Annotated in this window: 410 protein-coding genes, 1 tRNA gene, 8 pseudogenes, 1 riboswitch and 1 other annotated feature (2 of these 421 running past the window's edge); of the genes and pseudogenes, 228 read left to right on the top strand and 191 right to left on the bottom strand. The window is 54.5% G+C overall.

Annotation, left to right across the window (positions count from 1 at the left end; genetic code table 11):
- Together U738_RS14645 and ureG are read left to right on the top strand one after the other, a co-directional pair.
- A protein-coding gene (locus U738_RS14645; RefSeq protein ID WP_035581801.1) for an urease accessory protein UreF crosses the window boundary here: on the top strand, positions 1-574 show its 3' portion. Its footprint begins 140 nt before the window's first position; 574 of the gene's 714 nt are visible here — the last part of the coding sequence; its start codon lies off the left edge, out of view; it ends in the stop codon at positions 572-574.
- Positions 575-586: 12 nt separating this feature from the next.
- Positions 587-1,243: an urease accessory protein UreG gene (ureG, locus tag U738_RS14640; protein ID WP_035581799.1), complete on the top strand. Its 657-nt coding sequence runs from the start codon at positions 587-589 to the stop codon at positions 1,241-1,243.
- Positions 1,244-1,327: 84 nt separating this feature from the next.
- Here ureG and U738_RS14635 read toward each other — a convergent pair whose 3' ends face one another.
- Positions 1,328-2,092: an SDR family oxidoreductase gene (locus tag U738_RS14635; RefSeq protein WP_035581797.1), complete on the bottom strand. Its 765-nt coding sequence runs from the start codon at positions 2,090-2,092 to the stop codon at positions 1,328-1,330.
- Positions 2,093-2,161: 69 nt separating this feature from the next.
- Positions 2,162-3,088, bottom strand: coding sequence for a YihY/virulence factor BrkB family protein (locus U738_RS14630; RefSeq protein WP_035581793.1), 927 nt, complete (start codon positions 3,086-3,088; stop codon positions 2,162-2,164).
- Between the two features lie 387 nt (positions 3,089-3,475).
- Here U738_RS14630 and U738_RS14625 point away from each other — a divergent pair, with 387 nt between their 5' ends.
- Positions 3,476-5,263 (top strand): methyl-accepting chemotaxis protein, encoded by a 1,788-nt coding sequence (locus tag U738_RS14625; RefSeq protein WP_035581791.1) that lies wholly within the window; start codon positions 3,476-3,478, stop codon positions 5,261-5,263.
- 100 nt (positions 5,264-5,363) lie between these two features.
- Here the strand turns inward: U738_RS14625 and U738_RS14620 are convergent, their stop codons facing one another.
- Genes U738_RS14620 through U738_RS14600 form a run of 5 tightly spaced genes read right to left on the bottom strand, consistent with a single transcriptional unit; the run spans position 5,364 to position 11,380 of the window.
- Positions 5,364-5,609, bottom strand: a complete 246-nt coding sequence (locus U738_RS14620; RefSeq protein WP_035581789.1) for a formate dehydrogenase subunit delta — start codon at positions 5,607-5,609, stop codon at positions 5,364-5,366.
- Positions 5,610-5,620: 11 nt separating this feature from the next.
- Positions 5,621-6,448 (bottom strand): formate dehydrogenase accessory sulfurtransferase FdhD, encoded by an 828-nt coding sequence (gene fdhD, locus U738_RS14615; protein ID WP_035581787.1) that lies wholly within the window; start codon positions 6,446-6,448, stop codon positions 5,621-5,623.
- Positions 6,445-9,336 (bottom strand): formate dehydrogenase subunit alpha, encoded by a 2,892-nt coding sequence (fdhF, locus tag U738_RS14610; RefSeq protein ID WP_035581785.1) that lies wholly within the window; start codon positions 9,334-9,336, stop codon positions 6,445-6,447. The genes fdhD and fdhF (U738_RS14610) overlap by 4 nt, the downstream gene beginning before the upstream one ends.
- The gene (locus tag U738_RS14605; RefSeq protein ID WP_035581783.1) at positions 9,333-10,889 is read right to left on the bottom strand and encodes a formate dehydrogenase beta subunit; all 1,557 of its coding nucleotides are present in this window, start codon (positions 10,887-10,889) and stop codon (positions 9,333-9,335) included. Before U738_RS14605 ends, fdhF (U738_RS14610) begins: the two co-directional genes overlap by 4 nt.
- Positions 10,886-11,380, bottom strand: a complete 495-nt coding sequence (locus U738_RS14600; protein ID WP_035581781.1) for a formate dehydrogenase subunit gamma — start codon at positions 11,378-11,380, stop codon at positions 10,886-10,888. Before U738_RS14600 ends, U738_RS14605 begins: the two co-directional genes overlap by 4 nt.
- Positions 11,381-11,509: 129 nt before the next feature.
- Between U738_RS14600 and U738_RS14595 the strand changes: the two genes are divergently transcribed.
- Positions 11,510-12,565 (top strand): substrate-binding domain-containing protein, encoded by a 1,056-nt coding sequence (locus tag U738_RS14595; protein WP_035581779.1) that lies wholly within the window; start codon positions 11,510-11,512, stop codon positions 12,563-12,565.
- A gap of 247 nt (positions 12,566-12,812) precedes the next feature.
- On the opposite strand, the gene U738_RS14590 is transcribed toward U738_RS14595, so the two are convergent.
- From U738_RS14590 to dctP, 3 genes are all read right to left on the bottom strand, one after another.
- Positions 12,813-14,096: a TRAP transporter large permease gene (locus U738_RS14590; RefSeq protein WP_035581777.1), complete on the bottom strand. Its 1,284-nt coding sequence runs from the start codon at positions 14,094-14,096 to the stop codon at positions 12,813-12,815.
- Positions 14,093-14,599, bottom strand: a complete 507-nt coding sequence (locus tag U738_RS14585; RefSeq protein ID WP_035581775.1) for a TRAP transporter small permease — start codon at positions 14,597-14,599, stop codon at positions 14,093-14,095. Before U738_RS14585 ends, U738_RS14590 begins: the two co-directional genes overlap by 4 nt.
- A 62-nt stretch (positions 14,600-14,661) precedes the next feature.
- Positions 14,662-15,687, bottom strand: a complete 1,026-nt coding sequence (gene dctP / locus U738_RS14580; RefSeq protein ID WP_035581773.1) for a TRAP transporter substrate-binding protein DctP — start codon at positions 15,685-15,687, stop codon at positions 14,662-14,664.
- Between the two features lie 554 nt (positions 15,688-16,241).
- Here dctP and U738_RS14575 point away from each other — a divergent pair.
- The gene (locus U738_RS14575) at positions 16,242-17,294 is read left to right on the top strand and encodes a GlxA family transcriptional regulator (protein ID WP_035581771.1); all 1,053 of its coding nucleotides are present in this window, start codon (positions 16,242-16,244) and stop codon (positions 17,292-17,294) included.
- A 99-nt stretch (positions 17,295-17,393) separates the two neighbouring features.
- Here U738_RS14575 and U738_RS14570 read toward each other — a convergent pair whose 3' ends face one another.
- From U738_RS14570 to U738_RS14560, 3 genes are read right to left on the bottom strand one after another with little or no spacing between them, the layout of a single operon-like run.
- Entirely contained in the window at positions 17,394-18,656 is a 1,263-nt protein-coding gene (locus U738_RS14570; protein WP_035581769.1) for a TRAP transporter large permease, read from the bottom strand.
- Positions 18,653-19,177, bottom strand: coding sequence for a TRAP transporter small permease (locus U738_RS14565; protein WP_035581766.1), 525 nt, complete (start codon positions 19,175-19,177; stop codon positions 18,653-18,655). Before U738_RS14565 ends, U738_RS14570 begins: the two co-directional genes overlap by 4 nt.
- A complete protein-coding gene (locus U738_RS14560) occupies positions 19,178-20,173 on the bottom strand; it encodes a TRAP transporter substrate-binding protein (protein WP_035581763.1) in 996 nt (331 codons plus the stop codon). It abuts the gene before it with no gap.
- 144 nt (positions 20,174-20,317) lie between these two features.
- Here U738_RS14560 and U738_RS14555 point away from each other — a divergent pair.
- From U738_RS14555 to U738_RS14535, 5 genes are all read left to right on the top strand, one after another.
- Positions 20,318-20,394, top strand: a tRNA-Arg gene (locus U738_RS14555).
- A 277-nt stretch (positions 20,395-20,671) separates the two neighbouring features.
- Complete coding sequence (dptF, locus tag U738_RS14550) at positions 20,672-22,252, top strand: DNA phosphorothioation-dependent restriction protein DptF (RefSeq protein ID WP_035581760.1); 1,581 nt, start codon at positions 20,672-20,674, stop codon at positions 22,250-22,252.
- Positions 22,253-23,599 carry a DNA phosphorothioation-dependent restriction protein DptG gene (gene dptG / locus U738_RS14545; protein WP_035581758.1) on the top strand — a complete coding sequence of 449 codons (1,347 nt, stop codon included), beginning with the start codon at positions 22,253-22,255 and terminating at the stop codon, positions 23,597-23,599. It abuts the gene before it with no gap.
- Positions 23,580-28,694, top strand: coding sequence for a DNA phosphorothioation-dependent restriction protein DptH (gene dptH / locus U738_RS14540; RefSeq protein ID WP_035581755.1), 5,115 nt, complete (start codon positions 23,580-23,582; stop codon positions 28,692-28,694). Before dptG ends, dptH begins: the two co-directional genes overlap by 20 nt.
- 13 nt (positions 28,695-28,707) lie before the next feature.
- Positions 28,708-30,537 carry a DUF262 domain-containing protein gene (locus U738_RS14535; RefSeq protein ID WP_035581751.1) on the top strand — a complete coding sequence of 610 codons (1,830 nt, stop codon included), beginning with the start codon at positions 28,708-28,710 and terminating at the stop codon, positions 30,535-30,537.
- 107 nt (positions 30,538-30,644) lie between these two features.
- Here the strand turns inward: U738_RS14535 and U738_RS14530 are convergent, their stop codons facing one another.
- From U738_RS14530 to U738_RS14510, 5 genes are all read right to left on the bottom strand, one after another.
- Positions 30,645-30,998, bottom strand: a complete 354-nt coding sequence (locus U738_RS14530) for a DndE family protein (protein ID WP_035581748.1) — start codon at positions 30,996-30,998, stop codon at positions 30,645-30,647.
- Complete coding sequence (gene dndD, locus U738_RS14525) at positions 30,999-32,993, bottom strand: DNA sulfur modification protein DndD (RefSeq protein ID WP_035581745.1); 1,995 nt, start codon at positions 32,991-32,993, stop codon at positions 30,999-31,001.
- Positions 32,993-34,516 (bottom strand): DNA phosphorothioation system sulfurtransferase DndC, encoded by a 1,524-nt coding sequence (dndC, locus tag U738_RS14520; protein ID WP_035581742.1) that lies wholly within the window; start codon positions 34,514-34,516, stop codon positions 32,993-32,995. Before dndC ends, dndD begins: the two co-directional genes overlap by 1 nt.
- Positions 34,513-35,589 (bottom strand): DNA sulfur modification protein DndB, encoded by a 1,077-nt coding sequence (dndB, locus tag U738_RS14515; protein WP_035581740.1) that lies wholly within the window; start codon positions 35,587-35,589, stop codon positions 34,513-34,515. The genes dndC and dndB overlap by 4 nt, the downstream gene beginning before the upstream one ends.
- Positions 35,590-35,821: 232 nt before the next feature.
- The gene (locus tag U738_RS14510; protein ID WP_035581738.1) at positions 35,822-36,067 is read right to left on the bottom strand and encodes a helix-turn-helix domain-containing protein; all 246 of its coding nucleotides are present in this window, start codon (positions 36,065-36,067) and stop codon (positions 35,822-35,824) included.
- Between the two features lie 154 nt (positions 36,068-36,221).
- Here U738_RS14510 and U738_RS14505 point away from each other — a divergent pair, with 154 nt between their 5' ends.
- The 4 genes from U738_RS14505 to U738_RS14490 are packed head-to-tail and all read left to right on the top strand — an operon-like array spanning position 36,222 to position 38,219.
- Positions 36,222-36,458, top strand: a complete 237-nt coding sequence (locus U738_RS14505; protein WP_035581736.1) for a hypothetical protein — start codon at positions 36,222-36,224, stop codon at positions 36,456-36,458.
- Positions 36,451-37,614: a site-specific integrase gene (locus tag U738_RS14500; RefSeq protein ID WP_035581735.1), complete on the top strand. Its 1,164-nt coding sequence runs from the start codon at positions 36,451-36,453 to the stop codon at positions 37,612-37,614. Before U738_RS14505 ends, U738_RS14500 begins: the two co-directional genes overlap by 8 nt.
- A 9-nt stretch (positions 37,615-37,623) precedes the next feature.
- Positions 37,624-37,944 (top strand): hypothetical protein, encoded by a 321-nt coding sequence (locus tag U738_RS14495; RefSeq protein ID WP_051912786.1) that lies wholly within the window; start codon positions 37,624-37,626, stop codon positions 37,942-37,944.
- Positions 37,935-38,219: a hypothetical protein gene (locus tag U738_RS14490; RefSeq protein WP_035581732.1), complete on the top strand. Its 285-nt coding sequence runs from the start codon at positions 37,935-37,937 to the stop codon at positions 38,217-38,219. Before U738_RS14495 ends, U738_RS14490 begins: the two co-directional genes overlap by 10 nt.
- A gap of 67 nt (positions 38,220-38,286) precedes the next feature.
- Here the strand turns inward: U738_RS14490 and U738_RS14485 are convergent, their stop codons facing one another.
- The 5 genes from U738_RS14485 to U738_RS14470 all read right to left on the bottom strand — a co-directional run bounded on the left by U738_RS14485 (position 38,287) and on the right by U738_RS14470 (position 46,643).
- Entirely contained in the window at positions 38,287-41,673 is a 3,387-nt protein-coding gene (locus U738_RS14485) for a tyrosine-type recombinase/integrase (protein WP_200882492.1), read from the bottom strand.
- Complete coding sequence (locus U738_RS14480) at positions 41,670-44,069, bottom strand: hypothetical protein (RefSeq protein ID WP_035581729.1); 2,400 nt, start codon at positions 44,067-44,069, stop codon at positions 41,670-41,672. The genes U738_RS14485 and U738_RS14480 overlap by 4 nt, the downstream gene beginning before the upstream one ends.
- A 15-nt stretch (positions 44,070-44,084) precedes the next feature.
- Complete coding sequence (locus U738_RS23240; RefSeq protein WP_152561142.1) at positions 44,085-44,474, bottom strand: hypothetical protein; 390 nt, start codon at positions 44,472-44,474, stop codon at positions 44,085-44,087.
- Positions 44,475-45,474: 1,000 nt separating this feature from the next.
- Positions 45,475-45,885 carry a hypothetical protein gene (locus U738_RS14475; protein WP_235208652.1) on the bottom strand — a complete coding sequence of 137 codons (411 nt, stop codon included), beginning with the start codon at positions 45,883-45,885 and terminating at the stop codon, positions 45,475-45,477.
- A gap of 20 nt (positions 45,886-45,905) precedes the next feature.
- The gene (locus U738_RS14470) at positions 45,906-46,643 is read right to left on the bottom strand and encodes an alpha/beta fold hydrolase (RefSeq protein ID WP_235208651.1); all 738 of its coding nucleotides are present in this window, start codon (positions 46,641-46,643) and stop codon (positions 45,906-45,908) included.
- Positions 46,644-46,902: 259 nt separating this feature from the next.
- Here U738_RS14470 and U738_RS14465 point away from each other — a divergent pair, with 259 nt between their 5' ends.
- Positions 46,903-47,208 (top strand): hypothetical protein, encoded by a 306-nt coding sequence (locus U738_RS14465; RefSeq protein ID WP_035581727.1) that lies wholly within the window; start codon positions 46,903-46,905, stop codon positions 47,206-47,208.
- A 417-nt stretch (positions 47,209-47,625) separates the two neighbouring features.
- On the opposite strand, the gene U738_RS14460 is transcribed toward U738_RS14465, so the two are convergent.
- Both U738_RS14460 and U738_RS14455 read right to left on the bottom strand, forming a co-directional pair.
- On the bottom strand, positions 47,626-47,904 hold the full coding sequence (locus tag U738_RS14460) for a hypothetical protein (protein ID WP_035581725.1): 279 nt from the start codon (positions 47,902-47,904) through the stop codon (positions 47,626-47,628).
- Positions 47,905-48,628: 724 nt separating this feature from the next.
- Positions 48,629-49,513: a DMT family transporter gene (locus tag U738_RS14455; protein ID WP_035581723.1), complete on the bottom strand. Its 885-nt coding sequence runs from the start codon at positions 49,511-49,513 to the stop codon at positions 48,629-48,631.
- 427 nt (positions 49,514-49,940) lie between these two features.
- On the opposite strand from U738_RS14455, the gene U738_RS14450 reads away from it, so the two are divergent.
- Positions 49,941-50,213 (top strand): hypothetical protein, encoded by a 273-nt coding sequence (locus tag U738_RS14450; RefSeq protein ID WP_035581721.1) that lies wholly within the window; start codon positions 49,941-49,943, stop codon positions 50,211-50,213.
- Positions 50,214-50,443: 230 nt separating this feature from the next.
- Here U738_RS14450 and U738_RS23830 read toward each other — a convergent pair whose 3' ends face one another.
- From U738_RS23830 to U738_RS14415, 7 genes are all read right to left on the bottom strand, one after another.
- Positions 50,444-50,656, bottom strand: a complete 213-nt coding sequence (locus U738_RS23830) for an antitoxin Xre/MbcA/ParS toxin-binding domain-containing protein (RefSeq protein ID WP_035581718.1) — start codon at positions 50,654-50,656, stop codon at positions 50,444-50,446.
- 74 nt (positions 50,657-50,730) lie between these two features.
- Positions 50,731-50,952, bottom strand: coding sequence for a BPSL0761 family protein (locus U738_RS14440; RefSeq protein WP_035581716.1), 222 nt, complete (start codon positions 50,950-50,952; stop codon positions 50,731-50,733).
- 348 nt (positions 50,953-51,300) lie between these two features.
- On the bottom strand, positions 51,301-52,881 hold the full coding sequence (locus U738_RS14435) for an aldehyde dehydrogenase (NADP(+)) (protein WP_035581714.1): 1,581 nt from the start codon (positions 52,879-52,881) through the stop codon (positions 51,301-51,303).
- Positions 52,882-52,905: 24 nt separating this feature from the next.
- Positions 52,906-53,895 (bottom strand): AraD1 family protein, encoded by a 990-nt coding sequence (gene araD1 / locus U738_RS14430; RefSeq protein WP_035581711.1) that lies wholly within the window; start codon positions 53,893-53,895, stop codon positions 52,906-52,908.
- Between the two features lie 14 nt (positions 53,896-53,909).
- Positions 53,910-55,172 (bottom strand): TRAP transporter large permease, encoded by a 1,263-nt coding sequence (locus tag U738_RS14425; RefSeq protein ID WP_035581708.1) that lies wholly within the window; start codon positions 55,170-55,172, stop codon positions 53,910-53,912.
- Between the two features lie 7 nt (positions 55,173-55,179).
- Entirely contained in the window at positions 55,180-55,683 is a 504-nt protein-coding gene (locus tag U738_RS14420; protein WP_035581705.1) for a TRAP transporter small permease, read from the bottom strand.
- A 73-nt stretch (positions 55,684-55,756) separates the two neighbouring features.
- Positions 55,757-56,773, bottom strand: a complete 1,017-nt coding sequence (locus U738_RS14415; RefSeq protein ID WP_051912785.1) for a TRAP transporter substrate-binding protein — start codon at positions 56,771-56,773, stop codon at positions 55,757-55,759.
- 186 nt (positions 56,774-56,959) lie between these two features.
- On the opposite strand from U738_RS14415, the gene U738_RS14410 reads away from it, so the two are divergent.
- On the top strand, positions 56,960-58,489 hold the full coding sequence (locus tag U738_RS14410) for a UxaA family hydrolase (RefSeq protein WP_035583632.1): 1,530 nt from the start codon (positions 56,960-56,962) through the stop codon (positions 58,487-58,489).
- A gap of 497 nt (positions 58,490-58,986) precedes the next feature.
- Complete coding sequence (locus U738_RS14405; RefSeq protein WP_035581702.1) at positions 58,987-59,982, top strand: GntR family transcriptional regulator; 996 nt, start codon at positions 58,987-58,989, stop codon at positions 59,980-59,982.
- Between the two features lie 424 nt (positions 59,983-60,406).
- Here the strand turns inward: U738_RS14405 and U738_RS14395 are convergent, their stop codons facing one another.
- Positions 60,407-61,681: an O-acetylhomoserine aminocarboxypropyltransferase/cysteine synthase family protein gene (locus tag U738_RS14395; RefSeq protein WP_035581698.1), complete on the bottom strand. Its 1,275-nt coding sequence runs from the start codon at positions 61,679-61,681 to the stop codon at positions 60,407-60,409.
- Positions 61,682-61,863: 182 nt separating this feature from the next.
- The gene (gene iscB / locus U738_RS14390) at positions 61,864-63,249 is read right to left on the bottom strand and encodes an RNA-guided endonuclease IscB (RefSeq protein ID WP_081899112.1); all 1,386 of its coding nucleotides are present in this window, start codon (positions 63,247-63,249) and stop codon (positions 61,864-61,866) included.
- Between the two features lie 1,255 nt (positions 63,250-64,504).
- On the opposite strand from iscB, the gene phnC reads away from it, so the two are divergent.
- From phnC to U738_RS23000, 14 genes and pseudogenes are all read left to right on the top strand, one after another.
- Complete coding sequence (phnC, locus tag U738_RS14385; RefSeq protein ID WP_081899111.1) at positions 64,505-65,368, top strand: phosphonate ABC transporter ATP-binding protein; 864 nt, start codon at positions 64,505-64,507, stop codon at positions 65,366-65,368.
- 62 nt (positions 65,369-65,430) lie between these two features.
- Positions 65,431-66,450, top strand: a complete 1,020-nt coding sequence (gene phnD / locus U738_RS14380; protein WP_035581696.1) for a phosphonate ABC transporter substrate-binding protein — start codon at positions 65,431-65,433, stop codon at positions 66,448-66,450.
- A gap of 67 nt (positions 66,451-66,517) precedes the next feature.
- Positions 66,518-67,312 carry a phosphonate ABC transporter, permease protein PhnE gene (gene phnE, locus U738_RS14375; protein ID WP_035581693.1) on the top strand — a complete coding sequence of 265 codons (795 nt, stop codon included), beginning with the start codon at positions 66,518-66,520 and terminating at the stop codon, positions 67,310-67,312.
- 35 nt (positions 67,313-67,347) lie between these two features.
- On the top strand, positions 67,348-68,094 hold the full coding sequence (gene phnF, locus U738_RS14370) for a phosphonate metabolism transcriptional regulator PhnF (RefSeq protein ID WP_051912784.1): 747 nt from the start codon (positions 67,348-67,350) through the stop codon (positions 68,092-68,094).
- Positions 68,095-68,138: 44 nt separating this feature from the next.
- The gene (gene phnG / locus U738_RS14365; RefSeq protein WP_035581691.1) at positions 68,139-68,585 is read left to right on the top strand and encodes a phosphonate C-P lyase system protein PhnG; all 447 of its coding nucleotides are present in this window, start codon (positions 68,139-68,141) and stop codon (positions 68,583-68,585) included.
- Between the two features lie 2 nt (positions 68,586-68,587).
- Entirely contained in the window at positions 68,588-69,310 is a 723-nt protein-coding gene (gene phnH, locus U738_RS14360; RefSeq protein ID WP_235208650.1) for a phosphonate C-P lyase system protein PhnH, read from the top strand.
- Positions 69,310-70,401, top strand: a complete 1,092-nt coding sequence (locus tag U738_RS14355; RefSeq protein ID WP_035581688.1) for a carbon-phosphorus lyase complex subunit PhnI — start codon at positions 69,310-69,312, stop codon at positions 70,399-70,401. The genes phnH and U738_RS14355 overlap by 1 nt, the downstream gene beginning before the upstream one ends.
- On the top strand, positions 70,398-71,267 hold the full coding sequence (locus U738_RS14350) for an alpha-D-ribose 1-methylphosphonate 5-phosphate C-P-lyase PhnJ (RefSeq protein WP_051912783.1): 870 nt from the start codon (positions 70,398-70,400) through the stop codon (positions 71,265-71,267). The genes U738_RS14355 and U738_RS14350 overlap by 4 nt, the downstream gene beginning before the upstream one ends.
- A complete protein-coding gene (locus tag U738_RS14345) occupies positions 71,264-72,142 on the top strand; it encodes a phosphonate C-P lyase system protein PhnK (protein ID WP_035581685.1) in 879 nt (292 codons plus the stop codon). The genes U738_RS14350 and U738_RS14345 overlap by 4 nt, the downstream gene beginning before the upstream one ends.
- A 40-nt stretch (positions 72,143-72,182) precedes the next feature.
- On the top strand, positions 72,183-72,941 hold the full coding sequence (gene phnL, locus U738_RS14340; RefSeq protein ID WP_051912781.1) for a phosphonate C-P lyase system protein PhnL: 759 nt from the start codon (positions 72,183-72,185) through the stop codon (positions 72,939-72,941).
- Positions 72,938-74,086, top strand: a complete 1,149-nt coding sequence (locus U738_RS14335) for an alpha-D-ribose 1-methylphosphonate 5-triphosphate diphosphatase (RefSeq protein ID WP_035581683.1) — start codon at positions 72,938-72,940, stop codon at positions 74,084-74,086. Before phnL ends, U738_RS14335 begins: the two co-directional genes overlap by 4 nt.
- Positions 74,086-74,643 carry a ribose 1,5-bisphosphokinase gene (phnN, locus tag U738_RS14330; RefSeq protein ID WP_035581681.1) on the top strand — a complete coding sequence of 186 codons (558 nt, stop codon included), beginning with the start codon at positions 74,086-74,088 and terminating at the stop codon, positions 74,641-74,643. Before U738_RS14335 ends, phnN begins: the two co-directional genes overlap by 1 nt.
- Positions 74,625-75,446 carry a phosphonate metabolism protein PhnP gene (phnP, locus tag U738_RS14325; RefSeq protein ID WP_235208649.1) on the top strand — a complete coding sequence of 274 codons (822 nt, stop codon included), beginning with the start codon at positions 74,625-74,627 and terminating at the stop codon, positions 75,444-75,446. The genes phnN and phnP overlap by 19 nt, the downstream gene beginning before the upstream one ends.
- Positions 75,447-75,585: 139 nt before the next feature.
- Positions 75,586-76,601 (top strand): annotated as a pseudogene (locus tag U738_RS23000) (IS630 family transposase).
- Between the two features lie 153 nt (positions 76,602-76,754).
- On the opposite strand, the gene U738_RS14315 reads toward U738_RS23000, so the two are convergent.
- From U738_RS14315 to U738_RS14285, 7 genes are all read right to left on the bottom strand, one after another.
- The gene (locus U738_RS14315; RefSeq protein ID WP_035581678.1) at positions 76,755-77,228 is read right to left on the bottom strand and encodes a MarR family winged helix-turn-helix transcriptional regulator; all 474 of its coding nucleotides are present in this window, start codon (positions 77,226-77,228) and stop codon (positions 76,755-76,757) included.
- 129 nt (positions 77,229-77,357) lie between these two features.
- Positions 77,358-78,617: a TRAP transporter large permease gene (locus U738_RS14310; protein WP_035581676.1), complete on the bottom strand. Its 1,260-nt coding sequence runs from the start codon at positions 78,615-78,617 to the stop codon at positions 77,358-77,360.
- A gap of 4 nt (positions 78,618-78,621) precedes the next feature.
- On the bottom strand, positions 78,622-79,140 hold the full coding sequence (locus tag U738_RS14305; protein ID WP_035581674.1) for a TRAP transporter small permease: 519 nt from the start codon (positions 79,138-79,140) through the stop codon (positions 78,622-78,624).
- A 48-nt stretch (positions 79,141-79,188) separates the two neighbouring features.
- Entirely contained in the window at positions 79,189-80,190 is a 1,002-nt protein-coding gene (locus U738_RS14300) for a TRAP transporter substrate-binding protein (RefSeq protein WP_009286265.1), read from the bottom strand.
- 169 nt (positions 80,191-80,359) lie between these two features.
- Positions 80,360-81,535 (bottom strand): 3-hydroxybenzoate 6-monooxygenase, encoded by a 1,176-nt coding sequence (locus U738_RS14295; protein WP_009286264.1) that lies wholly within the window; start codon positions 81,533-81,535, stop codon positions 80,360-80,362.
- Positions 81,532-82,389 carry a fumarylacetoacetate hydrolase family protein gene (locus U738_RS14290; protein ID WP_035581672.1) on the bottom strand — a complete coding sequence of 286 codons (858 nt, stop codon included), beginning with the start codon at positions 82,387-82,389 and terminating at the stop codon, positions 81,532-81,534. The genes U738_RS14295 and U738_RS14290 overlap by 4 nt, the downstream gene beginning before the upstream one ends.
- Before the next feature lie 30 nt (positions 82,390-82,419).
- Positions 82,420-83,439 (bottom strand): cupin domain-containing protein, encoded by a 1,020-nt coding sequence (locus tag U738_RS14285; RefSeq protein ID WP_009286263.1) that lies wholly within the window; start codon positions 83,437-83,439, stop codon positions 82,420-82,422.
- A 338-nt stretch (positions 83,440-83,777) separates the two neighbouring features.
- Here U738_RS14285 and U738_RS14280 point away from each other — a divergent pair, with 338 nt between their 5' ends.
- Entirely contained in the window at positions 83,778-84,557 is a 780-nt protein-coding gene (locus U738_RS14280) for an IclR family transcriptional regulator (protein WP_035581670.1), read from the top strand.
- Between the two features lie 83 nt (positions 84,558-84,640).
- On the opposite strand, the gene U738_RS14275 is transcribed toward U738_RS14280, so the two are convergent.
- The 8 genes from U738_RS14275 to U738_RS14240 all read right to left on the bottom strand — a co-directional run bounded on the left by U738_RS14275 (position 84,641) and on the right by U738_RS14240 (position 93,870).
- Complete coding sequence (locus tag U738_RS14275) at positions 84,641-86,098, bottom strand: benzaldehyde dehydrogenase (protein WP_035581668.1); 1,458 nt, start codon at positions 86,096-86,098, stop codon at positions 84,641-84,643.
- A 264-nt stretch (positions 86,099-86,362) separates the two neighbouring features.
- On the bottom strand, positions 86,363-87,421 hold the full coding sequence (locus U738_RS14270; RefSeq protein ID WP_035581665.1) for a hypothetical protein: 1,059 nt from the start codon (positions 87,419-87,421) through the stop codon (positions 86,363-86,365).
- A gap of 31 nt (positions 87,422-87,452) precedes the next feature.
- Positions 87,453-88,457: a SphA family protein gene (locus tag U738_RS14265; protein WP_200882491.1), complete on the bottom strand. Its 1,005-nt coding sequence runs from the start codon at positions 88,455-88,457 to the stop codon at positions 87,453-87,455.
- Positions 88,458-88,897: 440 nt separating this feature from the next.
- Entirely contained in the window at positions 88,898-89,875 is a 978-nt protein-coding gene (locus tag U738_RS14260; protein WP_035581659.1) for a helix-turn-helix domain-containing protein, read from the bottom strand.
- A gap of 254 nt (positions 89,876-90,129) precedes the next feature.
- Entirely contained in the window at positions 90,130-90,753 is a 624-nt protein-coding gene (locus U738_RS14255) for an isochorismatase family protein (RefSeq protein ID WP_035581656.1), read from the bottom strand.
- Positions 90,754-90,807: 54 nt separating this feature from the next.
- Positions 90,808-92,166 carry a TRAP transporter large permease gene (locus U738_RS14250; protein WP_035581654.1) on the bottom strand — a complete coding sequence of 453 codons (1,359 nt, stop codon included), beginning with the start codon at positions 92,164-92,166 and terminating at the stop codon, positions 90,808-90,810.
- Positions 92,159-92,785 (bottom strand): TRAP transporter small permease subunit, encoded by a 627-nt coding sequence (locus U738_RS14245; RefSeq protein ID WP_035581651.1) that lies wholly within the window; start codon positions 92,783-92,785, stop codon positions 92,159-92,161. Before U738_RS14245 ends, U738_RS14250 begins: the two co-directional genes overlap by 8 nt.
- A gap of 2 nt (positions 92,786-92,787) precedes the next feature.
- Positions 92,788-93,870, bottom strand: a complete 1,083-nt coding sequence (locus tag U738_RS14240; protein ID WP_051912780.1) for a TRAP transporter substrate-binding protein — start codon at positions 93,868-93,870, stop codon at positions 92,788-92,790.
- Between the two features lie 963 nt (positions 93,871-94,833).
- On the opposite strand from U738_RS14240, the gene U738_RS14235 reads away from it, so the two are divergent.
- The 3 genes from U738_RS14235 (at position 94,834) to U738_RS14225 (ending at position 97,712) form a co-directional block, all read left to right on the top strand.
- Complete coding sequence (locus U738_RS14235) at positions 94,834-96,336, top strand: SLC13 family permease (RefSeq protein ID WP_200882490.1); 1,503 nt, start codon at positions 94,834-94,836, stop codon at positions 96,334-96,336.
- A gap of 113 nt (positions 96,337-96,449) precedes the next feature.
- Entirely contained in the window at positions 96,450-97,271 is an 822-nt protein-coding gene (locus U738_RS14230; RefSeq protein ID WP_035565041.1) for a 3-keto-5-aminohexanoate cleavage protein, read from the top strand.
- A gap of 39 nt (positions 97,272-97,310) precedes the next feature.
- The gene (locus U738_RS14225) at positions 97,311-97,712 is read left to right on the top strand and encodes a nuclear transport factor 2 family protein (RefSeq protein WP_035581648.1); all 402 of its coding nucleotides are present in this window, start codon (positions 97,311-97,313) and stop codon (positions 97,710-97,712) included.
- Between the two features lie 74 nt (positions 97,713-97,786).
- On the opposite strand, the gene U738_RS14220 is transcribed toward U738_RS14225, so the two are convergent.
- Genes U738_RS14220 through U738_RS14210 form a run of 3 tightly spaced genes read right to left on the bottom strand, consistent with a single transcriptional unit; the run spans position 97,787 to position 100,767 of the window.
- On the bottom strand, positions 97,787-99,088 hold the full coding sequence (locus U738_RS14220; RefSeq protein ID WP_035581646.1) for an amidohydrolase: 1,302 nt from the start codon (positions 99,086-99,088) through the stop codon (positions 97,787-97,789).
- Between the two features lie 16 nt (positions 99,089-99,104).
- Complete coding sequence (locus tag U738_RS14215; RefSeq protein ID WP_035581642.1) at positions 99,105-100,562, bottom strand: sodium:solute symporter family protein; 1,458 nt, start codon at positions 100,560-100,562, stop codon at positions 99,105-99,107.
- Complete coding sequence (locus tag U738_RS14210; protein WP_035581639.1) at positions 100,555-100,767, bottom strand: DUF3311 domain-containing protein; 213 nt, start codon at positions 100,765-100,767, stop codon at positions 100,555-100,557. The genes U738_RS14215 and U738_RS14210 overlap by 8 nt, the downstream gene beginning before the upstream one ends.
- A gap of 190 nt (positions 100,768-100,957) precedes the next feature.
- On the opposite strand from U738_RS14210, the gene U738_RS14205 reads away from it, so the two are divergent.
- Complete coding sequence (locus U738_RS14205) at positions 100,958-101,848, top strand: LysR family transcriptional regulator (protein WP_035581636.1); 891 nt, start codon at positions 100,958-100,960, stop codon at positions 101,846-101,848.
- A gap of 110 nt (positions 101,849-101,958) precedes the next feature.
- Here the strand turns inward: U738_RS14205 and U738_RS14200 are convergent.
- From U738_RS14200 to U738_RS14190, 3 genes and pseudogenes are all read right to left on the bottom strand, one after another.
- Positions 101,959-102,159, bottom strand: a pseudogene (locus U738_RS14200) (tautomerase family protein); the annotation flags it as partial.
- A gap of 125 nt (positions 102,160-102,284) precedes the next feature.
- Entirely contained in the window at positions 102,285-103,205 is a 921-nt protein-coding gene (locus tag U738_RS14195) for a LysR family transcriptional regulator (RefSeq protein ID WP_035581631.1), read from the bottom strand.
- Positions 103,206-103,276: 71 nt separating this feature from the next.
- Complete coding sequence (locus tag U738_RS14190; protein ID WP_035581629.1) at positions 103,277-104,194, bottom strand: LysR family transcriptional regulator; 918 nt, start codon at positions 104,192-104,194, stop codon at positions 103,277-103,279.
- Positions 104,195-104,352: 158 nt separating this feature from the next.
- On the opposite strand from U738_RS14190, the gene U738_RS14185 reads away from it, so the two are divergent.
- From U738_RS14185 to U738_RS14175, 3 genes are all read left to right on the top strand, one after another.
- Positions 104,353-104,811 (top strand): DoxX family protein, encoded by a 459-nt coding sequence (locus U738_RS14185; protein ID WP_035581626.1) that lies wholly within the window; start codon positions 104,353-104,355, stop codon positions 104,809-104,811.
- Positions 104,812-104,874: 63 nt separating this feature from the next.
- Positions 104,875-105,822 carry a glutathione S-transferase family protein gene (locus U738_RS14180; protein ID WP_081899109.1) on the top strand — a complete coding sequence of 316 codons (948 nt, stop codon included), beginning with the start codon at positions 104,875-104,877 and terminating at the stop codon, positions 105,820-105,822.
- Between the two features lie 75 nt (positions 105,823-105,897).
- Positions 105,898-106,713, top strand: coding sequence for a DODA-type extradiol aromatic ring-opening family dioxygenase (locus U738_RS14175; RefSeq protein ID WP_035581621.1), 816 nt, complete (start codon positions 105,898-105,900; stop codon positions 106,711-106,713).
- Between the two features lie 35 nt (positions 106,714-106,748).
- On the opposite strand, the gene U738_RS14170 is transcribed toward U738_RS14175, so the two are convergent.
- Positions 106,749-107,654: a LysR family transcriptional regulator gene (locus U738_RS14170; protein ID WP_035581618.1), complete on the bottom strand. Its 906-nt coding sequence runs from the start codon at positions 107,652-107,654 to the stop codon at positions 106,749-106,751.
- A 203-nt stretch (positions 107,655-107,857) separates the two neighbouring features.
- On the opposite strand from U738_RS14170, the gene salA reads away from it, so the two are divergent.
- The 23 genes from salA to U738_RS14055 all read left to right on the top strand — a co-directional run bounded on the left by salA (position 107,858) and on the right by U738_RS14055 (position 132,511).
- Entirely contained in the window at positions 107,858-109,156 is a 1,299-nt protein-coding gene (gene salA / locus U738_RS14165; protein ID WP_035581615.1) for a salicylate 1-monooxygenase, read from the top strand.
- Between the two features lie 59 nt (positions 109,157-109,215).
- The gene (gene catA / locus U738_RS14160; RefSeq protein ID WP_035581612.1) at positions 109,216-110,190 is read left to right on the top strand and encodes a catechol 1,2-dioxygenase; all 975 of its coding nucleotides are present in this window, start codon (positions 109,216-109,218) and stop codon (positions 110,188-110,190) included.
- Between the two features lie 50 nt (positions 110,191-110,240).
- Positions 110,241-111,353 (top strand): NAD(P)-dependent alcohol dehydrogenase, encoded by a 1,113-nt coding sequence (locus U738_RS14155; RefSeq protein ID WP_035581610.1) that lies wholly within the window; start codon positions 110,241-110,243, stop codon positions 111,351-111,353.
- 57 nt (positions 111,354-111,410) lie between these two features.
- Entirely contained in the window at positions 111,411-112,865 is a 1,455-nt protein-coding gene (locus tag U738_RS14150; RefSeq protein ID WP_035581608.1) for an aldehyde dehydrogenase family protein, read from the top strand.
- Between the two features lie 40 nt (positions 112,866-112,905).
- Positions 112,906-114,078, top strand: coding sequence for an ABC transporter substrate-binding protein (locus tag U738_RS14145; RefSeq protein WP_035581605.1), 1,173 nt, complete (start codon positions 112,906-112,908; stop codon positions 114,076-114,078).
- Between the two features lie 411 nt (positions 114,079-114,489).
- Complete coding sequence (locus tag U738_RS14140; protein WP_035581603.1) at positions 114,490-115,608, top strand: muconate/chloromuconate family cycloisomerase; 1,119 nt, start codon at positions 114,490-114,492, stop codon at positions 115,606-115,608.
- 42 nt (positions 115,609-115,650) lie between these two features.
- Positions 115,651-115,941, top strand: coding sequence for a muconolactone Delta-isomerase (gene catC, locus U738_RS14135; protein ID WP_035581600.1), 291 nt, complete (start codon positions 115,651-115,653; stop codon positions 115,939-115,941).
- Positions 115,942-116,005: 64 nt separating this feature from the next.
- Positions 116,006-116,980 (top strand): catechol 1,2-dioxygenase, encoded by a 975-nt coding sequence (gene catA / locus U738_RS14130; protein ID WP_035581592.1) that lies wholly within the window; start codon positions 116,006-116,008, stop codon positions 116,978-116,980.
- 99 nt (positions 116,981-117,079) lie between these two features.
- Positions 117,080-118,447 (top strand): Rieske 2Fe-2S domain-containing protein, encoded by a 1,368-nt coding sequence (locus U738_RS14125; protein ID WP_035581590.1) that lies wholly within the window; start codon positions 117,080-117,082, stop codon positions 118,445-118,447.
- Positions 118,448-118,473: 26 nt separating this feature from the next.
- On the top strand, positions 118,474-118,962 hold the full coding sequence (benB, locus tag U738_RS14120; protein WP_035581588.1) for a benzoate 1,2-dioxygenase small subunit: 489 nt from the start codon (positions 118,474-118,476) through the stop codon (positions 118,960-118,962).
- Between the two features lie 24 nt (positions 118,963-118,986).
- Positions 118,987-120,012 carry a benzoate 1,2-dioxygenase electron transfer component BenC gene (gene benC, locus U738_RS23230; protein ID WP_035581598.1) on the top strand — a complete coding sequence of 342 codons (1,026 nt, stop codon included), beginning with the start codon at positions 118,987-118,989 and terminating at the stop codon, positions 120,010-120,012.
- Positions 120,009-120,809, top strand: a complete 801-nt coding sequence (gene benD, locus U738_RS23225) for a benzoate diol dehydrogenase BenD (protein WP_035581596.1) — start codon at positions 120,009-120,011, stop codon at positions 120,807-120,809. Before benC ends, benD begins: the two co-directional genes overlap by 4 nt.
- A gap of 73 nt (positions 120,810-120,882) precedes the next feature.
- The gene (locus U738_RS14105; protein ID WP_035581594.1) at positions 120,883-122,127 is read left to right on the top strand and encodes a benzoate/H(+) symporter BenE family transporter; all 1,245 of its coding nucleotides are present in this window, start codon (positions 120,883-120,885) and stop codon (positions 122,125-122,127) included.
- A 528-nt stretch (positions 122,128-122,655) separates the two neighbouring features.
- A complete protein-coding gene (gene catA, locus U738_RS14100) occupies positions 122,656-123,630 on the top strand; it encodes a catechol 1,2-dioxygenase (protein WP_035581592.1) in 975 nt (324 codons plus the stop codon).
- Between the two features lie 99 nt (positions 123,631-123,729).
- Positions 123,730-125,097, top strand: a complete 1,368-nt coding sequence (locus U738_RS14095; RefSeq protein WP_035581590.1) for a Rieske 2Fe-2S domain-containing protein — start codon at positions 123,730-123,732, stop codon at positions 125,095-125,097.
- A 26-nt stretch (positions 125,098-125,123) separates the two neighbouring features.
- Positions 125,124-125,612, top strand: coding sequence for a benzoate 1,2-dioxygenase small subunit (gene benB / locus U738_RS14090; RefSeq protein WP_035581588.1), 489 nt, complete (start codon positions 125,124-125,126; stop codon positions 125,610-125,612).
- A gap of 104 nt (positions 125,613-125,716) precedes the next feature.
- Positions 125,717-126,889 carry an ABC transporter substrate-binding protein gene (locus tag U738_RS14085; protein WP_035581586.1) on the top strand — a complete coding sequence of 391 codons (1,173 nt, stop codon included), beginning with the start codon at positions 125,717-125,719 and terminating at the stop codon, positions 126,887-126,889.
- Positions 126,890-126,954: 65 nt separating this feature from the next.
- Positions 126,955-127,815, top strand: coding sequence for a branched-chain amino acid ABC transporter permease (locus U738_RS14080; protein ID WP_035581584.1), 861 nt, complete (start codon positions 126,955-126,957; stop codon positions 127,813-127,815).
- A gap of 12 nt (positions 127,816-127,827) precedes the next feature.
- A complete protein-coding gene (locus U738_RS14075) occupies positions 127,828-128,895 on the top strand; it encodes a branched-chain amino acid ABC transporter permease (protein ID WP_035581581.1) in 1,068 nt (355 codons plus the stop codon).
- Positions 128,896-128,898: 3 nt separating this feature from the next.
- Entirely contained in the window at positions 128,899-129,666 is a 768-nt protein-coding gene (locus tag U738_RS14070) for an ABC transporter ATP-binding protein (RefSeq protein ID WP_035581579.1), read from the top strand.
- The gene (locus tag U738_RS14065; protein ID WP_035581577.1) at positions 129,663-130,394 is read left to right on the top strand and encodes an ABC transporter ATP-binding protein; all 732 of its coding nucleotides are present in this window, start codon (positions 129,663-129,665) and stop codon (positions 130,392-130,394) included. Before U738_RS14070 ends, U738_RS14065 begins: the two co-directional genes overlap by 4 nt.
- 79 nt (positions 130,395-130,473) lie before the next feature.
- Positions 130,474-131,673, top strand: a complete 1,200-nt coding sequence (locus U738_RS14060; RefSeq protein WP_327050257.1) for a benzoate/H(+) symporter BenE family transporter — start codon at positions 130,474-130,476, stop codon at positions 131,671-131,673.
- A gap of 37 nt (positions 131,674-131,710) precedes the next feature.
- Positions 131,711-132,511, top strand: a complete 801-nt coding sequence (locus U738_RS14055) for a universal stress protein (protein ID WP_035581573.1) — start codon at positions 131,711-131,713, stop codon at positions 132,509-132,511.
- A gap of 9 nt (positions 132,512-132,520) precedes the next feature.
- Here U738_RS14055 and U738_RS14050 read toward each other — a convergent pair whose 3' ends face one another.
- Complete coding sequence (locus U738_RS14050) at positions 132,521-133,423, bottom strand: LysR family transcriptional regulator (RefSeq protein WP_035581571.1); 903 nt, start codon at positions 133,421-133,423, stop codon at positions 132,521-132,523.
- Positions 133,424-133,631: 208 nt separating this feature from the next.
- On the opposite strand from U738_RS14050, the gene U738_RS14045 reads away from it, so the two are divergent.
- Entirely contained in the window at positions 133,632-134,072 is a 441-nt protein-coding gene (locus U738_RS14045) for a universal stress protein (RefSeq protein ID WP_035581568.1), read from the top strand.
- 61 nt (positions 134,073-134,133) lie between these two features.
- Here U738_RS14045 and rnk (U738_RS14040) read toward each other — a convergent pair whose 3' ends face one another.
- From rnk (U738_RS14040) to U738_RS14020, 4 genes and pseudogenes are all read right to left on the bottom strand, one after another.
- Positions 134,134-134,547, bottom strand: coding sequence for a nucleoside diphosphate kinase regulator (gene rnk / locus U738_RS14040; RefSeq protein WP_035581566.1), 414 nt, complete (start codon positions 134,545-134,547; stop codon positions 134,134-134,136).
- Between the two features lie 112 nt (positions 134,548-134,659).
- A pseudogene (locus U738_RS14035) lies at positions 134,660-135,145 on the bottom strand (NADP-specific glutamate dehydrogenase); the annotation flags it as partial.
- 39 nt (positions 135,146-135,184) lie between these two features.
- A protein-coding gene (locus U738_RS14030) for an IS3 family transposase (protein ID WP_152561140.1) occupies positions 135,185-136,404 on the bottom strand; the annotation gives its coding sequence in 2 pieces (ribosomal slippage) (positions 135,185-136,119 and positions 136,119-136,404; 1,221 coding nt in all).
- Positions 136,013-136,129: a sequence feature (AL1L pseudoknot), on the bottom strand. It overlaps the preceding gene by 117 nt.
- A gap of 50 nt (positions 136,405-136,454) precedes the next feature.
- Positions 136,455-137,324 (bottom strand): annotated as a pseudogene (locus tag U738_RS14020) (Glu/Leu/Phe/Val dehydrogenase dimerization domain-containing protein); the annotation flags it as partial.
- Positions 137,325-137,738: 414 nt separating this feature from the next.
- Here U738_RS14020 and U738_RS14015 point away from each other — a divergent pair.
- Entirely contained in the window at positions 137,739-139,397 is a 1,659-nt protein-coding gene (locus U738_RS14015) for a methyl-accepting chemotaxis protein (RefSeq protein WP_035581560.1), read from the top strand.
- Between the two features lie 24 nt (positions 139,398-139,421).
- Here U738_RS14015 and U738_RS23825 read toward each other — a convergent pair.
- A pseudogene (locus U738_RS23825) lies at positions 139,422-139,537 on the bottom strand (IS30 family transposase); the annotation flags it as partial.
- A 163-nt stretch (positions 139,538-139,700) separates the two neighbouring features.
- Here U738_RS23825 and U738_RS14010 point away from each other — a divergent pair.
- Together U738_RS14010 and U738_RS14005 are read left to right on the top strand one after the other, a co-directional pair.
- The gene (locus U738_RS14010) at positions 139,701-139,988 is read left to right on the top strand and encodes a type II toxin-antitoxin system HigB family toxin (RefSeq protein ID WP_035583605.1); all 288 of its coding nucleotides are present in this window, start codon (positions 139,701-139,703) and stop codon (positions 139,986-139,988) included.
- A 4-nt stretch (positions 139,989-139,992) separates the two neighbouring features.
- Positions 139,993-140,421 (top strand): helix-turn-helix domain-containing protein, encoded by a 429-nt coding sequence (locus U738_RS14005; protein ID WP_035581558.1) that lies wholly within the window; start codon positions 139,993-139,995, stop codon positions 140,419-140,421.
- 199 nt (positions 140,422-140,620) lie between these two features.
- On the opposite strand, the gene U738_RS14000 is transcribed toward U738_RS14005, so the two are convergent.
- From U738_RS14000 to U738_RS13985, 4 genes are all read right to left on the bottom strand, one after another.
- Positions 140,621-141,568, bottom strand: a complete 948-nt coding sequence (locus tag U738_RS14000) for a GGDEF domain-containing protein (RefSeq protein ID WP_035581556.1) — start codon at positions 141,566-141,568, stop codon at positions 140,621-140,623.
- Positions 141,569-141,879: 311 nt separating this feature from the next.
- A complete protein-coding gene (locus U738_RS23600) occupies positions 141,880-145,056 on the bottom strand; it encodes an EAL domain-containing protein (RefSeq protein ID WP_051912779.1) in 3,177 nt (1,058 codons plus the stop codon).
- Positions 145,057-145,069: 13 nt separating this feature from the next.
- Positions 145,070-146,062 (bottom strand): GGDEF domain-containing protein, encoded by a 993-nt coding sequence (locus U738_RS13990; RefSeq protein ID WP_035581554.1) that lies wholly within the window; start codon positions 146,060-146,062, stop codon positions 145,070-145,072.
- Between the two features lie 5 nt (positions 146,063-146,067).
- Complete coding sequence (locus U738_RS13985) at positions 146,068-146,877, bottom strand: alpha/beta fold hydrolase (RefSeq protein ID WP_035581552.1); 810 nt, start codon at positions 146,875-146,877, stop codon at positions 146,068-146,070.
- Between the two features lie 349 nt (positions 146,878-147,226).
- Between U738_RS13985 and U738_RS13980 the strand changes: the two genes are divergently transcribed.
- Both U738_RS13980 and U738_RS13975 read left to right on the top strand, forming a co-directional pair.
- Positions 147,227-147,433 carry a hypothetical protein gene (locus tag U738_RS13980; protein WP_051912778.1) on the top strand — a complete coding sequence of 69 codons (207 nt, stop codon included), beginning with the start codon at positions 147,227-147,229 and terminating at the stop codon, positions 147,431-147,433.
- A 305-nt stretch (positions 147,434-147,738) separates the two neighbouring features.
- Positions 147,739-148,020, top strand: a complete 282-nt coding sequence (locus tag U738_RS13975; protein WP_035581550.1) for a hypothetical protein — start codon at positions 147,739-147,741, stop codon at positions 148,018-148,020.
- 107 nt (positions 148,021-148,127) lie between these two features.
- Here U738_RS13975 and U738_RS23730 read toward each other — a convergent pair whose 3' ends face one another.
- From U738_RS23730 to U738_RS13905, 15 genes and pseudogenes are all read right to left on the bottom strand, one after another.
- Complete coding sequence (locus U738_RS23730; protein WP_268746289.1) at positions 148,128-148,262, bottom strand: hypothetical protein; 135 nt, start codon at positions 148,260-148,262, stop codon at positions 148,128-148,130.
- Between the two features lie 52 nt (positions 148,263-148,314).
- A pseudogene (locus U738_RS23820) lies at positions 148,315-149,174 on the bottom strand (ATP-binding protein); the annotation flags it as partial.
- A gap of 1,018 nt (positions 149,175-150,192) precedes the next feature.
- Positions 150,193-150,477, bottom strand: coding sequence for a hypothetical protein (locus tag U738_RS13960; RefSeq protein ID WP_035581547.1), 285 nt, complete (start codon positions 150,475-150,477; stop codon positions 150,193-150,195).
- Between the two features lie 205 nt (positions 150,478-150,682).
- Entirely contained in the window at positions 150,683-151,081 is a 399-nt protein-coding gene (locus U738_RS13955; RefSeq protein ID WP_035581545.1) for an SMI1/KNR4 family protein, read from the bottom strand.
- The gene (locus tag U738_RS13950; protein WP_050712946.1) at positions 151,081-151,815 is read right to left on the bottom strand and encodes an HNH/ENDO VII family nuclease; all 735 of its coding nucleotides are present in this window, start codon (positions 151,813-151,815) and stop codon (positions 151,081-151,083) included. Before U738_RS13950 ends, U738_RS13955 begins: the two co-directional genes overlap by 1 nt.
- Positions 151,812-154,994, bottom strand: a complete 3,183-nt coding sequence (locus U738_RS13945; RefSeq protein ID WP_050712947.1) for an ATP-binding protein — start codon at positions 154,992-154,994, stop codon at positions 151,812-151,814. Before U738_RS13945 ends, U738_RS13950 begins: the two co-directional genes overlap by 4 nt.
- A 4-nt stretch (positions 154,995-154,998) precedes the next feature.
- On the bottom strand, positions 154,999-155,637 hold the full coding sequence (locus U738_RS13940; protein ID WP_035581543.1) for a hypothetical protein: 639 nt from the start codon (positions 155,635-155,637) through the stop codon (positions 154,999-155,001).
- Complete coding sequence (locus U738_RS13935; RefSeq protein WP_161786295.1) at positions 155,627-157,624, bottom strand: dynamin family protein; 1,998 nt, start codon at positions 157,622-157,624, stop codon at positions 155,627-155,629. Before U738_RS13935 ends, U738_RS13940 begins: the two co-directional genes overlap by 11 nt.
- 355 nt (positions 157,625-157,979) lie before the next feature.
- Positions 157,980-158,147, bottom strand: coding sequence for a hypothetical protein (locus U738_RS22980; protein WP_231896794.1), 168 nt, complete (start codon positions 158,145-158,147; stop codon positions 157,980-157,982).
- Positions 158,148-158,187: 40 nt separating this feature from the next.
- Complete coding sequence (locus tag U738_RS13930; RefSeq protein WP_035581540.1) at positions 158,188-159,222, bottom strand: helix-turn-helix transcriptional regulator; 1,035 nt, start codon at positions 159,220-159,222, stop codon at positions 158,188-158,190.
- Between the two features lie 40 nt (positions 159,223-159,262).
- Positions 159,263-159,877: a DUF2201 family putative metallopeptidase gene (locus tag U738_RS13925; protein WP_035581538.1), complete on the bottom strand. Its 615-nt coding sequence runs from the start codon at positions 159,875-159,877 to the stop codon at positions 159,263-159,265.
- 1,030 nt (positions 159,878-160,907) lie between these two features.
- Positions 160,908-161,465: a hypothetical protein gene (locus tag U738_RS13920; protein WP_035581535.1), complete on the bottom strand. Its 558-nt coding sequence runs from the start codon at positions 161,463-161,465 to the stop codon at positions 160,908-160,910.
- A gap of 115 nt (positions 161,466-161,580) precedes the next feature.
- Positions 161,581-162,429, bottom strand: coding sequence for a hypothetical protein (locus U738_RS13915; protein ID WP_035581533.1), 849 nt, complete (start codon positions 162,427-162,429; stop codon positions 161,581-161,583).
- 93 nt (positions 162,430-162,522) lie between these two features.
- A complete protein-coding gene (locus tag U738_RS13910; RefSeq protein WP_035581531.1) occupies positions 162,523-163,146 on the bottom strand; it encodes a HEPN domain-containing protein in 624 nt (207 codons plus the stop codon).
- Between the two features lie 959 nt (positions 163,147-164,105).
- Complete coding sequence (locus U738_RS13905; RefSeq protein ID WP_035581528.1) at positions 164,106-166,280, bottom strand: TonB-dependent receptor; 2,175 nt, start codon at positions 166,278-166,280, stop codon at positions 164,106-164,108.
- Between the two features lie 247 nt (positions 166,281-166,527).
- Between U738_RS13905 and U738_RS13900 the strand changes: the two genes are divergently transcribed.
- Positions 166,528-167,385, top strand: coding sequence for an ABC transporter substrate-binding protein (locus tag U738_RS13900; RefSeq protein ID WP_051912777.1), 858 nt, complete (start codon positions 166,528-166,530; stop codon positions 167,383-167,385).
- 59 nt (positions 167,386-167,444) lie between these two features.
- Here U738_RS13900 and U738_RS13895 read toward each other — a convergent pair whose 3' ends face one another.
- The 5 genes from U738_RS13895 to U738_RS13875 are packed head-to-tail and all read right to left on the bottom strand — an operon-like array spanning position 167,445 to position 173,026.
- Positions 167,445-168,668 (bottom strand): ABC transporter substrate-binding protein, encoded by a 1,224-nt coding sequence (locus tag U738_RS13895; protein WP_081899107.1) that lies wholly within the window; start codon positions 168,666-168,668, stop codon positions 167,445-167,447.
- The gene (locus U738_RS13890; protein WP_035581524.1) at positions 168,661-169,704 is read right to left on the bottom strand and encodes a CobW family GTP-binding protein; all 1,044 of its coding nucleotides are present in this window, start codon (positions 169,702-169,704) and stop codon (positions 168,661-168,663) included. Before U738_RS13890 ends, U738_RS13895 begins: the two co-directional genes overlap by 8 nt.
- A gap of 41 nt (positions 169,705-169,745) precedes the next feature.
- Entirely contained in the window at positions 169,746-170,048 is a 303-nt protein-coding gene (locus U738_RS13885; RefSeq protein WP_035581522.1) for a hypothetical protein, read from the bottom strand.
- A 39-nt stretch (positions 170,049-170,087) separates the two neighbouring features.
- The gene (locus tag U738_RS13880) at positions 170,088-171,452 is read right to left on the bottom strand and encodes an amidase family protein (protein ID WP_050712952.1); all 1,365 of its coding nucleotides are present in this window, start codon (positions 171,450-171,452) and stop codon (positions 170,088-170,090) included.
- Positions 171,453-171,505: 53 nt separating this feature from the next.
- Positions 171,506-173,026, bottom strand: coding sequence for an NCS1 family transporter (locus U738_RS13875; RefSeq protein ID WP_035581520.1), 1,521 nt, complete (start codon positions 173,024-173,026; stop codon positions 171,506-171,508).
- A gap of 346 nt (positions 173,027-173,372) precedes the next feature.
- Between U738_RS13875 and U738_RS13870 the strand changes: the two genes are divergently transcribed.
- The 6 genes from U738_RS13870 to U738_RS13845 all read left to right on the top strand — a co-directional run bounded on the left by U738_RS13870 (position 173,373) and on the right by U738_RS13845 (position 179,534).
- Positions 173,373-174,404: a GntR family transcriptional regulator gene (locus tag U738_RS13870; RefSeq protein ID WP_200882489.1), complete on the top strand. Its 1,032-nt coding sequence runs from the start codon at positions 173,373-173,375 to the stop codon at positions 174,402-174,404.
- 429 nt (positions 174,405-174,833) lie between these two features.
- Complete coding sequence (locus U738_RS13865; RefSeq protein WP_027957865.1) at positions 174,834-175,715, top strand: polysaccharide deacetylase family protein; 882 nt, start codon at positions 174,834-174,836, stop codon at positions 175,713-175,715.
- Positions 175,716-175,770: 55 nt separating this feature from the next.
- Entirely contained in the window at positions 175,771-177,129 is a 1,359-nt protein-coding gene (locus U738_RS13860) for an MFS transporter (protein WP_035581518.1), read from the top strand.
- Positions 177,126-177,914 (top strand): SDR family NAD(P)-dependent oxidoreductase, encoded by a 789-nt coding sequence (locus U738_RS13855; protein ID WP_050712955.1) that lies wholly within the window; start codon positions 177,126-177,128, stop codon positions 177,912-177,914. Before U738_RS13860 ends, U738_RS13855 begins: the two co-directional genes overlap by 4 nt.
- A gap of 63 nt (positions 177,915-177,977) precedes the next feature.
- Positions 177,978-178,718, top strand: a complete 741-nt coding sequence (locus U738_RS13850) for an SDR family NAD(P)-dependent oxidoreductase (protein WP_035581516.1) — start codon at positions 177,978-177,980, stop codon at positions 178,716-178,718.
- An 18-nt stretch (positions 178,719-178,736) separates the two neighbouring features.
- Positions 178,737-179,534, top strand: coding sequence for a hypothetical protein (locus tag U738_RS13845; protein WP_035581514.1), 798 nt, complete (start codon positions 178,737-178,739; stop codon positions 179,532-179,534).
- Between the two features lie 42 nt (positions 179,535-179,576).
- Here the strand turns inward: U738_RS13845 and U738_RS13840 are convergent, their stop codons facing one another.
- The 6 genes from U738_RS13840 to U738_RS13815 all read right to left on the bottom strand — a co-directional run bounded on the left by U738_RS13840 (position 179,577) and on the right by U738_RS13815 (position 185,520).
- Positions 179,577-180,509 (bottom strand): hydroxymethylglutaryl-CoA lyase, encoded by a 933-nt coding sequence (locus U738_RS13840; protein ID WP_035581512.1) that lies wholly within the window; start codon positions 180,507-180,509, stop codon positions 179,577-179,579.
- A gap of 77 nt (positions 180,510-180,586) precedes the next feature.
- Complete coding sequence (locus U738_RS13835; protein ID WP_035581511.1) at positions 180,587-181,099, bottom strand: TRAP transporter small permease; 513 nt, start codon at positions 181,097-181,099, stop codon at positions 180,587-180,589.
- A gap of 11 nt (positions 181,100-181,110) precedes the next feature.
- Positions 181,111-182,157 carry a TRAP transporter substrate-binding protein gene (locus U738_RS13830; RefSeq protein WP_035581509.1) on the bottom strand — a complete coding sequence of 349 codons (1,047 nt, stop codon included), beginning with the start codon at positions 182,155-182,157 and terminating at the stop codon, positions 181,111-181,113.
- A gap of 110 nt (positions 182,158-182,267) precedes the next feature.
- Positions 182,268-183,557, bottom strand: coding sequence for a TRAP transporter large permease (locus U738_RS13825; protein WP_186436870.1), 1,290 nt, complete (start codon positions 183,555-183,557; stop codon positions 182,268-182,270).
- A 13-nt stretch (positions 183,558-183,570) separates the two neighbouring features.
- Complete coding sequence (locus U738_RS13820; RefSeq protein WP_035581506.1) at positions 183,571-184,788, bottom strand: CaiB/BaiF CoA transferase family protein; 1,218 nt, start codon at positions 184,786-184,788, stop codon at positions 183,571-183,573.
- A gap of 39 nt (positions 184,789-184,827) precedes the next feature.
- Positions 184,828-185,520: a GntR family transcriptional regulator gene (locus U738_RS13815; RefSeq protein ID WP_050712959.1), complete on the bottom strand. Its 693-nt coding sequence runs from the start codon at positions 185,518-185,520 to the stop codon at positions 184,828-184,830.
- A gap of 260 nt (positions 185,521-185,780) precedes the next feature.
- Here U738_RS13815 and U738_RS23220 point away from each other — a divergent pair.
- Both U738_RS23220 and U738_RS23485 read left to right on the top strand, forming a co-directional pair.
- Positions 185,781-186,074: pseudogene (locus U738_RS23220) on the top strand (IS30 family transposase); the annotation flags it as partial.
- Between the two features lie 37 nt (positions 186,075-186,111).
- Positions 186,112-186,288, top strand: coding sequence for a hypothetical protein (locus tag U738_RS23485; RefSeq protein WP_172821649.1), 177 nt, complete (start codon positions 186,112-186,114; stop codon positions 186,286-186,288).
- Positions 186,289-186,360: 72 nt separating this feature from the next.
- Here the strand turns inward: U738_RS23485 and U738_RS13810 are convergent, their stop codons facing one another.
- The 4 genes from U738_RS13810 to U738_RS13795 all read right to left on the bottom strand — a co-directional run bounded on the left by U738_RS13810 (position 186,361) and on the right by U738_RS13795 (position 190,495).
- Positions 186,361-187,983, bottom strand: coding sequence for a BCCT family transporter (locus U738_RS13810; protein ID WP_035581503.1), 1,623 nt, complete (start codon positions 187,981-187,983; stop codon positions 186,361-186,363).
- 352 nt (positions 187,984-188,335) lie between these two features.
- Positions 188,336-188,557: a hypothetical protein gene (locus U738_RS23215; RefSeq protein ID WP_152561139.1), complete on the bottom strand. Its 222-nt coding sequence runs from the start codon at positions 188,555-188,557 to the stop codon at positions 188,336-188,338.
- Positions 188,558-188,575: 18 nt separating this feature from the next.
- Positions 188,576-188,995: a hypothetical protein gene (locus U738_RS13805; protein ID WP_035581501.1), complete on the bottom strand. Its 420-nt coding sequence runs from the start codon at positions 188,993-188,995 to the stop codon at positions 188,576-188,578.
- Positions 188,996-189,640: 645 nt separating this feature from the next.
- The gene (locus U738_RS13795) at positions 189,641-190,495 is read right to left on the bottom strand and encodes a sensor domain-containing diguanylate cyclase (protein WP_035581497.1); all 855 of its coding nucleotides are present in this window, start codon (positions 190,493-190,495) and stop codon (positions 189,641-189,643) included.
- Positions 190,496-190,723: 228 nt separating this feature from the next.
- On the opposite strand from U738_RS13795, the gene U738_RS13790 reads away from it, so the two are divergent.
- The 10 genes from U738_RS13790 to U738_RS22700 all read left to right on the top strand — a co-directional run bounded on the left by U738_RS13790 (position 190,724) and on the right by U738_RS22700 (position 198,181).
- The gene (locus tag U738_RS13790) at positions 190,724-191,011 is read left to right on the top strand and encodes a cation transporter dimerization domain-containing protein (RefSeq protein ID WP_231896795.1); all 288 of its coding nucleotides are present in this window, start codon (positions 190,724-190,726) and stop codon (positions 191,009-191,011) included.
- Positions 191,012-191,112: 101 nt separating this feature from the next.
- Positions 191,113-191,790 carry a DsbA family protein gene (locus U738_RS13785; RefSeq protein WP_035581494.1) on the top strand — a complete coding sequence of 226 codons (678 nt, stop codon included), beginning with the start codon at positions 191,113-191,115 and terminating at the stop codon, positions 191,788-191,790.
- Positions 191,787-191,927 carry a hypothetical protein gene (locus U738_RS23345; RefSeq protein ID WP_157738118.1) on the top strand — a complete coding sequence of 47 codons (141 nt, stop codon included), beginning with the start codon at positions 191,787-191,789 and terminating at the stop codon, positions 191,925-191,927. The genes U738_RS13785 and U738_RS23345 overlap by 4 nt, the downstream gene beginning before the upstream one ends.
- A 182-nt stretch (positions 191,928-192,109) precedes the next feature.
- Positions 192,110-192,277: a hypothetical protein gene (locus U738_RS23480; protein ID WP_172821650.1), complete on the top strand. Its 168-nt coding sequence runs from the start codon at positions 192,110-192,112 to the stop codon at positions 192,275-192,277.
- A gap of 169 nt (positions 192,278-192,446) precedes the next feature.
- Positions 192,447-193,403: a SctD/MshK family protein gene (locus U738_RS13780; RefSeq protein ID WP_035581492.1), complete on the top strand. Its 957-nt coding sequence runs from the start codon at positions 192,447-192,449 to the stop codon at positions 193,401-193,403.
- A 16-nt stretch (positions 193,404-193,419) separates the two neighbouring features.
- A complete protein-coding gene (locus U738_RS13775) occupies positions 193,420-193,833 on the top strand; it encodes a hypothetical protein (protein WP_035581490.1) in 414 nt (137 codons plus the stop codon).
- Complete coding sequence (locus U738_RS13770; RefSeq protein ID WP_035581488.1) at positions 193,830-194,192, top strand: tetratricopeptide repeat protein; 363 nt, start codon at positions 193,830-193,832, stop codon at positions 194,190-194,192. The genes U738_RS13775 and U738_RS13770 overlap by 4 nt, the downstream gene beginning before the upstream one ends.
- Positions 194,189-196,357: a type III secretion system export apparatus subunit SctV gene (sctV, locus tag U738_RS13765; RefSeq protein ID WP_035581486.1), complete on the top strand. Its 2,169-nt coding sequence runs from the start codon at positions 194,189-194,191 to the stop codon at positions 196,355-196,357. Before U738_RS13770 ends, sctV begins: the two co-directional genes overlap by 4 nt.
- A 79-nt stretch (positions 196,358-196,436) precedes the next feature.
- A complete protein-coding gene (locus U738_RS13760) occupies positions 196,437-197,732 on the top strand; it encodes a type II and III secretion system protein family protein (protein WP_050712962.1) in 1,296 nt (431 codons plus the stop codon).
- A gap of 17 nt (positions 197,733-197,749) precedes the next feature.
- Complete coding sequence (locus tag U738_RS22700; RefSeq protein ID WP_051912776.1) at positions 197,750-198,181, top strand: hypothetical protein; 432 nt, start codon at positions 197,750-197,752, stop codon at positions 198,179-198,181.
- A 5-nt stretch (positions 198,182-198,186) separates the two neighbouring features.
- Here U738_RS22700 and U738_RS13750 read toward each other — a convergent pair whose 3' ends face one another.
- The gene (locus tag U738_RS13750; protein WP_050712964.1) at positions 198,187-199,002 is read right to left on the bottom strand and encodes a tetratricopeptide repeat protein; all 816 of its coding nucleotides are present in this window, start codon (positions 199,000-199,002) and stop codon (positions 198,187-198,189) included.
- Positions 199,003-199,171: 169 nt separating this feature from the next.
- Between U738_RS13750 and U738_RS13745 the strand changes: the two genes are divergently transcribed.
- The 16 genes from U738_RS13745 (at position 199,172) to U738_RS13670 (ending at position 213,441) form a co-directional block, all read left to right on the top strand.
- On the top strand, positions 199,172-199,759 hold the full coding sequence (locus tag U738_RS13745) for a type III secretion protein (protein ID WP_152561138.1): 588 nt from the start codon (positions 199,172-199,174) through the stop codon (positions 199,757-199,759).
- Between the two features lie 34 nt (positions 199,760-199,793).
- The gene (locus U738_RS13740) at positions 199,794-199,985 is read left to right on the top strand and encodes a hypothetical protein (protein WP_035537911.1); all 192 of its coding nucleotides are present in this window, start codon (positions 199,794-199,796) and stop codon (positions 199,983-199,985) included.
- 77 nt (positions 199,986-200,062) lie between these two features.
- Positions 200,063-200,497 (top strand): hypothetical protein, encoded by a 435-nt coding sequence (locus tag U738_RS13735; RefSeq protein ID WP_035581483.1) that lies wholly within the window; start codon positions 200,063-200,065, stop codon positions 200,495-200,497.
- Between the two features lie 3 nt (positions 200,498-200,500).
- Positions 200,501-201,325 (top strand): type III secretion system inner membrane ring lipoprotein SctJ, encoded by an 825-nt coding sequence (gene sctJ / locus U738_RS13730; protein ID WP_081899104.1) that lies wholly within the window; start codon positions 200,501-200,503, stop codon positions 201,323-201,325.
- A gap of 9 nt (positions 201,326-201,334) precedes the next feature.
- Positions 201,335-201,994, top strand: coding sequence for a hypothetical protein (locus U738_RS13725; protein ID WP_035581480.1), 660 nt, complete (start codon positions 201,335-201,337; stop codon positions 201,992-201,994).
- Complete coding sequence (locus tag U738_RS13720; protein ID WP_035581478.1) at positions 201,991-202,578, top strand: FliH/SctL family protein; 588 nt, start codon at positions 201,991-201,993, stop codon at positions 202,576-202,578. Before U738_RS13725 ends, U738_RS13720 begins: the two co-directional genes overlap by 4 nt.
- Entirely contained in the window at positions 202,575-203,912 is a 1,338-nt protein-coding gene (locus tag U738_RS13715) for a FliI/YscN family ATPase (RefSeq protein ID WP_035581476.1), read from the top strand. Before U738_RS13720 ends, U738_RS13715 begins: the two co-directional genes overlap by 4 nt.
- Positions 203,909-204,391: a hypothetical protein gene (locus tag U738_RS13710; RefSeq protein ID WP_035581474.1), complete on the top strand. Its 483-nt coding sequence runs from the start codon at positions 203,909-203,911 to the stop codon at positions 204,389-204,391. The genes U738_RS13715 and U738_RS13710 overlap by 4 nt, the downstream gene beginning before the upstream one ends.
- Complete coding sequence (sctQ, locus tag U738_RS13705; protein WP_035581472.1) at positions 204,388-205,467, top strand: type III secretion system cytoplasmic ring protein SctQ; 1,080 nt, start codon at positions 204,388-204,390, stop codon at positions 205,465-205,467. The genes U738_RS13710 and sctQ overlap by 4 nt, the downstream gene beginning before the upstream one ends.
- A complete protein-coding gene (sctR, locus tag U738_RS13700; protein ID WP_027958374.1) occupies positions 205,460-206,119 on the top strand; it encodes a type III secretion system export apparatus subunit SctR in 660 nt (219 codons plus the stop codon). The genes sctQ and sctR overlap by 8 nt, the downstream gene beginning before the upstream one ends.
- A gap of 1 nt (position 206,120) precedes the next feature.
- On the top strand, positions 206,121-206,390 hold the full coding sequence (gene sctS / locus U738_RS13695; RefSeq protein WP_035581470.1) for a type III secretion system export apparatus subunit SctS: 270 nt from the start codon (positions 206,121-206,123) through the stop codon (positions 206,388-206,390).
- Positions 206,391-206,408: 18 nt separating this feature from the next.
- Positions 206,409-207,236 carry a type III secretion system export apparatus subunit SctT gene (gene sctT / locus U738_RS13690; RefSeq protein ID WP_035581468.1) on the top strand — a complete coding sequence of 276 codons (828 nt, stop codon included), beginning with the start codon at positions 206,409-206,411 and terminating at the stop codon, positions 207,234-207,236.
- Between the two features lie 163 nt (positions 207,237-207,399).
- Complete coding sequence (locus U738_RS13685) at positions 207,400-210,963, top strand: hypothetical protein (protein ID WP_035581466.1); 3,564 nt, start codon at positions 207,400-207,402, stop codon at positions 210,961-210,963.
- Positions 210,964-210,978: 15 nt separating this feature from the next.
- Positions 210,979-212,028 carry an EscU/YscU/HrcU family type III secretion system export apparatus switch protein gene (locus U738_RS13680; RefSeq protein WP_035581464.1) on the top strand — a complete coding sequence of 350 codons (1,050 nt, stop codon included), beginning with the start codon at positions 210,979-210,981 and terminating at the stop codon, positions 212,026-212,028.
- Between the two features lie 110 nt (positions 212,029-212,138).
- Complete coding sequence (locus tag U738_RS13675) at positions 212,139-212,603, top strand: hypothetical protein (RefSeq protein WP_035581462.1); 465 nt, start codon at positions 212,139-212,141, stop codon at positions 212,601-212,603.
- A 352-nt stretch (positions 212,604-212,955) separates the two neighbouring features.
- Positions 212,956-213,441 (top strand): flavin reductase family protein, encoded by a 486-nt coding sequence (locus U738_RS13670; protein WP_035581461.1) that lies wholly within the window; start codon positions 212,956-212,958, stop codon positions 213,439-213,441.
- Here the strand turns inward: U738_RS13670 and U738_RS13665 are convergent.
- From U738_RS13665 to U738_RS13640, 6 genes are all read right to left on the bottom strand, one after another.
- Positions 213,438-214,226, bottom strand: coding sequence for an SDR family oxidoreductase (locus U738_RS13665; protein ID WP_035581460.1), 789 nt, complete (start codon positions 214,224-214,226; stop codon positions 213,438-213,440). The genes U738_RS13670 and U738_RS13665 overlap by 4 nt on opposite strands.
- 55 nt (positions 214,227-214,281) lie before the next feature.
- On the bottom strand, positions 214,282-214,980 hold the full coding sequence (locus tag U738_RS13660; protein ID WP_035581458.1) for an SDR family NAD(P)-dependent oxidoreductase: 699 nt from the start codon (positions 214,978-214,980) through the stop codon (positions 214,282-214,284).
- Positions 214,981-215,013: 33 nt separating this feature from the next.
- On the bottom strand, positions 215,014-216,519 hold the full coding sequence (locus tag U738_RS13655; protein WP_035581456.1) for a tripartite tricarboxylate transporter permease: 1,506 nt from the start codon (positions 216,517-216,519) through the stop codon (positions 215,014-215,016).
- The gene (locus tag U738_RS13650) at positions 216,519-216,989 is read right to left on the bottom strand and encodes a tripartite tricarboxylate transporter TctB family protein (RefSeq protein ID WP_081899103.1); all 471 of its coding nucleotides are present in this window, start codon (positions 216,987-216,989) and stop codon (positions 216,519-216,521) included. The genes U738_RS13655 and U738_RS13650 overlap by 1 nt, the downstream gene beginning before the upstream one ends.
- 4 nt (positions 216,990-216,993) lie before the next feature.
- On the bottom strand, positions 216,994-217,968 hold the full coding sequence (locus tag U738_RS13645) for a Bug family tripartite tricarboxylate transporter substrate binding protein (protein ID WP_035581452.1): 975 nt from the start codon (positions 217,966-217,968) through the stop codon (positions 216,994-216,996).
- 87 nt (positions 217,969-218,055) lie between these two features.
- Positions 218,056-218,580: a 2,4'-dihydroxyacetophenone dioxygenase family protein gene (locus tag U738_RS13640; RefSeq protein ID WP_035581450.1), complete on the bottom strand. Its 525-nt coding sequence runs from the start codon at positions 218,578-218,580 to the stop codon at positions 218,056-218,058.
- A gap of 137 nt (positions 218,581-218,717) precedes the next feature.
- Between U738_RS13640 and U738_RS13635 the strand changes: the two genes are divergently transcribed.
- A complete protein-coding gene (locus U738_RS13635; protein WP_035581448.1) occupies positions 218,718-219,500 on the top strand; it encodes an IclR family transcriptional regulator in 783 nt (260 codons plus the stop codon).
- 494 nt (positions 219,501-219,994) lie between these two features.
- On the opposite strand, the gene rnk (U738_RS13630) is transcribed toward U738_RS13635, so the two are convergent.
- From rnk (U738_RS13630) to U738_RS13620, 3 genes are all read right to left on the bottom strand, one after another.
- The gene (gene rnk, locus U738_RS13630) at positions 219,995-220,408 is read right to left on the bottom strand and encodes a nucleoside diphosphate kinase regulator (protein ID WP_035581445.1); all 414 of its coding nucleotides are present in this window, start codon (positions 220,406-220,408) and stop codon (positions 219,995-219,997) included.
- A 109-nt stretch (positions 220,409-220,517) separates the two neighbouring features.
- Complete coding sequence (gene gdhA, locus U738_RS13625; protein ID WP_035581443.1) at positions 220,518-221,870, bottom strand: NADP-specific glutamate dehydrogenase; 1,353 nt, start codon at positions 221,868-221,870, stop codon at positions 220,518-220,520.
- Positions 221,871-222,202: 332 nt separating this feature from the next.
- A complete protein-coding gene (locus tag U738_RS13620; RefSeq protein WP_035581441.1) occupies positions 222,203-222,679 on the bottom strand; it encodes a LabA-like NYN domain-containing protein in 477 nt (158 codons plus the stop codon).
- 231 nt (positions 222,680-222,910) lie between these two features.
- Between U738_RS13620 and U738_RS13615 the strand changes: the two genes are divergently transcribed.
- Together U738_RS13615 and ovoA are read left to right on the top strand one after the other, a co-directional pair.
- The gene (locus U738_RS13615) at positions 222,911-224,233 is read left to right on the top strand and encodes an MFS transporter (protein WP_035581439.1); all 1,323 of its coding nucleotides are present in this window, start codon (positions 222,911-222,913) and stop codon (positions 224,231-224,233) included.
- Between the two features lie 191 nt (positions 224,234-224,424).
- Positions 224,425-226,572, top strand: coding sequence for a 5-histidylcysteine sulfoxide synthase (ovoA, locus tag U738_RS13610; protein WP_035581437.1), 2,148 nt, complete (start codon positions 224,425-224,427; stop codon positions 226,570-226,572).
- 28 nt (positions 226,573-226,600) lie between these two features.
- On the opposite strand, the gene U738_RS13605 is transcribed toward ovoA, so the two are convergent.
- Complete coding sequence (locus U738_RS13605) at positions 226,601-227,689, bottom strand: ADP-ribosylglycohydrolase family protein (RefSeq protein WP_035581435.1); 1,089 nt, start codon at positions 227,687-227,689, stop codon at positions 226,601-226,603.
- A gap of 99 nt (positions 227,690-227,788) precedes the next feature.
- Between U738_RS13605 and U738_RS13600 the strand changes: the two genes are divergently transcribed.
- Positions 227,789-228,019, top strand: a complete 231-nt coding sequence (locus U738_RS13600; protein WP_035581433.1) for a hypothetical protein — start codon at positions 227,789-227,791, stop codon at positions 228,017-228,019.
- A 126-nt stretch (positions 228,020-228,145) separates the two neighbouring features.
- Positions 228,146-229,894 carry a sensor domain-containing phosphodiesterase gene (locus U738_RS13595; protein WP_035581431.1) on the top strand — a complete coding sequence of 583 codons (1,749 nt, stop codon included), beginning with the start codon at positions 228,146-228,148 and terminating at the stop codon, positions 229,892-229,894.
- Between the two features lie 48 nt (positions 229,895-229,942).
- On the opposite strand, the gene U738_RS13590 is transcribed toward U738_RS13595, so the two are convergent.
- Both U738_RS13590 and U738_RS13585 read right to left on the bottom strand, forming a co-directional pair.
- On the bottom strand, positions 229,943-230,506 hold the full coding sequence (locus tag U738_RS13590; protein ID WP_035581429.1) for a flavin reductase family protein: 564 nt from the start codon (positions 230,504-230,506) through the stop codon (positions 229,943-229,945).
- Positions 230,507-230,528: 22 nt separating this feature from the next.
- Positions 230,529-231,149 (bottom strand): LysE family translocator, encoded by a 621-nt coding sequence (locus U738_RS13585; protein WP_035581427.1) that lies wholly within the window; start codon positions 231,147-231,149, stop codon positions 230,529-230,531.
- A gap of 194 nt (positions 231,150-231,343) precedes the next feature.
- On the opposite strand from U738_RS13585, the gene U738_RS13580 reads away from it, so the two are divergent.
- Positions 231,344-231,589: a hypothetical protein gene (locus U738_RS13580; protein WP_035581425.1), complete on the top strand. Its 246-nt coding sequence runs from the start codon at positions 231,344-231,346 to the stop codon at positions 231,587-231,589.
- A gap of 168 nt (positions 231,590-231,757) precedes the next feature.
- Here U738_RS13580 and mapR read toward each other — a convergent pair whose 3' ends face one another.
- Positions 231,758-233,167, bottom strand: coding sequence for a GntR family transcriptional regulator MpaR (gene mapR, locus U738_RS13575; RefSeq protein WP_035581422.1), 1,410 nt, complete (start codon positions 233,165-233,167; stop codon positions 231,758-231,760).
- Between the two features lie 219 nt (positions 233,168-233,386).
- On the opposite strand from mapR, the gene ccoG reads away from it, so the two are divergent.
- The 8 genes from ccoG to etfB all read left to right on the top strand — a co-directional run bounded on the left by ccoG (position 233,387) and on the right by etfB (position 244,604).
- Entirely contained in the window at positions 233,387-234,838 is a 1,452-nt protein-coding gene (ccoG, locus tag U738_RS13570; protein ID WP_035581420.1) for a cytochrome c oxidase accessory protein CcoG, read from the top strand.
- 291 nt (positions 234,839-235,129) lie between these two features.
- Positions 235,130-236,272 carry a GlxA family transcriptional regulator gene (locus U738_RS13565; RefSeq protein WP_035581418.1) on the top strand — a complete coding sequence of 381 codons (1,143 nt, stop codon included), beginning with the start codon at positions 235,130-235,132 and terminating at the stop codon, positions 236,270-236,272.
- A gap of 235 nt (positions 236,273-236,507) precedes the next feature.
- Positions 236,508-237,485: a dipeptidase gene (locus tag U738_RS13560; RefSeq protein ID WP_035581416.1), complete on the top strand. Its 978-nt coding sequence runs from the start codon at positions 236,508-236,510 to the stop codon at positions 237,483-237,485.
- 229 nt (positions 237,486-237,714) lie between these two features.
- Positions 237,715-238,260, top strand: a complete 546-nt coding sequence (locus U738_RS13555) for a DUF5943 domain-containing protein (RefSeq protein WP_035581415.1) — start codon at positions 237,715-237,717, stop codon at positions 238,258-238,260.
- A gap of 24 nt (positions 238,261-238,284) precedes the next feature.
- Positions 238,285-240,369 (top strand): dimethylglycine demethylation protein DgcA, encoded by a 2,085-nt coding sequence (dgcA, locus tag U738_RS13550; protein WP_035581413.1) that lies wholly within the window; start codon positions 238,285-238,287, stop codon positions 240,367-240,369.
- 83 nt (positions 240,370-240,452) lie between these two features.
- Entirely contained in the window at positions 240,453-242,471 is a 2,019-nt protein-coding gene (locus U738_RS13545) for a (Fe-S)-binding protein (protein WP_035581411.1), read from the top strand.
- Positions 242,468-243,772: an electron transfer flavoprotein subunit alpha gene (etfA, locus tag U738_RS13540; protein ID WP_035581409.1), complete on the top strand. Its 1,305-nt coding sequence runs from the start codon at positions 242,468-242,470 to the stop codon at positions 243,770-243,772. Before U738_RS13545 ends, etfA begins: the two co-directional genes overlap by 4 nt.
- Positions 243,762-244,604 carry an electron transfer flavoprotein subunit beta gene (etfB, locus tag U738_RS13535; RefSeq protein ID WP_035581407.1) on the top strand — a complete coding sequence of 281 codons (843 nt, stop codon included), beginning with the start codon at positions 243,762-243,764 and terminating at the stop codon, positions 244,602-244,604. The genes etfA and etfB overlap by 11 nt, the downstream gene beginning before the upstream one ends.
- A gap of 61 nt (positions 244,605-244,665) precedes the next feature.
- Here etfB and U738_RS13530 read toward each other — a convergent pair whose 3' ends face one another.
- Together U738_RS13530 and U738_RS13525 are read right to left on the bottom strand one after the other, a co-directional pair.
- Positions 244,666-245,553 carry a DMT family transporter gene (locus tag U738_RS13530; RefSeq protein WP_035581405.1) on the bottom strand — a complete coding sequence of 296 codons (888 nt, stop codon included), beginning with the start codon at positions 245,551-245,553 and terminating at the stop codon, positions 244,666-244,668.
- Positions 245,554-245,619: 66 nt separating this feature from the next.
- Positions 245,620-247,200, bottom strand: a complete 1,581-nt coding sequence (locus U738_RS13525) for a BCCT family transporter (protein ID WP_022521473.1) — start codon at positions 247,198-247,200, stop codon at positions 245,620-245,622.
- Between the two features lie 244 nt (positions 247,201-247,444).
- Here U738_RS13525 and fdhA point away from each other — a divergent pair, with 244 nt between their 5' ends.
- The 3 genes from fdhA (at position 247,445) to fdhF (U738_RS13510) (ending at position 253,375) form a co-directional block, all read left to right on the top strand.
- Positions 247,445-248,635: a formaldehyde dehydrogenase, glutathione-independent gene (gene fdhA / locus U738_RS13520; RefSeq protein ID WP_035581404.1), complete on the top strand. Its 1,191-nt coding sequence runs from the start codon at positions 247,445-247,447 to the stop codon at positions 248,633-248,635.
- 124 nt (positions 248,636-248,759) lie between these two features.
- Positions 248,760-250,478 (top strand): NAD(P)H-dependent oxidoreductase subunit E, encoded by a 1,719-nt coding sequence (locus U738_RS13515; RefSeq protein ID WP_035581402.1) that lies wholly within the window; start codon positions 248,760-248,762, stop codon positions 250,476-250,478.
- Positions 250,479-250,489: 11 nt separating this feature from the next.
- Positions 250,490-253,375: a formate dehydrogenase subunit alpha gene (gene fdhF, locus U738_RS13510; RefSeq protein ID WP_235208648.1), complete on the top strand. Its 2,886-nt coding sequence runs from the start codon at positions 250,490-250,492 to the stop codon at positions 253,373-253,375.
- Here fdhF (U738_RS13510) and U738_RS13505 read toward each other — a convergent pair.
- From U738_RS13505 to U738_RS13495, 3 genes are all read right to left on the bottom strand, one after another.
- A complete protein-coding gene (locus U738_RS13505; protein WP_035581400.1) occupies positions 253,372-255,408 on the bottom strand; it encodes an oxidoreductase in 2,037 nt (678 codons plus the stop codon). The genes fdhF (U738_RS13510) and U738_RS13505 overlap by 4 nt on opposite strands.
- Before the next feature lie 157 nt (positions 255,409-255,565).
- Positions 255,566-256,201, bottom strand: coding sequence for a TetR/AcrR family transcriptional regulator (locus tag U738_RS13500; protein WP_035581398.1), 636 nt, complete (start codon positions 256,199-256,201; stop codon positions 255,566-255,568).
- Between the two features lie 133 nt (positions 256,202-256,334).
- A complete protein-coding gene (locus tag U738_RS13495) occupies positions 256,335-257,621 on the bottom strand; it encodes an aromatic ring-hydroxylating oxygenase subunit alpha (protein WP_035581396.1) in 1,287 nt (428 codons plus the stop codon).
- A 354-nt stretch (positions 257,622-257,975) separates the two neighbouring features.
- Here U738_RS13495 and U738_RS13490 point away from each other — a divergent pair, with 354 nt between their 5' ends.
- The 8 genes from U738_RS13490 to U738_RS13455 all read left to right on the top strand — a co-directional run bounded on the left by U738_RS13490 (position 257,976) and on the right by U738_RS13455 (position 268,584).
- Complete coding sequence (locus U738_RS13490) at positions 257,976-259,082, top strand: hybrid-cluster NAD(P)-dependent oxidoreductase (RefSeq protein WP_035583577.1); 1,107 nt, start codon at positions 257,976-257,978, stop codon at positions 259,080-259,082.
- Positions 259,083-259,341: 259 nt separating this feature from the next.
- Entirely contained in the window at positions 259,342-260,652 is a 1,311-nt protein-coding gene (gene glyA / locus U738_RS13485) for a serine hydroxymethyltransferase (protein WP_035581393.1), read from the top strand.
- A 12-nt stretch (positions 260,653-260,664) separates the two neighbouring features.
- Positions 260,665-261,915, top strand: coding sequence for a sarcosine oxidase subunit beta family protein (locus tag U738_RS13480; RefSeq protein WP_035581391.1), 1,251 nt, complete (start codon positions 260,665-260,667; stop codon positions 261,913-261,915).
- A 22-nt stretch (positions 261,916-261,937) separates the two neighbouring features.
- Positions 261,938-262,279, top strand: coding sequence for a sarcosine oxidase subunit delta (locus U738_RS13475; RefSeq protein ID WP_035581389.1), 342 nt, complete (start codon positions 261,938-261,940; stop codon positions 262,277-262,279).
- Entirely contained in the window at positions 262,276-265,335 is a 3,060-nt protein-coding gene (locus tag U738_RS13470) for a sarcosine oxidase subunit alpha family protein (protein WP_035581387.1), read from the top strand. Before U738_RS13475 ends, U738_RS13470 begins: the two co-directional genes overlap by 4 nt.
- Complete coding sequence (locus U738_RS13465) at positions 265,328-265,960, top strand: sarcosine oxidase subunit gamma (RefSeq protein ID WP_035581385.1); 633 nt, start codon at positions 265,328-265,330, stop codon at positions 265,958-265,960. Before U738_RS13470 ends, U738_RS13465 begins: the two co-directional genes overlap by 8 nt.
- A gap of 62 nt (positions 265,961-266,022) precedes the next feature.
- On the top strand, positions 266,023-266,889 hold the full coding sequence (gene purU / locus U738_RS13460) for a formyltetrahydrofolate deformylase (protein WP_035581384.1): 867 nt from the start codon (positions 266,023-266,025) through the stop codon (positions 266,887-266,889).
- Positions 266,890-267,201: 312 nt separating this feature from the next.
- Complete coding sequence (locus U738_RS13455) at positions 267,202-268,584, top strand: L-serine ammonia-lyase (protein WP_035581382.1); 1,383 nt, start codon at positions 267,202-267,204, stop codon at positions 268,582-268,584.
- 61 nt (positions 268,585-268,645) lie between these two features.
- On the opposite strand, the gene U738_RS13450 is transcribed toward U738_RS13455, so the two are convergent.
- Genes U738_RS13450 through U738_RS13420 form a run of 7 tightly spaced genes read right to left on the bottom strand, consistent with a single transcriptional unit; the run spans position 268,646 to position 274,474 of the window.
- Positions 268,646-269,929, bottom strand: a complete 1,284-nt coding sequence (locus tag U738_RS13450; RefSeq protein ID WP_035581380.1) for an MSMEG_0569 family flavin-dependent oxidoreductase — start codon at positions 269,927-269,929, stop codon at positions 268,646-268,648.
- A 41-nt stretch (positions 269,930-269,970) separates the two neighbouring features.
- On the bottom strand, positions 269,971-270,255 hold the full coding sequence (locus U738_RS13445) for an MSMEG_0570 family nitrogen starvation response protein (RefSeq protein ID WP_035581378.1): 285 nt from the start codon (positions 270,253-270,255) through the stop codon (positions 269,971-269,973).
- A 2-nt stretch (positions 270,256-270,257) separates the two neighbouring features.
- Positions 270,258-271,259, bottom strand: a complete 1,002-nt coding sequence (locus U738_RS13440; protein WP_035581376.1) for a sll0787 family AIR synthase-like protein — start codon at positions 271,257-271,259, stop codon at positions 270,258-270,260.
- Positions 271,256-271,864 carry an MSMEG_0567/Sll0786 family nitrogen starvation N-acetyltransferase gene (locus U738_RS13435; protein WP_035581374.1) on the bottom strand — a complete coding sequence of 203 codons (609 nt, stop codon included), beginning with the start codon at positions 271,862-271,864 and terminating at the stop codon, positions 271,256-271,258. The genes U738_RS13440 and U738_RS13435 overlap by 4 nt, the downstream gene beginning before the upstream one ends.
- A gap of 33 nt (positions 271,865-271,897) precedes the next feature.
- Positions 271,898-272,992, bottom strand: a complete 1,095-nt coding sequence (locus U738_RS13430; RefSeq protein ID WP_035581372.1) for an MSMEG_0568 family radical SAM protein — start codon at positions 272,990-272,992, stop codon at positions 271,898-271,900.
- Entirely contained in the window at positions 272,985-273,977 is a 993-nt protein-coding gene (locus U738_RS13425) for a Nit6803 family nitrilase (RefSeq protein WP_232774858.1), read from the bottom strand. The genes U738_RS13430 and U738_RS13425 overlap by 8 nt, the downstream gene beginning before the upstream one ends.
- A 14-nt stretch (positions 273,978-273,991) precedes the next feature.
- Positions 273,992-274,474 carry an MSMEG_0572/Sll0783 family nitrogen starvation response protein gene (locus U738_RS13420; RefSeq protein ID WP_022521498.1) on the bottom strand — a complete coding sequence of 161 codons (483 nt, stop codon included), beginning with the start codon at positions 274,472-274,474 and terminating at the stop codon, positions 273,992-273,994.
- Between the two features lie 359 nt (positions 274,475-274,833).
- Here U738_RS13420 and U738_RS13415 point away from each other — a divergent pair, with 359 nt between their 5' ends.
- Together U738_RS13415 and U738_RS13410 are read left to right on the top strand one after the other, a co-directional pair.
- Complete coding sequence (locus U738_RS13415; RefSeq protein WP_022521499.1) at positions 274,834-276,231, top strand: aminotransferase-like domain-containing protein; 1,398 nt, start codon at positions 274,834-274,836, stop codon at positions 276,229-276,231.
- A 295-nt stretch (positions 276,232-276,526) separates the two neighbouring features.
- Positions 276,527-277,168, top strand: coding sequence for a hypothetical protein (locus U738_RS13410; RefSeq protein ID WP_035581369.1), 642 nt, complete (start codon positions 276,527-276,529; stop codon positions 277,166-277,168).
- Here U738_RS13410 and U738_RS13405 read toward each other — a convergent pair.
- The gene (locus U738_RS13405) at positions 277,165-278,232 is read right to left on the bottom strand and encodes a zinc ABC transporter substrate-binding protein (RefSeq protein WP_035581367.1); all 1,068 of its coding nucleotides are present in this window, start codon (positions 278,230-278,232) and stop codon (positions 277,165-277,167) included. The two genes, U738_RS13410 and U738_RS13405, sit on opposite strands and share 4 nt — an antisense overlap.
- Positions 278,233-278,350: 118 nt before the next feature.
- On the opposite strand from U738_RS13405, the gene U738_RS13400 reads away from it, so the two are divergent.
- The 4 genes from U738_RS13400 to U738_RS13385 all read left to right on the top strand — a co-directional run bounded on the left by U738_RS13400 (position 278,351) and on the right by U738_RS13385 (position 282,266).
- Positions 278,351-279,094, top strand: a complete 744-nt coding sequence (locus U738_RS13400) for a metal ABC transporter ATP-binding protein (RefSeq protein ID WP_035581365.1) — start codon at positions 278,351-278,353, stop codon at positions 279,092-279,094.
- The gene (locus U738_RS13395) at positions 279,084-279,917 is read left to right on the top strand and encodes a metal ABC transporter permease (RefSeq protein ID WP_035581362.1); all 834 of its coding nucleotides are present in this window, start codon (positions 279,084-279,086) and stop codon (positions 279,915-279,917) included. The genes U738_RS13400 and U738_RS13395 overlap by 11 nt, the downstream gene beginning before the upstream one ends.
- Positions 279,918-279,977: 60 nt before the next feature.
- The gene (folE2, locus tag U738_RS13390; RefSeq protein ID WP_035581359.1) at positions 279,978-280,880 is read left to right on the top strand and encodes a GTP cyclohydrolase FolE2; all 903 of its coding nucleotides are present in this window, start codon (positions 279,978-279,980) and stop codon (positions 280,878-280,880) included.
- 111 nt (positions 280,881-280,991) lie between these two features.
- Complete coding sequence (locus tag U738_RS13385) at positions 280,992-282,266, top strand: O-acetylhomoserine aminocarboxypropyltransferase/cysteine synthase family protein (protein ID WP_035581357.1); 1,275 nt, start codon at positions 280,992-280,994, stop codon at positions 282,264-282,266.
- Between the two features lie 59 nt (positions 282,267-282,325).
- Here U738_RS13385 and speB read toward each other — a convergent pair whose 3' ends face one another.
- Positions 282,326-283,228: an agmatinase gene (gene speB / locus U738_RS13380; RefSeq protein ID WP_035583573.1), complete on the bottom strand. Its 903-nt coding sequence runs from the start codon at positions 283,226-283,228 to the stop codon at positions 282,326-282,328.
- 174 nt (positions 283,229-283,402) lie between these two features.
- On the opposite strand from speB, the gene U738_RS13375 reads away from it, so the two are divergent.
- From U738_RS13375 to katG, 6 genes are all read left to right on the top strand, one after another.
- Positions 283,403-284,326 carry a LysR family transcriptional regulator gene (locus U738_RS13375; RefSeq protein ID WP_035581355.1) on the top strand — a complete coding sequence of 308 codons (924 nt, stop codon included), beginning with the start codon at positions 283,403-283,405 and terminating at the stop codon, positions 284,324-284,326.
- A gap of 190 nt (positions 284,327-284,516) precedes the next feature.
- Positions 284,517-286,088 (top strand): Re/Si-specific NAD(P)(+) transhydrogenase subunit alpha, encoded by a 1,572-nt coding sequence (locus U738_RS13370; RefSeq protein ID WP_035581353.1) that lies wholly within the window; start codon positions 284,517-284,519, stop codon positions 286,086-286,088.
- Positions 286,089-286,104: 16 nt separating this feature from the next.
- A complete protein-coding gene (locus tag U738_RS13365; RefSeq protein WP_035581351.1) occupies positions 286,105-287,547 on the top strand; it encodes an NAD(P)(+) transhydrogenase (Re/Si-specific) subunit beta in 1,443 nt (480 codons plus the stop codon).
- Between the two features lie 146 nt (positions 287,548-287,693).
- Positions 287,694-289,460: an ABC transporter transmembrane domain-containing protein gene (locus U738_RS13360; protein ID WP_035581350.1), complete on the top strand. Its 1,767-nt coding sequence runs from the start codon at positions 287,694-287,696 to the stop codon at positions 289,458-289,460.
- A gap of 28 nt (positions 289,461-289,488) precedes the next feature.
- A complete protein-coding gene (locus U738_RS13355) occupies positions 289,489-290,487 on the top strand; it encodes an aldo/keto reductase (RefSeq protein WP_035581348.1) in 999 nt (332 codons plus the stop codon).
- Positions 290,488-290,714: 227 nt separating this feature from the next.
- Positions 290,715-292,868 (top strand): catalase/peroxidase HPI, encoded by a 2,154-nt coding sequence (katG, locus tag U738_RS13350; RefSeq protein WP_035581347.1) that lies wholly within the window; start codon positions 290,715-290,717, stop codon positions 292,866-292,868.
- A gap of 191 nt (positions 292,869-293,059) precedes the next feature.
- On the opposite strand, the gene htc1 is transcribed toward katG, so the two are convergent.
- The 4 genes from htc1 to U738_RS13330 all read right to left on the bottom strand — a co-directional run bounded on the left by htc1 (position 293,060) and on the right by U738_RS13330 (position 299,119).
- On the bottom strand, positions 293,060-295,045 hold the full coding sequence (gene htc1, locus U738_RS13345; protein ID WP_035581345.1) for a methyl-accepting chemotaxis protein Htc1: 1,986 nt from the start codon (positions 295,043-295,045) through the stop codon (positions 293,060-293,062).
- Positions 295,046-295,279: 234 nt separating this feature from the next.
- On the bottom strand, positions 295,280-295,891 hold the full coding sequence (locus tag U738_RS13340) for a nucleotidyltransferase family protein (RefSeq protein ID WP_035581339.1): 612 nt from the start codon (positions 295,889-295,891) through the stop codon (positions 295,280-295,282).
- Positions 295,881-296,849: an XdhC family protein gene (locus U738_RS13335; protein ID WP_035581338.1), complete on the bottom strand. Its 969-nt coding sequence runs from the start codon at positions 296,847-296,849 to the stop codon at positions 295,881-295,883. Before U738_RS13335 ends, U738_RS13340 begins: the two co-directional genes overlap by 11 nt.
- Positions 296,849-299,119: a xanthine dehydrogenase family protein molybdopterin-binding subunit gene (locus tag U738_RS13330; RefSeq protein ID WP_035581336.1), complete on the bottom strand. Its 2,271-nt coding sequence runs from the start codon at positions 299,117-299,119 to the stop codon at positions 296,849-296,851. The genes U738_RS13335 and U738_RS13330 overlap by 1 nt, the downstream gene beginning before the upstream one ends.
- A gap of 209 nt (positions 299,120-299,328) precedes the next feature.
- On the opposite strand from U738_RS13330, the gene U738_RS13325 reads away from it, so the two are divergent.
- On the top strand, positions 299,329-299,808 hold the full coding sequence (locus tag U738_RS13325) for a MarR family winged helix-turn-helix transcriptional regulator (RefSeq protein WP_035581334.1): 480 nt from the start codon (positions 299,329-299,331) through the stop codon (positions 299,806-299,808).
- Between the two features lie 44 nt (positions 299,809-299,852).
- On the opposite strand, the gene U738_RS13320 is transcribed toward U738_RS13325, so the two are convergent.
- Genes U738_RS13320 through U738_RS13305 form a run of 4 tightly spaced genes read right to left on the bottom strand, consistent with a single transcriptional unit; the run spans position 299,853 to position 303,336 of the window.
- Positions 299,853-300,518, bottom strand: a complete 666-nt coding sequence (locus tag U738_RS13320; protein ID WP_027957174.1) for an N-carbamoylsarcosine amidohydrolase — start codon at positions 300,516-300,518, stop codon at positions 299,853-299,855.
- A gap of 50 nt (positions 300,519-300,568) precedes the next feature.
- Positions 300,569-301,345: a maleate cis-trans isomerase family protein gene (locus U738_RS13315; protein WP_009286021.1), complete on the bottom strand. Its 777-nt coding sequence runs from the start codon at positions 301,343-301,345 to the stop codon at positions 300,569-300,571.
- Between the two features lie 15 nt (positions 301,346-301,360).
- Positions 301,361-302,179: an alpha/beta fold hydrolase gene (locus U738_RS13310; RefSeq protein ID WP_035581331.1), complete on the bottom strand. Its 819-nt coding sequence runs from the start codon at positions 302,177-302,179 to the stop codon at positions 301,361-301,363.
- Positions 302,176-303,336, bottom strand: a complete 1,161-nt coding sequence (locus U738_RS13305; RefSeq protein WP_035581328.1) for an FAD-dependent monooxygenase — start codon at positions 303,334-303,336, stop codon at positions 302,176-302,178. Before U738_RS13305 ends, U738_RS13310 begins: the two co-directional genes overlap by 4 nt.
- Positions 303,337-303,800: 464 nt before the next feature.
- Here U738_RS13305 and U738_RS13300 point away from each other — a divergent pair, with 464 nt between their 5' ends.
- The 5 genes from U738_RS13300 to U738_RS13280 all read left to right on the top strand — a co-directional run bounded on the left by U738_RS13300 (position 303,801) and on the right by U738_RS13280 (position 310,162).
- Complete coding sequence (locus U738_RS13300; protein ID WP_035581321.1) at positions 303,801-304,289, top strand: (2Fe-2S)-binding protein; 489 nt, start codon at positions 303,801-303,803, stop codon at positions 304,287-304,289.
- A complete protein-coding gene (locus U738_RS13295) occupies positions 304,282-307,290 on the top strand; it encodes a c-type cytochrome (protein ID WP_235208647.1) in 3,009 nt (1,002 codons plus the stop codon). Before U738_RS13300 ends, U738_RS13295 begins: the two co-directional genes overlap by 8 nt.
- A gap of 21 nt (positions 307,291-307,311) precedes the next feature.
- Entirely contained in the window at positions 307,312-307,500 is a 189-nt protein-coding gene (locus U738_RS13290; RefSeq protein ID WP_035581314.1) for a hypothetical protein, read from the top strand.
- On the top strand, positions 307,493-309,001 hold the full coding sequence (locus U738_RS13285; protein ID WP_022521541.1) for a sodium:solute symporter family protein: 1,509 nt from the start codon (positions 307,493-307,495) through the stop codon (positions 308,999-309,001). Before U738_RS13290 ends, U738_RS13285 begins: the two co-directional genes overlap by 8 nt.
- A gap of 129 nt (positions 309,002-309,130) precedes the next feature.
- On the top strand, positions 309,131-310,162 hold the full coding sequence (locus U738_RS13280) for a leucyl aminopeptidase (protein WP_035581310.1): 1,032 nt from the start codon (positions 309,131-309,133) through the stop codon (positions 310,160-310,162).
- Positions 310,163-310,215: 53 nt separating this feature from the next.
- Here the strand turns inward: U738_RS13280 and U738_RS13275 are convergent, their stop codons facing one another.
- From U738_RS13275 to U738_RS13265, 3 genes are read right to left on the bottom strand one after another with little or no spacing between them, the layout of a single operon-like run.
- Positions 310,216-311,166, bottom strand: coding sequence for a biotin-dependent carboxyltransferase family protein (locus tag U738_RS13275; protein ID WP_092490807.1), 951 nt, complete (start codon positions 311,164-311,166; stop codon positions 310,216-310,218).
- The gene (gene pxpB, locus U738_RS13270) at positions 311,163-311,867 is read right to left on the bottom strand and encodes a 5-oxoprolinase subunit PxpB (protein WP_035583568.1); all 705 of its coding nucleotides are present in this window, start codon (positions 311,865-311,867) and stop codon (positions 311,163-311,165) included. The genes U738_RS13275 and pxpB overlap by 4 nt, the downstream gene beginning before the upstream one ends.
- Before the next feature lie 8 nt (positions 311,868-311,875).
- The gene (locus U738_RS13265) at positions 311,876-312,628 is read right to left on the bottom strand and encodes a 5-oxoprolinase subunit PxpA (protein ID WP_035581307.1); all 753 of its coding nucleotides are present in this window, start codon (positions 312,626-312,628) and stop codon (positions 311,876-311,878) included.
- Positions 312,629-312,975: 347 nt separating this feature from the next.
- On the opposite strand from U738_RS13265, the gene U738_RS13260 reads away from it, so the two are divergent.
- The 4 genes from U738_RS13260 to U738_RS13245 all read left to right on the top strand — a co-directional run bounded on the left by U738_RS13260 (position 312,976) and on the right by U738_RS13245 (position 317,116).
- A complete protein-coding gene (locus tag U738_RS13260) occupies positions 312,976-313,956 on the top strand; it encodes a LysR family transcriptional regulator (protein ID WP_035581304.1) in 981 nt (326 codons plus the stop codon).
- Between the two features lie 56 nt (positions 313,957-314,012).
- Entirely contained in the window at positions 314,013-314,996 is a 984-nt protein-coding gene (locus U738_RS13255) for a TRAP transporter substrate-binding protein (protein ID WP_035581299.1), read from the top strand.
- Between the two features lie 156 nt (positions 314,997-315,152).
- Positions 315,153-315,734 carry a TRAP transporter small permease gene (locus U738_RS13250; RefSeq protein WP_035581296.1) on the top strand — a complete coding sequence of 194 codons (582 nt, stop codon included), beginning with the start codon at positions 315,153-315,155 and terminating at the stop codon, positions 315,732-315,734.
- Positions 315,735-315,811: 77 nt separating this feature from the next.
- Positions 315,812-317,116 (top strand): TRAP transporter large permease, encoded by a 1,305-nt coding sequence (locus tag U738_RS13245; protein ID WP_035581294.1) that lies wholly within the window; start codon positions 315,812-315,814, stop codon positions 317,114-317,116.
- An 89-nt stretch (positions 317,117-317,205) separates the two neighbouring features.
- On the opposite strand, the gene U738_RS13240 is transcribed toward U738_RS13245, so the two are convergent.
- On the bottom strand, positions 317,206-318,324 hold the full coding sequence (locus U738_RS13240; protein ID WP_235208646.1) for an HDOD domain-containing protein: 1,119 nt from the start codon (positions 318,322-318,324) through the stop codon (positions 317,206-317,208).
- A gap of 196 nt (positions 318,325-318,520) precedes the next feature.
- Here U738_RS13240 and U738_RS13235 point away from each other — a divergent pair, with 196 nt between their 5' ends.
- From U738_RS13235 to U738_RS13195, 9 genes are all read left to right on the top strand, one after another.
- Positions 318,521-321,196, top strand: coding sequence for a bifunctional diguanylate cyclase/phosphodiesterase (locus tag U738_RS13235; RefSeq protein WP_035581288.1), 2,676 nt, complete (start codon positions 318,521-318,523; stop codon positions 321,194-321,196).
- Positions 321,197-321,275: 79 nt separating this feature from the next.
- Positions 321,276-322,001 carry an HAD family hydrolase gene (locus tag U738_RS13230; RefSeq protein ID WP_035581285.1) on the top strand — a complete coding sequence of 242 codons (726 nt, stop codon included), beginning with the start codon at positions 321,276-321,278 and terminating at the stop codon, positions 321,999-322,001.
- Entirely contained in the window at positions 321,994-322,704 is a 711-nt protein-coding gene (locus tag U738_RS13225) for a UTRA domain-containing protein (protein ID WP_050712999.1), read from the top strand. Before U738_RS13230 ends, U738_RS13225 begins: the two co-directional genes overlap by 8 nt.
- A 116-nt stretch (positions 322,705-322,820) precedes the next feature.
- Positions 322,821-323,858: a putative 2-aminoethylphosphonate ABC transporter substrate-binding protein gene (locus U738_RS13220; RefSeq protein WP_035581281.1), complete on the top strand. Its 1,038-nt coding sequence runs from the start codon at positions 322,821-322,823 to the stop codon at positions 323,856-323,858.
- A 46-nt stretch (positions 323,859-323,904) separates the two neighbouring features.
- On the top strand, positions 323,905-325,029 hold the full coding sequence (locus U738_RS13215) for a putative 2-aminoethylphosphonate ABC transporter ATP-binding protein (protein ID WP_081899102.1): 1,125 nt from the start codon (positions 323,905-323,907) through the stop codon (positions 325,027-325,029).
- Complete coding sequence (locus U738_RS13210) at positions 325,026-326,720, top strand: putative 2-aminoethylphosphonate ABC transporter permease subunit (RefSeq protein WP_035581279.1); 1,695 nt, start codon at positions 325,026-325,028, stop codon at positions 326,718-326,720. The genes U738_RS13215 and U738_RS13210 overlap by 4 nt, the downstream gene beginning before the upstream one ends.
- A gap of 74 nt (positions 326,721-326,794) precedes the next feature.
- The gene (locus U738_RS13205) at positions 326,795-327,943 is read left to right on the top strand and encodes a 2-aminoethylphosphonate--pyruvate transaminase (protein WP_035581276.1); all 1,149 of its coding nucleotides are present in this window, start codon (positions 326,795-326,797) and stop codon (positions 327,941-327,943) included.
- Positions 327,943-328,761 carry a phosphonoacetaldehyde hydrolase gene (phnX, locus tag U738_RS13200; protein WP_035581273.1) on the top strand — a complete coding sequence of 273 codons (819 nt, stop codon included), beginning with the start codon at positions 327,943-327,945 and terminating at the stop codon, positions 328,759-328,761. The genes U738_RS13205 and phnX overlap by 1 nt, the downstream gene beginning before the upstream one ends.
- On the top strand, positions 328,758-329,651 hold the full coding sequence (locus U738_RS13195) for an EamA family transporter (RefSeq protein ID WP_035581272.1): 894 nt from the start codon (positions 328,758-328,760) through the stop codon (positions 329,649-329,651). The genes phnX and U738_RS13195 overlap by 4 nt, the downstream gene beginning before the upstream one ends.
- Positions 329,652-329,662: 11 nt before the next feature.
- Here U738_RS13195 and U738_RS13190 read toward each other — a convergent pair whose 3' ends face one another.
- The 4 genes from U738_RS13190 to U738_RS13175 form a co-directional block, all read right to left on the bottom strand.
- On the bottom strand, positions 329,663-330,454 hold the full coding sequence (locus tag U738_RS13190; protein ID WP_231896800.1) for a sulfite exporter TauE/SafE family protein: 792 nt from the start codon (positions 330,452-330,454) through the stop codon (positions 329,663-329,665).
- A 54-nt stretch (positions 330,455-330,508) separates the two neighbouring features.
- Positions 330,509-331,315 (bottom strand): 5-deoxy-glucuronate isomerase, encoded by an 807-nt coding sequence (gene iolB / locus U738_RS13185; protein WP_035581269.1) that lies wholly within the window; start codon positions 331,313-331,315, stop codon positions 330,509-330,511.
- An 86-nt stretch (positions 331,316-331,401) separates the two neighbouring features.
- Positions 331,402-332,397, bottom strand: coding sequence for an inositol 2-dehydrogenase (gene iolG, locus U738_RS13180; RefSeq protein WP_035581267.1), 996 nt, complete (start codon positions 332,395-332,397; stop codon positions 331,402-331,404).
- Between the two features lie 43 nt (positions 332,398-332,440).
- Positions 332,441-333,304 (bottom strand): MurR/RpiR family transcriptional regulator, encoded by an 864-nt coding sequence (locus U738_RS13175; RefSeq protein WP_035581265.1) that lies wholly within the window; start codon positions 333,302-333,304, stop codon positions 332,441-332,443.
- Between the two features lie 238 nt (positions 333,305-333,542).
- Between U738_RS13175 and U738_RS13170 the strand changes: the two genes are divergently transcribed.
- The 10 genes and pseudogenes from U738_RS13170 to U738_RS23475 form a co-directional block, all read left to right on the top strand.
- A complete protein-coding gene (locus tag U738_RS13170; protein ID WP_035581262.1) occupies positions 333,543-334,493 on the top strand; it encodes a sugar ABC transporter substrate-binding protein in 951 nt (316 codons plus the stop codon).
- Between the two features lie 54 nt (positions 334,494-334,547).
- Entirely contained in the window at positions 334,548-335,678 is a 1,131-nt protein-coding gene (locus tag U738_RS13165; protein ID WP_035581260.1) for an ABC transporter permease, read from the top strand.
- A gap of 1 nt (position 335,679) precedes the next feature.
- Positions 335,680-336,570, top strand: coding sequence for an ATP-binding cassette domain-containing protein (locus U738_RS13160; RefSeq protein WP_035581258.1), 891 nt, complete (start codon positions 335,680-335,682; stop codon positions 336,568-336,570).
- A 9-nt stretch (positions 336,571-336,579) separates the two neighbouring features.
- The gene (locus tag U738_RS13155; RefSeq protein ID WP_035581256.1) at positions 336,580-337,377 is read left to right on the top strand and encodes a TIM barrel protein; all 798 of its coding nucleotides are present in this window, start codon (positions 336,580-336,582) and stop codon (positions 337,375-337,377) included.
- 100 nt (positions 337,378-337,477) lie between these two features.
- A complete protein-coding gene (locus U738_RS13150; protein WP_035581254.1) occupies positions 337,478-339,436 on the top strand; it encodes a bifunctional 5-dehydro-2-deoxygluconokinase/5-dehydro-2-deoxyphosphogluconate aldolase in 1,959 nt (652 codons plus the stop codon).
- 1 nt (position 339,437) lies between these two features.
- On the top strand, positions 339,438-341,285 hold the full coding sequence (gene iolD, locus U738_RS13145) for a 3D-(3,5/4)-trihydroxycyclohexane-1,2-dione acylhydrolase (decyclizing) (protein WP_035581252.1): 1,848 nt from the start codon (positions 339,438-339,440) through the stop codon (positions 341,283-341,285).
- 31 nt (positions 341,286-341,316) lie between these two features.
- A complete protein-coding gene (iolE, locus tag U738_RS13140; RefSeq protein WP_035581250.1) occupies positions 341,317-342,219 on the top strand; it encodes a myo-inosose-2 dehydratase in 903 nt (300 codons plus the stop codon).
- Positions 342,220-342,247: 28 nt separating this feature from the next.
- On the top strand, positions 342,248-343,750 hold the full coding sequence (locus tag U738_RS13135) for a CoA-acylating methylmalonate-semialdehyde dehydrogenase (protein WP_035581246.1): 1,503 nt from the start codon (positions 342,248-342,250) through the stop codon (positions 343,748-343,750).
- 74 nt (positions 343,751-343,824) lie between these two features.
- Positions 343,825-344,946: a Gfo/Idh/MocA family protein gene (locus U738_RS13130; protein ID WP_035581243.1), complete on the top strand. Its 1,122-nt coding sequence runs from the start codon at positions 343,825-343,827 to the stop codon at positions 344,944-344,946.
- A 34-nt stretch (positions 344,947-344,980) separates the two neighbouring features.
- Positions 344,981-345,103, top strand: a pseudogene (locus U738_RS23475) (IS30 family transposase); the annotation flags it as partial.
- Positions 345,104-345,175: 72 nt separating this feature from the next.
- Here U738_RS23475 and U738_RS13125 read toward each other — a convergent pair.
- A complete protein-coding gene (locus tag U738_RS13125) occupies positions 345,176-346,189 on the bottom strand; it encodes a zinc-dependent alcohol dehydrogenase family protein (protein WP_035581240.1) in 1,014 nt (337 codons plus the stop codon).
- 177 nt (positions 346,190-346,366) lie between these two features.
- Between U738_RS13125 and U738_RS13120 the strand changes: the two genes are divergently transcribed.
- On the top strand, positions 346,367-346,744 hold the full coding sequence (locus tag U738_RS13120; protein ID WP_035581237.1) for a winged helix-turn-helix transcriptional regulator: 378 nt from the start codon (positions 346,367-346,369) through the stop codon (positions 346,742-346,744).
- Between the two features lie 186 nt (positions 346,745-346,930).
- Here U738_RS13120 and fabF read toward each other — a convergent pair whose 3' ends face one another.
- From fabF to U738_RS13095, 5 genes are all read right to left on the bottom strand, one after another.
- The gene (fabF, locus tag U738_RS13115; RefSeq protein ID WP_035581235.1) at positions 346,931-348,196 is read right to left on the bottom strand and encodes a beta-ketoacyl-ACP synthase II; all 1,266 of its coding nucleotides are present in this window, start codon (positions 348,194-348,196) and stop codon (positions 346,931-346,933) included.
- 214 nt (positions 348,197-348,410) lie between these two features.
- The gene (gene lpdA, locus U738_RS13110) at positions 348,411-349,916 is read right to left on the bottom strand and encodes a dihydrolipoyl dehydrogenase (RefSeq protein WP_081899101.1); all 1,506 of its coding nucleotides are present in this window, start codon (positions 349,914-349,916) and stop codon (positions 348,411-348,413) included.
- Positions 349,917-349,969: 53 nt separating this feature from the next.
- Complete coding sequence (locus U738_RS13105; protein ID WP_035581233.1) at positions 349,970-353,023, bottom strand: efflux RND transporter permease subunit; 3,054 nt, start codon at positions 353,021-353,023, stop codon at positions 349,970-349,972.
- Positions 353,020-354,156, bottom strand: coding sequence for an efflux RND transporter periplasmic adaptor subunit (locus U738_RS13100; protein WP_035581229.1), 1,137 nt, complete (start codon positions 354,154-354,156; stop codon positions 353,020-353,022). The genes U738_RS13105 and U738_RS13100 overlap by 4 nt, the downstream gene beginning before the upstream one ends.
- A gap of 80 nt (positions 354,157-354,236) precedes the next feature.
- Positions 354,237-354,854: a TetR/AcrR family transcriptional regulator gene (locus U738_RS13095; protein WP_035581226.1), complete on the bottom strand. Its 618-nt coding sequence runs from the start codon at positions 354,852-354,854 to the stop codon at positions 354,237-354,239.
- A 90-nt stretch (positions 354,855-354,944) separates the two neighbouring features.
- Between U738_RS13095 and U738_RS13090 the strand changes: the two genes are divergently transcribed.
- The 3 genes from U738_RS13090 to U738_RS13080 are packed head-to-tail and all read left to right on the top strand — an operon-like array spanning position 354,945 to position 357,851.
- Positions 354,945-356,444: an efflux transporter outer membrane subunit gene (locus U738_RS13090; RefSeq protein WP_035581223.1), complete on the top strand. Its 1,500-nt coding sequence runs from the start codon at positions 354,945-354,947 to the stop codon at positions 356,442-356,444.
- Between the two features lie 15 nt (positions 356,445-356,459).
- Positions 356,460-357,245, top strand: coding sequence for an SDR family NAD(P)-dependent oxidoreductase (locus tag U738_RS13085; protein ID WP_035581219.1), 786 nt, complete (start codon positions 356,460-356,462; stop codon positions 357,243-357,245).
- 51 nt (positions 357,246-357,296) lie between these two features.
- Complete coding sequence (locus U738_RS13080; RefSeq protein WP_035581217.1) at positions 357,297-357,851, top strand: PaaI family thioesterase; 555 nt, start codon at positions 357,297-357,299, stop codon at positions 357,849-357,851.
- Positions 357,852-358,116: 265 nt separating this feature from the next.
- Here the strand turns inward: U738_RS13080 and mgtE are convergent, their stop codons facing one another.
- The 3 genes from mgtE to U738_RS13065 all read right to left on the bottom strand — a co-directional run bounded on the left by mgtE (position 358,117) and on the right by U738_RS13065 (position 361,028).
- A complete protein-coding gene (gene mgtE / locus U738_RS13075; protein WP_035581214.1) occupies positions 358,117-359,472 on the bottom strand; it encodes a magnesium transporter in 1,356 nt (451 codons plus the stop codon).
- Positions 359,473-359,540: 68 nt separating this feature from the next.
- The gene (locus U738_RS13070; RefSeq protein WP_035581211.1) at positions 359,541-359,882 is read right to left on the bottom strand and encodes a DUF6482 family protein; all 342 of its coding nucleotides are present in this window, start codon (positions 359,880-359,882) and stop codon (positions 359,541-359,543) included.
- Positions 359,883-360,011: 129 nt separating this feature from the next.
- Positions 360,012-361,028, bottom strand: coding sequence for a 1-aminocyclopropane-1-carboxylate deaminase (locus U738_RS13065; protein WP_035581208.1), 1,017 nt, complete (start codon positions 361,026-361,028; stop codon positions 360,012-360,014).
- Positions 361,029-361,231: 203 nt separating this feature from the next.
- Between U738_RS13065 and U738_RS13060 the strand changes: the two genes are divergently transcribed.
- The gene (locus tag U738_RS13060; protein ID WP_152561137.1) at positions 361,232-361,738 is read left to right on the top strand and encodes an Lrp/AsnC family transcriptional regulator; all 507 of its coding nucleotides are present in this window, start codon (positions 361,232-361,234) and stop codon (positions 361,736-361,738) included.
- Between the two features lie 54 nt (positions 361,739-361,792).
- Here the strand turns inward: U738_RS13060 and U738_RS13055 are convergent, their stop codons facing one another.
- On the bottom strand, positions 361,793-363,163 hold the full coding sequence (locus tag U738_RS13055; RefSeq protein WP_035581204.1) for an aminotransferase-like domain-containing protein: 1,371 nt from the start codon (positions 363,161-363,163) through the stop codon (positions 361,793-361,795).
- A gap of 162 nt (positions 363,164-363,325) precedes the next feature.
- On the opposite strand from U738_RS13055, the gene U738_RS22970 reads away from it, so the two are divergent.
- From U738_RS22970 to U738_RS13045, 3 genes are read left to right on the top strand one after another with little or no spacing between them, the layout of a single operon-like run.
- Positions 363,326-363,559, top strand: coding sequence for a hypothetical protein (locus U738_RS22970; protein WP_081899100.1), 234 nt, complete (start codon positions 363,326-363,328; stop codon positions 363,557-363,559).
- A gap of 2 nt (positions 363,560-363,561) precedes the next feature.
- Complete coding sequence (locus U738_RS13050) at positions 363,562-364,923, top strand: tripartite tricarboxylate transporter permease (RefSeq protein ID WP_035581201.1); 1,362 nt, start codon at positions 363,562-363,564, stop codon at positions 364,921-364,923.
- 56 nt (positions 364,924-364,979) lie between these two features.
- The gene (locus tag U738_RS13045; protein ID WP_035581198.1) at positions 364,980-366,245 is read left to right on the top strand and encodes a hydroxymethylglutaryl-CoA reductase, degradative; all 1,266 of its coding nucleotides are present in this window, start codon (positions 364,980-364,982) and stop codon (positions 366,243-366,245) included.
- Positions 366,246-366,281: 36 nt separating this feature from the next.
- On the opposite strand, the gene U738_RS13040 is transcribed toward U738_RS13045, so the two are convergent.
- The 4 genes from U738_RS13040 to hemP form a co-directional block, all read right to left on the bottom strand.
- Complete coding sequence (locus tag U738_RS13040) at positions 366,282-366,662, bottom strand: YbaN family protein (protein ID WP_035581196.1); 381 nt, start codon at positions 366,660-366,662, stop codon at positions 366,282-366,284.
- Between the two features lie 154 nt (positions 366,663-366,816).
- A complete protein-coding gene (locus U738_RS23340) occupies positions 366,817-366,993 on the bottom strand; it encodes a hypothetical protein (RefSeq protein WP_157693151.1) in 177 nt (58 codons plus the stop codon).
- Entirely contained in the window at positions 366,990-368,045 is a 1,056-nt protein-coding gene (locus U738_RS13035) for a ChuX/HutX family heme-like substrate-binding protein (protein WP_051912774.1), read from the bottom strand. Before U738_RS13035 ends, U738_RS23340 begins: the two co-directional genes overlap by 4 nt.
- A 102-nt stretch (positions 368,046-368,147) precedes the next feature.
- Entirely contained in the window at positions 368,148-368,333 is a 186-nt protein-coding gene (gene hemP, locus U738_RS13030) for a hemin uptake protein HemP (RefSeq protein ID WP_035581192.1), read from the bottom strand.
- Positions 368,334-368,532: 199 nt separating this feature from the next.
- Here hemP and U738_RS13025 point away from each other — a divergent pair, with 199 nt between their 5' ends.
- Positions 368,533-370,668: a PhoX family protein gene (locus tag U738_RS13025; protein ID WP_035581190.1), complete on the top strand. Its 2,136-nt coding sequence runs from the start codon at positions 368,533-368,535 to the stop codon at positions 370,666-370,668.
- An 86-nt stretch (positions 370,669-370,754) separates the two neighbouring features.
- Here U738_RS13025 and U738_RS13020 read toward each other — a convergent pair whose 3' ends face one another.
- On the bottom strand, positions 370,755-371,090 hold the full coding sequence (locus tag U738_RS13020) for a hypothetical protein (protein WP_035581187.1): 336 nt from the start codon (positions 371,088-371,090) through the stop codon (positions 370,755-370,757).
- Between the two features lie 184 nt (positions 371,091-371,274).
- Between U738_RS13020 and U738_RS13015 the strand changes: the two genes are divergently transcribed.
- Positions 371,275-372,168, top strand: coding sequence for a LysR substrate-binding domain-containing protein (locus tag U738_RS13015; protein WP_035581184.1), 894 nt, complete (start codon positions 371,275-371,277; stop codon positions 372,166-372,168).
- A 15-nt stretch (positions 372,169-372,183) separates the two neighbouring features.
- On the opposite strand, the gene U738_RS13010 is transcribed toward U738_RS13015, so the two are convergent.
- From U738_RS13010 to gabT (U738_RS13000), 3 genes are all read right to left on the bottom strand, one after another.
- Entirely contained in the window at positions 372,184-372,672 is a 489-nt protein-coding gene (locus U738_RS13010; RefSeq protein ID WP_035581182.1) for an Lrp/AsnC family transcriptional regulator, read from the bottom strand.
- 65 nt (positions 372,673-372,737) lie between these two features.
- Positions 372,738-373,382: a hypothetical protein gene (locus U738_RS22695; protein ID WP_051912773.1), complete on the bottom strand. Its 645-nt coding sequence runs from the start codon at positions 373,380-373,382 to the stop codon at positions 372,738-372,740.
- 37 nt (positions 373,383-373,419) lie between these two features.
- Positions 373,420-374,712: a 4-aminobutyrate--2-oxoglutarate transaminase gene (gene gabT / locus U738_RS13000; protein WP_035581180.1), complete on the bottom strand. Its 1,293-nt coding sequence runs from the start codon at positions 374,710-374,712 to the stop codon at positions 373,420-373,422.
- Between the two features lie 337 nt (positions 374,713-375,049).
- Between gabT (U738_RS13000) and U738_RS12995 the strand changes: the two genes are divergently transcribed.
- Entirely contained in the window at positions 375,050-375,976 is a 927-nt protein-coding gene (locus U738_RS12995) for a 2-hydroxyacid dehydrogenase (protein WP_035581178.1), read from the top strand.
- A gap of 74 nt (positions 375,977-376,050) precedes the next feature.
- On the opposite strand, the gene U738_RS12990 is transcribed toward U738_RS12995, so the two are convergent.
- The 9 genes from U738_RS12990 to U738_RS12950 all read right to left on the bottom strand — a co-directional run bounded on the left by U738_RS12990 (position 376,051) and on the right by U738_RS12950 (position 387,986).
- The gene (locus U738_RS12990) at positions 376,051-377,511 is read right to left on the bottom strand and encodes an NAD-dependent succinate-semialdehyde dehydrogenase (protein ID WP_035581176.1); all 1,461 of its coding nucleotides are present in this window, start codon (positions 377,509-377,511) and stop codon (positions 376,051-376,053) included.
- A 32-nt stretch (positions 377,512-377,543) separates the two neighbouring features.
- A complete protein-coding gene (locus tag U738_RS12985) occupies positions 377,544-379,202 on the bottom strand; it encodes an ABC transporter ATP-binding protein (RefSeq protein WP_050713013.1) in 1,659 nt (552 codons plus the stop codon).
- 4 nt (positions 379,203-379,206) lie between these two features.
- Positions 379,207-380,115, bottom strand: a complete 909-nt coding sequence (locus U738_RS12980) for an ABC transporter permease (protein WP_081899099.1) — start codon at positions 380,113-380,115, stop codon at positions 379,207-379,209.
- Entirely contained in the window at positions 380,112-381,068 is a 957-nt protein-coding gene (locus tag U738_RS12975) for an ABC transporter permease (RefSeq protein ID WP_035581174.1), read from the bottom strand. The genes U738_RS12980 and U738_RS12975 overlap by 4 nt, the downstream gene beginning before the upstream one ends.
- A 104-nt stretch (positions 381,069-381,172) precedes the next feature.
- A complete protein-coding gene (locus U738_RS12970; RefSeq protein ID WP_035581172.1) occupies positions 381,173-382,813 on the bottom strand; it encodes an ABC transporter substrate-binding protein in 1,641 nt (546 codons plus the stop codon).
- Positions 382,814-382,974: 161 nt separating this feature from the next.
- Entirely contained in the window at positions 382,975-384,249 is a 1,275-nt protein-coding gene (locus tag U738_RS12965) for an NAD(P)/FAD-dependent oxidoreductase (RefSeq protein WP_035581170.1), read from the bottom strand.
- A gap of 34 nt (positions 384,250-384,283) precedes the next feature.
- Entirely contained in the window at positions 384,284-384,958 is a 675-nt protein-coding gene (locus tag U738_RS12960) for a haloacid dehalogenase type II (RefSeq protein WP_035581169.1), read from the bottom strand.
- A gap of 168 nt (positions 384,959-385,126) precedes the next feature.
- Complete coding sequence (locus tag U738_RS12955) at positions 385,127-386,458, bottom strand: NAD(P)/FAD-dependent oxidoreductase (protein WP_035581167.1); 1,332 nt, start codon at positions 386,456-386,458, stop codon at positions 385,127-385,129.
- Between the two features lie 52 nt (positions 386,459-386,510).
- Positions 386,511-387,986 (bottom strand): aldehyde dehydrogenase family protein, encoded by a 1,476-nt coding sequence (locus U738_RS12950; RefSeq protein ID WP_035581165.1) that lies wholly within the window; start codon positions 387,984-387,986, stop codon positions 386,511-386,513.
- A 236-nt stretch (positions 387,987-388,222) separates the two neighbouring features.
- On the opposite strand from U738_RS12950, the gene U738_RS12945 reads away from it, so the two are divergent.
- Positions 388,223-389,095, top strand: coding sequence for a GNAT family N-acetyltransferase (locus U738_RS12945; protein WP_051912772.1), 873 nt, complete (start codon positions 388,223-388,225; stop codon positions 389,093-389,095).
- Between the two features lie 14 nt (positions 389,096-389,109).
- Complete coding sequence (locus U738_RS12940; RefSeq protein WP_035581163.1) at positions 389,110-390,405, top strand: amidohydrolase; 1,296 nt, start codon at positions 389,110-389,112, stop codon at positions 390,403-390,405.
- Positions 390,406-390,527: 122 nt separating this feature from the next.
- Here the strand turns inward: U738_RS12940 and U738_RS12935 are convergent, their stop codons facing one another.
- Complete coding sequence (locus U738_RS12935; protein WP_035581160.1) at positions 390,528-391,373, bottom strand: alpha/beta fold hydrolase; 846 nt, start codon at positions 391,371-391,373, stop codon at positions 390,528-390,530.
- Positions 391,374-391,751: 378 nt separating this feature from the next.
- A complete protein-coding gene (locus tag U738_RS12930; RefSeq protein ID WP_035581158.1) occupies positions 391,752-392,390 on the bottom strand; it encodes an NAD(P)-dependent oxidoreductase in 639 nt (212 codons plus the stop codon).
- Between the two features lie 110 nt (positions 392,391-392,500).
- Between U738_RS12930 and U738_RS12925 the strand changes: the two genes are divergently transcribed.
- The gene (locus U738_RS12925) at positions 392,501-393,406 is read left to right on the top strand and encodes a LysR family transcriptional regulator (protein ID WP_035581156.1); all 906 of its coding nucleotides are present in this window, start codon (positions 392,501-392,503) and stop codon (positions 393,404-393,406) included.
- Here the strand turns inward: U738_RS12925 and U738_RS12920 are convergent.
- Entirely contained in the window at positions 393,403-394,161 is a 759-nt protein-coding gene (locus tag U738_RS12920; RefSeq protein WP_035581154.1) for a FadR/GntR family transcriptional regulator, read from the bottom strand. The genes U738_RS12925 and U738_RS12920 overlap by 4 nt on opposite strands.
- Positions 394,162-394,378: 217 nt before the next feature.
- Here U738_RS12920 and U738_RS12915 point away from each other — a divergent pair, with 217 nt between their 5' ends.
- The 6 genes from U738_RS12915 (at position 394,379) to U738_RS12890 (ending at position 400,260) form a co-directional block, all read left to right on the top strand.
- On the top strand, positions 394,379-395,374 hold the full coding sequence (locus tag U738_RS12915) for an asparaginase (RefSeq protein ID WP_035581152.1): 996 nt from the start codon (positions 394,379-394,381) through the stop codon (positions 395,372-395,374).
- Positions 395,375-395,453: 79 nt separating this feature from the next.
- The gene (locus tag U738_RS12910) at positions 395,454-396,455 is read left to right on the top strand and encodes a TRAP transporter substrate-binding protein (protein WP_035581149.1); all 1,002 of its coding nucleotides are present in this window, start codon (positions 395,454-395,456) and stop codon (positions 396,453-396,455) included.
- Between the two features lie 59 nt (positions 396,456-396,514).
- Complete coding sequence (locus U738_RS12905; RefSeq protein WP_035581146.1) at positions 396,515-397,036, top strand: TRAP transporter small permease; 522 nt, start codon at positions 396,515-396,517, stop codon at positions 397,034-397,036.
- Positions 397,037-397,051: 15 nt separating this feature from the next.
- Positions 397,052-398,326, top strand: coding sequence for a TRAP transporter large permease (locus U738_RS12900; RefSeq protein WP_035581144.1), 1,275 nt, complete (start codon positions 397,052-397,054; stop codon positions 398,324-398,326).
- 40 nt (positions 398,327-398,366) lie between these two features.
- The gene (locus tag U738_RS12895; protein ID WP_035581142.1) at positions 398,367-398,834 is read left to right on the top strand and encodes a RidA family protein; all 468 of its coding nucleotides are present in this window, start codon (positions 398,367-398,369) and stop codon (positions 398,832-398,834) included.
- Positions 398,835-398,859: 25 nt separating this feature from the next.
- Positions 398,860-400,260 (top strand): amidase, encoded by a 1,401-nt coding sequence (locus U738_RS12890; protein ID WP_035581140.1) that lies wholly within the window; start codon positions 398,860-398,862, stop codon positions 400,258-400,260.
- A gap of 9 nt (positions 400,261-400,269) precedes the next feature.
- On the opposite strand, the gene U738_RS12885 is transcribed toward U738_RS12890, so the two are convergent.
- A complete protein-coding gene (locus U738_RS12885) occupies positions 400,270-401,304 on the bottom strand; it encodes a LacI family DNA-binding transcriptional regulator (RefSeq protein WP_035581138.1) in 1,035 nt (344 codons plus the stop codon).
- A gap of 168 nt (positions 401,305-401,472) precedes the next feature.
- On the opposite strand from U738_RS12885, the gene ltnD reads away from it, so the two are divergent.
- From ltnD to U738_RS12830, 11 genes are all read left to right on the top strand, one after another.
- Positions 401,473-402,405: an L-threonate dehydrogenase gene (gene ltnD, locus U738_RS12880; protein ID WP_197671972.1), complete on the top strand. Its 933-nt coding sequence runs from the start codon at positions 401,473-401,475 to the stop codon at positions 402,403-402,405.
- 5 nt (positions 402,406-402,410) lie between these two features.
- Complete coding sequence (gene otnK, locus U738_RS12875) at positions 402,411-403,709, top strand: 3-oxo-tetronate kinase (RefSeq protein WP_035581131.1); 1,299 nt, start codon at positions 402,411-402,413, stop codon at positions 403,707-403,709.
- Positions 403,706-404,365, top strand: coding sequence for a 3-oxo-tetronate 4-phosphate decarboxylase (gene otnC / locus U738_RS12870; protein WP_035581128.1), 660 nt, complete (start codon positions 403,706-403,708; stop codon positions 404,363-404,365). Before otnK ends, otnC begins: the two co-directional genes overlap by 4 nt.
- A 44-nt stretch (positions 404,366-404,409) precedes the next feature.
- Positions 404,410-405,207, top strand: coding sequence for a 2-oxo-tetronate isomerase (gene otnI, locus U738_RS12865; RefSeq protein ID WP_035581125.1), 798 nt, complete (start codon positions 404,410-404,412; stop codon positions 405,205-405,207).
- Positions 405,208-405,254: 47 nt separating this feature from the next.
- A complete protein-coding gene (gene denD / locus U738_RS12860; protein ID WP_035581122.1) occupies positions 405,255-406,217 on the top strand; it encodes a D-erythronate dehydrogenase in 963 nt (320 codons plus the stop codon).
- A 104-nt stretch (positions 406,218-406,321) separates the two neighbouring features.
- On the top strand, positions 406,322-407,335 hold the full coding sequence (locus U738_RS12855) for a TRAP transporter substrate-binding protein (RefSeq protein WP_035581119.1): 1,014 nt from the start codon (positions 406,322-406,324) through the stop codon (positions 407,333-407,335).
- 73 nt (positions 407,336-407,408) lie between these two features.
- Positions 407,409-407,963, top strand: a complete 555-nt coding sequence (locus U738_RS12850; protein ID WP_035581116.1) for a TRAP transporter small permease — start codon at positions 407,409-407,411, stop codon at positions 407,961-407,963.
- Positions 407,960-409,237, top strand: a complete 1,278-nt coding sequence (locus U738_RS12845) for a TRAP transporter large permease (protein ID WP_035581113.1) — start codon at positions 407,960-407,962, stop codon at positions 409,235-409,237. Before U738_RS12850 ends, U738_RS12845 begins: the two co-directional genes overlap by 4 nt.
- Positions 409,238-409,288: 51 nt before the next feature.
- Entirely contained in the window at positions 409,289-410,746 is a 1,458-nt protein-coding gene (locus U738_RS12840) for an aldehyde dehydrogenase family protein (RefSeq protein WP_186436862.1), read from the top strand.
- 28 nt (positions 410,747-410,774) lie between these two features.
- Positions 410,775-411,650, top strand: coding sequence for an NAD(P)-dependent oxidoreductase (locus U738_RS12835; protein ID WP_035581110.1), 876 nt, complete (start codon positions 410,775-410,777; stop codon positions 411,648-411,650).
- Between the two features lie 242 nt (positions 411,651-411,892).
- Positions 411,893-412,831 carry a GGDEF domain-containing protein gene (locus tag U738_RS12830; RefSeq protein WP_035581107.1) on the top strand — a complete coding sequence of 313 codons (939 nt, stop codon included), beginning with the start codon at positions 411,893-411,895 and terminating at the stop codon, positions 412,829-412,831.
- On the opposite strand, the gene U738_RS12825 is transcribed toward U738_RS12830, so the two are convergent.
- On the bottom strand, positions 412,828-413,589 hold the full coding sequence (locus tag U738_RS12825; protein ID WP_035581104.1) for an SDR family NAD(P)-dependent oxidoreductase: 762 nt from the start codon (positions 413,587-413,589) through the stop codon (positions 412,828-412,830). The two genes, U738_RS12830 and U738_RS12825, sit on opposite strands and share 4 nt — an antisense overlap.
- A gap of 221 nt (positions 413,590-413,810) precedes the next feature.
- On the opposite strand from U738_RS12825, the gene U738_RS12820 reads away from it, so the two are divergent.
- Positions 413,811-415,157 (top strand): aspartate aminotransferase family protein, encoded by a 1,347-nt coding sequence (locus tag U738_RS12820; protein ID WP_231896801.1) that lies wholly within the window; start codon positions 413,811-413,813, stop codon positions 415,155-415,157.
- A 10-nt stretch (positions 415,158-415,167) separates the two neighbouring features.
- Here U738_RS12820 and pdxR read toward each other — a convergent pair whose 3' ends face one another.
- A complete protein-coding gene (gene pdxR, locus U738_RS12815; protein ID WP_035581099.1) occupies positions 415,168-416,655 on the bottom strand; it encodes a MocR-like pyridoxine biosynthesis transcription factor PdxR in 1,488 nt (495 codons plus the stop codon).
- A gap of 350 nt (positions 416,656-417,005) precedes the next feature.
- Between pdxR and U738_RS12810 the strand changes: the two genes are divergently transcribed.
- The 5 genes from U738_RS12810 to relB all read left to right on the top strand — a co-directional run bounded on the left by U738_RS12810 (position 417,006) and on the right by relB (position 420,611).
- Positions 417,006-417,863, top strand: coding sequence for a transporter substrate-binding domain-containing protein (locus U738_RS12810; RefSeq protein ID WP_035581096.1), 858 nt, complete (start codon positions 417,006-417,008; stop codon positions 417,861-417,863).
- A gap of 77 nt (positions 417,864-417,940) precedes the next feature.
- Positions 417,941-418,582 carry an amino acid ABC transporter permease gene (locus U738_RS12805; protein WP_022521643.1) on the top strand — a complete coding sequence of 214 codons (642 nt, stop codon included), beginning with the start codon at positions 417,941-417,943 and terminating at the stop codon, positions 418,580-418,582.
- Between the two features lie 22 nt (positions 418,583-418,604).
- Positions 418,605-419,270: an amino acid ABC transporter permease gene (locus tag U738_RS12800; protein ID WP_035581093.1), complete on the top strand. Its 666-nt coding sequence runs from the start codon at positions 418,605-418,607 to the stop codon at positions 419,268-419,270.
- Complete coding sequence (locus tag U738_RS12795) at positions 419,263-420,030, top strand: amino acid ABC transporter ATP-binding protein (protein ID WP_035581090.1); 768 nt, start codon at positions 419,263-419,265, stop codon at positions 420,028-420,030. Before U738_RS12800 ends, U738_RS12795 begins: the two co-directional genes overlap by 8 nt.
- A 155-nt stretch (positions 420,031-420,185) precedes the next feature.
- Positions 420,186-420,611, top strand: coding sequence for a type II toxin-antitoxin system RelB family antitoxin (gene relB, locus U738_RS12785; RefSeq protein ID WP_197671973.1), 426 nt, complete (start codon positions 420,186-420,188; stop codon positions 420,609-420,611).
- Here relB and U738_RS12780 read toward each other — a convergent pair.
- Together U738_RS12780 and U738_RS12775 are read right to left on the bottom strand one after the other, a co-directional pair.
- Positions 420,577-421,926 carry a D-amino acid dehydrogenase gene (locus U738_RS12780; RefSeq protein ID WP_327050256.1) on the bottom strand — a complete coding sequence of 450 codons (1,350 nt, stop codon included), beginning with the start codon at positions 421,924-421,926 and terminating at the stop codon, positions 420,577-420,579. The two genes, relB and U738_RS12780, sit on opposite strands and share 35 nt — an antisense overlap.
- Positions 421,927-422,014: 88 nt before the next feature.
- Positions 422,015-422,122: riboswitch (glycine riboswitch) on the bottom strand.
- A gap of 90 nt (positions 422,123-422,212) precedes the next feature.
- Positions 422,213-423,883: an isovaleryl-CoA dehydrogenase gene (locus tag U738_RS12775; protein ID WP_035581081.1), complete on the bottom strand. Its 1,671-nt coding sequence runs from the start codon at positions 423,881-423,883 to the stop codon at positions 422,213-422,215.
- Between the two features lie 207 nt (positions 423,884-424,090).
- Between U738_RS12775 and U738_RS12770 the strand changes: the two genes are divergently transcribed.
- Both U738_RS12770 and U738_RS12765 read left to right on the top strand, forming a co-directional pair.
- A complete protein-coding gene (locus U738_RS12770) occupies positions 424,091-424,384 on the top strand; it encodes a hypothetical protein (RefSeq protein ID WP_035583546.1) in 294 nt (97 codons plus the stop codon).
- A 21-nt stretch (positions 424,385-424,405) separates the two neighbouring features.
- Entirely contained in the window at positions 424,406-424,702 is a 297-nt protein-coding gene (locus U738_RS12765) for a YciI family protein (protein WP_035581078.1), read from the top strand.
- Positions 424,703-424,791: 89 nt separating this feature from the next.
- On the opposite strand, the gene U738_RS12760 is transcribed toward U738_RS12765, so the two are convergent.
- Positions 424,792-425,364 (bottom strand): gamma-glutamylcyclotransferase, encoded by a 573-nt coding sequence (locus U738_RS12760; protein WP_035581075.1) that lies wholly within the window; start codon positions 425,362-425,364, stop codon positions 424,792-424,794.
- A gap of 81 nt (positions 425,365-425,445) precedes the next feature.
- Between U738_RS12760 and U738_RS12755 the strand changes: the two genes are divergently transcribed.
- Positions 425,446-426,300, top strand: coding sequence for a sirohydrochlorin chelatase (locus U738_RS12755; protein WP_035581072.1), 855 nt, complete (start codon positions 425,446-425,448; stop codon positions 426,298-426,300).
- 96 nt (positions 426,301-426,396) lie between these two features.
- Positions 426,397-427,986 (top strand): ABC-F family ATPase, encoded by a 1,590-nt coding sequence (locus tag U738_RS12750; protein ID WP_035581069.1) that lies wholly within the window; start codon positions 426,397-426,399, stop codon positions 427,984-427,986.
- A 17-nt stretch (positions 427,987-428,003) separates the two neighbouring features.
- Here the strand turns inward: U738_RS12750 and U738_RS12745 are convergent, their stop codons facing one another.
- The 3 genes from U738_RS12745 to U738_RS12735 form a co-directional block, all read right to left on the bottom strand.
- Positions 428,004-428,609 (bottom strand): cell division protein ZipA C-terminal FtsZ-binding domain-containing protein, encoded by a 606-nt coding sequence (locus tag U738_RS12745; RefSeq protein ID WP_035581066.1) that lies wholly within the window; start codon positions 428,607-428,609, stop codon positions 428,004-428,006.
- Positions 428,610-428,641: 32 nt separating this feature from the next.
- Complete coding sequence (locus tag U738_RS12740; RefSeq protein ID WP_035581063.1) at positions 428,642-429,109, bottom strand: TspO/MBR family protein; 468 nt, start codon at positions 429,107-429,109, stop codon at positions 428,642-428,644.
- A 129-nt stretch (positions 429,110-429,238) separates the two neighbouring features.
- Positions 429,239-430,357 (bottom strand): alkene reductase, encoded by a 1,119-nt coding sequence (locus U738_RS12735; RefSeq protein WP_035581060.1) that lies wholly within the window; start codon positions 430,355-430,357, stop codon positions 429,239-429,241.
- Between the two features lie 182 nt (positions 430,358-430,539).
- Here U738_RS12735 and U738_RS12730 point away from each other — a divergent pair, with 182 nt between their 5' ends.
- Entirely contained in the window at positions 430,540-431,295 is a 756-nt protein-coding gene (locus U738_RS12730) for a FadR/GntR family transcriptional regulator (RefSeq protein ID WP_035581058.1), read from the top strand.
- Positions 431,296-431,315: 20 nt separating this feature from the next.
- On the opposite strand, the gene U738_RS12725 is transcribed toward U738_RS12730, so the two are convergent.
- The 8 genes from U738_RS12725 to U738_RS12690 all read right to left on the bottom strand — a co-directional run bounded on the left by U738_RS12725 (position 431,316) and on the right by U738_RS12690 (position 439,697).
- Positions 431,316-432,575, bottom strand: a complete 1,260-nt coding sequence (locus U738_RS12725; protein WP_081899097.1) for an allantoate amidohydrolase — start codon at positions 432,573-432,575, stop codon at positions 431,316-431,318.
- Positions 432,576-432,628: 53 nt separating this feature from the next.
- Positions 432,629-433,330 (bottom strand): DUF1028 domain-containing protein, encoded by a 702-nt coding sequence (locus tag U738_RS12720; protein WP_035581055.1) that lies wholly within the window; start codon positions 433,328-433,330, stop codon positions 432,629-432,631.
- A gap of 18 nt (positions 433,331-433,348) precedes the next feature.
- Entirely contained in the window at positions 433,349-434,743 is a 1,395-nt protein-coding gene (locus U738_RS12715) for a YfcC family protein (RefSeq protein WP_051912771.1), read from the bottom strand.
- A gap of 172 nt (positions 434,744-434,915) precedes the next feature.
- Entirely contained in the window at positions 434,916-435,287 is a 372-nt protein-coding gene (locus tag U738_RS12710) for a hypothetical protein (RefSeq protein ID WP_035581049.1), read from the bottom strand.
- Positions 435,288-435,424: 137 nt separating this feature from the next.
- Positions 435,425-436,612 carry a M24 family metallopeptidase gene (locus tag U738_RS12705; RefSeq protein ID WP_035581045.1) on the bottom strand — a complete coding sequence of 396 codons (1,188 nt, stop codon included), beginning with the start codon at positions 436,610-436,612 and terminating at the stop codon, positions 435,425-435,427.
- A 69-nt stretch (positions 436,613-436,681) separates the two neighbouring features.
- On the bottom strand, positions 436,682-437,422 hold the full coding sequence (locus U738_RS12700) for a sulfite exporter TauE/SafE family protein (RefSeq protein ID WP_035581042.1): 741 nt from the start codon (positions 437,420-437,422) through the stop codon (positions 436,682-436,684).
- A 31-nt stretch (positions 437,423-437,453) separates the two neighbouring features.
- Complete coding sequence (locus tag U738_RS12695) at positions 437,454-438,158, bottom strand: transglycosylase SLT domain-containing protein (protein WP_197671975.1); 705 nt, start codon at positions 438,156-438,158, stop codon at positions 437,454-437,456.
- Between the two features lie 120 nt (positions 438,159-438,278).
- Positions 438,279-439,697 (bottom strand): aminotransferase-like domain-containing protein, encoded by a 1,419-nt coding sequence (locus U738_RS12690; RefSeq protein WP_035581039.1) that lies wholly within the window; start codon positions 439,695-439,697, stop codon positions 438,279-438,281.
- 265 nt (positions 439,698-439,962) lie between these two features.
- Between U738_RS12690 and U738_RS12685 the strand changes: the two genes are divergently transcribed.
- From U738_RS12685 to U738_RS12665, 6 genes are all read left to right on the top strand, one after another.
- Entirely contained in the window at positions 439,963-441,378 is a 1,416-nt protein-coding gene (locus U738_RS12685) for an APC family permease (RefSeq protein WP_035581036.1), read from the top strand.
- Between the two features lie 29 nt (positions 441,379-441,407).
- Entirely contained in the window at positions 441,408-442,859 is a 1,452-nt protein-coding gene (locus U738_RS12680; RefSeq protein WP_035581033.1) for an NAD-dependent succinate-semialdehyde dehydrogenase, read from the top strand.
- 11 nt (positions 442,860-442,870) lie between these two features.
- Positions 442,871-444,142 (top strand): 4-aminobutyrate--2-oxoglutarate transaminase, encoded by a 1,272-nt coding sequence (gabT, locus tag U738_RS12675; RefSeq protein ID WP_035581030.1) that lies wholly within the window; start codon positions 442,871-442,873, stop codon positions 444,140-444,142.
- 371 nt (positions 444,143-444,513) lie between these two features.
- Positions 444,514-444,744, top strand: a complete 231-nt coding sequence (locus tag U738_RS23205) for a hypothetical protein (RefSeq protein ID WP_152561136.1) — start codon at positions 444,514-444,516, stop codon at positions 444,742-444,744.
- Positions 444,745-444,838: 94 nt separating this feature from the next.
- Positions 444,839-445,423 (top strand): hypothetical protein, encoded by a 585-nt coding sequence (locus tag U738_RS12670; protein WP_035581027.1) that lies wholly within the window; start codon positions 444,839-444,841, stop codon positions 445,421-445,423.
- Between the two features lie 85 nt (positions 445,424-445,508).
- The gene (locus tag U738_RS12665) at positions 445,509-446,105 is read left to right on the top strand and encodes a hypothetical protein (protein ID WP_035581025.1); all 597 of its coding nucleotides are present in this window, start codon (positions 445,509-445,511) and stop codon (positions 446,103-446,105) included.
- Between the two features lie 208 nt (positions 446,106-446,313).
- Here U738_RS12665 and U738_RS12660 read toward each other — a convergent pair whose 3' ends face one another.
- Positions 446,314-447,894 (bottom strand): cryptochrome/deoxyribodipyrimidine photo-lyase family protein, encoded by a 1,581-nt coding sequence (locus tag U738_RS12660; RefSeq protein ID WP_035581022.1) that lies wholly within the window; start codon positions 447,892-447,894, stop codon positions 446,314-446,316.
- 150 nt (positions 447,895-448,044) lie between these two features.
- On the opposite strand from U738_RS12660, the gene U738_RS12655 reads away from it, so the two are divergent.
- Positions 448,045-448,347, top strand: a complete 303-nt coding sequence (locus U738_RS12655; protein ID WP_022521683.1) for an antibiotic biosynthesis monooxygenase family protein — start codon at positions 448,045-448,047, stop codon at positions 448,345-448,347.
- 68 nt (positions 448,348-448,415) lie between these two features.
- Here the strand turns inward: U738_RS12655 and U738_RS12650 are convergent, their stop codons facing one another.
- Together U738_RS12650 and U738_RS12645 are read right to left on the bottom strand one after the other, a co-directional pair.
- Positions 448,416-450,011, bottom strand: coding sequence for a hypothetical protein (locus U738_RS12650; protein WP_035581019.1), 1,596 nt, complete (start codon positions 450,009-450,011; stop codon positions 448,416-448,418).
- A gap of 224 nt (positions 450,012-450,235) precedes the next feature.
- Entirely contained in the window at positions 450,236-451,162 is a 927-nt protein-coding gene (locus U738_RS12645; RefSeq protein WP_035581017.1) for a 1,4-dihydroxy-2-naphthoate polyprenyltransferase, read from the bottom strand.
- A gap of 226 nt (positions 451,163-451,388) precedes the next feature.
- Between U738_RS12645 and U738_RS12640 the strand changes: the two genes are divergently transcribed.
- From U738_RS12640 to menH, 3 genes are read left to right on the top strand one after another with little or no spacing between them, the layout of a single operon-like run.
- Positions 451,389-452,714 carry an isochorismate synthase gene (locus U738_RS12640; protein WP_035581014.1) on the top strand — a complete coding sequence of 442 codons (1,326 nt, stop codon included), beginning with the start codon at positions 451,389-451,391 and terminating at the stop codon, positions 452,712-452,714.
- 5 nt (positions 452,715-452,719) lie between these two features.
- Positions 452,720-454,471 carry a 2-succinyl-5-enolpyruvyl-6-hydroxy-3-cyclohexene-1-carboxylic-acid synthase gene (menD, locus tag U738_RS12635; RefSeq protein ID WP_035581010.1) on the top strand — a complete coding sequence of 584 codons (1,752 nt, stop codon included), beginning with the start codon at positions 452,720-452,722 and terminating at the stop codon, positions 454,469-454,471.
- A complete protein-coding gene (menH, locus tag U738_RS12630) occupies positions 454,461-455,219 on the top strand; it encodes a 2-succinyl-6-hydroxy-2,4-cyclohexadiene-1-carboxylate synthase (RefSeq protein ID WP_035581007.1) in 759 nt (252 codons plus the stop codon). The genes menD and menH overlap by 11 nt, the downstream gene beginning before the upstream one ends.
- A 6-nt stretch (positions 455,220-455,225) precedes the next feature.
- Here the strand turns inward: menH and U738_RS12625 are convergent, their stop codons facing one another.
- Positions 455,226-456,695 carry an anion permease gene (locus tag U738_RS12625; RefSeq protein WP_035581005.1) on the bottom strand — a complete coding sequence of 490 codons (1,470 nt, stop codon included), beginning with the start codon at positions 456,693-456,695 and terminating at the stop codon, positions 455,226-455,228.
- A 263-nt stretch (positions 456,696-456,958) separates the two neighbouring features.
- Between U738_RS12625 and frdA the strand changes: the two genes are divergently transcribed.
- The 6 genes from frdA to menC all read left to right on the top strand — a co-directional run.
- Entirely contained in the window at positions 456,959-458,746 is a 1,788-nt protein-coding gene (frdA, locus tag U738_RS12620) for a fumarate reductase (quinol) flavoprotein subunit (protein WP_035581001.1), read from the top strand.
- Complete coding sequence (locus U738_RS12615; RefSeq protein WP_172821653.1) at positions 458,743-459,525, top strand: succinate dehydrogenase/fumarate reductase iron-sulfur subunit; 783 nt, start codon at positions 458,743-458,745, stop codon at positions 459,523-459,525. The genes frdA and U738_RS12615 overlap by 4 nt, the downstream gene beginning before the upstream one ends.
- Positions 459,526-459,537: 12 nt before the next feature.
- A complete protein-coding gene (locus U738_RS12610) occupies positions 459,538-459,939 on the top strand; it encodes a fumarate reductase (RefSeq protein WP_035580998.1) in 402 nt (133 codons plus the stop codon).
- Complete coding sequence (gene frdD, locus U738_RS12605) at positions 459,936-460,316, top strand: fumarate reductase subunit FrdD (protein ID WP_035580995.1); 381 nt, start codon at positions 459,936-459,938, stop codon at positions 460,314-460,316. Before U738_RS12610 ends, frdD begins: the two co-directional genes overlap by 4 nt.
- A gap of 75 nt (positions 460,317-460,391) precedes the next feature.
- Positions 460,392-461,252, top strand: a complete 861-nt coding sequence (gene menB, locus U738_RS12600; RefSeq protein WP_035580993.1) for a 1,4-dihydroxy-2-naphthoyl-CoA synthase — start codon at positions 460,392-460,394, stop codon at positions 461,250-461,252.
- A protein-coding gene (gene menC, locus U738_RS12595) for an o-succinylbenzoate synthase (RefSeq protein WP_035580990.1) crosses the window boundary here: on the top strand, positions 461,252-461,373 show its beginning. 820 nt of this gene lie beyond the right edge of the window; 122 of the gene's 942 nt are visible here — the first part of the coding sequence; the start codon lies at positions 461,252-461,254; its stop codon lies beyond the right edge, outside the window. Before menB ends, menC begins: the two co-directional genes overlap by 1 nt.

Raw genomic sequence — 461,373 nt, 5'->3', positions numbered from 1 at the left:
GGTACGCGATGAAGCAAGCCTTGCCGAGTGGCTAAGCGGTGTATTGGAGGATGGCTTAACCCGTTGCGAGTTACCCGTGTTGGCGCGGCTGCATCAAGCCATTGGCGAAGGCGACATCGATACGATTGCCCAGTGGGACGAGTGGCTGGCCGCCACCCGGGAAACCGCCGAGCTGGCCGCGGAAGATAGCCGCCTGGGCGCCTCGCTTAAGCGCCTGTTGAAAAGCCTAGACTTGATGCCAAGTGAGGACTTACTACTGCCCTTGCTTCCGCCTCATGCTGGCTATGTGACACTCTTTGCCTATACGGCGCACACTCGCGGCGTATCCGTTAGACAAACCTTGCTGGGCTTTGCCTGGGCGTGGCTGGAGAACCAGCTGGCGGTGGCCTGCAAGGCCCTGCCGCTAGGCCACACCGCCGCCCAGCGCGTTATAGAACAGCTGCGGCCAGCGTTAGTGGCTGCCGTTGACCAAGCGCTGACATTAGATGACGACGAGCTAGGGCCCGTGCTGCCCGGCTTAGCCCTGGCAAGCGCCCTACACGAAACCCAGTATTCACGACTGTTTAGAAGTTAGGAGATATTCATCATGACGCACTGTTTACGTATTGGCGTGGGCGGCCCGGTGGGTTCCGGCAAAACCGCGCTACTCAAGCAGCTCTGTTCAGCACTGCGGGATTACTACGATATCGCTGTGGTCACCAACGACATCTACACCCGCGAAGACGCCGACTTTTTGCTCAAGCACGATGCGCTGCCGGCGGATCGTATTCTAGGCGTAGAGACCGGCGGCTGCCCGCATACGGCGATTCGCGAAGACGCCTCGATGAACCTGGCGGCCATCGACGAGCTACAGGCGCGACATCCCAAGCTGGAACTGGTCATGGTGGAGTCCGGCGGCGATAACCTCTCGGCAACCTTTAGCCCTGAACTTTCCGACCTAACCCTCTACGTCATCGACGTTTCTGCCGGGGACAAAATTCCCCGCAAAGGCGGCCCCGGTATCACCAAGTCAGACCTGCTGATTATCAATAAGATGGATATCGCCGAGCAGGTGCATGCGTCGTTAGACATCATGGCGCGGGACTCCAAAAAGATGCGCGGCGAACGGCCCTTTGTGTTTGCCAATCTTTATGACGGCGTGGGGCTCGAGGAGATCATCCGCTTTATTCTCGATAAAGGCATGCTAGAGGAGCGGCGCCCACAGGCTGATACCGTGGCTTCCGCGGATACAAGTGCCATCTAGGAAGTTCTCGGTGTACAAAGGCCGCCAAATGTTGGGCGGCCTTTTAGTGGTAGCTGGCTGACTGATGCACTAAGCGCCGTGGCGTTAAATAACGGCCAACATGCCGCCGTCGACATAAATGATCTGTCCATTAACGTAGCTTGACGCCGGAGAGGCGAGGTAAACCACGGTGCCGACAAGGTCTTCAGGCACTCCCCAGCGTTTGGAAGGGGTGCGATTAATCAGCCAGTCATTGAATTTTGGGTCATCGGCCAGCGGCTTGGTCATTTCCGTGATCATGTAACCTGGGCCGATAGCGTTGGTCTGAATGTCATGCTCGGCCCATTCTGCTGCCATGGATTGGGTCAATAAACGCACCCCGCCTTTGGAAGCTGTATAAGCCCCCACGGTTGACCGCGCGACAGAGCTCATCAGTGACCCAATGTTAATGATTTTGCCGCCCTTGCCGCGTTCAATCATTTGCCTGGCAACATTACGTCCCAGTAGAAACGTGCTGGTCAAGTTAGTGTTAATGACTTTATCCCATTGGTCGAGTTCGACCTCAAGCAGAGGGCGACGGAGCTGCATGCCAGCATTATTGACCAGTATATCGATACTGATCCCATCGTCTTTCAGCGCTTTAAGTGCCTGCTCAATGGCGGCTTCGTCGGCAACATCAAACGATGTCGTAAGCACTTGATGGCCCTCCTCGGAGAGCGCGTGCCGTGCGGCTTCTAGTTTGTCATGATTGCGCCCATGGATAATGATTTGAGCGCCTGACTGCGCCAGCCCGCGCGCCATCGCAAGCCCTAACCCGCCAGATGAACCGGTAATTAGCGCCGTGCGGCCTGTTAGATCGAACAACGTCATCGTTCTCACCCCCTATATCATGGTTTTGCGATAAGCGTCTAAAGACTAGCTCAGCCACGCTCGGGTTGCTCAATCCACCCGCGTAATCGGCTGACGATTGGGGTCGACGTACCATGGAAGGCCAAGGCGGGTATTGCGCTCCAGCTCGGCAATCACCTGGGCGCCCAGCAGTAAAATGACGGCCCCCACTTCCAGGCTGATCAGTACGATCACCAGCGCCGCCAGCGAACCGTAGACGGCGTTCACGAACGACAGGTTGGCGAAATAGTAGACCAGTAACAGCCGAACCCCCTCCCACATGAGTGCCGCAACGAAACCGCCTACGATTGCCCGGCGTAAAGCGATGCGCACCACCGGCAGCACTTTGTAGATAGCGCTGAAGAGCAGAAATACGCCGATAAAGCTGGCGAGGTTAAGCACCGGTTCTGACAACCCAGCCAATGGCAGCTCTCGGTCGAAAATGGCCATGACCAGCGCATTCAGCGAACTGGCCAGGGTCACCACCAGTGTGAGCACCATCAGCGCCGCCCCGAGTACCACCATAAAGGCGTAGGGCAGCATCACCGATACCCAGGCGCTGCGCTTGATGTGCGGGCTATCCGGGGCATGGAATATGATCGCTAAAGCATCTTCCAGCATACGAAAGGCGAATGAGCTGAACAGTAACAGAATGGGGAAACTCAGAATGCCGATGACATCCCGGGAGTCCAGGAGGCTGCGCACGGCCTCAACCAAGACTTCGGCGTGGGCGGGTGCCATATGGCGTGCTTGTATCGACAGCACATTGAGAAGGTGCTGCTGATCCACCACCTGGGTTAATAGCACAACCAGCACGGCAAAAAGCGGCACAATAGAGAGCAGAATATTGTAGCCCACGCCACCTGCAAGCAGGATGCCGTGATTTTTCAGGAAATTGCGTAATACACGCCAGGCAAAATGAGCCAACCGGGGGAGCAGGAGCAAGACAGCGCTAAAAAATGAGTGGTTTCGAACCATGCTTGCCGTCCTCCTTGTACACTAGCGACATGATACGCCCAAGGAGACGGCAAATAACAATCGGCAAGAACGATTACAAAGTACGAGGAAGGCACATAAAACAAAAAGGTCGCCCTGACCAGGCGGTAGGGAGGTCAGGGCAACCGAAGATTGTGGTTTAGCATCGTGCTAAAACGGGCCATCCCTGGCCACCACATCCCCACCTTGGACGTTTATTTCATGCATAACCTTAACTTAGGTTATGAACCTAACTATTAATTGCTAATTATTTGAATATTAAGTTAAAAAAACCAAAAGCTGGTTAAAGTTTGCTCATTTTAGGTCGATAAGCCCCTTATAACTATTAAAAACTTTTCCCTCAAGACAGACTCTGGAACTTGCTCACAAATGACTACTTCTTCTCCCAAACGAGCCCTGGGTTTACAGACCAAGGTGCTGATGCTTGTACTGCTCCCCCTTCTGTTAGTAACGGTTACGCTGGTTGGCTTTAAAGCCTATAGCAACATCCAAGACACCCGTAACGTACTGGCAGAACAGCGTGAAATGCTTATTGAAGAGCGCCGCCATGGGGTACGCAACATTGTCCAGATGGCGACTTCTGCCATCGAGCCCATTTACGAACAAGCCGGTGCCAACGATGAGGCCGCCAAGCAGCAGGTAGCTGAGCTGGTGCGTTCGATGCGCTTTGAAGACAACAACTACATATTCATCTACGACTATGACGGTAACAATATCGTCACGGCGCCTGCACCGGAGCGTGAAGGCACCAACATGATCGACGCGCAAACCCCCGATGGCACCTACCTGATTCGCGAGATCATTAAGGTCGCCCAGAGTGGCGGTGGCTTCTACAGCTATATGTGGGATTACCCAGGTACCGACAGAATAGAACCCAAGCACTCCTTCGTTGACCGCCTTGAAAAATGGGACTGGCTCATTGGTGCTGGCGTTTACGTTACCGATGCTGACGATGCCATTGCCGAACTTGAAGCCGCGGCTGCCGCCGATTTGCGCCAGGGCATTATATTTGCCTCCTTGTTGGGTCTGGGTCTATTTGTTGTGATTGCACTGATCGCGTATGGCCTGGTGCGTCGCACGCTGGGGCCGATCAAGCGCACTACCGCGGCGATGCAAGACATCGCTCAGGGCCGCGGTGATTTAACCCGTCGCTTGGCCGTTGAAAGCGGTGACGAAATTGGCGAGCTTAGCGTTCAATTCAACGCCTTTGTAGCGCGCATGCAGAACACTCTGCGCGATGTGCGCAGCAGCACAATGAGCGTGCACCAGGCGGCGGGAGAGATCTCACAAAGCTCTGATGAGCTTGCCACCCGTACCGAGCAGGCGGCGGCCAATCTCCAGGAAACCTCGGCTTCCATGGAAGAGATCACTTCGACTGTCAACCACAGCGCCGACAACGCCCAGCAGGCCAATACGCTGGTGCTTTCCACCGCCGACGTAGCCCGTGAAGGCGAGACCTCAATGGGGCAGGTCGAAAGCACCATGCGCGATATCAACGACTCCGCATCGCGCATCAGCGACATCATCACCATGATCGACGCGATTGCCTTCCAGACCAATATTCTGGCGCTTAACGCCTCGGTGGAAGCCGCACGGGCGGGCGAGCATGGCCGCGGCTTTGCCGTGGTGGCGCAAGAGGTACGGGTGCTGGCCAGCCGTTCGAGCGATGCTTCCAAAGAGATTCGTGCGCTTATCGATACGTCCGTTCAGCACACTGAATCGGGCGCGAAGCTGGTGCGTAGCGCGGGCGACACCATGCGCGAGATTGTCTCCAGCGTGGCGAAAGTCACCGATGTGATCGGTGAGATCACCGCGGGCGCTAAAGAGCAGAGCAGCGGTATCGGCCAGATCAACACCGCCGTGGCCGAAATGGACACCATGACCCAGCAGAACGCTGCCATGGTGCAAGAATCGACCACCGCCGCTGCCAATATGCGCCGCCATGCAGAGCATCTTAATCAGCTAATCAACTCCTTTGTACTCGGCGAAGATGAGCCCACGCAGCAGCAGGCGCTGGCCTCTCCGGCCCCTCAGCAGCGTGGTGGTGATAAAGGCCTGAAACGCCCCGCGCTTTCATCGCAAGCCTCGTCACAGCCATCATCCAAGCCTTCACCGGCAACGGCAAAGCACGCTGCAGATGAGTGGGAAGAGTTCTAACGTTGATGAACAGTGTTGGTGATACCTGCAGTTATGAGCGATGGGTATAAAAACGGGGCTTGCCAGATGGCAAGCCCCGTTGCGTTAACACCTGTGATGTTTATCCGCTATGGCGCCTGGCCAATCTTTCCGCCAGCAAGGTGACGGCTCGCTTTGCCAGTGGTGAAAGCGCGGTATCCTCGCGCTCCAGCGTGGCTATTAGGCGATGCTTCATAGACCGTGCCCAGAAGGTCTCCAAGTGGCGGCAGGTGGCCGCGGCTGCCGTGTCCTCATCGCGACCGCCACCTAGGTTAGCGGCGATCTGGTTGGTCATGTGAATCAGGTGAGTATCTTGGCTCAACGACATTGCGTGCCTCCTTAGCCATGGGCCATCGCCGCCGACGTGGGGCGATGGTAAATCAAGTGGCGGCCGGGCCGCGCAAAGCCTGCCAGTAGCAGTCCCGATGTCTGGGCCTGCTCTAGTGCAAGCGCTGTGGCCGCCGAGACCGCCACCAGGGCGCCAATGCCGACACTGGCACATTTGTGCACCATTTCGTAGCTGGCGCGACTGGTGACCAGCGCAAATCCTTCTCCGAGTGGCAGGGCCTCGCGGGCAAGGGCACCAATCAATTTGTCCAGAGCGTTATGGCGTCCAACATCCTCGCGGAGCCGTTGGATGCGCCCCTGGGCATCGCACCAAGCGGCACCGTGGCTAGCGCCAGTGGCTGCCAGCAGTGGCTGGTGGGCGGCCAGTTCCTGCAGGGAGCGCTGAATGGCGGCATCGCTAAGCGAAGGTGCCACGACAGAGGGGATCGGACGAATGGCCTGTTCCAGGGCTTCGGTGCCGCACAGGCCGCAGCCGGTTCGCCCCGTCAGGCTGCGCCGCCGTTGTTTGAGCTCAGCCATCCGCTGGCTGGCAATGGTGAGGTGAACGGTGAGGCCTTGGGGCGCTTCGTGGATATCGAGGTCATAGCACTCATCGGTATTTGCCAGAATGCCTTCGGAAAGGCTGAAGCCGAGGGCAAAATCCTCAAGGTCGGCGGGGCTTGCCATCATCACTGCATGGGAGATGCCGTTGTAGACCAGTGCCACCGGCTTTTCCAAGGCCAGTAGATCCTCTTGGGTATCGGTGTGCCAGCCGTTAGCGCCACGGCGCACCTCCACCGGCTGGCGCGCTACCGCGTCGCGCGTGTGGTGGGTGCTCATGGCGCCTCCTGATGAGCGTTGGCCAGGTGGTCACGCTGGACGAGGTCGAAAGTGCTAAAGCGCTGCTGCCAGGCAGAGGGTTGGCTGACTTTTTCCACCTGTACCGCCGTGACCTTATACTCTGGACAGTTGGTGGCCCAGTCCGAGTTGTCCGTCGTGATGACGTTGGCGCCGCTGCCAGGATGGTGGAAGGTGGTGTAAACCACCCCCGGCTGCATACGCTCGCTGAGCCGGGCGCGTAGTACTGTCTGGCCCGAGCGACTGGTGATGCCTAGCCAGTCGCCGTCGCGGATGCCGCGCAGCTCGGCGTCAGAAGGGTGTAGCTCCAGCACGTCCTCGTCGTGCCAGCGCTGGTTGTCGGTGCGCCGGGTCTGAGCTCCCACATTGTACTGACTAAGGATCCGTCCGGTGGTGAGCAGTAGTGGGAAGCGGCGGTTAGCGCGCTCTTCAGTGGCCACGTACTCGGTAATCGCAAAGCGGCCCAGGCCAATGGGGAAGTCAACCTCGTGCATGGTCGGCATGCCCAGCGGGTACTCGGCGTTGCAGGGCCACTGCAGGCTGCCGCGCTCCTCCAGCTTGGCGTAGCTGACGCCCGCGAAGCTTGGCGTCAACTGGGCGATCTCGTCCATGATCTCGGAGGGATGGGTATAGTGCATCGGGTAGCCCAGCGCATTGGCCAGATCCTGGGTGACTTCCCAGTCTTCCTTGCCGGCTACTGGTGGTGTCACCTTGCGTACCCGGTTGATGCGCCGCTCGGCGTTGGTGAAGGTGCCGTTCTTCTCCAGGAAGCTTGAACCCGGCAGCAGCACGTGGGCGAACTTGGCCGTTTCGTTGAGGAATATATCCTGCACGATCAGGCAGTCCAGCGACGTGAGCGCCGCCTCAACGTGCTGGGTGTTGGGGTCGGATTGGGCGATATCTTCGCCTTGCACGTAAAGCGCTTTAAAGGTGCCTTCGATGGCGGCATCGAACATGTTGGGAATACGTAGCCCCGGCTCGTCATCGAGCTTCACGCCCCACACGGCCTCGAAGCGGCCACGGGCAATCGGGTCGGCCACGTGCTGGTAGCCCGGCAGCTCGTGGGGGAAGGAGCCCATGTCGCAGGAGCCCTGGACGTTGTTCTGGCCGCGCAGCGGGTTCACGCCCACGCCTTCGCGGCCAATGTTGCCGGTGGCCAGGGCCAGATTGGCAATCCCCATCACCATGGTGGAGCCCTGGCTGTGCTCGGTCACCCCCAGCCCGTAGTAGATCGCGCCGTTGCCCGCCGTGGCGTAGGTGCGCGCCGCCTGGCGCACGGCCTCGGCGGGTACGCCGGTAATCGCTTCGGTGGCTTCCGGGGAGTGGCGTGCTTCGCCGATAAAGTTGCGCCAGGCTTGGTACGCCTCACTGTCGCAGCGCTTGGCGACGAACGCCTTGTCTTCCAAACCTTCCGTCACCACCACGTGCCCCAGCGCGTTGACCAGCGCCACGTTGGTGCCCGGGCGCAGCGGCAGATGTTGGGCCTCGCTCATGTGCGGGGTCTTTAAAAGGTCGATGCGGCGAGGGTCGGCGACGATCAGTTTCGCCCCCTGGCGCAGGCGCTTGCGCATCAGCGAACCAAACACCGGGTGAGCGTCAGTAGGGTTGGCGCCGATCACGATAATGGCGTCCGCCTTCATCACCGAATCAAACGTCTGGGTACCGGCGGATTCGCCCAGCGTGGTTTTCAGGCCGTAGCCGGTGGGCGAGTGGCAGACCCGCGCGCAGGTGTCGGTGTTGTTATTGCCGAACGCCGCGCGAATCAGCTTCTGCACCAGATAGGTCTCTTCGTTGGTGCAGCGCGATGAGGTAATACCGCCGATGCTCTCGCGGCCGTGCTCGGCCTGAATCGCCTTGAGACGGTTCGCGGCAAAGCCGATCGCCTCCTCCCAGCTGACTTCGCGCCAGGGCTGGTCGATGCTGTCGCGAATCATCGGCGTGGTCAGGCGATCCGGGTGGGTGGCGTAGCCGAAGGCAAAGCGCCCCTTTACGCAGGAGTGGCCGTGGTTAGCATCGCCGCCCTTGTAGGGCACCATGCGCACCAGCTGGTCGCCCTTCATCTGGGCTTCAAACGAGCAGCCCACGCCACAGTAGGCGCAGGTGGTGACCACGCTATGATCCGGCACGCCGTGGTCGATCACGCTTTTTTCCATCAGCGTGGCCGTGGGGCAGGCCTGCACGCAGGCCCCGCAGGAGACACAGTCCGAGTCCATGAAGGCGTCGTTCTGGCCCGCCGACACCTTGGAGTCGAACCCGCGGCCATCGATGGTTAGCGCGAAAGTACCCTGGACTTCGTCGCAGGCGCGCACGCAGCGTGAACAGAGGATGCACTTGCTGGGATCGAAGCTGAAGTAGGGGTTAGAGTCGTCCTTGACGGATTTCAGGTGGTTCTCGCCCTCAAAACCGTAGCGTACTTCGCGCAGGCCCACGCTACCGGCCATGTCCTGCAGTTCGCAGTCGCCGTTGGCGGGGCAGGTCAGGCAGTCCAGTGGGTGGTCGGAGATGTAGAGCTCCATCACGTTGCGGCGCAGCTTGGCCAGCCGCTCGTTCTGGGTGGTCACCTTCATGCCTTCCACGACCGGTGTGGTGCAAGCCGCAGGCAGACCCCGGCGCCCCTCCACCTGCACCGCGCACAGTCGGCAGGAGCCGAAGGGCTCCAGGCTGTCGGTGGCGCACAGCTTGGGAATGTTGATATCCGCCAGCGCCGCCGCGCGCAGTACCGAGGTGCCTTCCGGCACGCTGATCGTCACGCCGTCGATATCAAGGCTCACCGAGGCAGTGCCGACGGTCTGAGCAGGGAAGGGCGTGCCGAGGTCTTTGCTATGCCCGGCGTTGCTGGCATGCTGGCTGGGGTCGAAGTGCTGAATCATGATCTGTCTCCGTTCGCCGCTCGCTGGAAATCGTCGGGGAAGTGTTTCAGGGCGCTCTGCACCGGGAAGGGGGTCATGCCGCCCATGGCGCAGAGCGAACCGTCGACCATCGTTTCGCAAAGATCGCTCAGCAGGGCGAGGTTGGCCTCGCGATTGTCGTTGGCGCGAATGCGGTCAATCACCTCCACGCCACGGGTCGAGCCGATACGACAGGGCGTGCACTTGCCGCAGGACTCCACCTTGCAGAACTCCATCGAAAAGCGCGCCTGCTCGGCCATATCGACGCTGTCGTCGAACATCACTACGCCGCCGTGGCCCACCCCTGCGCCGACCTCGGCGAAGGTTTCGTAATCCAGCGGCATGTCCCATTGGCTTTCGGGCAGGTAGGCGCATAGTGGCCCGCCCACCTGCACGGCACGTAGCGGGCGGCCGCTGGCCGTGCCGCCGCCGAAGTCTTCCATCAGCGTGCGCAGCGTAGTGCCAAAGGCGAGCTCCACCAGACCGCCACGCTTGACGTTGCCCGCCAGCTGCAGCGCCAGGGTGCCCCGGGAGCGGCCCATGCCGTGGTTGGCGTAGGCCTCGGCTCCTTCGGCCAGAATGAACGGTACGGCGGCCAGGGAGAGCACGTTATTGACTACGGTGGGGCGGCCAAACAGCCCCTCGATGGCAGGCAGCGGCGGCTTGAAGCGCACCAAGCCCCGCTTGCCCTCCAGGCTTTCCAGAAGCGACGTCTCTTCGCCGCAAATGTACGCTCCGGCGCCCAGACGCACTTCCAGATGAAAGGTTCTGCCGCTGCCGCGGAGGTCGTCGCCGAGATACCCGGCCTGTTCGGCGCGGCGGATGGCCTCGTCGAGGATCTCTTTCGCTAGCGGATACTCCGAGCGCAGGTAGATATAGCCTTGGGTGGCGCCCACCGCGAGGCCGGCAATCGCCATGCCCTCGATCAGCATGTAGGGGTCGCACTCCATCACCAGACGGTCGGCGAAGGTGCCGGAGTCGCCCTCATCGGCATTGCAGACGATGTACTTCTGTTCTGCTGGCGTATCGAGCACCGTCTGCCACTTGATGCCGGTAGGGAATGCCGCCCCGCCGCGTCCGCGAAGCCCCGAGGCTTTGACTTCCTCGACGATATCCTGGGGCTCGCGTTGCAAGGCAGCCTCCAAGCCGCAAAAACCGTTATGGGCGCGATAATCCTCAATCGATAACGGGTCAGTGATGCCGATACGCGCGAAGGTGAGGCGCTGCTGGCGGGCGAGGTAGTCAATCTCTTCCGTGGGGCCCAGTGCCAGTGGGTGGCTGACGCTGCCTTCCAGCAGGCCGCTATCGAGCAGCGCGGTGACATCGCTGGGGGCTACCGGGCCGTAGGCGAACCGGCCGATGGGGGTGTCGACTTCCACCAGCGGCTCAAGCCAGCTCAGCCCGCGGGAGCCGTTGCGTACCAGGGTGATTGACTGGCCGCTTGCGGCTGCCTCCCTCTCCAGTCGGCTGGCGATCGTATCAGCGCCCAGCGAGAGCGCGGTAGTATCGCGAGGCACATAAACGCGAATGCTCATCCCACCACCTCCAGCGGCCGGGTTTGTAGCTCATCCATCAATTCATCGAAGGCTTCCAGAGTGACGCGGCCGCGTATGCTGTCGTCCACGCGAATCGACGGGCCACAGGCGCAGTTGCCCAGGCAGTAAACGGCTTCGAGGGTGATTTCGCGATCCGGCGTGGTTTGGTGGTAGTCGACCCCCAAACGCGCTTTTGCGTGGGCTTCGAGCTGGCGCGCCCCTACCGACTGACACGCCTCGGCGCGGCAGATCTGCACGACGTGGCGCCCCGGCGGCGTGGTGCGAAAGTGGTGGTAGAAACTGATGACGCCATGCACCTCGGCACGTGTTTGGTGGAGGGCATCGGCGATGATGGGTACCGCTGCCTCTGGGATGAAGCCGATGCGATCCTGAAGGGCGTGGAGGATCGGCAGTAGGGCGCCGGGCTTGTGCTTCAGGGCGTCGACCTCGGTTTGAATAGCCTGCGGCGCCCACTCCTGGGAATGGTTCATGGTGCCTTCCTCACGACTGCTTATTATGTTTTAAATATGCACTACTTTTCATATTTAAAAAGTCGTGCATCACGGTTAAGACAAAGCTAGCATCAAGTTATCGACTTAAAAATATGAAATAGTGTGCCTATGAAACGAATCAAGGTAACGCCCACCTGGTGCTTTAGCGATGAAGAGGGGCACCGTCTCGATACCAACCTTCTGCGCCTGCTGGGGGCGGTTCATCGCCATGGAAAGTTGACCCATGCCGCCCAGGAAGCGGGGATTTCCTATCGTCACGCGTGGAATTTACTGCGCCAGGGCGGGGAGTTTTTTGGTGTCACTTTGGTAGCAATGGCGCGTGGGCGAGGGGCGCGGTTATCGCCGCTGGGTGAGAAGCTGCTGTGGGCTGAACAGCGCGCCACCGCTCGGTTAAGCCCGCAGCTTGATAGCCTGAGCTCCGAGCTGAATCTTGCCATTCAGCAGCACCAGGAAGGCGTGCACCCCGTTCTTCGCCTCCACGCCAGCCACGGGTTTGCGATAGAGCTGCTGCCACAGCATTTGGGCGAGCTGCAGCTTGACCTGCAGTACTGCAGCCCGCTGGAAGCACTGGCGGCCCTTAACCGCAATGGCTGCGACCTGGCGGGCTGCCATCTGCCCAGGGGGGCAGTGGGTGAAAAGGCACGGCGCAAATACCGCCGCCTGCTCAAACCCCGCTATCATCGGCTGATAGGATTTATCGCCCGCCAGCAGGGGCTAATGGTGGCGCCGGGTAACCCGCTGGGCATTGATGGCGTTGCCGCACTGGCTGACAGGCCGGTCACGTTTATCAACCGGCAGGCGTCGTCGGGAACCCGGGAACTGCTGGATAGCTTGCTGGCCGAGGCAAGCATTGCTACATCCAAAGTGAACGGTTACGAGATTGAGGAGTACACCCACTCAGCGGTAGCGGCCTATGTGGCAGCGGGAATGGCGGATGCAGGTTTTGGTGTCGAGGCCGCTGCGCAGCGGTTTGGGCTTGATTTTGTGCCGCTGGCCACCGAAGACTATCTGTTGGCCTGCCACAGCCGCTCCCTGAAAGAGCCTAAATTTGCCGACTTTTTGCAAGCGCTGCGCAGCAACTCATTCCAGGAGGCGGTTCAGCGCCTGCCGGGTTATAGCCCCAGCCAGTGTGGCAGCGTGATCGAGATTGGCAGTTTTTTATAAGGTCGGCGCTGGTTGGAAGAGCGCCTCCCACTAACCATCCGATCAGCTCAGCCACCGCGGGACGCAAACGACCAATAGCAGCACGCCGATCAAGCCCAGTAATACGGCGCGGGTCTGGGTGATGCGCGCCAGGAGTAGCTACGTCGGTAGGGGGCTCATGAGTATGGCATTTAAACTACTATAGGCTCTCTCTTTAGCTAGAGAGGGCCTATAGTTCAGCAATATCATTTAGTGGGTTGAGGTTGTTCTAAAAGGTAGTGACCCACAAAATGATATTAGGGAATAGCGTAAAGACTCCTATGGCGCCCAGTAAAATAAGCCAGTAAGGAAAGGAGGCCTTTGCGGCAGATGTTAAATTAACTTCATTTTTAGAAATGGATGATAGAACAAAGAGGTTGAGTCCTACGGGCGGCGTTATCATACCGATCTCTATAAGTAGCGTGACAATAATACCGAACCAGATGGGGTCGAACCCTAAGCTTGTGATCATCGGGAAGGTGATAGGAAGTGTCATGAGTAGCAGTGATATTCCATCAAAGAAACACCCTAGCACGATATAGACGATGACGATCATCAGCAGTATGCCATACGGGCCTAGCCCAAAGTTGCCAATCGTTTCGACTGCAGTGCGGGGAATGCCTAGTAGGCTGACGGCTTGAGAAAGGATCACTGTACCAATCAAAATCATACCGATAGCGGTAAACATGATCGAGGCGTGCTTAAACGCCTGCCATAGTCTTTTGAAGGTTAAATCGCCCCATGTTAAACCTAAAACGATACTGGCCACTACGCCCAAAGCCGCCGACTCCGTAGGCGTCGCGATCCCCAGGTAAATGGTTCCCAGCACGAAGAAAATAAGTACGGGAAGAGGCCATATCTCCTTGAGCCCCGTTATTACGTGCTTGAAGGTCACTTTCTCTTTAAACGTAGGGGTTACTGATTCGCCAATTTTAGAACGGATCATAATCCATGTGGAAAAGGCGGCAGCAATGAGTAAGCCTGGCAGCATGCCAGCGATAAAGAGTTGGCCGATAGAGACGTTTTGAGTCGCTCCGTAGATGATTAATGCCAAACTGGGGGGAATGAGAAGCCCAAGGGTGCCCCCTGCAGCTAACGTGCCCACCACTACACTTGGTTTATACCCACGTTTTGTCAGTTCAGGATAGCCAACTGCGCCTATGGCGGCTGCGGTAGAGGTGCTTGACCCGCTAACTGCACCAAACAGCGTGCAGACGGCGATGTTGGTATGGAGTAATTGCCCTGGAACACGCGCGAACAGAGGGGTTAGGCCGTTATAGACGCGTTTTGACACGCCGCTTGCGAGAAGTATTTCACCTAAAAATATGAAAAGAGGAACAGCGCTTAGCGTAAAATCCGTTAGCATGTTCCAAGTTGCGTTAATCGCCAAGGGGGTGGCTCCGTTAGCTTGAAAGTGAAGCAGGAGTAAACCCGTAAGCCCCAGCGCCGCCCCTAGGATTGCGCCACTGGTTAAAAATAGAACTAACGCTCCGCTCAAGAATAACCAGCTCATATCGCATCCTCCACTGAAGCAACATCTGTCGTGGGCTGTCTAAAACCATGGCTGAGCTGAACCAAGATGCACAGCAACATGGAAAAAGGCATGATGGCCATCCACGGCCATAAGAGAATGCTACTGATATCCGTACGCGAATTGAGCGAGAACGAGAAGTTCATGAAATTCCAGGACTCAAAGGCGAAGATGACGCAGAACGTGAGTAATACGACGACGCCTATAAAGTCCATTATCCTCGCGATACCTGCTGGCATCAGGTTGACGAGTATCTCTATGCGTATGTGGCGGCCCTTATTGAGCACATAAGGTAGACAAAGAAAGGTCAATGTTAAGAACAGCAGCCCCGCCAACTCATCGGAAAAACGCAAAGGATGACCGCCCAGATAACGCATCAAGGTGCTGACGAATATCAGTGCCGTCATTGCGATACCGCTCATGACGCCCAATAGAAAGAAGGCGTAGGCGGTATGGTTCAGTACAGTGTTGATTTTTCTCATCATCACGACTAGCTCCAAAAAGAAAGAGCCAATATGTATTGGCTCTCGATTGGTTTATGTACCTATTACTCTTCGGAGATCGCTTGAGTGACTGTTTCGTAGTAGCGTGTGCCGTCCTCGCCTGCGTTTTCCGCCATGGCTTGCCACGCCTGCCAAGCGGCGTCTACAAAGGTTTCAACGTCATCATCTGAGAAGTCGGGAAGCATGGTGATTCCCAACTCTTTACGCTCTTGACGCGCCTGCGCTTCGCGCTCTGGATCAACAGCAGTGGCGCGGGTCTCGTTCCAAATCTCTTCACCGGCTTCTTCCAGAGCCTGAAGTTGGTTGTCGTTGAGGCGGGATAGCGCTCGTTCACTGATACCAAAGAGCCATGGGGAGGCTGCCCAAGGGTGTAAGTAAGACTCGTACTCGGTGACTTCTTGAAGCGAAACGGTGGGGGCTACGGTAGATAAGTAATAGGCACAATCTACAACGCCTGTTTGAAGTGCCATATACATATCGTTTTGCGGAATGACTTGAGCTGAAATGCCCAATAATTCAAAAGTATCCACAAGGTGTCTGGACCAGACGCGGACTTTTTTATCCTCTAGGTCTGCCAAGGAGTTTACCGGCTCTTTGCAGTGCAAACCTACATCGAAAATAGGAGCAACGACGCCACCAACGATTTGAATATCCCAATCTGAAAAGCCGTCTTCATAGAGTTCCCTGATTACATCAAGAATTTCGTCATGTTGGGAAGATTCCGTAATGGCGCCCTGAGCATATACAGATGCCAAGGCTGGCGCATCACGCGTGTAATATTCACCATACAGTAGTGCCATATCTACCATGCCCTGCTGCAATACTCTCAGCATGTCGGCTTCTTTAAGGCCTAAGGCGCCTGCATGGTAGACTTCGATATCAAGCTCGCCATCTGACTTTTCACTCACTAAGCTAGCGAATCTGTTGATCTGCTCTGCTTCAGGGCGAGATTGTGAAAGCCCGCTATGGAATTTCAACGAGATGTTTTCTGCCTGGACACTCCCCATGGTTGTTAAGGACAAAAGAGTCGCAGCGCCCAAAGTAACTTTTTTGCTTTTAGGATTATTCATAAGTTTATTTCTCAGAGGAGGGGAAGTGGATTTTCATCTTGAATCAGTTACTACTTTCGAAAAGGTATTTTTTGCGACACTAAGGGCCTAAATAGCGACATTTGATGAACTTTTAAAAAGTACGTGGCGGTGGGTATGTTTTTGTTATCTGGCGAAGTAAGGCGAGAGGAAGGTTCGCGCCGCGGGACGCTAGAGGCTAAGGTTGTGTTAGTAGTAGGCTCATGAGTGAAAATGACAAAGCCATCTCTACTCAGTGCGATATCGAAAAGTCCAGTGAAAGCCGACTGATGTAATACTCCATTGGCTAGTAAGGCTGAAATTCGTACTTTTACTATAAGGTTTTTAAATAATATAACTATTTTTTTCTCTTTAACCAGTCATGTAGGGTTTGTGTAAGTTGTTCAACTTGACACAAGGTCGGGCAGGTTTTACATGATTGAGTTTGAGGTCTTGTGGTGTTGGTGAGTTTTAATAATACTGATTTTAATGTCTTGTTTTTAAAATGGCGCGATTTTTGCTTAAAATAACTATAGTTCAAAAAATTGAGGTTCATCATGAAGGATAGATTCTCAAGCATATTGAAAAATAAAAACATGGCTTATATTTCTTCGACTGACTCTTCAGGGAAGCCTAAGATAACAAAAAAAGTAGCTTTTATACTGCTAGAGAATTTTTCAATGATGGCTTTCACTGGCGCTGTGGATGCACTTGTTACAACGAATTTAATGCAATCTACTACGATGTATGAGGTCTTGGTGGTGGGTAGCGAGGCACCTGCAACGGTTTCTGACTTAGGTATTGAGGTGGCCACGGATTATTCGTTAGACAAATTCGATGCTACAAGCCTCAATATTGATGTGTTGATTGTATGCGGTGGCCTGCGTGTACTTCCTAAAACAACCCTCCTACTGCGCAGCAAACTGAGGCATGCTGACAACAAAGACGTGATGTTAGGAGGATTATGGAACGGTGCCTATTTCCTTGCAGAGGCGGGATTATTGAACGGCTACCAGTGTGCTTATCATCCTGATGGCCGCGCGATGATGGCAGAGCAGTTCTGGGATGTATCGGTATCTAGCCGTAGCTTTATTGTGGATCGTAATCGTATCAGCTGTGCCGGGGCGAGTAGCTCATTGAGCATGATGCTTGAAGTAGTCAGAACTGATTGTGGCAATGAGGTGGTCAGTGCAGTTGAAGAGATGCTTAGCTGTGATAAGGGCTTAGACTCCCCAGATATTTCAACGATAGGTGTCGATCAAAACCTCACTCTGCCAGAAAAATTGAAAATATCGCTGCAATTGATGAAAAATAATATTGAAGAGCCTTTATCCATATCCGAAATAGCTAATTGGGTTAATATTTCGAGACGTCAGTTAGAACGTATGTTTGGTAATTACGTTAATGCTAGCCCTTCTCGATACTATATGGAACTTCGTCTAACGCGTGCGCGACAGCTTCTTCAGCAAACTAACAAGCCCGTTGCCGAAGTGGCAGTTGCCACCGGTTTTGTGAGTATCTCTCATTTTCGCAGCTGTTTTTTCCAGCTCTTTGAAGTAACACCGGGACAGTTTCGAAAGTCGTGCCAAGCTGGCGAACATTCAATGTGAACTTCTTATTTGAATTCACGATGAATGCACTGAGACTAGATAAGCGCCACCTTAAAAAGAGAGCCAATAAGGCTCTCTTTAAAAAGTGCAAACGCTGGTTTAACCACCTGACCAACCCAACATAATCGGCACGTAAACCACTAACAGCAGCACCCCGATCAGCCCCAGCAGGTAAGGGATGATCGCGCGGGTAATGCGCTCCAGCGGCAGCTGGGTGATTGATGAAGCCACATAGAGGTTGATCGCCACCGGCGGGGTAATCATGCCGATGGAGAGCCCCACCACGATAATCAAACCAAAGTGAATCGGATCAATCCCCAACTGCAGCACCAGCGGTAGCAGCACCGGTGTGAGGATAATCAGCGCACTGGCGGTTTCGATAAACACTCCGGTGAGCAAAATAATCCCCACGATCAGCAGCATGATCACGTAAGGGTTGGTAGAGAGCGACAGCACTGCCTGGGCAATCGCCCCCGGCACCTGCCAGCTTGAGAGCGTCCAGCTCAACACCGCCGACATGGCAATCACCAGCATAATCACCGCGGTGGTCATCGCTGAACGGATCAGCAGCTTATAAACCTGCGGCAGCGTCAGGTCACGATACACAAACAGCGACACCAGCATGGCGTAGTTCACCGCCACCACGGCGGCCTCTGAAGGCGTGAAGATCCCCGAGAAAATACCCCCAAGGATAATCACCGGCGTCATCAGCCCCCAGCTGGCATCTTTAAAGGTCGCCCAGATGGTCGCCAGCGACAGCGGCGTGCCCTTGGGGTACTGGCGCTTATACGCCTGAGCAATGGCAATGGCCATTAACCCTAGCCCCATCGCTAAGCCCGGCAAAAAGCCGTTTAAAAACAGCTTGGAAACCGACTGCTGGGCGATCACCGCGTAGATGATCATCGGCACCGAGGGCGGAATCACCACACCGATGGTGCCGCTGGCGGCGATCAAGCTGGCTGCCGATGCCGGGTCATAGCCTTTACGCTTGAGCTCCGGCACCAGACTGGAACCCACCGCTGCGGTGGTCGCGGCGCCAGAGCCGGAGATTGCCGCAAAGAACATGCCCGCCATCACCGAGACCACCGATAGCCCGCCGCGCATAAAGCCGACTAACGAATCGGCAAAGCTGACCAGCTTTTCGCTCACCTTACCCTGGGCCATTAAATCCCCAGCGAGGATAAACATCGGGATCGCGCCCAGGGCAAAGGAGTTAATGCCTTGGAACATCTGCTGGGTGACCACCATCAGCGGCACGCCGGATTGATAGAGCGCATAGAGCGTGCTGGCGCCAATCGCAAAGGCAATCGGCACGCCCAGCAGCATAAACAGGAAGAACAGCCCAAACAGCAGCAGCGTCATAGCGACTCCTCCTGGGGCTGGGAGGTTTCGCCGTTAATCAGCAGTTCGATGATATCGACCAGCGCGTACCAGGCCATAATCGCCGCACAGATCGGCATCACCGCGTAGACGTAGGTCATTGAAAGCCGCAGCGAGGCGGATTTCTGAAAGCTCTGTACCTGCATATAGCGGTAGCCGATAACGATCAGCGCGATCATAAACGCCAGCACGATCAGCAGGGCGGCAATGCGGGCGATTTGGCGCAGGCGGCCGGGCAGGGCATCCACCACAAAGGTCACGGCAATGTGCCGCCCGCGCTGAAACGCCAGCGTGCCGGCCAAAAAGGTGATCCACACCAGCAGAAAGCGGGCGACCTCCTCAGTCCAGCCCACCGCGCTGAACAGCACCCGGGAGACGATCTGCAGGGTAATCACCCCAATCAGCGCCGCCATGCCCGCAAAGACCACGGGCTGGATGATCGCATCCAGCCCGCGCTCAATTCGCCGCAGCAGCCTTAACAGCGGTTGAGTCAGTGTGGTCACTTACTTAAGCGCCTCCTGAATACGCGGCAGGTAATCACCGAACTGTTCGCCGTACTTCTCATACACCGGCGCAACGGCAGATTGGAAGGCTTCCATATCTGGATCGTCGTTGATCTCCATGCCCGCATCGCGCAGGGCCTGCAACTGTTCGCTTTCCATCTCTGCGTTCACCTGGCGCTCATGCTCCGCTGCTTCCTGGGCTGCCGCTAGGAGTACCTCTTGGGCGTTTTCAGGCAGCTGGTTCCAGGCGGGCATACCCATCACAAAAATTGCTGGGGCGTAGGTGTGGCGGGAGAGGGTCATGTAGTTCTGGGTTTCATCCAGGTTGAACGAGTGAATCACGTTCACCGGGTTCTCCTGGCCGTCGATAGTGCCCTGCTGCATGGCGGTGAGCGCTTCAGTCCACGCCATGGGAATCGCGTTGGCGCCCAGCTCGCGGAAGGTGTCGGTGTAGACCGGGTTCTCCATTACGCGGATGCGTAGGCCGTCCAGATCTTCCGGCGAGTTTACGGCACGCTCGCTGTTGGTCAGGTTGCGGAAACCGCGCTCGGCGTAGGCCATGCCTTTTAGGTTCACCTCAGAAAGCTTATCGAGCAACTCCTGGCCGATCGGGCCATCGAGCACTTCGTAAGCGGCTTCCGGGGAGGGGAACAGGAACGGCAGTTCAAATACCGCCATCTCTTCGACAAAGTTGGCGACTGGCCCGTTGGTGATCACGCCCATATCCACGGTGCCGATCTGCATGCCTTCCAGCAGCGTGCGTTCGTCACCCAAGGTGGCGTTGGGGTAAATTTCGATATCCACCTTGCCGTCGGTGCGCTCTTCTACCAGCTCTTCAAATTTGGTGGCGGCAATGTGGAAACCATCCTGCTCGTTGACCACGTGGGCCAAGCGCAGAGTAACCGGATCCATATCAGCAAAATCAGCGGCGTTCGCGGCGCTTACCAGCGCCAGTGAGATGCCCAGTGCCAGCGTGCTACGTGCAAATGTTTTCATATTATTGTGTTCCCAATGGACTAAGGTGCAGAAGTGCTCCCAAAGCATGCACCACACCAGGGAAAACGGTCAATTGACTAAAGGTACTCAAGCGCCATACGGCTGGACACAGCGCCCCTGCACAGTTACGATACGCACACACAAGCGCCCGTAGCTCAGTTGGATAGAGTATCGGCCTCCGAAGCCGAGGGTCGCAGGTTCAAATCCTGCCGGGCGCGCCATCATTTCAAGGGCTTACGTTAACGCGTAGGCCCTTATTTTTTGTCTGTGACCACCCTGTGACCAGATCGTGGCCACAAACTCTTCATTACATGCCTGATATGTCTATTCGTTTATGACCTTTGGCTTTTTCTTGCCACGAGCATGGTCACATGTGTACGTTCTCTTAGATTCACTAAAATTAAGCACTATGATAGCCTAAAATGACCTTCGGCCTTTGAGGTGTGTTGGGCATAGCGACATTCATTGTGATCGTCAATCTAGGGATGAGAAAACAACGTGCAGTTCAAACGGTTACTAGACACTCTTGCTAGGTCGTCAGCTCAAGCGGTCACCACACTGAGTCAGGGGCAAGAAGAACAGGACGAGTTAAAAAAATACCTTTATGTCAAGGCAGATATCGAAGAAGACTTCCTAGCCCTGTTGGAGTCAGGTCTTTCGGCAGGTAGTGTGGTTTTCTTATGCGGTTCATCAGGTGACGGTAAATCGGAACTACTAAGTCGCCACTATGGCACTTATGGTAAGCGTTTTAGATTTTATCTTGATGCCACGCATAGCTTTAAACCAGATCAAACAGCTGTAGAGGCGTTGGATCAATTGTTTGATGAACATCAGCAGTCACAGCAGCCACTGGTTGTCGGCATCAACGTTGGTATGTTGCTTAATTACCGGAATACAGCTGCTGAACGACATGCCGATATTAAAGTGGCAATTGATCGATTTATTGATGGCAAACGCTCGCTCGGTAGCTACCAGTTTATTAACTTTGAAGACTATCCAAAATTTAGCTTAGAGAACGGGAAGATCGGTTCTGAGTTTGTTGAGGAATTACTTCACAAAGTAACAGCGCCAAACGATAAAAATCCTATTTTTAGGGCCTATCAAGCATTAGATATTCAAGACCAACGACTCGAATGTCACAACTATCGTTTGCTTCAGGAACCTGCAGTACAGAAAGTAGTTGTTCGTACACTGCTGCATGCACGTCTTAAGTTTGATCAATTTTTCTCTACTCGAGCCCTCCTGGATCTGATACACCATCTGATTTCCAATAACGATGTTCTATTTAATAACCTTTTTGCTTCGCCTGGCTATGGACTGGCTGGTACTTTGGTAGAAATGGATCCGTGTCTGTTTCGCTCCCAAAAATTGGATCAATTTTTGATTCAGCAATCGTTAAACATATCAGATACTGAGTTTGAAAAATTTAAACAAGAATACTTTGAGAGTTATGGCCCACAAAAGCTTTCTCCATCTTGTTGGGTAAGAGCTTTTTATACCCTCCAGAATATCGATCTCGGCAATAATTACCACAAACAGTTTAATAAAGATTTTGCTCAACCGATCTTCGATGATTACATCCGTGTTTGGCAACTGCATCATTCAGAAGACGACAAAGCCAGGAAGGATTTGCGGGATTTCTACAATAAGCAGCTGATAACTAGCTTGCTGAAGTTTGCAAATCGTCTTGAGCCAAAGCTAGTTAACGATGGTATCTACTTGACGAAAAGAAATAATATTGTCATTTCAGCCAAGATTGATGTGCGCCCAGATTTGAACAGTATCGCAAAAGCTAACTCCATGAAGAATCAAATTCATTGCTTTAACGCTGCCATCAAAGTGGACGATATCTCACTCAAGCCTTTTCCTGTCACTATCTCGTTTCTTGAACTAGCCAAGCGAATTCTTGGAGGCTACAGACCCAATCGCCATGATAAAAATGCAGTAGTCATTCTGGAAGAGGTGATCGAAGAGCTGGTCAGTACTGCTAACAAATCAGAATCTATCCACTTTCACAGCAAAAACAAGAAATGGACATTGAGTCTGGATGATGAAGATTTCGTCGTGGAGGCAGAGTAAATGAGTCTTTACAGTAATTTATCTATTGTTGGCGAGCTAAAGATCAAGGAAAAGAATTTCGTTAATCATTATCTGACATTTCGTCAGCAGCGCAGTGAACGTAATACGGTTCCAGATACTCACTCGGTTGGAGGAGAGTTGTTGTCTGCAGGGCTACAGAAAACGCTGAAGAAAGGTCAAAAGCTGGAAAATTTTGTCGAAACTTGCCGAGCTCGGTTCGCTGAAATAATCGATGAACCGGAGTTTCTAGAACTACTTGAAGAAATGTACTTCGCTGATAACGCAAATGGTTTGTTTGAGGTCGCGCCTGAGTTCATGCTATTCAGAAGTGGCTCATCTACTTCAGGTAACACAAAGCATGTTGGTGATGTATTGAGTGGTCTTTTGGCTGAATCAAATACTGAAATACAAGTTGCTGCCAATAACGTGAATTTCCTTGAAGCGGAAATTCACGATGAATTTCAAAAAGTGGTAATCAGCTCGGAGCCAAATACAACAGTAAGCAATTATTTGCCGTTTCTCACAGGTAATTTCTCCAAAGATTTCCAGTTGTTGTGCCAATATCCTGGCTATCTTTTGCAAAACCTTAAGGCGTTTATTGCACTCTATAATTTCCTGTACAGCTCGCAATTGGCTCTAAATATTAATACCTGGAAATCTGAACCCGTCAGCAAGCCACTGTTTTTTATTCTAGATACTGAACGAGCCAGTGCCGAGCGTAAGCAAGTTCGTGGCGCCGTTCAAGAATTGAGAGACAAGGTTGCAGACCTTTTTCCAGTGCTTTCCGCGCTGGAGTATTTGAACCAATCTGACTCCAAAACGGCTCATCGCTATCCTCTTTGGACGATTCGCGCATATCTGCAGGAGCGCCAGGCGTCCGAACAACAAGTGCTACTTAAGCAGCTAACCACTTTTCTTGAGAATTATCGGGACAACCGTAAACGTGATCCTTGGTCTGGCTCGATTACGACCCCGGATGAAGTGTTGGAAGCCATTGCTGCTACGGCCAAGGAAATCTTTAGCCAACCTCGTAGTGGTCAGCTAACTGTGAAAAAAAAGGTCGTTAGCGCCTTCGAAAATGAGGTGGCACGTCATTTCATTCAAAATCGCAAGCGTGGTGGTAATGTCCTAACTATTAATCAGGATTACCTGTTGTTGTTAACTAACTTGGCAGTGGGCACTGAACCGCGCCTGCAATTTCAGCAACTAATTGAAGAGTTTAAAGCCCGTGGTGTCTGGTTTGATCTGCAATCACAGCAAGTATTGATTGAGTTCTATGAGCGAGTAGGAAATCTTGAACGAATGAGCGACAGTGGAGACGCAGTCTATGTCCGAAAAACAATTTGAATCCTTCCTAGTTGAGCACTTGAAGAACTGGTTGGTTGGAAGGGTCAAAGCGGGCGAGCGTTTCCAGTTCCGTTCTGTAGACCCAGATAACACAATAAAATTGCTTGCAGCGCTTCATGATGCCGCCGATGGTTCGATTTCGGATGGTAACACTCAGCTAAATTATCTGCTGGTGGATAATATCAAGCTAATAATTGCAGGTCATGCTGAAGAAGGCGGAATGGATGTTGGCTGCTACACTGATAATTACTTAGCTAAATTACGAGATGATGTCGTTAACTGGGAACAGTCTCTGTTAATGATCCACAACAGCTCACTCGATACGATTACCAATAGCACATTTGATCTAGCTAATTATGGTGCTGTCTGGTCGGTTAAAGGCATCAAACAACAGCTCGAATGCCTTATCGGCAATGATATGAATAACCGGGTAACTTCAAGGTGTTTACTCGACTTTCAAGCCAACGTCGTCGAATCCGATAATGCCAGTGTATTTGGCTATCGCAGTCTTTACGAATCTATCATAGACGGTGATCTGCGATTCGATGAGCTAGGGCTATTTAACGATCCCAAACTGACCGATGGCTGGGCTACTCAGGGTGAAAAACTTAACAGTAACCAAATCGAACGACGCTTGGAAGAAAACCGCAAACTGCGTTCTGAAATCGAATTTGAGGTAGAGCACCACTCCGAAGAGCTAGAAGATCGCTTAAGCCAGTTCGGTAGTAAGTTCATTAAAGATAACTTTGATAATGGTAGTGAAAAATGGAAGACACTTACATTCGATGAGTACATTGCAGAAATAGAAAAACAGAAGAAGCAGTCGCTTGAATTTGATGATATTGCGTCAGGGACAGGCCTGCTTCAACACCGCAGTAAGCGTGGTAAAGGGGCAGGACTTCGTGATATCCATGTTCTACTTGAGGCAGATCAATCCTTAAATAGCTTTGCTATAACTATCAAATTCTCCGGCTCAAAAACAGAGAAGCAACAGTTCAAGATCGTGCGCTCACACGGATCTGCAAATGAAGTAGACTTCAATCACCGAAGCCATGGTAATAAAACTACGTTAACCGTTACTGGTCCAACATTTAATCAACCACTTTTTTTTACTGTCAGCCTCGCGCGCGAATTAAATTCCGAACAGTATAATTTTCATTGTGTTGTTATCCCTAAAGACGTGTTTAACCTGGACGATATGATTAACCAGTTTTTGGTTAACCGCTCAAAACAGGCATTGGTACTACAAGCAAAGCAGCAGACCATCATCATTAACCCGAATGTCGAAGCTATTAAAGCTTTAGCTGATAATTATGAATGTGTTGATACCACACTGTACGGTCAACTGGATTTTCAGCAGCTCTACGATGAATCTGACGAGGTTCGTTTCCAGTTGAGAAGGGGGGATACTGAACTTCAAATCATGGTTGAAGGTGAACCCGCCAAGCAAACCCTTGTGCTTCCATTGCTTGCAGATACTAGTCGTACCAAACATTTGTTGTGCGATAATTACTATGCCATGTATAAACCCAGCAAAGGCTCTGTTGTACTGGATAACCAGGAAATTAGGCAGCTGTTTCTAAGGGAACAACTACTCGCCATTGAGCACACCTTTATTGAAGAAGAGTTAGTCTTCTGGAATCAAAATACAGAGATCGTAAACAAAGCTGACGAGCTAAAGGAACTAGGCTTCGAAGAGCTCTACGAGAGCTACGTAGCTTTTCTCCGTTATTTCAAAGCAGATAATCGTCGTACACTACCCTCACTTGAAGGGTGGGGGCCGAAAATCACTGCGTTGGCCAGAAATTACATCCAAGCCTATTTGGGCTATCTGGAATCTCTAGAGAAGGGCAAAACTCTGTCCTCTTCGGCCAAGTTTGTAATGAAACTTGGCCTCGCTTGGATGCTTGACAGCAAAGAAGGTCGGCAGAAACAATATCTCACGCCGTTTCATCCAGTTGTATTGTCTTATTATTTAAACCTAATCGATGCTATTCGCGATGACGGTGAGGAGTACAGCTATAAATCTTTACCAAACGTGACGTTGAAGCGGCTCAACCCTCGTGGTCTTGTACCTCACTTGTTTGACGAAACCCAGGGCTACAGCTACACCCAAAGCGTAGATGAGAACCCATTCTGGCTGGAAATAGTCCCCAAAGAAGACTCCAGCTTTGAGTATGTCACTAAATTAGTTCGACACAAAATCGAAGAGTTTATCGAAACTTTCAAGAAGCTGTTCGAAGAAGTGCCTGCAGCTCCGGTATTGATCAACTCAATCAATAACGCAGAAAACCGAGAGCTCTTCAGAGGCATTCTGGCTTATTACATCGATCGCCTAGACGATGGTCGTCGCATTCATGTGAATCTTTACGACGATGACGAAATTGATACCGAATTCGACATCTTCGCCGAGATGGCTACCTACGATGAAATAAAGGATAGATACGGCCTCGACAAAGGCGCAGCAAAGCGCAATACCGACACTATCGTCGACGTGCTGCGAACCCATCTAAGCTTTAGTAAATTTCAAAATAATCAGGCGGATAGTCAGAAATACGCCCACCTGAGTTTTTTTAAAAACAATCAGTTAGTTGACCCGAGAAACAACAATATTGATGAGCATATTTCCGGCATCGCGTGTGGTGGTCTATTGGCCGGAGAGTCTTCACTTAAGGAAAACGAGTTCTATTTCACTGGTCTAGGAATGAAAGGTGTTGATTGTTTAGATAAGCCACACCTCCAAATCGCCAAAACCTTCAACCGGCTCTGGCGGCCATCCATTGTTAGTGGTGATACGTACGACAAAAACTCTGCTCTTCGTTTATCCGTTAGCACTTCAGTTAAAAAGCAACTCGATCGTTCCTACGATAGTTCGGTATGGGTCACTATTATTGACCCTAAAGTAACCTTGGATTTTTTCCAGGACAACAACGATATCATACTCATTCACTACTCAGATCAGTACACCAGTTCCTCTGGATATGACGCTATCACAGTTACCAAGCAGACCGGTATCTATAAGAATATATTGGGCGCTGGCGGCGAGAGCCTAATCCGCGAATTCAATGCCTTTAATGGCGAGTGGTTGTTGCAAATAGTGAGCGACAACGAAAAGCTTGGCAAAGAAGGCGTGATTGCAGGTTACAAGGCCGTAGCTTCCATGTTGTCTCAGTCTGATATTTGCTGGGTGCCATTGTCTGTTGCTGAAATGATTCGCGTGGCAGGCAATATCGGTCTGGCCATGAGTGACTCCGACTTCTCCAGGCTGAACTTTAATATCAAGCACGGTGCTATCTCAGACGATATTCTGTTCGCTGGTTTCAAAGACGAAAAGCTTTATTTGCTGCCAGTTGAAGCCAAGGCAGGTAGTCGCCCGGATTTCACCAAGGCTCGTAGACAGGCGATCGAACTCAAGCAATATATGGAAGCTATCCTGGGCCAGGGTAACCTGGCAGGTAAACTCTTCCGTGGTCTGTTTATTCGTCAAGTTCTGCTACAGGTCGAAAAGTATCAGCTCTATAAGGTGTTCGATAAAGCCTACTTCGATAATTTACTTGCAGAGCGTGAAAAATGGCTTGAAGGAACGTACATCATCGAGCAGTTGTTCGACTATCCGCAAGCAATGGTTGTTGCGTTGCTGAATAGCGAAGCGTGTTTCTCCGAAAGTTATGAGGAAAGTAACGGTGTACTGACAGTAGAGATACCCATCAACATGATGGATAACCTGATTCACACGCCATATCAGGAACTACAGAGAAAAATTGTAGAAGGCAAATCACTACGGATTCCAGAGGAATACATGCTCGGCATTCAACACTCGGATGATGAGACTCCTGATGAAAACTGCCACAACAATGCTGAAAAAGCCGAGCCAGTTGATGATTCCGCATTACGGGACCAAAAAAATCAGAATTCGTTGACCACCGCTAAAAATCAGCATCACCAGGCAGACTTTAAGTCAACTCAGCCACTGACCGTACAGTTTGGTACAGATGTTCAGACCAACCTGCCTGTTATCTGGGAGCCTACCAATACCGAAAAGCTGTTTAACACCAATACCGGCATTATTGGCACCATGGGCACCGGTAAAACCCAGTTCACTAAATCTATGATTACCCAGCTGGTGCGGAATCAAAAAAACAATGTGGGTGGTACTAACATTGGTATCCTAATCTTCGACTACAAGGCCGATTACGTTAAGGATGAGTTTGTAGAGGCGACCAATGCCAAGGTATACGACCTGTTCCATTTGCCGTTCAATCCATTCGCAGTATTCGGTAACCGGCCAATGCAGCCGATGCATACGGCCAACCTATTCCGTACCACAGTAGCCAAAGCATTTGGACTTGGCCCAAAGCAACAGAATAAAGTGCGTACCTTGGTGATGGATGCTTATGAAGCGGCTGGAATATACCCGGAAGATCCTTCTACCTGGGGCAGGTCAGCTCCCACGCTTGCAGATATTTGGGCAGAGTTTCAAGCGCAGGAGAAGATCGAGCAGGATTCTCTATACGCTGCTCTAGACGATCTGATTGGTTTTAAAATCTTTGAGCCGGATACCAATAAAACGCAGTCGCTCTATGATTTAGTAGACGGCGTAACGGTGATTAACCTATCGGGTTATGATCCCAGTATTCAGAACCTGGTCGTCGCTTTGACGCTGGATCTGTTTTATACCCAGATGCACCAGCAGGGAAGCTCCATGCTGGAGGGCAGTTTTCGTCAGATTTCTAAGATGATTCTGGTTGATGAAGCCGATAACTTCATGTCGCAGGATTTTGATAGCTTGAAAAAAATCCTGAAAGAAGGTCGTGAGTTTGGAGTAGGCACCATTCTTTCCACTCAGGAACTAACGCATTTTAAAACTGGTGACAATGACTATTCTACTCTGATTCTATCCTGGGTGATCCATCAGGTTGCCAATATCAAGTCGCAAGAAATTAAAGCCATATTCAACACACAAAAAAAACAAGGTGAAGAATTTTACATGAGTGAAATTCGCAAGCTTGAGAAGCACTATAGCTTGTATGTAGACGGCAAAAAGAAAGTCACCAAATTAAAAGATTTGGCTTTTTACGAAATAAATAACTACTGACATAGGTAACTTTATGGAATTTCATCCTTCTCCCGCTACGATTGGCACGGCACTTGCCGAGAAAGAGGATTTTTATATACCGCGATACCAGCGTTCTTATGCATGGGGAGAGACAGAGCTACTAGACTTTTATCGAGATATGGGAAAACTTCACGATGCTAGAGTGCAGGAAGGCGCTTTAGCATCAAAACATTTTTTCGGCGGAATTTTAGCTATAAATCGAGATGTAGAAGGTTCACGACGTCGGCAATGGGAAGTTGTAGACGGTCAGCAAAGGTTAACTACCTTTTCTTTGTTGGGAGTTGCTTTAATTAGAAACCTAGAAAATCTTTACTATGAAGCTGAAGAAAGAGGATGTGAAGCCGCTAGTTCAATTAAGCTTTTGATAGAAAATAGTAAAATTAAATGGGTGGGGTTTGAGGATTTAATTAAATTAAGATCAACAACTGTTGATAAGTTGAAGCTTTCAAGGGCAGATAATGGTTTTTATAAAGAGCTGGTGAATAATACATTTGATGTATCGTTATCTCCTAGGGAAAGAAAGTCTCATGACAGATTGTTGTACGCCCTCAATATGGCCGAGAGTTTTATACAAGAAAGATGTCCTTCAGAAGACATCGAGGACAAGTTTAAAGAGCTGTCAATCTTTGATGATATTTTGTCCGAGGACTGCCAAATTCTTTGGATTGACTGTACTACCCGAGATGACGCTTATAGACTTTTTCAAGTATTAAACGATCGTGGCACAGGGCTATCTGATGGCGACTTGTTGAGAAATACTACTTTAGAAGTTATTTCTGTTTATGGTGAGGCTATTTTAGAGGATGCAGGTGCATACTGGGACAAAATATTAAAAGATGACTTTTCGAGCCAAGAAAAATACCTCAGGTGGTATTTTACATCAATTATAGGACGGTCACCAAAGACAACCGAAATTCATGCAGAGTATTTGAAGCATGTCTTTAGCTTTAGCGAGGGTGAAAGGATAACTGAAGCTCATGCACAAAATATTGTTGCACAGCTAAAATTAATGGCATTTTGTGTAGATCGTCTTCGTGGTTTAAGATGTTCAGAGTGGCCATATGAAAATGGTAGAGCTGGCAACTGGGAAAGAGAGCGATTAAAAAACCTTATCGAGTTCCTCAAGAATGATAAAAGTCTTCCACTTCTGTTGTCGGCTAGTAGAGTTTTCAATGAAAATGCTTTTGCCGACTTGGTTCACTGCTTGGAGAAATTTTTCTTTAGATTCAAAATTATTTGCGGTGGTCATGCTACCAAGCTAGGTAATATTTATGATAAGGCAGCAGCAAAGATAATTACACGAGGGGCCCAGTTTGATCTAAATGAGTTTAAGAGCGAGCTACAGAGAGCACTTGATGTAGATGCATCATCACAGATTTTTAAAGAAAAACTAAAAGAAGTCGATTACTCCGGAGGTTATAATTCTCGATTTCCATTAAGGTATACTTTATCAGTCGTCGAGGAATATTTTGACTCATATTCAAAAAGTGAATCGCCTTTGCGTGTAAGGGATAAAACAAAAGTAATTGATCCTAACGTTGTAACCATAGAGCATTTGTATCCTAATAATGCTGATGTAACTGACATAGATGAGCAAATGGAGCCTTTGAAAGGCAAGATCGGAAATCTGTGTTTACTCGCTAGAATTCCTAATCAAGATGGTTCAAATCGAAATTTCTTGAGTAAAAAAGAAAGCTATCGTGAAGACCAATACTTTTTGACAAGAAGGATGTCGTTGTACGAAAAATTTGATAGAGATGAGTGCATTGAGAGGCAAGATTGGCTTTTAGCAATTGCTGATGATATTTTCAGAGTGAATTAATGTAGCGTTACAGTTTGAATTTGTTAAAGCCATACCTTGTATGGCTTTAACAGCTTTTTTGATGATGCTAATTGCGATACTTTATTTTTGTAGACCAAGTGGAGTTTTTAAGAGAAAAAGGCATCTAAATCTAATAATTTCTTGATATGCCCCATTTTATGCAAGCCGATATCAATTAATGATCGAACAACATCCTGAACATCTGCATCGACTTTCTGCTCGGTACAGAATTGCCGAATCAAAGCTTCATATACGCTTGCTTGGTCACCAAACAACACATCACGATTGATAACGTGCGTCTGTTCGGGTTTGTTCTCATTAATCGTTGCTGTGTGCGTATCGCGTAGCGCCAGCGCAATAGCAGTGCGTGCAAGCACGTTAGGGGTGAGGCGTGTTTTCGTTTGCATATACTGCAGCCGATCCCATGTCTTCTTACTTAACTGGATACGAGAGGGAAACATTTAGAGAACCTCCTTCTCTTGCCAGAAATAGCCTTCACGAACCCGTGTTGCCCCCGCTATAGAGTCATATTCGAGCTTATAGGCTCGTGAAATATCTGGTGAGAGTGCTGTATAAAATGCTTCGTCGACCTCCGTATCTGTGGATAGAACAATCATTTGATGACTCGCGGTTGGAAAATAACCTTCAATGAGCTTTGTTCGATGCTCTGAGTCTAGTCGCCCTAGGGGGGTATCAACGATCATCGGCAGTTGGCGTCCTGAGGTCTTTGCCAACGCTTCGAGCACTGCGATCGCGAAAATCTGCTTTTCACCGGCAGAAAGCTCATCTTTCGCAATTTCTCTACCTCTGCCGGAGAGAAGGCTTACATGAAAAGTTTGGGGATCAATGCGGATCTGCAGTTCCAAGTCTTCCTTACGTGCAAGCTTCGCAAAGCATTCCGTGAACTGTACTTCAAGATCCTGAATTTTAGCTTTAGCTGTGTGGTCCACATAGTCATTTAGAAGGCCATTCGCATTATTGATGTAGTCGAGTACACGTTTTTGGTCGCTCAATTTCGCAGCTGTTTCGTAAAGCCGATCAAGTCTACGGGCAACATCAACAGCCTTGTTCGCAGTCTCTTTACCTGATTTTCGAAGGGTATCGATTTCAGCGTCTAGCCTGCCAAGTTTTTGCTGTAGTTGCTGAAGATTCTCAAAATCCGTAGCGATCAGTGAGTCGTCTGGTGCCCGCGCTAGTGAAGCACCTATCTCATCGAGAGCGGTTTCAATTTTTTCTAACGACGCGAATAACGTTGATACTTCTTTACGCTGCTTTCGAGCCTGATTAAACGTAGTGAAAAGGTGACCTGCTTGGGAAGGTGTCAAATCATGAATTGGCTGATCGAGACTCTGATCTTTTGAAGATAGATTAAGCGTATCTAATCCATTGATAACTATGCTTAAAGTGTCTTCCGATAACTTTGAGTCAAGCGACTCAATTAGTTTCGTACGATACTCTTCATGAATTCTACGCTCCTGAAGAAGACTGTGGAGATTTAGGTCGCTCTCTATTTGGGTCTCCGTCCTTGCACAGAACTCCTCTGCAAGTGCGATAGGCGCCGCATCAGATACTAGGCTATTAATCTGAGAAACTAGATGTTCCCGCTTATCTTGCAGTTCTGATAATTCGTCTACGAGCTGTGTTCGAGAGGCAGAAAAGTGTCCACCTCTATCATCAATCCCTTTTTGGATCTTATTAGCTCGATCCTGAATCTCAGCACGTTGAGCACGAGCCGTAGTGATCTCTTGTCGAATGGACTCGACACGAGTACGGCAATCCTGAAGGTTGGATTGTTCGGAATCTATTTGGGCTTGAATCTCTTGAGCTGATGATCGTTTGGTCAGGTTGCGGTTGAGGACCGTCAAATCGCCGGAAAGCCTTTCAACTACGTCCAGACCCAGTAGCTTCTTAATGGAGTGCTCTAAAGCCGCGCCACCTGTGTCATCCGCTAGTTGAGCTATCTTTTCACCATCGAAAAAGAACAAGTCAGATACGCCAGCAGGAATAAGTTCATTAAGAAAATTCTGTGCTTGGTCGTAATTGAGACCTTTAATAAGAGTGCCGTCTTCAAGGATTGTCAGAGTTTCTTTGACACTGCTTCCCTTCCGTTGCCATTCACGTAGAACATGATATTGGTTTTCCGTGCCAAGCTTGGCATACGTGAAAGTTAGCTCAACAGATGCCTGGTTCGCAGAGCGGTCAGTCTCTTTTGAGTGATGTAGAGCGTCCAGGAGAAACTCGTCGTAACGTTTTTGAGAAACGGTAGAGCCAAGACATAAGCGCCCGTAGAGGGCAAGCCTTACGCCTAGAAGAATACTTGTTTTACCTGCCCCATTTAGCCCTCCAAAGAGAATGATGGGTCGAGTTTTACCGAAGTGTTTTTCGGGAGCTAAATTAAAATGATTGGTGCCTGCATAAACTCGGAAATCGGTCAGCGTAAGCTCTTTGATAAGCATTAATGCAAAAACTCTGAAAATTCGTCTTTTACTTCCTCAACGTACAACTTGCCACGCTTGCGAAAGGACTGATTACGTTCGTTGATAGCTTCGAGCTCTTCCCAATCGCGCTGAAGGATGCTTTCCAAGCTATTTAAAATACCTCTACGTTTTCCAAGGCCTGACACCTGAAGCTCTGCTTCAAGCATCTTTCGGATTAGAGCAGACGGAACCCCATACGTATCGGAAAGCTTTTCCAACGTTTCCGAGTCTGCGCGTGTGAATGCTCCGGCATCGTCTTCCACCCAGTCGAGGTCTTCACCATATACGTCACGGTATATGTGGGGCAGGGAGTCTTCCCAGTCCGGCTCGTTTGGATCCCTCAGCCATTCTCTTCTGATCAAATGCAATTCAGGTCGCGTGATCAGTTCGATGGACTCTCCGCTCTCGTTAATTTCTTTCTCAATGGTCAGAAGTTCACGAAGAAATTCTTGGCGCTTTGATAGCCAATAAGGGCCAGGTATGTGGCGAATTTCTTGAATGCTGTCATCACTGATATCGCCAGAATTGTATGAAACGCGACCAGTCCGGCGACGGAAGTTTCGATACTCCTCGGAATTTTCAGGTTGCCGAGATTGGTAGAGCATGTTCCTGAAGGCTAGCAGAGGTTTCATCCAATTAGCCCCTGACTCGATCAATCCGTGAAGCGCTTTGTCCTCAGTAACAACTGTGCAAGTCCAGCAGCCAAAGCGACTGTTGCCACAAGAGGGAGTGCTTTTATCGATAACAATGGGGCATTCGCCCTGATTAGATCCTTTGTAAAGTTCTAGCAGCTCTCTGTTAGAGCCGCCCCACGGGCACGGGGCACTCATTAGATACATCCATACTTCATCTGCCGACCAGTTTTCGATTGGCATGTAAGTGTATGCGTTAGGCAGTGAGCTATGACGGCTTAAAGCAGAGCCGTCGATCTTGTGCTTAGAGATTACCTGGGCTCGTGAAGCACTCTCTTGGCTACGGGAGCCCAATACAACAACGGCTTCACCGAACTCAGCTACTTTATCAAGTATGAACTCGCTAACAGGGTCAATCTTCATTCGCTCTGTGCACCAACGAAAAGATTGGTTCGGCGCTGGGTAGCCACGGCCCAGTAAATTTACCCAAAATGTTTGATCTGTCTTCGGCACCACGCTGTGAGCGCTCATAGGTAAGCCTTCACGGGGTGCTGATTCATTGATAGTGGCTATTACTCGCTTAATCATATCAACGACGACAGGTGTTTCTACCAATGTGTCAGATGAAACGACATAAACATGTTTCTTGCGCTTCTCTATTGGAAGCTGAAGTAGCGCCATGTAGATAAGCGATAAAATGCATGTTGAGTCTTTGCCACCGCTAAAGCCAATGATCCAAGGGCGGTCATCGGAGCAGTAGATGGTCTGAATTTCGCGTACTAAATCCACGAGTGGACGGCCACCAATGGTGTAATCCTGGATCATAGAGAGGTGGTCTGAAAAAATAAATTTCTCTTCTGCTGCAATCACTTGAACGACTCCTCGTATTCCTGCTCTGAAGGGGTAAGCGGAACACCGAGCTGTTGTTTGATGTAGTTGCCGCTGAGAACTACGCTGCTTCGTGCTTTGCTGATACGACCATGATGCATGGCGCGTCCTTCCCAATCACTATTCGCGCGCGCCCAATCAATTTTTTGTAGGCCTTGTAGGATTTCACTCCACTGCGATTTAGGCTTACAAATGAGGCCAGCACCTAATTGCCCCATAGCCTGCAACATGACGCCGTGAGCATGAACATATTGTTCTCGCAGGTCACAAGTGGCTACTTTCTTTTCTAGGGCTAGCTGCCAGTCCTTCATATTTTCAGCTACTTCGTTCCAGAACTGAATCGCTAGTTTTTGCTCGTCTTCAGTGATAGGGGCGTTTTTACCCTTCATCAGCAAAGCTTTAGATGCATTTTTTATTGCTGATAAGGTGAAAAATTTACTGCTTCGATTAGAGATGCTTGATCTCTCCATTTCGGTCAGTCTTGAAAAAACTTTTACTTCTCGAACAATATTTCTAGCAAGTTCAGATAAAGCGTCTCGATGATCATAGAGGGTGCTAATGGAGTCGCTTGGGCGCACTGCGTGCTTGTTAAGGTCGGCGAACATTTGTTGACTGCGTTTAAGGCCGTCGTCGATGAAGAAAAGCACTGGAATGTTGTCATACCCGAGCTCTGGATTTTGTTCTATCGCTTGTACGATAGCCTCGCGGCGATGTTGGCCATCGTTAATTAGGATTTTAGCGTCCATCGGAATAGACAGCAGCCCGAGGTTTTGCCCAAGCCCGGTGTCCGTGCTGGGCTCAAACGAGACCTGACCATCTACAGAGGCGGTGATGCCAGAAAGTGTATAGTCCGACGGGTTGTCTACTAGGTAACTCACAATGTCAGGGATACGAGTACGGTTCAGAACACGTTGGGCTCTCAGCTCAGGAGGAACTTCTTGCCCGTCAAAAATAAAAATTTTAGGTACTAATCTAAGAGGACACATTGCCACGTAACATGGCCGTCCAGACTGAATGCCGCGTGCAGCGGGAAAAGTGTGAGAGAACTCGGCCATGAATGTCCTTGATGACTGGAAGTTAAAAATTAAGCGGAAGTTAATTTACTAAATACAAACTTCCAGGTCAATGCGACGGTATTGCAATCCAGATCGACAGGCATGATGGCTTCATTGTTCAATAACATGTTATGAGTATTATTTTTCGAAGAATTTATTTAACGAAATCAGTTGGATAGGGGTGATCTCATTGAAGGGGAATGAGAACTCAAAGGTTTTTTAAGGCGTTGGTTTAATTGGACGAGGCGGGCGTATCGGATACTGAGATATATTCAATGACATCCTCGACCTTGCAACCAAAATACTCACAAAGCCGGTCTACATTTTCCGTTCCGGTATTATAGCCGCGCTGATTAGCGATTTTTGACAGTGTTGTGCGATGGATGCCTGTGGCCTGTGATACTTCATCAAGAGTAACCCGCCTATTTTCTTGAAACCCTTTCTCAGCAAGTAGCTCTTTTAAGCGAAATCGAATCATGAAAGTAGCCTTTTTCAATTGGCTGCATCCTATCAAATATTTTAGCTTCCCGCATCTTATGTTGAGTAAAAGCTACAAAAGGCGCTTGACAGCATCTTTTTAATGCCTATTATGTAGCGTGTAAGCTACATAAAGCCACTAAAGAGTACATAAGATGCCTATTCACTACTTGACGACGGGTGAGCTTGCAGAGCGTATTAAGTACGACGCACGCACCATCCGTGAACGTTTAAAAGACGACGTTTTGCTGGAAGGTATTCATTACATCCGCCCGTTTGGGGGCCGCAAGATTCTTTATTTGTGGGAGCCCATCGAGCGCGATATGCAGCTTCACTCGCGAGAGGAAAGTATCGGCGTACCGATGGCCGGGGGAGGTATGTGCCATGGGTAAGGTTGTTGCACGCCAAGAAACAGGCAAGCTGTGTTTTGATTTCCGTTATTTAGGAAAACGATGCCGCGAACAAACGTCCCTAGATAACACGGCGGCTAACCGGAAAAAGCTAGAGCGGATTCTGGAGAAGATTGAAGCGGAGATTACGCTGGGCTCGTTTGATTATGGACGCTACTTTCCGGATAGCCCGCGAGCAAAGACGTTAAGCAAGCGTGCACTGACTACCTTAGGAGGTTATCAAGCGACGCCGTTACTGCGCGAGTTTGCTGAGACGTGGTTTGCGGAGAAAGAGATCGAATGGCGCGAGTCACAGATCGTCACCGTGCAGGGGTGTCTGGATCGCCATATCTTGCCAGCGTTAGGGCATAAGGAAGTCGGCAGCATCACCCGTGCAGAAATTCTTGAGTTCCGGGCGTCACTCGCCAAAGTAAATACCCGGAGCGGCAAGAAACTCTCTGCCAGTCGCATTAACCACATCATGACGCCATTGCGCATGATGTTGAATGAAGCCGCCGACCGCTATGAGTTTAGCTCACCGTACCGCGGGATTAAATCGCTCAATGTGCCACGCACCGATGTGGAACCGTTTTCCCTAGATGAGGTGCAGCGGATCATCAGTAACGTCCGCGACGACTTTCGTCAGTACTACACCGTGCGCTTCTTCACCGGCATGCGCACTGGTGAGATTGACGGCTTAACCTGGGAGCATGTTGATTTCTCTCGACGTCAGATTTTAGTGCATCAAGCGGTGGTGAACGGCAAGGTTGTGCCCACTAAGAACGATGGATCCTTTCGTGCGATTGATATGTCGCAGCCGGTCTTCGATGCCTTGAAGGCTCAGTTTGAAGTCACGGGGAAGACAGGTCTGGTCTTCACTACGCGTAAAGGCACCGCGCTATCGCATCATAACGTCACTAAGCGCGTTTGGTACCCGTTGCTCGAAAAACTGGGGATGAATAAACGTCGCCCTTATCAGACACGCCATACCGCGGCGACATTATGGCTGGCGGCAGGCGAGAGCCCCGAGTGGATTGCACGCCAGATGGGCCATACCACGACGGAAATGCTTTTCCGTGTTTACTCACGCTTTGTGCCCAACCTAACGCGCCAAGACGGTTCTGCGTTTGAGCGCATGCTTAACCAGAAACGCGCCTAGGAGAAAACGATGAAACAGCTCAATACTCTAAAATTGAACCGCGACGATATCGAACACTCCCTGCGCGTCACGGCAGCCCACCAATTACAGCGCCGCCTTGAACGGCGTTTGGCGGAGTCCTTGGCCTCCGCTACCAGCTTAGCTTCTGGCTGCGCGCTCGTGATGTGGCTTGGTGATGGGCAAGAGAACAGCAACCTTGATGCGCTAACGACCTGGGTAGGGCGCACCCTTCAACAACTTGGCCTTGACGCTAACCGCCAAGCGATTCCGCGTCTTCTCGCTGAATTAGAGCGCACGCTGTGGGCCTGGGAGGATCAAGCATGGCAGTAACACAGTCAGTGTTGTCAAATAAAGCTGGGCGTGCGTTTGAGGGCGCGTTATATGTGGCCGGTGTTGAAGGCCCCGAGTGGTTAATGCAGCATCGGGTCTGGTTGCTCTACTTGATTGGCCCCAATGGTAACTATCGCTTCTATCTCACCGACCGCCACTTAACGGGGCAGGGCGTGCCTAAAATGGGCCAACATGTTCAGGTGACGACCAAGTGGTCGAAATTTGTCAGCCAGAAGCTTTGCTTTATTAACGCGTACGAGGTGCTGCACCGCTAGGCTAATATCGTTGCTTAATATCCAACTTATCCCCACCCCTTCTAAATCAAGCGGTGGGGATAAGTTTTTAAGCGTCATCGCTAAGCAGAGCATCTTGATTCCCGACGGTTTCCTTACCGCCGTTCGTTAATGATGATGTCACTGACAGTTGCTCGTTGTCCCCTAAACCCAATACCAGCATCGTCATAAAGGCAGCGAAGCGTACGGCTTCCCATAAGGGTTGATGACGGTCTTGGTAATGCCCCCGTGTGATTTTGAGATTGGCATTCCCATGCCAGTGACGTGTCCGGCCAGAAGGCGAGGGCGTTGGAATCAACTCAATGCGCTTGTGGGGAATGTCGGTCGCATTGGACCAGTAGCGTTTGATACTCTTTTCCTTGGCCGCCACCTCGACTTCGACCACGAGGTAAACATGTTTAAAACAACGCAGTGGTCGCAATAGTTCGCGGACACTATTAATGGTATCAGCATCGGGGAGCTCGATCTGCCCGGTGCTACGCTGCATATGATTGCGTAACGTCATTAGGCTTTCTTCCGCGATATCGGGCTGTGACTGATGCCAGTCGAGCAAGCGGTGAAAAAATTGTCCGGCCTCTCTCAATACCGGCGGCTTAATAGGTGGTGCCATGCAGCGTTGCAGTTCTGGCATATAGATACGTTGCGATGCCACGCGCCGAGAACGGTCATTGCGGTTATCTTCGCGACTAAACTGTTGATTGTTTCGTCGTGTTTTACGCTGCATTAATGCTTTGCCATGCTCCAACCAGAGAAATAACTGCTCTGGGTCGAGTACGAATCGACTGGCTGTCTGGTGGATAGCGTCGCCAAGCGGTATGCCGTGCAATTCTTGTTGTTCGACAAGCCGGAGGCTTTGATAAATCGTTGTGGCTTCAGGCCAGTCGAACGAGGCTTCCAAGGGGTTATCGAGCGGATTCTCGGTGGGCGGTTGATAGGGTTGCCATTCTTTCCCCAGAGGGTCATCGGCCAGATATGGCTGCCACACATCCTGCAGATACTGCAATAACACGCTGGCTTGCGTCTGTCCTTTGAGCCCGCGACGGTTACGCCAACTGCTCAACGCTGTTTTAGTCGGAAAATTAAGTAATACGAATTGTTGGTCGATATTGAGGGTGGGATTAAAACGTTCACATAAGGCTTGCCCAAGGATCCAGTCGAGAGAGTGAGTGTACGAGCTAAGCGTCTCATCGGGGCTTGCATGCCCCGCCCAAAGCGCCAGTTGCCAAAGCCGTTTACGCGAAGGCCTGTCTTGAGGCGCAAGACCAGCTAAGGACGAAATATCGATATCGGTGTTTGGCATCGCGATATTGCGATGGTCATCCAGTGCCCATGCGCCTGGCAGTAGTTCACCAGGCACTCGCTCCAACAGGCGCATTAGCGTAAAGGTCACAAAGCTATGCCGCAGGTGATGGTAGCGCAGAGTATTGTCACCACTGACCGTTTTTAAGGCAGTTTGTATCGGTTTAAAAAGCGCTTTATCTTCCAGCAGCAATCGGCCATTTCCACTGCGACAGAAAAGCAGTTGTTTAGTTACCTGCTGGGTAGTGATTTCCCCTTTGCGACGTTTTACCCAGTCGATGAGCTCCTTTCGCTCTTCTGGCATCAGTAACCACAGCGGCAACCGTCGTGTTGCTGAATGGCTTTTACCTTTTCGGTAGTCATTGGAACGAATGATGATCTCGCCATCGAAAGCGTCGTTATCAAATAGGTAGGCGACATCTTTTATCTGCAGCCCCGCGCACTCGCTACGCCGGATCCCGAGACGATAACCCAGTATCAAAGCAAGCATTTGCATCGTGCGAAAGCGCTCGGGCTGCTGTGAGGACTCAATCAGCGCCAAGGCGCGGCGAAATTCGGCGGGTGTAATGATATTCACATCGACGCGCTGTTTTTCTGCATTGGCACTGACGAAGTCGATGTGGGGGAGTGCGAAGGAATCAACGAGAAAATGATGAAAATCAGCAAGACGATTTTGCATTTTGGCCCGTGAGGCGGGTGTTCTGGCACTGTTTAATACGTTTTCATACAGCGCTTCCCACTGATCGGCACTGGCAGCTTGAACATCACCAAAGGATTGACTGTGCGCTACCAGCGGGCGTGCAATGGTCGATAAGTATGTTTCTGCGGTGCTAGCGACAAGTTTGGATTTAACCCGGCCACCTTTTTGCATCAGTTTTTTACACCAGTTGGCGAGCATCGTCACCATGACACCGTTACTGTTTGAAACAGCAAGAAAGGCGTTGATATTGTCGATTGCTTCACGTCTGTCCGTTTGTCCTACCAGCGAAGCTGAAAAGCATTGCTGCAACTGACGAAGCTGCTTTAGCTGGTCGGAAGGGGTAGTGCTGGCCTGGTGAGTGGTTTGGAAGTCGAGGAAGACGTCTTCGTCATGGGTGTCAACTGAGGGGGCTATTAACACATTGCGATTAAGTAAACGCTGCCATGAGGACGGGCGTAACGAGTGCGAGGAGTCGGCTTTGCTTGCGTAGTGTGTCAGTAACGCTGGCATATCGAGAGCCGACGCTGTTTTTGCCATCGTCAGCAGAGTTGAGATACTTGCTGGCGGTGTATCGACAGCAATGCTTTTGATATAAAACCCCAGGCACTGCTCGACAGGCACCATACTTTTGGCAGCGGTTCGTGGCCAAGTGTTGCCTATTTGTTGGCAGGTATTTAAGAGTAACAATTGGCTCATCGGACTCAAACATAGTCGCCGGTAGTGAAATCGCAGCTCTTTTTCGATCGGTGTCTCAGAGGGTGATTTCGAAGACAGGTTATTAACAGATGCTTCGTCTTGTTCCCTTTCTTCTTCGCCTGCATTAGTCGACTGAATGCAGTCCGCTAACGTGAGAAACCCTGTGCCTGGAGCAAAAAAGATGCCTTGTTCAAACGCCTGAGGCATCTGCTCAAGGTTACGCTTATTCAGCAGAGTACCTTCACGGATCAACTGAAATAGCCATCGTCCTACCAACCATTTATGCAGCGCATTGCCGCTAAGATTTTCCACACCAGACATTGCGTCATGTGTTTCAACGAGGGCATCCCAACGATGCAGGTCTGAGAACGAAGCGGTAGTGACGGTGGGCGGCTTGCGAGCGACAGTGACCAATGGGCTCGGAATCGTCACACGCCATTTCAGCTTTTCATGGCCATTTTCCAAGCCTCTCACTAAAAAATTGTGCGTTTTGCGCAGTGCCTTGGGCGGCGTGTTTTGGTGCAGTGCCTCAAACACGGCAGAGGTATCTGCGTCTGAAAAAGAGAGGTTCGGTTTGCCTTCAATGACACCCGGCAACTTTTGTTCCAAGGTTTCGAGAATGCCCATCAGGAATTGATAGCGTTCACGATCACGTTGATAGCGGCGCTCTTCTTGGCCGTCGGTTGCCATTTTTTGGGGGCGAGGCAGTCGCCACCCTGACCAGAGTGTCTTGTCACTCACAGCGCCGCTCCTTTCAATGCCTTCCAGCCTTGTTGCACCATCAGGGGCTCTATAACTGAAGCGATAAGGTGCTGATATTCACGTGGGCAAAAAGTCGAGTAGCTGGACCAAGGCTCTTGGCCTGAGTCCCAATGACCCATAAAGGCATCGACAACCTCCGACGATAAGTCACTCTCTTTTAATCGCGTATGCAAATAATGCCGGTTGATATTTAAAGGCGGGGAGTCGATCCACCGCAACTGGTCATGTAGCCGGGTTGGAGTGACTTCTTTTGGATTACCGTATTGATCAAGGAACATGAACGGCGTATTCCACTGGTGTTGGAGAAAGAACGTTAAGCGGCCAAGAAGACTCTGGCGGTGGCGTTGATAGTGCTGGAGCTGCTCGACCATAAGGCTAATCAGTGGTAAAAACCGCGCATGGCTTTGTTGGGCGTCGGTTTTGTCGGCAATGATGATCATGCGCCGCGATAGCGAAATATTGTTCCAGCTCGGGACTGGGTCGCGAATGCTTCGATATCCGGTCGAGAACATCAGCATAGCCACGGTATAGGCCACATACGCATTATGCATTCTAAACAGTGCTGCCGGTCTCGCCCCTTTTTTAGCTACCTTAATCTGCTGTTGCATGTTTGCGACAAGGCCGGTTACGTATGCTGTTCTGGGTACGAGGTTAGACCCTACATGGTTGGCTGCATCAGAGTGAGAATTAGCGCATGCGATAGCATGGGAGGGCTCTGCTTTTGATGACAGAGGGACAGGAGAACATTGCCGTGCGATGGCCTCCATGGCTTGGATATATTGCTGTTCCAGGCGTTTTACGTGCGGTGCATAATAATAAAGCGATGCCTGCTGGCCGAATGAGGGCACTCGCGCTGTTATTAAGCACGCCGCCGTTAAATCTGCATCACCGTGGTTGAGCGTATTAAAAAGGTGGTTGCCCAAGCGGTGGGCGGTTAACCGAGACCCTGTTTGTCGGTTAGTATCAGAGAGAAATGCTTTCAATTCATTTCTCAGTTCTTCCCGATAATTTTTTGGAAACAGTGGCACAGAGCGTTTATTAACCCTTGAAGCAATGTGGCTTACTTTTAGTTTTATGAGCTGCCAAAACATTGACGGGACAGGCAGTCTCAGGCGATCTTGTGTGATGCGCATGTGAGCGGGCCACTCTCCTGTCAACTGGCGACTATTCTCTGGTCGATAAACCCCAGATACCCAGCATGCTCGCTCACTGGGTAAAACGTAAATTGCCTGGTCGGTAATGAGCTTTGGGATCCGCTCAAAGTGTTTGATTACCTGTGTGTCCAACACACTATCAAGGCTACGACCTGTCATTAATAGCAGTCCGACCACACACTGAAGCCACGGGCGTAGAGAGGGTTTCTTTTGCTCCAATTGCAGCATTAACTGGTGCAGGTCAAAAGCACTCAACTGCTCCCAGCGCCCTGGTAGTAGTTGGGCAGCTTTATCCTGAAATATTTGTTGGCTGCGTGCGCGAAATACGGCCTGTAACGAGCTGTCGCCCTCCGCTGCTTTAATCGGGGCGTCATTTTGGGTCAGCTCAGTGGTCGGACGCTCCTCCACGGTAGATAAACCGGAGGTACGCAGCGTATCTTTTGTTTTTTCGTCTATATCGGGTGGAAGTGTGATAGTTGAGTTGGCTGTTTCGTCCCAGTTCTCATCAGGGTCATCATCAAAGCGGCGCTTTCGCTGTGCTATTGGCTTCTTATGAAGTTCATTAGGGCTCGTTTCTTGATAGCCGCGTAATGGTTGTCGATGATTAAGAGCATAAGCAAAAAAAAGCGCTAATTCTTTGATATAGCCTTCTTGTTGGCTCTTATCATTATCCCCGATAAAAGCATCGCAGCGCTTGTACAGAATTTCCGTTGATTGATTTGGCGGTGATAACAAGAACAGCCAATCGTCATCAATGCGGCGGACCACTTTGCATGCAGATTCCAGATTTTTAAGGTAAGTCGTTTGTTTGAGGCGTTTATCGCGTTGTTCAAAGAAATTATCGCTGGTTTCAGCAGTTTGCATATCTTTACGCCACTGACGCGCAGCATTAATGACGTGGGCGAGCAGGAGCAGACGTTCGTTAAGCTGTGCTATATCGTCGCGTTTTTTAATGAACTGATATAAAACACCATGAATAGGGTTTGAACCATGAATCCCTTTCTCGCCATGGCCTGGCTGTGATATCAGCGATAATTGACTACTGTTGAGCTCCTCTGCTAGCGCTAAAAGCCCCAATGAACCCCAGCAATCCTTACCTATGATAGCGACTTGTGTGCACACCAACGGCAGTAAAGCCTGAATTTTTTCAAAAGCAAAATAGTCTTTACGGGGTTGAATTAGTTGCTCTAAAAGCGCATTAAGCTCCTCATTGTTTATCATGGTTTAACGCGCCCTTTAAAAATCTCTTCTGTTGATGCCAACGGCCTCACAAAAAGAAGATTTACTGTTGAACTTTTCAGACAAGGTAATTAATGCTATGGGATCAGAAGTGGCTAAGTTTTCCCATAACGACATGAGGTAGTGAGATAACTCTTTTGGAGAAATCGCATGGCACGTTTCTGCTGATAGCGCTATCGAAAGTGCGTGGGAATCTGTGTTTTTACCGGGCGGAGCTTCAACTAATGTAACTCGAATTTTTTCGCTCTCGGAAAGACAGCGCTTGGCGATATATAAAGGGAACAGGTTAGCAATACATAATAGTTGATTGCGATTTTTACCCCTTTTATTCTCATAAACTACCGGAGGATGCTGAAGTATATAAATTTTTATCGCCTTTTCAGACATGCGATGCACGTCTCGTAAGAGCGACGAGCGAGCTAGAAATACTCGTAGAATAGGGGCCGATAAATAGTGACTTACTTCAATATGAGATAATGGAACCCTTCTTGAACCACAGTCTTGGAGCATTAAAATACCTGTATCAATAATTTTAAAAGTCACTCTAGGGTAGCTAGGCGATTCAGTTTTGAGGATTTGTTCTCTTTATTTTTACCATATTTTTTGATTAGCGCAACCCCTGTTCGATCAATATTTAATATAATTTTAGAGGTGGCTTATAGTGGTGGGTAGGTTTTTTAAGCTATTATTTTTTTATCTAGGATATAATAGTATTCAATTATTTTAGTTTCTTTATTATTATAGTATACAATTACTTTCAATAAATCGTAGCTGTATTATCTAAGGTGATGTAAGAATTAAAGCTAATTAAAGAACTTAATTGTCAACTCATTTTTTACGTGCCCAGCAGCATGTCACAGAGCACTAAAAAACTGTTTTGGATCGCTCGCTTATGATACTCAGTACGCTGAGCTGTGCTTTGCAGAAAACACCGCTAATGAGGGCAATTCCATGCTTTCGGCGATAAAAGATGTAACAGATTGATAAACGTTAAGTATGCTCAGCGTTCATCCTCCGGCCTGTAGGGTGCGCAGACTTATTTTCATAGTAATCAATTATTGTTAAAACGTGGAAAAGCACTTACTGCCCCGGTTCGAATATCGTCAGTGTCTTTTGATCAAACCCTTTAAAGCCTAACTACTTGAGGTCGCACGCGCCAAGGCAATCAACAAAAGGTATGAACTGCATAGGCGAAGCCATCCAGAAGTTCAGAAAACAACGTAGCTTGGGATCGGGATTGACCTGCGACGAAACGTTTCATCGATACCTCCCACGATCTGACCGGGGTGAAAGTAAAGAGGATAGCTACGTTTTACATAGCCTGGGGCAGGAGCGGACGCTTGATACTAGCTGAATGACGTAATATGTAGGGAGGTTTATTTCCTTCTTAGTCGCGAAAGTAGTCATCCCTCGCCACTAGCCCTAATTCGTCTCTCGCGTTGGTTGGAACTACATCGTCATCTTCGCTGAATAAATTTTGTATGCGCTGCTCCTGTTTTAGGTTCGCTAGTGTGAGGAAAAAACAATCCTCACAGAGGTGCAGCTCGTATCGCTCGCCATCATGCTTGGTGCCGTAGCCCCAATGTGCTTGGAGTGTAGCGAATTCAAGCCCACCAGAAGTGACTCGAGTAGAGCAGAGACATAGATCACACTGCACGTCGGTGACGGTTTCAATTTCAACTTTTTCTTTAATTTTCATCGCTATCTCCAGCATCAACCAACCGGCACATTTATCGACGGCATCGAGCAAACCTCTCAAACCAACGACCATCGAAGCGTCGCTGGTTCTAATCCGCATACACCGCTCTTGACTATATCTCAGCGTGCGAAGAACTCGAGGATATAACGCGCTGTCTCTTCTGGTTTTTCGTCAGTCACCCAGTGACCGGCATCTCTCACCCAGATCAGCTCGGCGCCCGGAATGGCATCTGCCAGCATGGGGCCATAATCCGGTTTCTGGAAGCTGTCTTTGTCACCCCACAGTACCAGCGTATCGATTTCGATATTCCTGAGATCACCGGCGATGGCCTCAGTGTATTCTTTGTTGAGGCGACGCATGTTGCGAAAGAATGCCGCCTGCCCTTCAACGCTATTCCACGGCGCCACATAGCGCTCTATCATCTCTTCGGTCGCTACTGCCGGGTCATGCACACCACTTGGCATGAAGCCGCGCATGGTGGTGATAAATTCCTCGACACTGGTAGTTTCCTCGACACCCGGTTCCAGCAACTGCTTAAACTCTGGGATTGGCCAGGAATCGAAGCATACGCTATCGATCAGTACCTGACGACGCACACGCTCAGGGTGTTTAACGGCCATCAGCTGACCGATGCCACCACCGATATCATGCGACACAATGTCTGCTCGTGCGACACCGAGCGCATCCATCAACTTGATGAAAATACCGGTTTGGGCATTGATAGAGACATCAGCATCCACCGGCATATCCGACTCACCATAGTTCAACATGTCAGGAGCAATGACACGGTAGTGCTTGGCCAGTTCCGGCATGACATTGCGCCACATCAGCTTGTTAGTCGGGATACCATGAATCAACTATAGCGGCTGGCCTTCACCCATTTCCTTGTAAGCTATGCGATGTCCTTCGATCATCGCATAGCGTGTTTGTAGAGCTTCCATTGTATTGATGTCGTTGCTCATATTGACCTCTTCTATCAAAAATAGCAGTGAGTCACTGCAAGGTTATCTTTCCTGACATAACACTTGCGCTGTGAAAGTGAGGGCACTTTACGCATTAATGAGTGATCACTAAAAATGCGCTCTAATAGTGCCAATCAATTGCAGGAAAACGCCCATGGCCCGTATTATTAACCGCACTTTGCTCGATTTAAACCGCCTGACAATCAATCTCGTGACCTACCCCGAAGGCCACAGTGTTATGCGTCATAACGACCCGGTGAGCAGCGGCAGCTACTACAAACTAAATCTTGTCCTGAAGGAGCCACAGCAAGGTGGCGTTTTCGAAACCGATCGTGTCATCTTTTCCCTCTTCAACCGTATGGTACTTTTCCGGCCCGACCTCTACGATCATAGCGTCAGCCGCATAGAACGTGGCAAGCGGATACTGTTGAGCATCGCTTTGCATTTCCCGTGGCGCTAGGCTAAGCCTGTAAGCGAGTGACCGCTCAAGAAAAAATTAAATGTTTATTTAAGTGCGCCGCGGTGTTGTACCGTGGTACCGAACAAACTGGAACTGACCATGGCCCACGCGACAATTAAAAATCGGCAAGACTCTCTGGAACGAGCCCAGCAGCTGTTCTGGAAAAAAGCGAATTCTCTTTGAATATTTAGGTAGCAAATTAGTGCGTACGAATTATTTAAAATAATATGGGTTATGAGGGGATGCTAAATGCGGATATGCCCCTTGCGAAACGGGGTCTATAAAATAGGGTTTTACTTATAATTATTTGATTTTGAAGTATTTTTATATCAGCTTCATACGTGCCAAAAAAACCCACCTCGCGGTGGGATTATTGGCACGTATGAAGCTGAGCTCCGCTGTGTTTCAAACAGCATTTCAAGAGGCATTACGATCCGGCAGTTCAGATGCTGCAAACTGGTCATCGTTGCTAGTTGAGTAATGCAATTCAGAGCTAGGCTCGATAACAGCGTTTTTGGCAGCGTCGCCGTTCACAAGCGTCAAATCAGCTGGGGCGATGCGCAAATTTTCGGTACTGTAGTTTGCAGAAGTGCTTGCATGAACGATTTCATTAAGCTCACCAGCACCCTGTTCCGCTAGAGCAGCAGTAGACGTTAATGTGATGGCAATTGCAGAAATAAGCGTAACTTTTTTCATGGTTAATACTCTCTTTAATTTACGGATCCAATTATCAGATCGTTATGGCGTGCTGCATCAGTAAGTGCGCTAATATTAACTGCGCAAAATAAATAAAAAAATTGATTAAAAGTACTGTTTATATTCGTTTTTATCGAATTATTTAAAGTTGCTGTTTTTGAACAGACCTGCCAACGGTTATATCCATAATTTTCATTACACTAGCGAAGATGTTCTAAGTGGCCACAAAGCGGCGACGCTAATTTTCGCTGAGCGCGTACCTCAACAAATAGCGCATCATCACCGTGTCAAAGCTCACTGGCAAAGTAGTCATACGTGTGTGGGCTCAGCTCGGAAAGCAAACGCCCTAATCACATGAAAATTCATCTGCTTTATCGGTTAGGGATTGGTTTGGTATGACAGTTAGTACGATTACCCTGAAGGCTGCTCGGCTAAGCACTCTGCCTCAGGACGCTGGTTAAAAATTCAAGATAATGAAGATAATCTTGAATTTTGGTCAATAGGCGTGAATAAATCACGCTATTTTCGCCTGAAAAATACTTTTCGTGTATCTCATATGTCTACGGCACTCTGTCGCTGTCAGCAGAGCGCCTTCTGAGTATGGGAGGTGTGCGCGATGGCCCACGTTGTTACCCAGTAGGCCTGTGGAGCGCTAGATCTCCCTTGTTAACAGGTGATGCCAGCCGCTCATGCCAGATCTGAACCACAGGCCCAAAAATAGCCGTTACCCGTTCCGCTGGCTTAGGCGTGCTTGGATGATACCGCTAGCCAGTATCAAAGCGCCGCCGATCAACTGCAACGGCGATAAGGCTTCGCCGAATAGGCTCCAGCCGAAAAGTACCACTGCCAGCGGCTCGCAGTAGGCCAGGGTGCCGTACAGTGCGGTGGGAAGACGGTTTATCGCCAACACGGCAAACAGCAGCGCGACAAAGCCCGGCACCAGGCCCGCCCCCAGCAGCCACGGCCACTGCCAAGGCGCGGCGCTTAACCCCTCGGGTTTAATCAGGGCGAAGGGTAAAATTGCCAGCGCGCCGAACAGTAGCTGCCAGAAGGCACCGGTATGGCCGTTATGACGTGGCGGCAAGCCGCGATTGGTCAAAATAAAGCCGCTGTAGGCAAGCATCGCCAGCAGTGCAAATCCTAGTCCTGTGGCGTCACTGCCGTTGTCTAGCTTTAGCTGAAACTCCTGCATCATTGCAAAGCCAAATAGTGCTGTGGCAATGCAGACGAGTTGCGCGCGCCTCAAGCGCTCATGAAAGACGAAATGCGCTATTAACGCGGAAAACACCGGCGCTAAATACACCACCATAATGGCGTTGGCCATCTGTGTGTAGTTCATCGCCTGCACGTAAAACAGGATAAATGACGCTAGCAAACCGCCGGTGATTACTACTCCCCAGCCAGGAGCGTGGCGTAGATGTTGGCCGCGGCGGGTAATGATCAGGTAAAGCAGCAAAAAGCCCGCGCCCAGACCTAGTCGGTAGAACGTGATGCTTTCCGCGCCGAGCTGTGTAATGCGCGAAATCACCCCGATGGTCGCCATGCCCACGGCGGCGGCAACGGCAAGTAGTAAGCTAGATAACGGCACGATGGTAGAGCGAGAGGGCATGACGGCAACCAGGTGGGAAAAGAAAAGCAGGAGATGCTACCGCTTTCGATATTGTTCTGCCTTCAATAAAGCGACTAATCTTGAATTCAGGGTTTTAAGCGGGGTTATTTCACGTTTTTATAGAGAATAAATGTCATAACCTATGATATTTGCAATTTATTTGAAACGTGACTCGGCGAAAATAGCTGGGCAATGGATGCTCATCAAAAAGGAAACTAGGCACGGAACGCTCTATGACGCCATGGATGCATAAGCAGGATGCTTATGAGAGCTTGCTAGGATAGCGATGATTGAAATTGCCCGCCCCTTAGGGGGCGGGCTTTTCTTTGCCTGCATCAAAAAAACGTGTACTTTCGACGTCACGACGTCACCCCTTGATTGAATAGCGCTACACTTTAGAGTCCGAGCCTACGTATGGAGAGTAGCCATGATGCGACACGAGAACATCCTCGCAGGCTTGGGCGGCATGGGATTAGATGAGGCTATAAAGGACACCCGCGCCGCCCTCGACCAGCAATGGCAACCCTCTCAGTTGAGTGTGACCACTGCTAACGTCAACATATGCCTGACGCAGGAAGAGCGGTTTGCAATAGGGAAGGTAATACGTGAAATGTTGAAAGATCGATTATTGGTACTGGAAAACGAATCAGATTGCTCAGACCTCGTACGCAATTATCCTTTCAAAGATAATCGAAGGTAATTCAATAAGCTTATGATATTAAGGTATTTGATGATTTAGTAATTGGTCGGTTGGCCAGAATTAGAAAAGGTGGTGCAACATTGGGTGGTAACGCTCTGAAAATCGAATAGGCATCTTTCGAGTAAAGGCGTACAGACATCAATAGCGAGCCTGAACAATTATTCAACTTCTTGAGCAGAATTAATAGAAGGGGCTAAAAACCACGATCAAGTCACCGCAGAATGGCGAGGTTATGTGTAAACGCCTCTGTCTATCCTCTTAATCAGATCCAGCACCTGCTGACCGTCTACCTGCATGACATCAATGGGACGCTGCCAACTAAGCCCTATAGCTTCACTGTGTAACCACTTGTCCGCTGCTGTTCGATCCCCACCAAACAGCGCTATAGCCGCCCTCCAGATGACGATTGTACTTTCCTGTTTTGAGTCATCAGTACTAAGCATATCTCTTCACCTCTAGTAAATTCTTGAGGAATCAAATTTTAGATGAGTCACGGCAGTATAGGTTTTGTATTCACTTATTCTTCTTTGCTAGACAGCATAGGATGAAAAATAGTCCCTGACGTAAGTTTTTCTTCTAACTCGCCAGCCATAAGCACTTCTCTACGGCTTGGGTAATGGCGCAGCAAGCGTCGGGCCTCTTGTCGCTTCTCATCAGGAAGGTATTTATCCTTGCTCAGTTCAATCAGAAAGGCTTCAGTCTGGATAATTGCACGTGTCCGTTCATAAGGTAGCGTCATTAGACTTCTCTCATTGTTTCTAGAAGCGATTGGATTGAGTATATCTCACTAAATCGCCCCGAGTATTCTAGGCACTTGTTAGGCTCTTTTAGACTGCCCTGTGTTCTCCGGACACTCCTAGCCTAACGGGTGTCTAGAATATCCGGTGCGATTCAAGCTTGGAAAAGCCATTAACGGCATCGCTGAAATGACTAGACCTTCCCGCGTCAGGCAGACTGCCACGGGAAGGTCTAATGGTCAGCTTATTGAGAATAGGCTTAACTGACTTACACTACTCCATTATCCTGCGTTGAACGCTGGCAAACAAAGTGCTTTGATCAAGCCTCTACTCTAACGCTGCATCTCGCTTTAGGCTTCGCGCTGACCGTCGACCAAGCGGCTGACGCCAGCCGGGTTGCCGTCCTGGATGGCCTCGGGCAGCAGACCTTGGGGCAGGTTCTGGTAGCACACCGGACGCAGAAAGCGATGCATCGCGGCGCTGCCCACCGAGGTGGTACGCGAGTCCGAGGTGGCAGGGTAAGGGCCACCGTGAACCATGGCGTGGCAGACCTCGACCCCGGTGGGCCAACCGTTGGCCATCACCCGGCCAGCGCGACGTTCGAGCACCGGCAGCAGGGTGCGGGCGGTGTCGATGTCGCCATCGTCCATCTGCAGGGTGGCGGTCAGCTGACCTTCCAGTCCTTCGGCCAGCGCCTTGACCTCGTCGAGATCGGCGCACTTGACCACCAGGGAGGTAGAGCCGAATACCTCGGCCTGTAGCGCCTCGTCATTGAGGAAGTCGCTCGCTTTGGCCACGAACAGGCCAGCCTGACACTGGTTCGGACCGTCGCCAGCGGGGCCACGCGCCACTTCATGGGCCTTGTCGCTGTCGGCGAGGGTGGCCACGCCCTTGCAGTAGGCATCAAAGATGCCCGGCGTCAGCATTGTCTGGGCGCCCGCGCCCTTGACCGCCTCGGCGGCGGCAGCGATGAAGCCGTCCAGCTCCTCGCCCTCGATGGCGATCACCAGCCCCGGGTTGGTGCAAAACTGGCCTGCGCCCATGGTCAGGGAGCCGACGAAGGCCTCGCCTAGTGCCTTGCCGCGGGCCTTGAGCGCCTCGGGCAGCAGAAATACCGGGTTGATCGAGCTCATCTCGGCGTACACCGGAATAGGCTCGGGACGCGCCTGGGCGGTCTGCATCAGCGCGGTGCCTCCAGTGCGCGAGCCGGTGAAGCCCACCGCCTTGATCCGTGGATCGCTGACCAGGCCCTGTCCGATCTCACGGCCGGAGCCGAAGAGCAGCGAGAACACGCCTTCGGGCAGCTCGCAGCGCGCCACCGCCTTCTGCACCGCGCGACCGACCAGCTCGGAGGTGCCGGGGTGGGCGGAGTGGGCCTTGACCACCACCGGGCAGCCGGCGGCCAGCGCCGAGGCGGTGTCGCCACCGGCCACCGAGAACGCCAGCGGGAAATTGGAGGCACCGAACACCGCCACCGGTCCCAGGGCGATGTGGCGCTGTCGCAGATCGACGCGGGGCATCGGCTCGCGTTCTGGCAAGGCCGGGTCGTGGCGTACGTCGAGCCATTCACCGGCGCGTACCACCGAGGCGAACAGTCTGAGCTGACCGCAGGTGCGGCCGCGCTCGCCGGCGATCCGTGCCTGGGGCAGGCCGGATTCCGCCATGGCGCGCTCGATCAGGGCGTCGCCCAGGGCCTCAATCTCGTCGGCGATGGTCTCGAGGAACGTCGCCCGCGCCTCGAGACCGGTCTCGCGGTAACGGTCGAAGGCGGCCCAGGCCAGTTCACAGGCGCGCTCGACCTCAGCCCTAGAGCCCGCCGGGTAGCCGGGCGCCAGGGTTTTGCCGGTGGCCGGGTTGATAGCGTGGATGGGCTCTCCCTTGGCCGCGATGGCCTGGCTGCCGATCAGTTGCTTGCCTTCCAATGCGTACATTAACAATCTCCTTCAATTCTCGTTTTACAGCGTCTCGATGGTCGGCTTCGCCGCGGGGGTACGCTTCAGCACGTTGCTCAGTGGGCGAGTCATGATGTCGCATTCGATGCGCATCTCATCACCATCTTCGAGTGCGATTCCGTCACCGAAGCTCAATACCGCAGCACCAAAGAAGTGGATATGTAGCTGATTGGGCTGACAGAACGTCGCGTACTTGAAATGGTGATGTTCAAGGTTGCTCACCGAGTGGCACATGTGCTTTTCACCGCTCATAAAAGCGCGATGCCACAACCGCTCGCCATTGCGATGCAAGGAGACACTCCCCTCGACCTCCTCCGGCAGGTCACCAACGAAGATTTCAGGACCGATGCTGCAGTCACGTAACTTGGAATGAGCCAGGTACAGATAGTTCTGCTTTTCTGTCACATGATCGGAAAATTCGTTGGCCAGGGAGAAGCCGACTCTGAAGATGCGTCCCTCGTCATTGACAATATAGATGCCTGCAAGCTCGGCCTCTTCGCCACCATCCAGGGCAAAGTCCGGCATGGTGATCTCGGCGAAGGGCGCACGCAGGGTATGCCCTGTTCCCTTATAGAACCATTCTGGTTGTGCACCCACCTCGTTCGATGCGGGCTTTCCGCCGGCAACGCCAAGGTCGAACATGCGCTGCGTATCGGTTGGCTGAGCCGTCTTGGGCTCGGCTTTCTCCCCTGCGTGCATCTGGCTACGGGGCGCTGCGCTTCCAAGGTGGGTTAGGCCGGTACCGGTCAGCAGCAGATTGGCAGGCTCGGGGTGGGTGATCGGCGCGCGAAGGCGTCCATCGCGGATGGCAGTGTCGTAGGACATGATGTCACTCGTGCGGAAATCAACCAACGACTCGACGAGCTTGTTGCCGCTGTTCGCGGCCTGAAGCGCAATGGTGTAGAGAGGCTGCGACAGCAGTTCGAGTTCATCGCCGTTGACGACAGCAGCCACGACCTTATTACCATTATTTACCACTTGTACAATATGCATGAATGTCGACCTTGTTAGTTGATGAATGCCAGGGACAAGCCGGGAACGTAAGTGATCACCAGAAGGGCCAGCAGCAGCACCAGGAAGAACGGCAGAGAAGAGCGCAGGAATTGCAGCGTGCTCAACTTGGCAATATTGCAGCTTACGAACATCAGGACGCCTAGCGGCGGGGTAATCTGTCCAATCAGCAGGTTGAACAGCATGATGATGCCGAAATGGACAAGACTGATATCCAGAGCATTCAGCAGAGGAATTAGTATCGGCACGAGGACGATGATCACGGCGATGGTTTCCATGAACATGCCAATGACCAGCAACGCCAGGTTCAGCAGCAGCAGAACCATCAGGGGGTCATCCGTCAGCCCGGTGATCCATGTGACCACTTCCTGAGGCGCTTGCAATATGCTCAGCGACCAGGCCAGAGGAGCCGAAGCAGCGATAATGATCAAGATGGAAGCCGCCTCACGTGACGTGGAGACGAGCAGCTCTCCCATGTCCTTCCAGCTCAATGTTCTGTAAACAAACTTCCCTACGAAGAAGGAGTACGCAACGGCGACCGCGGCAACTTCGGTGACGGTGAAGATGCCCATGCGGAACCCGACGATAATCAATACGGGCATGAGCAACGCCCATACCGACTTCTTGAAGTAGCTGACCACGCGAGAACGTTGGAAACCTTCATCCTTCGGGTATTGCTTGACGATGCTGATGCCGGTGATGAGAAGGGTCAGCAGGAAGGCGATCAGCAGCCCAGGAAGGATGCCTGCAATGAAAAGATCGCCAATGGAAATATTGGCCTGCCAGCCATAAACGACCATCAGTATCGAAGGAGGAATGATAGGAGACAGCGTGGCAGAAGAGGCCGTGAGAGCAACTGAAAATCCACGATCATAGCCATTGCGTTCCATTTGAGGAACCATGACCCGTGTCGTCGCGGCGCAGTCAGCAAGAGAAGAACCGGAGATGCCGGCCATCAGAACGCTGGACAGGACGTTGACGTGGGCAAGTCCGCCTCTCAGGTGGCCGACCAGGGATCTGGTGAAATCGAAAAGCCTTTCGCTGATACCACTCTTGTTCATGATGCCGCCGGCGAGCATGAAAAGAGGTATGGCCAGCAACGGAAAGGACTCGACCCCGGAAGACACCCGTTGCGCCAGTACATTCAGCGGAATATCCAGAGAGATGATGGATATCACGGAGGCGCCCAGCATCGCCAGAGCAATTGGCATACCAAGAAGAATCAAGGAAAACAGTACGGCGAGTATAATAATCAGCATTTCACACCTATACATTTTCCATATCTGTTTCGAACGCATTGAAAGAGCGTTCCACGATAGCGTTCACAATTAAGTGAAAAGCGCTGAATATAAAGAACAGCGGCATTGCATAAGCGAACCAGGCAAGGGATATACCTAATATCGGAGATGTACTGCTGACCACCGTCTGGCAGTACTCGTATCCAAGAAACGCCATGGTGCCAAGGATGGCAATGGAGATGAGCAGAACCAGTGTATGAACGACGCTTCTTACGCTGCTCGGCATGGCAGATACCACTGAATCCACGGTAATATGCTGTTTCTCAGCGAAAGCCACACTAGTGCCCACAAATGTCAACCAGACGATCAGCAGTTTCGACACACTTTCGCTCCATACGAAAGGAGCGCCAAGGAGGTATCGAAACGCCACTCCCAACGTGAGAAGCAGCGCCATCACACCCAGAATTACACCGATGGTCACCTTCTCTGTTGTAAGCAAACCACTGTTCACTTTCACAAGAAAACTAGTCATGTTTCACCATTAACCAATCGCCGCCTTGCCCTTGGCGACAAGCCAGCGAGACAAGGCGGAAAGATGGCAGTATTTAGTTGCGGTAGTCTTCAATCGCTGTCATTACACGGCGATAGTCTTCTTCACCCCAGCGATCGACCAGGTTTTCCCTGGCTTGCTCGGAGGCTTGCTCGAAGGACGCACGATCAATGTCTTCGATAACATTGATCTGGCCGCCAGCACGAAGCTCTTCAAGCATGGAGGCTTCACGCTCGGTCTGCAGCTCATAGTTCTCCTGGGCCAGCTCTTGAACTACTTCCCGGAGAATCTCTTGGTTGCTGTCCGATAGGGACGCGAACTTCTGAGAGTTCATCAGCACAACCTGGCTTTGCAGCATGTGCTTGCTCATGACCAGTTGATCCTGAACTTCATAGAACTTGCGAGAATAGATGGTGGGAATCGGATTTTCCTGACCATCGACAGTACCCTGCTGCAGCGCCAAGTAGACCTCACTGAAAGGGATCGGGGTCGGGGAGGCATCGAACGCCTTCACCATTTCTACCCAGGCCGGCGACTCGGGCACGCGTACCTTGAGCCCCTTCATGTCTTCGACGCTATGGACTTCATCACCATTGAAGGTGAGGTTGCGCCAACCCCAGTACCAGGTCTTTGCCAGAGGAACCAGATTGTGTTGCTCCTTCAGCTCATCGAAGATCGGCTGATAGGCTTCCCCTTCCAGAATATGACGTGCTTCATCCCAGCTTTGGAAAATGAAAGGCGCGTTTGAAATTTCCATGGCCGGGAGAAGCGTGCTGGCGCCGGAATAGCCCGGTACAACGATATCGACGGAACCATTCTTTGACTGTTGGAGCAGCTGTACTTCTGAACCAAGCTGTTCACTCGGGAATACCTGAATCTTGAGCTCACCATTGGTTCGTTCTTCTACCCGATCGCCTAAAGTATTCAGCAGTTCGTAACTAGCTTCGCCAGGGTTGAAGGTGTGTGCGAGGCGCAGCGAGGTCGCTGCCTGGGCGTTGGCCGCGGCAACCATCATGGCACCACTTGAAAGCGTAAGGGTCGCAGCCGTCAAAAATGATTTTGCTTTTTTCATGAGTCACCTGTTGTAGCTTTTTTTGATCTGCCCTGGTGAGGGCAACCGGGCAGCATGCGAGGCCAAAGCTAAAGCAAACGTTCATTGTGCGCAATGAACGTTTTGTGATACTATAGTCTAATCGTCATGCTTTCCAAAGCTGATAGGCTTTTTGCCAGTTTGCGATTTCTCCTCCAGAGGCCGTCCATGCAGTTAATCAACAACACGCCCGCTGTCATTCGTTTGAATCCCCAGGACAATGTTGGGGTCGCCGCTCGTCCCCTGCCGCAAGGCATGCCGATTGACGATGACTCCAACCTGTCCTTGCAGAATATTGATGCGGGCCACAAGGTTGCCTTGAAGGCGATAGCTGCTGGCGACAGCATCACCAAATATGGGCAGGTCATCGGCAATGCCAGCTGTGACATAGCCCAGGGTGAGCATGTACATACACATAATGTATCGATGCTCGAGCGCACCACATCCCTGGAAGGGTTTTCTCCAGCGCTGACGACCAGCGCTGAATCCAGCACCAGACACTTCAATGGTTACCTTCGTTCGGATGGTCAGACCGGTACACGGAACTATATTGGTATCCTTTCCACGGTAAATTGCTCAGCTACGGTCGCGAAAATGGCCGCTGAACAACTAAACGCGTCTGGTGAAGTCGAAGCGCTTGGCTATGATGGTGTCGTCCCGGTGACACATGGCTCAGGCTGTGCCATGAATACCGAAACGGAAGGTTTTGCCTTTCTGGAGAGGGTAATCGCAGGCTATGCAAGACATCCGAACTTCGCCTTTGTTCTGATCATCGGTCTGGGCTGCGAGACAAACCAGGTCAAGCAACTGGTCGAAAAATCGGGATTGTCCGATACATCTCGTCTCTACTATTTCAATATCCAGGACATTGGCGGCACCAGGGCAAGCATTGAACTGGCACGCAACAAGATCCTCGACATGGCGCACAGCCAACCAAGGCCAGTACGTCAACCCAGTCCTTTGAGTAACCTCACCGTAGCCCTCCAGTGTGGTGGATCGGATGGCTACTCCGGGATAACCGCAAACCCGGCGCTCGGGCACGCCGCGGATCTCATCGTCAAGCACGGTGGAAGTGTGATTCTCAGCGAGACTCCTGAAATATATGGAGCCGAGCACCTTCTCCTGGATCGTGCCGTGAGCAAAGAAGTGGCAGGCAAGCTCCTAGACCGTATCGCCTGGTGGAAGCACTACACAGAGATCAATGGTGCAGAGCTCAATAACAACCCTTCTCCGGGAAACAAGGCTGGTGGCCTGTCCACAATATTGGAAAAGTCGCTGGGGGCGGTTGCTAAAGGTGGGTCCACCAGCCTCAATGATGTCCTCGAGTATGCCCAGCCTCGTACTCGATCCGGTTTCAATTTCATGGATAGCCCTGGCTACGATCCAGTATCTGTCACGGGGCAAATTGCTTCTGGATCCAACATGGTCTGCTTCACCACCGGCCGAGGCTCCGTATCCGGTTACAAGCCAGCTCCGTCCATCAAGCTCGCGACTAATACCACCATGTATGAGCGCATGGCCGAAGACATGGACATCAACTGCGGGGTTATCGCTGATGGCACGGCAAGTGTCGAGGAAGTCGGCGAAATGATCTTTGAGAAGATCATCGCGGTTGCGTCAGGCGAATTGAGCGTGAGCGAAACCCTGGGATATGGCAACAATGAATTCGTCCCGTGGATGGTCGGCGCCGTTACCTAGGGATGCCCCGCCGCCGCAGTGGCAATGGCAGCTTACCAGCCTATCGGTCCGGCCGGTCGTTTGCAGGATGTCAGGTCACCTACCCGACAAGCTAGTAATGACGACGAACCATCGTCGGCCGGCCCTGGAAAGACGCCGCTTGAGGCTGCACGTCGACGCGCCGTCTTGCCAACGCCTAGCGTAGGCAGTGCTGCCCAACCAGCATTGGCTAGCGACAGGCAGGGTGAAGTGCTGAATCGGTCAGGGGCTATCTTTCAGGCCGAGAAGTGCACGCTACTATGAAGGTTCGATGGCCTCCGACTGTGTTGGCGAAGCCTGCTACCGACCTTTACGCTCACCCGGTAACATGAATAGACACGCCAGTGAGCAGTGACAACCGAAGGCACGGCCTCGCTGCAGGTACTTTCGTTTTCGCCATGTTCCCTTGGCCAGGCGCCTGCCCTGCAAGTAGGACGCTACAAGCAGAAACAGCAAGCGACACGGTATCGGAGAGTCGAATGGGTACTCTAAAAGATCAGCTCTACCACATATTGGTCGAGAGCATGGAGTGTGGCCACCTTGAAACTGGTCTTGTGCTGCTGGAAAGCAACATTTCTGAGATTTTCAAGTTAAGTCGCTCTCCAGTTCGCCAAACGCTCGAAAGGCTTCACGACGAAGAGAAAATCAGTCGTTTCGACGGAAGAGGATATTTGGTCGGGAACCAACCGAAAGAGGTGATCAGACGACAGATTACCGAGAAGGATTTCTCACTAGCCGGTGGAGAGGTGTCTGTACGGCGAATCGACTCCTGGAGGAAGTTTGCCGAAGAGATTGAGCGTGACATCGTTTATTGCTCGATGCTGGGCCGCATGGAGCTAAACGAACTGAAGCTCTCCAAGTCACTTGACGTCAGCCGGACCACCACGCAGAAGATCCTGCTTTATCTACAGTCCCTGGGTTTGGTTGAAAACAATAAATACAGCAGTTGGACGGTGGTACCACTGGATGACGACCGTCTTCACCAACTGTATGCGGCTCGACAGCAGCTTGAACCTTTCATGATCGCTCAAGCCACTGGTCGCCTGCCTGACTCCGATATCAAACGGTACATCGAGCGTCTAGACAGTGCCGAAAACCAATACCCCAATATCCAGGGCAGGCTTCTCGACGAACTGGAAAATGATCTTCATCAGCATGCCATGGTGGCTGGTGGAAACGATGAGGTCGTGACCATGCTGCAACGTACACGTCCCATACTGCTGATTAGCAAGCACCTGCTGGGGGGCAAGATCGACTTCCCCCAAAGTGATCCCTTCTTTGATGAACACCGGGAAGTTTTCAGCTTGATGCTTTCACGAAAGCCAGAACAGGCACGCAAATCCCTATTCAGGCACCTCACGGCGTCTGAGTCGAAGGTGCAACATCGTTTAGAGCAATTTCGAGACAACCCGGAAGTCAAAATCCCGGAGTATTTAGCCCGTATCATTCAAAAGGATGCTGTACGGGCGCGTTGAACCCGATGGCAGTCAGTATCGACTTGCGACAGCAGTATTCGAACGATTGGTAGCCAGTTGACGGGGGCAGTTTCTGAACGCAACACTGATCAGTGAGTGGATGATGTAGCCTTATGATACTTTCGATCATCCCCTATATCCCCAACGACGATATGGAACTCAAGATCAGCCGGACTCGTCCCTTCGCCGAACTGAATCGCCCCGAGTATTCCTGAGACCGGTTTGTTTGAGTCAGGCAGCTTCACCCAACCCCTCCAATTGACGTAATACGTCCTTTCTCGTTCTGCTGGTGGAACGTTTCCGATGGGTTCTAGGCCGGAAATAAATATAGAAGCAATGGTGCCAACCATAAGCACCTATGATTTAGTCGAGCAAAGTGCGCTGGGAGCAATTAGGTAAACCTGCCAGCGCACCGAACGATCCGCTAGCCCTGGGAAGCCGCTAGTGCCTGATCAATATCCGCCAGCAAATCGTCAATATGCTCAATACCTATCGACAGGCGCACCATATCCGGAGTAACGCCCGCTGTTTTTAGCTCTTGGTCATTTAGCTGGCGGTGCGTTGTAGATGCCGGAATAGAGGAACAACTCTTGGCATCGCCGATATTGACCAGCCGCAGAATGAGCGACAGCGCATCATAAAAGCGTTCGCCAGCGGCTTGGCCGCCCACAATACCAAAGCTAAGAATGCCCGAGGCATGACCGTGCATATAGCGGTGCGCGAGTGCGTGGTCTGGGTGGCTCTCCAATCCTGCATAGTGCACCCACGCCACCTGGGGATGGCTTTCTAGGTGCTTCGCCACCGCCAGCGCGTTAGCGCAAATACGCTCTATCCTCAGTGACAACGTTTCCAGCCCCTGCAGAAGATTCCAGGCCGCCTGAGCAGATAGTGCCGCCCCCATATTGCGTAACGGTACTACCCGTGCTCGGGTAATAAATGCTGCATCGCCCACATCGCGGGTATAGCTAACGCCATGATAGGAGACATCCGGCTCGTTCAGCAGCGGGAACCGGCTGGCATGTTCAGCCCAGGGGAATTTTCCTGAATCCACAATGACTCCACCCACCGTGGTGCCGTGGCCGCCGATATACTTGGTCGCCGAATGGACGACAATATCCGCTCCATGCTCAATTGGCCGACATAAAAATGGCGTGGCGGTGGTGTTATCTACTATCACCGGCACTCCGTGACGATGGGCAGCATCGGCAAGCGCACGCAGATCGACGACGCCGCCGGAGGGGTTGCCGATACTTTCGCAAAACACTGCTTTAGTGCGTTCATCAATCAGCGCTTCGATGCCCGCAATATCATCTTTATCGGCAAACCGCACCTGAATACCCTGACGCGGCAACGTGTGAGCAAACAGGTTGTAGGTACCGCCATACAGCTCGCTAATCGACACGATGTTATCGCCCGCTTCGGCGATGGTTTGAATAGCATAGGTGATTGCGGCCATCCCCGATGCTACCGCTAGGCCCGTAATGCCGCCTTCCAGCGCAGCCACTCGCTGCTCCAGAACGGCGCAGGTAGGGTTCATAATGCGGGAATAGATATTTCCCTCCACTTTCAAATCAAACAGGTCCGCTGCGTGCTGCGCACTGTCAAATGAGAACGAGGTGGTCTGATGAATCGGCACCGCAACGGCATGTTGTGAATCCGGCACGTAGCCATGGTGAAGGGCGATAGTTTCAGGTTTCATAAGGGCGGCTCTTAAAAAAAGTAACTCTGATCTTAGAGAAGTCTAGGCGCGTGGGCCAACGTCGTTTAGTCGGAGTCACTCCTCGTAATAAATACTAATTTTGTAATCATCAGATTTTACGCGGGATACCTCGTACTTTTAGTGCGAGGAGGGAGAGCGCGTCGCCCGCAGGGCGACTTGGATCACGCCACCGCCTGTCCCGCTCCTCCTGTTAGGTTGATAGAGGGGGTGTGGTGATAGCCGTAGCCATCACCGCGCTGGATCACGGTGCAGTAGTTGTGCGAAACCCCTTGCACCGCACCGTGTTCTGTTTGGATATTGAAGCTGCCGGTTTTACGCACCGCGACACGCCCCGTATGCATTCCGGCTTTCTTGCCGGTGGGCACCATCGCACGCACCATGTCGCCGGTCTGAAAGCCTCTTACTTGCTTCTGTCGCATCAAAAAGCCGCGTGGGAAGCCGTACTTGTTCAGGCGCGTGCGTTGATAGCTGCCACGCCCCATCGCCTTGATGGTTAAGGTAGGTACCTGCCAAGCGTGAAGCGTGTCAAATGCACCGACACAGGCAGCATCCAGGCCGTGGGTTTTAGGGATGCCCAGTCGCTGGCGGTTGTATTTGGTGCGGCCGCCGCTGCTGACGACAACCGGCAAATCAGTGGTCTTGAGCGCGGAGAACAGCGCCCAACGGGTCGCGTTGACGGCGCTGGCATCTCTTAATGACTGCTTGAGCTGGCGCTGTACCCGCTCTAGTCGAATGGCAGCGGTGTGGCCATTGGCTTTCAAGCGGCGATGCAGCCCCTTGTCGTGGGCAAAGAAGTCAGCCAATGCCTGGCTGTTCTTGGCCTGATTGCAGGGGTGGCAGCTCAGCGTTAAGTTGCTGACACGATTCGAACCGCTGCGTGAACGCGGCACCACATGCTCGACTTCAAGTGGTGTGTCTGTGTCGCCACAATACGCACATTCGCGCCCCCACTTTTCCAGTAAATATTCGCGCACCTCGTAGCCCAACAGCGTGCCTTGCTGATACTCGACGCCGCTGATCTCTGGGTTTTCCAACTGTTGCGTGTCAAAGCGCACTAACTCTTGGCAGATGCCGGTGATCGGTGCCAAGCGACTGAGCCGATTTACCCAGGCCATCACGGTGTCAACGCGATGCTGCAGCGACGGTGCCAACCAGTCTTTAGACTTAGTGCGGTTGTTAAAACGCGGGGCGCGGTAGCGCAGATTCTTCGACCGGCGACGACGCCGAAAGGCGGCGCGTTGTTGTAACGCCTTTTTGATCTGGTACCCACGATGCACCAGCTCAAACAGACGCAGCACATGGCGTTGTTGGTCGTCTGGCTTGGCACTGTTCGATTCGCGCATCAGCGCCAACCCAGTGGTCTTGCTGCCAGGGTCAATGCCCAGGCGTAGCGGCTGCATGTCTCCGCCCACCCGATCTTTCAGTCGAATGGTAAACGGGTAACGCTTATGCACCACGGCACGACCGCGCCCTAGCAGCAAGCGGGCGCGCTTTTCGCTGCACGGCATCAACGGTTGCTTCTGTTTGTCTATTACGAAAACCGCCATGCGATTTTCTCCTGTGTAAATACCCTTACGGGTCTTGTGTCGCGAGGCGTGCGCCCCGTCTCCCCTCGGGAATGTCGATAACCGGCTCCTGCTGACGATAGCGCTGCCAACAGCGATCAAGACCTTCGGCGTTTTACCTTGCGCCCGCATGATCCTGACCTTTCAGAGCGGCAAGCTGAGGAAGCACTTGCCGGTGAGTTTTGGCGACCTGTTATCAACGTAGCGGGTTGGCTACCGCTCTCCCTGGTCAACCCAGCGTGTTGTCCCAAGCTCCCGCCTTCAGGCGGGGGTAGTTGACTGAGCATTTAGGATCCCTTTCCCAACTTAAAACCGCTCTCGTTGGAAATAAGGCAAATGTGCAATTGTGTTCTAACGAATTGTATTCAGGGCAGCGGTTAGATATGACTGCACATCTCGGCAGTTTTTTAGGCGACTAGCAGCAGCTCAAATTAGCGTATGCCGAGCAACTAGCTGTAAAAAACGATGAAGTAACTTTTGATTCTAAACCCGGCTGCTACTGAAGGTGGGGTGATGTCGGCAGGGCAGCATTTGCATACCCGGCTGGTACTCTCGGGTCGTCAGGTCGACGTGGGGACAGAGCGATGGACGTGTAAGCGTTGGAGTCTGGGTTCGGTTTGGCTTTGACGTTGAATAGCATGCCAAAGTTGGTGGGCCTTACTGGACCGATGCGCCGGGCTATCGCTTCGTGTGAGTCGGGCTCGGTGGGTAGGTTGCGCAAGCGTACTAACCCCTTGCCCAGGATGCTTGAAAGAGCAGGAGCGAGAATAGACTCCTCTTCCTCACTGCCCGCTTCGGTGTCGAGGAGCCCTGTGGCGTCCAAGCTGTCTGGGCCCTCTTCTGTGTCTCTCTTCCACGTTTTACCGGAACTGGCGGTACTTCTGGATCGCCAATATTGTCGTAGTCGTGGGCTCGAAGCCAGCCGGGGTGGAAGCGCAAGCGCCGTCTTTCAGGAGCAAAGTCTACGCACAGTGCACCGGCTTCATCGATTTCGGCACCGGCGATCTCAGGCCAACTGGGTAAGAGTGGTCGGATAACACTATGACGACCGGGTGACATAAACGTTTCAATCGTGTGTCATTAAGAGATAAGTCCTTGATATTGGGTGAACGACACTGTTGGCGTTGCTTCGAGGAGGCTGAGGAGCGGCTGAAATTATCATCAAAATGACATTGTCTAGACAACTGGTGTTCATCTGCTTCCACCAGAATGGCGCTATTCCTAAAGGAGAAGCGTCATGTCTATTCCTACTATTAACGCTGAAGGCTTAAACAAGTCGTTTGGACACCGACAGGTGCTAAACGATGTCAGCTTTCGCGTTGCAACAGGCGAGATGGTTGCGCTGATTGGGCCATCCGGCTCAGGCAAGTCCACGTTACTACGTCATCTTGTCGGTCTTACCTGTGGAAACCGTATCCAGGGTGGCCGTGTGTCGCTGATGGGTCGTGAAGTGCAGGCGAGCGGACGTTTGCGCAAGGCCGCTCGCATCGAGCGCTGCCGCACCGGTTATATCTTTCAGCAGTTCAACCTGGTGGGGCGTCTCAGCGTACTGACCAATGTGTTGGTTGGGCAGTTGGGTAGCATGTCGCGGCTAAGAGCTCTCTTTGGTCGATTTACCGACCAGGAGCGCCAGCGTGCGTGCGCTTGCTTGGCCCGAGTGGGGCTGGAAGAGCTCATTGATCAGCGCGCCAATACGCTTTCGGGTGGACAAATGCAGCGGGTCGCCATTGCTCGGGTACTCATGCAGGACGCCGAATTGATCCTGGCGGATGAACCCATTGCTTCCCTCGACCCGCGTAGCGCTCGCGAGGTCATGGAAATTCTCAGCCGTATCCACGCCGAAGACGGCCGCACAGTCGTCGTCACTCTTCACCAAGTCGATATAGCGCGTCGCTATTGCCATCGTGCCGTTGCGCTCAAGGATGGCCGACTGTACTTCGATGGCCCCATTAACGAACTCACCGATGAACGCCTACAAGCGCTTTATGAAAATGCCGATCTTGATGAGCTCCGCGCAAGCGAAGCCTCAAACGGCGAAGCGCTGCCCACTGATCGCAGAGATAGAAGGCCACCTACCGTCGTAACGCCGGTGCTGGGCTGATACCTGTGCCGGTCACGCATGAAACCTGCCATTGATAACCCTATTAATCTGGAGAGACACCCATGACGTTTAAATATCGCCGTTTGGTTCTGCCGCTGATGGCGGGAATTGGTCTGGTAGCTAGCGCCCAGCTGTTCGCCGCCGAAACGCTCAAGTTTGGCATTATCTCTACCGAATCAAGTCAGAATCAGCGGCCCATGTGGCAGCCGTTTCTAGATGATATGTCGCAGAGCCTTGGGGTAGAGGTTGAGCCTTTCTTTGCGACCGATTACGCCGCGGTGATTCAGGCAATGCGCTTCGATCAGATCGATCTCGCCTGGTACGGCAACAAATCGGCGATGGAAGCCGTCGATCGTGCGGGTGGCGAGGTGTTTGCCCAGACGATTCCGGAGAATGGTGAGCCAGGCTATTGGAGCTTGATGATTGTGCATGAGGATAGCGACCTGCACAGCATCGAAGACGTATTGGCGAACGCATCTGATCTCGTCTTTGGTAACGGCGATCCCAATTCAACGTCTGGCTATTTGGTGCCCGGTTACTACGTGTTTGCCCAGAATGGTGTGGATGCGTCCTCTGCCTTTAAGCGCACCTTGAACTCCAACCATGAAACGAACGCGCTGTCGGTCGCCAACCAACAAGTCGATGTGGCGACCTTCAATACCGAGAGTATGGCGCGCCTGGAGATCACTGCACCTGATAAAGCGGAGCAACTTCGCGTGGTGTGGACATCTCCTCTAATCCCTTCTGACCCCCTCGTATGGCGCAGCAACTTGCCCGAAGAGACCAAAGAGAACTTGCAAGACTTCTTCTTCAGTTATGGCGAAAGCGATGAACAGAAGGAGATTTTAGCCCCGCTGCAGTGGAGTCATTTTGCTCCTTCCAGCAACGATAGCCTATTACCGATTCGCCAACTGGCGTTGTTCAGTCAGCGAGCTGATATCGCCAATGACCAGAGTCTCTCTGACGCTGATCGTGAAGCTCAGCTAGCAGCATTAGATGAACAGCTGGATGCGCTCAATCAACGCCTCGAGGAAATGGAAGAGGCTGAATCGGACGCCCCCTCTGTGGCCAACGCCGAATAACGTTCAAGCACTTAATTGATTATCCACGGCGGGGGATCGCGGGCCGATCCCCCAGCCCGGAGAGACCATGAATACTCACGCTTCTCAAATGACCGCATCGTTGCAGCGCCGACGCAGCTGGTTTTCGCTAATCGCCTGGGGTGTGTTGCTGGGTGTGCTGGCCTGGTCCTGGCAGGGTGCCGAAATGCGCCCCAGCTTGCTGGTGACGAATGCGGACAATATGGCCACGTTGGCTGGGGATTTCTTTCCCCCCGCGTTCGGCAATCTTGGTCATTACATCAATCAAATGCTGGTAACGATCCAAATCGCTATTTGGGGCACATTGCTGGCCATCATCGTCGCGGTGCCCTGCAGCCTGCTCTCTTCCGAAAACTTGGTGCCCTGGTGGGTTTACCAACCGATGCGTCGTCTCATGGACGCGTGCCGTGCCATCAATGAGCTGGTCTTTGCCATGCTGTTCGTGGTGGCTGTGGGGCTGGGGCCTTTTGCCGGCACGCTGGCACTGTTTGTACACACAACGGGGGTACTGGCGAAGCTGTTTTCAGAGGCAGTGGAAGCCAGCGATGCGGGCCCAATGGAAGGCATTCGCGTGACAGGAGCAGGACGTATCGAGGAGATCACGTTTGGACTGATCCCTCAGGTGCTGCCGCTATGGATATCGGTCAGCCTTTACCGCTTCGAGTCGAATATTCGCTCTGCCACCGTACTCGGCATGGTGGGTGGCGGCGGCATTGGGGTGGCGCTGTGGGAAACCATGCGCGGATTTCAGTTCGCTGAAACCGCCACCATCATGCTGGTCATCATCGTCGCCGTCACGTTGCTTGATGTGGCCTCCCAGCGTTTACGCAAGCGCTTCATTTAGCTTGGCAACCCAGCGTCTATTTGGCAGGAGTATAAATGTCTAGACAACTGATACAGCACCACCGTCAGGAAGCGAGCGAGCCGCGCTATCGCCAATTGGCCACGATTCTGGCCCAGGAAATTCGTAGCGACCATAGCGCCGGTGACCAGCTACCCAGCGAACAGGCATTGGCCAAACGCTTTGAGGTAAATCGCCATACGGTTCGCCGTGCGCTGGATGAACTGGTCGCTGCCGGCATGGTGACGCGCCACCAAGGGTGGGGCACACAAGTGGTAGACCGGCGATTGGACTATATGGTGAGCGCCGGTAGCAAGGTCACCCACAACTTAGCGGAATTGGGCCTTAACACCGAAACACGCTGTTTAGATCAAGGGCTTTTGCGACCGCCAGAAGCTATCGCTCAGCGCTTTGAACTGGCGGAGGGTGAGTGTCTGTTATGCGTGGATACGCTGCGGCTTGTGGATGGTGCGCCGCTGCTTCATCTGCGGCATTGGTTTGATGCCACGCGCGTGCCCGACTGGTGTGAGCGTTATCGCGGTGGCTCTACCCGCGCAGTGCTTGACCAGCACTATGGCCTGCGACTCACCCGCGCCGAAGTGCGCCTGGATGCAGTTCAGGCGGATCGTGACGATAGCCGCTTACTGCAGTGCCCTCAGCTTGCGCCGCTATTGATTCTGACCAGCGACAACGTCGATGAATCACGGCGCTTGGTGGAAATTTCCGTCAGTCGCGCCCGGGCCGACCGTGTTGCTTACCACTTCGATTTTCCGAATGAGCGCTAACGCAGGGTCGGCCTTCACCGATCTGACAACGACGAGGAACAATGATGACTCCTGAACAGCGTCACCGCATTCTCGCGCTGACACCTTTAGAGCGCCTCAATGAGGGTTGGCTGAAGCTCGGTATCAAGGCAACGCATCGCTGCGTACGCGGGCCTGAAACCGGGATGGTCATGGTGCGTGGCCGTATAGGCGGGACGGGCAATGCTTTTAACCTGGGCGAGATGACTCTGACCCGTGTCAGCGTGGTGCTCGATGAAAATGTGCCCGATGGCGGCGATATCGGCCACGGGTGGGTCGCGGGGCGGAGCCGTGAACACGCGGAATTAATCGCCTTGATCGACGCTTGCGCCCACAAAGCGCATTGGGCGCGACGCATCGATGCGGAGCTGATTGAACCACTGACTCAGGCGCTAGCGGACGAACGCGCTGAGCGCTCCCAGCTTGCTGCGGCAACGCGGGTCGATTTCTTCACAATGGTGCGAGGGGAGTAGATATGCACGACATCACCATGGAGCTCTCGTCGTCGGAACAACCACCTCATGTGCCCAAGCCGCATCAATGGCCCGCATTGAAGGAAGCGGTTCACCACAGCCAGCAGCTGTTCCGACAAGTATTAAGCAGTATGGCCGAACCCGGCACCTTTGCTGAGGTGGACCTGGCAGCGCTACCGAAAGACGTTGCGATGTCGCCCGCTGCCTGGGCAGTGCTACTTGTGCTGTGTGACCTGGATACACGGGTGTGGATTGCGGACGAACTAAACCGCGATGGTTTAGCCGAGGCGATCGCCTTTCATACCGGGGCACGCATTGTGAGTCGCGCGGAAGAGGCTGATTTTGCGCTTGTGATGCCGTCCACCTGTCAGGCAATGCCGCGCTTTTCTGAAGGTAGCGATATCTACCCTGACCGGAGTACCACGCTCATCGTAGTGCTGGAATCCTTGACGGAAGGGCGTAGTGATGCCAGCCCTCGCGGCAATACATGCTGGCAATTAAGCGGCCCCGGAATTTTAAATCAGCGAGTGCTTGAGCTCGATGACACGGCTGAGGCGCTAATGCAGCGGCTAGCGCTCAACCGCGCAAGCTTTCCACTGGGTCTTGACACGATTCTTACCTCGGGATCTTCCCTAACCGCCATTCCCCGTAGCACTCGTATCCAAAAGCCGTTGGAGGGTGCATCACCCACTCCCTTTACTCATCCAGCCAAGGAGCGCGTCTGATGTACGTTGCCGTTAAAGGAGGCGAGCAGGCCATTGCTAACGCCCACCGCTGGATGGCGGACCGCCGTCGAGGCGACCGACACCAGCCTGAACTGCAGACCGAACAGATTCGTGACCAGTTGGGGCTCGCGGTGGATCGCGTCATGGCAGAGGCCTCACTGATGGACGTTGAGCTTGCCGCGTTGGCGTTGAAGCAAGCCAGCGGTGACCTAACCGAAGCGGTGTTTTTGCTGCGTGCCTATCGAACCACGTTACCCCGGCTGGCCGACAGCGTGCCGCTCAAAACAGAGGCCATGCATGTCGAGCGGCGTATCAGTGCCGCCTTCAAGGATGTGCCCGGCGGTCAGGTACTGGGGCCAACCTACGACTACACCCATCGACTGCTGGATTTCATGCTGCTGGCCGAAGGTGAGATTCCTGATCCGGAAAGAGCCCAGGCAGGGCTTGAGGCTTGCCCCCAGATCCTGGATTCGCTCGATGCCGAAGGGTTGATTGAAAAAGAGCTGGACGATGGCACCGAGCCTTATGACATCACCAGGGATCCCCCGGATTTCCCCGTCGACCGAGCCACGCGTTTACAAATGCTAGCGCGAGGCGATGAGGGTTACTTGCTGGCGCTGGGTTACTCGACTCAGCGTGGCTATGGCCGCAACCACCCCTTCGCTGGCGAGATTCGTCAGGGCACCGTCGAGGTGGAAATCGAAGTGGAAGGCTTCGATGCTCCTCTGTGTATCGGTGAGGTCATGATCAGTGAATGCCAGATGATCAACCAGTTCTGCGGCAGTCGCGAAAAGTCGCCGCAGTTTACCCGCGGCTACGGTTTGGCCTTTGGTCGCAATGAGCGCAAAACCATGGCGATGGCATTGATCGACCGCTCCTTGCGCGCTGAAGAGCTTGGCGAACCGGTACAGGGGCCCGCCCAGCAAGCCGAGTTCGTGCTTGCCCATGCCGATAACGTCGAGGCCTCGGGCTTTGTTTCTCACTTGAAGTTACCGCACTACGTCGATTTTCAGTCGGAGCTAGAGCTGTTGCGCCGCCTACGCCGGGAGCACGACCTCCGCGAACCCTCAGAGCAGGAGCGCCCCGTATGACTCCCCGCATTGATGACCAAGGCGGTCTAGCTTACAGCGGCTATAACTTTGCCTACTTGGACGAACAGACCAAACGTATGATTCGCCGCGCACTGCTAAAAGCTGTGGCGATTCCCGGCTATCAGGTGCCTTTCGGTGGTCGCGAAATGCCGATGCCCTATGGTTGGGGCACCGGTGGGATGCAGCTTACCGCCAGCATCCTCGGCGCTAACGATGTACTTAAAGTGATCGATCAAGGCGCGGATGACACCACTAACGCCGTCAGCATTCGCACATTTTTCGAGCGTGTGGCGGGGGTTGAAACCACCACCAGCACAGCGGCGGCTAGCGTTATCCAGACGCGCCATAGAATTCCGGAACGTCCCCTTTCTCGACACCAGATCCTGGTGTTCCAGGTGCCTATTCCTGAGCCGTTGAGATTTATCGAACCGAGCGAAGAGGAAACTCGGGTGATGCACGCTCTCGAAGAGTACGGCGTGATGCACGTGAAGCTCTACGAAGATATTGCTCGCCATGGCCATATCGCCACTACGTATGCCTATCCGGTCAAGGTGGATGAACGCTATGTGATGGATCCCTCGCCCATTCCCAAGTTCGATAACCCTAAACTCGATATGAATGAGGCGCTTATGCTGTTTGGCGCTGGGCGTGAGAAGCGCCTTTACGCGATTCCTCCCTATACCCAGGTCAAGAGTCTCGATTTCGAGGATCACCCGTTCGAGATCCAGTCGTGGGATGAGGCATGCGCGTTGTGTGGAGCGTCGGACAGCTACTTAGACGAGGTCATCACCGATGACCAAGGCGGGCGGATGTTCGTTTGCTCAGACACGGATTACTGCCAGCAATGTCGCGGGGAGGTGGCATGAAACGCCCACAGCTAATACGCCCGGCACTGCTTGAAGCACGCAATATCACGCGTCTATACGGCCCCAAGCAGGGGTGCGAAGAGATTGACTTCACACTGCATCAGGGGGAAGTGCTCGGTATTGTCGGTGAGTCCGGCTCGGGCAAGTCGACCTTGCTGAGAGTGCTTTCAGGGCTTGAAAAACCCGACAACGGCCAAGTGATTTATCACCGTTCTGAACCCTCTTTTTCTGAGCTTACGGGCACAGAGTTTATTAACCAAGAGCTTACTAACCCCGAGCCTGCCCACACTGGGCTAAGCACGGCCGAAGGGGCACTTGATCTCTACGCCATTAGCGAGGCACGCCGTCGCGCGCTGCTGCGTATGGAGTGGGGGCTAGTGCATCAAAATCCCCGCGATGGTCTGCGCCTTGGTGTCTCCGCCGGGGCCAATGTCAGCGAACGCCTGATGGCGTTGGGGCAGCGTCACTATGGCAATTTACGCGCCGCAAGCCAGGACTGGATGGGCCGCGTGGAACTGGACCCACGACGTATCGATGATGCGCCACGTACCTTCTCTGGCGGCATGCAGCAGCGCTTGCAGATCGCCCGCACTTTGGTGACCGAGCCACGCCTGGTGTTCATGGATGAGCCCACCGGCGGGCTCGACGTGTCGGTGCAAGCGCGTCTTCTCGATATGCTCCGCACCTTGACACGGCAGCTTGGGTTATCGGTGATCCTGGTGACACATGATTTAGCCGTGGCCCGCCTGCTGGCCCACCGCCTGATGGTCATGCGGCAAGGTCGGGTCGTGGAGGCCGGTCTGACCGACCAGATTCTCGACGACCCGCAGCACGACTATACCCAACTACTCGTCTCATCGGTGTTAACACCATGAGCCGCACTGATGTTCAGGATCTCATCTTCAGGAGCCTGCTATGACAGCGATAAGGCAACCTTTTCTGAGCGCGTCGGCGCTCGACAAGTCCTTCGTGCTACACGCACAGAGTGGCCAGCAGTTAGATGTGATGCGTGGTCTCGAGCTGCGTTTGATGCCCGGTGAATGTCTTGTGCTGGCCGGGCGCAGTGGTATCGGCAAAAGCACGCTGCTCAAAATGGTGAATGGCAACTATCGCGTTTCCGCGGGTCGGTTGACGCTGCACTTTGAAGACGGAGAGCTGGAGCTCTCCAACCTGCCCGCCCAGGCCTGGCACGTGCTTCGGCGCGATGTGATCGGCTACGTCAGTCAGTTTCTACGCGTGGTGCCCAGGGTCTCTGCGCGGCAGGTGGTGATGGAGCCACTGCTATCGCAAGGCGTAGCGCAGGACGAAGCGTGTCGCCGAGCCGAGGCACTGCTGGCAAGGCTCAACCTGCCTAAGCGGCTATGGGATCTCGCGCCGGGAACCTTCTCCGGCGGTGAACAGCAGCGTGTGAATATCGCTCGGGGCTTTATCGCCGAGCATCCGTTGCTGTTGTTGGATGAGCCGACTGCCTCGCTGGATAGCGCCAACCGTGATGTGGTGGTTGAGCTCATTCAGGAGGCCAAAGCGCGCGGCACGGCGATGCTGGGAATTTTCCATGATGAGGATGTGCGCGAACGTGTCGCTGACCGCCAACTACCGTTGGAAGAGCATATGTTGAGAGCGGGTGACGCCTCAACCGCTGTGAACGATGATACCCAGGAGTCGCCACGATGAGAGCGAATGAACAGGTTCTGACCAACGCCCGCTTAGTGCTGGATGACGATATCGTCCGTGGCAGCTTGGTGATTCAGGCAGGGCATATCAAGGCGATCGACCAAGGTGCTACCGCGCTACCCAGTGCCATCGACTGCGAAGGCGACTTGCTAATCCCTGGGCTGATAGAACTGCATACCGATAACATGGAGAAGTATTTTCAGCCGCGTCCCAAGGTGTCGTGGCCATCGCGCTCCGCAGCCTTGGCTCACGATGCCCAAATGGCAGCAAGCGGTATCACCACGGTATTTGATGCTGTCTCCATCGGCGATGTGGATGACCAGAGCATGCGCCAAGAGGCGCTATATCAAATGGTGGAAGCGCTCGCTGACATCAACCGCAGCGGCATGGCGCGGGTAGACCACCGTTTGCATCTACGTTGTGAAGTTTGCCACCCGGATACGCTGGCACGCTTTCAGTCCCTTGCGGATACACCTGAGCTTGGGTTGGTATCGTTGATGGACCACTCGCCGGGGCAGCGCCAGTTCGCCAGCCTCGACGCCTACCGGGTGTACTACAAGGGCAAACACGGTTTCGATGACGCCAGCCTTGATGCTTTCATCGAGCGCCAGCAGGGCTTTAGTGCTCAATACTCAAGCGCCTACCGCAAAGCGATTGCTCAGGCCTGCCATGAGCGTGGTCTAGCGCTCGCCAGTCATGACGATGCCACGATAGAGCATGTGGCCGAAAGCCTTGAGTACGGCACGCAAGTAGCGGAATTCCCTACCACCTTGGAGGCCGCTCATGCTTCTCACCACCACGGCATGGCCGTGATGATGGGCGCGCCTAATGTGGTACGCGGAGGTTCTCATTCGGGCAACATTGCTGCCAGCGAACTGGTGCGGCTCGGTGTGCTCGACATTCTTTCCTCGGATTACTACCCCGCTGCACTACTTGATGCGGTCTTCCTGATCAGCAAGATGGAGGATGGCTATGACTTACCTCGTGCCGTCGCCTCTGCCTCACGAAAACCTGCCGAAGCGGTGGGCTTGAATGACCGTGGGCGCATTGCCGAAGGGTTGCGTGCCGACCTGATTCGTGTGCGTGAAGTCGATAGCCATCCTCTGGTTCAGAGAGTGTGGTGTGCCGGTAAGCAGGTGTACTAATGGGCCGCTTGATCTACCTGATGGGGGCCAGTGGCGTCGGTAAAGATTGCCTCCTGCAAGCGGCCCGCCGTGCGCACCCGGAATGGCTGGTCGCCCACCGCTATCTAACCCGGGAAAGTAGTGCTACCGAGGATTGCGTCGCGCTCAGCGATGCTGAGTTCTCGGTGCGTAGTGAGCTGGGAATGCTATGCCTTTCCTGGCAGGCCCATGGGCTCAAGTACGGCGTAGGCGTAGAGGTCGAAGCGTGGCTCGGCAGGGGCACTACGGTGCTGCTCAACGGTAGTCGCCGGGCGTTGCCGATGGCGCTTGAACGCTTCGGTGAGGCACTGGTGCCCGTCGTGATCACTGCCCCCCCGGAAGTGTTGCGCCGTCGACTGATGGGGCGTGGGAGAGAGTCGATCGATGAGATTGAGCACCGACTCAAGCGCCATCAGGAAATGGAGCGTGAATTGATGGAGGCTTTTCCTGGCGTTGCCCAAGTCAATAATGGGGGGCGACTTGCGGACAGCCTTACGGAACTGACAGTGGTGATCAAGGGATGTTCTGCTCAGGCCTGATGGCCTGGGACTTCATGGCGGGAGAGCTATTGATGGAGTTTCGTTTTGGCGGTACCGGCGATAGTGCACAGGTGCCGCGCTTTGGATGTGACTGTGAGGCCTGCAGTCGGGCTAGAGTATTGACTAGCTTGCAGCGTGGCCCTTGCTCGGCCGAGGTACGGGTCGATGGCAAGCTCTACTTACTCGATGCTGGGCGCATGGACTTGGCGCATAGTTGTGAGATCGAACGGCCGTCGGCTTTTCTGATTACGCATTACCATGCCGACCATGTTCAGGGGCTTTTCCATTTGCGATGGGGAAGCGGAGAATCGATCCCCGTGTATGGCCCTAAGGATGCCCATGGCTGCGCCGATTTGTACAAAAATTCTGGGGTGCTGGATTTCCAGCCCGGACTCAAGCCTTTTAAAGCCATTAAGTTCGAGAGCTTAACGGTGACACCCGTACCGCTTAAGCATTCGAAACCAACATTGGGCTACTGTCTTGACGACGGCGGAACAAGGCTTGCGTATCTCACGGACACCTGCGGGCTGCCAACTGAAACGGAACGCTTTCTACGCAGTTGGAAGCCTGACGTGGTGGTGTTAGATGCCTGTTACCCAGCCACTTATCAGGCACCGCACAATCACAACACTATCACCCAGGCACTGGAGATTATCACCCGACTTGATCCTCCACGGGCGTATCTCACTCACATTGGCCATGACTTAGACTCCGAGTGTTTGGCAAACCCTTCGCGTCTGCCACCCAATGTGCGTATCGCCCGAGATGGAGAGAGTCTTAAAGAGTGGTTGGTATTGCCATAAAAGAGGGGGTAGCTTGCTGCAGAATCATGTGCGAATACTGACTTTAAATACCATTATTTCCGAAGCTGGCCGACTATATAAGTGACTCTGCATAAGTTATGGCATATAAAATAGAAGCTTATAACAAGGGAGATGCACCATGTCTCGTCGCTTGCGCTTCATTTCTTTGACCCCTGACCAGCAACCTATCGTGAATGACGCCTACCAGTATGGTGAAAAAAGAGCGCTACGCCGCAGGGCTCACGCCATCTTGCTTAGTCACTAAGGCCATACGATTAACCAGATTCACGATATCCTCGGGGTTAAACGCGATACGGGGTCTACTTGGTTATCCCAATGAGAAAAAAGTGGCGTTGAAGGCCTCCAAGATAAGCCTCGTGAAGGCCGGCCTAACCTTCTCAACGAGAGCGAGCTTGCGGTGTTACAGCAGCTTGATGAAGAGCACCCGCATCAATTACCCGTCCTCCATGCCACGTTTCAAGATAAGACAGAAAAAGTTGTTAGCCAGGACACGCTGCGTCGCGCATTAAAAAAAACGGCAACAGTTGTAAGCGGGTCCGCCGCTCATTGACGGCACTGCGTGACGAAACGGATTTCCGTCATACCCAAGGCTTGATCAATGCGTTGAAGGAATGGGAAGACAACGGCGAGTGTGATCTTTACTTCTTTGATGAAGCGGGCTTCTCTTAATCATCATCACTTCCCTATGCATGGAGCCCGGTGGGGGAGCCTTTAGCAGTGAACGCCTATTCACGTAGTAAGCGACTCAATGTACTGGGCTTTCTCATCAGGAAAGGTAGCTTTTTTCATCGCATGACAACCGATTCCGTGAAAACGGAGGCCGTGATAGAAGCGTTCGATCAGTTCGCGGCACAGAAACGTTCTGACGCCTTCGCCGTCGTTGTACTGGACAATGCCAACATGCGCCGCTCCAAAGCTTTCCAGCGCAAAATCATCGACTGGATGGCGCATCGCATTCATCTGGTCTATCTGTCGCCTTATTCGCCGGAACTGAACCTGATCGAAATTCTTTGGCGTGAAATCAAGTACCGGTGGCTACCGCTGACAGCCTACCGTTCGTTCGATAAGCTCTGTGAAACGGTCAAATACGTGTGTGATGGGGACGGAATAAATAACTCGATAACTTTTGCATAACCACTTGCTACGTCCAACTCGACTTACTTCATAATCACCATGATTTGGCTGTTCGTAACGCGTGCATTACGTTTGTGGGATGTCCCTTCTTTTTAAGGATACAACCCCACCAATTATCACGGAGATTATTTAATGGGGATTACCGGATTGGGTCTAGTTTTCATTTAAGCGCACTGGAACACGACTCAGGTGGTTATTGTCACTTGCTAGTTTCTGTAACAGCTTTAACAGTACTTCCTGCTCATCAGGGGCTAGCGGCGCCAATATATCTTGTTGCACTTCTTCAACGGCAGGCTCAGCGGCTTCGCGTAGAGACTCTCCCTCTTGGGTCAGCTTGACGACCATTGAGCGGCGATCTTCAGGGTTTCGGTGACGCGAGACGAGCCCTCGTTCCTCAAGTTTACGCACCACGACCGCCACGGTATTACGATCTAGGGCGGTATACCCGCCCAACGTGATTTGGTCACTAGTGCCCATCTCTTCAAGCGCGGAAAGAATAATGTATTGCAGCTGAGTCAGCTTAAGGGCCTCACACTTGCGCAAGAAGATCGCCACGCTAATTTGGTGGCATCGCCGTAGCAGGTTGCCGGCCAGGTCGTAAGCTTCAGAAAGCGGGGATCGCGTCATATCAGTTCTTATCGTGGGTGAGAACACGCCGTGACCATATCAGAAGTCGCAGCAGCTGGCACTGTTGAAATAGTGTCTGCCCAGCCTTGAGTCGCTGGGCAGAAGAGGGGGGTCAAATCAATTAGAGCGTTAACTGAACAGGTTAACCATCCATGGGTTAAAGATCACCGCGAGAATGACGAGACAGGCCGCTACAATAAAAGGAAGTATCCATTTCGTGATACGGGGCAAACTGACGTTGCTAATGGCCGAGGCAACATAGAGCCCTGCACCCACCGGGGGGGTTAACAGCCCCAAGCTCAGTGTCATACAGGTGACGATGCCAAAATGGATGGGATCAATACCATAACTTTGCTGCGCCACCGGGAGCAAAATAGGCACTAGGATGATCAGCGCAGCGATCCCATCAAGCACCATGCCTACTACCATCAGCATCACAAACACCAGAAGCATAAATACCAGCGGGCTTTCGGTGGTGCCTTGCATTAGTCCGGCTACCTGTTGAGGTATCTGGTTGTACACCAGTACCCAACCAAAGGCTTTCGCAGCGACAATCAGAAATAGCACAATGGCGGTGTTGCGTGCTGTTCGGCTTAAAACACCAGGTAATTGCCCCCACTTAAGCTCTTGAAAGAAGAGGGCGCCTATCACCACCGCCATTAGCGTCGCAGCCGCCGCGGATTCAGTCGGCGTCACTATGCCAAATGCGATACCGCCCACAATGACGATGGGAATGCTAAGTGTGAGCAGTGCGCCGCGAGTCGCACGCCATAGCGGTGTGCGTTCCTGATCAACGCTTCCTTTCTTACGCGCACGGCGCGCCATGATCGCGATCAAGCCGCTGATCAGTATAAACAGCAGTAGCCCAGGAAGAATGCCCCCCATGAACATGGCACCAATCGACACTTGAGCAATGACGCCATAGATAATAAACACCATTGACGGCGGAATAATCGGCCCCAGCAGGCCAGCACCTGCCGTCAACGCCGCGGCGAACCCCTTGTCGTAACCATCACGCTCCAATTCGGGAGTCATTACTCGGCTCATAATAGCGATCTGTGCCGTCGCTGAACCCATAATAGAGGCAAGCATCAAGTTCGAGGTGAGGGATACATAGGCAATGCTGTGAGGAATCCACGCAAACCAGGCACGTGTGGCGGTGATAATGCGACGTGTAATACCACCCTCATTCATGATTTCGCCCAACAGGATAAATAAGGGAATCGCCAGCAGATCAAATACCTCTAGCGAGCCAAAAATAACCTGGGGTAGGTTTTCAAATAGACGGTAGTTACCGGAAGTGATCACGAAGGTAAGTGTTGAAGCCAAGAGGACAAAGGCAATTGGCATTCCAAGTAGCATTAACACAATAAAAGCCACAAGCGTCATAGGGTTACTCCTCGTCGTTGGCTAGGACGAAACTCGCTCGCGAGCGATCAAAAAGCCTAGCGACGAGGTGAAAAATCGATGTGACGCAGAAAAGCGGCACGATGAGATAGAAGTGCCACTTGGGCCAATCGAGCGTAATAGCGATATCGTAGTGGATCGAAGGTGACCGCAGCCAAGCGATGGCGTACCACAGGACAGTAACCATTATCGCCAGGCAGATCAGCTCGGTAAGCCAATAGCAAACGCGCTGAGCCGCTTTAGGCAGTATCGCAATCAGCATGGTCAAACGTACGTGCTGGTCGTTATGTATGGCGATAGAGATGGCGAGAAACGCCATCCAAATCAGAATATAGACGGCTAGCTCATTGGCAAAAAAAAGTGGGCTGTTGAGTACGTATCGTGCGAAAACATTAGCAATAAGCAACGCGCTAAAAGCTATTATCAGTACGTTGCAGAGCAGCTGTTCAACCCTGGCTAGCTGTCGGCTCGCCTTGGTTAGCCAGGTGTCTTGGGGAAAATGCATCTTGGGTACGCCTCTTTGGTTCGGGGCGCAGAAGCGCCCCGACGCGTTTTATTCAGCGTTAAGGAGTTCGGTGGACTGTTGCTGGAATGCTTGGATAAGCGGATGGTCACCAAAGCGCTCAGCGAACGCTTGGTTCGCCGTGCTGAAAGCGTCTTCAGCGCTTTCTAGCGTATACACATTAATGCGGTCTTCGAGCAAGGTGCGGTTGCTCGCTTCTGCTGCAATTTCCGTCTCAGTACCCCAGGCAAGTGCCTCAGCCATGGCGGTATCAATTAGCTGGCGTTCTGCATCGCTAAGTGAAGCGCGGGATGCTTGGCCCATTATGGCTACCTCAGGAAACGCCATATGGCTAGTCAGTGTTAGATGCTCCGCTACTTCATAAAAGCCCGAACCTACTAAGGCATCGAGGTCAATATCCACACCATCCAGCATACCGTTTTGGAGGCCTTGGTAAACATCCGGCAAACTCGTCGGGGTGGGCCGAGCCTCAACGGCTCGCCACCAGGTATTCATCGCTGCGAACGGAATAATGCGGATGTTTTTGCCGCTAACATCCTCAGTGCTGTTAACAGCGCTTTCGCGCATAAGAATATGGCGCATGCCCGCAAAAGTATAGCCGAATGCGTGCAGACCTTTGCTCTCCAGGTTCTGCAGCATCTGCTGAGCAGCGTCTGTCTCGGTGGCCTTGGCCGCCTCTTCTACGCTGGAAAAGAGGAAGGGAGTGAACCAGCCGACGAAAGCTGGTTCACGCTGGCTGGTAGCTGCGGCGGTCATAAGCCCTATGTCTAGCAGTCCGGTCTCCATTTGGGTGAACATGGCCGATTCATCCCCTAGCTGGCCGGATGGGAAAATGGTAATGGTTAAATCACCATTACTTCGCTCTGCCACTGTGTCGGCTAGGCGTTGGGCGGTTTGATTCAAAATATGCTGAGGCGGAGTAATTAATCCCAGGCGTAACTCTTTGGCCTCGACTTGTGTGCTGGCAATTAACGCTAGGCCTAGCGGAATCGCGCAAAGATAGCGAGTGGCAGTATTTAGTATGTTTGTCATTGTATTTACCTTATTTTTAGAGGTTTTTTTCTTTCTCACTGAAAATTAGTTGTGCTCTTATAAAATCATAAGTCAAAAACGGAATTCTAAAATTTTATGAGCATGGTAGTTTGCAAGAGTTGTAAACAGTTATTACTTTTTATTAGGAAATTATTATATTAAAAGCGCGTCAAATATCCTTATCATATAGCCAAGCCAGCCCTTCATAAGACTGCTCTGGCGTCCGAGAAGCGAGCATGGCATTGCGCAGTTCAGCCGTAACCCCTGTCGCGTGATAGAACTCACCGTGAACACGGGCCATAATCTGACAGCGTCCGGTGCGCAGGTAGCGCCGCTGCTGGTACGCCTGAAAGGCACTGGCGATATCGTCACTGCAGCGGGCAACCTCATCAGCTAGCACAACAGCATCCTCTATAGCCATGCAGGCACCTTGGGCAAGGTATTGCAACATCGGGTGAGCAGCGTCTCCGACCAGGGTGGCAAGGCCACGGCTCCACTCTTTCACAGGCTCTCTATCGCATAGCACCCACATACGCCAGCTATCAATTTTGGCTAACAGTTCTTGAACCGTATCGCAGGTTCCAGCGAAACGCTGCTTGAGCTCCTCAGGATCTCCTTCTGTATTCCAGCCTTCTACATAGCGATCGCTATGGAACACGGCAACCAGATTGAAGAGCTTTCCTCCACGTAACGGATACTGCACGAGGTGGTTTTTGGGGCCGCCCCACAGAATCATGGCATTCCGGCGATAGGCTTCTGGCACTTCCTCGATAGGAATTACCGCACGATAGGCAATGTGACCGGAAACCCTCGGAGCTCCATCGCCGACAATGCTCTCGCGAACCTTAGACCATAGGCCATCGGCCCCTATCAAAGCACTTCCTGAGATTACTTCCCCCTGAGCTGTGGTGACATTCATCTTGCCATTGGCCTCTGAGAAGGAGGCGACCCTAGTAGAGGTTCGAAACTCTATCTGGCTCGATGCACGACACGCGTTGAGCAGTACGTTGTGTAAGTCGGCACGATGGATCAGTGCATAGGGGTACTGGAAGCGTTCGATGAATGAGTCACCCGCCGGGATCTCAACGACCGGTGTGGCATTGACGCTGTCCATCATGATCAGTTCATCTGGCAGCACCGCCAGTTCACGTGCCTGCGCCAATACCCCTAGGCGATCAAGGGCGCGGAAGCCATTCGGTCCTACTTGGATACCAGCACCCACTTCACGAAACTCATCGGCCTGCTCAATAACCAATGTTGGGATGCCGAGACGAGACAAGGCCAGTGCTGATGCAAGGCCACCAATCCCGCCGCCGATAATAAGAATAGGCTGCTGAGTACTCATGATGCCTCCACGTTCACACTGATCTTACCAATACGCTCAATCTCACAATTGATGGTGTCACCAGGCTGGATAGGCCCCACCCCCTCTGGTGTCCCGGTATACAGCAGATCGCCGGGCTCGAGGGTGTAGAATTTGGAGGCAAACTCTATAAGTTCGGCTACATCCATGATCAGATCTTTGGTATTGGCGCTTTGTCGCACTTTTCCATTCACATCTAGGGTCATCGCTAATGCATGAGGGTTTTCTATCTCATCGGCGGTAACCAGCCAGGGGCCCAGCACTGTGTAGGAATCTAGCGACTTACGCAGGCTGCGCTCCTCCGGCCCACGAATCGTGATATCCAGCCCGATGCTGTATCCCGCCACGTAGGACAGCGCATCCTTTGCTAAAACGTTTTTGGCACGTTTGCCAATGATGGCAACCAATTCGATTTCGTGGTCGGTTCGGCGGTCCGGAAGACCGACGTACACAGAATCATCAGGACCGACCAGTGAACTTGTAGCTTTGAGGAACAGCCCTGTCTCCTGTATCTTTCGCACATGTGCTCGGGAGAAAGTCGCGGTATCCTCAATGGCCTCATCCAAGTGGGCTTGGTAGTTGACTGGAGCCGCGACAACCTTGCCGGGGTTGGCAACCGGGGAGCGCAATGTCACCTTGCTGAGAGGATAACGCCGAGCGAATTGTATGGCATCCGCTATGACAGGCATTAATTCTGGTAAGCAAGCAATCAGTTGATCTCCACGGGGATAGGGATATTCCGAGGCACCGATACGAGTTAGGACGCTTGAGACGTCCAATACCTCGTTACCGTCTACGACACCCAGGCGATTGTTATTGAACAAGCAGATTTTCATGCAATGGTTATCCTTTGTATCAGGGAGTTGTCAGGCTTTTTTACTCTCGCCCTTCCAAAAGCCCAAATGTTCCTGAAGGGGGCGATCTGAAAAACTGAACAAAACACATTCATCGGAGGCTTTGAAGCGACGCCAGGCCCAGCCAGGAACCACAAACACATCGTGCTGATTTGCCGTCCACTCCTGATCTCCGACGTGAACGCGGACACTACCCTCCACTACGCAATAGACCGCACCATCTGTTTCCCTATGCTCCACGCCCTGAAACCCAGGTGGCAGAAGCTGTATGTAAGCGCCCATGGTAAGGATCGGTGATTCACCATTGGTGGGATTGGTAAAGGTCAGCTTGAGCCCAATGGCAGGATCACAATCACCACTCTCAGCGAGCTGAGTCAACGCCGCCCGAGTGCGCTTATAGGGGTAGTGGAACAAGGGGCTCGTCGTGCCACTGCCCTGATACCCGACTGGGGTTAACCCGGATGCATAACGCGCTTCAGAGTCGCCCGCCGGTCGACGAACTTCCTGGCGATTGTTCGGATCGTCAGCAGAGAAGCCCGCGTTAAGCATCTGTACGACAGGTACATCAAGGCCATCCAGCCACATCACCGGGTCGCTGCCCTCGGCGCCATGGTCGTGGAACACCCCGGATGGTGTGATCACGAAATCACCAGGGCGCATCATTACTTTTTCACCGTCCACATTAGTGAAGCCACCTTCGCCGCTGAGAATCAGGCGCAAGGCCGAAGCCGTATGCCGATGACTTGGCGCGACCTCGCCAGGCAGAATCATCTGAATGCCTGCGTATAGTGAGGTGGTTACCAAGGATTTACCGCGTAGCTTTGGGTTTTCCAGCACCAGGACGCGACGCTCGGCATCCTCAGCTGAAATGGCTTCACAAGCCATCTCCATGTTCTTGCGAATCGTTTTATCACGCCAGATAACGGGCTCCAGTACCTGTTTAGGCTCACGTGGTGTCAAACCTCGCAGCACCTCCCATAGTGGCGCCATGTTGTCTTTGGAGATTAATTCTTTAAATGCTGTATCGGTCATAGCTCCTCCTTAAGATTCAGCTGATGTGTGTTTGTAAGGATCAGCAATTATTGTCTCTGCCGTAAATAAAACAATTTTTTTCGTATTGTGATAATTTTGCTTTTTATGCGGTTGGGGTCAAGGCAAAAATATGTATTTGCGACAAAAGTATTATCTTCGGGAGGCTTTGATACAGGCTATGGTGCTGGGCGCTCAAAAATTTTTTTAAGCAATCACAGCGTATTGAGGCAACTGATGGTCATGTGTGACAGTCAGTTATTGCTGTAAGCCCCTAGTGAGCTTTGCAAAAGATGCGCGCAGTGGTTTAAGGGCGCTATTAACAGACTGGAAATGTTGAGGTGGCTTTGAAAGAGAATTCTCAGGAACGGCTGCTGCGATTACTTTCCCTGTTCGCTGATGAAGAAAAAGGGGAGTGGTCGGTCGATGAGGCGTCTGTACACTTGGGGATTTCGGCCAGCCAGACCTACCGTTACTTCAGAACGCTTGCCTCGGCCGGTTATATTTCAGCCTATACAACAGGGAGGTATGTACTTGGCCCGGCGATAATTGAGCTGGACCGTAAACTAAGGATTGGCGATCCAATGATTCATGCGGCGAGAAGTATCATGCGAGAAATGCTCAGCACGGCACCTTCTGCCAGTATCGCCATTCTTTGCCGCTACTTCCGCGGCCAAGTAATGTGTGTGCATGAGGAATTCGAGACTTATCAGCACCATGAGATTAGCTATGAGCGTGGCCAGCCGCGACCTTTATATCAAGGCGCTGCATCAAAAGTGATTCTGGCCAACTTACCCTTACGCCAAGCTAGAGCCTACTTCAACCACGCTCCTGATAAATTCAACCAGTTTGACCTTGGCGCCAACTGGACAGAGGTCAAGCGAAGCCTTCGAGAGCTTAGAAGCCAGCCTGCTATTATCACGGCAGGTGAGCTTGGAACAAGTGCCTCTGGGATTTCAGCCCCTATTTATGACGACAAGCGAGTTCTTGGAAGTGTTAGCCTCGTCTTACCGATAACCGTCGCAACAGAGGAAGTAACCTCTTTTTTGATGCCCGTTGTAGCAGCAGCAGGTCAAGAAATGACCCGTAAAATGCAGCACTTGGCTCAATTGCAGCAGTGATGAAGACGCCATCTATTTTGCCCCGTGCCTGCTTTCGCAGCACAGGGCTTTTTGTCAATCGCAAATGCTTAATTCATTGAGCGCTAGAAGGGATACTGGATACCTTGCTCCATCACACTGATCCATTGGGTGGTGGTGAACTCATCTAGGTTTGCGGGGCCACCGAAGCGACCGCTGGTACCTGAGCGGCCCATGCCACCGAAGGGTACCTGAAACTCATTGTTTACCGTCTGATCATTAATATGCACCATGCCTACTTTGATGCGATCAGCAATGCGCAGGGCTCGCTCTGTAGATGTGGAGTGAATAGCGGCGGCTAGCCCATAGGAGGAAACATTGACTAATGCGATAGCATCCTCATCGGTATCAAAAAGTGTAATGGGGGCTACAGGGCCAAAAATTTCCTCGCCAAAGGCAGGCATTTCTGGCGTCACGCCGCTAAGAACCGTGGCTTCAAAGAAGTTGCCATCGCGTTTACCGCCAGCGACTACCTTGGCACCCATTGCTACTGAGCGGTTTACGATCTCCTCTACACGCTTAGCTTGCGCCTCATTGATCAATGGGCCGAGATGTACCTGTTGTGTCCAAGGGTTACCTGTAACTAGGCGGGCGGCCCGGTCGGCGAGTTTCTTCATGTATTTTTCCGCCACTGAACGGTGTACTAGGTGTCGGCCCGCCTGCATGCAGATTTGACCCTGGTGGAGGAAAGCCCCCCAAGCCGCGGAAGAGGCGGCTGCCTCCAAGTCGGCATCTTCTAAAACCACCATTGCATTATTGCCACCGAGCTCAAGGGCACATTTCTTGAGCATACGCCCGCAGGTTTCGCCAATTTTCTCGCCAACGGCGGTAGATCCCGTAAAGGAGATCATGCCGACATCCGAGTGTTGAACCAACGCCTCACCCACCTCGGGCCCACCTGGTAGTACGTGGAACACGCCCTCCGGCAAGCCAGCTGCTTCTAGAACCTCGGCCATCAAAGCACCTCCACAGATAGCGCTCATTGGGGCTGGCTTCAGGATCACACAGTTGCCCATGGCTAAGGCAGGAAAGACCGAGCGCATGGCTAAGAGGATGGGGAAGTTCCAAGGAGCTATAACCCCCACTGTGCCAATGGGCACCCGCTTCCAGTAATTGCGACGACCTGGCATGCTAGAAGGGAAGATCTGTCCGTTGGGTTGCATGGGGAGTGCTGCGGCCATCTGGGCCTGTTCATAGGTAACCTGCAGTTCCCATTCAGCCTTGGCTGCTGTAGAGCCACACTCACGAATATTCCAGCGATTGATTTCTTCGGCCCGCTCTTTGAGCAGGGCGGCGGCCCGGCGTAGGATCTCTGCTTTTTGATCGAACGGTAACGTGGCCCAATGTTGCTGAGCTGAGTTAGCGATAAGTGCAGCGCGACCTACGTCTACGGGAGTAGCCGTCTTAACTTTAGCGAGGACTTCGCCGGTGGCGGGACCAATTACGGCAGCCTGAGGCCCTTCAGCAGTTTGCCACTGTCCCAGGTAAATTTTGTCTTCCCAGATGGGTGAAGTCTCATTCATGTAAATATTCCTCGTTGTATTTGCGAGTGTAATGACTAACTGAGATGGCTTTAATTCGGAAACGACTGATATGCTGATGTGGAAATATAACTGTTCAAGGAAGTATTCCAATTTAGGAGAAAGGTAGACGAAATATTATTTGGTGTTTCTGTACTTCGTGTTTGTAGCTGCCGCAAGAGATCATTGTTTTACTGGGATAAGGGGCAAGTCAGCAACGATATCTTATTCTAAGTTCTACTTATGCTTCATTGCCCCCGAAGACTCCTAGTCTAAAGCCCCTGCCTTCTTCTCTAATTCGTCAACAAAACTATCTTCACTGTTACTTTTTTTACTAGAAGCTGCTGCCTCCAGGGCTGCATGGTATGGACAGCCGATAAATTTGGGGTCGTCTTTATATTTTTGAGCAAAGTGTTCGGGAAAGCGTCCATCCAGATCCTTTATCTCGCTCCGAATACTTTTTTTCTCTTCGCTTGGCATCCGCAATCTCTCTTCGATATAGCTTTCAGTTGGGTCGTCGGTGTTTTCTTCCATCTGCCAGAAAATATAGCCCATAAGCTTTGGGAGAATCTCAGCAGCCATTGGGTCGGGTGGGTCGATACCGAGCGTTTTTAGCGTAGTGGGTAGCGACATGGCCCTAATTAGCTGGTGGCCAAACCAGTGAAGCCGGGGTGGAAAAAACCTGAAAACAAACTGCTCATAGATAGCATTAGCTACCAAGTTGGCTCGCTCGGGTGTCGGCCTAGGAGTGTTTTCATACTGCTCACAGAACTCTACTAGCTCTTCAAAACTATTTGGATAGCCTGTGATGGGTTGACCGTTTTCTGCATAAAAAAGTTTAGACATGTCACGCCAAAAAAGGTGAGCCGCTATTTTCTCTTTTTCAGATATACCAGGGGCCCCCATTTTCAGCTTTAGGCGATGCATTGTGGTTGCAGAAAACGCCAACGTATAGACGTAATCTTCATTATAGGAGAATGCGCCAGGGTACTTTTTGGCCCAATAAGCATGAAGCTTATTTATACTCTCAATAGATTTGAGAGTTCGCTCATCGTTAGGACCATAGAACCACCAAAGAGCATTGGCGCTGCCCGTCTGCTCAACCCGTGAGGTGGATTGGTGAAGTACTTTCCCTCCATCTTCACGCCAGACAGCTTTTGACCCCCAGTCCGTTACGATAAAGTTGGGGAAGGTGAGTGCATAGATGAAATTCTGCATGAAGTCATCTAAGCGATAACTGCTTGAAAGCCTCCATATTTCTATGTAATCCTTATGGGGATCGAGGCTCTTGATCTTATCTGCAATCCATTTTTTTGGCTTATTCATAGCTTTACACCTCGTGGTAGATTCATTTCAATTAAAATGAATACGCTAAACGTGCTTGGACTAAGAAGTCGTTTTTTGCGCGATTTTCGACTTCTGTCTCGTGATATGCGTTGAACCAAAGCCATAGACCTTTGGTGCTTTTCCACAGTAGCCCTGGTCCAATGCCTAACACCTCCTCTCGCGAATTTTCAAGTCGTTGCCCATTGACTTTGTCGTCCTCCAATTGCTTGAAGTAGTATCCATTTAAGCCAACTGACACGTTCGGAATGACTTCATAAGAGGCGGCGAAGTTTGACCAGGCGGCTTGGCCTGCTTGGGTATCGCGAACTGGATCACCATTGAACAACTGGTGGGTACTGCTGGCGGGATCGCTGTTTTTGAAGTTGTATAGATAATGCAGCCGCCAGCTCATTTCCCAACGCTCAGCAGGCATCCACGTTGCCGCCCAATAAGGGTTTATCGAGTAAAAATTTGAACCGGGATTAAAGTCTTTAGTCTCATCGTATTCACCTAAAGGCAACGAAACATCAAGCGCCAAACGCTGAACGAACGTAGGCCGTCCCTGAGCGTCGACTATTGGATCAAACTGAACCATTGGGCCAAGAGATATATCTCCAAAACTTGTGCCATTGTCTTTTAATTGAGGGCCTTCAGCCCCAAAATCAGCATCGAGTGAAACGATTGGTAGAATGATGCTCCAGCCTAAATGCCCTCCTCCCCCAATTGTTTTTGGTGAGTAGTAAGTAAGTTGATTTACTAAAGTGGTGGCACTGAACTCTGGGTTATCAAAAACCTTATTATCATTGCCATCGTTATCGAGGAAAGACGTTGCTCTACGGTGCTGTAAGTAAATATTGTGATTAAGTCCAGGCGGCCCAGCGAAGCCGTCATAGAAACTGGTATTACCAAGGTTTATGCCACCTGGCTGACTAACGGCAGGTGGGGGTGGACCATTTGCCGCCAAGGCAGAAGAACATACCAGGACAAATATAGACGACGAGATTGTTGCACGTGCGTACATGGGAGCTTTATTCATACATCAAGGCCTGTTGTTGTTATAGTGTTTTTGGGTGTTTAAGTTTTAATGCAGAGGCCTAATGCCTCTGTTGCACCTGACTTTAGGAGAGAAAAAAGATCGTGTCTTGTCTGAAAGCGACATATTTGAACAGCTGTGCCATTACGACATTTCATGAGTCGTAGCGTATGCGAGTTACTTAAAGTTCAAGCTCATGGCCCCCCCTTTGCAAGATACGGGGAGGCATTTTTGAAGGTGATTATTGAAAGCAAGAGGGGTGGGCCTGGAGCTCTGCCAACTGTCAAACAACATATTGTCCGAGAATACGATGGTTAGCCTGTGTTGAGCGAGGAGGGCTTCGAAAGTAGCTCGGCTCATAGCAATGGGTAGCCGATAGAGATGAGTGGGTTTGCTTAATAGCTTTTCGTTAATATTGTTAAGTAAAATTAAGTTTTGAAATATCAGCCGGCCCTGGCTGAATCGCGAAAGACTCGCGGTGAAACGCCATAAGAAGCTTTAAATGATCTGCTAAAGTGTGCACTACAGGTAAAACCCCATTTATGTGCTACATCACTAATCGTGCGCCCTATGCTATTTGGGTCTCGAAGGTCTTCTGCACAGCGGGTTAAGCGGCGCTGCCAGATATACTCACTTAAACTACACTCACTTTCATCTTCAAATGCGCGATGAAGGGTTCGTGTAGAGCACTGCGCAATCTGGGCTATTCGCTCTACGGTTAATTCATGGCTAGAAAGGTTCCTATCAACGAAATCTTTTATCCAGTTTTTCTTAAATAAGCGCGGGTTATGCTCAAGCTCTTCTTCCTTGTTCTTGTTTTCAACCGTGTTCTGGAGCAAGGAAATAATACTTTTGCCTAGCGAACAGGATGTGGCATCGTTCAGGAGAGGGTACTGTGTATAGGCGTCGACAATAAAATTATGGAGCATTCGGCCTAGTCCATTCCGATTATTTATGCGTAAATCTTTTGGGATGGTGGCAGGCGTGCCAAGATTGCCACAAAGAAGCATTAAATACTCACAGTTTTTGGTACTTGTAACAGTGAAATGTCGGCCACAGTCTAGAAAGAGGAGGTCTCCGGGAGTGAAGGTAGAGCTTTTACCACTTTGTTCAACCTGGCTCACTCCGCCCATTTGTAAAACCAGCAACCCAGGGTGAGCATCCCGATATGCGGTTTTATTAATGCGTCGAGAAAATCGGTGAGGGCTGCAAACCATTCTGCAGAATTGCAACTCACCAAGCGCGCCGTATTCAAGTCGTCCCTTGAATGGTTCTTTGTATAGTGGTGAAACCGAAGTACTTTCCAATCGCCGGATGCGTTCCGGGGTTTTCCCCAGATGAATACTCATGACATCTTGCCATTCTTTAAGGCGTTTAGTATGGCTGAAATGCTCTGTGCTAACGCTGGAAAAATGTCTCATGGTGCGCACTCATTTTGTGTGAGGTGGCTATTAAAAAGTACATCCTTAGCTTTAGGCTGGCCCATTGCAGCAGTTGCTGGCGGCTATACGGTATTCAAGAATATTAAGCGCTCTAAGCGTTGATGACCCCCCCGGAGCGTCAGTGCAGGGGCAGCAGCAATAATAGTAATAGGGAGGACCTTGTTGAAACTGGTTTTTTGGCTTCTGCCTTCATCCCCTTTTTTTAATTCATGAACAGCAATATATTGTTTGCTTCAAAGTCTTTCTATGACTTCATCAGCCGATGCAATCTCAGCAACACAGAATGAAAGGCTTGTTAGTGTCGCCTTTTGGACATCTTCGGCACTCATAGCACCGGCACCCAGGTCAGGATGATCCATAGTGCCAGTAGCGTCCGAAACAAAAATGGTTTTGTAATCTCTAAACTGAGCATCTCGAGCAGTCGATTCACAGCACATATTAGTAACAGTGCCAGTAATAATAAGCGTATCAATTCCCCTATTTCTAAGCTGAGTCTCAAGGTCCGTGTTGTAAAAAGCACTGTAGCGGTGCTTTTTGATGACAAGCTCTCCTTCTTGGGGAGCGATGTCTGAATATATTTCTGTACCCGGTGTGTTATCAACAAGAGCTTCTTGGCTGTCGATAGGCGGCCAGAAACCTGACATCAGCCCCATGTCGCCACGATCTTTTCCGTGCACATGAGTTGTGTAAATTACCGTGGCGCCCTTTTTCCTGCAGACATCTATCAGTTTCTTGATATTCGGTACAGCTTTAGTAGCCATGGGTACACACATCGGTGCACCTGGCTTAACAAAATCATTTTCCATGTCGATAACAAGAAGAGCAGTTTTTGTGGGGTTGTTTAGTTCAAATTTCATTACTCATTCCTTCTTAAATGTCTATGGGCTAAATAGGAAATAGTGTCGAAGGAGTCATGGCAACAAACCAGGTAACCAGAGCGCTATTGCAGGGAAGAATATGCACAGAGCCAACCCAGTGATCTGAAGAAGTACGAACGGGATGATCGAACGATAAATAGTGCCGATTCCGATCTTACCTTCCGTAATTCCCTTAAGGTAGAACAGCGCATAGCCAAAGGGCGGTGTGAGAAAACTCGTTTGTAGGTTTATGGCGACCAAAATGGCAAACCAAATCAGAATGGCTTGACTGCTTAGTCCCAACCCGAAATCCAGTATTTCTACCACCGGAGCTACTAGGGGAAGAACCACGAAGCTGATCTCAATCCATTCCAGAAAGAAACCAAGCACAAAGATCAAGCCCATGATCAGCAGTAGCAAACCATAGGGCCCAAGCCCCGTACCAGTGATCAAGGCCTCGATCATGTAATCACCACCCAACCGCTTGAAGACGACAGAAAAACTGGTAGCACCGATCACGACGAACAGAATCATCGCCGATGTGCGGGCGGTCTCCTGTACGGTTTTACTAAGTGTGTTCCAACTAATACTGCGCATCAGCAGCGCAAGGATCACACTGCCCAGTGCGCCGATTGCCGCCGCCTCCGTCGGTGTAGCTATCCCTGCCATGATTGAACCCAGTACGGCGAAGATCAACACGCATGGGCCAAACAGGTCCCGCGCCAAGGCTAACATGAGAGGAGATGTGTCGGTGTCAGTGGCGTCGAGGTCCGGCAGCGGCGCCCAATGGGGCTTGATACGAGCGATGATCAATAGGTAAGCAACATAGAGGGCGCCGAGCAACAGCCCGGGAATTAGTGCGGCTTTGAACAAGTCTCCTACCGATACTTGAAGTATCGAGCCCATGAGAACCAGCATAATGGAAGGTGGGATGAGAATCCCAAGCGTACCGGAAGCCGCTATCACTCCACAGGCCATCTCCGGGTGATAACCTTGCCGCATCATCACGGGTAACGCTAGAAGGCCTAGCATAACCACTGACGCACCAATAATGCCCGTACTGGCAGCCATCACTACGCCCAGAATAGCTACAGAAATGGCAAGTCCACCGGGCGTCCGCCCGAATACACGCTGCAAGGTTAGTAGCAATCGCCTCGCCACGCCGGAACTCTCAAGCATTAGGCCCATAAACACGAAGAGCGGGATGGCGATCATCAACCAGTTCTCGACCACACCACCGTAGATACGTGATCCCACCGTAGCCAGGAAGGGAACGGGAATACCACCGACGAAGGCGAAAATAATGCCGATTCCGCCTAACAAGAACGCTACAGGATAGCCGGTGAATATACCGGCAAGCAGCGATACCACCATCAACATCGCCAGATAGTATTCGCTGATGAATTCAGCCATTGTTGACCTCGTGATCTGTCTCCGCTTTTCGCGGGTCAAGGATGATGGAAAGCTTTTCGAAAACTTGACCAAGTGCACCCAAGGCCAAGAAAACCAGAGAGATGGGTAGCATGGCCTTGATCAGATAGCGATCCGTGAGTCCCCCGTAGTTCGATTTCTCCCCTGTCATGAAGGACATCGTTACGAAGTGCTTGGAAAGCCAGGCGACCAGCAGACAGAAGGGAATCAGCATCACCAAGTGACCGATCACATCCACCGTGGCGCGATGACTGGGCGATAACCGTTGATAAATCAGATCGACGCGCACATGAGTATCATGATGTAGGGCGTAGGTGCCTCCGAGCAGTGTCAAGACACCGAAAAGATGCCATTGAAGTTCGGTGATGCTGTTGATGGTCAGGGCATTGCCGAAAAGGAGCACCGTGTCGTTCCAGCGAGCAATCTCGTTGATGCCAGTAGCGTTGAGCAGTACGGTCAACAGGACAGCCGCCATCACTAGCAATACCAGCCAGCTGGTGACGCGACCTACCAACAGCCCCAGCCCGACCAAGGGTCGGGCCAGGGCGGCAGAGACCGCAGCGCCACGCTCACGCCAAGGGGCGAGAGGGGCAGTAGTCATAGTCAGTCCCCTTGGACATCTGATTTAACAGGAAGAGTCTGGAGGTCATGCCACTGCTGCATCTTTTCGGCATGCTCCATTAGTGAGGTGTACGCTTCGGCGAACTCGGGGCTCTCGGCCATCAGTTCGTTGCGCACGTCATCCCAACCATCGTGTAGGGCAGTGAGAACCTCATCAGGGAATCGGCGGATCTTGACGCCACTCTCTTCTAGTTCGCGCAGTGTCTCGACCTGGGCTGGGATCACCTCATCAGCTTCTTGCTGAATATTGGCCTGACAAGCGGTGCTGATCTGTTCACGCTGTGCGTCGCTGTAGCCGGCCCAGACGTCCTGGTTGATGAGCAGTGCAAGCCAGCCCGCCCCTTGCTGCCAGCCGGGGAAATAGTAATACTCGGCAATCTCGTCCAAGCCCATCGCATTATCAACTTGGGGAATCGAGAACTCGGCGGCATCAACCCGACCACGTTCAAGCGAGAGGTAGACTTCGTTCCCGGGAATCAATTGTGTTGAAGCGCCGAATTTGTTCAGAACCTGTGCGCCCAACCCGGAAATTCGCATCGACAGACCGTTCAGGTCATCGGTGCTGTTGATTTCCTTGTTGAACCAGCCGCCTGGCTCCTGGGGCAGGTATGAGCAAGCCAGGAACTTGACGTTGTAGGGATCCAGCGCCTTCTGTAACAGCTCGCTTCCCTCGCCAGCAGACGTCCAGGAGAACACTGCCTCTGCGGGTGGGCTAAAGGGTAGAGCGCCATAGAGATTGGCAATGGGCAAGTTGCCGGAAAGATAGGCGATGCTGGTCCAGCCGGCGGGGATGGCACCAGACGAGACAGAGTTGAAGATCTCAAACGGAGGTACGAGTTCGCCCGGATCATGGACGGCGAACTCAAACTCACCTGACGACATCATTTTGATTCTTTCAGAGATGTTCTTGGCGCTCTGGCCAAACAGGTTCTGAGTAGAGTAGGCGCTCGCGACATCTAGCCTTTCGCTGGCGTGTGCAGTACCTACTGCTGCCGCCGCTATAGCGGCTGCTAGTGGGATGATGCGTGTGGTTGTTGATAAGTGTCCAAGGGTCTTTGTAGTCATCTCATAGCCTTATTTTATGTTTGAGTATGTTTGTTAGCCTTGAAAGGGTCACAACCGCTGCAACTTAGAGCAAATACTTAATAGGTTTAAAGGCATGCCTTAAAGGTTTGTCTTATTTAGTATTTAGAATGCTCTTACATGAAAAGCTTCCTTTTAGACGGATAAAATCACGATCTCTGTGCTTTGAATGAAAAATTATCGTGTAATGAACTTATAAAATAATACTTTAGTCCTTTATACTAAAGATTTATTTTTCACTGTAATACAAATTCAAGGACGGTTCATTCTTCTGATCCAAGGGGGCTCATAGGTTTTTTCGATTAAATCCTGTGCTGTTATATAGTAGCTTTTATTTGCAGCTGTTTTCGCGCGAGGGCGGAGAGGTTAGATGTGTTGGGAATCTAGCCATCTTGGATTGTTCTGTCATCAACAGTCATGCGGTATTACCATTAGTCCAACTTTGGGGGTGTACGGTTTAAATCATGCTATTGCACTCACAACGTCTCTAGAATACTCCGCGTCTTATCTCCGATCTGGTGTGCCCAAGGTTTGCGGATGCTGTGTGACTAGTTACTTCGTCTGGTTTCCGTTGACAAACACGGTGCTATTGTCAGTTTTCGGTTCGTGTTTCTTACCACCCCATACTCGTTAATGTACTTCCAAGTTCCCGGCGACCGGCCATCGAAAGATAACGACATCTACAGTGTCATTTATTGGTCGCACATTACCCAATGTGAAAAAAGTTGGATTCCCCGTAAGCCTGCGTTTTGAAAATGTGCCTCACCAACGAGTGTGACAATTAAATAACGGCTAAATTTCTGTTTTTTATCGTTATATAGGTATTTTTGCAGTCTTGACTCATTGATCGGTTGGGTATAGGTAACAACCCGATAAGTATTGGAATCAGTGAACCCGAGCAGTAACACTCACCTGCACTGTTATTGCTCTGCGGGTAAAATGATCATGTCGCAAACCACCGTGGCCGTTGAACAAACGCCCTACGCTGAAGCTTCTGCTTTCAAACCAATCTCGCTCGTCATGGGCATTGTCATTGGCTTGGGTGTTTTCTTCCTTTTACCCGAAACGCTAGCCTTCAACGCTCGTCTTGTAGCAGGCATTGCTATGCTGATGGCCACCTGGTGGATGACAGAGGCGATTCCCATTCCTGTCACATCGCTGTTGCCGCTTGTACTGTTCCCTTTTTTCGATATTGCCTCGGTCGGAGCGACCGCCTCGCCCTATGCTCACAGCATTGTCTTTCTAGTATTGGGTGGCGTACTGCTGGGCTTGGCAACGCAGCGCTGGAATTTACATCGTCGCTTCGCGTTACTGACGGTGCTCACCGTGGGTACTAAACCCGCTCAAATTGTCTTCGGTCTGATGTTCGCAAGCTGGTTCATCACCATGTGGGTGAGCAATACAGCAACCGCAGTGATTATGGTGCCAATCGGTGGCTCGATCATTGCGTTAGTGAAGTCGCTAGGCAATGGTGATGATACGCCTAAGTTTTCAGCAGCCGTGCTGCTGGGCATTGCCTATGCCATCACCATCGGCTCTATGGCTACGCTGATCGGTCAGCCACCGATGGCGCTAATGCGCGCCTACATGGAAGACACTCACGGGCTTAGCATCGGCTTTGGTCACTGGATGCTGGTAGGTGTGCCTTTCTCATTCACTATGCTGATGCTGGCTTGGCTAGTCCTGAACAAGCAGGTGTTCCGCTCGGAAGTTGAGAATATTCAGGGAGGACGAGCGATGATAGAGACAGAACTCAAGGGTATGGGCCGACTATCGCCTGAAGAATCACGTGTATTGATGGTCTTTGCTGGGGCAGTGTTCTGCTGGGTATTTTTGCCATTAATCGCGCAAATTCCATTTGTGCAGAATGCGCTGCCTTGGCTCTCCAACATCAACGACACCAGCGTGGCGATTCTCGCGGCAATTCTAATGTTTGTAATTCCTGCTTCTAAAGGAAAAGGGGCGTTGCTAGAGTGGTCGGCCACGCGTGATGTGCCTTGGGGGGTACTAATTCTATTTGGTGGTGGCTTAACACTTTCAGCTCAGTTTACCGCCACTGGTTTGAGTGCCTGGGTTGGCGAGAGTGTTTCGGGACTGTCAGGTCTACCGCCAATTTTGATCCTAGCCATCACTGCTATCGTCATTATCCTATTGACCGAGCTAACCAGCAACACGGCGACGGCGGCTGCCTTCTTCCCCATTATGGGTTCTATTGCCGTGGGGCTGGGTATTGAACCTTTCTTGATGACCATCGTGGTTACCTTTGCCGTGAGTTGCGCCTTTATGTTGCCGGTGGCGACACCTTCTAATGCTGTGGCTTTTGCAACGGGAGATCTTCCCATCAAGAGAATGATTCGTGCAGGTATCTGGCTCAACGTTATCGGCTTACTGGTGATTATGGTCGCGCTCTACACCATTGTACCTCTGGTATTTGATGTCTCTTTCTAAATTGGGTCTACAAACGTCACTGACAGCGATTTCGATTTGACGCTGATAAGTATTCGTTCTATTTTGTTCGCAATACAAATTTATGTTCGCAATAAGAACAAGGAGAGGTTTCCATGTCTCAGCCCTGTATTATTTGTGTCGCCATAACCGGCAGCCTGCCGCGTAAAGAGAACAATCCTGCCGTGCCGATTACGGTTGAAGAGCAGATTGAAAGTACCCAGGCGGCGTTCGAGGCGGGAGCCACTATTGCCCACTGTCATGTGCGCAACGATGACCAAACGCCTTCATCCGATCCGGAGAAGTTTGGTCGCCTAATGGAAGGGCTTAAGAAGCACTGTCCTGGCATGATTATTCAGCTCTCTACCGGAGGGCGCTCGGGTGCAGGAGAAGCCCGGGGCGGGATGCTGCCGCTGAAACCCGATATGGCCAGCCTCTCGGTGGGTTCCAACAACTTCCCCAACCGCGTTTACGAGAATCCGCCGCAACTGGTGGAGTGGCTGGCTGATGAGATGCTCAAGTACGATGTAAAACCTGAAATCGAAGCGTTTGATTTGTCACATATCCACCAAGCGGTGAGCCTTTCCAAGCAAGGCAAGCTAAAGACGCCGCTCTACGTGCAGTTTGTGATGGGGGTTAAAAACGCTATGCCAGCGGACAAGCCGACTTTTGATTTTTATATTGAGACGCTCAAGCGTTTAGCGCCTGATGCGCAGTGGTGTGGCGCTGGCATCGGCGCCAATCAATACCTGCTTAATGAGTGGTCAATTGCTGCAGGTGGTCACACTCGGACGGGGCTTGAGGATAACGTGCGCCTGGACAGCGATACATTGGCACCATCCAACGCGGCACTGGTCGAGCGCACGGTAGCGTTGTGCGAAAAGTACCAGCGCCCTGTGGCTACTTGGCAACAGGCGCGTGAAATACTTGGCTTATAAAATAAATAAAACCAACAATTAATAAGCAGGAGATAAGTAATGACGGATATCACTGTCGTGGGTGATGCGCCTGAGATTGACGAGATTAAGCGTGTAGTGCAGCTATATGTCGATGGCTTTCAAGGCGGTATGGAAAAGCTTAACCAAGCATTTCATCAGGATGCGTGGATTTTTGCACTGGACGCTGACGGGCTACTTGCCGCTGGGCGAGTGAGTGAGCGTTTTGAGCGTTGGGCAGCCAGCTACCGCCCGGTGAAAAGCCGGTTTATCGCCGTAACTCAGGCTGGAGAGGTGGCCTCGGTGCTGCTTGGTTTCGACAACAGTGAGAACCTTGAGGATTCCTGGGTGGATGTCATTGCGTTAATAAAAGCAAAGGGCAGCTGGCAAATCACCAACAAAACTGCGGCCCACAGCACCCGAGCGGCGTGGGCTAAGCCCTAGGTGCAACACAATAAGTGAATCAATGCGGGAAAACGGCAGTGGTAATAACACTGCCGTTTTGGTTTGTGGCGACTTTAGGTTAGATATGCCAGAGCCCCTACTGCCATGGCTTCGATGCCAGTGCGTAGAGTCACGTCGTTTCCTGGGAAATAGTAGGGCGAGTGCGGCATCTCAAGATGGCGCATTTTCTGCGACACGCTCGTCCCTAAGGTTTCCTCCCAGCGCGTGGCAGGGGTGGCTCCAATAAACCAGTAGACGTAAGGAATATCTTCGCCGCTAAAACCGCCTGCTTCGGCATTTCCGAACAGCGGGAAATCCTCGCTGGCGTTAAGGCGTGGCATGGCGAAAAGGTTGGCGCCACCAAAATGCTCAGCGTGAGCTTGGCGAACATGCTCTACCGCCATCGGGTCGTTGTGCAGGGCGATAGTCTCGTTGAGTACTCGGAATTCCGGCAGTTTGGGCGAACGGCCCGCTTCGCATTCTGCGCGGATGATTCGCTCAATAGACGTCACGACTTGGCGATGCAGTGCATCATCAAAGCTACGGATATTAATCTCAAGCTCGGCGGAGTGGGGGATGATATTGGCCTGGGTACCCGCGTGAAGCTTTCCTACGGTGACCACCACGGTTTCTTCCGGTGGCACTTCCCGGGAAACGATACTCTGCAGACGGGTGACCACGTGTGCGGCAATCACCACCGGATCTACTGTTTGGGCTGGCATGGAGCCATGGCCTCCTGCGCCGTGAATAGTCACCGCAAGATTAGTGCAGGCGGCCATGGTGCTGTTGGCGCGGTGGCCAATAGTGCCCGCTAGGGCGGGCATATTATGTTGGCCTAAAATAATATCGGGGCGTGGAAAACGCCCATAAAGGTCGTCATCAAGCATCGCTTTAGCACCGCCAAAAATTTCCTCGGCAGGCTGGCAAATCAGCATCAATGTGCCGGACCATTGCTCTTTCAGTCCCGCCATAACCGCAGCGGCGCCAACAATACAGCTGCTATGTAGGTCATGACCGCAGGCATGCATCAGTGGCACCGTTTCGCCATTTTCAGCCACGGCGGTTTCACTGCTGGCAAATTCTAGGCCTGTTTCTTCCTTGATGGGTAGTGCATCCATGTCACCGCGCAGCATAACCGTGGGACCCTCGCCGTTGCGCAGCAGTGCTACCACGCCAGTGCCGCCGATGTTCCTGTTTACCTCATAGCCGTAACGTTCCAAAGTGTCGGCAAGGCGAGCGCTAGTCTTGTGCTCCTGAAAAGGCAGCTCGGGGGTCTGATGCAATTGACGGTAGAGTGACTGGACAACTTCGAACGCCGCCTCTACCTGAGTGGCGATGCCACTCTTTAAATTCAAACTATCAATTTGGATGTTCATAGAGTTCTCCAGGCGATTACTGGCTGTGGGTGGGTGTTTTTTTAGTAAACATGGGCTTAACGAGCCACTGCCAGGCCGTCACAACGCCCACGTTGAGCAGCATCGCCCAGATGCCAGCGTGCCAGCCAAGTGGTGAACTCCAGGCGAACTCCATCAGCAAGTAGGCCAGGCTGCCGAATAGGGCGCCCGCCATGACGCTAGCGCGGCGTAGGTGTGGCATAAAGAGAGCGCCAATTACCATCGGGAAGAGTTGGACAATTAATCCATAGGCGCCGAGCAGGAGTAGTACCAGCGACGAGGGGTTGGCCAGCGCAAACAGGTAGGCGATCAACGACAAGCCGAGCACGCTCCAGCGTGTTGCGCTGATGACCGCCTTCTCGCTTGCCCCTTTCATCATGGTGGGGCCAACCACATCACGCACCAACACTACGGCAGCGGTATGGGCTAGATTAGCGCCTGTAGACATGGCGGCGGCAAGTGCGCCAGAAAGCATCAAGCCAATCACCCAGGGCGAGAAGTTGGCTACGTCCATCACCATGCGTAGGAGCACTGTATCGGAGCGTTCTAAGGGAGAATCGGAAAAGGTCAATATGCCAGCAAAGCCGATGAACAGTAGCGGCACCAGCAGGTAGGCGTAGAGTGGGTAAAAGACGCTAACCTTGCGCAGCGTCTTACCGCTGTCCGCCGAATAGAACTTCATAAACAGGTGCGGCCACATGGCACCGCCGAAAGCACTTACCAGCACCGCAGTACTGAAATAGCCCCAATTCATACCGGTGGCCCCAGGCATGGTCAGGTATTTAGGCATGGTTAACTGGATCTGGCTGAACATTTCTCCCACGCCGCCGTACAGGCGCTCAGAGATGGAGAGGCCCAGGAACCAAGCGATGACTATCATCATGATCCCTTGGAGTAGGTTGGTCCACCCGATGCCGTTCAGACCACTACAGAAGACGTAGGCGGCGACCACCAGGAAGGCGAGCAATGCTCCCAGCCAGAAGGGAATCAGGCCATCAGTTGCCGCCTGAAAGAGCAGACCGGCACCGGCAATCTGAATCGTGAGGTAAGGCACCAGCGCTAGCACGCCGATTACTCCGGCCAGTATACCCAGCGTTTTGCTTTGGTAGTGATCGGCAATCATGTCGCCTTGGGTGAGATAGCCTCGCTCTCGACCTAGCTTGGCCACTCGCGGCCCCATGGCCCAAATGGTGATGGGTATCAGCGACAGGTAAGCGAGAATATAGAAGGCTGGTGCACCATGCTGGTAGCTCCAGCCCGGCGCTCCCAGGAAGGCAAAGGCGGAAAATATTTCGGCGCCGAGGATGAAGAACAAAATCACCACGCCAACATGGCGCCCACCTGCTACATAGCCCTCTAGGCTTGAATTTTTCTGGCCGCGAGCGCGGAGTCCCACCCACAGCACCAGAGCGAGATAGGTCAGGGTGATGCCGACGACAATGATCGAATCATTCATGGCGACCACCCCCGTGGCGAACCACATAGGCTATCCACATACCGACAAATAGAATCAGCATCCAGAGGATGTACCAGAAAAATAGAAAAGGCAGTCCGAGGACGGTGGGTTCGATACGATTGGCAATCAGGGCGCCGGGCCAGATCATTGCTAGGGTGCACACAGCAAAGTGCAGCCCGGTTAGTAGGTGATAGGTCTTGTTCATAATGTTTCCTGCTCGCCTTGGCGAGTCTTGTTATGGATTGTTCATTCACTATGAAACAAGGATAGAGATACCAAAAATATAGATTTTAGATGCTAGCCATATCCTATAGGCATGGCTAGCCAGTATGGTGGTAATGTTGTTCTGCCCCTGAATGTGAGTTCACGAGCGTATGTGAGGTGATATCACGCTAATGGAATTTCGCCAGCTGGAATATTTTATAGCGGTGGTGGAGACAGGATCTATTTCTGCCGCCAGCCGAAAAGTGCATGTGGCTCAACCGGCATTAACACGACAGATGCGGCTGCTAGAAGACGATGTGGGTACACAGCTTCTGGATCGTCATGCTCGCGGTATTCGCTTGACCTTGGCAGGGCGAACGCTTTTTAGCGAAGCTACCCGGCTGATTGATGACCGTGCAGATATCAAGGCGCGCCTGCTGGCGATGGGCCGTGGCCAAACCGGCAAGCTCAGCCTAGGTGTGACTGTGACGCATTTGTGGGTGCCGGAAGTGGCCAAACTCATGGGTGGCTATCGTGGTCTTTATCCACATGTGGCATTGGATGTCTTTACATTACTTTCCGGCCCGCAGTTGGAGAAGCTGAACCAGGGGGGACTCGATGCAGGTATTATTTATCATGATGACCATACGCCTTCAGGCATTGAAGCCCACCTTTTGCAGCGTGACCATCTGATACTCGCCGTGCCCGCTAACTCATATTGGGCACAATCGCCACCGACACGCCTGGATGAGCTTGCTGAGACAGAGTTTGTATGGGGATATCGTGGGATCTCGCCCGTCTATTATGATCGAATGGTCGCGCATTTTTCTCGACTACACTTTGAACCCCGCGTTGTGCAGTATGGCGCTGATAACATCACCATTCTTAGTATGGTGGCCGCTGGGCTGGGGATATCCATTGTACCGGCCGCCAGTCGTAGCCATCCCATGCCCGGTATCCGTTTTATTGAACTGGAGGAGTTAACTACCTGTGATATGCCGCTATGGCTAGCGTGGCGAGCAGGCAATGTATCTCCTGTGCTCAATAATTTTATTCAAATGGCAATGGAGATATTTGAGTAAAATTAGCAACTCAGACTGAAATAAAAGCAAGCCGCTGCGGTTTCAATGCAACGGCTTGAGTCAATTCTGTCACTAGTGCTAGTGGCGCTAATCCAAGGGAAAGACCCGTACTAGCTCGATTTTTTGAGCGTTTCAGCAAAAATCTCGCCGGAAATGGCCCAGTTTTCCATTTTTACGTCATTGAAAATGACATATACGTATTGCGGGTCGATGTTGCCATGCTGAGCAATCGCATCGGTGACGGCTTTAGCAATAGCAGGTTTGGCTTCGTCACGGCCATCAAACATCTGAATATTTACGACTGGCATGTTGAATCCTCTTGGGGTTGTGAACGGTGTGCTTCATTGAGCTTGCTGCTCAAGGAAGCAGTTTAGCCCTGCCCTAAGGGGTGATAAACATGCTACAAACTGCTTCAGAGTAGCAATAAATTCTACAATCAGCCGAAAACATTCTTATCTGCCAATGAAACCAGTTCATTGATAATAAAGCGAACGCTAGGCAGACGTTGATATGAGCGTGGCCAAATAATATTCAACTCGGTGGGCGGGGGAGCATGCGCCGGGAGGATCGTCACCAGCTTTCCCTGAGCGATAAACGGCCGCAGCAATGCCTCTGGAAACTGAACGATTCCCGCACCTGCCATGCAGGCATCCATCATCGCGTCGCCATCACTTATTTGATGAAAAGGTGAGGGATTAAACCTTACTTCCTGCCCATTATCGTCTTTGACTCGCCAGCTCAACGGTGACCCACCGCGCCAGGCCATCAGGCAGCGGTGTTGACTGAGCGCCTGTAAACTCTGTGGGCATCCATAGCGTTCAAGGTAGCTAGGCGATGCACAAAGCACGAGGTGCTGGTCATTGAGCTTCTTGGCGACCAGGTCGGCGCTGTCCTTCAAGGCACCATAGCGGATGGCGAGATCAAATCCGGCATCCAGCGGGTCAATGATGCGATCATTGAAGGTGAGGGTAAGCTTCAGGTGCGGATAACGCTCGGTCATGCCTAACAAAATTGGCATCATCACAGACCGACCAAAGGCGGCGGGCATATCAATTCGAACTGTGCCGGACGGTTCACTCAACTTTGAGCGTAGCGACGTTTCTGCAGCATGCAGTGTGTCGAGCGCGCTTTGGCAGCTGGCAAAATAGGCCTCACCTTCTGTTGTGAGACTCAATTTACGCGTGGTCCTGTAAAGTAATTTGGTGGCTAAGTGTTGTTCCAGCTTAGAAACACTTTTTCCTAGCGCTGATTTAGAAATGCCCAGCTCATTGGCTGCAGCGGTAAAGCTTCCCGCTTTGGCAACAGCGACAAAATAGACAATGGCACGTGGATTGTCGGAAAAAACCGGACTGCTCATGGTCAGTGATCCTGTTTAGCTAAGCGGACGGCAATGCACCTTACTTAAAAGCGATAGCTGATAAACAATCGTTATTCGCCAAATTCAAAGTCATCCCAGTACGGGGGATCACCGAAATATCCGTCTAAAAAGTCGATAAAACACCTTACCTTACTCGCCAATAATTTGCGGTGCGCATAAACGGCATAAAGACCTAAAGGCGCTGGCTCGCACTCAGGAAGGATCACATTTAGGCTGCCCTCGCCAATCGCCTCGCCGGAAATAAAAGTCGGCTGAATGGCAATACCAGCCCCCTGAATAGCGGCTTTGATCAACACATCGCCATTGTTACTGATTAAGTCTCCCTCTTGATGCCGCCCCGTAGTGGGGAGCCACTCTGTGGCGGGCGATCCCATATCATGCTCCATATAGCTGTAACGCAGATATCGATGTTGCTTAAGTTCACTGGGGCTTGTAGGGGTGCCATAGCGGGCTAAATAGTCAGGCGAGGCGCATATTACCAGTCGCACGGGGGCGATAAATTTCGCGATCAAGGAAGAGCTCTTCAAATGACCAATGCGTAAGGCAATATCAAATCCTTCCTCTACGATATCCACCTTTCTATCGTTCAATTGTAAGTCAATGCTGACGGCCGGATGTGCCTGCTGGAAGTCAGCCAGCAGTGGTGCTAAGTGCAGTGTTGCAAAGGAAACAGGCGCGCTGATCCGCAAACGACCTCGTGCGCCTTCTTGTAAGTCATTGAGCTGACTGTCCATATCGTCGATGTCGTCAAGCACCTGCTGGGCATGCTCAACGTAACGAATGCCCGCTTCTGTGAGATGCACTTTTCGGGTTGTGCGGTTCAATAGGCGCACTCCGAGGCGTTCTTCCAGCTGAGACACATACTTACTGACGAGTTGAGGCGACATCTCAAGTCGTTCAGCCGCCTGAGTGAAGGTTCCTTCGCTAACCACATTGACGAAAGCCCGCATGGCGTCAAGTCGATCCATTCGTTTGCCCTACCTGAGTGAAAAGCTGATTATCAACGCTATGTTGTTAATCATGCAACATATCCGGCCTTATTGTTCCTTCATGGCGAGAGTAAAGTGCGTTCATCAGTAACGCAAAGCTTGTTGAATAAACCCATTCGCTATTCGAGGAACCACTCATGAAAAACCAATTCGCACATACCTTACTTAAGTCTACTGGCGGCTATGCGGCCCTGGCTTTGAGGCTACCGGTCGGCCTGATATTGGCGGCACACGGTGCACAGAAATTATTTGGCTGGTTCGGAGGCTACGGCTTGGAAGGCACCGGGCAATGGATGGCCAGTATCGGGCTTGAACCCGGCTATACGATGGCATTACTGGCAGGCAGCGCCGAGTTTTTGGGAGGGATCGCTTTATTCCTCGGGCTTCTAACGCGTCCCGCGGCGATTGTCTCAGCCTTCACTATGCTAGTCGCCATTTTCAGCGTCCATTTGGGTAATGGCCTGTTTCTGACTAACGATGGCTATGAGTACGCACTTGCTCTTTTTGCTATTACCACCGCGTTAGCGATTCAAGGCGCAGGGCGCTTGTCAATCGATAGCCTGCTGCAGGCACAGTTCTTTCCGGGTCGAAAATAACCCTCAGCATACCGGTCGCCCCGCCACTATTGACGGGGCTTGTTCTGACGGAAGGAGATTACTATGTTGGTTAACGGAACATGGCAGGAAAACTGGCACCCTGTACAGGCCAAAGACGAAGAGGGGCGGTTTATTCGCCAATTATCGTCGTTTCGCCACTGGATCACGCCGGATGGCTCGCCGGGCATTGCAGGCAAGGGTGGCTTCAAAGCAGAAAAAGACCGCTACCATCTCTACGTTGCTTATATCTGCCCCTGGGCTTCCCGCACGCTTATGGCCCGCCAGTTGAAGGGGCTGACGGATCTGATCAGCGTGACGGTCGTTAATCCCCGGTTATCCGATAATGGCTGGCAGTTTGGCGACTATCCCGGTACCGGTGAAGATAGCCTTAACGGTGCTCGTTATCTGCATGAGTTGTATTCTCAAGCCGACCCGACCTATACCGGTCGAGCCACCGTCCCTGTTTTGTGGGACAAGAAAACACGCACCATTGTCAGCAATGAGTCAGCCGATATTCTTCGCATGTTCAACACTGCGTTCGACGCGTTTGGCCAGCAAGGGCCGAATCTATACCCGGCAGAGTTAGCCGACGACATCGATGCGTTGAACGAAGTTATCTATCAAAACCTCAACAACGGTGTCTACCAATCAGGGTTTGCATCATCTCAGCAGGCGTACGAAGAGGCGTATGACAAGGTATTTCTCACCTTGGATGAACTTGAAACGCGCTTATCTGATGGACGCTCTTATCTGTTCGGCGAACGGCTAACGGAAACCGATGTGCGGCTGTTCGTGACCTTGATCAGGTTTGATGCGGCCTACCACGGGCTATTCAAATGCAATCGAAATACACTTCAAGCCATGCCTTATTTGCACGCTTACATGCAACGCATCCATGCGATTAATGGTATCGCCGAGACGGTCAATATCGAACACATTAAAGCCGGGTATTACTCCATCAAAGCGCTGAACCCCAGCGGTATTGTGCCGGTAGGGCCTGCCATCATTTGATTTTAAAAATTAATGAATAGGGCGATGGCCGCGTTTTGTTACCCATAAGTCTTCAGTAACCACGAGGAAACGATGATGAACACCTCACCAGATATTTTATTCCTCTCCCACGGCGGCGGGCCTCTGCCGCTATTGGGCGACCCAGATCATCAGGAGATGGTCGAGTCGCTGAAAGGGATCGCCAACGTCATCAGTAAACCGTCGGCTATTTTAATTATCAGCGCCCACTGGGAAGCGTCTGTCCCCACGATCACGTCAGGAGCCGCCCCGGAACTGATCTACGACTATGCGGGTTTTCCGCCCGAAGCGTACCGAATTCAGTACCCTTGTCAGGGTGAGCCTGAGTTGGCACACCAGGTGAGTCGGGCACTTGAAAACGCCGGTATCCCCGCCCAGCAAGATGCCCAGCGGGGCTTTGACCATGGCGTGTTTGTCCCGCTCAAAATCATGTACCCAGAGGCTGACATTCCCTGTGTACAGCTTTCGTTGGTTAATAACCTTGACGCTGATACGCACCTTGCCATCGGCCAAGCGCTCAAATCTCTGGAGCGCGAGAACCTGCTGGTGATTGGTTCGGGTTTTTCATTCCACAACATGCGGGAATTCTTTAGCCCTATCACGCCAGACAGCCAAGCGAAAAATAAGGCATTTGAAGACTGGCTAGTGACGACGTGCTCCAGCAAGGACATCGATGAAGCAGAGCGTACACGTCGCTTGGCTAACTGGGATAAGGCCCCCCATGCACGCTTCTGTCATCCAAGGGAAGAGCACCTTCTGCCCCTACATGTCTGTTATGGGTTAGCGGGCAGGCCGAGTGATCAACAGTTATCAGCCACCATATTGAACAAGGCCGCCGGCATGTTCTATTGGTCACGGAAGAGTGCCAAGTAAAACGTGCAGAGGGGAGTCGCTGAGAGAGTGATTTATTACTCTGAGAACATCTCAAACATAAGCCCTCTTAACCAGCGATTTCCAGGGTCTTGATGAAAGCGGCGGTGCCAGAAAAGATTAATCGGAATCTCGGGGAATGCCAGCGGGTGCTCACGAACGGCTAGTCCAAATCGCGCTCGTGTCGCCTCAGCCAGCTTGCTGGTAACCGTCACCACTAAGTCGCTACTGCTGACGATATAGGGAACGGCTGCGAAATGTGGAAGTGTTAATCGAACTGGGCGCACAACCCCAGCGTGCGCAAGCTGCTCTTCGATAATGCCGTGCCCGGTGCCCCGGGCAACCACCACCGCGTGATGTGCTGCGCAAAAATCCTCAATACTAAAATTCCCCTCAGCAAGCGGGTGATCTTCGCGCATCAGGCAAACGTAGCGCTGTACAAACAGTCGTTGCTGGTAAAAACCTGCCCCAAGTTGTGGGATCAGGCCAACCGCCAGGTCAATCTCTCCCTCCTCCATCTCGTGTTTCAGGTCGTTATGGTGGCTGCGCAAGGTGTTGAGTGAGACGCCTGGTGCATGTTGAGAGAGGTGCTGTAGCAGGCGCGGAAGGAATACTATTTCACCGATATCGGTCATGTTGATATGAAAGGTGCGATCACTCATAGCGGGGTTGAAATTGTCACATAGGTTCAGCGTGTCGTTCATTCGCGCCAACGCATCCGCAATGCCGGGGTGAAGTCGGCTGGCACGGGGCGTAGGTTGCAGCCCTTGTGACGTGCGCTCGAAAAGTTCGTCCCCCAGCAAGTGTCGTAACCGTTTCAGTGCATGGCTCACCGCCGGTTGGGTGATACCCAAGCGCAGAGCGACCCGCTGCGTATTTTGCTCTTGATACAACAAGTCAAAGACGACCAGCAGATTAAGGTCAATATTGGCAAGTTTCTCCATCACCTCGCGCCTCGCCACGTATCCAACAATAGTTGAATGCGGCAATCGGAGAGGTTTTTAACTGATTGATTCATATTGTTATTAGCGCCGTTTATAGTCTGAATGAAAGAGGCTGTGTGGTGGCTGTTGACGCTCGCGAATAGCGTTAGGGGGAGAGCATGACGCTCAACATACAACGATAAGCCCCAGAGCAGAGTGAAATCATGGTAGCTAACAATACAGTAGCAAATACACAGCAAAAACGTCTTTCGATTGGCATCGTCGGTGGTGGTATCGGTGGTGTGGCTTTCGCCGTCGCGTTATCTCGCGATAGCCAACTCGATATCCAGCTTTTCGAAGCTGCTCCTCAGTTCTCTGAAATTGGTGCTGGGGTCTCCTTTGGCCCTAATGCGGTAAAGGCTATTCAACGGCTGGGCTTGGAAGACTCCTATCAACGTATAGCCGACTCTTCGCCCGCTCCCTTTGAAGATGTTTGGTTTGAATGGCGGCGTGGCAGTGATGATGCTTACTTGACCGCCAGCTTAGCGCCAGGTGTCGGTCAATCCTCGGTACACCGTGCCGATTTTCTGGACGCCATTGTCGCCAATCTACCGGAGGGCCTCGCTCACTTTGGCAAGCGCTGTGTCGAAGTTAAGCAAGATGCCGATAGCGCCACAGCCTACTTTGATGATGGCACACATTTTACCGGCGATGTGATCATTGGTTTCGATGGAATTAAGTCCGCGGTGCGCCGCCATGTCTTACCTCCAGAGCAGTACGGCGAGATTACCCCGTTTTGGAGTGGCACTTACGCCTACCGCGGCATGATCCCCACCGATGAGTTAGAGGCCGCTTTAGAGGCTAAAGGTAGCGAGAAGCGCCTAGCACTTGTGCCCCAAATGTATCTCGGTAAAGACCGGCACATCCTGACTTTCCCCGTTAAGCAGTCGCAACTGATCAATGTTGTCGCTTTTATTACTGACCGCTCTACACCGAACCCTAAACTTGCCGAAGGTGAAGAGTGGGTACAAGCCACCAGCCAGAAGGAAATGCTGGAGGTTTTCGAGGGGTGGAGTCCAGCCTGCCAAGCAATCCTTGAATGTATTCCTGAGCCAACGCGTTGGGCGCTGCATGAGTTACCCGAACTCACCCACTACCATCGTGACCGTGTGCTGATTGTTGGCGACGCCGCCCATGCATTGGTGCCGCACCAGGGGGCGGGAGCGGGGCAGGCGCTTGAAGATGCCTACGTGCTGGCAAGCCTCCTCACGGATGAACATTGTGATCGCCACACAGTGAGCGATTTCTTAGCCGCTTTTGAGCAAGTACGTCACGCCCGCACCTGCAGGGTTCAACAAACGTCCCATGAGGCTGGGGATGTCTATGAATATGCCGGTGAGAATATCGGCGACGATGAGGCCAAGCTGATTGAAAACCTGGAAAACCGCTTCGATTGGCTTTGGAACCACGATCCGCACGACGATGTGATTGCCGCTCGGAAGCTGCGAGTTACATTGAATTAATACCGATTATACAGTTGATAATAACCACAAGTTGCGATAATAAAATAATGGAGTATTTCATGAGCGTAAAAATCTTTAATACCCCCGAAGTCCAAGAGTTTGTCAAAACCGTTGCCGGCTTTGACCAGTCAGGCGGCAATGACCGCGCCAAGCAAATTGTCCATCGCCTGGTCGGCGACCTGTTCAAGCTGATCGACGACTTCGATGTCACCGAGGAAGAGTACTGGGCGGGCGTTAACCTGCTCAATGCCCTGGGTAGCCAGACCCAGTTCGGGTTGCTCTCGCCCGGTCTCGGCTTTGACCACTTCCTCGATATGCGCCAGGACGCCATCGACGCGGAAGCCAAGCGCACCGGCAGTACGCCGCGCACCATCGAAGGCCCGCTGTACGTCGCCGGTGCCCCGGAAGCCGAAGGCTTCGCCCGCATGGACGACGGCAGTGATCCCGATGCCGAGGTGATGTGGCTGACCGGTCAGGTGCGCGATGTCGACGGCACGCCGATTGCCGGTGCCAAGGTCGAGATCTGGCACTGCAACTCCAAGGGTGGCTACTCGTTCTTTGATCCCTCCCAGGACGAGTACAACATGCGCCGCACGATCTATGCGGACAGCGACGGTCGTTACACCGCGCGCAGCATCATTCCCTCCGGCTACGGGGTGCCTGAAGGCGCACCGACCGATGTGGTGCTCAAATCCCTGGGTCGACACGGCGAACGCCCGGCGCATATTCACTACTTTGTCTCTGCCCCCGGCCATCAACACCTGACCACCCAGATCAACTTGGCGGGCGACCCCTATACCTTTGATGACTTTGCCTTTGCCACCCGCGAAGAGCTGGTCGTCCCCGCCGAGCGGATCGAAGACCCGGCCGAGATCGCCAAGCGTGATCTGGACGGCCCGTTCTCCCACGTGGTGTTCGATGTGGCACTGGCCCCCGCCGAGGCGCCCGAGCTGCAGGTACGTCCCGCCCGCCCACGGGCCAAAGAAGACGAGCAAGACCTTGCCAGCCAGCTCGCCGGTACCGCCAAGGTTTGATTAGAGGAAATAAGTAACGGAATTTAAACATTTTTTAAAGGAGAGATTTAATGGCAACAACAACAATTAAGGCTGCTGTAGCGCGTACTACTGGTGCTGCTCTTACCGTTGAAGCGCTTGAGCTTGATGAGCTGAAAGATAACGAAGTAAGAGTGGAAATGGTCGCGACAGGTATCTGCCACACCGACGCTATTGTCAGAGATGGTGTTTACCCGACTCCCTTGCCTGCTGTGCTGGGGCATGAAGGGGCTGGCGTGGTCATTTCAGTAGGTAAAACCGTCAGAAATGTCGACGTGGGCGACCACGTTGTGCTCTCAGCCGCTTATTGTGGCGCCTGTAAACAGTGCCGAGCTGGCCGAATGGCTTATTGCGAAAATCTCTTCGCCGAAGACTTTGGAGGTCGACGCAGAGATGGTTCGACGTCCCTGTCGTGTTGTGGCGAGCCTATTTCCTCTCATTTCTTCGGCCAGTCCTCCTTTGCGACGTATGCCAATGTCGTGGAAGAAAGTGTGGTCGTTATTGACAAGGATGTACCGCTAGAGCTGATGGGGCCACTTGGCTGCGGGCTACAAACGGGAGCGGGCGCCGTTCTCAACGAAATTAAACCAGAAGCCGGGTCATCGTTGGTTGTTTTTGGCGTTGGGGCAGTTGGTTCAGCGGCCATTATGGCGGCGAAAGTGGCGGGATGTACCACGGTGATTGCCGTTGATATTCATGACTCACGGCTAGAATTGGCGCTTGAGATCGGCGCAACGCATGCCATCAATTCCAGCAGTCGTGATGTCGCCGAAGAAATTAAAACGATTACGGATGGAGAGGGGGTTCAGTACGCAGTTGATACAACAGCGATCCCAGCTGTAACCAAGAAAGCTGCCGAAACGCTGGGAATTCGAGGAGTGCTTGTGTTGGTGGGGGCGGCAGCGCCTGGCACGGAAGTCCCCTTTGAAGTAGGTGCCTCTCTTGTTAAGGGGTGGACCTTTAAGACAGTTGTGCAAGGCAGTTCCATACCACAGGAATTTATTCCTCGATTAGTCAAGCTATGGAAGCAAGGCCGTTTTCCATTTGAAAAGCTAATTAAATTCTATTCTCTCGATGATATTAATCAAGGTTTTGAAGACTCTAAGAAGGGCGCTGTTATTAAACCTGTTGTAAGACTCAGGTAACCCTTTTGATAAAGCTAAGTTACCCCTGATTGTTATTAAATAAAAAAGGAAGCTGACATGACGCCTACCAACGAAGATATTATCAAAATAGGCCATTTAATTAATGGTGAAATAAAAGACGCCAACGAGTATCGCAGCCATATTGATCCGGGCAAGCTCTCAGATGTGGTGGCGAGTGTAGCGGTAGGTACGGCCGATGATGCCGAGCAAGCCATTCAGGCCGCGCATAAGGCATATCTTTTGTGGAGAAAAACGGAGCCAAAAGCACGTGTTGAAATGATGCTGAAGGCTGGCGAGATACTGGGTGAATGTGCCGAGGATCTGGCACCATTGCTCGTACGTGAGCATGGTGGCGTGCTCTGGGAAGCTCAGACTGATTTTGCACTGGGTAAGGGCGTGCTTCAGCATACGGCGAGCCTTGCAGAAGCCTTCCTTGAGCCGGTTAATATTGATGACGACCAATGTACGATCCGTGTTGAAAAGCAGCCAAGAGGTGTCGTCGCTGCTATCGTTCCCTGGAACATGCCAGTGGTATTAACGATGATGAAGTTGGCGCCAGCCCTGGCAACCGGCAACACTCTGGTGCTAAAGCCTTCCCCCTTTGCCTCTGCAGCACTGACCATTGCGCTGCAGCGTATGGCAGCGGTTTTCCCCCCGGGTGTTATCAATGTGGTGCATGGCGACATTGAGGTGGGTGAGACACTGACCACCCACCCGCTGGTGCGTAAAGTTGGATTTACCGGCGGCACCGCGACAGCCCGGGCGGTTATGAAGAGTGCAGCCGAATCCATCAAAAACCTCACCCTGGAACTGGGCGGTAACGACCCGGCGATTGTGTTGGACGATGCCGATATTGAGAAGACATTAGATCGTATGCTATCCGGTATCTTTACACGCTCAGGTCAGATCTGCTTTGCCGTTAAACGTATCTATGTGCCGCGTGCCATACATGATCAGTTTATCGATGCTTTATGCAACCGGGTGAGCGAGTTTGTAGTGGGGCATGGCTTGAGCGAGGGAGTTAATTTCGGCCCATTGGCAACGGAGGCGCAATATCAGAATGTGCTCAAGCTCATTGATACCGCAAAAGCGTCTGACGCCCAGGTTGTTGAGTTGGGCCGCATGGCCGACGGTATCGATAAAAATGATGGCTATTATATGTTGCCACACGTTGTTATTGGCGCTTCCCACACCGATCAAGTGAGTTGTTGCGAGCAGTTCGGCCCGGTAATTCCTGTGATCGCCTATGACGACGAGGAGCAAGTGATCGAATGGGCGAATGATAGCGAGTACGGTCTCGGTTCATCCGTTTGGACCTCTAACAGTGAACGTGGAATGCAGCTGGCTTCACGAATTGAGGCAGGTAGTACTTTCATCAATAGTCACGCCTTTGACTCGCTGGATCTACGCATGCCGTTTGGTGGTATTAAACACAGCGGTATTGGTCGTGAGTTCGGTGAAGCGGGTATGAGTGAGTATGTAGAAGAGCATGCTATCCGCCTACTGAAGTAAAAGACTTAAGCTGTGGTTGATAACAACAAAAGGTAAAAAAATGAAAACCAAAAATCAGATGCTGGCACCAGTATGTGGGTTTGGCCTGTTGATGGCAGGCCAGCTTGCAATGGCTGAAAGTAATGAGCCCGTAAAGCTAGGTTTAATGTTGCCCTATACGGGTACCTACACGGCACTGGGCGAGGCCATTACCAATGGTTTGAAGCTCGCTATTGAGCAGAATAGTGGACAGCTTGGGGGGCGTGAAGTCGAGTATGTCCAGCTTGATTCCGAGGCCAATCCCTCAAAGGCGCCTCAGAATATGAGCCGTTTAGTAAACAGTGACGAGGTCGACTTTGTTATTGGCCCCGTCCACTCTGGTGTCGCCATGGGGATGCTTCGGGTGGCCAAGCAAACCGGTGCTATTACCATTATTCCCAATGCCGGATTGGGAGCGGCAACTAACGAACTTTGCATGCCCAACGTCTTTCGTACTTCTCATAACATGTGGCAAGACAGCTACCCTATGGGAAAAGTTGCCTATGACCGTGGTCACCGCGAGATGGTAACGATTACCTGGGATTATGCCGGTGGCAAAGAGGATCTCGCGGCTTTTGAGGAGGCATTTACGGAAGCCGGTGGTGAAATCATTGAACAAATCTTGGTTCCTTTTCCCAGCACCGAGTTTCAGAGTTACATGACGCAAATTGCCAGCCTCAACCCTGATGCTGTTTATACCTTCTTCGCGGGTGGAGGAGGCGTCAGCTTTGTGCGTGACTACGCGGCTGCTGGGCTCAAAGAAAATATTCCCTTACTGGGCTCTGGCTTTATGACCGAAGGAAATTTGGCAGCTATAGGAGACGCAGGGGAGGGCGTATTGACGACGCTACATTATGCAGAAACACTGGAGAGTGAAGAAAATCAGAATTTCGTAGCCGCGTATCAAGAGGCTTATGGTGAGATGCCCGATGCTTACGCGGTGCATGGATATGACACCGGTGCCATGCTAATACAAGCACTTGATGTGGTAGAGGGTGATACCAGTGACCGCGATGCATTGATTGCAGCACTGGCTGCCGTAGAGTTGCAGAGTCCACGGGGGCCATTTCGCTTTTCTGAATCACACCACCCCATCCAGAATATCTACCTGCGTGAGATTCGTGATGGTCGCCATGAAGTATTGTCGGTCGCGCATGAACAGCTCGAGTCTCCTGATGCTGCTTGCCAGATGTAAGTGAACCCTAAGTTAGAAAGCGATCCTTATGTGAGCGTGGCTAAATCCCTATGGTTTTAGTCATGCTGCTTTTTTTGTCCCTACAGCCCACCGCTCAGCCTTATTCTTTTGTCGCAAACGTGGTTTAACTAACTGGCGTAGGAATGAGAGTGCGGCTTTATGGGTGTGGTGTTGCGTAATCTAATGATTTAAAAGATATATTAATAGGTTTTAAGTGCGCCAAGTGCATTTTTATATGTCTCAGCAGTAAAGGTACGTTAGCAATAGGCAATGAGTGCAGTAGCACACAGGGTTCACTACGTGCTGGTAATACCTCCTCGGTATGGCCAAGCACCTAAACAATATTGGTTCCGTCTTACTAGCGCAATCAAACTGACTTCAAGTCAACGATTGCCAGACGCCGGAGCTGCTATGTCAACCGTCATTCAACATATTGATACACTACTGGTCGATTTGCCGACCATCCGCCCTCACAAACTTTCCATGACCACTATGGCCTGCCAAACCATGGTCATTGTGCGCATGCGCCACTCTGACGGTATAGAAGGGCTCGGCGAAGGCACCACCATTGGTGGCCTAGCTTATGGCCCGGAAAGTCCGGAGAGTATTAAGCGCAATATAGATACCTATCTTGCACCACTGCTGATTGGTCAGCCCTCTCACAATGTTCATCAGCTACGCGCCCGGCTTAACCGCCACGCTCGCGGCAATATGATCGCCAAGTCAGCGCTAGAAACCGCGTTATTAGATGCCCAGGGCAAGCGCTTGGGCTTGAGTATCGCTGACCTTCTCGGTGGCGCACAGCAAGAGCACTTGCCCGTGCTATGGACGCTGGCCAGCGGTGACACCGCCAAGGATATTGATGAGGCGTTGCTGCGTTTAGAACAGCGTCGCCATTGCGACTTCAAACTTAAAATTGGCGCCAATCCGCTTGATCAGGACGTACGTCATGTGGCGGCAATTAAAGAAGCACTGGGTGACCGTGCCAGTGTGCGCGTAGATGTTAATCAAGCTTGGGATGAATCCACGGCGGTGCGGGGTATTCAGGCACTGCAAGATGCCGGTATTGAGTTAATCGAGCAGCCCATTCCTGCCCGCGCACATGCTGGTTTAGTTCGCTTGGCTAACCGTTTCAACGTCCCAATGCTGGCTGACGAGGCCGTACAGGATGCCCGCGATGGACTAGATCTTGTCTGTAGCGGATTTAGTGGTGCTTTTGCGCTGAAGATTGCCAAATCCGGCGGTATCTACGGTGTGCTGGAACTGGCTCATGTCGCGCAAGCGGCGGGGGTTGGCCTATATGGTGGCACACTGCTAGAGGGCACCATTGGCACGGCTGCCTCTTTACACGCCTGGGCGACGTTGCCGGAAATGGCCTGGGGCACGGAAATGTTTGGCCCGCTGCTGCTGAAAGACGACATCGTCGTTGAGCCCCTCAACTACACTGAGTTTGGGGTGGAGTTACCGCAAGGGGCAGGGCTGGGCATCACTTTAGATGAAGATAAGTTGGCGCATTACTCGCGTAAATAAAGCCATCGTTTGCGTTCGCCCGCGATCCAAGAGGAGAGACGTATGCTGTTTCAAGTAGAGATGACCGTTAAGTTGCCAACCGATATGCCCGCAGAGCAAGCGGCGAAGATTAAGGCGACTGAAAAGGCGTATTCCCAAGACCTGCAGCGCCAGGGCAAATGGCGCCACTTGTGGCGGGTAGCGGGCAGCTACTCGAACGTCAGTATTTTTGATGTGGAAGACAATGCCGAGCTGCAGGAACTCGTTAGTAACCTGCCACTCTTCCCTTATATGGACATTAGCGTCAAGCCACTCTGTCGCCACCCTTCTTCGGTTCGTGACGACGACAGCTAATTGCTAACAGAACACGCCAGTTCTTTTTATAAAAAAATAGCCTATAAAAATAGAGGTTTACACCATGACCGTGAAGATATTCGACACCCCCGAAGTGCAAGACTTTGTCAAAACCGTTGCCGGCTTTGACCAGTCAGGCGGCAATGACCGCGCCAAGCAAATTGTCCATCGCCTGGTCGGCGACCTGTTCAAGCTGATCGACGACTTCGATGTCACCGAGGAAGAGTACTGGGCGGGCGTCAACCTGCTCAATGCCCTGGGTAGCCAGACCCAGTTCGGGTTGCTCTCACCCGGTCTCGGCTTCGACCACTTCCTCGATATGCGCCAGGACGCTATCGATGCCGAAGCCAAGCGCACCGGCGGCACCCCACGCACCATCGAAGGCCCGCTCTACGTGGCCGGTGCCCCGGAAGCCGAAGGCTTCGCCCGCATGGATGACGGCAGTGATCCCGATGCCGAGGTGATGTGGCTGACCGGTCAGGTGCGCGATGTCGACGGCACGCCGATTGCCGGTGCCAAGGTCGAGATCTGGCACTGCAACTCCAAGGGTGGCTACTCGTTCTTTGATCCCTCCCAGGACGAGTACAACATGCGCCGCACGATCTATGCGGACAGCGACGGTCGTTACACCGCGCGCAGCATCATTCCCTCCGGCTACGGGGTGCCTGAAGGCGCACCGACCGATGTGGTGCTCAAATCCCTGGGTCGACACGGCGAACGCCCGGCGCATATTCACTACTTTGTCTCTGCCCCCGGCCATCAACACCTGACCACCCAGATCAACTTGGCGGGCGACCCCTATACCTTTGATGACTTTGCCTTTGCCACCCGCGAAGAGCTGGTCGTCCCCGCCGAGCGGATCGAAGACCCGGCCGAGATCGCCAAGCGTGATCTGGACGGCCCGTTCTCCCACGTGGTGTTCGATGTGGCACTGGCCCCCGCCGAGGCGCCGGAGCTGCAGGTGCGTCACGCCCGCCCACGGGCCAAAGAAGACGAACAGGACCTAGCCAGCCAGCTCGCTGGAACCGCCAAGGTTTAAAGCCCCATAACCTCGCGCTAACGACTGGCTGACGTCCACCGTCCGATGCGTTAGCGCCTAACACCCCAGGTTATGCCTAAGTATTTGAGGAGAGAGATCATGACCACACAGCTTGATCAGCTCGAAGCCCGCGTGCGCGGCGCCGTCCAGGACGACCCTGACAAGGGCATCTTCCGCTGCCACCGCAGCATGTTCACCGACCCCGCCTTCTTCGAACTGGAGATGAAGCACATCTTCGAAGGCAACTGGCTGTTCCTGGCCCACGAGAGCCAGATCAGTGAGCCGGGTGACTACATGACCGTCACCATGGGCCGCCAGCCGGTGATCATTACCCGCGATAAGCAGGGCGAACTGCACGGCCTGATTAACGCCTGCGCCCACCGTGGCGCCACGTTATGCCGCCGTAAGCGCGGCAATAAGGGCACCTTCACCTGCCCGTTCCACGGCTGGACGTTCAAAAACGACGGCCAATTGCTCAAGGCCAAAAATGAGAAGAACGGCGCCTACCCTGACCAGTTCAAGCAGGATGGCTCCCACAACCTCAAACGCCTGCCGCGTTTCGAGAACTACAAAGGGTTCCTGTTCGGCAGCCTGAGCGATGATGTACAACCGCTTGAGCAGCACCTGGGCGAAACCACCAAGGTCATCGACAACATCGTCGACCAAGCCCCCGAAGGCTTGGAAATCCTGCGCGGCACCTCGTCCTACACCTACACCGGCAACTGGAAGCTCCAGGCCGAAAATGGCGCCGACGGCTACCACGTCAGCTCCGTACACTGGAACTACGCCTCCACCATGGAGCGTCGCAACTACGATGCGGGCGGTACCAAAGCGGTGGACGCCGACGGCTGGTCCAAAAGCAAAGGCGGCTTCTACTCCTACGAAAACGGCCACATGATGCTGTGGACCCGGCTGCTCAACCCAGAAGTGCGCCCGGTCTACCAACATAAGGACTGGATCCAGGAGCAGCTAGGCGACGCCCGTGCCGACTCCATCGTCAACCAGACGCGCAACCTCTGCCTCTACCCCAACGTCTACCTGATGGACCAGTTCTCCACGCAAATCCGCGTGATCCGTCCGGTCGCCGTGGACAAAACCGAAGTCACGATTTACTGCTTCGCCCCCAAAGGCGAAGCCGCCGAAGACCGGCGTGTGCGCATCCGCCAGTACGAAGACTTCTTCAACGTCTCCGGCATGGGCACGCCCGACGATCTTGAAGAGTTCCGCGCCTGCCAAGAAGGCTATAACGGTGCATTGGCCGAATGGAACGACCTCTCCCGCGGGGCCCAACAGTGGATCGAAGGCGCCGATGAAACAGCCCAGGCGATCGACATGAAGCCCCTGCTCAGCGGAGCCTCACCGGAAGACGAAGGACTCTACGTGCTGCACCACAAGCACTGGGTCGACGAAATGCTGCGCGCTATCGACAAAGAGCGCAGCCAGTTTATCGCCACCGCGTCCGCCTAAGCGCCTGAAAAGAGGAGAGAAGTGACATGAGCATTAGCTATCACGACATCCAAGCCTTTTTATACCGCGAAGGCCGCCTGCTGGACGACCGAGAGTGGGACGAGTGGCTCACGCTTTACCGCAAGGACGCCGAGTTCTGGATGCCCGCCTGGGACGACGACGACCAGCTCACCCGCGACCCGCACAGTGAGATCTCGTTGATCTACTACCCCAACCGCGAAGGGCTGGAAGACCGGGTCTACCGGATCAAGACCGAGCGCAGTGGGGCGAGTACGCCGGAACCGCGCACCACGCATCAGGTGACCAATCTGGAAATCCTGTCGCACGAGGGCGACACGGTCACCCTGCGGTTCAACTGGCACACGCTCAACCACCGCTACAAGAAAACCGACAGCTTTTTCGGCACGTGCTTCTACACCCTGGACGTGTCGGGGGAGAGCCCACTGATCACAAGAAAAGTCGTGCAGTTGAATAACGACTATATCCATCAGGTTATTGACGTGTATCACGTGTGACCTGAGGAGAGAGGAGAGCTAACCATGAGTTATACCATTGCCCTCAACTTTGAGGACGGCGTGACCCGGTTCATCGGCTGTAAAGAGGGGGAAACCGTTCTCGACGCCGCTTACCGACAAAAAGTTAACCTGCCGATGGACTGCTCTGACGGCGTATGTGGTACCTGCAAAGGCCACTGCGAACAAGGCGAATTCGACATGGGGGACGAGTATCTGGAAGATGCGCTTTCCGATGAGGAAGCCGCTGAAGGCCAGGTACTCACGTGCCAAATGGTGCCTTCTTCGGACTGCGTTATTCAAGTGCCAGTGGCATCCACGCTGTGTAAAACACAGGTGGGCAAGGTTGAGGGCATGGTAGCAGCGGTTGAGCAACTTTCCGAAGATAGTATTGAACTAGCCGTTGATTTGGATGATGCCGAGGGGCTCGCCTTTTTGCCGGGGCAGTATATTCATATTGATGTGCCCGGTACTGAGGTGCACCGCTCCTACTCTTTCAGCTCCTTGCCGGGGGACAAGCGTGCCACCTTCTTAATTCGCAACATCCCCAATGGGGTAATGAGCGGCTATTTAACCGAGCGCGCGACAGTGGGCGAAAAGCTTACGCTGACCGGCCCGCTGGGCAGCTTCTACCTGCGAGAAGTGAAGCGTCCGGTGCTCATGCTTGCTGGCGGCACGGGTCTGGCTCCGTTCCTTTCCATGTTAGCGCAATTGGTCGAAAAGGGCTGTGATACACCGATTCATATGATTTACGGCGTCAATAAAGATGACCATCTGGTCAAAACGGATGCGCTAGATGCCTTCGTAGAAAAAATTCCTAGCTTTACCTACGCCACCGTGGTGGTCGACGAGGCTAGCGAGCATGCGCGTAAAGGTTACGTGACGCACCACATGGACGCCGAGGTAATGCATGACGGCGATGTGGACGTTTACCTGTGTGGCCCGCCCCCGATGGTAGATGCTGTGCTGAAGTACTTCGACGCTGAAGGAATCGAGCCTCAGAGCTTCCACTATGAGAAGTTCACACCTAATCAAGTGGGAGAGAGCGCATGAGCAATCATCGTTTTGACGGCCCACGTTTTCAAGATCGAGTAATGGTGGTCACGGGTGCTGCTCAAGGAATTGGGCAACGGGTTGCTGAGCGCGCCGCCGCTGAAGGCGCGCGCTTGGTATTGGTAGATCGCGCTGATGATATCCACGAGATCGTTGCTGGGCTAAGCAAGCAGGGCTGCGAAGTGATTGCGGTACAAGCTGACCTAGAAACATGGGAAGGCGCCGAGCAAGTCATGCAGGCGACGCTCAAACAATTTGGCCGTATCGATATCTTGGTTAACAACGTAGGCGGCGCGATTAACTTCAAGCCGTTTACAGAGTTTACTGAAGCGCAGATTGCGGCAGAGATCAATCGTTCTCTAATGCCTACGCTTTGGTGCTGCCGTGCGGCGCTCCCAACAATGGTCGAGCAGGGTAACGGCGTCATCGTCAATGTATCTTCAGCGGCAACGCGGGGTATTCACCGGATCCCCTACTCGGCAGCGAAGGGCGGTATTAATGCGCTAACCGCGTCACTGGCGTTTGAATATGCCGAGCATGGTATCCGTGTCGTTGCAACGGCACCCGGTGGCACCGAAGCACCGCCCAGGCGAATTTCACGTGGAACGCCGACGCCTAGTAACGAGACGGAGAAAGCGTGGTTTCAAGCGCATATCGATCAGACCAAGCAGAGCTGCTTGATGAGCCGCTACGGCACGCTAGATGAAATGGTCGCGCCTATCTTATTCCTTGCTTCTGATGAGGCCAGTTATATCACCGGTAGTGTACTGCCCGTAGCGGGCGGCGACCTCGGCTAACAGTCATAAAAACAAATAATTCTAAATAAGCTTTAATTATAACTCTAAGCACAATAATCCCCTGGAGCAAACCGTGAAACATATTGAGAAAGGCGTCAGCCTAAGGTATGCGCCTCGCGATTTCCTGCGTGACCTCAATGCCGACAACGCCAGTACCGGGCTAGTGGCGGGAATCTTAGGGCTCAGCGTAGGGGTCGTGCACATCAGTGCGGGCACGTCTGCGGGCCTCGACTCCTCCTTCATCATGATTTGGGTAATAAGCTATTTGATGATCAATGGCTTGTTTGGTCTATTCATGCCGGCGTATTACCGATTACCACTGCCTATGGCCAACTCCATCCCAGGTGCACTGATGTTCGCCGCCGTCATTCCGGTGGTGGGGCTGGAAGCTGCATTAGGCGCTAGCCTGATTGCGGGAGCAATCACATTGGTTGCTGGTTTAACCGGCGTAATGGGTATTGTTATGCGGTTGATACCGATGCCGATAGTGATGGGCATGGTGGGCGGTATGCTGCTGAGTTTCGGCCTCAACATGGTAAAGCCACTGGAGAGTGCTGTTGTGCCAGCCTCTATCATGATCCTGGCTTTCTTTATTTCTGCACGCCTCTTTCGCAAGATTCCGCCCTTGATTGTGGCCATGCTGGCAGGAATTCTGTACCTGATAGCGACTGGCGTGGATCTGTCCGGTATAGAAGCAACCATTCGTTTCCCTGAGTTCATCATGCCTGAGTTTACTCTTGGAGCTTTTCTGACTTACGGTCTGCCACTCGCTATTATTCTGGTCGGCATGGAAACACCAGCAGGTGTTGGTTTGGTGAAAGGGATGGGCTACAAGGATGCGCCGGCTAACGCGATTACCGCAGTGGGTGGCTTAGGCACCATGGTGTCGTCATTCTTCAATTTGCACAGTACTTGCATCGCGGCACCGATGACCGGCGTGTGTGCTTCGCCAGAGGCGGGGACTCATGACAAGCGTTGGGTAGCAGCGGTGATTGCGGGGGCTATCTTTGTCATTGCCGCGCCTTTCTATGGCTATGTGGTCAGCTTACTGGAGGCAACCCCACGCTATTTCATTGCCATTATCGCGGGGTTAGCGCTCATGCGTGTGATCACCTCTTCAATGGCTATCGCTTTTTCTGGCAAGAAGCATGAAATAGGCGCATTGTTCGCTTTTTTAATCGCTGCATCCGGTATCCAGATCCTTGGTATTGGCGCCACGTTTTGGGCATTAGTACTGGGCGTTGTTGTTTCGGCAATCTTTGAAACTAAGGACTTCGAATTTATCTTTAATCGTAAGGTGGCCAATAAAGGCGGTTGATCCGTTGCCATCTTTGTAACTCGATAATAGTTATCCTCCTTGGCCCGTGTCTGCTATCGCAGCGCGGGCCTTTTTTATAGATTCTTTTTTACTTAGCCCTTAATCCTTTTGTCGCAAGTTGAAGACAATAGATCCCTGCTTGTAGGTAACCACATCAACATTATGGCCCCTGAAATCCGTTATCCCACTCGACAGATCGAAATGAGCAGCAATCATACCGATTATTGTTAGCAGGTTTATTAATATGTTTTTAGAAATTAACTTTGAAAATAAAGACTTATTAATTTTCTGGCTAATTCTTAGGCCAGTGGAACAAAAAACTAACGGCTGTTGAGATACCTATGAAGTATGGAAAGAAACTCAAACGATATTGGTCGGGTGGTTACGACCTGGTCGATATTAGTGACGAACACAACAACAACTGTCGTCTTTAAGCCCAAGATAGACGTATTCCAATCTCGCCTTGAATGTACTGATGCTATCGCCGGGCAAAAGACAACGATAAAAAACCAACGATAGGGTTTCGCCATGACCGTGAAGATATTCGACACCCCCGAAGTGCAAGACTTTGTCAAAACCGTTGCCGGCTTTGACCAGTCAGGCGGCAATGACCGCGCCAAGCAAATTGTCCATCGCCTGGTCGGCGACCTGTTCAAGCTGATCGACGACTTCGATGTCACCGAGGAAGAGTACTGGGCGGGCGTCAACCTGCTCAATGCCCTGGGTAGCCAGACCCAGTTCGGGTTGCTCTCACCCGGTCTCGGCTTCGACCACTTCCTCGATATGCGCCAGGACGCTATCGATGCCGAAGCCAAGCGCACCGGCGGCACCCCACGCACCATCGAAGGCCCGCTCTACGTGGCCGGTGCCCCGGAAGCCGAAGGCTTCGCCCGCATGGATGACGGCAGTGATCCCGATGCCGAGGTGATGTGGCTGACCGGTCAGGTGCGCGATGTCGACGGCACGCCGATTGCCGGTGCCAAGGTCGAGATCTGGCACTGCAACTCCAAGGGTGGCTACTCGTTCTTTGATCCCTCCCAGGACGAGTACAACATGCGCCGCACGATCTATGCGGACAGCGACGGTCGTTACACCGCGCGCAGCATCATTCCCTCCGGCTACGGGGTGCCTGAAGGCGCACCGACCGATGTGGTGCTCAAATCCCTGGGTCGACACGGCGAACGCCCGGCGCATATTCACTACTTTGTCTCTGCCCCCGGCCATCAACACCTGACCACCCAGATCAACTTGGCGGGCGACCCCTATACCTTTGATGACTTTGCCTTTGCCACCCGCGAAGAGCTGGTCGTCCCCGCCGAGCGGATCGAAGACCCGGCCGAGATCGCCAAGCGTGATCTGGACGGCCCGTTCTCCCACGTGGTGTTCGATGTGGCACTGGCCCCCGCCGAGGCGCCGGAGCTGCAGGTGCGTCACGCCCGCCCACGGGCCAAAGAAGACGAACAGGACCTAGCCAGCCAGCTCGCTGGAACCGCCAAGGTTTAAAGCCCCATAACCTCGCGCTAACGACTGGCTGACGTCCACCGTCCGATGCGTTAGCGCCTAACACCCCAGGTTATGCCTAAGTATTTGAGGAGAGAGATCATGACCACACAGCTTGATCAGCTCGAAGCCCGCGTGCGCGGCGCCGTCCAGGACGACCCTGACAAGGGCATCTTCCGCTGCCACCGCAGCATGTTCACCGACCCCGCCTTCTTCGAACTGGAGATGAAGCACATCTTCGAAGGCAACTGGCTGTTCCTGGCCCACGAGAGCCAGATCAGTGAGCCGGGTGACTACATGACCGTCACCATGGGCCGCCAGCCGGTGATCATTACCCGCGATAAGCAGGGCGAACTGCACGGCCTGATTAACGCCTGCGCCCACCGTGGCGCCACGTTATGCCGCCGTAAGCGCGGCAATAAGGGCACCTTCACCTGCCCGTTCCACGGCTGGACGTTCAAAAACGACGGCCAATTGCTCAAGGCCAAAAATGAGAAGAACGGCGCCTACCCTGACCAGTTCAAGCAGGATGGCTCCCACAACCTCAAACGCCTGCCGCGTTTCGAGAACTACAAAGGGTTCCTGTTCGGCAGCCTGAGCGATGATGTACAACCGCTTGAGCAGCACCTGGGCGAAACCACCAAGGTCATCGACAACATCGTCGACCAAGCCCCCGAAGGCTTGGAAATCCTGCGCGGCACCTCGTCCTACACCTACACCGGCAACTGGAAGCTCCAGGCCGAAAATGGCGCCGACGGCTACCACGTCAGCTCCGTACACTGGAACTACGCCTCCACCATGGAGCGTCGCAACTACGATGCGGGCGGTACCAAAGCGGTGGACGCCGACGGCTGGTCCAAAAGCAAAGGCGGCTTCTACTCCTACGAAAACGGCCACATGATGCTGTGGACCCGGCTGCTCAACCCAGAAGTGCGCCCGGTCTACCAACATAAGGACTGGATCCAGGAGCAGCTAGGCGACGCCCGTGCCGACTCCATCGTCAACCAGACGCGCAACCTCTGCCTCTACCCCAACGTCTACCTGATGGACCAGTTCTCCACGCAAATCCGCGTGATCCGTCCGGTCGCCGTGGACAAAACCGAAGTCACGATTTACTGCTTCGCCCCCAAAGGCGAAGCCGCCGAAGACCGGCGTGTGCGCATCCGCCAGTACGAAGACTTCTTCAACGTCTCCGGCATGGGCACGCCCGACGATCTTGAAGAGTTCCGCGCCTGCCAAGAAGGCTATAACGGTGCATTGGCCGAATGGAACGACCTCTCCCGCGGGGCCCAACAGTGGATCGAAGGCGCCGATGAAACAGCCCAGGCGATCGACATGAAGCCCCTGCTCAGCGGAGCCTCACCGGAAGACGAAGGACTCTACGTGCTGCACCACAAGCACTGGGTCGACGAAATGCTGCGCGCTATCGACAAAGAGCGCAGCCAGTTTATCGCCACCGCGTCCGCCTAAGCGCCTGAAAAGAGGAGAGAAGTGACATGAGCATTAGCTATCACGACATCCAAGCCTTTTTATACCGCGAAGGCCGCCTGCTGGACGACCGAGAGTGGGACGAGTGGCTCACGCTTTACCGCAAGGACGCCGAGTTCTGGATGCCCGCCTGGGACGACGACGACCAGCTCACCCGCGACCCGCACAGTGAGATCTCGTTGATCTACTACCCCAACCGCGAAGGGCTGGAAGACCGGGTCTACCGGATCAAGACCGAGCGCAGTGGGGCGAGTACGCCGGAACCGCGCACCACGCATCAGGTGACCAATCTGGAAATCCTGTCGCACGAGGGCGACACGGTCACCCTGCGGTTCAACTGGCACACGCTCAACCACCGCTACAAGAAAACCGACAGCTTTTTCGGCACGTGCTTCTACACCCTGGACGTGTCGGGGGAGAGCCCACTGATCACAAGAAAAGTCGTGCAGTTGAATAACGACTATATCCATCAGGTCATTGATGTTTACCACGTGTAATCGGTGCTGATGAAGACAGGGATGTCGCTTGTCTTGCTATCGCGTGAAGCGATAGCAAGTTGAAAATGAAAATTTAAAAACAACTTAACCCTGGTGAAAATATAATGAAAACATTTAAAAAGACCTCCCTCGCCACTCTGCTAAGCGCTACCGCGATGTTCTCAGCTATGAACGTCGCTGCTAACGAAGACCCGGTGAAGCTCGGCTTAATGCTTCCTTATTCAGGTACTTATACAGCCCTTGGGGAAGCCATTACGAACGGATTAAAGCTGGCCATTGAACAAGAGGGCGGTCAGTTGGGTGGCCGTGATGTGGAGTATGTCGAGCTTGATTCAGAAGCTGACCCTTCCAAAGCGCCTCAGAACATGAGCCGCCTCGTCAATGGGAACGACGTTGACTTTGTGATCGGCCCGGTACACTCCGGCGTAGCTATGGGGATGCTGCGGGTCGCCAAGCAGACCGGTGCCATCACCATCATTCCGAACGCAGGGTTGGGGGCCGCCACTAATGAACTTTGCATGCCAAACGTCTTCCGTACTTCGTTTAGCATGTGGCAAGACAGCTACCCGATGGGCAAAGTGGCCTACGATCAAGGGCATCGTAAAGTTGTCACCATTACCTGGGATTATGCAGGTGGCAAAGAGGACCTTACTGGTTTTGAAGAGGCTTTTACTGCTGAAGGTGGTGAAATCATCGAGCAAATTTTAGTGCCGTTCCCTAGTACTGAATTTCAGAGCTATCTGACACAAATTGCCAGCCTTGAGCCTGACGCTGTCTATACCTTCTTCGCGGGCGGTGGCGGTGTCAGCTTTGTTCGGGATTATGCGGCAGCAGGCCTGAAAGAGAGCATACCGCTGCTAGGTTCAGGTTTCCTAACTGAGGGTAATTTAACGGCTCTAGGTGATGCAGGCGAAGGTGTAATGACCACGCTTCATTACGCGGAAACCCTCGAAAATGATGCTAACCAATCCTTCGTTTCAGCTTATGAAAATGCCTACGGTGAAATACCTGATACCTACGCGGTACAGGGCTACGACACGGGCATGATGCTAGTACAGGCACTCAATGTGCTCGGTGGTGATACATCAGATCAAGAGCGTTTGATTGATGTCCTGGCCAACGTCCAGTTGGCGAGTCCACGCGGGCCTTTGAGCTTCTCTGACTCCCACCACCCCATCCAAAATGTGTATCTGCGCGAGATTCGAGACGGCAAGCACGAAGTCGTTAGTATCGCTTCCGAGAATTTTGAAGTTCCCGATGAAGCTTGCCAGATGTAACGGCATCTTTAATCACCCTGGGGCGAGTGATACTCGCCCCTCACATTGATTCTCGGAGGGATCTTATGGATCTCGCATTCTTTAGCGTACAGCTCCTTAATGGACTGCAGTACGGATTGCTGCTTTTTTTGATCGCCAGCGGCTTGACGTTAATTTTCGGTATTATGGGGATCATCAATCTGGCCCACGGCGCCATGTATATGATTGGTGCCTATCTGATTTACGACCTTACCCTGCGGCTGGGCAATTTCTGGCTGGCCATGCTGGCGGCTATCCCCATTGCTATTGTCCTGGGCCTCATCATTGAGCGCTTATTTCTCGATACGCTTTATAAGCGTGATCACCTCTACCAAGTGTTGCTGACCTTTGGCCTAATTTTAGTGCTCAACGAAGCGCAGCGGATTATTTGGGGCGGTGATGTGCACCGTGTTGCGATACCCGCGCCCTTTGATGCCAGTATTCAACTGACTGACAACCTGCAGTACTCGGTGTACCGCCTCTTTGTGATGGGGGTCTGCTTAGCATTGGCGGGTGTGATTTATTGGGTGATTCGTCATACGCGGCTAGGCATCATCATTCGTGCTGGTGCGGTTAATCGCGACATGGTGGAAGGCTTGGGGATCAATGTGCGTACTCTGTTTACGCTTATCTTCAGCGTTGGCGTTGCGCTAACCGCTTTTGCTGGCATGATCGCTGCGCCACTCACCTCCATCGCGCCCGGTATGGGCGATAGCATTCTTATTACGTGTTTCGTAGTCGTTGTCATCGGCGGTATTGGTTCGATTAAAGGCGCATTTTGGGGGGCCATTATTATCGGCATGGCCACCACCTTTGGTGCGGTGCTCATACCCAGTCTCGCCAGTATGGTGATCTACATGATTATGGCGGCGGTATTGCTAGTAAAACCGCGCGGCCTGTTCGCGTGAGGAGAATAAGAAATGTTGCATAGATACCCCAAGCGCGTTGCGTTCATCATGCTGGTATTAACGGCGTTGGTGGCAGCTTTTCCTTTATGGGGAGAAGCCGTATTCGGTAGCCAGGCCAACTTTATGTTAGAGAAACTGACATTAATGTTGATCCTAGCGTTGTTTGCCATGAGTTTGGATCTGCTGGTCGGCGTCGTAGGTTTAGTCAGCCTGGGGCACGCCCTGTTCTTCGGCCTGGGGGCTTACACGCTTGCATTAGCCAGTCCTGACTTTAGTCCCGCATCAATGTGGTGGATGCTGCCGCTGGTCATGGGCGTCTCTGCCTGTATCGGGTTAGTAATAGGTATATTAGTAATTCGGACGAAAGGCATTTTCTTTATTATGACGACCTTGGCATTCGGTCAGATGCTTTATTACTTCATTAGCACATCCCAATTCGCCGGAGGAACAGACGGCGTTTTTATTATGTTCCGGCCCAGCTTGGCGATAGGCGATACCACACTGGTGGATCTTGATAACCCTTATAGCTTCTTTTACTTCTGCTTGGGAATGCTGCTGGTCGGGTATTTCTTTTTACGCTGGCTGACCCGCTCTTATTTCGGACAAGTGCTCGACGGTATTCATGACAACGAGCACCGCATGCAGGCGTTAGGCTATGCCACCAGTGGCTACAAACTGGTTGCCTTTGTTATTGCAGGGGTAATGGCGGCGATTGCTGGCATGTTGGCGGCGATGCAGTACGGCTTCGCTAATCCGGCTCAGCTTGGCTGGCACACCTCTGGCGAAGTGCTAATGATGCTGATTTTAGGCGGCATGGGTACCATTTTTGGACCCATTTTAGGCGCCTTCGCCTACGAGATTCTGCTCTACCTCTATGAGCACGCCACTACTCACTGGCCAATCCTGATGGGGCTGACCATTATCGCCGCCGTACTCGTGCTGCCACGAGGCATTGCCGGCTTGATTATCGCGCCGCCCTGGCGCCGCAAGCGTCAAACAGACTCGGAAGCCGTGTCCGAGAAAGAGAATGCACCGGTAACTGCCTCCACTCCACCTGCTACACAGCGTAAGGAGAACTAAGCCATGCGCGACGAGATTATCTTAGCTACACATGGTTTGACCCGGCGCTTTGGTGGTTTAGTAGCGGTTAACGATGTTGATTTTGACGTTAAGGCCAATGAGATACACGCTATCTTGGGCCCTAATGGAGCGGGTAAAAGCACGTTGATTAATTTGCTTTCTGGCGAGATCCCGCCATCTGAAGGGCAAGTGCTTTACCGCCAACAACCGATTCAGGGTAAAAGCGCGCGCCAGATCGCACGTATGGGGATTGGCCGCAGCCACCAGAAGACCAATATCTTCCCACGCCTTAGTTGCCTACAGAACTGCGAGCTGGCGGCGCGTATTCATATGGGCGGTGTGTTTGGTAGCTGGCGTTCGCGTCAAACAGCACAAAAGGTGAGCGAGCGTGCTCAAGAGGTGCTAGATACCTGCCAATTGAATCATCGCGCTCATACGACAGCATCCGATATGAGCTATGGCGAACAGCGTCAGTTGCAGATCGCGATGGTGCTAGCGACAGCGCCGTCGCTGATGCTGCTGGATGAGCCAATGGCGGGGATGGGGCGTGAAGAGACCGCTCAGGTCACGGAGCTGCTCGCCAGTTTAACGGATCGTTATACCTTGGTGCTGATTGAACACGATATGGATTCGGTCTTCCGCTTGGCCGATCGCATTACCGTCATGGTCGATGGTTGTGTGTTGGAGAGTGGTCCGACAGAACAGATACGCACTAGCGAAAAGGTACGCGATGTCTATCTGGGGCGTCATGATGAGGGGGCAACCGCATGAGCGCAGAGCAAACAAGTACACCATTGATTGATGCCCGGGGGCTGCATACTTACTACGGTGAGAGCCATATTTTGCACGGGGTGGATTTGACCCTGATGCCCGGCGAGACACTGAGTCTTCTGGGCCGGAACGGGATGGGCAAGACTACTACGTTGAAGTCGATACTGGGCTTTGTCCCACCGCGGCGTGGCGAGGTGTTTATTAAGGGCGTCTCGGCTACCAAGCGACGTCCTTGGCAACTCATTCGCCAAGGGATCGGCTACGTGCCAGAGGGGCGCGGCATTTTTCCAGGCATCAGTGTGCGTGAGCATTTAATTATGGCCGCACGCCCTAATGAGCGCGGAGAGTCCCCTTGGACGCTGGAGCGAGTCCTGGATACGTTTCCACGCTTGGGTCAACGTATTAACCACGATGGCTCTTTTCTTTCGGGCGGCGAGCAGCAGATGCTCTCTATTGGTCGCGCGCTGACAACAAATCCTGACCTGATGATCCTTGATGAGGCGACCGAAGGACTCGCGCCGCTGATCCGAGATGAAATCTGGAAGATCATACGAGAGATCAAGGCGACCGGCATTTCGACCATTATCGTCGATAAAAATATCGATAACCTTCTTAAAATAGCAGAAAAACATCTGCTGCTGGTCAAGGGGGAAGTGGTCTATAGCGGTGATTCTCAGGGGCTAAAAGACAATCCTTCAATCCTTGAAACCCATCTCGGGGTCGCCTGACATGGCTCCGGCAAGCGGATGCTTGCCGGAATTGATGTTGGCATCGCGTTAAATTCATTGATACAGGGAAATGTGTTGCATGCAATTTCACAAGCAATTGCTAAAAGACCTGTCGATTCCTGCAATCGCTGCTGGCTTTGTGGCAGTGCTGGTCTCTTACTCTGGCCCCTTGGCGATCTTTTTTCAGGCAGCCCAGAGCGCCGAAATATCCAGCGCCATGATGACGTCTTGGGTCTGGGCAATCTCTATCGGCGCAGCAGTCTCGGGTATCTTTTTAAGCCTGTGGTTAAAAGTCCCGGTGGTGACCGCTTGGTCGGCGCCTGGGACTGCGTTATTAGTGACTCTTTTCCCAGGGTTGTCACTTAATGAAGCGATAGGTGCTTACTTGACGGCAGCAATGATCATTTTCGTGATCGGTGTTACTGGCTCTTTTGACCGAATTATTCGGATGATCCCCCCTGGTATCGCCAGCGCGATGATGGCAGGCATCCTGTTCCAATTTGGTGTAGGCGTTTTCGTCTCATTGGAAAGCGTACCGGCGTTGGCGATTGGTATGATTATCGCTTATTTACTATTTAAGCGACTTACGCCGCGCTACAGCTTAGTGCTGCTTTTAATTGCCGGGGTTACTTTGGCAGTTTTGTTAGAAGGCGCAAGCCTGGAAGGTGTTTCCGTTCAGTTTGCGGATCCACAGTTTATCCGCCCCGAGTGGACGTGGAATGCTACCTTGAGCCTGGCTATTCCGCTGGTTTTGGTCAGTCTGACGGGGCAATTCTTGCCCGGTATGGCCATTTTGCGTACCTCAGGTTACTCCACCCCGGCCAAACCAATCGTAATTGTGGCCAGTTTAACGTCATTCTTTACCGCTTTTTTCGGCGGTATTACGACGGTTATCGCTGCGATTACGGCAGCCATCTGCACCAGCAAGGAAGCGCACGAAGACCCTGATAAGCGCTATGTTGCAGGGGTGGCAAACGGCGTTTTCTATCTAATTGGTGGCATCTTTGCTGGCACTATTGTGGCGCTATTTACCTCATTGCCGGGAGAGTTTGTGGCCGTACTGGCGGGCCTTGCGCTGATTGGCGCCATCAGTAGTAATATCAGCGCGTTTGCTGCCGAAAAGAGTCACTTGGAAGCCTCTGTCATTACCTTCATTGCCACGGCATCTGGCATTAGCTTTTTAGGGCTAGGCTCTGCCTTTTGGGGAGTCGTTGTTGGGGCGCTTGCCTACAACCTGCTGCATCGACGTTTTAACTCGCTTAACCATAAAACCCAATAACAGTAGACACTACTTAAGCGGTAGTTGGAGTGTAACCATGGAAAAGATCGTTGTGGCAATTGATGACAGTGAAGGCTCTTTGCCAGCACTGGAATTTGGCCAAAAGTTTGCAAACCAACTAGGCATGGATGTAAGCGCTATCTCAGTGGTGCCTGCGCAGGATGAGATAGCCTCCAGGCGGGTTAAACTGCAGGAGCGCCTATCGACGCATCATTTCGAAACAGTACACATTGATGTCGTTTCCCATGATAGCGCTAAGGAGTACCTCGGTGAGCTTGCCAGCCGTGAAGATACCGGGCTATGCATGATGGCGCATGGGCGCCGCCCGGTGCCCGAAATGCTAATAGGCAGTGTAACCGCCGGTGTTGTACGTCGAGCCCATCGCCCGGTTTACCTGTGTGGCCCACGCTATGACAGCCGTGCTCACCACCGCGTTGAAGTATTAGCCGTTTGTGTTGATGGCTCAAAGTTATCCGAGCAAATTTTGCCCTATGCTTCTGCCTTAGTGAAGCGGTTGGGGGCTCGGTTACAGCTGCTGCAAGTAGTTGATGCTGCCGCTAGAAAACCAACAACGTTAGGTCATACCGATGTCATGGAGTCAGCTTATTTGACCGCTTTGGCACGCCGTGTCGAGAGCGAGCAAGCGTTAGAGGTTGATTGGGAGGTACTGCATGGCGACCCCGCGGATTCTATCGTCAGCTACTTAGCAGGTAGCCATAATACGATGCTTGCCATGACAACCCATGGGCGTAGTGGCCTTTCGCAAGTAGTGGCCGGCAGCGTTAGCCATGAAGTGCTGCACGAAACATCCTGTCCGGTGGCCGTACTGCGTCCATAAAGGAGGGGGTTATGGGTAACGACCGGAGCGGCGGTTTTCCACGAGTACATTTAAAATAGTATTGGCTTCCTGCATAAGGGGAGAGGGCTTTTCGCCGCGCCGACGGCTGCAAATGACGGGTGAGGTAATGGTTTTGTCTGCCAGTGCTACGTAAGTGATGCCGTCTCGCTGGACACGTTTTACCTGTTCTGGAACCAGTGTAATGCCAATGCCTGAGGCGACGAGGCTAAGCGCCGTCTGAACCTCGTTGGCCTCCTGTACCACCTCAACCTTTAAACCTTGGCGGCGGAAAATGCCTAGTACCATGTCTGCCAGGCTAGGGCGTGGTTTTGCGGGAAAGAGGATTAGTGGATAGCGAGCCAGTTCTTCGCAGGTAGGGGTTGTGCCTTCTAATGGATGACCGCTTGATAGGGCGGCAATCAATGGCTCATCGAAGAGAATTTCCTGCTCGACATCCGGGTCGTCAATGCGAAGACGTCCAAATCCCATATCAATGCGACCAGCTTTGAGCGCCTGTATTTGTTGTACCGTCGTAAGCTCTGCCAAGGAGAGTTCAACATTATCTATGCGGCGTAAATCACGCACGAGCATAGGGAGCTGCCCATAAAATACGGAGGGTACAAAACCAATTCCGAATAGCGCACGTTTGCTACGTGCCATATGTCGTGTAGCGTCAATGGTGACTTCTACTTTCTCTAAAATTTGTAAGGCGTGTTGCTGAAAGAAAACCCCCGGCGGGGTCAGGCGTAAGCCTCTTGAACTGCGTTCAAACAATTCGGCGCCTACTTCTTGTTCTAACTGCTTAATTTGTCGTGAAAGAGGCGGCTGTGACATATGCAAGCGTTCAGCAGCACAAGTGAAATTAAGCTCTTCGGCTACAACACAAAAGTACCTCAGGTGGCGTAGTTCCATGATACCTCCAAGGTATGAGCGGCTACTTTAATAATATTGGTTTTGACATTCGATTGCTTTCAGGCTGGCTAGATTCTCAAATGACAAGACAGACTATTTAAGCCAGTTCACTTAGCCGATGTAACGCTACCAGTATTTAAGTGATGGAAGCGAAATATTGTCTAAGACTTTAGTTGTGTGATGAAGATAAAAGAGGAGCGAACAAACCATGTATAAGCGTATTTTAGTTCCCATCGACGGCTCTGAAAACGCCAAGCAAGCGTTGTCAGTGGCTTGCAAGCTGTTGAATAAAGAAGCCTCAACGCTCTATCTTTTACATGTTCCAGAAACGCTTGCCTATACGACCACGCTGGTATGGGGCATTGGTGCTATTGATGCCAGCGCTAACCTCGCTGAGCGAGAGAAATCGGGCGAGCAATTGCTGGTACAGGCGGTTAGTTCAGCGCAAGAAGAAGGCGTTCAGCATACTGAAGAGCTGCTTACTCAAGGTGATCCGGTTCGAGTCATTTTAGACACCGCTAATGCCTATAACGTTGATACTATTGTGATGGGAAGTCGAGGTTTAAGCGACTTGGCTGGTGTAGTGATTGGTAGCGTCTCGCACAAGGTGAGCCATTCAGCGAAGTGCCGCGTCATTACGGTGAGTTAGTAACTCAAGCAGTATTTGCTGTTCATCATGAGCTAGCGGAGCCAGCTCTCTCTACCGCAACCTATCGGTGAAACTGCTTTTCGCGTTCGGGTTGCCAATAAATAGCATCGATACGCAGCCGTGTTTCGGTGTTGTTGGGTAATGGCCACTCGATGATGTCGCCCACTTTAAGGCCGATCAGTGCCGCGCCAATGGGCGCCATCACTGAAATGCCGTCCGCTACGCTTTCCAGGGAGTGCGGATAGACCAAGGTTCGAATCATCTTAAGTCCGCGGGTGAGATCGGTGAAGCGAACCTGGCTATTCATACTGACCACGTCATCCGGGATATCCTCGGGGTCGCAGACTTCACCTCGCGATAACTCTTCCTCAAGTAGCTGAGCCACGGCCATGTCTTTATCGGAGGCATTGTCGATCAAGCGCTGGAGGCGTTCGGCATCAAGACGATTAATAATAATAGTAGGACGTTGTCCCATGGTTACTCTCCTTAGAAAGCAATAAATTCAAACCAATAAAAAACAGCCCTTCCCCAATTAAGGAAGGACTGCGTACTTGTTACAGTATAAGCGGTTTACAAGACAAAGACGATCAGGTGACGCCTTGTTCAATCATGGCATCAGCTACTTTTCTGAAGCCTGCAATGTTGGCTCCTAGTACTAGATTCGTCGCTTCACCAAACTCCTCGGCAGTCTCTGCGCACTGCCGGTGGATGTTAGCCATAATCTGTTTTAGCTTTTGGTCTACTTTTTCCAGTGGCCACTGTTCCATACTGCTATTTTGTGCCATTTCTAACTGGCTGGTAGCGACGCCACCTGCGTTAGCGGCTTTACCAGGCCCATAGGCAATTTTAGCGTTTAGAAAGAGATCGACGGCCTCTTTCGTGGAGGGCATGTTGGCCCCTTCACTAATACACGTGATGCCATTGGCGAGCATGATGTCCGCATCACTTTCGGTCAGCTCATTCTGGGTCGCGCAGGGGAACGCAGCATCGGCTTGAATACGCCATACGGCATGCCCACCCTGGGGGTAGTCAAGAGTAGAAATGTAGTGGGCGTCAGGGTGCTCGTGTAAGTATGAACCGCCCCGGTTATTCCGGAGACCGGTTTGTTTGAGTCAGGCAGCTTCACCCGACTCTTCCAGTTGACGATAATACGTTCTTTCTCGTTCTGCTGGTGGAACGTTTCCGATGGGTTCCAGCAGTCGGCGGTTGTTGAACCAGTCGTCAACCCACTCCAGCGTGGCATACTCAACGGCATCCAGTCCCCTCCATGGGCCACGATGATGGATCACCTCCGTTTTGAACAAGCCGATGATGGTTTCAGCCAGCGCATTGTCGTAGGAGTCGCCGGTGGTGCCGACTGAGGCATTGATACCCTCGTCAGCCATACGCTCGGTGTAGCGGATCGAGAGATATTGGCTTCCCCTATCACTATGATGGATCAACCCTTGTCTGTGTTTTCGTGCCCACAGAGCTTGCTCCAGAGCGTCCAGCACCAGCGCCGTTCTCATCGACGTCGCTACACGCCAACCCACGATACAGCGTGCGTAAACATCGATAACGAACGCAACGTAAACGAAGCCAGACCAGGTAGCGACATAGGTAAAATCGGCCACCCAAAGCTGATTAGGACGCATGGCCGTAAAGTCACGTTTCACTAAATCAGGTGCCCGTTTCTGGCCGGGATCACTGATGGTCGTGAAGGGGCGTTGGCCTCGCACCACGCCGCGAATTCCTAGGCGGCGCATGAGCCGTTCTACAGTGCAACGAGCAACATTAACGCCTTCACGGCGGAGTTGCCGCCAGACCTTACGGGCACCGTAGACGCAGAAGTTTTCTTCCCACACGCGCTGAATCTCAGCGGTAAGAAACGCATCCTGCCGATACCGGTCTGCCCGCCGTTCAGGATCAGCTTCAAGTGCCTTGTGGTGGTAATACGTCGATGGGGCGATTGGCAGTTGACTACAAATCGACTCGACCCCGAACTGAGCACGATGCTCGTCGATAAATGACACCATCAATTGGGTTTGCGGTCGAGCTCCGCCTGGGCGAAAAAAGCAGCCGCCTTACGGAGAATTTCATTGGCATGCTTCAATTCGGTGTTTTCACGCTCTAGCTGCTTGAGCCGTTCATGTTCAGACAGGTTATCCGAGCTGTTTTCCTGCGTGAGTTCTGTGCGTTTGCACCAGGCTCTCAAAGTCTCTGGTGTACAGCCGAACTTGCTGGCAATGGAGCAGATCGCCGCCCACTTGGACGGGTATTCGCCTTGCTGTTCAAGGACTAATCGAACAGCTCGCTCCCGGACTTCTGGGGAATATCGTTTTGGTGAGTTCATAACTCCATCCTCTCAAGATATGGAGTCTCCGGTAAAGCCGGGGCGGTTCAGTAAGCTTCTAAAGAAGTGCGCTGCACTTCTTTGAGCTGCTTGAGTAAGTCTAAATCAATACCATTTTTATCGTAGATAGTCCCACGTGAGTCGCTACAGGTGATCGGTTTAGCACCCAGTTCGTATAGTTTCTCAATGGTATAAATGGCGACATTACCTGCGCCGGAAACCAGGCAGGTTTTATTGCGAAGCTCTTCTCCCCGTGCTGCTAACATGTTCTGCGCGAAGTAAACTGCTCCGTAGCCCGTCGCTTCTTTGCGGCCAAGCGATCCTCCCCAGTTAAGCCCTTTGCCTGTTAGCACGCCTTCATAACAACCGGTTAACCGCTTATATTGGCCAAAAAGATAGCCAATTTCACGCGTACCTACCCCTATATCACCTGCAGGGACATCACATTGGGGGCCAATATGGCGGTAGAGCTCTGTCATGTAAGCCTGACAAAAGCGCATGATCTCATTATCTGACTTACCTTTTGGATCAAAATCGGCACCGCCTTTACCACCACCGATCGGCAACCCGGTTAACGCATTTTTGAAGATTTGTTTAAAACCCAGAAATTTGATGGTGCCGGAAGTAACACTGGGATGAAAACGTAGGCCTCCTTTATAAGGCCCAAGGGCAGAGTTGAACTGTACGCGATAGCCTTTATTAACGTGTACTCTCCCGCTATCATCTACCCAGCTTATCCGAAACATAATTTGCCGTTCTGGCTCAACTATCCGCTCAATGATGCTGTGTTGGTGATAATGGGAGGTCTTTTCTAATAGAGGGCGTAGACATTCAAGCACTTCTTCGATGGCTTGATAAAACTCGGATTGGGCAGGGCTGCTTTTCTGAAGTCGTGTCAGCGTATCGTGGACGTAGGGCATATGAACATACCATCGCAGTATTCATTAAGTATTGGCTGGCCAGAGCGTGATGATATTTAACGACTAGGATGTTTTTTTGCATACCCTATGCGTGTTCGGTATAGATAAAATCCTACTAAATTATATATGATTTGGGCGGCGTCGATATTATTTAAGGAAACTGGCTAACGGTTGTTCAACGATATTTGGCTGCTTGATGTATTATCGATTAGGTTTTTATCGTTATAAAGGCTATTTTTTATTACTTATAATTTATAAATAGGGTCGTCATTTTTAGTGTTGCTTGCATCAATTATTATTTTTCAAAATGCCTAAATTCTTAAGAAATATGGCCGATAGTTGTTTTATAGCGAGGTTTTTATTTATTACAGATGCAGCCTCCACGGTAATCGATAACAATTAAACGGTGATGCCATGCTGGACAAGCTACATAAGATCAATGTGAAGTACACGCTTGCTTTCTTACTGGTAGCCTTATCACTGATGGCAGTGGTGGTGATTGATAGTCTGCTTGTCCAGACTATGCGTGAGCGTATGATTGCTTTTAGCGGCTCCTTCAATCCGGCCGTTTCAGCAGTACTTAACGCCGACAGAGATCTTTACCAGGCGCGATTAGCTGAATTAGAAGTCTTGCGTGAGGATCCGGAAAGTCAGGCCGCTAGCGATCAGCATGATGCCTTCCTTGAGAACGCGCAGCAGGCCTATGATCGAATGCGTGAATTCCTTACGTTACTCGATGCCTATCCACAGGTCAGCGAAGGAATTGGCGACTTCGAAGCGCGTTTCGATTCCTGGAAAACAGCTGCCCAGGAGGTTTTTGATCTTCATCGTCAGGGAAATATTGAGACCGCTGAGACGCAGATGGAAGGTGACTCTTTGGTAACCTTTAATGCCTTGCGCGAGCTCTATAATATTGCTGGTGAAAGTGCAGATGCGCGTAGTTTAGCTCTTGAGAGTGAGACTCTTGCAGGCGTTGCCATACAGCAGCGCTGGGTGATGGGTTTTACCGCGCTGGTACTACTGGCTACCCTGGCCATCGCGCTGATTGGCCCCAACCTGATGTCTCGGGCGATTCGACAGGTCAGCGGGCGAATTCATGACATTACCGAAGGTGAGGGCGACCTCACTGCTCGCATTGAGAGTCACCGGCGCGATGAAATCGGCGAGTTGGCTTACGAGTTTGATGCCTTCATTGCTCGGATGGATACGAGCTTCCAAGCGGTGCGCGACGGTGCCCGCAATGTCAATAATGCCTCGGGCCAAATTGCTTCTGGCAGCGAAGATCTAGCGTCGCGAACGGAACAGCAGGCCTCCGCTCTGCAAGAAACTGCTTCTAGCATGGAGGAAATATCTTCCATCGTGCGCCAGAACAGTGAATCCGCCAGTCATGCAGACACTCTTTCAAGCCAAGCGGCTGAGAAAGCCGAGAAGGGCATCCAGGAGGTTCAGCATTCGGTAACGTTGATGCGAGAACTAGAGGCCAGCTCTCGCCAGGTCGGCGAGATTGTCAAAGTGATCGACTCCATTGCTTTCCAGACAAATCTTCTTGCCCTCAACGCGTCGGTAGAGGCCGCTCGTGCTGGTGAGCATGGAAGGGGATTTGCGGTCGTGGCCAGTGAGGTTCGTAATTTAGCTAGCCGCACTGCCGATTCTTCCAAAGAAATCCGACAAATGATTGAGGAAATTAGTCAGCGTATCGCCAATGGCGCTGAGCAAGCAGTGCGTAGCGGCGATGGCATACAGGAGACAGTAGAGGCGATTCGCCAGGTGTCAGGGCTAATGAATGAGATATCGCTGGCGGTGCGCGAACAAGAGGCGGGTATTCAGCAAGTAGGTACCGCTCTTACTCAGATGGATTCCGCGACACAACAGAACGTCACCCTCGTTTCGCAGACTAGCGACTCTGCGGCTTCCCTTCAAAAAGAGGCAACCCGACTTACCCGCTTGGTGGAGGCTTTCAAACTCAGTGGCGACAGCGCTAAAACGGCCTCTCCCTCTCTTATGCACTCTAAAACTGTAGCTGCTTTGCAGCGTAACTCACCAAATAAGGCGCATGATTGGGAAGCCTTCTGAGGAGATCCTCCTCACCAGACTCTAAAGCCGCATTCTTGGTCTATCGCTTAGCTTACTGACGACGCTTCGTAGCTCTCTATTGAATACCTTTCGGGAGTCAGTCGCTTCGGAAAATACTGCCTATTCAGGCCATTGGTGGCTCTTATGGAACATCGTCTGCTAGATGCTACTAACATACTCCGTATTTCTGTGGGGTATGTCTTTTTTTATAGGGAGAGCATCCATACTGATTTTAAAAATAATAGCAATTTGCTATATATAGCAAATTGCTATTATAATGTAGCCAGGCGAAAGGGGTTACATATGCATGTGGTCACACAAAAACGTATTTGGGAAGCAAAAGACAAATGGCCGCAGTCGGCCACCGCCTTAGATGCATGGTTTCGCATCATGAAGGGTAGCGAACCCCAGAGCTTTGCTGAGATGAAAGAAATTTTCCCGGCAACTGATAAGGTGGGAAGCCTCCATGTTTTTGACATTGGTGGCAATAAGATTCGTCTGATAGCAACTGTGCATTATCGCGCTAAGCGCGTTTTTATCCGCCATATTCTCGATCACCCCGAATATGACAAGGGTAAGTGGAAGGAGTGAAGATATGAATGCCGTTCTTGATCAAGCAGCTACTCATTGGCAGTACATTGCACCTCTTCTCTCTGCGCCAGAATCAGAGGAGGAGTATGACGAGAAAGTGGAGGCTCTTGATGAAATTCTAAATTTGGTTGGCGATGATGAAAATCATTATTTATCCAGCCTTGCGGCGCGCCTTGGTGATCTTCTTGAGGCATATGATGAGCGTGTACGCCCCATGCCTGTCGCGCAGGATACTGATGTGCTTCGTTATCTTATGGAAGAACACGGCATTACCCAAAATGATTTGCCTGAAATTGGCGCTCAGTCTGTTGTTTCGTCCATTTTGTCCGGCAAACGTAATCTTAACTGGCGCCAAATTTGTGGACTTTCAGACCGCTTTGGCATTCCAACGGATGTTTTCAAACAGCGTAAAACAATTAGGGATATTAGTTAACTTGGTTAGAGCTTTCTCAGGAGGGTCGCCCGAAGCTCTCTTCACCTAAAGGCTCAAGTATGAATTTTGGTGGTTTTCTCACGGCCAGGAGGGTTAGTTGAGCAATCAAATTGCCAACTAAAATTGCCTAGAAGGCACCGCTGATTTATGCCTCAGGCTGTACTAGCTACGTAAGGTGGGTAGCGATTACTCACCAACGCTACCAATTTCTAAGGCCGTTGATACAGTCACGCCCACTACGTTTAGCGTCATAGAGCGCATCGTCAGCGTCTTTAAGTAACGTTGAGAAGCCTTCTGGATCGATGATGTCCCGGCTGGCAAGGCCCATGCTGAGGGTAACAAGACCAGAATCTGTCGTAGGATGGGGAATGGCACTTTTAAGTAAACTGTTTCTAATTCGATGAGCCACTTGCTGTGCTTTTGATAAAGGTGCATCCAGTAGTAGCACCAGAAATTCATCACCCCCTAATCTTATTGCGTAAGCTTCACACTCTCTTAGACTATTCTGAATCGCCAGGGCCACCTGCTGTAAACAAAGGTCACCCTGCAAATGCCCCAGCCTATCGTTGTAGGGCTTGAACTGGTCAATATCGATCATCAACGCAGTCACCTGAAAATGGCGTCCCTTACTCACGAGTATCTTTCGCAAACGCTCTAGCGCTCGGCGATTGCCCATATCAGTTAGTGGGTCGGTTTCCGCTTTGACCAGCGCGTTCTGGTATTCTCGTTTTAATGCCGTCGTTAAGGTCTTTGCCTGGGTGATATCCACACCGATACCGAGCAGGCCAACATCCGGAATCAGGGTTTCTGTCATCAGCAGCCAGCGGCCATCCCATGCATCAATTTCAAACTGGCGATAGGTTTGCTTGCGTCGTTTTGCGAGCGCCAACCGAATCCATAACTCAATATCCTCCGTCTCTATAATTAGCCCCTGGCTCTTGGCGTAGTTGTCACGTACGACATCCGGCCAAGTGGGGTGCGAACCTTGCGTATGACAGATGAGTTGATAGTATTGGGCATTACCGTAAATCAACCTGTCATGGTCATCGAATAAAGAAATTGCAGCGCCACTAATATCAAATAGGCGGGCCACCACTGGTAAGGTATTCGCCAGCTGTTCAGTACTATCATCCAACGAAAATGCCACGGTGATTACCCCTGCTAATGCGATACATTCGGTGGATTGCAGATATGTGCCAAGCGACCCTATAAACTAATCATAATGTGTCCATTGTCAATTGATCTACACGATCATGGTGCTTGTACTCCCTCTTATGGGGCGTGATCGCAGGGCTAGTAAGGTTAAGTCACAAGCGGAAAGTTCTATTTTGATTTGCATAACATTTGTAATGACGCTCGATATAACACACGTTCCGCCGCCTTCTTTCCTCGCTATGTCTAGAGCTTCCGTATGCCTGAAACCTGTGACTAATAGATATGGAGCCAGAGGTCTAAACCTCAGGCGTGAGAAGATGCAGGTAACTGATCCGGCAGTTGCATGACGGCTTTTAACGGCATAGGCCTGGCGAAGTGGAACCCTTGTAATAGATTGCAGTGACGGCGGACGAGATCCTGCTGCTGTTTGAGCTCCTCAATGCCCTCGGCCACCACTAGCAGACCCAGTTGGTGCGACATGGTGATAATCCCCTGCACAATAGCAGCATTGCGTTTGTCGGTCGTGATGTCCTTGATGAAGGCTCGGTCTAGCTTGATCTTGTGAATGGGCAGATCACGCAGATAGCTCAGGCTGGAGAAACCGGTGCCAAAGTCATCGAGTGCCACCTTAATCCCCATGGCGTTGAGCTGATTGATCAGCTCAGTGGCCTGTTCAGACCCATTCAGCAGAACGCTTTCGGTAACCTCCAGTTCCAGAAACTCGGGTGGAAGGCCAGAAGCACTTAGCGCCTGATGAAGATCGTCAAGAAATCCCTCTCTTCGAAACTGAAGCGATGAGATATTGACAGCTACTGGCACCCTACGCCCGCCTGCAGCCAGCATGGTTGCAGCATCTTGGCACACCTGACGCATAATCCAGCGCCCCATTGGAATGATTTGCCCCGTTTGCTCTGCAAGCGGAATAAACTCTCCTGGCGAGATCATACCTCCCTCGGGATGTTGCCAGCGGATTAACGCCTCCAATCCACGGATGCGACCACTCACTGCCTCCACGATGGGCTGGTAGTAGAGTTCGAATTGATCATCCTGCAAGGCTGTATGCAAGCCGTGTCGCAGGGTAACTGATGCTTCGGTTACGCGCTGCTCTTCGCCCTGATACCACTGCCAGGTGTTGCGCCCTTTTTGTTTGGCGTCGGTCATGGCAAGGTCGGCGCGTTGCATCAGCTCATAAGCGTATTCACAAGATTCAGCATTACAAGCGACGCCTATGCTGGCACTGATATGGACAGCCCTGCCTTCGAGCTGGAAAGGCGCTGACAGTGCATCAATCATCTGCTCGGCCATATCGCCCCCGGCCTGATGGTCCTGGAGATGATTGAACAGTAGGGCGAACTCGTCACCGGTGAGGCGAGCCAGCGTATCGTCTGGCCCGGTTAGCGGCTGCAGTCGGTCGGTCACCGCCACCAAGAGTTGGTTGCCGATGTGATAGCCCAGTCCGTCATTAACCGCCTTAAAGCCGTCCAGGTCGAGATGCATCACGACCAGTAAGCTGCCCGACTGCTGCGCCTGATCAAACGCTTCCTTTAGGCGCTCATCAAGGGTCGTTTGGTTCGGGAGGCCGGTTAACAGATCATGGGAGGCCTGATAAGCCAGTTGGGCTTCCTGCTCATACTGTTTAGTAATGTCCTTAACGATGCCGAAGACACCGTGTGTCTCCCCGTCAACAATAATCGGCATTGTAGTCAAATCAAGGAACCGCCCATGCCCATCACTCCTGGTTATCTGCAGTTCCACCTGGGTGGGGTGTCCGGACAATGTCGCCGCATAAAGAGCCTGCATTCGCTCGATATCTTGAGGCTGCAATAGGGTAGAAAAATGACGTCCGATTATCTTATCGTTGGTGCGCCCGGTAATTTTGCTGCAGGCATCATTCGCGGTGACAATATGGCCTGCATGGTCGAGCGAAAAGACGCCATCAGGATGGTAGAGGTAAAGTGAACGATAACGTTGTTCGAGGTCGTATTGCGCTTCAAGGCGCTGTCGGGCACTCAACAGCTCACGTGAGCGCCAGACCACCAGCCTGACCAGCCCCAGGCTCAGAGCCAGCAGATAACTGAGCGTCAGGCCAGCGATAGCAAAACCTGCCGGCATAACACCTGCCTGCAGCATGCTTGATGTGGCGTTCATATGGACATCAAGCGTTAAGCGAGTGCCGCCGGGAAGGCCGACAAGGCGACGTTCAAGGTGTGGGAGAGATCGTTTACCACTGCCGTGGGCCAGACGGTCAGGGTGCCTTATGACCAGATAAGGTGTGTCTCCACCGACTGAAAGCCGCAAAAGGTTTAAGGGTAGGCTAAGCTCGCGTTCAAGCAGCCCCACCAAGTCGACCTCCGCGATTAGACGGCTGCCTGTGCCGTTACCTAAGGGCGCGATAATCAGTAACGTCCTCGGGTTGCTCGGTATCGTGTATGCCAACGCTTCTTCCCACCCAGAGAGTAGCTCATCGCGAAGGCGGGATAGATTTATCTCCTGAACAAAGTGGCGCTGATATTCCTCATTAGAAACGCGCAGATCTTCAAGGCTCCCGTTAGGGTTCAGTATGGCAAGGCTCTTTAAATAAGGGGCATGTCGAAAGTAGGTCTGAACATCGTGCTCCCAATTGCCCACCAGTTCAGGAATATCATTTAACCCCCTACGCCATGCCAAACGCTGAATAAATTCCAGCTGTGTCTTCATTATGTGGCGTGCATTGAGAGCAGCATTATCTATCAAGATGGCTGCCTGACGTTGCATATCGTTCTGAGCGCTCCAGCTCAGGGTGTACCAGGCGAGACAACTGACCATGACGCCAGCAACGGCGGCGATCTTGGTCAGACTGCCCAGGGGAATCAAGCGACGACTACCGCGCCAGGCGGCGACAACGAAAGTAACACCACCCAGCAGGGCGTAAAGGGTGGCCAGTATAGGGGCAGACACAAAGCCTTCTGCCCAATCTAAACGGCTAGCCGGAAGCAGCATTAGCAGCAGTGAAAAGCTACCCGCGCCTAGTGCTAGCAACCCACTAACGGCCCAGACTAACCGGTGCCAAGGCCGCTTCATGCCTAGAGCGGTGCATAGGGCCACTAGAAAGAGCAGAAACGCCGCCGCCGAGAGAATTCTTGGGCCACCGGTCACCCAAGACGTTCCTACCCAGGGCCCATCGGCTAAGCCGTTATGTATTAGGGTGTAGAGAGTGACCACCGCCAACGGCATGGCTGCCAAGTAGTTCAGCCAGTGCCGATTAAACAGCCAACCCAACAAGCAGAGGCCAGCCAGGAAACCAGTTAAGGCAGCGTCGACCACCATCACACCGCTCAGCGGATAGGCAATGCCGAGGAGATGTCCGATGAGACCTGTGCCTCCCAGCAGAGTAAACGTGGTGGCGACCATGAGTAGGCCAACATCAGCGGCGACATCTCGTATCCGGTAAGGCAGCTCAATATCATCCCGTGCGTTTAGTGCTGTCGCTCTGGCTTGCATGACAAGCTCCTCTTCATCCTCTTGCGACGTGGTTACGCCCCTGGTGTTTGGCCACATAAAGGGCATCGTCGGCGCGCGCCATCAGGCTTTCGCTCGTATCTTCCGGCAGATAGCCTGTCACGCCCAAGCTGGCAGTGATGGGAACTGGTTGCCAATGGTACATCTCAATGGCAAGGCGCAAGCGATCCAAGGCGTTGACTGCCTCATCAATGGAGGTGTCCGGCATAAGCAGGGCGAACTCTTCGCCGCCGATACGGGCGGCAATATCTTGGCCGCGTAGTTGCGATGAAAGCAGCGTAGCAAGCTGTTGTAGGACATGGTCACCGACAGCATGCCCATGTTCATCGTTGACGGGCTTAAAGTGGTCGATGTCCAGGATAGCCACGCTGAAAACATCAGAGGAATGAGCGACGGCTGCTAGAGCTAGCCTCTCCTGCAGCACGAGATCGAAATGGCGTCGGTTGGGCAAGCTGGTAAGCGCATCGCTGTTGGCCTCATGGCCAAGCTGCATGGTGAGGCGCTGTAGTTCCGAGTTGTGCGATTCTAGTGTGGCGCGCATCGTCTCTAGCTCGGCGATGACCGCATTTTTCTCCTCCAGAGCGTGTTGGACTGCCTGGCGAGCTTCTAGCAGTTCGCGTTCTAGTTGATCCTTACGGCCTATGGGCAGCATCGAAATTAACGTCAGGGAGGGCTCTTCCGCGCCCAGGCGGTGCGCACTGCAGAGTACTGGAAGGGCATCGTCATTTCCCAAGCGCAGGTTAAGATGAACTTCATCAACTGTCCCTACCTCGGTGAGTCGATACGCTAGAACTCCGAGGTACAGCATGCGCGACTCAGCCGTAAACAGGTCGCTGGCCGACTGGTTAATCAGCTGGCTCGTCGAGCAGCTTAGCCAATCACGGAGGGTGTAATTGGCCAACAGAATTTTGCCCTGCTCATCAATAACCACCTGACCAGACGGAGCGAACTGCCACCAGCGGGCCAAATCGGAAGCTCTCAAACTCATAGGGATCAGCCTTTCTGCATGTCGAGCCGCTCCCGCAGGGCTTGAGCCAAGATGTCAGGGGCCGTGAGCTGGGGATAGTGGCCACCTGCATCCAGCACCACGAGTTCGCCATCGGGGAGGTGCTGTTGCAGGTACTGGGCTGCCTCGAGAGGCACCATGGCGTCGCGGGCAGTTTGAATGATTAGGCTAGGCACCGTGACGCTGGGCAGGTGGTGGCGGGTATCACCGAGAAAAATGCTTCTTGCCATTGGTCGCAGTACCTCAGGTGATACGGAAAGAAAGCGCTGTTGCAGGTTCCGCTGGTGAGTCTCAGTGGTAGCATCGCCAAGCGCCACCCGCGAGACGGTACCGGCCCAATCGAGGTAATTCTGCTCCATAAGAAGCATCAGGCTATCAAGCTGCTCATGCGTATAGCCACCCTGGTAGTCAGGAGGGTCGTCAAGGTACCGCGCAGAGCTACAAATCATCACTAAACGGCGGAAGGCCTTGGGACGTTGGATAGAGGCGAGCATACCGATGGTCCCCCCGATGGAGTGGCCAAGCATCAGCGCATTTTCCAAGCCTAATTCATCACATAGGGCGACGATGTCATCCGCATGACCGGAGGACGTACCATGCCGCGCTTTGTCGTAGGCTTCCGGTGCGGCACCGCCGAAACCTGCAAGGTCGACTAGGATCAGTCGGTAGTCTTTCTCAAGTACTGGAAGAAGGCGACGCCATACCGTTTGGTCGCAACCAAAGCCATGAATCAGCAAAATGGGCGTGGTGCCGTAGCCTAGCTCTTTAACGTTGAGAAGATGGCGAAATGAGGTCATAGAATGCCCTGCTTTATTATTATGGGTAAAAATCAGCTAGCACTATCACCGTACCACACAGCGTAGTGTAAACGTCTCAACGTAAGTCCTAAGAACTAATTGTATAATGAGAAAGTTTATCAATGGATTTTGTGAATGAAGGCCATTTCTCTGTAGTTAGCAGACACGGGTAATAACTTGTAACCGGTCGAGTAACCTCAGGGTTAAAAAACTACCTTGAGCAAGAAGCGGTGATGAACTATCTGCGCAAGGTTGAGCTACTTACTCTGGGTAAACACGAAAACATTGAGATGCAAATCGCCAAACGCTTTACCAGCGTGTTATCGACATTCCAAACCCAAGGGCCAGCATGACGCCTTATGATCACCAGCGCGTAATTCACGAGCTTCAAGCGCACATCGGCGACACCCAAGCCACGCTAAGGAGCTTTGAGGAAGCCGGCGTGGATGCAAACATGCCAGAGGATTACGACAAGCTGCTGGCTATTTTAGACGACGCGATAAAACACAGCGTGAGTATACGAAAATGCTGCTGGCGTAAAAGCAGCGCTACCTAACCTAGGGATAATGGGTAAAGGGAACGGATGATGACATTTGATGCACCCTACTTTTTTGTATCGTTTGCTAAAGCGTTGGATGAAACGCGTGGGCGTACTTTGGCTGCCAAAAACCCATAATGCAGATGATACGCTTCGCGTTTTTCAGGCTGCTGAAGCGGCTTGCAACGCGCAATCGGCTGTTTTTCCCGCTAACGGGGTTGTTTATTGTAATGCCCCTGGCCGTCCACGGGAGTTTCTTTGCGATTTCTCGTTTCATAATCCACACCAGCGTATTCTGCTGGCGTTAGAGAGCGAGTGGGTGTGTGTTGGCGTCGTCAAAGCAAACGGTGGAAGCGGTGCTTTTTGACTTTAAAAAAGTCATCAACATGGCAGCGCCTGTGAAAGTGACGGTGTTTGCGTATGTCGATGATGACAACAAGAAGACAGTGTTAGGCGCAATGGCAGCGCTTATTGCGCAATGGCAGACTGAAACGCTGGGTACCTTAATTACCATTGCCTGCCCCTGGCATGATGAGCTTTACAGCGCCTCAATTGAAGACTTTGTGTGGCAGCATGGCGAGTGGGATAAACTCACCAAGGAGTAGCGGTAGTGGTGAGTGCTGTCTCTCAATAGGCATCAGCGCCAGTTGTGGCTGCGTTTGACTCCCAACAGCAGGTTGTTCATTGCTGTGATGGCTGGCATCTCAACACCCTAATTCACTGGCAGTGCTTCATCGCTCCCCCAGTCTGCCCAAGGACCGTCGTACAGCGATAGCTGATGGTAGCCCGCCAGTTCGGCGGCCAGCAGAAGGATGCAGACGGTGATACCCGAGCCGTAGGAAAACACCAGTTGGGGTTCACTGCTGGAGTGAAGGGGAGGAGCAAGCGTTACAAAGATTGGGCGTGGCGCTCTCAAACCAGTACGGCCCAAACTCGCATTTTTGTAACAGCAGCAATACATCAAAGGGGTTATAAACAGTATCGACGTGCTTTCCGCCCCAGCGGTAGCCGTTGTACCAGCGGCGGATCTCTTCACAGTCAAGACCTGGCAGCTCGGAGGCAAATACCGTATTAATATCGTGATCGGTGTAGCCGCAAATGGCGGCGTAAGGGGCATCTAGTGTAATGTCGTTGAGGTTATTTAGCCCCGAAAATAGACTGACTTTGCTGAACTTGGAAACGCCGGTCATGCAGGTGAGGGTCGGCGTCTTTAAGCACGCTCTAGAGGTTTTTCAGTCCCTCACGAAGTTCGCGGGCTCGTTCAGTATTCAAGAGGTTATCCAAAATGGGCTTATCGTACTCGTCGATGAGCACCACCACGCATTGGCCGTGAACACTCCGTGCATTTTCAAGCAGACTGGCAAAGTTGTCTGCAATGCGTTCGGGAGGCGGTGTTTCAATATTCAGCTTTTTCCGTTGCTGCTGAAGCTGATAGCGGATGTTGGCATCTAAATCCTCACGGCTGTTGGCAACACCGCTACCAAAACTCAAACGCACAACGGGGTACTGCTGTTGCCAGTCCCACTTATCATGAATATATAAGTCTTCAAACAGATGATCTCGGCCTTCAAATAGGCAGCCCAAGGTATCTAGCAGCAGGCTTTTAAAAGCGGCGCGGGCGAGAAAGAAAGTAGTATTTGTTCTGATGGGCCAGCTGCTCAATAAACGGTGTTTTGTCGACGTAGTAATAGCCGCCTTCCCGAATATCCGAAAACGTTTGAATACCTATGGGCAACTTGCGGCGATAAGCAGATGACATGCTGGCCTCCAAAGCCGAAACCGTTCGCGTGTTGGCGTTGATGATGAGTTTACATGGTAGTGGTAAGGGCAGATTGTGCGTATGGTGCTGCGTTTTTCGGCGGTGGCACTATTGGCGTTTTACGCGTAGCCAAATCATTTAAACAGGCACATATTGCGCGTTGGCCAAAGGTCAAATCCGGTCAAAAACAGGGCGCGGAAAAGTCACGGTGTGTGCCAACATTGTGCCGCCAAAAGGCACAGTATGGCGTTAATTGGTGTGTTGGTGAAGAGTTTTAAAACAGTGATTAATATTATAAGCTATTGTTTTATAATTAATTTTATAAATTTTTCCGGTGATAAAAAAGATGGGCTGTAAAATTGAAACCGGCCTCCGAAGCCGAGGGTCGCAGGTTCAAATCCTGCCGGGCGCGCCAAAATTTCAAGGGCTTACGTTAACGCGTAGGCCCTTATTTATTTGCCTGTAACCACCATGTGACCAAATCCTGGCCACAATCTCTTAATTACATGCCTTGTATGTCTATTCGTTTAGGACCTTTGGCTTTTTCTTGCCACTAGCATGGTCACATGTGTACGTTCTCTTAGATTCACTAAAATTAAGCGCTGTGATAGCCTGAAATGACCTTCAGCCTGTGAGGTATGTTGGGCGTAGCGACATTCACTGTGATCGTCAAACTAGGGATGAGAAAACAACGTGCAGTTCAAACGATTACTAGACACTCTTGCTAGGGCGGCTAATTAAATAACGTATGTTAAAAATTTTAATGGATATTAATTCTTAAAGATAATATCCCCAAAGCAAATTTTATATCTGTAGTTTTGTAAGTTTTTGGCACGCCTTTCTTTGGAAAGTTGAGTCTCGGTTTGAAAACCGTATGTAATACCTTTTCTAGTTTTCGTATATTTTTTTTGCCCAATTTATTTGCATCAATTACCAATAGAGAGTATTCACCTATCTTTGATATAGCCTCTACATAACTACAGTATTCTTTAGAATCTAGTCCTAAATCATTAACTGCTCATCGTAGAAAAGTGTTCATTCCATATTTTGGTGACATGCCAAAATGGCTGCCTAGGCGATGCACAAAGTGGCTTGAACTACACATTCCAATATACATACATTCTCCTTTATCATCAAAAAATATATATACGCCGTGCCTAAGAGCAGTTTCTTTATCATTACTCAATAGTAGGTCGAAAAGCCGAAGATTTTTCAACGGCATCCTTATAGCAGAATTAATCGTGTCTATTGCATCTTCGACAGTCAAAACTGCTAAATCATCAATTCTTATAGCGAGTGTCATATATGTTATCCTTTTGTTCCGCTACACACTGCCAGATTAAAAGCGTATGAAAAAAACGGCGTGATTCATCGGAAAGACGAGCACTGTAGATCGGGCTGAAAAAGAGATGCCGCCTTTCGGTGCTCGCGCAATCAAACGAAGGTGCTACGACCGTTTTCAGTAAATGTACAATCCATTGATTATCAATTTTATGAAAACCAAAATTTTATTTGGTTCTACCAATGATGTAATCGTTAAGTGACTTTGCGATTTGCTTTGGCTGTGTACCTGGCGAAGTCTGGTAGATTAAACCACTGGTATCCTGCCAAATAATTACGCCATCGATTCCAGTACTCTCAACAACATACATTGTGTGGGGAACATTATTATTTAGGTCCCATTCTTGTTTAGTTACTGGAACTACATTTCGATGCTCTGATTTTGCAACTCCTGTCAGCTCAATGCCGTCTGCAATGATAGCCCCAAAAGTAGATAAGTATGCTTTGTACTCATCGGAGAAACGAATCCTAAGCTGTAGCTCAGCATCTGTTATTTCAGTGTTAGAAGCCGCTTTTAATGGCAGTAAATTAGGCAAGTTCTGAATTGTATATACGATTGAAGCCATTACTCATTTCCTCCTGAGCTTTGTTCTGAACGCGATTTCCAATGTGCTTTTCGCTCTTGATCCCATGTGCTTCCTTCGCCATGTACCTCTGTTTCAAGGGTGTTATCGTGCCACAGGCTTTGGTTCTTTTTTCCGCCTTCGTATTCACCAGTTCGGTGTTCTTCCGCTGTTAACTCAACTAGAGGTGAATCAGCCTTTTGTCCAAGGTGATGCAACTCAAGCGGCTTACCGGTTTTGCTATCCAATGGGGCAAGCCCGCGTATGATGCGGTCACGGTTGGAAATGCCATCGGCGTCGGTTTTATCAAGTTCTATCTTCACCTTAATAAGGCATTTCCGATCATTAATTTCTACTTCTTTCAAAGCACCGTTCTTGAGAATATCGTATTGCTTCATGTTTTGAATATTCTCAATGATATCATCAGACCAGTTGGTTTCTTCCTTTATTATTGCCTTTTCCTCATCACTTAATCTTTCTTTTGCAGTCACATCAGACTCAGAGATTTCCTCGTGACTGCTTATGCTGAATTCTAATCGACTAATCGCATGCTGCTCTATTAAAGCCGCTCGAGAAGTACATTCGATAAACTGAATGTCTGGTTTTTCGATTGTTTGATTAACAACATTTTCTAAGGAATTGGAAAAATTTTCAATAGAGGAGAACTCATCCTTTTTCGTAGTGTAAGCGCAGTGCTCGATGTTATCAAAAGCAATTTTTTTAATAATTTCTATCATGTTGAAGGTTCTCCTTTCACCAAAGAAACAATTTCACTGAGTGTGCTGGGAGAGACCTTTATAAAATAACCACTAATTGATGCACTAATATTAGAGCTGCTTTTAAGTGAACGCTCCGCTAGTAGTGCTACATTTTGTTTGGCAAATTTTGCTATATCTTGATTGTATAATTTTGCCAATCCGCCTTTTACTTTATAGATCTTATCTGGTGTAGGTAAAGATAACGCATTTTTCAGTTCGGAAAAAAATTCATCCGCGGGTAGTTCCTTTGCACAATAAACGCCTTGAACTAACATACCCAAAAGAACTTCAGTCATGTATTCAGCAACTATTGACCAGGTATCGCGGCACAGAATAAGTGAGATACCTCTTTGACGGAGCAAACTGGATAGTTGATTAAGAACCTCATTACATGAAACAGCAACATCTTCGGGTGATTCGACGAATAAAGTATTCAACAAAGCAAATATTTTACGCTTTGCTATATCATCCTCGCCAAGTACGCTGCGAATTGTCCCAATATTAATTTTGTAGAAACGATCACTATTGTGATTGTATAAACCCTCATCGCTCACAAAAACATCCAATTCTTTCTCGACACCATCATCATCTATAAAGGTTTCAGAAATTTTAACATTAGTTGGTAGTGACATGCCTTCTTTATGACAAAAAGCATAGCCTGCCTCAAGAGTGCCAAGTTGTAACGCATCTTTCGCAGATATACCAATTGTATTTGCTATAATTTGCTGATCATCGGCAGAGACAATACGTTGAACGATTTTTGTTGAGGAATTTTTAATCACATCAGGGGCAAGCTTAGTGGGGATTTGTTCAGAAACAATAACACCTTGTCCATAAGATCTCATTTCTGCAATCATATTGGTAAAATGTTCTACTGCTTTTCCTTTAGGGTTGCCCGCTGATTCAGTAGAGCGATCAGTATTAATATTCTTCAACAATCGGTGAGCCTCTTCAATAACGAGAAGATGTTTTAGCTCTGTTTTTTTGTAACCGCTTATCTCTTTAGCAATTTGCCTATATTCATTAATGAAGATAACCAAAAGACCCACGCTAAATGCTTTGTCTGAATCATCAGCTAAGCCTTCTAATTCAAAAACCACGTTTTTTTCTAGTAATTCCGAGAAGTCAAGATGTTCACAAGTGTTGAATGTAAAGCCTTTTGCACCCACACATAAGTTTTCGAGACGAACTTTTATTGCCGTCTTAACATTCCCTGCGACCTCTCCATCATATTTCAATTCTTTTTCAATATAACGAGCTATTTCATTCTTTAATTCCTGCATTGTGGGAAAAAGATATTTATGCGAGGCAAGAGCGTACTTTCGCTTCGTGTATTTTATGTTAAAAAAATTGGCTACGCTTTGGCTATTAGCCAGCATGGGATGATATCCAAGGGTTAGATCCCACCCTTTGTTTTTATATATAGTATGCAGACATTTTTCTAGTATATATGGCATAGGTCCATAAAAAGAAAATGAGGCATTAAAAAGATCTTTCAAATAGTCGATGTGCGTTTGTGGACTTACACCTGGCATTATATAGAATGGATTGATTTGTGGGCAGTTAAGCTCTGGCTTGCCGAGCGTGTAAACTGTAGTATCGATCGCCAAGTTACGATATTCTTTCTTAGCGGATTCAATTACTAAAAATGGTTTTTTAGCTTCTACGAGAATCTTTTTGACTGTTGTTGTTTTGCCACTACCTGTAATTCCGCAGACAAATGTATGTTTGTTAAGATCAGAAGGGCTTAGTGCGAAAGGCATGTTCTGTATGGCTTTTTTTCCATCAGCTACATAGCCAACTGTTACTGAGTCGGAGCCAATATAACTTCGAGATAAAGGGTAAGTTTTTTCAATACGCAGCTCAAAATCTGGTACGCTTTCAGTGGGCATTGTACACAATAAGCCAAGCTCAGAAGAGTTCATATATGAGCATAGAGGATTCTCATTATCGCGGCCTAAAAACTCAGGAATACGCAATATTTCCTCTTGAGATGAGGTGGGTTCAAATGATAATAGTGGCAATTTGTCAGGATCGGGTTTTGATAATTCACCACACAAGCAAGCCTTTATAATATTTCTTGAAACATCTGAATCAGCTGAGTATGAGATCGCTGTTTGCCAAAGACCACTATTCTGTCCAATTTTAAGTCGTTCTATTGCTTTGTCGGCGTAATTCATCAGTTCAAGCGCAAATCCATTTTGAATATCACCTGATATGGTATTTCCATCAGTTATGGCTTTAGAGACAGAGTCACTATAACCTTCCGAATGTGTTTTTCCGCCACCAACAACACTTCCGAGTAAAGTACCAAGGCCACCACCAACAAGAGCACCAGCTGAAGTGCCAATTCCAGGAAGAAATATTGTTCCTATAGCTCCGCCAGCAGTCGCACCGATACCTGCACCGACTTGCCCTGCAACACTGTTTTTTCCATCGTTCACATTTTTCGTATGTGTAGTCGTCTCAGAATAACTGTCTGAACGTGCCACATTCCGCTTACTTACGGCAAATGCTTTGTCTCTCACGGAAATTAAATCAGAGATATTTTGCGTTACACTTTGTGTGGTTATCGGTTTTGCAATAAACAATACGGTATAATCTTGCCCGTTTAGGCTTCGCATAATAGAGGAAAGACTGAAAGTTTGTTTTTGCTCTCGAAGATAAAGAGTAGGAACGCCCGAAAGAATGCCACAGCTCATATCTGAAATTTTGTTCTCAGAAAAATCAGGCGTATAGCTCTCCATTTCAATACCGGAAAGCATTCCTTGCGTAATTTTTTTTACACTTTCAACATCGCTACTCGAATATATACCAAGAACAAGATTAGTCACACCTTTACGACTGACTAACCCATAGCTAATGGGAATACCAATTGAATGCAAAGCGGTAAATAGCTTTTCGATTTTTGCATTCACGGTTTCAAACGCTTTCTCCACAGTATCTGCCGTACAGCAACTTATACGAAAATATGTCATCCCATCAAGCTGGAGACTACTTTCGTCATCCAATAGATTTTCTATATTATCTCGATCAACAAGATATGAAGGATAAACAAGTCGCAAAAATTCTTCAGTCTGTTTGCCAATGATGGCACTGTCATTATTAAATTCATTCTTCATAGAGAATTGCTGAGCTACTAAGGTATTGTTTTCCATTCTATCAACTCATATGCTGTTTGATTTCACCGGCGCGCCTGTCGAAATAATTTTCAACTTCATTAAACCAATTGTGGATTTGTTGTTGTGCTTCGCTGAGATATTTTTCTATAGCTAAATATAAATTTTTTTTGTTTCGATTTGGCTCAACGATAAGATAATTCGTCATCGCTGCTCCAAATGCCGCCGCAAAAAGTAAACCGACGGGCACTGGCACAAGGTTTGAAACCGAAAGTCCTGTCGCTAGTACAGCCCCTATTGTGCTAATGCCCCCAATAGCGAGAACTCCACCGCCAACTTTGGCAGCTTGCATAATACGAGGTGCTTCCTGATAGTCGACGGTAGTGTTTAATGTAAACTGGTATTTATTGAGAATTTCTTGACGTAAATTTAGTGCTAAAAACTCATTTTGCCGAGTTATGTGAGTAGCAAAAAACGGGGTTTCAAAAAGCGCATCATCCAACTCGAAAAGCATATCGCTCAATATATTTTTACTACGTGAAACCATTTCTGAACTAACGCGCTGGCTAATCCTATGCACCGAATCGTTAAATGAATTTGTCTCATCAAGGATTTTCGTCACTTCTGTTCTAAGATCGTTAAACATTTTATCGACTTTGGTTTTGATTTTTTTATTGTGCATTTTTTGCAATGCCTCCCTGTATTTTTGCCGCATCTGAATTCGCAGATGAAATACATTTAATTAAGATCGTTAGCTCTTTGATTATTTTTTTATTTTGTTCGGCTGTAATCTTTGCTTCCATAATGATATCCAACTCTTTTTTCTTGTTATCAGCATTTTCCGAAAGCTCTTGAATATATCGTGACCTGATGTTTTCTGTAAACTCGCCTAAGTTGTCGATTAAGGCATTCCTGATCTCATCGAGGCGAGATATAATGTTTTCCTTAATGATAGTATAGTGTCTTTTCTTTGAATATTCCGAATAATATTTAGTTTTTTTAAACGTCACGCCATCTTCATATGACTTTGTTTCTTCAGCTTTTGATTTGGTTGACTCGCGAATTTCGTCAAAAGTTTTTTCTGTAAAATCTGGCATCAATAACTCAAAAGGAATGGTGCTATTATCGCTAAGAGAAATTAATTCTTTGTCGAATTCAGAAACTACATCTTCTTGAAGTGACTTCGTTAATTGCTTAAATTCATCTATCTTTTCGATTGCTTTACGTTCCAATTCACTAAATGATTCGCTCGAATCCTCACTAATTGAAGACACTTGAGTCTTAAAATCTAATACGGCTTGATTGGCAGTTTTGTAAATTACTCCTTCGTCGCCTCGAAATCGACGCACCACCGCATCGACGCCTTTGTACATTTTATTGTTGATAACATCCAGTTCTCCTTTAATGTTTGCAATCTTTTTTGCCAATTCATTAGGATCTTCACCTTTTTGACGAAACATATCCACTTGTAAATTTAAATCATTCCAAAGCTTCGTATAAATTTTGCAAATTGAATCAAGTAATGAACCAAGTAGAATATAATGTGCTTTTCTTCCAAAAACTTCTAGGGAATTGTAGATTTGCTCAAATCTAGACATTTCTTGGAGTTTTGTTATTAAATCACCCTTACCAAAAATACCATTTGTTTCGGTATAAGCTTTTACAACAAAATCATCTAGTGTTTCAGTCTCATTTAATCGACGTAGTTCGGCTTCGATATCATCAATTGCAGAGAACTTTTTGGCGTAAAGCTCTGCTTTACTGTCAACCAGAATAATATTTCTATGATCTAAACTGTTGAATTGTTTGTGTGCTTCTGATTCTAAACGACGCAAATCGTTGGGTGTCACATTTGTAGCGCGTGTCAGGACAAGAAAAAGCGCATTCTTATTGCGAGCTACGCTCGTATTACGCATGAATTGGTTAAACTGAGTGGACTCTAAAGCCTGGCCTGACACAGGCTTCAAGAAAATAATAGCATCGGCACTTTCGATATACTTTGATGTGATCTCGGCAACTCCTCCATGAGCACACACCCCTGGACTGTCAATAATTTCAATTCCACGCATTTCATCGCCAAAAGGAAACATTACTTCGATCTTGGTCACAATATTTTGCCAATTATTCTTCTTTTCTTGAATGTAATCCCATATTTTCTTTTTATATTCGTCAGTTGGTATATTATGAATATTAGCCTCTTGAACCTCAGGTGCGTTCAGCAGATCCTCCACCTCTCGTTTAGAGACGCTAATATTTGCACCCTTTGCGTGCGCTCTTAATCCGGATTTAACGAGAATTTCGCTGTTTATTGTAGGTACTGGAATGTCCCGATATTTATCATCTAAAGCGGCATTGTCTTTTAGAAATTGTTTTGCCGAAGAATTCTCTTTGATTTCTTCTTTACGCCCGTTCGCATAGGTTGCTCGAACATAAAACTCTTCTCCATTTTTTATTTCTATTATGGCACTCGTGCATTGTTTAACATCCGTTGGCAAGAGTTCAATACCAAGGTATGCATTGATAAAAGTTGATTTACCACTCTTTGACTCCCCGGCAATCATAAGATTGAAGCGGTCATCACGCACTTTTTCTGCCTTATTACGGATATCAAGCAGCAGTGATCCCAAGCGCTCTAAGGGATTTGGCATTCCTGCCCGTTCAGCATTCACGCTAATATCCTCTAACAACTGCTCGAGCTTTTCATACGAGTTCAATACCTCGTTCTTCCGTGACTTGTAGTCAGTTATCATTTTTTATGCCCTCTTTTGATTTTTGAGAATTTATTTTTCAAACGTATATTATATAAATATTATATTAAAGCTCTTTAATAACTCCTTGAAGGCCAGCGTTGCCCTTTAAATCGAGGCTCAGCTGGATTAATGACCTGCTTCATGTAGTAGCTCTAACCAGAAATGTGAGAGTGCCCAGATATCTTCAAGTCGACGCACTTTATGAGCATGGTTTGCCCCAATAAAACGTGATTAAACGTTCATCATTTGTTCATTCTTCCCCCGCACTGACAGTTCAGTGTGACCATGCAGGCACGATATCGCACTTGCCCAAGCCGCCCCCGCTACTCTGATGAAGCGCTAACCAAAACGCATGTAACAAGGCGGTGGTCACAAAGCGTGCCGGAATCCGCGCGGCTAAGCGCTGCGTCGACATATCAGATCCAAAAGCAAAGTAGAGCATGGCGATTTCCTTAACGTGAGTGTCTATCGGTAGCCAGTTTTTAGTTCGTATCGCTGGTGCCCGGAGTGTTCTGGTAATTCGCGAGTACCTGGGCTGCATTTGCCTTAAGGGTTTCACGCCACGTACTGGGCGCGAGCACTTTAACATTGGTGCTCATACCCATTAGCCACCATAGAGTTTGCTGATCATCGGGCACTAGGGCGGTCAGGCGATACCACCCGCTGTCAGGCAGGGCCTCTATCGTTTGCTGGTCAGACAACGGTGTTTCTTGCAGTAGCCAAGCGACCGGACGTGCGATTTCAGCCTCTAACACCACATCTTCGGGGCCTTGGCGATAGCCAAACGCACCGCTTTGGATATAGTGATCAATATCGAAATCGTCACGGGCTTGCCAGGTGCGCTGACTGAACGTCGCGTGTTTTATACGGTGAAGTGCAAACTGGCGTAAATCCTCAAACCCATCGACATGAGCGAGTAGATAAGTAGCGCTATGTCGGCTGACAATCCCTTGGGGATGAAGTGTTAGGGGCTTTTTTGTTCCAGACGTACGTGACAAATACGTAACATCAATTGCCTTTTGTTCTAGTAGTGCCTCCGCCACCGTCTGCCATGTCTCCTCATTTAGCTCTGCGGGTATTAACGCTTTGCCATTAGGAATAGCGCGGACGCAGCGGGCCCACTTGCTAAGACCGTTAGACGTCAGCCCATCGAGCAGCTGCCGAGCATCATTAAAATGGGCCGATAGCTGACCTACCACTACGGGGGGGAGAAGCCCTTTAAGGTACTCTTCAGCAAGAACAAGCGTTAACGCACTCGGAACATCCAGTGCGGGTAAATGACATTGGAAATCGCGATCAAAATACCAGCGGTAAGGTTTTTGGCTGTCGTCGCAGCCAATCGGAAATTGTGTCGAGAGTTTTTGACCTAAATCGCGCTGTAATGACCGCGTATCGATATGAAAACCACGATCAGCGAGTTTCTCTTTCAGCACGGGGGTGGAGATGCGCCCAGGGGAGCGCGGAATGAGCTGCAGTAGCGTCAAATAGCGGAAAAGCGTATCGCGCGCATCGGACATAGTGACGCCACCCCTGATAGTAATGATGAAAACGAAGAGTTTACCGTGCCTCACAAAACTTAGCGACTCTCTCGGGCAGCGCATCGGCTTCCCGTGAGACTAAATGGGCACGGTGACGCCATAGCGACACGGTGCTCTGTTCAGGTGCCGCATTAGGTATGTGCGCCCAGAGCGCGGCGGGATGTATGTCGACCGTTTTCTCTAAAGATGTATTGGGGTGTCCTTCAAGCCACCGATATACCTCCAGCGCGCTTCGCCCAACGCAGACGGGAAACAGCAGCGCATCAAAGGGGAGTGTAATTCCCAGCTCAAGCAACAGTGCGTTCACTTCATGATCACAGGCGAGGTGCCAGCGATGATGGTTAGCGACCAGCGGTGCCGTTAAGTGGCCCGCTACGCAATGCCAGATTAAATGTGCATGTAAAAAACGGCGTGATTCATCGGATAGACGAGCACTGTAGTGCGGGCTGAAATAGAGATGCCGCCCATCGGTGCTCGCAGAATCAAACGACGGCGCCACGACCGGCGTTAGGGTTAAAAGCTGGCTTAAAAAATTCATGATAGGGAGCGTGTTAGCCCAGGCGTCGCGATCCGCTTGCCACTTGGAGAGCTCTTGCTGGGTGGTCACCGAAGCGATTAATGAGCACATTTGCATATACCTACCTTCCCTGAGTGATGAAGGTAGTACGCTACGGGAGTGCTGCGACAACTAATGCCGCATGAAATAACAATGGATCAAAATGATGCGATGCATAGTGTTATCCTGCTCAGCCAGCCACTCCTTCTAGCAGCAATACTTTCCACGGTGTGATGGCCTCAATGGCACAAAGGTTTGGCAGTGATGGTTATGGATAGGCCCATGGTGCTTCTGAAGTAAAGCAGCATCTCGGGCCATATGCTCAGCACCCTAGCGTGTATTAAAAATGCTACCCGCCGGTCATTCAGTGTTTGCAGTCCTGCCGTAGATGTCACGCGATATAACGCCTTCATATACGCGGTGGCCAGTCGCTGTGTATCGCTCAGTATCTCTTTCAGTCAAGTACTTCCAAAGCCAAAATGGCTAGGCGTTAACGTGTCTTCAATCAGCAACAGCAAGCCCGGCCTGCATCCGCCGCCGTAATTCGCTAAGACAAATGCAGTATCACGTAAAGACCGGTGTGATGCCGTAACAGCATCGTTGGCGATATGGCGATATGGCGATATGGCGTTCGGGGGAGAGGGGGCGCTTTCCGAAGTGATCATCATGATGTGTTAAGAAGCACCGGTAAGGCACTACCGCCAAAGATCAAAACTGTCCTAAAACCGAACATCTTAAAATCACGCTATGTGACCGTCTTGAAGGTGGAGTTGGACGTCTGTCGGTGAAAGTGAAAAAGCTATTAGAGCCTTATTTTATTTTAAAATATTGATTTTAAAAGATTATATTGATGTTTATTGATAGGTTGTCCTGTCGGCTAAATTCATCAACATGGCTTGAAATTAGCCTCCGAAGCCGAGGGTCGCAGGTTCAAATCCTGCCGGGCGCGCCAAACATCAGAAAAGGGGCCTGCGAGAAATCGTGGGCCCCTTTTTTGGGCTGCTATCGGCCAGAAACGGTATTTTAGGTATTTCTGATATAACGCCACCAGAAGGCGCAGACAACACAAATCGAAGCGGCGTGTTGCCTGCCGCTCTGGCTGGGATTGTTATGACTCTGCATCTGAAGGTCTCTTCTTAAGGTCAACTTTGGCAACCTGTGTCTCTATCGTTTTATTACTTAGAAACACATCAATTTTGTGTAGACTGGGAAGCTCTGCCAATAGGCATTTTTCAAGTTGATCGCGAATGCGCGCAACTTCTCTGTACTCCTGCCGCCCTACCTCAACTAGATCTCCGGTTTCCTGAAATAATAAATGACAACGAAAAAACTCTCTGTTGAGATCGGTAGCCGCTTTTTTTGTCTCGTCAGAGATCCAGAACGAGTTATTTTGGCTAGATGAATGTGCAGTGAATCGACTAAAATCATCATAGTCCATAGAGAAAACTTGGTGGTACGTTCGCCTGTCTACGGACTCCGTATCTTGAATCGCAGTTTTTAACGAATTCACCACAGCATAAAGCTCTTCATGAGCAAGTAGACGCTTATCAATGAGCTTTTCAAAGTATTTGTCTTTGTATCCTAAACGGGAAATATAAATCGTCACTAGAGACGAAAGCACAGTTGCAACAATCGCGCTCGAGAGAATGACTCCTAAAATTTCCATTTAGTTTCCTCGAAAGTCATAAAGCTGAGTTAAACAACGGCCCGTCAGGGGCGTGCTGTGAAGGCAGTAGGCCGGTAAGAACTTAAGCGACTTGTTATGAGTGGCACTCATTGGACTATCCTATTATCCTATGACGGAACTCGTTAACTGCCTCTGCATGCTCTGGTTTAAGATCTGGAACTGTCCAAATAGCCCATTGGCTAAAGTTGTTGAATTTAGGCGATTCTTCGAGAATATCGGTAATCATTGATGTTGAAACTAGAACGCCAACTATTCTGCTAGACATAAAGTACTTATTGAAATGGCGCTCATGCCTGGCCAAAAAGTCCAAGTTGCGAGCATGTAACTTATCGCCTGCCTCGTCGAAGGTCGAGGCTTTTAGTAACACACTATCAGGGATCATGTCGTCAATATTCATTGCAACAATGCCAAACTCGTGCCTTTTCTCAATCTGAGACACCGCATTGGATAACACTTTCGGAACACCTTTTTCTGAAAATATTTTTTTGCAAGAAAGACCGATATTAAGTTGATTCAGCTTCACAACAACGTCTGGCTCATCTAGGGCTGTATCTGGAATCACTTTCTTAATCTTCGCAAAGGCCTCAAGCTCCCACAGAATGCTTTTTGCATGCGAGATACTTCTATCGAAGAAGTTCAGGGAACCGTTCAGTAGATCCCTCAAATACTTGTCCTTGTTGTTCTCAGACTCCAGCAACCTTACTGCGCTATAAATACGCTCAACATGCAGCGTGCAGAAGAATTTATTCATATTAGTTTCTTCGACGTTGCCTCTCGCCCACTCAGAGGCGACGTCCCTTGCGCTACTCAACAAAGAAAATAGTTGATGTCCACCATGAATCTGGATCTCAGATTTAGAGTATAAATCTTCAATGTAAGATATATGATCACTTATGCCCTCATGGTCGAATCTTTGTTTATCATTCCTTTCAATGGGATCCATATAATCTCTAATATGCTGAAGACGCTGCGAAAATTAGCTTACTCATAACGTCCGGGCCCGTAGGGCCGAATTGCTTGCGATTGTTATAAGTCGTTACACCCTGTTGCATAATATCTCGTCCATATTAGTGACTAGCAATTCGAGATGCTCTATTCGCTTGGCGATTTGATCTTCATCAATATCAATAATACGTCCGTGCCGATTATAGTCTCCAGCATGGGCAATTTGGTGTCTGCGTTCAACTAGCTTGCCGACTGATTTCTTGATCGATGGTTTCAGGCTTTTCCGCGCCGCGTTCTCAGTGATGTTCGCGAGACGGTAGGGCTTAAATATTTGATCAATAACATCAAACTTTTGGGTCGTGTATGATCCGTAGTAATTCTCTATAAGCGTTCTAATTCTTCGATATGGACGCTCCATACTTAGAAGAACAAGTGCTTCCTTGGTGTCCAGGCCAGACTTATACAAAAGATCAATTAATTCGTCGTCAGGCTTATACCTTTGAAGATAAGGAACAAGCTTTTCCGAAAAAGCATCAGTAACATAAGTATCTAGTGCAGCCACAGAGAGCACAACTGCCCCTCGTACGATATCTTTAGGTGTAGGAATCGCAACACCGTTCGCTTGGTCTATAGCCTGCAATTGCTTGTAGGCATCAACTAAGGACTCGCACCGCTTAATAGTTTTTATGAATTTGCTATGCGCGTTCGATGGCACGAACCCTCCTTAGACTTATAGCAGCGTATTAGGCTGACCATTCTATTATTGAATGAACACGATGGCACTTTTTCCGGCAAATGCAGCCCACCAGATTCTCCCAAGCCCATAATCCATCGGGCTATTATTTTCCATTAGGCCGTTTAGCCAAAATACCCGCGCTTGCTGTATTTCCAAGCACGGTCGTTTTCAGTCTTGGCTGCATAGCTATACGCTGCCTTTTAGCTTTCGGGCACGGCCCAATTCTTACTGAAACTAACCTAGCACAAGCTGCCGAAGTAGGCTGAGTCTCGTAAGCTTTTCTTTTCAACGCTCTTTCGTGGCCTGCTGATTGGGGCATAAATTTTTCTAGCGTTGGCGCGACGCAGTCTTGATTAGATGGGAGCTGGGGAGCAAACACTAACCCCGCGTAAGCTCTTGAAAGCCAAGAGGTGAGGTCATGTACTTATGGTCATCACACTGTTAGCTGCCAGTATGAGGGCTGAGGGCGAGAGGAGGCTAAATGCGAGATCAAGCACAATTCTTAAGCCGACATAAAGTCGTTCCAGCTCCTTACCAAATAGTTATGCTCATCCATAACAGTATTCCACACCGCGATGCGGCTCATTCTTGTCTGGTAGTCTCCGCCGTCGCGGATTTCGCCTCGATGAATCATATCAGCGGTGCCATCAGGGCCCGGAAGGCTCTTAGCGGCAGGTTTTCAGCTATACCAAAAGTCCCACTCTGCAGTGGATAGGTGAGGGCGGGTCAGTTCTGGGGTGGAAATGTAATAGCCTTGGCGGGCCATGACGAATCCGGGCCATCCAGAAATCCACCAGTGGATGTAGTCATAAGCCGCATCTAGCGGGCGTCTAATCGGTAATACATCAAATTAAGCAAGTCTAAGGTAAGCGTGCCGCAAACAGTGAGGGCGCTTCATAGGAAGCGCCCTCATGGTAACGGTAAAGAGGGTGCGTTACTTAAAACTCGACGGTCGCCGAAAGCTTGAAGGTGCGCGGTTCGCCTTGAATCAAATAATTCGCAAAGGACGTCGAGGCGCCTGACCAGTAATTTTCGTCGGTAACGTTGTCGATGCCTGCGCGCCAGATCCAATCAGCGCCACCGACCGGTGTGGTGTAGCGCAGGCCAAGATCGAGGCGTGTCCAGGAATCCAGCTTCAAGTCGTTGGCTACATCGGCGTACTGCGAGCCCGTGTGCAGGACGCGACCAGTGGCAGTGAGACGCTCGATGAAGGTCGTGTCCCATTCGCCACCAAGCACAAAACGATACTCAGGAACGCCCGTGGCGTCATTTCCTTCGTTGCCATCCTGTGCTTTGGTGAGTTCGGCATCTATCCAGGTCGCGCTGCTAAACAGGCGCACTCCTGTCGTCGGCTCACCGTAAAGGCTTAGCTCCAGGCCGCGATTACGCTGCTCGTTATCCAGGTTGCCGACGCCATCGACGACCGCTGCAGAGGGTAGCTCGATCTGGAACAGGCTAATGCCACCGCCTAAGTTGCCGTAGTCGAACTTAGCGCCCACCTCTTGCTGCTCGGCATGGGCAATGCCCAAGTGCTGCCCAAAGTTCAGCGCTGTGGTATCGGTGACCGTGCCGCTATCCCGCAAAGCTTCGACGTAGTTGGCGTAGAGCGAGATATTATCCGTGGTCTTGAACACTGCGCCGACGGCGGGGGTTACCCGACGATCGGCATAGCGATTGCTGCTGCCGTCGTTAGGACGTTCGTCGATCTCGAGTTCCTGGTAGCGTGCGCCCAGCGTCAGCAACAGTCGGTCATCGATGAATCCAAGCGTATCGCTCAGCGTGACCCCTTGGGAGCGTGTGCGCGTCACGCTGCCCCCCACGAAAGGCGTGCCATCCGGGCGAGATAAATCGACAGGATCGTAGATGTTGGTCGTGCCTGCCGCGAGGAAATTCCAGTCCGTGTCGAACTTGCGATAGGCGCTAGAGTAGCCAACGGTGATGTCATGACTAACCGGGCCGGTTAACACATACCCACGAAGCCCCGCCTGGCTGGCGACGTTGTCGATATGGTTGTTGGTCTCGAAGTCGTTGACACTGGCATTACCCGCGTCATCGGTAAGGCTCGGAGTCGCCGACACGATGCCTTCCTGCGTGCGGTTACCCCCAAAGGCTGCGAAAGCGGTCCAAGTGTTGGTGAGGTCATATTCGCCCCTGACCATGCCGAAATCGGTTTCTAGTTCGGTTCCACCGAAAGAGGGGGTGTAGTTCAAAGAGGAGTCCGGCGCAGTGGGCACCCGAGTGGCCGCGCCGGTTCTGACACTTGAACGGCCGCCATCCAGGGTGAACTTTTGATGACCGACATCGAACAATATCCGGCCTTTATCGCCACGGTAGTCGAGCCCAACGACAACGGAGGTATCGCGCTGGTTTTCGTCATCAATGGCGGCGTCACCACGGCCGCGCGTGGCACTTACCCGTGCTCCCCATTGCTTTTGATCACCATAACGCTGGCTAGCATCGACGCCCACTTCGCCGTAGCCATCGGAGCGGTAGCCACTGGATAGATTGAGCATCGGGTCATCCCCTGCATGCTTGGGCTCGATGTTGATGGTGCCACCAATTCCGCCGCTCCCACCGATGGGAATGCCCGACGTAAAGGCGCTGGCGCCTTTGAAGACTTCGACGCGCTCGGCAAGGTCGCTATTGATGATTTGTCGTGGCAGTACACCGTAGAGGCCGCCATAAGCCACGTCGTCACCGTTCAGGTCAAAACCGCGCACTTTGTACGCTTCGCCATAGATGCCAAAGCCCAGCCCTACCGATACTGAGGCATCGTTCTGAAGCGTATCGCCCAGTGTCTGGGATTGTTGGTTCTCCATCAGCTCACTGGTATAACTGATAACGTTGAAAGGCACGTCCATCGCGTCCTTTTCACCGATCAGGCCCACTCGGCCACCCGCCGCGATTTGGCCACCGGCGAAGGCTGGAGGTGGCGTATCTCCATAGGTCGGTACGGAGCCCGTGACGGTGACGGTATCCAGAGACTGATTGTCAGCACTCGTTTGCGCCCAGGCGGTCGCGGGTGTGATACCCATCGCGATCAGCGTCAGCGCGCGCAGAAGCCGTGCTTTACGGCGCTTAGCCGCTGTGTTGGAGGTGTTCCCAAGAGACATAGTGTCGATCCTATCGTTTTTACAGCAGCGCCCAGCCGCCACGTTTTTATGAAACCGATGTAAGAAAGCGGAGGCTTGGCTGTCGTGCCATGATCACCTTTCCGGTATGGCTTTATATGATAAACAAAATGAGATGTATTAACATATGCGGATGACATTTTTCCGTACTGCCTTGCAAAAAATCCGCATTGACGTCTCAATGTGATTCCTTTTTTCTGATGCTCTCGCTGCTATGTGCCACCGGTCGATGCTCTCTTTCTTGGCTCGCTGCTGTTTAACGGCCGCTTGCTTGCTGCCCTTGTCGAGTGCCCACGCGCAGTGGGCCACTATCAACTGGACCATTGCCGAAACGCTACTGGCCATTGACGCGCCGCTGAGTGGTACCGCTCAACAAAATGGCTACCATGAGTGGGTAGGGGAGCCAAGGATCCCCGACGGCGTTGCAGATCTTGGCCTGCGATCACAGCCCAACCTCGAACTCATGGCGCAATCGCCACCGACGCAAACGTTCACTTCGCCGATGTTCGCCAGTTTGACAGAGCGTCTGGAGAGAATTGCCCCCGTCACGTCGTTCTCCCCCTATTCACCCGGCACTCATACCTGGCAAGAGATACAAACACTCACCCGGCAGCTAGGTGAGTTGACCGGCCACCGGCTGCAGGCAGCGCAGCTAATCAACGAAACGCATGCGTTGATGGACACGCTTAGCCAACAGCGCCCCGATGCACCGCCGCTACTGATGGTGCAATTCATGGATGCCCGTCATGTCAGGATTTTTGGCGACAACAGTCTCTATAATGCGGTGCTTGAACGAATCAATTTGACCAATGCCTGGGATCGGCCCACCAACGCCTGGGGATTTTCACTCGTGGGTATCGAAGCGCTCTACGACTATCCTGAGGCCACTCTGGTCGTTGTCGAACCGGTGCCCGCTGGGGTCGAAGACACGCTGGCGAAAAGTGGTTTATGGCAACATTTACCCAGCGTTAAAAACGCCACTCTATTGCGCTTACCACCGGTATGGAGTTTTGGCGCGCTGCCTTCCGCTCAACGCTTTGCTCGGGAGCTGGTTTCTGCACTGACGTCGCGCACCCCCCTTGAGTAAGCGATTGCGCGCTTAATCCCATTTTTCGATCAGGCTAATTGCTAGATCAAGCACAAGGCTTAAGCCGACATAAAGTCATTCCAGCGCCTTACCAAATAGTTATGCTCATCCATGACGGTATTCCACACCGCGATGCGGCTCATTCTTGTCTGGTAGTCTCCGCCGTCGCGGATTTCGCCTCGATGAATCATGTCAGAGCTGCCATCAGGGCCCGGAAGGCTCTTGGCGGCGGGTTTGCCGCCATACCAAAAGTCCCACTCCGCAGCTGAAAGGTGAGGGCGGGTCAGTTCTGGGGTGGAAATGTAATAGCCTTGGCGGGCCATGACGGCACCGGGCCATCCAGAAATCCACCAGTTGAGGTAGTCATAAGCCGCATCTAGCGTGCGTCCTTTCACATGCCGCGAGATTGACATGCCGCCATACCAGGCGCGATAGCCCTCTGTTGGCGCCGCCATGCGCACCTGGATGTTGCGTTTTTTGAGATCCGTCATAGCGGGCGACCATAGGCTTTCGATGCCGACCCGGCCGCGTACCATATCTGAAGAGGCTTGATCCTGGTTGCTCCAGAAGGCGCGAAAGTGTTGCTGACGCTTGAGATTGATAAGGCAATCAATAAGGCTGTCGATCTCTGCCACGCTGAGATTGCCCAGGTCTTCGAACTCGACCAGCCCTGCTGCTTTGGCTGCCAGTGCGGCGTCTATTGCGCCGATGGCGCTGTCATTTTGCAGGCTGACCATGCCTTTCCAGCGCTTGTCCAACAACCAGCTCCAGCTCTCTTTGTTGATATCCAACCCTTTGGGGAGCATGTCGGTGCGATAACCGAAGCTGTCCACATTGTGGCTAACAGGAAGCATGGTGATATGCCCACTGGGGCGAGAACCGTAACTGCCATCGGGTTGAACATAGAGGAGGTTGACCGGGTTACTGCCTGCCCCCAGGGGGGCGTGGGGTGTCAGCCTACCTGTCTTGGGGAGGTCATTGATCATGTCCCAGTGTTTAATGCGATCCACCTGAATGGGTTGAATCGCATTAGCGGGCCAGACGAAGTCCACGTTGTGAAACCACTGGTCATAGATATCGAAGCTGTCAGGAGTTAGCACCCCCGCTTGCTGTGCGGCAACGCCATCGAGCACCTCAAAGGTGAGGCGAAGGCCCAAGTCTTCCCGAGCACGCTTGCGAATGCTTTCAAGCAGCGTCACCGAGGTGCCGAGCACCCTTAGGGTAACGGGGCCTCGCTGCACATAGGGCATGGCTAGCGGTTTGGGGGATGCAGCTTCATGCATGGAATATCCTGGGGCTTGGGTGGTTGCTAACGGCATTCATGAAGGTATTCAGCGAGTCTGTCACGCACTTGGCGGTGATGCCATGAGTGATGAAAATCAGCTCCGAGATGCGGTCGTCTTTAGGCCAGGCGTCTATGTGCTCTGGCGGGTGAATGGTGTGCTGAACGCCATGTATGATCACCGGGCGGGTATCCCCTTTGACATGCAGCACGCCTTTGACGCGCATGATGTGACTGCCATGGCGGTTGAGCAACATCGAGAGCCAAAGGCCAAAGCACGTCCAGTCCACTTCGCCGTCGAAGCAGAGGCGGAATGACTGAACATCTCCAAGGTGAGAAACCGCGTCAGGTGCTGGCGGCTTACGCCAGGGCCCAAGCCATGTTTTTACCTCTGAGTAGCTGTAGTGGTCAATATGCGGCCCACTGCCGAATAGCTCATCACTGGCCTGGTTTAAGGCTTCCTGCCCCAATTGCTGCGCTGCCGGGTTGATGGTGTCAATCAGGCTTTGAACCTCATCAAGCTGGGTTTGATCGACCAGGTCGACCTTACTGATGACGAGTTTGTCGGCGACGGCAATCTGAGATTCCCACACCGGCTGGAGCTTGCGGCTGGCAGTGGCGTTGAGGGCATCGACCAGAGTGAGATTGGTGCCTGGGCGCAGATGGTGCCGCAGTACAGGATCAGCGGTGATCGTTGAGGCAATGGGGCCGGGGTCGGCCAGGCCAGTGGTTTCCAGAATGATGCGTTTGAAGGGCGGAATTTTGCCGTCCTGCCGCTGTGACATCAGGCGCCTTAACGCATCAGACAGTTCGCCACGAATGGTGCAGCAGACACAGCCACTGGAGAGCAGCACGGCATCTTCGGCGATTTCACCCAGCAGGCGGTTATCTAGGCCCACGTCGCCAAATTCGTTGATCAGCACGGCGCTGTCGCCGAAGTCTTCACTGGCGAGTACCGATTTGAGCAAGGTGGTTTTGCCACTGCCCAGAAAGCCCGATATCACGTGAACCGGTAGCAGTGGCGTCTTGTCGTTCATTGATCGGCTCCTCTCTGGGGCAGGCTAGAAACATCTAAGCATTAGCTTAACGATGCCAGAAAATTTGCATCCAACGGGTCTATATCCCGCCCGGTCATCAGCTCGGCTTGGCGCCAGATGCCGCCCAGATCCTGCACAATCTCGCGTTTGCCTGTTGCGCTGGCAATCACAAAGCTGGACGCCTGAAAATCCTCGAGCACTAGACGATGTGGCTTGAGTACGCGGTTGATTAGTTCTGCCCGATAGGCCCTGGCACGGCGACGCTCGTAATGAGCCTGTTCAGGGTCTTCAATGTGAGTGCTCCAGTGGTTTTCACCGCCGAATACGCCGCATAATCCGCACATAACAGCTCCTTTAACAGTTGATTCAGAGTGGCAACGGGCCTATTGGGTGGCAACCGGGATGCCCAAGTGATCGCTGGCGGCAAGCGCTACTCTTATGAGTGCCTCATCTTCTCCGCAAGGCGCCGTTAGCTGGATGCTGGTGTGCTGCTGGTTCTCGTCCACACCGCTGGGCAGTGCGATAGCGGGGGAGTCCAGCAGGCTTGCCACCATGCTTAGCCGCAACGTGGCGAGATTCACTTCAGCGAAACGCTCTGGGTTATCTTCCAAAGGGGCAAGGAGGGGTGCCGTGTGAGCAACCGTGGGTGAGAGTAGCGTCGCCCCGGCGAGTTCACGGCGAAGCTGCGCTTGCAGTGACCTGCGCTGGCGATAAAGCGTCACTATGCTGTCCGGTGCCATCTTCTGCGCACTCAATAATCGCTGCCGAACCCTTGGATCCATAGCCTCTGCAGCGTCACTTTCCAACAGCTCACGGTACTCGGTGTAAGCTTCTGCTGCGCCCAGCCAGCCGTGATGTTGAATGAGGTGCAGGGTGTCGCTCACGCTGGCAAGCTTTCGTCTGACCAGGTGAAAGCCAGCATTAATAAGCTGCTTGGCGCTGCGTTCCAGGTTTTGCCGCACGGCTTCTTCGATACGCTCATCGTCCAGGTAGGCGGTATCCAGCACGATGACCGTGCGCTCGGGGTCAGCACCCTCCCGCGCTGTGACCTCTTCTCCTCGCATGACATCGTCGATGGCCAGGCAGTCTTCCAAGGAATTAGCGATGACACCAATGGTGTCCAGACTATGGGCTAGGGGAGTGACGCCTTGCCGACTATGGCGAGCCTGGGATGGGCGATAGGATGCCAGACCATTAAAGGCGGCAGGTACACGAAGCGAGCCTGCCGTATCGGTTCCGATTGCTGCAGGGACGATACCCTTGGCAACGGCCACTGCTGAGCCGGAGCTGGAGCCGCCGGGCACCCTGGGTTCTCCGGTACCCGGCGTATGGTGAGGCGTGCCATAGTTCGGGTTCAGCCCCAGGCCTGAGTAGGCCAGTTCAGTTAAATTGGTCTTGCCCAGGCATACCATGCCAGCCGCTGTCGCATGGCGAACCGCCGTGGCATCGTACGTAGAGGGCTTTTCGGCGAGCACTCGGCTGCCAGCAGTCGTCACTGTCCCAGCTATATCGAACAGATCCTTCCAGGCGATCGGGACACCATCGAGCGGCCCTAGCGAAGCGCCGTGCGCTTGGCGCCGAGCAGCGGCTTCGGCCTCGAACATGGCGCGCTCCGCAGTGAGCGATATAAAAACTGAGTCACTGTCTTTAGCCGCCACCAGGCATTGCCGCGTCAGCATGACCGGGTCGAGCTTGCCATGTTTGATGGCTTCGCCGATGGCAAGGGCAGTACTTGGATAATGGGCCATAAAAAAGTCCCCCGAGTTAGTCGATTGGCGCTGTAGCGACGATGAAGGCCAACTTAGCGATCTTCACGCTTAAGCGCAGAGGTCGGGATGTCGTCGGTCGTCAGGCGCTCGAAGCGTTTCTGCTCGGTGTAGACCCAATTAAGACCTACTGATGTCGCCAGAAAACGATCATCAAAATTGCTCTCTAGCTCTTCTTGAGGATAGCGACGCAGGATCCAGGTTTTCATCAGTATCACGTACACCACCAACGCGGTGATAAAACCAACGGCATAGGCGTACTCTAGGAATATGAGTGCCATGGCCCCGCCAGCCAGCCAGGCGATAATGCCAGCTGGATTGAAGCCGTTGAAAAAGCGGAACTGGCCTGCGGGATCGTACAAGGCGGGCACATTAAGGCGACGGTGCCGCAAAATATAGTAATCCGCGACCATGATGCCGCCGACAGCGGAGAGTACCGCGCCATAGTAGCTAAGGAAGGTAAACAAATTGTTCAGAATCAGCCAAGGCATGGAAGCGGTGCCGATGATACCGGCGATGACCAAGGCGACAGGATAGCTAATACGAGGTGCACCGGCATTGACGAAGGTAAGGGCGGCCGGAATCAGGTTGGCGGCATTATTGGTAGACCACTGAGCCAATATCACCATGGCTAATAGTGCCACCATGGTGAAGCCCCCGCCCTGGCCTTGAATGACGGTGACGGGGTTCCAGTCACCTGCCGCGATAAAGGACACGCCACCAATCAACGCAACCCAGGCCTGGGTCGCAGGTAAGGCCAGAAACTGTGCGACGAAGACGTTGCGATTGCGGGCGAAGAAGCTGCGTTGTCCTCCTGGCGTGCGTAGGAAGCGGGTCAAGTTGGGAATATCCACCGCTAGTGCTGACCAAAAAGCCATGTTGGCGAAGAACAGCGCCAAAGGCACTACTTGTTGATCGCCAACAAACGTCCAGATATTGATGCCGTTGGTCTCAGCTAACACGTTGAGCGTGAAGTACATCCAGACTGAGATGGCGACGATGCAGGGGGCGGCGATAGAGGCCAGTAATTCTACTGCGCGAATGCCGAGAGCGGTGTTGACGATCTGCACTACCGCGAAAAGCACATACCACAATACCCAATTATCAAACCCCCACAGGTACTCCACAATGCCGTTAAGGGCCAGGGCGCCGAGGTAAGTTTGTACACCGAACCAAATGGCAGCGACCACGCCCCTGGAGACCGCAGGAAGATGCGTGCCCTTGAGCCCAAAGGGGGCGCGTAAGTAGACGGCAAAAGAGAGACCGTGTTCTGTACCAATATCAGCGGTAAGACTCATGACGATGCCAAGCACAAGGTTGGCAAAAAAGATGATAGCCACGACCTGAATCAGTGGTAGGCCAGCAACACCCCCCGCGCCGAGTTGGAAGGTGGCAATGATGACGGCCATCCCAATCCACAACCATATAAAACCAAAGAATCCAATCGTTCGCTGGTTCAGCCAGACCGGCAAAATGGAGGCTTCCAGCAAGTTCTTGTGGCTATTGTCTGATCCAGCCGACGTTGCTGATTCGTTGATATGTTTTGTATGTCCCATTGCATTGTTCCCCTGAATTGTTGGTAGTCAGTTTTGGTGACAATGGCGTGCTCATTTTTAAAGTTATAAAATGTAGTATGGATACAAAAAACATTATCTGGCAAGTGGCGTGCTGTAATTCTACGGCGCAGACTGGCGTTAAATAATCTAATATTTTGTTTTGCATGGAAAAAATTACACGAAATCTTGGTGAGTATCAGTTTGAGGGTGTTTGGCAGGCTGTTGCCGGTTTTGCTCGGCTCAAAAGGCGGGGTGGGAAGTGTTAAGATATAACAATTTACGTGTATCTTTGCCTTGATGGTGGTAGCTAAGTAGGACTTGGTAATAACTAGGGAAGGATAAGTTTGTGGAGGATGTGGTTCTGACCATTGACGATAGTTCTAACAGCGTTCAAGAAGGGCAAGCTCCACGCTATGCCAAGATTCAAGAATCGTTACGCGATGCCATTCTGTCTCAGCGTTTGCCGCCCAGCTTGGTGCTGCTTGAGGGGCCGCTTGCGAGGATGTATGGAACCAGTCGTGGGCCAGTACGCAAGGCGCTTGAGCTATTGCATCAAGAGGGGGTGATAAGTCGCTTTGAGGGGCGTGGCTTTTTGGCGACGCCGGAGCCTGAAACGGTAACGCCGGAGCGTCAGACGCTGACACCGGAGATGTTGGGGCTAGCCCCTGACTATAAGTCCCAGATCGATGCCCGTCCGATATCTGATCGTATATATGCCGAGGTGGAGGAGGCTGTTGCTACTTGCTTAGCCTTTGGTCACTTTCGCATCGTTGAGACGACGCTGAGTGAATATTATGGCGTCAGTCGTACCGTCGCCAGGCAAGTGTTGGGACGCCTTCGTAACCAAAGGTTGGTAGAAAAAGATAATTACTCGCACTGGTTGGCGGGGCCCCTTACTGCCCAGGCAGTGGCTGAAGATTTCGAAATTCGTGCTCTGCTTGAGCCGGCGGCTCTTAGGGCTTCAGGCCCTCTGCTGGATAAAGCTGAACTAGAGGCCATGAAAGCAAACACTCAGCGCTTGATTGACCATCCTGAACTACAGAGTGCGGAATCGATCACACACCTTGAGCAAGATTTGCATCAGCGATGCCTGCGTCATTACCGAAACCGCAAGGCTTGCGAGATGATTGCTCAGAGCCAACTGCCGGTCATCGTAAACCGTATGTTTTTTCAAACGGTCGGTGTGCCCCCGAACGAGCCCCTTTTGAGGGAGCATCAGTTGGTGCTTGATCATCTATTGTTTGGTGCTTTCGATGCTGCCGCTTCAAGTTTACAAGCCCATCTCCAGGCGGCTGCCGAGCGTACCCGGCGCCGGCTAAAGGTATTGTCAGTTTTTCCAGAGCCAGACCTCCCGCCTTACCTGCTCAAAATTTCTTGAGCCGCTCTCTTTGAACGCCCCTGTTGTCCTGTTAAAGCGCTAGCTACTTGCGATAAGGGCAGTTTCTAGCGCTTTGGGCTCTCTTCTGAAACGTAACCTGGATTTAAAAGTCAAAAAAATGCCCAATTTTGGGGCGTTTCCATAGTTTTCAGCTCTCCTTCAAAAATTTGCTGCACCATGCAGTCTAGGTTTTTGCTGTCAAAGTTCATGAATTTATCGAGCTTATAGCCTTATTTTCGGGTTTTTTAGCGATTTTTTGCCTTTTTGGTGCGGTTTGAAACGATGCATTGAGCATTTTTGGGTGTCGATAATACTTCATTGACAAAAATGACTGTTGTGTCCAATCTTCAATTTATGGCGTTTGGTGACAGTGATCATTCGCCTGCTGCAAGCACACCATGACCAAGTATTAATAACGAGGTGTTCAAAATGGCTAAAAAAGAGATTCTCTGCGCATTTGGTGTTGACGTTGATGCCGTCGCTGGCTGGCTGGGGTCGTACGGTGGTGAGGATTCGCCCGACGATATTTCCCGCGGTTTGTTTGCTGGTGAAGTGGGGGCGCCGCGTCTGCTTAAACTGTTTGAGCGATACAACCTGAAGACGACCTGGTTCATTCCCGGCCACAGCATTGAGACCTTTCCAGAGCAGATGAAAGCGGTCGTTGATGCTGGTCACGAGGTTGGCGTTCATGGCTATAGTCACGAAAACCCGATCGCCATGACGCGAGAGCAAGAGCGGGACGTGCTGGACTACAACATTGAGCTGGTCACCAAGCTATCCGGTAAGCGACCGACAGGCTATGTGGCCCCGTGGTGGGAGTTTAGTCCGGTCACCAATGAGCTTTTACTTGAGCGTGGCATTAAGTATGACCACAGCTTAATGCACAATGATTTCCACCCCTATTACGTTCGCGTCGGCGACTCCTGGACAAAGATTGATTACTCCAAGCCTGCAAAGGAATGGATGAAGCCGCTGGTTCGCGGCGAGGAAACCGATTTGATCGAGATTCCTGCCAACTGGTATCTCGATGACCTCCCACCGATGATGTTCATCAAAAAGTCGCCTAACAGTCATGGTTTTGTTAGCCCACGCCACTTGGGTGAAATGTGGCAAGACCAGTTTGATTGGGTCTACCGCGAGAACGACTACGCGGTGTTTACCATGACCATTCACCCTGATGTTTCGGGCCGCCCTCAAGTGCTGATGATGCTTGAGCGTCTGATTGAGCATATGCAGAGCCATGAGGGTGTGCGCTTCTGTACCTTCGATGAGATCGCTGATGACTTCGCTAAGCGCAGCCCGCGTAGTTGAAGTCGATAAGCATTATTAATAATACAAAACGATAATTGAAAAGAGGGTGAAGTCGATGGCCGAGCCAAATTCAAATACGACTTCCGAGGCAAGTCAGCACGCTGATGAGCCCTGGAATGCTGTCATCACTAAAAAACAGATCGGCTATGCCTCGCTGGTTTGTTTCATTGCCTGGGTGGCGTCGGTCTACGACTACACCCTGTTTGGAACATTGCTTCCTGTCATTGCTGAGGATTTTGGTTGGAGTGCGGCTAAAGCCACTGCCATTAACACCTTTGCAACGATAGGCGTATTTTTGGTTTCGCTGGTAGTCGGCTTCATGCTTGACCGTTATGGGCGCAAGAAAACGCTGATTTTACTGGTGATTGGTGGAGCAGTGAGTTCTGGGCTATCGGGTGTCGCCATAGGAGCGGCTTCGATGGTTATTATTCGCGCCTTCTCTGGCTTTGCGGTTTCAGAAGAGGTAGTCAACGCCGTTTATCTCAATGAGATCTATAAGAAGGCCAAGGGTCGGGGCTTCATGTACAGCCTTGTACAGAGTGGCTGGCCTGTGGGTGCTCTACTAGCTGCAGGTATGACCTCATTGTTATTGCCCATCGTGGGCTGGCGCGGCAGCTTCTTTGTTGCCGCTTGTGCCTCGATTATCGTGATCGTGATGGCAGTCAAGTTGCCTGAATCGCCCGTGTTTGCGGCTATTAAAGAAGTAGAGCGTCGTCGTAAGGCTGGAGACGCAGAAGGCGCAGCAAAGTTGGCTGCTGAGCAAGATATTGAGGTCGACACTGGAAACAATCTGGGTCTAAAAGGGGTTTTTTCACCAGAATTGCGCCGTCATACCATCTCGCTATCGTTGGTTTGGCTATTCAGTTGGATGGCAATTCAAGTCTTCGCTGTGCTGGGTACCACCGTACTAGTTGAAGCGAAGGGGGTTAGTTTTGAAAACTCTCTTTACGTGTTGATTCTGGCTAACGCCGTTGGCTTTGTCGGCTATCTGAGCCATGGCTGGATGGGAGATCGTATCGGCCGCCGTAACACCGTGCTGATGGGGTTCCTGCTGGGCGGTTTAGCCAGCATCGTTATGTTGCTTGGCCCAGCGGATGACAGCTTTATCTACATGATGTACGCCATCACACTGTTTTTCCTGCTTGGCCCTTTTGCGGCAATTCTGTTCTATATGGGCGAATCTTTCCCTGCGCACGTTCGTGGTACGGGGACTAACGTGGCTCACGTAATGGCCCCGGTAGGCGCGATTATTGGTTCCGGCTTGGTTTCCATACTGCTGACGATTGGCGTCAGTATGATTTGGGCAGCGATTTTGGCGGGCTCTTTGCCATTAGTTCTCAGTGGCTTGTTGATGTTCGGTACGCGCCATGTGGATCACCTCGAAAATGACCCAATAGAGGAGGCTGTGGCATGAGCGTATTAGCGCGCGACGATGGTTTGGCAGGCAAGGTGGCTATCATCTCAGGTGCCGCTAGCGGCATTGGGCAAGCCCTTGCCGTCAGCTATGCCAAGGCTGGCGTTAAGGTAGTGGCAGGCTACTACCCGAACGACCCCCATGATGTAGAGGAAACGGTTTCCGCGGTAAAAGCCATTGGCGGAGAGTGTGTGGCGGTTGCCTTAGATGTGAGAGATGCCAATCAATGTGATCACTTTGCGCAGCAGGCTATCGACACCTTTGGTGCCCTACACATCGTTGTTGCCGGTGCTGGCATTCTACGCCAGGCACCCTTAGGTGAGCTTACCGATCAAGCATGGGACGACATGCTATCAGTCGACTTGACGGGGGTAATGAGAGTCTTCCGTAGCGCTTCCAAGTTAATGCAGGAAGGCGGCGCTATGGTGGCTATTTCCTCTATCGCAGGGGGCGTGTATGGGTGGGATAACCACGCCCATTATGCGGCAGCCAAAAGTGGCTTAGTGGGCTTAGTAAAGTCTCTGGCAGTTGAGCTAGCCCCCCGAGGTATTCGTGTTAATACCCTGATTCCAGGACTGATCGAGACGCCTCAGTCTTTGGATCCCGTTAATTCGCTGGGGCCTGACGGCTTAGCGGCAGCCGGTAAATCAATTCCTTTAGGGCGTGTGGGGTATGCCGATGAAGCAGCCCGTACTGCGCGTTTTCTGAGCAGTGACGATGCAGCCTACGTAACAGGCCAGCAACTGGTGGTCGATGGTGGCTTGACCGTGCGTTGGCCGAGCTAATCGTTTGCCTATGAAGCGAGGAGACATCCTCGCTTCTTTTATTTAATAAGCTGGGTGATCCTTATGTCTAAAAAACTTCAGAGACAAGTTGCTCTTGTCGTGGGTGGTGCTAGCGGTATCGGCCGGGCTATTGCGGAGTGTTTTCATGCGGAAGGCGCCACCGTTGCTTTGGCTGATCGCAATCTTGAGGCATGTGAAGAAATAGCATTATTACTCGGGGAAAGTGCAACGCATCATGGTGTCGATGTCGCTGATGAAGCTTCTGTAAAGTCGATGGTTGATGAGGTGATAAATCATCACCAAGTTATCGATGTGCTGGTCAACTGTGCGGGCATTTTGGATGAAACGCCTTTCTTAGACATGTCTGCTGAGACGTTCGATCGAATGATCAGTATTAATCTGCGCGGTGCTTTCTTGGTGGGACGCTATGTTGCCGAGCAGATGGTGAAGCGAAAAAGCGGCCGGATCATCAATATTTCCTCCCAGCTAGCGCTCAAAGGGGGAGTGGGTTTATCTCACTATTGCTCAGCGAAGGCTGGGCTATTGGGGCTTACTAAATCGATGGCTAGAGAGTTAGCACCTTATGGGATTCTTACCAATGCCATCGCACCAGGCCCTATTTTAACCCCGATGTTAGAAGGGCTTAGTAAAGAGTGGGTGGCCAATAAAGAAGCCGAACTTCCTCTCGGTCGGTTTGGAACAGCAGAAGAAGTGGCGCCCACGGCGCTTATGCTCGCTGCCTCTCCCGATGGCGATCTTTACCTTGGGCAAACGCTCGGGCCTAACAGTGGCGACGTCATGTAGCGGGCTGAAAATAGACTTATGCTAAGCCTTATTCTTGTAAAGTGGTTTTCCACCACGTTGGTGGTGGTCTGCGTATCGCTTGCAGCCGTTCGCCTGGGCCCCAAGATCGGAGGTGTTTTGGCAGGTACGCCAATAGTGCTGGGCCCTGGCTTCTTTTTTATGATTCGTGAGCAATCTGACCCCTTCGTCGCTGATGCAGCACTGGGCTCTTTGCATGCTATGTTGGCGACGTTGATGTTCTGTCTTAGCTATGTGCTGCTGGCTAAGAGATTGGGGGCTTTTGCGAGTGTTGCTTGCTCTGCACTTATTTGGTTACTGGCTGCAGCAATAGCGGATCAGCTACCAGGAGGCGTTTTCTTCGCGTTGGCGCTTTTTGGTGCAACGTTACTTTTTTCGCGGGTTTACATTAATTCAATTGGGCTTTCTTCCAAAACCGTTTCGGCACCCGTACGCTGGGTAGACTTACTCATTCGCGGGGTATTAGCGGGAGGTGTTGTCTGCTTGGCGACAATTCTGTTGGTTAATGTCGACCCTGCTGTCTCGGGTATTGTGCTGAGTTTCCCCATCGGCATGTTAACCATTGCTCTGACTCTTCATCAGCGATATGGGGTTGAAGTAGCGCGTGTTACGTTAGCCAATACGCAGCTTGGAATGCTCAGCTTAGTAGCGTTTAGTGCTGTGTTGAGTGCAAGTGTAGAATTGTTTCCTTCCAGTTTTGCATTTTGGCTTTCATTGTTTTTATCTCTTTTCGTTAGCACTTTTCTATGGCTTTTTAGTAGATGGGGGGATAGTGGCAAAGTTGTTTGTAAGTCCTGAGGAGAAGCCCAACGTGGTGAGCAAGGCAATCCTGGGAACCCCTCAGCTCACTCGTTCCCTAGGAACCTGACGCAGATGGCTAGCCGTTTGTCCGCCAGGCAGGGCGGCAATCATATCAGCCGCTTCTAGCAGTTTCGGTAGGTCAATACCGGTGGCTACTCCGCCGCCATGTAGGGCATATAACAAATCCTCTGTGGCGGTGTTGCCCGTGGCGCCCGGCGCGAATGGGCAGCCACCAAGTCCTGCGCAAGCGGTGTCGACTGCTGTGGCGCCATGGCTTATGGCGAAAAGGGCATTCGCTACCCCCATGCCAAACGTATTATGGCCGTGGAAGGCCCAGTTCACTCCTGCCCTGGCATGTCGTTCGCGCAATTGCGTGAAATAGTCGGCTACTTGGTAGGGTGTGGCTCGTCCGGTCGTGTCACAAAGCGCTACCTCTAGGGGCAAGTCCCCAATAAGCTCAAGTGCGGCGCTGAGAATACGATCAACCTGTTGCCAGCTAATGGTGCCTTCGAAGGGGCAGTCGAAGCTGGTGCCAAGGTCAAGGCGCAGTCGGCTGCCTTCGGTGCGGCGCATACGCTCAATCACCCTGTTCAGTTCTTGTATCGATTCATCAGGACTGCTTCGTACATTGCTTTTGTTATGGGATTCCGACACCGATACGACATAAACAACCTCGCGAATGCCGTGCTCCAACGCTAGTTCTGCACCCTTGAGGTTGGGCACCAGGGCAGAGAAGCGCACATCTTGCCGGTCAGCAAACGCCTTTACTAACTTGCCGGTATCGGCCATTTGGGGAATGGCCTTGGGGCTTACGAAAGAGCCAATCTCCAAGCGAGTGACGCCTGCATCGAGTAGCGCCTGTATACAGCGCTGTTTATCGACAGTGGGCAGTATGTTGCGTATCGATTGAAAACCGTCTCGTGGTGCAACCTCGACAAGTTCAATACTGGATGGCGGCGATAGGGGCGTCATTATCTGTTCTCCGCTGGTTGCTCCAAAGAGTGACGAAGGCGATTAGCCATGCGAGGTTACCTCTTCATGATGGCTCTTTATGATGGCTCTTTATGATGATTAGGACGAAAGCGCTTAGCGGCACGGGCAGCGTCAATGAGGAATTGTACCCCCAGGGCGGCGAAGCCGATGGGTAGCAGTGCATAGGGGTAAACCATTGGCGTTCCTAGCGAGCTTGAAACACGTTCGCTGTACTCAAACGCCTGCATCGTCATGATGCCGCCACGCCATACGAGAATTATGCAAAACAGCATGCCCAACAGGCCCGTCGTCAGGTCGATGAAGGCGCGGATACGCGTTGGCAGCTTATCTTTAAAGAAGGTAATACGGATATGGGCGTCGTGACGCTGTGCTTCGGCGGCGCCAATCACCGCTAGGTAAACCAGGAGAAAGGAGTTGATCTCCAGGCTCCAGCTAGTGGGGGCCGCGAAGACATATCGCATGGTGGCGTCATAGCAGATAGACACCATCATGAAGACCAACACTGCCATGGATGTCCAGCGTAGAACGGCCAATAGGCCGTCCCAGCTACGCATTGCCATTGTTGTCATTTCACTCTCCCTTAAGCGTTGCCAAGGGCCAGCGCGATGGCGCGATCGCCGACCTCCTCACCGACTTCTTCCTTCCAGTGATCCCAGACGTCCTGGACGCCGGCATTGAAGGCTTCAAGGTCTTCATCGGAAGGCTCGATAATCTCCACCCCGGCCTCCTCAATCTGGGGCCAGTACTCGTTGGGATAAATGTCGTTGTTGCAGTGCTCAATGAAGTTCTCGTCGTACCAGTCAGCTGCCTGCTGTAGTACGGCGCGCGCCTCGTCGTCAAGGTTGTCCCAGGTGTCCCGCAGCATGAAGGGAGCAACCGAGAAACCGGTGATCGGCAGCTTGTAACAGACCTGCAACTGCTCCTGGAGGCTGCGGCCGATCACCGTTGAGATATTGAATACCCCTGCGTCTACGGTTCCCCGTTGCAGTGCCATGTAGGTCTCGGAAGAAGGAATACGGGTCGCCCCCACGCTGTAAGGCTCAAAGGCCTTGGTGGCCTCAAAACCGACGATGCGAATCTTCTTCCCGCGTACATCCTCAAGGCGGCGGATGGGGCTAGCCTCGGTGCTCCATAGATACTCCGGTTCAAGGATGCCGCCACCGGAGGTGAGCATGTAGAGGTTGTCCTCTGCCAATACCTCGTTGATCAGCTCCATCAGCGGGCTTCCCTGGCGCAGGCGCTCCGGATGGCGATAGAGCTCGCCCACTACCCCAGGCAAACCGGTGACGCCCAGTATCGGGATAGAGCGGGTGACGTAGGAGAAGGTATGGAACATGAAGTCGATGCTGCGCGCTCGCAGCGCTGGTAACTGTTCGTCTACCTTGAGCAGTTGACCGGAGTCGTAAAACTCCACCGAGAGGGTATCGCCTCCCTGCTCTTTGAGCATCTCCACGAAGCGATTGGAGCCATAGGTCAATGCTTTGTAGGAGTCGGGCAGGTAGGTGACGCCCGTCAGCGTGGTGGCGGCGTAGCTGCGGGGGGCCAGCAGGCTATGGGTGCCAAACAGCGTGGCACCGGCGGTGGCGAAGGTGCCGTACTTTAGAACTTGGCGGCGAGACAGTGTCATGGTGAATCTCCTGATTGTTGTTGTAAGAATCTGCAGTAAGAGTCTGTTGTAAAGGTTTGTTGTGATGCACCTTTGTAACGTTGCACTTCACTGACGTTGAAACACCGGGGCTACATCAGCCCCGGCAACCACAGGCTGAGGCCAGGGAAGAACACAAACAGCATCAGCACGAGGAACTGAACGGCGACAAATGGCAGTGCGCTTTTGATGATTTCTTCCACTGAGAGCTCGGGGCAGACCCCACGCAGCGCGTAGAGGTTAAGCCCCACCGGGGGAGTGACCACGGCAATCTCAAGGTTGAGCACCATCACAATACCGAACCACAGTGGGTCGTAGCCTAGGGCGGTGACCAGTGGCAGCAGTACCGGGGTGGTCACCACGATCAGCGACACGGCATCGACAATCATGCCCAGTAGGATCAGCAGTAGCATTACCGCCACCAAGATCGCCCAGGCGGGCAGGCCGGTGGCGGTGAGTGCTTCGGTGAGGAGTTGCGGTACTCGCACCATGTTGAGATAGTCGCCGAAGATCTTGGCACAGCCGATAATGAGTAGGATGGCACCGCTGACGCGCGCAGTCGTCGCCAGTATCTCCAGGAACTTGCGCCAGCTGAGACTGCGAAATATCAGGGTGGCGATCAAAAAGGCGCCAGCCGCGCCAATGCCCGCGGCTTCGCTGGGCGTGGCGAGGCCCGAGTAGATCGAGCCCAGCACAACCACTACCAACAGCGCGGCGTGCCAAATGTTAGCCAGGCTCGCCCAGCGCTCTTTCCAGGTAAAGCGCTCCTTACTGGCTGGCGCCTCCTCAGGGTTCAGCCACACTCGAATGTAGATGAACAGTGATAATGCTAACGCGAGCACAATGCCGGGAACGATGCCGCCGATAAATAGATCCGCCACAGAGACGCTAGAGACGGCACCATAGATAATAAAGGGCACGCTAGGTGGGATCAGCATGGCCAGGGCCCCAGCACTAACAACGGCACCCGCGGCTAATGATCGGCTATAACCGCGCTGGAGCATCTGCGGTACGGCAATGGATCCCACTGCCGCCACACCCGCTAGGCTTACCCCTGATACGGCGCCGAACATGGCCGAAGCCCCCACCGAAGAGATTGCCAGACTGCCCCGCAGCCAGTTGAGCCAGCGTACGGCGGCAGTGAAAAGACTCGACCCCACCGGTGTAGCTCCCAGGAAGTTACCCATCAGAATAAACAGTGGCAGGGCAATTAGCTCGAAGGCATTCAGCTGACCAAACAGTGATGTGGGGGCGAAAAAGAAAGCCAGTGAGCCGCGCGCCATATAGAGGCCGACTAACCCGGATAAGCCCAGAGCTAGAAAAATAGGGAAGCCGATGACAATCAGCCCGACTAAAATGGCAAGAACGATAATGGGATCCATGATGCTCTCCCCCTCAGATCACGTTGTCGGCGCGAAGAGCGTCGAGAGTATCGGCTGAGAGCGCCAGCCAGTCGGCGAGTACTGTATGGGTGTGTTCGCCCAGGGCAGGGCCGACGCTACGTACACTGCCTGGGGTGCTGGAGAGCCGTGGGAAAACATTTTGCATCGGCAATGGGCGGCCATGGCGATCAGGCACCTCTACAATCGATTCACGCGCCTGGAAGTGTGGATCGTCCAGCATATCGGGAGCTCGGTAGACTAACCCTGCTGGCACTCCCGCCTCGGCGAGGATATCCACGATGTGAGAAGCGTCGTGCTGCTGGGTCCAGGCCGCAACAAGGTCGTCGATAGCCTGCTGGTTCTCCCCGCGTGCGCGATGGGTCGCGTAGTCAGGGTGGTCGGCTAGTCGAGGTTGCCCCATGGCCTCACAGAGGCGGCGGAAGACGGTGTCCTGATTGGCTCCAATAATAACGTCGCGTCCGTCACGGGCTGGGTACGCATTTGAAGGAGCAATTTTGGGCAAGAAGCTGCCGCTGCGCTCGCGGACTTTTCCCGCCCGGGCATACTCGGGAATTAAGTTCTCCATCATGGCCAGTACAGACTCAAATATCGAGCTATCGACCACTTGCCCTTGTCCGCTTCGCTCGCGCTGATGAAGGGCCATCATGGTGCCTAGCGCTGCGTGCAAGCCAGCCAGTGTGTCGCCGATTGAGATGCCGACCCGCACCGGGGGGCGATCAGGATAGCCGCTTAAATAGCGTAGCCCACCCATGGCTTCGCATACGGAAGCAAACCCAGCCCTGGTTGCATAAGGGCCATCTTGGCCAAAGCCAGTGACCCGCACCATGACCAGCTTTGGGTTGTGGCGGGAGAGTTCGTCGTAGCTTAATCCCCAGCGCTCCATGGTGCCGGGGCGAAAGTTTTCGATGATGACATCAGCATGCGCCGCTAATTGACGCAGCACGTCTTGCCCGCGTTGCTGACGAAGGTCGAGGGTCAGCGATTGTTTGTTGCGGCCAATAATGTTCCACCACAATGGATCGCCACTCTCCTGGTCGGCTTCTCCCCACTGCCGCATAGCATCCCCCTTACCGGGAGGCTCGACTTTCACTACCTCAGCACCAAAATCTGCAAGCACCTGGCCGCAATAGGGCCCTGCGATGAGTTGTCCTAGCTCAAGAACTTTAATGTTCTCAAGGGGAAGCGGGGAGGGCGTGTGTTGTTGTCTCATTGTTGTTCTTAGGCCTCTTTATAATCAATCAATGTCTCTTTAACCGGAGGGGGTATTGGTGTGCGGGACGTGCAATGCCTGTGCAGCCAGCAAGTGGGCGCGCATTACATTCTCAGCCCATTCGGGACTGCCAGCAGCAATGGCCTCCAGAATCTCGCGATGGTGACGCATGCTTCGGCGAAGGTTGGCAAGATCATAGTTGCCGAAGTTGCGATGAATGACCGATGTGCGAACGACATTTTCGAGCAAGTTAGCTAAACGTTGGTTGTTGCTAGCGAGAATCAGTGTTCGGTGAAATTCGTGATTAAGTGACGCAATGTCGCTGCGTGATTCAGTGTTTGTGTCGACCTGTTCGGTGAGGGATTCCATTTGGGTCGCTAGTATTTCTAAAGACTTAAAGCATGACTTGCTTATCTGTGTGGAGGCTAAGCGAACCGCTAAGGGCTCTAGCACCAAACGTAATTCGAATACTTCGCGCGCATCTTTTGCCGTCCAAGCCACCACGCGTGCGCCACGGTGGGGAATGGCTTCGAGCCAACCCTCCGAGACTAGCTCGCGCAGTGCCTCGCGCACGGGAGTGCGACTGACGTTAAGCTCGCTGGCTACGCTTGTTTCACGAAGGTATTCGTTCGCCTGGTAATGGCCATTTAGAATCCGCTTCTTAATTACCTCATGGACTCTAGCCGTGGCGGTCTGAACCACGCTTGATGAGTTTGCGGGTATAGCATCCATCGATTGTTCGCCCAAGATTGCATACAATTTATAAGGTAGATCACAATTTTATGAGTTAAAAACTAGACTTTAGTCTTTTTTGTATGCAACCGACGTAGGGCAATTCGGTCACTAGCGGTTGAAACCGGCCTTCGAAGCGAGGGACGCAGGCCCTTTTTGGTTGTGATCAAGTGGCGCTCCCCACGCCCATTTTTCAAACTTCGCGCGCTCAATAACTAAGTGCAACACCCTCGGAAATGCGCCAGACGTTCACCTAAGGTCAGGGGCGTGAGTTGGTGCGCCATGCCGAGATTACCCAGAAAACAGGGACGGCGATCTACTTCGCTGATCCACATAGTCCCTGGCAGTGAGCCGTCAACGGGAACACCAACGGCCTCTTACGTCAGTACATGCCTAAGGGGAAGGATCTGTCGGTGTTCAGTCAGGATGAACTGGATGCCATCGCCTTCCAGCTCAATACCCGACCTCGAAAGCGACTGGACTTCAAGGCACCGCTGGAGGTCTTTATGGATCTGATGAAGCGAACCCAGGAGGCGCCATCAGGCGTTCATTAATCCGGTGTTGCGCTCTTAGAGTTGGAGACCGCACATCATGAAAGCTATCAATATCGCAGCCGCTATCGCTTTAGCACTCTTCTCTAATGTAGTTCTGGTGGAAAGAAGTTCTGGTCAAGATAATAAAATCTCTTACCCTGAATCGTCGTCTCAGCAGCAAGTGAGTGATGCAGAGTACTTTATGCTATCTGAGCTACAGGATCTGAATCGGTAATAAGGCATGCAGTGCTAATGTTTTTAATTAACACAGTGCGGGCCAGCAATGGCCCGCACCGTTGTGTATCGACTACTCTTCCGGCTTCAGCTCTTCCTGCTTGGGTGGGCTGCCTACTCGCACTTCGCTGAGCTCCTCATGGGAAAGGCCGCGGTACAGTGCGAACATCATGATAAACACCAGAATAAACATCGGCAGGCCGACCACGGTGATCACCTCCTGCAGGGCGGTAAGCCCGGCATCGCCCGCCAGCACAATCAGCATGGCTGCCAGCATACCTTCGGATACGCCCCAGAATACCCGTTGGTGCCAGGGGCCAGGGTCTGAGCTGCCGGTACACAGCATATCGACGACCAGCGAGGCGGAGTCTGAAGAGGTGGCAAAGAAGATGGCGACGATTACCACCGCTAAGCCCTGAATCAAGGTAGCCGCGGGGAAGTTGTCAAAAAACGCGAACATGGCAAGCGGAATGCTTTCAGCGACGGCAGCGGACAAAACACCTGCTTGATCGCCCATGGCTGCCCGGGCCTCTGGCCCAATCCCGTCAATTTCCATCGCCGACCAGCCGAAGATCGCAAACCAGATCAGCGTAAAGATGGAGGGGGCGAACAGCACACCCAAAACGAATTCGCGAATAGTTCGCCCGCGGGAAATCCGTGCGACAAAGATGCCGATGAACGGCGACCAGGTGACTGTCCAGGCCCAATAGAACACCGTCCAACTGCCTTGCCACCCCCAGGCGCCGCCTTCGCTTGAGTAGCGTGCCAGGGTGTCATTCCAGAAAGCCATGGGCAGCAGGTTGGTGATGTAGAGGCCAAAGGTTTCAACAACCGCACGTAAAAGGAAAACGGTCGAACCGGTAAACAGTACAAATAACAGCAGGCCAACGGCCATGCCGATATTGATGTTCGAGAGCCGCTTAACGCCTGAATCAAGCCCCGCCACGATAGACCCCACGGCGACAGTGGTCAGAACGGCGATGATCAGCACTTTCGTTATCACCGCATCCGGAACACCAAACAATTCCGTTAGCCCGGCATTAATCTGCTGGGTGCCCAGGCCGATGGAAACCGCCACGCCAAACAGGGTGCCGAGAATGGCGAAGATATCTAAAGCTTTGCCGATAGGGCCGTAAATGCGCTCGCCTAACAGCGGAAAGAAAACCGAGCTGAAACGCATCGGCAGGTTGTAGCGATAGATAAAGTAAGCAAACGCCAGCCCCGGCATGGCGAAAATCGCCCAGGTATGGAGCCCCAGGTGATAAATCGAAAAGCTCATGGCATCATCGGCAGCGGCGACAGTGAAGGGCTCAACATCTGGCCGCGGGGGAGCTGCGAAGTGGGAAATCGGTTCGGCCACGCCCCAGAACATCAATACCGTGCCGATACCGCCAGCAAACAGCATGGCAAACCAGGAAGCGTTGGTATAGGCCGGTTTGGCATCATTGCCGCCCAGACGAATCGCCCCGAACCGGCTGATCGCCACCCACAGCAGGAACGCCACCCAGCTGGTGACCCCGAAAATAAAAAACCAGCCAAGGTTAGTCACTATCCATTGCCGCCCCGCGCCGAAGGCTTCGCCTATTGGGCCCGGCGCGATCAACAGCGCCACTAAAAAGAGGATCATAATCCCGGCAGAGGTGAAAAATATGGTGGGATCCGTCTTGAGGCCCAGCTTTCGCGCAAGTGCATCCATCGTTACGTCTCCCTTTATTTTTACGACCCGTCTTTAAAACCTGCCTCTCTAAACAACGTAGGAGCTATATGCGGATTACGCCAAGCTGGGCGCAGACAAAAGGGATACAGACATTGAGAAGCAGCCTTGCGAGCCGGGATACTCTGCGGCTCTGCCAATGCCTGACGAGACCTGAGTAGAATGAGCCGAGGGCGTTATGCAAACAGGGGGGGTAGCTATTGCGGTTGCGGTTTTGCGAGGGGGGGCTAGGAAGCGTCATCGTCCAGGTTCGAAAATCCAGAAACCTCTAAAAGTAAGTAAAGTATACGTCGATTAGGGTGCGTCTCGAACCCTCAATGTTTATTTAATAGTTTTACCTTAAATAAACATCAATTATGTAATGACACTTAGGACAATTAAATCTTGAAGAATTTGCATTTATCGGCACGGCTACAGGACCAGCACCCTGCGAGGCCATAATAAAATCGGAAAATGCAACAACCTGAGCGTACAGTTTTCCGCATTCAACCTCTTCCAAGGAGCTCGCTCTTTCAGCAAATTCACGCATTAAATTCATAAACTGTTCGTCATGCATAGTAATTTACCTCATTCACTAAAATAGTCTGTGAAGATCAGGCCACCACTGCCAAGCATTTTCTAAAACTTTGACTCCACTTGCTTTTTTTGATGCAACCCTATCATGAAAGTCTTCCATGGTTTTTTCAAGGCCCATATCTTGCAAGATCTTCCACTCAATTGAGTCATTTTTTTTTAGCATGGCAATCAGGTTAAACCAGTCACCGTGCTTTCGGATATAATTCTCTTTCTCTTCTATTTTATAAGAGTCTAGAGTTAGTATATAATTTGCCTCGCCTACATCATGATAATTATCAAGGAAGTAATCTATCAATTGTAAAGAAAGCACATGCTTATCTCTTTTCTTCGAAAAGTAGATAGTTATCAAGGCGGCTGCAACACTACTGCCGGCCATTGAAGTAAATACGCTGATAAAGAGCATTGAAGTATTATTCATGTCTAATTCTCAAGTTATCTATGCTGAGCGATGCGTTGTTTAACCATCAGAACCCTTAAGTATTTTATAAAAAAAATAGGCTAATAATTCTCGGTCGTCTAGGCTCTGTAGTTTAAATCCGTTGGCTTAGTTTTTTCTGATATTTATGGCTAGTCTTTTTTTTGTATTAGATTGATTGCGTTTTTAGAAGTGTTTTTTGAATCAATAAAAATTCTAACTATATGGTAGATGAGAGAAATTTCTCGCTGAGAAAAATCAATAGAAACTAATCCATGATGTTGATGAAAAAAGTAGTGGCTTCCGAGAGGTGTGAAAAATACTACTAAATACTTATCCTGAATTAATCGCGCAATCATTCCCATAGCTACCGATTGGTAGCTTTAATAATCACAGAAGCGTTTAAATGAAAAATATTTACTCAGCGGCTCCATTCCCAAATCTTCCGCTAGGCCTTGGAACTATGCAAATTGGTATTGTTGAGCAACAAGACGGCGAAGATAGCGAGTTCCTTATGCGCCACAAGCTGGTCAATCTATTCGTTGACCGACTCGATGGTCGCGGATTCGGTAGCGGCGAGGCCGTTTGGTTTTCTTACTCGGCTGACTGCTGTGGGTTCATATTAGTTTTCTGCAAGCTTGTTGCTCGCTAACGGCTGCGCCTTTTGATCTGGTACATATGGCTATCGGCGTGGCTGAGTAGGGTATCGGCGTCTTCCCCATCGGCGGGGTAACAGGCCACACCGATACTGCAGGAGGGCATTCTGACTTTGCCAAATTCAGCGCCTAGCGGCTCGTTCATGACCATGAGGATCTGCTCCACCTTGTCCGCAACGGCCCTCGTCGACTTGATGTCCGTTAATAGAACCGTGAATTCATCTCCGCCCATCCGGGCCACCGTGTCTGTTTCTCGCACACAGCTTTCCAGCCGTCTAGCTACCGTGCAGAGCACTTGGTCACCCGCGGCATGCCCATGAATATCATTGATACATTTGAAGTCATTAATATCTAGAAACAGCAATGCTAGGTTGTTCTGGTAGCGGTTGGCCGCATTTATGCCCGAGACCAGTCGATCATAGAATAGCGCTCGGTTGGTCAGTTTGGTCAGTGGGTCGTGATGGGCGAGGTAGCGTAACTCCTCCTCGGCCTGCATCAGGGCTGTGACGTTGCGCGCGACACCGATCCGCACCTCTTCTTCCTCGTACCAGCGGGCAGACCACAGAATATGTACGCTGGCGCCGTCCTTGCGGATATAGCGGTTGCGGAAATCCACGTGGGGCTTGCCGTCCATCACACGGTCAATGGAGTCCCGGGTGGCTGCTAAATCGTCAGGGTGCATATAGTTAGTGATCGGGGTGCCGATCAACTCGCGGGGTGCGTATCCGAGCAGTGACTCACAGGCATCGCTCACAAAGACGATCTGATTGTCCGCATCCACTACGAAGACGGTGTCCAGCATCAGATGAATCAGTTTGGGGTAGAGCGCTTGCAGGTCAACGGCCATAGGCTAGATACATCCGGTTAGCATTCCTCGACTATAGAGCAATCGCGAAGTGGACGATAAAGAATTCTGGAAATTTTGGGGGAAAGGTCACTCCCGTAATGACAAGCGCGTACCAGCCATAGCCAGGGTAGGCGTTGCCTCCCGAGGCGAGTGTCAACGGACGACATTCAGGGGTTGAAGCTTTAGTTACTCGCCTTTTCGGTGATTGGGGGGCCTATCCGCACACTGATGCTGGGCTCTCCCCCAGATATTAACGGTCAACTCGTCATTGAAGCCGTGCGTGGTGTCGAAAGTGTCCACGATATTCATCATGTGCACTTATGGCAGATGCAGGAAAACATGGCTGCTCTTGACTGCCACGTGGTCATTACGGAAGCAGGCTGGCAGCGGCTTGAGTCGATTAAGACAGAGATCAAAGCGCAGTTAAAAACGCGCTTCAACATTGTCCATTCCAGCTTAGAGTTTGAGCATATTGATCACGCACATCAGGATGCCAACCTTTATGGGCATGAGTAATACACGCTCACGCTGGTATACATAAGCAGTCATTTAGCTTGGTTTGTGCAATAAAATCTTGGCCTAAATTGCCAAATAATCACTGAAATCGAGAGAGAAAAATGTTCAAAAAAGCGACTTTTATGCTTGCGGGTACGTTGATGCTGACAGCTGCCATCGTGGTGGTATCGAAACCTGCACTATTGGACATGCAAGCTGAGGCGGCGAGTGAGGATGCTGCACAGGCCGAGAGCTCCTTGGTGCGTTCACACTCACCGATCCTGGGGCCGAAAGAGGCTCCTGTCACCATTGTGGAATTTTTCGACCCGGCCTGCGAAGCCTGCCGTGCTTTCTATCCTCTCACCAAAAGTATTCTGGAAACCTATCCTGAGCAAGTGCAGCTAATCGTGCGCTACACCCCTTTCCACGGTGAGGTTTCTGATACGGCCATTCGCGTGCTGGAAGTCGCTCGACACCAGGAGGTATTCGAACCGGTACTCGAAGCTCTGCTCTCTCGTCAGGATCAATGGGCATCTCATGGCCGTTTCGATGAATCAGCTATCTTGGAGATTGCCAGCCAAGCCGGTCTTGATCGAACTGCCGCTGAGGAGCAACTCAACTCAGCTGAAGTGCAAGCGGTGATTGACCAAGACATGGCAGACGTCAAAACGAATCAGATTCGCCAGACGCCAACCTTTTTTGTCAACGGTGAGCTGCTAGAACCCTTTGGTATGCAGGAGTTGATTGATGTCGTAAAGAGTGAAGTCGAGGAGATATCTGAAGAGGAAGAAGCCCAATGAATCAGCGCTGGTTGCTGATAGGGCTTGTGAGTTTAAGCCCTGCGCTGGTCGAGGTCAGTTGGCGAGAGCACCTATTTTTGGGTAAGCGCGGCCAAATTGACTGCCCAATCGGCGTTGTATTCGCCACAAGACAATAAGGCAAATCATTCAACTTTCATTTTACTGACATCGCCTCGTCACTTAATACCCGCAATCTGCTTAATGTTGGATCGTCTTCCTCCTTATGAAACAGCGTCGAAAGAACGATCGAACGGCTTGAGCCTCGGTGCCAAAGGCGCATCATTCAAACGACATTTCTCTAGGATTAAGGAGCAGTAAAATGGCCGATACTCCCCCAGTCGACAATGCTGGCGGCGGTGCTGATTCTGCAATCGCCGACATGAAAGCAGTGTTCGATCAGGCGATCGAGAAGTCCGCAGAAATCACCAAAGTCACGACAGAGAAGAAAACCGAGCTCGACGCTACCAAGCAGCGTCCGCAAAACTGATGCTCGGAAGTCGCGGGCGGCGTCAGCCGCTCGCGGCCTTGTTGTTGTTTCCTGTCCACGCATTCCTGGACGGTAGAGATTTCAAAACCTCGCCCGGATGAATGCCCCTTTATCGAGACATTCGACGGAAGAGCCCTCCAAGCTTCGTACGACACGGCGAGTTAAGTATATGACTTTATTCACCTCAGCTTCAGCGTCGGTACGCGAAGCCGTTACGACGCTCAAGGTTATCGCAGGCTTGCATCGCGGTGCCTCCATTACGCTCACTGAGCCGGTCTGCTGTATCGGTAGCGACGATTCTACTGATGTCATGCTCGGCGATCCGGGCACTGCACCACACCATATTGTGTTGAGATTCTATGGTCGTTATATCGCTATCGAGGCGCTTGGTGGTGACATTACCATTAATGGCCGTAGCGTCAGCCAGGGCACTGGTTTGCGCTGTGAATTGCCAGCGAAGCTTCATTTCAACGACGTGGCACTCGAGCTTTCACGCCCCCCAGCGCCTGCCATATTCCCAGGGCTGCCGACAGTTCCTGTGCGTTGGCGTAAGTGGCTAAATCGCAGCGCCACGCTCGCCGCACTGGTCGTAACGCTGGGAGTACTGGCTTTCTATGAGTTCATCGATGTCAATCAAGCCGACGCCAACATTGGCTATCATCCAGTTACGGCAATGCTCGATGAGCAGGCCCTGATGGACACTGCCCAGAGTAATCCCCCAGTGATGGATGAGGCTCGCCCGAGCCCGGTTCAAGCACTGCGTGAGCGCCTGGCGGATGCCGGACTTGCATCGCTGGAGGTCACCGACAGTGGCGACTATATCAGCGTCTCCGGTCACTACGACCCCGACCAGGCGGGCGCTTGGAACGCCACCCAGCGTTGGTTCGACCAGCATTACGGCAGTCACAACGTGCTACTTAATGAAGCTCAACAGAGTGAGGTGCCGGTTCGCCCCGACCTGCAGTTTCAGGCCGTATGGTTAGGCAAGAACCCGTACGTAATCGACGCTCGTGGCCAGCGTCTCTATCCCGGCGCGTCGCTGTCGTCTGGCTGGGTTATTTCCGCTATCGAAACGGATCGAGTGCTGTTGAGCCGTGGCGATGACCAGTTTGCCCTGACCCTATAATCCGGCGTATATCGCGATGAAGATCACTGATCGTCTTGTTCCACGGGATCGTTATCACGTCGCTGACATTGACCCCGTCAAGCCTAGCGTCGTCGAGCAGCCGTCGCAGCAGGACGATACGTTCACGCAGGCTGTCAGTGAAGCCCGGCAGCGTGGCTCAAACCGTCCTGCGTGGACTGAGCGCCTCGAAGCGCTCGCGCGCCCGGAGGCCATTGATCCTGCCAGCTACGCTAACCTTCGCAGCATCGAGCTGCTCCAACACGTAGCTGACAACGTTCTACCTTCGCTGGACGCCGATGATGACATTATGGCGCTGGCGAAGGAGGTGATCGGTGAAGAGATTGATTGGCGCCAGGCATGGGAAGGCCGGATGAGTGAAGCAAACGCGCTGCCGCTGGACAACATCACCGATCAGGAGAGCGTGCCATGAGCGATACCGCTGATCGAGATGCCGTCGACCTACTGCATTTGATGGGGCACCTCTATCTCAAAAGTGGTCAGGTACAGCGCGGGTTGGTATTGCTGCTTATCGCGACACGCATGGCACCGAATCACACCGGCGTGCTGCAGGCGCTGTGCCAGGGGTTCCTTGCCAGCGGCAACGGTCAGCGTGCGCTTAATGTGCTCGACCGGCTCGAGGCCGCCGGTGAACAGGATGACGCCGTGCCACTCTTGCGTAGCCGCGCCCACTGGGTCAACGGTGAGCATGATACCGCTCGTCGCCTATGGCGAGAGTATCTCGAGCGGCGGCGTCACCCGGAATCCCGGCAGGGAGAGACCGTAACATGAACAAGCTCCTCGGCCGTCTCAATACCCTGGCTCGTCAGGCGTCCCAGCGCAGTGACGTGATCATCGCCGTTTTTATGGTGCTCTCGGTAGTGATGATGATCATCCCGCTGCCGACGGCAATGGTCGACACGCTGATTGGTATCAATATCGGTTTCAGCCTGCTGATTTTAGTGGTGGCGTTCTATATCTCGCACCCGGTGGAATTCTCCTCGCTGCCGCCGATCATTCTGCTCGCCACGCTGTTCCGGCTGGCGCTTTCGATCTCCACTACCCGGCTGATTCTGCTCGAGGGTGACGCTGGCCAGATCGTTTCCGCCTTCGGCAATTTCGTTATCGCCGGTGAGGTGGTCATCGGCATGGTGGTTTTCCTGATCATTACGGTGGCCCAGTTTCTGGTGATTACCAAGGGCTCGGAGCGCGTAGCGGAAGTGGCGGCGCGTTTTACTCTTGATGCCATGCCCGGCAAGCAGATGAGCATCGACAACGACATGAGAAACGGCGACATCGAACCCGCTGAAGCCCGTCGCAGGCGCTCGCTGCTGGAGAGCGAAAGCCAGCTCTATGGCGCAATGGATGGGGCGATGAAGTTTGTTAAGGGTGATGCCATTGCTGGCCTGGTGATTCTGTTCGTCAATCTTATCGGTGGGCTGTCGATCGGCATGCTCAAGCACGACATGCCCTTCGGCACGGCGGTGGAAACCTACTCGCTGTTGACCGTCGGCGACGGCCTGATCGCACTGATTCCCGCATTACTGATTTCGGTTGGCGCGGGTACCGTGGTGACCCGCGTTAGCTCCGATAACGCCAGCGATTTGGGCAGTGAGATTGTCGGCCAGCTTGGCAGCAACGCCAAGGCATTGGGTTTAACGTCGGCGGTGCTGTTCTGCGCGGCCTTCGTGCCGGGCTTCCCATCGACTGTCTTTCTGACGTTGTCAGCACTGCTGGGCTTAGCTGCCTTTTTCCTGCATCGCCGTCGCCAGACGGCCGATACCGAGACGGAGCAAGCAGCGCAAGCCGAGGTTATCACCGCGACCCCAGCTACTGAGACCAACGCCGTGAACGAGGCGGTGAACGAGGCAGCACCGCCCAATGCCGCCGATGACGATCCACGCCAGTACCGCGTGATGCTCTGCCTGGCTGCAGGGCTTGTCGATAAGCTATCACTCGACTTACTACGTGAAAGCGTTCAGGCCACCCGCGAAGGTGTTGAACGCGATCTGGGAATTGCCATTCCTCAGGTGGGAGTTCGCCTGGAACCCGCCCTCAGCGACCAGCGCTTCGCCATTGAGCTGGATGAAGTGCCGGTGCTCAACGGTGAACTACCAGACTCTTCAGTACTGCTCGACGACGATGCCGATGTTTTGGAATTGCTTGAGTTGACCGCCTTCACGCAACCAGCGCTCGTTGGCCGCGGCAGTTGGCAATGGCTTGCCGATGAGGACGCTTCAGCGCTGACGGAAGCCGGGATTCGCTATCGTACGCTGGATCAGGTGCTGGAGCGCTGTCTTGAGCGCACGCTAACGCGTTACGCCGGCGAGTTCGTTGGGATTCAAGAGGCGCGTGCCCTGCTTTACAAGATGGAAACACACTATGCCGAGCTGGTGACCGAGGCCGTTCGGGTGGTATCGCTACAGAAAATCGCCGAGATTTTACGTCGCTTGGTCAGTGAGGGCGTTCCGGTTCGAGCCATGCGCACTATCCTTGAAGCTATAGTGGCCTGGGGGCCGCAAGAGTCGAGCAGCGCTCGGCTGAGCGACCGCATACGCCTTGCCATGGCGCGGCAGATCAGTCACCGCCATGCCCGCAGCGATCGGGTTCTGCCTGCCTGGATCGCGACCCGGCCGCTGGAAGAGGCTCTGCGTACCGCACAGCGAAATAGTGAGAACCAGCCCGTCCGGAGCGGCATGCCGGCACCTCTTTCGCGGGCCTTGAACGGCTGGTTCCAGCAGCAGCTTGAAGCGCTCGATAGCGACCTTCAGCCAGTGGTGGTGGCGGCCAGTGACGTGCGCGCCGCGCTGCAGCAGTGGCTAAAGCAGCACGATATCGATCTTCCTGTCATGGCCTGGCAGGAGATCGCACCGGAATTCAGCCTGCAGGCAATCGCCCAGATACGCCTGCCCAAACCGATCCCACGCCGGGAATCGGAGGCAACCGCCAAGCTGTAACACGCTTGCGAAACAATGACGCCGTGTGTCGATGATTCAACACCCATGCAAATCGCTACAACAGGGATGAAGAATAACCGTGATCAGCATAAAACCCGTCGATAGAAACCCTCCCCAGGCTGTCCGGAATTCGACGCTTTGGGTATGGGCGTTACTGCTGTGGTTCGCGGTAATTCCTGCCAGTGCTGATGTTTCCGTGGACGCTTCCGGAGGTGCGATGACGCTGGAGACTGGGCAGGGGCGTATCCTGCGGTTCGACCAGGACGTTGCGTCGGTGTTCGTCGCTAACCCTGAGGTTGCTGATGTGCAGGTGGTTTCTTCCGGCGTCATCTATCTCTTCGGTAAACAGGCCGGTGACACCAACCTTATCGCGCTGGGGGCCGACGAGCAGAGCCAAGCCTCGTTGCGGCTGCAGATTCGCGACGATAATGCGTTGGCTTCTCAGGCGCTACGGGATATCGACGGCGACAGCCAGATCCGTTTGCGTATGGCTGGCAACCAACTGGTGGCCGAGGGTAGCAGCCCCACGGTCGAGAGCGCCATGGCCACGCAATCGACCCTTGATGCCCAAGCGCCGGCCGGCGGTAGCATCAACCGCTCCAGTTACGATGGCGCCACTCAGATCAACATTCGGGTGCGTTTCGCCGAAGTCGCCCGGGATGAACTGCTCAGCTATGGAGTCAGTTGGAATACGCTGATCAACAACGGCTCGTTCTCTTTCGGCGTGCTCACCAGCAACATCGCCCCCAGTCCCATCGGTGGGGGTACCGATAGCATCGACGGTTTACTCCAGGCGCTACAGCAGAACAACCTGTTGCAGATCCTCGCTGAACCCAACATCACCACCGTCTCGGGGCAGACGGCAAGCTTCCTTGCCGGTGGCGAAATTCCTATTCCGGTGCCGGTTAACAGCGAACTGGTGGGTATCGAGTACAAACAGTTCGGTGTCTCGCTACTGAGCACGCCAACGTTGCTGCCTAACGGCCGGATCTCAATGGAAGTGCGCCCCGAAGTCAGCAGCATTGCCAGCGATAGTGTCCGTATTGGTGGCTATGACGTGCCGTCTCTTCAAGTTCGGCGCGCCGATACCGTGGTCGAGGTGGGCAGCGGGCAGACCTTTGCTATCGCCGGCCTGTTTCAACGTCAGGCGAGCAATCAAATCGAACGAATCCCGCTCCTCGGTGATATACCGATTCTGGGTAATCTATTTCGATCAAGGCGGTTTCAGCGTAACGAGACCGAGCTGGTCATCCTGATCACCCCGTATTTGGTGGCACCATCCTCCGCGCCGACACCCAGAATGCCGTTGGATCGGGCACAGGTTAGTCGCAATCCTCAGCTCGAAGATGACCCTTTCGGATTCTATTTGCAATGAGGCTAAGCAACGTTCCTATGTCACAGCTATTTACCTATTGGACGCGCATGGCTTTACGCCTTGGGCCTTGTTTAGTGGCGTTGCTGCTGGCCGGCTGCCAGTCCTCGATGGGGCCGATGAACTGGGACACCGGGTACCGGCAGATGACAACGACTGACGCTGCGCATGAATCAACGATCATGCCACGTCTCTGCCAAGCTGGGCCTGACGATGCAGAGCGAGCCGGGCTGCCACCTGGCTGCGCCAACGACTTCAATCTGCAGCAGATGATCGTTGAGCCACAGGATTTGGTAAGGGGAAGAGCAATGGGGCCCGCCATGGGCGCGCCGGTAGCAGATGCCGCGAATGAGTATCTAAACGGCCGCGAACGTGCCAACCAGCGTCGTTCGCTATTGGAGCAGGAAGCGCGCAATGCCATGGGCACCAACGCCACTACCAGTGATCTGTGACGGTATTAGTTAGAGGCTGATGCCAACCCGAGTGCCCGGGCGCGGGCGGCGGCATCGGGCAGCGTTGCTATGTGCTCGGCACTGGCTATCAGGGAAAGGCGGTTGGCCGCCGATAGGTCGGGGATATCGACTTGCTGTGCCTCATCGCTACGCCCAGCCAGAACCAGCACAAGAATCAGGTTGCGGAAATGGCGTTCCTCTGCCAGCGGGGAGTCCGTAATGCGCTGCATGTTCGCGATGGCCTGGGTGTTTTCGCCAGCCAACGCTTCGGATAGCGCCAGGTTGGCCTGAGCGTCGAGATCACGCGGCTCAAGTGCCACGGCGTTAGCAAACGCGCTGGCCGCCTGGGCGGGCTGACCGGCCAGCGCTTGGGCGGCGCCAAGGCGGCTCCAGGCCGCCGCGCTGTCTATTTCAGGAGCCGCCAGGGAAAGGTTGCGCAGGGCGCTTTCCGGTTGACCTAGGCGCAGTTGGGCTGTCCCGAGGCCGAGTAATGCTGGCGCTAAGTGGATGTCTTCGGCAAGCGCGGCACGAAACGCCTCAGCGGCTGCCTGGGGCTCGCCACTGGCAAGCAGTGCATTGCCCAGGCGAACCTGAATATCTGCGGAGGGGCCGCTCTGCTCCAGGGCGCGCTCGTACATCGCGGCGGCGGTCGCATGGTCGCCTTGCTGATCGACATCTTTGGCCAGGTTGAGCAGGCGACTTTCATCGATCTCGGAAGGCGTCGCAGCGCAGGCTGACAGTATTAGGCTCAGTATCAGGCTTGGCCCGGCGACGAGTGCAGGCCGGCTCATGCGGGGCAAAAACGTACAAAATGCCTTCATCCGTGACTCAGTCCAGAGGTTTAGGAAATGAAAATCAGTGTACCGGAGAAACCAGGCTTGGGGCAGCAGGGATATGGATGAAGCGTGATGCGTGTTTACCCCAGAAGGGCAAAAACTCAAAAAGACAGATTGCCGGTCACTCAACTGTCATCGGGGGGTGGGTAGGATGATGGCAGATAGGTGGAAGCACCCCTGGCTGGGCCATCTTGTGATGCTGGTGCTCGGTTGTTGTTTGCCAGACAGCCCCACGCTGGCCGCCGAGGCGCCTTGGGCGGATCGCGAATATCGCTATATCGTGATCGAGCAAAGCGTGCGTGATGTGTTGCAGGAGTTTGGTCGCAACCTGTCACTGCCCGTTGAGGTCAGCGACGTAGTGGATGGTGAGGTGCGTGGTGATATTCGCGCCAGCACCGCTGGCGAGTTCCTCGCACAGGTTTGTGAATCCAACGGTCTGGGGTGGTTTTTCGATGGCTATGTGCTGCATGTCGCCGCCCGCCAGGAGCTGAGTCGTCGGACGTTTGATCTAACCGATGTCGATATACCCCGCCTGCGCGCAGAAATTACCCAGGCACAGATCGGCAATCCGTTGAGCGCACTGATTCGTGCAGAGCACGACAGTCTTGAAGTGATGGGCCCGCCCGCCTGGATAGCGGACATAGCCCAACGGGTCGAAGCGTTGCGCCAGCCGAGTGCGCCGTCGATCCCCGCTGAAGTTAAGGTCTTTCGAGGCAGTGTGGCCCAGCCGCCTGGCTCGTGAGTGAGCAAGCGATGAAACCCACAGGAGGCAGTCCATGGCTATCGATCCCGTAAGCAGTAGTAACCCGGCAACAGAGTCGCTCCCCGATTCCCAGGCTTTCGACGACGCCGTCGATAACGCGAAGCTGCAGGAAACAATGGTAGAGGGAATGGTCAAGGTCGGCGGGCAGATGATTCTGATGCCGATGATGAACAATATTCTCAAGGAAGCACAGTCCGACGAGTAATGACGAGGGCGCGACCCCCATCGCGGTGTTCGCGCCTTTCTTAGCCGATGCTAGGGACTATTCCGACGAGGTGAATGATGACTCCCGTGACACCACCGGGCAGCGGTGCGCTAACTCCGACACCCATGCCAGAGGTTAGCACCGATACGTTGGCATCACAGAATATTTTCGAACATATGACACAGCAAGCCGGTTCATCTTTATCGGGGGCCAGCCCCAGTGAGCTGGGCTCAAGTCTGCTCAACAACCTTGATGGCTTTATTGACCGAGTCAATAACTTCGCTCAGCAGGCTAAGACTCCCGATGTGCAAACACCTGATCGTTTAGCTCAGGTGATGCCCCAGAGCGTGTCCGACGCTGGCGACACGCCACCCGCCTTAGGGGATGACAAGCTGGCGCAAGTCGTAGAATCGCTGGGGCGTGTTTTTGATCACTCCATCGAAACCACCATGATCGTTCGCGGCGCCACTCAGGTTTCGGGGTCGGCGAATACCTTGCTAAAAGGCCAATGACACTTGCACTTTAATAAACAATTCGACGGCAAGCAGCAAGTGTCACAACGCAGGTGGCGTAACGCCCTGCGGGGCATGGTGTTTCTGGTTATGGCGCTACTGCTTCAGGCCTGTGACACCGATCTCTACACTAATCTCGACGAGCGTGAGGCGAATATCATCGTGGCAACGCTGGCCCGCAACGGCATACCTGCCGCACGTCAGGCACAGGACGAAGGTCAAATGACCGTCACTGTCAGTGAGGAGCGCTTCGCCGAGGCGGTAGAGATACTCGATCGTGCCGGGCTGCCGGAACAGAAATTCGCCAATATGGGCGATATTTTCCAGGGTAACGGGCTGGTGTCGTCTCCCGTGCAGGAACGCGCTCAGATGATCTTTGCGTTGAGCCAGGAGCTCTCGCACACTGTGTCGCAGATCGACGGCGTACTCTCGGCGCGGGTTCATGTTGTGCTGCCGGACAATGATTTGCTACAGCAGAACAGTACGCCGTCTTCGGCTTCGGTCTTCGTGCGCTATATCCCTTCGCTGGAGATCGCTCCACTGATTCCACAGATCAAGACGCTGGTAGCCAATGGTATTGCTGGCCTCTCCTACGACAAGGTCTCGGTGGTGCCTGTTGTCTCTGCTATTCCCGAGGAAATGGACACGCTGCCGCAGCCGATGATGGGCTCATTTCTGGGTGTCGCGATGCCAGCGTCCAGCGTTTCCCGTATCGGCTGGATCATCGGTCTGCTGAGCGTTGCAGTGATCGGACTTGCCGCTACGGTCGGCTGGTTGGTCTGGCGTCAGCGGCGCCAGCACCCCTACTCATTGACGACAGCGCCATGAGAAAGCGCTATGAATAGTGCCTCTAAACGCGCTAGCGAATCGACCGCACCGGGCTCTGATATCGAACCACCGGTACGGGTTGCTCTCGACCACTGGGTTGACTGCCTGGACGGCATTGCCGCCGACGCGATGCTGCGCCGTTGGTGCACTCAGCCGCGCTTTCGCCAGCGCTTGCTTGCCCGCCTGCAGCGCCGTCATCAACTCACCTCTATCGCGGAACAGCCGCTAATGGATGCCGCCGACCAGGTGCTATGCCAACTGGACAGCGATGATTTTACCGCCTGCGCCCGTGCCGCTGGAGTGATCATTCACGCCAATGCCTTTGTGCGCGAAATTCATGCGCCGCGAGTTGCGGCACTTAAACAGCGTTTCGGCGCTGAGCTCTATTCCCTGGCGCTTACCCACCGTGACCACACCAGTGCCGAAGCCTGCGCTGAGGATGATCTCGACGCGCTGGAGGCCGCCGTCGAGCACGATGGTCGACGCTGCCTGGAGCGATGGTGGCAAGCTCAAACGGTGGAACTTCGAGACTGGCTAAGGTTGGGTTGGGCTGACCAGTTCGAGTTGCCTGAAACGATCGTGGCGGACGCCGCTGCTGTTGATATTGCACGGCTGGCCGCTACACATAGTTTTTTCCAAACCGACGATAAAGAACGAACCGAGATATGAACTCACTGCCGCCCCGCCCCGGTAAGGTCATCTTGCGCGCAGAGGAGGCCTGCGCCTGGGTCGATGGCTACGCTTTTCTCGAGCGGGCGTGTCAGCGAGCCGATGATCAAGAGGCCCTCATTCGTCGCGCCCGCGAAGAGGGCCATGCCGAAGGCTTTGAAGCCGGTCGCCGCGATGGTGAAGCCCGCGCCGCTGAGCTACTGGCCAGCACCCAGCGTGACGTCAAACGTTATCTCGACGGGCTCGGCCCCGAGCTGGCCGAGCTGTCGCTGACTCTGGTACGGCGTATTCTCGGCGAGTTCGACGATGTAGAACTCATCACTCGCTGCGTACGCCATGCCCTGAGCGAGTGGCGTCACGCACATCGGATTCGTATTCGTGTTGCACCCCCTCTAGAGTCTCGAATCGCCGAGTCTCTCGCCGCATATCCGCCTGCGACGGCCGACTATCAGGTCGAGGCCGACGCGCAACTGGCGCTAACCCAGTGTTTGCTGGTGAGCCCCATAGCGGTTATGGACATCGGCCTGGAAGCGCAGCTCGAGGCACTGCGGCGTGCCTTGCGGGATGATTGGGAGGGTGCATGAGCGCGAATGCGTTTGGGGATCTGCTGCCGCGGCTCGGCGAACGTTTTGCCCTAGCCCAAACTCGCCCCGTCAATGGCCGGGTACGCCGCATTCGCGGTTTGTTGGTTTACGCTAGCCTCGAAGGTGCTGGCATTGGCGAGCTTTGCTACCTGCGCGATCCCGTCAGCGGACGCCGTGTCGCCGCGGAGGTGATCGGCTTCGAAGAGGAGAACGTCATGCTCTCGCCGATTGGCGAGCTCCAGGGGCTGTCGACCCGCAGTGAAGTAATTGCCACTGGCGGTGCCCAGGGTGTGGCCGTGGGCGATGCTCTGCTCGGTCGCGTCATCAGCCCGCTCGGCGACTGGCTTGATGGTCGCACTGCACCAGCGCCCGGCTCGCTGCGCCATTACCCTGTTCATGCCGAGCCCCCCGCGCCGCTGTCCCGCCAGTTGATCGAGCAACCGCTGGCACTCGGGGTGCGTGCTATCGATGGCCTCAATACCGTTGCCCGCGGCCAGCGCGTCGGGCTGTTTGGCGAAGCCGGCGTCGGTAAGTCATCGCTACTTTCGGCCATCGTCCGTGGCAGTAGTGCAGAGGTCGTGGTACTGGGGCTGGTGGGCGAGCGCGGCCGGGAAGTCCGCGAGTTGCTTGATGTGCAGCTGGGTGCCGACGCGCGCCAGCGCACGGTATGCGTCGTGTCCACTTCTGATCGACCAGCGATCGAGCGTGCCCGCGCCGCCATGGTGGCTACCAGCGTGGCGGAATATTTCCGTGATCAGGGGCGCGATGTACTGTTGTTGGTCGACAGTCTTACCCGCTTCGCCCGCGCCCAGCGCGAGATCGGACTGGCTGCCGGTGAACCTCCGACGCGTCGTGGTTACCCGCCTTCACTGTTTGCGGCGCTGCCCCGTTTACTCGAACGTGCCGGGCCTGGTGGCGCGTCGGGAGGCACCATTACGGCAATCTATACGGTATTGACCGAGGGCGATGGCATGCTTGATCCGGTGGCCGAGGAGGCCCGGGCCATTCTTGACGGTCACATCGTTCTTAGCGCCGATCTCGCCCGCCGTGACCACTTTCCAGCCATTGATATCCTCGCCAGCCGCAGCCGCTTGATGGAAAACGTTGCCAACGCCGAGCATCGCCGTGATGCCGGCAAAATGCGTGAGTTGATGGCGCGTTATCGCGATGTCGAGCTGCTACTGCAAGTGGGCGAGTACCGGGAAGGTAGCGACGCCGCCACGGATGAGGCGATTCATAAACGTGCTGAGATTGAGGCGTTCCTACGCCAATCCCGCGACGACCACAGCGCCTTTGAAGACACCTTGAAACAGTTAAGGGAGGTCGTCCAATGACGTTGCAACGTCAGCTTGACCGGCTGATGCAGCTTCGGCGCCAGCGTACGCGTCTCGCCGAGGAAGCCCTGGCGGCAGAGCAACGCAACTGTCGGGAGTTCGAGGCTCACTGCCAGACACTCGGGCAGGCCCTGGAGCACCACCAATACCAAGCAGTTCAGCGCGAGCAGGCACTGTTCGAACAGGGTGAACAACGACCGCTGAACGCCGAGGATCTGGCCGGTTGGCAGCAAACACTTGCCGACGATGCCGCCCACCAGGAGGCATTGCTTGAGCAGCAGGCAAGCAGCATCCAGACCCTGCGGGCCGCTGAGCGAGAGCGCGAATCCCGCGCTACCGAATGGGCGCACCGGTTACGCGCCCAACGTGCGCTGGAACAACTCCAGACGTATCAGGGGCAGGCGCAGGCAATCGAGGCCGAGCGCCTAGCCGAACTGGAAATGGAAGAGAGCCGGATCGGCCGGGCAGGTGAAGTATGACTGCCTTCAGCTCAACCGTTCGCGCGGAAGTGACGCCAGTGCCGCTAACCCTGACGCACTATGATGCCGAAACGCTAACACTGCATAACGCGCTGCATCGTTCTCGACAGCCGCTGACTTTCGGTTGGCATGGGCGTTCTGCCAGCTTGTACCTGATGCCGGAAGCGGCGGAGGTCACCGCTGACATGACCGTCACGGTATGCCTCGGCAACGAGCAACTGGCCTTGAGCGCCAGTTGGCGCACATTCGACCATCTCAGTGAGCACCCTGATCGCAGGCGCTCTATGGAGGACGTCGATGCGGAGCTGGCCGCGATGTGGCTTGAGGCGGTGTGGCTAGCGTGGCTCGAGCCTCTCGAGGCGACCCTTGGTGTCGACATCCGTGTACAGCCCGCCCATCCACAAGGACGACCGGCAAACCCGATCCACATCACCCTGGCCTTCGAACTAGACGGCGAAGTTCACCCGCTGCGTGTGGGGCTCACGACGTCGACTGCTAAACAGTTGCTCCCCCTATTTGATCGCTATTTCCCCACGCAGCTTGTGATGGCGAGCGGCGTAATGGTGATGCTTAACCTAACGGCCGGTGCCCAAACATTGACCCTGGGGGAGTGGCGCAGCCTTCGTCCGGGCGATGTGGTTATGCTCGAGTCATTCGCCACTAGCGACGATCCCAATGGCGCAACGTTGAACGTTGGCGACCGGTTTAGCGTCGGCGTCAGCTTAAGCGCCGATAGCGTGTGCCTTAAAGGCCCGCTGACCTCTCTTACCTCTTCCCAAGCGTCGAACCCACCATTCGAGAACCTCATGAGCGAACCCCCCGTGGATAACCCAAACCTGGATGATCTGCCCGTCCGCCTGACTTGTGAAATGGGCAAACTGGAGATGTCGCTCGGCGAGCTGCGCGCGTTGGGCGAAGGCAGCGTACTGCCGATGCAGCGTCGACCTGAGCAGGCGGTTGACCTAATCGTCAACGGCCGCTGCATGGGGCATGGCCGCCTAGTGATGATCGGTGACAGCATCGGGGTGCAGATCGAGAGGCTCGCGCTCGATGAAGGGCACGCCGGAGATGAGTGAATTTCAGCCTAACTTGATCGCCATCATCATTGTCGTGGCGACCATCGGCCTGGTGCCATTGGCGGTGGTGACCATGACGGGCTTTCTCAAAATTGCCGTGGTGCTGTTCTTGATCCGTAACGCCCTCGGCGTGCAGCAGACGCCGCCTAACCTGGTGCTCTATGGCATTGCCTTGATTCTTACCGTCTACATCACCACGCCGCTGGTCGGCGATATGCTTCATCAGTTCGAGCAGCGACCCGCAGGGATGGGCAGCGTCGAGGAGATCAAGCAAACCGGCGAGGCGCTGCGTGGACCCTTGCAGGATTACCTTTCTCGCTATGCCAGCGAACGCGAACGGGCCTTTTTCATTGATGCGACCCGCACGCTATGGTCGGAGGAAGCCCGCAGCGGCCTGCAGGACGATGACTTAGTGGTACTTATTCCCGCCTTCGTGAGCTCGGAGCTGACCCGTGCTTTCGAGATCGGTTTTTTGCTCTATATCCCGTTTCTGGTCATCGATTTGATCGTCTCCAATGTGCTGATGGCAATGGGTATGATGATGGTCTCGCCTACATTAATATCCACGCCGCTCAAGATATTTCTGTTCGTGGCCGTGGACGGCTGGTCACGGCTGATGCACGGCTTGATTCTTAGCTATGGTGGAGGCTGAGATGAACGACGATATCTTTCTCTCATTGATGCAGAACGCGCTGTGGACGGCGCTGTTGGTGTCGGCGCCAGCACTGCTGGTGGCCATTGTGGTCGGTTTTGGGGTTGGGCTACTGCAGGCGCTGACGCAGATTCAGGATCAAACGTTGCCGCAAGCCGTCAAGCTGGTTGCCGTGTTGCTGGTGCTGATCATCGCCGGGCCGCTACTGGCCGGGCCAGTCATCAGCATCACCGATCAGGTGTTGAATAACTTTCCAGCCTGGTCTCGTTGAGCCGGGCTGGCGTCGCTTATGCACTACGACGAATTCGCCCGCTTTCTGACCGACTTCGCTTACCCAATGATCGCGGCGGCAGCGGTCGGCGTGGCACGGGCGCTAGGCATGGTGTTGGTCACCCCAGCGTTCAATCGCCTGGGGCTGACCGGCATGATCCGCTCGGCAGTGGCGGTGACGATCTCTATTCCACTGATGCTGCCGTTATTCGATGCCATGGTGAATGCTGAACAGCTATCAAGCTTCACCCTTACCGGCATGGTCATCAAGGAGTTGCTGATTGGCGTCGTCATCGGGCTGGTCTTTGGTGTTCCGTTCTGGGCCGCGGAGGTGGCTGGCGAACTGATCGATCTACAGCGTGGCTCAACCATGGCGCAGATACTTGATCCCATGGGCTCAACTGAGTCTGGCGTTACCGCAACGTTGCTGACCGTGACGTTGCTGGCGCTGTTCTTCATTACCGGCGGCTTCATGCTGCTACTTGATGGCTTTTATCGCAGCTACTCGTTGTGGCCGGCGGTGAATTTCACGCCACTGATGACAAAAGCATCGGCGATGGCGCTACTTGGCCTGCTCGACCAGGTGATGCAGATTGGTGTGTTGATGATAGCGCCGCTGGTCATCGCGCTTCTGGTCGCAGATTTGATGCTCGCCTACCTCGCGCGTATGGCGCCCAACCTGCACGTCTTTGACCTGTCACTGCCTATCAAGAACCTGTTGTTTGCATTCTTGATGCTGGTCTACGTCATTTTTCTGATCCCCTTTATGCTGGAGCACCTCGATGCCGCCAATCTCTATATGGAACGCCTGGAAGCCATATTGGGCGCTATGGGGGAAACGCGGTAACAACAGGGGGGACGCGGGGTACTTTGAAAAGAGGGTATCAAAGCAGCATCACAAAGTTGCCATTAGAGTGTCACGCAGTCTCTTCAGACTGGTTTTCCGTCAGTGAAATCGGGCTTCTCGTTGCCTGCCCCATCAGCTTGTGCTAACCGTGGAGGAGTATTCGATGCGTGTCGATCCAAAAACCAACCCCAAAGCAACACCGTTGACCAGCGCCTTTGGAAATTTTGGCGTTGTCCTCGACCTGGCAAAAAAGGCGGAAGCGGGCAAAGATACTGTGGACGCGGGCAAAAAGCCGTTGATGCCGGGCAGCCAGGATTATGAAGACACGCTGAATTCACTGGCAGTGGATATGGCGGATGGCATCGATATCGACAAGCGCAAGGTGTCCGCCCTGAAGGGAGACGCTGCGGATAAGTTCGAGGCGCTGGTCACCGCCGAGCTCAATGCGCAGCGCGCGGATGGCAAAAGCGCTGACTTGTCCAAGGCGATCGATAGCGCCAAGGACGCGCTGTTTGATCGCATCGGGCATGCCCTTGACAACGCAGATCGAAACGCCGACAAGGGCCTCGATGTCTTCGAGGGTTACTGGAAGCGCCATGGTGGTGAAGAGGCTGCGATCAACGCGGGCTATGACGCCTATGATGACTTTCTGGCCGATACCACGCTGACCGACAACCCTAGCTACGAAGATAACCTCAACGCTCTCGCTTCCGGGTTGGCTGGCGGCACGCTGACCGATCAACGCAAGATACTACATCTGGACTCCTCCGATACGCTGTCCCAGCTCTATAAGAATCTGATCAAGAGCAAGCTGGACGAAGGCGCCACTACTGAGGAAGCGCTGAGTCAGGTCAATGATGAGCTGCGCGACCGTCTCGAAAACGCTGGCGGCAAGAGTGTGGTCAATGTCTTCGACGGCTACTTCAAACGTCACGGCGGGGAAGAGGATACTGAAGAGCTGGCCGAAGAGACTTATCTGGCCAATCGTGACGAAGACGACATCGCCTATGACGATACTCTAAATTCGCTCGCCAGCGATATGGCTGAAGGCATCGACATCGACGACCGCAAGGTGAGACCGCTGACAGGAGACGCCAGCGATCAGTTCAGCCAACTGGTGGAGTACCAGCTTAACCAGCAGCGTGAGCGCGGCGATGCCCCGGATCTACAGGCAGCCATCGACGATGCCAAAGATGCCCTCTTTGACCGTACCGGCAACGCGCTGACCGATGCTGATAAGGACAGCAAGGACGGGCTCGATGTGCTCAATGGTTACTGGGAGCGTCATGGTGGCAAGGATGCTGCCACCTCCGCTGGCTTCGAGGCCTACGACGACTTTCTCGCCGACACCACCGTGACGGATAACCCGAGTTATGAGGATAACCTCAACGCACTGGCCTCTGGCTTGGCGGGCAGCACGCTGACGGGTTCGCGCCAGATTCTGCATATCGAAAGCTCCGAAACGTTGTCGCAGCTCTATCAGAACCTGATCGACAGCAAGATGAGCGACGGTGCCTCCCGCGAGGACGCCACTGCCCAGGTTAACGATGACCTTCGCGAGCGGATCAGGCACGCTGCTGGAGACGACGGCAAGGCGGTTCAGAATATCTTCGACGGTTATTGGTCGAGGCACGGTGGGGAGACCAACACCCAGCGTCTCGCCGACAATGCGGAGCTGGACACGGCGCGGCGCGATCACGATCTACCGGCCTTCAGCGATGTCGATATTCAGTCAATGGAAACCAGCGAGACAGATCCGGACGACAGCTCACGCAAGCTGACCGTCAGCGAGCTGACCTGGCAGAACTTGATTGAAGAGTGGAAGACGGGGATAGAGGACGGCAGTATCGATAAAAACGATGAGCGCGCCGAGTTTTACCGTGCGCTGCGAGCCCAGGGCGCGCTTGAAAACGGCCTGGATCTGGTCGGTCTCGATATGTCGGAAGGCTTGAGTCTTGACAACGTCACCGGCGAGGATCTCTCATCCATCATCGACGGTGAGAAGCTCGATGAAAGCCTAGGCGAGCTATTCGCTTCCGAGGCGGTGCAGGAGGATTACCAGGCGGCACAGACAGACGCGATCGACAAGGTCGCCAATAAGGATGCGATCGCTTCGCAGCTGGAGGAGACCGCCTTCAGCGAAGAGTACATCAACTACATCAATGACCTGCGCGAGAGCGGTCAGGGGGAACTCGCCGAGCAGGATATCTCGCGAACCTATAATGCACTCTCGGCGCTGTTCCCGGCAACGGAAGAGAGCGACAAGGCAGCCGAGTTCGCCCAGAGCCTGCAGCTCGACTCAATGATCACCGATCTTGATGATCTGATCGCCAACCCAGATCAGATCAATGATGCCAACACCGCGACGGCCACTCAGGATGTGGTCAAGATGGTACTGACCGCGCTCAAGCGTGCCGGTGTGGATATTCCGCGGCGTACGGCAGAGACGATCGATAAGTTTGTCAACGAGTTTCTCGACGATAAGCAAACTGCTAAGAACTTCGGTAAGGCGCTACAGGAGCTCGGGGATCGCTTCCAGAAAAATGGTTCGATCACCCAGTCGGATATCGACGGCCTGCTGAAGAACGGTGTCTACAAGGCGCTCAACGAGCAGACCAACGGCGGCATGATGGCGCTGATTGGCACGCTCAACAGCAACGGCGCGCTGGGCTCGACCGGCGGGCTGATCTCGCTCGCCTCGGGCATCTATCAGCTCGCAGGCGGCGCCAGTAAGCTGGCGGACAGCCACGAGGCGCGAATGGCCGTTGCCAAGGAGTTCATCAGCTTTCTGGGCGCCAGTCAGCACTTCGTCAACCTCGGCAGCAATATCTGGGACAAGGCCAAGGGCACCAACGTCAATGCCATGCTGGGGCTCGACAAGACGCTGCCGCAGATATGGGGCAATGACACTGCCAGCGGTGGCCCCTTTAATGAGGGTCAAGGCCTCAAGTTCGTCGAGAATATCGAGCAGATCATTGACGACGCCCCCGTCGGAGATCGCGAAAAGCTGAGCCAAATGCTGGATATTAGCGAGTCCGATACGGGCAAGATCGTGCAGGGTATCGAGGACGGATACGCCAAGAATCCGGCCCTGCCCAAAGCCACGACGACGACCCGCTCTATCAGCTCTTTCCTGCGCGTGCTGGATGGTGCTGCCAACGCCGCCACTGGTGCGCTGGACATTGCCCTCGGCGGGCTGATGATCAAGCGCGGCGTGGACAGCGGCGACGGCGCTACCATCGGTCAGGGCGCCGTCACTGTCGCGGCGGGTGCCTTCGGCCTTGCCGGTGGTGCATCATCGCTGGCGGCGCTCAAGGGCCTTGCCGTCGCCCGTGCCGTCACCGGACCGCTGTTTTGGATATCCGCCGGTCTGACGGTGGCGACGCTGCCATTCACTATTGTCCAGGATATCAAGCGCACCAACGCGTTGGAGGGGCATAAGGCTGACCTTAAGGAACTCTTCACGTCGCTCGATGAGGATGGCCTACTAACCGAAGATGGTCTGACCCGTTATGAGTTTCTCGAAGCGTACGTCCGGAGCTACGGTCAGCGCGATGCGCCGGACGACGAGAGCATTTTCGACTACCGCAGCGACGAGTATGAGTTCTACGTAGAGGAGGGCCATCTACCTAACTCATCCTGGGACGATTTCGAGCACGAAGATTACGCAGGTGATGGCAACAATCTCGATACGCAAATGGATAAAGGATCGACAGTAGGTTCATAGGGTCACAGCAGCGGCATGAGCCAACAGCCCTCTGAAGAGAAGTCGCTGCCGCCGTCGACGAAAAAACTTCGCGACGCACGCAATAAGGGCCAGGTCGCCAAGAGTGCCGACCTGGTCACTGCCATGACGATGTTAGCCTGCACGCTCTATATCGCTATCAGCGTGAATGACATCATTGCCCGCGTGCAGGGTTTGCTCGACTTAGCCGCACGACTCTACACCGAGCCGTTCGATACGCTGTGGCCACAGTTGATGACCCAGGCTGGCGAAGTGCTGCTGATGTCGGTGCTGCCGCTGGTCGGTCTAACGCTGTTGGTGATCGTGCTGACCAATATCGTGGTTATGCAGGGGTTTGTCTTCTCTACGGAACCGGTTCAGCCTAAGCCAGAGAATATTGATCCGGTTCAGGGGTTCAAGCGCATCTTTTCGATACGCGGGCTGGTCGAGTTTCTCAAGTCACTGTTCAAGATGGTGGCATTGGCCGTCGCGCTGATGATTGTCTACCGCCTGGGCCTGCAGTCGCTGATGGAGTCCTCACGCTGCGGCTACCCCTGCGTTCAGGGGACTTTTCTCGCCTTACTCCAGCCGCTGGTTATCACTGCACTGATTGCCTTCTTACTGGTTGGTGCTTTCGATGTGCTGCTCCAACGCTGGCTATTCGAGCGCGACCAGCGCATGACGAAGACCGAACAGAAGCGTGAGCGCAAGGATCAGGAAGGCGATCCGACAATGAATCAGGCGCGCCGTAAACAGCGGCGCGAAATGCATGAGCTGAACGCCAAGATCGGTGTTCAGTATAGCTCGCTGATGATCGGCACCGCAGACGGTTGGCTGGTCGGCATTCGTTACGTTCGCGGCGAAACGCCAGTGCCGTTGGTGACCTGCAAGGCCTCACCCGATCAGGCCGCTAGCTTGTTGGCCAGCGCTGCGCCTCGCCGAGTCCCGCGAGTCGCCGACCCGAGGCTGGCCGAACTCATCGCCAAACGCGCGGGCAATGGCGATCCGGTGCCTGATGGTACCTTTCAGGCGGTCGCCGATATGCTGGTGGCAGCCAAGCTGATTTAGCCATCACTCGGCTGCAATCGTTTGCCATGCCACATGATTCATACGAATGACATTAAACCGGGCAACAATAAACAGGCTGTCCAACCAAACCTCTGCTTGGGAGATATCCGATGTCTACTGTAGTGTCACCTACAAGCGTAAACGCCCCCACTCAAAAAACCTCCACCTCATCCTTCGACGACCAGTTGAATATTGCCAAATCCAGTCAGGTTCTAGTGGATTATCTGAAACAGCAGGGTAAGTCTGCGATCAATGCCGATGAGCTCGCTCAGCTTGCCAACAATTCGTCAGGCGGTGTCCCTGCTGAGGTTTCGGCAGCCGCCTCTTATATGACGCGCCACACCAGTGTTTATACGGCAATCGAAACCCATGATGTCCAGGGTAAAGATGGCCTTTCCGGTGTCTGGAATTTCGAGTGGGCGGCAGACGGTGGCCTCGAAGGCACATCGGTAGAGGCGATGGCGAACATGCAGGATGTCTTTGATCGTGCGATCACTAAGTCTGCAGAAATTACCAAGTTGACTACCGAAAGCAAAACCGGATTGGATGCCACCAAACAGCGTCCGAGCAACTGAGTTTGCTTGCACAATGAACAACTAGACGCATTAAATCGTTTGTCGAGTGCCGGATAATAAAGGCCTAGGCCTAATAAACCATCGGCGACGTAGCTGCACCAACGGGCTCATTCACAGCATGGGCTAGCGGCTCAGAGCGTGCCCAATGGGTACTGCTGGGAGGCGGTATCGGTATTACGCCCATATTGAGCCTGGCCCATGAATTGACCGGCGCAGGCAGTGACCCGGTAACGTTAGTGCAGAGCGTGCGCGATGTGACTGAGGCCCCTTTCGGCGAAGATCTACTCGACCTTGAGACGCGAGGACTGCGTTTGCAACGGCATGTCACCAGAACAGCAGCTGCCCCCAATGGATGGCAGGCCGGGTTTCACTGGGGCAGGTGTTTACCGATCAGGTGCTATCAGAAGTACAGCTGTACCTATGCGGCCTTGCCGCCTTTGTAGAGCGCTATCACCAGGAGGCACTGGAACTCGGGCTCATGCCTGGGCAGATACACACAGAAGCGTTCGGCCCCTCGGCGCTGACCCAAAAATACGCTGTGCCCGTCGCAGAACAAGCGGTAGAAGTTAGCTTTGCCAACTCAAACGTAGTCACCCACTGGCAGCCAGGCGAAAGCCTGCTGGAAACCGCCGAAAAATCGGGGCTACAGCCTGCCTATGGGTGCCGCAGCGGCAGCTGTGGCGAGTGCGCCTGCACGCTAGTGCAGGGGGAGATTACTTACCCAGATGGCATATCAGCCCCAGACGGGGAAATCCTGCTGTGCAGCGCCCGCCCAGCGGTAAACTCGGGAAGGGTAGAGATTACGCTGCCTACGGTTAATCGCGCCTCTATCGATTAGAAGGTTCCAGGGTAGGCACCGCCATCGAGCAGGATGTTCTGCCCTGTTAGATAGCCTGCATACTCGCTGCACATAAAGGCACAGAAGGCACCAAACTCCTCGGCGGTGCCGAATCGTCGCGCAGGAACCCCTTGGGCACGCTGCTCACGTACCTGCTCGATAGCTTGCTGATTCTTCTCGGCGATCTTCTTGAAGTTGCCGCGCAGACGGTCGGTATCGAAGGAGCCAGGTAGTAGGTTATTGATCGTAACGTTGTGCGAGGCGAGCTGTGGCTGGCGTGCAAGCCCCGCGACGAAGCCGGTTAGCCCACTGCGCGCTCCGTTGGATAACCCGAGAATGTCGATGGGGGCTTTTACCGCGCCCGAGGTAATATTGACCACGCGTCCAAAGCCGTTGGCGGCCATACGGTCTACCGTGGCCTTGATCAGCTCAATAGGCGTGATCATGTTGGCATCCACGGCCTGTATCCACGCCTCCCGATCCCAGTCGCGAAAATCACCCGGTGGCGGCCCGCCGTTATTGTTGATCAGAATATCGACCTGAGGGCAGGCGGCCAGCAGCGCCTCGCGCACATCCTCGCACCCGATATCCCCGGCCACGGGGCGAACCTCGATGGCTGGATTGATTGCCCGTAGCGCTTCGGCGGTCTTATCGAGCACCTCGGCATCGCGTGAATTGATCGCCAGATTGACGCCCTCTTTGGCCAGCGCTTCGGCGCAGCCTCGACCCAACCCTTTGCTCGCTGCGCATACCACGGCCCAGCGTCCCGCGATTCCTAGATCCATGCTGCTCACCCCTTAGGTTTTAGGATTCATATTTTAGAATTCATAATAGCCGGGCTCAGCGTGACGAGTAGCCACCATCCACCGGTAACACAATGCCCGTTACAAATTTAGCCCCCGGCGAGGCTAAGAACAGCGCTGGCCCGGCGAGATCGTTGGGTTCACCCCAGCGGCCCATTGGCGTGCGACCGACGAGTTCCGCCGAGCGCTCACTGTTCTGGGTAAGTGCCGAGGTGAGGTCGGTGGCGATCCAGCCTGGTGCAAGGGCGTTGACGCGAATGCCATCACTGGCCCAGGCAATCGCCAACGACCGCGTGAGTTGGGCCACACCGCCCTTTGAGGCGGAGTAGGCCGGGGCGTGGCCACTGCCAAAAAACGACAGCATTGAGGCAGTGTTGATTATGCAGCCACCGGCTACTTTGAGTGCCGCATGGGCTGCATGGCAGCAGCGCTGGGTACCGTTGAGGTTGATGTCGATAACTTGAGCGAAGCCTTCGGGGGTAAACTCCTTGCCGTCACGCTGGATGACCCCGGCGCAGTTCACCAGCACATCCAACTGTGAAAACGCAGCAAAGAAGCGTTCGATCTGGGCAGGGTCGCGCACATCTAGCTGGTGATGCCCGAGTACGCCTTCGACCTGCTGTTCGCTAGCGAGCTCGATGCCAGTAACGTGAACCTTGTCGCCTTGTGAGGCAAAGGCCTGGGCAATGGCTCGGCCTATGCCGGTGCTGCCGCCAATAACGATAACAGTGTTCATATCGCTCCTTATTAGATCGCCGAAACGGTTCGGTTAATGTGCAGTGGCGGATGCACGCGTGTGCCAGGCTGAACGAACGCTAGAGACGATAATGGCTATCCACACCAGTAAGGCGAGTCCGCCCAGCACGGCAGCAATAGGGCGTTCGAAGAGCACCAGCAGCTCGCCGTTGGCCTTGATCATTGAGCGCATAAAGTTGCTCTCCACCACCGGGCCGAGAATAACCGCTAGGATCATAGGGCCGATGGGGAAGTCGTTCTCGACCAGGAAATAGGCCAGCAGACCCAGCCCAAGCATCAGCCAGATATCGAGCAGGCTGTTATTGGCGGCGAAGGCACCGACAATGCAGAACAGTAAAATAAGTGGGTAAAGCACGCTGGAGGGCACTGCCAGAATATGGCGCGCGCCGCGTATAGCGAGCAGACCAAGTGGCAACAGCAGCAGGTTGGCCAGAATGAACACGATGAAAATGGCATTGACCAAGGTGGCGCTGGAGGTGAAAACGTCTGGCCCCGGCGTGATGCCTTTCATCATCAGGACGCCGATAATAATGGCGGTGATGGTATCGCCGGGAATGCCGAATACCAGCGCAGGGATGTAGGCACCCGATAGCGCCGCGTTATTAGCCGAGCTGGCCGCGACCAGCCCTTCGGGATGCCCAGTACCGTACTTCTCGGGCGTGCGTGAGAGCTTGCGCGACAGGGCGTAGCTGATCCACGAGGCGATATCGGCGCCCGCCCCGGGCAGTGCGCCGATTAGGGTGCCGAGCAAGCCACTGCGAGCGATGCCCCCTTTGTACTGCCACATCAGGCCACCCACACCGCTAAACGGTTTCTCTACAGGTGGAGGCGTTGGGAAATGGGTGTGGCCAATTTCTGGCATGCGCCGCAGCAGTTCGGCGACGGCGAACAGACCAATCAGCACCGGCAGGATAGAGATGCCGCTGAGCAGATCAGAAATGCCGAAGGTAAACCGGATCTGACCTGACACGGAGTCCATGCCCACCATGGCGATCAATAGGCCGATCAGCATCGAGATTGCGCCTTTGAGCGCATCCGCGCCGGACACCAGTACGGCGCAGGAGAGCCCAAGTAGGGCGAGCCAGAAGTATTCGTCGCTGGTAAAGCGAAGGGCAAAATCAGCCACTAGCGGGGCGAAGAACGCCAGAATCGCCACGCCGATAAGCCCGCCGACCACCGAGCAAGCGAGATTGACGCCGAGCGCCTGGCCGATTTTGCCCTGACGGCCCATCAGGTAGGCTTCGTCAGTGTAGGCGGCTGAGGCGGGCGTGCCGGGTATGCGTAGCAGAGCGCCGGGTATATCGCCGGCCACAATGGCCATGGCCGTGGCAGCCACGATGGCACTGATTGCAGGTAGCGGCTCCATGAAGAAGGTCACCGGAACGAGCAGCGCAGTCGCCATAGTGGCGGTCAGACCTGGTATGGCACCGATCAGCAGGCCAAACAACGAGGCGCCGAGGATGACGGCGAGGACATCCCAGGCGAACACCATACCTAACGCTTCGTGGAGTTCCGCCATTAGTAGATCACCTCTTCGAGAATGCCCAGATCGAGCGGTACGTGCAGCAGCAACGCGAAGACACTCCATACCACCGCACTCGCGATAATCGCGACGATAACAGCCATTCCCCAGCGGCCGCCTGAAAGCCAGCCAATCAAGAGAGAGAGCATTAATGGCGCGACCAGCGGAAAGCCGAGCAGAGGTGTTAGCAGCACGTAGCCCGCCACTGCTGCAACGACGGCGAACAGGCACAGTACGGTTCGCGATAGGGCTACCTGACCTTGCCAAATGAACAGGGCGCCGCGCTGCTGCCAGCCGCGTAGCGCCAGCAGCAGACCAAGGCCAATTAAAAAGGCACCGATTAAGGTAGGAAAAGTGCCTGCACCGTAGGGTTGGCGTGCCAGCGGGGCAAAATCCTTAGAGGCCCATATGGTAATGGCGCCGAGCAGCGCCATTACCAGCCCCATGACGAGGTCGTTGATGCGCATGGCGTTAGTTTGCGAGGCCTAACTTGTCGATAATTTCGGCGTTGTTTTTGTCGGACTCAGCCATGAAGTCGTGGAAGCCTTCCGGGCCTTCCCACTGCATACCAAATCCCTGATTGGTCATGAAATCCTGGAATGTGTCGGATCCATAAACGGCTTCAGCGGCCTCGGCCAAGGTATTGACGACATCATCGGGCAATCCTGCGGGGCCGATAAGGCCACGCCATGTGCCTGCAGCCCACTCATCGCCAGTGACTTCCTCGGCAGTGGGAATGTCAGGGAAGGCGTCAAGGCGCTCGTTGGCGAACACTGCGAGCGTTTTCACTCGCCCGGCGCTGCGCATGGATTCAGCTTCGGGCAGCGAAGAGAACACAAAGTCCACGCCACCGGCGGCGAGCTCCTGAAGGCCGGGGGCAGCCCCTTCGCTGGGCACTAACGAAACGGTATTAGGGTCGATGCCTTGCTGGTTAAGAAAACCAGCAAATGCCAAGTGGTAGGCGGCGCCCGGTGCCGAACCGGAGACAGTGTACTCGTTGGGGGTGGCCTCAATATCTTGCAGGGCGCTGTCGAGATCTTCCCAGTCCGACTCAGCACTGACGTTAAACGCCGCGGCATCAAGGTTAATCAGTGCAATGGGCGACAGATCCTCGTAGGACACTTGAGAGCTGCCGATATGGCGATAGGTGGTAATCTCAGCAGTAACTAAGCCGAGGGTGTAACCATCCGGTTCGGCGTTCGCCATGACCGTATGACCTACCACACCAGCGCCACCGGTGCGGTTGACCACATTGACCGTTTGACCAAGCTCTTCTTGCAGCCCGTTGGCCAGTTGGCGGGCCACAGCATCGGTACCGCCACCAGCGGACCAGGGCACTATCAATTGGATTGGCTTTTCCGGGTAATCAGCCTGGGCACTGCCAGCGTATAAAGCAAAGGCGAGCAAGCTGACAGATACGGCGAGCGGGGTTTTGTTAAAAATCATGAAGGTGCTCCTTGTCGTGTGTTTTTTGTTGTTGACGGTGGGGCTTTACATCGTTCTTTTCGTTAGGTTTTGATTAAACGAAGCGTTTTAGCGAATAAATCGATCAACGTAGTCGCGGCCTAGCCCGCAGGCTTCATAGTGCTTGCGACACATGTCGACCTTGGTGAAGACATCTTCGTAGCCTAAGTGCTTACCCCAGGGGTCAACGTAGTACATCACGCCGTTAACCTGGAAAAGAGTAATCATTTCCTCGACATCATCGTCGACCACCAGAGTGTGAGTCTCACCTGGAGGTTCGTAGACGTAGCTGCCCTCGGTAGCCTCCCAGTCGTGTTCCAGATAGCGCCATTTACCTTTAAGCACCATGCCATGCACCGGGTTAGGATGACGGTGGCGGCTGAGTACGCCGGACTTACGAACGCGTAACAGGTTGACCCAGTAGCCTTGCGAAACGTTGAGGCACAGCGGGCGGAAATGGACATTCTCCGCTTGAGGCACCCAGATACGCTCGTCCTGTGGAAGGGCGTGTGGTTCGACAATTTCCAGGGCGGCCTCTGGGGGTTGTGGATATTGGTAAGGCATCCGCTGATGTTCATCGGCTTGAACTGGCATCTTTCCTCCGTCCATAATGTGGATGTTAGAGTTATAATATGGACAATATGTTAACAAGGTAAAAGGCGTGGTGAAGTGCGTCAATTGACCGTGGATGTTTATTGATTAGACATTCGTATAGTTTGCGGAGGAGGCTTATGACGGCTAATGGCGAGGAACGAGCGAAACGGCCCCCCGTTCAAGGTGCTGCTGCAGTCACCAAAGGGTTGCGTTTGTTGCAAGCGATAGCTGAACTGGGCGACGACGCTACTATTCGCCAACTCCAGGCGCGACTAGGGTTGCCACGGCCGACGGTATACCGCTTGCTAAATACGCTGGAGCAGGAGCATTTTATTGAGCGCAATCCTCTGGGTGGGGAGTACGTGCTGGGTCGCGAGCTGCTGCGTCTCACCCATCAATCACTGGCGAGGAGCAGCTTGCAGGAGCGCGCTCGGGCCACTTTACGCGCTATCGGTAAGCAAACTGGGGAAACAGTCCACTTGGGAGTGCCGTTCGGCTGCCATATGACCTTCGTTGATAAGGTGGAATCGCCGGAAGCTGTCCGCATGGCCTCGTACATAGGTATGCCGGTGCCAATGCACTCTACCTCGGTGGGTAAGGCCTATCTTGCCGGCCTTGATGAAGCCATCTGCGAGCAGTATCTGGCTCAATTGACGCTAGAGCCCGTCACGCATCGTACCTGCACGACTGTTAATGCGTTGCGTCAGGAACTCACAGTGACGAGGGAGCGTGGCTACGCGATCGATGACGAGGAGAACGAGCTTGGTATTATCTGTTTCGGTCAGGCGGTTCGCGGCGCTGATGGCCGCGTTGAAGGGGCCATCAGTGTCAGCGTGCCTCGCTATCGTTTACCAGATAATGGGCAGCAACGTATCTTGGCGTGCATTCGTTCGCTATGCAGTGACGCTGGCTTGGTGTAGTGCTTTGGACTCAGGCTTAATGATCATTAATTAAGTAGTGTGTGGCGCAGTGGGCAGGTTAGATATCAAGCTGTCGTAAGCGGTGTGCAATTCATCGGCTAGCTAATACTGCACGAAGTAGAGCGCATCTTCTTCGTGCAACTGCCATTTCCAGCTACCATCTTCCAACAACTACGATGCCATCCAGCCGCTATCAACACATTTTTACAGGTGATTGTGCATGGTGGCGGGGCGAGTGGCTTATTCGTTAGTTTTTAAGGTAACTGCCCAATGTGTACATTATCACTGGAAGAATTGTGAAAAGTACCATGGCTATGACTAATAGCAGGGACAGTGTGTTTAATGCGATAAAGAGCCGTTTAGATATCGTCTTTCTAAGAGTATGTGAAAGATGAGAGCGCCCTGAACAAACTCCCTTTATGTGAAATAAGTGGGCGAAGATAATAGCTGACTTAATCATGAGCTAGCGGAGCCAGCTCACTTTCTAGCGCGCCTTATCGGTGAAACTGCTTTTCGCGTTCGGGCTGCCAGTAAATGGCATCGATACGTAGCCGTGTCTCGGTATTGTTAGGTAGTGGCCATTCGATGATATCGCCCACTTTAAGACCGATCAATGCCGCGCCAATGGGCGCCATGACCGAAATGCCATCCGCTACGCTTTCCAGGGAGTGCGGGTAGACGAGGGTTCGAATCATCTTAAGCCCACGGGTGAGGTCGGTGAAGCGAACCTGGCTGTTCATGCTGACTACGTCATCCGGGATCTCCTCGGGGTCGCAGACTTCACCACGCGCTAACTCTTCCTCGAGTAGTTGAGCAACGGCCATGTCTTTATCGGATGCATTGTCGATTAAGCGCTGAAGGCGTTCGGCATCAAGACGATTAATAATAATAGCAGGACGTTGTCCCATGATTACTCTCCTTGGAAAGCAATAAGTTGAAACCAATAAAAAAGCCCTCCCCAATAAAGGAAGGACTGTGTGCTTTTTGCAGTATAAGCGATTTATAAAATAAAGACGATCAGGTCACCCCTTGTTCAATCATGGCGTCAGCTACCTTCCTGAAGCCTGCAATGTTGGCGCCTAGTACCAAATTGGTTTTATCACCAAACTCTTCGGCGGTGTCGGCACACTGGCGGTGAATATTTGCCATAATCTGTTTTAACTTCTGGTCGACTTTTTCCATTGACCACTGCTCCATGCTGCTATTTTGCGCCATCTCTAGCTGGCTGGTGGCGACGCCTCCTGCATTGGCGGCCTTGCCCGGTCCATAGGCAATGTTAGCGTTTAGAAACAGGTCGACGGCCTCTTTTGTAGAGGGCATGTTGGCCCCTTCACTAATACACGTAATGCCATTCGCGAGTAGGCTTTCCGCATCGCTTTCGGTCAACTCATTCTGGGTGGCGCAGGGGAAGGCTGCATCGGCTTGAATGCGCCATGCGGCATGCCCACCCTGGGGGTAATCGCGTGCAGAAATGTAGTGCGCGTCAGGGTGCTCGTGTAAGTAGGCTTCTAACGAGGTGCGCTGCACTTCTTTGAGCTGTTTGAGTAAGCCTAAATCAATACCGTTTTTATCGTGGATAGTGCCACGTGAATCGCTGCAGGTGATCGGCTTAGCACCCAGTGCATATAGCTTCTCAATGGTATAGATGGCTACATTACCCGCGCCGGAAACGAGGCAGGTCTTGTCGCGCAGCTCTTCTCCACGGGCAGCCAGCATGTTTTGCGCAAAGTAGACCGCGCCGTAACCGGTGGCTTCTTTGCGGCCAAGCGAGCCTCCCCAATTAAGCCCTTTGCCGGTTAGCACGCCTTCATAGTGGCCGGTGAGTCGCTTGTACTGACCAAAGAGATAGCCAATTTCACGCGTACCGACGCCAATATCACCAGCGGGCACATCGCAGTGCGGGCCAATATGGCGGTAGAGCTCGCTCATAAACGCCTGGCAAAAGCGCATGATCTCGTTATCCGATTTTCCTTTCGGGTCAAAATCGGCACCGCCTTTCCCGCCGCCGATTGGCAAACCGGTTAACGCATTTTTGAAAATTTGCTCAAAGCCGAGAAATTTGATGGTGCCCGAGGTAACGCTGGGGTGAAAACGTAAGCCGCCCTTGTAAGGGCCAAGGGCAGAGTTGAACTGAACGCGATAGCCTTTGTTGACCCGCACTTTCCCAGCATCATCTACCCAGCTTATCCGGAACATGATTTGTCGTTCGGGCTCGACTATTCGCTCAATAATGCTGTGGTCATGATAGTAATCACTCTGCTCGAGTAGCGGGCGCAGGCATTCGAGCACTTCTTCAGTGGCTTGATAAAATTCTGATTGTGCAGGGCTGCTTTTATTAAGTCGTGTCAGCGTATCGTGAACGTAGGGCATCGGAGTATTTCATCATGGTTATTCAACAGAGTAGTGGCTGGCCAGAGCGTTAGAATATTTAACTGGCAGCACGCTGCTGTGCATAGCCTATGCCGGTTCGGTATGGGCAAAGAGAGTGGGGAATTTAGACTAAAGTATGCGTCAGAGTCATTCGTTGCGCGTATTTTTCAAAACTCAGTAAACGATGGATAAACGTTTTTGAAGTGGTTGAGGTTTCTTTATCGCGCCGAGAGGCGCTGCCAGCCGAAAACCTGTCACGCTGATCTTTTGCGGTGGCCTGCTGTTGGAAAGAGTTATCAAAGGCAGCGTAGTTACTTTTTCATGAGTGTAATTTAACCAAGCAGGAGTCCTTTATCGATCGCGATAAACTCGCTGGCCTCATTGATGAGTGACGCTGCAGTAAGCTGGGGGACACCATAAACCTCGACTCTTTTTCCATGCTTAACACGGATTTTTTTGACCAGCAGATCAAAGTCGCCGTCGCCGGATACAAGCACAATAACGTCTGCCTGTTCTGCGTACTCCATGGCGTCGAGCGCAATGCCCACGTCCCAATCGCCTTTTGCGGAGCCATCCGCGCGCTGAATAAAAGGCTTTAGCTTTACTTCAAAACCAATCGCTCTGAGGATGTTTTGGAACTCTCGCTGCTTTTGGTCGCCTCTATCAATGGCGTAGCAAATTGCTTTCACCACGTTTCTATTAGCGGTGGCTTGGGCCCAGAACTTGTTGTAATCAAAGTTGCGGCGATACGACGCTTTAACTGTGTAATAGACATTTTGGATATCGACAAATATCGCGACGCTCGTCATAAAAAAGTAACCTTTTCCCCGTTAGTGATCAGGTTAAACGGTTTGAGTGGATAAATGTATCTACTTGCCATGAGTATTATCGCGACAGCAACCCCGATAACTTGCCGAACAACGCCGTAAAGCGCCCCCTCCGTATCCAATGTCGACACCGAGGTGTGCAGATAGCCATCGGGACAACTAGGCTGTCAGGGGATTTTCTTTTATGTAACACGCGGCCGAGGAGTCGTCAGTATGAGAACCTTGTCGAACATGGGGTTTGCCATCTTCGGTGCCGCGCTGGTCGCGATTAGTTACGGGCTGGCGCGCTTTGCGTTTGGTCTGTTTGTGCCCTCCATCAGCGCCGAGCTGGCGCTCACACCGTACCTCATTGGTATCATCGGGGCACTGCCATTTATTAGTTTCGTGCTGGCCACACTGGTTGCACCGCTTGCCGCTGATCGGCTCGGTGCGCGTAATCTGGCGATGCTTTCGGGTGGTTTTGGGGTGGGTGGTCTGGGGCTGATCAGTCAGGCGTCAGGCCCACTTGCACTGGGTGTTGGGGTGTTTATCTGCGGTATCTGCACCGGTTTGATGATGCCCGCACTCACCGCCGCGATGCAGGCGCTGGTGAGCCGGACGATGCACGGGCGTGTCAGTTCCATTATGAACGCAGGCACCAGCGTGGGGATTATCGTGGCGGTGCCCACGGTGGTATTTCTGGCCGACGCTTGGCGCCTGACCTACACGATCTTTGCCGTTCTGACCGGCCTGGGGGTGGCGGCGGCATGGTATTTCATCCCTTCAGTGTCACGGGTGATTCCCGCTAACGCGGCACCGCCGGCGCCCATCACCCGGTTGCAGTGGTCGCGGCTCATTCGGCTTACGTTATTCGCCTTCGCCATGGGCTTTGTGTCTGCCCCGTACTGGCTTTTCGCCCCCGACCTGGCGGTTACCCTTGGTGCGCTGCCCGCTAACCAAACCGGTTGGCTGTGGTTTGCGGTGGGTATCGCTGGGCTCGGCGGTGCCGTGGTGAGTGATTTAGCCGACCGCAATAACCCACCGATTACCCAGGCATTGATGCTGATGATGCTGTCTTCAAGCTTGGCATTGCTGGCCGCTAGCCCCAGTCAGTTACCGCTGGCCATGTTTTCCGCGATGGTCTTTGGGCTTGCCTATATGAGCTTAACGGGACTGTATCTGATGACGGGTATCCGGCTATTGCCGGGGCGGCTATCAATGGGGCCAGTACTGCCGTTTATGGCCTGTGCGCTTGGGCAGGCGGTGGGCTCTCCGGTGGTGGGTATATTGGTTGATGCCGTTGGCTATGCGGAGGCGTTTTCGATCTTCTCCGTGGTGGGCATCCTGGTTGCGGTGCTATCGCCCATCTATCCAGGCCATATTGATTACTGGGCAGACTGGACAGACGAAACGGTAGAAGAAGCACAAGAAGAGCAGCCGATAGTTGAAGATACTGGCCTTCAGGCAGCCTATGACCACCAATTGCTGGATGAAAATGGTGAACCCATTGAAGCCGAGCCCATTGAGCCTGAGGAAGAAGAGAAAGATACGCCTTGAGTGTCTTGTTGTTGGTCGCATTTAAAAGAATAGCGAGCGGTTTCGGCTGCTCCATGTGTCGTCGAAAAAGACAGTATTGGAAAGTTTTGTACAACAGATGGTAGCTTTTGTATGAGTTTTTGGTTTTTAATGTGATTATATATTTACCTATGCGAACCATCGCCGTTCCAAGATAAAAGGTGCTCTAACCTATGACTTCCACTAGCTCGCCATTGGGGCAACCAGAAGCGCTATCGTCCGCTCTTTTCCCCCGCACTGTGTATCTGGCTGGAAACGACCCTGAAGCGACGCGCAGAGAGATTGAGGTCTGCTTCACCGCCACCTTTGATCGCTATGAGTCACTGTTCACTACGCTGGCAAGCGAAGAAGCCTATGTTCGCAAGCCCATTGCCCTCAGGCATCCGCTGATTTTCTACCTGGGGCATACCGCGACGTTTTTCGTCAACAAGCTGGTGTTGGCAAAGCTATTGCCTGCGAGGATAGACCCCAACATGGAGTCTATTTTCGCCGTAGGCGTTGATGAAATGAGTTGGGATGATCTCAACGAAGCTCACTACTCGTGGCCGTCGGTCAGTGAGGTGATGGAGTACCGCGCGAAGGTACGGGCGGCGGTGCTCAATGTGATCCGTGAATTGCCAATTTCGCTGCCCATCGGTTGGGACAGCCCGTTCTGGCCCGTCATCATGGGCATCGAGCACGAGCGCATTCATCTTGAAACGTCGTCTGTTCTGATTCGTCAGCAGTCGCTTGAACTGGTGACGCCACAGCCTGCCTGGGCGCCTATTCGCACCACTGGCGAGCCACCGGAGAATTCACTGATCACGGTGCCGCAAGGCGAGGTGGTTCTAGGAAAATCTTTTGACGATCCTTGGTACGGCTGGGACAACGAGTACGGCCACCATCGCGCCGATGTGGAAGAGTTTAAAGCCAGCCAGTTTCTGGTCAGTAACAGCGAGTTTCTCGAATTCGTCGAAGCCGGTGGTTACTTAACCGATGCCTTTTGGTCGGAAGAGGGTTTGGGATGGCGCAAGTTTGCCAAGGCGACCCATCCCACCTTCTGGGTGTGGAAGAACGAATGGTTCCTGCGCTTAATGACCGAAGAGGTAGAAATGCCCTGGGATTGGCCGGTTGAGGTCAATTTTCACGAGGCCAAAGCCTTCTGTAACTGGAAAAGCCAGCAGACGGGCCAGCCCGTGCGCATGCCAACGGAAGACGAGTGGCATCGCCTAGCGGCAGAGGCGGGTATCTCTGAACTTGACAGTGACCAGCCGGCCAACGCCAACCTGCACTTGGATCACGGCGCCTCTTCTTGCCCGGTAACGCGCTTCCAGCACGGCCAGTGGTTCGATGTGGTGGGCAACGTTTGGCAATGGGTGGAGACACCGACCTACCCGTTCCCAGGCTTTGATGTGCATCCGCTCTATGATGACTTCACCACACCGACCTTCGACAATCAGCATAACCTGATCAAGGGAGGCTCCTGGATATCCTGCGGCAACGAAACCCGCCTCAGCGCTCGCTATGCGTTTCGGCGCCACTTCTTCCAGCATGCAGGTTTCCGTTACGTGGTATCGGATGCGGAGGTCAAGTTGCCCAGCGCCTATTACGAAAGCGATGCACGCATGGCGGAGTACGCGGAATTTCATTACGGCGATGAGTGGTTTGGGGTTGCCAACTTCCCGCAGGCCTTGGCCAACACGGCGCTAGCCGCCATGGCCGGTCGTCAGAAGAAACGCGCTCTGGATCTTGGCTGCGCCAGCGGGCGCGGCAGCTTTGAGCTGGCCCGCGAGTTTGAGCACGTCGATGGCGTGGACTTTTCGGCCAACTTTATCCGTCAGGGCGTGGAAATGGCGGAGCAGAAAGTGCTGCGTTATACCCGTACCGAAGAAGGCGAGCTGGTTAGCTACCAGGAACGCACCCTGGCCAGTATGGGCCTGGAAGAGGCGGCCGATCGCGTTAGCTTCCATCAAGGCGATGCGTGCAACCTCAAGCCGCAGTTCAGCGATTACGATTTGGTATTGGCCGCCAACCTGATCGATAGGCTGTATAAGCCCTCACAGTTCCTGCAAACCATTCATCAGCGCATCAATACCGGTGGCATCCTGATGATAGCGTCGCCGTATACCTGGCTGGAAGAGTATACGCCGATGGAGGAGTGGATCGGTGGGTTCAAGAAAAATGGCGAAAACTACAGCACGCTGGATGGCTTGAAGGAGCTGCTTGAGCCCCACTTCAAGATGATCAGCGATCCCGAAAAAGTGCCCTTTGTGATCCGCGAGACCATGCACAAATACCAGCATAGCCTCTCGGAAGTCACGCTGTGGGAGCGTCGCTCTTAACGAGGTGTTCAACGCTGGTGTTTAAAAGCTAGCTTTGCAAAGTAAGGCCCTCAATAGCCCGGTTAATCGACGCGTGTTCGGTTAGCCGGGCAAATAGGCTGCCCGCCTCCTCCCCATTGATTAAACCTAGCAATACGCCCATTACGGCACCTCTATGCACGCTATCGCCGCCAACCTCTGCGTTAATCTGTAAAGCCCTCAAAGGTTCTTGGTGGTGTTTGCAGGCAAGGTATAACACCGCAGGCCACGCGTCGGTAATGTAGCAAGCGGTGGATAGCTCCCTGCCTATTACCTCTCGTTCGGGGCGATTGCTCTCCACCAGCTTCGTTAAGTCCCGACGGGATAAGCCGCGGGTTGCCTTCAGCAGCAGTTCCTGCACATGGGTATCGTCATCGCGGAATATTAGCGCGTCGATCAGCTCAACGTAGGCATCGCAAACATCCGCTAGAAAGTTGTCCGGATGGGTCAAGGCCAGGTGGTTGCGGCAAAGCTTGCGGGTATCGGCCAGCGAAGAGCCTCTTAAGCGTTCGCCAATTGCCAACGGGGCAATAGTGATCAGGCCGCCAATGGAAGGCGTGTCGTGGGTAACGGCGCCGCATTTGTGAGGCGGCTGGCCTTTTTCAAGATTAGCGAAAAAGCCGCGATGGTAAGACTCTGCGTAGGTATCCGGATGGGACGGTATCTCTGCGGTCATTAGGCGGATATAGGCTCGCAGGAAGGTGTCGCGGTCATAGTGTTTATCAGGCGCGTCCATCGTTTGCATCAGGGTTAACGCACAATAGGCGTTAAGGGTGTTATCCCCTGGCTTCATGCCTTGGTGGTAATGAACGTTGGAGCGATTCCAGTACGATTGTTTTCCCTTAAGAATGACATCACCGATGATCTCGCTCTGCGATTGACTACCTGCACGCTTTCGCCCACCGCCACTGGTGGAGTGCATGGACATAATCGACGACGGATGATACTCAGGCGGCGCTTCAAACGTGGTGATCCCGCTTGGAAATGCACGGTCGATATCGTGAACGTTGTAGAACCAATGCACGGGCATCGCCAGTGAATCACCAATAAACAGGTTTCTAAGCGCGGCAATAGCTCTTGATGACACGTTATCTGTCATGGATCTGATCCCTATCGGTTTGTTTTGCCATCTTATGGGTAATTTTCAGGTTAGCGAACTGTTGGCAATAAACGCTTAACCAAAAAGGAAGGTAGAGGTATGTCATCACGACTGCGTAACCGTCATGTTTGGTTTGGGCTTCTGATTGGTGCTCTTGGGTTGGTGTATATAGCGAGTATGTCTAAAAGTGGATTGGCAGAACTGCCTCATGTGCTGGCGGCACTTACCGTGCTAATTCCGCTGACCATGTTCGGAGTAGTGCTACGAAGCCCCTGGCCGGCGGCAGCGGCGCTGATCATTTTGGTTTTTATCAATATAACGCTGAGTTAGAGCCACCCCTAAGCCCGCTAAACAAATAACAACATCAGAAAAATGAGCGTTATCAAATGCCATTTTTTTATGGGGCTGATATATATTATTAAAGAACCATGTTCATCTCGGCGTAGGGTTACGTACATGAATGCCCAGGAACAGGATCGACTGTTCGCGCTCCGCCAGCTAAATCTGCTGGATACCTCCCCAAGTGAGAGTTTTGATCGAATAACACGGATGGCTAGCCAGCTATTCGGTTTGCCGATCGCAGCCGTATCGCTCACCGACGAGAACCGGCAGTGGTTCAAGTCCAGAGTTGGGGTCGATCATTGGGAGATTCCCCGTGAAATGGCTCCCTGCGGGGAGGTCTGCGATGCTGCGGAAATCCTGGTCATTCCCGACCTGCTCGCCTCGGACTGCTACCGAAATAGCTACCTGGCAAAGTCAGGTATCCGTTTTTATGCGGGTGCACCGTTGGTCACGCGAGAAGGCCATACCCTGGGCGCGATGTGCGTGCTAGACACCCAGCCAAACGAGCTCTCTGAGCAGGAGCAAACAATGCTCCGTGATCTAGCCGCCATGGTCATGGCGCAGATTGAGCTGCAGCACGCTTTTGGCAGGGTCGACCCGTTAACTGGCCTTCCTAACCGAAACCAGTTTGCTGAAGACCTACAGGATATGCAGCGCGATTCGCCACACGAGTGGAGAGTCGTGCTGTTGACCGAGGTGGTCGATGTCAGTGAGATAAGTGCGCTTCATCGTACCCTGGGCCCCGCTTACCTTGATGGGCTAGTAAGGGTTTCCGCCCGCTGTTTGCAACAAGCCATCGGTTCGGGAATGAAAATTTACCATCTGGGTGGCTGCCAGTTCGTGCATCTGGTGAACCACGCTAGCGATGCGCACTTGCTCCAGGAGGCGCTGCGGCTTCGTCAGGCGCTGCTCGCGCTTGAATCTGCCCGCGCAGTGCCGGTATTGGTTCGCCCCACCGTGGGTATCGCACCATTTTGTTTAGGTAAGAGCGCGGTTGTGGATATTTTACGAAGTGCCTATGCCGCTTGCCTGGATGCTCGCCAAGCGAGAAAAGGGGCGGGGCTCTTTTCCTCGGAGCTGGATGCCGATTACCAGCGGCGTTATATGCTGCTGAACGACATTGGCCGGGCGCTGGAAAACGAGGATGAGCTTTACCTGGTCTTCCAACCGCGTGTCCGCCTTGATAGCGGCGAGTGTTCGGGAGCAGAAGCGTTGTTGCGCTGGCGCCATCCACTCTTGGGGGACTTATCGCCAGACGAGTTTATCCCATTGATCGAACATACGCCGATGGCTAAGCCATTCACCCAATGGGTGTTGCGGCATACCGTTAGTCAGGCAGCAGCGTGGCATCGGCAAGGCGAGATACTGCAGATTTCGGTCAATGTGTCGGCGACCAATCTTGAGGAAGAGCATTTTGCCCTACAGCTACTGGGTGAGATGGCGCACATGGCACTACCGAGAGCCAACCTGGAGGTGGAGCTGACTGAAAGCGCGCTGGTTGGCCAGGGAGACGTTGCGACTGACCAGCTTAAAGCGCTGATAACCGCCGGGGTGAGGATCGCCATTGATGATTTCGGTACCGGCTACAGCAGCCTCTCCTACCTGCACGAGATTCCCGCCCATACCGTGAAGATTGACCGTCGTTTCATCACCCATCTAGACGGTGATGAGCGTGCCGCGACGCTGGTCAACTCGATGATTTCAATGGCCCATGATCTGGGCTACCGCGTGGTGGCCGAAGGGGTAGAGAGCGATGCTGTTTACCGCCGCCTCGTTCAGTTGGGTTGCGACGAAGCCCAGGGGTATCTTATCGCCAGGCCGCTATCGCCAGCGGCGTTTGAAAAGTGGCTGCATCCGGGGTAGGTCGATAATGCGTAACCAGCCGGTCACTGGATGGTGTCGTGGTTCTACTCAAATAAGCATTGATGGCTTAAACAGTTCCGTACGGTCGATGGATTGACCCGACAGCATAAACTCTCCCATACCCCGGTAGTGCAGCGATTCTTCCTCATCTGCCGAAGGCGCGGTGTGGGCTTTAACGACCTCAAAAATAAACAGGTTGTAGCGTTCAATCATGGTGTCATCGTGCAAGCGGCACTCGAAAGACGCATAGCACTCCTCTACCCGTGGCGCTCCTACCTTTTCTGACTTGCCTGGGGTTAGCTCAAACGCTTTGAACTTGTCGACCTCGCTTCCTGAACAGTTACCGATACCCACGACCTTATCGACAAGTGATGCCGAAGGAATATTGATCACGCATTCACCGCTGTTGCACACCAGCGCATGGGAGTGATTCCCGGCATCAATAACACAGCCTAGGAGCGAGGGGGAGAACGCCATGACCATGTGCCACCCCATGGTCATGATGTTGGTTTGTTGTTGCCATTGTGATGACACCAGCACAATCGGGCCAGGTTCAAGAAAGTGCCTGACATTGGAGACAGGAAAATCCTTCTTCGCTATCGGGTGTGGCATAAATAATCTCCGATTAGATTAGTTAGGCAGTCGGGCGGCGCATTAAGGTCATCAGCACACCAGCGCCAATCAAACTACCGGCACCGCAGCGGTGTAGCAGGCGGCGAAACCTGGCGGTCATCAGTTGTCGGCTAGTGGTCGACAACAGTGTGTAGCCGAGATCTGAGATGACACCTATCACAAGAAACGTAGCAAACAGAATCGCCAACTGGGGCGCCAGAGGTTGGGTTTGGTTAATAAACTGCGGCATGAATGCCATGAAGAACAGAATGCTTTTGGGGTTTAAGAGTGTCACCCAAAAGGCCTTTGCAGTGCCCTGCTTAACGCTGGCGCCAGCGGCTTCCAGATCATTCAATTGGCCAGATTCACGCCACATCTTGATGCCTAGGTAAAGTAGATAGATGACTCCAAGCCACTTAACAAGCATGAATAGCTCAGCCGACGCCATCAACAGGGCACCTACGCCTGCAAACGAAAGAGACATAGCCACCAAGTCGCCCAAGAAAAAGCCGGGTAGCATCGCCAGAGCGGCCCTGCGACCTTGATTGATGCCGGTCATGACCAGCAGGGCAACAGCGGGGCCGGGGGACGCGATGACCAAAAACGAAGCCAACACAAACGATAGCCAAAGCTCAATCGACATAGCGTTAATCTTCCTGTTGTTGAATTATTAACTAAATCTCGCCATATAGTTGTAAGCCCTGAAGTGCCGCGTGGCAATTCTATCCGCTGATTGACTGCGCCATACATTGAATGCTTCGCTGTTTATACTGGAGCATCTTGGGGTGACGCACCCGCTGAAGGCTACCCAAAGCTCAGGACTCTTTAGCAGGCCGTATGGAGGTTATTTACCTTCATCCACTGGCCGAGCAGCTCATGGCCCAAGCCTCTTGGATCGAACCGGAGCTGCGCTTTTCTCACTACCGCGGTAAAGATCAAGTTGAGGTGGATCTCATCATTGAGCGTGGGCAGGCGCTTTGGGGGGCGAAGTTAAGCGCTCTGCCACCGTGCAGGCCAAGGAGGCCGCAGGGCTTGCTCGACTCGCCGATCAAGCGGGCGAGCAGTTTCGAGGTGGCATGTTGATTTATACCGGGCGCCACTGTGTAAAGCTGAAAGTACCCGGTTGCTTTGCTGTGCCTATCAGCATGTTGTGGGGGGAGTAGAGCAAATAGCTTGTCGTGTTGCATAACAGATTCAGATTTTTATTAAAAACCATATCAGTTGCTTTGGCATCTGGGTTGGAATAGCGGGTTAACAGAGGGTTAATAACCTGCCCAAGGTTTCCATGCCGCGTTCGCTGCGTGGCGTCCAGGGGTGGCCGTAGCTTAGCCGCACACAGTGGCGAAATTGTTGGGTGGCTGAAAAAATCGGGCCTGGCGCTATGCTAACGCCGTGGTCGAGCGCGGTATTAAATAGCCGCAGCGAATCCACTTCCTCCGGAAACTCTACCCATAGAAAATAGCCGCCCGCGGGGCGGGTGATGCGGGTGTTGGCAGGAAAGTAGCGATCCGCCGCCGCCAGCATACTGGCTTGCTGGGCTTCTAAGGCGTGGCGGAGTTTGCGCAAATGGCGATCATAACCGCCGTGCTGCAAGTAATCGGCAATCGCCGCCTGAGCGGGTACGGAGGGCGAGATGGTGGTCATCAGTTTTAGCCGCGAGATGGCCTGGGCATAGCGGCCGCCCGCTACCCAGCCCACCCGGTAGCCCGGTGCTAGGCACTTTGAGAAGGAGCTGCAGTGGATGATCAAGCCCTCGTCATCAAAGGTTTTTACGGGTGCGGGTGGGGTGCTGCCAAAGTACAGCTCGGCATATACATCATCCTCTAGCATGGGTACCTGGTGCTGTTTTAACAGCTGATAAAGGGCTTGTTTGCGCTCTTTGCTCAGGCTGGCGCCGATGGGGTTTTGCAGATGGCTCATAAACCAGCAGGCTTTGATCGGCAGTGTTTCCAGCCGCTCTTCCAGCACTTCTAGGTCGATCCCCTCCCGTGGGTGAACCGGAATCTCCACCGCGCGAAGCTTTAACCGCTCAAGCACTTGCAGGCTGGCATAAAACGCTGGTGACTCAATCGCTACCAGGTCGCCCGGCTGGGTAACACACTGCAGGGCTAGGTTAAGTCCCTCCATTGCACCATTGGTAATCACCAGCTCTTCCATCGGCAGTTGAATGCCACCCAGCATGTAGCGCAGCGCAATCTGCCGGCACAGGTCGATATGCCCGGTGGTCATGTCGGCTACCACCTGTTGAGGCGAAAGTGCGCGCAATCCCCGTGTCATGCTGGTGGCCAAGCGAGAAAGCGGAAACAGCTCAGGACTAGGAAAGGCCGATCCAAAGGGCACCGTTCGGTCATCCTGAAGCGAGCCAAGCACCGAGAATACCAACTCGCTGACTTCTACCTCCGCCGGGTCAGTGGGCTGCAGTGGCACGCGCGGTTCGTCCAGCAAGCGCCGGGCGTGTTCACGAACAAAATACCCTGAGCGCGCCCGTGCAGTGATAAGTCCTTGGTTTTCCAGTAAGTAGTAAGCCTGAAACACCGTGGAAGGGCTAATGCCATGATGACGGCTAGCCTGACGCACCGAAGGAATACGCTCCCCTGGGCCAAGCACGCCCTGGCGAATCAGCGTGGCTATTTCATCGGCAAATTGTTCGTAGCGTTTCATGGCATAAACCGTCGGTGCGTAGGGTGATAAACAGCTTCGATACTCTCAATTAAAATCATATCAGATAGAGCCATATTCGGCGGTAGCTACAAACTGATATGGCTTTTTTCTCTAAAACTGCGTCTGTTTTAGTTAACGGCTAGAAAGGCATAGTAGTGGCTAATTCGATGACGCCACTCGACCGTATAGACCTCTACTTCCTCTTTTCTGGATCTCGGTATGACGCAACGCATTCCACTGCAAGACCTGGCCACGGAGGCTGTGGTTGAGTACCAATCGTCCTCCTCTGAGCCTTCCAATAATAAACCTCCTAACTCTCAGTCGAATAAGCTAGGGCATATTTATGTGCGGGAAATAGACGGCTTTTTTCAGCGTATTCGGCGCCACTCAAACTGGCTGCTAATGGCGCTCTATTTCGGCTTGCCGTGGATCAATTGGGGCGATCGACCGCTGGTGTGGTTTGACCTCTCTGCCCAGGAATTTCACCTGTTTGCGGCGACGTTTTATCCACAGGACTTTATCTTACTCACCTGGATCCTGGTGCTCTGCGCCTTTGGTCTGTTTTTGATCACGGTGGTGGCTGGGCGCGTGTGGTGTGGCTACAGCTGTCCGCAAAGTGTGTGGACGTTTCTGTTTATCTGGTTTGAACATCGCCTGGAGGGGCCTCGCCACCGGCGCATTCGGCGTGATAAAGCGCCAGTTAGTTGGGATACGCGATGGCGAAAAACCGCCAAACATGCAGCTTGGCTGCTGATTGCGGTGGCAACGGGGGTGTCCTTCGTCGGTTACTTCTCGCCGATCAGAGAATTAGTGGTGGATGTTGTCAGCCTGGACGCGCACCCACTGGCGCTGTTCTGGATAGGTTTTTTTACCCTGTTTACCTACTTGAATGCCGGTTGGCTTCGCCATCAGGTATGCCTGCATATGTGTCCCTATGCACGCTTTCAGTCGGCGATGTTCGACGCCAATACGCTGATTGTTTCCTACGATGCCGCCCGCGGTGAGCCGCGCCGGCACCATCCTCACAAGGGCGTTGAGGCAACGCGAACCGGTGACTGTATCGACTGTGAACTCTGCGTTCAGGTATGCCCCACCGGTATCGATATTCGCGATGGATTACAGTACGAGTGTATTGGCTGCGCGGCGTGTATCGATGCCTGCGATAGCGTTATGGCGCGGGTCGATAAACCGCTGGGCCTGATTCGTTACACCACCGAGCGCGAGCTGGAGGGTAAAACGACCCGCTTTTGGCGACCTCAGCTGCTGGCTTACTCAGCGGCGCTACTCTCTATGGTGGTGTTATTGGTCGGTTTCTTGAATTCCCGTGTGCCCATCGATGTCGATGTTGTGCGCGACCGCCAGACATTGTTTGAAAGCACGGCCGAGGGTCGCATTATCAATTACTACAATGTGACGCTGCGCAATCAAGATGGTCAGACCCATCGCTATGCGGTATCGGCCAAGGGGTTGCCAGGGCTGCGGTTGCAGGGCGTGGATACCATAGAGGTAGTGGCGTCTGAAACGCGCAGCGTACGCTTAGCCCTTACCGCAGCTGCTGGTGATCTAACACAACCCAGCCATCCCATTGAACTGCATATCACTGCATTAGATGACCCTTCGATAACGACTGTTAACGAAACGCGTTTTTTGGGGCTCTCTAGGAAGAAGTAGTGGCTGTGCTATTGGTCAACTTATCCCCACCCTCTGTCTCAGCGAGGCGGTGGTCCTTCGCAAGCTAAAAAGGTTTCGGAAACGACCTCCAGTGTTGCATTTGCGACTGATCGCCAGATTCGTGTGATAGTGATGTCGCTTTCCGTCCTGTTCATGCCAATATACGACCAAAGAGCAATGCCCTCCTGACGAGCGAGTATTCACGCCAGTAAGGGGGAAACTAAAAGACACCAGCGACACCTATACTAATAAGAAAAAATTCATGATTGACAGGTGACGGAGGGTAAAACCATGACATCAAATCAAGCCAAAGACCCGGCGGCAGATACTAGCCGTGCGGGTGAACCGCAAACCCTGGGCTTTCTACTGTTAGATAATTTTACGTTGATCTCCCTGGCCTCCGCGATAGAGCCGTTGCGGATGGCCAATCAACTGTCCGGCCGCGAGCTGTATCGTTGGTATACCCTGACTCAAGATGGCTTGCCGGTACGCGCTAGTGATGGGCTACAGGTGACGCCTGATGCCTCTATGCATACCCCGCTATCGCTTGAGTGGGTGGTCGTTTGCGGCGGGGTAGGCCCACATCACAGTGTCACCCGCGAGCACGTGCGTTGGCTGCAGTCCCAGTCGCGCCAGTTAAGGCGTTTAGGGTCGGTGTGTACCGGCAGTTGGGCGCTGGGGCAGGCGGGGCTGCTTGACCACTATGAAACCAGCGTACACTGGGAGTGCTTGGCCGCTATGCAGGAGGCTTTCCCCAACGTCATTCTGACGCCGCATCTATTCTCTATCGACCGTGATCGATTCACCGCCTCTGGTGGCACCGCACCGCTGGATATGATGCTCAATCTGATTGCCCACGACTATGGGCGCGAGCTTTCGGCAGGCATCTCCGAGATGTTTATCTACGAGCGCGTGCGTAACGAGCAGGATCAGCAGCGTGTGCCGCTCAAACACGTGCTAGGTACTACCCAGCCCAAGCTGCTGGAGATTGTGGCATTGATGGAGTCCAATCTTGAGGAGCCGATCGAACTCGATGAACTGGCACGGTATGTGGATGTTTCGCGACGCCAGTTAGAGCGGTTATTTCAACGTTACCTACTTTGTTCACCGTCTCGCTATTATCTCAAGTTGCGCCTGGTGCGCGCGCGTCAATTGCTCAAGCAAACCCCTTTATCGATTATCGAGATTGCCTCTGTTTGTGGCTTTGTTTCTACGCCTCATTTTTCTAAGTGTTACCGCGAATACTTTGGTGTGCCGCCGAGAAATGAGCGCCTGGGTGGCGTTGAGCGTCAAGGCAATAACCCGAAGTCGCCACCTTTGCTCAGGCAATGGGGGAACGCATCTACTGCTCGTGAGCCCTCCTCAGGCGCTCAGCAGGCACTTGCCAATGCACAGGGAGAACCGACCTTTGCCAGCGTGTTGCTGCTGAACTGATACCTGCTGCTCAATCAATGCGTATAACGTGCTATCTCGCTTCGAGCCGCACGTTTTTTTATGACCGTGATTGCCAATTTCCCTGTTGGCCAACTGACAATAAGTGAACGAGGGCGGGTTGTTGTCGTATCCACGGCACAATGACGCTTTTGGAATTTCCACCGTCGTTTCCAAGAGCAGTCCAACCTAACGTCAGCGCTATGCTCGCTACATTAACTAATGTTGGAGCTTAGCCATGACCCCCTCTGAACTACACAATGATGCCATCGTTATAGATGGGCTGATCATCGCCAAATGGAACCGTGAACTGCTAGAGGACATGCGGCGCGGCGGCCTTACCGCGGCCAACTGCACTGTCTCTGTGTGGGAAGGTTTTCAGGCCACGGTCGATAATATCGTCAAGTCCAACCAGCTGATGGCGGAGTGTAGCGACCTGGTGCGCCCGGTACGGACGACTGCTGACATCACTCGCGCAAAAGAAGAGGGCAAGACCGGCATTATCTTCGGCTTCCAGAATGCCCATGCCTTCGAGGATCAGATCGGCTATGTCGAGATCTTCAAACAGCTGGGCGTGGGTATCGTACAGATGTGCTACAACACCCAGAATCTGGTGGGGACCGGCTGCTACGAGCGTGACGGCGGCCTCTCCGGTTTTGGTCGCGAAATTGTCGCCGAGATGAACCGCGTGGGCATCATGTGCGACCTCTCTCACGTCGGTGCCAAGACTTCTGAAGAGGTCATCCTCGAGTCTAAAAAGCCGGTCTGTTACTCCCACTGCCTGCCCTCTGGCCTTAAAGAACACCCGCGCAACAAATCCGATCAAGAGCTCAAGTTCATTGCCGACCACGGCGGTTTTGTTGGTGTCACCATGTTTGCGCCGTTCCTCAAAAAGGGCATCGACTCAACCATCGAAGACTACTGCGAGGCGATCGAGTACGTCATGAATATCGTCGGTGAGGACGCTATCGGCATCGGTACCGATTTCACCCAAGGGCATGGTCAAGAGTTTTTCGAGTGGTTGACCCATGACAAGGGCTACGCCCGTCGCCTCACCGACTTTGGCAAGATCATCAATCCCAAAGGAATCCGCACCATTGGGGAGTTCCCCAATCTCACCGAGGCACTCCTCAAGCGCGGCTTAAGTGAGACCCAGGTGCGCAAGATCATGGGCGAGAACTGGATGCGCGTGCTCAAGGACGTGTGGGGCGCCTGAGGGTGCCGACATAGCGAGGGACGGGCGCCAAAGGTAAAACCGCAGTAGTGCCCTAACACGCGGCTTTACCGGCGATAGGCCTACGAGGGGGCGCTGTGAATCCCTCCCTGGACGCTACTTTTGCCATCCGTGGCAAAAGACCCCCTCTACGGCCTATCCCCGGTGCCGCTCCCCTTGCAGAACGGCTGCTTAGCTACTCCATAACAATCAAGATTTGAGGAATACAACCGTGACCAAACTGGCCCCCGCACTGCCCATCGAAGTGGATAGCGAAACAGGCGTCTGGACGACCGATGCGCTGCCTATGCTCTATGTGCCACGGCACTTCTTTATCAATAATCACGTAGCCGTAGAAGAGGCGCTAGGTGCTGAGAAGTATGCCGAAATTCTTTATCACGCAGGTTACAAGAGCGCCTGGCACTGGTGTGAGAAAGAGGCCGAACTACACGACATTAGCGGAGAGGCGGTATTTGAGCACTACATGACCCGCCTTTCCCAGCGCGGTTGGGGGCTATTCATTACTGAACAGATCGATCTCGACTCGGGTACTGCTCAAGTACGACTTGAGCACAGCGCTTTTGTTTACCAGCTTGGCAAAACCGGCAACAAGGAAGAGTACATGTTCACCGGTTGGTTCGCCGGTGCCATGGATCAAATCCTCGCTGCCCGCGGAAGTTCACTGCGTACCGTTGCTGAGCAGACCCAGAGTGCCGCCGAGCCCGGCTGTGATGTAGGCATTTTCGCCGTCAAGCCGCTAACCGACGAGCTCCGCTAGCCTGGGGAATGAGGAGAGATCATCATGGCATTCGACGCAATTTTCGAGCCGATCGAGATCGGTAAGCTGACCATCCGCAACCGTGTGGTCAGTACCGCTCACGCAGAGGTGCATGCCACCGACGGCGGTATGACCACTGAGCGCTACGTCAGGTACTACGAGGAGAAGGCCAAAGGTGGTTGTGGTCTATGTATTTGCGGTGGCTCATCGGTGGTGTCCATCGATAGCCCTCAGGGCTGGTGGAGCTCGGTAAACCTTTCCACCGATCGTATTATTCCGCACTTCCAGAATTTGGCCGATGCCGTGCATAAGCATGGTGGCAAGATCATGATCCAGATTACCCATATGGGGCGGCGCTCCCGGTGGGACGGTTTCGACTGGTCGACCCTGGTATCACCCTCCGGTATCCGCGAGCCGGTGCACCGCTCTACCTGTAAGACCATTGAGGAAGAAGAGATCTGGCGTATTGTTGGTGACTTTGCCCAGGCCGCGCGCCGAGCCAAGGAAGGGGGCCTCGACGGCGTTGAACTCTCCGCCGTGCACCAGCATTTGATCGATCAGTTCTGGAGCCCACGGGTCAACAAGCGTGAGGACGAGTGGGGCGGTAGCTTCGAGAACCGTATGCGCTTCGGCATGGAAGTACTTAAAGCCGTGCGTGCTGAAGTGGGCGACGACTTCTGTGTTGGCATGCGCATTTGCGGCGACGAGTTCCACCCGGACGGTCTTTCTCACGACGATATGAAGCAGATCGCCGCCTACTACGATGCCACCGGTATGGTGGATTTCTTCGGCGTTATCGGTTCTGGCTGCGACACTCACAACACCCTGGCCAACGTTATTCCTAATATGTCCTACCCGCCGGAGCCGTTCTTACACCTGGCGGCGGGGATCAAGGAAGTGGTGAACGTGCCGGTGATCCACGCCCAGAACATTAAGGATCCCAATCAGGCTCAGCGTATTCTCGAAGGGGGCTACGTAGACCTGGTGGGCATGACCCGGGCACATATTGCCGACCCCCACCTGATCGCCAAGATCAAGATGGGCCAGATCGATCAGATCAAGCAGTGCGTGGGCGCTAACTACTGCATCGACCGCCAGTACCAGGGCCTCGACGTGCTGTGCATTCAAAACGCCGCGACATCCCGGGAGTACATGGGGCTGCCGCATATCATTGAAAAAACCGAAGGCGCTAAGCGCAAAGTCGTCGTAGTAGGCGGTGGCCCCGGCGGTATGGAGGCAGCGCGGGTAGCCGCTGAGCGCGGCCACGATGTCACTCTGTTTGAGGCCGCTGACGCCTTGGGTGGGCAGATCACGATTGCCGCTCAGGCACCCCAGCGCGACCAAATCGCCGGTATCACCCGCTGGTTTCAGCTGGAGCTGGCGCGTCTTAAAGTCGATTTGCGTCTGGGTACCCGCGCCGATGAAGAAACACTGCTCGACCTGCGCCCGGATATCGTAGTGCTCGCCACCGGAGGCCAGCCCTTCCTGAGCCAGCACCCCGAGTGGGGCTACTCGGAGAGTGCTGAGGAGAGCCTGGTGGTCAGCACCTGGGATATTCTTTCTGGAAAAGTGGCACCCGGTAAAAACGTACTGATTTATGACGCCATCTGCGAATTCTCCGGCGTCTCTGCAGCAGATTTCCTCGCCGACAAGGGCGCCAAGGTGGAGATCGTCACCGACGATATAAAGCCCGGCGCGGCGGTGGGCGGTACCACCTTCCCCACCTACTACCGCAGCCTCTACGAGAAGGAGGTGATCATGTCCTCCGACCTGATGCTGCATAAGGTTTACCGCGAGGGCGATGGCCTGGTGGCGGTGCTCGAAAATGAGTACACCGGTGCTTTGGAAGAGCGCGTGGTGGATCAGGTAGTGGTCGAGAACGGCGTACGCCCTGATGAAGCGCTCTACTACGCCCTCAAAGAGCAGTCCCGCAACAAAGGGCAGGTCGACTTGGAGGCACTCTATGCCATCAAACCGCAGCCTTGCCTGGTTGATGAGAGAGGCAAGGAAGGGGATGGCTTCTTGCTCTTCCGCCTGGGTGACTGCACGGCGCCGCGAAACACCCATGCGGCTATCTACGACGCCCTGCGAATCTGCAAGGACTTTTGACTTAGGCAAAAGCCAACAATAATGCGGGGCGCTAGAGCAGCCCCGCCGCCAAAGCCAATGGCACCAAAGATGAGGTGAGCACCATGCTCGAAACGCTCTTGCCGATACTGATTTTCACCGCTTTGGCCCTGGCGGCGATCGGCGCCGTTCGCCGTATTCGCCTCTGGCGTCAGGGGCGCCCATCGCGGGTGAACCTGTTCAAGGGGTTGGTGGCCCTGCCGCGCCGCTATTTGGTAGATCTGCACCATGTAGTGGGGCGTGACAAAATGATCTCCAACACCCACGTGGCCACCGCCGGTGGCTTCGTGGCCGCTGCCGTGCTGATGATCCTGGTGCACGGTTTGGGGATCGCCAACCCATTGCTAGGCGGATTACTGCTACTGGCGAGCGCCTCCATGTTCGTCGGTAGCCTCTTCGTGGCGCGGCGGCGGCTTAACCCCCCAGCTCGGCTCTCCAAAGGCCCCTGGATGCGCCTGCCCAAGAGTCTGATGGCGTTTTCGATAGGCGTCTTCCTGATCACGCTGCCCACAGTAGGTCTGCTGCCCGAAGGTTTGCTTGAAGGGGGCAGTAGCTGGTTGCTGGCGCTGGTATTAGCGGGCGTCGTGGCCTGGGGCCTGGGGGAAATGTTTTTTGGCATGACCTGGGGCGGGCCCATGAAGCACGCCTTCGCCGGTGCCTTACATCTGGCCTTCCATCGCCGCGCCGAGCGCTTCTCCACGAAAAAAGGCGGCGCTGGTCGCTCAACGGGCCTCAAGGCGCTAAACCTTGAGGATGAAGCGGCGCCCCTCGGGGTAGAAAAGCCTGCCGACTTTACCTGGAACCAGCTGTTGGGCTTCGATGCCTGCGTACAGTGTGGTCGCTGCGAGGCAGTATGCCCGGCGTTTGCCGCCGGTCAGCCGCTCAACCCCAAGAAGCTGATCCAGGACATGGTGGTGGGCATGGCGGGGGGCAGCGATGCGGGCTATGCCGGTTCACCCTACCCAGGCAAGCCGGTAGGCGAGCACGCGGGAACGCCCCATGGGCCCATCGTGGCGCTGGAAGGAAAAGCGTTGGTCGACGCCGATACCCTATGGTCCTGTACGACCTGCCGGGCCTGCGTGGAAGAGTGCCCGATGATGATCGAGCACGTGGATGCGATTGTCGATATGCGCCGCTACCTGACCCTGGAGCGTGGCAAAACGCCCAATAAAGGCGCCGAGGTGCTCGACAATTTGATCGCCACCGACAATCCAGGCGGTTTCGATCCTGGCTCGCGGCTCAACTGGGCGGCGGATCTTAACCTACCGCTCATGGCGGATCTTAAGCAGGTCGATGTGCTGTTGTGGCTGGGGGATGGCGCTTTTGATATGCGCAACCAGCGCACCTTGCGCGCACTGGTCAAAGTACTCCGCGCTGCTGAAGTCGATTTCGCGGTATTGGGCACTGAAGAGCGCGATAGCGGCGACGTGGCTCGGCGTCTGGGCGATGAGGCGACGTTCCAATCCCTGGCGAAACGCAATATTGCCACCCTGTCCCAGTATCAGTTCTTGCAGATCGTGACCTGCGACCCGCACAGCTTTCATGTACTGGGCAACGAGTACGGTGAGCTGGGCGGTCCCGATTTTAATGCCAACTACAAGGTGCGTCACCACAGCACCTTCATCGCCGAACTGTTTGAAGCAGGCCGGTTGACCTTTGCCCCCTGGAAAGGTGGCAGCGTCACCTATCACGACCCGTGTTACCTGGGGCGCTATAACGGTGAATACGAGGCACCACGTAACGTGCTTAAGGCGCTGGGCATCGAGGTCAAGGAGATGGAACGCTCCGGTTACCGCTCGCGCTGCTGCGGCGGCGGTGGCGGGGCACCGATTACCGATATTCCCGGTGAACGGCGGATTCCCGATATGCGTATGAATGACGTCAAGGAGACCGGCGCCGAGCTAGTCGCAGTGGGCTGCCCGCAATGCACCGCCATGCTGGAAGGCGTGGTGGATGCCAGCGCCGAAGTGCGCGATATCGCCGAACTGGTGGCCGATGCCCTGGTAGGGCGTTCCGCTGACGATGTGTCCGGTGCATCCCGCCGAACCACTGCATCGACGACTGCTGAAGAGGTGATCGTATGAGTGAGATTATTCGCCGCGACCCACGTCGTGAGTGGATCGCCCGAAACCGTCTGCACCCCGACAACGCCGCGGTGCTGGCCGCCCTGGGTGTAAACAGGGGCGGCGGAGCGGTCAGCGAATGGATGGGCCCCAGCGGCGTGGTGCGCAAGGATCCTCGTGCCATCGGCTTTATCGGCCCCAATGGCGTCAAACGGATTGATCGTAGTGGTCTCCAGCAAGGGGGGCAGGCCACCGCGACCACCACGGCGGCCCGCGATAGCCGCCGCACGGTGACCATTGATCAGCCCGCCTTCCTGGTGGCCGTGGTGCCCGACCTGACCGGCGGGCGTCTCTCAGGTCACGACAAGGACCTGCTGGGCCTGGCCCGACGTGTGGCGGATGCCGACGGCGAACAGCCCGGCGCCGTGGTGGCGATCCTGTTTGGTGAGTATAAGGGCGAGGGGGGCGGCGAGCTTAAGGAGCGGGCGCTGGGCGAAGCCGGTATCGATCGCGTCGTGCATCTTGATGATGAGTTTTACGCGGGGTTTGCGCCTGAAGCGCGTTTGGCGGCTTTAAGCGCCGTCGAACGGGAGATGACGCCGCGCTTCTGGCTGCTGCCGGACTCACCCCTGGGCGGAGCCGATCTGGGGCGGCGGCTTGCCTTGCGCCTGGGTGAGCGCGCTGCCACGGGGGTGTGGCAGGTGGAAGCTGATAATGAGGCCTCTTTGGGTTGGCGCTGTACTGCCCGTGGTGCCGCTGGGAGCCTGGATATCCAGCGCCCTCTTCCGCGGGTTGCCCTGGCGCTGGCCGAGTGCGCCGAACCGGTGGACGAGACGCGGCATGTGGCCGAGCACCTGACCCTGGCAGCGTCAATTCCCACCACTCTATCGCGTATTGAAGATCTGGGGCAGGTGGCGGTGGATCCCGCCGGCGTGGCGCTGGCCGAGGCTGAGTTCATCCTCTCCGGTGGCAACGGCGTCAAGCAGTGGGACGCCTTCCACCATGCCGCGAAAGTCCTCGGCGCTACCGAAGGGGCCTCGCGTGTCGCGGTGGACGACGGCTTTATGGCCCGCGATCGTCAGGTGGGCGCGACCGGCACCTGGGTAACCGCCCGAGTTTATATGGCGGTGGGTATTTCAGGCGCTATCCAGCACCTGCAGGGCATTCAGCGCTGCGACAAGGTGGTGGCGATCAATCTCGATCCGGGGTGCGACATCATCAAGCGCGCCGACCTGGCGGTAATTGGCGACAGCACGCAAATTCTGGCCGCGCTAGTGGCCATGGTGGAACAGCAGCGGGGAGGGCAGCGCGATGCAGCCTGATCTACACCAGAAGCAACAACAACAGGGAATCGACGTGGCGGTGCTGGTCTCCATCGGCCGTCACCCTACCACCGGCCGTGCGAGGCGCGCAGAGCAGGATGCCCGGGGCCTGGAGCTTGCGCTGGCCATAGAGGCCGAGCTGCCGGGCACCCGGATCAGCATGCTCCACGCGGGTTCCCAGGACGATAGCAGCGAAGCAGCTCTGCGCGGCTACTTAGGTATGGCCACAGGCGTCGGCATGGGGCTTGAGTCCATGACCCTGCTAGAGCAGCCCGAGGGCAGTGACGCCATTCCTGCTCTGGCGAAACACCTGGCCGCAACCTCGCCTCAGCTAGTGATCACCGGCGCCCGCGCAGAGCGCGGTGAAGGCTCTGGGCTTTTGCCCTATGCGTTGGCAGAACATCTCGGCTGGCCATTGGTTAATAGTTTGGCGTCGGTAGAAAAGGTGGAAAATGGCGTGGTAACGCTGCTTCAGGCGTTGCCAAGGGGCCAGCGTCGCCGTCTCAAGGTGCGCTTGCCCGCCATCATCAGCGTGGATGAAGCAGCGCCGGTGGCGCGCCAGAGCGCCTTCGGCCCGGCGCGTCGAGCCACCTTTGCGATCACGCCCACTACCCCTGAAGCCGACTGCGAGCTGGCCCAGTGGCATCTGGCCCCTGCACGTAAACGGCCCAAGCGTCTGAAAATCGTTAAAGCTGCGTCGGCCAGAGATCGATTCAAGGCGGCAGCTTCGAAGTCGGAGGGCAAAGGCGGGCAGGTGCTCACCGATGTGTCCCCCGAACAGGGCGCCGAGGCGATCTACAAGCTGCTCAAGGAGGAGGATGTGCTGCGCTGAACTAGCCTGCGCATCACGCCGCTAATCATCACTCAAGCCCGCTTTTTTAAGGCGGGCTTTTCTATTGGCCGATAAAACCCGGATAAAGCCGCAGACGCTGCCTTTCCAGACGCAAGCCTATCCATGCATGCACTACCAGTATCAGGATAACCACACCACCACCGAGTAGCGTCGAGGTCGTGGGTGTCTCCGCTAACAACCACCATACCCACAGCGTGCCCAATGCGGTTTCGACCAAATAAAACAGCGCCACTTCCGTCGACGACAGGTAGCGGGTGGCGCTGTTGATCAGCACCGTGGCCAAGGGCATCTGCACCAGCCCCATCAGCGTCAGTACGCCATAACGCTGGGCATCCAGATCCAGCGGCGAGGCCATGGGCAGGGCAACCGCCGCCGAGAGCAACCCACCACCGGCAATCACCGTCATAGGATCAATCGCTGGATAGCGGCGCAGCAGGGTCAGGTTGCCGCCGATAGCTGCCGCGGCCGACAAGGCATAAAGATTACCTACCAGCATCCCCATGGCCCCCTCGCCCATGAACACCAGACCCATGCCCAGCATACAGACAGCAATGGCCACCAGTGTTCGCAGCGCGACTTTTTCACCCAGGAAAACCCGTGAAAACAGCGCAGCAAACAGCGGCGCGGTACTCAGGATCACCACCACATTGGCCACATTGGCGTTCATGACCGCCAGCACAAACAGGCTAGATATCAGACCCAACAGCAGCGCCGAGGCCAGTGAAGAGAACGGGTTGCTTCTCAGCGTTGTTAGCCGCTTGCCAGCCCAGCATAAAAGCCCCAGCACGCAGAACATCAACAAACCGCGCCAGAATACGATGGTCCAGCCGTTGGTGTGTGCAAGGCGTATCAGCAAACCGTCGAAGCTGAGAAACACCACGCCCAAGACCACCGTGAGTAGACCGCGCTGGTAAGAACTTACCTGCATCGTCTTGCCTCTCGATCGGCAGAAGAAGAAAACCGCCCGCGGAGTAGGCGGGCGGTTTAGAGATGATTAACTAGCGGTTTTTGGCACCGCGTTAAGTTCACGCCACTCCTTGTGAAGCCCCATATAGAGACTAAAGCACATCAGCAAGAGAACCAGCGTAAAGGGGAGCCCCGTGGCCACCGCGCCCGCCTGAAGTGCGCTGAGGGCGGTATTTCCCCCACCATAGAGCAGCGCACCGGCAATCACACCTTCCAGTGCGGCCCAGAATACCCGTTGGCCCTTGGGCGCATCGGTTTTGCCGCCTGCGGTGATATTGTCGATGACCAGCGAGCCTGAGTCTGATGAGGTAATGAAGAACACCAGCACCAGAATAATCGCCAGCGTTGACGTGATGCTGGTCAGGGGCAGCTGCTCCAGCATATGGAACATGGCCAGAGAGACATCGCTAATGCCGTTGGCCAGTTCACCCACGCCATTTTCAGCTTGATAAAGCGCCGTGCCGCCAAAGGCGCTCATCCAGACCAGTGTGACCAGCGTTGGTACCAGCAGTACGGCGATAAGAAACTCACGAACCGTGCGCCCCCGGGATACGCGGGCAATGAACATGCCGACAAACGGAGACCAGGAGATCCACCACGCCCAGTAAAAGATCGTCCAGCCGTGGTACCAGGTATCGTCCTCGCGGCCAATCCAGTTCGACAGCGGCAGAAGGTGGCCCACGTAGTCCAGCGCCGTGGTGCCAATGCCTGTCAGAATCATCAAGGTAGGCCCCGCTATAACCACAAACAGCAGCAGCGCCGCCGCAATGACCATGTTGATATTCGAGAACAACTTAACGCCACCGTCGATTCCCCGCCATACCGAGAACAGCGCGATCACCGTGACCACTAGGATGATCGCCAGCTGTGTGCCGATGGTATTGGGAATGTCGAACAAATAGGCGAGGCCTCCAGCTGCTTGGGTAGCGCCGAAGCCTAGCGAGGTGGCCAGGCCAAAGATGGTGGCCAGCACGGCAAGAATATCGATGATATGGCCTGCCCAGCCGCGGGTTCGCTCGCCAAGGATCGGGTAAAAGGCGGAGCGAAGCGTCAGTGGCAGGCCTTTGTTATAAGCAAAGAAAGCGAGTGAGAGTGCCACCACGCCATAAATGGCCCAGGGGTGCAGTCCCCAGTGGAACATGGTTGCCCCCATGGCGGCGCTGGCGCCCTCCGGCGTTCCCGCTGGTGTATTCAAGGGGGTTCCATACCAGTCGGTATAATAGGCTACTGGTTCAGCAACGCTCCAGAACATCAGGCCGATCCCCATGCCCGCCGCAAACAGCATGGCGAACCAGGAGGTGCGTGAGTATTCCGGTTTTGCATCCTTGCCGCCTAGACGAATCCGCCCGAGTGGCAAGCAGATCAGCACAAGACAAAACACCACAAAAATATTGCCAGCAATCATAAACAGCCAGTCGAAGTGTTCAATCGACCAGTTCTTGGCAAGCCCTAAGTGAGTATTAGCAGCATCTGGATAGACCAGCGCGTAGATAATAAACAGTAGGATGGCTAGAGCAGAAAGCGGAAAGACGGGGTTATGAAAGTCCAACCCCAAGATCTGTGTATTGTCCTGTCCGGGCGACAGAACCGGGTCGTCGTTGTTCTTCATCGGGTTTCCTTGGTGGCTCTTGTTAGGCGTCGGGTATGCGTCATCATCGCCGACGCCATGAATTGTTGGGCCTGTTTGAAAGGAGGAGTGTCGTGAAAGCGACCTCTAGCTATTCGTCTTGGCTAGGATGTCTTGAATAGATATGTGAGTGCCTTATTCGGGTAAGTCCTAAGGCGCGGAGGGGCTAGGGTGGGATAGCGCAATCAACCATTACGAACACAACAATAAACAGCAGGAGCCAGCCATGAATGCAGCCAACCGCGGCGTCGTCTACAAAGGGCCGGGTGAAGTCGCCGTCGAAACCATTGCCTATCCCGAACTCGCTATCGGTAACCGCAAGTGCGACCACGGCGTCATCCTTAAAGTGGTTACTACCAATATTTGCGGCAGCGACCAGCATATGGTGCGAGGGCGCACCACCGCGCCTTCGGGTTTGGTTCTGGGTCACGAGATCACAGGTCTTGTTGTCGAATGCGGTCGCGACGTGGAATTTATCCAACCAGGCGATTTAGTCTCAGTGCCGTTCAATATTGCCTGCGGCCGCTGCCGCAACTGCAAGGAAGGCCGCACCGGTATCTGCCTCAACGTCAATCCATCTCGCCCTGGCGCCGCCTATGGCTACGTGGATATGGGCGGCTGGGTCGGCGGCCAGACTGAATATGTCATGGTTCCCTATGCGGACTTTAACCTGCTGAAGTTCCCGGATGCCGATCAGGCCATGGAGAAGATCAAAGATCTGACCCTGCTCTCCGATATTTTCCCCACCGGCTTCCACGGCTGTGTGACCGCCGGTGTCGGCCCCGGCAGCACCGTCTATATCGCTGGTGCTGGGCCAGTGGGGCTGGCCGCTGCAGTTTCCGCTCAGCTGCTGGGTGCGGCCTGCGTGATCGTTGGTGATATGATCGAAGAGCGCCTGGCCCAGGCCCGCAGCTTTGGCTGCGAAACCATCGACCTGACCCAGGATGGCGACATGGCCGACAAGATCGAGGTGATCCTCGGCGAGCGTGAGGTCGATGCCTTTGTCGACTGTGTTGGTTTTGAGGCCCACGCCTGTGGCTGCAATCACGGCAAAGAAGCGCCCGCCACAGTGCTCAACTCGGCGATGTCGTTGACCCGCGCGGGTGGGCAGATCGGTATTCCAGGCCTCTATGTGACCGAGGACCCGGGTGCGGAGGACGAGGCCGCCAAACAGGGTGCTCTGAGCATGCGCTTTGGGCTTGGTTGGGCCAAGTCCCACAGCTTCCATACTGGACAGTGCCCGGTGATGAAGTACCATCGACCACTAATGCAGGCTATTCTGTTTGGCAAGGTCAATATTGCCGATGCGGTGAATGTCCAGATGATCACTCTGGATCAGGCACCCCAGGGCTATGCCGACTTCGATGGCGGCGCTGCCAAGAAATTCGTTATTGACCCCCATGGCAGCGTGGCTTAATAACTTATTTAATAAGCCCTGATCCCTGCCTGAGGGTAGGCTAGTGCGACCCTAGACGGCGCCCCGCGGGGTGCCGTTTTTGTTCATCCGGTATAAAACCGATCAAGATAATAATGAGTACCCCATGACCGTCCAGACCGTGACCCCCAAGCGCCGCTTCCGCGGCAAGCCCCGCGGCCGTGATCTCGATCCCAGTCTTCTTGAGGGGTTGCGTGAACTGCTGGGTGACGAACGCCAGAACGCCACGTTGCGCCGCCGCGACCTACTCATTGAACATTTACACAACATTCAGGACACCCGGGGCCATCTGCTGCTGGCGGATTTGCGTGCCCTGGCGGCTTACATGAACCTGCCCATGGCGGCCGTTTACGAGACCGCCACTTTCTACGCCCACTTCGATGTCATCCACGACGACCAGCTGCCACCGCCCGCGGTGACTATCCGCGTTTGTGACTCACTGACCTGCCAGCTAGCCGGTGCCGAGGCGCTTAAGGCACAGCTGGAAGCGAACGTGGATATCGAACAGGTGCGGGTGCTGCGGGCTCCTTGTATGGGGCGCTGCGACACGGCCCCGGTAGTAGAGTTGGGGCATAACCATGTGGTGTTCGCCACTCAGGCGCGCATTGCATCGGTGATTGAGGCGTCGCACTTTCACCCTGACCCCATCGAGTGGCAGCGGCTGGACGGTTATCGCCACGAGGGCGGTTTCGCGCTGCTCCAGGCCTGCCACAGCGGCGAAGTCACGGTGGAAACGCTCATGGAGGCGATGCAGCAGGCCAATCTGCGCGGCCTGGGTGGCGCGGGTTTCCCTACCTTCAAAAAGTGGACTTTTGTGCGCCAGGAGGCTGGGCCCCGTTACTGCGCTATTAATGCCGACGAGGGCGAACCCGGTACCTTCAAGGATCGCTATTACTTGGAAAATTCGCCGCACCAGTTTCTTGAAGGTGCCTTGGTCAGCGCCTGGGCGGTAGAGGCCGAGGCGCTGTATATCTATTTGCGCGATGAATACCCGGCGTTACATGGCGTACTGCGCGAGGCCATTGGCGAACTGGAGGCCGCTGGTCTGGTGGCGCCGGGTTACATTGTGCTGCGCCGCGGCGCGGGGGCTTATATCTGCGGCGAAGAGTCGGCGATGATCGAGTCCCTGGAAGGCAAGCCGGGCAAACCCAGGCACCGCCCGCCGTTTGTGGCTCAGAAGGGGCTCTTTGATCGGCCGACGCTGGTCAATAACGTCGAGACCGTCTACTGGATACCCATGATCTGGCAGCGCGGCGCTGAGGCTTTCTCCAGCCAGGGTCGCCACGGCCGCGTAGGGTTACGCAGTTTCTCGGTCTCGGGTCGGGTCAAGCAGCCGGGTGTGTATTTGGCGCCTGCGGGGATAACACTACAGGAATTAATTGACGAGTATTGCGGCGGCATGGCCGACGGCCACCGCTTGGCGGCCTACTTGCCCGGCGGCGCCTCCGGCGGCATTCTGCCCGCTGCCAAGGCTGACATTCCCCTCGATTTCGACACCCTCCAGGAGCACGGCTGTTTTATCGGTTCCGCTGCGGTGATCGTACTCTCCGATCAGGACGATCTGCGCGGGGTGGCTACCAACCTATTGGCCTTCTTTGCCGATGAGTCCTGTGGCCAATGCACGCCCTGCCGGGTGGGCACGGAAAAAATGCTCACGCTGCTCGAGCGGAATGAGTGGGATGCCGGGCTAATGACGCAGCTCTCCCAGGTGATGATCGATGCCTCCATTTGTGGGCTTGGTCAGGCGGCACCTAACCCGGTGCTGGGGCTGCTCAAGGATTTTCGCGGTGAACTTGCCGCCCAGAATGTCATCGTCAGGGGGTAGGGGAGATGAACATGAGCATGAGCGAACAAAACCCAGGCACAAGCTTTACCCTGACGCTGGATGGTGTTGAGGTGAGTGCAAGCCCCGGTGAAAGCCTCTGGCAGGTGGCCAAGCGCGCCGGCGAGACCATTCCCCACCTGTGTTTTAAGGACACAAGCGGTTACCGCGCCGACGGCAACTGCCGAGCCTGTATGGTGGAAATCGAGGGCGAGCGTACCCTGGCCGCCAGCTGTCTACGTGAAGCAGCCCCCGGTATGGTGGTCAAGAGCGCCAATTCCGAACGAGCCTATACGGCCCGCAAGATGGTCATGGAAATGCTGCTGGTCGACCAGCCCGAGCGAGAAGAGAGCCCCGACCGCTCAAGCCACTTCTGGGCCATGGCCGACCAACTGGCCATTGATGCTACGGCGGTGCGCCGCAAACTGCCCAGGCGCGCAGAGCGCTCGGCGCCCACCGTTCACCATGTAGCTGACCGGGCGGATAGCCTGGCTCAGGACAGCAGCCACTCAGCCATGCGCGTCAATCTTGACGCCTGCATCGAGTGCAACCTGTGTGTGCGGGCCTGCCGCGAAGTACAGGTCAACGACGTTATCGGTCTGGCTCATCGTGGGGCGGCATCCAAGATCGTGTTTGATTTCGACGACCCCATGGGCGATAGCACCTGCGTGGCCTGCGGCGAGTGCGTTCAAGCCTGCCCCACTGGCGCGCTTATGCCCGCCACCCTGGTTAACGCAGAAGGGCGCGGCGATTCTGCGGTGGCTGACCGCAAGGTCGACTCGGTATGCCCCTACTGCGGGGTGGGTTGCCAGCTCACCTACCATATCAAGGACGATGAGATCCTTTATGTGGAGGGCCGCGACGGCCCCTCTAACGAGAACCGGCTATGTGTTAAAGGCCGCTTCGGCTATGACTATCCGCGCCATCCATCCCGACTAATCGCTCCGCTGATTCGCCGCGAAGGTGTCGCTAAAGGGATTGATCCAGACTTCGACCCCGCCCAGCCCCTGACCCATTTCCGGGAGGCTAGCTGGGATGAGGCCCTGGATTTTGCTACCAGCGGACTTGTCGACCTTAAAGCGAGCCATGGCCCTGACGCCCTGGCTGGGTTCGGCAGCGCCAAGTGCTCCAACGAAGAGGCGTGGCTGTTCCAGAAGCTGGTGCGTACCGGCTTTGGCTCCAATCATGTAGATCACTGTACCCGCTTGTGCCACGCAAGCTCCGTGGCGGCACTCATGGAGTGTATTGGTTCAGGCTCGGTCACCGCCTCCTTTATGCAGGCCAGCCAGGCCGACGTGGTGATTCTTACCGGCTGTAATCCCGCGGTAAACCATCCGGTGGCGGCCACCTTCTTTAAACAGGCCGCCAAGCGCGGTACTAAGATAGTGATAATCGACCCCCGTGGTCAGTCGCTGGATGCCTACGCCCACCTGAGCGTGCGCTTTTCACCGGGCGCCGACGTGGCCCTGTTTAATGCCATGCTGAATGTGGTCATCAGCGAAGAACTTTATGATACGGCTTATATCGCCGAGCATACCGAGGGCTTCGAGGCCCTGAAAATTCATACCGTCGACATGACCCCCGAAGCGATGAGCGGCCTGTGCGGCGTTGAGCCCGAGACCATTCGCGAAGTGGCTAGGCTGTATGCCAACGCCGAGCGGGCGATGATTTTCTGGGGCATGGGCATTTCCCAGCACACCCACGGTACCGATAACGCCCGCTGCCTGATCTCGCTGGCCTTGGCCTGCGGCCAGACCGGTCGCCCCGGCACCGGCCTGCATCCTTTGCGGGGGCAGAACAACGTTCAGGGGGCTTCTGATGCCGGGCTGATTCCCATGGTTATGCCCGACTACCAGCCGGTCAATGATGATCAAGTTCGTGCGGCGTTCGAAGAACTGTGGAATACCAAACTGGATCCCACGCCGGGTCTCACCGTGGTGGAAATTATGGACGCTATCACCGCGGGCACCATTCGCGGCATGTATATCCAGGGTGAAAACCCGGCGATGTCCGACCCGGATCTGGCCCATGCCCGGGCCGCCCTGGCCAAGCTGGAACATCTGGTGGTGCAGGATCTGTTTGTCACTGAGACTGCCCAGTTTGCCGATGTCATTCTGCCTGCCTCCGCCTGGCCTGAGAAAAATGGCACCGTCACCAACACCAATCGGCAAGTGCAGATGGGGCGCGCGGCGTTGCCGCTACCGGGCCAGGCCAAGCCGGACTGGTGGATTATCCAGGAAATCGCCAAACGCTTTGGCCTGGACTGGGATTACCAGCATCCGCGGGACGTCTTCGCCGAGATGAAGCAAGGCATGGCCTCTCTCGACCATATTTCCTGGGAGCGTTTGGAGCGCGAGCAGTCGGTGACCTACCCCTGCCCAGCGGAGGACGCGCCGGGGCACGACGTGGTCTTCAGCGATGCTTTTCCCACCGCCAGCGGTCGGGCGAAATTTGCCCCCACGCGCCCGCTGCCGCCGGATGAGCCGGTTGATAATGACTACCCAACGGTACTGACCACCGGGCGTCAGTTAGAGCACTGGCATACTGGTTCGATGACCCGGCGCGCCAAAGTGCTTGATGACCTGGAACCGGAAGCCGTGGCGAGCTTGGCGCCCGCCGAGTTTATCCGACTCGGGATCGCCCCAGGCGATGATCTGACCATTGCCACCCGGCGGGGCTCCATCACTCTCAAGGCGAGGACGGATCCGGGGATGCCGGAGGGGATGGTCTTCGTGCCCTTCTGCTACGGAGAAGCGGCGGCCAACCTGTTGACCAACCCGGCGTTGGATCCTTATGGCAAGATTCCGGAGTTCAAGTATGCCGCCTGTCGCCTTGTGTCTGCCGGAAAAGAGCCCGTCGATGGAGGAGCAATGGAGGTGGAAAATAGGACGCCGTATTAAATGTCCTTGACCAACCTGAGCGCGTCGTAGATGGCCGCGTGGGTGTTCCGGGACTCGACGGCATCGCCGATCCGGAACAGCTGGAAATGGCCATCCGGATTGTTGATGACGCGCTGAGGGTTGCCCACGATCAGGTCATCGTAGTTCACCTCGCCGCCATTGCTGGCGTGCGGTTTGAGCTCGAAATAGATGTCGGCCATGGGCGTGATACCGTAGTTGACCACTACCTGGTCGATGCGCCGTTCGTGCTCCAGATCCATGTAGTCGCTGGTGATCTTGGCCAGTAGCTCGCTTCCATTACGCTGCACGGACTTCAGCCGGTAAGTGGTTGTGAAGGTGACGTTGGGGCGCTGCAGGGCACGCATGTAGGGCACCAGGTTCATGGCCATGATCTCTGCGGAGAAGGTGCGATCCGGCGTCATGATCTCCAATTCGCCCCCCGCGGCGGCAATGATCTCCGCCGCCTGCAGGGCGGCATGGTCGCCTGCATCGTCGAACAGCAATACCCGTTTGCCCGGCGGCACGTGCCCGGAGAGTATGTCCCAGGTATTGACGACTAAGTCGCTGCCGACCTCAGGCTGGTCTTCCATGGGGTAGCCGCCGGTGGCCACGATCACCACGTCCGGCTGCTCGGCGAGCACGTCCTCCACCTCGGCCCAGACGTTGTAGCGGATCTCGACACCCAGCGCTTCGCACTGCGCCAAGCGCCAATCGATTATGCCCAGCATCTCACGGCGCCGCTCGCTCTGGGCGGTGAGTCGCACCTGCCCACCGGCATCGCTAGCGGCTTCCAGCACCACTACCGAATGGCCACGCTCACCGGCAACACGTGCGGCTTCCAACCCCGCTGGCCCTGCGCCAATAATAATGACTCGCCGTTGCTGTGCCGCCTTTGAAATGGTGTGGGGCATGGTGGTTTCGCGCCCGGTGGCGGCGTTATGGATGCAGTAGGCGGCACCGCCTTGATAGATGCGATCAAGGCAATAGTTGGCGCCGACGCAGGGGCGGATCTCTTCCTCCCGCCCTTCGGCGATCTTGCGCACGATGTGCGGGTCGGCCATGTGGGCACGGGTCATGCCGATCATGTCGACCTTGCCTGAGGCGATGGCATAACGGGCAGTGGCAACATCCTGGATTTTGGCGCCATGGAAGGTGGGGAAGTCGATCTCACGGCGTATTTCGCCGGCAAAATCCAGGTGCGGGGCGCTGGGCATACCCTGGATGGGAATCACGTCGGTGAGCCCCGCATCGGTGTCGATGTGGCCACGAACCACGTTGAGAAAGTCGACCAGACCGCTGTCCTTCAAGCGCCGTGAGATCTCCATCCCGTCGCCGGAGGTCAGCCCGCCCGGCAGCATCTCGTCGCCGGTGTAGCGCACGCCGACGATGAGCGCCTCGCCAACCCGCTGGCGAATGGCGCGCAGCACGTCGAAGGTGAAACGCAGCCGGTTATCGAGATCCCCGCCATAAGGCCCCTCAAGGGTATTGGTCAGTGGCGACCAGAACTGATCCATCAGGTGGCCATAGGCCTGTAGCTCGATGCCATCGAGACCGGCGGCATGCATACGCTCGGCGGCATCGGCGTAGTCGCGGATCAGGCGCTCGATATCCCACTCCTCGACCTGCTTGGGAAAAGCGCGGTGGGACGCCTCGCGACGATGCGAAGACGATACCGCAGGCAGCCAGTCACCCTTATCCCAACGGGTGCGCCGGCCCAGGTGGGTCAACTGGATCATCACCGCAGTGCCGTGTTCGTGGCAGGCGTCGGTCAGCTCGCGCATCCAGGGCACCACTTCATCCTTGTAGGCGAGGATGTTGTTGAACACGGGTGGGCTGTCCTTGGCCACCGCCGCGGATCCAGCGGTCATGGTAAGGCCAAGGCCTGCCTTGGCGCGCTCGACGTGGTAGGCACGGTAGAGTGCCTTGGGCATCCCGTCCTCAGGATAAGCGGGCTCATGGGCTGTCACCATAAGCCTGTTTTTCAGGGTCAGGTGCTTTAGCTGAAAGGGCTGCAGTAGCGGATCGTTAAGCATGGACAGGACGCCATTTTGTTGTGTATTTGATAAATCTAGGCGCTAATGTTCATTGATGTCAATATAATGTTCATTGATGTACATTGAGGGGCGAGCATGTTCGACCGTTAGGACGGCGGCGCGGTAGGTGGCGTTAGCCGATTAGGCTTGCCGTGGACTAGCCGGTGCCGGCTGGAGAATTTCCATGGCGGGCATAGAAGCGTTGCAATTCCCTGGAACCAGGCGGCTGGCCGGTGAAAATTTCGACATAGGCGGGGATGCGCTGCATGCGCACTTCGAGGGGTTCCTGGGTCTTCATCGAGATATAGCCGATCTGGGTTAGGTAGATGGTGCGGCCCCGAACGTTGGCCGCCAGCGGATCATAGCCGTAGCGCTGGAACATGCGCGCCAGTGCTTCGATACGGGTGGCATCAGCTGCATCGATTTCACTCACTACTGACGCTGACTGTAGCGCCCAACTGCGCATGGCGAACTCTAGCGGGGAGTCGAACAGTTTAGGATCCAGCCAGCAGTCGAAGACATTGAGCATCGCCTCGACGATATTCTCGGCATAGGCTTCGGTCTGATTCACTAGCCCTTGGGTATTCTTTTCACGCCAGCGTGCGATCAGTGCTTCCAGCAGTGCCTCGCGATCCTTGAAGAACCAGTAGAAACTGGTTCGAGAAAGCTTTAGTCGCTTGGCCAGGGAAAGAATGCGCACGCTATCGACGCCCGATTCGAGTAGCAGCTCAAACGCCGCGTCGAGCCAGACGTCTTGGGAGCCTTTAGCGTTGGGCGTATCGGTGGGTGGCATTGAGCAGGTCTCTAAGAATAGTCTAGGAATAGTGTGGCAAAGTGTACACAGGTGTCTCTTATGTGTACACGTTGTCAGCTACTCTGGCTAAGTCCTAGTGACGGTAAACGTCGCTGCCTTGATCCTTCACGTTTTAACCTTGGGCTAAGTGTAACGTCGGCGCATCATATCCTAGGTTCTCAAGCATGCGGGCGGCGTACCAGTCGATAAAGTCGATAACGCCAAACTCATAGGTTTCAGAGTAAGGGCCGGGTTGGTAAGCCTTGGAGTTAATGCCACGCTGGTTCTCTTCGGCGAGTTGGCGGTCCTGGTCGTTGGTCGCGTCCCATACTCGGCGAAGCTGCTCGGGGTCGTAGTCAACGCCCTCTACGGCATCTTTATGAACCAGCCACTTGGTGGTCACCACGGTTTGCTGCGGGCCAAGCGGTAACACGCGAAATACCACCGCGTGATCGCCCATGAAGTGATTCCATGAATTGGGCAGATGCAGGATGCGCAGAGAACCCATGTCGGGACTTTTCAGGCGACCCATCAGCTTCTTGCAGCCGGGTTTGCCGTCCATTGTCATGGAGACAATGCCATCCAACAGCGGCGTGCGGGTCAGACGGTTCTGCTGGCCAAGCCGCGTCAGTTGGTAAGGCACCTGCTCCTGATCCCAGTCCGCCTGCTTGCGGGCCACTAGCTCCTTGTAAGCAGGTGTCGCACGGGGGTCGTCGGTATCATCAAACTCTTGCAATGAATTCAGCAGCTCAGGGTGTGCGCCGTTGCAGTGATAGCACTCGCGATTGTTTTCGATCACGAGCTTCCAGTTGGCTTGTTCGACAATGCTGGACTCGGTGGCGATCTTGACGTTGTCCATCTGGTACGGCTCAAGATAATGCTCAAGGGTTACCAGAAAATCGTCAATCGAGGTCGGTTCGTCGCTTAGGTTGATAAACATAAACCCACCGGCGGTGCGAACGCTGACCGGCTTGAGCCCAAATTGATCGAGGTTGAAGTCAGTGCCCATATCGCTACCGGCAAACAGCAAGCGGCCATCAAGCTCGTAGGTCCACTGGTGATACGGACAGACGAGTTTTGCCACCTTGCCTTTATCCTTTGTGCAAAGTCGCGACCCGCGATGGCGGCAGACATTGTGAAAGGCATGAATCGTGCCTTCACCACCGCGTACGATGACAATGGGATTATCACCAATATCCAACGTTATGAAATTACCTTTGGTAGGGATCTCGCAGGTCATTCCCGCGAACAGCCACTCTTTCTCGAAAACCTCCTGCATATCGAGGGCGAACAGGCGGGCATCGTTATAAAACGGCTGCGGAAGCGAAAAGGTACGCGCCCTTTCTTGCAGCATTTGGGCCGTTGACTCGCGAGCCGCAGCGAGTGGGTCATCCATCATATAAGAAACACTTTTTTGCATACCAGTATCCTCGTAAACCACCGCTTTTCCCTCAAGGGCTGCGATACGACCGTTAGTTAAGATTGGTTATTGTTCTGCTGCGTAACCTGGCGTTTTATTCAAATGTGGCTTCAGTCAGTCACCGATTGTGTTGCAGGCTAACCCCTGCCAGTTATCTGCCCGCGACATAAGGTGACGTAGTGGCGACTAAAACAGAGGTTTCTAAACGATAAAGAGTGGCACGAGGTAAGTGTGGGTCGCTGTCAGGTAAGTCGGTTAGCAGGCGCATCCCCAAAATGCAGATCAAAGTGCTGGCCGTATAGCGAATACGGTTCGGTGATGCAAAGCGATGAAGGCTGGTCAGGCAGAGGCAAAATGACAACTAATTTCTTTAATCCGGTCACGACCCAAACCTGGACCAACGGCCGTCATCAGGTGCGTTGCGTTAAGGTGATCCAAGAAACCCAGGATGTGCGCACATTCTGCTTTATGGCCGAGCAGCCTGTGCTGTTCTTCTTCAAACCTGGCCAGTTCGTGACCCTGGAGCTAGAGATTGATCATCAGCCGATCATGCGCTCCTATACGATTTCCAGTTCCCCCTCCATCCCTTATAGCTTTTCCATCACCGTTAAACAGATTCCGGGGGGCAAGGTTTCTAATTGGCTGCACGCCAATTTAAAGGTGGGCGACGAGCTGGTGGTGCACGGGCCGGTAGGCAATTTTAACTCTATCGATTTCCCTGCCGAAAAAGTGTTATTTCTTTCTGGCGGTGTGGGCATTACCCCCTTGATGTCCATGACGCGCTGGCTGTTTGATACCAATGCCGCTGTGGACGTTGAATTCGTGCATAGCGCCCGGGCCCCTCGCGATGTCATTTATCACCGTGAGCTGGTGCATATGTTTTCGCGCATTCCCGAGTTCAAGCTGCACATCATTTGTGAAAGCAAAGAAGATATTGGCGAGGCATGGGCTGGCTATCGTGGCTACCTCACCCAGCCGCTATTTGAGCTGATAGTGCCGGACTTTATGGAGCGGGAGATCTTTTGTTGCGGTCCTGCACCCTATATGAACGCCATAAAAAGTATTCTGCGCCACCACAATTTTGACATGAGTCATTATCACGAAGAGCTATTTGGCGCCACGCCGATCGACGTGCGTGAGGATGTGCGTGAGTTGGCTGAGCAAGCAGAAGTAGACGCTGAAAACGTCGATAGCAGTGAACTGCACAGCATTGAATTTGCGTCTTCAGGGAAAAGTGTCCGCATTCAGCCGGGCGAAACCGTACATGCGGCAGCAGCGAAGCTTGGCCTACATATTCCCAAGGCCTGTGGTATGGGGATTTGCGGTACCTGCCGAGTAGCACTTAAGTCGGGTGAAGTGGAAATGGAGCATAACGGCGGTATTACGGATGAGGATGTTGAAGAAGGCTACATTCTGTCTTGCTGCAGTCGTCCAAAAGGCGATTTGATCGTGGATTTCTAGGTCAGGTAGATGTTTTTAATACTGATAGTAAAGCGCCCTTTATGGCTAATGCCGTAAAGGGCGCTTTGCTTTCTAAATCTTGCCGATGTCGCAAATACATCGCGTGGTGACGTCGCCGAGCATCTTGGGCCCGCACACCAACGATAGTATCGCGGTAAGAACGCGTTGATAGGGACTGTGGTTGAAAGCGACCTGGGTTTATCAGCATTAAAGAGTATGTCGAGCACTTAATAACAAAGTGACTAATGAGGAGGCGGTAATGCTTCACAATAATTTTTCCCCCAATGCCCGTTTGGCCAATTACGACAGTCTGCTTGCTGAAGCAATCGCTGAAGAAACGGTTCGCCAAGAAGCGCATATTGAGTTGATCGCCTCCGAAAATTACACCAGCAAACTTGTTATGGAAGCGCAAGGTACACAGCTGACCAATAAGTATGCAGAAGGCTATCCAGGCCGCCGCTACTACGGTGGCTGTGAGTTCGTTGATAAGGTTGAGGCGTTGGCCATTGAGCGCGCCTGCCACCTGTTCAGTGCCAACTATGCCAATGTGCAACCGCATTCTGGTGCCCAGGCCAATGCCGCTGTGTTTATGGCGCTGGTATCGCCGGGCGATACCGTATTGGGTATGAGCCTTGCCCACGGTGGGCACTTAACCCATGGGGCCGCCCCTAATTTCTCGGGCAAGCATTACAACGCGGTGCAGTACGGCCTCAAACCGGAAACCGGTGAGATCGATTACGACGAAGTCGAGCGCTTAGCCCGCGAGCACCAGCCGAAGATGATCATTGCGGGCTTTTCAGCCTATTCTCGCGTGGTGGACTGGCGACGCTTTCGCGCCATCGCCGACGAGGTAGGGGCCTGGTTAATGGTCGATATGGCGCATGTCGCTGGCTTAGTGGCCGCTGGCCTCTATCCAAGCCCGCTTCCCTTCGCTCATGTGGTCACCACCACCACCCATAAAACACTGCGCGGCCCACGGGGTGGTTTGATTCTCTCCGCCCATGGCGACGAGGCTCTGTACAAGAAGCTCAATGGGGCGGTTTTCCCAGGCCAGCAGGGCGGGCCGTTGATGCATGTGATCGCTGCCAAGGCGGTAGCGTTTAAGGAGGCCATGAACCAGGAGTTTGTGCGCTACCAGCAGCAGGTGATTGATAACGCCCAGGCCATGGCCAAAGTGTTTATTGAGCGCGGTTATGACGTGGTATCTGGCGGTACCGACGACCACCTCTTTCTGGTCTCACTTATCCGCCAGGGCATCACCGGTAAAGATGCCGATGCCGCACTTGGCCGTGCACATATCACGGTTAATAAAAACACGGTGCCCAATGATCCTCAAAGCCCCTTTGTGACCTCTGGTCTGCGTATCGGTACCCCCGCGGTAACCACGCGCGGCTTTGATGCTGAAGAGTGTAGCGAGCTGGCGGGTTGGATATGCGACATTCTGGACGAGTTGACCACCGGAAGCGACACCGCCTCCATTGAAGCTGACGTGCAGGCCAAAGTGACCGACGTGTGTGCTCGGCATCCTGTCTATGCTGAAACCGTCGAAGCCGTCGAATCTATAGCTTAAGAGGAGCGCCCTATGCAACGCTATTCCGGCTTCGGCCTGGTCAAGCACGCGCTGAGCCACCATGAGAACTGGGAGCGCCAGTGGCGCAACCCTACCCCCAAGAAGCAGTACGATGTGATCATCGTTGGCGGCGGTGGCCACGGCTTGGCCACGGCCTATTACTTGGCTAAAGAGTTCGGCATTAAGAATGTGGCAGTGATTGAGAAGGGCTGGCTGGGTGGGGGCAATACTGCCCGTAATACCACCATCGTGCGTTCCAACTATTTATGGGATGAGGCGGCCGCCCTTTACGATCATGCGATGAAGCTGTGGGTGGGGCTTTCCCAAGACCTTAACTACAACGTGATGTTTTCCCAGCGCGGCGTACTCAACCTGGGACATACCCTCCAGGACATGCGCGATATCCAGCGCCGGGTTAACGCCAATCGCTTGAACGGTATCTACGGTGAGGTGCTGGATGCGCGAGGTGTGCAGGAACTCGTGCCCATCATGGATTGTTCAACCAGCGCCCGTTACCCCGTTTTGGGCGCTTCCTGGCAGCCTCAGGCTGGTGTGGCGCGCCACGATGCTGTGGCCTGGGGCTATGCACGCGGCGCTGACGCCCATGGGGTGGATATCCTCCAGCAAACCGAAGTCACCGGCTTCAAAATCCGTGATGGCCGAGTCTATGGCGTCCACACCAATCGCGGCGATATTGAGGCCAAAACCGTGGGTTGCGTCGCTGCCGGTAATTCCGGGGTGCTGGCCAACATGGCGGGCTTTAAGCTGCCGCTGGAGTCCCACCCGTTGCAGGCCCTGGTTTCCGAACCGATCAAACCGGTTCTCGATACCGTGGTGATGTCTAATCAAGTGCATGGCTATATCAGCCAATCCGACAAGGGCGACTTGGTGATTGGCGCGGGTATCGATGGCTATAACGGCTATGGTCAGCGCGGCAGTTATCCCACTGTTGAGCACACCCTCCAAGCCATCGTCGAGATGTTCCCGATTTTCTCTAGAGTGCGTATGAATCGCCAGTGGGGCGGCATCGTTGATACCTGCCCAGACGCCTGTCCGATCATCTCCAAAACGCCGGTGAAGGGTCTGTATTTCAACTGCGGTTGGGGGACTGGTGGCTTTAAGGCTACCCCTGGTTCGGGGCATGTGTTCGCCGCGAGCCTGGCCAAGGGTGAGATGCACCCCATCGCTGAGCCGTTCTCCATGTTCCGCTTCCATAGCGGGGCGCTGATTGACGAACACGGCGCTGCCGGTGTGGCCCACTAGGGTTTGTACGAGGAGTATCCAAATGTTCTATATCTACTGCCCTTACTGCGGCGAACACCGTGAAGAAGAGGAGTTCCACCCCAAGGGCCAGGCGCATATTGAGCGACCTAAAGAGCCTGAGGCGTGTAGTGACGAAGAGTGGGGAAACTACCTGTTTTTCCGCGACAACCCCCGAGGTGTACATCACGAAATGTGGGTGCATGCGGTGGGCTGCCGTAAATTTTTCAACGTGACGCGCCATACCGTGAGCTACGACATTCTCGAGACCTACAAAATGGGCGAGCAGCCGTCGATTACCGCCGAGAGCCAGAGTCATCACCGCGAAGCCGCTGCGGTAAGCGATCAAGAAGAGGTGCGGGCATGAGCCAGTCCAAGCAGCATCAACAGCAAGCGTTTCGCCTTAACACGGGCGGGCGTATTGATCGCTCCCGCACGCTGAGTTTTACCTTTAACGGTCAGCATTACCAAGGGCACCCAGGCGATACGCTGGCTTCAGCGCTGCTGGCGAATGGCGTGGATATCGTTAATCGCAGCTTTAAGTACTCACGCCCCAGAGGCATCGTTGCCGCTGGCGCCGAAGAGCCCAATGCCATCGTTCAGTTGGGTAGCAACGAAGCGGCCCAGGTGCCCAATGTGCGCGCTACCCAGCAGGCACTGTTTAACGGCTTAACCGCCTGTAGCACTAACGGCTGGCCAAATGTTCAGCGCGATTTAATGGGCCTGGTTGGCAAGCTGGGCGGGCAGTTTATGCCGCCGGGCTTCTACTACAAGACCTTTATGGCCCCGGCGTCGATGTGGCTGACCTACGAGAAGTACATTCGCAAGGCGGCGGGACTGGGCCGCAGCCCCATGGAACCCGATCCAGATAGCTATGATCACCTCAATCAGCATTGTGATGTGCTGGTTATCGGCGCGGGTGCTGCTGGCTTAGCGGCGGCGCTGGCTGCCGCGCGCAGCGGTGCCCGGGTGATGGTGGCCGATGAACAGGAAGAGATGGGTGGCTCACTACTGGATAGCCGCGAAACTCTGGATGGCACCCCAGCAGCCCAGTGGGCTGCTGGGGTGCTGGAAGAGTTAGCCGGATGCGAGAACGTTACGTTGTTGCCCCGCACTACCGCTAACGGATACCACGACCATAATTTTGTGACGCTGCACGAGCGGCGTACTGAGCATTTGGGCGAAACGGCCCCTGTCGTCAATGGCCACCGCCCAGTGCGCTCCAGAATGCATCGGGTACGCGTCGGCCAAGTGATCCTGGCTACTGGCGCCCACGAGCGGCCGCTGGTTTATGCGGGTAACGATGTGCCGGGTAATCTGTTGGCGGGCGCTGTGTCTACTTACATTCGACGCTATGGCGCGGTGCCGGGGCGCCAATTGGTGCTCTCCACCAGCAACGACTATGGCTATCGCGCCGCCTTAGACTGGAAAGAGGCCGGCTGCGAGGTTGTGGCTATCGTTGATGCCCGTGAGGCACCAGATGGTGACTGGGTCGAGGCCGCACGCGCCCAGGGCATCAAAATCATCCCCGGCAGTGCCGTGATAGAGGCGAAGGGCAGCAATCGGGTTACCGCCGCGCGGGTGGCCAAGATCGATATTGACGCTTTCAAAGTGAGTGGCCCAATCCAGGAGCTGGCCTGCGATACCATCGCCAGCTCCGGCGGCTATAGCCCGGTGATTCACCTAGCTTCCCACACCGGTGCGCGGCCTACCTGGCGTGACGATATTCTCGGCTTTGTGCCGGGGCTGGTGAAGGGTGTTCAGGCGTGTGGTGGTGCTAATGGCACCTATGCCTTGTGTGATGTACTCGCGGAGGGTGTCGAAGCGGGCATCAGAGCGGCGGCCGCCACGGGGCACTCTGCCCAGCCAATCAGCCTGCCTAGCACCGAACGCCTTCAGCAAGGGCCAGCGGTAGCACTGTTTCAAGTGCCCCATGAAAAGCCCACCCTGCGCGGGCCTAAACAGTTCGTCGACCTACAGAACGACGTCACCGCGGCGGGCATCGAGCTGGCAACTCGGGAGGGCTTTGAGTCCATCGAGCACATCAAGCGCTATACCGCGATGGGGTTCGGTACCGACCAAGGCAAATTGGGCAATATCAACGGTATGGCGATTGCCGCCCGCTGTCTGGGGCGCTCCATTCCTGAGGTGGGCACCACGGTGTTCCGTCCCAACTATACCCCGGTCACCTTCGGCGCCATTGTTGGTCGCCACTGCCGTGACCTGTTCGACCCCGAGCGTTATACCGCGCTTCATCAGTGGCACGTTGAGCGCGGCGCTGAGTTCGAGGATGTCGGTCAGTGGAAGCGCCCCTGGTATTATCCACAGAAGGAGAATGGAAAAACCGAGACGATGCACGAGGCAGTGGCTCGCGAGTGTCTGGCCGTGCGCGAGAAGGTCGGTATCCTCGATGCCTCGACGCTTGGCAAGATCGATATTCAAGGGCCGGATGCGCGTGAGTTACTGGCGCGGATTTACACCAACAAGTGGGAAAAACTGGCGGTAGGCAAGTGCCGTTACGGTCTGATGTGCAAAGACGATGGCATGGTCACCGACGACGGTGTGACCAGCTGCCTGGCCGATAACCACTTTTTGATGACCACCACTACCGGTGGCGCGGCAGCGATCCTGGAATGGCTGGAGTTGTGGCATCAGACCGAATGGCCGGAACTGGATGTCTATTTCTCATCGGTGACTGACCACTGGGCCACCATGACCATCACCGGTCCGGAAGCACGCAAGCTGCTCGCCGAGATCAGTGATATCGATCTTGACCGCGAAAGCTTCAAGTTTATGGATTGGCGATCCGGGAAAGTGGCAGGGGTGCCTGCCCGAGTCTTCCGCATCTCTTTTACCGGCGAGCTGACCTTTGAGATCAACGTGCAGGCAAACTACGCCATGCATGTGTGGCAGACCCTGTTCAAGCATGGCGAGAAGTATGGTTTGACGCCCTATGGCACCGAAACTATGCACGTTCTGCGCGCTGAAAAGGGCTTCATCATCGTGGGCCAGGAAACCGACGGCTCGGTGACGCCGGAAGACCTGGGCATGCATTGGGCGATCGGCTATGACAAGCCCTACTCATGGATTGGTAAGCGGGCCCTGACACGCAGTGACACCAAGCGTGAGAACCGCAAGCAGCTGGTGGGACTCAGGCCGAAGGACCCGAAGGTGGTTCTCGAAGAGGGGGCCCAGATCGTGTTTGATCCCAAGCATGCGATCCCTATGCCGATGGTGGGTCACGTCACCTCCAGCTACTACAGCCCGGTTCTGGATTCAGGGTTTGCGCTAGCGGTGGTTAAGGGTGGCCATCAGAAGTTGGGCGAAACGGTTTATTTGCCCATGGCAGACGGCCAGACCCATGAAGCTGAAATCGTCAGCACCATTTTCTACGACCCCAAGGGAGAGCGCCAGCATGTCTAACGCGGCCACCTTCGACACCCGTACTGATACCGCTATCCCGGTAGAACCCCCGTTAGCCTATAGCTATCGTCACAGTGGCGCGCCTCGGGGCAGTGGTTACCGGCTTAAGCTACGCGAGCGGGCAATGCTTGGGCATCTGATCCTGCGGGGTGGCGCTATCGTTCTCGACGAGGCGGTGCGCGACGTGCTGGGCATCAGCCTGCCTGGACAACCCCAGGCGTTGGTGCACGATGCCAGCGGTGAACGTTCTATCCAGTGGCTTTCCCCGGACGAGTGGCTGGTGATCGTACCCGGAGGTGAGGAGTTCCCGCTGGAGACCAAGCTGCGTGAGCATTTGGGCAGCGCCCACTTTGCGATCAGCGATGTCAGCGGTGGGCAGACCCTCATAGAGCTTTCCGGCGAGGCGGCCCGAGAGTTGTTGATGAAAACGGTGATCTACGATGTTCACCCCAGCAATTTTCCAGTGGGGAAGGGTGTCACCACCGTCTTCGCTAAGGCGACCACGATTATTCGCCGCCCCAGTGAAGAGCGCTGGGAGTTAGTTGTGCGGCGCAGTTTTGCTGACTACTGCTATCGCTGGTTACTGGATGCCGGGTCAGAGTACGGCGTTAACGTAGAACAATAAGTTGGCAGGCCGGAACACTGTTTCGGCCGCTACGATCTGCCGCTAATAGAGATACATTCACTATGAGTCGAATGAGTGATACCTGGATACTTGCCGCCCAATGCCCTAGTCGCTTGGGAACGGTGGATGTCGTCACGCGTTTCTTGAAAGAGCAGCAGTGCTATATCACTGAACTCAACTCTTTCGATGATCGGCTGGGCGGACGCTTTTTCATTCGCGCCGAGTTTCGCCCCGAGCAAGATGAGTTTCATGAAGAGCGCTTTCACACCGATTTTTCAGCGCGGGCGAGCGAATTCGACATGCAGTTCGAGTTGACGGCCCCTGGCAAACGCACCGGCACCGTGATTATGGTTTCCAAGGCCGATCACTGCTTGAATGATCTGCTCTACCGTTATCGGACAGGGCAGCTTCCGCTGGATATCAAAGCAGTGATTTCCAATCATCCTGATCTGGAGCCGTTGGCAGCATGGCACGATTTGCCCTACCACTACCTGCCGATCACGCCCGAGACGAAATTGCAGCAGGAATCGCAGATACGCGACATCATCGCGGAAACCGACGCTGAACTGGTGGTGCTGGCAAGGTATATGCAGGTGCTTTCACCTTCCATGTGTGAGTTATTAGCCGGACGGGCGATCAATATTCATCACTCGCTGCTGCCCGGTTTTAAAGGCGCTAAGCCTTATCATCAGGCGTATGAGAAAGGGGTTAAGCTGGTCGGCGCAACGGCCCACTACATTAATAATGACCTTGATGAAGGGCCGATTATTGCCCAGGGGGTCGAGCCTGTGGATCACACCCACTACCCGGAGGATCTGGTTGCCAAGGGGCGTGATATCGAGTGCCTCACCCTGGCTAGAGCGATTAGCTATCATTTGGAACGCCGCGTGTTCTTTTATTCAGGGCGCACAGTCGTTTTTGGCAACTAGCTTTTTGGTAACTAGCTTTTTGGTAACTAGTCTTTTTGTAACCAATGCTTTTTGCCTAATGCTGTTGTTAATAAACGCAAACAGTTTGAGCGCGCTTTTATAACTGGGTTGCTGTCGTTGCTAAGCTTTTGCCAGAGCGATATGTAACCCCTTGTTATGTGTGATAAGCCGTGCCTAAAAATATGATTTTATAAATATAAAAATATCATCAATAAAAGATAGATTAGTTTTATTTATCATCACATCAATAACTTATTGAAATTGTCAGGCACCGCCTGACTTTCCCCTGTTTATACGTCAAGAGGTGCTCCAATGCCTATCAGTGTTTTCGACCTTTTTAAGATTGGAGTAGGCCCCTCCAGTTCCCATACCGTCGGGCCCATGCAGGCGGCTTTTAAGTATGTCACAACCCTGCGCGAAAACAGCCTGCTTGATGAGGTAGGGCATCTTGAAGTCCATCTTTATGGCTCGTTGTCCGCCACGGGTATCGGACATGCCACCGATAACGCAATTATTATGGGATTGATGGGTGAACGCCCTAGCACAATAGATCCCTCTATTATTGAACCAGCCATTCAGGCGCTTAAAGAGAGCCAATCATTACAGCTTGGCCGACAAAAAACAGTGAAGTTTGTTTGGGAGAGTGACCTCTATTTCCATGAAGAGAGCTTGCCGCATCACCCTAATGCCATGAAGCTGGCGGCTTTTACGCATCAGGGCGACTTGGTGTATCAAAATACCTATTACTCGGTGGGCGGCGGCTTCGTGGTTGAACAGGCCCAGGTGGATATGCCGCTGGACGATTTGGGTGGCGTTACCATTCCTTACAACTTCGATACCGCAGACGAACTCCTGGCGCTATGTAAAAAAGAGCAGCTCAGTGTCAGCCGGCTGATGCTGGAAAATGAGAAAGTATGGCGGACGGAGGAGGAGGTCAGAAACGAACTGTGGCGTATCTGGCAAGTGATGTGTGAATGCATCGACAATGGATTAACTCACGAAGGGATACTGCCGGGCGGGTTAAACGTTAAGCGCAGGGCTAAGCTGCTTCACCAGCATCTGCAAGCGGCAGAGCAGAATGATTGCCTGATAGCCTCAACGTTCTCAGCGATGGAGTGGGTGAATATTTTTGCACTCGCCGTTAACGAAGAGAACGCTGCGGGTGGGCGGATGGTGACGGCGCCCACCAACGGTGCCGCAGGTATCATTCCGGCCGTTTTGCACTACTACATGAAGTTTCAGCCGAACGCCTGCGAAAAAAACGTGGTGGATTTTTTGCTGGCGGCAGGCGCCATTGGCATTCTGTGCAAGAAAAATGCCTCAATCTCCGGCGCCGAAGTGGGCTGCCAGGGGGAAGTCGGGTCGGCTTGTGCCATGGCAGCCGCTGGCTTGGCTGATGTGATGGGGGGCACGCCCGAACAAGTCGAGCATGCGGCCGAAATCGGCTTGGAGCACAATTTAGGATTAACCTGTGACCCTGTGGGTGGGTTAGTTCAGATTCCCTGTATCGAGCGCAATGCCATCGCAACGGTAAAGGCGATCAATGCCGCTCAAATGGCACTGCGTGGTGATGGCACTCACTTTATCTCGTTGGACAAGGTAATTCGTACCATGCGCGATACCGGCAGAGACATGTTGGATAAATACAAAGAAACATCTAAAGGTGGCTTAGCTGTGAATGCTATTGAGTGTTAACAAGCCCTAGTAACGATGCAGCAACCCTCTGATAGCAACTCAATGGCTAGTGTGAATCGCGTCAGGCGGACGCTTTCTCCGAGAGCGGTTGTAACGCCGCATCCTGTTGTCGCTGATAAGCTTTGATGCGTTCAACCAAGTACTCAGCGTCAGCCGCCACGCCAGAGAACCTCCCAGAGCCCCAGGTATGCAGCCATGGCAGGCCAATAAAGTAGAGGCCGGGCTGTTGGGTGACACCGCGTTTGTGTATGGGATGGCCCTGACCATTGAATACCGAAGCATCAAGCCAGTGAAAGTCAGGGCGAAAGCCGATGCACCAGATAACGGCGCTAATCCCTGCGTCGACCAGATTTAGCTCGGAACGCTCTTGGTTCGGTTCCCAGCATGGCGTGTACTCGGGCGCTGGTGGGGCCTCGATACCCTGGGAAGCGATGTAGGCATCAATTCGCTGGTTTATGTTGCAGTAAACACTGTCGGCATGATCGAGGTTGGCTTTCAAATTATCGCGAAAGATAAAGTCCCCATTGCGGTACTCTTCTAATAGCCCGAATAGCTCCATACCTTCGAGAGCGAACTTGCGCAGGTCGATCTCCCGACCCCCGTCACGTCCTGTGACATAGTGGTTGGTGTTATCTCTTACTCCCTCACGTAATGGGTGCTGATCGACCGACATCTCGTAGTAGCCCATTTCATCAAGCCATTCGACAACATCTTTGCCGCGATATTGACGCGCCACGCGCGGGGCATCACCGGTGGCGAGGAAGACTTTTCGCCCAGCAATGTGCAGGTCTTCGGCAATCTGGGCGCCAGATTGGCCGGAGCCCACCACCAACACTGCCCCCTCGGGTAACTGTTCAGGGCTTCGGTATTCCGCGGAATGTAGCTGGAACAACCGATCGGGCAATCGCTCTGCCATACGTGGAATGATAGGGAGATGATAACCGCCGGAGGCCACCACGACCTGATCCGCGCTAAACTCACCCGCGGAACTCTTCACTTCGTACTTCCCATTGCTATTCAGACTGACGCGATTAACGGCAACGCCTTCGAGGGCGGGAGGCTGAACCTTGGTGGCAAAGCGGTCAAGGTAAGCGACGACGTCGTCTCGTTTCATAAAGCCTTTAGGATCATCCCCGTCGTAGGGATGATCGGGTAGCTGGCACTGCCAATTCGGCGTCACTAAGGTGAATGAATCCCAACGCGCTGTCTGCCAGCTATGCATTAAGCTGTGTTTCTCTATAACGAGATGGCCGATTGCCTGTTGTTGAAGGTAGTGGCTGACGGATAGCCCCGCCTGACCGCCACCGATGATAATGGCAGAATAGTGCTTACGTAGGTCTTTCATATCGCTCTCTCTTTGCAACGATTGATGAGATGTTTGATGGGCTAGTCGATGCGGATAATTTCGACCATGTCCTGCGGATTATTGCCAAACTGCTGGGCTTTGGCCTTGATGACCGTCGACTGATCAATGGCACTGGAGCAGAAGAAGCCGAATTTTTGTTCGACGCGCTGGCTGGCTGCCTCTAAGGCTGTGTCGGCGCGCTCCACAAAAGCATCGACGCTGAGACGCTCGCCGACCTGGAAGTACTCCTTTACGACGGTAGAGGGTGAGTAACACTGGTCTTCGCTGCCATCTGGCCAGCGAACGTGGAAGTGTATGGCTGGCATGCTCAAAGCTCCTGTTGGGGAATGGGCATTTGGGGGCGACTCAGTCCGGTTAATGGAGTCGTTGCAAGGTCATGGAACAACTGGCGATCATTGTCGGTTTCTACCCAGAGCTGAGGTGAGGAAACGATCTCGCCGATCTGCGCGGCGGCGATGCCACGGGCACGGAAGCGCTCTAGCAGCATGGGAAGGTGCTCATTATCCGTGGTGAGCAGGTAACCGAAGCTAGGGAAGGTGCATAACCAGTCTTCCCAAGTGACTTTCTCGGGTTTCGGGATGGCGTCAAGGTTAATGCTCACACCTACATCAGCGCTCTCCATGAGCATTAAGGTGGTACCGAGGAGACCGGCCTGACTAATATCTTTAGCGGCGCTAGCCAAGCCCGCTTCAGCAATACAGGGAAGTAGTTCGATGTCGCCACGCAAACGCTCAGCGGGCGCCGTTGTGGCCGCGTTCCAATTCAGATAGGGCGCTTGATAGGCGCCGCGCAGGTCGATAGCCGCCACTAATAGCTGCCCAGGCCGCGCCGCAAAACTGCTCAGCAGGCATTGGGCTCGACCCAGGATGCCGACCGCCAATTGCGGCTGATTGGAGCGAAGGTTGGTGTGGCCACCGACGATGGGAATGCGGAAGGTGTCGGCGGCCTCACGCATGCCTTTGGCAATGAGTTCAGCGCTTTCTGGGTCATGGCTCCATAGAGCATTGACGATTGCCTGGGGCCGCCCGCCCATTGCGGCGATATCACTGACGTTAACCATCACCGAACACCAGCCAGCAAACCAAGGATCCTCGGCGACGAAGGCGGTAAGTAGCCCTTCCATCGCCAACAGTGTGTAGCCTTCGCCGCTGGGAATGGCCGCGGTATCGTCGCCGTTGGGATGCCAGCCATCGGGCAGTGCTGTCAGGTTGGGAGCGATCCGCGCGATATCGGCCTTATGGGCAAGACCACTATAATCGTGCACTTTCTGGAGCAGTTCTGTTAGGTCGAGTCGTTGCTTTTGGCTCATGATGCTTGTCTCAGTGCGGGGGCTGAAAGGATCTTAAGCAGCCCAGGCGCCAGCTCAGCGAGAGGTTGGCGTTGACGCCCAGGCACAACAAAGCCGCTAAGAGGAGAGTGGCAAGGGGGGTAGTGGGTAAGGTCGGCCTCCATGACGACATGAGGTCGATCAAGGATTAACTCCTCTCCAATGCTTCGCCAGTGCAACTGTTGAAAAAGAGCCTCATTCTGGGCCTGTACCCGGGCCAAAAAGCGTTGGCAGCCCAATGCATGAGCGCTGGAGACGGCCAGCCGAATCAGCGTGGAGCCTAGGCGGCCTTGGGCGCGGAAGGCTGGGTCAACAGCAAGACGCGAACCATGCCAGAGTCCAGGTTCTGATTCGTGAATACGCACTGTCCCCACCACTTGCTCATACCATCCTCCTGTGCACCCTAAAGCGACGAGTAGGTGGGCTGAGTCATCGATGGCATCTCGGTCGTCCTGATCAAATATTGCCTGCTCATCGCAGAAAACGCGCCGCCGCAATGCCAGTGCTTCATCGGTTTCCCAAGGCAGGCTCGCCCACTTGATCCGGTAGTTGGAATAGGCCGAATAGGCGTCGGATGTTGACATCATCGGGCACTCCTCTATTAAGCGTTTCGCGTGCTGTTAGCGCTCGTACTCAGACAACGTTGAACAGGCACCGCAACGCCCGCAGCCCGCTTTGATATCGCTAGAGCGCAACGCTGCGAGCTTGAGACGTCTGCCCAACGGCGCCAGGATCGACTCCATAAAGTCGGCGCTGGGCGGCTTATGATCTTCTAATGGCGTGCCGTTAATCGGCACGAACGGCACTACAAAGGGATAAACGCCGATTTCGATTAGGTGTTGGCAGGTTTCCAGAATGGCCTCGCGGGTATCCCCGAGCCCGGCAAGAATATAAGTGCTGACTTGCCCGCGGCCAAAGACGTCAACAGCATCGCGAAACGCCTGCATATACTCTTCGATGCCAACCTCGGCCTTGCCTGGCATTAGCGTTTTTCTTAGCGAAGGTGTGACCACTTCGAGATGCATGCCCAGGCTGTCAATGCCAGCTTCCTTCATGCGGGCATACCAAACGGGATCCTTAGGTGGTTCGCACTGCCCTTGCAGCGGAAGATCCACGGCCGCTTTGATGGCCCTGGCACTTTCGCAAAGGACGCTGGCTCCTCGGTCAGACGTGGCTGGCGTTCCGGTAGTCATGACCATATGTTTGACACCGTCGAGCTCGACAGCGGCCTTAGCCACCTCGGCCAGTTGGTCTGGGGACTTATGCGCAATGGTGCGCCCGGCTTGGAGTGATTGACCAATCGAGCAGAATTTGCAGGCTTTGCGCCTGCTCTCATAGCGGATGCATGTTTGCAGTACCGTCGTGGCCAGTACATCGCGGCTATGCAAGGTGGCGATATGCGTGTAGGGGACGCCGTCAGCGGTTTGCAGGTCGTAGAAGTGGGGCGTATCTGCAAAGGTAATATCGGCCATAGGAATCGTGTTTTCAGTCAGCCTATGCCCTTCATCACCTGACACTACGCTAAACGGTGAACGCCATGCCGACTGGGTATAGACGGGCACCATCATAGTGATTCCATCGATGGTTATTGCCTGATGGTCAGAAGGGCCAGCGCCGCCCCGTCGGCTGACATGCTCTTGTGATGCATCCTGCAGGCGTACGCCATGGGTTTGAAGTTCGGTGAACAAGCGTGAGCGATCGGCGAGCTTACTCATCTTCATCTCCTTGGGCATTATGGCCCTGAGCGGAAGTGGCCAGTGGCTGGCAGCAGTGGGCGGGCATATCGTTAATGGCTAAGCTCAACAGTTCAGGGCGCGCATAGTGGCCCACCGAATCCATCATTCGCTTACGCTTGGTAATCAGGGCGAAATCCAGGTCGGCAATAACGATGCCTTCTCCTTTGCTCAGCGGCTCGGCCAAGTGCTTACCTTCTGGCGAGATAATGGCGGTGTTACAGCCATCACGCAGAGCACGTTGTAGCGTGGTGTCGGGGGTAATGGATTCGATTTGGGAGTCGGTTAGCCAGCCGGTGGCGTTAACCACGAAACAGCCCGCTTCAAGGGCGTGATGACGGATGGTTACCTCAATTTGATCCGCAAAGACTGGGCCGACCAGCGAGCCAGGAAACTGGCTGCAGTGGATCTGCTCGTGCTGGGTCATCAGGGCATAACGTGCCAACGGATTGTAGTGCTCCCAGCAGGCCAGGGCGCCAACACGGCCCACGGCGCTATCCACTACCTTCAAGCCCGAGGCATCGCCCTGGCCCCAAATCATGCGTTCGTGGTAGGTCGGCGTGAGCTTTCGGCGTTTCAGCAACAGACGCCCGTCGCTATCAAAGATCAGTTGAGTATTGTAGAGGGTGCCATGATCACGCTCATTAACGCCAAGCACGACGACGATGCTCAGGGTGCGAGCGCGCTCAGCGACAGCATCAGTGATCGGGCCTGGTACCACCACGGCCTGTTCATACAGCCGTAAGTGCTCGGCGCCACAGGCCACGGCGGGGTAGACAAATGAAAAGTACGGATAGTAGGGAACGAAGGTTTCGGGGAACACGATCAGCTCAGCCCCCTTGCTGGCCGCTTCGTCGATTGCATCCAGTACCTTGACCAGCGTGCCGCCAACACTCTCAAGATCGGGAGAAAGCTGAGCGGCAGCGGCCCGCACTATGGTCGTTCCTGTCATGTTTGCTTGTGCCATGACCGCTGCTCCCCTTAGACCGTCCAGGTATCGATGATCAGTGCATCGTCGCGCACGTGAAGCAGCTTGAGGTCAAGCACATCCAGTGGATTGATCGCGCGGATGCCCTCAATGAGTGACGGTTCGCCATGACCATAGAGTGCTTGAAGAGCAAAGCGGCAGGCGTAGACCTTGCCTCCCTCGGCCATAAACTTGGTCAACTGATTGTTGAAGTTCATGTGGCCGGGGAACGCTTCATCACCCAGGGTGGGGAAGCCCCGCTGTACGCCCAAAGTGACCCCGGGGCCATACAGTAAGATGGAGGTTTCAAAGCCTTTACGCAGCAAACGCGTTGCCTGCAGCATATTCACGAAGCCGATCGACCCCTCAAAGGCAACCGTATGAAAAGTTACCAGGGCTTTTTCGCCTGGTTTCGCTTTTACGTCTTCAAAAACCTTCTCTTCGTAGTCGACCAGAAAATCGCCTTTCTTGTTGAGTGGTTGCGTCACTGTAGGCATGTCTAAGCTCCGTTTATTGCGAGTGGGAGAGTCGTTAACCGCCGTGCTTACACAAGCGGTACGATCAATACGGAGCAATCGACGTGCCAATTGATATGCTTATTGATCCAATCAATTGTCGATCATGTAGGTCGCTCTAAGCCTAAAAATTGACCAAATTTTTAGGCTAAAAAAATAATAAAAGGCTAATGTTTCAAAAAAACTGTGTTTTTCACCTTATTTGTGCAATGAAAGTGTGTTTTGCACCATTAAGTACATATGCAATCAATTTTTTATTTGTGCAATCTTTAGCCCATCAGTGATAAGTTTTGGTCGATAAGAAGAGTAGGTAACAATGTTTATTTAACGACGGAGAAGATATGCATACATCTGAGCTGGAACGCTGGCGAAAACGTTTAGACAAGGAGGTCAGCCAGCCAGCTTATCGTCTGGTCGCTGAATTGATTGCTGAAGATATCGGTAGTGGTCGGCTGCAGCCCCGCGAGCGACTGCCCCCGCTGAGAGAACTGGCGGGGGCTTTGAGTATCAATTACACGACGGCGGCGCGTGCCTATAACGAAGCTAAGCTGCGAGGCTTGATTGACTCGCATCCGGGCTCGGGCACTTTTATTAAAGGTAAGGCAGTGTCAGTGAAGCCGAGCAGTGGTTATGAGATGACCATGAACCTAATGATTGAGCCCGCTATACCGACGTTGATTGAACGAGTACGCGATAGCGCTATCTCGGTGTTGGCCCAGCGTGATCTTTACTCACTGCTGCGTTATCAAACCTTTGGTGGCAGCCATCATGACCGTGTGGCTGCGCTCCAATGGCTGGATCGGCGGCTGGACAACACGACACTGGAACAGGTCTTGATATGCCCCGGTATTCACAGCGGCCTGGTTGGGCTACTGATGCAGTTGGTAGCCCCAGGTCAGCTAATTTGTGTCGAAAGCCTGGTCTACCCCGGCCTAAAGGCTATTGCGGCCCAGCTCGGGCTGACCCTGCATTCATTGGAGCGTGACTCCGATGGCCCTCTTGTTCGCTCCTTCGAGGATATCTGTAAGCAGGGTCAAGTGGCCGTTTTGTACATTAATCCCACCATCCAAAACCCCACGACGACGACTATTCCCTTGGGGCGTCGTGAAGCTTTGGCCGATGTTGCCTTGCGCTATAGCATCCCGATTATTGAAGATGATGCTTACACCATGCTCAGCGAAGAGAAGATCGTCCCTATTGCTAACTTGGCCCCTGAGCTCACTTACTATCTGACGGGGACTGCCAAGTGTTTTGGCCCCGGTTTGCGATCAGGATTCCTACACGCCCCCACCAAGCGACAGGCGCAGAGAACCGCTGGGGCGCTTCGAGCCACCTCGGTGATGTCCAGCCCGCTGATTGACGCCCTGGTCACTGAGTGGATAACCGATGGGACGGCAGATGCCATGCTTAAAGCGATCCGTATCGAGGCCATTGCCCGCCTTGAAATAGCCGAGAAGATTCTGGGACGTCAGCGCATCGTGTCTGCCAAAGGTGCTTTCCACCTATGGCTCAAGCTGCCCAAGCACTCTGGCTGGAACCCTTCAGAGCTGGCGGTGCAATTACGTTCACATGGCGTTAGTGCGGTTGCCAGCGCTGCTTTTAGTACCGACAACCATCCCCCTGAAGCTCTGCGCTTGTGCTTCGGTGGTCAACTGACAAGAGAGGACTGGGAGGAAAGGCTGCATTATGTGGCGGATATCATCGACCAGCCTGCCTATCTGTCATCTCTGACGATGTAACCTTGGTCAACTGTCCTCGTGACGGTTTGGTATTGATTAGCCAGACGAATAGTAAAAGCAGTTTAACGCCCATTATCTTCGGCGATAAGTGGCTAGGGGTTCTTATCTCCTTATTTTAATGCACGCTGTGGAGCACTACCACGGTTGCGATCCGTCGTCTGATCCGGCTTTTTTGAGGCTTTCTGAGCCTGTACTTGTCAGCTGTGCATAGGCATAGTCCTTAAGTTAGTTTGAACGCTAACAAAGCAATTTATCGCCTAGCTGGTTCGGTTTTGTTTAGGAGGTGCCCGTTAATATGTTGATATATATTGTCTTTTTGATGATCTTTGTGGGCGTGACCGCAGCTCTGTATCAGGTGTATGAAATTCATTACAACATCAACGTCGGCAACGATAAAAAGTTGTCGAAGGCTGATAAAAGCCACTTACAAGCGCTTTCTGACCAAGCCAAAACCGCCACGCAAACCCATGCCCGGCCAGACTTTGATCAAGCGGCAGCCAATGCCTTGAGCCCTAATCTCGATCGGGATATCGCACTGAAGGCTTTTGCTGAAGAGGAAAAAGGCGTCTACGCGATTCCTTTGTTGCGGCGTAAAGCGCGGTTGTGCTTTAACGGCGATAGCAGTGCGAATGTAAACAGCGTAAAAGTGCGTCACTTGCTGTTTTGGAAAACAACGCTGCCGCGTACCAATATACGCGCAGCGTTGATTACACTGGTCATTTTGAACTGTTTCTTGGTTCAGCTACTGGCTGCCATGAGTGTTTATACGCTGGGTTATCCAGTCTCGACACCTTGGCTGGCTTGGTTAAACGACCCCATGGCAGTAATGCTGCTGATTTATGCCTTTATCTTTGCTTCACTGCTTATTACGAAGTTTGATAGATATATGCACGACCTCTATCAACTCGGCAAGCTGTTTAAGAAAAAAGCTGTTTAGCCGTCGGTGCAGCGCGCAATCTCATTAGCCAGTTGTTCCAGCAACGCATCGTAAAGGCCAGCATCCAGCGTCAGACCCACGCCCAAGGGATCCATGACGCCGATATAAGCAGACGTATCGCCAAAGACATTATTAACCATCTGCGGATTGAACTGAGGTTCACTAAACACGCACTGGATATTTTCGTCATTCACCAGCGTCTGCAGTTCCTCAATACGCGCCGGGCTGGGTGACGATGCGTCGCCGATGGAAATGGCCCCTGCCGCTTGGACGTTAAAGGCCTCCTCGAAATACTGGTAAGCATCATGGAAAACAATAAAGCGTGTGTCGGCGCTGTTGGCCAAACGATCCTGAATATGTTCCTGAAGGCTGGTTAAGTCCTCTTTCCCCTGGGCGGCGTTGTCGCGATAGTACGCTGCGTTATCAGGGTCGATCTCACTTAACTGTTCGGCGATGGCATCCAGCCAACGGCGTGCATTGTCAGGATCCAGCCAGGCATGGGGGTTCATGCCGGTATGGCTGTGATTATGGCCGTGGTGGTCATGATCGTGCCCACTTTCGTCATGGCTGTCTGCATGGCTGTCTTCATGATGGTGGTGTTCGTGATCGCCATGATCATGCTTATTGTGGTCGTGGTCGTGGTCGTGGTCGTGGTCGTGGTCATGGTGCTCGTGACCGTGTTCATCCCCATTGTTGAGCGCAAAGGTCGCGCCTTCGCGGTATTCCAATGTCGTCGTTCCGGGCTCATCCAATAGCTCAAGGTGGCGTGCATCACCCGCCAGGTTGTCAATGGGGCCTGATAGCCAGGGCGTCAGCGCGTCGCTTACCCATACCACCAGATCCGCATCATCGAGGGATTGTGCTTCGGAAGGCCGTAGCGAATAACCATGCGGCGAAGCACCAGGCTGGATAAACAGCTCAGGATCGCCGCGATCCCCCATCACCTTAGCGACAAGCGAATACACCGGCGGAATATCCACCGCAACATGCGGCACTTCTGCGGCGGCAACCAGCGGGAAAGCCGCTAATAGCGGCCAAGACAAACGAGCTAAACGGTTATTCATCAGGGTTCTCCTCATCATCAACTATGGCTTTTCTGGGTTCGAACATAGGCATCGACACTCGCCTATGCGAGATAGACATGTTATAACATAACAAATACAGAAAAGACGACCTTCAATTATGCGGCTTGCTCAGCCTCCTGATCGCGATGCGATTCTGAACGTTCGCCAACTGAACGTTCGTTTCGGCGGACAGCATATCCTCGAGAACATCAATCTCGATTTATATCGGCAACAGGTGGTGACCCTGATTGGCCCTAATGGCTCGGGGAAATCCACACTAGTGAAAACGCTGATCGGTGCGGTAACGCCCACCTCCGGCCAGGTGACCATCGCCCCGCAGCAGCGCATCGGTTATGTGCCCCAGCGGCTTCACCTGGATCCTACCTTGCCCATGACGGTCAAGCGTTTTATCAACTTGCCCCGTCGCCTCCCCCATCGCAGTGTGCAAAAGGCGCTGGAAGATGCCGGCGCCGAGGCATTGATCAAGGCGGCAATGAGCGAGCTATCGGGCGGCCAGTTCCAACGCGTGCTGTTAGCCCGGGCGCTGCTGGCAAAACCCGATATTCTGATTCTCGATGAAGCGACACAAGGGCTTGATCACCGAGGTACCGCTGAGTTCTACCAGCATATCGAAAGCGTGCGCCGCAGCTACGGCTGCGCTGTACTGATGGTCAGCCACGACCTCCATGTCGTGATGCGTACCGCCGACCATGTGCTGTGCCTGAATCGCGTTATCTGTTGCGAGGGCAAGCCCGAGCAGGTGGCCTCATCGCCGGACTATCAGGCGCTGTTTGGCGATCAGACCGCCCAGACCTTAGCCCTTTACCGCCATCAGCACGAGGAGGCCGCCAATGCTGGATGATTTTATGTGGCGGGCGATGATCGCCGGTGTATTAGTGGCCATGGCCGCCGCCCCGTTAGGGTGTTTCGTGGTGTGGCGGCGTATGGCCTACTTCGGCGATGCGACCGCCCACGCCGCCATTCTGGGGGTGGCGTTAGCGCTGCTATTGAACGTCTCTATCTTCTTAGGCGTGCTGACGGTTGCCCTGGTGATGGCGAGCTGTGTGTCAATGCTCAGTGGGCGGGGCTATGCCATGGATACCCTGCTCGGGGTAATGGCGCACTCGGCCCTGGCCATCGGCCTGGTGGCGGTGTCGTTTCTTTCTGGGGTGCGCATCGACCTAAACGCCTATTTGTTTGGCGATATTCTGGCCGTCGGGAAAACGGATATCTGGATTATCGGCGGCGGTGTAGCGCTGGTGCTGACGCTGCTTTTCTGGCGCTGGTCATCGTTATTGACCGCGACGTTAAGTGACGAGCTTGCCTATGCCAGCGGCATCCAACCCCGGCGCGAACAGCTGGTTCTCACCCTGGCGCTTGCAGTGGTCGTCGCCGTGGCGTTGAAAGTCGTGGGCGTGCTGCTGATTGCCGCCTTGCTGATCATCCCGGCGGCCACCGCCCGGCCTTTTTGCCGCACGCCAGAAGCTATGGCGATTCTGGCCGCGGGGATTGCCATGCTGGCGGTGACGGCAGGGCTTAGAACCGCCTATGTGATGGATACGCCGACCGGCCCGACGATTGTCATGCTAGCCGCTGTGCTGTTCACCCTGGCCACGGTTGTGACCCAAGGCTGGCGCTTGTTGCGTCAGCGCCTCCAGCCCGCGTCCTGTCATTCCGGTAAATAGCGCGGTGGTTGCAAGGGCTGCGTTCGCTCACCGCTCACGTCTATCCCAAGAGGTAACGAAATGACTGTTTCAACCCTGCCTGATGTAGCCAGCCAAACCGCCCGCTCACCGGCTGCTTTGACCTGGGTGGGCATGGAGGGCATCGCACTCCCCATCCGCCTAGGCAGCCGCAGTGTGACGGCCACGCTCAATGCAGGGGTTAGCCTGGATGACGCTGATGCACGGGGAATCCATATGTCCCGGCTGTATTTGGCGCTGGCACCGCTTGAAGAAGCACCGCTGACACTTCAAGCGGTTAAGGACATATTGAACGCATTTTTAACCAGCCAAGATGGCTTATCGCAGCATGCTTATCTCAGCATCGAAGGCGAGCTTCCGCTTAAGCGGCAAGCCTTGATCAGCCCTTTAGCCGGGTGGAAAAGTTACCCCTTCACCTTGCGCTGCCAATTAACGCCCGCTGGCTTTCAGGCTGAACTCGACCTTACAGTGGGCTATTCGTCCACCTGCCCCTGCTCGGCGGCACTGGCAAGGCAACTGATTCAGCAGGCCTTTGAGGAAGATTTTGCGGAAATTCCGTTAACAAAGACGGCGGTATCTGCGTGGCTAGGCAGCGAAGAAGGGATACTCGCAACGCCCCATAGTCAGCGCAGCAGTGTCGAATGCAGTTTGCGTTTATCTGAAAGCGAAAACGGAGAATGGCCCCTCGCGGATTCGATAGAAAACTCGATTGACCGTATCGAGAGGGCACTCGGTACCGCGCTACAAACCGCAGTAAAACGTATCGATGAACAGGCCTTTGCCCTCGCCAATGGACAAAACCTGATGTTCTGTGAAGACGCGGCAAGGCGGCTGGATAAAGCACTACGGCAAGCGCCGGGGGTGTCAGGGTTTCAGCTTAAGGTTGTGCATGCTGAAAGCCTGCACGCCCATGACGCAGTGGCGCGCAGTGAGTGGAATTGGTGAGCGTGTGTGGGCTCGCCTAGCGCACTGAAGGCTAAACGATTATTGGCCTTCCCTTCAGTGCTTGTTTAGGATCACTAGCGGATCTCAATAACAAAATAGCGAGCCGTTCTCATGAAGCCAGAAACCATTGCTCTTCACCATGGCTATTCGCCTGATTCACAAAACGCCGTGGCGGTGCCGATTCATCAAACCACGTCGTTTTCGTTCGATAACGCGCAGCACGCGGCGGATCTGTTTGATCTTAAAGTGGAAGGAAACATTTACTCGCGCATTATGAACCCGACCTGCGCCGTGTTGGAGCAGCGGGTAGCCGCGTTGGAAGGCGGTATCGCCGGGCTAGCGGTGGCATCGGGAATGGCGGCGATTACCTATGCGATCCAGACCATTGCCGAAGCGGGTGATAACATTGTCTCGATCAGCGAGCTGTATGGCGGTACCTACAACCTGTTTGCCCACACCTTGCCGCGCCAAGGCATTCAGGTGCGTTTTGCCGATAAAGACGATATTGATGGCATCGAAGCGCTGATCGATGAGCGTACCAAAGCGGTTTTCTGCGAAAGCATTGGTAACCCCTCGGGTGGCGTGGTCGACCTAGCAAAGCTCGCCGAAGCGGCGCATCGTCATGGGGTGCCGGTAATAGTCGATAACACCACGGCGACGCCGTTCTTATGTCGGCCGATTGAGCACGGGGCGGATATTGTCGTCCACTCGGCGACCAAATATATCGGCGGCCACGGCACCACGGTGGGCGGAGTGATTGTTGATTCGGGCACCTTTCCCTGGGCCGAGAATGCCAGCCGTTTTCCGCTGCTCAATGAGCCTGATGTCTCCTATCACGGTGTGAGCTATACCCGTGATGTGGGCGATGCGGCCTTTATTGCCCGTGCCCGAGTGGTGCCACTACGCAACATGGGGGCGGCGCTCTCTGCCCAGGCGGCCTGGAACCTGCTGCAGGGGTTGGAAACGCTGTCACTACGGATTGAGCGTATCTGTGCCAATGCCTTAGCGGTTGCCAAGCATCTGGAAAGCCATCCGTTGGTCACTTGGGTGCACTATGCTGGCTTGGAAAACCATCCCGATCATGCGCTGGCCCAGCGTTATATGAACGGCCATGCCTCGGGAATTCTTAGTTTTGGCATTGAAGGTGGGCAGGCCGCTGGTGAGCGCTTCTACGATGCGCTGGCGCTGATTCTCCGCCTGGTGAATATCGGCGATGCCAAAAGCTGTTCTTCCATTCCCGCCTCTACTACGCACCGCCAACTCAACGAGCAGGAACTAAAAGCCGCTGGTGTCACGCCGGATATGGTGCGCCTATCGATCGGCATCGAGCATATCGACGATCTGCTGGCGGATATTGATCAAGCGCTGGCGGCCTCTCAAGGGTAGTCTGTTTCGCCCCCGCCATCTCAATGCCATAAAAGCCAAGAGACGGCGGGGGCTAACTATCAAACGCCTTTGGACGCTGCCAGGGTATACAAAAACTCTAAACCCAGCGTTGCGGCGGCAAGTGAAGTAATGTCGCCGTGGTCATAGGCGGGGTTCACTTCCACCACGTCCATGCCAACTAACTCCATGCCCACCATGCCGCGAATGACTTTTAGCATCAGGTCAGTAGACATACCGCCGCACACCGGTGTGCCGGTGCCTGGGGCGTAGGCGGGGTCGAGGCCGTCAATATCCAAGGTAACGTAGGCCGGGTGATAACCCACGCGGGCACGAATGCGCTCAAGCACGGCCGCGGCACCGTGGTCATTGACCCAGTCCGCATCCAATACCTCGTAAGGGTGGTTGTGGCGGTCATAGCTGGTGCGAATACCAATTTGCAGCGAGTGCTCGGGTACTACCAAGCCTTCCTTTAAAGCGTGGTGAAAAATGGTGCCGTGGTCAAAGCGGGTGCCTTGCTCGTAGGTGTCTGTGTGGGCGTCGAAATGGATCAGCGCCAGCGGGCCGTGCTCTCGGGCGTGGGCGCGCAGCAGTGGCAGGCTAATGTAGTGGTCGCCGCCCAGGGTAAGCATCTTTTTACCCGCTTTTAACCAGCGGTTGGCGTGGGTTTCCAGGTTATCGACCAGGCTTTCGGGCTCGCCATAGGCGTAATCAACGTTGCCCGCATCGCAAACCTTGAGACGGTCTTCCAAGGCGAAGTCCCATGGCCAGCGTTTGCCTTCCCAGATCAGGTTAGCGGTACTTTGACGAATAGCATTCGGCCCCATACGGGTGCCGGAACGACCTGAGCAGGCTAAATCAAAAGGAACGCCACTCACCACAACGTCGGCGTCGGTTGCCTTGGGATCCGTTGCTTTTGCTACGCCCATAAAGGTAGAAATCACATCGCCATAAAGACTGGGCATGGTTTGTGCAGACATAGCTTGTGGGTGGGTCACCGGTGTGCTTCTCCTTAGAGTGCTGGATTAACGCTGATAGTCGCTGGTGGGCGAATGAGAGGCAGACAATAAGCAATTTCTAGTAATAGATTAAATGAATGTTTAGAATTTAATCATTCGTGGTATGAATGATGAGAAGCTATGCGCTCGCTACGCCATTTCGACCTGAACTTGCTGCTGGTATTTGAGGCGCTGATGCGCGAGCGTCACGTTACTCGCGCGGCAGAAACGCTGCATTTAAGCCAACCCGCCTTGAGCCATGCCTTAAAACGGCTGCGTGAATCGTTGGATGATCCGCTACTAGTGCGTACCGAAAACGGTATGCAGCCGACACCCCGGGCACTCGCGCTGCTGCCCGTGGTGCAACAGGCGCTAGCGATGCTGCGACAAGGTCTTGCGCCCCCCGCAATGTTTACCCCTGCCAACAGCACGCGCCGTTTTACACTCGCCACCACGGATTACTTTGAAGAGGTCATGTACCCGCTCTTTTTAAGTCAGCTGTTGGCTTATGCGCCGGGCATTAGTTTTTCCATTGAACTTATAACCCCGGACGTACTGAATGAGGGTCTGGAGCAGCGCCAAATTGATATGGTGGTAGGGTTGGATAGCCAAAGCGCGCTGCCCAGTGGCGTGATTCAGACTCCCTGGATGGATGAAGAACTGGTCTGCCTGGCTGCTACCCACAATGATCGCGTGGGCGATGTGCTAAATATTGGTCAGTTTGCGGATGCGCTCCATGTGGAGCTGGCGGATATTAGCGGCCTGCGCCCCAGTAATATCGATAGCTGTCTTGTTCAACACGGCTTAACCCGCGGGGTCATCTCTAAAAACCTCAACTATATCGCTGCAGCGCGGGTGGTGGCGCTGACGGAAGCGATCATGACGCTCCCACGTCAAATGGCTGAACGGTTCGTTGCTATGCTGCCGGTGCGTTTGGTGGAGCCGCCTAAAGAGCTTCCGGCGCTGAAAATGACCCTGATTCAGCATGGGCTCTATGCCAATGATCCTGCTAACAGGTGGCTCTACCAGGTGCTTACTGAGTTTGCTAACGACTTTAGACGTTAAGGGAACCATCATGCACACTAATGGATGTTGTAATTAAACAACGCTGTTGTATCAAAGGTTGAATAGTATCTGGCAGCCACCCCGTTAGATCCTAGACTGCTATTAAGGCGTTATCACGGACGCCGCTAAAGGTGCAGGGCCCATTGAGCAACTGCGGCACTGCAATAAGGTTAAGCAAGGGAGAACAAGAGTGAAAATAGGCGCACCGAAAGAGAGTGCCCGGGGGGAAGCGCGTGTCGCGCTGACCCCTGAGAGCGCTAAGCAGATCCAAAAACTGGGCCACGAATGCTTGGTAGAAACCGGCGCTGGTTTAGCGGCGGGTTTTAATGACGACACTTATCGTGATGCGGGCGTTACCGTAGTAGACAGCGCCGATGCGCTCTGGAACGACGCTGATGTGGTCATTAAAGTCCGCGAGCCCTCAGATGAAGAGGCCGAGCGCCTGCGCAAAGGGCAAACATTGATCGCTTTCTTCTGGCCGGCGCAAAACGAAGCGCTGCTGGAGAAGTGTAAGTCCCAGGGCGCCACCGTTATTGCCATGGATATGGTGCCGCGTATTTCCCGGGCCCAGAAAATGGATGCGCTCTCCTCCATGGCCAATATCGCGGGCTACCGCGCGGTGATTGAGGCGGGCAACAACTTTGGCCGCTTCTTTACCGGCCAGGTAACCGCTGCCGGTAAGGTGCCCCCCGCCAAGGTATTGGTGATTGGCGCTGGCGTGGCGGGTTTGGCGGCGATCGGCACGGCCACCAGCTTGGGCGCCGTAGTGCGCGCCTTTGACGTGCGCCCCGAGGTCTCTGAACAAATCGAATCCATGGGCGCGGAGTTTCTGTTCCTCGATTTCGAAGATAGCCAGGACGGTTCCGAAAGCGGTGGCTATGCCTCGCCCTCAAGCCCGGAGTTCCGCGAGAAACAGCTGGAGTGCTTCCGCGAGCAGGCAGCCGATGTGGATATCGTGATTACCACGGCGCTGATTCCTGGCCGTCCCGCGCCCAAACTGTGGCTGGAAGATATGGTTGCGGCGATGAAGCCTGGTTCGGTGGTGATCGACTTAGCCGCCGAGAAGGGCGGCAACTGCGATCTGACCAAGCCTGACGAGCGGGTAGTATCGGATAACGGCGTTGTGGTGGTTGGCTACACTGACTTCCCTTCGCGCATGGCCACCCAGTCATCGCTGCTTTACGCCACCAATATCCGCCATATGCTGACCGACCTAACGCCTGAGAAAGAGGGCGTTATCAATCACAATATGGAAGACGATGTGATTCGTGGCGCCACGGTGACTCACCAGGGCGAAATAACCTTCCCGCCACCGCCGCCTAAAGTCAAAGCGATTGCTGCCGCTCAGCCGAAGAAGAAAGAGAAGGCGCCCACGCCAGAGGAGAAAAAAGCCACTGACCTGGCCACCTTCAAAGCGCAAACCAAACGCCAAGTGGGGCTGTTGGCCGCCGGTGGCGCGCTGATGCTGCTATTGGGGCAAGTGGCGCCGGTGTCGTTTATGCAGCACTTTATTGTCTTTGTGTTGGCCTGCTTTATCGGCTTCCAGGTGATCTGGAACGTAAGCCACTCGCTACATACACCGCTTATGGCGGTGACCAACGCAATCTCGGGCATCATTATTTTGGGGGCGATTCTGCAGATTGGCTCCGGCAGCGCCGTAGTGGGCGTGCTGGCGGCGATCTCGGTGCTTATCGCATCAATCAATATCGTGGGTGGCTTCCTGGTGACACGCCGGATGCTGGCCATGTTCCAAAAATCATAAGCGGCGGAGAGACGATATGTTAGGTCAAGGATTCGTATCTGCCGCGGCGATCGCGGCAAGCGTACTGTTTATTCTGTCGCTAGGCGGCTTGAGTAACCAGGAAAAAGCCAAGCGGGCCGTCTGGTACGGCATCGTGGGTATGGCGTTGGCAGTATTTTTTACCTCCTTAGGGCCGGGTATTGGCGGCTACTGGTGGTTAATTCCGATGATGGTGATTGGTGCTGGCATCGGCGTCTATGTGGCGGGCAAGGTCGAGATGACCGAAATGCCTCAGCTAGTGGCTGCGCTGCACAGTTTTGTCGGCTTGGCCGCGGTGTTTGTCGCCTGGAGCGCCGATTTAGAGCGCCGCCGTGTGCTGGCGGCACAAGCGGCCGATGGCGTTATGCAGGAGTTTTCTGCGTTTGCCGCGCTGGTCGCCACCAAGGCGCCTGACGAGCTCACCTTTCTGCAGATTGAAGTAGTGTTCGCTATCTTTATCGGTGCAGTGACCTTCACTGGTTCGGTGGTGGCGTTCGGTAAGCTGGCCGGTAAAGTGGATGGCAAACCTCGCCAACTGCCCGGTGGGCATATGCTTAATGCCGGAGCGGCGGTGCTGTCACTGCTGTTAGCAATCTTGTACCTCAATGGCGCGGGCTTCTGGACGCTGATTGTGCTCGCAGCGCTGTCGTTCTTTATCGGTTACCACCTGATTATGGGCATTGGCGGTGCCGATATGCCGGTAGTGGTATCGATGCTCAACAGCTACTCCGGCTGGGCAGCCGCCGCTATCGGCTTCACGCTCTCTAATGATCTGCTGATTGTCACCGGTGCGCTGGTAGGCTCCTCCGGCGCAATTCTCTCTTACATCATGTGTAAGGCGATGAACCGCAACTTCGTCAATGTGATTCTAGGCGGCTTTGGCGGCAGCCAAGGGCCTGCGGCCGAGATTGAAGGCGAGCAGGTGGCTATTGACGCCGGTGGTGTAGCGAGCGCTCTGAACGATGCCGACAGCGTCATCATCGTGCCGGGCTACGGCATGGCGGTGGCCCAGGCGCAAACCGCGGTGAGCGACTTGGTGCGTAAATTGCGCGCTGCCGGTAAAACCGTGCGTTTCGGTATCCACCCAGTCGCGGGCCGCTTGCCAGGGCATATGAACGTGCTGCTGGCGGAGGCCAAGGTGCCTTACGATATCGTGCTGGAAATGGATGAAATCAATGACGACTTCCCTACTACCGACGTGGTCATCGTGATTGGCTCCAACGACATCGTTAACCCCGCGGCTGAGGAAGATCCCAATAGCCCCATCGCCGGTATGCCGGTATTGAAGGTGTGGGAGGCGAAACAGGTGTTTGTCAGCAAACGCGGTCAGGGTACCGGTTACTCCGGTATCGAAAACCCGCTGTTCTTCAAAGACAACACGCGCATGTTTTATGGCGATGCACGGGATAGCCTGAATACACTGCTGCCGTTGATTGATTAGGCCTTTGCAACTTAGCTATACGCTAGGTTACTACTAGCCATTCACTACTGAGCCCGCGAGCAATCGCGGGCTTTTTAGTTTCTGTGCAGGGCACTGCTACTCCTGCTATGGTCGAATACCACCTTATGTGTTGAGCAATCGCTACTATGAATCAACGGCCCAATCCCCGAGTGCTACTGCGCTTGCTGGGTTTACTGCGCCCCTACCGCACGCGGCTAGCCCTTGCTGGCTTAGCGCTACTTATGGCCTCGGGAAGCGTGCTCCTGCTGGGGAATGGATTGCGTCTAGTCATCGACAGAGGCTTTCTCGCTGCTGATCAGCAGGCGTTGGCCCAAACACTGGGTTTAATGCTAGCCGTCGTCACGGTGCTGGCGTTTGCCTCCGCACTGCGCTACTACCAAGTTACCTGGATTGGCGAGCGCTTGGCCGCCGACCTGCGCCAGCGGGTGTTTGATCATTTACTCACCTTGGAGCCAAGCTTTTTCGAGAGCGCAAGCGATGGTCGAGCCGCCGGAGAGATCGCATCACGCCTGACGGCGGACACCAGCGTACTACAGAGCCTGTTTGGCTCCTCGGTATCGCTGGCGCTGCGAAATCTGTTCATGCTGGTGGGCGCCGTGGTGCTCATGCTGGTGACCCAACCGTGGCTCTCGGCGATGGTACTGATAGGTATCCCCGCCACTCTGCTACCTATCGTGTGGTACGGCCGCCGGGTGCGGCGGCTTTCGCGTACCAGTCAGGATCGCGTGGCCGAACTGGGACGCTATGCTGAGGAGGCGCTGAGCGGTATCAAAACGCTCCAGGCATTTACCCACGAGGCGGTGGATAAAAGCCACTATGGCCAGCGAGTTGAACAGGCCTTTGGCAGCGCCGTAGAGCGCACCCAGCAGCGCGCCTGGTTAACCGGTGTCGCTATGCTAGTGGTGTTTACGGCGGTTGGCTTAATGCTCTGGCAGGGCGGTCAGGCGGTGCTAGACGGCACCATGAGCGCGGGTGAGCTATCGGCGTTTATCTTTTACGCCGTGCTGGCAGCAGGGGCAATTGCTACCCTGGCCGAGGTGGCCGGGGATGTACAGCGTGCGGCAGGAGCGGCGGAGCGCTTATTGGAGCTGCTCGATACCCAGCCCGCTATCCAGTCGCCGGTAAATCCGCAGAGTTTGCTAAGCCCTTCGCGTGGTGAGATTACCCTGGAGAATGTCACGTTTACCTACCCCGGCCGGGAAACCCCAGCGCTTGAAGGGTTTGATCTGCATATTAAGCCGGGAGAACGAGTGGCTGTGGTGGGGCCTTCCGGGGCAGGTAAAAGCACTTTGTTGGCGCTGCTGCTACGCTTTTATGACCCCAGCCAGGGACGCATTACCTTGGATGATAGGGATGTCCGTGCGCTAGATCTTGCCGCCTTACGCAGGGCCATGGGGTTGGTGTCGCAAGAGCCGGTGCTGTTTAGCGGCTCGGTGGCCGAGAATCTACGCTACGGAGACCCCGAGGCTGATATCGATAGATTACGCATTGCCGCCCAGGACGCCAGCGCCCTCGACTTTATCGACGCGCTCCCTCAAGGCTTTGATACGCCCCTAGGCCCCGGTGGGGTGCAGCTCTCCGGTGGCCAGCGTCAGCGGCTCGCTATTGCCCGAGCACTGCTCAAAAATCCTGCGGTACTGCTATTGGATGAAGCCACCAGCGCCTTGGATGCAGAAAGTGAGCGGCTGGTGCAGCAGGCGCTGGATCGACTGATGGTTGGGCGCACCAGCATCGTGATCGCCCATCGGCTGGCGACTGTCATCGCCGCTGACCGCTTACTGGTGCTTGAGGGTGGGAAACTGGTAGCGGCGGGCACTCACGCGGAATTGCTCACCACCAGCGCGCTCTATCGTCATTTAGCCGCGTTGCAGTTTGGCGGTGAAACGTTATAAAACGGTTCTTTTAACTATGGGAATACCTATGTCGAGCTTCTTTCAGCGCCTTAACGCCGTTAATGCCCCTTCGATTGGCCTGGGCTGCATGAACCTCTCCCACGGTTACGGCAGCATGGTGCCGGAAAGCGCAGCCCTACGGGCGCTGGATGAGGCCTTTGATATGGGCTATCGCCACTTTGATACCGCCACGCTGTATGGCGCCACGGCCAATGAAAGTGTGGTTGGGCGAGCTTTGGAGGGTAAGCGGCATCAGCTCTTTCTGGCCAGTAAATGCGGCATGGCGATGGATCCTGAGTCAGGCAAGCGGGTCATTGATGGTCGCCCGGAAACCCTGCGCAAGCAGTGCGAAGCGAGCCTTGCACGCCTGCGTACCGACCATTTAGATCTCTACTACCTGCACCGCTTGGATCGCCAAGTCCCCATTGAAGAGAGCGTGGGTGCGCTGGGGCGTCTGGTGGAAGAAGGCAAAATCGGTGGCGTGGGGCTCTCTGAAATTTCTGCGCTAACGCTGCGCCGCGCGGTCGCCGAATATCCCATTGCCGCGGTGCAGTCGGAATACTCGCTGTGGACGCGCAATCCTGAAATTGCGTTGATTCATGCGTGTCGAGAATTGGATGTTGCTCTGGTAGCGTTTAGTCCGCTGGGGCGAGGTTTCTTAACTGGCGCTATCAAAGACCCGGCGCGCCTAGAAGAGGGCGATATGCGCCGACATATGCCGCGCTTTAGTGCCGAGAACTACCCACACAACCTAACGCTATTTGCCCGCCTGGTGGCGCTGGCGCAGGCCTTAAGCGTCACGCCAGGGCAACTGGCACTGGCGTGGTTGATGGCTCAAGGGGAGGATATTATCCCTATTCCAGGTACCCGCTCGCCTGAACATATGCGCGAGAACTTAGCAGCGGAAACGCTGCACCTTGATGTCACCAGCTTGTCTCAGTTGAATGCCATGATGACGCCAGACCAAGTGGCAGGCGCCCGCTACAGCGAGGCCCAGCAGGTAGATATCGACACCGAAGAATTTTAACCACTGTAGCGCTAGCAGACTGCCGATGTATAAAAGCTATTAGATCGGTCACTAAAAGCAAATTGTGCCTATGAAGGATCTGCTTTAAAACAGTACCAAGTGAGTGAAGCGCCCTTTCCCTGCACAGCAGGCAGAGCGATGGCACTATCGTAAGGGCGCTCACCGTCAGTTGACTTGGTAGCTTAAGATGAGTGCAACCAAGACAAAAGCAAAAAAGGGAGAGAGCTATGAGTGGTAAATGTCCTGTAATGCATGGTGGTAATACCTCCACGGGCACGTCGAACAAAGACTGGTGGCCGGAAGGGATCAACCTGGATATCTTGCACCAGCATGACCGCAAAACAAACCCGATGGATACTGATTTCGACTATCGGGAAGAGGTCAGAAAGCTTGATTTTGACGCGCTCAAGCAAGACGTCCATGCGCTGATGACCGACAGCCAAGCCTGGTGGCCTGCCGATTGGGGTCACTACGGTGGTTTGATGATCCGTATGGCGTGGCACTCCGCGGGTACTTATCGTCTTGCTGACGGCCGTGGTGGCGGTGGTACCGGTAGCCAGCGTTTTGCACCGCTCAACTCCTGGCCCGATAACGTCAGCCTGGATAAAGCGCGTCGCCTGCTGTGGCCGATCAAGAAAAAGTACGGCAACAAAATTAGCTGGGCTGACCTGATGATTCTGGCAGGTACCGTTGCCTATGAATCCATGGGGCTACCCGCTTATGGCTTCTCCTTTGGTCGCGAAGATATTTGGCACCCGGAAAAAGACATCTACTGGGGCGATGAGAAAGAGTGGTTGGCGCCTTCTGACGAGCGCTACGGTGACGTTAAAAATGCCGAAACCATGGAAAACCCGTTAGCCGCCGTACAGATGGGGCTTATCTACGTTAACCCCGAAGGCGTTAACGGTGTCCCTGACCCGCTGCTGACGGCTCAGCATGTACGCGAAACCTTCGCACGCATGGCCATGAACGACGAAGAAACGGCTGCGCTAACCGCCGGTGGACACACCGTGGGTAAGTGTCACGGTAACGGCGACGCGGCTGCGCTGGCTGCTGAACCAGAAGCCTCTGACGTTGAAAATCAGGGCTTCGGTTGGGGCAACCCCACCATGGGTGGCAAAGCGAGCAATGCGGTGACATCCGGCATTGAAGGCGCCTGGACCACCAATCCGACTCAGTTCGACATGGGCTATTTCGACCTGCTGTTTGGACACGAGTGGGAGCTGCGCAAGAGCCCCGCAGGCGCTCACCAGTGGGAGCCGGTGAACATTAAGGAAGAGGACAAGCCGGTTGACGCTAGTGACCCCTCTATCCGTCACAATCCGATCATGACCGATGCGGATATGGCCATGAAAATGGATCCGACCTATCGCGCCATTTGTGAAAAATTCATGGCGGATCCGGAGTACTTCAAGCAAACCTTCGCCAAGGCGTGGTTCAAACTGACCCACCGTGATTTAGGCCCGAAAGCGCGCTACATCGGCCCGGAAGTGCCTGCTGAAGACCTGATCTGGCAGGATCCCATTCCGGCTGGCAGCACCGACTACAGCGAAGAAGTCGTTAAGCAGAAAATCGCCGAGGCCGGCCTGAGCATCAGTGACATGGTCAGCACCGCCTGGGACAGTGCCCGCACTTACCGCGGCTCTGACATGCGCGGCGGTGCCAACGGTGCCCGCATTCGTTTAGCGCCTCAGAAGGATTGGGAAGGCAACGAGCCTGCGCGTCTCTCCAGCGTATTAGCAGTGTACGAGAAGATTTCTGCTGACACCGGCGCTAGCCTTGCCGACGTGATCGTTCTGGCCGGTAGTTTCGCCATTGAGAAAGCCGCCAAAGCCGCAGGCTACGACGTTCGCGTACCTTTCCTGAAAGGGCGTGGTGATGCTTCTGCTGAAATGACCGATGGCGAATCGTTCGAGCCGCTAGAGCCGCTGGCTGACGGTTTCCGTAACTGGCAGAAGAAAGACTATGTGGTGAAGCCGGAAGAGCTGTTGCTGGATCGCGCTCAACTGATGGGGCTGACCGGGCCGGAAATGGTCGTGCTACTGGGTGGTATGCGTGTGCTCGGTACTAACTACGGTGGCACCAAGCACGGCGTATTCACAGACCGCGAAGGCCAGTTGACCAACGACTTCTTCGTTAACTTGACCGATATGGGCAACAGCTGGAAGCCGGTGGGCAAAAATGCCTATGAGATCCGCGACCGTCAAACAGATGCTGTGAAGTGGACGGCTACCCGCGTTGACCTGGTGTTCGGTTCTAACTCGCTGCTGCGCTCCTACGCGGAGGTCTACGCCCAGGATGATAACGACGAGAAATTTGTCAAAGACTTCGTCGCCGCCTGGACGAAAGTGATGAACGCGGATCGCTTTGACGTCGCCTAATTACCAAGCGTTTTAGTTCTTGTAAGTAAGCCTGCATCTTCGGATGCAGGCTTTTTTTTATTAGGCTCTCACTAAAAGGCCTGAGTCCGGTGTAGTACCGAAATCAGGCCTTGGCCGCTGAGTTTTTCACTGTCCAAGTTTATGGGGTCAGCTCAAAGCGGGTGCCTTTTAGCCTTATTAATAATGAGAGATTAGAACTCTTCCCACTCCGCTACTTCATGCTTCTGCTGAGTGGCCTGAGGAGGGCGGCTAGGCGCTTGAGGTAGTGCAGAGCCAGTCCGGGCTTTATGTGCTGCCGTATAGGGTAGCGCAGAGTGCTCAGCGCCACCTTCACTAAGCACAAACTCGCTCATCAGTTGATCCAGCCGCTGCGCATTGTCGCGCATATTGGTGGCAAGCGTGGCGCTCTGGCTGACCATGGCAGCATTCTGCTGGGTCATCATATCCATCTCTGCCACTGCGGTATTGACCTGTTGGATGCCAGTGGTCTGTTCCCGGGCGCCGGCGGCAATCTCGGCGATTACATCCGAGACCTGGGTAACGCTGTGACGAATCTCATTCATACGTTCAGCCGCCGCCTTAACGATATCGCTGCCTTCTCTTGAGTGACTCACGGACATATCAATCAGCGCACGAATATCATGCGCCGCAGAGGCTGAGCGACTGGCTAGCGTGCGCACTTCGTTGGCGACCACGGCGAACCCACGGCCCTGCTCGCCGGCGCGGGCAGCCTCCACGGATGCGTTGAGTGCCAATATATTGGTTTGAAATGCAATCGAGTCAATCAAGCCAATAATGTCGCTTATTTTATTGGCCGAATCACTGATCGCGGCCATCTTGGCTTCCATTTGATTCATCGAATCGGTGCCGCGCTCTGAGGCACTGGCGGCTTCTAGCGCGAGGCTATTCGCCTGTTCAGAGGCCTGGGAGGTATGCGCTACCGTGGAGTGAATTTGTTCCATTGAGGCAGACGTTTCCTGGAGATTAGCCGCCGCTTGTTCGGTACGCGATGAAAGCTCATGAGTACCATCCGCCATATCGCTGGCATCGGATAATACCGTGCGAGCGTTTTGGCGCACTTCCTGAAGGGTAGACTGCATGCGCTCCACAAAGGCATTAAAGCCGTGGGCGAGGTCGCCAATTTCATCCTGGGTTTTGGCTTCTAAACGGCGCGTCAAATCGCCTTTACCTTTGGCAATATCCGCCATGGCACTGGCGGTATGCTTGATAGGAGCAAGTGAACGCCGCGCCGCATAGGCAACCACCACCAGCAGCAATACCAATAGCAGTCCCCCCGCCAGCAGCAGCGACTGCAGCAGGCTGTTAGTCACGGTGGTAAAGGCAGTGATGGGCACGGTGACCCCGACCACCCAGGAAGTGCCTTCCACCGGGCTCCACATGAGCACGGTCTGCTCACCGCTGGGCATGGTTATTTCACCGGAGCCCGCCGTGCCGCTGAGTATTTGCTGACTCAATGCATCCAGCCCTTGGTAGCCCTGCTGGTCGGCATCGGTGTAATTGAGCGACATGCGATACTCTTCAACCGGATGAGCAATGACTTGCCCTTGGCTGTCGATTAGCCAGCCGTAGCTGCCTTCGCCAACATTAATATCGGAGGTGATATCAGATACGGCGGCCATGGAAACGGTCATGCCCAGCAGTCCCGCTCGATTGCCACGCTCATCGAATACAGTATCAGCGACAATAGCTGTTGGCAGGCCGCTCACCATGGAGATAACCGGGTCGCTGAGCAGACTATCCTGGGTGCCGTCCGTCACTAAGGCTTTGAAATAAGGACGTTCGGCTATCTCCAAGTTGACGCCTGCGTGAGTTAGGGTCGCTCCGGATGCGTCAGCAAAGAACAGTGACTCGATGGTGCCCCCCGGCGGGTAGCGCTTTTCGAGCCAAGCGCGGTGAGACGTAAGCGGCACGTCTTCCACCAACCGCTCATCCTGAGCAAGTACGGAGATCCAATTGCGGTACCCGGTAATCCAGCGGCTGATTTCATCTGCCCGAGCTTCTACCTGCCGCTTACCGGCATTATCGATTAACGCTGGAATAGCCTGGTTAAGCTGTTGATTGACCACAAAGCCTAAAATAACGGCTACCACTAAGAGAGGAATAGCGACAGCGACCAGCAGTTTCTGCGTCAGTGAGAGACGAGAAATTTTTTTCATTTGTTGCCTCGATATGTTGGCCAGTAGCAGAGCACAAGGATGTTGGCGAGTGTCATACTCTGGCTGTTTAATGGTTCCCTGGTTTTATTCTTACTGCCGCTACTCATTAGCGGCGAATGGTGCACTTGCTTTCATGATTGCTTTTTTAATATTTTTTTAAGCTAATATAGTAATGTTAAGCTAAGAACTTGTTTCAGCTTTTAGTGTAATTTTTGTTTGGTTGTTGTGTAACGTTTATATACCTTTTGTTTTTCTTTGCTGCTTTATTAAATCACCAGGGTAATCCACGTCAGAACATACCCCTGGGTCGCTGAGAGAGAAGTATATAACGCAGTCGCTATGCTTTTTGATGACAGTGTTTGCACCCTTGTCGTTTTCTAAAAGTGCCAGTTCGCTCCAGAATTTTCTTCCAAACACAACAGGATGCCCCGGATTTCCTTGGTGTAGCGGTTGTACAATACTGTCTGGAGTGGCCGCTTTTGTTAATACACTGCATGTTTCTTCGCTTACCCAGGGGAGGTCGGCCAACCATACTGCGGCAGCACGAAAATGATGTACGCTTTCATCGCTGCAGAGTTGTCTAAAAGCATCGCTAATACTGTAACCAAGGCCTAAATGACTGCGCTGACTAATAATAGTGTGATGTGTTGGTGTAAGGCCGAGTGACTGGGGAGTATCTTCGGGTTTAATAACAACGCGGCGATTAGAAAAATTTTTCTGAATAGTTCGTAAAGTGGAACTAAGCAGCGTTTCCCCATTGTCGAATCTGGCGACTCTTTTATCGCTGCCAAAGCGGTTTGATTGGCCTGCCGCCATCACGATGACTATGATATCGCTACAAGGCATGGCGTTCTTTTCCGCGAGAGAGGCGAACAATATCGGCCATCACGGCTAGCGCAATTTCAGCCGGTGTTTTGCTACCCAGATTAAGCCCAATGGGCATGGCAATTCTTGCTACTTGGCTTTCCGTCATGCCGCCAGAACGTAACAGCCGTTCGGCACGCTGCTGTGATGTCTGCTGAGAGCCCATAACGCCAATGTAAAAGGCTTCCGTTCGGACGGCTTCGATCATTGCTAAATCATCGATACGCGGGTCGTGGGTCAAGGCCACAACGGCGGTATTGGCATGGCAACCGCCCGAGGCGATAAACACGGAGGGCAGCACCGCCTGCACTTCCACGCCCGCGACAGCAAAATTTTGCCTAGCCTCGTCTCTGGGATCGCAGACAATCACCTCAAAGCCCAGCGTTTGGGCAAACAGGGCACATGGCGCAGAGATCGCGGAGATCCCCGCGATGATCAGCCGTAGCGCAGGGCCTATGCGAATATTGACGCTAGCTGTATCGAAGGTAACGGCGGGCTCGGTGTTATTCGAGAGGTTAAACCGCTTACCGCTGCCATCCAACTTGATACAGCGGATGAGCGGTTGGCGACCCAGTAGCGTGGCATGCATCACTTCTAAGTGAGTGAGGTTTTCGGTGTTGGGCGCTAGCCGCTCAACCAGTATTTCTAGGCTACCACCGCAGGGTAAGCGAATATTCGCTGAACCAGCATCCCCGCCATAGCGCACCCGTTGAACCGGTTCGTTAAACTCACCCTTTTGAAGCCTTGCGATAAAGTCTTCTTCGACACAGCCACCCGACAGTGACCCCAGATAGTCGCCTGTCGAACATGCTACCAGCATGGCACCTGGCTCCCGGGGGGCCGAGCCAAAGGTTTTCATAACTGTGCATAGCCAAACGGTCAGCCCCTGGTTGGCCCACTTCAGTGCCCGTTCGATAACCTGTAGATCAAGGTGGTGCATTAACTAGCCGCCTCCATGGGGAGTCGAAGGGAGGCTTTCAGTGCATCGCGAATGGTGTCAGGGGTAAAAGGGGGATGGGTAAAGCGTACCCCCGTGGCATCAAAAAGCGCATTGGCAATCGCAGGAGCACCGGGTAGTGAGGCAGACTCTCCAACGCCGAGTGGGGGCAGTGCAGGGCGATCAAGCAGCATGACGTCGATGGGAGGAAGCTCTGAGAAACGCAGAATGGGGTAGCCGCCCCACTCTCTGCTGGTCGGTAAACCATCCTCAAAGGTTACCCGCTCCTTTAACGTGCGGCTGAGCATCTGGATCACATTGCCATGCACCTGATGGCGAACGCCGGCGGGGTTCACCATTAAGCCCGCATCCTGACCCACATATAAGTTCTCGACGACAACCCGCCCACTCTTCACATTGACTTTAAGTTCAATCACCCAGGCGGCAAGCGCGGCACCAAAGCCGGGAAATTTACTATGTACGTACTGGGCGTAAGCGAAGCCTCGGCCGTAGCGCCACTCGCCATCGCTACTCGGATTGGCGTTAGCGGTGCAGGGTTTCCAGTTCGCACGTTCGGCTAACGCTTCGACAAGCTCGCAGGCGCGGTTATCGGTTAAGTAGCGCAACCGATAGGCGACAGGATCTTCACCCGCCAAGTAGGCGAGTTCATCAATATAGCTTTCGTGGGCGAAGGTGCTGGGCAGCGCCGAGACGCCACGCAGCCAGGAGGCACGCACCAGGGTCGGGACGTCGTCGCACACTATTTGGCGATGAGGGTAGCTGTAGGGCGGCACCGACGTTCGATCCCCCATTTCAAAGGGGATATCAATAGGTGAGGCAGCACCGGTTAGCAGTAGTGCCAGGGTGGGCGCACTGTTAGAGGGGTAGCGCGTATTAAAGCGATAGCCTGCTGGGCTGCCATCTGCGTTTAAGCCGCCCTGAATGGCCATATACTGAGCAGCCCCTTTAGGCTCCCAGGTGTGCTCCTGCTCACGGGTTAGTTGCACACGAACAGGTCGACCCACCGCCTGAGAGAGCAGCACGGCATCGGCGCCAACGTCGTCGGCGCAGTTGCGGCCATAGCAGCCCGAGGTTTCCATGCGGGTAATGGTGATAACGCCTTCATCCAAACCGGTAAGGCGGGCGAGGTCGGCGCGCAGGCTGTGTGGATTTTGGGTGCCCGACCATACGTGAAGGCCATCTTCGTTGGCATCGGCGACGGAGCACGAAGGGCCGATAGAGCCATGCAGTTGGAAAGGCCACACATAGTGACGATTGAGCGGATGTTGCGCGGCGGCCAGAGCGTTATCGAGATCACCCTCTTCGAGGAGTATGCGCTGTTTGCTGGGCAGGTCGAGCAGTGCTTGCTCTATGTTGTCCAACTGAGGCAAGCCTTCGATTGGGCGCCACTGGATCTTTAGCTGTTTGGCTGCGGCAGCAGCCTGCTCTTCACGCTCGGCCACCACGCCAACAAAGTCACCGACCACCACGACGCTTACCACACCTGGCAAATGCGCCACAGAGCTTTCATCTACCGCGATTAAACTGTTGCCAATAAAGTCGCCGCTATCATGGCCTACATAAGGCGGGCGAATCACTCGTCCATGCAGCATGTCGGGCAGGCGTAGGTCGTGGATAAAGGTCAATTGCCCGGTGGCCTTGGCGGGTATATCCACGCGGGAGGTCGATTGGCCGACCAGGGTATAATGGCTGACCGGCTTAAGCGGCACCTCATCGGCAAGCTTTAATGCATGACGGGTGCCCTGCAGCAACTCCCCAAAGCTAACGGATGAGCGGTTATTATCACTTGGCGTAATAGCGCCGTTCTGGCAGCTAAGTAGTGAGCGCTCAGTGTCAAAGTGCTTTGCTGCCAGGGTTAATAGGTACTCCCGCGCCTGTGCCGCAGCTCGGCGTAGAGGCTCGGCAGTGATCTGAATCGATGCACTGGCTATGGTGGGGCCTTGGTTGGGGGCTTCAACGGAGTTGCCCAGCACCATGGTGACGCCGTCGAACGCGACGCTAAGCTCTTCTGCGACAATTTGAGCGAGCGCCGTGCGTATGCCAGTGCCCAGGTCTACGTGGCCGTTGAAAGCCACGATATGACTATCGCTCAGCACGGCAATGAAGATCTCAGGCTCATGGGGGGTGAAGTTTGAGTGTGTACCTGGCTGTCCGGGCGCGGGCTTGGGGGGCGTAACCGGGTCGCGATAGATCACCAGAACATCAGACCCATACAGCAGTGACTCTCTTGTATAGTCTGATTTATCAGCCATGTCTGCCTCCCACGCTCGCGTTTACGATGATCAGTGCGGATGAATTTTAGGTGATGAAAGAGCGATAACTAAGGTAAAATTATAGCGTGTACGCCATAAAAGCATGATGAATTGATCCAGCGCAAGCAGTATTTAAAGCGTTGATGCATCATTTTGTTAACCAGTGCCATACTCGATACACGTCGTCGCTAATAGATTAAGGATATGGAATGACAACGGATAGTGCGCTCAAACACTCGTCTTCCGGTGAGCACCCCACGCCTTCAGAGCAGGGGTATGATTTTTCTGAGCAAGTAGGGCATCTACTGCGTAAAGCCTACCAGCGGCATACGGCTATTTTTCAGCGCTACAGCAGCGATAAACAGCTCACGGCCATTCAATTTGTAACGCTGTGCACGGTGATGGAGCGCGGCCCCAGCTCGTTAACCGATATCGTCAACGCCACGGCGATTGATCCCGCCACTATCCGTGGCGTCATTAAACGTCTTAAAGCGCGGGGGTGGATCTCGCTAACCACCGACCCCAATGATCAACGTAAAGTCATGGTCGTGATCACTGAGGCCGGGGAGACATTAGTCGAGGCTATGGTTCCCAGTGCCAAGCAAATTAGCGATCAGACCATGAAAAATCTCAACCCGGCAGAGCGGGTTGCCTTAATGCATCTGCTGGAAAAAATGAACGCGGACTGATGACTCAACAGAGACGTCCGCTTCACCTGCGTTTTCGGATACTCCTAACGCTTCATTAAGTATCCCAGTGTTTCATCCAGTCCAATCACATCGCCATATTTGCTATCGATATCAAACAGGTTGGCTTCATGGGGCGCGGGGTGGCGATCGCCCACGCAATCACGTACCACCATCACCCGAAAGCCGTGCTGTACGCCGTCAACGGCGGTGGCGCGAATGCAGCCGCTGGTGGAGCAGCCGGTGATGATCAGCGTATCGATACCCATGGCGACCAGCGTGGAGGCGAGCGAGGTGCCAAAGAACGCGCTGGCATACTGCTTGGTCATTACCAGCTCATCTTCACGGGGTGCCACCTCGGAGCAGAACTCGGCGTAAGGGTTGCCCGCCACCATCGCCCGCATGACCGGCGCCTTCTTGACCCAAATGCCGCCATCGATTTGATCCGGGGCGTGATAAAGGATGTTGGTGTGGATAACAGGCGTGCCAGTGCGCCGTGCGGTATTGAGTAGCGGCGGCATATTGGCCACCGCATCCACCACGCCCTGGGCAAATAGCGGCGAACCTGGTGTGGTGTAGCCTTGCATAAAATCAACCACCAGCAGCGCGGGCCTTTTGCCAAAACCGATGCGCCCATCCCACACGCCTCGGTAGTTGTCCGTGGCAGTGTTATCGCTAACGCCATCGCTGTTATCAGTCGTGTGTGGCGACATGGTCGTCTCCTTAATCAGCACTCTATATCGTCAATAAGTACCTGATCTCGTTAGTAAGCCCCTGACAAGAGGGCGCCTGCGCCCGGTACGATGGGCTCCAGGTCGAGTGCCTTGAGCATGGCATAGGTGGTGGCGATAGCTGCGGTAACCACCGGCTTGCCGGTCAGGGCTTCGACCTTGGCGACGGCCGGCAGCGATGGCATTTGCACACAGGCTGACAAGACGATGGCGTCCACGTTACTTAAATCGAGACTGGCGACGATTTCGGGGAGATTGGCGGGATCGTGGCGAGCGACATCCAGGTTATTGGGGATCTCAAGCGCCCGGTAGTCGAGCACGTCAATGCCTTCCTGACGGATGTAGTCGACCACCATTTCGGTCAGCGGCTTCATGTAGGGGGCCACTACCACCACGCGCTTGGCTTTCATCACACCCAGGGCATCAACCAGAGCACCGGCGCTGGTGACCACCGGCGTGTCGCAGCCGTTCTCTTCGGTGCGGCTGCGCAGACGCTTTTGCGACTCTCGGTGGTAGCCGGGCCCCATCGCCATAATGGCAACCAGGCAGGCATACCCCATCACATCCACCGCTGCATCAGAAAGCTCCAGGGCGCAGCGATCCGACTCTGCATCCATGGCAGCCAGTTCGTCCTTGCTGACGTTCTTCATGCGCATGCGGCTGGAGTGAAAGGTAAAGCGTTCCGGGCGGATTAACTGCCGCGCCGTAAGCATGGCGGGTATTTCGGTCTCCATGGTGATATTGGAGCTGGGGACGATCTGGCCGATACGGTAGCTTTTGATCTCGTTCTTTATATAGTTGCTGGTCATGGTATTTGGCCTCTCTTAGAGCTCGCTGCCCAGGAAGTCTTCAAACGCGGCAAAAAAACCGTCGAAGTCATCCCAGGGAATCATGTGACCCGCTTGTTCCGCGGTAGAAATACGAACCGTCGGTAGAAGGGCGCGTATTTCGGCGCGATCTTCATCCTGGATAACACCGCCTTTGCCTGCACACATCAGCAGCGTGGGCACTTTGATAGCGGGGAAATCCTGGTGGATATCGACGCTGTGGAACTCTTCAAACGCCTGAACGATGGCTGGCTCAAAGCAAGTGTGTAACCACTCGGCGCGTAATCGCAGTTGCTCGTCGCTCCAGGTGGGGCAGTAGTGGCGCATGGTCTCGATATCGGCACCACGTGTGCAGTCGCGAATCGAATCCACGTACCAGGGCAGCTTGCTGGGGTACTCACGGCGTCCTGGCCCTGAAACCGGTGGGTCGATAAGTACCAGTTTGTCGATGCCCTTGGCGCCGCGACTCATGGCGCGTAGCGCAAAGCGCGCACCCATGGAGTGGCCCGCCAGAATGACATTGCTTAGACCTAGCACATCGATAAAGGCGATCACATCGTCGGCACAAGTGTCGGTGGCATAATCGAGCTCGGGCCCGGTAGACGACAAGCCGCGTCCACGGACATCCAGCACATAAGTGTCGAAGTGCTGACCGAGCCGCTCGGCCACAAAACGCCAAGTGATGGCCGGGCTGGTAATGCCTGGTATCAGGACCAGCGGCTGGCGCGAGGTCTCGGCGCTGTCACTGAAGCGCAGGTAGTGCTGACGAATACCATTGGCGTGCACGTTGGCGCCATAGAGATAGGTGCTGTTCATGCTGGGCTCCCTTGATTGGTTGGTTGCTTCAGCGGTACTTCAAAGGGGTCATAGGCGAATACCCAGGCCGGATCTTCGTCTTCCCGTAACCAGGTATTGTCGTGGGAAACCTGCTGGACCCGCGAGGCGCGTTCAAAACGGTTGGTGCGGTAAAGTTCGAATGCCTGCTGGTAGTTCTCGGCGCCCACTTCCTCCAGGCAGCGTACCAGCATGGCGGCATCCTCGATGGCCATGGCAGCGCCCTGGGCCATGTGGGGCTTCATCGGATGGCAGGCATCGCCCAGCAGCACTAGCCGGTTTTCATGCCACAGTGGCAGTGGGTTGCGCTCCAGCAAGGGCCATTTGGTGACGGTTTCAGTGCAGTCAATCAGCGCTTGTACGGTGGGGTGGTAACCCTCGAATGCTTTGCGCATCTCTTCCCGTGAGCTGTCGACGAAGGAAGTGCCGTGGTTCCAATCGGGTTCAGGCACGCCGGTCACGTAGTAATACTCCTTCTCGTCGCCGGTCACGAAGTACACCATCATGTGCCGGTCTTCCGACCACCACTTCACGCAGGCTTCGAAATCCAGGTCGTATGCCTTGAGTTTTTCGGCAGAGATAATTGCCCGGTGAGCGACCCAGCCGCTATAGATCGGAGCCTCTGGGCCCAGCAGCTTCTCGCGCAGCCGAGAATTGACACCGTCTGCGCCGATCACCAGGTCAGCCTCTTCCGTCGAGCCGTCAGCGAAGGTCATGACGACCTTGCCGCCGCTGTCGTCGACATCGACCAGACGCTTATCGAAATAGAGGTTGTTCTGGTCGAGCGTGCTGACCATCAATTCGTGCAGATCACCACGGTGTACGGTGATGTAGGCCGCCCCATAGTTTTCGCGAGCAAACTCGCCTAGCGGGATGCGAGACTGATACTCGCCGGTCATACCGTTGCGGCTAAACCAGTAATCGGGGTGTGAGCCCATGGCATTGAGCTTCTCCTCAATGCCGATCCGGCGCATCACTTTCATCACGTTGGGGCCAAGGTGAATGCCTGCCCCAAGGCGTGCAAACGCTGGTGCCTGTTCGTACACCTTGGTGGGGTAACCCGCTTGCTGCAGCAGCGCGCCTGCAGCGGCGCCGCCAAGGCCCGCGCCAATAACGGCGATGGTGGGTTTGTTGTTCATATACTGGTTTCCTCGCTGTTTTATTCGCCTATCACTCGTTTCTAAATGCGTTCGTGAATCTCTATAAAACAACGTATACACCATTTATTTTTTGGTCAAGAATTAGTTTCGAAATTATTTTTTAACGAAAACAGGGTGGTATTTTTAAATAAATATATGAATTTAATGGATTAATAGTCGTTTTTTTGGTTTTATGCAAAAACTTGAAAAACGCATCCATAGAGTGCTATACGTTTATTAGGCTTATTTTTATAGCGTACGCACCTTTAATGCTCGATGGGTATTGGCTCTGCACTTAGCTGGTGCAAGTCGATTGGCCGCATGTGAAAGGTAGATGAAAATAGGCGGGTTTAAGGTGCTACGAAGCGTGTTTGGCAGGCAGTATTTATTAGTAACATCTAAGTCATATCCAAGCCCTATCCAGAGCAAGAGTGCGGGCTTAACAATAACGATGATGATCCCCTATGACGCTAAAGCTAACTATCAATGGGCAAGAACATGAGCTGGCCGTGCCGCCGCAGACACCATTGCTCAATGTGTTGCGTAACGACCTGGCGCTCAATGGGCCCAAGTATGGCTGTGGTTTGGGTGAGTGCGGGGCATGCAGTGTATTGATTGATGGCATGGCAGCACGCACCTGCGTGCTGCCCGTGTCTGCTGCCGTTGGTCATGAGGTCACCACTCTTGATGGTCTTTCCCAGGGCGGTGAGCTTGACCCTGTACAACAAGCCTTTATCGATGCTCAGGCAGCCCAGTGTGGCTACTGTTTGAACGGTATGATCATCACTGTTCGTGCACTGCTAAATCATAATACCCAACCCTCTGCGCAGCAGATTCGCACCGCTTTAGAGCATAACCTCTGCCGATGTGGCACCCATGTTGAAATTCTCCAGGCAGCGGAGCGTGCCGTGGTCATTAACGCGGCCGCGTTGCAGGAGGCTTCTCATGAGTGAAGGGTCGATGCTCCATGGCCAGCAAAAACAGGCCGGCATCCCCGCGCTGCTAGCGCAGGCACGTTTTGGTTTCGTCGTGCGTCCACCTTACTACCGGTGGAATGGCGAGCGTTTTGAGAGTGATCGCTTAGTGGGCGTCGATAGCAGCCGCATTGCCTCACTATCTGGATCTATTGAAGTCGTGGTGGAAGGGAATTTTGTGGGGGTGGTTGCCGATAGTTTGGCCTTGGCGACCGATGCCGCTAAACAACTGAAGGTTGAGTGGCAGGCCGTTCACCAGACGCCCGAAAAAGCGCCTGAAAGCGATCAAGCGCCCTCTGATTCACCTCTTGTGCCTAGCCAGTCATACATGCATTCGAACCATGGGTATGGCTGGCCGAGTCGCATGCGCTGGGGCAGTCACCCCAGCTGGGTAATTGCCGATTGTGGCGACCAACAATTGAGTGTGTGGGGGCAAACCGTCACCCCAGCGGCGCTTAAACAGGATCTAAGCCGGTTAACCGCGCTGAATATTAGCCAGATTGAGCTTTATAGCGCCGATGGTAAACACGCATCAAATCAGGCCTCAGGGCTGGGTCGCCATTGCGGTGACGATGCCGCCGTGGACGCGGCGTTGATGTCGCGGGCGGTGGGCGGCCCGGTAGCCGTTTGGCTCGATGCCCGCTACGCCAAGGATGTTCAGGCATTGGGCCAAGCGCAGCGAATTAGCCTAAACGCGGATATTGCCAGTAGTGGTGAGATAGCCCGTTATCACTATCAGCAGGCCAATCTCACTGGTGAGGTGGCTGCCGTAGGGTTGTTGTTAAGTGGTAGGGCCGCGATAACAACGTCTAGCGCTGAGGCCACCGCCGGCGAGCAAGACACAACGCCGTTCTCGCCCTATGTATTTCGCGACCAATACCTTGCCGCACGCTCCCAGCCAGACTCGCTCTCCACCAATTCCACCTTGATGGGTATACAGCAGACATTCGCTCGGGAATCTTTTTTAGATGAGGTTGCCCGCGAGAGTGACCAAGACCCTGTCGCGCTGCGACTTCGCCACCTTGACGATGCGCGTGGTATTGAGCTGATTGAGTCCGTTGCTAAACGGGCCGAGTGGCAAAGGGCAGCCAATCCATCAGCAAACTCTTTACCTCAGGATCTAATGCGCGGGCGGGGCTTTGCCTACTCTCAACTGCCCGATCGGAATCAGCGCGTAGAATCGGGAGTGCGCTCTGCCTGGATTGCCGATGTGGAGGTTAATCGTGTTACCGGCGATGTCCAGCTTACCCGTTTGGTGGTAGGGCAGGACGCTGGCCCAGATGTGGATACTGATCGCCTTCAGCAAACGCTACAGGCCCGGGTATTGGGCGAGGCGCGCCCCCTTTTGGGGCAAGCGCCCAGTTTCGACGAGTGGGGTGACGGCAGTCGTGCGCTGACTAAAAGTGAATATTCAGCAGGATTACCAACCACCGCTTCTTCGCCGAGCCCTGTTGAGGGAGGTGTTAATCAAACCGTTGGTGAAGACGTATTAACCGGGGCGGAGCTATCGCCGGGTGTTGCGGTAATAGCCAATGCGCTTTTTGATGCCACTGGCCTGCGTTTTCGCCAACCACCGTTTACCGCCAAGCGTGTGCGCCAGGCACTCGAAGCTTCGTCCACCGAGGAGGCAGGGCGCCCATCTAAATTGAAACCGCCGCGGTCAACGAAACGGCGCTGGTTAGCCGCCGCAGCGTTCACCACCATTGCGGGCACTGCGGCCATGGCATGGCCGTGGAAAGGGGCCATTGCGCCTGTCTCTCGGCCAGCCGCCAACCTCTACTCCGCCGAGACCATTGAGCGCGGGCGACTCGTTGCGGCTGCAGGCGACTGCGCGGCGTGTCATACCACAGAAGGTGGCGTGACCAATGCAGGTGGGCGTGGGTTTGAGACACCTTTCGGGACGCTCTACAGCACGAACATTACGCCGGATGAGGCGACGGGGATTGGTCAGTGGTCTTACGCAGCCTTTGAGCGCGCCATGCGCCACGGCATTAGCCGCGATGGCAGCCACCTTTATCCCGCGTTCCCCTATACGGCATTTGCCAAGACCAGTGATGCCGATTTACAGGCGCTTTACGCCTACTTAATGGCCCAGCCAGCCGTCGCCGCTGAAAAGCCATCGAATGAACTCTCTTTCCCCTTCAGTGTGCGCGCCTTAATGGCGGGCTGGAACGCGCTTTATCACGATCCCAAGCCGTTCCAGCCAGACCCCATGCAGAGCGAACTGTATAACCGGGGAGCCTACCTTGCCGAAGGGTTAGGCCACTGCAGCGCTTGCCATAGTCCCCGCAATGCCATGGGCGCTGAGAAAAGCGGCGAGGCGTACTTTGCCGGTGCCTTTGTAGATGCTTGGGAAGCACCACCGCTTAATACGCTGTCGCGTGCGCCCATCCCGTGGAGTGAAACATCGCTTTACGACTATCTGCGCCACGGTGAATCTGAGCTTCACGGCGTTGCCTCTGGCCCTATGGCCCCGGTGGTAGCGGGGCTGGCTGAGCTGCCTGAATACGATGTGCGGGCTATTGCCCACTATGTGGCCGCCCAGATGCAGGCGCCCACAAGTAATAGCGATGCGGCCGTGGCAGACGCTACGCAGCGCGTGACCAGTGCAGCTGTTAGCTCAACAGAAATGGAGGCAGGGGAGCGGCTCTTCGAGGGCGCCTGTGCGGCGTGCCATGTCGATTCTGGCGTTCCTACCTTTTCGAGGGCGGGCACTAATCTGGCGCTGAATACCAATTTACACAGCGATCATCCCGATAACGTTATTCAGTCAATTTTGGGGGGTGTCCACGCCGAACACGTTCCCGGTATTGGTAGCATGCCAGGCTTTGCCGACAGCTTTAGTAATACCCAGGTCGCTGATTTGACGACCTATCTCCGAGCGCGTTTTGCCCCAGAGAAAGCGCCTTGGCAAAAAGTAAAACAACGTATCGCAGATATACGCCAGCCTCACCACAACAACACTCACTCTACTCCCTGACGTAATAAAACGAGGTGGATTATGAAACGCAGTAAATGGATATGGCTAGTATGGGCAGTCGTCCTGCTGAGCTACTTGGTGCCTTACACCCTCTTGAGCGGGGTCGCGTTTTGGTACGGCAGCTTCCTGTTCTGGATGTTGGCAGGGCTGGTCATCATTGCGCTGAATGTGTTTATCACTAAAGATTTTGAGGAGCACAGCAATGACTGAGTCACTCATCTGGTGGTCCATTGCCATCTACTTATTGATCGCTATTGGCATTGCGATTATGTCTCGCCAAGGTCCTTCCGAAAGTATGTCGGGATACTTCCTGGGTAACCGACAAATGAACGGCTTTGTCTCGGCGCTGAGTTACAGTGCCACGACGTATAGCGCATTTATGATGGTGGGCTTGGCAGGTCTTACCTATGCCGGCGGTGTTGGCGCGCTCGGTTTTGAAATCATCTATTTCGCCGGTGTCTCTCTGGTGGCTGTTTTCGGTCCCAAATTCTGGGCAGTCGGCAAGAAGTTCGGCTATGTGACGCCCAGCGAGATGCTGGGCCACCGCTACAACAGCAAACATGTGGCCATGGCTGTCTCGATTGCCAGTTGTATCTTCCTGATTCCCTACTCGGCCGTTCAGCTCGCGGGTGTCGGTTACCTGTTGCAGGGGATTACTGATGGCGCGATTACCTTTACTACCGGGGTGGTGCTGGCCACGGTGATCGCCATCTTCTTCTCCTATATCGCGGGGATTCGTTCGGTGATGTGGACCGACTCGCTCCAGGCCATCATGATGATTGTTGCCTCAACCCTGGTGGCCTTCCTGGTGATCCAGGGCTTGGGTGGTTTCGGCGCACTATTCGATACGCTGGCAACGGAACATCCGCAGTCACTCACTGTGCCTGGCCCTGGCCTGTTCAGCTTTGTCACTTTCCTGGGGCTCACCATTCCCTGGTTCTTCTTTAGTATCTCCAACCCACAGGTCAGTCAACGCCTGTTTATGCCCTCCTCGCTGCGCTCCATGCGCCACATGCTGATTGGCTTTCTGGTGTTTGGTTTTATCTACACCATGGTCTCCGTACTGTGGGGTTTCTCTGCCTTAGCTGCTTTCCCAAGTCTTGCAAGTGCAGATTTAGCCACGCCCACGCTGCTGGCCTCGGAGTTTGTTCCGCCAGTATTAGGGGTGATCGTGATGATCGGCATCATGGCGGCCGCGGTCTCTACTATCGATTCGATCATGTTGACCCTGGCGTCCATGGTTTCCCGCGACGTCTATGCGAACGTTAAACCGAACGTCAGTGAAAAGCGCCAACTGCTGGTGGGCAAGTTCGTGGTGCCGGTGATTGCACTGATGGCGCTGGCCTTTGCCGAGCTGCAGCTTGACCTTATTGCGGTGCTGTCGGTGGCGGCCTCTTCGGGGCTGGTTGCCATGGTGCCCGCCCTTATCGGTGCCTTCTATTGGAAGCGCGGTACTGGCGTCGGTGCACTGGTAAGCGTGGTGGGTACCAGCGCCTTTGTACTGCTGATGTATGCCACTGGCAATTCACTGCTGGGCCTGCCCGCTGGCGTTTGGGGCATTGTGGTCGCGAGTGTGCTGTTTGTTGGCGTTAGTTTAGCCACCAAGCCTCATCAAGCCACCACGGATGCTTTCTTTGCGGCTATCTCTGAAGAGCTGAGCAAAAAGCGCAGTACTACCACCGATCAAGCGACGAAAGAGGCGGCTGCCTAATTGACGTTCAGCTTTGAACCGATAACACCATAGAGCGCTTGGTGTGCCCAAAGGCGAGCACGAGCGCTCTCAGCTAACACTTCCCAGTACGCTATAGCTGTGCTTTCGCCTGGGGAGTTAGGAGACTTTATGGATCACGCAAGCTTTGCCGAAATTTGCCTCCATCAGCTAAAAATGTCCGGCGTACATGAAGGCGAAAAACTCGTCGTACTGACCCAGGGCAGCGAACGCCTTGATTATGCGGATGCCTTTATGGCGGCGGGGCAGCGTTTAGGTGCCAATATGTACCACATGCGGTTACCCGCGCCGTTACCTACCGGTGGCTGGGCCGTGGGAGCAACGGGGCTTGCTAGCATGCCCGATGCGGTGGAAGCGCTTAAAAACTGCGACATGTTGATCGATTGTATTTTCCTGCTGTTCTCTCCCGAACAAATGGCGATCCAAGCCGCGGGCACGCGCATATTGACGGCGGTTGAACCGCCAGAACTGCTGGCCAGAATGTTGCCCACCAAGGAGCTAAGGGAAAAGGTCGAACTGGCCGCCGCGCTGCTGGAAAAAGCCAAAGTGATGCGCATCACCTCGCCCCACGGCACGGATGTCACCTACCAACTGAATACTTATGAGACGGTTGCTGAATATGCCTGTACCGACGAACCGGGGCGTTGGGATCACTGGCCCTCTGGCTTTGTGTTCACCGGCGGTGATGACGATGGCGTTGATGGCACCATTGTGGTGGCGCCGGGCGATATTCTGCTTCCCCAAAACATGTATGTTCGAGAGCCTATTACCTACACCATTGAGAAGGGCTGGATTACCGATATACGTGGTGGGCTCGATGCGGAGCTAGTGAAATCCTATATGGATAGCTTTAACGACCCGCGCGGCATGGGCATGAGCCACGTAGGCTGGGGCATGAACCCTAATGCCAAATGGCACCGCATGGTGCCGGGAGAGTTCCCGGGTGGCATGGGGATGGAACCACGCAGCTTCTATGGCAACGTGATGTTCTCCACCGGCCCGAACAGCGAGCTGGGCGGGTCTAACGATACTGCCTGCCATCTGGATATTCCCATGCGCAACTGCTCGCTCTTCCTGGACGATGAGCCCATCGTCATTGATGGCGATATCGTCGTTAAAGAGCTGCAGATGGCTAGAGGCTAATGCGCTTGAGACAAGAGATACTTATAAAGCCCCTGGTTCGGGGCTTTTTTAATTTAGCGCCAAACCGTTCGCTGATGTCGGTAATTATCTTGCGCTTGGCTGGCGCTGACAGGGGTTAACCAAACCTGGGTGCCGGGCAAACACTGGGCCAGCGTAGCGCAGGCGATGGGGGTGAGAGCGCCTAGGCGTGGGTAGCCGCCAATGGTTTGGCGGTCATTCATCAGCACTATAGGCTGACCATCCGGTGGAACCTGCACTGCTCCCAGCGGAATGCCTTCAGAAATAATCCCCGTCAGTGAGCCGTGTAGGGCAGGGCCGGTGAGGCGAACGCCCATACGGTCGGCGCGATTGTCCACTGTCCAGGGTTGGTTGAACGCTTGGAACAGCGCACGGCCGCTAAACGAGGCGATTTGCGAACCGAGTACGATGGGTAACCGACAGCCAGACGCAGGCATGCGCGGGCCCTGGCTGTCAGGGATGCGGCGCACCGCTGTAGCGGCGCCTTTCCAGGTTAAACGATCACCGACTTTTAGGGGTTTACCATCTTCATCCAGGCCACCCAGTTGCTCACGGACGGTGCAGGCACGGCTGCCCAGCACCTCAGGCGCATTTAGCCCACCGGGAAAAGCGAGATAGGCGCGCAGGCCGTGGCGCGGCTGGCGAAACACCAGGCGCTGGCCCGGCAGTAGCTTGAAATTGGTATTGGGTGCAAGCGGTTTGCCATCCAACTGGGCGTCTAGATCGGCGCCGGTCAACGCCAGACGCACTTCGCGTTCGGTTTCAAAGCTCAAGCCGCCGCCCATGACGATTTCCAGCGCAGCGCTGTTTAAAGCGTTGCCCAGCAGCCAGTTAGCCCAGCGAAAAGAGATCCAGTCGGCAGCGCCGCCCTGAGTAACGCCTAAGTGGCCGACGCCAAATCGTCCGGCATCTTGAATCAGCGTTAGTGGTCCCGCTTGCTTAACCACCAGCCCCTTGTGTGCTTCATTCATGGCGATGTGGTTCATGGGCGCTCCTCCATGGGCGTGGTATCGCCACCATCTGCTTCAAACTCTTCCCGGGAGATCGCTCTAAAGCGCACCTTGTCGCCGGGGCGAAACAGTGGATCGCCACGTTTGGCATGCTCGAATAGCGGCACGTTGGTGCGACCCAGAATATTCCAGCCGCCCGGCGAAAGCAGCGGATAAATCGCGGTTTGGCGATCAGCAATGCCCACGCTACCTGCGGCGACTTTGCGGCGCGGCGTTTTCAAGCGCGGCGTAGCGAGAGATTCGTCTACCAAGCCCATAAAGCCGTAACCGGGGGCAAACCCCAACGCAAACACGCAGTAATCGTGGTTGCAGTGCTGCTCAATAAGCTCGTCGACGCTCAAACCAGCGCGTTTGGCGACCAGTGGTAACTCGGGGCCCACGCTTTCGTCGTACCACACCGGGATATCGTGCAGCTCACCGGCTTGAGTATCCACAGGGGTAAGACCAGAAAGCGCCTTGTGAATAAGTTGAATCGCCTCGCTATGGGTTAACTGCTGGCAGTCGTAATGCAGCAGCAGCGTGGTGTAAGAGGGCACCAGGTCAATTAACATGCTTCCAAAGGCATTACGCAGCGCCTGATCGGCGGCGATTACCCAGGCCATATTGGTTTCGTCGATGGCGTCGAACAGGCGCACCATCAGGGCATCCATGGCGGCGGTTTCAATGCGCATTTCAATATTGGATTTCACGCCTGCTCCAGCGCCTGAAAGGCCTCGCGAATAGCGCGTACGGCGGCCACTGACTCGGGGTTGTCGCCATGAACGCAGAGCGTATCGCAGGGTAAATGCAGCGTTGTGCCGTCGAGTGCGGTGAGCGGCTCGCCTTTGGCCAGCTTGATGGCTTGATTGACGATGGTGTTCTGGTCGTGGTGCACAGCGTTAGGCAGCCGTCGTGAGGCCAAGTGGCCGTTACCGTCATAAGCACGGTCGGCAAAGGTTTCGAACCAGAGGGTAATGCCCATTTTGGCGGCCAGCTCGCGATGTGGTTCGGGGTCCGCGGTGGACATAATCATTAACGGCAGGCTGGCGTCATACGCACGTACCGCGCGCATGACGCCTTCGAGCAGCGCCGGGTTGGCAGCCATGTCGTTGTACAGCGCACCGTGCGGTTTGATATAGCTCAGTTGGGTGCCTTCGGCTTGGCAGATGCCCGCCAAAGCCCCCACTTGGTAGAGCACCATATCTTCCGCTTCTTCCGGCGAGCAGGCCATGGAGCGCCGCCCAAACCCCATCAAATCCGGGTAACCGGGGTGAGCGCCAATGCGTACGCCATTTTGAACCGCTAGCTTGACGGTGCGGCGCATCACGTGGGGGTCGGAGGCGTGGAAGCCGCAGGCGATATTGGCGCAATCGACGAAAGGCATCGCGTCGGCGTCCAACCCGAGACGCCAGTTACCGAAACTTTCGCCCATATCGCAATTAAGCAGGGGGATGGCCATAGCGACTCCTGTTAGTTATTAGTGCTTTCACTTGGCTGAAGCAAAACGCTAAGCCAACACCAATATATGAATACGGTTTGCTCAGTGCCAATCGTTTTTGTCGATACTAACTATCGGTCGCTCCTATCGTATTGTTATTTATTGAAAAATGGTTGACGGTGAGAGGCGATACGCTTATCACAGTATAGGCGTGGCGTGATAATAACGTTGGTCGCATTTCTCTGTCGGGAGTGGTCTCAAAGTTGCATAGTGACATGGTAGCTGTGTGTGATAGCCCTCGGCAGTAACGATGTAACAGCGCAATGGTGTTTTTTCCACTTAAGAAGGTCATGGGTAGGCGAGTCACTATGCTCGATTTTAAGGAACTTGAGGCGTTTGTATGGGCGGTAAGGCTTGGCTCCTTCCGTAAGGCGGCGACCCGCCTGCACCTTACCCAGCCTTCTGTATCTGAGCGTATTTCACGCCTTGAATCCACGGTGGGAGAATTGCTGTTAGAACGGTCTGCTCGGCCTATCCAGCCGACCATGCGCGGGCGTGAGTTCTTTGTCCACGCTGAGCGGATGTTGCACCAACGCGATGAGGCAATGAAGCTATTCGATAGCGAAGAGGCTTTTTCTGCACCACTTCGGCTCGGCACGATTGAAACCATTGCCCATAGCTGGTTTCCCGACTTTATGCGCAGGCTCACCGAGCGGTACCCGCGTCTCACCATAGAATTGACGGTTGATTATTCGCCAGTGCTGAATGAGCGGCTACTAGGCAATGAGCTGGATATTGTGCTGGCGATGAATGGCTATTCGCCGCAGAAGCAGATCGAGTACGAGTCACTGAGCCCCTATGAAATGGGCATGTTTGTCTCTCCCCGGCACGCCAAGCTGCTAAGTGAAAGTGCCGATACCTGGGGTAAGCAACTGCCATTCATTTCGTTTGGTAAGCAGGCGCGTCCTTATGCAGAGATGGTGAATTACCTGGCAGAGCAGGGCGTGGCCAGCCCGCGTATTCATAGCGTTAGTACCTTGATGACGATTGTGCGCATGACCACAGAAGGATTAGGGATCGGCGCGCTGCCAGTTGCCACTGTGCTGGATGAGTGGCAGCGGGGGGAGCTTTATCGCCTTGAGCTGCCAGTGCCATTACCGGCCATGCACTATGATGCGATATGGCGTAACGCTAATCATCCGCGCTTTTGCCGGGGAGTTGCCCGCTTGGCCCAGCAGTGTGCCTGCCGCTACGCTCAGGCGCGGCGTGCCGATATGACAACAACACTTTTCTCTGGGCGCTGGGTTGCTACCTGCGCCTCCTCTGGTACCACCGAAGCAATGCATTAGAAGCAACGCACTATTAGAAGCACCATACTATTAATAGAAATAAGAGGGTTCTTACGATGCGCAAGACAATCACGACTTCACTGCTACTGGCGACCGCCTGCGGTTTAACGGTGTCGGCTCACGCCGCAGAGTGGACGATGGCAACGCCTTACGGGGATGCCAGCTTTCATACTCAAAACAACAAACAGTTCGCTGAAGATGTAGCGGAAGCAACCGACGGCGAGCTGACAATTACCGTGCATAGCGGCGGTTCGCTGGTGTCACACGGGGAAATTAAGCCGTCGGTGCGTCGTGGCACTATTGATGCAGGTGAAGTATTCCTCTCGGTTCTTTCCAATGACGACCCGATATTTGAAGTTGATACGCTGCCAGGTGTGGCGGGTAGCTATGACGATGCCTATGCGCTGTGGGAAGCTACCAAACCGATGATCACCGAACTGTTTGCCTATGAAGGGTTGATTCCGCTCTACGCGGTCGCCTGGCCTGCACAAGGTATCTATACCTCTGAGCCTCTCACCGACCCCGAGCAGTTCGAAGGCCTGCGCGTTCGTGCACCCAATATTAATACCCAACGTTTTGTCGATAACCTGGGCGGCAGCCCGACTGAAACTGAAGAGTCTGATATCCCTACCGCGTTTAGCACCGGGCGTGTGGATGCCATGATCACCTCAAGCTCTACCGGCAACTCCATGGCGGCGTGGGATTACGTGACTGATTACACTGACGCTAACCTGTGGCTGCCCAAGAATATCGTCTTTATCAGCCAACGCAGTTTTGATGGCTTGGATGAAGCGACCCAGGAAGCACTGATGGAAGCCGCCGCTGAAGCTGAAAAACGTGGCTGGGAAATGAGTCGAGAAGATAACGATGCCAGTTTGGCGGTTCTGGAAGAGAACGGCATTTCAGTCTCTGAGCCTAACGAAGCCATTTCAGCGGCGCTTCAAGCAGCCGGTGATACGCTTTTTGAAGATTGGCAATCTCGTGCCGATGACGAAGCTAAACAGGCGCTAGAAACTTACCGCGAGCAGCAAGGCAGCTAATTTAAGTGCTGTTTAGCTAAGTGTTATTTATATAAGTTCTGGCGTGATCCTGTTTGTAGGGGCGGTGGTTTTGGCGCTGCCCCTGCTTTCCACACGCGCTTTTTCCTAAGTGCTTTTTCCAAGTGCTTTTCCTGAGTGTTTCGTGAGGCTGCGAACATGACGTTTAAATTCGATAAGCTCTATCGCCTGGGGGCTTGGGGTGCGGCGGCGTGCATGGTGGCTATTTGTACGCTAATAGCGCTTCAGGTGACCTTCCGCTTGGTAGATGCTCTGCTGGTGTTGGTTGGCCTCAGTCGCCTGGGCATAAGTATTACCGGCGTTTCGGAAATTGCCTCTTACCTATTGGTGGGAGCGACCTTCCTGGGGTTGGCTTACACCTTTGTGCATCACGCCCATATTCGCGTGACGCTACTAATTACTCGACTGCCACCGGCAATTCGTGTGTGGTTTGAAGTGTTTGGCCTCATTGTCGCCCTGGCGATCAGTCTGATGCTCAGTTACGGCCTCATTGGTTTGGCGAGAGAGAGTCTGCAATATAACGATGTGTCTTCAGGATTTGTGTCGATTCCACTATGGATTCCTCAGCTTGTACTCGCGACCAGCGTAGGGCTGCTGTGTCTTGCGCTGGCTGAAGCTCTGTTTATGGCGGTTCGCATTGCCATTCGTGACCCTGCGAGCTTTCGCGAAGCAACGAGCTTGCAAGACGACCAGTCCCCAGATGAAAGCGAGGGCCACTAAATGTCGATATTTACCCCGTCTGTTGTAACGACATCTCTGTTAATAGCGCCTCTGCCCTCTAAATCGGAGAGATCCTCGTGCTGCTACTAAGTCTCGCCACTATATTCACCCTCGTGGTACTCCTGGGGAGCGGGGTGTGGATCGCCTTTGCACTGATCGGCACTGCCTGGATAGCGTTAGAGTTCTTCAGCTCATTCTCGCCGGGTTCTATCCTAGCCTCAGATTTTTGGGGCGCCAGTTACGGTTGGGATCTTACTGCGCTACCGATGTTTATCTGGATGGGCGAGATTCTGTTTCGCTCCGGGCTTGCAGACAATATGTTTCGTGGCCTGTCGCCCTGGTTAAACCGCCTGCCTGGGCGTTTGCTGCATACCAATATCATTGGCAGCGGCATGTTTGCTGCGGTGTGCGGCTCTTCGGCCGCCACCTGTGCCACGGTAGGTAAAATGACCCTGCCGGAACTCGAACGGCGGGGCTACGATAGCAATATGGCGATTGGCACCCTGGCCAGCGCATCCACTTTGGGGTTATTGATTCCGCCCTCTATCGTGCTGATCGTCTACGGCGTGGTCACCGAGCAATCGATTTCCAGACTGTTTATGGCCGGTATTGGCCCAGGTTTGATGATCCTGGCGATGTTTATGAGCTATCTCATTTTGTGGGCGCTACTTAAAGGCAACCGCGAAGGGCTTACCGGTGAAGATGAATCCGGCATGAGCTTTGCTGAAAAGCTACGCAATACCTGGTCGCTGGTGCCTATTCTGCTGTTAATCGGCGGGATTATCTTTTCGATCTATGGCGGGTTGGCATCGCCCACCGAAGCCGCGGCAGTCGGTGTGGTGCTGTCGATTGTGATTGCACGCTTTAACGGTCATTTTAATCGCGACATTTTTAAAAGCTCGCTGTTTGCTGCCGTGCGTACCGCCTGCATGATTGCGTTCATTATTGCCGGTGCCTCGTTTCTGACCTCGGCCATGGGGTTTACCCAGGTGCCCATGAAGTTGGCAACGGCGATTGGTGAGATGGGGTTGTCGCCCACCATGCTGCTGATTGCACTAACGCTGCTGCTGTTAGTGATGGGGTGCTTCCTGGATGGTATCTCGCTGATTCTGCTGGTGACCGCGATCATTATGCCGCTGGTGAGTGCCGCTGGGTTCGATCTGATCTGGTTTGGTATTTACCTGGTTGTGGTAGTCGAAATGTCGCAAATCACCCCGCCGGTGGGCTTCAACCTGTTCGTGATTCAGGGGCTAACCGGTAAAGATATTCTGACCATTACCAAAGCCACGCTGCCGTTTTTCCTGCTCATGCTACTAGCGATTGCGTTAATGCATATCTTTCCTGGAATCGCCCTCTATCTACCTGAGGCGATGACGCGGTAAGGCGCTGATAAAAGGAAGAGTAGTAACGATAAACAAGCAGAAATGCTCTGGTCGGAGCGCTTGATGGCATGCATGTTCTGACCAGAGATTTAGGACTTAGAGCGGGGTTGGGTGTTGAGTTTTTTGAACGCAATGTCTTTGTTGAACTCGCCTGGGGCGCCATACCCTTTGCGTAGCATAGCAAGTGCTTTGGTTTGCGCTTCTCTACGGCTATTGAGTATCAGCGTATGGTTTAGCAAGAGTTGCTGAGCATTTTCAAGCAGTTCTTTGGGGTCAATAGCCGTGGGGGTGTCTAACATCAGTGTTTTGGCGATCAACTCCATTTTGGGCTGAACTTCTTGTAGCACGCTTTCAAATGAGAAAGAGGGCACGCCGGCTGTTGTACTTAAATCGTATAGGAGGACGGCGAGTTGCTCTTCTGGTGTGCTTGAGAGGCAGGCATCCGCCGCGGGGCCGGATATGCGAACACACATTTCCATCAAACTATCGCTTGTACTATCGCTTTCACTATCACTTGTCCTATCGCTTTTATAGGGGGCATGACTAAAGCGGATGGTATTGATTAGCGTGGCCGGGAGCCCCCATTTAGCGGCTAGCCAAGCCCCAATAACGGTGTGGTTGCACCCAAAGTAACGCTGCTCTTCTTCAATCAGGTGCGCATGGGGAATAGCGCTATCAATGTAGAGTTCGTCTACTTGTTCAGGGTACGTCGCGCTTAGCGCCAATATGCCAATATCCTGCAACAGTGCTGCCGTAAAAGCATGACCTGCCTGTTGAGGGCACGCTTGCTCGGCAAGCTGGCGCGCTATTAACGCAGACATAATCGACCGCTGCCAAATATGTGTATGCTGCGGCCCTTTACTGGAGTGCTGAAAAAGGTTGAAGCTCAATACCACCGTTAACGTTGCATCGAGTCCTAAACGCTGGACGGCCTCAAGGCACGTCTGTGTCAAATTGGCCGAGCGAGTATGGTGAACGCTATTCGCGAGCGATATTAACCGAGCGGTTAATGCCAGGTCATGCTCAATGGTGTCGGCAACATCGTTGATAGTCGCTGTTGAGGATTGCGTTAATCTGAGTATGCGTAATGCGATTGAGGGAAGCGAAGGTAAGCGTTGGCACTTTAGGAAGTCGCTGAGCAGAAAAGCTGGCAGTGCTTCAGTAAGCATTAGGTATAGCGCTTCATCTTTTTGTGATGTTCTAGTCACGTTATCTCCCGTGCACTTTGTAGCGTAGCTGCCAGCCACCATTGGGTAATGTCCTAATTTTACCATATACCCAGCGAGTGTTGACGTTGTTGTCGTTGGAAAAGAGCGGTTTATGCTTTGTAGGTCGCTATATATACTTAATGAGGTTAGTGGCAGGTGCTCCAACTGCTCCAGAATTAAAAAAGTGAGTGCAACCATGCACACAAAGAACGATGCGGCCGAGATATTTCGTCAGTTGGCAGAAGGCGTAGGGCACAGCGGGAGCCCCCGTTTTTATGCAACGCTGGTGGAGCGCTTAGCGACAATACTCGGCGTTGATCATGTGCTAGTGGCCGATGTTACGCAACGCCATCAGGCTGAGACACTGGCGGTCTGGTCAAATGGCCACTTGCTTAGCAATATCACTTACCCGCTAACCGGTACGCCTTGCGAAACCGCATTGGGGCGCGAGTGCTGCCTTTATGCCCGTGATGTTCAGTCACGCTTTCCTGACGATAAACTGCTGTGTGAGTTGGGAGCCGAAAGCTACTTAGGGCGGGCGCTCTATGCGGCGGATGGCGCGCTGATAGGCCTGTTAGCGGTGCTCAAAAATTCCCCCATGCAGATGGGCGAGTTAGCCAATGAAATACTGCAGATCGCTGCCGCTCAGGCGGGGGCGGAGCTGGGCCGACAAAAGGCGGAACAGGCATTAAGAAAAAGCGAAGAGGTCGCACGGGAAAGTGAACGCCGCCTGAATACGCTGCTCAATCACCTGCCGGGCATGGCCTATCGCAGTTTAAATGATAGTCATTGGACCATGCAGGTGGTTAGCCAGGGGGCCGAGGCATTAACCGGGTATCGGCCCGACGAGTTGCAAGATAATCGACTGACCAGCTTCGCTGCCCTGATTCATCCTAATGATCAGGACAAGCTCTATCGCGAGGTGCAGTTGGCCATTGCCAATAATCAGCCTTACCGCGTGATTTACCAACTGCGTCATCGTGACGGCGGCTACCGCTGGATGTGGGAGCAGGGCCAAGCCGTTAGGGATGAGGCAGGCGACATCGTCTGTTTAGAAGGCTTTATCTCTGATGTGACCGACCAGCAAGAGTCACAGCGGGTGCAAAACGCTGTGGTTGAAGTGGCTTCTACGGTCACCACCCAGGTGGGCGACGGCTATTTTCAACAGTTGATTGCGACCTTGGTGAAGGTGCTGGAAGCCGACGCAGGCTTTATTGCGCTACTCCATACGTCCCCTCAAAGCGACAAAAAAGTCGTTGGACAGGCGACCACTGTCAGTATGGTGGTAGAGGGGACTCAACACGAACAACATGCCTTTGCGTTGCGGGGCTCGCCCAGCGAGCAGGTGGTGCTGGAGGGCGAAGCCGTCATGCATGACGGCCCACCACTGCTGTTGCCAGGCACCTTGCTATCAACAAGGGCATGGATTGGCCGACGCCTAGATAACGCCAACGGCGAAGCGATTGGTGTGATGATGGTGTTTTATCGTCAGCCGTTGACTACCAATGCCTTTGCTACCTCGGTGCTGAAAATTCTCTCTACCGGCGCTGCGGCAGAGCTTGAGCGCCGCCGCGACCATCGCCATATGCACCAGTTGGCCTATACCGATACCACCACTGGCTTACCTAACCGCGTCCGTTTTATGGAGCTGTTAGCGCAGATGTGGAAAGAGGCCCACCAGAGTGAGCTTGGTCTTTCGCTGCTGCTATTGGATATCCGCCGTTTTAAGGAGGTGAATGACCTGCACGGCCACCAGGTGGGAGATCAACTGCTGGTGACGGTGGCGGATCGTCTAAAGCAGATCAGCCACGCGCATGGCTCGCTGGCGCGCTTATCCGGGGATGAGTTTGCCTTGTTAGTCGCCGCTGCCGACCCCGTTGATATCGGCGGTCTTGTCGAGCAGCTACGCTCAGCGGTGAAGCAGCCGCTGTCTTTGCAGCGTCGCGTCTTTCACCTCGATGTCAGCATTGGTTTTGCCCATTACCCGCAAGATGTCGCTGAAGCTGGCGAATTATTTAATGCCGCTAGTATTGCCCTCCACCACGCCAAGCGGCGCGAAAACAGCACCTCTCCTTATACTCAAATTATGCGTCATGAGCTGCATCGACGCCAACTGATGAGCGAACGGCTCAGCGCCGCGATCACTGAACACAAGTTAGCGCTCAACTTTCAGCCCCAGGTGGACCTAACCAATGGCCGGTTGACCGGTGCAGAAGCCCTATGCCGCTGGTACGACGCTGAGTGGGGGTGGGTAAGCCCTGGCGAGTTTATTCCCCTGGCCGAAGAGCGCGGCCTTATCCGCGCCCTGGGGGACTGGGTGCTGGAAGAGTCTGCCAAGCAGTTAATCACATGGCGAAATCAGCCCGGTGGAGGGTTGCCAGGCAGGCTATCGATCAATATTTCCGCCCAACAGTTTGCCGACCCAGAGCTCAATAGCCACATAGCGCGCCTCACCGCTGGTGTTCCGCCGAGCGCGATCGCCCTGGAGCTCACCGAAAGCGATTTTATGCGCGACCCAGATCAGGCCGTTGAGATTACCCACGCCATGCGTCAAGCGGGATACTCGCTCTCCATCGACGATTTTGGCACCGGCTACTCCTCTCTCTCCTATTTGCGGCGCTTCGCCGCCGACGCGCTGAAAATAGATATCTCGTTTGTGCGTGAAATGCTCGAAAATAAAAATGATCGCACCATTGTGCAAACCATCATTGCCATGGCGCAGGCGTTAGAAATGAAGACTGTGGCAGAAGGTGTCGAAACCCAAGAGCAAGCTCATTTGCTTGCCGACATGGGCTGTAATGAAGCGCAAGGCTACTGGTTTGGCCGCCCATTACCGGCGGATGAGTTTGCGGCAGCGTGGTTGACCCCTTAAACCCTTATCATCGTCATCGTCTTGTCATCACCTTTGGCATACCCTACGCGCCGCCAACCCGCGATGAAAGGAGTGCCCCATGCGCCTGGCCCTGTTTGATCTTGACGACACCCTCCTGGACGGAGACTGCAGCGACCGCTGGAATTTATGGATGATAGAGCAAGGTTGGATCAGCGATGCCGAGGCCTTTATGGCTCGTGCCGAAAAGATGCATCTGGCCTATCACGCGGGCAAGCTGAAACTTGAAGAGTATCTGGCCATGACCCTGGCACCGCTGCGCGGACGCCGGGTGAAAGATGTGCAAAAAGAGGTCGAGCGCTTTGTGGCCACGCACCTGCAACCGCGTATTTTTGAACAAGCCTGGGCCTGCCTGGAAGCGCACCGCCAGGCTGGCGATACCCTGCTACTGATTTCTGCCTCGTCACGCCATCTGGTCGAGCCGATTGCCACCACCCTGGGGATTGAGCATGTGCTGGCGGTCGAGCTAAGCGTGGAGCACGGAGTGAATGAAGACGCGCGCTATACCGGCGGTAGCGAAGGTATTTTTTCCTATCGCGGCGGCAAGGTGCTGCGCTTGAAAGAGTGGCTGGCCGAACAGCAGATCACTGCTTGCCACACCACCTTCTATTCAGACTCCCGCAACGATTTACCGTTACTGCAATATGTCGATTGCCCCGTGGCAGTTAACCCAGACCCGGTACTGGCCGAGGTGGCTAGCGTTGAAGGTTGGCGGCGCTTAGACTGGCGGACGCCCTCAAGCGCTTCGTCGCCTAATGCTCTGCCAGGAAAATCGGCGCATGTCTGATGCCTACTATTTACAGTTAACCGAACAGCTTCGCACATTAATCGATCAAAATGCCGCCCTGTGGGAAGGCAAGCTTCCCGCCGAGCGGTCATTGGCCGAGCGCTTTGCCACCACCCGCGTGACCCTGCGCCAAGCGCTTTCTCAGCTAGAAGGGGAGGGTCTGATACACCGCAGCAATCGACGCGGCTGGTTTATTTCTCCCGCCCGTTTGGTTTACGACCCCACCCGTGACGCGGGTTTTAACGACTATGTGCGCGCCCAGGGGCGGCAGCCACGCACGGCCGTTTTGAAGCTGGAAAGCCGCGCTCACCCGCCCGCGGCTCGGGCGCTGGGGCTGCCGGATGACCAGCCGTTTCAGCATATTCGCCGCCGCCGCTACGTGGATGACCGCGCGGTGCTGGTGGAGTCGCTGTGGGTAGTACCCGAGCGTGCCCCAGAGTTGCTAGATATCTATAGTGGGCAATCGCTTTGGGGGCTGTTGCGAGAGCGCTGGGGGCACTACCTGGCCAATCGCTCTATTCGCATGGTCTCAGAAGCGCTTTCGCCAATGGATGCCGAAGAGCTATTCGTTGCACCCGGCACTGCCGGGTTAAATATTAACCGTGCCATTTTAGACGACCAGCAGCGCCCTATTGAGTTTGATGAAGAGCACTGGCTGCACGATTCGCTGTGTATCAGCGTGGAGCTATCCGGTCAGCGCTAGCGGAAACGACCTAGTCGCGGTCATCACCAGTTAAAAAAACGTTCAAACAAGCGTCATCGCAGTGTCATTTAACGCCTGCAAACTTCTGGTCTATACCAATCAGCCGGGAGACTATCATGATGATGCCACGCCGTTTATTCCCTTCAACGTTGTTAGCAGGTGCTGCTGCTGTTGCGCTTGCTTCCAACGCCCAAGCAACCGAATTAACGGTGTATACCGCCGTTGAGTCGGACGACCTGCAAAAATATGCTGAACGCTTCAACGCGGCCCACCCGGATATCGAGATTAACTGGGTGCGCGACTCCACCGGCGTGATTACCGCCCGCCTGCTGGCCGAGAAAGACAACCCCCAGGCTGACGTGATCTGGGGCCTGGCCGCTACCAGCCTGCTGGTGTTGGAAGAGGAGGGCATGCTGGAGCGCTACGCTCCCGCTGGCGTTGAGAATCTCGACCCCAAATTTGTCGATGTGGCCTATCGTGATGGTGAAGACCCGGCTTGGGTGGGTATGGACGCCTGGGTCGCTGCTATTTGCTACAACACCATTGAGGGCGAGCGCCAGGGCGTGCCGATGCCGACCTCTTGGGAAGACCTTACCCAGCCTGAGTTTGAAGGCCATGTGATCATGCCTAACCCCAACTCGTCGGGTACCGGCTACCTGGATGTAGCCAGCTGGCTGCAGCTATGGGAAGAGGATCAGGGCTGGGATTACATGGATCGGCTGCATAACAACATCGCCCGTTACACCCATTCGGGCTCCGCCCCTTGTAGCCTGGCGGCGACAGGTGAAACCGTGGTGGGCGTGTCATTTGCCTTCCGCGGTGCGCGCTTGAAGTCCCAGGGTGCGCCTATTGAAGTTATCTTCCCTGAAGAAGGGCTGGGCTGGGATATGGAGGCCGCCGCTATTATGACTGGTACCGACAAGCAGGAAGCCGCGCAAACGCTTATGGATTGGGCAATCTCCCGCGATGCCAACGAACTCTATAACGAAGGCTATGCAGTGGTTGCCTACCCAGGTGTGGCACAGCCGATTGAAAACTACCCCTCCGATATTACTGATCGCATGATCGACGCCGACTTCCAGTGGGCTGCCGTCAATCGCGAACGCGTGCTGGCCGAGTGGCAGCGTCGCTACGATGGTAAAACCGAGCAATAAGCCGCGATCAGTTGCCCCGGCCAGTGTGCCGGGGCATGGAGATGTTATGCACACGACAATGACATCGCTGCTGGCGGCCGACGCGCCGACAGTGATGACCCCCACGACGCCCCATTTACGCATTGAAGCGGTGACCAAGCGTTTTGGTACCTTTACTGCACTGGACAACATTTCCCTGACCATTAACGAGGGGGAGTTTGTCTGTTTTTTAGGTCCCTCCGGCTGCGGCAAAACCACCCTGCTGCGCACTATTGCGGGGCTTGCCCGACAAACCGCGGGCACGCTTATTCAGCGTGACAAGGATATCTCCACGCTGCCCACCCAGGCGCGTGACTTCGGCATTGTGTTCCAGTCCTATGCGCTGTTTCCCAACCTAACGGTGTTTAACAACGTGGCCTATGGGTTGCGCAACCGGCGGGTAGAGCGGTCACGCATCCAAGCACGGGTGAGTGAGCTGCTCGCGCTGGTGAACTTGACGGGCAGCGAAAACAAGTACCCGGCGGCACTTTCCGGCGGGCAACAGCAGCGCGTGGCGCTTGCGCGGGCACTGGCCACCGAGCCTGGCCTGCTACTGCTGGACGAGCCGCTTTCGGCGTTGGACGCCCGGGTGCGGGGCCACCTGCGCAGCCAGATTAAAGCCCTGCAGGCGCGCCTCGGGGTGACCACCATCATGGTGACCCACGACCAGGAAGAGGCGCTCACCATGGCCGACCGCATCGTGGTGATGAACCACGGCGTGATTGAGCAAGTGGGTACCCCGGCGGAGATCTACCATCAGCCTGCCAGCGCCTTTGTGGCCTCGTTTATCGGCAGCATGAACTTCCTGGAAGTGACCGCCCAAGGCGATAATCAAGCGCTGCTGGGTATCACGCCCTGCGCTTGTCTGCCGCATGCCCTGGAAGTGGGCCAAGCCGCCCAACTGGCCATTCGGCCCGAAGCAGTGGCACTTAGCCGTCAAGCGGGAGCGCTGAATGGTGAGGTGATAGGTATCGAGTTTTTAGGGCCCTTTCAGCGGGTCACACTGCGCTTAACGGACGCTGACCAAACGCTCATTGCCGATGTGCCTAGTCGCGATAGTACCGACCTAAACCTTTACCAGGGGCAGGTGCTAGGTATTCACCTGCCCACCGAAGCCGCCCGTCTTTACCCAGCCGGGAGTAGCCAGCAATGATGGCCGAGAGCTTTGTAAAATCGGCGACCAAGCCATCGCTAGAGTCGCTGATCCGCTTGTTGGCGTTACTCGCTGGCGTTGCACTGCTGGTGGTGGGGCTGCTGTTCCCACTCGTGACCATGCTGATCAAGAGCCTGCAAGACCGTGCAGGCGACTTTATCGGCCTGGCCAACTTCGCGTACTATTTTCAAACCCCTGCGCTGGTCAATTCGATCGCCAACTCGTTGCGGGTGGCGCTGATGACCACCGGTGTGGTGGTCGGGTTAGCGTTTTTATGCGCCTACGGGATCACTCGAACCTGCATGCCGGGCAAGCGGCTATTTCGCATGTTGGCGATTTTGCCCATTCTGGCGCCATCGCTGCTGCCCGCGATTAGCTTGGTCTATCTGTTTGGCAATCAGGGGTTTCTGCGCGATTTACTGGCCGGCCACTCGGTTTATGGGCCTATCGGCATTGTGATGGGCATGAGCTTCTGGATATTTCCCCACGCGCTAATGCTGCTGACCACCGCGCTGACCAACAGCGATGCGCGGCTCTACGAAGCGGCCGAAGCGCTGGGTACCCCCAAGTGGCGTACGTTTTTGACTATTACGTTGCCCGGCGTGCGCTACGGGCTGATTTCCTGCCTGTTTGTGGTGTTTACCCTGGCGATTACCGACTTCGGCGTGCCTAAAATTATCGGCGGCCAATTCAGTGTGCTGGCTACCGACGTCTACCGCCAGGTGGTTGGGCAGCAGAACTTTCAGATGGGCGCGGTAGTCAGCGTGATTCTGCTACTGCCAGCGGTTCTCTCGTTTATCGTTGACCGTTGGATACAGCGGCGCCAGGTGGCGCAACTTTCGGCCCGGGCAGTGCCGTGGCAGCCTAGCCCCAGCCCGCTGCGAGATTGGATATTTACACTGCTTTGCTACGCGGTGGCGGGGGCCATTGTGCTGGTGATCGGCACCGCGGTGTATGCGTCGCTGGTGCAGTTCTGGCCCTACAACTTATCAATAACCTTTGAGCACTATACCTTCCAAGGCATGGCCGATGGTGGCTGGGGGGCATGGTTTAACTCGCTCAAGTTAGCGTTTAGCGTGGCCCTGGTGGGCACGTTAGTGATCTTCTTTAATGCCTGGCTAATCGAAAAGAGTGAAGGCTTCCGCCCGCTGCGCCAAGGGCTACACTTTATGGCCATGCTGCCTATGGCGGTGCCTGGCATGGTGCTGGGGCTTGCCTATATCTTCTTTTTCAATCAGGCGGGCAACCCGTTTAACTGGCTGTACGGCACGCTGATGATTCTGGTGCTCAATACCTTGATTCACTTCTACACCGTGTGCCATCTCACCTCCGTCACCGCGCTTAAACAGCTCGATCCCGAGTTTGAAGCGGTGGGGGCCTCACTCAAAGTACCGTTTTGGATCACGTTCAGCCGGGTGACGCTGCCGGTGTCGCTGCCCGCGGTGCTGGATATATCGGTGTATCTGTTCGTCAATGCGATGACCACGGTATCGGCGGTGGTGTTTCTCTATAACAGTGACACACGGCTGGCCTCGGTGGCCGTGCTGCATCTGGATGAGGCGGGCTACTTTGCCAGCGCCGCGGCCATGGCCGTGCTGATTTTCCTTACCTCGCTGGTGGTGAAGCTGCTGCATACAGCGCTTACCCATGTGTTGTTAAACAACGCCCAGCGCTGGCGTATGGCGGGCTAGGAGAGACGAGAACAGTCCTAGACAGCCCGTTGTACTTGCGACTAAAGTGTTTTAAATATCTGGTATAGACCAAAATGAACGATCAAAACGAAGCACTCTATCTGTTAACACCGGGGCCATTGACCACTTCCCCTGCGACCAAAGCCGCCATGCTGCGCGACTGGGGCTCCTGGGACGATGACTTTAACCAGGTCACTGCCGACATTCGTAGCCAGTTGCTTGCTATGGCGGAAGCCGCAAGCGATGAGTACGCCTGCGTGCCCATGCAGGGTAGCGGTACCTTCGCCGTGGAGAGTGCGCTGGCCTGCGCCACTGACCCCAGCGGTAAAGTGCTGGTGCTGATGAATGGTGCTTACGGTAAGCGCGCGGCGCAGTTGCTCCACATAATGGGCCGCCGTTACGTGACGCTGGATAAAGGCGACTACCTGCCACCCCAGCCCAATGAAGTGGCGGCGCTGCTGGAGCAATATCCTGATATTACGTCGGTATTTTTGGTGCACTGCGAAACCAGCTCGGGGATTTTAAACCCACTGGAAGCCATTGCCGAGGTGGTGCACTCCCATGGGAAAACGCTCATCGTCGATGCCATGAGCTCTTTTGGCGGCATCCCTATCAGCCTTGCGAAAACGCCTATTGATGTGCTGGTTTCTTCTGCCAACAAGTGCATTGAGGGTGTGCCGGGTTTTGGCTTTGTGATTATTCGCCAGGCGCTGCTTGAAGCAGGTGGAGGGCGCGCTCACTCGTTGAGCCTGGATCTCAATGCCCAATGGGAATATATGGAGCGCACCGGCCAGTGGCGCTTTACGCCGCCCACGCACACCGTGGTGGCCTTTCAGGCCGCACTTGCCCAGCACCGGGAAGAGGGCGGCGTGCCAGGGCGCTGCGCGCGCTATACCCGCAATCGTGATGCGCTGGTAAAAGGCATGCGCGCGCTAGGCTTCAGCACGCTATTAGAAGACGAATGGCTATCGCCGATCATCACTACCTTTTTAAGCCCTACCGACCCAGCATTTGAGTTTAACGCTTTCTACGCGGCGCTAAAGGCGCGCGGGTTTTTGATCTATCCCGGCAAGTTGACTGAAGTGGAGAGTTTTCGCATCGGCTGCATTGGCCAGCTAGGCACCACGGTGATCGCGCAACTGCTAAGCGCCATTCAAAGCACACTTACCGAGATGGGCGTTAGCCTTTTTCCACACCTATCTTCACAATCAGGGAGCGCCTAATGCAGTATCAATCTCCTCAATGCTTGCAAGCGGTTATCTGTGACTGGGCAGGCACGCTGGTCGATTTTGGCTCCTTTGCACCTACCCAGATATTTGTCGAAGCGTTTGCTGAGTTGGGCGTGGCGATTAGCCTGGAAGAAGCTCGCGGCCCCATGGGTATGGGTAAGTGGGATCATATTCGGACACTCTGCAATCACCCGGACATCGCCGAACGCTTTGTTCAGGCGGTAGGCCACGCGCCTTCTGATAACGATGTAACGGCGCTTTACGAGCGCTTTATGCCGCTGCAGATTGCCAAAATTGCCGACCACTCGGCGGTGATTCCCGGCGCGCTCGAGACCTTAACTACGCTGCGCGCCCAGGGGCTGAAAATCGGTTCCTGCTCTGGCTACCCGGCGGTGGTGATGGAAAAAGTCGTTGCTTTGGCTGCGGATAACGGCCTGCAAGTTGATCACGTAGTGGCGACGGATGAGGTGCCCAATGGCCGTCCGTATCCTGCTCAGGCGTTGGCCAATGTGATCGCGCTAGGCATCAGCGATGTGGCTGCCTGTATTAAAGTGGATGACACCACGCCGGGCATTCTTGAAGGGCGCAGCGCGGGAATGTGGACGGTGGCGCTTACCTGCTCGGGCAATGCGCTGGGGCTAACCTATGCGCAATATCAAGCGTTGAGTGATGCCGAGCGCCACGCCGCCCACGAGCAGGTGGCCGCGCAGTTTGCCCCCTCAGCACCGCACTACTGCATTGAGACCATTGCCGAGCTACCCAGCGTGGTCGATGCCATCAATACACGTCTTCAACAGGGAGAGCGTCCTTGAGTCCAGCCGCGCTTGCTCTGGTGCTGGTCTCGGTATGTATGCACGCCGGATGGAACGTGTTGGGCAAACGCAATGCGCCGTCGTTAGCCTCTTTTACCCTGGCTTACGGCGCGGGTGGGGCGGTGATGCTGCCGCTGGTGTTGCTTGGGCCGCCGCTCACTGCGTTACCAAGTGCATTCTGGGGCTGGTTGGCGCTTTCGGGATTATGCCAAATGCTCTATATGGGCGGCCTGGCCTGGGCCTATGCGCGGGGTGACGTCAGCGTGCTTTACCCCATCGCCCGGGCATTGCCGGTAGTGCTAGTGCCGCTGGTATCCATTGCGCTGCTGGGTAGTCGGGTGCTGGATAGATGGGACGGCCTTGGCATGGTGCTAGTCGTGGCAGGCGCGCTTTGCCTGCCGCTTAGCCATCCGCAGGCGCGCAGGATATCCACCTATCTCACCCCGGCCATGGGGTTTGCGCTACTAGCGGCAGCAGGCACCGTTGGCTATTCGCTGATCGACAAGCAGGCCCTCGGGCTAATGCAGGGGGCAGGGCACAGCGGCTTAACCGCCGGGGCGGTGTTTATGGTGTTGCAAGCGCTGATGACACTAACCTGGTCAGCACCGCTACTGGCATTGCTACCGGCAGAGCGACGCCGCCTGCCTGCGCTCCGCCAGCAGGGGCTGACCATGCTGGTCGTTACCGGGCTGATGATGACCTGCACCTATGGCTTGGTATTAATCGCCATGGCGCTTACCGACGAGGTGAGTTATGTGGTGGCGCTGCGCCAGCTGTCTATTCCTGTGGGCGTATTGATGGGCGTGCTATGGCTAAAAGAGCCTGCCTCCAGGGCGAAAGCCGTAGGCACGCTGGTGATGTTGGCGGGGCTGGTGTTGGTGGTGCTTTAGGTCAGCGATAACTATTTCAGCGCCTGCCAAATTAGATTAAAACCGACCAAAAACATGGCTAAAATCACCAATCGATAAAACAGCGCTTCGTTTACACGGCTTTGTAGCCAGAGGCCGTTGCGCACGCCGATCCAGGCGATGGGCACTAGCAGCAGCGACGCCCAAGCGCTGGTGACGTTGATCTCACCAAGCCACATATAAGGGGCCAGTTTAATCACGTTGACCACCGCAAAGGATACCGCGCAGGTGGCGATAAAGGTCTCTTTAGAGAGTTTGCGCGGCAGTAGATACACGTTTAGCGGCGGCGCTCCCGCATGGGCCATAAAGCTGGTAAAGCCGCAGACGCTTGCTGCGGGTAGGGCCCAACGGGAAGAAATGGGCTTTTTGGCGACGGGCTTGAGTAGCATGTAAGCGGCGAACAGCAAAGTGATAACGCCAAGTGTCAGGCGCAAGCCCTGCTCGCTCAGGCTGCCAAACAGCAGCGTGCCCACTGCCACGCCAATGAATAAGCCCGGCACAAAGCGCCAGACTTCGGCGTTTGATTGCTTGCCCCACCATGCTTTCACCGCAAACACGTCCATCACCAGCAGTAGCGGCAGTAGTAAGCCCGCTGCCTGGGCGGGGCTGATCGCCAGCGCCATTAGCGGTACCGAGAGCGTGCCAAAACCACCCGCAAAGCCACCTTTTGAAACGCCGGTCAGGTAAACGGAAAACGCAATTAACAACCAGGCGATGACGGAGTAGTCGGGGAGCATTGAGGCCTCTGGATACGCAAAAAAATGAACCACAAAAAAGCCCCGCATTAGCGGGGCTCATTAGCATAACATTAGATAAACGTTAGCGGGCGAAGTGTCGATCTATCCAGCGTTCATCAGCCATTCGTGGTCGGGGTCGTTGTGAAATTTCCATGCCCGCTTGGGCCCCGCCATCACATTTAAGTAGTAGAGCGAATAGCCATGGGAGGCGCCCACCGGATGGTAACCCTTGGGAACCAACACACAGCAGCCGTTTTCCACCGCCATGGTTTCATCAAGGCTGCGGTCATCGGTGTAAACGCGCTGGAAGGCGAACCCTTGTTCAGGGTTAATGCGGTGGTAGTAGGTCTCTTCCAGATGTGATTCGTGGGGTAAGTTATCCACATCGTGTTTGTGGGGCGGGTAGCTCGACCAATTGCCCGCGGGTGTGAATACTTCAACCACTAGTAGACTATCGGCGGGCTCGGTTTCCGGCAGAATATCGTGAACATGGCGGGTGTTGGTGCCCTGGCCACGGGTGCTTTGCTTGATGTTGTCAGGCGCGATGAGCCGTGGGGCATGGTTGCCATGCCCGGGGGCGGCGCACACCGCTAGCTCTAAGTCTGTGGTCGCTTCCACCGCGTAGCTAACATGGTCAGGCAGGTAAACCGCATAGGGCGGGATCTGTTCAAAGATATCCATGCGCTGGCCGATATCTTCAAAGCGGTGCTCGCCGCAGGTTACCGTGGCGCGACCGGTGAGCAGCACCAGGCAGATTTCCTGATCATCGCTGCTGGCCTCCAGGCGTTGGCCCTTGGCGAGTTTATGCACCCGAAAGCCAACGTGCGTCCAGCCAGCCGATTCAGGGGTCACGTCAATCACGGTGCCTTGGGCATCTGGGGCGGTGGGGCGTACCAGTAGGGAAGCCATATGTCGCTCCTTCTGATGGTTAGCTGCTCTGTTGGCAGCTAACCGTTAACGATATGAAGGGTCTCCACAGACCCGTTTGCGTCTGTTTAGATCGAGGCGTCGAGCAGAATTTTGCGACCTTCACGCAATGAACGCTCCGCTGCATCGGCTAAGCGCAACGCCTCTAGGCCATCCTGGGCACCTGCGAGTGGCGCACGTTTCTCCTTCCATGCGGCGACAAAGTCGCCAATTTCCAGTTGGTAGGCTTGGGCATAGCGCTCCAGGAAGAACCACTTGGGTTTGTCTTCCACTTGGCCTGCTTCACCGGTGAAGCGCAGCCGGGTGTCGCTCTCATTTTGGGCCTGCAGCATGCCTTGGCTGCCAAAGGCTTCGATACGCTGATCGTAGCCGTAGCAGGCACGTCGTGAGTTGCTGATTTGGCACAGCTTTCCACTGGCTGTGGTAAGGGTGACCATGGCGGTATCCACATCACCCGCTTCGCCAATCGCTGGGTCGATAATGCTACTGCCGACGGCAAAGACACTTTCGATGGGTTCATCGAGCAGCCAGCGCGCCATGTCGAGGTCATGAATCATCATGTCTCGGAACAGGCCGCCGGACTCAGCCACGTACTCGGCAGGCGGGGGAGACGGGTCGCGGCTAATAATCGTTAGCGTTTCAAGTGCGCCAATACGCCCTTCGGTAATCGCTTTTTTCAGTGCCGAAAACTGAGGATCGTGGCGGCGGTTAAAGCCTAACGCGCAGGTCACCGGATGTTCACTGAGTACCTGCAGAGCATCTCGTGTGCGGGCTAAATCCAGGGCGATGGGTTTTTCGCACAGAACAGCCTTGCCCGCGCGGGCGGCACGCTCCAGATACTCCGCGTGAGTAGGCGTGCTTGAAGCAATCAGTACGGCGTCAATGGTGTCATCCGCGAAGATTTCATCCACAGAGGCCGCTCGGCTGGCGTACTGCTCGGCCAACGCTTCTGCGGCAGGCTGATGAAAATCGGCCACGGCGGCCAGGGTAACGTTTGGGTGTGAATAAATGGCCTGGGCATGCACCTTGCCGATGCGTCCTGCGCCGATGAGTGCGAGTTTCATAAGCTCTCCTATTTTGTTTTTGCTGTTGGCTTGCTTTGGGTGTTTAGGCCTTACGTTTTTTGTCACGGCCCTTTTCTTTGTCGCGTGTTTTGTCTTGCCGCACGCCCAGGGCAATCGCCAAGGTCTGGGTCAAGCAGAGCGACGCGGTCAAACTCCGGAAACTTTTTACTTCGGCTTCGTTGACCACGAAGACGACATCCGCGAAACGGGCCAGCGGGCTAAGGTTCGAATCGGTAATCACTACACTAGGTAGGCCGCGCTGGTGGGCGTCTTCGCAGGCTTTTTGGCTCTCTTCGGCATAGGGAGAAAAGCTAATCGTTAGCAGAGCGTCGTGTTGGCTCATAGCGCGCAGCTGCTCGCCGTACATCCCGCCCAAACCATTGACCAGCAGCGCAGGTTTATCCACATGGGCCAATGCATAGGTCATGTAGCTGGCGACCATAAAGCTTCGCCGTGCGCCCATCACATGAATCGCATGAGCCTTTTCAAAAATATCCAGCGCCTTCTCCAGGCTCTCTGGATCGATACGGCTGGGAAGCTGCTCCAGAACAGCGCGATTGGCATCGGCGAACTCCCACAACAGCTGGGTGCTGTCGGGTGTTTCCCCGGTGGCGCTACGTACTGCGCGAATCCGTTCTGTGTAGTTAGGCAATTCATCGACTAGGCGGCTGCGAAACAGCTGCTGCATTTCGGAAAAACCCTTAAAGCCCAAGCTATTGGCCAAGCGGATTAAGGTGGATGGAGTGACATCTGCCTGCTCAGCAATTTTGGCCACGGTTGCCAGAGCAACCTCCTGGGGGTGATCAAGCACAAAACGAGCGGTTTGCTGTAAGCGTTTGCTTAGCGTGGCGTACTCGGCGGTGATCAGCGTTTCCAGCTCGCGGTAGCTTTGTGGTGGCTGTGGCATACAAATTCCTTCGCGTTAACTGATGTACCACTCATTCACTCATGTACGCCTGGGTAGTAGCGCTGAGCAAAGTGGCTGGTTGTTATGCAGTCTAGTTGATTGGAATAAATATTCCATTTATACCAAAGTATAGAATAAATAATTTGCAAGAATTGCTATTTGGAATCTATATTCCATAGCGCCAAGGCATTTAATGCCACTTCCCTACCAACAACGATAACGTTATGAGGAATTCTTTATGGCACGTCTATCTCAATGGCTTCTAGCCTCTGCCGCCACCACGGCATTAATGGCAGGTGCCGCACAAGCACAGGAACCGGAACAAGAAGCGAGCCGTTTCGTCATGGTGACCCATGGTGTCCCCTCTGATCCTTTCTGGTCAGTGGTGAAAAACGGCGCAGAGGCAGCCGCTGATCTCGTAGGCGCTGAGCTGGAGTACCGTGCACCATCGACCTTTGATATGGCCAAGATGCAGCAACTTGTACAGGCAGCGGTGGCATCGGATCCGGATGGCTTGATCCTCTCTTTTACTGACGAAAATGCCCTGGGCGGCGCTGTCCAAAATGCTGTCGATAACGGCATCCCAGTGATCACCATTAACTCCGGTGGCGACGTGGCGAGAGATTATGGTGCCCGGCTGCACATTGGGCAGAGTGAATACGAGGCGGGCAAACAGGCCGCCGAGCGCATGCAGGAACTGGGCGTTGAGAAAGGCGTCTGCGTTAACCATGAGCAAGGCAACCAGGGGCTTGATCAGCGCTGTGATGGCTTTGTAGAGGGCTTTGACGGCAATGCTGAGCAGCTAGCGACCACCTACGACCCCACCAATATTCGCAATGCCATTGTCGCTTACCTCAACGAGAACAGTGATGTGCGTGGTGTGCTGACCTTGGGTGCACTGGCCGCTGATCCGATGATTCGGGCCATGCGTGAGCAGGGGGCAACCGATATGTTCACTCTCGGCACCTTTGACCTTTCACCCGGTATTTTGGAAGCCTTGGATGCTGGCGAGCTGGACTTTGCGATCGACCAACAGCAGTACATGCAGGGTTATTTGCCTGTCATGTTCCTAGATCAGTTCGTCAAAAACGGCCTGCTACCCGCAGGGGATGTTGCCACCGGCCCAGGGTTTGTCACTCAAGAAAACGCTGCACAGGTCATTGAGCTGAGTAGCCAGGGCATCCGTTGATAACTACCTAATTGAAAAAGGCTCGACGGTGTCGGGCCTTGGGGGTCGATCGCCATGAATTCTACTGAAACGAAACAGTCGGTTGCGCCAGCAACCGCTCCTCAAGATGAGCGTATCCAGAGAGTCTCTTTCTGGAAGAAGGCGCTTAATCGCCCGGAGCTGGGGGCGCTGGCCGGTGCCGTGCTGGTGCTTGCCTTTTTTATAGCTGCTTCCAGCGGCACTGGGATGTTTACCCCAGCGGGTATTATTAATTTCCTCGAAGTCGCCGCTCAGCTCGGCATTATCGCCACGGCGGCTGCGTTGCTGATGATCGGCGGAGAGTTTGATCTTTCGATTGGTTCGATGATTGGCTTGGCAGGCATTCTGATTGCCATCCCTGCGGTGGAGTATGGCTGGCCGCTATGGGCCGCTATTTTATTGGCGTTCGCCTGTGCGGGCCTGGTGGGCTGGATTAACGGCAATCTGGTCAATAAAACGGGGTTGCCGTCATTTATCGTTACCCTAGGCTTCCTGTTCATTCTGCGTGGCCTGGCTATTGGTACTAGCCGGTTGTTGACGGGACGTACTCAGGTGGGGGGAGTGCAGGATCATATCCCCGGAGATTGGTTCGCGGCGCTTTTCTCTGGAGAAGTCGCTACGGGACTATTTAGCTGGATGGCGGAAAATGGCTGGATGGCGACCAACTTTGCGGGCAACCCCACGGTCACCGGTATCCCTGTCTCGATTGTCTGGTGGCTGGGTTTAACCGCTGTAGCGACTTGGGTGCTGCTGTGCACGCCTTACGGCAACTGGATCTTCGCCAGCGGTGGTGATGCCAATGCGGCGCGCAATTCGGGCGTCCCCGTCCACCGCGTCAAGATTTCACTGTTCATGTTCACCGCTTTCTCCGCCACCATCTTTGCCTGCATACAGGTCATGGATACCGGTTCGGCGGACACCATTCGCGGCCTGTTAAAAGAGCTGGAGGCCATTATTGCCGTAGTAATTGGCGGCGCTTTGCTGACCGGCGGCTATGGATCTGCCATTGGTGCGGCCCTCGGTGCGCTGATTTTCGGCATGGTGCAAATGGGCATTTTTTACACCGGCGTTAACACGGATTGGTTCCAGGTCTTCCTGGGCGTAATGCTGCTGGTGGCGGTGCTATTCAACAACTACATGCGCAAAAAGGCGATGGAGGCTAAATAACATGACTACACGCACTCCAATGATTGAAATGCGCAGTGTCAGCAAACACTTCGGCAGCGTCATCGCCATCAGTGATATCTCGATGCAGGTCTATTCCGGTGAGGTTATGTGCCTGCTGGGGGATAACGGTGCTGGCAAGTCAACGTTGATTAAAACCCTTTCCGGTGTTCACCAGCCCACCCATGGCGAGATGCTACTGGATGGCAAGCCCGCTCGTTTCAAGTCCCCGGCTTACGCGCTCGACGCCGGTATCGCGACCGTTTTTCAGGATCTGGCGATGGTGCCGTTGATGTCGATTACCCGTAACTTCTTTATGGGCCGCGAACCGACGGTGGGGTGGGGGCCTTTAAAGCGGATTGATTGGAAGTATGCCGACCGGGTTGCCAAAGAGGAAATGGCTAAAATCGGTATCGATGTACGCGACCCAAGCCAGCCGGTGGGCACGCTTTCTGGCGGGGAACGCCAGTGTGTGGCGATTGCCCGTGCCGTCTATTTTGGCGCTAAAGTGCTGATTCTTGATGAGCCTACGTCAGCGCTTGGGGTTAAGCAGGCCTCTGTCGTACTGCGCTACATTGCCAAAGCCCGCGCGGATGGGCTTGCGGTCATCTTTATTACCCACAATGTTCACCATGCTTACCCAGTGGCCGATGCGTTCACCTTATTGTCACGCGGCGGCAGTTTGGGCTCATTCCGCAAAGAAGAAGTCAGCCGCGAAGAAGTGCTCAATATGATGGCGGGTGGCGCTGAGCTTGAAAGCCTGGATGCGGAGCTTGCGGAATTCCAGCGTGACGATAAAGCCAAGAAGGCCAGCTTAGCCGAACAAGACACTCAGCCTGCGGATGAAACAGGCAGCACTGAACCCCCTTCACCGCGAACGGCGAGCGGCTATTAAGGAGCCATGATGAATAAACCTACCCCATCATCCCCGTTCACGCTGGCCGTTTGCGCTGAAATGGTGTTCCGCCACTTGCCCGTGCTGGAGCGTGTTAAGCGTATTTCTGAACTGGGTTTTCAGGTCGAAATCTGGGACTGGACTAAGCATGACATTGACGCACTGGCCAATAGCGGGGCGACGTTTTCATCCATGACCGGCTATGTCACCGGCACCCTAGCGGATGCAGCCGGGGCAGATGAACTGCTACGCACCGCCGCGGAGTCGATTGAGGTGGCAAAGCGCCTTGGCATTCCGCGCCTTAACCTTCACGGCACCGGGCTAGATGGTAATGGGTTGCCCGTTCAGCCTTGCCAGCAGATGACTGGCGCTATGTGGCTAAAAGCCCGCGACACACTCAATCGGCTGGCGGATCTGGGCGAGCAGAACGACGTCACCTTTGTGCTTGAAAACCTCAATACCGACGTTGATCACCCCGGTGTGCCGTTTGCGCGCCTGGAGGATGTGCTTGCGCTGGTGGAGAGTGTCGACCGGCCTAGCTTACGCATCATGTTGGACGTTTATCACGCCCAAATTGGCGAAGGTAATTTGATCGAATTGATTCGTCGCTGTGGGCCGTACATTGGTGAAGTGCAAGTGGCTGATGTGCCTGGGCGCTGCGAACCGGGAACCGGCGAAATTAACTACCCGGCCATCGCCAAAGCGCTGAACGACATAGGTTATCGCGGCACCGTAGGACTGGAAGGCTGGGCCTCTGGGGATGACGACCTCGCGCTCGACCGATTCCGTGCCGCTTTCTCACTTTAAGCCACGGTTGATAAGCCTTATCGATTGCCAGCCAAGACACTTTTATGCCCAGTGCCATCCTGTGACTAGTACCACGAATTTGTGACGTGGGGAGACATTTATGCTGAATAACAATAGTCAACACCGACCGCTTGACCTGATTTGTCTTGGACGCGTGGCGGTCGATCTTTACGCCGAGCAGATTGGCAGTCGTTTAGAAGACGTGGCCAGCTTTGCCAAGTACCTAGGCGGCAGCTCGGGCAATATGGCCTACGGCACCGCTCGCCTCGGGTTGAAATCCGCCATGCTCTCGCGGGTCGGCGACGAGCAGATGGGCAACTTCGTGCGCGAAGAGCTGGAGCGGGTGGGCGTGGATACCTCCGCGCTTCAAACCGACCCCGAGCGCCACACCGGCCTGGTTCTGCTGGCTTTAAAAGACCGTGAAAGCTTCCCGCTGCTATTTTATCGCCGCGACTGTGCTGATATGGCCATTGACGCCGAGGCCATCGACCCTGAATTTATCGCCCGGGCCAAGGCGCTAGCGATTACCGGCACGCATCTTTCTACCGATACCACCCGGCGGGCGTGTCGCAAGGCACTGGACGCCGCCGCCCATTATGGCGTGAAGCGGGTGCTGGACATCGACTATCGCCCCGTACTATGGGGGCTGACCAATCCCGGCGATGGTGAAACCCGTTTTATCGCCGATGAAAAAGTCACTACAGATCTTCAACGCTGGTTGCCGGACTTTGACCTGATTGTAGGCACCGAAGAAGAGTTTCATATTGCCGGCGGCAGCACGGACACCTTAGCGGCTCTGCGCGCGGTACGTGAGGTTAGCGAAGCCACTCTGGTATGCAAGCTGGGGCCCATGGGCTGTGTGGTGTTTGAAGGCGCCATTCCTGACCGTATTGAAGACGGCATTTTAGTTAAGGGCGTACAGGTCGAGGTGCTCAATGTGCTGGGTGCCGGGGATGCCTTTATGAGTGGCTTGCTACGCGGCTGGCTGCGCAATGAACCCTGGCAAACCAGCGCCGGTTATGCCAATGCCTGCGGCGCGCTGGTGGTCTCCCGCCACGGTTGCGCTCCTGCCATGCCCACCGAGGACGAGTTGTTTGATTATCTGGCACGCCGCGACGAGGTTTCCCGTCCGGATATCGATAAACGCCTGAATCATCTGCACCGGGTCACTACCCGAGTGCCTGCGCAGTGGCCCGAAGTGCTGGGCCTGGCATTCGACCACCGCCGTCAGCTCACCGACATGGCCCGCGAAGCGTATACCGACAGCGCGCGCCTGCCAGCACTCAAAAAACTCCTGGTCACCGCCGCCGAAGAGGGCGCAAAGCTGGGCGGTATTTCCACGCCCGCGATTCTGGTCGACGACGTGCTGGGTCAGGAAGCGCTCAATCAAGCCAGTGGAAAAGGCTGGTGGATTGGTCGACCAGTGGAGCTTCCTGGCTCACGACCTTTGCGCTTCCAGCATGGCGATGATTTAGGTGCCTGCCTGCGCAACTGGCCTAGAGAGCAGATCATTAAATGTCTGGTGTTCTATCATCCCGACGATGAACTCTCGCTGCGCCTGGAGCAGGAGGAGCGTCTGCGTCAGCTCTACCAGGCGGCCTGTGCTTATGGGCTGGAGCTGCTGATTGAAGTCATTCCGCCCGCCGACATGCCCAATGACGACACCACCTTGCCGCGCAGCCTTCAGCGGCTCTACAACCTGGGTATTCGCCCAGACTGGTGGAAGCTACCTGCCATGTCAGACGCTGCCTGGCAGGCGGTTGGCGACACCATTGAGCGGGAAGATACCTACTGCCGTGGGGTTGTGCTGCTTGGGCTAGACGCCCCCATGGACGACATGAAACGCGGTTTCGAAGCAGCGGCCAATCATGCCTGCTGTAAGGGTTTCACCGTTGGGCGCACGCTATTTGCCAGCGCGAGTCGTGATTGGCTAGCCGGGCGTATCGACGATGCCCGCTTGGTAGAGCGGGTCGCCCAGAACTATGCCGAGCTGATAAAGGCGTGGCGGCAATTAAGGCAGGCGCAGCCGCAAACGCTGTCTCACACGGAGGAGGCGTAAAATGAGCACCATTCGACTCACCATGGCCCAGGCGTTGGTCAAGTACCTTGCTGCACAACGTATAGAGGTGGATGGCCAAGAAGTGGCGCTGTTTGAAGGCGTGTTTGCGATTTTTGGTCATGGCAATGTGGCCGGAATGGGGGAAGCGCTTTACCACGTGCAAGACACGCTGCCCACCTTTCGCGCTCACAACGAACAGGCCATGGCCCACGCGGCGATTGCCTTTGCCAAAGCCAATAATCGCCAGCGCTTAATGGCCGCGACCAGCTCGATAGGCCCGGGGGCGACCAATATGGTCACCGCCGCAGCCCTCGCCCACGCCAACCGCTTGCCGATCCTACTGCTGCCGGGGGACACCTTTGCCACCCGCGAACCCGACCCGGTACTCCAGCAGGTGGAGCACTTTGGCGACCCTACCATTAGCGTCAACGACTGTTTTCGACCGGTGTCGCGCTACTTCGACCGCATTAACCGCCCGGAACAGCTGCTGACCAGTTTGCCCCAGGCGATGGCCACCTTGCTTGACCCGGAGCATTGCGGCCCTGCGACCCTGGCGCTGCCTCAGGATGTGCAAACCTTTGCCTACGATTATCCGGTGGCCTTTTTTGCTCCCAAGGTGCATCGCATTCGCCGCTCGCCACCGGATGCTTACGAGCTTCGCCAAACCATCGCCGCGCTGCAACAGGCCAAGCGCCCGCTGATCATTGCCGGTGGCGGCGTGCATTACGCCGCTGCCTGCGACGCCTTGGCCGAGTTTGCCAAAGCACGCGGCATCCCCGTAGCCGAAACCCAAGCAGGCAAAGGGGCGTTGGCCGATAGCCACCCTTGCGCGGTGGGGGCCATTGGGGTGACCGGCAGCGCAGCTGCTAACCAATTGGCGGAGCAGGCGGATGTCATTCTGGCGGTGGGTACGCGGCTGCAGGACTTTACCACCGGCTCCCGGGCGCTGTTTGAAGGCAGCGATAAAACACTGATTTCCCTAAACGTTGGCCGCTTCGACAGCCTCAAGCATCAAGCGCTGCCGCTTAGCTGCGACGCCTTGATCGGGCTGGGCCAACTCGTCACGGCGCTGGGCGAATGGCGCGGCAGCGATGAGTGGCGCGAACAAACCGGAACGCTCAAGCGCGAGTGGGCCGAAATAGTGCGCAACGTGACCGACGATCAAGGGCTGGCGCTACCCACCGATGCCCAGGTGATCGGCGCGGTCAATCGCCAGGCAGGCAGCAATACCACCGTGGTATGCGCCGCCGGTGGCTTGCCCGGCGAGCTGCATAAACTCTGGCAATGCTCGGGCCCCGGCAGCTACCACGTGGAGTACGGCTTCTCCTGCATGGGCTATGAAATAGCAGGCGGGCTGGGCGTCAAGATGGCCAAGCCAGAGCGGGAAGTGGTGGTGATGGTCGGCGATGGCAGCTACCTGATGCACAACTCGGAGCTGGCAACCTCGGTGATGCTGGGCCACAAGCTGATTGTGGTGGTGTTGGATAACCGCGGCTATGGCTGCATCAACCGCTTGCAGCAGGCCACAGGCGGCGCGGGGTTCAACAACCTTCTGCAAGATTGCCGCACTGTGGAGGCCGGCGCTCCCAAAACCGATTTTGCCGCTCACGCCAAAGCGTTGGGCTGTGAGTCTGAATCGGTGACCGGTATTGCGGAATTGGAGCAGGCGCTGGTGCGTGCTCGCAGCGCCACCTCGACCTATGTGATTGCCCTGGACACCGACCCGTTACCCAGCACCCAAGAAGGCGGCGCCTGGTGGGAGGTGGCCGTGCCCGAGGTTTCCGAGCGTGAAGCGGTCAATAAAGCCTATCAAGGGTACCGCGAAGCCAAACAGCTCCAACGCCATTAATACCAACAAACATAATCATAAGGAATACGCTATGCCAACGGTTACTTTAGGCATCAACCCGCTCACCTGGACGAACGACGACTTGCCCAGCCTGGGCGGCGCAACACCACTGGAAACCTGTTTGAAAGAGGGCCGCGAAGCGGGGTTTAGCGGCTTTGAATTAGGTAACAAGTTTCCCCGAACGCCTGACGCCTTGAATCAGGTGCTTAGCGCCCACGACTTGGCGCTTGTATCGGGCTGGTATTCCGCGCAGTTGCTGGAGCGCACGCCTGAAGAAGAGATTGACGCCATTCAGGATCACATGAACCTGCTCAAGGAGTGCGGCGCGAAGGTGATGGTGCTGTGTGAAGTCACCCACTGTGTACATGGTGATCAGGAGTGCCCGCTCTCCCAGCGTCCGCATCTATCCGAGCAAGAGTGGCAGCGCCTGCTGAGTGGTTTAGAGGTGGTGGGCGACTACCTGAAATCCCAGGGCATTCAACTGGTGTATCACCACCATTTGGGCACGGTGATCGAAAGCCAGGCCGACGTTGAACGCTTAATGGATAACACCGGCGAAGGCGTGGGACTACTGCTTGATTTTGGTCATTTGCGCGGTGCTGGCGGCGACCCGCTCGCCATCGCCAAACGCTACAGCCAGCGTATCCACCATGTGCACTGCAAAGACCTGCGCTTCCCGGTACTGGATTCGGTGCGTAACCGCGACAAAAGCTTTTTAAACGGCGTGTTAGACGGCCTGTTTACGGTGCCGGGGGATGGCAATGTGGATTTCCTGCCCGCCTTAACCCACCTGTGCGAACAGGGCTACCAGGGCTGGTTAGTGGTTGAAGCCGAACAAGACCCGGAAGTTGCCCATCCGCTGACTTACGCCCGCCTGGGTTACCGCAACCTACGCCAACTTGCCGAGCAGGCAGGCTTCGACGTTGCCAGCTAAACAGCACCGCTTTTAATCAGGAGCTTGTATGAAGACGCTATCCCACTATCTTAATGGTCAGCTCTCTGCCGGTCAGAGCCAGCGCACTTCGCCGGTTTATAACCCGGCCACCGGTGAGCAGAGCGCTCAGGTAGCACTAGCTACCGCCGATGAAACCCGCGAAGCAGTGCGCATCGCCGATGAGGCCTTTGTCGCCTGGTCTAAAACTTCGCCGCTGAAGCGCGCGCGTATTCTGTTTAAGTTTAAAGCGCTGGTTGAGGAGCACACCGATGAGCTGGCGCGACTGATCTCCAGCGAGCACGGCAAGGTATTTTCAGATGCCAAAGGCGAAGTGACCCGGGGCCTGGAAGTGGTCGAGTTTGCCTGCGGCATTCCCCACCTGCAGAAGGGCGAGCACTCCATGAACGTCGGCACCGGCGTTGATAGCTACTCGATGATGCAGCCGCTGGGCGTGTGCGCCGGTATCTCGCCGTTCAACTTCCCCGCCATGGTACCCATGTGGATGTTCCCCATTGCTCTGGCCTGCGGCAACACCTTCGTCATGAAACCTTCGGAGAAAGACCCCTCTACGCCGCTGCGCTTAGCCGAACTGCTTAAAGAGGCGGGACTGCCGGATGGTGTCTTCAACGTTATCAATGGCGATAAAGAGGCGGTGGATGTGCTGCTCACCGATGAGCGTGTTCAGGCAGTGAGCTTTGTGGGCTCCACGCCCATCGCCGAGTATATCTACGCTACCGCCTCAGCCCATGGCAAACGTGTTCAGGCCTTGGGCGGCGCCAAAAACCATATGGTGATCATGCCCGATGCGGATCTCGACCAAGCCGTGGGTGCCCTGATGGGGGCAGCCTATGGCTCAGCAGGCGAGCGCTGCATGGCGATTTCGGTAGCCGTACCCGTTGGCGAAGAGACCGCCAACCGCCTGCGCGAAAAACTGGTGGTCGAACTTGATAAGCTGACAGTCGGGCCTGGCTTGGTCGATGGCCCGGATAACGATATGGGGCCGCTGATCACCCGCGAGCACCGCGAAAAAGTGGCGGGTTATATCCAAACCGGCGTGGATGAAGGCGCAGAGTTAGTGGTCGACGGTCGCCAGACCACGATTGACGGCGCAGGCGATGGCTACTTTATCGGCGGCAGCCTGTTTGACCACGTGACGCCCAGCATGCGTATTCACTCCGAGGAGATCTTTGGCCCGGTGCTGGCGATTGCCCGCGTGGCCAGCTTCGACGACGCGGTCAGCATGATCAACGCTCATGAATACGGCAACGGCACGGCGATCTTTACCCGGGATGGTGATGCGGCGCGTCAGTACTGTGAGCAGATCCAGGTCGGCATGGTCGGCGTTAACGTACCAATTCCGGTGCCCATGGCGTTCCACAGCTTCGGCGGTTGGAAGCGCTCGCTGTTTGGCCCGCTGCATATGCACGGCCCCGACGGTGTGCGTTTCTATACCCGTATGAAAACCATTACCCAACGCTGGCCCAGCGGCATCCGTGAAGAGACCAACCACTTCACCATGCCGACCATGTAAGCAGTCTACGGGCACGACATCATTCAACGCCGGGCCCAGCCCGGCGTTATTGTTTTAAAACAGGGATAATCACAATGAAAACCCTCAACATTGGCCTAATCGGCACCGGCTTTATGGGCAAAGCCCACGCCATTGCTTTTAATGCGGCGTCCAGCGTTTTTGAACTGCCCGCTAAACCCGTTTGCGAACTGCTGGCGGATGTCGACCTCGCCACGGCAGAGAGCCGAGCGCGGGCCTGGGGATTTGCCCGCGCCACCGACGACTGGCGCGCCTTGGTGGAAGATAGTGAGGTGGACGTGGTGGATATCTGCGCGCCCAACTTCCTGCATAAAGAGATGGCCCTGGCCGCCATTGCCGCTGGTAAGCATGTCTACGCCGAAAAGCCGCTGGCGCTGAGCACGGCAGACGCGAACGAAATGGTCGCCGCGGCTGAAAAGGCGGGTGTCAAAACCCTGGTGGGCTTTAACTATATTCGCAATTCCGCCACCCAGCTGGCCCGCCAGATTGTTGCCAGCGGTGAAATTGGTGAGCTGATTCATTTTCGTGGGCGGCACAACGAGGATTACCTGCTCGACCCGGAAAAGCCCCACGATTGGCATACCAAGCGGGCGACCGCAGGTGCCGGTGCGTTAGGTGATGTGGGCTCGCATATTCTCAATATGGCCGAGTTTTTAACCGGGCAGCGCATCATCCAAGTATGCGGCCAGCTACAAACCGTTATTGCCACGCGCCCCAATGCTAACGGTAGCGGAATGGCCCCAGTAGAAAACGACGACCAGGCCCAGGCCATGCTGCGTTTTGATCAGGGGTTAATCGGCAATATCGAAACCTCCCGGGTGGCGGCTGGCCGCAAAATGGGCTTGGCCTACACGCTAACGGGTACCAAAGGCGCCATTGTGTTTGACCAGGAGCGCATGAGCGAGCTGCAGCTATATCGCCACGGCGATGCCCACGGCAGGCGCGGATTTACCACCCTGTTAGCGGGCCCCGAACACCCCGACTATGCGGCCTTCAGCCCCGCACCGGGGCACGGTCTGGGCTATAACGATCAGAAGATTATCGAGGTGCGCGATCTGGTCGAAGGCATCATCAACGACCGTCCCCTCTATCCAGACTTCCGCGAAGCCGCGCGGGTTAATCGCTTGATAGATGCCATCGAAAGGTCAGATCAGTCGGGGCAGTGGGTTCACGTATAATATCAGCAGCCCCGTGCCCTTGTGGGGCTGACTCCAGAACAATGCGCCCGCAGTAGACACCTTGTTAGAACTCAGCAGTGGCCATCTAATACTAGCTAAAATGGACGATGCCACCGTTACTTCAGCGGTGGCAGGCTTTAGTGCGGCCTTCCGTCAACCATCCAATGAGCGTGTTGCACTCAGATTGAGCCTTTCTAATTGGTCGTCAGTTCTTTAGAGGTTTTTGGGATTAATGCGCCACGTCAATCACGATCTTGCCGACATGACTACCGCTGGCAAGGCGCTGGTAGGCCTCACGGTATTCTGCGAACGGGTAAACCCGATCAATGACCGGCTTCACTTCATGCTGGCCCATCGCTGCGAGCAGCGCTTCGAAATTAAGCCGAGGGCCAATGGCCGTGCCAGCAACTCGGAGAGAGCGTGACAGTATGTCGATGGGAGGCAGACCACCGCCGACACCGCTTGTGAATCCAACTAACGCAATCTCCCCACCGATTCGACACGAGGCTGCAGATTTGACGATGGTTTTCTCACCCGCGATATCGACGACTTTGTCGACACCCTTGCCATTGGTCAGCTTGAGAATCTCGCGATCCCAGTCCGGGAAGGTGCTGTAGTTAACAACCGACTCGGCACCCAATGTCTTCAGTGTCTCGGCCTTCTCATCGCTAGACGTGATTGCCAGGACGCGCGCACCGAACATCCGTGCTACCTGGAGCGAGAAAAGCGCGACACCGCCAGTGCCCTGTACCAGAACGGTTTGACCCGGCTGAAGGGGGGATGACAGATTGAGGCCTGTCCAAGCCGTAACGGCTGCGCATGGCAACGATGCGGCTTCAATGTAGGATAGGGAGTCAGGCAAATGCACAACGGCATTTTCATGCATGAGAATATACTCGGACAACCACCCATCTGCCGATATTCCCAAGCTATTCAAATGATACTCCGCTTGCATGGGGCCACCGACCCAGTGTGGGTTGCAACTTGCGGATACCCGATCACCGACGTTAGCTCGGGTGACACTATCGCCAACCGCGACGACTTCACCCGCCCCATCAGATAGAGGGATACCGTTTTTCTTGGTTGGCCCACCATATTGACCATTCAAGATCACCTGGTCACGAAAGTTCAGCGAGGCAGCATGAACGCGAACGAGCACCTCATGGTTTGTTGGGGTCGGCGTTGGTTCGTCATGGTGTTCCAGGTCTGGCTTTTCAGCAGATGTCCATCTGACAGCTTGCATCTATCTTCTCCTTGCGTGGAATAATTGGATACATAAACACTTGAAGAGTGCCGGCCGCCTCAGCGCCGATTTTCATTCCTGTACCTAGCCTTCTAAGTTGCTTTACAGCAAAATAGAGACAAGCGAACATAAGCGCAAGAACCTACTAAAAAGTGCAATACCCACCATAAGGTAAGTATGACGGATCGAGATTGGCGTTGCGAAGACCCTGAACAGCAGCTCGTTTGGGCTTCCGCAACCAGCGAAGCCTTACGAGTGCTTGAAGGGAAATGGAAAATTGTCATTATTATTCAGCTGTTTGCGGCAAAGAAACCGTTACGTTTTTCCGAGCTGGAACGTCGTGTCGACGGTGTCAACCAGAAGATGCTCATCCAACAGCTTCGACAGTTGGAGAAAGACGGCATTGTTTCAAGGATGGTTTATCCGCAAGTTCCGCCAAAGGTGGAATATACGTTAACCGAGATGGGTATCGCGCTCGGCCCCTCTTTAGAGGCATTGATTGACTGGGCCTTTATGCGTCGCGAATCCCTTGGAGAGCAGGCTGAAAATGCATGACCAGAGCCGCTCATAATAGGGAACCTACCTGTAAAGGTTAGACAAAACCGTGTTTTTGATTTTTAACCTTGTCGGCTCGCAGGTACGATTAATAAAGAGGGAGCGTTGCTCTTTGGGGCAACGCTTTTGTTACGATTTCATCGATTTACAGTTCGCATTTGCTGCTATGTAAGAGAGCTTCTTGCATCATTTCCAATCCCGGAAAATGACGCTGGCGTTGACGCCACCAAAGCCGAAGCCATTGGATATAGCGTGCTCCATCGACATTTGGCGCGCTGACCCCCGCACTAAATCAAGCCCTTCGCTAGCAGGATCGGGATTCTCCAGGTTGAGGGTGGGCGGCGCAATCTGGTCACGCAGCGCCAGGATGGTCAGAATCGCCTCCAGGCCCCCGGCCGCTCCTAGCAAATGACCGGTCGCCGACTTGGTCGCGCTGACGGCCACCTTGTCACCAAAGGTGCTTTTGATAGCCGCGAGCTCTCCTTTGTCTCCTAATGGAGTAGAAGTGGCGTGGGCGTTGAGGTGCTGGATATCGACGGGTTGCAGTTTTGCCTGCGCGAGCGCGTTTGACATTGCTCGCTGGGCGCCACTGCCGTCCTCGGGGCCTGACGTTATGTGATAAGCATCCGCCGTGGTGCCATAGCCGACAATTTCAGCGAGGGGCGTCGCGCCACGGGCAAGCGCATGCTCAAGCTCCTCTATGACCAGAAGCCCTGCGCCTTCGCCCATCACAAAGCCATCCCGGGCGCTATCAAAAGGGCGGGAGGCCTGTGTTGGCGTGTCATTGAAATGGGTAGACAGCGCGCGAGCGGCCAAGAAGCCCCCCAGGCTAACTTCGTTGATGCAGGCCTCGGCTCCACCGCAGATGGCGACATCCACCTCATCGGCCCGAATCATTCTTGCTGCGTCACCAATCGCCTGGACGCTGGCGGCGCAAGCGGTTACCGGCGCCCCGATAGGCCCTTTGTAGCCATATCGAATAGAGACATGACCAGCAGCCAGATTGACCAAGAACGAAGGCACGGTAAAAGGAGACAGGCGACGTGCGCCTCGGGTGTCCGTCGTGCGAACGGCATCTGCAATGGCTGGAAAACCACCCACCCCAGATGCAATAACTGTTGCAGTACGCTCTTGCTCGTAAGCTTGCGTGGGATACCACCCGGCCTGGGCAACGGCTTCCTCCGCGGCTGCCAGCGCAAGCAGCATAAAGCGATCCATTTTGCGCTGATCCTTAACCGGCACAAAGTTATCGGCATTGAATCCGGCCTCTGGATCTTTCAGGTGATCGGGAATAATCCCGGCAATTTTGACCGCCAGGTCATCCGCCATTGTGTCAGGCAACCGTCTAATACCTGACTGGCCATTCAAAAGCCTTGACCAGCTAGCTTCCACTCCGACAGCCAAGGGGGAAACCAGCCCAAGGCCGGTTACTACTACTCGCCGTGTAGTCATACTGGACTCCTTATGAACTATTCGTGATATCTGCAGCGTTCTTGGTTCTGGCGAGGTGCCAGAGTCAACTTGTTGTAATATTGACTCGCATGCTGATCTTTGACAGAGATGCTGAAGAACGCTGTGTAGCTGCCAGAACCTGTCGTAAATTCTTGAATCGGTGCAGGTCTAATTGCACTTCGCGCTTGGATTGTCATTTCATATTCAACCACCTCTATCTAGAGCCTGTTGACTTCTTGCGTTGTGGCGGCAGGTCTGTGCAAGTGCCATCAGCGACTTCTGCCGCCAGGCCAATCGTTTCACCTAGCGTTGGATGTGGATGGATGGTTCTGGCGATATCGACAACATCGCAGCCCATCTCAATGGCGAGGCCTACCTCGCCGATCATGTCGCCTGCCGATGGGCCAACGATAGATCCGCCAATGATGCGATGCGTATGGGTATCGAATATCAGTTTTGTGAAGCCGTAATCGGCCCCGTTGGCAATTGCACGGCCAGAAGCGGCCCATGGATACTTGGCGACTTTGACGTGTCTTCCCTCCTTCTTCGCTTGCTCTTCCGTGTAACCAACCCATGCCACTTCCGGGTGGGTATAGGAAACAGCAGGGATAACCAATGCATCGAAGAAGGTTCTTTTGCCAGTAGCCACCTCGGCGGCTATATGTGCCTCATGCATGGCTTTGTGGGCCAGCATCGGCTGGCCAACGATATCTCCAATTGCAAAGATGTGTGGTACGTTGGTTTGCATCTGGGAATCGACCGGAATAAAGCCCTGATCATCGACAAAGACGCCCGCTTTGTCGGCGGCGACCTTGTTACCGTTCGGGGTGCGGCCTGCGGCTTGCAATATCATGTCGTACTTCAATGTTTCGGCGGTGGCGTTTTCACCCTCGAAGGTTACGTAAAGACCATCGTCTTTAGCTTCGGTCGAGGCTACCCTCGTCTTCAGCATAATCTTGCCAAAGCGATGCAGGTTCTGCCTTTCCCAAACTCTGACCGCATCGCGGTCAGGGCCCGACATCAATTCATCCGCCATCTCAACAACATCTACCTGGGCGCCCAGCGATGAGTAGACGGTGGCCATTTCCAAACCGATTATGCCGCCGCCAATAACCAGCATTTTCTGAGGAACGAAGTGCAGTTCGAGCGCACCGGTCGAGTCGACGATGCGTGGGTCGTGAGAAAGGAAAGGCAAATGCACCGCCGCAGAGCCAGCGGCGATGATGCACTTCTGAAACTTGATGACTTTCTTGAGCCCGGTTCTGTTCTGGCCTTTTCCGTCGGTGCTCTCGACCTTAAGGTGGTGTGGATCGAGAAAACGACCGTAGCCGCGAACCACCTCGACCTGGCGACCCTTGGCCATACTGGTGAGGCCGTTGGCCAGCGTGCTGACGATCTTCTCCTTATGTGCTTTCAGCTTGTCGATATCTATTTGAGGCGCCGAAAACGTTACGCCGAGATCACTGGAAGACGTCGTTTCTTCGATCATCTCGGCGACGTGCAGCAGCGCTTTGGATGGGATACAGCCTACGTTCAGGCAGACGCCACCAAGCGTGGCATAACGCTCAACGATGACTGTCTTCATGCCCAGGTCAGCTGAGCGGAAGGCGGCGGAGTAACCGCCCGGCCCAGCGCCAAGAACCAGCATCTCGCACTCGATATCGACGCTATCGCTGCCGTCGCTAATCGTTGAGACTTGCCCTTCAACGCGATGATTCATGGTTTCTCTCCCTTTATAACGACACGGTGAAACGTCAATAGGCCCTAGACCTTTTAGCGGGTCGGCTTGATCTTGAACCAGATGGCATACATCGCCGGTAAGAACATGAGCGTCAGAATTGTCCCGGCGAAGGTGCCACCGATCAGGGTGTAGGCCAGCGTTCCCCAAAACACCGATTGGGTGAGCGGTATGAACGCGAGAATGGCGGCGAGCGCGGTCAGGACGACCGGACGAGCACGCTGCACGGTGGCCTCGACCACGGCGTCAAAGGGTGCGAGTCCTGCCTTCGCATTGTCGTGAATCTGGCCAATCAGGATAAGAGTGTTGCGCATCAGGATGCCTGCCAACGCAATCAGACCGACGAGCGCATTGATGCCGAATGGCTGGTTGAACACCAGCAAGGTAGGCACCACGCCGATGAGGCCCAGCGGTGCGGTGGCGAACACCATCGTCATCGCTGAGATCGAGCGAACCTGAAAGATGATCGTGATCAGCGTCAGCGCGATCATAATGGGGAAGACCGGTAGCAGGGCGCTATTGGCCTTGCCGGATTCCTCGATGGAACCGCCCATCTCTATCCGGTAGCCCGCCGGTAGTTCGGCGATGATCGGCTGAAGTTCTTCCCAAATGGCTTTGGACACGTCGGGCGGCTGCAAGTCTTCCGCTATATCCCCACGTACGGTGATCGTCGGCGTGCGGTCGATGCGGCGCAGAATGGGGTCTTCCATATGGACATCCACCGTGCCGACCTGCGATAGCGGAATCCGCTGACCGGATGCGCCTGTCAGGGTGAAATCTTGAATTTTGCTCGGATCAAGTCTTGTACTGCCGGCCGAACGCGCAACCACCTGCACCGAACGAATATCTTCACGCACCTCGGCAATGGGGATGCCACTCAACAGGAACTGTAGCTGCTGGGCTGCATCACTGGAGGTCAAGCCGAAGCTTTGCAGGCGATCCTGATCAAGCGAGAATCGCAGTGTGGGTATGCGCTCGCCCCAATCGGTATTGACCGTTCGCATCTTAGAAGAAGCCTGCATGACGGCACGCACCTGGGCCGCGATGTCGCGCAGCTCATCGGGCTCCGGCCCCATCACGCGGAAGGCCACGGGGAAGGGGGAAGGTGGGCCGAACACCAACTGGGTCACTCGCACCCGCGCCTCCGGCGCCAGATCATCGGCCACCGCCTGACGCAGCCTATGCTTGAGCGCCTCACGCGCCGACTGGTCATCCGTCAGGACGATGATCTTGGCGAAGGAGGGATCGGGCATCTCCGGCGACATGGCGAGATAGAAGCGGGGCGCGCCCTGGCCGATGTAGGACGTCACGATGCTGGCTTCCTCTTGCTCCTCCAGCCAGGCCTCGACTTTGGCGGTCGCCTCACTCGTTTGCTCGATCGAGGTGCCATACGGCATCTGCACTTCGATCAGCACCTCGGGCCGGTCAGACGTCGGAAAGAACTGCTTGTTGACCACGCCCATGCCTACGATCGCGAGGATGAAAGCACCGACCACGAACGCCGCCACTAGCCATTTGCGCCGGATCACCGAGCCTAGCAACCGGCGGAAACGCTCGTAGTTCGGTGTCGCGTAGATCGCCCCGTGGCCGCCCTCGCGCTTCTTGAAATCCGGTAGCAGCTTCACCCCCAAGTAGGGTGTAAACACGACGGCGACGATCCACGAGGTGATCAACGCAATGCCGACGATCCAGAACATGTTGCTGGTGTACTCACCGGCGGTGGACTTGGCAAAACCGTTCGGCATGAAGCCGATCGCCGTCACCAGGGTGCCGGAGAGCATGGGTGCGGCGGTGTGACTCCACGCATAAGCCGCGGCACGTACACGGTCGTAGCCTTCCTCCATTTTCACCACCATCATCTCGATGGCGATGATCGCATCGTCGACCAGGAGCCCCAGTGCCAAAATCAACGAGCCGAGAGTGATGCGGTCGAAGGCCATGCCGGAAGCTGCCATGACGATAAAGACGGCGGCCAGGGTCAGGGGAACTGCTGCCGAAACCACGATACCGGCACGCCATCCCATGCTGATGAAACCGACCAACATCACCACGCCGAGGGCGGCGAAGAACTTGAGCATGAACTCGTCGACGGCCGAGCTGATATTAACCGACTGGTCTGTGACCTTGGTTAGACTCATGCCAAGCGGCATATCGGCGTTGATAGCCTCTGCCTCCTCCTCCAATGCCTCGCCGAGGTTGAGGCCATTCCATCCCTCGCGCATGACCACACCGAGCAGCAAGGTGGGTTCGCCGTTGTTGCGAATGAGGAAGGTGGCGGGATCCTCGTAGCCCCGCTTCACCTCGGCGATGTCGCCGAGCTTTAGTGTATGGCCCTGCGCGACGACGGGCGTATTGCGAATCGCCTCAAGGTCGTCGATCGCCCCGTCCAGCCGGATGAATACCTGGGGGCCCTGGGTGTCAATCGAGCCGGCGGGCGTCATGACATTACGCCCATTGAGTGCCGCGAAGAGGGCTTGCGGGGAGACGCCAAGCGTGGCTAGACGATCATGGGAGAACTCGACGAAGATCCTTTCGGACTGCTCGCCGATGATATTTACCTTCTTGACGCCCGGTACGTGAAGCAAGCGCTGGCGCAGGCTCTCAGCCTCGCGGATGAGATGCCGATGAGGCTCGCCCTCTGCCTTTAGCGCATAGAGTGCAAAGGTCACATCGGCGTATTCGTCGTTCACCATAGGGCCAATGACACCACTGGGCAGACTACGGGCCTCGTCACCAATTTTCTTACGTGCCTGATAGAACTGCTCGGGGACTTCGTCGGGCGGCGTGCTATCGAGCAGATACACCGTGGTGAAGGCCAGGCCCGGACGCGTAAAGGTCTCGGTACGGTCATACCAGCCCAGTTCCTGCATGCGTTTTTCTAGCGGCTCGGCGACCAGTTCCTCCATTTCCTGGGCCGTAGCACCGGGCCAGGCCGTGGTCACGGTCATCTGCTTGATGGTAAAAGCGGGATCCTCCGCCCGGCCCAGCGTCAGGAAGGCCATAATGCCGGCAATGAAGATCACCACCATTAGAAACAGGGTGACCGAGCGCTCGCGTACTGCGAGGGCAGAGAGGTTGAAGGCACTCATGGCTGCTCTCCGCGATTGGCGGCCAAGCCCGTGATAACCTCACGCTCATCTAACCGCACCTGCTCGCCCTCATGCAGCAAGTGCGCGCCGAGCGCCACGATGCGATCGCCCGTTTCAAGATCGCCAACGACCGAGGCGGTTTCATCGCTGAGGCCAGTCACCTGCACGGCCTGCCATGTGACCTGGGGCGTTTCTCTTTCGGTCAGCCCTTCGATCAGCCATACGCCAGGCCCTTTACCTGGATCGAAGAGGGCGCCTATCGGCACCTGCAATAACGCTGAAGCGGAAGGATCGACCTCGATACCGACGGAAACGGTCGAGCCCAGTGGTGCATCGGCAAGATTACCTTCCAGTACATAGCGGGCTTCGAAGGTTCGCGTCAGAGGATTGGCGGCATCCGACAACTGGCGAAGCGTCGCAGCGCCCGTGAGCCCGTTGCCATAGAGGCTTGCACGGCCAGTGGAGCCGATCGCTGGGCGGAGCGTTTCGGGGAGGTCGATGAGTGCCTCGCGGGGCCCTGCATGGGCCACCCGCACCACGGGTTGGCCGGCAGCAACGACCTGGCCGGGTTCTGCCAGCGCTTCCACGACCACCCCGTCTGCATCGGCGAGAAGCACCGCATATCCGGTTTCATTGCGAGCAACGTCCGCGCGAGCCTCGGCCGCCGTAAGATCCGCCCGAGCCGTCTCGGCGGCTGCGCGGGCGCTGTCGTAAGCTGATGCTGACACCGCGCCTCGAGAGACCAGGTCGCGGTAGCGCGCCTCGTCCTCTGTGGTTTGACGCGCGCGCGCCCTGGCGGCAGCCACGGCCTCCTCCTGGGCGCGAGCGGCGAGTTCCAGATCCGTGGGATCGATGCGCATGAGTGGCTGGCCGCGCTCGACGGCCTGCCCCGTATCGACTAAACGCTCCTGTATCTTGCCCGGTACGCGAAAGCCGAGATCGCTCTGCACCCGTGCGGCAACAGTACCGGTAAATGAACGCTCGGCCTTTCCATCGGCCTCCACCTCCGCTACCCGCACATAGGGGGTCTGCGTGCGCGGGTCGCTTAAAGAGCTGTTGTCACTGCAAGCCGCCAGAGCGAAGGGCAGCAGACCGGCGAAAACTAAGGAATGAATATTACGGCGCTGAAGCATGGCGACCTCCAGGGATAGAAGGCCTTATGTTCTAACTAGTGACCAATGTTGTCAATAGTCACTATGTGTAAATTCGTCCTTCAGGGTGCCAAGCTACGCAATACCAGGTTCGAAAGCTGGGTTGGCCCCTCCTCGACAAGATCTAAATTGTGTTGAAGGAGAAGAGGGTTCACATAGGGGTGCATGACTAGAAAGATTGAATGCACTGTCTCGTCCAGCGGGGTTTTTCGCTCGAATTCGCCGCTCTCGCGTCCTTCGCGGATGATCTCCAACAGCATCTGTTTAATGTGCTGCGCATAGCCGCGAGCAGAGGGCCAGCCTTCGCCTGCGGAGTGTGCGGCGATGTCATACAGCTTGCGATCATTGAAGAAAAGATTTGATCCGGTATCTACTAATGCCTTGAACATCCTCCTAAATTTCTCCGTTGGCGTGGGTGCGTTCATCACGGCTTCTTCGATCGCCTCAATAATTGCGCTCAAGACTTTGGAGCAGATGGCTTCGCCAATGGTCTGTTTGGAATCGAAAAACTTATAGATATAAGCCTTGGAAAAACCAATCGATTTGGCTAAGTCAGAGACGGTGGTTTTCTCGTAGCCGTAGTGGCTGAAGTGCTCTTCGGCTGCCGCCACGATCTGTTCGCGAACACTGTGTTCGGCAGGGCCTCGTGACGGTGGTGTGGAAGGTGGTGTTTCAATCATCGGTCGTGTTGCCTCGTATTCTTTAGCTTGACAGATTGTGACCATAATGGATTATAGTCACTTTAACAATTTTACTCTCCGGAGATGCTTATGCTCACCCGCCCACGCTCTCTCGCCTTTCTGGTGAGTGCCAGTCTATTAACGGCCAGCCTGTTAACGGGATGTGCGGTCGGCCCTGACTATAGCTCACCCGAGCCCGCCTTATCGCCTCGTTTCCTTGGCCAGGAGGGTGTTGAAGAGCGTGAGGTTCAGAGCAAGGCAAACCTTCAGTCCTGGTGGGCCGCCTTCGATGATCCCATGCTAGCGCGTTTCGTCACCCTCGCTCTCGAGCAGAACCTGGATATCGCACAAGCCTCAGCCCGTGTCGCCCAAGCGCGTGCCTCATTGCGTCAAGCCGATGCAGTGCTGCTGCCATCGGCTAACGTGAGCGCCCAGGGGGCTGAAGTATATCAATCGGTCGAGACCCCGCTGGGGCAGGTGCTTTCTTCCATGCCCGACTTCGACCACTGGGGCAGCGCCTATGAGGCCAACCTTGATGTGGGCTGGGAAACTGATGCGTTTGGTGGCCTGCGGCGAGGACGGGAAGCGGCACGCGCGGAGTATGTGGCCTCTGAAGCGGGTGCCGCCGCGACACGGCTGGCCGTCGCTGCCCAAACGGCGGACGTATACGTCACGATCCGGGGCTTGCAGACGCGTATCAAGATTGCTGAACAGCAAGCTGAGACCCGTCGTGAACTGCTCGACACGATCAGATTCCAGTACGAGAAGGGGGTGGCTAGCGAGCTTCAGGTGAACCAAGCCGAGGGTGCGCTTGCTCAAGTCGAAGCACAGATTCCGGCTCTCGAGGCTGGCCTCGACTCGGCGATGAATGCGTTGGATGTGCTTCTCGGTGTACCGCCTGGAACCTACCGCAGCGACGTGAGTCAGGTGGCGTCGATCCCGGTGGTTCCAGGCCTGGCAGAAACCGGCACGCCGGCCGAGATGATTCGGCGGCGTCCAGATCTTATCGTGGCCGAGCAGCGCCTCGTTGCTGCTAATGCGCGCATTGGCATGGCGATTTCAGAGTACTACCCCAAGTTCTCGCTCGGGGCACTGCTGGGCAGCGCCACTACGATCTCAAGCAGCAACCTCTTCTCCAACGATGCCCGTCAAGCCCAAGGCGTGCTCGGGCTTCGCTGGCGCCTGTTCGACTTTGGTCGCGTCGAGGCACAAATTGCCGCCGCGCGCGGCCAGGAAGCAGAAGCACTCGCCGCCTACCGTCTAGCCGTGTTGCGCGCAACGGAAGAGGTGGAAAACGCCTTTTCCGCGCTTGTTAAACGCGAGGCCCAGGTCGACATTTTGGCGCGGGGTGAATCCTCTCTCGCCCGTGCCCGCGAAAACTCACTTGCCGCCTATGAAAGTGGTGTCGTTAGCCTGATCGAAGTACTCAATGCCGACGCCAACTTGCTGCAGATAAGCGACATGAAAGCACAGGCACAAACCGAAACCGCGCGTGCTGCCATTGCCTCTTTTAGGGCATTGGGAGGCGGGTGGGAAGCACCGCTCGCAAGCAACGACCGCCTCTACGGTGCCCTCTCTACTACCCACTAATGACAGGTAAGCGAAATGGTCTTAATAAACACTTCATGGGTACTCATCACGGGGGCATCAAGCGGTTTCGGTGAGGAGTTTGCCCGCCAATATGCCGAGCAGGGGCACTCGCTGGTACTGGTGGCGCGACGGCTAGATCGGCTGCAAGCGCTCGCTGAGACACTGCGCCACCAGTACGGTATAGAGGTGGTGACGGAGCAGGTCGATCTCTCAGACATTGCTGCGGTTACCCAGCTGCATCAGCGCCTTCAAGATCGGGGCATTGAGATCTACATCCTAATCAACAACGCCGGTCATGGATTGCAGGGCCCGTTCGTGGATAGCACGTTGGATGCGGCGCTGGCGATGGTGCAACTGGACGTGGCGAGCTTGACTGCCATTACTCACGTCTTTGCACGAGACATGAGTAAACGAGGGCATGGCAAGATATTGTTGGTGGCAAGCCTGCTGGCCTATCAGGGCGTGGAGAACTTCGCTGTTTATGCTGCCGCCAAGGCCTATGTATTGCGTTTAGGCGAGGCGCTACATCGCGAGCTTTATCGCGAAGGCGTCACGGTGACAACACTTTGCCCTGGTATGGCGGAAACCGGCTTTGCCACTGCGGCGCAGCAGAAAGTCACGCCCGTATTGAAGCAACTGATGATGCAGCCTGCACCTGTGGTGCGCGCCGGGATTCGTGCCCTGCAGGCCGGGCGTATCAGCGTCGTGCCAGGCTGGGCGAACAAGGCCCTTGTCATCCTTACCTGGGCGACGCCGCGTCGGCTGCACCAAGCTTTTTTATCACGTGCGATGAATGGGTGAGCTTCCACACTTTTATCGCAAGAAAAATATATAACTCAAGAGAGTGATGCCATGACAACGTCAATTGACACCCTCAGTCCAGAAGAAATACTTGCGCTCTGGCAGGCTGAAGAGACGGCCGTGCGAGAGCGTATCCAGACGGTTCCCGGCGTGGCGACGCCTGCTCAGATCGCCGGGCGCAGCGGATTGCAGATATTCGAGGCGCTTCTAGCCGGTGAGATCCCGCCGCCGCCCATGGCTAACACGCTGAACTTCACTCTGCTTCGTGTGGAGCCGGGATTCGCGCTGTTCCAGGGGCAGCCACGTTTCAGTCATTATAATCCGATGGGCACGGTGCATGGCGGCTGGTTCGCAACCATGCTCGATACAGCCATGGGGTGCGCCGTGCATTCAACATTGCCACCGGGCAGGGCCTACACGACCCTGGAATTGAAGCTCAATCTCGTCCGTGCACTCACCGATGCGGTGCCGCTAGTTCGTGCTGAAGGCCGATTGGTTCACGGCGGCCGCCAGGTGGCGACCGCGGAAGGTAGGCTCATCGGGCCAGACGGTAAGCTCTATGCCCACGCGAGTACAACGTGCCTGGTGTTCGACCAGGGGGCGTAGAAGAGGGGCTGGCGCGCCACACCTGCTTTACCCCTCTTTGACGGAGCCTGAACCTTGTGCCGAGGATCGGCAAGTCATTGTCTTCGCTTATTGCATTTTTTGCTCAAAAGCAAAGTAAGCCTCTCCTGCCCATCAATAGAACGCATAGTCGATAAAATCTCAGTGCTTAAGGCAAGGTTAACTACGCTGCTGGTGTGATGTAGGTGCTTTTACGTCAAGCGCAGGTGACGCCCTATTAATGTTGCAGTGTTCGCCAGGAGAGCGTTTACAGAATAATCAGCGTCGCGAGCCCAAGGAATGATAAAAAGCCGACCACATCGGTCACGGTCGTCAAAATAACCGCACCGGATAACGCGGGGTCGATCTGCAGCTTTTTCAACACCATGGGGATGAGTACGCCGGATAAGTTGGCGAGACTCATATTGATAAAGATGGCCAGGGTGATCACCAGCGTGATCATGGCGTCGCCAAACCAGATATGGGAAATCAAGCCGACCACTAATGCCCAAACCAAGCCGTTACTCATACCCACCCACATCTCTTTGTTATACAGCCAGCGGATGTTGTTGCCCGCCAGTTGGCCCAGCGCCAGACCGCGTATAACCACGGTGAGGGTTTGACTACCCGCAATACCCCCCATGCTCGCCACCACCGGCATCAAAATGGCCAACGCCACAATTTGATCCAATGCAGCCTCGAATTGACCAATAACGAAGGCGGCTAAAAAAGCCGTTAACAGATTAATACCCAGCCAAATGCCGCGACTTTTCGCACTGCGTAAAACGGGCGTGAAGACTTCCTCTTCATTACTGACGCCGGACATATGCTTTAACGTCATGTCAGCGTCGTCTTGGGTGATTTCAAGTACGTCGGCGGCGTTTAGCTGGCCCACTAATAACCCATCGCTATCGCACACGGGCACAAAGTGTAGCTCTTTAGAGCGCAATAACGCCGCTGCATCACTGACTTTCATTTGATCATTTAGGGTAAAAAAGTCATTCATGTAATCATCAACCATCGCATCTTGTGGTTGCTTGATTAAATCAATCAGGGTCAAAGTGCCGAGTAAGCGTTTGTCTTTATCCGTAATCATGATCTGCTGCGACTCATCGTCGAGCAGATGGTGGATGCGGATATAGCGCTGTACGGCCTCTAACGACACGCCCTGTTTTACATTGACTGTCTCGGGATCCATGTAACGGCCAACCACGTCATCTTCATAGGCGTGAAGATTCTCAACCTGAGCGCGGATCTCTTGCTCTAGGCTAGCGTAGACGCTGGTTTTTATGGCTTCATCAGCAACATCTAAAACTTCAGCAACTTCTTGAGCATCCAAGCCTTTAACAATTTCTTCTACATCGCTGGCCGATAAGTCTTCGATGTAGTCAGCGCGGATGTCTTCGTCAACTTCGGCGAGAACCTCGCCGATAAAGTCGTCGGGAACATACTCCCAAAGGAAATCTCGCGTTTTAGCCGGGAAGGACTCCAGCGTTCGCGCGATGTCTAAAATATCGAGTTCAGAGAAATACGCTTTTAGTGCCGTTGTGTCTGGGTCATCTAGCAGGTTTTGAAGGTGGAGTAGCTGCTCTTCGGAATTGGTGTACTTTTCATCATCGCGCATAGAGTCCGTCCTTGTTGGAAGCTAAATATTAAAGAAGTGCAAACTCCTGGCGGCTCGCTTTATGAATGTTATAGACAGGTATGGTTGAACGCCACGCGAACACCATAGGCCATGCGCTGCTGGGCAGAAACGGGCGGTACGTCGGTGCCAATCATCTCATCATCGGCGTCGGCCCAGGTGAGCGTGCCGTGGGTGAAACCCAACGGCGCCAGCGTGCGGCCAATCCACTGCGTACCGGTAAAGCGTTGCGTCTCGCCATTCTGGTCGGTAAGCACGCTGATGGCGTTACCCTGATGCAGGCGCACGATGTACGAGCCCCTATCGAGCCCATGTACCTCAACCTCGGGCAGCGGCGCTGGGTACTGGGCAAGTTCGTCAAGGGTGAGGTGGGCGGGAAGCGTTGAAGACATGGCGTATCCTCATGAGTGAACATCTTATACGCCAAGACTAAAGGGTGTGCATTATTTGTACAGCAGTAACCGCCTGATCGGCGTCATTGAGGCGCTGTATCAGACGGTTTGAGGCAGGTATTTTATTCCTTATCCATTTCTAAACAGGAAACTATAGGCATTTAACGCAGGTACGCCGCCTAGGTGGGCGTAGAGTACTTTGGAGCCGGGCGGGAATTCGCCGTTGCGCACCATGTCGATCATGCCGTGCATGGATTTACCTTCGTAAACCGGGTCGGTAAGCACACCCTCCAGACGGGCACAGAGGCGAATGGCTTCTAGCGTGCCTTCGTTGGGCAGGCCGTACTCGGGGCCGCCGTAGCGGGTATCCAAAATGACATCGTCATCGCTAATGCCGCCTTCCAATTCCACCAACTCAGCCGTATTGCGCGCGATGCGCAGGATCTGTTCACGGGTTTGCTCAGGCTTGGCAGAGGCGTCAATGCCAATCACTCGCTGGGCACGGCCATCGGCGGCAAACCCCACCACCATGCCCGCCTGGGTGCTGCCGGTGACCGAGCACACCACGATATAGTCAAACGTGAAGCCTAGCTCTTTCTCCTGCTGCCGCACCTCTTCAGCAAAGCCCACGAAGCCCAAGCCGCCGTAAGGGTGCTCGGAGCAGCCAGCGGGAATCGGGAATGGCTTACCGCCTCGCTGGCGAACATCCTCCATGGCCTGCTCCCAACTGGGGCGAATGCCGATGTCGAACCCCGCGTCATCCAAGCGCACATCGGCGCCCATGATGCGTGACATCTCGATATTGCCCACGCGGTCATACACCGCGTCGGAGTAGTTGACCCAGTTCTCCTGCACCAGCACGCACTGCATGCCCAGGTGAGCGGCCACCGCGGCAACTTGGCGGGTCTGGTTGGATTGAATACCGCCAATCGATACCAGCGTATCGCAGCCTTTTTCCAGCGCTTCAGGAATCAAGTACTCCAGCTTGCGGGTCTTATTGCCACCAAAGGCCAGGCCGCTGTTGCAGTCTTCGCGCTTGGCGTAGAGCTCTACTTCACCGCCTAAATGTTCGCTTAGCCGCTTGAGCGGCGTAATCGGAGAGGGGCCAAAGGTGAGTGGGTAACGTGGGAAGCGTTCGAGGTTCATAGCAATCTCCAGCTTTAAAACATTGGATGCGATATAGGGCGGCTAAGGTTGTTGTGAACAATTGGCGTGAGCTCTGCTATTTATAGTAAGTGTTAGCTATTTTTTTTGTGTTGCAAAGTTAGTTGGTTTTAGGCAATAAAAGATGGTGAAAAATGATATATATGGGTTTAAGTGGTGTTTATTGGTCAATAAGGTAAATAATAGTGCGCACAAAAACCTCCCGATCACGCCCTGAGCCTGATGATCAGACGGCTGAGCTAGACCGAACAGATCGGCGTATTCTGAAACTGCTTCAGGACGATGCCACACTCTCCAATGTGGCACTGGCAGAGCAGGTGAACTTGAGCCCGGCGGCGTGCTTACGCAGGGTGGAAAGGCTCAAGCGGGATGGGGTAATCAGCAGGGTGGTGGCGCATTTAGACCCGGAGCAGCTGCAGGCGGGGATGGTGGTGTTGATTGGCGTGGTGCTGGATCGCTCGACGCCGGAATCCTTCGCCGCCTTTGAAGAGGCGGCCCAGAAAGTGTCAGGCTGTATGGAGTGTCATGTCGTCACCGGGGAGTTTGACTACTTCATGTTGGTACGTACCCGGGACAGCCAAAGCTTCAACAGGCTGCACGCCGAACAACTGCTCTATCTACCCGGCGTGCGCCAGATCCGCTCATTTATGGGGCTGCGACAGGTGGTCTCGACCCATAAGGTGCTGGTTTAGCTATGAAAGAAAGTGTTGAACATAGGTAAAGGGTTGGGCTTACAGCGATGCTACTTATTTAACAGCCCTACTGATGAACTCCAAAAACCGGTGGTCGTTGGCATGGGCAATATTAATGCGCATTGAATTGGCATCAGTGCTGTCGGGGCGCAGTGAAAAAATGGCGCCTGGCGCAATAAAGATGCCTTTTTCAGAGGCGCGCTTGGCTAGCTCAGTGGTATTGATATGGGTAGGCAATTTGGCCCATAGATAGTAGCCACCGCCGGGCCCAATCACATCATGAACACCTATTTGTCCCAACACTCTTACCGCCGTAGCACTCGCTTTAGCCACTCTCTCGCGCAGTTGTGCGAGGTGGCGGCGGTAGCGGCCTCTGGCTAATAGCTCATGCACGATCATCTCATTGAAGGTTGAAGTGTTTACGACAGTGAGCATCTTAATATCGACCAGGGCGCGAATGATGGATCTGGCTCCTGCGATATAGCCACAGCGCAAACCGGTGGAGAGCGTTTTGGAAAAAGTGCCTACGTAAATAACCCTTTCTAACCCATCAAGCGCAGCAAGATGAGCGCTGCCTTTGGGCAGTATGTCAGCGAAAACATCATCTTCCACTAGGGTGACACCATAGTGGTCGGCGAGCTTTAGCAGGCGATGCATATTACTCAGCGACATGGTGCTACCAGTAGGGTTGTGGGCATTGGGTTGCAAGAAAAAAAGCCTAGGTCGGTACTGCTTGGCTTTTCTCTCAAACTCTTCTAGGTCGGGGCCATCGGTCGTGCGTGGAACGCCCACCAGTTTCGCTTTAGCGAGACGAAGCTTTCCAAACAGTGGGTAGTAGCCCGGTGTTTCAACCAGAACACTCTCTCCTGCGGCTACTAAGTGGCGAATGATTAAGTCGAAGGCATGATTAGCACCAAAGGTCATCATGACTTGATCCTGTGATGCATGGATAGAGCGCCCAGCCAATGTCATGGCTAAGCTCTCGCGCAGTGGTGAGTATCCCTGGGGCATGCCGTATTCGACGTCGCTCATTTCATCGGGTAAACCAGTTCTGCGCCTTACCAGACGCGTCAGTTCAGTGCCGCCCATCCAGCTTGCCGGAGCCCTACCATCGCCCACGCGCACTGCAAAATTCCCGACTAACTGCTCCCGCAGCAGTGACACGCTATCCACCGCCTCTGAAAGGTCGTGCGTAGGCTCATTAATAGGCGTTGGCCGGGGGCGCGAAACAAAAAAGCCTGCGCCCTGGCGAGCGCTCAAATGACCAAGTGCAACTAATTGGTCGTAGGCATCAATCACGGTATTTTTCGATACACCGAATTGTTTAGCGGCTTCTCTGATGGAAGCCACTCGGGTACCAGGCGAGAGGCGACCTTCGTCAATGGCTTTGAGCAGAGCGGTGGCGACCTGACGAGATTTTGACATGAATATCTCTCAATGGCGGTGGAACTGTACCTGTTATTTTATAGGTACAGTACTTCATACACTTCGCATCACTGTACCTTACTCAGCGCCTTGTCTTTCCACAAGCTAGGGCCAGCCTACTTGGGTATACAACACTAATAATGATCTCCGCGGAGAATAGGCATGCCAAATAAAACAACTTCTTACCTAACGGTTTGGGACGATACGGTGACCGGCAGAGACCTGCTGCTCGCCTTAGTAATTTCCACTCCTCTCACACTAGGTGGTTTCATTCTTACCCCTGGGCCAGCGCCAATGCCTCTAATAGTGGGCTTATGCGGCGCACTGCTGGGGTTTGTTATTAATACGGTTTGTTTACGCCCGAAACGACGCCTCGACACTGATGGGGAGGCGTAACCATGGACGCTCTATTACTTCTGCAGATGTTAATGGCTGCCTTAATCGGTGTGGTGGTTTATACCGCGATTGGAGTGGCGCCAGGTACCGATGAGACCGCCGTACTTGCCCCGGTGACGTTAGCGTTGGTGGTGGCAGGTGTTCCCTTGCCAGTGGTATTGGCTTTCTTTATGGCTGCCATCGTAGCCAAAAAGCTTACCGACTCAATACCCGTTTCAGTGGCGGGGATACCCGGAGGGGTGATGTCGGCCCCCATGGTTGAGCACGCAATGATACTAAAGCGTGAAGGTCACGCCACGTTGGCCATTCGCAAAATGGCGTCGGGCTCGGTGATCGGCACGCTTGTTGCCATTCCCGTGAGTCTGCTATTGGCTTTCCTGCTAACGCCGCTGGCGGATGTGCTAAGTCAGTATGCTAGCCAGATATTTTTTGTCGGGGCGGTATTTTTAGCGCTGATGAGCCGTGAAAAAGTGATCAGCTTGATCAGTATCGTGATTTTGGCTGCGCTGATTCAGGCCTTACGGCACTTCTACTGGGGGATGGGTGTTATCCCTGAGGGTCAGGTTGTCTTCATCTCGTTCTTTCTGGGTATCACGATAGGCCCAATGATCTTCAATTTGGCACAGCTAACCGTGCGTGAAGAGCGACAAAAAATGGCTACCGGTGAACCTAAAACAATCAAAATCTATGCGGCCGATGATAGTGATGACAAGAGCCGCTTCCCTAACCCTTTTCGAATTTTGACCCGCCAAGAAGCTGTTTCAGCAACCGCCAGCTCGGTGCTCGGTTCGGTCACTTTCTTTATGAGCCCGGTTGGAATCACCATTTTCCTGGGCGAAGTAATGTCCAGTTGGGTGAAGGGTACCGTTGAAAAAGCCAGTCGTGCGCTTTCTTCAATGGATGCGGTCACCAATGCCGCTTATATCGCAGGCATTCTGATTCCCCTGGCAGCGTTAGGCATCCCCATGAGCCCCATGGCGATTGGGCCAGGTAACGCCTTCTTTAATGCGCCGCCAGTACTTACGTTGGAACAGAATGCCCACCACCTAATGAGCTTTGGTGAAATCGCTGTTGCCAGCATTTTGGGCGCAGGCGTGGCGCTGTTGATTACGTATCCCATCGCTGTTCGCTATGCCCGGCACATTTGTGTGTTTGTTTTTCAGCGTATTCCTCATGAGGCCTTCCTGGCGATGTTCTTCTCGCTGGTCGTGCTGTTGGCTTATATGGATGCAGGTGTGATGGGCATTTTAGGTGTCGCGGTGTTAGCGCTTGTGGCGGGGCTGTTAAACCGCTGGGGCGTGAACTATGGGGTGCAGTTTATGACTCTTTATGCCGCCCCTTGGCTAATGGGCTGGTTGGCTTGAACACTTCCTTTTTAAGTGACGCTACACCAATAGTTTATTCATTTTAGGTAACGGTTATGACAATAAATTCATCGCGGATTCCAGGATTTTACCAACTATCACCACGCGAGCGATTGCGTAAAGTGGCCGCTTTAAGTGGCTTAGATGCTGAAGGGGAAGCCCACTTGGCAGACACCGGTAACCTGCCAGCAGAAACAGCCGATAGCATGATCGAGAATGTTATCGGCACTTTAAACATACCGATTGGCGTTGCCACTAATTTAATGATTGATGGTGAAGAGCCGCTGGTGCCTATGGCAACCGAAGAGTCGTCCGTGGTGGCTGCTGTATGTAATGCGGCGCGACAGTGTCGTGCGTCAGGCGGCTTTTATACGGATACCTCATCCCCGATTATGATTGCTCAGGTTCAGCTACTAGGCGTCGCTAATCCTGACTTTGCCCGGCTGCGTTTATTAGAAGCCCGCGAAGAGATTAAGCGTATTTGTGACGCGACAGACCCCGTGCTGTTAGAGCACGGCGGTGGTTTCCAGGATATAGAGGTGCGTGTACTTGAGGATATGGTCATTGTGCATCTGCTAGTGGATGTGCGTGATGCCATGGGCGCAAATGCGGTGAACTCGATGGCTGAAGCGGTAGCTCCGTCGTTAGCTGAGTGGTCGGGAGGCGAGAGTCGTTTGCGAATTCTGTCTAATCTGGCTGATCGTCGTTTAGCAAGAGTCAGAGCGACCTGGCATCTTGACCAAATAGGCGGGGAGTCGGTGCGGGACGGAATATTGGCGGCTTACCGCTTTGCAGACTTAGATCCCTATCGGGCAGCTACTCATAATAAAGGGGTGATGAACGGCGTGAGTGCGGTGGTGTTAGCGACGGGAAATGATACCCGTGCGGTAGAAGCCGGTGCTCATGCATATGCTGCACGTACCGGGCGCTATCGGTCACTTACCCATTGGGAAGCGGATCATGATGGTAATCTAACCGGCACCCTTGAGATGCCCATGCCAGTAGGATTAATCGGCGGCGCGACGAGAGCGCACCCCACTGCACGACGGTGTCTTGAAATTTTAGGCGTCAACAGCGCTGATCGTTTAGCCCGTATCATTGTCGCCGTTGGGCTAGCGCAGAACTTTGCAGCGTTAAAAGCGTTGGCTACCATCGGTATTCAAAAGGGGCATATGGCGCTGCATGCTAAAAATATCGCCCTAATGGCAGGAGCGGTAGGGGCGGAGGTGGCGTTGGTCGCCGACGAATTAGTGAAGCAAGGGAGTGTGCGTGTTGATATAGCGCAGGCGGCGTTGGCCAAGCTACGGTCTAAACCCGAATAAAGCGGCTTGAATATGCAGTGTGAGCATGCCAGAACGCTACTCTGCAGAGGAAGAAGAAGGCTCTGGCCGGGTAGCCAGCCACAGTGCAATCAGCACCAGCAGAGCGATCACTCCCCAGCGTTGCCAGCCGGGGCCGAGTGACCAGCCGGTGATCAGTGCACTCAATGCGATCATGCTAACGGCTGCCAGCTTGGCGCGGCGGGGGATGGCGCGCTCCTGCTCCCAGGTAACCAGCAGTGGCCCGACATAGTGGCGGGAGCGGATCCAGGCCTCAAAGCGTGGCGAGCCTTTGGAGGCGCAGTAAACCGCCATCAGCATAAACACAGTGGTGGGCAGCAGAGGCAGAAAAATGCCCAGTACACCGATGCTAAAACTTACCCCTGCCAGCACCACCCACATGAGGCGGATCAGTCTCATTCCTGCTCCTAAATTGGCGACCTGTGCAAATGACAACGTACTCCATGGATTAAGTATGAACACATCGAGGCGCGCCGTCAGCAGTGGTGACCTAGCATGAAGGTGACCTTAGATCGCCATTAAGGCGCCAGGGTCGGTGGGGCGCTGATAATCTCTATGTTGCACCGGTGGCCGCTAGCTGCTCAAACACCCCCTTGGGGCCAGCGTGTCCAGCGGCCAGGATTTCGGCGATATCGCCCCCCAAGCGATCGCTGGCCAATGCGGCCCCTCTGGTCAGCCATCCAACCAGCAGTGCTGCCAGCGAGCGTCGTATCAGGCGGGTTGCTTTCATGCCACCGCCTCTTGTTTGCCGAGTTCATCCAGCAACTGCCGCCACTCTCGGCGCTCAGCGCGGCCTTCCTGGCGCTCTGCATAAAGCTGTAGTACCAGCGAGCCTTGGGCATCGAAGGCCTCAATGCTGGTCACGCCGCCGTCGCGGTTGGGTTTGCTGACTTGCCACACTTGGTCGATAGCGGTGTCATCAAGGTGCAGGGTGAACTGCTCGCCAAACAGGTTCAGCCAGCCGCGGGCGCGTTGCGGAGCGGGCAGTATGCCGGTACGGATCTGCACGCAGCCGGGACTGGCGACAAACAGCATCAACGGCAGAGCCCGATGGCTGGCCTGCTCAAGCACCGTTTCCAGTGAGTGCACAGGCAGCGCACGGGTAAAGCGACCCTCCATTAACTGGTTGGCCTCAATGCGCTCCAGGTGATGGCGCTGGAGGAGCGCAAAGAACTGGTGTACATCGCGCATCGCACCCCACTCACTAGCAAGGGAGGGGACTTCGGGGAGTGGGCGCTTGAGACGGGGCATGCTCTGGGTAAATGCCGGCGTGTCCCGCGTTCCCAAGGCTGCCAGTGCGCCCCAAGGGCGCGGCAGCGGGTTTTCCAGAGCAAAGCATTTATGCACGGCGCAGCCATGCTGGTTAAATATCTGCAGGCTCCAGCGCCACTGCGGCTCTTCTGCGTTGCTGGAAGGTAGAGGGTCGCGGATCAAGCAGGCCCAGTGCCAGTGGGTGTAGAGCAAACGTAGATCCAGGCCGCCGGGGTCGAGCAGCAGGCCAGTTTGCGGCCCGCCGCTGAGTTCAGGGTAATCGCCGGTCTGTTCCAGCACGGCCAGCCGGGAGCGGGTCAACGCCTTCACCCGCCCCAACTGGGGCAGGTAGGCGGCAAGCTCGTTGGGCGTGAGCGGCAGCGTCCATACATCGCGGCCCAAGCGAGCGGCTTGGAGTTCACCTTCACTGATCGCTAAGCGTTCGGCAATCTCAATGGCAGGAAGGCGTGGCTTAGCGGCGCGCGCCGCGTCAAGGGCTTCGATAATGGCGATCTGTTGGGAGGGAGTCATGACGCACCTCTTTTATGGTTCACTGGCTGGGTGCGATGGGCTACCTGGCTGGCTTTGCTGTATAAATCTTTAAATTAATCAGGGCCTGAAGTGTTAACAGCTTTAAGCGTTGAGGATTAGCTTGCCGCTTTTAGTGCGGCGCAACACATAGCGGCGCTGTTCATGGTGAATCACCAGTTGGCCTGAGCTACCAAGCAATTCTTTGCTATCTACTTCGCGGGGCGCTGAGGCCGATGTATCCCTCTGGGACGTATCCCCCTGGCGAGTGCCCTTATCGGCTAGCTGCATGAGAGGATAACTCCTGTGTTAATGATAACTATTAGCGTTAATTTAGCAGAGTTGCCGGTATCTCTCAATAGGATTTGGGGCGTCTAGCCCAGCGTTCTTCATCTAAATGCAGCCACGCCGTCATCGTGTTGTCATTTAGCTTCTTTAGTGTCTCCTAACGTTCAATCGTTGGCCTACAAACGATCAGGGGGAGACCATAATGAGTAAAGAGATCGAAGACCATCGCCTGTTTAACCACAGCGGCAACCAACCTTTTGCCGAAGTATTGGCGCGCCATGTGTCACGGCGTGACGTGATGCGCGGTGGTTTGAGCATGGCGGCTGCCTCAATGCTTAGCTTTGGCGGTGCTGCTCAAGCGCTTGCCTCAAGCGGCGCGCAAAAAACACCCCTGACGCTGGCGTTTGAGGCGATTCATGGGTCACTCACTGATGCTGTGGTGGTGCCGGAAGGTTACATGGCCCAAGTCTTGGTGCCCTGGGGAACGCCGTTAAGCGCTGGCGAAAGTTGGCAGTCTGACCAGCCAATGACCGCCGAGCGTCAAGCCTCTAGTGTGGGCATGCACCACGACGGTATGGCCGGTTTTGCCCTGGATGCTGACAATGCCTCGCGTCGTTTTGTGCTGGCACTCAACAACGAATATATCGACCAGGCAGCGCTATGGGCGCCTCAAGGCGGCCCCACCAATGCGGATGAGGGGCAGCGCCCGGCGGAGGAGTCGCGCACCGAAATCAATGCTCATGGCGTTACTATGGTTGAGGTTGAAAAAGACGCCAACGGCCACTGGGCGCATGTGTCGGGGTCGCGCTATAACCGCCGTTTGACAAGCGCAACGGTGATGGATTTGGCTGGGCCTGTGGCGAGCAGTGATTACGTCAAGACGCGCTTTTCCCCAGCAGGTGCTCAAACCCGCGGTACTAATAACAACTGTGGCAATGGGGTAACGCCCTGGGGCACCTATATTGCCTGCGAAGAGAACTGGCCAAACATCTTTGTTCATACTGGCGAGCGCTTCCAGGACGACGCGCGCATCGGCATTCCCACTGAACGCGGCCGCTATGCCTGGGAAACCTCGGCGGGGGACGCTTCAGAGCAGAACGATGAGTTTGCCCGCTTCGATATTACCCCCCGCGGCGAGCGCGCCGAGGATGACTACCGTAACGAAGCGCGTACCTTCGGCTATCAGGTAGAAGTCGATCCTTACAGCGATGCCCTTGCGGTTAAGCGTACGGCACTTGGGCGTTTCCGCCATGAAGGGTGCTGGTTAGGCAAGCTGGAAGCCGGTCAGCCAGTGGTTTACTACTCGGGGCACGATTCCCGCAACGAGTACGTATATAAATACGTCTCCGATGCCGCTTGGGATCCCGCCGACGCCAATCGTCCCGGTGAGCACTATGACCGTCTTGCCATCGGCAGCAAGTATTTGGATAACGGCACCCTCTATGTGGCCCGTTTCCACGCCGATGGCAGTGGTGAGTGGCTGCCGCTGACACCTGCTGCGCACACACAGGACGGCCGAACGCTGGCAGCGGCCTTAGGCCTGGCTGAGGATGATTTAGCCGGTGTGATTATCAATACCTGCGACGCGGCAGACTTAATGGGCGCCACGCCGATGGATCGTCCCGAATGGGCGACCGTTGATCCGGCTTCGGGGGATGTTTACCTCACCTTAACCAACAACACGCAACGCACAGGTGAAGAAACAGCACCGACCTATACCAACGGTGGTGATAGCTTGGAGCAGGTGGGGGTAGGTTACGACTTGGCACCCACTAATGCGGCTAATCCACGTGCCAATAACGAGGCTGGGCACATTATCCGCTGGCGCGAAAGCCGGTTGCCCAACGCCTTTACTTGGGAAGTGTTTGTGTTTGGCGCCGCCGCTGACGATGCGGATAACCACTCAGGCCTGACAGAAATGAATCAGTTCGCCAGCCCCGACGGACTCTGGTTCGACGAGCGAGAAGACGGTCAGGGTATCCTCTGGATCCAGACCGATAACGGTTATGATGGGGTAACCGAGTACACCAACGACCAGCTGCTTGCCGTGGTACCTAATGGGCTAGACGACATCCAGGGAACCGGCCCGGTCATTAACAGCAGCAACCAGCAGCAACTTAAGCGCTTTGCGGTGGGGCCGAACGGCTGTGAAGTGACGGGTATATTTGCCACACCGGATAAAACCGCCCTGTTTATTAACATTCAGCACCCCGGTAACTGGCCCGCCGACGGTGGCGCGCTGACCCAAGACGCCACCGTTGCGGCCAGCGGCCAAGTACGCCCTCGGGCATCAACCGTGGTGATTCAAAAGCGTGATGGTGGGCCGATAGGCGTCTAAAAGCCAGGCTTTAACACCAGGCTTAAATACTCAGTAGCAAGTCGATACAAGCGTCGAACCCCTCCAGGTTCGACGCTTTTTTGGTGTTAGCTTTGAAGTACATGGCCTGTTTTCTGCCGGGTCTTTAACGCCTGAAGGGCATCGACCTTTAATGGCAACTGGTTGGCCCAGAGAATATCTTCGCGGCAATGGCCAATATCCCGTAGTACCTGATCGTCGTAAGCGAGTAGCGGCAAGATATGGCGGCGAAATAGTCGCCGGCGCCGGTAACGCCACCAGCGCATATCGAGCGCTCGAATCATCCGCATTGACGGCATGGCAGGCATGTAAAACTGCAATTGTGGCGGCTTGGGCGGCGGCGCCAATTGGCTGGCTTTTTCCCAGGCGTTATGGGCATGTTGGATAGGGTTTTCACACTTCATCGCGCACCTCCATTTCCACGCCTGCAGTTGGCTAAACGGCGCATGAGCACCCTTTCGGCAGGTGTGTTTTGTGATTAATAAGTGGAGGGTCGCGACCTCTGGTTATCAGCTTGGCGCTTTACCTTGGATCAATCAAACGAAAAGAACTACACTGTGAGTTAAATTTTTCTGAAAGGTGGGTGTGATGAATCAACTCTCTAGCATAGCTCCCAGCCGGGCCGTCTTGCCGCTACTGGATAGCGAGGTGCTGCGCACCTTTGTGACCATTGCCGAAAGTGGCAGCTTCACCCGCGCCGCCCAGCAGCTATTTCGCACCCCTTCCGCGCTGAGTATGCAGATCAAACGCCTGGAAGAGATCCTCGGCCAGACGCTGTTTGTCCGCGAGGCGCGGCACGTACGCCTGACTGCTGAGGGGGAAGTGCTGCTGGGTTATGGGCGGCGGCTACTGAAACTCAATGCGGAAGCCGTGACCCAGTTTTTAGCCCCTACCATAGAGGGGCGTGTAGGGCTGGGGATAACGGATGACGTGGTAGGGCGTATTTTACCCACGGTACTCGCCCAGTTTGCCCGCTCGCACCCGGCGGTGCAGGTCGATGTCGAGGTGGGACGCAGCAAAGACCTGCTTGCCAGGTTGGACGAGGGGGAGCTTGATCTTGCCCTGGTGATGGCTGGAGGGCCTGGTCAGGCGACGCGGGGAGAGATCGTCCACAGCGAACCGCTAGTGTGGGCGGGCCGTGAGGATGGCGTTGCCGTGCAGCGAACGCCACTGCCTGTGACCCTGGCCCAGCAGGGGTGTGCGTGGCGCAGAATTACCCTTAATGCCCTTGATCAAGCAGGGATTGCTTACCGAATCGCTTACTCCTGCGACCACTGTGCCGGGCAGGAAGCGGCCATGCAGGCCGATTTGGCCGTGACGGCTTTCCCTAAAAGCTTGATCCGCCCGCCGCTCAAACGACTAAGTAATGATTCACTACCGCCGTTGGGTGACTATCAGGTATCTCTCGTCAAGCGTGTGGGTAGTGGCGACGCCAGTGAGGTGCTGGCTGAGCGGGTGGTCGAGGCGTTTCGGGAGAAGTGAGCATTTTTCTCTGTGCTAACCCTCCATTAAGGTGCGAAGCGGAAGCTGCTCTTTATTGATGGGCGTCTTGATAACGATATAGCTGAAGTACTTTTCAATGCCAATTTCGTCCTCGATAAGTGCCTCCATCACGCGTTGATAATGGGCAATACTGCGGGTGATAAAACGCAGTAAATAGTCATAGCCACCGCTGATGAGATGGCACTCCATGACTTCATCAACCTGACGAATTTTTTGTTCAAAGCGTAGAAAATCTTCCCGGTGGTGATCCGACAGGGTGACCTCCGTAAAGACGGTAACGCTTTCCATCATTTTCGATAGATTGAGTCGGGCTTGAAACGAAGTGATATAGCCAGCGGCTTCTAGTCGCTTGACTCGCTGTAGGCAGGGGCTGGGCGATAGCCCGACAGCATCGGCCAAATGGACGTTGGTCATCCGTCCATCTGCTTGAAGCTGAACAAGAATATTTATGTCGATACGATCAAGACGAACGCTAGCCACCATGTAAAGTCCTTTACTTATTAGGGGGCGGTGGAAGTCGCCCCGCGGTTTTTGACTAATACCTTTGTCTAAAGCAATTCTCCGCGTAGAGCAAGCTGGTGTTGATAAATAAAATCACTTAGCGAGATAAATGACTGCGTTTGGGGCTGCTCGGCTTTGGCACTGCGCGTGATACGGCAGTGCCCGCCTCGGCTATTCACTGATGGGGGGCCAGCCGTTAAGAGCAGAACCTGGCTATCCGCCTCCATCTCCCGCAGCTTGGCACGCGCGGCCACAAAGCTGCCGGTGGTGAGCCGCTCACTACCGGAAAGGCCAATGCGCTGATTAAAAGCAAAGAACTCCTGCTCATTCAGGGAAGTGACTACTCTGAGCTGATAGAACTTGCGCAGGTAGTGGATAGCGCCAGGGGCATCTTCATAAAGCGATCCAAAGCCCAGCGAACTGGCGAATTCAATTCCTTGTTGCCAATCTGCCTCCAGCCCCCAACTGCTCGCCAGGGCGCGATAGACCGTGCAGTGGGCAGAAACGGCGCCCATCTGCTCATCCGTCAACTCGTGCAGCGCATGCACATAGTCTGCTAATACCTGCTCCTGTGGTGGCGGGTTGGGCAGCATCGCTAACAGTGGCGTTAGGCCCCGCACAATGTCTCTATCCCGATCAATCAGCACGCCATGGGCATCCATGCATAGCGTCGTATAGTCAGTCAATGGCATGATGTCCTGCTCTCCCGGCGTTGGCGATTAACAAGCATTAGTGCGTGGCGTTGGATAGCGCGTCGTCCAAAATCTCTAGTGCTTCGTCGGTTTGCTGGTCGCTGGTAGTCAGCGGTGCCAGAAAGCGGATCACATTGCGGTATACACCGCACTTAATCACCAGCAAACCCGCTTCACGACAGTGATCAATGACCTGTTGCACTAGCGCAGCGTCTTCAGGTGTTACCCGTGGGCCCTTGAGAAGCTCGATAGCAAGCATCGGGCCTTGCCCACGTACCTCGGCAATCACAGGATGTTTGGCTTGCAGCCGACGCAGCCCTGTTTCCAGGCGTTTTCCCATGGCGATACCACGCTCAAGCAGTTGCTCGTCTGCAAAAATATCTAGCACCGCCAGTGCTGCCGCGCAGCTCAGCGCGCTGCCCCCATAGGTGCCGCCGAGCCCACCCGGCGCGGGAGCTTGCATGATCTCAGTGCGCCCAACCACGCCTGAAATCGGCAAGCCTCCGCCCAGGCTTTTAGCAACAGTGACAAGGTCAGGCTGAATATTGCTGTGTTCAAAGCCAAACATCTTGCCCGTGCGCCCGAAGCCGGTCTGAATCTCATCGGCGATCAGCACGATGCCGTGGCGTTCGGTTAAAGCGCGAAGCGCCTGCATAAACGCGACTGGGGCAGGAAGAAAACCGCCATCACCCTGAACGGGCTCAATCAGGATAGCGGCAACCTGGTCGGGGACGACTTCAGTGGCGAACAGCGTATCCAGCTCGGCAAGCACATCCTCACTGCTAACACCCCGCAGCGCATCCGGGTAGCTAACGTGGTGAATAGCGGGGGCAAAAGGGCCAAAGTTTTGCCGATAGGGCTGGCTCATGCCGGTTAGCGTGGTGCCCAGCAGCGTGCGTCCATGAAAGCCACCGCGAAAGGCAATCACGTTGGGGCGTCCCGTGTGGGAACGGGCAATTTTGATGGCGTTTTCCACTGCTTCAGCGCCGGAGGTAAAGAGCACGCTTTGGTAGGCGTTGTCACCACCGACCAACTGAGCCAGCTGGCTAGCCAGTTTTATATAGCCTGGGTAGGCCGCCACCTGGAAACTCATGTGGGAAATACGTTCCACTTGGGCCTGAACCGCAGCAACGACGCGGGGGTGATTGTGGCCTACGTTGAGTACGCCGATCCCGCCGACAAAATCCAGATAGCGTTGGCCATCCGCGTCGAAGACTTCGCTACCGCGAGCATGGGAAATGACAATAGGATGGGCATTGACCACACCGCGGGGAATGCACTGCTCCCGCTGGCGTAGCATTGAGTGAGAAGGGTGGGCATCGGTATTCATCTGCGGGCTCCTTAAACATTGTCGCGATATAGTCACTATGGTCATGTTGTGGTGTGTTGGCGCTGTCTTTAGAACGTGGAGAGCGAACGCCAACACCCATACGTTTTTGAGCTTACCGCTGTTAGCAAACCAGATACGCTTGGCATGGCGTCAGCAACCGCGTAATCCTTCGTATTGTCTAGCTTGTGCAGCATGATTCACTGTCATGGGGGAGCGCAGTGTAATCTGCGCCTTAATCGTCGATTTAGACGCACCGCTTCGCTCCACAGCCGCCAAAACGGTATCCGCTGCCTCTCAAACCACCGTAGGATGACGTTTTAGCTAAGGAGACGCTGCTATGGCACTGCTGTATAAATCTGACCCGGTGCGCGGCGCCCGGTGGAAAGAACTTTTTGCCCAATACGCGCCGGATATTGAGTTCCGCCAATGGCCCGATATGGGTGACCCGGACGAGATCCGCTACTTGCTAGCGTGGATGCCCCCGGAGAACATAATGGCGTGCCTGCCGTCCCTTGAGGTGCTGTTTGCCACTTCCGCGGGTGTCGATCAGTTTGAGTTTGACGCACTGCCTCCAGAGCTGCCGGTCGTGCGGATGCTCGACCCTGCCATTGAGCGCGGAATGATTGAGTACGCCACCTTTGCAACGCTATGGCTGCACCGCAGGATGGGTGATTATGCGCGCCAGCAGCGCGAGGGGCAGTGGCAAGCGCATATGCTTGTGCCCACCGAAAAGCGGCGTATCGGGATTCTTGGCTTAGGCCAGTTGGGATGCGCTATTGCCACCCATCTAGCTGGTTACGGTTTTGACGTGAGCGGGTGGGCGCGTTCGCCACGAGAGCTGGCTAATGTTCACTGTCATAGTGGTGAGGAAGCGCTGGATGGGTTTCTGGCCTCAAGCGATATTGTGATCTGCGTGCTGCCACTGACCGACGCCACCCGAGGAATCCTCAACGCAGACCTATTTGCGCGTATGCCTAAAGGTGCGGCCTTGATCAATATTGGCCGTGGTGAGCACTTGGTTGAACACGACCTGACGCAAGCCCTCGACGACGGGCAGTTGAGTGCGGTGGTATTGGATGTGTTGAGCGAAGAACCACCCGCCGACGATCACCCCTTCTGGCAAGACGAGCGGATTTTGCTGACGCCCCACGTGGCCGCGATGACACAGCCCGATAGCGCTTTCCCTGTCCTGCTTGACAACCTGCGTCGTTATCAACGCGGTGAACCAATGGTTGGCCGTGTCGATCTGCAGCGTGGTTACTAGAATAGCGTTTCCCCTCTCGCTCGCTCTGAGTAACGGCGAGCGAGTGGGGTATGTTGGCGTTCGTTAAGTCCGTGTTAGTTCAGCCCGCCCATATGAAACGCTTTCTCTTCCAGGTACTCATCCAGCCCCTGGCGGGCACCTTCACGGCCCAGCCCCGACTGTTTCATGCCACCAAACGGCGCGACTTCCATGGAAATGGAGCCGGTGTTGAGGCCGACCATGCCGAACTCCAGCGCTTCGCCGACCCGCCAGGCCCGGCGTACGCTTTCGGTGAAGAAGTAAGCGGCTAGCCCAAAGGGCGTCGCGTTGGCAATACGAATAGCGTCTTCTTCGTGCTCAAATTGCATAATGGGGGCGACGGGGCCAAAGGTCTCTTCCTGGGTGACCAGCATGGCTTCGGTTACCTTGGTGAGCAGTACCGGCGCCACAAAGCGATCCTGACCACTGGGGACATCGCCGAGCACCCGTTCAGCACCGTGGGACAAGGCATCATCGAGATGGCGGGCGACTTTGCTCACCGCCTGGTCATTGATCAATGGCCCGATGGTTGTGCCTTCCTCCATCCCATCGCCACAGCGTAACGCCTTGATTTCGGTCGCCAAGCGGGCGACAAAGCGGTCATGAATGCCGGATTGAACCAGGATGCGGTTAGCGCAAACACAGGTTTGGCCCGCGTTGCGGAACTTGCTCGCCATAGCCCCGGCCACCGCCAGTTCCAGGTCGGCATCGTCAAACACGATCAGCGGGGCATTACCGCCCAACTCCAGGCTGAGGCGCTTGATATCGTCGGCACTCTGGCGCATCAGCAGGCTGCCCACCCGGGTTGAGCCGGTGAAGGAGAGTTTGCGCACGGTGGGGTTGGAGGTCAGCTCACCGCCAATCCCTTCAGGCAGCCCGGTGACGATATTCACCACCCCGGGGGGGAAACCCGCACGCTCTGCAAGCACTGCCAAGGCCAGTGCTGACAGCGGCGTCAGCTCCGACGGTTTGATGACAATCGGGCATCCGGCCGCCAGCGCGGGCGCGCACTTGCGGGTAATCATGGCGATGGGGAAGTTCCAGGGGGTAATCGCACCACACACGCCCACTGGCTGTTTGAGGATCACAATTCGGCGATCCGCGGTGGGGGAGGGGATGGTCTCGCCATAGGCGCGGCGTGCCTCTTCCGCAAACCACTTTATAAAACTTGCGCCGTACTGAACCTCTCCTCGTGATTCGGCCAGCGGCTTCCCCTGTTCAAGGGTCATCAATACCGCCAGGTCCTCACTGTTTTCCAGTATCAGCGCATGCCAGCGCTCCAGCAGTGCTGCGCGCGCTGCCGCTGTTTGCGCACGCCAGGCGGGCCACGCCGCTTCGGCGGCCTCGATTGCCCGGCGGGTCTCGTTGGCACCCATGCTGGGTATGCTAGCCAGCGCTTCGCCGGTGGCGGGGTTGGTGACGGTCAGCGTGGCCGCATCGTCGGCGTCGCACCATTGTGCGTTGATAAAGGCCTGCTCACGTAGCAGGTTACGGTCATTGAGGGGCAGCGTCGGCATGCTTTTCTCCTTGTCATTAATAGGGCTAGTGATTAAACGGGCGCGGTTGAGGGCTGCGTATGGGTCGACCATTGGCACCCCTCCAGCCAGCCAGGCTGTAGTTCAGGCACTGAGCCGATCAGCTTGCGGGTGTAGTCGTGCTGTGGCTGGTTGAGCACCGTGCTGCAGGGGCCGAACTCCACACATTCCCCCTGGTAAAGCACCATGACGTCGTCGCACAGCGAGCGCACCGTCGAGATATCGTGGCTGATAAACAGGTAGGCAACGCCCAGTTCACGGCGCAGTTCGGCCAGCAGCTCGAGAATTGCAGCGCCCACTACGGTATCTAACGCCGAGGTCACTTCGTCGCAGAGGATCAGGTCGGGTTCCGCGGCCAGCGCCCGGGCGAGGTTGACGCGCTGCTTCTGGCCACCCGATAGCCCGCTGGGCTTGCGGTCGAGCAACGTGCGCGGCAGTTTGACCAAGTCCATCAACTCTTCAACCCGACGCTGACGGGCATCGCGGCTCATCTGAAAATAGGTTTCCAGTGGCCGATTGAGCAGCCGCCTAACCGAGTGGGCCGGGTTTAGCGCATTGTCGGCGCTCTGAAAAACGATCTGGATACGCCGAAACTGGTCGGGTATGCGGCCACGCAGCGTCGGCGGTAGCTCACGGCAATTGAACTGAACTTCCCCCCGTGACGGTGCCACCAGGCCAGCGACTGCCCGGGCAAGCGTTGACTTGCCTGACCCGGATTCACCAATCACGCCTAACGCCTGGCCGCGATCAATGCGCAGTTGGATATGATCCAGCACGACATTATTCGGCAGCCCATTGCGATCACAGCGCCCGTAGCCCACTTGCAGATCATCAATGCGCAACAATTCGTCGCCGCTTGCCGGAAGGCCGGTGGGCACGCGGGTCTCCGGTCGCGCCGCCGCCAATAAGCTACGCGTGTAGGCATGGCCTGGATTGTCCAGGATTTGCCCAATGGGCCCTTGCTCCTGCTCCTCCCCGGCCTGTAGCACCAGCACGTGATCGGCAATCTGCGCCACCACGGCGAGGTCGTGAGAGACATACAGCGCCGTGGTACCCCGCTCGCGCATAACGCGCTTGAAGGCCCGCAGCACATCGACCTGAGTGGTCACATCCAATGCCGTGGTCGGTTCATCCAGAATCACCAGGGCGGGATCGGTAATCAAGGCCATGGCGGCCATAAGGCGCTGTAGCTGGCCCCCGGAGACCTGGTGGGGGTATCGGTCGCCGATATGTTCTGGGTCGGGCAGGGCCAGCTCGCCAAACAGCTGAATGGCTTTCTGCTGAGCTTGCTGTCGATCCATAACGCCATGGATAAGCGCGCCTTCGATGACTTGGTCCATCAGGCGGCGCGAGGGGTTGAAGGCGGCCGCAGCGCTTTGGGCAATGTAGGTCACCCGGTGGCCGCGCAACGCGCGGGTTTCCACCGCAGAGAGGGTGAGTATGTCGGTCTCTCCCAGCTGCACGCTGCCCCCGGCGATCCGGCAGCCGAGCCGGGCGTAGCCCATCATGGCCAGCGCAATGGTGGTCTTGCCTGAACCGGATTCACCGATTAGTGCCATCACTTCGCCTGGCTTGAGCGCGAAATTGATCTGGCTGACGATCGTGCGCTCCTCCTCACCAGGCGGGGTCGCACAGATATCAAGATCGCGTACGATCAGCGATTCACCTTGCATGGCATCACTCCTTCTGGTTATCGCGGCTGTTCGAGAGGCTGTCGATCAACAGGTTGGCACCGACGGTTAATGAGCCAATCGCCAAGGCCGGGGCAATCACTGCCAACGCACCCTGGCTAAGACCACCGATGTTTTCACGCACCAGGGAGCCTAGGTCGGCGACCGGCGGTTGCACGCCTAAGCCCAGAAAGCTCATGCCGCTGAGCAGCAGTACGATAAACACAAAGCGCATGCCCATATCGGTGAGCACGGGCTGGATCATATTGGGAAAAATTTCCACGGCGGCGATATACAGCCGTCCTTCTCCCCGAGTACGAGCGACCTGCACGTACTCCAGGGTGGCGAGATTTTTGGCCAAGCTATGGGCAATGCGAAAAGAGCCCGGCGCATAGCTGAGCACTGCCGCCAGGATAAGCAGAGGAATAGAGGTGCCAAAGGCGGAGACCATCACCAGGGCCATCATTTTGCTGGGAATCGAGATGAGCGTGTCGAATATCCGCCGAACGCTCTCCTCGAGCCAGCGGGGTAGGAGCACCGTTAACATGCCAAAGCCCGCCCCAACCAGAGTTGACAGCAGCGCGGCCACTAACGCCAGCCCCACGGTATAGCGCGCCCCAGTGAGCATGCGGCTGAGCATATCGCGGCCCATATAGTCGGTGCCCAGCAGGTGTGCCGAACTTGCCCCGCCGTATATTTGGTCAGAGACAAAAGCCCCCATGGGATAGGGCGCTAACAGTGGCCCAAACAGTGCCACTAACAGCCAAAAGCTGAACAAGCTCAGGCCAATCCAGCGGGTGAGTTGCCACCCTGAACGGTTGCGCTGTTTTGGCACTGCTATTGGCAGGCGGCTTCTTGGCGAGACATAGGGATGACGGTTGCTCTTGCTAGCGGGCATTGTCTTGGTGTCGTTCATCGGTTTCGCAGCCTCGGGTTAGAGAGGATCGCGCATAGATCAGCCAGCATGACCAGCAGCAGATAAGCGCCGCAAAAGATCATGGCGCAGGCCTGTACCAGGGCGAGATCCCGGTTGGAAACCGCATCGACCATTAAGCTGGCGATGCCTGGATAGTTGAAGATGGTTTCGACAATGATGACCCCGCCCAGTAGATAAGAGAGGCTCAGGGCCACCGCATTGGCAATCGGGCCGACGGCGTTAGGCAGCGCGTGGCGCAGTACGCGACGCATGGGCGGAACGCCTTTGAGACGCGCCATCTCCACATAAGCGCTGTCGAGCTGATCGATTAAGGCCGCCCGTGTCATACGTGCCATTTGGGCAATTAATACGCTGCACAGGGTGAGCACCGGCATGGCGTAAACTTTCATAAAGGCGCCGAAACTGTCGACGGTGGAGACATAGGAGAGTGCCGGTAACCAGCCGAGTTGCACGGCGAAAATCAGCACCGCCAGGGTGGCGACCAGAAACTCGGGTACCGCCACCATCGACAGGGTGATCAGGTTCAGGGTGCGGTCAAGCACCCCACCCCGGCGCATGGCGGCGGCGATACCCATAGTCAGCGCCACAGGGACAGAGATAGCGGTGGTAATCGCGGCTAGCAGTAACGAATTGGGGAGCCGGTCATTGACCAGCTGTATGACATCCACACCATTGCTGGCGGAGCGGCCCAGGTCGCCGGTGGCAAAGCCACTCAGCCACTGCCAGTAGCGCAGCAAGGGCGGCTGATTAAGGCCTAGCTGGGCACGCAGCGCCTCCACCTGTTCCGGGGTGGCAAACTGCCCCAGCACCTGCTGGGCGGTATCGCCTGGCAGCAGTGAGGTAATCGCAAAGATCACCAGCGATACCAGCAGCAGGGTAATAAGACTGGAGGCCAAGCGACCTAGCACCAGTCCAAAGAGAGAGTCGCGCATCTTTCTTCTCCGGCTCAAGGGCCATGTTGATCATCACCAGGGTAGAAATTAAACGTCCTGGTGATGATGTCCATGGCCTGTGATCACAGTAGGGAGAGCAGGAATTAGCCTTTCCACCAGATATGCTCGGCGAACATATAGCCCATGAAGCTGCCCAGGGGGACGGTGCGATCCATCCCGCCAATGCGCCCATCAAAGCCTTCGATGCTGCTTAGGAAGACGGGGATGCCGATGCCGCCCTCTTCATGAATCATGGTCTGCATATCGGCATACATCTGCTTGCGGGTGGCCTCATCGGGTTCACCTCGGGAGGCAATCACCAGTTGATCGAACTGCTCGTTCTGCCAGCCGGATTCGTTCCAGGCAGCGCTGGAGAGAAAGAACTGGGAGAGCAAAATATTCGCCGTGGGGCGCGGGTTGATATTGCCGAACCCAAGTGGGTGCTTCATCCAGTGGTTCGACCAGTAGCCGTCGGAGGGAACCCGGTTGATATTCAGGTTGAGCCCTGCCTGTGCCGCGGACTGCTGGAGTAGCACGGCCATATCTTCCGACGAGGAAGCCGCAGGCGACGCCACCAGCGGTACTGTTGCTCCACTAACCCCCGCCTTGGCAAGCAAGGAGGCGGCCCGCTCCGGGTCGTACTCGCGCTGGGGTAACCCATCGAAGTAGTAGGGGGAACTGGAGATAATCGGCTGGTCGTTGGCGATCTCGCCATAGCCGCGCAGGGCGACGCGTTTGATCTGCTCGCGGTCGAAGAGGTACTTCATCGCCTCGCGGAATTCGGGGCGACTGGTGGGCTGTTGGTCAAAGCGCATGACCAGGTCGGTGTAGTTACCGGCGTTCGTCGCTTTTACCTGATAGCCGTCACTGGTTTTCAAGCGCTCTGCGGAGTTGCCACTGACTTCATTGATCATCTGCACATCGCCAGAGAGCAGTGCATTGACCCGTGACGATTCGTCGCTAATCCCCACCACCTCGATGGAATCCAGGTAGGGATAGCCATCGCGCCAGTAGTTCTCATTCCGAACGCCGATCGAACGCACGCCGGGGGTAAACTCTTGACACTTAAAGGCGCCGGTACCCAGCCCTTTCGAGAAGTCGGTGGTTCCATCGGCCACAATCACTAGGTGCGAAACGGCCAGGATAGAGGGCAACTCGATATTGGGCGAGGAGAGGTTGAACTCGACACGCTGATCATCCAGGGCCCTGATACTGTCGATTTGCTCGACCATGGAGGCGACCTTTGAACCCGTCGCCGGATCCTGATGGCGCATGATCGAAAAGATCACATCCTGGGGTGTCAATGGTTTGCCATCGTGGAAGGTAACGCCGCGCCGCAGGGTAAAGATCCAGTGGCTGCCGTTATCGGTATTCTCAAACGACTCCGCCAGGCAGGGCTGGGGCGTCAGATCTTCATCGTATTGGGTTAGGCCGTTATAAAACATGTAGGCGCGGACATAGTCGATCGCCGTCGCCCCTAAGGCGGGATCCAGGGTGTCTTTCGTGGACGCCGAGTGTGCCGCGACGCGAATACTGCCGCCGTACTGGGGGGTTGCGCTTTCGCTGTCCGCCGCCCAGGCTGAAGAGAAACCGGGAAAGGCGCCAGACGCGGCGGCAAAGACACCCGCCGCGCCAATAACTTTCATGGCCTCGCGTCGAGACAGCCCGCGCTGCATGGCGTTGTAAACCTGCATGCTTTGTTCGGGAGAAACAAACAGTTCATTAGGATTTTTTTCACGTGTCATAAGCCTTCTCCTTACTGCGATTAAGTGTTTTTGTGAGTCTGGCAGCGCGTGCTTAGTTTTTTATAGCCATTTCTGTTAGTGGCTGTTTTTTATTAATAGCTGTTTTGGTTAGTCGCTCTCTTGGTGAGTCTTGTTTGCAATGTGTGGGCTAGGATGGTGGCTTAATGCAATCGATCCTGTAGTCGGTACCAACTGCCCACCAGGGGTAAAAACCACGGTTTGCCAAAATGACCGGGAATCGCTGGCCACTTGGTATCCTGCCAAGGATGGTTTTGGCGGTTGCCAAGCATCACCTCGGCTAACACATGCCCCATATGCACCGACATCTGTACCCCATGGCCGCTATAGCCCATGGCGTAGTACATGCCGTTGTGCTGCCCTGCATGGGGAAACCGGTCTTGGCTCATATCGACCAGCCCGCCCCAGCAATAATCGAGCCGCACTCCTTTTAGTTGGGGAAAAGCCTCTTCCAGGCCGCGGCGCAGTATCTCGCCGCTTTTGGCATCCGATTGACTGCCGGACATGGCAAACCGTGCCCGACCGCCAAACAGCAGCCGATTATCGGCGGTAAGCCGGAAGTAGTGGCCGACAATGCGGCTAGTGACATAAGAGCGCCGCTGGGGAAGAAGCTGGGCACACTGCGCTGCTGAAAGAGGCTCGGTGACGACGATAAAACTACCCACCGGTACCAGACGGCGGCGAAACCAGCCCAGCGGGCCTGTTTGCGATGCGCCGGTGGCCAGTAGTATGTTTTCGGCGCGAATATTGCCACTGGGTGTGCCTAATCGATACGCTGATTTCTCACGGGTTAAGCGGGTCATCGGCGTATGCTCAAAAATGTGCGCGCCATGCCTGGCCGCCGCTTCGGCTAAGCCGATGCCAAAGCGGCCCATATGCATTTGGCCACCGTTATGTTGCAGCAGTCCGCCATAATAGAACGGCGAATCGACCTCCTCTCTAACGGCGGTTGCGGAGAGCATCTCTACGTCGCTATCCACGTCACGGCGAATGGCGTCGCAGGTACGCGCGAGCTTGTCGTAGTGCTCCGGTTTAGCCGCCAGCTTCAGCTTGCCGTGGTGCAGGTAGTCGCAGTCGATCGCCTCTTCGGCCATCACCTGCTCGACGCTGGAGACGGCATCGGCGTAGGTGGTGTAGTGGGCAATCGCGCGCTCGCGGCCAAGCTGTTCGACCAGACTGGCGTAGTCTTGGGCCACGCCGGTGTTGCACTGGCCGCCGTTGCGCCCTGAAGCTTCACCAATGAGTTGGCCTGCCTCCAGTAGCGCTACACGGGCACCGCCCCAGGCTAGCGTGCGGGCAGCCGATAGCCCGGTAAAACCACCGCCCACCACCGCAACATCGTAGTGCTCTTGGGTGAATGCCTGCTGGCCCCCGGTAAAGGGAGGCGCTGTGGACAGCCAATAGGAGTTGAGTTGCATGGGCGGCTCCTGCGCGGTGGGCGAAACGGTCAGTTTAGAGACCGACTAACGCGGGCAAGTCGCGGATATCGTTAATCTTTGTCGCCCCGTAGCCGTCGCAATAGGGCTCGTGGTTGCGCGCCACAAACGCCTTGTTCTTGATGCCCATCAGGTGAGCTGAAATAAGGTCATAGCGGAAGCTCGATGAGACGTGCAGCAGCTCTTCGGGGTGGCAATCCAGGCTGTCGATCATGGCTTCGAAGGCGGCTAAACGGGGCTTGTAGACTTTGAATGTATCGGCAGTGAAAACCTTGTGAAAGGGCACCTCAAGCTTTTGCACGTTAGCCATGATCTGGCTGTCATCGGCGTTGGAGTAAATCACCAGGGGGATTTTGTCGGCAATTTTTGCCAGCCCCTCAATCACGTCCGGGTGCGGGCCCCAGGTGGGGACGGCCTGGTAATACAACATGCCTTCGTTGTCACGGTACTCGACTCCCCAACGTTTGCAGGTGCGCTCCAGCGCCGCGCAAAGAATCTCAGCGTAGGGCTTCCACTCGCCGAGCACTTCGTCATAACGGTAGGCACCAAAATCTTGTACGAAGCGTTCCATGCGTTCTGAATCAGGGATACGATCGGCAAAAATTTCGCGCGTCATGCGCCCCATCTGGAAGTTGGTGAGTGTGCCGTAACAATCAAAGGTGATGTACTTAGGGCGCATAATCTCGCTCATGTTGTTTGATCCTCTTTTGTCATCATCGTGGTGGTGGGAGAGTTCTTAGCGCAGCCACTCATTTCATTACAGCATTCTCGAGCAGTCGCCAGACGCTGAAAGTACGCGCCTGACTAACACAAACGCGCTTTTTTTTTGGCCCATGCAGCACACAATGCGGCGGCCCATTTACATCATTTCTGGCTGGCGGATACGGCTGCCATCGGAAAAACGTTTGATGTGATAAGGCAGGGGATTAACCACAGGCGAGGAATTGGTGGCTAAATCAGCCGCTAACCGGCCGGCCCCCGGTCCAATGCCAAAGCCATGGCCGCTAAAGCCAGCGGCGACGATAAAGCCGGGGATGGCATCCACCGGGGAGATGATCGGTATCATATCCGGCGTAGTATCGATCATGCCGGCCCAGGCGCGGGCAATATGGACACCTTTGAGCGCCGGGTGCTCGGCCTGCAGGGCAGCCAGGGCAGCACGTGCCTGAGGAATGTCAGGGGTGGGGTCAAGCACGCGCTGGCGCTCAAACGGCGATACCTGATCAAACTGCCAGCTACCCGCCGCTTCTGGCCCGTTAAAGAAAGACGCGCCAATGCGGATTTGCAGCTTTTTGGCTAATTTGCTGCGGTAGGCGGCGTAGAATTTGCTCGCATAGCGAATCCCTTGGGGGCTGATTTCCACCCGGCCAAGCCCTGGCAGCGCCAAGGTGTAGCTGCCATCCAGGCGGCGGCGCAGTGCGACCTTGGGGGTGATCAGACAGCCCGGTGTGATCTCCGGCGCGGCGGTGGTTTGCAGTGCGGTGCCCATGATATTGGCCGAAGGTAGCTCAACGCCGTGGCGACGGCAGAAGCGAGAACTCCAGGCCCCGCCTGCACAGATGACCGTCGAGGCTTTGATCAATCCGTGCTCCGTCCAAACGCCGCCCACACGCCCGTCATGCAGGTCCAGGCCGCGCACCGCACAGTTTTGGTGAAGGTAGGCGCCGTGTTCACGGGCCCCAGTAGCGATGGCCGAGCAGGCCATCGAGGGCTCGGCCTGGGCATCGCTGGGCGACCAGACGCCACCAATGCAGGTTGAGGTAGTGCCAGGCGCCCGCTCACGGGCTTCTTCGGCACTCAACATATGGCTGGTAAAGCCCTGTTCCCGGGCCTGTTGCCCCCACGCCTCCCATTTAGCAAGGCTAGCTTGGCTATCGGTGGTGTAAACAATTCCGTTGCGACGAAACCCCACGTCGCGCCCAATCTCGGTGGAGAACGCTTGCCAACGATCGAGGCTATACATGGCTAGCGGCAGTTCGAACATATCGCGATTCTGCTGGCGTACCCAGCCCCAGTTGCGGCTTGATTGCTCAGCGCCGATAAGCCCCTTCTCCAGCAGCGCCACCGATACCCCTTGGCGAGCCAACTCATAGGCGGCGGTCGTCCCCACAATGCCGCCACCGATAACCACCACATCAACCTGTTCGGGCAGGGCAGGAGAGTCGTGCACGGCGTCTACGTTGATAAACATACTTGCTACCTCTATTTGGTAGATAAAGTAACCATCGAATTCGCTGCGTCACTCACTGGTCGAGATCAATCAGCACGCTTTTATGCTGCAGGCAGGCGTCAAAGGCGGCACGGCCTAGGTCACGGCCTACGCCTGAGCGCTTATAGCCGCCAGTGGGCAGAATGTAGTCGTTGCTGCGGCCGTAACGGTTAACCCATACCGTGCCCGCCGAAAGCCTGCGCACCGTGCGCAGCGCGCGCCCCAGGTCAGCGGTATGAATGCCAGCTGCTAAGCCGTAAACATCGTGTTCGGCCAGCGCTAACGCCTCCTCTTCACTCTCGAAGGTTTGAATGGTCAGCACCGGGCCGAAGATTTCTTCCTCCACGGCGGGATTGTGGCGGTCGTTCGTATGCAGCAGGGTGGGTTGGTAAAAGTGGCCGCCATCATTGCGTTCAAAGCGCTCTCCACCACCCAGCAGTTCAGCACCCGCCTCGCGGGAGCGTGCCACAATGGATTCAATGCGGGTCAACTGGGTAGCGGAAATAATCGGTGAAAACCAACCACCTGTTTGCCAGGTAGGGCCAGGGGTGAGGGCGTTAAAATGCTTGCTCAAGCGCTCAATCATGGGCTCCAACAGTTCGCGTTGGATCAATAGCCGTGAGCCTGCGACGCATACTTGCCCAGCGTTGCCGGTAATCGCCGCAGCGAGGGTTTTAGCGGTGCGATCAATATCCGGGATATCGGCAAACACCAGTTGCGGGCTCTTGCCACCTAGCTCCAGGGTGACCGGCTTGGGTCCGGTTTCTGCACAGGCACCCATGATGGTGCGCCCTGTCACCGTTGAGCCGGTGAAGGTGACCTTGGCCACATAGGGGTGACGGCATAGCGCGTCGCCGGTCACGGGGCCATTGCCTTGAATGACGTTGAATACCCCTGGAGGCATGCCCGCCTTAATGGCTAACTCGGCCAGCCGCACGGCGGTGAAAGGGGTCATCTCGGAGGGTTTGAGCACCACTGTGTTGCCTGCGGCCAAAGCGGGGGCGACCTTCCAGCAGGTCATGCTGAGGGGGAAATTCCACGGCGCTATCGCACCAACGACGCCTAGTGGCTCGGCAATCTGCATACCCAGATGGTCGTGGGCGGTCGCTGCTACCTCGCCGCCGTGCTTGTCGGCGAATTCCGCAAAGAAGCGAATGCCCTCAGCGGTGTAGGGCACATCCCAGGTCCGGGTCTGATCAATCGGCCGGGTGGAGCCGAGGGATTCCAGCGGGGCGAGATAGTCAATATCGGCCTCAATCAGGTCTGCCCAGCGGCGCATGATGCGAGCCCGCTCCCGCGGCGCGCAGCGTGACCAGTCGCCGCGCACAAACGCTTGGTGAGCACTGGTGACGGCATCATCGACGCGATTGGCATCGGCCATGGGTAGTTCGGCATAAACGGCGCCGTCGGAGGGGCGGGATACGCTGAGCGCGCTGGGGTCAGTTACGCGCTGTCCCTGAATAAAGTGCGCACAGGGCAAGGCAATACGGGCAGGATCGAAACTTGGCATGAGAGTCCTTGAAGGTAGTCCAATAGCATTTTCGTTTAGCTACCATCCTAGGTCGGATGCCCCAGCATGGGGTGCTGAGTACAGGGCGTTTGTGCGCAGGTGATGCGCTCACCTATAGCAGTGACGGTTAAATCTGCTGAATTGCACCAAACGCCCTTTTTCGGCGTGGCACAGCGCCTCCCTGAGTGCCAAAGTAGCGGCAAACCGATCATCACCAGCTCAAGGAAAATAGTGCGATGACTGACTCCCCTTCGATGTCTGCTTCTTTAGCTAGCGCTCCCGCCCGCTTTGAACGTGAGAACTTAACGTGGCGAACAATGACCGTTAACGATCTGGAGGCAGCGCATCGCCTGTCGTTCAACCTCGGCTGGCCTCATCGTGTTGACGATTGGCGCCAGATGCTTGAGGTGGGTGAGGGCGTCGTGCTGGAAAGCGTCGACGGTGAACTGGTGGGCACTGGGCTCTGCTTTAATCAAGGGGCTGTGGCCACCCTAGGGCTGGTGGTTATTAGCAACGATTGGCAGGGCCTCGGGCTCGGGCGCGAGATGATGGCACGGCTGATGGCGCTGGCGGGCCCACGAACGCTGATGTTGGTCGCCACGAAAGCGGGCCAGCCGCTGTACCAAAAACTGGGCTTTGAGCAGTGCAATCGTATTTGCCAATACCAAGGAGTGGTCACCGGTGCACCGCCTGCGCCACGTGAGCCGGGTTTACGCGCGATGGCGGCAAGCGATCAGGCGGCACTGCTCGCGCTCTCACCCGACAGCCCGGCTCATGCGGTGGCCGTTCAATCGGCTAATAGAGGAGTGGTGATTGAAAAGGCAGGTGTCATTGAAGGGTTTGCGCTAAAGCGTACCTATGGGCGCGGCGAGCATATTGGCCCCATTCTGGCGCGCAGTGCCGAACAGGCGCAGGCGCTGGTGTTGGCGCTGCTGACGGATGCTGAGGGTGATTTTATACGCATTGATTTAGTCGATCCCGACGACGATAGCTGGCTGACGGTGTTAGGACTCACCTGTGTCGATCAAATCACCCGCATGCGCTGTGGCGAGGCTGTCGAGGAGGGGCCGTTAACGCGCTTTGGCATGCTGACTCAGGCGCTGGGCTAACACGGAGGCAGCTTATGAACGCGAATATCGTGGATGCCGCTAACGCCATCGCCCCCCAGCTTTCTGCCCAGCGACGTGACTTTCATCGCTACCCCGAGCAGGGATGGCTGGAGTTTCGTACCGCCAGCCTTGTGGCTGAACGGCTTAGCCAACTGGGGTTCAGCGTTCAACTGGGGCAAGCAGTGGTGAGTGAGTGCGCGCGTATGGGCGTGCCGGATAAGCAAACGCTAGACGAAGCCTTGGCGCGTGCACGCGCCCAGGGTGCTGTTGAGCGCTGGCTGCCTGCCTTGGAAGGAGGCTTTACCGGCGTGGTGGGCACACTGGATACCCATCGCCCAGGGCCGACCCAGGCATTTCGTTTCGATCTTGATGCATTACCCATCGTTGAGTCCACTGAAGATGATCACCGTCCTTACCAGGAGGGTTTTCACTCGCTCAATCAAGGCTCTATGCATGCCTGCGGTCATGATGGCCATGCCACTATTGGGCTGGGGATGGCGGAACTGCTGTGCCAGTTTTCCAGCCAGCTGTGTGGCAAAATAAAATTGATTTTTCAACCCGCCGAAGAGGGCGTTCGAGGCGCCCAATCCATGGTCGAAGCGGGTGTGGTGGATGACGTTGATAGGCTGGTTGCGACGCACTTGGGGCTCGGCCACGCCAGCGGCCATGTGGTCTGCGCCGCCGATGGCTTTCTGGCCACCACCAAACTGGATGCGTACTTTTCAGGCAAAGCAGCCCATGCAGGCGGGCAGCCTGAGGTGGGCCAAAATGCTTTGCTAGCGGCAGCCCAGGCTGCTCTTGGTTTGCATGCTATTGCCCCCCATAGCCAAGGCGCTGCGCGGATCAATGTTGGTCAACTGCATGCTGGTAGTGGGCGCAATATCATTGCTGATAGCGCGCTGTTAAGGCTGGAAACACGTGGTGCCACCGCGGACATTAACAGCTATGTGGAAAGCCGTGCTTTTGAAGTGCTGAAAGGCGCTGCCACCATGCAGGGCGTTAGCGTCTCGATCGAGCGTGTTGGTGCTGCCAGTGCCTGCGCCGCCAGCCCGGCCCTGGTAGAAAAAGTTGTCTCTTGTCTTACCGATTACCCTGGAATCACCCAATTAGAAGGGCATGATATGACGCCAGCGGGCTCAGAAGATGCCACCTCGCTAATGGCCAGGGTGCTGGAGCGTGGTGGTCAGGCAACCTATATGATCTTTGGCGCCGATCTTGCTGCTGGTCACCACCATCACTGCTTTGACTTTGACGAGTCAGTGATGCCACTGGCAGTCGGTGTGTTGATGCAGGTAGCCCTTAATCCTTGAGAGGATGCGGTTGTTATTTTTTGCTAAAAGCCATATCAAAACACCTCGCTAAGCGTTTATGGCGCTTAGCGAGGTGGCTCTGTGTTGTTGAATAGCGGTGATAGCCAGCCCCCCCTCTTGGCTTAGGCAACCTGTCTTTCAAGCTCGCCTGGAATCAAGAAGCCGCGCAGGATTTTTTCCATTCGCTGCCTTGCGTCAGCATGCTCAAGGTCAAGAAAATGCCCCGCATTGGGCACGACTTCGAATGCACACTTCGGCATATAGTCGTCGGCTATCAGAATGTCTTCTGGTGTTGTGTATTCATCCAATTTGCCATTAACGAAAAGCGTTGGTATCTCAATATTACCCAGCAGTTGCTCATAGTCTGTGTCGTTCATGGAAAGTATTTGCTCGATATGAAAGCAAACCTGTTGAAGTTCCTGATCATCTAACCGTGAGAGGTGCCGGTAATTGATATATTTTAATAAGCGGGGTAAGTATTTTCCTACTTCTTCATTAAGCAGGTTAGCAGCGGTTTTGACATCGCCAATTTGAATATAATGGCGAGCACCATTGATATAGCGCAACATGCCGTCGTTAAGCTGAGTTGAAAATGAGGCTAGCACCGCTCTTTTAATCGATGTGGGGGATTGCGCCAATGCCATCATGGCGGCATAGCCTCCCCAAGAAACGGAAAGTAACGAAGTGGGTTGGTAACGTTCAATCAGGGCTAGGAGGATATTAACTTCATCGTCCTTGGTAATGATACCACCCACAGGGTTATGCGGTTTCGACTGGCCAGCAAAAGGCAAATCAAACAGGATAACGTTTAATCCGTCATTCAAGTATTTGACACAATTGGTAAAAGAGGCTGTGGTGGCTAGCGCGCCGTTGACCATAATAATACTTTCAGTATTTTGTGGCTGTTGGTAGGTTTCTACATGCACGCAATGATTGCCTATCTTTACGAGGTCGGTATTGGCTTTCATGATATTTTCCTTGCAGTAATTGGGTCAGTTAATGCGAGTCTAATGCGTGCATGTCTGAGTAATCGATTCTGAACCTATCAAGTTCATTAGCTGTCACAAGTGTGCAAGTTTTTTAGTATTTCTTTATTTATGTCTACATGATTGTTGAAGGTATTGGCGGCTGTGTATGTAGGATATTGCTGATAGTATTTGTAAGAGATTCGCTATACTTATGTAAGAAATTGCTTATAAGTAACTTTTTAATACGCAGTTGTTAATTAATGTGTAGTCGGGTGGTGTTTGGATTAATTCGCGTAGTTAAATATGACTGATGAGTATTGCGGGGAATTAAAGATAACCCCCTCACCTATTTCTGGTGAGGGGGTTATGGGAACTTGCTCAGTACGCAACGCAGAAACGCTGATTGATATGGTGTGAGTTTTCCAGCTCATCGATCATGGCGATGGCGTAATCCTGCACGGAAATACGGCTATTACCTTCGCTATCAGTGAGTAGCGTATCGGTGCCCAGCCGGAAGTTACCCGTGCGTTCACCGGGGAAAATCTCAGCAGCGGGGGAGAGAAATGTCCACGCTTGAGCCGTTTGTGCGCGCAGAGTTTCAAGGGCTGTTTGCGCCCCTTCCGCCGTGGCTCGGTACTCTGCTGGAAAACCCGGTGCATCTAACAAAAGCTTACCCGGTGCTACCTCGAGCGTTGCTGCGCCACCCACTATCAGTAGCCTAGGAACAGAGGCGTGTTGAGTGGCGGCCAAAATCGAATTAAAGCCTTTGAGGTAGTAGTCGTAAACATCCTCCTGGGCATGGCCGCTAAAGGCGCTGATAACGGCCTCGACACCGCGTAGCTGCTCGGCCAGTGCATCGGTGTTTAACACATCGCTTTTAACGCTAACGACATTTTCCTGCGGCGCCACCCGTTCAGGGCGAGTCACTAACGCCGTCACATGATGGCCCCGGGAGAGCGCCTCGGTTAATAGGGCGGAACCGATAAATCCGCTAGCGCCAATCAGTGCAATCTTCATCGTAGTACTCCTTCAGTGGGTAGAGGCTGCATTGTCGGACGCTTTATTGATTTGAAAAATAGCGATGAACGTAATTTACTGTTGTCGATTTCATAACAATCGGGCGCTATATGACCACCGCCAGCGAGTTCGATTTAAACGGTTTGCCGATCTTTGTCGCCCTGGTGGAAGCCGGTAGCTTTACCAAGGCGGCGGAGCGGCTAGGCTGCACGAAAACCCGGGTAAGCCTGCAAATTCGCCAGTTGGAAACGCGCCTGGGTGTAACGCTGTTCCTCCGCACCACGCGGCGGGTTCAGCTCACCCAGGCAGGAGAGGCGCTCTACCATCAATGCCATCCACTGTTAACAGACCTACAGGGGGTGCTTGCCAGCGCAGTAAGTGACACCCAACAGTTGCACGGCGAGTTGCGTATCACGGCCCCTGAAGATTACGCCGCCGGGATGTTGAGCGAAGCGGTGGTAGCGTTTAGCCGTTTGCACCCGGCGCTGCATATAGAGCTACGTAGCGGCGACCAGATAAGCGATATGGTCCAGGACGGTATCGATTTAGCGTTTCGTTTAGGCTGGTTAAAAGACTCCACGCTGCGTGCTCGTCGACTAGGCGCTTTTCAGCAACAGGTGGTGGCCGCGCCTGATTACTTGAAACGCCACGGCACGCCCGTGCATCCCAAGGCGCTGGAAGGCCATGCATGGATCGCCTTTACACCGTTAAGAGCGCCACTAACCTGGACTTTTCAGCGCCGGGATGAGCAGTGTGAGGTGCAAATGAGCGCGGGGTTGGCAGCCAACTCAACGGTGAGTTTAGTCGCGCTGATGGTCGCTGGCGGTGGTCTCTCAGTATTGCCGGATATTACCGCGGCACCTGAGATAGCCGCCGGACGTTTAGTGCGCGTATTGGGCGAGTGGGCGTTACCGGAAGGCGGTGTTTATGCGGTTTACCCGCCAGGGCGGCACGTAACCGCCAAAGCGCGCGCATTTATGAGCTTTTTTGACGCATGGCTGCAAAGAGAGCCCTAACGCGGTGCTGCACTCAGCTCGGTGTCGCCTCCATAGGTAAGATTGGTTTCCCAGCTTTCGCTACTAACGGCAATCGCCGCCTGAACGCCTGCGCTATCGCCTGCTTTGAAAGCGGTATAAATAGCTTTGTGGTCTTTGAGTGCGGTTTCCGGTAATGACCGCATGGAGGTTTCCAACGCTGCTTCAATGAGCTGCAGCAGTGTTTCACCGACGCGAATAGTCATGGGGTTATGGGTACTGTGCAAAATGGCGCGATGGAAGGCGATATCGTGCTGAGAGGTTTGTGCACCTGAGCGGATCGCCTCTTCCATGGCGTCGATACTTTGCTGAATGCGTTGATGATCCTCTGCTGTCGCGCTACCCATCGCTTGCAGGGTATACGCCGGTTCAAACATCAGGCGGAACTCCAGCACGTCCCGCGTCATGCCTCGCGCCAAGATCATTCCAAATGCCATCGGGTCGACGAGTGGCGTGCCTGGTTCGCGGCGAATCATGGTGCCCTGGCCGCGTTTGACTTCCACAATGCCAATGGCTTGCAGCATTTTGATGGCTTCACGCACGCTCGATTTGCCAATCCCCAAACTGTGGGTCAATTCAGTTTCTGAAGGTAGATAATCCCCTGGTTTGAGGTCTCCACGTATCAAGGCGCTTTTAATGCGCTCTAGCAGTTGCAGCGCAACGGAGCTGCGCTCCATCGAATCCCCAAAAGACGTTGTAGTGGTCGAGGTAATCTCGGGCTGGCGTTTAAAACTCATGGGGGCCTCGCGTGGCTCATCGGTGTTTTTTGCATCCTATCAATGCCATAAGCCTAGCGGCTTAAGACATCTGATGGCATATATTTAAAAGTAATTTGTTTATTTTGTTTCGGTTTATATGCCCGACTTGCTAATGGTTTGTGCTTTAGTCTAGTCTGAAATCAGACATCTGATGTCTGGTGTTTGTATTAGCTAGACATAAAACAAGAGAATCTGCATGAGCCAAAAGCACATCGTGGTGTTGACCACGGGCGGCACTATTGCCAGCAAGCCCAGTGATTCAGGGCGTAGCCAGTCAGGGGCATTAAGCGGGGAGCAGCTACTTGATCGGGTGGCGCTGCCCCAGGGCGTCGACGTTACGTTAGAGGTGATGTCGATTCTGCAGAAACCCAGTAATGCCGTCTCCCTCGCCGATCTTGCTGAGCTCCATCGCCAAGGACGAATAGCATTGGCGCGAGCGGATGTGGACGGCCTGGTGATCACTCACGGCACCGATACCTTAGAAGAGACTGCTTACTTTCTATCGCTCACACTGCCCGCTGACAAACCGTGTGTCATCACCGGTTCCCAGCGGGCGCCTCACCAGCTAGGCACCGATGCGTTTAAAAATATCTGCGATGCCATCGTGGCGGCGGCAAGCCCTCAGTTGAATCAGCTTGGCTGTGTCGTGGCGTTTAACGAGTCGCTGTTTGTAGCCCGCTATGCCCGCAAGGTGAATAGCTTTCAGCTCAACGGTTTTGATGCCCCTGGCGCTGGTGCACTGGGTTATATCGATGGGCAGCGGATCAAGCTTTATCACCCGGCAATAGCCATCGAGCCCCCGGTTGAGGAATGGGATTTCCCGCTACCCAGAGTGGATCTACTGCCCGCCTATTTGGATGCCTCACCGGCGCTGTTGAGAGCCTGCGTTGAAAGCGGGGCAAAAGCGGTAGTGATTGATGGTTTAGGGCGTGGGCATGTGCCGCCTAGCTGGATGAACGAAATAAGAGAGCTGGTGGGCGCGGGCGTGCCAGTCGTGGTCGTGAGTAGCTGTGCTCAAGGGCCGGTCAACACCAGCTATGAATTTAGCGGCAGCCTGGCTGATTTAGTGTCGGCTGGGGTGATCGCGCTTAACGATATTAGTGCACGTAAGGCAAGGCTTGCCCTTGCCTTGGTGCTGAGTAGTACTCCGCGCAATGCGCTGGGTCAGGCGATGGAGCGCTTAATGGCGTGAGCGGCCTCTCAACCTTGCTCAATATGCAGTAACAGGAAACTAAAAAAGCAATTCAACATAACTAAATAAGGTGCTGGACATGAAACTAATGCTGACAAAAGCTACCCTCTCTGCGGCGATTGCTGTCGCTTCTTTAAGTGCGGCACAACTCCATGCGGCCGACTATACCTTCAGCTTTGCCCACGTGTTGATCGAAGAAACGCCGAATGGCCAAGCAGCGCTGCGCTTTAAAGAGGAGGTAGAGGAGAAGTCTGACGGCCGTATCGAGATCAATGTCTTGCCAGCCGCCCAGGTGGGTGGCGATGTTGAAATCATTGAGCAGATTCAGATGGGCCTGGTCGATATCGGTATCCCGCCCACGGCCACCCTGGGCAACTTTGAGCCGCGCATGCAGATTTTGGATCTGCCGTTCTTGATTGCCGATTACGACACCATGGTGGAAACCCTGGATGGTGAAGTGGGTCGCGAAATCCTCGATACCCTGAATGGCCATAACATGGTCGGCGTTAACTTCTGGGGTGCAGGTTTCCGCCATATCACCAACAACGATCGTCCGATCGAAACCCCCGAGGATATGGACAGTATCCGTATGCGCACCATGCAGGCGCCGATCATCATCTCCACCTATGAAAACCTGGGCGCTAACGCCACCGCAATGGCCTTCACCGAGGTTTACAACGGCTTGCAACAGGGCGTGGTGTCGGGGCAGGAAAACCCACTGGCCAACATCTACACCATGCGTTTCCACGAGGTTCAGGATTATCTCTCGCTGACGAATCACGCCTACCACGCCTATGCGGCGGTGATTAATCAGGATTCCTGGGATTCGCTGCCGGAAGACCTGCAAGCGGTCATGCTGGAAGCCTTTGATAATGGTCGAGACACGTCTCGTGCGCTAACGCTGCAGGACGAAGAGACCATTATGGAAGATATTAAAGATGAAATTGCCATTAACGAACTCACTCCAGAACAGCGTGAAGCCTTTATTGCAGCCAGTATGCCGGTGCACGAAGAGTATGAAGATATCGTCACCACCGAGCTACTACATAAAGTTTATGACTCGGTGGGTATCGAGTACTGAGCAGAGGTTTAGCAAATCTAGCCCCTTTCCTCTTACCCACTTAAGGGTGTGGATCTCTCATGTTCGAAGCGCTCAATAAATGTCTTGATCGCTTGGAAAGTGTGGCGATGGTCGTTTTCATGTCGATTGCGACCATCCTCACCTTTACCCAAGTTGTCTATCGCTACGGCTTTAGCGGTTCGCTGTTTTGGGCCGAAGAAGTCGTTATCTACTCCATTATCTGTATGAGTTTTGTGGGCGCCAGTATGGGTGTGCGTCATGGCACGCATATTTCGGTGGATGTCCTTAATGCGGTTGCCTCGCCCGCCGTTAATCGCTGGCTGCATCTTGTCGCAGCGCTGATTGGCATCGTGTTCGCAGGCTTTATGACCTATTACGGCTTTGTTCTCTATTTCAGCACGCTTGATCGCGGCCAGTTGACGGCCGCGCTGCGACTACCAATGGCATGGTTCTATCTGCCGATTGGTATATCCGGGGTGCTGCTGATTCTGCGTTATCTATGGGTAATCAATGAAGTTTGGAAAAAGCCTCCGGTGAGTCTCTCCGAAGAGCTTGTAGCTGAGTCGGATAAGCTCATTTAACTCTGGGGAGCGACCATGATTACTGCGTTATTACCGATCTTTTTTGCTGTTCTATTGTTGGGGCTGCCAATTTTTGCCTCTTTGGCATTGGCGGTATTTCTAGCGATTGAATTCTTTGGCACTACCAACCCGGTGATTGTGCCGATGCGCATGTTTACCGGCATGAATAATTTCTCGCTGATGGCGATTCCGTTCTTTATTTTGGCGGCGGAGCTAATGCGCATTGGCGGTCTTTCAGACCGGCTGATCAATCTCGCCAAGGCATTGGTCGGTTGGGTGCCCGGCGGTTTAGCTGCGGCCACGGTGCTTTCGTGCCTATTCTTTGGGGCCATTTCGGGCTCAAGCCCGGCCACGGTGGTGGCGATTGGTTCGATCATGTTCCCGGCGCTGGTGGCGGCTGGCTACGATAAACGCTTTGCGATTGGCTTGATTGCCACCGCCGGTACGCTAGGCCCCATCGTGCCACCGAGTATTGCGCTGATTATCTACGGCTCGGTGACCGGCACCTCTGTCGGGCGACTGTTTGCGGCCGGGCTGCTGCCTGCCATCGTCATCGCTTCTATACTGATCGCCTACTGTATTGTTTTCAGCAGCATCAAAGGTTATGAGCGCTCACCGTTCCCAACGCTACGGCAAATTCTAGTGGCCTTTAAAGACGCCGCCTGGGGCCTTGGCCTGCCGGTGATTCTGCTGGGTGGTATCTACAGCGGCGTATTTACGCCGACCGAGTCGGCGGCGGTGGCCTGCGTCTACGGCCTGTTTGTGGGCATGGTGGTGTATCGCACCATCAACCTGAAAGCGCTAGCGGGGACGTTAAGAAGCTCAGGGCTGATTTCCGCCACGCTGTTGCTGATCACCGCTGGCGCCTCGGCGTTCTCATGGCTGCTGGCGATTACCGGCACGCCGAGCCAACTGGCGGGGCAGGTGCTGTCGTGGACGGACGACCCCTTTCAGGTCATGGCGCTGTTTAACGTGGTGATGATTATTGCCGGTTTCTTTCTCGATAGCGCCTCGGCCATCATCGTGCTCTCGCCGCTGCTTCAGCCTATTGCCGCCCAGGTGGGCGTAGACCCGGTGCATTTTGGCGTTATCACACTGATCAACTTCTCGGTGGGCATGATTACCCCGCCGGTAGGGCTGAATCTATTCGTCGCTATGGCGATATCCAAAATGTCGCTGCAGGAAGTGTTTAAAGCCTGCTTGCCGTTGATTGCTTTGATGCTAATCGCATTGATCATTATTACCTACATACCCTGGCTCAGCACTTGGCTTCCCTCGCTTATTTACTAACAAGTAGTGTAATTGTGCTAATCAATAAGGATAACCAACAATGAGTAAAACGATTGAACAGGCAGTGTCGGAGCAGGGCCTTACGTTACCGGCGATTCCAACACCGCGCGGCCTATTTCTGCCCTGGTCCCGGTTAGGCAACCAATTGTTTTTAGCGGGCCAGATTTGCGAACGTGGCGGTGATGTTCTCTATCCTGGCAAGGTGGGTGGTGAGTTCGATCTTGAAACCGGGAAACTGGCGGCCCAGGCGTGTGCTTTAAACCTTTTGGCTGAATTGAGCGATGCTGTTGATGGCGACTTCTCACGGGTGGTGCGCTGCGTGCGTATGAACGGCTTCGTCAATGTGGCGCCGGGCTTTCACGATGTCCCGCTGGTTATCAACGGCGCGTCAGAGCTATTTGTCGCACTGTTTGGCGACGCAGGGCGCCATGCTAGAACCGCCATTGGAGTGGCTACTCTACCCGGCAATGCAGCGGTGGAAGTCGAAGCGATTTTTGAAGTGCGTTAAGCACTACCTCGGAGGTAAGTGAAGCATGCAGGATTCAGTTATATTTCTACCGATACGTGAGCAGCGCGCACGCCTGCGGGCAGGCACTCTTACCGCAACAGCCCTTGCCGAGGCATCACTCGCCGCTTACCAGCAGCGCGGCCAACACGATCACGCCTACCTCACCTGGAACGGCGAACAGGCCCTGGCGATGGCCAAAGCTGCCGACGCTGTACTCGCCCAAGGTGGCGATGCGGGGGCGTTAATGGGCATGGCGGTATCGATTAAAGATATCTACGCCGTGCCAGGGCTACCCACCTATGCGGGCTCTTCCCAACGGCTGCCCAAGTGCTGGGAGCGCCCCGGCCCGGTAGTGAGCGCTTTGCTAAAGCAATTACCTTCCGTGATGGGTAAAACCCACTCCGTTGAGTTTGCCTTTGGCGGGCTGGGTACCAACGCCCACTGGGGAGCGCCGCGCAACCCTTGGGATACGTCTCAGCACCGCACGCCTGGCGGTTCCAGTTCTGGGGCAGGTGTTTCACTTGTCGGTGGTACGGCAAGTTTGGCGTTAGGTACCGACACCGCCGGTTCGGTGCGTATTCCTGCCGCAATGACCGGGGTGGCGGGATTGAAAACCACTGCTGGGCGCTGGTCAACCGAGCAGATCGTGCCGCTCTCCTCCACGCTGGATACGCCAGGGCTGCTGGCGCGGCGAGTGGATGATATAGCCTTTGCGTTTGATGCGCTGGATAGCCAGCTAAGCGGTAGAGAAGAGCAGGTTCCGGCAACGCCGTGCCTTGCTGATCTAACCTTTGGCGTACCAGAAACGTTTTTCTGGGACGATTGCAGCCCAGGTATTGCCGAAACAGTACGCGCGGCTATTAAAAAGCTGGAAGCCGCTGGAGCACGCATTGTCACTCTGGAGCTACCGGGTATCGACGAGGCGTATGAGTTGTTCAAGCTGGGCGGCGTGGCCGCGCCGGAGTTGGCGGCGTTTCTAAAAACCGAACTGCCTGAGATGATCGATTCCCTCGACCCTAACGTCGCGGCCCGGGTCAAAGCGGCTGACGATATGCCCGCCTGGGAGTATGTGCGTCGTCGCACAGTGCTGGATTCGCTCTATCGATCGGCCGCCGCTCGCATGGCGGATGTGGATGCGGTGCTTACCCCTACGGTGGCGATTACGCCGCCGACTATCGAGAGCCTTGCACCGGAAGGTGCCTATCCCAAAGCCAATATGCACGCCCTGCGTAACACCGTAATCCCTAACTTCCTTGGTTTATGTGCGCTAACGCTGCCGGTAGGGATAGACGCTGTGGGCATGCCCGTTGGTCTGCAGGTACTAGGCGGCCCCTGGCAGGACGCCAAACTATTAGCAGTTGGTCAGGCGATTGAAAATGAGTTAGGCACAGGGCTGGAGATTCTTGGTCAGCCGCCAGCGATCTAATCTGAAAGCCTATGTGCTGCCGCCAGTCTGGAGTGTAAAGCCTACATCGTGCTGCCGACGGTAGACATTCTTGCCGCCTAGCCGCCGAATGAGCTCTTTGGCAGCTAAGCGGCCCATCTCCTCTCTGGGAGAGAGAATAGTAGTGAGCTGAGGCGTCACGTGTTGACCAAGGGGCAGGCCGTTAAACCCGGCGATGGCAATATCTTCCGGCACCTTGAGACCTTGACGTTGTGCAGCCAGCAGGGCACCTGCAGCTAAGTCATCGTTAGCAAAATGAATGGCTTGGGTGTGTGGGTAGCTCGCCAATACCTGGGCCAGTCCTTCTGCGCCTGCCTGCAGGCTGCCCAGAGTATCCAGCTCAACTAAGGGTGCTTCTATCCCGTTGGCCTGCAGCACCTCCTTATGCCCTTCATAGCGCATGCCCGCGCGATAATCGTGGGCAAGCCGCGCGCCCACGTAAACAATATGACGGTAGCCTTGATCGATAAGGTGATTGACCATACAGCGGCCTGCTGCCACGTGATCCAGCCCAACGTTGAGATCCATGCCTTTGCCCAATTCCATCACCTCCATAATGGGGTGATCCCAGTTGGCCAGCAGCGTATGGCAGGCCTTGTTATGGCGCAGCCCAGCGGTGACCAGTGCCGAGCATGACCAACCTAAAAACGTACGCACCAACTGATACTCGCGATCCAAGTCGTAGTCGGTATTACCCAGCAGTATCTGATAGCCCTCAGCTTCCAGCGTTTCCTGCAGGCCTTTGATGACTTCCACAAACACGCTATTGATGAGCGACGGCACAATGACCGCAATCAGCCGTGAGCGAGCAGAGGCCAGACTGCCTGCGACTAGATTGGGTACGTAGCCTAACGTTTCTACTGCTTGCAAAACACTGAGACGTGCGCTGTCGCTGACCTTATCCGGGTGGTTTAGCGCCCGCGATGCCGTAATGGGAGAGACTCCCGCCATCTGCGCGACTTGGCTAAGCGTGACCTGATCGGAGCTGCGGCGCTGTCTAGCGGCGTTGGGTGAGTCTTTAGACATTGGTCGTACGTCCCTGATTTTCAGCTTGTCGTAACGCAAACAATAATCTAAAACGAATGGTAGCGCTATCATGACAGCGCTACCATTTTCTTTTAAAAGCTTCTTTTTGAAAGCGCCGCGACGATGGCAGCAAACACAACAAGAAACTCAACAATGAGGTGTCGGCAGGTGAGTCAACACGATAAACCATCACTTCAAGTAGGCGTTATTGGACTCGGTGCTATGGGCATGGGCACCGCAACCGCCTTGCTTCAACAAGGACTGGCCGTAACGGGCTGCGATATTTCTGCAGAAGCGCGCCAAGCCTTTGTGGCGGCAGGGGGCAAGAGCGTTGCCACCCCAGCAGAACTCGCTCACTGCCATATTTTGCTGGTGGTGGTGGTTAACGGCGCCCAGGTTGATGAAGTGCTGTTCGGGGTGCAGGGAGTGGCGGGCCAGTTGGCGCCGGGCAGCCTGATTATGCAGTGCGCGACGGTCGCGCCTAGTCACGCTAAACAGCTTGGCGACCGCTTGACTGCCGAAGGGTTGATGTTGCTCGATGCGCCGATTAGTGGCGGTGCTGCTAAAGCGAAAAGTGGCGAACTATCGGTGATGGCCTCGGGTACGCCTGAAGCGTTCAGCTACGCCCAGCCGGTACTCGATGCTATGGCCGCTAAGGTCTATCGACTTGGTGATGTTCCTGGCGTTGGTTCCAGTATGAAGTTGGTCAATCAACTGCTGGCAGGGGTACATATCGCCACCGCAGCTGAAGCCATGGCGCTGGGCATTCGCATGGGGCTCGACCCCGAGGTGATATATGAAGTGATTACTCACTCGGCAGGTAACTCCTGGATGTTCGAAAATCGCGTGCCGCATATCCTGAGTGGCGACTACACACCGCTTTCGGCGGTGGATATCTTCGTCAAAGATCTCAATATCGTGCATCAAACCGGCCGCGAACTGGCGCTGGCAACGCCCGTTGCTTCGAGCGCTCTGCAGCAATTTACCGCCGCTAGCGGGGCAGGCCTTGGCCGCGAAGATGATTCGGCTGTGATCAAAGTCTACCAGCGGCTATCTGGTATCACTCTGCCCGAAGCTGCCAACGATGCCGAGGGAGCCTGATAAGCATGGATATGGGAGCGAACATCGTCTTAGGCGCCATTGCCGACGACTTCACGGGGGCCACCGATCTCGCCAATAACTTGGTGCGCGGCGGCATGCGCTGTCTACAGGTGATTGGCGTACCCTCGGAAGAGGTCGACCTCAACAATATCGATGCAGTGGTCGTAGCGCTTAAATCCCGCTCCTGTCCGGCGGATAAGGCCGTAGCGGACTCCCTCGCCGCGCTTGAGTGGCTTCGTCAACAAGGCGCCCGTCAGCTGTTCTTTAAGTACTGCTCCACCTTTGACTCTACCGATCAGGGCAATATTGGCCCAGTGGCCGATGCTCTATTGGAAGCCCTTGGCGCTAATCAAACCGTGATGGTACCCGCTTTTCCGATTAATGGTCGCATGGTCTACCAGGGCCATCTGTTTGTGGGGGATCGCTTACTTAATGATAGCGGCATGCAGCACCACCCGCTAAACCCCATGCAGGACGCAGACTTAGTTCGTGTGCTGGCTCGCCAGACACCCCACTCGGTGGGGTTGGCCAACCGTGCGGTGTTGACTCAAGGGGCAGATGTGACCCGGGCGCACTTGTCAGCGCTGGCTGAGCAAGGCACTCGCCATGTGATCTGCGACTCTTTAGACGAACAGGATTTAGACGTATTGGCTCAAGCTACGGTGCTGATGCCCTTGGTCACCGGTGGCTCGGGTCTGGGACAGGCATTGCCCGCTCAGTACCGAGCACAGGGCTGGTTAGACACCATCTCTGAGCCGGGTCGTTTATTACCGGCTTTCGGTGGTGCGCTGGTGCTATCTGGTAGTTGCTCACGGACAACGCTCGCCCAGGTGGCGGATTTTCTGGCAAAGCACCCTGACGGTGGCTTTGCCCTTGATCCCTTGGCGTTAGCGGAAGGCGAACAGGAGCAACAGCAGGCGCTAAACTTTGCTCAGCAGCGGCTATCAAACAACGAACCGGTATTGATGTACGCCTCCGCTGATCCAGATAAGGTTAAAACCGCGCAAGCCTCACTCGGCGTGAAGAGGGCAGGTTATCTCGTAGAAGAAGCGCTGAGCCAACTGGCGGTCACGCTGGTCAACGAAGGTGTGGGTCGGTTGCTGGTCGCCGGGGGTGAAACCTCTGGCGCGGTGGTTTCGGCATTAGGTATTACCAGGCTGCGCATTGGCGAGCAGATAGACCCTGGCGTGCCCTGGACCCAAGCCCCATTGCCGAACCGTGAAGCACCGTTATCGCTGGCTCTGAAGTCCGGCAACTTTGGTGGCGTTGATTTCTTTACCCGCGCGTTTGAGGTGCTGGCATGAGCGTTCAACTTCGTCATCATCACCAGAACAGCCTGCGGGAGCAGATCAGCACGCTCGGCAAGTCTCTGTTTGACCGCGGCCTAACCATGGGCTCCAGTGGCAACATCAGCGTTCGCTTGGAAGATGGCGGCTGGCTGATGACGCCAACCAACGCCTGCTTGGGGCGGCTGGATCCAGCCCGCATCTCCCACCTGGATCAAAGTGGCCAACTGCTAAGCGGCGATGCGCCTACCAAAGAGCAGTTCCTGCATATGGCGATGTACGACGAGCGCCCACAGTCTGGGGCCATCGTGCACCTGCACTCTACCCACTCAGTGGCGGTGTCCTGTTTGCCAGGGGGTGATCCCTGCGACTGTATTCCGCCGCTGACCGCGTACTACGTGATGCGGGTGGGCAAACTGCCGCTTATTCCCTATCACATGCCGGGCGACCCCAAGCTAGGCGATGCGGTGCGAGGCCTAGCGGGTAAGCACAGCGCGGTGCTGTTGGCCAACCACGGCCCGGTGGTGGCGGGTAAAAACCTCGAAGCGGCGGTGTATGCCACCGAGGAGCTAGAAGAAACCGCCAAGCTCTACCTGCTGCTGCGTGGCGAAAATCCGCGGGGTCTAACACCAGAGCAGGTGGCGGAGCTGGAAGCACGCTTTCCACGAAATTAATATTATTTCATTTAAAAAAAGCACTTAACAACAAGAGCCCCACGATGATTCGATTAGCCGCCAACCTCAGCATGCTGTTTAACGAGCACCCCTTTATAGACCGCTTTGCCGCGGCGGCGAAGGCAGGCTTTAAAGGCGTTGAGTATCTGTTTCCTTATGCGTTTTCCCCGCAAGAGCTGCGCCAAGCACTGCAAGAATCGCAGTTGGAGCAGGTGCTGTTTAACCTGCCTCCAGGCGATTGGGAAGCAGGTGAGCGAGGCTTGGCGAGCTTGCCGGGGCGCGAAGGTGAGTTTCGCGACTCAGTGGTAGAGGCCCTGCGCTATGCCGAGGCGCTCAACTGCCCTCGAGTACATGCCATGGCTGGGCTGCTCCCGGAAGGCGCCGATGCCACCGCTCAGGCTGAGCACCATGCGACCTATCTTCGCAATCTGCGTTTTGCGGCGGATGAGGCGGCCAAAGTCGGCCGCGATATTCTTATCGAGCCGATCAATACCCGCGATATGCCGGGCTTTTTCCTCTCGCACCAAGCGCAAGCCATGGCGGTGCTGGAAGAGGTTGGGGCGGAAAACCTAAAGCTCCAGTTTGATCTTTACCACTGCCAAATTATGGACGGTGACTTGATTTGCCACCTTCAACGTCAGTTCAGGGCCATCGGTCATATTCAAGTCGCGGGTGTCCCCGAACGTCACGAACCTAACGTTGGTGAAGTGCACTACCCCGGCATTTTTGAACGCTTAAGTGCGTTGGGCTACACCGGTTGGATCGGCTGCGAGTACCGGCCCAAGGCAGAAACCCGTGCGGGGCTAGGGTGGGGTGCAGCCTGGGGATTAACCACTCAGTGAGCAGCCCCAACTGAATAAACAATAACAACAGCGCATAGGAGCAAACGATGCATATTGTCATTACCGGTGCAGCAGGCTTTCTTGGCCAGCGCTTAGTGCAACAACTACTTGCCAGAGGAGAACTTCGCGGACAGCCGATTACGCAGCTAATGCTACTAGATCAGACCAAGGCGCCACTGCCTAACGTCGGAAATGTGGCTGCCACCTCAATGGCGCTGGATATTACCGCTCCCGGCGCGCTGGATAGCGTTTTAACGCAGCGCCCCGACGTTATCTATCACTTGGCCGCGGTGGTCAGCTCCGCCGCAGAAGCCGATTTAGAACTTGGCATGCGGGTTAATTTCGACGCAACACGAGCACTGCTGGAAGGCTGCCGAGCCCAGGCGCTAACCCACACTCGACTGATTATGGCCAGCTCTGTAGCGGCTTATGGTGGTGCGCTGCCGGACGAGCTGGATGATATGACGGCGCTTCACCCGCAGAACTCCTACGGTACACAAAAAGCCATGTGCGAGCTGTTAATCAATGATTACAGCCGCCGAGGGATTATCGATGGCCTAGTACTGCGACTGCCGACGATTGTGATTCGCCCTGGCCGGCCTAACGCCGCTGCCTCCAGCTTTGCCTCTAGTATCCTGCGAGAACCCTTAAACGGTGAAGAGGCCATTTGTCCAGTGCCTGTTGAGCTACCGATGTTTGTGATGTCGCCCGGCAAAGTGGTAGATGCACTCATCCATGGAGCCGAAGTGGCGAGCGAGGCGCTGGGGCCTTTTCGAGCCTTTATGCTGCCGGGTATTACCGTCACGGTCGCTGAAATGCTGGAAGCTCTCCGCGATGAGGCTGGTGAGAATGCACTTTCGTTGGTACACCACGATCCCGATCCCCGCATTGAATCCATTGTGTCGAGCTGGCCTGCGCGCTTTGACACAGCAAAAGCCAAACAGCTGGGTTTTGTGGGCGATGACAACTTTAAACAGATTATCGATGCCTTCGTTTCTGAAGCGTCATGAGTTCCCGTCCTGCCGTTCGCGGTAGGCAACTGCCTGGGCGACTCCCTTAGTCGGGGAAGTTGCTCCAATAATCACCCTCACAACAACACAAAGAGGGCACTACAATGACGAAGCAGCACGTTACACCCACACTTAAACGCCATATTCTGGTAGCAGCGATTAGCGGTATCGCTACAGCGGGTATTGCACTTCAAGCCCATGCCGCGACGGAAGTTAACCTGGGCCACACGCTCTCCTCTACGTCTCATTACTCGGTGGGCGCCGATGCGTTTAAAGAAACGCTGGAGCGCTTATCCGACGGTGAGTTCACGGTGACCGAGCACACCTCGGGGTCACTCGGCGGCGAACGGGAGATGATCGAAGGCTTGCAGATTGGCACCGTCGATGTGGTGATTACCTCGACCGGCCCACTGGGTAACTTTGTCCCTGAAAGTTATGTGCTCGACCTGCCTTTCCTGTTTGAAAACTACGACCAAGCGCGTTGCGTGCTCGACAGTGAGCTTGGCGATGAATTACTGGAAAAAATGGGAGAGCACGACTTGGTTGGCTTGGCGTGGTCTGAAAACGGCTTTCGCCACCTGACCAACAGTCAGCGTGAGATCGCCACACCAGCAGACGCTGAGGGCTTGCGTGTACGTACTATGGAGAACGCGGTGCATCAGGAGGCATTCCGCCAGATGGGCGCTCGCCCAACGCCGATGGCGTTCCCAGAACTGTTTACCGCACTTCAGCAGGGGACAGTCGATGGTCAGGAGAACCCGATCACCGTTATCGTCGCCACCAACTTCTGGGAAGTGCAGGACTACCTTTCTCTAACCGGGCACGTCTATTCTCCAGCCATTGTACTGGGTTCGCCCATCCTGCTGGACGGCTTAAGTGAGGAGGAGCGTGATTGGTTTATGCAAGCCGCAGCAGCTTCTGCCGAGGCGACCCGTGAAGAGGTTTCGCGTCTAGAGCGTGAAGGTGTGGCGCTATTGGAAGAGAACGGCATGACGGTTAAAACCGATATCGACGTTGCTCCCTTCCAGGAAGCGGTAAAGCCCGCCTACGAGATATTTACCTCTGAGTACGGCACCGAAATGCTGGAACGTGTTCAGGAACAAGCCAGCAGCTGCTAAGTAACGCTGTCGAGCGCTTCTTCCACCTCGGCCTCCGGTACTGCCGGAGGTCGCTTTGGCATGGTGAATTCTTATGCTAGCGGTATTTCTTCGTTTTGAGCACCAGTTAACCCGGCTTGCGATGCTGATCGCCGTGGCGATGTTGGCAATATCAGTGACGCTCAGTTTTTATCAGGTGCTCACCCGTTTTGTGTTTAATGCCCCCTCTACCTGGACAGAAGTTGCCTCCCGTGCAGCGATGATCTGGTGCGTATTTATGGCCGCCGCCGCCACTTTTAGGGGCGGCTATATGATGGCGGTGGAAGTCGTCTATAAAGTCGTGCCAGCGCGGTTTCTAACATTGCTCGAAATAGCGATTGTACTGTGTTGCCTGCTGGTTCTCGGCGTGCTGATCCACTACGGCATTCAAATGACCCTGCGGGTGAGTAATCAAACCATGTCCGGGATGAATATTTCGATGGCATGGGCGTATGCCGCAATCCCAATGGGGTCATGCTTTGCCATTGTGGCAGTGATGGCGCGCTTACTGTCGCAGCTCAGCGGAAGAGAAAAAGTGGGGCCGGAGAACAGCGAAATAGCGCCAGAAGCCCAAGATGGGCAGTTACCTGAAGGAGGAGCGAAGCCATGAATATGGTTATTGGCCTATCGCTGATTATTCTGTTTACCTTCGGCGTTCCAATCGCGATTTCAATTATTCTAGCGTCGATTATCGGCATCGAATTCTTTACCCGCCTGCCGCTGCTGTTGGTGCCGCAACAGATGTTTATTGGCATCGATAAATTTCCGCTGATGGCGATTCCGTTTTTTATCCTTGCCGGTAACTTGATGGCAGCAGGAGGGATATCTCAGCGTTTGGTGGACTTAGCAAAATCCATCGTTGGCCGTGTGCAGGGCGGGCTAGCTATGTCCTGCGTACTTACCTGCATGATGTTTGCGGCGGTGTCCGGTTCCAGCGTGGCGACTACCTTTGCGATTGGCGCCATTTTGATTCCGGCCATGGTGAAGCATGGTTATCCAAAACCGCTGGCAGCCTCTATACAGGCATCATCCGCTGAACTGGGCGTGCTTATTCCACCTTCAATTCCGCTGATTCTGTATGGCGTGAGTACCGATACCTCCATTGGCCAGCTTTTTCTCGCAGGCATTGGCCCTGGCATATTGATTGGCAGCGCGCTGATTATCTTCCTGTATCTATTTTGTAAGGTGCGGGGCTACGGCAAAGACGACTATAAAGACAGCACCGGCTTTATGGTCTCGGTAAAGCGAGCCTGGGTCGCTATGCTGATGCCTGTGGTCGTTATCGGCGGTATCTATGGTGGGATATTTACCCCCACCGAAGCCTCCGCCGTGGCGGTATTTTTTGCCCTAATCGTCGGTGGTTTCTACTACCGTGAGCTGAAGCTAGATGACATATGGCCGATTCTGCGCCAGAGCGTGATTTCGACTGCCGCCGTTATGTTGATTATTGCCGCCGCCTCACTATTTAGTTTTCTGCTCAGTCGCACGGGGCTACCAGCGCAAATCGCTACCTTGGTTACCAACACGATCAATGACCCCATTATGTTTCTGCTGGTGGTCAATGCACTGCTGCTGATCGTTGGTATGTTTATCGAAACCTCTGCGGCGATTTTGGTGCTGGCACCGATCCTGACGCCTATAGCCATTCAGTTTGGTATTCACCCCGTCCATTTTGGCCTGGTAATGGTCGTTAACCTGGCGCTTGGCATGATTACCCCGCCGCTGGGCGTGAATCTGTTTGCTGCCTGTGCCGTCGCCAAAATATCGATTGATCAAATGCTGCCATGGTTGGTGCGCTTTGTACTGGTCGTACTCGCGTGTTTGATGGCGATTACCTATATGCCATGGATCTCCATGGGACTGGTGAATACCTTCTACGGTTAGGTACGGCGTTATTTTAAGTGAACTCAACAATGACAATAAAAGGAGCGTGAAATGTCGTATTCAATGGCCTTGCCACCGCAGCAAGCGCTGATCGGTGGAGAGTGGATAGCAACGGTCGCTACCCTACAGGTAGAGGCACCTGCCACGGGTGAACCCTTGGCGCGTATTGCGCGCAGCCAAGCTGAAGACGTAGATGCCGCAGTACAGGCAGCCCGGCAGGCATTTTCTGGTCAGCTTGGTGAATGGGCCAGTAGGTCTGCCCGGCAGCGCAGCGAATGGCTGCTGCGCTTTGCCGATGTGATTGAGGCGCACCATGAGCAACTGGCGCAGCTTGAGTGTGCGGATACCGGCAAGCCGATGACCCAGGCCAAGGGCGATATTACTGCCTGCGCCCGCTACTTCCGTTTTTATGGCGGTGCGGCGGATAAGCTGCACGGAGAAACCATTCCTTTTGAAAACGATTTTGCGGTGATGACACTGCGCGAGCCCTACGGCGTATGCGCGCAAATTATTCCCTGGAACTACCCATCGCAAATATTTGGCCGCTGCGTGGCGGCGGCATTAGCGGCGGGCAATACCATAGTACTAAAACCCGCTGAAGATGCCTGTTTGAGCGTACTGCGTTTAGCGGAATTAGCCGTGAGCCATGGCCTGCCTGACGGTGCGCTTAACGTGGTGCCTGGGCTTGGTTATGAAGCGGGCGCCGCGCTTGCCGCCCATCCTCAGATTGATCATCTCTCGTTTACCGGCTCGCCAGAAACGGGAACCCATGTTGCCCAAGCGGCTGCGCAGCACCATGTGCCGGTGACGTTAGAGCTGGGCGGTAAGTCCCCCCAGCTCGTGTTTGCCGATGCGGATTTATCGGCAGCGCTCCCGGCAGTGGTGCGTGGGATTATTCAAAACGCCGGGCAGACTTGCTCCGCGGGTAGCCGCCTGCTGGTGCAGCGTGAAATCGCCGCTAGCGTGGTCGCTAACCTCTGCGAGCGCTTCACCGCTCTGCGCTGTGATGCGGGCGAAGCGGATGCCGACTGCGGCCCGCTGATTAATGCGCGTCAAAAAGCCAAGTTGGAAGCGCGCTTGGCGGCCGCAGAAGCCGATGGTATACGCTTAGCAGCAAAAGGCCAGTTAGCGCCAAGCGCACCTACGGGTGGACACTTCGTGCTCCCTCAACTGCTAACCGATATACCCGAAGGGCACGAGGTTTTACGTGAAGAACTGTTTGGCCCGGTGCTAGTTGTGCAGGTGTTTGACGATGAAGCGGAAGCGCTGGAGCTCGCCAATGCTACCGATTTTGGTCTGTGTGCAGGCATTTGGACACAGGATGGCGGGCGTCAGCTACGCCTAGCCAAAGGTATTCGTAGCGGCCAGGTATTTATCAACAACTACGGTGCTGCCGGTGGTGTTGAACTACCTTTTGGCGGTGTTGGTCGCTCCGGCCATGGTCGTGAGAAGGGCTTTGAAGGTCTGCGTAGCTACACACGTATTAAAACTATCGCTATTAAACATTAACGGATGCTTCACATGTAAGGAGATAACAATGACAACATCACGCCAAGTAGGCATCGTCGGTGTGGGTTTGATGGGCCATGGGATTGCCAGCAGTCTGCTTCGCGCAGGCCATCAGATCAGCTTTCTTGAGCACCCAGGCAATCAGCCGGTGGATGACTTGTTAGCAGCCGGTGCCACCGTGCTAAGTTCGGGGCGAGAAGTCGCACAAAACGTGGAGGTAGTCATCTTGTGCGTCACTGGCTCGCCCCAGGTAGAAGCCGTGCTGTTTGAACCCAATGGCGTATTAGAAGGGTTAAAGCCTGGTTGTGTCGTGGTGGATTGCTCCACCGCCTTGCCCAGTTCAACCGAAAAAGTCGCTGCTAGAGTCACGGAGGCTGGCGGGCGCTTTATGGACGCGGCAATGACGCGCACGCCGAAAGAGGCAGCGGAGGGGCGGCTCAACTTGATTGTCGGCGCGCCGAAGGCGTTATTTGATGAAACGCTGCCGTTGTTACAGGGTTTTGCCGAAAATATTGCCCATGCGGGCGATGTGGGTGCGGGGCATACCCTTAAGCTCCTGCACAACTTTGTGTCGTTAGGTTTTTCGGCGGTCTTGGCCGAAGCCACGGCGACATCTCGCAAAGCAGGCATCAGCGATACCGCACTGTTAGAGGTGCTGGGGGCCGGTGGTGGCGGTGGGGTAGTGTTAGAACGCCTGCGTCCCTATATTGCTGAAAACGATCCTTCAGGTTTCAGGTTTACCGTCGCCAATGCCAGTAAAGATCTGGGTTACTATCACACCATGACTAATGAGTTAGGCGTGGAGCGCGGTGTGGCCGGCGCAGTACATGCGCTGTATACCTCTATTGATGACGCTACGCTGGCTGTGCCCGAAGTGATCGGTGTGTTGGAAAAGCGGCGTTAAAGAGGTTGAGAGTAAACTGCGTTGTGGTTCATTTGTTTTTTTGCGCTGCATAACCTACTTTGTGTAAGCAGTTAGTAAGCAATATTGTAATCTCGGTAATTTAGGGGCAGTAAAGCAACCTACCTGTGTTGGCAAATGTGGGTACCCGCTCAGAGGAGCTAACGGTGCTGATGCCTGACAGTGTCACTGCTAAAGAGTAGCACCATGACCGTACGACTATTTTACAAGGATGAGTAAATAGCATGTATCAGCACTATGCGAGACCAGGGCAGGACGCCGATGGTGAGGAGCCAGGCCATGCGGTGGCAATCCTCAGCGTTCAAGGAAGCTCTCCTGGGGTTCATATTGTCGACGTTAATACCGACTATCAGCGGTTATGGGGTGGCAGTCGTGAAGAGTGGCTGGGAGCGGCGCCCATTATCGTTCAGCAAGAGGCAGCCAACCGGCAAATTGTTGACCAACTGCACGACGCGCTGAATCCCTTGCTCAATGATGCGGAAAGTTTTTTCGAGGGCATTGGTGGGCTTGAAGTCAACCGCCGTCACGATGGATCGCGTCGATATGTTGAATGGCGAATTACGGCGATGGGTGTGCGCCACAATGACGCCATTACGCTAGTGTTAACCCAGCGCGATGTGACCGAGCAGATGGAAAAAGAGGCGCAGCTTGAACGGCTAGCAACCACCGATATGCTAACGGGGCTAGTTAACAGGTCACAGTTTGATGCGGTACTGAAAAGCGAGGTCAACCGCCAATGCCGCTACGCTCGACCACTCTCTTTGATCATGCTGGATATCGATTTCTTTAAAAACATTAACGATAGCTATGGCCACGATATCGGTGACCAAGTGCTGGTTGAGCTTGCCCATTTGCTTAAGCGCAATCTACGTAAAGCGGATTGTTGCGCACGCTGGGGCGGGGAAGAGTTTATGTTACTAGCCCCTGAAACCTCCCTTGAGCAGGCCGTGCGGCTCGCCGAAAAAGTTCGCGCCGCCATCAAACATACCGACTTCCCTATTCAAGGCGGTGTTACGGCCAGCTTTGGTGTTGTGGAGGTTTATTCGCAAGAAACGATTAAAAACGTCATGAAGCGAGTGGATAACGCCCTTTACCTCGCGAAAGAGGAAGGGCGTGATCAAGTGTCAACGGGGGGCTTATTACCCGCTGTTAAGCAAGCTTAATCTTGGTCGCGATCGATCGCGAACGGTGACCACGCCTGACGAACGGTCATAATTTCTAAACGATTGATGTTGATATGGTCGGGAAGCGTAGCCAAGTAGTAAAGTTGCTCGGCAATATCTTCCGCCTGGAGTGGCGTGGTGCCTCGGTAAAGCGCATCGGAAGCGGCCTGGTTGCCTTTGGTTCTAACCAGTGTGAACTCGGTTTCGGCCATGCCGGGGGCAAGATCGGTGACGCGCACACCGGTACCTAACAGGTCGCAGCGTAGGTTATAGCTGAACTGCTGCACAAAGGCTTTCGATGCGCCATAAACGTGCCCGCCTGGGTACGGCCACTGTCCCGCCACCGAGCCAAGATTAAGAATGCTGGCGCCTTTACCCGTTTTGAGTAGCAGTGGCAACGCCGCGTGAGTGACGTTGACCAAGCCCGTTATATTGGTATCAATCATCGTGTGCCAATCTTCCAGCGCCACCTTTTGCGCCGGTTCCGGTGCCAGGGCCAAGCCCGCATTGTTGATCAAACACGTCAGTGGCAGGAAGCTTTCCGGCAGGTGGCTAATGGCGTCAGTGACTGCATCACTATCGCGTACATCGAGGGCTAACGTTAGCACAGGCACTTGTTTGGAAAGCTCTTCCTCTAATGCTTTTAGGCGCTCTTCACGACGGCCCGTTAGAATTAACGACCAACCTGCTTTGGCAAAGCGCTGCGCTGCCGCTTTACCAAACCCCGAAGTAGCTCCCGTGATAAGTACGCTAGGCATTGCACTATCTCCATGTTAGTTAATGCTTAATAGGGCGACATTGCCCATGCTTGTTTCACTGTAAGCAACGTTGGCTCAAGCCATTAGGGCCAGTTAACAACAGCCGATGTGACATTGTCTGTCCCGTTGATGTGTTGCGACTGGCCCTACAGCCTCAAGGATCAAACTCACTAGGCTGGCAAGCACACTATTTCCTAATGGATTAAAACAGGGTGCCTGCTATGAATGCCACTATTGCTGCTTCTTATCCACCCACCCGTGATGTAGATAACCGCTATGTACACGGCTTGGATCGTCAGTATGTGTTCCATTCCTGGGCCCAGCAAGGCAGTTTAGACCCCATGGTCATTGCGGGTGCTGAAGGTTGCCGCGTTTGGGACTATGCGGGACATTCGTATTTGGATTTTAGTAGCCAGCTCGTTAATACCAACATCGGCCATCAGCATCCTAAAGTGGTGAGTGCGATTCAAGCCCAGGCCGCTAGCCTATGTACTATTGCCCCGGCGCATGCCAATTTAGCCCGCGGTGAGGCCGCCAAACGGATTATTGCCAAAGCACCTGCTGGTTTCAGTAAGGTGTTTTTCACTAATGCCGGGGCCGATGCCAATGAAAATGCCATTCGCATGGCGCGCCTTTATACCGGGCGCAGCAAAATACTCTCTGCCTACCGCTCCTATCATGGCAATACCGGTTCAGCGATTGCCGCGACCGGTGACTGGCGACGTGTGCCCAATGAGTATGCCAGCGGGCACGTACACTTCTTTAACCCTTACCTCTATCGCAGTGAGTTCTGGGCGCGGGACGAGGATGAAGAGTGTGAGCGGGCATTGACCCATTTGCGTCGGGTGATTGAGTGCGAAGGCGCCAACGCCGTCGCGGCCATTCTGCTCGAAACCATTCCCGGTACCGCAGGGGTGCTATTGCCTCCCAAGGCCTACCTACAGGGCGTTAGAAGGCTGGCCGATGAGTTTGGCATTGTGTTGATTCTCGATGAAGTGATGGCAGGTTTCGGGCGTACGGGGCGCTGGTTCGCCTTTGAACATTACGATATGGCGCCGGATTTGATTGTTTTTGCCAAAGGGGTCAACTCAGGCTACGTACCTGCCGGTGGGGTGATTATTTCAGCACCTATTTCAGACTACTTCGATGACCACTTTTTTGTCGGCGGCCTAACCTATTCCGGTCATCCGTTGGCAATGGCGGCGATAGTCGCGACCCTGGACGCCATGGAAGAAGAGGGCATCGTTGAAAATGCCGATAAGATCGGGAACGGCCTGTTAGCGGAAGGGTTACAGCAGCTTGCCGAGCGCCATGCGGTGATCGGCGATTGGCGTGGCTTGGGCGTATTTCACGCTTTGGAGCTGGTCAGCGACCCAGTACGCAAAACGCCTATGCCTGGAGCGGAAGTGCTAAAACTAAAACAACAGCTGATGGAGCAAGGCTTGCTGGTGTTTACCGTCGAAAACCGCATTCATGTTGTGCCGCCGTGCATTGTGTCAGCAGCGGAGATCGAAGAGGGCTTGGCAATTCTTGAACGTGTTTTTGAAAGCTACGCTTTATCTAGCTGATAATAATTGCTTAAGTACTTAAAGCGTTATCGTAAGCGAGGCCCAGGCGCTGTATGCCTGGGTCGATACGCTCCCTTTCGATGGCGCCAAACCCCAAACGGAAAAAGCGCCGTGGCGGGGCGGCATCGAAGAAGTGTTGAAAACCGGGTTCAATCAACACTCCACGTTGAGCGGCATGCCAGGCCAGCCGCTGGGTATCGATGCTGGCGTCTGCTTCCATCCAGAAGGCGCTTGAACGATTGCTGCTGTGGCTCTGGCAGCCAGGCAAGGCCTGTTCAATGGCGAGTCGCATGGCATCCCGGCGCTGGTCTATCTCTTCCACATGCAGTTTGAGATAGCGCTCGTAATAACCTTGAGAAATAAACTGCGCCAGTTGGTGCTGCAACGCCGCGGGCGGGTGGCGATACATCATGCGGCGTAGCGCCCGCAGCTCGTCAATTAACTCTGCATCTGCCACTACGTAACCCATGCGCAGCCCAGGCGAAAGCGCCTTGGATAAGCTGCCCATGTAGATAATCCGCGCGCTCTGCGCACTGGCTTTCAGCGCTGGCAGCGCAAACTGGTCGCCGTGAATCTCGGCGTCGTAGTCATCCTCAATCACGATTTGGTCGCGGTAGGGGAGTTGGGCCAATAGCGCCTCGCGTCGCTCGCGGCTCATGGTCACGCCCGTGGGAACTTGGTGGCTGGGCATCACATACAGATAGTCACACTGCTGAGACCCTTCCAGGCGCATGCCGTCTGCATCCACAGTTTGGAACTGCAGACTAGCGCCGCGCTGGGCAAATACGTTCATCGCCTCGCGATAACCCGGGGACTCCAGGGCCACGCTCGTCCCCCGATGGCAAAGCAGTTGCGCAATCAAATAGAGCGCATTTTGCGTTCCCATGGTGATCAGTATCTCTTCCGGTCGGGCAAAAATACCTCGACGAGGCAAAATACGCTTACGCAGTTGCTCAATGAGTAAAGGGTCATCCTGATCAATGCGGTCGCGCAGCCACGGTTTATCGCGCTGGGAGCTTAATAAACGCCGGGACACATCGCGCCATTGAGCGAGTGGGAAGAGGCGCGTATCTAACTGACCATAAATAAACGGATAGGCATACTCTGACCAATTGCCGGGTTTAAGAATGCCTTGGTAGTTAGTAGGGCGCTGGGAAATGCGTTTGTGCCAGTTTGGTGCAGCGGTTGAGGCGCTACTGCTCTCAGTGATCGCGGTTAAAGAGGCATTAAGCGCTGATTGAGGCTCATTATAATCAGGGTGTAAGTAATAACCGCTACGAGGGCGACTGATCAGGTAGCCGTCTTCGACCAGTTTTTCGTAAACAATCGCTACCGTATTGCGCGAAATACCCAGCTGTTGGGAAAGCTTGCGGCAGGAGGGGAGTGCGTCATCGGTGGGTAAGCTGCCCATGCGAATGGCTTCTAACAGCGTTTTACGCAGCTGTTCTTGCAGGCAGGGGGCAGCGTTAGGGTCGACCTCAAGACACAGCGTTGTCATCCAGCACTCCTATGATTTCTTGCCTTATCAATAGGCGGTATACCATTACTGCAGTGCATCTTTCATGCCAGTTTTCTGATTCGCAGCTGTCCTTTTAATTTACGCTAACTGGCTCTAATCCCAGCGATGATAAAAATCTAGGGTGAATCAGCTTCTGCAAATCGCCAAAACGTCGCCGCAGCGTTGGCAGTAGCATCGCTGACGGCAATAGGGCTGACGAAAATAGGCGAGTGATGTTTTGACCACTCTTTTTGAAAGCCAGGTTTTGAAAGCACAGGTTTTAAAAGCATAGGTTTTAAAAGCATAGGTTTTAAAAGCACAAGTTTTGAAAACTTAGGGAGTAACGGACGATGAAAAAAATAATGGCATTAGCCTCAGTGTTGAGCATGGGAGCACTGGCTATAAGCGTTCCACTGACCGTGAGCGCTGCGGATTTAGAGGAAATCGAGAGCCGTGGTTACATGACCGTGGCCACCGAAGATAATTACGCGCCGTTTAACTTTATGAGTGGCAGCGACCCGGATGGCTTTATCAAAGATATATTGATTGAACTGGAGGAGTACGCTGACTTCGAAATCCGCCAGGATATTCTGCCCTGGACAGGGCTGCTCGCGTCGGTTTCGTCGGGCCAGTACGACATGGCACTGACCGGCGCGTCGGTGACCGATGAGCGCCTGCGGGTGTTTAATTACGCGCCGCCGTTTGCCTCTGCCCAGCACTTTTACATTAAGCGGGCGGGCGATGACCGTATCAATAGCGTTGAAGATTTAAGCGGTATGACGCTAGGCGTTCAAGCAGGTAGCGCACTGCTATCGCGCCTGCCAGAGCTGGAAGTCATGCTGGAAGAGAGCGGTGGCGAACTGGGCGAGGTCATGCAGTATGAAGCCTATCCAGAAATCTACGCCGATCTCGCCAATGGCCGTGTTGATTACGTTATCAACTCCATTGTGCCGGTAAATGATCTGATCAGTGAGCGTCCTGACGTATTCGAAGCAGGCCAAGCCGTCTCCGGCCCAGGCTATGTGGCTTGGCCGATGCGTAAAGATAGTCCCGAACTGCTGGCCTATATCACTGACTTTATGAGCCACCTGCGTGATTCCGGCCGCTTGGCCGAGCTGCAGGAAAAATGGTTTGGCGAGTCCTTTGACGACCTACCGACAACGCCGATCACCTCAGTGGAAGAGTTCCACGAAATGGCCGGTATGTAAGCCATCACCTTCGCCAGCCGCCTGGGCATTAGCCGGGCGGCTGCTATCCAATCAAGCGAATCAGGGGGTGAGTGAGCATGGACAGTAGCGCATGGGGACTTCTCATTCAGGGTGCCTGGACAACGCTGTGGATATCCGGCATCTCCATTGCCATCGGTGTGGTAATGGGGCTTTTGATTGCATTGCTTAGGGTGGCAAAAATCCCCGTTTTGCATCAATTGCTAGGCGTCTACATTAGCCTGGCGCGGGCAACGCCGCTGGTGACGCTGGTGCTGTTTATCTTCTTAACCGCGCCGACCATGGGTGTTAACCTCAACCGCAATGTGGCCGGTATTATTGCGCTAACCCTCAATACCACTGCCTTTAACGCCGAAATTTGGCGCTCTGCGTTCAACAACTTCTCCAAAGAGCAGCGCGAAGCTGCGCTGGCGATTGGCATGACCCCATGGGTCTATTTCCGCCGCATCATGCTGCCACAAATTACCATTACCAGCCTGCCGGGCTTGGTCAACGAGATGTCGTTCCTAATCAAAGGCAGTCCCGCCATTGCCGTCATCGGCGTGGTCGACCTTACCCGTGTGACCAACCGTATTTCAGCGGTTACCTACGACCCACTGCCACCCATTTTAGCGGCTGCGGCGCTGTATATGCTGATTATCAGTCTGTTGGTGTGGTTTCAACGTGTGGCTGAGCGCAAAGCCAGCCGGCTGGCCGTCTAAGGTGGTCGTTTAGGGAGTCTCTATGAGCAACTGGGAAATTCTTTGGTCATCTTACGATGTGTTTTTTAGTGGTTTTTATAACACCTTAAAACTGTTTGGTTTATCCGCCGTGCTAGCTTTTTTAATGGGCAGCAGCATGGTGTTCTTGTTGGAAGGATCTCGCCCGCGTATGAAGATTCCGCTGCGGATCTTTATTGATGGCATGCGCATGTTGCCGTTTTTGATACTGGCGTATCTGCTCTATTACGGTTTACCCAGCGCAGGCATTCGTATGAGCGCCTGGACGGCCGGTATTATTGCCCTGGTGATTTACCACGGCGCTTACTTTGCAGAAATTCTACGTGGTTGCCGCGCTACTTTTGCCCAAGGTCAAGTAGAAGCAGCCATCGCCCAAGGGTTTTCTCAGACTAAAATGTTTATGCGCATTATCTTGCCGCAACTGATATTAAAAACCCGCGGCTTGCTGGGCAATCAACTGATTATCCTGCTCAAAGACACCGCCTTTCTGGTGATTATCACCGTGCGCGAACTCACCGCGGCGGCGAGCAGCCTGTCGAGTACCTACTTCATTCCCATGGAAGCTTTCATCGTGGTGATTGGCTTCTACTGGCTGATCAGTATTGGTTTAGAACTGTTTATCAAAATGATTGGCCGTTTTGGCGCCAAGCGAGGATTCGAAAATGCCTGAGACCGCCGCTGTTAGTATTCGTAACCTCTCCAAAAGCTTTGATGGCACTGAGGTACTGCGTGATGTATCGCTGGAAGTGCAGCCCGGTGAAGTGGTGAGTATTTTAGGCTCCTCGGGCTCGGGTAAATCTACCCTGCTACGCTGCATTAACTGGCTCGAGCAGCCCGACTGCGGCGATATTCGTATCGACGGTGACCGCATCGGCGTTAGCGATACCGGCAAATCGATGTCGCGCCGTGAGCTGGCGGGTATGCGCGCGCGCTTAGGCATGGTGTTTCAGGGCTTTAACCTCTGGCCCCACTTAAGCGTGCTGCGTAATGTCACCGAGGCGCCTATTCACGTTCAGGGCTTAAGTAATGCCGAGGCCGAAGAGCGGGCCATGGCGCTGCTCGAAAAAGTCGGTATGGCCGACAAACGCGAGCAGTACCCTTACACGCTTTCGGGCGGGCAGAAGCAACGGGTCGCGATTGCCCGGGCGCTCGCCATGCAGCCCAAGGTGATGCTGTTTGATGAGCCGACTTCAGCGTTAGACCCGGAGCTGGTCGGCGAAGTGCTAGGGGTCATCAAAGACCTCTCCAAAGAGGGCTACACCATGGTGCTGGTGACCCACGAGATGGAGTTTGCTCGGGCGGTCTCCGATCAAGTGGTGTTCCTCGATAAAGGCATCATTATTGAAAAATCCCACCCAAGCGAGTTCTTTGAGAACCCTAAAACTGACCGGGTACGGCGCTTTCTGGAACTCGAGGCGCCAGCGGTGTGAGTAAGTAAAGTATTGTTCCCAGTTGAGTCTACTTAGCTATCACTTAAATCAGCGCCTGGTTTCGATGCCTGTTTTACATTGCTAACTGGGTATCTAGGCTGACAGCGAGGGCTGCGTTGCACTAGACTAACTCAAACACACACAGGAGGCGCTTTATGAGCACCCCACTGGATCCGATCATCAGCGAATTTGAGACGCAGGAGCAGTCAGACAGCTATCAACGCTGGTTCCGCGAGAGCGTACAAGCCAGCCTGGATGATCCCAGGCCTTCAATTCCCCACGATGACGTGATGGGTGAAATGCGTGAACTGATCGCTAAACGTCGCGATGCTGCTAGTGGAGTGGCGCCCCCAAGCCCGCGAATCGTTGTTGTGGGCGATCCCTACGCCGCCGAAGCACTTTATCAAGCCATTGAAGAAGCGACCGAGGCGCTACCACAGCATCCCTATTTGTACCGCCCAGGGCGAGTTGTCGGTATGCGTGAAGCCGTGGTCCACCCCAACTATATCGTGGTTTACCGTTTAGCATCAGGCTGTATTGAGATAGTTAACGTCCTGCACGCACGCCAGGAATATCCCTAGCTCGTTCCTCTTTAGCAGACGCTTGAACCGCATCCGCCAGCATATCGGCGGTAATCGCAGAGAGCGTCCAGCCCAGGTGGCCGTGGCCGGTGTTGTAGAACACGGTGGGCAGCTTGCCGCGGCCAACCTTGGGTAGCATGTTAGGCAGCATCGGGCGTAAGCCTGCCCAGGGCACCACGCGGCGGGTGCTGACGCCCGGGAAGCACTCTTCCACCCAGCGGATTAGCGGGCGGATGCGGTTGTCGCGGATATCGCGATTAAAGCCGTTAAATTCGGCGGTACCGGCGATGCGGAAGCGCTCATCCCCAAGGCGGCTGGTGACCAGCTTGGTTTCATCATCCAGCAGGCTGACCGTTGGAGCGGCCTGTTGAGAGGCAGCATCGTCAAGCTGCACGGTAATCGAATAGCCTTTAACCGGGTAGATATTGACCCGGTCGCCTAGCTTGGCAGCCAGAGCACGGCTGCCCACCCCGGCGCATACGACTACGCTATCAAAGGTTTCGCGCACCGGTTCACCACCGAGATCGGTAATATCATCGGCAGTGACCCAGGCGTGCTGCTCATCCGCGCCGATATCCTGCACGTTGTGGCCATAGTTAAGTGTTACGCCGCGTCGTTCAGCGGCTTGCGCTAGGCCATGGGTAAACTTATGAATATCACCGGTGGCGTCGCTTTCGGTGAAGAATCCACCGTAGTAGTTGCCCGCCAGGGTGGGTTCGATGGCGCGCATTTCTTCGGGCGTCACCGGTTGTCGCTCCAATCCGCCTTTGCTGAGTAGTTGCGATACTTTGGCGGCGTGTTCATAGCCCGCTTTATCGCGATAGATATGTAGAATACCTTTCTGCTTTAAATCGAAATCGATCTGCTCTTCCTGCGCCCACTGGAACAGGTGCTCGCGTGCGGCAATGGCCAGCCGTGCGGTCTCGGTGGTGTTGGCGGAGTAGCGAGGGATTGAGGCGATAAATTCGCCAAACCAACTGAGTTTGTGCCAGCTTGGGCGGGGGTTAACTAGCAGCGGTGCGTCGTTTCTCAGCATCCAGCGCAGGCCTTTGATTACCGTCGGCCAGTGGTTCCATACTTCGGCGTTTGACGCCGAGAGCTGACCGCCGTTGGCAAAGGATGTTTCCATCGCCGCGTAGCGATGCTTTTCAAAGACGGTGACGTCATAGCCACGTTTAGCCAGGGCGTAGGCGCTGGTAATGCCGGTAATACCACCACCGATAACGGCAATGCGTTGCATAACTCTCTCCAGATTGTATGAGCGTCGGGAATCCCACCTAACGGCGTAAGCTGCTGGGCGTACCCCTTCCGTCATGGAACCTGAGAGATTCACGCACCCGTTGGGTGCGCTTGCTCCTTCGGTGGGCTGAGTGACGCAGTCATCAGCCGCTCTTCGGAAAGCGAGGGTGATAGCGGTCCGGTTGCCTGAGAGTTTCCGGGGCAGTTGCTCCTTCGGCGCTGGCGTCATCGTGATAGCTGTCAGATGCGTCAAGCTCTCCCGCTACTACCTTGTTACTTATTGCCTTTAACACTGTCAGTTGTAACGTGACTATTTTTAGCATGGAAGTCGACTAAGGTCGTGAACGCTTATTCCACGGGGCTTATTCCAAGGGCTTAGCACGCTCGATGATCGCCGCGCAATCCAGCCCGGTGGGCAGCGTGCCTGTATTGAGACCACTGCGCTCAGCTAGTCGCCCAGCGCAAAATGCATCGGCCACATAGGAGGGGGCGTGCTGTACCAGCAGGGCGCCCTGTAACGCCAGGGCCATGCTGTCCGCCAACTGGCGGGCGCGGTATTGAAGCGCTTGGGTATTCTGCATCGCCCGCTGTAAGTGGTGAATAAAGCGGTCAAGATGCCCGTCGGCGCCTTGCGCTTTGGCAAGTTCGGCGAAGTAGGCATCGAGCACTTCAGGCTGCTTTTCAATCGCGCGTAGGATATCCAGGCACTGAACGTTGCCACTGCCTTCCCAAATGGCATTAATGGGCGATTCACGGAATAGGCGCGGCATTATATGAGTTTCCATGACGCCGCTACCGCCGATGACTTCCATCGCTTCATAGGCGTGATGGGGCGTGCGTTTACAGATCCAGTACTTGCCGACCGGCGTGGCAATGCGAGCAAGCAAGCGCTCGTGCTCGTTGTCTTGCTGATCCATCGCTCGGGCCATGCGCAGCATCAGGGTAGTCGCGGCTTCGCTCTCAATGGCCAGGTCGGCGAGCACGTTTTGCATCAGTGGCTGCTCGCTCAAGCGTGCCCCGAAGGCATGTCGATGAGAGGCATGGTGAATTGCCTGGGCAGTGGCCTGACGCATCCCCGCCGCGGAGCCAATCATGCAGTCGTAGCGGGTCATGGCCACCATCTCAATAATGGTGCGCACACCGCGGCCTTCATCGCCCACCATCCAGGCAAAGGCGCCTCGCAGTTCCGTTTCACTGGATGCATTCGCCACGTTGCCCATTTTGCGTTTTAGTTGCTGGATGTGGAGCGGATTTTTAGTGCCATCGGGCCGCCAGCGTGGCAGCAAAAAACAGCTCAAGCCGCCAGGCGCTTGGGCGAGTACCAGGAAAGCGTCGCACATCGGCGCGGAGACAAACCACTTATGCCCCACCAGCTCAAAAGCCCCACCCGGACCGCCTTGATCAATCGGGTAGGCGCGTGTGGTGTTAAGCCGCACATCGGAGCCACCCTGCTTCTCGGTCATCGCCATGCCGAGGGTAACGCCCTGTTTTTCGAAATAGGGCACGTTGCGTGGGTCGTAATGGGGCGCAGTGATTTTATCACCCCATTGTTCAAGCAAGCTGGGCTGATGGCGTAATGCAGGCAGGGCAGCAAATGTCATGGTGATCGGGCAGCCGTGCGCCGCTTCCACCTGAGTGTTGAGATAGTAGTTGGCGGCGCGCGTAACATGGGCGCCCGGCTGAGGGTTTCGCCAAGGGCTAGCATGCAAGCCGTGCTCTACCGCCGTTTGCATAAGCTGATGATAGGCCGGATGAAACTCGATCAAATCGACCCGATGGCCTTGTCGGTCATGGGTTACCAGCTGCGGTGAATGGCGGTTGGCGTCAAACCCCAAAGCAATCGCCTCGGCGGAGCCAGCCCACTGACCAAATGCCTTGAGTGAGGTGTCGTCAGTAACCCCTTCGCGTTTAACGCCTTCCAGAAGCGCACGATCAGCTGTGTAGCTGTTGTAATTCTCCAGCGCGAGAGGCTGGTTTTCCACCCGGTGTGTGTTGGCTTGGAGTTGGTCGGCAAGCGGGTAGTGGTGAGTCATGGTCATAACCTAGCGCGTAGCGACGGTAATTGTGTTTATTTAAACGAACGTTTTATAGTTCTTATGATAGTTGCTTGGCAGGAAAGACGCTAAAAATTGAAGGCCAAGGGGCGCGGGATTTTGTGCTGCTTTGCTCAGTCAGCGTATTTAACCGACAATGCTGCTTATCCTTCTCATTATTGAGTACTATCAATGCAAGCAAACGCGATGCAGGCAAACGGCTTTTTTGACGAAATCGGCCAGACTATCGGCGAAGCCATCCGTGTGGTGGTTGAGTTTCTGTTAGGTATTTTCACCAATTTTTTTGGCGCGTTTGGTGATTTTATCGATGGCCTAACTAGGTCTTTGGGGATCAACGATTCGTTTTTCAGCATTGCCGTCTTAGTGATTGGACTGCTGATCCTGTGGGGCGGTTTGCGCGCGTTTCTGCGCGGCTCGCTGCTAGGCGGTATTGTGCGTACCGTGTTAGGGCTGTTTATTCTTTCGTGGTTGATGATGTAGGCACACAGAGAGGAGTAGTAAATGAAGCAATATGCATTGGTCGCCTACGACTACACCGATGAGGGCGCCTTGGACCGCCGCTTGGCTTGTCGCGAGCCACACCTGGAAGGCCTACGTACCCTCTATCGGTCAGGTAATTTCGTCAGTGGCGGGGTGATTCTCAACGATGAAGGTAAAATGATTGGCTCAAATGCCCATTTCAGATTTACTACGCGAGAAGATTTAGAGGCTTGGTTAGCGCAAGAGCCTTATATGACTGAGCGTGTGTGGGAACAGGTCGATATACGCGAAGTTAAACTATTTGACCCCTCTGTTTAGCCCTTCTATCTAGTAAGACGAGCGAGCCTGGGGTTTGTTTATAAAATTGTTATAAAAAATGCCCATAGGTAAAAAATCGGTTAGTGGAATCAAAAATGCTTCAGTTGCTGCTCTAGCGCAAAAATATGCGCATCTTCCGCGCCCAGCTCGCGTAGCGCGATGGCTAGATTCACTAAGTACTCGCGGTTGGGGCCGCTGGGGCCATGGGCGTTGGCAATTTGCTGAGCGATCTCGGCAAGCGGCGCCTCGCCCAGAAAGGCAGGGTTATCATCGCTGGCCAAGTAGATAAGCCCTTCACTCTGTTCTGTCCCGTTGCCATTGTCATCAACAAAGGTCAGCGGTACTTTTTCCCGCAAATAACCGTTTTTCTCCCGCACATCCAGTGGTGCCAGCACTTCTGGGGTAATGCGGTAGGCCATGCCGTGGCAAATCGAATCCTGGGCGCGAACCAGTGTCGCCACACGGCCAGGTGCTTCAGGGGTGCCGCGGTGGTCGTGGGAGGCCTGCCAAAATCGACGCTCCCAGCCGTGAATATAAGCCGGGCGGCGCTCCAAGTAGGCAAAGTCAGCCTTCCAAATCAGGGAGCCGTAGCCAAACAGCCATATAGCCGCCTGACCCTCGAAGAAGTTTCTTTGCTGATTTAAGGCAGTGGTGTCAAACATCAGTATCAAGCATCATGTTCTCGGCGTATTTGTTCCAACGTCCATCTTATCATGTCATTGACGATTACTTGGGAGACAGACATGCGCGCGATTTTTCTGGTCGATAATGGCTCCCTGCGGCCCCAGGCAACGCTCAATTTACGCCGTGTGGCGGCTTCGCTTAGCGAGCTTATTGGTGAAACCGTGCAGGCGGCTTCGCTGCTGCACTCTAATAAGATTCCCGCAGAAGAGGTGGGGGGGATTCCCGCTACAACGCTTGGCCCCGCCGCAGAGCACAGCGCCGAGCAGGGGGCAACGGAAATCATTATCCTGCCGTTCTTTTTCGGCCCCAGCAAAGCGCTGACGGGTTACCTGCCTGAACGCATGGCAACTATGCAGGAGCGGTTCCCCCACGTGAAGGTGCGGGTGGCCCAGCCCTTGGTGGATGAGTTCGGGGGTAATGACCTGCGTTTGGCCCACCTGCTGGCCGATAACGTGCGCGACCAGCTTCGACCAGGTTCCAAGCCTCACGTGGCGTTGGTGGATCACGGTAGCCCGATTCCCGAAGTCACCGCCGTACGAAACCGCCTGGCGGGGCAACTTAGTGTACTGCTTGGCGATGACGTCGCCTGTGTTGCCGCTGCCTCCATGGAGCGCCGCGAGGGCGATGAGTACCGCTTTAACGAACCGCTGCTGGAAAACTTGCTAGTGACACCCGAGTTCAAGGCAGGCCCGGTGATCCTGGCGATGCTGTTTCTTTCACCAGGGCGCCACGCCGGGGAGGGCGGCGATATTGCCGAAATTTGTGCCGCCGCTGAACAGCAGCATCCAGGGCTCTCCGTTACCACGACCCAACTGGTGGGAGAGCACCACGGAATTGTCGATATTTTACACTCGCGATTGCGCCAAGCGATTGATGATCAACGCTTTCTGCTCGATATCCCGGCCATCGCCTGATATGACTAAAGTCTGATGGGTGAATACCCGCCCAATAGCGCGTAGAATCGCGAGCCTTTCTATTACTGTTAATGACACGCTAACCGGGCTCCTTTTGTGATCGCAACCGCCAATATCACCATGCAGTTTGGGGCCAAGCCCCTGTTTGAAAATGTCTCCGTTAAATTCAATAACGGCAACCGTTACGGCCTGATCGGCGCGAACGGCTGTGGCAAATCCACCTTTATGAAAATTCTCGGTGGCGATTTGGAGCCCTCTTCCGGCCAGGTGATGCTGGATAGCAGTACGCGGTTGGGTAAGCTGCGTCAGGATCAGTTCGCGTTTGAAAATGAGCGGGTGATCGATACCGTGATCATGGGCAATGTAGAACTCTGGTCAGTCGCGGCCGAACGGGAACGTATTTATTCGCTGGCGGAGATGAGCGAAGAGGACGGCATGGCCGTCGCCGATTTGGAAGTACGCTTTGCCGAGCTCGACGGTTATACGGCTGAACCCCGCGCGGGGGAGCTGTTACTGGGCCTGGGGATTCCCATTGAGCAACACACCGGCCCGATGAGCGAAGTCTCACCGGGTTGGAAGCTACGGGTGCTGCTGGCTCAGGCGCTGTTCTCAGACCCGGACGTGCTGCTACTGGATGAGCCTACCAACCACCTGGATATCAACACTATCCGCTGGCTGGAAGATATTCTTAAAGCGCGCAGCAGCACCATGATCATCATCTCCCACGACCGTCACTTCCTGAACAGCGTCTGCACCCATATGGCGGATCTGGATTACGGCGAAATTACCCTGTTCCCGGGTAACTACGATGATTACATGACCGCCGCCACCGCGGTCCGAGAGCGTCAGCACTCGGACAACGCCAAGAAGAAAGCCCAGATTGCCGAGCTGCAGCAGTTCGTTAGCCGCTTCTCCGCTAACGCCTCGAAGGCCAAACAGGCCACGTCTAGGGCGCGTCAAATCGACAAAATCAAGCTGGAAGATATCAAGCCCTCAAGCCGGGTCAGTCCCTTTATCCGCTTTGATCAGGCCAAGAAGATCCACCGCAACGCCGTTAATGTGGATGGCATTACCAAGGCTTATAACGGCGAGAAGGCATTGTTCGAACGTTTATCCATGACCGTGGAAGCCGGTGAGCGCATTGCCATCATCGGCCCCAACGGCATCGGCAAAACAACGCTGCTGAAAACCCTGGCGGGCGAGTTGCACCCGGATGCTGGCGAAGTGAAGTGGACCGAAGCCGCTGAGGTGGGTGTTTTTGCTCAGGATCACAGCGACGACTTTGCCGTCGACGCCACGCTTTTTGAGTGGATGTCGGCCTGGACTCAAGGTGGTGAGCAGGTGGTTCGCGGTGCTCTGGGGCGGATGCTGTTTTCCAGCGACGATATTGGTAAATCGGTGAAGGTCATTTCCGGTGGCGAGCAGGGGCGCATGCTGTTCGGTAAGTTAATCCTTACTCAGCCCAACGTAATGCTGATGGATGAGCCGACGAACCACCTGGATATGGAGTCGATTGAGGCGTTGAACCTGGCCCTGGAGAACTACCCCGGCACGCTGCTGTTTGTGAGCCACGACCGCGAGTTCGTTTCATCGCTAGCCACGCGCATTATTGATATGCAGCCGGAGGGCATCATCGATTTCAGCGGCAGCTACGATGACTACCTGCGTAGCCAGGGAGTCGTATAAACCAGGCATCGCTAAGGCTACTCGCCAATGATCTGGGCGTAAGTTTCTTCTGTTGCCACATCGTGACTGGTATCCAGCACATTGGCATTGAATAACGTCGCCGCTTCCTTGGCAAGTTCAACAAAAATAACTACTTGCTGGTTTCGGCGTTTACGCAAAGGAGGCTTAACGATCAAACTGATACCTTTGATCGTTTCACTGGCGCCCTCTCTAAAAAGATCGGGCAGTTCGCCGGGTAAAAATGCGTTGGCGATGGTAATTGGGTTAGCGGGCTGCTGCCCGTTAATCAAGAATACTTTTTTGAGCGAGTCGTAATGGGCGCCTTTTTCACGCAACCACTCGGTTAGGCGCTCATCTGAACTTTCATTAGGCTGATCAAAAATTATAAACAGCGAGTGCTGTTTCACCGTTTTGCTGGACTTGGCAGGTTTGGACGGCTCAGGTTCTTCAGGGCTATCCGTTGGTGAAGATGTTGGATTAGCGGCTTTGGCTATTGCATCCGCGCGTTTTTTTCGCCGCCTCCGCCGCCAAGGCACAATCACATAAATAAATATCGCCGTTGCCAGTGCGCCTAATACCAGCGACGCGAAGGCTAATAGTATTATGGTGGTGGTGCGATCCATAGTCTCAAAACCCTTTGTTTTTTAATTAGCACTCAGGCGTTATTTAAGCGAACAATGCTGGCATTGAGCGCCAGTGCAAGTGCTACCCAGAGCCAGTAAGGCACCATTAACCATGCGGCTAGCGTGCTTACTTGGTAAAACAGTGTGATGGCGATAGTAATTAACGCCAGTAACACCACAATATCTACCAGCGCAGCGACAATCTGCTTGCGGCCAAAGAACAGCCACGACCAGGCTGCATTGACTAAAAGTTGCAACGCGTAAACCGCTAAGCTTGCGGTACGCCATACCGATGCGTCGGCCATATATATCCGCCATGCGGCGATCGCCATTAATAAGTACAGTATGCCCCAAGCAATAGGGAAGGCGATATCCGGCGGAGTCCAGGTGGGTTTACGCAGTTCACGGTACCAGCCATCCGGCCGAAAGCGCGCGCCGGTGCTGGCCGTAAGGCCAACAAGCAGTAGAGAGACCAGCAGCGCTAATAGCGAACCAAACATTGATCACCTGTCTGTTCATACGAAAGAATCAATAGCCTAGCAGTGTTTTACAATGGGCAGATATAAAAAAGCATCACCGAAGTGATGCTTTTCCAACGTAAGGGAGTAACAGCAATAGTCGTGTGCTGTTTAACTCATACGGTCATAGCCATTATCCATAAATGGATAGTCGGTGTATCCCTTCTCATCACCGCCATAGAACGTTTCGTGATTCGGCTCGGTGAGCGGTGCTTTAACGCGGAAGCGCTCGGGTAGATCGGGGTTAGCAATGTAGGGGCGGCCGAAAGCCACTGCATCGGTAGTGTTTTCGCTAATGCGGGCCTCAGCGCGCTCTGCATCGTAGTTACCGCAGTAGATCAGGCTACCGCTAAAGCGCTCACGCATCTGCTCACGAAAACCGTCAGGGAAGGTGATATCGCCACCGGCCCAGTTGGGCTCGTTCAGGTGCAGATAGGCCAACCCACGCTTTGAAAGCTGCTCAGCCATGTAGAACGCCATCGCTTCCGGCTCATCGTCGGTCAAACCAAACAGTTCGATAAACGGCGTCATGCGTATGCCAACCCGGTCAGCACCGTAAACGTCAATCACCGCATCAACCACTTCCAGCGGGAAGCGAGCACGGTTTTCCAGTGAACCGCCGTACTGGTCGGTACGCTTGTTGGTACCCGTCGCCAGGAACTGGTTAAGCAAGTAGGCGTTCGCGGCGTGGACTTCGACCATATCGAAACCAGCACGCTTGGCGCGTTCGGCCGCTTGGCGATAGTCTGCAACAATGCCGGGGATCTCGTCGGTTTCCAGCGCGCGGGGCGTGCTGGTGGGGTGCTGGCCAGCGGTGCCGTCTTCAAACTCTACGAAACACTGGGCGCCTTCGCCTTTCAAGGCACTCGGTGCTACCGGCTGTTGGCCGTCAGGTTGAACCATTTCGTGAGAAACTCGCCCAACGTGCCACAGTTGCAGAGCAATACGGCCACCTTTGGCGTGTACTGCGTCAACAACGCCTTTCCAGCCTGTTTCCTGCTCATCCGTCCAAATACCGGGTGTATACACATAGCCCCGGGCAGTGGGAGAGATGTTGGTGGCTTCGCTGATGATCAGCCCCGCTCCTGCGCGCTGACCGTAATAAGCTTCCTGCATCTTACCCGGTACGCTATCTGGCGTACGTGAACGAGTCAGTGGCGCCATAATGACGCGGTTAGGAATCGATAGGCTGCCCAGTTGGAGGGGAGTAAACAGTGTTTCGAAAGCCATCAATTAAGCTCCTTTTGAATGCTTCGATGAAATAGTACGCACAAGAATAGACCAGTTTACTAGTTAGTGCCAGCCAGATATTTTTAAACGTATTTATGCGCTAGATAACCTTTTATGTGGCATCCAAACTCGCGATCTCTCTGGTACTCTTGCTGCTTATTACCAAGGATGTTGTTGATAGCATGTTAAAAAACGCCCCTCAGCGCCGCCCTTATCAGGTGGCGGAAACCATTAAATGCTGGATCGTGGACAGGCACCTAAAGCCGGGTGACCGGCTACCTAGCGAGTCGGAGCTGATGGAGACCCTGCAGGTGTCGAAAGGGACGGTACGTGAGAGCACGCGAGTACTGGAAGCCCAGGGGTTGGTTGAAACTCGCACAGGGCCCGGAGGTGGCGCTTTTGTGCGTGAGATGAGCGAGGCCAAAGCGGTATCGCTATTAAGCAATTACCTGTTTTTCAAAGAGATCTCAATCAAAGATATCTACCAGATACGCTTGGCGTTAGAGCCTGAACTAGCCGCTTCGTTAGCGGGGAACGTGGCTGCCAGCGATATGACACGCTTACGTGAAAGCCTGCATAGTTACGCAGACCCGGCGGACGATAGTGAGACTGAGCGCCAGCAACATCTTGATTCGCTGCATTTCCACCTAATGCTCGCTGAACTGGCCGGTGGCAATCAGCTGCTGACATTTATTATCCGCTTCACCATACAGGTGCTCTCAGATCTGACGATTTATCACCGTCTCTATGAGCCCGTTACCCACGATTTAGGACAGACTGGCTGTCGCTATCATGCAGAAATTTTGGATGCCATTGAGCTTGGCGATGCCGAAAGCGCCTATAACATCATGCGCGAGCATATGCTTGATGCCCAACAAGTGATGAATCAGCAGGAGGCTCAGGTACGTCGAGGCTTTTTACCTGAGCCACTAACGTAACGGGCTGAGGGCGGAAAACGCTATGGACGTGGCAGCTGCTGTAAAAATGCCATGATCACTCGCGTCGCGACTTCGCCGTCTTCGGCGGTAATAGCTTCGTCTGGGTGGTGGCTAAGCCCATCTTTACAGCGTACAAACAGCATGCCGATATCGGTTAATGCCTGCATCGCTAAGCCATCATGCCCAGCGCCGCTAAACATTCGCTCTGCCGGTTGGCCAACCTGGGTGCACGCCTGTTCGAGGGCGGTCATCATCCAATCGGCACAGGCCACCGCATCGGCGCTGTAGGTGTTTTCAATATTAATGGTTAATCCGCGGCGTTTCGCCACTGTCTCCAACGCTGCTTTTACGGCTTCCCTTCCATATTGGCGAGTCGCCGACTCTGGAGAGCGTAACTCTACCGTGAACGTTACCAGGGCGGGAATCACATTGACCGCGTTGGGATGGACATTGAGTCTGCCCACCACGCCGACCAACTCATCGGTATTCTGCAGTACGCTATCGATAGCAAGCACAATTTCCGCCGCGCCGACTAGCGCGTCATGACGTATGCCCATCGGTGTAGTGCCTGCGTGTCCGGCCTTGCCGCTTAGCGTGACTTGGTGGCGTTCAATGCCTGTTAAAGCCGTAACGATCCCCACGGCATGATCGCGCTGTTCTAGGATTGGCCCTTGTTCAATATGTACTTCTAAAAACCCCAGCGTGTTGGCAGGTTCGCGGGCGTTAGCGGGAATGTCCTCAGGCGTGCAACCGAAGGCTATTAATGCCTCTCGCAGAGAGATTCCCTCGGCATCCTGGGCTTCCAGTTGGTCGGGTGTCACGCTCCCCGCCAGCGCTTTACTGCCGACCAGCGTGGTCGGGAAGCGCACCCCTTCTTCGTCGCCAAATGCGACCACTTCTACCCCGAATGGCAGCGTCACGCCTTCGCGTTTAAGCGCCTCCAAGGCCAATAGCGGTAGGGCCACGCCTAGCATGCCATCGTATTTGCCCCCTTCTATTACTGAATCTTGATGAGATCCCATAATGAAGGTTTTCTCACCCGCTTGAGCTTTGGGGCAGCGACCCACAAGATTGCCAGCGGCATCCAGTTGGGGAGTAAGCCCCGCGTGTTCCATCCAGCGGCTGATTAGCGGCAGCACCTGACGATGCGCCTGGGAACAAAACAGACGCGTGACGCCGGGGCCTGGCTCAGAGTATTGGGCTGCTTCGTCAAGGCGGTCGATTAATGTCTTTCCCAACTCGCCTTGGTTAAAAGCAGTGCGAATAACCGTGTTGGTCATAAACTCTCCGATAGGCGCTGGCACAGGTTGCCAGCAACAGAGTAGACATCCTTTTAGCGCAGCGGCAGTTGGCGCCAAAAGGCTTGAAAGTCGTTGGCCATAAACTGGTCGGCTAACGACCGCAGTGCGCCCACGACGTTTTCCGACCAGTCGACGCGCAAATCGATAGGTGCTTGATGAAATGACTCAATACGCAGCGCTGCCGAGCGGGCACCGCGCCTATCGCCACCTGCGATTAGGGCGGCATCCAGTGCGCCAATGAGATGCTCAAGTAGGTGTTGATCGTGAGGGATAGGGTAGCGGGGTGTTTCTAGGCGTTGGATGGCCGCTTCGCTATTCTCAGCGCTAAGCGTTAAAAATTGCTCTGCCAATACCTGCACGACTTCGGCACTCTGCAGCATGTTGCCAACGGCAGCGACACTGGGAAAGCAGGTTTCAGCCACTTCAAGCACATTCTCTGCACCTGAGTGTACCGATGACCGACCTTGAGCATCCATCACCAAGCATTGGCGCAGCGCTGAGTCGTTATCCTCACTAACGGTGACGCCAAGTGCCTGCTGAGCACTGGCGCCAGCAGCAAGTGCTTTGTATGCCCGAGCTGGATACCACGGGTTGGTAAAGCGCCCTTGGGTGACGCATGCCCCAGTGCCTCGCCAACAGTGATGCACATAGCCTCCCACCGCCACTCCGCCTGTAGCGGTGATGGCCGCGACGGTGCCTGTGGCAGGATTGCAATGAACGAGAGAAAGCGTCATCGCGGTTTCCTATGTTGTTCAGTAACCCACCAAGTGGCCAATCACCAACCCTACCCAGGCTAATACATACACCAACGCCATAAAGGGCATAATCGCCTTCAACCACTGGGCGTATGAGACGCGACCTAGCGCCAGCATGGCGAGTGTGCCGCCAGACGTGGGAACAATCAGGTTCGTTAAACCGTCGCCGACTTGGAATGCAGTGATCATCAGTTGACGGCTCATACCCACAAGATCGGCCACTGGAATCAGAATGGGCATTGTCACCAGTGCCTGACCGGAACCGGAAGGTATGAAGAGGTTGATAATACCCTGCACCACACTGGCCATAATCGCGGAAAATATTGACGGAATGCCGTCGATCATGGCGCTCAGCGAGTTAACGATAGTGTCAATAATCACTGCTTGCTCAAGGATGACCTGAATAGAGGCCGCCACTCCGATCACCAGCGCGCCTGCGGTTACGCTGGCAGCACCCTCCATCATCTGTTTAACAATACCGTTGGCCGATAGGCCGTTTAAGGCGCCAATGATGATCGCCAGGAGCAGGAAAGTACCTGCAATTTCATTGATATACCAACCGCGAGTGAACACGCCAATGAGCATAGCGACCAGACCACCCACGAACACGACCATGGTCAGAATGTTGCGCTTGGTGAGAGAGTATTCGCTAAGCGGTTTGCTCAGTGCTTCCGCGTTATCCGGCTCTTTAAACTCCATTTTGACGACGCGTTTGCAGATATACAGCGAGAGCAGTGCCAGTGACGAAAGCACCAGCAACGTACGCAGCCAAGCGCCAGAGAAGGTCGGCAGTTCCGCGATACCTTGAGCAACCCCAACGGTATAGGGATTGATGGGCGAGAGTGCAAAACCGATCCCGATACCACCGACGGCCATAGCAGTACCCACCAAACTGGAGCAGCCAATGGCACTGGCGATGAGTACCGCAATGGGGACTAATGCAATGTTGTTTTCAAACCCGACGGCGACACCAAAAAAGCCGTAGATAAAGGTACCGACGACAATAATCACGTTACGCCGCTCAACGCCAACACGATTAACCGCTACGCCGATCGCGTTCTCTAACGCACCGGTCTTTTGCAAAATATGAAACAGACCACCGGCGATAAAGACGATAAATAGATACTGCGAGGCGGAGATAAGCCCTTCAGGAATCGCCACAAAAATATTGAAAAGGGGGATATTGGCAACGTCTTCCAAGTAGGCAAAAGAGCCCGGCACCACCACCGTTCGGCCATCTTGGGTAACTCGTTCAAATTCACCGGCGGGGATAATAAAGGTCAGAAAATAGGTAGCAACCAGAATAATAAAGATTAGCACCATGGGGTCGGGAACAGCCTGATACCACTTTTTACGCGAGCCAGAGGCTGTCGCGGTTTGTTGTTCAGCCATGAGGATACCCTTTTTTGTGATGTGTCTCAGCGTTGACGCTCGTTGGCGCCTCACTTTGAATTTATCATGATAAATAGCAGGGTCAAGCAAGGCTGAATTTTCAAACGGCAGGAACACGCCGATTAGACCGATTTGGAGGCCTTAATCGCACGCTTGTTTGTGGAAAAGGGAATTAACGTCGTTGCCAAGGCCAGCGCCGTTTGGCAGGAGTGTCGATCTGCTGGAGCGCACTAGAGAGTGGCAACATAATGGCACCCAGTTGGCGATAGCAGATCGAGCTGCTGAGCACCCCTGGGCACTGTTTGAGTAGCAGCTCGCACTGTTGCGAGGCGATATAGAGCTGTTCGGTGACGGCTGGGGCGAACAGCGGTTTGGCTTGTTGGCAGCAGCGAGTGAGCTCCCGCGCCAGCATGGAAAGCATGCTGGTATCCATCCAGCAGGGCAGCGGGTCTTCCAGGCGGCCAGCAATAGAGTGCTGAACCGCTTCAAAAGAGGTGCGCAAAAATATCAACGTTTGGCGAAGTTGGCGCTGCTCACTGGTCATAGTGCTTACCTTTACCTCAAGTGATCGTCACCTCATATAGATGAGAGAGCTAAAAATAGTGTTTCTCATTTGCATCTGTGATGACGATAGCGCTACTCCATCGAGCTGTCAATACTGTGACTATAAGGCGCAAGATCCTATGAGCGCGCCTCAAACAGCTGCCAGTCGTTATTGGTCAGCGGTGTGGCTCCGCTTTCAGTCACCACCACAGTGTCGCTTATTCCTACGCCCCACTGACCAGGTACGCGCAGGCAGAGCGGCAGGTGAAACACCATATTGGCTTCGAAGGTGCGGTTCTGACCTTTGGCGATAAAGCCGGTGCCCTCCACCCAGCTAGGTGGAAACTGCGCACCCACGGCGTAACCAAATACACCGGAGAAGAAATACTGGTCGCGCTGAGGTGCGAGCAGGGCGTCGGCAGCCTGGGCGGCGGCATCAAAGGTGTTGCCAGGCCGCATGGCGCTGCACAGCGCTTCAAAAATTGAGCGGCATAGATCCCGGGTAGCGGAGAGAGCTGGGCTTGGCACGCCTGTTACCGCGGTGCGCATCATGGGGGCGGTGTAGCGTTGATAAGCGGCGCCAAACTCTAAGAAAACCGGCTCATTGGCCTGGATAACACGCCGTTTATGGTTGACGTGAATCACGCCAATGCGGTGCCCGCTGGTCACAATGGGCTGCAGACTCATAAACTCGCTGCCATTTTCAAGAAGGGCCTTGGCACCCGCGGCGGCAATTGCGTTATCGGTCATGCCGGGGCGAATGCTCTGTATGGCGATCTCTAAACCTAGGGCGGTTATGCGTGCGCTCTCTTGCAGCATCTCCAGTTCAGCAGGGCTTTTAACAATTCTGATGGCATCGACTAGCGCGCCTGCTTCGCTAAAGCGTTCACGGCCAATGGTCTGCATCAGCGCATCAATGACGCCAAAGCGTAGCCCGCTGCTCCAGCCATCAATACCGATTTTTTGGCAAGGGGTAAGCAGATCTGCCAAAGGGGTGATGATTTCATCCAGGTTTTCCCAGCGATAGCCGATGATCTCATCCACTCGGGCGGTGACCACTGCAGCACCGGTTTCAATCGAGGCGACTTGCAGTACTAACCGCTCTTGGGTGCAGACCAGGCAGGCGTGCACCGAGACTTCAAAGGTGTGATAGCCGGTGAGGTAATTGATATCGGCGGGGTCGGTGAGCAGCAACGCGTCTAGCGTTTGCTGTGCCATGGCCTGACGAACCTTTGCCAAGCGCGTTTCGTACTCAGCCGCGGGAAAGGGCAGTTCACTCTGAGCAAGTGTTTCCGCCAGGGCTTCGCGGTAGTGGTGATAATCCATAGCGACCTCCATTGATGGCTATGGACAGTATAGGCATCTGCCGGAAGCTCGCTTTGCTCTTCCTCAACGCTAACGGGTGAGCAGAAATACCCCTTGCAGTAAGTAGAAAACCCCAATACCGGTCACGATCCAGCGGGTCCAGGTGCGGAAGTTGGCATCGGTGAGGCGATGTAAAATGCGGTTGCCGGTGTGGGTGCCAAAGATCGCAAACGGCGCCGCTAGCAGCACAATGCCCCATTCGCCCGCGCTAAGCGCCATGGCGGCGCCAAGATAAAAGATAATTTTAATACTGTGAGCCACTACCTGAATCATCGCCTTGGTGGCCACTACTTGGCGGCGATCCATATGCGAGCGCACAAAGAAAATATCAATCAGCGGCCCGGAAACCCCCGCGGCAATGGTTAAACCACCGGAGGCGATGCCACAGCAAAGGGCGTGACTGGCGCGGTTGGCATCCAGGTGAAACCAGCGCTTGGGTATCCATACCAGAATCGGCATTAGGCCAATCAACAGCGATACGCTGGCGGCATTAGGGCTGTAGTTAAACAGCAGCAGTAAGCCCGCGGCACTCAGCACACCCAACGTCATAAAGGCGACAATACGCCAGACAATAAAGCGCCGCGATAGCCATGCTCGTGATCCATTCGCGGTGAGCTGGATAACGCCGTGTACCGCCATCGCCGTGCCTGCGGGAAAGATCAGCAGCAGAAACCACAGCAGTACCAAACCGCCCGCCATGCCAAACACACCCGACAGCATCGAGGTGAAAAACACCACGCTAACAAAAGCAATGCCTATCCATAAGCTCATAACGCTCTTCCTTGCTCTTGCTTACTCGTTCTTAACTACGACAAAACGGCCAGACCTGATAAAACTTGCGGCACTGAAACTCTGCTTCACAGCTGTTGAGCTGTGATTGATAGCGGTTAGCGCGGGACGCTACTTGCCTGCCTGCACTCAATACCTGAGGCTTGCCACGGTAAGTGCCTCGTTGGTAACCGCCCGCGCCTTCGTGGTAAGCATAATAAAGGTGCTCAGGGTTGCTTAGCGATATCCCCGCCTGCTGCTGGGAGCGGCGGTTGTACCAGCCAATAAAATCGGTGGCGTGCTTCATATGGGTACGCCGGGCAAATAGGCTGCCCGCTTGATCCTCGTACTCCTCCCAAACCGGGTCTTGGGCCTGGGCGTAGCCTTTGGCAGAAGAGGGGCGGGGGCCGGGAATAAAGCCTAGATAGTATTTGCGATCAGGACGGATATGACTGCGAAACGATGACTCCTGCTGAATAAAAGACATCTGGGTGGCGATGGGTGTGCCCCATTTTTCCTCAGACTCCCTTGCGTAGTCGTACCAGCTCGGCTGCTCGCGAAATATCTCGCAGATATTGCTTTGATCCTGGGGCGGGTTGGGGGCAAAGGTGGCGCAGCCAGAGAGGAGGAGCACGAAGCTCAGCGTTACCCACAGGCGTAGCTTAGCGACAGACGACGAGATGAGAGGTGAGGGGCTAGCGGTTAAAGCAGCAGTAAAACCATCAACAGGGTGACGCATAAAATGTCCTTGTGGATAAGCCCTTCTAAACAAGAGCCTATGAATAAGTTATTGATAGCCTGTGGATAAGCTGTGAGTTTTATTATTGAACAAAAGAGGTGACGCAACCCCCCCTCACGCCTATCGCAGCAGTGCCTCCAGGCAGCGACGTAGCCGCTGTGCCTCACGCACCAAGGTTTCACCCGAGAGCATGCCAACGCCCATCACGAGCCCCGAACGTGAGTCACCCTTCGCGCAGACCGGGCTCAGTGGGCGGACAATCAAATGCTCTTTTAACAGCGTGTGAGCAATCTGTACGTCGTTGATAGGCGACTCAAACTCCACGCATAGGCTAATGGCGCTGCTCGGCGGCGAGACGCTGCGCACCTGGGGCAGCGAGCTTAGCTGGCCATGCATCACCTGCTGGCGACCTAAGTAATCGCGTTGAATGCGTCGACACCAGGCATCCAAATCGCCATCAAAAATAAACTGCGCCAGTACGGCTTGATCCAGCATGCGCCCTTCGCGGAAAAGCTCACTGCGCAGACGGTTCATCGGCCCGGCTAAATGGTGGGGGACGACTAGATAGCCTAAGCGCAGCCCAGGAAACATCATCTTGGAAAACGAGCCCACCAGCAAGTGGCGCTCGGAGTTTGGGTCGAAGAGCAGGTTAGCGTGGTCGTCGCGGTTGAACTCGTAATCATCCTCGACAATATAAGTGGGCGCTAAGGCGTCGCATAAGCGCTGTTTATCCATCGCGCTGGTGGGCACGCTGAGAGGGTAGTGGTGCGAGCCGGTCAGGTAGGCCAGTTTGACTGGACCATGATATGAAGGCAGCGAATGCCCCTGGTCGGGGTGCCACGCTACCGGTTCGATTTCCAACCCTACAGCGGTAAATACGTTGCGCGCCCCCCAGTAGCAGGGCGACTCCATGGCCACGGTGTCGCCCACATCGGCCAGCGCCATGGCGCATAGTTCAATACCGTTATGGGTACCATCGGTGATGATGATCTGCTCAGTGTCGCAGTTAATATTGCGCCAGCGTGCCAAAAAATCGCGTATCGCACGCTTTAACGGCCCGTAGCCACCGGTGGAATAGGAGAGCAGCAGGGCGTTTTGTGGCACGGTAACGCTGGCATAGAGCTGCCGCCATTTACGCATCGGGAACTGGGCGATATCGGGAATACCCGGTACGAAGGCACCGCTTTGAATCATGCTCGCGCCGGGGCCATCCAGCACCCGTTGGGCGCGAGAGGAGAGCTGTGCATTGCCACGCAGGGGAGGGCTTGGCGTAATAGGACGGCACGTCCAGGTGCCTTGGCCATGGGCGGTTTTAAGCAGTGCTTCTTCGAGCAGGGTATGAATCGCCAGCGCCAGGGTTTGACGGGCAACACCGAGGGCATCCGCCAACTGGCGGTGAGAGGGGAGCCGCAGTCCGGAAGGCCACTGCTGGGTAATGGCTTGTCGCAAGGCCTGCTCAATACGCACCTGCTTACTCAACCGCTCCGGTTGGAGTGCATAAAGTTGTACAAGTTGGTGCACGACCTCCTTTCGATCCATCTGGATGCCTCCTTAATCCCGCTTAACCCGCTAGCAGCGGGCTCTTAGACGAAAGCAGTATGAAAATATTGCACCCTTTCGGTGCGTCTAAAAAGTGGTCTAGTCGAACGCAAAAGTGGTGCATTCGCGTTTTCGCTCCCGCCTGCTAGCGTGTTGCTATTCTGTTTAACAAGCCCGTTTAAAAAGCGAGGCCGCTAAAACAGGACCAGGATACTGCGCCCCTGAGCGCCTACGACAACATCCAATAACTCGCAGGACATTTACAATGACTACACCCTCATCAGAACAGGAAGGGCTCGTCCGGGTACTGGCCCGTGGCGATGTACTAGCGCTGGCTTTCGGCGCGATGATCGGCTGGGGCTGGATTGTACTCACCGGTACCGCGATTCAATCCGCCGGTAGTCTAGGCGCCATTATAGCGTTTATTATCGGCGGCTTAGCGATTGTCTTGGTTGGGCTTACCTATGCAGAGCTTGCCGCTGCGATGCCCAAAGTGGGTGGCGAGCACGTTTACAGCTACCGCGCTTTAGGTCACTTGCCCTCCTTCTTATGCACCTGGGCGATTATTTTGGGCTACTTGAGCGTGGTGGCCTTTGAAGCCGTTGCCTTGCCCACGGTGATCGAGCACCTGGCGCCTAACTACGCCGTTGGTCATCTATGGACGATTGCCGGGTGGGAAGTGAAAGCCACTTGGGTAGCGGTTGGCGTAGGCGGCTCGCTGGCCATGATGGTGATCAACTACTTCGGCGTGACCACTGCTGCGCTGCTACAGAAGGTCGTCACCGGGTTGATTCTGCTGGTGGGGGTGATGTTTGTCACTGGTTCGCTATTTGAAGGCGAAACCATCAATATGATGCCGCTCTTCACCCAGGCCGATAGCGGCGTGTTCGCAGGTATTGTGGCGGTACTGGTGATGGTGCCGTTCCTGTTTGTGGGCTTTGACGTTATTCCCCAGGCGGCAGAAGAGATCAACCTGCCCTATAAAGCCATCGGCAAAGTGCTGATGATGTCGGTCATTCTGGCGGTGGTGTGGTACGCGCTGATTATTCTGGCCACCAGTCTTGCGCTGAATAGCGATGAGTTAGCGGCAAGCTCGCTTAGCGTGCCGGATGCCATGGGCAGCCTGTTTAACGCCTCGTGGGCCAGTAACCTAATGGTCATGGCGGGTATTGCGGGCATTATCACTAGCTGGAACGCCTTCTATATTGGCGGCTCCCGGGCGATTTATGCCCTCGCTAAGGCAGGCATGCTGCCAGCCCCCTTTGCCAAGCTGCACCCACGCTACAAAACGCCCACTAACGCCATCTTTATGATGGGCTTTCTCTCCTGTCTGGCGCCTTTCTTTGGCCGCCCTGCACTGGTGTGGATCGTTAACGCCGGTGGTTTAGGCATCGTGTTGGCCTACCTGTTTGTGGCGATCTCCTTTGTGGTGCTGCGGGTGCGCGAGCCAGACATGCCGCGCCCGTTCAAGGTTAGCAACGGTAAGTTGTGCGGCACTCTGGCGATCATTCTCTCTTTCGCAATGGCGTGCCTCTACCTGCCCGGTAGCCCCGCGGCACTTAGCGGCGCTGAATGGACCATCTTTGCCGGCTGGGCCGTATTAGGCCTCGCGTTATATGTTCACGCACTGCGCACTTATGGCCGTGATTACAGCGACCGTCATATGAAAGTTGACCTGTAAGTTGTCCACCGAGACTTAAGGAGCCTCTTATGAGCTTTATCGAACAGTGGTTGCACGACGGCGTCCCTGCCCTGATTGGCACTGAATGGCGTACAGGCAAGCAGAGCTTTGCGGTAGATAACCCCGCCACCGGTGAAACGATTGCCCGGGTGGCCGATATGGACGCCGACGATACCCGTGACGCCGTGGCTGCGGCCTACAACGCCGGTGCTGCCTGGCGAGCCACGCCAGTCAAGCAGCGCTCTGCGCTGATGCGCCGCTGGTTTGACCTGGTCATTGAGCACGCCGACGACTTGGCCCGCCTAATGACCTTGGAGCAGGGCAAGCCGTTGGCAGAAGCCAAAGGCGAAGTGATCTACGGTGCGTCGTTTATTGAGTTTTTCGCCGAAGAGGCCAAGCGCATGGCAGGGGAAACCCTGCCCAGCCACGGCGCGGATAAGCGCCTGCTGGTACTGCGCGAGCCGATCGGTGTGGTGGCGGCGATTACCCCGTGGAACTTCCCGCTAGCGATGATTACTCGTAAGTGCGCCCCGGCCCTGGCCGCTGGCTGCACCGTGGTTATCAAACCCGCAGAAGCTACGCCGTTAACGGCGCTAGCCGCTGCTTACCTGGCGCTGGAGGCGGGTCTGCCTGCGGGCACCATTAACGTTATTACCGCGTCAGCACCGGCAGCGGTAGGTGAAGTGCTTACTACTGATCCGCGGGTGCGTAAAGTCTCGTTTACCGGATCTACTCCGGTGGGTAAGCACTTACTTGCCCAGTGCGCTAGCACGGTGAAGAAAACCGCCATGGAGCTGGGTGGCAACGCGCCGTTTATCGTTTTTGACGACGCCGATGTAGATGCCGCTGTTGATGGCGCCATTGCCTCCAAATTCCGTAACGCCGGGCAAACCTGTGTTTGCACCAACCGCTTTTTGGTTCAGGACGGCATTTACGACGCGTTCGTTAGCAAGCTGACCGAGCGAGTGAGCGCGCTAAACGTAGGTGACGGCCTGGCGGAAGGCAGCATCATCGGCCCGCTGATCAATCAAGCGGCGGTGGACAAGGTTAAGCGCCATGTCGATGACGCGTTGAACCAAGGCGCGCGGCTGCTCTGCGGTGGCAAACCCCATGCAGCGGGCGAGCGCTTCTTCACTCCCACGGTGCTGGCGGACGTCACCACTAAAATGGCGGTGGCTGATGAAGAGACCTTTGGCCCGGTCGCGCCGGTGTTCCGCTTCCAGCGCGATGAAGAAGCTATCGCCATGGCCAACGATACGCCGTTTGGTTTGGCGGCCTACTTCTACTCCACTGACTACCGCCGCATCTGGCACACCATGGAGCAGTTGGAGTACGGCATGGTCGGCGTTAATGAAGGGTTGATCTCCACCGAGCTGGCGCCGTTTGGCGGCGTAAAAGAGTCCGGGCTGGGACGTGAAGGCTCACACCACGGTCTCGATGAGTTTACTGAACTGAAATACGTCTGCGTTGGCGGCCTTTAAAGAGAACGATGATGACTAACCAAGAATTAAATGATCTGAAAAACCGCTATGTGGCCAACGGGGCCGCCACGCCAACCACCCAGTTTGCCGAGCGCGCTGAAAACGCCGAGCTGTGGGACGCCGACGGCAACCGCTGGATCGACTTCGCGGGCGGTATCGGCGTGCTGAATCTGGGCCATCGCCACCCGAAAATTGTCGCCGCGGTTGAAGCGCAGCTTAAGAAAGTTATGCACACCAGCGCCGCGGTAATCTCCTACGCTCCCTACGTGCAGCTGTGTCAAAAGCTGTGTGAATTGAGCCCGGTGCGCGGCCCCGAGCGTAAGGCGATGCTGGTCAACACCGGTGCCGAAGCGCTGGAAAATGCCGTGAAGATTGCCCGCGCTGCCACTGGCCGCACCGGCATCATCACCTTCGACGGTGCCTTCCACGGCCGTACCATGATGACTCTGGCGATGACCGGCAAGGTGCTACCCTACAAGAACGACTTCGGCCCGATGCCGGGCGATGTGTTCCGCGCACCGTTCCCCAACCCGCTGCACGGCATCAGCGAAGAGGCGTCCCTTGAAGCCATCCGCACGCTGTTCAAGACCGATATCGCCCCGCACCGCACGGCGGCCATCGTGATTGAGCCGGTTCAAGGTGAAGGCGGCTTCTATATTGCGTCACCGGATTACCTTAAAGCGCTGCGCGCCCTGTGTGACGAACACGGCATTCTGCTGATCGCTGATGAAGTGCAGTCCGGCTTTGCACGCACCGGCAAGCTGTTTGCCCTGGAACATAGCGGTATCGAAGCGGATATTCTGACTACAGCCAAGAGCCTGGCCAACGGAATGCCGCTCTCGGCCGTTGTTGGTAGCGCCAAGGTAATGGATGCCTCCGGCCCCAACTCGCTAGGCGGCACCTACAGCGGCAACCCGCTCTCTTGTGCAGCGGCGCTGGCGGTGATCGAGGTGATCGAAGAGGAGAATATTCTTGAGCGCAGCGAGCAGATGGGCAAGATGCTGGCCGAGCGTTTCGCGGTATGGGAAGAGCGTTTCCCCGCCGTGGCCCACGGCCGCCAACTAGGCGCCATGGCGGCGTTCGAATTGCTCGATAGCGAAGGAAACCCCGATACAACGCTCACCGGTGCGCTCTGTGCCAAAGCCCGCGAGAAAGGCCTGATCCTGCTTTCCTGCGGCTTCTACGGCAACAGCATTCGGATTTTGGTGCCGCTGACGGTTTCTTCTGCGGTATTGGAAGAGGGCTTGAGCATTATCGAACAGTCCTTGGAGGCGCTTAGCTAATACTCAGCTTTAAGAGCCAACAAGCCCGCCATCGTCAAACAGCGAAAGCTGTTGGCGATGGGCGGGTTTTTTGTGCGTTGAAAGCCCAAAGCTGAGATAGTCAGTCGCACTAAGCGCCCTGTGCTAAGCTGGATTTGGTAGGGTGGATGAGAAAAATAGCAAGACAGATGGCCTTCCAATGTGGAGGTGCTGGCAAATGCAGCAGAAGCGCGAGTTTTGGATATGCAGCCTGGAAAAATCATAGGTTTGGAAGAGTTTGGCAGGCTGCATTGTTCGGACAATCATGCCAAATCCTCCATTCAATGATAGAAAGCGCTACCTAATGCCTGTTAGATAAATTGTTCCGTAGTTCCAAAACTAAGGAGAAAATCATGACCGAATGCATCCGCTGCTCAATCGAGGCAACCCACATCCTTGTAAATTACAACCACAGCATTCTTGGAGATGGCGAAGTTTATTGCAGCGATCACGCCTTCAAAGATGGAAGAGAAGAATGTCCCTGCTGTGATGACTATTGGATTGAATTCGATGGTGAAGAATTCTTACCAACATATCCAGCGGGTACCTTAGATGGTGAGGGGTGTTGTTCGGATCACCCATAGTCTAACGAGTGTTTCAAATCGTTCGCTCCGCTCACTGTGGCAGGCTAAAGCCTGTCCCTTAACCAAAGCGTTAGCTGTAAAAGGAAATTCGAATATGGATCATAGGCACGTAGCTGTAGGAGGTGATTTCAATAGGATTTTTGACCATAACGACTATTTAGCAATGATAAGCATCCCTGATGAAGCGACCTGTATTCTAAGGGGGCACCTAATACTAGAGGAAGTTTTAAACCTATGGTCTAGCAAAGTGACTAACACAGAAGACCTATATGCCGGTATCTTCGTTTCTTTTAAAACAAAGCTGGTAGTATCGAGAAACCTTGGCATTAGCGAAGAGCTTTTCACCGTTCTCGATAAGGTAAACGATATTCGAAATAAATTCTCACATCGTAAGGGCTACCAGCTTGAGAAGTCACAGATCGAATCGCTAAAAAATAGAGTCGATGATGTGGTTGAATCTGCAAAGGTGCAGAAATGCGAAACTTTTCACGTGTTTGTAGGTGGTAAAGATGAAAATGGAAACCCCAAGGAGATAACTTATACATGGGAAAATTCCGACAACCGAGTAAAGTTTGCGTTAGTTTTTGTCATTCTAATGCTCAAACTTACACACTGGATTCAAAGCGAGTTTAATAGTCGAGGCATTACTTACACCATCGTATCCACCGAAAACAGCTAACAAAGTAAAGCAGTTCGCGGCTGTCGCCGCCGGACTCGCTAGCGCTCGCCGCTGTTTACGGTGTTATGCATAGTGAGATGGAAAAATGGAAACGCCGCATATAGCTGTTATGTATACTGATGAAGTCCCCGCAGAAGTGATAACAGAGTTTAGAGAACAAGTCGAAACAGAGCATTTGGCAGTGGCGATACATCAACGGCCGTCTGGTGGCGTTTATGCTATTCCAGAGTGGTTCTACCCAACGGCCCTTGCAGTATTCATTGGACAGGCGTATTTCACTGCTTTCCTTGGTGAGATGGGTAAAGACCATTACAACTTGCTGAAGGCAGGGCTTAAAAAATTATGGCAAAAGGCCATTGGGCCGTCAGCGCCACAGGTGTACGCGTTTGGTAGCAAAGGCAAGGTCTCGAAAGATCAGCCGTATTCTCTTTACTTCGCTATTCATGCAGAAGCCGGAAATGGATTTAGTTTCAAGTTGCTGATCCAGAAAGGACTATCGGAGGATAAATATACGGAGTTGGTTGAGGGGTTCCTTTTGTTTTTGGAAGAACACTATCAAGGAAATATCTCCCAAGAATTTATCGAGAAAAGTAAAACTATTCTGGTCGTTGGAAAAACCATATTGCTTACATATAACTTTGACTTGAAAGTTATCGAGCAGGTGAACCCCACTTTAAAATAATCCAAAACCTGGGCATAACCAGCGGCTGCAGCGAACCGCTTTTCCGGCGAGGTGCGTCTCCAAATCGGCAACTGAGGCTAGGCGTTAGGCACTTTCCTGTCAACAGAGTAGGCACATTTCTGCGGCGTGTGCCGGTATTGGCACCGTCAATTAGAGTACGTGCGGCGCTGAGTGGCATCATGAGCTGTATGATAGCTAAGCGTAACAGCTACCCATCCTCCAACCCTCCCTCATCAAACAGCGAAAGCTGCTGCCGGTTAGCGGGCTTTGCTTTTTTAGCGCGCTGAGCGGGTGGCCGTCTCTGGCTGGCGAGCCTATCCACAATCGCTTGGCTGGCGTCTCGGGCCTCTGGCGTGCGACGCAACTCATAAAGCGTCTTCTTCCAGTGCCGTGCTTCTGCCTCAAAGTCGTTGGGCAGTGGATAGTGTTCGCCGGGCTGAAAGCCGAACCGCTGGCGTAGGCTTTCGGGTAGTGCCCACGGCTTGGCGCGCCACTCTAACGGCAGGGCGGTTAATTCCGGCACCCAGCGGGCGACAAACTCACCATCTGGGTCGTTATCTTCCGCCTGTTTGATGGGGTTATACACTCGCAGCGCGTTGGTGCCCGTGGCGCCTGCCTGCATCTGCACCTGAGGGTAGTGAATACCGGGCTCAAAATCGGTAAACAACCGCGCCAAATGCAATGCTGGCTCAACCCAGTGCAGCCCAAGGCCAAAAGTGGCGTAGGAAATCAGCATCGCGCGCATACGAAAGTTGATCCAACCGGTGGCGATCAGGCTGCGCATACAGGCATCCACTAACGGCACGCCGGTTTGGCCACGCTTCCAGGCGATCAGATTGGGGTGTTCAGGGTCGCGCTCCCGCAGGCCGCGCAACGCCGGGTGGAGGGTTTGTGACTCAATGCTCGGCTCACTTTCGAGCTTTTGAATAAAGTGGCAGTGCCAGTGAAGCCGGGAGGCGAAGGCGCGCAGCGAGCGCGACCAAGCGGCGTCTTCAGCATGCTTTTTTCGTTGACGGCGCAGCGACTGCACCACTTCGCGCATGGAGAGCGTGCCCCAAGACAAATGGGGCGAAAGCCGCGAGCCAAACTCCCAGGCCAGTAGTGGTTTAGACAGTGAGCCGCGATAGCGCCGCCCGCGCTGGCTTACAAAGCTGCGCCACACTGCGCGGCCTTCGCTGCGGCCACCAGGCTGGCGCTCCGGGCAGGGCGTGGTATCAAACCCTAGCGTTAATTTATGAAGCTGCTCAATATCAATATGATGAAAAGCTTGCCAGCCCTCGGCCGCTCGAGCGTTTTGCGGGGCTGAGAAGGTAGGAGCGGTCATTAACGCTTCCCACTGTTTTTCCCATGCATCGCGCTCTGCCACCCGGGATTTTAGGCCGCGTATTACGCCGTGCTGGCGTGCTTCATGCCATGGCGCGCCGTGCTGTTGGCACCATGCCTTGACGCTTTTATCACGGGCAAAGCTCCAGGCGTTGCCGGTCTCTTCATGAGAGTGAAGAGCAAACTCGCCGTAATGGGTTTTCAGGGCATCAAGCAAATCGATAATATCGCCCTGCCAAATACACAGCGGTAGGCCAAGTGTCTCCAGAGCGTGAGAAAGATCGACAAGTGAGTCAGCGGCAAACTGCCAGTGGCGCAGGGCACTATCCGGCGCTTGCCACTGGCCGGGTTCAATCGCAAAGACGGGCAACACTGGGCCAGCCATGGCGGCGCTGGCAAGCGGCACATGATCATGAATACGTAAATCGCGTTTGAACCAAACAACCTGGATAGGTGCCTTAGCCATGCCGTACCTTGCGGTTGAGGGCTATTCGCCGCTAAGTCTATTCGCCACTGAAATGTGACGTTACCATCAAGCTACCGTTTGCCAAATCAACCCAACAGAGCCAACCCAGCAGGATCAACTCTGCAGGAACAAACCCGTAGGAGAGTAATGATGTATATCGCTATGAACCGTTTTCGGATTGCCCCAGGCCGTGAAGAGGATTTTTTAGAGGTGTGGCGTAACCGCGACTCTCATCTGGATGAAGTGCCGGGCTTCAAACAGTTCAAGATGCTGCAGGGTGAAAGCCAGGAAGATCACACCGTGTTTATCTCCCACAGCGTGTGGGAATCGGAAGAAGCCTTCCGCGCCTGGACTAAGTCAGACGCGTTCCGGAAGGCCCATGCCAATGCCAAGTCACCTGAAGGTATTTATCTTGGCCCGCCTAAGTTTGAAGGTTATGAGGTGGTGCTGTAAGCCATAGCCAATAACGTTTGCGCTGGACAACAAGCAAGTGATGCACGTGTTATCCAGGCGACAAAGCGTTATAAGTTCATCACTACCGTCACACCAATTAGCGCCGCCGCACAGCCCGCTACAACCCACTTGAGCGAGTTGCCTGCGGTGGTTGCTCTATCTTTTCCCATTTCGTTTATCAGAGAGTTTAAGTGCATGCCGAAGATGAACTTGGTTTTGAGATATCGATTACTGACCCTTATCCCTTGATACCAATGGCCGGGGAAGTCGATAAGAGAGGCGGGAATCACCAACCTCTCATAGCGCTCTGCAAGCGGCATACTCTTTGACTCTATGCTGATCAGTTCACTGCGGCGAGGAATCAGTGGGGAGACATCTGATTCGGGTATCTCTTCGAACGCCAACGGCATACAGACGTAGTTGCCTTCATTCGGCCCCAGTAAAAGCACTGGCACTCCGTTTTCGCCGCACTTAAAGCGTGCCAAACAGGGAAACCGTTCATCCGTGTAATCAGGCTGAAAAGGCCCATAGCTGTTGATAATGAAGCCAGGTAGTAACCCTTGGAGATCCGTACTAAAGAGAGTCTTTACGAAGCTGCGACCATGCTGAAAGAAGTTCCAGGCAAGATGATTGACGATACGCTCGCGTAGTTTCTCGCTGGCGAGGTGGGTACCTGTGGTATCGGGTAGTTCCGTATTGGCTTTGCATAGAGAAGCTTCGATCCAGTCCGGATCGAAGACGGCATTAAATCCCATGGGCGTGGTGAAACTGATCTTTACTTCCCAGCGCTCGGCGCTGTCGGCGGGCTCGTCATCATGCGCTGAGTCTTTGGTGATTGTTAGAGCAATATCGTCGGCAACTGGCACGATATCTTGATCGACCATGGCGCGCAGCACATTGAAGGTGCTGAGCTTACTGACCCCCAGCAGGCTGTTCTGATAGGAAGGTTCTGGCACGTCTGGCGTCGCAGACTTTTCTTCCCAGCTCGTGAGCGGTGGCACCCTCATATGCTCGAAAAAGGCCTTAGCGCTGGAGGATAGCTTGCTTAGAGCCTTCGCATTATCGGGTAGTTCTGGAAAGAGTGGGTTGTCCCAATCGAGTTGGTCATCAAATACGTATAGCGAATTTATCTCGCTCGGCTCGCGGTCAGGGGTGTACTCAAGTGCGATATCGCGCCAATACTGAACAGCGCCGTAGGGCAGGGTTTCAGCGTTACCCTCAGGCTCGAAAGAGAATACATCGGCCTCGTAGATGACTTCCTTGCCCCCAGCATCTTCCAAGATAGCCGTTATGCCAAGGAGCTGCATTAAGACTCCCCCAATAGCCAGACCATCATCTTGATCAATGAGGTGTATGCTCAAGTGATAAAAATGGGCGTTGCGAGCCAGCTCGGCAAGGGACAGCGTCTTGATTACTATTTCGCTGTCATCTTCAAGTTTTATGTTGGTCATCGCCTTTTTTAAAGTATCTTGACTGCTGGAAGCGACGTAGCGCTGCTGAGAATCAACCTGAATTAACCCTGGCAGATCCTGGCCTGATGCGTTGCGATAAAAGGCAACATAAAGTTCACAGTTGGCCCAGCTCAGCAATCTACGTTTGTCTTTTTTTATAAGGTCTTGCTTAAATTTAGTGAAAGAGAGCTGTGTAGCAATGTCAGACGTCATATTTCATCATCCTTGATATGGAAGGCATATTGTCAACGAGTGTTGCAAAAGTTAGTGCCGAAGAGTTGGCAACAGAGGCAGACACTCGTTCGGCTGGCGTATTTAGAGCGGCTTAGTTTACCTAAGTAAGTTGGGATTTTCCCTGCACCGGATTTCATGACCGCCAGAGTGTGGATCTGTTTTGAGCTGGGCGGCTGTTAAGTGCTAACTAAGGTCGGTAAAACTTAAAACAGTGCCAAGCCAATCGACAGCAGCACACTGTAGAGCAGCGTCGAAATAGCGGTTTTCTTCAACATGCCGGTCAGCATCCCACCATCATGGGTATGGCGTAGTGTTCTGGCGGCATCGGTCAGTGGCTTGGCCACCAGCAGGCAGCTCCACCCCACCAGCGGTACAGGCAGCACGACTAGGTAAGTTAGCGTCAGTAGTAGCGCAACACCCAGCAGCGCCCAGTGGTAGTTAATCGCGTTGGCGCGGCCAAGCCGAACTGCCAGGGTGATTTTGCCATTGCGTGCATCGCTTTCGATATCGCGCACGTTATTCACATTGAGCACGGCGGTTGCTAACAGCCCGCATGCGGCGGCGGGTAGTAACGGCAGCCAGCTTAGCTGGTGGGTATGCAGGTAATAGGTGCCTAGAACGCCTAACAGGCCGAAAAATATGAAGACGGCAATATCGCCCAATCCACGATAGCCATAGGGCGTTCCACCCAGGCCAACGGTATAGGTCACGGCTGCCAATAAAGAGGCGGCACCTAGCAGCAGGAAAGTGACAATCTGTCCCCACTGGTTGCCAAAGGCGGTCACCAGCAATAACAGCCCTAACAGCGCTGCTACGATTGCCGTAATAACCATCCCGGCGCGCATTGCCTGTGGCGTCAGCAAGCCAGAAGAGACTGCCCGAACCGGCCCAATGCGTGATTGGTCATCGGCGCCGGAAGCCGCGTCGCCATAGTCATTGGCTAGATTAGAGAGTACCTGTAGCGCAATGGCCGTCAGCAGGGCAAGCAAAAGCACCGCGCCATTAAAGGCGTCCACGCTAGCCGCCAGCCCAGTACCCAAGAGTATAGAAGCGCACGCCAGTGGAAGTGTTCGGGGGCGAGCGGCTAGCAACCAGGCTTGGTAGTGGCGGCGCTTAGCGAGTCGTTCCATTATGACGATATTCCTCGATTTTCGTTTAAACATTGGCTGGCGTGGCAATTATCAAACATTCGGCAATGTATGATTAACTGTTAAAAAGTAGACTTAAGTCAAAGCAAATCGTGTCGCCTTGCCCCACACTGGAGGAGCACCACACCAAGAGTTTACGCGATGTTTGGTGACTTATTTAGACAATGCAAATATGCATCGCTAGTCACGCTTGCCTAAAAGGCGAAATATGCACTCCACACACCCTATTGAAGCCCTCAAGCATCAGCTTGATACACTTAGTGATAGCGCTAAAAAAGGGTTTATGCGCCTAAGCACTCCCTGTCAGGTGGATAACCTGATGGGGTGGCTAAACGTGCAGAGCGTTTATCCCCGCCTCTATTGGAAGGCGCGTGATACGAACGCCGTTGAGTGTGCGGTGTTGGGGGCGATTAAGGCGTTTGATTCGTTAGCGGCGCTGCAGGCGGACCTTGCTGCGCTGGCTGAAGCAGGCGTCCAACAGCCCAACTATTTTGGCGGCATGGCCTTCGACCCTGGTACGCCGGGGTGGGAGCACTTTCCAGCCTGCCACTTTTTGCTGCCGCGTATCGAGCTTAAACGTCATCAAGGTGGCGCGACGCTATCACTTAATCTACGTTTCGATGACCGTTCCCCCGGTGCCGAAATCGCCCAGGCTTATGCCTGTTTAGACGCGCTGGTAGCAGAGCAGCCGCTGTCTCGCCTGCAGCCTTTGGTTTACCAGCGTGAAGACCGCCCCAGCCAACAAGAGTGGGCGGCTTGGGTGGGGCAGGTGACAAACCTCGACCACCTAGGGCATACGCCCAAGGTGGTGCTTTCCCGTGAAACGCGCCTGACAACACCTGAAACGCCTAACCCTTGGGCACTACTGTCACGCTGGCAGGCCGGTACCGCTGACTGTTTTCACTTTGGCATCCAGTTGACACCCCATGAGGCGTTTATCGGCTGCCCGCCGGAGCAACTCTATAAGCGTGAAGGTATTCATTTAACGACAGAAGCACTGGCGGGCACCACACGCCGTGGGCGGGATGCCCAGCAAGATCAAGCGCTTGCCGATGAACTGCTTACCGATAAGAAAAACAGCTTAGAAAACCAGTGTGTATATCAGCAGCTTTTGACCCAGCTTGAGCCGCTTTCTTCACAAGTCCAAATGGGCGAGGCGCATATTATTAAGTTGCGCTCTTTGCAGCATATTCGCCGTCTGATTCGTGCCGAGTTACACCACAGCGTCACCGACCAGTCTTTGCTTTCCTCACTGCCACCGACCCCGGCGGTGGGCGGCGTTCCCCGCGAGTCGGCGCTGGCGTTTATTCGACAGCATGAGCGCCATCAACGCGGCTGGTACTCGGGGGTGTTTGGTCGAATCAGCCATGCCAGTAGCGACCTCGCCGTGACCATTCGTTGCGCCTATATCGATTCAGAAATGATCCGGCTTTATGCCGGTGCCGGCATTGTGGCGGGCTCCCAGGCGGACGAAGAGTGGCGCGAGCTGGATACCAAAATAGCCGATATTATGTCGCTGCTAGGGATGGGATAACACACATGGCAACACCTGTATTGAGCGGTTTTGCGCAAGAGCACGCCACCTTTAATCATGTTTGGTCGGCGCTAATGCTGGAGGAGCTTTATCGCTTGGGCGTGCGCGATGTGATGGTGGCGCCCGGCTCTCGCTCATCACCGTTGACCATGGCCGCCAGCGAGCATGCCGGTTTGCGCTGCCACTGCCATTTTGACGAGCGGGGGCTGGGGTTTATGGCGCTGGGCATTGCCCGGAGCAGTTACCGGCCCGTGGTTGTGATTACTACCTCAGGCACCGCCGTGGCCAACCTCTATCCGGCGGTGGTGGAAGCCAACCTGCTCGGCGTGCCGCTGATTGTGCTCTCCGCCGACCGCCCCATTGAGCTGCTGGATAACGGCAGCAATCAGGCAATCGACCAGCGGGATATCTTCTCCCGTCACACGATTGTTCACCACGACTTGCCGCCGCCCGATGCTGAGATAAAAGCAGCATTTGTACTTAGCACTATTGACCAAGCGGTTGATCAGCAGCGCCGCACCCCTGGGCCCATCCATATCAACTGCCGTTATCGCGAGCCTCTCTATCCTGGCGACGCTTTAGTGGATGCCAGTGACTATCTCGCCCCGCTGGGGGACTGGCTGATGGACTCCACGCCTTGGAGTGATTGGTCATGGGGTGATGTGCAGGAGCGCGCCACGGTTCCAGCGCTTAGTGACGTATGGGAAGCATTTGTCGGACATCGAGGTATTATTGTCGCAGGAAGCATCGATGACCCGCAGCAGGCACAGCAAGTGGTAGCGCTCTCCAAGCAACTGGGCTGGCCACTGCTGGTGGATGTGCAGAGCCAGGTGCGTTTTGATCCTCACAATCTGATTCATTTTGATTTGGCACTCCACGATGGGCGGTTCTTCGATGAACTGGCTAAGGCAGAGGTGCTGCTGCAGTTTGGCGGTCGGCTAATTTCCAAGCGACTCATTCAGTTTATTGCCCAACATTCCTGGCAGGATGCCTGGTTGGTTGATCCGCTGCCCCAGCGGCTGGATCCTGATTACTGCGTTAAGCGCCGTGTGATATGTTCGCCCGCCGACTTTATCGCGGATTTGCCAGCGATCCCTGAGAAACCTGTTTGGCATCAGTTGGCTAGCCTCCAACGACGCACTAGTCAGCTTGTGGAAGAGCGGTGTAGGTCACTCTCAGAACTGGGTGTTTGCCATCAGCTAGCGCAACTGGCGGAAGGGCAGCTGTTTATCGGCAACAGCCTGCCTGCACGGCTAATGAATATGCTGGGTACGCATCGCCGAACGCCGCTACGGGTATTTGCCAATCGCGGCGCCTCGGGCATCGATGGCTTAATCGCCACGGCGTTTGGGCTCAGTTGCTCCCGCGCAGAACCCACTACCATTGTGCTGGGAGACACCAGCGCACTGCATGATCTCAATAGCCTCGCACTGTTAAAGCAGGCGGCTCAACCCCTGGTGGTGGTCATTCTTAATAACGATGGCGGCAGTATTTTCCATATGCTGCCGGTGCCTAAAGAAGACGATCTGCTGGAGCGATATTATCGCCAGCCCCACGGCTTGAACTTCGAGCATACGGCAAAGATGTTTGGGCTTGGTTATGCAGCGCCTGACTCGCTGGATAGCTTTGCGATAGCCTACACTCAGGCCCTTCAGGCGGGCGTTACGTTGATTGAGGTTAACGTACCCCATCAGCAGGTCGCCGATGATCTTAAGGCCCTGGGCGCAGCGATTCGAGGGGCGTCGCGTGAGCTGTAAACCTCACAAGCAGGCGCCGACCCTCGTACTGCTCCATGGCCTGCTGGGCGATGGTCAGGACTGGGTTGAGGTCATCGCTGGCTTGGAAGGCATTCACTGCCTCGCGCTGGATTTGCCCGGCCACGGCCAGAATCAGCACGAGCAGCTAGGCTCTTTTGAGGCTTTTCACCACTGGCTTGGCGATGCGCTGATAACTCACGGTGTTCGCCGTTACTGCCTGCTGGGCTACTCCCTGGGTGGCCGTTTGGCGCTGTACCATGCCAGCCTTCAGCCGCCGGGTCTGGAATCGCTCTGGCTGGAGAGCGCTCACCCTGGGCTACCCGCCAGTGAGCGTCCTGGCCGTATTGCTCATGATGAACGCTGGGCGCTACGCTTTGAGCAGGAACCGTTGGAAGACGTACTTATCGATTGGTATCAGCAGCCGGTGTTTGCCGATCTCACCGACGTTCAGCGCAGTCGGCAAATGCAACGCCGTCTCGCGAATCACGGGCCAGCCGTCGCCAGCATGCTGCGATCAACTTCCTTGGGTCAACAGCCTTTGCTATGGCGGTGGCTGGAAAATACCACGCTTCCGGTGGGGTACTTTTCGGGGCAGCGGGACGCCAAGTTCCACACTCTTGCCACTCACTTGGCAACGATGGCACCGCGCCTGCGCCATATCGCTCTGAACGGGGGCCACAATCTTCATGTTGAGCAACCAGAGGCGTTCTCACAGCAGCTGAACGCTTGGTTGGGTACTGCAAGCTGACTTCAATCAGCTGATCAGCATTAACCAAGGCAGGCCAATCACCAGCCAAACCACCAGGAACAGCAGCCCAAAGATTGCCCCTAGCCGCCAAAACAGTGCGCTGGGTAAGTAGCCGCTGCCGTAGTAAACCGGGCTTGGCCCTGTGCCGTAAGGGGTGAGAATGCCCATAAAGCCCAGTGTGGGCAGTAGCAGCAGGATAAACATCTGCATATCTAGCCCGGCAATCCCCGACGCCGCCGCCAGAATCACCGGCAGCAGAGCAGTAACGTGGGCTGTCACGCTGGCAAAGAAGTAGTGCAGCAGGTAGAAAATAACCACCAGCGCCACCATGGCCATCAGCGGGTCAAAGTGACTTATCTGCCCGCCGACCACATTGCCAAACCAGTTAACAAACCCCACTAGGCTAAGCCCACCCGCGAGCGCCACCAGGGTGGCAAACCACACAAAGGTATTCCAGGCGGCTCGGTTATCGAGAATATCGCTCCAGGTTACAATACCGGTTAACAGCATGCCGCAGATCACTAGTAGACCAACCAGCGATCCAGAGATAATGTCGCCCGCGAAAATCCACAGCAGCAGGGCGGAGACCACCATAATGATCAGTATTATTTCATGGCGAGTCAGTGCCCCCAGCTTGGTTAACTCCTGCCCTGCCCAGTCGGAAATTTCATTACCCGCTTTTACTTCGGGCGCGCATAGCCAGTAGCTCAGCAGCGGAACTAGCAGAAGCAGCAAAATGCCGGCTGGTGCTACCGCCATAAACCACTGCCCCCAGTTGATATGAATACCGGTCGCGCTTTCAGTTAGCGCGATGGCCAGTAAGTTCGGGGCCAGAGCGGTCAAAAACAGCGAGCTAGTGACGCAGGTAGAAGCAAGCGCGGTCCACATCAAAAAGCTGCCCATGCGCTTCATGCTGGGGTCGTTGGGATGCGAATCGTAAAGCGGCGGCAGGTTACGAATGACCGGATAGATCGTGCCCGCACTGCGCGCCGTATTGGAAGGCGTAAACGGCGCCAGAATGCCATCGGCAATCATCACCGCATAACCCAGGGTCAAAGTACGCTTCCCCATGGCTTTGACTAGCCAGAGCGATATCCGCCTGCCCAGGCCGGTTTTCTCATACCCCAAGGCAAACATAAAGGCACCAAAAATTAGCCATACCGTAGAGTTGGTAAAGCCCGACACCGCCCATGAGAATGCTTGGTTAGCGGCACTGAATCCGTCAGCCGTCAGTTGCTCCGGAGAGAACAGCACCCACCTTGAAAGCAGTGCCACCAGGGTAACGCCGATCAGGCCGACCACCGCCCCAGGCAAGGGCTCGAGAATCAAGCCAACCACGCAGCCAAGGAAGATGGCGAAAAAGTACCACGCGTGAGGCGCTAGCCCCTCGGGTGTAGGTATCAGCGCGACGATAATAGCGACTGCTAACGGTGCTAACAGTTTCCATCGTGGCGAGGGTTGGGCATTGGTTGTCATGCTGCACCTCTCTTTAGTCTTTCTTGCTGTTTTTATTGCCTGGCGGATAGGTATCTGCCCTGCAGTGAGTGGCTTGAAGAGTAGGGCCTGTGGCACGCGGGTAACAGCAATACCTAGTCGATTTTCTACTTGCTTGACGCACGTCAATAGTTCTTTGGACTAATGAGCAGGGCCTGCCAATAGCGTGGTAAGTTCGAAGAATGAAAGGGCACCGAAGAGTGTCGCTACCACCACCTTTGACTTGGCTAACGGAAGGAAACGTCATGCAGCAGCGAGATTTCGATATCGTGATTGTCGGTGGGGGTGGCGCAGGCTTGCGTGCTGCCATTGGGGCTGCCGAACAGGCCAAAACCCAGGGCACCCCTCAGCGCATTGCGCTGCTGTCCAAGGTCTATCCCATGCGTTCCCATACCGTGGCTGCAGAAGGCGGTGCGGCGGCGGTTACCAGTGATGAAGACTCCCACCAGGCGCATTTTGATGACACCGTTTCCGGCGGTGACTGGCTGGTTGAGCAGGGGGTGGCTGACTACTTTGTTCACCACGCCTATCAAGAGCTGGTGCAGATGGAGCGCTGGGGCTGTCCTTGGAGCCGTAAGGACGATGGTCAGGTGCAGGTGCGCCGCTTTGGGGGGATGAAAACCGCCCGCACTTGGTTCGCCGCCGATAAAACCGGCTTCCATATGCTTCACACCCTGTTTCAGACTTCGCTGAAATACCCTGAGATCGAGCGTTTCGACGAATACTTCGTGCTCGACCTGGCGGTACACGAAGGTGCTGTGATTGGCGTGATTGCCCTACAAATAGCCACTGGCGAATTAACCGTGCTGCGCGCCAAAACGGTGATTTTGGCCACCGGCGGCGCGGGGCGTTTATTCCGTTTCAACACCAATGCGGGCATTGTCACTGGCGACGGTATGGCGATGGCCTACCGCCATGGTGTGGCGCTGCGGGACATGGAGTTTGTTCAATACCACCCCACCGGCTTGCCCGGCTCCGGCATTTTGATTACTGAAGCGTGCCGGGGGGAAGGCGGTATTCTGCTCAATAAAGAGGGCTATCGTTATCTGCAGGATTATGGCCTTGGCCCGGAAACGCCGCTGGGTAAACCGGAAAACAAGTATATGGAGTTGGGCCCGCGGGACAAACTCTCCCAGGCCTTCTGGCAGGAGCAGCAGGCAGGCCGCACCGGTAAGTTTGGCGACAGCGATGTGGTCTATCTCGATCTGCGTCACTTGGGTGAAAAGTACATTCTGGAGCGCCTGCCGTTTATCTGCGAGCTGGCCAAATCCTATATCAACGTCGACCCGGTGAAAGAGCCCATCCCCATTCGCCCAGCGGTTCACTACACCATGGGCGGTATTGAAACCAATCCACAGTGCGAAACCTCCATTGCCGGGCTCTACGCCGCCGGGGAGTGTGCTTCGGTGGGTCTGCACGGCGCCAATCGATTGGGCTCTAACTCGCTGACGGAGCTGTTGGTGTTTGGCCGCCTGGCCGGTGAGCAGGCAAGCAAGCGCGCAGCACAAACCGAGTGGGCCGATGAGCGCCTGCTGGAAGCCCAGGGCGACCGCCAGCAAGCCAAGCTGCTGCGGCTATGTGACGGAACGGGGAGCGGCGAGAACTGGGTGGAACTCAAGCACGCCATGGTGCAGGCCATGGAGAGCGGCTGTGGGATTTACCGCACCGAAGAGGGCATGCGCCATTCGCTGGATACCATGCGCCAACTGCGTGCGCGCTTCAACGAGATCCGCGTTAACGATACCAGCAAGATTTTTAATACCGAGTTACTGGAATGTCTTGAACTGGAGTGTGGACTGGATATTGCCGAAGCGTCTTGTTTGGGCGCGCTTGAGCGCCGTGAGTCCCGCGGTGCCCACCAGCGCTTGGATGAAGGCATGCAGAAACGTGATGACGTTAACTACCTCAAGCACAGCCAGGTCTTTTACCAAGGCGATGCCCATGCCGAGCTGCGCTGGCAGGACGTCGATGTGCAATTCTCTGCCCCGGCGGAGCGGGCCTATGGCGATGCGGGCAAGGGGGAGAAGGCATGAGTATCGATCAGATGAGTACTAACTTAATCAGTACGAAGAATGTCAGCACCAAGCATATTAGCGTCAAACGCTACCTGCCTGATAACTCGACTGAGACGTACTGGCAGGCGTATGACCTGCCGGTGGATGACAGTACCTCGCTGCTGGATGCCCTCAACCATATCAAGGAGCAGCTCGATAGCACCCTGAGCTACCGCTGGTCGTGCCGTATGGCGATTTGTGGCTCCTGCGGGGTCATGGTGAACGGCATTCCCAAGCTGGGCTGTAAAACCTTCCTGCGCGATTACGAGGGCGATATTCGTATCGAGCCGTTGGCACACTTCCCCGTGCAGCGGGATCTGGTGGTGGATATGGAGATCTTCCTTGAACACCTGGCGGCGGTGAAGCCCTACCTGATTGATGACAACCCCGTAAAACCTTACGACCCCAGTGCGCCGGAAACCTATCAACAGACGCCGGAGCAGCTGGAGCGCTACAAGCAGTTCGCTAACTGCATTAATTGCGGTCTCTGCTACTCCGCCTGCCCCCAGTTCGGGCTTAATCCAGAATTCCTTGGCCCGGCGGCATTAACGCTGGCTCACCGTTACAACCTGGACAGCCGAGATCACGGAAAAAAACAGCGCATGGCCGAGCTTAACCGCCACGACGGGGTGTGGAGCTGCACCTTTGTGGGCTTCTGTTCAAAAGTGTGCCCCAAACACGTTGACCCCGCCGCTGCGGTCAATCAGGGCAAGGTCGAAGCAGCCAAACACACGCTTATTGCGCTGTTTAAAGGGTAGGGGAGGAACATCATGGATAAATCATCATCGCAACGCCTGCCGCCGCTGAAACGCAATTGGTGGCTGAAGCACCGCTTTTTTAAACTCTATATGCTGCGCGAAGCCACGGTGCTGCCGCTGGTGTTTTTCACGCTCTGTTTACTCGCTGGTATGGTCGCTCTTCTTCAAGGGGCGGAGAGTTGGCAGGGGTGGATCGCCTTTATGGGCTCTCCCATCGTATTAGTGCTGAATCTTCTGGCGCTGGCCGCCAGCCTGTTTCACGCCGCCACCTTCTTTGTGCTGTTCCCGCGGGTAATGCCGATTCGTATCGCCGGGCATAGCCTGCCCGATCAGGCCATTGTTGCTGGGCAGTGGGTGGGCGTAGTCGTGGTCGCGCTGCTATTTTTCTGGCTATTGGGGAGGAGTGGGGCATGAACAAACATGATGTTCAGCATAAACAAGCCTTTGATGAGCCGCTTTGGTGGGGGCTATTTAGCGCGGGCGGCGTCTGTTTCGCAGTTTTACTGCCCGCCGTGATTCTGTTTATCGCCGTTCTACTGCCTTTGGGCCTGCTGCCTGCTGGGGCGCTGAGCTATGAGCGAGCATCGGCACTGCTGTTCAGCGTACCGGGCTTTCTGTTTGTGGGGGCGGTAGTTTGCTTGCCGCTATTTCATGCTGCCCACCGCCTGCGCCATGGGATGTTTGATATCAGCGTGGGCAATGACGCACTTAACAAAAAACTGATGTACGGTGGGGCTGCGCTGTTAAGCATTGTGGCGCTGGGCTTAGTCGTTACAGGTATGCTGGCTTAAGCGATTCACTGCAAACACCCCATCCCTGATAAAGAAAAACTAACTAAAAAACCTGACAAAGAAAAAGAGACTGGCATGATTAACGGACTCACTGAATCAGAACTCTATGCGCCGGTAGAGTGGCAGGATCGCTCCGGTGGCTATCAGGATATTTTGTATCACACCACTGCCGATGGCATTGCGCGGATCACCATCAACCGCCCCGAAGTGCGCAACGCCTTTCGCCCGTTAACGGTGAGCGAGATGGCCCAAGCGCTTAACCGCGCCCGCCACGACAGCACCATTGGTGCGATTATTCTCACCGGTGCCGGCGATAAAGCGTTCTGTTCCGGCGGGGATCAGCGCATCCGTGGCGACTACGGCGGCTACCAGGATGAAGAGGGCACCCACCACCTCAACGTGCTGGATTTCCAGCGCGATATTCGCACCTGCCCGAAACCTATTATCGCCATGGTGGCGGGTTATGCCATCGGCGGCGGTCACGTGCTGCATATGATGTGCGACCTGACCATCGCCGCCGATAATGCCATCTTTGGCCAGACCGGCCCTAAAGTCGGCTCCTTTGATGGTGGTTATGGCGCCTCTTATATGGCGCGCATTGTTGGCCAGAAAAAGGCCCGGGAAATCTGGTTTCTGTGCCGCCAGTACGATGCCGCCCAAGCGCTTGAAATGGGGCTGGTCAATCATGTGGTGCCCCTGGCAGAGTTGGAAAAAGAGAGCGTGCGCTGGTGCCGCGAGATGCTGCAGCATAGCCCTATGGCACTGCGTTGCCTGAAAGCTGCACTCAATGCCGATTGTGACGGACAGGCCGGGCTTCAAGAGCTGGCGGGTAACGCCACCATGCTCTACTACATGACCGAAGAGGGGCAGGAAGGGCGTAACGCCTTTAACGAAAAGCGCCGCCCGGACTTCACCCGCTACCCGCGCAACCCGTAATGCAGCTGGCGCTTTACCGCTACTCTCTACCGCTACGCCAGCCGTTGATGTTTAAAGGCAATCGGCTGGCCAGCAGAGAAGGGCTACTCGTTTCCATCAATGGCCAGTGGGGCGAGATAGC

The organism is Halomonas sp. TG39a (assembly GCF_000744395.1).
In the GTDB taxonomy this organism is placed as follows: domain Bacteria; phylum Pseudomonadota; class Gammaproteobacteria; order Pseudomonadales; family Halomonadaceae; genus Vreelandella; species Vreelandella ventosae_B.
The sequence above is the reverse complement of the archived record's forward strand: the minus strand, read 5'-3'. Positions and strand labels throughout refer to the sequence as shown.

Excerpts from the sequence above, each read along its gene's own strand:
- U738_RS13265 (WP_035581307.1), bottom strand. The coding sequence starts at position 312,628 with ATGGCCATCCCCCTGCTTAATTGCGATATGGGCGAAAGTTTCGGTAAC.
- U738_RS13455 (WP_035581382.1), top strand. The coding sequence starts at position 267,202 with ATGCCTATCAGTGTTTTCGACCTTTTTAAGATTGGAGTAGGCCCCTCC.
- U738_RS14195 (WP_035581631.1), bottom strand. The coding sequence starts at position 103,205 with ATGAGCAGTCCGGTTTTTTCCGACAATCCACGTGCCATTGTCTATTTT.
- U738_RS13435 (WP_035581374.1), bottom strand. The coding sequence starts at position 271,864 with ATGATGTCAACATCCGACGCCTATTCGGCCTATTCCAACTACCGGATC.
- U738_RS14345 (WP_035581685.1), top strand. The coding sequence starts at position 71,264 with ATGAAACGCCCACAGCTAATACGCCCGGCACTGCTTGAAGCACGCAAT.
- iolB (WP_035581269.1), bottom strand. The coding sequence starts at position 331,315 with ATGGCTTCCCTACTGGTACGCCCCACCGCCCCAGATGCCCAAGGCACC.
- U738_RS13740 (WP_035537911.1), top strand. The coding sequence starts at position 199,794 with ATGGCTATCGATCCCGTAAGCAGTAGTAACCCGGCAACAGAGTCGCTC.
- menD (WP_035581010.1), top strand. The coding sequence starts at position 452,720 with ATGGCAACACCTGTATTGAGCGGTTTTGCGCAAGAGCACGCCACCTTT.
- U738_RS14145 (WP_035581605.1), top strand. The coding sequence starts at position 112,906 with ATGAAAACCAAAAATCAGATGCTGGCACCAGTATGTGGGTTTGGCCTG.
- U738_RS13895 (WP_081899107.1), bottom strand. The coding sequence starts at position 168,668 with ATGCATGAAGCTGCATCCCCCAAACCGCTAGCCATGCCCTATGTGCAG.
- U738_RS13645 (WP_035581452.1), bottom strand. The coding sequence starts at position 217,968 with ATGATTTTTAACAAAACCCCGCTCGCCGTATCTGTCAGCTTGCTCGCC.
- U738_RS12820 (WP_231896801.1), top strand. The coding sequence starts at position 413,811 with ATGAATGCCACTATTGCTGCTTCTTATCCACCCACCCGTGATGTAGAT.
- fdhD (WP_035581787.1), bottom strand. The coding sequence starts at position 6,448 with ATGAGCACCCACCACACGCGCGACGCGGTAGCGCGCCAGCCGGTGGAG.
- U738_RS12695 (WP_197671975.1), bottom strand. The coding sequence starts at position 438,158 with ATGCGTCACCCTGTTGATGGTTTTACTGCTGCTTTAACCGCTAGCCCC.
- U738_RS13940 (WP_035581543.1), bottom strand. The coding sequence starts at position 155,637 with ATGCACAATAAAAAAATCAAAACCAAAGTCGATAAAATGTTTAACGAT.
- U738_RS13080 (WP_035581217.1), top strand. The coding sequence starts at position 357,297 with ATGACAACGTCAATTGACACCCTCAGTCCAGAAGAAATACTTGCGCTC.
- U738_RS13010 (WP_035581182.1), bottom strand. The coding sequence starts at position 372,672 with ATGGTGGCTAGCGTTCGTCTTGATCGTATCGACATAAATATTCTTGTT.
- U738_RS13105 (WP_035581233.1), bottom strand. The coding sequence starts at position 353,023 with ATGAGTGCCTTCAACCTCTCTGCCCTCGCAGTACGCGAGCGCTCGGTC.
- U738_RS22695 (WP_051912773.1), bottom strand. The coding sequence starts at position 373,382 with ATGCCATTGACTGACTATACGACGCTATGCATGGATGCCCATGGCGTG.
- U738_RS13450 (WP_035581380.1), bottom strand. The coding sequence starts at position 269,929 with ATGAAAGACCTACGTAAGCACTATTCTGCCATTATCATCGGTGGCGGT.
- U738_RS13900 (WP_051912777.1), top strand. The coding sequence starts at position 166,528 with ATGCTCTCTTTCTTGGCTCGCTGCTGTTTAACGGCCGCTTGCTTGCTG.
- gdhA (WP_035581443.1), bottom strand. The coding sequence starts at position 221,870 with ATGCCCTACGTTCACGATACGCTGACACGACTTAATAAAAGCAGCCCT.
- U738_RS12805 (WP_022521643.1), top strand. The coding sequence starts at position 417,941 with ATGGACAGTAGCGCATGGGGACTTCTCATTCAGGGTGCCTGGACAACG.
- phnE (WP_035581693.1), top strand. The coding sequence starts at position 66,518 with ATGAATACTCACGCTTCTCAAATGACCGCATCGTTGCAGCGCCGACGC.
- U738_RS13675 (WP_035581462.1), top strand. The coding sequence starts at position 212,139 with ATGTCTACTGTAGTGTCACCTACAAGCGTAAACGCCCCCACTCAAAAA.
- U738_RS13135 (WP_035581246.1), top strand. The coding sequence starts at position 342,248 with ATGAAGACGCTATCCCACTATCTTAATGGTCAGCTCTCTGCCGGTCAG.
- U738_RS13020 (WP_035581187.1), bottom strand. The coding sequence starts at position 371,090 with ATGAAGTGTGAAAACCCTATCCAACATGCCCATAACGCCTGGGAAAAA.
- U738_RS14255 (WP_035581656.1), bottom strand. The coding sequence starts at position 90,753 with ATGAAATTTGAACTAAACAACCCCACAAAAACTGCTCTTCTTGTTATC.
- dptH (WP_035581755.1), top strand. The coding sequence starts at position 23,580 with ATGTCCGAAAAACAATTTGAATCCTTCCTAGTTGAGCACTTGAAGAAC.
- U738_RS13220 (WP_035581281.1), top strand. The coding sequence starts at position 322,821 with ATGATGATGCCACGCCGTTTATTCCCTTCAACGTTGTTAGCAGGTGCT.
- U738_RS13150 (WP_035581254.1), top strand. The coding sequence starts at position 337,478 with ATGCTGAATAACAATAGTCAACACCGACCGCTTGACCTGATTTGTCTT.
- U738_RS13985 (WP_035581552.1), bottom strand. The coding sequence starts at position 146,877 with ATGACCTCATTTCGCCATCTTCTCAACGTTAAAGAGCTAGGCTACGGC.
- phnF (WP_051912784.1), top strand. The coding sequence starts at position 67,348 with ATGTCTAGACAACTGATACAGCACCACCGTCAGGAAGCGAGCGAGCCG.
- U738_RS14585 (WP_035581775.1), bottom strand. The coding sequence starts at position 14,599 with ATGATGAGAAAAATCAACACTGTACTGAACCATACCGCCTACGCCTTC.
- U738_RS12615 (WP_172821653.1), top strand. The coding sequence starts at position 458,743 with ATGAGTATCGATCAGATGAGTACTAACTTAATCAGTACGAAGAATGTC.
- U738_RS12960 (WP_035581169.1), bottom strand. The coding sequence starts at position 384,958 with ATGAGCGAGATTATGCGCCCTAAGTACATCACCTTTGATTGTTACGGC.
- U738_RS13945 (WP_050712947.1), bottom strand. The coding sequence starts at position 154,994 with ATGGAAAACAATACCTTAGTAGCTCAGCAATTCTCTATGAAGAATGAA.
- U738_RS13070 (WP_035581211.1), bottom strand. The coding sequence starts at position 359,882 with ATGTCTTCAACGCTTCCCGCCCACCTCACCCTTGACGAACTTGCCCAG.
- U738_RS14175 (WP_035581621.1), top strand. The coding sequence starts at position 105,898 with ATGAACACCTCACCAGATATTTTATTCCTCTCCCACGGCGGCGGGCCT.
- purU (WP_035581384.1), top strand. The coding sequence starts at position 266,023 with ATGAGTCGAATGAGTGATACCTGGATACTTGCCGCCCAATGCCCTAGT.
- U738_RS13560 (WP_035581416.1), top strand. The coding sequence starts at position 236,508 with ATGACCCCCTCTGAACTACACAATGATGCCATCGTTATAGATGGGCTG.
- U738_RS22700 (WP_051912776.1), top strand. The coding sequence starts at position 197,750 with ATGTCACAGCTATTTACCTATTGGACGCGCATGGCTTTACGCCTTGGG.
- U738_RS14355 (WP_035581688.1), top strand. The coding sequence starts at position 69,310 with ATGTACGTTGCCGTTAAAGGAGGCGAGCAGGCCATTGCTAACGCCCAC.
- U738_RS13920 (WP_035581535.1), bottom strand. The coding sequence starts at position 161,465 with ATGGAAATTTTAGGAGTCATTCTCTCGAGCGCGATTGTTGCAACTGTG.
- U738_RS14480 (WP_035581729.1), bottom strand. The coding sequence starts at position 44,069 with ATGATAAACAATGAGGAGCTTAATGCGCTTTTAGAGCAACTAATTCAA.
- U738_RS14015 (WP_035581560.1), top strand. The coding sequence starts at position 137,739 with ATGCTGGACAAGCTACATAAGATCAATGTGAAGTACACGCTTGCTTTC.
- U738_RS14310 (WP_035581676.1), bottom strand. The coding sequence starts at position 78,617 with ATGACGCTTGTGGCTTTTATTGTGTTAATGCTACTTGGAATGCCAATT.
- rnk (WP_035581566.1), bottom strand. The coding sequence starts at position 134,547 with ATGGGACAACGTCCTACTATTATTATTAATCGTCTTGATGCCGAACGC.
- U738_RS13825 (WP_186436870.1), bottom strand. The coding sequence starts at position 183,557 with ATGGATCCCATTATCGTTCTTGCCATTTTAGTCGGGCTGATTGTCATC.
- U738_RS14065 (WP_035581577.1), top strand. The coding sequence starts at position 129,663 with ATGAGCGCAGAGCAAACAAGTACACCATTGATTGATGCCCGGGGGCTG.
- U738_RS14495 (WP_051912786.1), top strand. The coding sequence starts at position 37,624 with ATGAAACAGCTCAATACTCTAAAATTGAACCGCGACGATATCGAACAC.
- U738_RS13605 (WP_035581435.1), bottom strand. The coding sequence starts at position 227,689 with ATGACAGATAACGTGTCATCAAGAGCTATTGCCGCGCTTAGAAACCTG.
- U738_RS14460 (WP_035581725.1), bottom strand. The coding sequence starts at position 47,904 with ATGAAAAAAGTTACGCTTATTTCTGCAATTGCCATCACATTAACGTCT.
- U738_RS12730 (WP_035581058.1), top strand. The coding sequence starts at position 430,540 with ATGTTAAAAAACGCCCCTCAGCGCCGCCCTTATCAGGTGGCGGAAACC.
- U738_RS12930 (WP_035581158.1), bottom strand. The coding sequence starts at position 392,390 with ATGAAGATTGCACTGATTGGCGCTAGCGGATTTATCGGTTCCGCCCTA.
- U738_RS13790 (WP_231896795.1), top strand. The coding sequence starts at position 190,724 with ATGCTGGGCTCTCCCCCAGATATTAACGGTCAACTCGTCATTGAAGCC.
- U738_RS12910 (WP_035581149.1), top strand. The coding sequence starts at position 395,454 with ATGAAACTAATGCTGACAAAAGCTACCCTCTCTGCGGCGATTGCTGTC.
- U738_RS14295 (WP_009286264.1), bottom strand. The coding sequence starts at position 81,535 with ATGAGTACTCAGCAGCCTATTCTTATTATCGGCGGCGGGATTGGTGGC.
- U738_RS14605 (WP_035581783.1), bottom strand. The coding sequence starts at position 10,889 with ATGAGCATTCGCGTTTATGTGCCTCGCGATACTACCGCGCTCTCGCTG.
- hemP (WP_035581192.1), bottom strand. The coding sequence starts at position 368,333 with ATGCAGCTAGCCGATAAGGGCACTCGCCAGGGGGATACGTCCCAGAGG.
- U738_RS14350 (WP_051912783.1), top strand. The coding sequence starts at position 70,398 with ATGACTCCCCGCATTGATGACCAAGGCGGTCTAGCTTACAGCGGCTAT.
- U738_RS13655 (WP_035581456.1), bottom strand. The coding sequence starts at position 216,519 with ATGGCGGAACTCCACGAAGCGTTAGGTATGGTGTTCGCCTGGGATGTC.
- U738_RS12745 (WP_035581066.1), bottom strand. The coding sequence starts at position 428,609 with ATGGATCGCACCACCACCATAATACTATTAGCCTTCGCGTCGCTGGTA.
- U738_RS13980 (WP_051912778.1), top strand. The coding sequence starts at position 147,227 with ATGACGCCTTATGATCACCAGCGCGTAATTCACGAGCTTCAAGCGCAC.
- U738_RS13035 (WP_051912774.1), bottom strand. The coding sequence starts at position 368,045 with ATGACTCCCTCCCAACAGATCGCCATTATCGAAGCCCTTGACGCGGCG.
- U738_RS14225 (WP_035581648.1), top strand. The coding sequence starts at position 97,311 with ATGACGGATATCACTGTCGTGGGTGATGCGCCTGAGATTGACGAGATT.
- U738_RS23830 (WP_035581718.1), bottom strand. The coding sequence starts at position 50,656 with ATGCTTAGTACTGATGACTCAAAACAGGAAAGTACAATCGTCATCTGG.
- U738_RS14215 (WP_035581642.1), bottom strand. The coding sequence starts at position 100,562 with ATGAATGATTCGATCATTGTCGTCGGCATCACCCTGACCTATCTCGCT.
- iscB (WP_081899112.1), bottom strand. The coding sequence starts at position 63,249 with ATGGCGGTTTTCGTAATAGACAAACAGAAGCAACCGTTGATGCCGTGC.
- U738_RS14235 (WP_200882490.1), top strand. The coding sequence starts at position 94,834 with ATGTCGCAAACCACCGTGGCCGTTGAACAAACGCCCTACGCTGAAGCT.
- U738_RS23600 (WP_051912779.1), bottom strand. The coding sequence starts at position 145,056 with ATGCAAGCCAGAGCGACAGCACTAAACGCACGGGATGATATTGAGCTG.
- U738_RS14050 (WP_035581571.1), bottom strand. The coding sequence starts at position 133,423 with ATGGAACTACGCCACCTGAGGTACTTTTGTGTTGTAGCCGAAGAGCTT.
- U738_RS12810 (WP_035581096.1), top strand. The coding sequence starts at position 417,006 with ATGAAAAAAATAATGGCATTAGCCTCAGTGTTGAGCATGGGAGCACTG.
- U738_RS13215 (WP_081899102.1), top strand. The coding sequence starts at position 323,905 with ATGCACACGACAATGACATCGCTGCTGGCGGCCGACGCGCCGACAGTG.
- U738_RS14395 (WP_035581698.1), bottom strand. The coding sequence starts at position 61,681 with ATGAAACCTGAAACTATCGCCCTTCACCATGGCTACGTGCCGGATTCA.
- U738_RS13925 (WP_035581538.1), bottom strand. The coding sequence starts at position 159,877 with ATGCAAATGTGCTCATTAATCGCTTCGGTGACCACCCAGCAAGAGCTC.
- U738_RS14270 (WP_035581665.1), bottom strand. The coding sequence starts at position 87,421 with ATGAATAAGCCAAAAAAATGGATTGCAGATAAGATCAAGAGCCTCGAT.
- iolG (WP_035581267.1), bottom strand. The coding sequence starts at position 332,397 with ATGAAACTCGCACTCATCGGCGCAGGACGCATCGGCAAGGTGCATGCC.
- U738_RS12720 (WP_035581055.1), bottom strand. The coding sequence starts at position 433,330 with ATGACGCTTTCTCTCGTTCATTGCAATCCTGCCACAGGCACCGTCGCG.
- U738_RS13275 (WP_092490807.1), bottom strand. The coding sequence starts at position 311,166 with ATGAACCACATCGCCATGAATGAAGCACACAAGGGGCTGGTGGTTAAG.
- U738_RS13665 (WP_035581460.1), bottom strand. The coding sequence starts at position 214,226 with ATGGATCTAGGAATCGCGGGACGCTGGGCCGTGGTATGCGCAGCGAGC.
- phnL (WP_051912781.1), top strand. The coding sequence starts at position 72,183 with ATGACAGCGATAAGGCAACCTTTTCTGAGCGCGTCGGCGCTCGACAAG.
- dndB (WP_035581740.1), bottom strand. The coding sequence starts at position 35,589 with ATGGCCGAGTTCTCTCACACTTTTCCCGCTGCACGCGGCATTCAGTCT.
- U738_RS12660 (WP_035581022.1), bottom strand. The coding sequence starts at position 447,894 with ATGGCTAAGGCACCTATCCAGGTTGTTTGGTTCAAACGCGATTTACGT.
- U738_RS13250 (WP_035581296.1), top strand. The coding sequence starts at position 315,153 with ATGACGTTTAAATTCGATAAGCTCTATCGCCTGGGGGCTTGGGGTGCG.
- U738_RS14420 (WP_035581705.1), bottom strand. The coding sequence starts at position 55,683 with ATGACTAGTTTTCTTGTGAAAGTGAACAGTGGTTTGCTTACAACAGAG.
- U738_RS13425 (WP_232774858.1), bottom strand. The coding sequence starts at position 273,977 with ATGGCACAAGCAAACATGACAGGAACGACCATAGTGCGGGCCGCTGCC.
- U738_RS12975 (WP_035581174.1), bottom strand. The coding sequence starts at position 381,068 with ATGCGCGACTCTCTCTTTGGACTGGTGCTAGGTCGCTTGGCCTCCAGT.
- ovoA (WP_035581437.1), top strand. The coding sequence starts at position 224,425 with ATGACTTCCACTAGCTCGCCATTGGGGCAACCAGAAGCGCTATCGTCC.
- U738_RS12735 (WP_035581060.1), bottom strand. The coding sequence starts at position 430,357 with ATGGCTTTCGAAACACTGTTTACTCCCCTCCAACTGGGCAGCCTATCG.
- U738_RS23485 (WP_172821649.1), top strand. The coding sequence starts at position 186,112 with ATGAAAGCTATCAATATCGCAGCCGCTATCGCTTTAGCACTCTTCTCT.
- U738_RS13255 (WP_035581299.1), top strand. The coding sequence starts at position 314,013 with ATGCGCAAGACAATCACGACTTCACTGCTACTGGCGACCGCCTGCGGT.
- U738_RS14415 (WP_051912785.1), bottom strand. The coding sequence starts at position 56,773 with ATGAAAAAAGCAAAATCATTTTTGACGGCTGCGACCCTTACGCTTTCA.
- U738_RS14180 (WP_081899109.1), top strand. The coding sequence starts at position 104,875 with ATGTTGGTTAACGGAACATGGCAGGAAAACTGGCACCCTGTACAGGCC.
- U738_RS14170 (WP_035581618.1), bottom strand. The coding sequence starts at position 107,654 with ATGGAGAAACTTGCCAATATTGACCTTAATCTGCTGGTCGTCTTTGAC.
- U738_RS13235 (WP_035581288.1), top strand. The coding sequence starts at position 318,521 with ATGCACACAAAGAACGATGCGGCCGAGATATTTCGTCAGTTGGCAGAA.
- U738_RS14570 (WP_035581769.1), bottom strand. The coding sequence starts at position 18,656 with ATGACGCTGCTGCTGTTTGGGCTGTTCTTCCTGTTTATGCTGCTGGGC.
- U738_RS12895 (WP_035581142.1), top strand. The coding sequence starts at position 398,367 with ATGAGTAAAACGATTGAACAGGCAGTGTCGGAGCAGGGCCTTACGTTA.
- U738_RS14220 (WP_035581646.1), bottom strand. The coding sequence starts at position 99,088 with ATGAACATCCAAATTGATAGTTTGAATTTAAAGAGTGGCATCGCCACT.
- U738_RS14070 (WP_035581579.1), top strand. The coding sequence starts at position 128,899 with ATGCGCGACGAGATTATCTTAGCTACACATGGTTTGACCCGGCGCTTT.
- U738_RS13440 (WP_035581376.1), bottom strand. The coding sequence starts at position 271,259 with ATGAGCCAAAAGCAACGACTCGACCTAACAGAACTGCTCCAGAAAGTG.
- U738_RS12900 (WP_035581144.1), top strand. The coding sequence starts at position 397,052 with ATGATTACTGCGTTATTACCGATCTTTTTTGCTGTTCTATTGTTGGGG.
- U738_RS14635 (WP_035581797.1), bottom strand. The coding sequence starts at position 2,092 with ATGACGTTGTTCGATCTAACAGGCCGCACGGCGCTAATTACCGGTTCA.
- U738_RS13355 (WP_035581348.1), top strand. The coding sequence starts at position 289,489 with ATGTCGAGCTTCTTTCAGCGCCTTAACGCCGTTAATGCCCCTTCGATT.
- frdD (WP_035580995.1), top strand. The coding sequence starts at position 459,936 with ATGAACAAACATGATGTTCAGCATAAACAAGCCTTTGATGAGCCGCTT.
- U738_RS12670 (WP_035581027.1), top strand. The coding sequence starts at position 444,839 with ATGGATCATAGGCACGTAGCTGTAGGAGGTGATTTCAATAGGATTTTT.
- U738_RS13780 (WP_035581492.1), top strand. The coding sequence starts at position 192,447 with ATGACTTTATTCACCTCAGCTTCAGCGTCGGTACGCGAAGCCGTTACG.
- U738_RS12700 (WP_035581042.1), bottom strand. The coding sequence starts at position 437,422 with ATGAGCTTATGGATAGGCATTGCTTTTGTTAGCGTGGTGTTTTTCACC.
- U738_RS13930 (WP_035581540.1), bottom strand. The coding sequence starts at position 159,222 with ATGTCCGATGCGCGCGATACGCTTTTCCGCTATTTGACGCTACTGCAG.
- U738_RS14435 (WP_035581714.1), bottom strand. The coding sequence starts at position 52,881 with ATGTACGCATTGGAAGGCAAGCAACTGATCGGCAGCCAGGCCATCGCG.
- U738_RS23345 (WP_157738118.1), top strand. The coding sequence starts at position 191,787 with ATGAATCAGCGCTGGTTGCTGATAGGGCTTGTGAGTTTAAGCCCTGCG.
- glyA (WP_035581393.1), top strand. The coding sequence starts at position 259,342 with ATGCTTCACAATAATTTTTCCCCCAATGCCCGTTTGGCCAATTACGAC.
- fabF (WP_035581235.1), bottom strand. The coding sequence starts at position 348,196 with ATGACTACACGGCGAGTAGTAGTAACCGGCCTTGGGCTGGTTTCCCCC.
- U738_RS14210 (WP_035581639.1), bottom strand. The coding sequence starts at position 100,767 with ATGAACAAGACCTATCACCTACTAACCGGGCTGCACTTTGCTGTGTGC.
- U738_RS12995 (WP_035581178.1), top strand. The coding sequence starts at position 375,050 with ATGGCACTGCTGTATAAATCTGACCCGGTGCGCGGCGCCCGGTGGAAA.
- U738_RS14625 (WP_035581791.1), top strand. The coding sequence starts at position 3,476 with ATGACTACTTCTTCTCCCAAACGAGCCCTGGGTTTACAGACCAAGGTG.
- U738_RS13545 (WP_035581411.1), top strand. The coding sequence starts at position 240,453 with ATGCTCGAAACGCTCTTGCCGATACTGATTTTCACCGCTTTGGCCCTG.
- U738_RS13815 (WP_050712959.1), bottom strand. The coding sequence starts at position 185,520 with ATGGATGCTATACCCGCAAACTCATCAAGCGTGGTTCAGACCGCCACG.
- phnC (WP_081899111.1), top strand. The coding sequence starts at position 64,505 with ATGTCTATTCCTACTATTAACGCTGAAGGCTTAAACAAGTCGTTTGGA.
- U738_RS13360 (WP_035581350.1), top strand. The coding sequence starts at position 287,694 with ATGAATCAACGGCCCAATCCCCGAGTGCTACTGCGCTTGCTGGGTTTA.
- U738_RS13465 (WP_035581385.1), top strand. The coding sequence starts at position 265,328 with ATGTCTAACGCGGCCACCTTCGACACCCGTACTGATACCGCTATCCCG.
- U738_RS14535 (WP_035581751.1), top strand. The coding sequence starts at position 28,708 with ATGGAATTTCATCCTTCTCCCGCTACGATTGGCACGGCACTTGCCGAG.
- U738_RS14600 (WP_035581781.1), bottom strand. The coding sequence starts at position 11,380 with ATGAACCATTCCCAGGAGTGGGCGCCGCAGGCTATTCAAACCGAGGTC.
- U738_RS23205 (WP_152561136.1), top strand. The coding sequence starts at position 444,514 with ATGACCGAATGCATCCGCTGCTCAATCGAGGCAACCCACATCCTTGTA.
- dndD (WP_035581745.1), bottom strand. The coding sequence starts at position 32,993 with ATGCTTATCAAAGAGCTTACGCTGACCGATTTCCGAGTTTATGCAGGC.
- U738_RS14185 (WP_035581626.1), top strand. The coding sequence starts at position 104,353 with ATGAAAAACCAATTCGCACATACCTTACTTAAGTCTACTGGCGGCTAT.
- U738_RS13365 (WP_035581351.1), top strand. The coding sequence starts at position 286,105 with ATGTTAGGTCAAGGATTCGTATCTGCCGCGGCGATCGCGGCAAGCGTA.
- U738_RS13585 (WP_035581427.1), bottom strand. The coding sequence starts at position 231,149 with ATGTCGATTGAGCTTTGGCTATCGTTTGTGTTGGCTTCGTTTTTGGTC.
- catA (WP_035581592.1), top strand. The coding sequence starts at position 122,656 with ATGACCGTGAAGATATTCGACACCCCCGAAGTGCAAGACTTTGTCAAA.
- U738_RS12610 (WP_035580998.1), top strand. The coding sequence starts at position 459,538 with ATGGATAAATCATCATCGCAACGCCTGCCGCCGCTGAAACGCAATTGG.
- sctT (WP_035581468.1), top strand. The coding sequence starts at position 206,409 with ATGCACTACGACGAATTCGCCCGCTTTCTGACCGACTTCGCTTACCCA.
- U738_RS12800 (WP_035581093.1), top strand. The coding sequence starts at position 418,605 with ATGAGCAACTGGGAAATTCTTTGGTCATCTTACGATGTGTTTTTTAGT.
- U738_RS14620 (WP_035581789.1), bottom strand. The coding sequence starts at position 5,609 with ATGTCGTTGAGCCAAGATACTCACCTGATTCACATGACCAACCAGATC.
- araD1 (WP_035581711.1), bottom strand. The coding sequence starts at position 53,895 with ATGCATATTGTACAAGTGGTAAATAATGGTAATAAGGTCGTGGCTGCT.
- U738_RS12850 (WP_035581116.1), top strand. The coding sequence starts at position 407,409 with ATGCTAGCGGTATTTCTTCGTTTTGAGCACCAGTTAACCCGGCTTGCG.
- otnI (WP_035581125.1), top strand. The coding sequence starts at position 404,410 with ATGATTCGATTAGCCGCCAACCTCAGCATGCTGTTTAACGAGCACCCC.
- U738_RS13865 (WP_027957865.1), top strand. The coding sequence starts at position 174,834 with ATGGCTAAAAAAGAGATTCTCTGCGCATTTGGTGTTGACGTTGATGCC.
- U738_RS13320 (WP_027957174.1), bottom strand. The coding sequence starts at position 300,518 with ATGTCGCCACACACGACTGATAACAGCGATGGCGTTAGCGATAACACT.
- U738_RS13635 (WP_035581448.1), top strand. The coding sequence starts at position 218,718 with ATGACGGCTAATGGCGAGGAACGAGCGAAACGGCCCCCCGTTCAAGGT.
- U738_RS14500 (WP_035581735.1), top strand. The coding sequence starts at position 36,451 with ATGGGTAAGGTTGTTGCACGCCAAGAAACAGGCAAGCTGTGTTTTGAT.
- U738_RS13310 (WP_035581331.1), bottom strand. The coding sequence starts at position 302,179 with ATGAACAGCACCTATCTCTATGGCGCCAACGTGCACGCCAATGGTATT.
- fdhF (WP_035581785.1), bottom strand. The coding sequence starts at position 9,336 with ATGATTCAGCACTTCGACCCCAGCCAGCATGCCAGCAACGCCGGGCAT.
- U738_RS12915 (WP_035581152.1), top strand. The coding sequence starts at position 394,379 with ATGAGCCAAAAGCACATCGTGGTGTTGACCACGGGCGGCACTATTGCC.
- U738_RS13205 (WP_035581276.1), top strand. The coding sequence starts at position 326,795 with ATGAACGATCAAAACGAAGCACTCTATCTGTTAACACCGGGGCCATTG.
- U738_RS13990 (WP_035581554.1), bottom strand. The coding sequence starts at position 146,062 with ATGAGTTTGAGAGCTTCCGATTTGGCCCGCTGGTGGCAGTTCGCTCCG.
- U738_RS13165 (WP_035581260.1), top strand. The coding sequence starts at position 334,548 with ATGAATTCTACTGAAACGAAACAGTCGGTTGCGCCAGCAACCGCTCCT.
- phnP (WP_235208649.1), top strand. The coding sequence starts at position 74,625 with ATGTTCTGCTCAGGCCTGATGGCCTGGGACTTCATGGCGGGAGAGCTA.
- U738_RS13480 (WP_035581391.1), top strand. The coding sequence starts at position 260,665 with ATGCAACGCTATTCCGGCTTCGGCCTGGTCAAGCACGCGCTGAGCCAC.
- U738_RS13330 (WP_035581336.1), bottom strand. The coding sequence starts at position 299,119 with ATGGCTGATAAATCAGACTATACAAGAGAGTCACTGCTGTATGGGTCT.
- U738_RS12685 (WP_035581036.1), top strand. The coding sequence starts at position 439,963 with ATGACTACACCCTCATCAGAACAGGAAGGGCTCGTCCGGGTACTGGCC.
- U738_RS13085 (WP_035581219.1), top strand. The coding sequence starts at position 356,460 with ATGGTCTTAATAAACACTTCATGGGTACTCATCACGGGGGCATCAAGC.
- U738_RS13710 (WP_035581474.1), top strand. The coding sequence starts at position 203,909 with ATGACGTTGCAACGTCAGCTTGACCGGCTGATGCAGCTTCGGCGCCAG.
- U738_RS13795 (WP_035581497.1), bottom strand. The coding sequence starts at position 190,495 with ATGGCCGTTGACCTGCAAGCGCTCTACCCCAAACTGATTCATCTGATG.
- U738_RS12760 (WP_035581075.1), bottom strand. The coding sequence starts at position 425,364 with ATGTTTGACACCACTGCCTTAAATCAGCAAAGAAACTTCTTCGAGGGT.
- U738_RS12665 (WP_035581025.1), top strand. The coding sequence starts at position 445,509 with ATGGAAACGCCGCATATAGCTGTTATGTATACTGATGAAGTCCCCGCA.
- U738_RS12950 (WP_035581165.1), bottom strand. The coding sequence starts at position 387,986 with ATGCCAAGTTTCGATCCTGCCCGTATTGCCTTGCCCTGTGCGCACTTT.
- U738_RS13400 (WP_035581365.1), top strand. The coding sequence starts at position 278,351 with ATGCGGCTTGCTCAGCCTCCTGATCGCGATGCGATTCTGAACGTTCGC.
- U738_RS12770 (WP_035583546.1), top strand. The coding sequence starts at position 424,091 with ATGCAGGCAAACGGCTTTTTTGACGAAATCGGCCAGACTATCGGCGAA.
- U738_RS13680 (WP_035581464.1), top strand. The coding sequence starts at position 210,979 with ATGAGCCAACAGCCCTCTGAAGAGAAGTCGCTGCCGCCGTCGACGAAA.
- U738_RS13640 (WP_035581450.1), bottom strand. The coding sequence starts at position 218,580 with ATGCCAGTTCAAGCCGATGAACATCAGCGGATGCCTTACCAATATCCA.
- U738_RS12905 (WP_035581146.1), top strand. The coding sequence starts at position 396,515 with ATGTTCGAAGCGCTCAATAAATGTCTTGATCGCTTGGAAAGTGTGGCG.
- U738_RS14285 (WP_009286263.1), bottom strand. The coding sequence starts at position 83,439 with ATGACCGATACAGCATTTAAAGAATTAATCTCCAAAGACAACATGGCG.
- frdA (WP_035581001.1), top strand. The coding sequence starts at position 456,959 with ATGCAGCAGCGAGATTTCGATATCGTGATTGTCGGTGGGGGTGGCGCA.
- U738_RS14250 (WP_035581654.1), bottom strand. The coding sequence starts at position 92,166 with ATGGCTGAATTCATCAGCGAATACTATCTGGCGATGTTGATGGTGGTA.
- U738_RS13125 (WP_035581240.1), bottom strand. The coding sequence starts at position 346,189 with ATGCAAGCTGTCAGATGGACATCTGCTGAAAAGCCAGACCTGGAACAC.
- U738_RS13915 (WP_035581533.1), bottom strand. The coding sequence starts at position 162,429 with ATGGATCCCATTGAAAGGAATGATAAACAAAGATTCGACCATGAGGGC.
- U738_RS14205 (WP_035581636.1), top strand. The coding sequence starts at position 100,958 with ATGGAATTTCGCCAGCTGGAATATTTTATAGCGGTGGTGGAGACAGGA.
- U738_RS13300 (WP_035581321.1), top strand. The coding sequence starts at position 303,801 with ATGACGCTAAAGCTAACTATCAATGGGCAAGAACATGAGCTGGCCGTG.
- U738_RS12765 (WP_035581078.1), top strand. The coding sequence starts at position 424,406 with ATGAAGCAATATGCATTGGTCGCCTACGACTACACCGATGAGGGCGCC.
- U738_RS13295 (WP_235208647.1), top strand. The coding sequence starts at position 304,282 with ATGAGTGAAGGGTCGATGCTCCATGGCCAGCAAAAACAGGCCGGCATC.
- U738_RS13565 (WP_035581418.1), top strand. The coding sequence starts at position 235,130 with ATGACATCAAATCAAGCCAAAGACCCGGCGGCAGATACTAGCCGTGCG.
- U738_RS13530 (WP_035581405.1), bottom strand. The coding sequence starts at position 245,553 with ATGCAGGTAAGTTCTTACCAGCGCGGTCTACTCACGGTGGTCTTGGGC.
- U738_RS13515 (WP_035581402.1), top strand. The coding sequence starts at position 248,760 with ATGACCGTCCAGACCGTGACCCCCAAGCGCCGCTTCCGCGGCAAGCCC.
- U738_RS12955 (WP_035581167.1), bottom strand. The coding sequence starts at position 386,458 with ATGTTTATCAACGTAGACGCCGTGCACGACTCTCCTGCCCTGCCCGAA.
- benB (WP_035581588.1), top strand. The coding sequence starts at position 125,124 with ATGAGCATTAGCTATCACGACATCCAAGCCTTTTTATACCGCGAAGGC.
- U738_RS13260 (WP_035581304.1), top strand. The coding sequence starts at position 312,976 with ATGCTCGATTTTAAGGAACTTGAGGCGTTTGTATGGGCGGTAAGGCTT.
- U738_RS13045 (WP_035581198.1), top strand. The coding sequence starts at position 364,980 with ATGACAATAAATTCATCGCGGATTCCAGGATTTTACCAACTATCACCA.
- U738_RS12835 (WP_035581110.1), top strand. The coding sequence starts at position 410,775 with ATGACAACATCACGCCAAGTAGGCATCGTCGGTGTGGGTTTGATGGGC.
- U738_RS14265 (WP_200882491.1), bottom strand. The coding sequence starts at position 88,457 with ATGAATAAAGCTCCCATGTACGCACGTGCAACAATCTCGTCGTCTATA.
- lpdA (WP_081899101.1), bottom strand. The coding sequence starts at position 349,916 with ATGAATCATCGCGTTGAAGGGCAAGTCTCAACGATTAGCGACGGCAGC.
- U738_RS13490 (WP_035583577.1), top strand. The coding sequence starts at position 257,976 with ATGACAACTAATTTCTTTAATCCGGTCACGACCCAAACCTGGACCAAC.
- U738_RS12645 (WP_035581017.1), bottom strand. The coding sequence starts at position 451,162 with ATGGAACGACTCGCTAAGCGCCGCCACTACCAAGCCTGGTTGCTAGCC.
- U738_RS12855 (WP_035581119.1), top strand. The coding sequence starts at position 406,322 with ATGACGAAGCAGCACGTTACACCCACACTTAAACGCCATATTCTGGTA.
- U738_RS13470 (WP_035581387.1), top strand. The coding sequence starts at position 262,276 with ATGAGCCAGTCCAAGCAGCATCAACAGCAAGCGTTTCGCCTTAACACG.
- U738_RS14410 (WP_035583632.1), top strand. The coding sequence starts at position 56,960 with ATGCAGTTAATCAACAACACGCCCGCTGTCATTCGTTTGAATCCCCAG.
- U738_RS13885 (WP_035581522.1), bottom strand. The coding sequence starts at position 170,048 with ATGTGCGGATTATGCGGCGTATTCGGCGGTGAAAACCACTGGAGCACT.
- U738_RS13095 (WP_035581226.1), bottom strand. The coding sequence starts at position 354,854 with ATGATTGAAACACCACCTTCCACACCACCGTCACGAGGCCCTGCCGAA.
- U738_RS13495 (WP_035581396.1), bottom strand. The coding sequence starts at position 257,621 with ATGCAAAAAAGTGTTTCTTATATGATGGATGACCCACTCGCTGCGGCT.
- U738_RS14055 (WP_035581573.1), top strand. The coding sequence starts at position 131,711 with ATGGAAAAGATCGTTGTGGCAATTGATGACAGTGAAGGCTCTTTGCCA.
- U738_RS12755 (WP_035581072.1), top strand. The coding sequence starts at position 425,446 with ATGCGCGCGATTTTTCTGGTCGATAATGGCTCCCTGCGGCCCCAGGCA.
- U738_RS12795 (WP_035581090.1), top strand. The coding sequence starts at position 419,263 with ATGCCTGAGACCGCCGCTGTTAGTATTCGTAACCTCTCCAAAAGCTTT.
- catA (WP_035581592.1), top strand. The coding sequence starts at position 116,006 with ATGACCGTGAAGATATTCGACACCCCCGAAGTGCAAGACTTTGTCAAA.
- U738_RS13600 (WP_035581433.1), top strand. The coding sequence starts at position 227,789 with ATGTCATCACGACTGCGTAACCGTCATGTTTGGTTTGGGCTTCTGATT.
- U738_RS13385 (WP_035581357.1), top strand. The coding sequence starts at position 280,992 with ATGAAGCCAGAAACCATTGCTCTTCACCATGGCTATTCGCCTGATTCA.
- U738_RS13880 (WP_050712952.1), bottom strand. The coding sequence starts at position 171,452 with ATGGCCCATTATCCAAGTACTGCCCTTGCCATCGGCGAAGCCATCAAA.
- U738_RS14465 (WP_035581727.1), top strand. The coding sequence starts at position 46,903 with ATGGCCCGTATTATTAACCGCACTTTGCTCGATTTAAACCGCCTGACA.
- U738_RS14560 (WP_035581763.1), bottom strand. The coding sequence starts at position 20,173 with ATGAAAACATTTGCACGTAGCACGCTGGCACTGGGCATCTCACTGGCG.
- U738_RS13735 (WP_035581483.1), top strand. The coding sequence starts at position 200,063 with ATGACTCCCGTGACACCACCGGGCAGCGGTGCGCTAACTCCGACACCC.
- U738_RS13055 (WP_035581204.1), bottom strand. The coding sequence starts at position 363,163 with ATGTCAAAATCTCGTCAGGTCGCCACCGCTCTGCTCAAAGCCATTGAC.
- U738_RS23340 (WP_157693151.1), bottom strand. The coding sequence starts at position 366,993 with ATGAAAGCAACCCGCCTGATACGACGCTCGCTGGCAGCACTGCTGGTT.
- U738_RS13155 (WP_035581256.1), top strand. The coding sequence starts at position 336,580 with ATGAATAAACCTACCCCATCATCCCCGTTCACGCTGGCCGTTTGCGCT.
- U738_RS14575 (WP_035581771.1), top strand. The coding sequence starts at position 16,242 with ATGAAGGATAGATTCTCAAGCATATTGAAAAATAAAAACATGGCTTAT.
- gabT (WP_035581030.1), top strand. The coding sequence starts at position 442,871 with ATGACTAACCAAGAATTAAATGATCTGAAAAACCGCTATGTGGCCAAC.
- iolE (WP_035581250.1), top strand. The coding sequence starts at position 341,317 with ATGCCAACGGTTACTTTAGGCATCAACCCGCTCACCTGGACGAACGAC.
- iolD (WP_035581252.1), top strand. The coding sequence starts at position 339,438 with ATGAGCACCATTCGACTCACCATGGCCCAGGCGTTGGTCAAGTACCTT.
- U738_RS13855 (WP_050712955.1), top strand. The coding sequence starts at position 177,126 with ATGAGCGTATTAGCGCGCGACGATGGTTTGGCAGGCAAGGTGGCTATC.
- U738_RS13225 (WP_050712999.1), top strand. The coding sequence starts at position 321,994 with ATGTCTGATGCCTACTATTTACAGTTAACCGAACAGCTTCGCACATTA.
- salA (WP_035581615.1), top strand. The coding sequence starts at position 107,858 with ATGGTAGCTAACAATACAGTAGCAAATACACAGCAAAAACGTCTTTCG.
- U738_RS13685 (WP_035581466.1), top strand. The coding sequence starts at position 207,400 with ATGCGTGTCGATCCAAAAACCAACCCCAAAGCAACACCGTTGACCAGC.
- U738_RS14530 (WP_035581748.1), bottom strand. The coding sequence starts at position 30,998 with ATGTTTCCCTCTCGTATCCAGTTAAGTAAGAAGACATGGGATCGGCTG.
- U738_RS13580 (WP_035581425.1), top strand. The coding sequence starts at position 231,344 with ATGGAGGTTATTTACCTTCATCCACTGGCCGAGCAGCTCATGGCCCAA.
- pdxR (WP_035581099.1), bottom strand. The coding sequence starts at position 416,655 with ATGACAACGCTGTGTCTTGAGGTCGACCCTAACGCTGCCCCCTGCCTG.
- U738_RS13840 (WP_035581512.1), bottom strand. The coding sequence starts at position 180,509 with ATGACGCCCCTATCGCCGCCATCCAGTATTGAACTTGTCGAGGTTGCA.
- U738_RS13850 (WP_035581516.1), top strand. The coding sequence starts at position 177,978 with ATGTCTAAAAAACTTCAGAGACAAGTTGCTCTTGTCGTGGGTGGTGCT.
- fdhA (WP_035581404.1), top strand. The coding sequence starts at position 247,445 with ATGAATGCAGCCAACCGCGGCGTCGTCTACAAAGGGCCGGGTGAAGTC.
- relB (WP_197671973.1), top strand. The coding sequence starts at position 420,186 with ATGAGCACCCCACTGGATCCGATCATCAGCGAATTTGAGACGCAGGAG.
- U738_RS13615 (WP_035581439.1), top strand. The coding sequence starts at position 222,911 with ATGAGAACCTTGTCGAACATGGGGTTTGCCATCTTCGGTGCCGCGCTG.
- U738_RS14045 (WP_035581568.1), top strand. The coding sequence starts at position 133,632 with ATGTATAAGCGTATTTTAGTTCCCATCGACGGCTCTGAAAACGCCAAG.
- sctV (WP_035581486.1), top strand. The coding sequence starts at position 194,189 with ATGAACAAGCTCCTCGGCCGTCTCAATACCCTGGCTCGTCAGGCGTCC.
- U738_RS12780 (WP_327050256.1), bottom strand. The coding sequence starts at position 421,926 with ATGACGGAAGGGGTACGCCCAGCAGCTTACGCCGTTAGGTGGGATTCC.
- U738_RS12885 (WP_035581138.1), bottom strand. The coding sequence starts at position 401,304 with ATGTCTAAAGACTCACCCAACGCCGCTAGACAGCGCCGCAGCTCCGAT.
- U738_RS13430 (WP_035581372.1), bottom strand. The coding sequence starts at position 272,992 with ATGAGTAAGCTCGCCGATCGCTCACGCTTGTTCACCGAACTTCAAACC.
- etfA (WP_035581409.1), top strand. The coding sequence starts at position 242,468 with ATGAGTGAGATTATTCGCCGCGACCCACGTCGTGAGTGGATCGCCCGA.
- U738_RS13065 (WP_035581208.1), bottom strand. The coding sequence starts at position 361,028 with ATGAACCTCGAACGCTTCCCACGTTACCCACTCACCTTTGGCCCCTCT.
- U738_RS13100 (WP_035581229.1), bottom strand. The coding sequence starts at position 354,156 with ATGCTTCAGCGCCGTAATATTCATTCCTTAGTTTTCGCCGGTCTGCTG.
- U738_RS13745 (WP_152561138.1), top strand. The coding sequence starts at position 199,172 with ATGGCAGATAGGTGGAAGCACCCCTGGCTGGGCCATCTTGTGATGCTG.
- U738_RS13170 (WP_035581262.1), top strand. The coding sequence starts at position 333,543 with ATGGCACGTCTATCTCAATGGCTTCTAGCCTCTGCCGCCACCACGGCA.
- gabT (WP_035581180.1), bottom strand. The coding sequence starts at position 374,712 with ATGAATACCGATGCCCACCCTTCTCACTCAATGCTACGCCAGCGGGAG.
- U738_RS14095 (WP_035581590.1), top strand. The coding sequence starts at position 123,730 with ATGACCACACAGCTTGATCAGCTCGAAGCCCGCGTGCGCGGCGCCGTC.
- mapR (WP_035581422.1), bottom strand. The coding sequence starts at position 233,167 with ATGAAACGCTACGAACAATTTGCCGATGAAATAGCCACGCTGATTCGC.
- phnD (WP_035581696.1), top strand. The coding sequence starts at position 65,431 with ATGACGTTTAAATATCGCCGTTTGGTTCTGCCGCTGATGGCGGGAATT.
- U738_RS14475 (WP_235208652.1), bottom strand. The coding sequence starts at position 45,885 with ATGCGGATTAGAACCAGCGACGCTTCGATGGTCGTTGGTTTGAGAGGT.
- U738_RS14010 (WP_035583605.1), top strand. The coding sequence starts at position 139,701 with ATGCATGTGGTCACACAAAAACGTATTTGGGAAGCAAAAGACAAATGG.
- U738_RS13230 (WP_035581285.1), top strand. The coding sequence starts at position 321,276 with ATGCGCCTGGCCCTGTTTGATCTTGACGACACCCTCCTGGACGGAGAC.
- U738_RS12705 (WP_035581045.1), bottom strand. The coding sequence starts at position 436,612 with ATGGATTATCACCACTACCGCGAAGCCCTGGCGGAAACACTTGCTCAG.
- U738_RS13375 (WP_035581355.1), top strand. The coding sequence starts at position 283,403 with ATGCGCTCGCTACGCCATTTCGACCTGAACTTGCTGCTGGTATTTGAG.
- U738_RS13650 (WP_081899103.1), bottom strand. The coding sequence starts at position 216,989 with ATGCGCATCAACGACCTCGTCATGGGGCTGGTAATGGCGCTGCTCGGC.
- U738_RS14190 (WP_035581629.1), bottom strand. The coding sequence starts at position 104,194 with ATGGATCGACTTGACGCCATGCGGGCTTTCGTCAATGTGGTTAGCGAA.
- U738_RS22970 (WP_081899100.1), top strand. The coding sequence starts at position 363,326 with ATGCCAAATAAAACAACTTCTTACCTAACGGTTTGGGACGATACGGTG.
- U738_RS13820 (WP_035581506.1), bottom strand. The coding sequence starts at position 184,788 with ATGAGACAACAACACACGCCCTCCCCGCTTCCCCTTGAGAACATTAAA.
- U738_RS13845 (WP_035581514.1), top strand. The coding sequence starts at position 178,737 with ATGCTAAGCCTTATTCTTGTAAAGTGGTTTTCCACCACGTTGGTGGTG.
- U738_RS13130 (WP_035581243.1), top strand. The coding sequence starts at position 343,825 with ATGAAAACCCTCAACATTGGCCTAATCGGCACCGGCTTTATGGGCAAA.
- U738_RS14590 (WP_035581777.1), bottom strand. The coding sequence starts at position 14,096 with ATGAGCTGGTTATTCTTGAGCGGAGCGTTAGTTCTATTTTTAACCAGT.
- U738_RS13015 (WP_035581184.1), top strand. The coding sequence starts at position 371,275 with ATGAATCAACTCTCTAGCATAGCTCCCAGCCGGGCCGTCTTGCCGCTA.
- rnk (WP_035581445.1), bottom strand. The coding sequence starts at position 220,408 with ATGGGACAACGTCCTGCTATTATTATTAATCGTCTTGATGCCGAACGC.
- U738_RS13445 (WP_035581378.1), bottom strand. The coding sequence starts at position 270,255 with ATGCCAGCCATACACTTCCACGTTCGCTGGCCAGATGGCAGCGAAGAC.
- U738_RS12920 (WP_035581154.1), bottom strand. The coding sequence starts at position 394,161 with ATGAGTTTTAAACGCCAGCCCGAGATTACCTCGACCACTACAACGTCT.
- U738_RS12680 (WP_035581033.1), top strand. The coding sequence starts at position 441,408 with ATGAGCTTTATCGAACAGTGGTTGCACGACGGCGTCCCTGCCCTGATT.
- U738_RS13660 (WP_035581458.1), bottom strand. The coding sequence starts at position 214,980 with ATGAACACTGTTATCGTTATTGGCGGCAGCACCGGCATAGGCCGAGCC.
- U738_RS12990 (WP_035581176.1), bottom strand. The coding sequence starts at position 377,511 with ATGCCGACGCTGCCCCTCAATGACCGTAACCTGCTACGTGAGCAGGCC.
- U738_RS13810 (WP_035581503.1), bottom strand. The coding sequence starts at position 187,983 with ATGGATGCACTTGCGCGAAAGCTGGGCCTCAAGACGGATCCCACCATA.
- U738_RS13340 (WP_035581339.1), bottom strand. The coding sequence starts at position 295,891 with ATGCCTTGTAGCGATATCATAGTCATCGTGATGGCGGCAGGCCAATCA.
- U738_RS13475 (WP_035581389.1), top strand. The coding sequence starts at position 261,938 with ATGTTCTATATCTACTGCCCTTACTGCGGCGAACACCGTGAAGAAGAG.
- dptG (WP_035581758.1), top strand. The coding sequence starts at position 22,253 with ATGAGTCTTTACAGTAATTTATCTATTGTTGGCGAGCTAAAGATCAAG.
- denD (WP_035581122.1), top strand. The coding sequence starts at position 405,255 with ATGCATATTGTCATTACCGGTGCAGCAGGCTTTCTTGGCCAGCGCTTA.
- U738_RS13960 (WP_035581547.1), bottom strand. The coding sequence starts at position 150,477 with ATGACACTCGCTATAAGAATTGATGATTTAGCAGTTTTGACTGTCGAA.
- U738_RS13670 (WP_035581461.1), top strand. The coding sequence starts at position 212,956 with ATGGCAGGCCGGGTTTCACTGGGGCAGGTGTTTACCGATCAGGTGCTA.
- U738_RS13955 (WP_035581545.1), bottom strand. The coding sequence starts at position 151,081 with ATGGCTTCAATCGTATATACAATTCAGAACTTGCCTAATTTACTGCCA.
- htc1 (WP_035581345.1), bottom strand. The coding sequence starts at position 295,045 with ATGAAAAAAATTTCTCGTCTCTCACTGACGCAGAAACTGCTGGTCGCT.
- U738_RS12840 (WP_186436862.1), top strand. The coding sequence starts at position 409,289 with ATGTCGTATTCAATGGCCTTGCCACCGCAGCAAGCGCTGATCGGTGGA.
- U738_RS14125 (WP_035581590.1), top strand. The coding sequence starts at position 117,080 with ATGACCACACAGCTTGATCAGCTCGAAGCCCGCGTGCGCGGCGCCGTC.
- U738_RS14155 (WP_035581610.1), top strand. The coding sequence starts at position 110,241 with ATGGCAACAACAACAATTAAGGCTGCTGTAGCGCGTACTACTGGTGCT.
- mgtE (WP_035581214.1), bottom strand. The coding sequence starts at position 359,472 with ATGCGCGATGATGAAAAGTACACCAATTCCGAAGAGCAGCTACTCCAC.
- U738_RS22980 (WP_231896794.1), bottom strand. The coding sequence starts at position 158,147 with ATGCTCTACTTTGCTTTTGGATCTGATATGTCGACGCAGCGCTTAGCC.
- dgcA (WP_035581413.1), top strand. The coding sequence starts at position 238,285 with ATGGCATTCGACGCAATTTTCGAGCCGATCGAGATCGGTAAGCTGACC.
- U738_RS13025 (WP_035581190.1), top strand. The coding sequence starts at position 368,533 with ATGAGTAAAGAGATCGAAGACCATCGCCTGTTTAACCACAGCGGCAAC.
- U738_RS12655 (WP_022521683.1), top strand. The coding sequence starts at position 448,045 with ATGTATATCGCTATGAACCGTTTTCGGATTGCCCCAGGCCGTGAAGAG.
- U738_RS13860 (WP_035581518.1), top strand. The coding sequence starts at position 175,771 with ATGGCCGAGCCAAATTCAAATACGACTTCCGAGGCAAGTCAGCACGCT.
- phnG (WP_035581691.1), top strand. The coding sequence starts at position 68,139 with ATGACTCCTGAACAGCGTCACCGCATTCTCGCGCTGACACCTTTAGAG.
- U738_RS13290 (WP_035581314.1), top strand. The coding sequence starts at position 307,312 with ATGAAACGCAGTAAATGGATATGGCTAGTATGGGCAGTCGTCCTGCTG.
- otnC (WP_035581128.1), top strand. The coding sequence starts at position 403,706 with ATGAGCGTTCAACTTCGTCATCATCACCAGAACAGCCTGCGGGAGCAG.
- U738_RS13770 (WP_035581488.1), top strand. The coding sequence starts at position 193,830 with ATGAGCGATACCGCTGATCGAGATGCCGTCGACCTACTGCATTTGATG.
- U738_RS12710 (WP_035581049.1), bottom strand. The coding sequence starts at position 435,287 with ATGACCAGTGAGCAGCGCCAACTTCGCCAAACGTTGATATTTTTGCGC.
- benD (WP_035581596.1), top strand. The coding sequence starts at position 120,009 with ATGAGCAATCATCGTTTTGACGGCCCACGTTTTCAAGATCGAGTAATG.
- dctP (WP_035581773.1), bottom strand. The coding sequence starts at position 15,687 with ATGAATAATCCTAAAAGCAAAAAAGTTACTTTGGGCGCTGCGACTCTT.
- benB (WP_035581588.1), top strand. The coding sequence starts at position 118,474 with ATGAGCATTAGCTATCACGACATCCAAGCCTTTTTATACCGCGAAGGC.
- U738_RS14245 (WP_035581651.1), bottom strand. The coding sequence starts at position 92,785 with ATGACTACTGCCCCTCTCGCCCCTTGGCGTGAGCGTGGCGCTGCGGTC.
- U738_RS13285 (WP_022521541.1), top strand. The coding sequence starts at position 307,493 with ATGACTGAGTCACTCATCTGGTGGTCCATTGCCATCTACTTATTGATC.
- U738_RS12945 (WP_051912772.1), top strand. The coding sequence starts at position 388,223 with ATGACTGACTCCCCTTCGATGTCTGCTTCTTTAGCTAGCGCTCCCGCC.
- U738_RS12740 (WP_035581063.1), bottom strand. The coding sequence starts at position 429,109 with ATGTTTGGTTCGCTATTAGCGCTGCTGGTCTCTCTACTGCTTGTTGGC.
- U738_RS13305 (WP_035581328.1), bottom strand. The coding sequence starts at position 303,336 with ATGAACAACAAACCCACCATCGCCGTTATTGGCGCGGGCCTTGGCGGC.
- U738_RS12690 (WP_035581039.1), bottom strand. The coding sequence starts at position 439,697 with ATGGATCGAAAGGAGGTCGTGCACCAACTTGTACAACTTTATGCACTC.
- U738_RS14425 (WP_035581708.1), bottom strand. The coding sequence starts at position 55,172 with ATGCTGATTATTATACTCGCCGTACTGTTTTCCTTGATTCTTCTTGGT.
- benC (WP_035581598.1), top strand. The coding sequence starts at position 118,987 with ATGAGTTATACCATTGCCCTCAACTTTGAGGACGGCGTGACCCGGTTC.
- U738_RS14240 (WP_051912780.1), bottom strand. The coding sequence starts at position 93,870 with ATGACTACAAAGACCCTTGGACACTTATCAACAACCACACGCATCATC.
- U738_RS13805 (WP_035581501.1), bottom strand. The coding sequence starts at position 188,995 with ATGAATAATACTTCAATGCTCTTTATCAGCGTATTTACTTCAATGGCC.
- sctR (WP_027958374.1), top strand. The coding sequence starts at position 205,460 with ATGAGTGAATTTCAGCCTAACTTGATCGCCATCATCATTGTCGTGGCG.
- U738_RS13725 (WP_035581480.1), top strand. The coding sequence starts at position 201,335 with ATGAATAGTGCCTCTAAACGCGCTAGCGAATCGACCGCACCGGGCTCT.
- U738_RS14300 (WP_009286265.1), bottom strand. The coding sequence starts at position 80,190 with ATGACAAACATACTAAATACTGCCACTCGCTATCTTTGCGCGATTCCG.
- U738_RS13775 (WP_035581490.1), top strand. The coding sequence starts at position 193,420 with ATGAAGATCACTGATCGTCTTGTTCCACGGGATCGTTATCACGTCGCT.
- ureG (WP_035581799.1), top strand. The coding sequence starts at position 587 with ATGACGCACTGTTTACGTATTGGCGTGGGCGGCCCGGTGGGTTCCGGC.
- U738_RS13905 (WP_035581528.1), bottom strand. The coding sequence starts at position 166,280 with ATGTCTCTTGGGAACACCTCCAACACAGCGGCTAAGCGCCGTAAAGCA.
- U738_RS14260 (WP_035581659.1), bottom strand. The coding sequence starts at position 89,875 with ATGAGACATTTTTCCAGCGTTAGCACAGAGCATTTCAGCCATACTAAA.
- U738_RS12625 (WP_035581005.1), bottom strand. The coding sequence starts at position 456,695 with ATGACAACCAATGCCCAACCCTCGCCACGATGGAAACTGTTAGCACCG.
- U738_RS12985 (WP_050713013.1), bottom strand. The coding sequence starts at position 379,202 with ATGCAAGGTGAATCGCTGATCGTACGCGATCTTGATATCTGTGCGACC.
- U738_RS13280 (WP_035581310.1), top strand. The coding sequence starts at position 309,131 with ATGGATCACGCAAGCTTTGCCGAAATTTGCCTCCATCAGCTAAAAATG.
- U738_RS12970 (WP_035581172.1), bottom strand. The coding sequence starts at position 382,813 with ATGACACGTGAAAAAAATCCTAATGAACTGTTTGTTTCTCCCGAACAA.
- catC (WP_035581600.1), top strand. The coding sequence starts at position 115,651 with ATGCTGTTTCAAGTAGAGATGACCGTTAAGTTGCCAACCGATATGCCC.
- U738_RS12640 (WP_035581014.1), top strand. The coding sequence starts at position 451,389 with ATGCACTCCACACACCCTATTGAAGCCCTCAAGCATCAGCTTGATACA.
- U738_RS12845 (WP_035581113.1), top strand. The coding sequence starts at position 407,960 with ATGAATATGGTTATTGGCCTATCGCTGATTATTCTGTTTACCTTCGGC.
- U738_RS12935 (WP_035581160.1), bottom strand. The coding sequence starts at position 391,373 with ATGAAAGCCAATACCGACCTCGTAAAGATAGGCAATCATTGCGTGCAT.
- U738_RS13210 (WP_035581279.1), top strand. The coding sequence starts at position 325,026 with ATGATGGCCGAGAGCTTTGTAAAATCGGCGACCAAGCCATCGCTAGAG.
- U738_RS13120 (WP_035581237.1), top strand. The coding sequence starts at position 346,367 with ATGACGGATCGAGATTGGCGTTGCGAAGACCCTGAACAGCAGCTCGTT.
- U738_RS14490 (WP_035581732.1), top strand. The coding sequence starts at position 37,935 with ATGGCAGTAACACAGTCAGTGTTGTCAAATAAAGCTGGGCGTGCGTTT.
- U738_RS14075 (WP_035581581.1), top strand. The coding sequence starts at position 127,828 with ATGTTGCATAGATACCCCAAGCGCGTTGCGTTCATCATGCTGGTATTA.
- U738_RS13040 (WP_035581196.1), bottom strand. The coding sequence starts at position 366,662 with ATGAGACTGATCCGCCTCATGTGGGTGGTGCTGGCAGGGGTAAGTTTT.
- U738_RS14140 (WP_035581603.1), top strand. The coding sequence starts at position 114,490 with ATGTCAACCGTCATTCAACATATTGATACACTACTGGTCGATTTGCCG.
- U738_RS12830 (WP_035581107.1), top strand. The coding sequence starts at position 411,893 with ATGTATCAGCACTATGCGAGACCAGGGCAGGACGCCGATGGTGAGGAG.
- U738_RS13750 (WP_050712964.1), bottom strand. The coding sequence starts at position 199,002 with ATGAAGGCATTTTGTACGTTTTTGCCCCGCATGAGCCGGCCTGCACTC.
- U738_RS14230 (WP_035565041.1), top strand. The coding sequence starts at position 96,450 with ATGTCTCAGCCCTGTATTATTTGTGTCGCCATAACCGGCAGCCTGCCG.
- U738_RS13405 (WP_035581367.1), bottom strand. The coding sequence starts at position 278,232 with ATGAATAACCGTTTAGCTCGTTTGTCTTGGCCGCTATTAGCGGCTTTC.
- U738_RS14630 (WP_035581793.1), bottom strand. The coding sequence starts at position 3,088 with ATGGTTCGAAACCACTCATTTTTTAGCGCTGTCTTGCTCCTGCTCCCC.
- U738_RS14335 (WP_035581683.1), top strand. The coding sequence starts at position 72,938 with ATGAGAGCGAATGAACAGGTTCTGACCAACGCCCGCTTAGTGCTGGAT.
- U738_RS12925 (WP_035581156.1), top strand. The coding sequence starts at position 392,501 with ATGACCACCGCCAGCGAGTTCGATTTAAACGGTTTGCCGATCTTTGTC.
- U738_RS13525 (WP_022521473.1), bottom strand. The coding sequence starts at position 247,200 with ATGAAGAACAACGACGACCCGGTTCTGTCGCCCGGACAGGACAATACA.
- phnH (WP_235208650.1), top strand. The coding sequence starts at position 68,588 with ATGCACGACATCACCATGGAGCTCTCGTCGTCGGAACAACCACCTCAT.
- catA (WP_035581612.1), top strand. The coding sequence starts at position 109,216 with ATGAGCGTAAAAATCTTTAATACCCCCGAAGTCCAAGAGTTTGTCAAA.
- U738_RS14505 (WP_035581736.1), top strand. The coding sequence starts at position 36,222 with ATGCCTATTCACTACTTGACGACGGGTGAGCTTGCAGAGCGTATTAAG.
- ccoG (WP_035581420.1), top strand. The coding sequence starts at position 233,387 with ATGACGCAACGCATTCCACTGCAAGACCTGGCCACGGAGGCTGTGGTT.
- U738_RS14275 (WP_035581668.1), bottom strand. The coding sequence starts at position 86,098 with ATGAATGAGACTTCACCCATCTGGGAAGACAAAATTTACCTGGGACAG.
- U738_RS13335 (WP_035581338.1), bottom strand. The coding sequence starts at position 296,849 with ATGCACCACCTTGATCTACAGGTTATCGAACGGGCACTGAAGTGGGCC.
- U738_RS13875 (WP_035581520.1), bottom strand. The coding sequence starts at position 173,026 with ATGGGACATACAAAACATATCAACGAATCAGCAACGTCGGCTGGATCA.
- U738_RS14085 (WP_035581586.1), top strand. The coding sequence starts at position 125,717 with ATGAAAACATTTAAAAAGACCTCCCTCGCCACTCTGCTAAGCGCTACC.
- U738_RS12715 (WP_051912771.1), bottom strand. The coding sequence starts at position 434,743 with ATGGCTGAACAACAAACCGCGACAGCCTCTGGCTCGCGTAAAAAGTGG.
- U738_RS13410 (WP_035581369.1), top strand. The coding sequence starts at position 276,527 with ATGTTGATATATATTGTCTTTTTGATGATCTTTGTGGGCGTGACCGCA.
- speB (WP_035583573.1), bottom strand. The coding sequence starts at position 283,228 with ATGCCCAGTCTTTATGGCGATGTGATTTCTACCTTTATGGGCGTAGCA.
- U738_RS13835 (WP_035581511.1), bottom strand. The coding sequence starts at position 181,099 with ATGACAACAATGGCAATGCGTAGCTGGGACGGCCTATTGGCCGTTCTA.
- fdhF (WP_235208648.1), top strand. The coding sequence starts at position 250,490 with ATGAGCATGAGCGAACAAAACCCAGGCACAAGCTTTACCCTGACGCTG.
- U738_RS13715 (WP_035581476.1), top strand. The coding sequence starts at position 202,575 with ATGAGCGCGAATGCGTTTGGGGATCTGCTGCCGCGGCTCGGCGAACGT.
- U738_RS23240 (WP_152561142.1), bottom strand. The coding sequence starts at position 44,474 with ATGTCTGAAAAGGCGATAAAAATTTATATACTTCAGCATCCTCCGGTA.
- U738_RS13950 (WP_050712946.1), bottom strand. The coding sequence starts at position 151,815 with ATGATAGAAATTATTAAAAAAATTGCTTTTGATAACATCGAGCACTGC.
- U738_RS13890 (WP_035581524.1), bottom strand. The coding sequence starts at position 169,704 with ATGAACGACAAGACGCCACTGCTACCGGTTCACGTGATATCGGGCTTT.
- U738_RS12940 (WP_035581163.1), top strand. The coding sequence starts at position 389,110 with ATGAACGCGAATATCGTGGATGCCGCTAACGCCATCGCCCCCCAGCTT.
- U738_RS13315 (WP_009286021.1), bottom strand. The coding sequence starts at position 301,345 with ATGACCAGCAACTATATAAAGAACGAGATCAAAAGCTACCGTATCGGC.
- U738_RS13395 (WP_035581362.1), top strand. The coding sequence starts at position 279,084 with ATGCTGGATGATTTTATGTGGCGGGCGATGATCGCCGGTGTATTAGTG.
- U738_RS14005 (WP_035581558.1), top strand. The coding sequence starts at position 139,993 with ATGAATGCCGTTCTTGATCAAGCAGCTACTCATTGGCAGTACATTGCA.
- U738_RS14455 (WP_035581723.1), bottom strand. The coding sequence starts at position 49,513 with ATGCCCTCTCGCTCTACCATCGTGCCGTTATCTAGCTTACTACTTGCC.
- U738_RS13415 (WP_022521499.1), top strand. The coding sequence starts at position 274,834 with ATGCATACATCTGAGCTGGAACGCTGGCGAAAACGTTTAGACAAGGAG.
- U738_RS14315 (WP_035581678.1), bottom strand. The coding sequence starts at position 77,228 with ATGACGCGATCCCCGCTTTCTGAAGCTTACGACCTGGCCGGCAACCTG.
- U738_RS13505 (WP_035581400.1), bottom strand. The coding sequence starts at position 255,408 with ATGCTTAACGATCCGCTACTGCAGCCCTTTCAGCTAAAGCACCTGACC.
- phnN (WP_035581681.1), top strand. The coding sequence starts at position 74,086 with ATGGGCCGCTTGATCTACCTGATGGGGGCCAGTGGCGTCGGTAAAGAT.
- U738_RS13785 (WP_035581494.1), top strand. The coding sequence starts at position 191,113 with ATGTTCAAAAAAGCGACTTTTATGCTTGCGGGTACGTTGATGCTGACA.
- U738_RS12965 (WP_035581170.1), bottom strand. The coding sequence starts at position 384,249 with ATGCAACTCAACTCCTATTGGCTGTCCACAGCGCCTCCCTTTACCGGG.
- U738_RS14290 (WP_035581672.1), bottom strand. The coding sequence starts at position 82,389 with ATGAAAATCTGCTTGTTCAATAACAATCGCCTGGGTGTCGTAGACGGT.
- U738_RS13420 (WP_022521498.1), bottom strand. The coding sequence starts at position 274,474 with ATGCCTACAGTGACGCAACCACTCAACAAGAAAGGCGATTTTCTGGTC.
- U738_RS14510 (WP_035581738.1), bottom strand. The coding sequence starts at position 36,067 with ATGATTCGATTTCGCTTAAAAGAGCTACTTGCTGAGAAAGGGTTTCAA.
- U738_RS14405 (WP_035581702.1), top strand. The coding sequence starts at position 58,987 with ATGGGTACTCTAAAAGATCAGCTCTACCACATATTGGTCGAGAGCATG.
- U738_RS13500 (WP_035581398.1), bottom strand. The coding sequence starts at position 256,201 with ATGCCACCCACCGATACGCCCAACGCTAAAGGCTCCCAAGACGTCTGG.
- U738_RS14060 (WP_327050257.1), top strand. The coding sequence starts at position 130,474 with ATGCAATTTCACAAGCAATTGCTAAAAGACCTGTCGATTCCTGCAATC.
- U738_RS13160 (WP_035581258.1), top strand. The coding sequence starts at position 335,680 with ATGACTACACGCACTCCAATGATTGAAATGCGCAGTGTCAGCAAACAC.
- U738_RS12825 (WP_035581104.1), bottom strand. The coding sequence starts at position 413,589 with ATGCCTAGCGTACTTATCACGGGAGCTACTTCGGGGTTTGGTAAAGCG.
- U738_RS13190 (WP_231896800.1), bottom strand. The coding sequence starts at position 330,454 with ATGCGGGGCTTTTTTGTGGTTCATTTTTTTGCGTATCCAGAGGCCTCA.
- U738_RS12725 (WP_081899097.1), bottom strand. The coding sequence starts at position 432,575 with ATGACCAACACGGTTATTCGCACTGCTTTTAACCAAGGCGAGTTGGGA.
- U738_RS13050 (WP_035581201.1), top strand. The coding sequence starts at position 363,562 with ATGGACGCTCTATTACTTCTGCAGATGTTAATGGCTGCCTTAATCGGT.
- folE2 (WP_035581359.1), top strand. The coding sequence starts at position 279,978 with ATGACTGTTTCAACCCTGCCTGATGTAGCCAGCCAAACCGCCCGCTCA.
- menB (WP_035580993.1), top strand. The coding sequence starts at position 460,392 with ATGATTAACGGACTCACTGAATCAGAACTCTATGCGCCGGTAGAGTGG.
- U738_RS14595 (WP_035581779.1), top strand. The coding sequence starts at position 11,510 with ATGAAACGAATCAAGGTAACGCCCACCTGGTGCTTTAGCGATGAAGAG.
- U738_RS12980 (WP_081899099.1), bottom strand. The coding sequence starts at position 380,115 with ATGAACGACACCAAGACAATGCCCGCTAGCAAGAGCAACCGTCATCCC.
- U738_RS13830 (WP_035581509.1), bottom strand. The coding sequence starts at position 182,157 with ATGACACTGTCTCGCCGCCAAGTTCTAAAGTACGGCACCTTCGCCACC.
- sctQ (WP_035581472.1), top strand. The coding sequence starts at position 204,388 with ATGACTGCCTTCAGCTCAACCGTTCGCGCGGAAGTGACGCCAGTGCCG.
- U738_RS12775 (WP_035581081.1), bottom strand. The coding sequence starts at position 423,883 with ATGACTCACCACTACCCGCTTGCCGACCAACTCCAAGCCAACACACAC.
- otnK (WP_035581131.1), top strand. The coding sequence starts at position 402,411 with ATGGATATGGGAGCGAACATCGTCTTAGGCGCCATTGCCGACGACTTC.
- U738_RS13325 (WP_035581334.1), top strand. The coding sequence starts at position 299,329 with ATGACAACGGATAGTGCGCTCAAACACTCGTCTTCCGGTGAGCACCCC.
- U738_RS14080 (WP_035581584.1), top strand. The coding sequence starts at position 126,955 with ATGGATCTCGCATTCTTTAGCGTACAGCTCCTTAATGGACTGCAGTAC.
- U738_RS12650 (WP_035581019.1), bottom strand. The coding sequence starts at position 450,011 with ATGACGTCTGACATTGCTACACAGCTCTCTTTCACTAAATTTAAGCAA.
- U738_RS14305 (WP_035581674.1), bottom strand. The coding sequence starts at position 79,140 with ATGCATTTTCCCCAAGACACCTGGCTAACCAAGGCGAGCCGACAGCTA.
- U738_RS13090 (WP_035581223.1), top strand. The coding sequence starts at position 354,945 with ATGCTCACCCGCCCACGCTCTCTCGCCTTTCTGGTGAGTGCCAGTCTA.
- sctS (WP_035581470.1), top strand. The coding sequence starts at position 206,121 with ATGAACGACGATATCTTTCTCTCATTGATGCAGAACGCGCTGTGGACG.
- U738_RS13720 (WP_035581478.1), top strand. The coding sequence starts at position 201,991 with ATGAACTCACTGCCGCCCCGCCCCGGTAAGGTCATCTTGCGCGCAGAG.
- U738_RS13620 (WP_035581441.1), bottom strand. The coding sequence starts at position 222,679 with ATGACGAGCGTCGCGATATTTGTCGATATCCAAAATGTCTATTACACA.
- phnX (WP_035581273.1), top strand. The coding sequence starts at position 327,943 with ATGCAGTATCAATCTCCTCAATGCTTGCAAGCGGTTATCTGTGACTGG.
- U738_RS23480 (WP_172821650.1), top strand. The coding sequence starts at position 192,110 with ATGGCCGATACTCCCCCAGTCGACAATGCTGGCGGCGGTGCTGATTCT.
- U738_RS14450 (WP_035581721.1), top strand. The coding sequence starts at position 49,941 with ATGATGCGACACGAGAACATCCTCGCAGGCTTGGGCGGCATGGGATTA.
- U738_RS12890 (WP_035581140.1), top strand. The coding sequence starts at position 398,860 with ATGCAGGATTCAGTTATATTTCTACCGATACGTGAGCAGCGCGCACGC.
- katG (WP_035581347.1), top strand. The coding sequence starts at position 290,715 with ATGAGTGGTAAATGTCCTGTAATGCATGGTGGTAATACCTCCACGGGC.
- U738_RS23215 (WP_152561139.1), bottom strand. The coding sequence starts at position 188,557 with ATGCATGACGAACAGTTTATGAATTTAATGCGTGAATTTGCTGAAAGA.
- U738_RS13595 (WP_035581431.1), top strand. The coding sequence starts at position 228,146 with ATGAATGCCCAGGAACAGGATCGACTGTTCGCGCTCCGCCAGCTAAAT.
- etfB (WP_035581407.1), top strand. The coding sequence starts at position 243,762 with ATGCAGCCTGATCTACACCAGAAGCAACAACAACAGGGAATCGACGTG.
- U738_RS14440 (WP_035581716.1), bottom strand. The coding sequence starts at position 50,952 with ATGACGCTACCTTATGAACGGACACGTGCAATTATCCAGACTGAAGCC.
- U738_RS13590 (WP_035581429.1), bottom strand. The coding sequence starts at position 230,506 with ATGCCACACCCGATAGCGAAGAAGGATTTTCCTGTCTCCAATGTCAGG.
- U738_RS14150 (WP_035581608.1), top strand. The coding sequence starts at position 111,411 with ATGACGCCTACCAACGAAGATATTATCAAAATAGGCCATTTAATTAAT.
- U738_RS13175 (WP_035581265.1), bottom strand. The coding sequence starts at position 333,304 with ATGCCACAGCCACCACAAAGCTACCGCGAGCTGGAAACGCTGATCACC.